The 456840-nt window shown below is 61.7% G+C and carries 415 protein-coding genes, 4 tRNA genes and 12 pseudogenes (1 of these 431 only partly in view); 260 read left to right on the top strand and 171 right to left on the bottom strand.

The features are described 5' to 3' along the window. The 24 genes from EXN22_RS19265 to EXN22_RS19150 form a co-directional block, all read left to right on the top strand. A protein-coding gene (locus EXN22_RS19265; protein ID WP_130265569.1) for an EscV/YscV/HrcV family type III secretion system export apparatus protein crosses the window boundary here: on the top strand, nucleotides 1-285 show its end. 1773 nt of this gene lie to the left of the window's left edge; 285 of the gene's 2058 nt are visible here — the last part of the coding sequence; the start codon falls outside the window, past its left edge; the stop codon is at nucleotides 283-285. 14 nt (nucleotides 286-299) lie between these two features. Next, the gene (gene sctN, locus EXN22_RS19260; protein ID WP_130265568.1) at nucleotides 300-1589 is read left to right on the top strand and encodes a type III secretion system ATPase SctN; all 1290 of its coding nucleotides are present in this window, start codon (nucleotides 300-302) and stop codon (nucleotides 1587-1589) included. Further along, nucleotides 1573-2034 (top strand): hypothetical protein, encoded by a 462-nt coding sequence (locus EXN22_RS19255; protein ID WP_130265567.1) that lies wholly within the window; start codon nucleotides 1573-1575, stop codon nucleotides 2032-2034. The genes sctN and EXN22_RS19255 overlap by 17 nt, the downstream gene beginning before the upstream one ends. Continuing rightward, entirely contained in the window at nucleotides 2022-2801 is a 780-nt protein-coding gene (locus tag EXN22_RS19250; protein WP_130265566.1) for a hypothetical protein, read from the top strand. Before EXN22_RS19255 ends, EXN22_RS19250 begins: the two co-directional genes overlap by 13 nt. Beyond that, the gene (locus EXN22_RS19245; RefSeq protein ID WP_130265565.1) at nucleotides 2798-3685 is read left to right on the top strand and encodes a FliM/FliN family flagellar motor switch protein; all 888 of its coding nucleotides are present in this window, start codon (nucleotides 2798-2800) and stop codon (nucleotides 3683-3685) included. The genes EXN22_RS19250 and EXN22_RS19245 overlap by 4 nt, the downstream gene beginning before the upstream one ends. Continuing rightward, a complete protein-coding gene (locus EXN22_RS19240; protein ID WP_130265564.1) occupies nucleotides 3678-4334 on the top strand; it encodes an EscR/YscR/HrcR family type III secretion system export apparatus protein in 657 nt (218 codons plus the stop codon). The genes EXN22_RS19245 and EXN22_RS19240 overlap by 8 nt, the downstream gene beginning before the upstream one ends. Nucleotides 4335-4340: 6 nt before the next feature. Then, nucleotides 4341-4595, top strand: a complete 255-nt coding sequence (locus tag EXN22_RS19235) for an EscS/YscS/HrcS family type III secretion system export apparatus protein (RefSeq protein WP_130265563.1) — start codon at nucleotides 4341-4343, stop codon at nucleotides 4593-4595. Further along, nucleotides 4595-5368: a type III secretion system export apparatus subunit SctT gene (gene sctT / locus EXN22_RS19230; protein WP_130265562.1), complete on the top strand. Its 774-nt coding sequence runs from the start codon at nucleotides 4595-4597 to the stop codon at nucleotides 5366-5368. The genes EXN22_RS19235 and sctT overlap by 1 nt, the downstream gene beginning before the upstream one ends. After that, complete coding sequence (locus EXN22_RS19225; RefSeq protein WP_130265561.1) at nucleotides 5368-6402, top strand: EscU/YscU/HrcU family type III secretion system export apparatus switch protein; 1035 nt, start codon at nucleotides 5368-5370, stop codon at nucleotides 6400-6402. The genes sctT and EXN22_RS19225 overlap by 1 nt, the downstream gene beginning before the upstream one ends. 81 nt (nucleotides 6403-6483) lie before the next feature. Then, nucleotides 6484-6963, top strand: coding sequence for a SycD/LcrH family type III secretion system chaperone (locus EXN22_RS19220; protein ID WP_130265560.1), 480 nt, complete (start codon nucleotides 6484-6486; stop codon nucleotides 6961-6963). 5 nt (nucleotides 6964-6968) lie between these two features. Next, nucleotides 6969-8774 (top strand): type III secretion system translocon subunit SctE, encoded by a 1806-nt coding sequence (gene sctE / locus EXN22_RS19215; protein WP_165392240.1) that lies wholly within the window; start codon nucleotides 6969-6971, stop codon nucleotides 8772-8774. Between the two features lie 112 nt (nucleotides 8775-8886). After that, nucleotides 8887-9774, top strand: coding sequence for a hypothetical protein (locus tag EXN22_RS19210; RefSeq protein ID WP_130265558.1), 888 nt, complete (start codon nucleotides 8887-8889; stop codon nucleotides 9772-9774). 10 nt (nucleotides 9775-9784) lie between these two features. Further along, on the top strand, nucleotides 9785-10786 hold the full coding sequence (locus EXN22_RS19205) for an IpaD/SipD/SspD family type III secretion system needle tip protein (protein WP_130265557.1): 1002 nt from the start codon (nucleotides 9785-9787) through the stop codon (nucleotides 10784-10786). Further along, nucleotides 10783-11022 (top strand): acyl carrier protein, encoded by a 240-nt coding sequence (locus EXN22_RS19200; protein WP_130265556.1) that lies wholly within the window; start codon nucleotides 10783-10785, stop codon nucleotides 11020-11022. The genes EXN22_RS19205 and EXN22_RS19200 overlap by 4 nt, the downstream gene beginning before the upstream one ends. Before the next feature lie 153 nt (nucleotides 11023-11175). Beyond that, entirely contained in the window at nucleotides 11176-11946 is a 771-nt protein-coding gene (locus EXN22_RS19195; RefSeq protein ID WP_130265555.1) for a winged helix-turn-helix domain-containing protein, read from the top strand. Nucleotides 11947-11990: 44 nt separating this feature from the next. Continuing rightward, nucleotides 11991-13136 carry a PrgH/EprH family type III secretion apparatus protein gene (locus EXN22_RS19190; RefSeq protein WP_130265554.1) on the top strand — a complete coding sequence of 382 codons (1146 nt, stop codon included), beginning with the start codon at nucleotides 11991-11993 and terminating at the stop codon, nucleotides 13134-13136. A gap of 3 nt (nucleotides 13137-13139) precedes the next feature. After that, nucleotides 13140-13400, top strand: coding sequence for a type III secretion system needle filament subunit SctF (sctF, locus tag EXN22_RS19185; protein ID WP_130265553.1), 261 nt, complete (start codon nucleotides 13140-13142; stop codon nucleotides 13398-13400). Between the two features lie 38 nt (nucleotides 13401-13438). Next, a complete protein-coding gene (sctI, locus tag EXN22_RS19180; RefSeq protein WP_130265552.1) occupies nucleotides 13439-13744 on the top strand; it encodes a type III secretion system inner rod subunit SctI in 306 nt (101 codons plus the stop codon). Further along, nucleotides 13741-14451, top strand: coding sequence for an EscJ/YscJ/HrcJ family type III secretion inner membrane ring protein (locus EXN22_RS19175; RefSeq protein WP_130265551.1), 711 nt, complete (start codon nucleotides 13741-13743; stop codon nucleotides 14449-14451). The genes sctI and EXN22_RS19175 overlap by 4 nt, the downstream gene beginning before the upstream one ends. Then, nucleotides 14435-14998, top strand: a complete 564-nt coding sequence (locus EXN22_RS19170) for a hypothetical protein (RefSeq protein WP_130265550.1) — start codon at nucleotides 14435-14437, stop codon at nucleotides 14996-14998. The genes EXN22_RS19175 and EXN22_RS19170 overlap by 17 nt, the downstream gene beginning before the upstream one ends. Continuing rightward, the gene (locus EXN22_RS19165; RefSeq protein WP_130265549.1) at nucleotides 14976-15656 is read left to right on the top strand and encodes a hypothetical protein; all 681 of its coding nucleotides are present in this window, start codon (nucleotides 14976-14978) and stop codon (nucleotides 15654-15656) included. Before EXN22_RS19170 ends, EXN22_RS19165 begins: the two co-directional genes overlap by 23 nt. Next, complete coding sequence (locus EXN22_RS19160) at nucleotides 15646-16053, top strand: hypothetical protein (RefSeq protein ID WP_130265548.1); 408 nt, start codon at nucleotides 15646-15648, stop codon at nucleotides 16051-16053. Before EXN22_RS19165 ends, EXN22_RS19160 begins: the two co-directional genes overlap by 11 nt. Nucleotides 16054-16083: 30 nt before the next feature. Beyond that, on the top strand, nucleotides 16084-17343 hold the full coding sequence (locus EXN22_RS19155; protein ID WP_130265547.1) for a hypothetical protein: 1260 nt from the start codon (nucleotides 16084-16086) through the stop codon (nucleotides 17341-17343). 44 nt (nucleotides 17344-17387) lie between these two features. Further along, the gene (locus EXN22_RS19150; protein ID WP_130266866.1) at nucleotides 17388-18410 is read left to right on the top strand and encodes a quinone-dependent dihydroorotate dehydrogenase; all 1023 of its coding nucleotides are present in this window, start codon (nucleotides 17388-17390) and stop codon (nucleotides 18408-18410) included. 95 nt (nucleotides 18411-18505) lie between these two features. Here the strand turns inward: EXN22_RS19150 and rmf are convergent, their stop codons facing one another. Continuing rightward, nucleotides 18506-18721, bottom strand: coding sequence for a ribosome modulation factor (rmf, locus tag EXN22_RS19145; protein ID WP_010223328.1), 216 nt, complete (start codon nucleotides 18719-18721; stop codon nucleotides 18506-18508). A gap of 540 nt (nucleotides 18722-19261) precedes the next feature. On the opposite strand from rmf, the gene rlmKL reads away from it, so the two are divergent. Together rlmKL and EXN22_RS19135 are read left to right on the top strand one after the other, a co-directional pair. Next, the gene (gene rlmKL / locus EXN22_RS19140; RefSeq protein ID WP_130265546.1) at nucleotides 19262-21460 is read left to right on the top strand and encodes a bifunctional 23S rRNA (guanine(2069)-N(7))-methyltransferase RlmK/23S rRNA (guanine(2445)-N(2))-methyltransferase RlmL; all 2199 of its coding nucleotides are present in this window, start codon (nucleotides 19262-19264) and stop codon (nucleotides 21458-21460) included. Nucleotides 21461-21562: 102 nt separating this feature from the next. Continuing rightward, entirely contained in the window at nucleotides 21563-23953 is a 2391-nt protein-coding gene (locus EXN22_RS19135) for a sensor domain-containing diguanylate cyclase (protein ID WP_130265545.1), read from the top strand. Nucleotides 23954-23960: 7 nt separating this feature from the next. Here EXN22_RS19135 and dacB read toward each other — a convergent pair whose 3' ends face one another. Then, nucleotides 23961-25424, bottom strand: a complete 1464-nt coding sequence (gene dacB, locus EXN22_RS19130; protein WP_130265544.1) for a D-alanyl-D-alanine carboxypeptidase/D-alanyl-D-alanine endopeptidase — start codon at nucleotides 25422-25424, stop codon at nucleotides 23961-23963. Between the two features lie 214 nt (nucleotides 25425-25638). Here dacB and EXN22_RS19125 point away from each other — a divergent pair, with 214 nt between their 5' ends. Beyond that, on the top strand, nucleotides 25639-25983 hold the full coding sequence (locus EXN22_RS19125; protein ID WP_130265543.1) for a YggL family protein: 345 nt from the start codon (nucleotides 25639-25641) through the stop codon (nucleotides 25981-25983). Nucleotides 25984-26042: 59 nt separating this feature from the next. On the opposite strand, the gene EXN22_RS19120 is transcribed toward EXN22_RS19125, so the two are convergent. From EXN22_RS19120 to EXN22_RS19095, 6 genes are all read right to left on the bottom strand, one after another. Beyond that, on the bottom strand, nucleotides 26043-29699 hold the full coding sequence (locus tag EXN22_RS19120) for a transporter substrate-binding domain-containing protein (protein WP_130265542.1): 3657 nt from the start codon (nucleotides 29697-29699) through the stop codon (nucleotides 26043-26045). An 8-nt stretch (nucleotides 29700-29707) separates the two neighbouring features. Next, a complete protein-coding gene (locus EXN22_RS19115) occupies nucleotides 29708-30334 on the bottom strand; it encodes a response regulator transcription factor (RefSeq protein WP_130265541.1) in 627 nt (208 codons plus the stop codon). A gap of 289 nt (nucleotides 30335-30623) precedes the next feature. Further along, complete coding sequence (locus EXN22_RS19110; protein WP_130265540.1) at nucleotides 30624-31955, bottom strand: deoxyguanosinetriphosphate triphosphohydrolase; 1332 nt, start codon at nucleotides 31953-31955, stop codon at nucleotides 30624-30626. A gap of 193 nt (nucleotides 31956-32148) precedes the next feature. Further along, complete coding sequence (locus EXN22_RS19105) at nucleotides 32149-32481, bottom strand: hypothetical protein (RefSeq protein ID WP_130265539.1); 333 nt, start codon at nucleotides 32479-32481, stop codon at nucleotides 32149-32151. Continuing rightward, nucleotides 32478-32855: a phage holin family protein gene (locus EXN22_RS19100; protein ID WP_130265538.1), complete on the bottom strand. Its 378-nt coding sequence runs from the start codon at nucleotides 32853-32855 to the stop codon at nucleotides 32478-32480. The genes EXN22_RS19105 and EXN22_RS19100 overlap by 4 nt, the downstream gene beginning before the upstream one ends. Before the next feature lie 9 nt (nucleotides 32856-32864). After that, a complete protein-coding gene (locus tag EXN22_RS19095; protein ID WP_130265537.1) occupies nucleotides 32865-33179 on the bottom strand; it encodes a DUF883 family protein in 315 nt (104 codons plus the stop codon). Between the two features lie 302 nt (nucleotides 33180-33481). On the opposite strand from EXN22_RS19095, the gene EXN22_RS19090 reads away from it, so the two are divergent. After that, nucleotides 33482-34690 carry an ammonium transporter gene (locus EXN22_RS19090; protein ID WP_130265536.1) on the top strand — a complete coding sequence of 403 codons (1209 nt, stop codon included), beginning with the start codon at nucleotides 33482-33484 and terminating at the stop codon, nucleotides 34688-34690. Between the two features lie 5 nt (nucleotides 34691-34695). On the opposite strand, the gene EXN22_RS19085 is transcribed toward EXN22_RS19090, so the two are convergent. Beyond that, a complete protein-coding gene (locus tag EXN22_RS19085) occupies nucleotides 34696-36654 on the bottom strand; it encodes a monovalent cation:proton antiporter family protein (protein WP_130265535.1) in 1959 nt (652 codons plus the stop codon). A gap of 177 nt (nucleotides 36655-36831) precedes the next feature. On the opposite strand from EXN22_RS19085, the gene EXN22_RS19080 reads away from it, so the two are divergent. From EXN22_RS19080 to EXN22_RS19065, 4 genes are all read left to right on the top strand, one after another. Beyond that, on the top strand, nucleotides 36832-37068 hold the full coding sequence (locus EXN22_RS19080) for a glutaredoxin family protein (protein WP_130265534.1): 237 nt from the start codon (nucleotides 36832-36834) through the stop codon (nucleotides 37066-37068). Between the two features lie 95 nt (nucleotides 37069-37163). Further along, nucleotides 37164-37595, top strand: a complete 432-nt coding sequence (locus tag EXN22_RS19075; RefSeq protein WP_130265533.1) for a D-Ala-D-Ala carboxypeptidase family metallohydrolase — start codon at nucleotides 37164-37166, stop codon at nucleotides 37593-37595. Between the two features lie 93 nt (nucleotides 37596-37688). Further along, nucleotides 37689-38000, top strand: coding sequence for a transcriptional regulator (locus EXN22_RS19070; protein ID WP_130265532.1), 312 nt, complete (start codon nucleotides 37689-37691; stop codon nucleotides 37998-38000). Nucleotides 38001-38050: 50 nt separating this feature from the next. Continuing rightward, the gene (locus tag EXN22_RS19065; RefSeq protein ID WP_130265531.1) at nucleotides 38051-38938 is read left to right on the top strand and encodes a pseudouridine synthase; all 888 of its coding nucleotides are present in this window, start codon (nucleotides 38051-38053) and stop codon (nucleotides 38936-38938) included. A 43-nt stretch (nucleotides 38939-38981) separates the two neighbouring features. On the opposite strand, the gene EXN22_RS19060 is transcribed toward EXN22_RS19065, so the two are convergent. From EXN22_RS19060 to acnA, 3 genes are all read right to left on the bottom strand, one after another. After that, nucleotides 38982-40547 (bottom strand): methyl-accepting chemotaxis protein, encoded by a 1566-nt coding sequence (locus tag EXN22_RS19060; RefSeq protein WP_130265530.1) that lies wholly within the window; start codon nucleotides 40545-40547, stop codon nucleotides 38982-38984. A 190-nt stretch (nucleotides 40548-40737) separates the two neighbouring features. Continuing rightward, nucleotides 40738-41514: a CPBP family intramembrane glutamic endopeptidase gene (locus tag EXN22_RS19055; protein ID WP_130265529.1), complete on the bottom strand. Its 777-nt coding sequence runs from the start codon at nucleotides 41512-41514 to the stop codon at nucleotides 40738-40740. A 152-nt stretch (nucleotides 41515-41666) separates the two neighbouring features. Then, on the bottom strand, nucleotides 41667-44408 hold the full coding sequence (acnA, locus tag EXN22_RS19050) for an aconitate hydratase AcnA (RefSeq protein ID WP_130265528.1): 2742 nt from the start codon (nucleotides 44406-44408) through the stop codon (nucleotides 41667-41669). 253 nt (nucleotides 44409-44661) lie between these two features. On the opposite strand from acnA, the gene rlmM reads away from it, so the two are divergent. Both rlmM and tusA read left to right on the top strand, forming a co-directional pair. Then, nucleotides 44662-45726 carry a 23S rRNA (cytidine(2498)-2'-O)-methyltransferase RlmM gene (rlmM, locus tag EXN22_RS19045; protein ID WP_130265527.1) on the top strand — a complete coding sequence of 355 codons (1065 nt, stop codon included), beginning with the start codon at nucleotides 44662-44664 and terminating at the stop codon, nucleotides 45724-45726. Nucleotides 45727-45813: 87 nt separating this feature from the next. Then, entirely contained in the window at nucleotides 45814-46056 is a 243-nt protein-coding gene (gene tusA / locus EXN22_RS19040; RefSeq protein ID WP_130265526.1) for a sulfurtransferase TusA, read from the top strand. Here tusA and EXN22_RS19035 read toward each other — a convergent pair. Further along, nucleotides 46053-47450 carry an MATE family efflux transporter gene (locus EXN22_RS19035; RefSeq protein WP_130265525.1) on the bottom strand — a complete coding sequence of 466 codons (1398 nt, stop codon included), beginning with the start codon at nucleotides 47448-47450 and terminating at the stop codon, nucleotides 46053-46055. The genes tusA and EXN22_RS19035 overlap by 4 nt on opposite strands. Before the next feature lie 142 nt (nucleotides 47451-47592). Here EXN22_RS19035 and pdxB point away from each other — a divergent pair, with 142 nt between their 5' ends. Next, the gene (gene pdxB, locus EXN22_RS19030; protein WP_130265524.1) at nucleotides 47593-48735 is read left to right on the top strand and encodes a 4-phosphoerythronate dehydrogenase PdxB; all 1143 of its coding nucleotides are present in this window, start codon (nucleotides 47593-47595) and stop codon (nucleotides 48733-48735) included. A gap of 53 nt (nucleotides 48736-48788) precedes the next feature. Here pdxB and EXN22_RS19025 read toward each other — a convergent pair whose 3' ends face one another. Further along, a complete protein-coding gene (locus EXN22_RS19025; RefSeq protein ID WP_130265523.1) occupies nucleotides 48789-48968 on the bottom strand; it encodes a PA1571 family protein in 180 nt (59 codons plus the stop codon). Nucleotides 48969-49245: 277 nt separating this feature from the next. Between EXN22_RS19025 and EXN22_RS19020 the strand changes: the two genes are divergently transcribed. The 4 genes and pseudogenes from EXN22_RS19020 to mqo all read left to right on the top strand — a co-directional run bounded on the left by EXN22_RS19020 (nucleotide 49246) and on the right by mqo (nucleotide 54814). Continuing rightward, a complete protein-coding gene (locus tag EXN22_RS19020; protein WP_130265522.1) occupies nucleotides 49246-51018 on the top strand; it encodes an ABC transporter transmembrane domain-containing protein in 1773 nt (590 codons plus the stop codon). A 208-nt stretch (nucleotides 51019-51226) separates the two neighbouring features. Continuing rightward, a pseudogene (locus EXN22_RS26750) lies at nucleotides 51227-51910 on the top strand (methyl-accepting chemotaxis protein); the annotation flags it as partial. A gap of 165 nt (nucleotides 51911-52075) precedes the next feature. Next, a complete protein-coding gene (locus EXN22_RS26745; RefSeq protein WP_407691978.1) occupies nucleotides 52076-52843 on the top strand; it encodes a methyl-accepting chemotaxis protein in 768 nt (255 codons plus the stop codon). A 372-nt stretch (nucleotides 52844-53215) separates the two neighbouring features. Then, nucleotides 53216-54814 (top strand): malate dehydrogenase (quinone), encoded by a 1599-nt coding sequence (mqo, locus tag EXN22_RS19010; protein WP_130265520.1) that lies wholly within the window; start codon nucleotides 53216-53218, stop codon nucleotides 54812-54814. 66 nt (nucleotides 54815-54880) lie between these two features. Here mqo and EXN22_RS19005 read toward each other — a convergent pair whose 3' ends face one another. The 3 genes from EXN22_RS19005 to EXN22_RS18995 all read right to left on the bottom strand — a co-directional run bounded on the left by EXN22_RS19005 (nucleotide 54881) and on the right by EXN22_RS18995 (nucleotide 55750). Continuing rightward, a complete protein-coding gene (locus EXN22_RS19005; RefSeq protein WP_130265519.1) occupies nucleotides 54881-55255 on the bottom strand; it encodes a bacteriocin in 375 nt (124 codons plus the stop codon). A 131-nt stretch (nucleotides 55256-55386) separates the two neighbouring features. Next, a tRNA-Pro gene (locus EXN22_RS19000) sits at nucleotides 55387-55463 on the bottom strand. Nucleotides 55464-55528: 65 nt separating this feature from the next. Next, nucleotides 55529-55750: a YgdI/YgdR family lipoprotein gene (locus tag EXN22_RS18995; RefSeq protein WP_010223359.1), complete on the bottom strand. Its 222-nt coding sequence runs from the start codon at nucleotides 55748-55750 to the stop codon at nucleotides 55529-55531. 197 nt (nucleotides 55751-55947) lie between these two features. Between EXN22_RS18995 and moaB the strand changes: the two genes are divergently transcribed. Together moaB and EXN22_RS18985 are read left to right on the top strand one after the other, a co-directional pair. Then, nucleotides 55948-56487 carry a molybdenum cofactor biosynthesis protein B gene (gene moaB / locus EXN22_RS18990; RefSeq protein ID WP_130265518.1) on the top strand — a complete coding sequence of 180 codons (540 nt, stop codon included), beginning with the start codon at nucleotides 55948-55950 and terminating at the stop codon, nucleotides 56485-56487. Nucleotides 56488-56494: 7 nt separating this feature from the next. Next, on the top strand, nucleotides 56495-57697 hold the full coding sequence (locus tag EXN22_RS18985) for a molybdopterin molybdotransferase MoeA (RefSeq protein WP_130265517.1): 1203 nt from the start codon (nucleotides 56495-56497) through the stop codon (nucleotides 57695-57697). Here the strand turns inward: EXN22_RS18985 and EXN22_RS18980 are convergent. After that, a complete protein-coding gene (locus EXN22_RS18980; protein WP_130265516.1) occupies nucleotides 57686-58933 on the bottom strand; it encodes a glycosyltransferase family 4 protein in 1248 nt (415 codons plus the stop codon). The genes EXN22_RS18985 and EXN22_RS18980 overlap by 12 nt on opposite strands. 65 nt (nucleotides 58934-58998) lie before the next feature. Continuing rightward, nucleotides 58999-60453, bottom strand: a complete 1455-nt coding sequence (locus tag EXN22_RS18975; protein ID WP_130265515.1) for a mannose-1-phosphate guanylyltransferase/mannose-6-phosphate isomerase — start codon at nucleotides 60451-60453, stop codon at nucleotides 58999-59001. A 280-nt stretch (nucleotides 60454-60733) separates the two neighbouring features. Here EXN22_RS18975 and yegS point away from each other — a divergent pair, with 280 nt between their 5' ends. Continuing rightward, nucleotides 60734-61633: a lipid kinase YegS gene (gene yegS / locus EXN22_RS18970; RefSeq protein WP_130265514.1), complete on the top strand. Its 900-nt coding sequence runs from the start codon at nucleotides 60734-60736 to the stop codon at nucleotides 61631-61633. Here yegS and EXN22_RS18965 read toward each other — a convergent pair. The 3 genes from EXN22_RS18965 to EXN22_RS18955 form a co-directional block, all read right to left on the bottom strand. Then, nucleotides 61617-62276 (bottom strand): response regulator, encoded by a 660-nt coding sequence (locus EXN22_RS18965; protein WP_130265513.1) that lies wholly within the window; start codon nucleotides 62274-62276, stop codon nucleotides 61617-61619. The genes yegS and EXN22_RS18965 overlap by 17 nt on opposite strands. After that, complete coding sequence (locus EXN22_RS18960; RefSeq protein ID WP_130266865.1) at nucleotides 62273-63163, bottom strand: sensor histidine kinase; 891 nt, start codon at nucleotides 63161-63163, stop codon at nucleotides 62273-62275. The genes EXN22_RS18965 and EXN22_RS18960 overlap by 4 nt, the downstream gene beginning before the upstream one ends. 435 nt (nucleotides 63164-63598) lie before the next feature. Beyond that, nucleotides 63599-64126, bottom strand: coding sequence for a histidine kinase (locus EXN22_RS18955; protein ID WP_407691936.1), 528 nt, complete (start codon nucleotides 64124-64126; stop codon nucleotides 63599-63601). 344 nt (nucleotides 64127-64470) lie between these two features. Between EXN22_RS18955 and EXN22_RS18950 the strand changes: the two genes are divergently transcribed. Beyond that, nucleotides 64471-65406, top strand: a complete 936-nt coding sequence (locus tag EXN22_RS18950) for a chemotaxis protein CheV (protein ID WP_130265512.1) — start codon at nucleotides 64471-64473, stop codon at nucleotides 65404-65406. A 44-nt stretch (nucleotides 65407-65450) separates the two neighbouring features. Further along, on the top strand, nucleotides 65451-66251 hold the full coding sequence (locus EXN22_RS18945) for an MOSC domain-containing protein (protein ID WP_130265511.1): 801 nt from the start codon (nucleotides 65451-65453) through the stop codon (nucleotides 66249-66251). A gap of 95 nt (nucleotides 66252-66346) precedes the next feature. On the opposite strand, the gene EXN22_RS18940 is transcribed toward EXN22_RS18945, so the two are convergent. Then, a complete protein-coding gene (locus tag EXN22_RS18940; RefSeq protein WP_130265510.1) occupies nucleotides 66347-68275 on the bottom strand; it encodes a transglycosylase SLT domain-containing protein in 1929 nt (642 codons plus the stop codon). Between the two features lie 221 nt (nucleotides 68276-68496). Here EXN22_RS18940 and EXN22_RS18935 point away from each other — a divergent pair, with 221 nt between their 5' ends. Further along, entirely contained in the window at nucleotides 68497-70416 is a 1920-nt protein-coding gene (locus EXN22_RS18935) for an ATP-binding cassette domain-containing protein (protein WP_130265509.1), read from the top strand. A gap of 45 nt (nucleotides 70417-70461) precedes the next feature. Here the strand turns inward: EXN22_RS18935 and EXN22_RS18930 are convergent, their stop codons facing one another. Next, on the bottom strand, nucleotides 70462-70905 hold the full coding sequence (locus EXN22_RS18930; protein WP_130265508.1) for a universal stress protein: 444 nt from the start codon (nucleotides 70903-70905) through the stop codon (nucleotides 70462-70464). Nucleotides 70906-71014: 109 nt separating this feature from the next. Here EXN22_RS18930 and EXN22_RS18925 point away from each other — a divergent pair, with 109 nt between their 5' ends. The 7 genes from EXN22_RS18925 to EXN22_RS18890 all read left to right on the top strand — a co-directional run bounded on the left by EXN22_RS18925 (nucleotide 71015) and on the right by EXN22_RS18890 (nucleotide 79272). Then, complete coding sequence (locus tag EXN22_RS18925; protein ID WP_130265507.1) at nucleotides 71015-71452, top strand: hypothetical protein; 438 nt, start codon at nucleotides 71015-71017, stop codon at nucleotides 71450-71452. 484 nt (nucleotides 71453-71936) lie between these two features. Next, a complete protein-coding gene (gene fadB / locus EXN22_RS18915) occupies nucleotides 71937-74084 on the top strand; it encodes a fatty acid oxidation complex subunit alpha FadB (RefSeq protein ID WP_130265506.1) in 2148 nt (715 codons plus the stop codon). A gap of 31 nt (nucleotides 74085-74115) precedes the next feature. After that, entirely contained in the window at nucleotides 74116-75291 is a 1176-nt protein-coding gene (gene fadA / locus EXN22_RS18910) for an acetyl-CoA C-acyltransferase FadA (RefSeq protein WP_130265505.1), read from the top strand. Nucleotides 75292-75369: 78 nt separating this feature from the next. Next, complete coding sequence (locus EXN22_RS18905; protein ID WP_130265504.1) at nucleotides 75370-75621, top strand: DUF1653 domain-containing protein; 252 nt, start codon at nucleotides 75370-75372, stop codon at nucleotides 75619-75621. Nucleotides 75622-75721: 100 nt separating this feature from the next. Next, nucleotides 75722-78334: a type I DNA topoisomerase gene (gene topA / locus EXN22_RS18900; protein WP_130265503.1), complete on the top strand. Its 2613-nt coding sequence runs from the start codon at nucleotides 75722-75724 to the stop codon at nucleotides 78332-78334. 132 nt (nucleotides 78335-78466) lie between these two features. After that, the gene (locus tag EXN22_RS18895) at nucleotides 78467-78988 is read left to right on the top strand and encodes a DUF6586 family protein (RefSeq protein ID WP_130265502.1); all 522 of its coding nucleotides are present in this window, start codon (nucleotides 78467-78469) and stop codon (nucleotides 78986-78988) included. A 50-nt stretch (nucleotides 78989-79038) separates the two neighbouring features. Beyond that, nucleotides 79039-79272, top strand: a complete 234-nt coding sequence (locus tag EXN22_RS18890; RefSeq protein ID WP_010226971.1) for a hypothetical protein — start codon at nucleotides 79039-79041, stop codon at nucleotides 79270-79272. A 66-nt stretch (nucleotides 79273-79338) separates the two neighbouring features. Here the strand turns inward: EXN22_RS18890 and sulA are convergent, their stop codons facing one another. Continuing rightward, nucleotides 79339-79833, bottom strand: a complete 495-nt coding sequence (sulA, locus tag EXN22_RS18885) for an SOS-induced cell division inhibitor SulA (RefSeq protein ID WP_130265501.1) — start codon at nucleotides 79831-79833, stop codon at nucleotides 79339-79341. Between the two features lie 10 nt (nucleotides 79834-79843). Continuing rightward, on the bottom strand, nucleotides 79844-80452 hold the full coding sequence (gene lexA, locus EXN22_RS18880; RefSeq protein WP_130265500.1) for a transcriptional repressor LexA: 609 nt from the start codon (nucleotides 80450-80452) through the stop codon (nucleotides 79844-79846). Between the two features lie 239 nt (nucleotides 80453-80691). On the opposite strand from lexA, the gene EXN22_RS18875 reads away from it, so the two are divergent. From EXN22_RS18875 to nagZ, 3 genes are read left to right on the top strand one after another with little or no spacing between them, the layout of a single operon-like run. After that, the gene (locus EXN22_RS18875) at nucleotides 80692-81405 is read left to right on the top strand and encodes a TetR/AcrR family transcriptional regulator (protein WP_130265499.1); all 714 of its coding nucleotides are present in this window, start codon (nucleotides 80692-80694) and stop codon (nucleotides 81403-81405) included. A 46-nt stretch (nucleotides 81406-81451) separates the two neighbouring features. After that, complete coding sequence (locus EXN22_RS18870; RefSeq protein WP_130265498.1) at nucleotides 81452-81976, top strand: L,D-transpeptidase; 525 nt, start codon at nucleotides 81452-81454, stop codon at nucleotides 81974-81976. A 22-nt stretch (nucleotides 81977-81998) separates the two neighbouring features. Beyond that, nucleotides 81999-82997, top strand: coding sequence for a beta-N-acetylhexosaminidase (gene nagZ, locus EXN22_RS18865; protein WP_177414080.1), 999 nt, complete (start codon nucleotides 81999-82001; stop codon nucleotides 82995-82997). A 63-nt stretch (nucleotides 82998-83060) separates the two neighbouring features. On the opposite strand, the gene EXN22_RS18860 is transcribed toward nagZ, so the two are convergent. Genes EXN22_RS18860 through mfd form a run of 3 tightly spaced genes read right to left on the bottom strand, consistent with a single transcriptional unit; the run spans nucleotide 83061 to nucleotide 90421 of the window. Next, nucleotides 83061-86396, bottom strand: coding sequence for a DEAD/DEAH box helicase (locus EXN22_RS18860; RefSeq protein WP_130265496.1), 3336 nt, complete (start codon nucleotides 86394-86396; stop codon nucleotides 83061-83063). A 4-nt stretch (nucleotides 86397-86400) separates the two neighbouring features. Beyond that, nucleotides 86401-86961, bottom strand: a complete 561-nt coding sequence (locus EXN22_RS18855) for a CsiV family protein (protein ID WP_130265495.1) — start codon at nucleotides 86959-86961, stop codon at nucleotides 86401-86403. A gap of 10 nt (nucleotides 86962-86971) precedes the next feature. Further along, entirely contained in the window at nucleotides 86972-90421 is a 3450-nt protein-coding gene (gene mfd / locus EXN22_RS18850; RefSeq protein ID WP_130265494.1) for a transcription-repair coupling factor, read from the bottom strand. Nucleotides 90422-90590: 169 nt separating this feature from the next. Between mfd and EXN22_RS18845 the strand changes: the two genes are divergently transcribed. From EXN22_RS18845 to sthA, 3 genes are all read left to right on the top strand, one after another. Further along, nucleotides 90591-92054 carry a glyceraldehyde-3-phosphate dehydrogenase gene (locus EXN22_RS18845; protein WP_130265493.1) on the top strand — a complete coding sequence of 488 codons (1464 nt, stop codon included), beginning with the start codon at nucleotides 90591-90593 and terminating at the stop codon, nucleotides 92052-92054. Nucleotides 92055-92127: 73 nt separating this feature from the next. Further along, a complete protein-coding gene (locus EXN22_RS18840) occupies nucleotides 92128-93126 on the top strand; it encodes an FAD:protein FMN transferase (protein WP_130265492.1) in 999 nt (332 codons plus the stop codon). Nucleotides 93127-93352: 226 nt separating this feature from the next. Further along, entirely contained in the window at nucleotides 93353-94747 is a 1395-nt protein-coding gene (gene sthA / locus EXN22_RS18835; RefSeq protein WP_130265491.1) for a Si-specific NAD(P)(+) transhydrogenase, read from the top strand. Between the two features lie 42 nt (nucleotides 94748-94789). Here sthA and EXN22_RS18830 read toward each other — a convergent pair whose 3' ends face one another. Both EXN22_RS18830 and EXN22_RS18825 read right to left on the bottom strand, forming a co-directional pair. After that, on the bottom strand, nucleotides 94790-95512 hold the full coding sequence (locus EXN22_RS18830; protein ID WP_130265490.1) for a glycerophosphodiester phosphodiesterase: 723 nt from the start codon (nucleotides 95510-95512) through the stop codon (nucleotides 94790-94792). 28 nt (nucleotides 95513-95540) lie between these two features. Further along, a complete protein-coding gene (locus EXN22_RS18825; protein ID WP_130265489.1) occupies nucleotides 95541-96128 on the bottom strand; it encodes a PilZ domain-containing protein in 588 nt (195 codons plus the stop codon). Between the two features lie 94 nt (nucleotides 96129-96222). On the opposite strand from EXN22_RS18825, the gene EXN22_RS18820 reads away from it, so the two are divergent. The 3 genes from EXN22_RS18820 to EXN22_RS18810 all read left to right on the top strand — a co-directional run bounded on the left by EXN22_RS18820 (nucleotide 96223) and on the right by EXN22_RS18810 (nucleotide 99481). Next, complete coding sequence (locus EXN22_RS18820) at nucleotides 96223-97473, top strand: lipoprotein-releasing ABC transporter permease subunit (protein WP_130265488.1); 1251 nt, start codon at nucleotides 96223-96225, stop codon at nucleotides 97471-97473. A 7-nt stretch (nucleotides 97474-97480) separates the two neighbouring features. Further along, nucleotides 97481-98164, top strand: a complete 684-nt coding sequence (lolD, locus tag EXN22_RS18815) for a lipoprotein-releasing ABC transporter ATP-binding protein LolD (protein ID WP_177414034.1) — start codon at nucleotides 97481-97483, stop codon at nucleotides 98162-98164. 72 nt (nucleotides 98165-98236) lie between these two features. Beyond that, nucleotides 98237-99481: a lipoprotein-releasing ABC transporter permease subunit gene (locus tag EXN22_RS18810; protein ID WP_130265486.1), complete on the top strand. Its 1245-nt coding sequence runs from the start codon at nucleotides 98237-98239 to the stop codon at nucleotides 99479-99481. A 66-nt stretch (nucleotides 99482-99547) separates the two neighbouring features. On the opposite strand, the gene EXN22_RS18805 is transcribed toward EXN22_RS18810, so the two are convergent. Continuing rightward, entirely contained in the window at nucleotides 99548-100897 is a 1350-nt protein-coding gene (locus tag EXN22_RS18805) for a heavy metal sensor histidine kinase (RefSeq protein ID WP_130265485.1), read from the bottom strand. After that, nucleotides 100894-101574, bottom strand: coding sequence for a heavy metal response regulator transcription factor (locus EXN22_RS18800; protein ID WP_130265484.1), 681 nt, complete (start codon nucleotides 101572-101574; stop codon nucleotides 100894-100896). The genes EXN22_RS18805 and EXN22_RS18800 overlap by 4 nt, the downstream gene beginning before the upstream one ends. 156 nt (nucleotides 101575-101730) lie before the next feature. On the opposite strand from EXN22_RS18800, the gene EXN22_RS18795 reads away from it, so the two are divergent. Further along, nucleotides 101731-102240, top strand: coding sequence for a cupredoxin domain-containing protein (locus EXN22_RS18795; RefSeq protein ID WP_130265483.1), 510 nt, complete (start codon nucleotides 101731-101733; stop codon nucleotides 102238-102240). A gap of 68 nt (nucleotides 102241-102308) precedes the next feature. After that, nucleotides 102309-103139: an NADPH-dependent 7-cyano-7-deazaguanine reductase QueF gene (queF, locus tag EXN22_RS18790; protein WP_130265482.1), complete on the top strand. Its 831-nt coding sequence runs from the start codon at nucleotides 102309-102311 to the stop codon at nucleotides 103137-103139. A gap of 45 nt (nucleotides 103140-103184) precedes the next feature. On the opposite strand, the gene EXN22_RS18785 is transcribed toward queF, so the two are convergent. Continuing rightward, entirely contained in the window at nucleotides 103185-103448 is a 264-nt protein-coding gene (locus EXN22_RS18785) for a DUF4404 family protein (protein ID WP_130265481.1), read from the bottom strand. Between the two features lie 123 nt (nucleotides 103449-103571). Then, nucleotides 103572-104129: a phosphonoacetaldehyde phosphonohydrolase-related protein gene (locus EXN22_RS18780; protein WP_130265480.1), complete on the bottom strand. Its 558-nt coding sequence runs from the start codon at nucleotides 104127-104129 to the stop codon at nucleotides 103572-103574. A gap of 191 nt (nucleotides 104130-104320) precedes the next feature. Between EXN22_RS18780 and EXN22_RS18775 the strand changes: the two genes are divergently transcribed. Next, complete coding sequence (locus EXN22_RS18775; RefSeq protein WP_130265479.1) at nucleotides 104321-105022, top strand: MlaA family lipoprotein; 702 nt, start codon at nucleotides 104321-104323, stop codon at nucleotides 105020-105022. A 53-nt stretch (nucleotides 105023-105075) separates the two neighbouring features. On the opposite strand, the gene EXN22_RS18770 is transcribed toward EXN22_RS18775, so the two are convergent. Beyond that, nucleotides 105076-105375, bottom strand: a complete 300-nt coding sequence (locus tag EXN22_RS18770; protein ID WP_130265478.1) for a PilZ domain-containing protein — start codon at nucleotides 105373-105375, stop codon at nucleotides 105076-105078. A 263-nt stretch (nucleotides 105376-105638) separates the two neighbouring features. Between EXN22_RS18770 and rssB the strand changes: the two genes are divergently transcribed. Then, nucleotides 105639-106823: a two-component system response regulator RssB gene (rssB, locus tag EXN22_RS18765; protein WP_130265477.1), complete on the top strand. Its 1185-nt coding sequence runs from the start codon at nucleotides 105639-105641 to the stop codon at nucleotides 106821-106823. Continuing rightward, complete coding sequence (rssC, locus tag EXN22_RS18760; RefSeq protein WP_038994382.1) at nucleotides 106820-107302, top strand: anti-sigma factor antagonist RssC; 483 nt, start codon at nucleotides 106820-106822, stop codon at nucleotides 107300-107302. Before rssB ends, rssC begins: the two co-directional genes overlap by 4 nt. A gap of 28 nt (nucleotides 107303-107330) precedes the next feature. On the opposite strand, the gene EXN22_RS18755 is transcribed toward rssC, so the two are convergent. The 3 genes from EXN22_RS18755 to dusA all read right to left on the bottom strand — a co-directional run bounded on the left by EXN22_RS18755 (nucleotide 107331) and on the right by dusA (nucleotide 111444). Continuing rightward, nucleotides 107331-109235 carry an alkaline phosphatase D family protein gene (locus EXN22_RS18755; RefSeq protein ID WP_130265476.1) on the bottom strand — a complete coding sequence of 635 codons (1905 nt, stop codon included), beginning with the start codon at nucleotides 109233-109235 and terminating at the stop codon, nucleotides 107331-107333. A gap of 146 nt (nucleotides 109236-109381) precedes the next feature. After that, complete coding sequence (gene tal, locus EXN22_RS18750) at nucleotides 109382-110308, bottom strand: transaldolase (RefSeq protein ID WP_130265475.1); 927 nt, start codon at nucleotides 110306-110308, stop codon at nucleotides 109382-109384. A gap of 125 nt (nucleotides 110309-110433) precedes the next feature. Next, entirely contained in the window at nucleotides 110434-111444 is a 1011-nt protein-coding gene (gene dusA, locus EXN22_RS18745) for a tRNA dihydrouridine(20/20a) synthase DusA (RefSeq protein ID WP_130265474.1), read from the bottom strand. A 66-nt stretch (nucleotides 111445-111510) separates the two neighbouring features. Here dusA and EXN22_RS18740 point away from each other — a divergent pair, with 66 nt between their 5' ends. The 3 genes and pseudogenes from EXN22_RS18740 to EXN22_RS26450 form a co-directional block, all read left to right on the top strand. Then, on the top strand, nucleotides 111511-112659 hold the full coding sequence (locus EXN22_RS18740; protein WP_130265473.1) for a tyrosine-type recombinase/integrase: 1149 nt from the start codon (nucleotides 111511-111513) through the stop codon (nucleotides 112657-112659). A gap of 31 nt (nucleotides 112660-112690) precedes the next feature. Next, nucleotides 112691-114352, top strand: coding sequence for an ATP-dependent nuclease (locus EXN22_RS18735; protein ID WP_165392239.1), 1662 nt, complete (start codon nucleotides 112691-112693; stop codon nucleotides 114350-114352). A gap of 78 nt (nucleotides 114353-114430) precedes the next feature. Further along, nucleotides 114431-114637, top strand: a pseudogene (locus EXN22_RS26450) (lysis protein); the annotation flags it as partial. Between the two features lie 174 nt (nucleotides 114638-114811). Here the strand turns inward: EXN22_RS26450 and EXN22_RS18725 are convergent. The 3 genes from EXN22_RS18725 to EXN22_RS18715 form a co-directional block, all read right to left on the bottom strand. After that, nucleotides 114812-116764 (bottom strand): AAA family ATPase, encoded by a 1953-nt coding sequence (locus EXN22_RS18725; RefSeq protein WP_130265471.1) that lies wholly within the window; start codon nucleotides 116762-116764, stop codon nucleotides 114812-114814. A 485-nt stretch (nucleotides 116765-117249) separates the two neighbouring features. Then, nucleotides 117250-118287, bottom strand: coding sequence for a DUF262 domain-containing protein (locus EXN22_RS18720; RefSeq protein ID WP_130265470.1), 1038 nt, complete (start codon nucleotides 118285-118287; stop codon nucleotides 117250-117252). Next, entirely contained in the window at nucleotides 118284-118880 is a 597-nt protein-coding gene (locus EXN22_RS18715) for a hypothetical protein (RefSeq protein ID WP_130265469.1), read from the bottom strand. Before EXN22_RS18715 ends, EXN22_RS18720 begins: the two co-directional genes overlap by 4 nt. Before the next feature lie 887 nt (nucleotides 118881-119767). Between EXN22_RS18715 and EXN22_RS18710 the strand changes: the two are divergent. Beyond that, nucleotides 119768-119908 (top strand): annotated as a pseudogene (locus tag EXN22_RS18710) (LysR family transcriptional regulator); the annotation flags it as partial. Nucleotides 119909-120256: 348 nt separating this feature from the next. Next, the gene (locus tag EXN22_RS18705; RefSeq protein WP_130265467.1) at nucleotides 120257-121378 is read left to right on the top strand and encodes an acyltransferase family protein; all 1122 of its coding nucleotides are present in this window, start codon (nucleotides 120257-120259) and stop codon (nucleotides 121376-121378) included. A gap of 61 nt (nucleotides 121379-121439) precedes the next feature. Here the strand turns inward: EXN22_RS18705 and EXN22_RS18700 are convergent, their stop codons facing one another. Further along, a complete protein-coding gene (locus EXN22_RS18700) occupies nucleotides 121440-122033 on the bottom strand; it encodes a LysR substrate-binding domain-containing protein (RefSeq protein WP_130265466.1) in 594 nt (197 codons plus the stop codon). Between the two features lie 222 nt (nucleotides 122034-122255). On the opposite strand from EXN22_RS18700, the gene EXN22_RS18690 reads away from it, so the two are divergent. After that, entirely contained in the window at nucleotides 122256-123296 is a 1041-nt protein-coding gene (locus tag EXN22_RS18690; RefSeq protein WP_165392238.1) for a DUF1176 domain-containing protein, read from the top strand. A 68-nt stretch (nucleotides 123297-123364) separates the two neighbouring features. Here the strand turns inward: EXN22_RS18690 and EXN22_RS18685 are convergent, their stop codons facing one another. From EXN22_RS18685 to EXN22_RS18675, 4 genes and pseudogenes are all read right to left on the bottom strand, one after another. Continuing rightward, a complete protein-coding gene (locus EXN22_RS18685; protein ID WP_130265464.1) occupies nucleotides 123365-124150 on the bottom strand; it encodes a sulfite exporter TauE/SafE family protein in 786 nt (261 codons plus the stop codon). A gap of 227 nt (nucleotides 124151-124377) precedes the next feature. Further along, nucleotides 124378-125118, bottom strand: coding sequence for a methyl-accepting chemotaxis protein (locus EXN22_RS26740; protein ID WP_407691977.1), 741 nt, complete (start codon nucleotides 125116-125118; stop codon nucleotides 124378-124380). A 162-nt stretch (nucleotides 125119-125280) separates the two neighbouring features. After that, nucleotides 125281-126264, bottom strand: a pseudogene (locus tag EXN22_RS26735) (cache domain-containing protein); the annotation flags it as partial. A 175-nt stretch (nucleotides 126265-126439) separates the two neighbouring features. Next, nucleotides 126440-127324: a LysR family transcriptional regulator gene (locus EXN22_RS18675; RefSeq protein ID WP_130265462.1), complete on the bottom strand. Its 885-nt coding sequence runs from the start codon at nucleotides 127322-127324 to the stop codon at nucleotides 126440-126442. 123 nt (nucleotides 127325-127447) lie between these two features. Between EXN22_RS18675 and EXN22_RS18670 the strand changes: the two genes are divergently transcribed. Continuing rightward, nucleotides 127448-127894 carry a PACE efflux transporter gene (locus EXN22_RS18670; RefSeq protein WP_130265461.1) on the top strand — a complete coding sequence of 149 codons (447 nt, stop codon included), beginning with the start codon at nucleotides 127448-127450 and terminating at the stop codon, nucleotides 127892-127894. Nucleotides 127895-127903: 9 nt separating this feature from the next. Here the strand turns inward: EXN22_RS18670 and EXN22_RS18665 are convergent, their stop codons facing one another. From EXN22_RS18665 to EXN22_RS18635, 7 genes are all read right to left on the bottom strand, one after another. Further along, nucleotides 127904-128950, bottom strand: coding sequence for a hypothetical protein (locus EXN22_RS18665; RefSeq protein ID WP_130266863.1), 1047 nt, complete (start codon nucleotides 128948-128950; stop codon nucleotides 127904-127906). 64 nt (nucleotides 128951-129014) lie between these two features. Then, on the bottom strand, nucleotides 129015-129425 hold the full coding sequence (locus EXN22_RS18660; RefSeq protein WP_130265460.1) for a DUF7079 family protein: 411 nt from the start codon (nucleotides 129423-129425) through the stop codon (nucleotides 129015-129017). A gap of 125 nt (nucleotides 129426-129550) precedes the next feature. Beyond that, on the bottom strand, nucleotides 129551-131173 hold the full coding sequence (locus EXN22_RS18655; protein WP_130265459.1) for a TULIP family P47-like protein: 1623 nt from the start codon (nucleotides 131171-131173) through the stop codon (nucleotides 129551-129553). A gap of 24 nt (nucleotides 131174-131197) precedes the next feature. After that, nucleotides 131198-132430 (bottom strand): TULIP family P47-like protein, encoded by a 1233-nt coding sequence (locus EXN22_RS18650; protein ID WP_130265458.1) that lies wholly within the window; start codon nucleotides 132428-132430, stop codon nucleotides 131198-131200. A gap of 331 nt (nucleotides 132431-132761) precedes the next feature. Further along, on the bottom strand, nucleotides 132762-133448 hold the full coding sequence (locus tag EXN22_RS18645) for a GntR family transcriptional regulator (RefSeq protein WP_130265457.1): 687 nt from the start codon (nucleotides 133446-133448) through the stop codon (nucleotides 132762-132764). A gap of 17 nt (nucleotides 133449-133465) precedes the next feature. Further along, complete coding sequence (locus tag EXN22_RS18640; RefSeq protein WP_130265456.1) at nucleotides 133466-134170, bottom strand: FadR/GntR family transcriptional regulator; 705 nt, start codon at nucleotides 134168-134170, stop codon at nucleotides 133466-133468. Between the two features lie 69 nt (nucleotides 134171-134239). After that, on the bottom strand, nucleotides 134240-135550 hold the full coding sequence (locus EXN22_RS18635; protein WP_130265455.1) for a C4-dicarboxylate transporter DctA: 1311 nt from the start codon (nucleotides 135548-135550) through the stop codon (nucleotides 134240-134242). Between the two features lie 219 nt (nucleotides 135551-135769). On the opposite strand from EXN22_RS18635, the gene EXN22_RS18630 reads away from it, so the two are divergent. After that, a complete protein-coding gene (locus EXN22_RS18630) occupies nucleotides 135770-136237 on the top strand; it encodes an NUDIX hydrolase (RefSeq protein WP_130265454.1) in 468 nt (155 codons plus the stop codon). A gap of 63 nt (nucleotides 136238-136300) precedes the next feature. On the opposite strand, the gene EXN22_RS18625 is transcribed toward EXN22_RS18630, so the two are convergent. Continuing rightward, the gene (locus EXN22_RS18625) at nucleotides 136301-136615 is read right to left on the bottom strand and encodes a helix-turn-helix domain-containing protein (RefSeq protein ID WP_130265453.1); all 315 of its coding nucleotides are present in this window, start codon (nucleotides 136613-136615) and stop codon (nucleotides 136301-136303) included. A 278-nt stretch (nucleotides 136616-136893) separates the two neighbouring features. On the opposite strand from EXN22_RS18625, the pseudogene EXN22_RS26730 reads away from it, so the two are divergent. The 9 genes and pseudogenes from EXN22_RS26730 to EXN22_RS18585 form a co-directional block, all read left to right on the top strand. Next, nucleotides 136894-137163, top strand: a pseudogene (locus tag EXN22_RS26730) (PAS domain-containing protein); the annotation flags it as partial. A 285-nt stretch (nucleotides 137164-137448) separates the two neighbouring features. Next, a pseudogene (locus tag EXN22_RS26725) lies at nucleotides 137449-138447 on the top strand (methyl-accepting chemotaxis protein); the annotation flags it as partial. Nucleotides 138448-138469: 22 nt separating this feature from the next. Continuing rightward, nucleotides 138470-140158: a putative bifunctional diguanylate cyclase/phosphodiesterase gene (locus EXN22_RS18615; protein WP_130265451.1), complete on the top strand. Its 1689-nt coding sequence runs from the start codon at nucleotides 138470-138472 to the stop codon at nucleotides 140156-140158. Between the two features lie 265 nt (nucleotides 140159-140423). Continuing rightward, complete coding sequence (kdpF, locus tag EXN22_RS18610) at nucleotides 140424-140513, top strand: K(+)-transporting ATPase subunit F (RefSeq protein ID WP_130265450.1); 90 nt, start codon at nucleotides 140424-140426, stop codon at nucleotides 140511-140513. A gap of 8 nt (nucleotides 140514-140521) precedes the next feature. Continuing rightward, complete coding sequence (gene kdpA / locus EXN22_RS18605; protein WP_130265449.1) at nucleotides 140522-142216, top strand: potassium-transporting ATPase subunit KdpA; 1695 nt, start codon at nucleotides 140522-140524, stop codon at nucleotides 142214-142216. A gap of 10 nt (nucleotides 142217-142226) precedes the next feature. After that, a complete protein-coding gene (gene kdpB / locus EXN22_RS18600) occupies nucleotides 142227-144281 on the top strand; it encodes a potassium-transporting ATPase subunit KdpB (RefSeq protein ID WP_130265448.1) in 2055 nt (684 codons plus the stop codon). Nucleotides 144282-144296: 15 nt separating this feature from the next. Continuing rightward, complete coding sequence (kdpC, locus tag EXN22_RS18595) at nucleotides 144297-144857, top strand: potassium-transporting ATPase subunit KdpC (RefSeq protein WP_130265447.1); 561 nt, start codon at nucleotides 144297-144299, stop codon at nucleotides 144855-144857. Nucleotides 144858-144872: 15 nt separating this feature from the next. After that, the gene (locus tag EXN22_RS18590) at nucleotides 144873-147527 is read left to right on the top strand and encodes a sensor histidine kinase (protein ID WP_130265446.1); all 2655 of its coding nucleotides are present in this window, start codon (nucleotides 144873-144875) and stop codon (nucleotides 147525-147527) included. After that, nucleotides 147524-148222: a response regulator gene (locus EXN22_RS18585; protein WP_130265445.1), complete on the top strand. Its 699-nt coding sequence runs from the start codon at nucleotides 147524-147526 to the stop codon at nucleotides 148220-148222. Before EXN22_RS18590 ends, EXN22_RS18585 begins: the two co-directional genes overlap by 4 nt. 42 nt (nucleotides 148223-148264) lie before the next feature. On the opposite strand, the gene EXN22_RS18580 is transcribed toward EXN22_RS18585, so the two are convergent. After that, the gene (locus EXN22_RS18580; protein WP_130265444.1) at nucleotides 148265-149305 is read right to left on the bottom strand and encodes a patatin-like phospholipase family protein; all 1041 of its coding nucleotides are present in this window, start codon (nucleotides 149303-149305) and stop codon (nucleotides 148265-148267) included. A 158-nt stretch (nucleotides 149306-149463) separates the two neighbouring features. Between EXN22_RS18580 and EXN22_RS18575 the strand changes: the two genes are divergently transcribed. From EXN22_RS18575 to EXN22_RS18565, 3 genes are all read left to right on the top strand, one after another. Further along, nucleotides 149464-149742 (top strand): hypothetical protein, encoded by a 279-nt coding sequence (locus EXN22_RS18575; RefSeq protein WP_028941416.1) that lies wholly within the window; start codon nucleotides 149464-149466, stop codon nucleotides 149740-149742. A 15-nt stretch (nucleotides 149743-149757) separates the two neighbouring features. Continuing rightward, nucleotides 149758-150528 (top strand): CHAD domain-containing protein, encoded by a 771-nt coding sequence (locus tag EXN22_RS18570; RefSeq protein ID WP_130265443.1) that lies wholly within the window; start codon nucleotides 149758-149760, stop codon nucleotides 150526-150528. A gap of 81 nt (nucleotides 150529-150609) precedes the next feature. Beyond that, nucleotides 150610-151410: an acyl-CoA thioesterase gene (locus tag EXN22_RS18565; protein WP_130265442.1), complete on the top strand. Its 801-nt coding sequence runs from the start codon at nucleotides 150610-150612 to the stop codon at nucleotides 151408-151410. On the opposite strand, the gene EXN22_RS18560 is transcribed toward EXN22_RS18565, so the two are convergent. From EXN22_RS18560 to EXN22_RS18550, 3 genes are all read right to left on the bottom strand, one after another. Then, complete coding sequence (locus EXN22_RS18560; protein WP_130265441.1) at nucleotides 151407-151769, bottom strand: Mpo1-like protein; 363 nt, start codon at nucleotides 151767-151769, stop codon at nucleotides 151407-151409. The two genes, EXN22_RS18565 and EXN22_RS18560, sit on opposite strands and share 4 nt — an antisense overlap. A gap of 76 nt (nucleotides 151770-151845) precedes the next feature. Continuing rightward, on the bottom strand, nucleotides 151846-153324 hold the full coding sequence (locus EXN22_RS18555) for a methyl-accepting chemotaxis protein (protein WP_130265440.1): 1479 nt from the start codon (nucleotides 153322-153324) through the stop codon (nucleotides 151846-151848). A gap of 86 nt (nucleotides 153325-153410) precedes the next feature. Beyond that, entirely contained in the window at nucleotides 153411-154217 is an 807-nt protein-coding gene (locus EXN22_RS18550; RefSeq protein ID WP_130265439.1) for a TatD family hydrolase, read from the bottom strand. A 158-nt stretch (nucleotides 154218-154375) separates the two neighbouring features. Between EXN22_RS18550 and EXN22_RS18545 the strand changes: the two genes are divergently transcribed. The 3 genes from EXN22_RS18545 to EXN22_RS18535 all read left to right on the top strand — a co-directional run bounded on the left by EXN22_RS18545 (nucleotide 154376) and on the right by EXN22_RS18535 (nucleotide 156972). Then, nucleotides 154376-155800, top strand: a complete 1425-nt coding sequence (locus EXN22_RS18545; protein ID WP_130266862.1) for an MltF family protein — start codon at nucleotides 154376-154378, stop codon at nucleotides 155798-155800. Nucleotides 155801-155904: 104 nt separating this feature from the next. After that, entirely contained in the window at nucleotides 155905-156342 is a 438-nt protein-coding gene (locus EXN22_RS18540) for a DoxX family protein (RefSeq protein ID WP_130265438.1), read from the top strand. 321 nt (nucleotides 156343-156663) lie between these two features. Next, on the top strand, nucleotides 156664-156972 hold the full coding sequence (locus tag EXN22_RS18535; protein WP_130265437.1) for a hypothetical protein: 309 nt from the start codon (nucleotides 156664-156666) through the stop codon (nucleotides 156970-156972). A gap of 12 nt (nucleotides 156973-156984) precedes the next feature. Here EXN22_RS18535 and EXN22_RS18530 read toward each other — a convergent pair whose 3' ends face one another. Continuing rightward, a complete protein-coding gene (locus tag EXN22_RS18530) occupies nucleotides 156985-158202 on the bottom strand; it encodes a DUF3422 domain-containing protein (protein ID WP_130265436.1) in 1218 nt (405 codons plus the stop codon). A 152-nt stretch (nucleotides 158203-158354) separates the two neighbouring features. Between EXN22_RS18530 and greB the strand changes: the two genes are divergently transcribed. After that, nucleotides 158355-158831, top strand: coding sequence for a transcription elongation factor GreB (gene greB, locus EXN22_RS18525; protein WP_130265435.1), 477 nt, complete (start codon nucleotides 158355-158357; stop codon nucleotides 158829-158831). Here the strand turns inward: greB and EXN22_RS18520 are convergent, their stop codons facing one another. Further along, the gene (locus EXN22_RS18520) at nucleotides 158832-161330 is read right to left on the bottom strand and encodes an ABC transporter permease (RefSeq protein WP_130265434.1); all 2499 of its coding nucleotides are present in this window, start codon (nucleotides 161328-161330) and stop codon (nucleotides 158832-158834) included. Beyond that, nucleotides 161330-162013, bottom strand: a complete 684-nt coding sequence (locus EXN22_RS18515; protein ID WP_130265433.1) for an ABC transporter ATP-binding protein — start codon at nucleotides 162011-162013, stop codon at nucleotides 161330-161332. The genes EXN22_RS18520 and EXN22_RS18515 overlap by 1 nt, the downstream gene beginning before the upstream one ends. 10 nt (nucleotides 162014-162023) lie before the next feature. Here EXN22_RS18515 and EXN22_RS18510 point away from each other — a divergent pair, with 10 nt between their 5' ends. The 3 genes from EXN22_RS18510 to EXN22_RS18500 all read left to right on the top strand — a co-directional run bounded on the left by EXN22_RS18510 (nucleotide 162024) and on the right by EXN22_RS18500 (nucleotide 164066). Beyond that, nucleotides 162024-162629, top strand: coding sequence for an arylesterase (locus tag EXN22_RS18510; RefSeq protein WP_130265432.1), 606 nt, complete (start codon nucleotides 162024-162026; stop codon nucleotides 162627-162629). Between the two features lie 56 nt (nucleotides 162630-162685). Further along, nucleotides 162686-162967 (top strand): hypothetical protein, encoded by a 282-nt coding sequence (locus tag EXN22_RS18505; RefSeq protein WP_130265431.1) that lies wholly within the window; start codon nucleotides 162686-162688, stop codon nucleotides 162965-162967. A 121-nt stretch (nucleotides 162968-163088) separates the two neighbouring features. Further along, entirely contained in the window at nucleotides 163089-164066 is a 978-nt protein-coding gene (locus tag EXN22_RS18500) for a L,D-transpeptidase family protein (protein ID WP_130265430.1), read from the top strand. Between the two features lie 129 nt (nucleotides 164067-164195). Here EXN22_RS18500 and oprI read toward each other — a convergent pair whose 3' ends face one another. Further along, a complete protein-coding gene (oprI, locus tag EXN22_RS18495; RefSeq protein ID WP_003259780.1) occupies nucleotides 164196-164447 on the bottom strand; it encodes an outer membrane lipoprotei OprI in 252 nt (83 codons plus the stop codon). 509 nt (nucleotides 164448-164956) lie between these two features. Between oprI and EXN22_RS18490 the strand changes: the two genes are divergently transcribed. Further along, nucleotides 164957-165238, top strand: a complete 282-nt coding sequence (locus EXN22_RS18490) for a GNAT family N-acetyltransferase (RefSeq protein WP_130265429.1) — start codon at nucleotides 164957-164959, stop codon at nucleotides 165236-165238. A 74-nt stretch (nucleotides 165239-165312) separates the two neighbouring features. Here the strand turns inward: EXN22_RS18490 and EXN22_RS18485 are convergent, their stop codons facing one another. Both EXN22_RS18485 and EXN22_RS18480 read right to left on the bottom strand, forming a co-directional pair. Further along, nucleotides 165313-166389 (bottom strand): 3-deoxy-7-phosphoheptulonate synthase, encoded by a 1077-nt coding sequence (locus EXN22_RS18485; protein ID WP_130265428.1) that lies wholly within the window; start codon nucleotides 166387-166389, stop codon nucleotides 165313-165315. Between the two features lie 164 nt (nucleotides 166390-166553). Next, nucleotides 166554-167006, bottom strand: a complete 453-nt coding sequence (locus EXN22_RS18480) for a PilZ domain-containing protein (RefSeq protein WP_130265427.1) — start codon at nucleotides 167004-167006, stop codon at nucleotides 166554-166556. Between the two features lie 116 nt (nucleotides 167007-167122). Here EXN22_RS18480 and EXN22_RS18475 point away from each other — a divergent pair, with 116 nt between their 5' ends. The 6 genes from EXN22_RS18475 (at nucleotide 167123) to EXN22_RS18450 (ending at nucleotide 174111) form a co-directional block, all read left to right on the top strand. Further along, entirely contained in the window at nucleotides 167123-168106 is a 984-nt protein-coding gene (locus EXN22_RS18475; RefSeq protein ID WP_130265426.1) for a putative 2-dehydropantoate 2-reductase, read from the top strand. 42 nt (nucleotides 168107-168148) lie between these two features. Next, nucleotides 168149-169057, top strand: coding sequence for a 5'-nucleotidase (locus tag EXN22_RS18470; protein ID WP_130265425.1), 909 nt, complete (start codon nucleotides 168149-168151; stop codon nucleotides 169055-169057). A 92-nt stretch (nucleotides 169058-169149) separates the two neighbouring features. After that, nucleotides 169150-169647, top strand: coding sequence for a universal stress protein (locus EXN22_RS18465; protein WP_130265424.1), 498 nt, complete (start codon nucleotides 169150-169152; stop codon nucleotides 169645-169647). A 123-nt stretch (nucleotides 169648-169770) separates the two neighbouring features. Continuing rightward, nucleotides 169771-170745 (top strand): HTH-type transcriptional regulator CysB, encoded by a 975-nt coding sequence (cysB, locus tag EXN22_RS18460; protein WP_045189882.1) that lies wholly within the window; start codon nucleotides 169771-169773, stop codon nucleotides 170743-170745. Nucleotides 170746-170969: 224 nt separating this feature from the next. Then, the gene (locus EXN22_RS18455) at nucleotides 170970-171593 is read left to right on the top strand and encodes a response regulator transcription factor (RefSeq protein ID WP_130265423.1); all 624 of its coding nucleotides are present in this window, start codon (nucleotides 170970-170972) and stop codon (nucleotides 171591-171593) included. 43 nt (nucleotides 171594-171636) lie between these two features. Further along, nucleotides 171637-174111 carry an ATP-binding protein gene (locus tag EXN22_RS18450; protein WP_165392237.1) on the top strand — a complete coding sequence of 825 codons (2475 nt, stop codon included), beginning with the start codon at nucleotides 171637-171639 and terminating at the stop codon, nucleotides 174109-174111. 4 nt (nucleotides 174112-174115) lie between these two features. Here the strand turns inward: EXN22_RS18450 and EXN22_RS18445 are convergent, their stop codons facing one another. Beyond that, nucleotides 174116-174850, bottom strand: a complete 735-nt coding sequence (locus EXN22_RS18445; RefSeq protein ID WP_130265421.1) for a phosphoadenylyl-sulfate reductase — start codon at nucleotides 174848-174850, stop codon at nucleotides 174116-174118. Between the two features lie 129 nt (nucleotides 174851-174979). On the opposite strand from EXN22_RS18445, the gene thrH reads away from it, so the two are divergent. Continuing rightward, complete coding sequence (gene thrH, locus EXN22_RS18440) at nucleotides 174980-175597, top strand: bifunctional phosphoserine phosphatase/homoserine phosphotransferase ThrH (protein ID WP_130265420.1); 618 nt, start codon at nucleotides 174980-174982, stop codon at nucleotides 175595-175597. A gap of 51 nt (nucleotides 175598-175648) precedes the next feature. Here thrH and pabB read toward each other — a convergent pair whose 3' ends face one another. From pabB to rloA, 4 genes are all read right to left on the bottom strand, one after another. After that, nucleotides 175649-176992: an aminodeoxychorismate synthase component I gene (gene pabB / locus EXN22_RS18435; protein WP_130265419.1), complete on the bottom strand. Its 1344-nt coding sequence runs from the start codon at nucleotides 176990-176992 to the stop codon at nucleotides 175649-175651. Nucleotides 176993-177120: 128 nt separating this feature from the next. Beyond that, on the bottom strand, nucleotides 177121-178098 hold the full coding sequence (locus EXN22_RS18430) for an alpha-L-glutamate ligase-like protein (protein WP_130265418.1): 978 nt from the start codon (nucleotides 178096-178098) through the stop codon (nucleotides 177121-177123). Next, a complete protein-coding gene (gene rloB, locus EXN22_RS18425; RefSeq protein ID WP_130265417.1) occupies nucleotides 178098-179630 on the bottom strand; it encodes an osmotic stress tolerance membrane protein RloB in 1533 nt (510 codons plus the stop codon). Before rloB ends, EXN22_RS18430 begins: the two co-directional genes overlap by 1 nt. A gap of 5 nt (nucleotides 179631-179635) precedes the next feature. Next, the gene (rloA, locus tag EXN22_RS18420; protein ID WP_026001282.1) at nucleotides 179636-180172 is read right to left on the bottom strand and encodes a retropepsin-like aspartic peptidase RloA; all 537 of its coding nucleotides are present in this window, start codon (nucleotides 180170-180172) and stop codon (nucleotides 179636-179638) included. Nucleotides 180173-180465: 293 nt separating this feature from the next. On the opposite strand from rloA, the gene EXN22_RS18415 reads away from it, so the two are divergent. The 6 genes from EXN22_RS18415 to prpD all read left to right on the top strand — a co-directional run bounded on the left by EXN22_RS18415 (nucleotide 180466) and on the right by prpD (nucleotide 188823). Beyond that, the gene (locus EXN22_RS18415) at nucleotides 180466-181176 is read left to right on the top strand and encodes a GntR family transcriptional regulator (protein ID WP_130265416.1); all 711 of its coding nucleotides are present in this window, start codon (nucleotides 180466-180468) and stop codon (nucleotides 181174-181176) included. Beyond that, nucleotides 181173-182063 (top strand): methylisocitrate lyase, encoded by an 891-nt coding sequence (gene prpB / locus EXN22_RS18410; protein ID WP_130265415.1) that lies wholly within the window; start codon nucleotides 181173-181175, stop codon nucleotides 182061-182063. The genes EXN22_RS18415 and prpB overlap by 4 nt, the downstream gene beginning before the upstream one ends. A gap of 79 nt (nucleotides 182064-182142) precedes the next feature. Then, nucleotides 182143-183270, top strand: coding sequence for a bifunctional 2-methylcitrate synthase/citrate synthase (gene prpC / locus EXN22_RS18405; protein WP_130265414.1), 1128 nt, complete (start codon nucleotides 182143-182145; stop codon nucleotides 183268-183270). Between the two features lie 122 nt (nucleotides 183271-183392). Beyond that, a complete protein-coding gene (acnD, locus tag EXN22_RS18400; protein ID WP_130265413.1) occupies nucleotides 183393-185984 on the top strand; it encodes a Fe/S-dependent 2-methylisocitrate dehydratase AcnD in 2592 nt (863 codons plus the stop codon). A 112-nt stretch (nucleotides 185985-186096) separates the two neighbouring features. Further along, nucleotides 186097-187287, top strand: coding sequence for a 2-methylaconitate cis-trans isomerase PrpF (gene prpF / locus EXN22_RS18395; protein ID WP_130265412.1), 1191 nt, complete (start codon nucleotides 186097-186099; stop codon nucleotides 187285-187287). A gap of 51 nt (nucleotides 187288-187338) precedes the next feature. Continuing rightward, entirely contained in the window at nucleotides 187339-188823 is a 1485-nt protein-coding gene (prpD, locus tag EXN22_RS18390) for a 2-methylcitrate dehydratase (protein ID WP_130265411.1), read from the top strand. Between the two features lie 98 nt (nucleotides 188824-188921). On the opposite strand, the gene acnB is transcribed toward prpD, so the two are convergent. Next, nucleotides 188922-191531 (bottom strand): bifunctional aconitate hydratase 2/2-methylisocitrate dehydratase, encoded by a 2610-nt coding sequence (acnB, locus tag EXN22_RS18385; protein ID WP_130266861.1) that lies wholly within the window; start codon nucleotides 191529-191531, stop codon nucleotides 188922-188924. A 406-nt stretch (nucleotides 191532-191937) separates the two neighbouring features. On the opposite strand from acnB, the gene EXN22_RS18380 reads away from it, so the two are divergent. After that, entirely contained in the window at nucleotides 191938-192405 is a 468-nt protein-coding gene (locus EXN22_RS18380) for a DUF1289 domain-containing protein (RefSeq protein ID WP_130265410.1), read from the top strand. A gap of 73 nt (nucleotides 192406-192478) precedes the next feature. Here EXN22_RS18380 and EXN22_RS18375 read toward each other — a convergent pair whose 3' ends face one another. After that, on the bottom strand, nucleotides 192479-193342 hold the full coding sequence (locus EXN22_RS18375; protein ID WP_130265409.1) for a universal stress protein: 864 nt from the start codon (nucleotides 193340-193342) through the stop codon (nucleotides 192479-192481). Between the two features lie 158 nt (nucleotides 193343-193500). Between EXN22_RS18375 and miaE the strand changes: the two genes are divergently transcribed. From miaE to EXN22_RS18355, 4 genes are all read left to right on the top strand, one after another. Further along, nucleotides 193501-194106 (top strand): tRNA-(ms[2]io[6]A)-hydroxylase, encoded by a 606-nt coding sequence (miaE, locus tag EXN22_RS18370; protein ID WP_130265408.1) that lies wholly within the window; start codon nucleotides 193501-193503, stop codon nucleotides 194104-194106. Between the two features lie 164 nt (nucleotides 194107-194270). Then, a complete protein-coding gene (locus EXN22_RS18365; RefSeq protein ID WP_130265407.1) occupies nucleotides 194271-194744 on the top strand; it encodes a MarR family winged helix-turn-helix transcriptional regulator in 474 nt (157 codons plus the stop codon). 54 nt (nucleotides 194745-194798) lie between these two features. Next, nucleotides 194799-195995, top strand: coding sequence for an HlyD family secretion protein (locus tag EXN22_RS18360; RefSeq protein ID WP_130265406.1), 1197 nt, complete (start codon nucleotides 194799-194801; stop codon nucleotides 195993-195995). Beyond that, a complete protein-coding gene (locus tag EXN22_RS18355; protein ID WP_130265405.1) occupies nucleotides 195992-197524 on the top strand; it encodes a DHA2 family efflux MFS transporter permease subunit in 1533 nt (510 codons plus the stop codon). The genes EXN22_RS18360 and EXN22_RS18355 overlap by 4 nt, the downstream gene beginning before the upstream one ends. A 57-nt stretch (nucleotides 197525-197581) precedes the next feature. Here the strand turns inward: EXN22_RS18355 and lpxH are convergent, their stop codons facing one another. Beyond that, the gene (gene lpxH, locus EXN22_RS18350) at nucleotides 197582-198304 is read right to left on the bottom strand and encodes a UDP-2,3-diacylglucosamine diphosphatase (protein WP_130265404.1); all 723 of its coding nucleotides are present in this window, start codon (nucleotides 198302-198304) and stop codon (nucleotides 197582-197584) included. After that, nucleotides 198301-198804: a peptidylprolyl isomerase gene (locus EXN22_RS18345; protein ID WP_130265403.1), complete on the bottom strand. Its 504-nt coding sequence runs from the start codon at nucleotides 198802-198804 to the stop codon at nucleotides 198301-198303. Before EXN22_RS18345 ends, lpxH begins: the two co-directional genes overlap by 4 nt. A gap of 214 nt (nucleotides 198805-199018) precedes the next feature. On the opposite strand from EXN22_RS18345, the gene EXN22_RS18340 reads away from it, so the two are divergent. Next, a complete protein-coding gene (locus EXN22_RS18340; RefSeq protein WP_130265402.1) occupies nucleotides 199019-200722 on the top strand; it encodes a glutamine--tRNA ligase/YqeY domain fusion protein in 1704 nt (567 codons plus the stop codon). 9 nt (nucleotides 200723-200731) lie between these two features. Further along, nucleotides 200732-202114, top strand: a complete 1383-nt coding sequence (cysS, locus tag EXN22_RS18335) for a cysteine--tRNA ligase (RefSeq protein WP_130265401.1) — start codon at nucleotides 200732-200734, stop codon at nucleotides 202112-202114. 59 nt (nucleotides 202115-202173) lie between these two features. On the opposite strand, the gene EXN22_RS18330 is transcribed toward cysS, so the two are convergent. The 3 genes from EXN22_RS18330 to EXN22_RS18320 form a co-directional block, all read right to left on the bottom strand. Then, nucleotides 202174-203562, bottom strand: coding sequence for a sensor histidine kinase (locus EXN22_RS18330; protein ID WP_130265400.1), 1389 nt, complete (start codon nucleotides 203560-203562; stop codon nucleotides 202174-202176). Next, nucleotides 203540-204220 carry a response regulator transcription factor gene (locus tag EXN22_RS18325; RefSeq protein ID WP_130265399.1) on the bottom strand — a complete coding sequence of 227 codons (681 nt, stop codon included), beginning with the start codon at nucleotides 204218-204220 and terminating at the stop codon, nucleotides 203540-203542. Before EXN22_RS18325 ends, EXN22_RS18330 begins: the two co-directional genes overlap by 23 nt. A 159-nt stretch (nucleotides 204221-204379) precedes the next feature. Next, complete coding sequence (locus EXN22_RS18320; RefSeq protein ID WP_130265398.1) at nucleotides 204380-205399, bottom strand: branched-chain amino acid aminotransferase; 1020 nt, start codon at nucleotides 205397-205399, stop codon at nucleotides 204380-204382. 353 nt (nucleotides 205400-205752) lie between these two features. Here EXN22_RS18320 and EXN22_RS18315 point away from each other — a divergent pair, with 353 nt between their 5' ends. Next, complete coding sequence (locus EXN22_RS18315; protein ID WP_130265397.1) at nucleotides 205753-206283, top strand: cysteine hydrolase family protein; 531 nt, start codon at nucleotides 205753-205755, stop codon at nucleotides 206281-206283. Here EXN22_RS18315 and EXN22_RS18310 read toward each other — a convergent pair. The 12 genes from EXN22_RS18310 to EXN22_RS18255 all read right to left on the bottom strand — a co-directional run bounded on the left by EXN22_RS18310 (nucleotide 206260) and on the right by EXN22_RS18255 (nucleotide 215604). After that, a complete protein-coding gene (locus EXN22_RS18310) occupies nucleotides 206260-207867 on the bottom strand; it encodes an ABC-F family ATP-binding cassette domain-containing protein (RefSeq protein ID WP_130265396.1) in 1608 nt (535 codons plus the stop codon). The genes EXN22_RS18315 and EXN22_RS18310 overlap by 24 nt on opposite strands. A gap of 227 nt (nucleotides 207868-208094) precedes the next feature. Then, nucleotides 208095-208337 (bottom strand): hypothetical protein, encoded by a 243-nt coding sequence (locus EXN22_RS18305; protein WP_130265395.1) that lies wholly within the window; start codon nucleotides 208335-208337, stop codon nucleotides 208095-208097. Nucleotides 208338-208346: 9 nt separating this feature from the next. Continuing rightward, nucleotides 208347-208589 (bottom strand): hypothetical protein, encoded by a 243-nt coding sequence (locus EXN22_RS18300; RefSeq protein WP_130265394.1) that lies wholly within the window; start codon nucleotides 208587-208589, stop codon nucleotides 208347-208349. 7 nt (nucleotides 208590-208596) lie between these two features. Further along, nucleotides 208597-209082 carry a hypothetical protein gene (locus EXN22_RS18295; protein WP_130265393.1) on the bottom strand — a complete coding sequence of 162 codons (486 nt, stop codon included), beginning with the start codon at nucleotides 209080-209082 and terminating at the stop codon, nucleotides 208597-208599. Nucleotides 209083-209215: 133 nt separating this feature from the next. Beyond that, the gene (locus EXN22_RS18290) at nucleotides 209216-209458 is read right to left on the bottom strand and encodes a hypothetical protein (protein WP_130265392.1); all 243 of its coding nucleotides are present in this window, start codon (nucleotides 209456-209458) and stop codon (nucleotides 209216-209218) included. Between the two features lie 12 nt (nucleotides 209459-209470). Then, nucleotides 209471-209950 (bottom strand): hypothetical protein, encoded by a 480-nt coding sequence (locus EXN22_RS18285; RefSeq protein ID WP_115086215.1) that lies wholly within the window; start codon nucleotides 209948-209950, stop codon nucleotides 209471-209473. Nucleotides 209951-210032: 82 nt separating this feature from the next. Then, nucleotides 210033-210602: an HD domain-containing protein gene (locus EXN22_RS18280; RefSeq protein ID WP_130265391.1), complete on the bottom strand. Its 570-nt coding sequence runs from the start codon at nucleotides 210600-210602 to the stop codon at nucleotides 210033-210035. 85 nt (nucleotides 210603-210687) lie between these two features. Then, the gene (locus EXN22_RS18275; protein WP_130265390.1) at nucleotides 210688-211245 is read right to left on the bottom strand and encodes a helix-turn-helix domain-containing protein; all 558 of its coding nucleotides are present in this window, start codon (nucleotides 211243-211245) and stop codon (nucleotides 210688-210690) included. A 227-nt stretch (nucleotides 211246-211472) separates the two neighbouring features. Then, a complete protein-coding gene (locus EXN22_RS18270; protein ID WP_130265389.1) occupies nucleotides 211473-212861 on the bottom strand; it encodes a hypothetical protein in 1389 nt (462 codons plus the stop codon). A 21-nt stretch (nucleotides 212862-212882) separates the two neighbouring features. Beyond that, nucleotides 212883-213740 carry an ammonia-dependent NAD(+) synthetase gene (nadE, locus tag EXN22_RS18265; RefSeq protein ID WP_130265388.1) on the bottom strand — a complete coding sequence of 286 codons (858 nt, stop codon included), beginning with the start codon at nucleotides 213738-213740 and terminating at the stop codon, nucleotides 212883-212885. Nucleotides 213741-213751: 11 nt separating this feature from the next. Continuing rightward, on the bottom strand, nucleotides 213752-214957 hold the full coding sequence (pncB, locus tag EXN22_RS18260; RefSeq protein WP_130265387.1) for a nicotinate phosphoribosyltransferase: 1206 nt from the start codon (nucleotides 214955-214957) through the stop codon (nucleotides 213752-213754). A gap of 2 nt (nucleotides 214958-214959) precedes the next feature. After that, nucleotides 214960-215604 (bottom strand): nicotinamidase, encoded by a 645-nt coding sequence (locus EXN22_RS18255; RefSeq protein ID WP_130265386.1) that lies wholly within the window; start codon nucleotides 215602-215604, stop codon nucleotides 214960-214962. 99 nt (nucleotides 215605-215703) lie between these two features. Between EXN22_RS18255 and EXN22_RS18250 the strand changes: the two genes are divergently transcribed. From EXN22_RS18250 to EXN22_RS18235, 4 genes are all read left to right on the top strand, one after another. Next, nucleotides 215704-216264 carry an adenylyltransferase/cytidyltransferase family protein gene (locus EXN22_RS18250; RefSeq protein ID WP_130265385.1) on the top strand — a complete coding sequence of 187 codons (561 nt, stop codon included), beginning with the start codon at nucleotides 215704-215706 and terminating at the stop codon, nucleotides 216262-216264. Then, nucleotides 216261-216971, top strand: coding sequence for an NrtR DNA-binding winged helix domain-containing protein (locus tag EXN22_RS18245; RefSeq protein ID WP_130265384.1), 711 nt, complete (start codon nucleotides 216261-216263; stop codon nucleotides 216969-216971). Before EXN22_RS18250 ends, EXN22_RS18245 begins: the two co-directional genes overlap by 4 nt. A gap of 24 nt (nucleotides 216972-216995) precedes the next feature. Next, nucleotides 216996-217463 (top strand): GNAT family N-acetyltransferase, encoded by a 468-nt coding sequence (locus EXN22_RS18240; protein ID WP_130265383.1) that lies wholly within the window; start codon nucleotides 216996-216998, stop codon nucleotides 217461-217463. 160 nt (nucleotides 217464-217623) lie between these two features. Continuing rightward, complete coding sequence (locus tag EXN22_RS18235) at nucleotides 217624-218412, top strand: suppressor of fused domain protein (protein WP_130265382.1); 789 nt, start codon at nucleotides 217624-217626, stop codon at nucleotides 218410-218412. Between the two features lie 46 nt (nucleotides 218413-218458). Here EXN22_RS18235 and EXN22_RS18230 read toward each other — a convergent pair whose 3' ends face one another. Beyond that, the gene (locus EXN22_RS18230; RefSeq protein WP_130265381.1) at nucleotides 218459-219331 is read right to left on the bottom strand and encodes a LysR substrate-binding domain-containing protein; all 873 of its coding nucleotides are present in this window, start codon (nucleotides 219329-219331) and stop codon (nucleotides 218459-218461) included. A gap of 132 nt (nucleotides 219332-219463) precedes the next feature. On the opposite strand from EXN22_RS18230, the gene EXN22_RS18225 reads away from it, so the two are divergent. The 10 genes from EXN22_RS18225 to EXN22_RS18180 all read left to right on the top strand — a co-directional run bounded on the left by EXN22_RS18225 (nucleotide 219464) and on the right by EXN22_RS18180 (nucleotide 229080). Further along, nucleotides 219464-220765: an NAD(P)/FAD-dependent oxidoreductase gene (locus tag EXN22_RS18225; RefSeq protein ID WP_130265380.1), complete on the top strand. Its 1302-nt coding sequence runs from the start codon at nucleotides 219464-219466 to the stop codon at nucleotides 220763-220765. A gap of 50 nt (nucleotides 220766-220815) precedes the next feature. Further along, nucleotides 220816-221904, top strand: coding sequence for a polyamine ABC transporter substrate-binding protein (locus tag EXN22_RS18220; RefSeq protein WP_130265379.1), 1089 nt, complete (start codon nucleotides 220816-220818; stop codon nucleotides 221902-221904). Between the two features lie 351 nt (nucleotides 221905-222255). Next, on the top strand, nucleotides 222256-223908 hold the full coding sequence (locus EXN22_RS18215; RefSeq protein ID WP_130265378.1) for a phospholipase: 1653 nt from the start codon (nucleotides 222256-222258) through the stop codon (nucleotides 223906-223908). A 14-nt stretch (nucleotides 223909-223922) separates the two neighbouring features. Continuing rightward, nucleotides 223923-224123 (top strand): hypothetical protein, encoded by a 201-nt coding sequence (locus EXN22_RS18210; protein ID WP_130265377.1) that lies wholly within the window; start codon nucleotides 223923-223925, stop codon nucleotides 224121-224123. Further along, a complete protein-coding gene (locus tag EXN22_RS18205) occupies nucleotides 224120-225478 on the top strand; it encodes a vWA domain-containing protein (protein ID WP_130265376.1) in 1359 nt (452 codons plus the stop codon). Before EXN22_RS18210 ends, EXN22_RS18205 begins: the two co-directional genes overlap by 4 nt. Before the next feature lie 145 nt (nucleotides 225479-225623). Beyond that, complete coding sequence (locus EXN22_RS18200; RefSeq protein WP_038994517.1) at nucleotides 225624-225848, top strand: MbtH family protein; 225 nt, start codon at nucleotides 225624-225626, stop codon at nucleotides 225846-225848. A gap of 9 nt (nucleotides 225849-225857) precedes the next feature. After that, nucleotides 225858-226577 (top strand): thioesterase II family protein, encoded by a 720-nt coding sequence (locus EXN22_RS18195; protein WP_130265375.1) that lies wholly within the window; start codon nucleotides 225858-225860, stop codon nucleotides 226575-226577. A gap of 69 nt (nucleotides 226578-226646) precedes the next feature. After that, nucleotides 226647-227198, top strand: a complete 552-nt coding sequence (locus EXN22_RS18190; RefSeq protein WP_130265374.1) for a hydrolase — start codon at nucleotides 226647-226649, stop codon at nucleotides 227196-227198. A 73-nt stretch (nucleotides 227199-227271) separates the two neighbouring features. Next, complete coding sequence (locus EXN22_RS18185; protein WP_130265373.1) at nucleotides 227272-227940, top strand: hypothetical protein; 669 nt, start codon at nucleotides 227272-227274, stop codon at nucleotides 227938-227940. A gap of 60 nt (nucleotides 227941-228000) precedes the next feature. Next, nucleotides 228001-229080 carry a DUF1615 domain-containing protein gene (locus EXN22_RS18180; RefSeq protein WP_130265372.1) on the top strand — a complete coding sequence of 360 codons (1080 nt, stop codon included), beginning with the start codon at nucleotides 228001-228003 and terminating at the stop codon, nucleotides 229078-229080. 5 nt (nucleotides 229081-229085) lie between these two features. Here the strand turns inward: EXN22_RS18180 and EXN22_RS18175 are convergent, their stop codons facing one another. From EXN22_RS18175 to EXN22_RS18140, 8 genes are read right to left on the bottom strand one after another with little or no spacing between them, the layout of a single operon-like run. Then, nucleotides 229086-229988 (bottom strand): metal ABC transporter substrate-binding protein, encoded by a 903-nt coding sequence (locus EXN22_RS18175; protein WP_130265371.1) that lies wholly within the window; start codon nucleotides 229986-229988, stop codon nucleotides 229086-229088. Further along, entirely contained in the window at nucleotides 229985-230884 is a 900-nt protein-coding gene (locus EXN22_RS18170) for a metal ABC transporter permease (RefSeq protein WP_045194622.1), read from the bottom strand. Before EXN22_RS18170 ends, EXN22_RS18175 begins: the two co-directional genes overlap by 4 nt. Beyond that, nucleotides 230884-231633, bottom strand: a complete 750-nt coding sequence (locus EXN22_RS18165) for a metal ABC transporter ATP-binding protein (RefSeq protein WP_130265370.1) — start codon at nucleotides 231631-231633, stop codon at nucleotides 230884-230886. Before EXN22_RS18165 ends, EXN22_RS18170 begins: the two co-directional genes overlap by 1 nt. After that, entirely contained in the window at nucleotides 231630-232547 is a 918-nt protein-coding gene (locus EXN22_RS18160) for a metal ABC transporter substrate-binding protein (protein WP_130265369.1), read from the bottom strand. The genes EXN22_RS18165 and EXN22_RS18160 overlap by 4 nt, the downstream gene beginning before the upstream one ends. A 28-nt stretch (nucleotides 232548-232575) precedes the next feature. Then, nucleotides 232576-233145: a DUF6162 family protein gene (locus tag EXN22_RS18155; protein ID WP_130265368.1), complete on the bottom strand. Its 570-nt coding sequence runs from the start codon at nucleotides 233143-233145 to the stop codon at nucleotides 232576-232578. Beyond that, a complete protein-coding gene (locus EXN22_RS18150; RefSeq protein ID WP_407691935.1) occupies nucleotides 233142-233459 on the bottom strand; it encodes a hypothetical protein in 318 nt (105 codons plus the stop codon). Before EXN22_RS18150 ends, EXN22_RS18155 begins: the two co-directional genes overlap by 4 nt. Continuing rightward, entirely contained in the window at nucleotides 233456-233992 is a 537-nt protein-coding gene (locus tag EXN22_RS18145; protein WP_130265367.1) for a thiamine pyrophosphate-binding protein, read from the bottom strand. Before EXN22_RS18145 ends, EXN22_RS18150 begins: the two co-directional genes overlap by 4 nt. Continuing rightward, entirely contained in the window at nucleotides 233989-235191 is a 1203-nt protein-coding gene (locus tag EXN22_RS18140) for a PepSY-associated TM helix domain-containing protein (protein ID WP_130265366.1), read from the bottom strand. Before EXN22_RS18140 ends, EXN22_RS18145 begins: the two co-directional genes overlap by 4 nt. A 225-nt stretch (nucleotides 235192-235416) precedes the next feature. On the opposite strand from EXN22_RS18140, the gene EXN22_RS18135 reads away from it, so the two are divergent. The 6 genes from EXN22_RS18135 to EXN22_RS18110 are packed head-to-tail and all read left to right on the top strand — an operon-like array spanning nucleotide 235417 to nucleotide 278429. Beyond that, nucleotides 235417-243246, top strand: a complete 7830-nt coding sequence (locus EXN22_RS18135) for a non-ribosomal peptide synthetase (protein WP_130265365.1) — start codon at nucleotides 235417-235419, stop codon at nucleotides 243244-243246. Further along, nucleotides 243239-246598: a non-ribosomal peptide synthetase gene (locus tag EXN22_RS18130; RefSeq protein ID WP_130265364.1), complete on the top strand. Its 3360-nt coding sequence runs from the start codon at nucleotides 243239-243241 to the stop codon at nucleotides 246596-246598. The genes EXN22_RS18135 and EXN22_RS18130 overlap by 8 nt, the downstream gene beginning before the upstream one ends. A gap of 1 nt (nucleotide 246599) precedes the next feature. Continuing rightward, entirely contained in the window at nucleotides 246600-257705 is an 11106-nt protein-coding gene (locus tag EXN22_RS18125) for a non-ribosomal peptide synthase/polyketide synthase (RefSeq protein ID WP_130265363.1), read from the top strand. Between the two features lie 13 nt (nucleotides 257706-257718). After that, a complete protein-coding gene (locus tag EXN22_RS18120; RefSeq protein WP_130265362.1) occupies nucleotides 257719-265617 on the top strand; it encodes a non-ribosomal peptide synthetase in 7899 nt (2632 codons plus the stop codon). Further along, complete coding sequence (locus EXN22_RS18115; RefSeq protein ID WP_130265361.1) at nucleotides 265617-277424, top strand: non-ribosomal peptide synthetase; 11808 nt, start codon at nucleotides 265617-265619, stop codon at nucleotides 277422-277424. Before EXN22_RS18120 ends, EXN22_RS18115 begins: the two co-directional genes overlap by 1 nt. A 54-nt stretch (nucleotides 277425-277478) precedes the next feature. Continuing rightward, nucleotides 277479-278429, top strand: a complete 951-nt coding sequence (locus EXN22_RS18110; RefSeq protein WP_130265360.1) for an alpha/beta hydrolase — start codon at nucleotides 277479-277481, stop codon at nucleotides 278427-278429. 685 nt (nucleotides 278430-279114) lie between these two features. On the opposite strand, the gene EXN22_RS18105 is transcribed toward EXN22_RS18110, so the two are convergent. The 6 genes from EXN22_RS18105 to pvdM form a co-directional block, all read right to left on the bottom strand. Beyond that, nucleotides 279115-281604, bottom strand: a complete 2490-nt coding sequence (locus EXN22_RS18105; protein WP_130265359.1) for a TonB-dependent siderophore receptor — start codon at nucleotides 281602-281604, stop codon at nucleotides 279115-279117. Between the two features lie 113 nt (nucleotides 281605-281717). Then, a complete protein-coding gene (locus EXN22_RS18100) occupies nucleotides 281718-283367 on the bottom strand; it encodes a cyclic peptide export ABC transporter (RefSeq protein WP_130265358.1) in 1650 nt (549 codons plus the stop codon). A gap of 13 nt (nucleotides 283368-283380) precedes the next feature. After that, nucleotides 283381-284715 (bottom strand): lysine N(6)-hydroxylase/L-ornithine N(5)-oxygenase family protein, encoded by a 1335-nt coding sequence (locus EXN22_RS18095; RefSeq protein ID WP_130265357.1) that lies wholly within the window; start codon nucleotides 284713-284715, stop codon nucleotides 283381-283383. Nucleotides 284716-284829: 114 nt separating this feature from the next. After that, complete coding sequence (gene pvdO, locus EXN22_RS18090) at nucleotides 284830-285693, bottom strand: dihydropyoverdine dehydrogenase (RefSeq protein WP_130265356.1); 864 nt, start codon at nucleotides 285691-285693, stop codon at nucleotides 284830-284832. Between the two features lie 13 nt (nucleotides 285694-285706). Further along, a complete protein-coding gene (gene pvdN, locus EXN22_RS18085) occupies nucleotides 285707-286978 on the bottom strand; it encodes a pyoverdine-tailoring periplasmic protein PvdN (protein ID WP_130265355.1) in 1272 nt (423 codons plus the stop codon). A gap of 17 nt (nucleotides 286979-286995) precedes the next feature. Beyond that, complete coding sequence (pvdM, locus tag EXN22_RS18080; protein WP_130265354.1) at nucleotides 286996-288357, bottom strand: pyoverdine-tailoring dipeptidase-like protein PvdM; 1362 nt, start codon at nucleotides 288355-288357, stop codon at nucleotides 286996-286998. Between the two features lie 185 nt (nucleotides 288358-288542). Here pvdM and EXN22_RS18075 point away from each other — a divergent pair, with 185 nt between their 5' ends. After that, the gene (locus tag EXN22_RS18075) at nucleotides 288543-288986 is read left to right on the top strand and encodes a hypothetical protein (protein WP_233281653.1); all 444 of its coding nucleotides are present in this window, start codon (nucleotides 288543-288545) and stop codon (nucleotides 288984-288986) included. 38 nt (nucleotides 288987-289024) lie between these two features. On the opposite strand, the gene pbpG is transcribed toward EXN22_RS18075, so the two are convergent. Then, nucleotides 289025-289948, bottom strand: coding sequence for a D-alanyl-D-alanine endopeptidase (gene pbpG / locus EXN22_RS18070; RefSeq protein WP_130265353.1), 924 nt, complete (start codon nucleotides 289946-289948; stop codon nucleotides 289025-289027). Between the two features lie 216 nt (nucleotides 289949-290164). Between pbpG and EXN22_RS18065 the strand changes: the two genes are divergently transcribed. Further along, entirely contained in the window at nucleotides 290165-290587 is a 423-nt protein-coding gene (locus tag EXN22_RS18065; RefSeq protein WP_130265352.1) for a GNAT family N-acetyltransferase, read from the top strand. Nucleotides 290588-290603: 16 nt separating this feature from the next. On the opposite strand, the gene EXN22_RS18060 is transcribed toward EXN22_RS18065, so the two are convergent. Together EXN22_RS18060 and EXN22_RS18055 are read right to left on the bottom strand one after the other, a co-directional pair. Continuing rightward, nucleotides 290604-291572: a Gfo/Idh/MocA family protein gene (locus EXN22_RS18060; RefSeq protein WP_130265351.1), complete on the bottom strand. Its 969-nt coding sequence runs from the start codon at nucleotides 291570-291572 to the stop codon at nucleotides 290604-290606. A gap of 137 nt (nucleotides 291573-291709) precedes the next feature. After that, nucleotides 291710-291892: a hypothetical protein gene (locus tag EXN22_RS18055; protein WP_130265350.1), complete on the bottom strand. Its 183-nt coding sequence runs from the start codon at nucleotides 291890-291892 to the stop codon at nucleotides 291710-291712. Nucleotides 291893-292022: 130 nt separating this feature from the next. Here EXN22_RS18055 and EXN22_RS18050 point away from each other — a divergent pair, with 130 nt between their 5' ends. Continuing rightward, a complete protein-coding gene (locus tag EXN22_RS18050; RefSeq protein WP_130265349.1) occupies nucleotides 292023-292841 on the top strand; it encodes a shikimate 5-dehydrogenase in 819 nt (272 codons plus the stop codon). Nucleotides 292842-292894: 53 nt separating this feature from the next. Here EXN22_RS18050 and EXN22_RS18045 read toward each other — a convergent pair whose 3' ends face one another. The 3 genes from EXN22_RS18045 to nhaR form a co-directional block, all read right to left on the bottom strand. Further along, nucleotides 292895-293539 (bottom strand): YceH family protein, encoded by a 645-nt coding sequence (locus EXN22_RS18045; RefSeq protein WP_130265348.1) that lies wholly within the window; start codon nucleotides 293537-293539, stop codon nucleotides 292895-292897. 96 nt (nucleotides 293540-293635) lie between these two features. Then, on the bottom strand, nucleotides 293636-294847 hold the full coding sequence (sstT, locus tag EXN22_RS18040) for a serine/threonine transporter SstT (RefSeq protein WP_130265347.1): 1212 nt from the start codon (nucleotides 294845-294847) through the stop codon (nucleotides 293636-293638). 131 nt (nucleotides 294848-294978) lie between these two features. After that, nucleotides 294979-295875, bottom strand: coding sequence for a transcriptional activator NhaR (gene nhaR / locus EXN22_RS18035; protein ID WP_130265346.1), 897 nt, complete (start codon nucleotides 295873-295875; stop codon nucleotides 294979-294981). Nucleotides 295876-296010: 135 nt separating this feature from the next. On the opposite strand from nhaR, the gene EXN22_RS18030 reads away from it, so the two are divergent. Beyond that, on the top strand, nucleotides 296011-296262 hold the full coding sequence (locus EXN22_RS18030) for a hypothetical protein (RefSeq protein ID WP_130265345.1): 252 nt from the start codon (nucleotides 296011-296013) through the stop codon (nucleotides 296260-296262). Nucleotides 296263-296293: 31 nt separating this feature from the next. Next, nucleotides 296294-297043, top strand: coding sequence for a TerC family protein (locus tag EXN22_RS18025; RefSeq protein ID WP_130265344.1), 750 nt, complete (start codon nucleotides 296294-296296; stop codon nucleotides 297041-297043). Between the two features lie 91 nt (nucleotides 297044-297134). On the opposite strand, the gene EXN22_RS26225 is transcribed toward EXN22_RS18025, so the two are convergent. Beyond that, nucleotides 297135-297311 carry a hypothetical protein gene (locus EXN22_RS26225; RefSeq protein ID WP_165392236.1) on the bottom strand — a complete coding sequence of 59 codons (177 nt, stop codon included), beginning with the start codon at nucleotides 297309-297311 and terminating at the stop codon, nucleotides 297135-297137. 161 nt (nucleotides 297312-297472) lie between these two features. On the opposite strand from EXN22_RS26225, the pseudogene EXN22_RS18020 reads away from it, so the two are divergent. Continuing rightward, nucleotides 297473-298205: pseudogene (locus EXN22_RS18020) on the top strand (peptidase C39 family protein). A gap of 22 nt (nucleotides 298206-298227) precedes the next feature. Here EXN22_RS18020 and EXN22_RS18015 read toward each other — a convergent pair. Next, on the bottom strand, nucleotides 298228-299511 hold the full coding sequence (locus EXN22_RS18015; protein WP_130265342.1) for an NAD(P)/FAD-dependent oxidoreductase: 1284 nt from the start codon (nucleotides 299509-299511) through the stop codon (nucleotides 298228-298230). Nucleotides 299512-299697: 186 nt separating this feature from the next. Here EXN22_RS18015 and EXN22_RS18010 point away from each other — a divergent pair. Beyond that, nucleotides 299698-299774, top strand: a tRNA-Val gene (locus EXN22_RS18010). Between the two features lie 132 nt (nucleotides 299775-299906). On the opposite strand, the gene EXN22_RS18005 is transcribed toward EXN22_RS18010, so the two are convergent. The 7 genes and pseudogenes from EXN22_RS18005 to EXN22_RS17980 form a co-directional block, all read right to left on the bottom strand. Then, nucleotides 299907-301043, bottom strand: a complete 1137-nt coding sequence (locus EXN22_RS18005; protein WP_130265341.1) for a tyrosine-type recombinase/integrase — start codon at nucleotides 301041-301043, stop codon at nucleotides 299907-299909. Between the two features lies 1 nt (nucleotide 301044). Continuing rightward, nucleotides 301045-301275 (bottom strand): hypothetical protein, encoded by a 231-nt coding sequence (locus EXN22_RS18000; protein WP_023629431.1) that lies wholly within the window; start codon nucleotides 301273-301275, stop codon nucleotides 301045-301047. A 9-nt stretch (nucleotides 301276-301284) separates the two neighbouring features. Beyond that, nucleotides 301285-302076, bottom strand: coding sequence for a hypothetical protein (locus EXN22_RS17995; protein ID WP_130265340.1), 792 nt, complete (start codon nucleotides 302074-302076; stop codon nucleotides 301285-301287). Beyond that, on the bottom strand, nucleotides 302073-302216 hold the full coding sequence (locus EXN22_RS26220; protein WP_165392235.1) for a hypothetical protein: 144 nt from the start codon (nucleotides 302214-302216) through the stop codon (nucleotides 302073-302075). Before EXN22_RS26220 ends, EXN22_RS17995 begins: the two co-directional genes overlap by 4 nt. 203 nt (nucleotides 302217-302419) lie before the next feature. Continuing rightward, nucleotides 302420-302611: pseudogene (csrA, locus tag EXN22_RS26445) on the bottom strand (carbon storage regulator CsrA); the annotation flags it as partial. A 91-nt stretch (nucleotides 302612-302702) separates the two neighbouring features. Then, the gene (locus EXN22_RS17985; RefSeq protein WP_130265338.1) at nucleotides 302703-303083 is read right to left on the bottom strand and encodes a LuxR C-terminal-related transcriptional regulator; all 381 of its coding nucleotides are present in this window, start codon (nucleotides 303081-303083) and stop codon (nucleotides 302703-302705) included. A 140-nt stretch (nucleotides 303084-303223) separates the two neighbouring features. Continuing rightward, on the bottom strand, nucleotides 303224-304144 hold the full coding sequence (locus EXN22_RS17980) for a S24 family peptidase (protein ID WP_130265337.1): 921 nt from the start codon (nucleotides 304142-304144) through the stop codon (nucleotides 303224-303226). Between EXN22_RS17980 and EXN22_RS17975 the strand changes: the two genes are divergently transcribed. The 12 genes from EXN22_RS17975 (at nucleotide 304032) to EXN22_RS17920 (ending at nucleotide 311182) form a co-directional block, all read left to right on the top strand. Then, nucleotides 304032-304325: a transcriptional regulator gene (locus tag EXN22_RS17975; protein WP_130265336.1), complete on the top strand. Its 294-nt coding sequence runs from the start codon at nucleotides 304032-304034 to the stop codon at nucleotides 304323-304325. The genes EXN22_RS17980 and EXN22_RS17975 overlap by 113 nt on opposite strands. A 553-nt stretch (nucleotides 304326-304878) precedes the next feature. After that, on the top strand, nucleotides 304879-305211 hold the full coding sequence (locus EXN22_RS17970; RefSeq protein WP_130265335.1) for a hypothetical protein: 333 nt from the start codon (nucleotides 304879-304881) through the stop codon (nucleotides 305209-305211). Next, nucleotides 305208-305588, top strand: coding sequence for a hypothetical protein (locus EXN22_RS17965; protein ID WP_130265334.1), 381 nt, complete (start codon nucleotides 305208-305210; stop codon nucleotides 305586-305588). Before EXN22_RS17970 ends, EXN22_RS17965 begins: the two co-directional genes overlap by 4 nt. Then, complete coding sequence (locus EXN22_RS17960) at nucleotides 305585-306307, top strand: Rha family transcriptional regulator (protein ID WP_130265333.1); 723 nt, start codon at nucleotides 305585-305587, stop codon at nucleotides 306305-306307. The genes EXN22_RS17965 and EXN22_RS17960 overlap by 4 nt, the downstream gene beginning before the upstream one ends. After that, nucleotides 306304-306696 carry a hypothetical protein gene (locus tag EXN22_RS17955; protein WP_130265332.1) on the top strand — a complete coding sequence of 131 codons (393 nt, stop codon included), beginning with the start codon at nucleotides 306304-306306 and terminating at the stop codon, nucleotides 306694-306696. Before EXN22_RS17960 ends, EXN22_RS17955 begins: the two co-directional genes overlap by 4 nt. Then, nucleotides 306693-306920 carry a hypothetical protein gene (locus EXN22_RS17950; protein ID WP_130265331.1) on the top strand — a complete coding sequence of 76 codons (228 nt, stop codon included), beginning with the start codon at nucleotides 306693-306695 and terminating at the stop codon, nucleotides 306918-306920. Before EXN22_RS17955 ends, EXN22_RS17950 begins: the two co-directional genes overlap by 4 nt. Before the next feature lie 3 nt (nucleotides 306921-306923). Further along, nucleotides 306924-307676 carry a helix-turn-helix domain-containing protein gene (locus EXN22_RS17945; protein ID WP_218567652.1) on the top strand — a complete coding sequence of 251 codons (753 nt, stop codon included), beginning with the start codon at nucleotides 306924-306926 and terminating at the stop codon, nucleotides 307674-307676. Continuing rightward, nucleotides 307657-308457 (top strand): ATP-binding protein, encoded by an 801-nt coding sequence (locus EXN22_RS17940; RefSeq protein WP_130265330.1) that lies wholly within the window; start codon nucleotides 307657-307659, stop codon nucleotides 308455-308457. Before EXN22_RS17945 ends, EXN22_RS17940 begins: the two co-directional genes overlap by 20 nt. After that, complete coding sequence (locus tag EXN22_RS17935) at nucleotides 308454-309845, top strand: replicative DNA helicase (RefSeq protein WP_130265329.1); 1392 nt, start codon at nucleotides 308454-308456, stop codon at nucleotides 309843-309845. Before EXN22_RS17940 ends, EXN22_RS17935 begins: the two co-directional genes overlap by 4 nt. Then, nucleotides 309838-310125, top strand: a complete 288-nt coding sequence (locus EXN22_RS17930; protein ID WP_130265328.1) for a hypothetical protein — start codon at nucleotides 309838-309840, stop codon at nucleotides 310123-310125. Before EXN22_RS17935 ends, EXN22_RS17930 begins: the two co-directional genes overlap by 8 nt. Beyond that, nucleotides 310122-310508: an antiterminator Q family protein gene (locus tag EXN22_RS17925; RefSeq protein ID WP_130265327.1), complete on the top strand. Its 387-nt coding sequence runs from the start codon at nucleotides 310122-310124 to the stop codon at nucleotides 310506-310508. The genes EXN22_RS17930 and EXN22_RS17925 overlap by 4 nt, the downstream gene beginning before the upstream one ends. A gap of 92 nt (nucleotides 310509-310600) precedes the next feature. Beyond that, nucleotides 310601-311182 carry a hypothetical protein gene (locus EXN22_RS17920; RefSeq protein WP_130265326.1) on the top strand — a complete coding sequence of 194 codons (582 nt, stop codon included), beginning with the start codon at nucleotides 310601-310603 and terminating at the stop codon, nucleotides 311180-311182. 210 nt (nucleotides 311183-311392) lie between these two features. Here EXN22_RS17920 and EXN22_RS17915 read toward each other — a convergent pair whose 3' ends face one another. After that, nucleotides 311393-311809 carry a hypothetical protein gene (locus EXN22_RS17915; RefSeq protein ID WP_130265325.1) on the bottom strand — a complete coding sequence of 139 codons (417 nt, stop codon included), beginning with the start codon at nucleotides 311807-311809 and terminating at the stop codon, nucleotides 311393-311395. A gap of 474 nt (nucleotides 311810-312283) precedes the next feature. On the opposite strand from EXN22_RS17915, the gene EXN22_RS17910 reads away from it, so the two are divergent. The 30 genes from EXN22_RS17910 (at nucleotide 312284) to EXN22_RS17770 (ending at nucleotide 336084) form a co-directional block, all read left to right on the top strand. Then, a complete protein-coding gene (locus EXN22_RS17910) occupies nucleotides 312284-312508 on the top strand; it encodes a hypothetical protein (RefSeq protein ID WP_130265324.1) in 225 nt (74 codons plus the stop codon). A 126-nt stretch (nucleotides 312509-312634) separates the two neighbouring features. After that, nucleotides 312635-312934 (top strand): hypothetical protein, encoded by a 300-nt coding sequence (locus EXN22_RS17905; RefSeq protein ID WP_130265323.1) that lies wholly within the window; start codon nucleotides 312635-312637, stop codon nucleotides 312932-312934. Nucleotides 312935-313027: 93 nt separating this feature from the next. Beyond that, nucleotides 313028-313342: a phage holin, lambda family gene (locus EXN22_RS17900; RefSeq protein WP_407691934.1), complete on the top strand. Its 315-nt coding sequence runs from the start codon at nucleotides 313028-313030 to the stop codon at nucleotides 313340-313342. After that, the gene (locus tag EXN22_RS17895) at nucleotides 313342-313680 is read left to right on the top strand and encodes an HNH endonuclease (protein ID WP_130265322.1); all 339 of its coding nucleotides are present in this window, start codon (nucleotides 313342-313344) and stop codon (nucleotides 313678-313680) included. Before EXN22_RS17900 ends, EXN22_RS17895 begins: the two co-directional genes overlap by 1 nt. A 158-nt stretch (nucleotides 313681-313838) precedes the next feature. Further along, a complete protein-coding gene (locus EXN22_RS17890; protein WP_130265321.1) occupies nucleotides 313839-314381 on the top strand; it encodes a terminase small subunit in 543 nt (180 codons plus the stop codon). Next, nucleotides 314381-316066 carry a terminase large subunit gene (locus EXN22_RS17885; protein WP_177414033.1) on the top strand — a complete coding sequence of 562 codons (1686 nt, stop codon included), beginning with the start codon at nucleotides 314381-314383 and terminating at the stop codon, nucleotides 316064-316066. Before EXN22_RS17890 ends, EXN22_RS17885 begins: the two co-directional genes overlap by 1 nt. A 2-nt stretch (nucleotides 316067-316068) precedes the next feature. Next, nucleotides 316069-317283, top strand: a complete 1215-nt coding sequence (locus tag EXN22_RS17880) for a phage portal protein (protein WP_130265319.1) — start codon at nucleotides 316069-316071, stop codon at nucleotides 317281-317283. After that, the gene (locus EXN22_RS17875; RefSeq protein ID WP_130265318.1) at nucleotides 317270-317911 is read left to right on the top strand and encodes an HK97 family phage prohead protease; all 642 of its coding nucleotides are present in this window, start codon (nucleotides 317270-317272) and stop codon (nucleotides 317909-317911) included. Before EXN22_RS17880 ends, EXN22_RS17875 begins: the two co-directional genes overlap by 14 nt. Then, nucleotides 317908-319107, top strand: a complete 1200-nt coding sequence (locus EXN22_RS17870) for a phage major capsid protein (protein ID WP_130265317.1) — start codon at nucleotides 317908-317910, stop codon at nucleotides 319105-319107. The genes EXN22_RS17875 and EXN22_RS17870 overlap by 4 nt, the downstream gene beginning before the upstream one ends. A 54-nt stretch (nucleotides 319108-319161) precedes the next feature. Continuing rightward, complete coding sequence (locus EXN22_RS17865; RefSeq protein ID WP_130265316.1) at nucleotides 319162-319518, top strand: hypothetical protein; 357 nt, start codon at nucleotides 319162-319164, stop codon at nucleotides 319516-319518. After that, the gene (locus EXN22_RS17860) at nucleotides 319519-319818 is read left to right on the top strand and encodes a head-tail connector protein (protein ID WP_130265315.1); all 300 of its coding nucleotides are present in this window, start codon (nucleotides 319519-319521) and stop codon (nucleotides 319816-319818) included. Beyond that, complete coding sequence (locus tag EXN22_RS17855) at nucleotides 319818-320138, top strand: phage head closure protein (RefSeq protein ID WP_130265314.1); 321 nt, start codon at nucleotides 319818-319820, stop codon at nucleotides 320136-320138. Before EXN22_RS17860 ends, EXN22_RS17855 begins: the two co-directional genes overlap by 1 nt. Before the next feature lie 9 nt (nucleotides 320139-320147). Beyond that, nucleotides 320148-320318, top strand: coding sequence for a hypothetical protein (locus tag EXN22_RS26215; protein WP_165392233.1), 171 nt, complete (start codon nucleotides 320148-320150; stop codon nucleotides 320316-320318). Between the two features lie 3 nt (nucleotides 320319-320321). Next, nucleotides 320322-320894 (top strand): HK97 gp10 family phage protein, encoded by a 573-nt coding sequence (locus EXN22_RS17850; protein WP_130265313.1) that lies wholly within the window; start codon nucleotides 320322-320324, stop codon nucleotides 320892-320894. Next, nucleotides 320887-321273: a DUF3168 domain-containing protein gene (locus EXN22_RS17845; protein ID WP_130265312.1), complete on the top strand. Its 387-nt coding sequence runs from the start codon at nucleotides 320887-320889 to the stop codon at nucleotides 321271-321273. Before EXN22_RS17850 ends, EXN22_RS17845 begins: the two co-directional genes overlap by 8 nt. Nucleotides 321274-321328: 55 nt before the next feature. Next, nucleotides 321329-321829, top strand: coding sequence for a hypothetical protein (locus tag EXN22_RS17840; protein WP_130265311.1), 501 nt, complete (start codon nucleotides 321329-321331; stop codon nucleotides 321827-321829). Between the two features lie 40 nt (nucleotides 321830-321869). Beyond that, nucleotides 321870-322214, top strand: coding sequence for a hypothetical protein (locus EXN22_RS17835; RefSeq protein ID WP_130265310.1), 345 nt, complete (start codon nucleotides 321870-321872; stop codon nucleotides 322212-322214). After that, nucleotides 322211-322453, top strand: a complete 243-nt coding sequence (locus EXN22_RS26440; protein ID WP_130265309.1) for a hypothetical protein — start codon at nucleotides 322211-322213, stop codon at nucleotides 322451-322453. Before EXN22_RS17835 ends, EXN22_RS26440 begins: the two co-directional genes overlap by 4 nt. A gap of 40 nt (nucleotides 322454-322493) precedes the next feature. Then, a complete protein-coding gene (locus EXN22_RS17825) occupies nucleotides 322494-325769 on the top strand; it encodes a phage tail tape measure protein (RefSeq protein WP_130265308.1) in 3276 nt (1091 codons plus the stop codon). Nucleotides 325770-325771: 2 nt separating this feature from the next. Continuing rightward, nucleotides 325772-326110 (top strand): phage tail protein, encoded by a 339-nt coding sequence (locus EXN22_RS17820; protein WP_130265307.1) that lies wholly within the window; start codon nucleotides 325772-325774, stop codon nucleotides 326108-326110. Further along, a complete protein-coding gene (locus tag EXN22_RS17815) occupies nucleotides 326107-326856 on the top strand; it encodes a phage minor tail protein L (RefSeq protein WP_130265306.1) in 750 nt (249 codons plus the stop codon). The genes EXN22_RS17820 and EXN22_RS17815 overlap by 4 nt, the downstream gene beginning before the upstream one ends. A 2-nt stretch (nucleotides 326857-326858) precedes the next feature. Continuing rightward, nucleotides 326859-327614: a C40 family peptidase gene (locus EXN22_RS17810; RefSeq protein WP_130265305.1), complete on the top strand. Its 756-nt coding sequence runs from the start codon at nucleotides 326859-326861 to the stop codon at nucleotides 327612-327614. A gap of 30 nt (nucleotides 327615-327644) precedes the next feature. Further along, nucleotides 327645-327989 carry a hypothetical protein gene (locus EXN22_RS17805; protein ID WP_130265304.1) on the top strand — a complete coding sequence of 115 codons (345 nt, stop codon included), beginning with the start codon at nucleotides 327645-327647 and terminating at the stop codon, nucleotides 327987-327989. 52 nt (nucleotides 327990-328041) lie between these two features. Further along, nucleotides 328042-328626, top strand: a complete 585-nt coding sequence (locus EXN22_RS17800) for a tail assembly protein (RefSeq protein ID WP_165392232.1) — start codon at nucleotides 328042-328044, stop codon at nucleotides 328624-328626. A gap of 48 nt (nucleotides 328627-328674) precedes the next feature. Continuing rightward, nucleotides 328675-329121 carry a hypothetical protein gene (locus tag EXN22_RS17795; protein WP_130265303.1) on the top strand — a complete coding sequence of 149 codons (447 nt, stop codon included), beginning with the start codon at nucleotides 328675-328677 and terminating at the stop codon, nucleotides 329119-329121. 57 nt (nucleotides 329122-329178) lie between these two features. Continuing rightward, entirely contained in the window at nucleotides 329179-332649 is a 3471-nt protein-coding gene (locus EXN22_RS17790; protein ID WP_130265302.1) for a host specificity protein J, read from the top strand. Further along, the gene (locus EXN22_RS17785; protein WP_130266856.1) at nucleotides 332649-333701 is read left to right on the top strand and encodes a hypothetical protein; all 1053 of its coding nucleotides are present in this window, start codon (nucleotides 332649-332651) and stop codon (nucleotides 333699-333701) included. The genes EXN22_RS17790 and EXN22_RS17785 overlap by 1 nt, the downstream gene beginning before the upstream one ends. Before the next feature lie 10 nt (nucleotides 333702-333711). Beyond that, nucleotides 333712-334872, top strand: a complete 1161-nt coding sequence (locus tag EXN22_RS26435; protein WP_233281651.1) for a phage tail fiber protein — start codon at nucleotides 333712-333714, stop codon at nucleotides 334870-334872. A gap of 43 nt (nucleotides 334873-334915) precedes the next feature. Then, nucleotides 334916-335575, top strand: a complete 660-nt coding sequence (locus EXN22_RS17775; RefSeq protein ID WP_130265301.1) for a glycoside hydrolase family 19 protein — start codon at nucleotides 334916-334918, stop codon at nucleotides 335573-335575. Beyond that, nucleotides 335572-336084, top strand: a complete 513-nt coding sequence (locus EXN22_RS17770; RefSeq protein WP_130265300.1) for a DUF2514 family protein — start codon at nucleotides 335572-335574, stop codon at nucleotides 336082-336084. The genes EXN22_RS17775 and EXN22_RS17770 overlap by 4 nt, the downstream gene beginning before the upstream one ends. Here EXN22_RS17770 and EXN22_RS17765 read toward each other — a convergent pair. Next, entirely contained in the window at nucleotides 336081-336485 is a 405-nt protein-coding gene (locus EXN22_RS17765) for a hypothetical protein (RefSeq protein ID WP_130265299.1), read from the bottom strand. The genes EXN22_RS17770 and EXN22_RS17765 overlap by 4 nt on opposite strands. A 93-nt stretch (nucleotides 336486-336578) precedes the next feature. Here EXN22_RS17765 and EXN22_RS17760 point away from each other — a divergent pair, with 93 nt between their 5' ends. The 3 genes and pseudogenes from EXN22_RS17760 to EXN22_RS26430 all read left to right on the top strand — a co-directional run. Next, a complete protein-coding gene (locus EXN22_RS17760; protein ID WP_130265298.1) occupies nucleotides 336579-337352 on the top strand; it encodes a hypothetical protein in 774 nt (257 codons plus the stop codon). Nucleotide 337353: 1 nt separating this feature from the next. Beyond that, the gene (locus EXN22_RS17755; RefSeq protein WP_130265297.1) at nucleotides 337354-338160 is read left to right on the top strand and encodes a hypothetical protein; all 807 of its coding nucleotides are present in this window, start codon (nucleotides 337354-337356) and stop codon (nucleotides 338158-338160) included. Nucleotides 338161-338199: 39 nt separating this feature from the next. Then, nucleotides 338200-338399 (top strand): annotated as a pseudogene (locus EXN22_RS26430) (hypothetical protein); the annotation flags it as partial. An 8-nt stretch (nucleotides 338400-338407) separates the two neighbouring features. Here the strand turns inward: EXN22_RS26430 and EXN22_RS17750 are convergent. After that, entirely contained in the window at nucleotides 338408-338956 is a 549-nt protein-coding gene (locus tag EXN22_RS17750; protein WP_130265296.1) for a hypothetical protein, read from the bottom strand. 313 nt (nucleotides 338957-339269) lie between these two features. On the opposite strand from EXN22_RS17750, the gene EXN22_RS26720 reads away from it, so the two are divergent. The 5 genes from EXN22_RS26720 to EXN22_RS26545 all read left to right on the top strand — a co-directional run bounded on the left by EXN22_RS26720 (nucleotide 339270) and on the right by EXN22_RS26545 (nucleotide 340425). Beyond that, a complete protein-coding gene (locus EXN22_RS26720) occupies nucleotides 339270-339413 on the top strand; it encodes a hypothetical protein (RefSeq protein WP_407691933.1) in 144 nt (47 codons plus the stop codon). Between the two features lie 154 nt (nucleotides 339414-339567). Continuing rightward, nucleotides 339568-339780: a hypothetical protein gene (locus EXN22_RS17740; protein WP_130265295.1), complete on the top strand. Its 213-nt coding sequence runs from the start codon at nucleotides 339568-339570 to the stop codon at nucleotides 339778-339780. A 78-nt stretch (nucleotides 339781-339858) separates the two neighbouring features. Continuing rightward, nucleotides 339859-340176 (top strand): hypothetical protein, encoded by a 318-nt coding sequence (locus EXN22_RS17735; protein ID WP_130265294.1) that lies wholly within the window; start codon nucleotides 339859-339861, stop codon nucleotides 340174-340176. A 22-nt stretch (nucleotides 340177-340198) separates the two neighbouring features. Continuing rightward, the gene (locus EXN22_RS26550; protein WP_325053304.1) at nucleotides 340199-340285 is read left to right on the top strand and encodes a pyocin activator PrtN family protein; all 87 of its coding nucleotides are present in this window, start codon (nucleotides 340199-340201) and stop codon (nucleotides 340283-340285) included. Then, the gene (locus tag EXN22_RS26545) at nucleotides 340282-340425 is read left to right on the top strand and encodes a pyocin activator PrtN family protein (RefSeq protein WP_325053293.1); all 144 of its coding nucleotides are present in this window, start codon (nucleotides 340282-340284) and stop codon (nucleotides 340423-340425) included. Before EXN22_RS26550 ends, EXN22_RS26545 begins: the two co-directional genes overlap by 4 nt. A 96-nt stretch (nucleotides 340426-340521) precedes the next feature. Here the strand turns inward: EXN22_RS26545 and EXN22_RS17725 are convergent, their stop codons facing one another. Both EXN22_RS17725 and EXN22_RS26540 read right to left on the bottom strand, forming a co-directional pair. Next, nucleotides 340522-340713 (bottom strand): AlpA family transcriptional regulator, encoded by a 192-nt coding sequence (locus EXN22_RS17725; RefSeq protein WP_325053303.1) that lies wholly within the window; start codon nucleotides 340711-340713, stop codon nucleotides 340522-340524. Between the two features lie 50 nt (nucleotides 340714-340763). Continuing rightward, nucleotides 340764-341030: pseudogene (locus EXN22_RS26540) on the bottom strand (hypothetical protein). A 555-nt stretch (nucleotides 341031-341585) separates the two neighbouring features. Between EXN22_RS26540 and EXN22_RS17710 the strand changes: the two are divergent. The 4 genes from EXN22_RS17710 (at nucleotide 341586) to EXN22_RS17695 (ending at nucleotide 343230) form a co-directional block, all read left to right on the top strand. Next, nucleotides 341586-341662: transfer RNA gene (locus tag EXN22_RS17710), tRNA-Val, on the top strand. Nucleotides 341663-341861: 199 nt separating this feature from the next. Further along, nucleotides 341862-342434 carry an SPOR domain-containing protein gene (locus EXN22_RS17705; RefSeq protein WP_130265292.1) on the top strand — a complete coding sequence of 191 codons (573 nt, stop codon included), beginning with the start codon at nucleotides 341862-341864 and terminating at the stop codon, nucleotides 342432-342434. A 54-nt stretch (nucleotides 342435-342488) separates the two neighbouring features. Next, complete coding sequence (locus EXN22_RS17700) at nucleotides 342489-342791, top strand: GNAT family N-acetyltransferase (RefSeq protein WP_130265291.1); 303 nt, start codon at nucleotides 342489-342491, stop codon at nucleotides 342789-342791. 13 nt (nucleotides 342792-342804) lie between these two features. Then, entirely contained in the window at nucleotides 342805-343230 is a 426-nt protein-coding gene (locus EXN22_RS17695; protein WP_130265290.1) for an HD domain-containing protein, read from the top strand. A gap of 3 nt (nucleotides 343231-343233) precedes the next feature. On the opposite strand, the gene EXN22_RS17690 is transcribed toward EXN22_RS17695, so the two are convergent. The 3 genes from EXN22_RS17690 to EXN22_RS17680 form a co-directional block, all read right to left on the bottom strand. Then, nucleotides 343234-343926 carry an endonuclease gene (locus EXN22_RS17690; RefSeq protein WP_130265289.1) on the bottom strand — a complete coding sequence of 231 codons (693 nt, stop codon included), beginning with the start codon at nucleotides 343924-343926 and terminating at the stop codon, nucleotides 343234-343236. A gap of 6 nt (nucleotides 343927-343932) precedes the next feature. Then, nucleotides 343933-344202, bottom strand: coding sequence for a DUF1654 domain-containing protein (locus tag EXN22_RS17685; protein WP_130265288.1), 270 nt, complete (start codon nucleotides 344200-344202; stop codon nucleotides 343933-343935). A 165-nt stretch (nucleotides 344203-344367) separates the two neighbouring features. Further along, a complete protein-coding gene (locus EXN22_RS17680; RefSeq protein WP_130265287.1) occupies nucleotides 344368-345456 on the bottom strand; it encodes an asparaginase in 1089 nt (362 codons plus the stop codon). A 335-nt stretch (nucleotides 345457-345791) separates the two neighbouring features. Between EXN22_RS17680 and EXN22_RS17675 the strand changes: the two genes are divergently transcribed. From EXN22_RS17675 to EXN22_RS17645, 7 genes are read left to right on the top strand one after another with little or no spacing between them, the layout of a single operon-like run. Then, on the top strand, nucleotides 345792-346751 hold the full coding sequence (locus EXN22_RS17675) for a sugar ABC transporter substrate-binding protein (RefSeq protein WP_130265286.1): 960 nt from the start codon (nucleotides 345792-345794) through the stop codon (nucleotides 346749-346751). 27 nt (nucleotides 346752-346778) lie between these two features. Further along, on the top strand, nucleotides 346779-348329 hold the full coding sequence (locus EXN22_RS17670; protein WP_130265285.1) for a sugar ABC transporter ATP-binding protein: 1551 nt from the start codon (nucleotides 346779-346781) through the stop codon (nucleotides 348327-348329). Beyond that, the gene (locus tag EXN22_RS17665; protein ID WP_130265284.1) at nucleotides 348326-349318 is read left to right on the top strand and encodes an ABC transporter permease; all 993 of its coding nucleotides are present in this window, start codon (nucleotides 348326-348328) and stop codon (nucleotides 349316-349318) included. The genes EXN22_RS17670 and EXN22_RS17665 overlap by 4 nt, the downstream gene beginning before the upstream one ends. A 4-nt stretch (nucleotides 349319-349322) precedes the next feature. Continuing rightward, complete coding sequence (locus tag EXN22_RS17660) at nucleotides 349323-350345, top strand: LacI family DNA-binding transcriptional regulator (protein ID WP_130265283.1); 1023 nt, start codon at nucleotides 349323-349325, stop codon at nucleotides 350343-350345. A 13-nt stretch (nucleotides 350346-350358) separates the two neighbouring features. After that, nucleotides 350359-351267, top strand: coding sequence for a ribokinase (gene rbsK / locus EXN22_RS17655; RefSeq protein WP_130265282.1), 909 nt, complete (start codon nucleotides 350359-350361; stop codon nucleotides 351265-351267). Next, nucleotides 351264-351668, top strand: a complete 405-nt coding sequence (rbsD, locus tag EXN22_RS17650) for a D-ribose pyranase (protein ID WP_130265281.1) — start codon at nucleotides 351264-351266, stop codon at nucleotides 351666-351668. Before rbsK ends, rbsD begins: the two co-directional genes overlap by 4 nt. Nucleotides 351669-351699: 31 nt before the next feature. Next, on the top strand, nucleotides 351700-352710 hold the full coding sequence (locus tag EXN22_RS17645; RefSeq protein ID WP_177414031.1) for a nucleoside hydrolase: 1011 nt from the start codon (nucleotides 351700-351702) through the stop codon (nucleotides 352708-352710). On the opposite strand, the gene EXN22_RS17640 is transcribed toward EXN22_RS17645, so the two are convergent. Then, the gene (locus EXN22_RS17640) at nucleotides 352682-352894 is read right to left on the bottom strand and encodes a hypothetical protein (protein WP_130265279.1); all 213 of its coding nucleotides are present in this window, start codon (nucleotides 352892-352894) and stop codon (nucleotides 352682-352684) included. The two genes, EXN22_RS17645 and EXN22_RS17640, sit on opposite strands and share 29 nt — an antisense overlap. A 191-nt stretch (nucleotides 352895-353085) precedes the next feature. Between EXN22_RS17640 and EXN22_RS17635 the strand changes: the two genes are divergently transcribed. Beyond that, nucleotides 353086-353388, top strand: coding sequence for a hypothetical protein (locus EXN22_RS17635; protein WP_130265278.1), 303 nt, complete (start codon nucleotides 353086-353088; stop codon nucleotides 353386-353388). A 130-nt stretch (nucleotides 353389-353518) separates the two neighbouring features. Beyond that, nucleotides 353519-353839: an I78 family peptidase inhibitor gene (locus EXN22_RS17630; protein WP_130265277.1), complete on the top strand. Its 321-nt coding sequence runs from the start codon at nucleotides 353519-353521 to the stop codon at nucleotides 353837-353839. Between the two features lie 75 nt (nucleotides 353840-353914). Here the strand turns inward: EXN22_RS17630 and EXN22_RS17625 are convergent, their stop codons facing one another. Both EXN22_RS17625 and EXN22_RS17620 read right to left on the bottom strand, forming a co-directional pair. Then, on the bottom strand, nucleotides 353915-354127 hold the full coding sequence (locus EXN22_RS17625) for a cold-shock protein (RefSeq protein WP_003179963.1): 213 nt from the start codon (nucleotides 354125-354127) through the stop codon (nucleotides 353915-353917). Nucleotides 354128-354287: 160 nt separating this feature from the next. After that, nucleotides 354288-354695, bottom strand: coding sequence for a hypothetical protein (locus EXN22_RS17620; protein ID WP_407691932.1), 408 nt, complete (start codon nucleotides 354693-354695; stop codon nucleotides 354288-354290). A 210-nt stretch (nucleotides 354696-354905) separates the two neighbouring features. On the opposite strand from EXN22_RS17620, the gene thrS reads away from it, so the two are divergent. The 16 genes from thrS (at nucleotide 354906) to EXN22_RS17535 (ending at nucleotide 372426) form a co-directional block, all read left to right on the top strand. Beyond that, nucleotides 354906-356828, top strand: coding sequence for a threonine--tRNA ligase (gene thrS / locus EXN22_RS17615; protein ID WP_130265276.1), 1923 nt, complete (start codon nucleotides 354906-354908; stop codon nucleotides 356826-356828). After that, complete coding sequence (gene infC, locus EXN22_RS17610) at nucleotides 356828-357379, top strand: translation initiation factor IF-3 (protein ID WP_177414079.1); 552 nt, start codon at nucleotides 356828-356830, stop codon at nucleotides 357377-357379. Before thrS ends, infC begins: the two co-directional genes overlap by 1 nt. A gap of 60 nt (nucleotides 357380-357439) precedes the next feature. Beyond that, nucleotides 357440-357634 carry a 50S ribosomal protein L35 gene (gene rpmI, locus EXN22_RS17605; RefSeq protein ID WP_130265274.1) on the top strand — a complete coding sequence of 65 codons (195 nt, stop codon included), beginning with the start codon at nucleotides 357440-357442 and terminating at the stop codon, nucleotides 357632-357634. A 29-nt stretch (nucleotides 357635-357663) separates the two neighbouring features. After that, nucleotides 357664-358020 carry a 50S ribosomal protein L20 gene (gene rplT, locus EXN22_RS17600; RefSeq protein ID WP_010222414.1) on the top strand — a complete coding sequence of 119 codons (357 nt, stop codon included), beginning with the start codon at nucleotides 357664-357666 and terminating at the stop codon, nucleotides 358018-358020. A gap of 104 nt (nucleotides 358021-358124) precedes the next feature. Next, nucleotides 358125-359141 carry a phenylalanine--tRNA ligase subunit alpha gene (gene pheS / locus EXN22_RS17595; protein WP_130265273.1) on the top strand — a complete coding sequence of 339 codons (1017 nt, stop codon included), beginning with the start codon at nucleotides 358125-358127 and terminating at the stop codon, nucleotides 359139-359141. A 36-nt stretch (nucleotides 359142-359177) separates the two neighbouring features. Beyond that, nucleotides 359178-361553 (top strand): phenylalanine--tRNA ligase subunit beta, encoded by a 2376-nt coding sequence (gene pheT / locus EXN22_RS17590; protein ID WP_130265272.1) that lies wholly within the window; start codon nucleotides 359178-359180, stop codon nucleotides 361551-361553. Between the two features lie 3 nt (nucleotides 361554-361556). After that, nucleotides 361557-361859 carry an integration host factor subunit alpha gene (ihfA, locus tag EXN22_RS17585; RefSeq protein ID WP_130265271.1) on the top strand — a complete coding sequence of 101 codons (303 nt, stop codon included), beginning with the start codon at nucleotides 361557-361559 and terminating at the stop codon, nucleotides 361857-361859. Then, nucleotides 361840-362196, top strand: a complete 357-nt coding sequence (locus EXN22_RS17580; RefSeq protein ID WP_130265270.1) for a MerR family transcriptional regulator — start codon at nucleotides 361840-361842, stop codon at nucleotides 362194-362196. Before ihfA ends, EXN22_RS17580 begins: the two co-directional genes overlap by 20 nt. Nucleotides 362197-362302: 106 nt before the next feature. Further along, nucleotides 362303-362379: transfer RNA gene (locus tag EXN22_RS17575), tRNA-Pro, on the top strand. A gap of 1317 nt (nucleotides 362380-363696) precedes the next feature. After that, a complete protein-coding gene (locus EXN22_RS17565) occupies nucleotides 363697-363909 on the top strand; it encodes a helix-turn-helix domain-containing protein (protein WP_130265269.1) in 213 nt (70 codons plus the stop codon). Continuing rightward, nucleotides 363906-365462, top strand: a complete 1557-nt coding sequence (locus EXN22_RS17560; protein WP_130265268.1) for a type I restriction-modification system subunit M — start codon at nucleotides 363906-363908, stop codon at nucleotides 365460-365462. Before EXN22_RS17565 ends, EXN22_RS17560 begins: the two co-directional genes overlap by 4 nt. Further along, nucleotides 365459-366550: a restriction endonuclease subunit S gene (locus EXN22_RS17555; protein ID WP_165392231.1), complete on the top strand. Its 1092-nt coding sequence runs from the start codon at nucleotides 365459-365461 to the stop codon at nucleotides 366548-366550. Before EXN22_RS17560 ends, EXN22_RS17555 begins: the two co-directional genes overlap by 4 nt. A 1-nt stretch (nucleotide 366551) precedes the next feature. Beyond that, nucleotides 366552-367814 carry an AAA family ATPase gene (locus EXN22_RS17550; protein ID WP_130265266.1) on the top strand — a complete coding sequence of 421 codons (1263 nt, stop codon included), beginning with the start codon at nucleotides 366552-366554 and terminating at the stop codon, nucleotides 367812-367814. Beyond that, a complete protein-coding gene (locus tag EXN22_RS17545) occupies nucleotides 367811-370909 on the top strand; it encodes an HsdR family type I site-specific deoxyribonuclease (RefSeq protein ID WP_130265265.1) in 3099 nt (1032 codons plus the stop codon). The genes EXN22_RS17550 and EXN22_RS17545 overlap by 4 nt, the downstream gene beginning before the upstream one ends. A gap of 108 nt (nucleotides 370910-371017) precedes the next feature. Next, a complete protein-coding gene (locus EXN22_RS17540) occupies nucleotides 371018-371656 on the top strand; it encodes a DNA adenine methylase (RefSeq protein ID WP_233281650.1) in 639 nt (212 codons plus the stop codon). Next, nucleotides 371656-372426, top strand: a complete 771-nt coding sequence (locus EXN22_RS17535; protein WP_130265263.1) for an 8-oxoguanine DNA glycosylase — start codon at nucleotides 371656-371658, stop codon at nucleotides 372424-372426. The genes EXN22_RS17540 and EXN22_RS17535 overlap by 1 nt, the downstream gene beginning before the upstream one ends. Here the strand turns inward: EXN22_RS17535 and EXN22_RS17530 are convergent. Genes EXN22_RS17530 through EXN22_RS17515 form a run of 4 tightly spaced genes read right to left on the bottom strand, consistent with a single transcriptional unit; the run spans nucleotide 372423 to nucleotide 375241 of the window. After that, entirely contained in the window at nucleotides 372423-373106 is a 684-nt protein-coding gene (locus EXN22_RS17530; protein WP_130265262.1) for a nitroreductase family protein, read from the bottom strand. The two genes, EXN22_RS17535 and EXN22_RS17530, sit on opposite strands and share 4 nt — an antisense overlap. Continuing rightward, on the bottom strand, nucleotides 373087-373689 hold the full coding sequence (locus EXN22_RS17525) for a 7-cyano-7-deazaguanine synthase (RefSeq protein WP_130265261.1): 603 nt from the start codon (nucleotides 373687-373689) through the stop codon (nucleotides 373087-373089). Before EXN22_RS17525 ends, EXN22_RS17530 begins: the two co-directional genes overlap by 20 nt. Beyond that, nucleotides 373686-374903, bottom strand: a complete 1218-nt coding sequence (locus tag EXN22_RS17520) for a PfkB family carbohydrate kinase (RefSeq protein WP_233281649.1) — start codon at nucleotides 374901-374903, stop codon at nucleotides 373686-373688. Before EXN22_RS17520 ends, EXN22_RS17525 begins: the two co-directional genes overlap by 4 nt. Continuing rightward, on the bottom strand, nucleotides 374900-375241 hold the full coding sequence (locus EXN22_RS17515) for a hypothetical protein (protein WP_233281648.1): 342 nt from the start codon (nucleotides 375239-375241) through the stop codon (nucleotides 374900-374902). Before EXN22_RS17515 ends, EXN22_RS17520 begins: the two co-directional genes overlap by 4 nt. A 229-nt stretch (nucleotides 375242-375470) precedes the next feature. On the opposite strand from EXN22_RS17515, the gene EXN22_RS17510 reads away from it, so the two are divergent. After that, a complete protein-coding gene (locus EXN22_RS17510) occupies nucleotides 375471-377387 on the top strand; it encodes an AAA family ATPase (RefSeq protein WP_130265258.1) in 1917 nt (638 codons plus the stop codon). Nucleotides 377388-377420: 33 nt separating this feature from the next. On the opposite strand, the gene EXN22_RS17505 is transcribed toward EXN22_RS17510, so the two are convergent. The 7 genes from EXN22_RS17505 to EXN22_RS17470 form a co-directional block, all read right to left on the bottom strand. Then, nucleotides 377421-377690, bottom strand: coding sequence for a hypothetical protein (locus tag EXN22_RS17505; protein ID WP_130265257.1), 270 nt, complete (start codon nucleotides 377688-377690; stop codon nucleotides 377421-377423). Next, complete coding sequence (locus EXN22_RS17500) at nucleotides 377687-378667, bottom strand: integrase domain-containing protein (RefSeq protein WP_130265256.1); 981 nt, start codon at nucleotides 378665-378667, stop codon at nucleotides 377687-377689. Before EXN22_RS17500 ends, EXN22_RS17505 begins: the two co-directional genes overlap by 4 nt. After that, nucleotides 378645-379004, bottom strand: coding sequence for a hypothetical protein (locus EXN22_RS17495; protein ID WP_130265255.1), 360 nt, complete (start codon nucleotides 379002-379004; stop codon nucleotides 378645-378647). The genes EXN22_RS17500 and EXN22_RS17495 overlap by 23 nt, the downstream gene beginning before the upstream one ends. After that, nucleotides 378988-380385, bottom strand: a complete 1398-nt coding sequence (locus tag EXN22_RS17490; protein WP_130265254.1) for a YfjI family protein — start codon at nucleotides 380383-380385, stop codon at nucleotides 378988-378990. Before EXN22_RS17490 ends, EXN22_RS17495 begins: the two co-directional genes overlap by 17 nt. A gap of 964 nt (nucleotides 380386-381349) precedes the next feature. Continuing rightward, nucleotides 381350-382606 (bottom strand): integrase domain-containing protein, encoded by a 1257-nt coding sequence (locus EXN22_RS17480; RefSeq protein WP_130265252.1) that lies wholly within the window; start codon nucleotides 382604-382606, stop codon nucleotides 381350-381352. A 259-nt stretch (nucleotides 382607-382865) separates the two neighbouring features. After that, a complete protein-coding gene (locus EXN22_RS17475) occupies nucleotides 382866-383864 on the bottom strand; it encodes a restriction endonuclease (RefSeq protein ID WP_130265251.1) in 999 nt (332 codons plus the stop codon). Between the two features lie 98 nt (nucleotides 383865-383962). Next, nucleotides 383963-384865, bottom strand: coding sequence for an HNH endonuclease (locus EXN22_RS17470; RefSeq protein WP_130265250.1), 903 nt, complete (start codon nucleotides 384863-384865; stop codon nucleotides 383963-383965). A gap of 451 nt (nucleotides 384866-385316) precedes the next feature. Between EXN22_RS17470 and EXN22_RS17465 the strand changes: the two genes are divergently transcribed. Together EXN22_RS17465 and EXN22_RS17460 are read left to right on the top strand one after the other, a co-directional pair. Next, nucleotides 385317-385544 carry a hypothetical protein gene (locus EXN22_RS17465; RefSeq protein WP_130265249.1) on the top strand — a complete coding sequence of 76 codons (228 nt, stop codon included), beginning with the start codon at nucleotides 385317-385319 and terminating at the stop codon, nucleotides 385542-385544. A gap of 81 nt (nucleotides 385545-385625) precedes the next feature. Then, nucleotides 385626-385916 (top strand): DUF3077 domain-containing protein, encoded by a 291-nt coding sequence (locus tag EXN22_RS17460; RefSeq protein ID WP_130265248.1) that lies wholly within the window; start codon nucleotides 385626-385628, stop codon nucleotides 385914-385916. 55 nt (nucleotides 385917-385971) lie between these two features. Here the strand turns inward: EXN22_RS17460 and EXN22_RS17455 are convergent, their stop codons facing one another. Together EXN22_RS17455 and EXN22_RS17450 are read right to left on the bottom strand one after the other, a co-directional pair. Then, nucleotides 385972-386712, bottom strand: a complete 741-nt coding sequence (locus EXN22_RS17455) for a hypothetical protein (RefSeq protein ID WP_130265247.1) — start codon at nucleotides 386710-386712, stop codon at nucleotides 385972-385974. 220 nt (nucleotides 386713-386932) lie between these two features. Next, complete coding sequence (locus EXN22_RS17450; RefSeq protein WP_130265246.1) at nucleotides 386933-388240, bottom strand: hypothetical protein; 1308 nt, start codon at nucleotides 388238-388240, stop codon at nucleotides 386933-386935. Between the two features lie 112 nt (nucleotides 388241-388352). Between EXN22_RS17450 and EXN22_RS17445 the strand changes: the two genes are divergently transcribed. The 7 genes from EXN22_RS17445 (at nucleotide 388353) to EXN22_RS26420 (ending at nucleotide 393571) form a co-directional block, all read left to right on the top strand. Then, entirely contained in the window at nucleotides 388353-389618 is a 1266-nt protein-coding gene (locus EXN22_RS17445; protein WP_130265245.1) for a phospholipase D-like domain-containing protein, read from the top strand. A 175-nt stretch (nucleotides 389619-389793) separates the two neighbouring features. Continuing rightward, on the top strand, nucleotides 389794-390702 hold the full coding sequence (locus EXN22_RS17440) for an NAD synthetase (RefSeq protein WP_130265244.1): 909 nt from the start codon (nucleotides 389794-389796) through the stop codon (nucleotides 390700-390702). Beyond that, complete coding sequence (locus EXN22_RS17435; protein WP_130265243.1) at nucleotides 390699-391142, top strand: hypothetical protein; 444 nt, start codon at nucleotides 390699-390701, stop codon at nucleotides 391140-391142. The genes EXN22_RS17440 and EXN22_RS17435 overlap by 4 nt, the downstream gene beginning before the upstream one ends. Nucleotides 391143-391278: 136 nt before the next feature. After that, nucleotides 391279-391452 carry a YhfG family protein gene (locus EXN22_RS17430; protein WP_130265242.1) on the top strand — a complete coding sequence of 58 codons (174 nt, stop codon included), beginning with the start codon at nucleotides 391279-391281 and terminating at the stop codon, nucleotides 391450-391452. 170 nt (nucleotides 391453-391622) lie between these two features. Continuing rightward, entirely contained in the window at nucleotides 391623-392060 is a 438-nt protein-coding gene (locus EXN22_RS17425) for a hypothetical protein (RefSeq protein WP_130265241.1), read from the top strand. 29 nt (nucleotides 392061-392089) lie between these two features. Next, nucleotides 392090-392962, top strand: coding sequence for a hypothetical protein (locus EXN22_RS17420; RefSeq protein WP_130265240.1), 873 nt, complete (start codon nucleotides 392090-392092; stop codon nucleotides 392960-392962). 306 nt (nucleotides 392963-393268) lie between these two features. Beyond that, nucleotides 393269-393571, top strand: coding sequence for a YdcA family protein (locus EXN22_RS26420; protein WP_407691931.1), 303 nt, complete (start codon nucleotides 393269-393271; stop codon nucleotides 393569-393571). 61 nt (nucleotides 393572-393632) lie between these two features. On the opposite strand, the pseudogene EXN22_RS26715 reads toward EXN22_RS26420, so the two are convergent. From EXN22_RS26715 to EXN22_RS17385, 7 genes and pseudogenes are all read right to left on the bottom strand, one after another. After that, nucleotides 393633-394160 (bottom strand): annotated as a pseudogene (locus EXN22_RS26715) (methyl-accepting chemotaxis protein); the annotation flags it as partial. Between the two features lie 378 nt (nucleotides 394161-394538). Beyond that, nucleotides 394539-395498: pseudogene (locus EXN22_RS26710) on the bottom strand (PDC sensor domain-containing protein); the annotation flags it as partial. A 336-nt stretch (nucleotides 395499-395834) separates the two neighbouring features. Beyond that, nucleotides 395835-397223: an APC family permease gene (locus EXN22_RS17405; protein WP_130265237.1), complete on the bottom strand. Its 1389-nt coding sequence runs from the start codon at nucleotides 397221-397223 to the stop codon at nucleotides 395835-395837. Nucleotides 397224-397739: 516 nt separating this feature from the next. Continuing rightward, nucleotides 397740-398012, bottom strand: a complete 273-nt coding sequence (locus tag EXN22_RS17400; protein ID WP_130265236.1) for a hypothetical protein — start codon at nucleotides 398010-398012, stop codon at nucleotides 397740-397742. Then, nucleotides 398009-399772 (bottom strand): S-type pyocin domain-containing protein, encoded by a 1764-nt coding sequence (locus EXN22_RS17395; RefSeq protein WP_130265235.1) that lies wholly within the window; start codon nucleotides 399770-399772, stop codon nucleotides 398009-398011. Before EXN22_RS17395 ends, EXN22_RS17400 begins: the two co-directional genes overlap by 4 nt. Before the next feature lie 331 nt (nucleotides 399773-400103). Continuing rightward, a complete protein-coding gene (locus EXN22_RS17390) occupies nucleotides 400104-400718 on the bottom strand; it encodes an START domain-containing protein (RefSeq protein WP_130265234.1) in 615 nt (204 codons plus the stop codon). Nucleotides 400719-400805: 87 nt separating this feature from the next. Beyond that, nucleotides 400806-402749 (bottom strand): autotransporter outer membrane beta-barrel domain-containing protein, encoded by a 1944-nt coding sequence (locus EXN22_RS17385; RefSeq protein ID WP_130265233.1) that lies wholly within the window; start codon nucleotides 402747-402749, stop codon nucleotides 400806-400808. A gap of 338 nt (nucleotides 402750-403087) precedes the next feature. Here EXN22_RS17385 and EXN22_RS17380 point away from each other — a divergent pair, with 338 nt between their 5' ends. Both EXN22_RS17380 and EXN22_RS17375 read left to right on the top strand, forming a co-directional pair. After that, nucleotides 403088-403699 carry an SCO family protein gene (locus EXN22_RS17380; RefSeq protein WP_130265232.1) on the top strand — a complete coding sequence of 204 codons (612 nt, stop codon included), beginning with the start codon at nucleotides 403088-403090 and terminating at the stop codon, nucleotides 403697-403699. Further along, nucleotides 403699-404175 (top strand): copper chaperone PCu(A)C, encoded by a 477-nt coding sequence (locus tag EXN22_RS17375; RefSeq protein WP_130265231.1) that lies wholly within the window; start codon nucleotides 403699-403701, stop codon nucleotides 404173-404175. The genes EXN22_RS17380 and EXN22_RS17375 overlap by 1 nt, the downstream gene beginning before the upstream one ends. A 52-nt stretch (nucleotides 404176-404227) precedes the next feature. On the opposite strand, the gene EXN22_RS17370 is transcribed toward EXN22_RS17375, so the two are convergent. The 7 genes from EXN22_RS17370 to EXN22_RS17340 form a co-directional block, all read right to left on the bottom strand. Further along, nucleotides 404228-404755 carry a cytochrome b/b6 domain-containing protein gene (locus tag EXN22_RS17370; protein ID WP_130265230.1) on the bottom strand — a complete coding sequence of 176 codons (528 nt, stop codon included), beginning with the start codon at nucleotides 404753-404755 and terminating at the stop codon, nucleotides 404228-404230. A gap of 1 nt (nucleotide 404756) precedes the next feature. Continuing rightward, on the bottom strand, nucleotides 404757-405020 hold the full coding sequence (locus EXN22_RS17365) for a PepSY domain-containing protein (RefSeq protein WP_130265229.1): 264 nt from the start codon (nucleotides 405018-405020) through the stop codon (nucleotides 404757-404759). Nucleotides 405021-405062: 42 nt separating this feature from the next. Continuing rightward, the gene (gene glcF, locus EXN22_RS17360) at nucleotides 405063-406298 is read right to left on the bottom strand and encodes a glycolate oxidase subunit GlcF (protein WP_130265228.1); all 1236 of its coding nucleotides are present in this window, start codon (nucleotides 406296-406298) and stop codon (nucleotides 405063-405065) included. A gap of 3 nt (nucleotides 406299-406301) precedes the next feature. After that, nucleotides 406302-407360 carry a glycolate oxidase subunit GlcE gene (glcE, locus tag EXN22_RS17355; RefSeq protein ID WP_130265227.1) on the bottom strand — a complete coding sequence of 353 codons (1059 nt, stop codon included), beginning with the start codon at nucleotides 407358-407360 and terminating at the stop codon, nucleotides 406302-406304. Then, a complete protein-coding gene (glcD, locus tag EXN22_RS17350; RefSeq protein WP_130265226.1) occupies nucleotides 407360-408859 on the bottom strand; it encodes a glycolate oxidase subunit GlcD in 1500 nt (499 codons plus the stop codon). Before glcD ends, glcE begins: the two co-directional genes overlap by 1 nt. Before the next feature lie 19 nt (nucleotides 408860-408878). Then, nucleotides 408879-409103, bottom strand: coding sequence for a hypothetical protein (locus tag EXN22_RS17345; RefSeq protein ID WP_130265225.1), 225 nt, complete (start codon nucleotides 409101-409103; stop codon nucleotides 408879-408881). A gap of 63 nt (nucleotides 409104-409166) precedes the next feature. Then, nucleotides 409167-409739 (bottom strand): NADAR family protein, encoded by a 573-nt coding sequence (locus EXN22_RS17340; protein ID WP_130265224.1) that lies wholly within the window; start codon nucleotides 409737-409739, stop codon nucleotides 409167-409169. Between the two features lie 226 nt (nucleotides 409740-409965). Between EXN22_RS17340 and EXN22_RS17335 the strand changes: the two genes are divergently transcribed. Further along, nucleotides 409966-411147 (top strand): sugar transporter, encoded by a 1182-nt coding sequence (locus EXN22_RS17335; protein WP_130265223.1) that lies wholly within the window; start codon nucleotides 409966-409968, stop codon nucleotides 411145-411147. 76 nt (nucleotides 411148-411223) lie between these two features. On the opposite strand, the gene EXN22_RS17330 is transcribed toward EXN22_RS17335, so the two are convergent. Both EXN22_RS17330 and EXN22_RS17325 read right to left on the bottom strand, forming a co-directional pair. Further along, nucleotides 411224-411535 carry a hypothetical protein gene (locus EXN22_RS17330; protein WP_130265222.1) on the bottom strand — a complete coding sequence of 104 codons (312 nt, stop codon included), beginning with the start codon at nucleotides 411533-411535 and terminating at the stop codon, nucleotides 411224-411226. 102 nt (nucleotides 411536-411637) lie between these two features. Beyond that, a complete protein-coding gene (locus EXN22_RS17325; protein ID WP_130265221.1) occupies nucleotides 411638-413161 on the bottom strand; it encodes an FAD-dependent oxidoreductase in 1524 nt (507 codons plus the stop codon). Between the two features lie 142 nt (nucleotides 413162-413303). Here EXN22_RS17325 and EXN22_RS17320 point away from each other — a divergent pair, with 142 nt between their 5' ends. Together EXN22_RS17320 and EXN22_RS17315 are read left to right on the top strand one after the other, a co-directional pair. Further along, nucleotides 413304-413963, top strand: coding sequence for an antitoxin Xre/MbcA/ParS toxin-binding domain-containing protein (locus tag EXN22_RS17320; RefSeq protein WP_130265220.1), 660 nt, complete (start codon nucleotides 413304-413306; stop codon nucleotides 413961-413963). Continuing rightward, nucleotides 413956-414606: an RES family NAD+ phosphorylase gene (locus EXN22_RS17315; protein ID WP_130265219.1), complete on the top strand. Its 651-nt coding sequence runs from the start codon at nucleotides 413956-413958 to the stop codon at nucleotides 414604-414606. Before EXN22_RS17320 ends, EXN22_RS17315 begins: the two co-directional genes overlap by 8 nt. Here the strand turns inward: EXN22_RS17315 and EXN22_RS17310 are convergent, their stop codons facing one another. The 5 genes from EXN22_RS17310 to fdnG form a co-directional block, all read right to left on the bottom strand. Then, nucleotides 414607-414834: a hypothetical protein gene (locus tag EXN22_RS17310; RefSeq protein WP_130265218.1), complete on the bottom strand. Its 228-nt coding sequence runs from the start codon at nucleotides 414832-414834 to the stop codon at nucleotides 414607-414609. It abuts the gene before it with no gap. A gap of 102 nt (nucleotides 414835-414936) precedes the next feature. Beyond that, nucleotides 414937-415848 carry a formate dehydrogenase accessory protein FdhE gene (fdhE, locus tag EXN22_RS17305; protein WP_130265217.1) on the bottom strand — a complete coding sequence of 304 codons (912 nt, stop codon included), beginning with the start codon at nucleotides 415846-415848 and terminating at the stop codon, nucleotides 414937-414939. Further along, complete coding sequence (locus EXN22_RS17300) at nucleotides 415845-416492, bottom strand: formate dehydrogenase subunit gamma (RefSeq protein WP_130265216.1); 648 nt, start codon at nucleotides 416490-416492, stop codon at nucleotides 415845-415847. The genes fdhE and EXN22_RS17300 overlap by 4 nt, the downstream gene beginning before the upstream one ends. After that, nucleotides 416489-417385 (bottom strand): formate dehydrogenase subunit beta, encoded by an 897-nt coding sequence (gene fdxH, locus EXN22_RS17295; protein WP_130265215.1) that lies wholly within the window; start codon nucleotides 417383-417385, stop codon nucleotides 416489-416491. Before fdxH ends, EXN22_RS17300 begins: the two co-directional genes overlap by 4 nt. 11 nt (nucleotides 417386-417396) lie before the next feature. Beyond that, nucleotides 417397-420447, bottom strand: coding sequence for a formate dehydrogenase-N subunit alpha (gene fdnG, locus EXN22_RS17290; protein ID WP_130265214.1), 3051 nt, complete (start codon nucleotides 420445-420447; stop codon nucleotides 417397-417399). A 498-nt stretch (nucleotides 420448-420945) separates the two neighbouring features. Between fdnG and EXN22_RS17285 the strand changes: the two genes are divergently transcribed. The 11 genes from EXN22_RS17285 to EXN22_RS17235 all read left to right on the top strand — a co-directional run bounded on the left by EXN22_RS17285 (nucleotide 420946) and on the right by EXN22_RS17235 (nucleotide 434690). After that, nucleotides 420946-423033, top strand: a complete 2088-nt coding sequence (locus tag EXN22_RS17285) for a TonB-dependent receptor family protein (RefSeq protein WP_130266853.1) — start codon at nucleotides 420946-420948, stop codon at nucleotides 423031-423033. 44 nt (nucleotides 423034-423077) lie between these two features. Continuing rightward, nucleotides 423078-424793 carry an ABC transporter substrate-binding protein gene (locus EXN22_RS17280; protein WP_130265213.1) on the top strand — a complete coding sequence of 572 codons (1716 nt, stop codon included), beginning with the start codon at nucleotides 423078-423080 and terminating at the stop codon, nucleotides 424791-424793. Further along, a complete protein-coding gene (locus EXN22_RS17275) occupies nucleotides 424790-425722 on the top strand; it encodes an ABC transporter permease (RefSeq protein WP_130265212.1) in 933 nt (310 codons plus the stop codon). The genes EXN22_RS17280 and EXN22_RS17275 overlap by 4 nt, the downstream gene beginning before the upstream one ends. Nucleotides 425723-425744: 22 nt before the next feature. Further along, nucleotides 425745-427028: an acyl-CoA dehydrogenase family protein gene (locus tag EXN22_RS17270; RefSeq protein ID WP_233281647.1), complete on the top strand. Its 1284-nt coding sequence runs from the start codon at nucleotides 425745-425747 to the stop codon at nucleotides 427026-427028. A 21-nt stretch (nucleotides 427029-427049) separates the two neighbouring features. Continuing rightward, on the top strand, nucleotides 427050-428393 hold the full coding sequence (locus EXN22_RS17265; protein ID WP_130265211.1) for an LLM class flavin-dependent oxidoreductase: 1344 nt from the start codon (nucleotides 427050-427052) through the stop codon (nucleotides 428391-428393). 28 nt (nucleotides 428394-428421) lie between these two features. After that, nucleotides 428422-429477, top strand: coding sequence for an NADP(H)-dependent aldo-keto reductase (locus EXN22_RS17260; RefSeq protein WP_130265210.1), 1056 nt, complete (start codon nucleotides 428422-428424; stop codon nucleotides 429475-429477). 23 nt (nucleotides 429478-429500) lie between these two features. Further along, nucleotides 429501-430391, top strand: a complete 891-nt coding sequence (locus tag EXN22_RS17255) for an ABC transporter permease (RefSeq protein ID WP_130265209.1) — start codon at nucleotides 429501-429503, stop codon at nucleotides 430389-430391. Next, on the top strand, nucleotides 430388-432049 hold the full coding sequence (locus tag EXN22_RS17250; protein ID WP_130265208.1) for a dipeptide ABC transporter ATP-binding protein: 1662 nt from the start codon (nucleotides 430388-430390) through the stop codon (nucleotides 432047-432049). Before EXN22_RS17255 ends, EXN22_RS17250 begins: the two co-directional genes overlap by 4 nt. A gap of 25 nt (nucleotides 432050-432074) precedes the next feature. Beyond that, nucleotides 432075-433031: an acyl-CoA dehydrogenase family protein gene (locus EXN22_RS17245; RefSeq protein ID WP_130265207.1), complete on the top strand. Its 957-nt coding sequence runs from the start codon at nucleotides 432075-432077 to the stop codon at nucleotides 433029-433031. Between the two features lie 61 nt (nucleotides 433032-433092). Beyond that, nucleotides 433093-434445 carry an MFS transporter gene (locus EXN22_RS17240; protein WP_177414078.1) on the top strand — a complete coding sequence of 451 codons (1353 nt, stop codon included), beginning with the start codon at nucleotides 433093-433095 and terminating at the stop codon, nucleotides 434443-434445. Between the two features lie 38 nt (nucleotides 434446-434483). Then, complete coding sequence (locus tag EXN22_RS17235; protein ID WP_130265205.1) at nucleotides 434484-434690, top strand: hypothetical protein; 207 nt, start codon at nucleotides 434484-434486, stop codon at nucleotides 434688-434690. Nucleotides 434691-435089: 399 nt separating this feature from the next. Here the strand turns inward: EXN22_RS17235 and EXN22_RS17230 are convergent, their stop codons facing one another. Then, entirely contained in the window at nucleotides 435090-436190 is a 1101-nt protein-coding gene (locus EXN22_RS17230) for a sigma-54 interaction domain-containing protein (RefSeq protein WP_130265204.1), read from the bottom strand. 10 nt (nucleotides 436191-436200) lie between these two features. Then, on the bottom strand, nucleotides 436201-437388 hold the full coding sequence (locus EXN22_RS17225; protein ID WP_130265203.1) for an acyl-CoA dehydrogenase family protein: 1188 nt from the start codon (nucleotides 437386-437388) through the stop codon (nucleotides 436201-436203). A 201-nt stretch (nucleotides 437389-437589) separates the two neighbouring features. Between EXN22_RS17225 and EXN22_RS17220 the strand changes: the two genes are divergently transcribed. Further along, nucleotides 437590-437805 (top strand): TOBE domain-containing protein, encoded by a 216-nt coding sequence (locus EXN22_RS17220; protein WP_130265202.1) that lies wholly within the window; start codon nucleotides 437590-437592, stop codon nucleotides 437803-437805. A 53-nt stretch (nucleotides 437806-437858) separates the two neighbouring features. On the opposite strand, the gene EXN22_RS17215 is transcribed toward EXN22_RS17220, so the two are convergent. Continuing rightward, nucleotides 437859-439280: a purine-cytosine permease family protein gene (locus EXN22_RS17215; RefSeq protein WP_130265201.1), complete on the bottom strand. Its 1422-nt coding sequence runs from the start codon at nucleotides 439278-439280 to the stop codon at nucleotides 437859-437861. Nucleotides 439281-439661: 381 nt separating this feature from the next. Between EXN22_RS17215 and EXN22_RS17210 the strand changes: the two genes are divergently transcribed. From EXN22_RS17210 to EXN22_RS17195, 4 genes are read left to right on the top strand one after another with little or no spacing between them, the layout of a single operon-like run. After that, entirely contained in the window at nucleotides 439662-440144 is a 483-nt protein-coding gene (locus tag EXN22_RS17210) for a DUF2165 family protein (RefSeq protein ID WP_130265200.1), read from the top strand. A 24-nt stretch (nucleotides 440145-440168) separates the two neighbouring features. Further along, nucleotides 440169-441266, top strand: coding sequence for an efflux RND transporter periplasmic adaptor subunit (locus EXN22_RS17205; protein ID WP_130265199.1), 1098 nt, complete (start codon nucleotides 440169-440171; stop codon nucleotides 441264-441266). A gap of 22 nt (nucleotides 441267-441288) precedes the next feature. Then, entirely contained in the window at nucleotides 441289-444372 is a 3084-nt protein-coding gene (locus EXN22_RS17200) for a MexW/MexI family multidrug efflux RND transporter permease subunit (RefSeq protein ID WP_130265198.1), read from the top strand. Continuing rightward, complete coding sequence (locus EXN22_RS17195) at nucleotides 444369-445769, top strand: efflux transporter outer membrane subunit (protein ID WP_130265197.1); 1401 nt, start codon at nucleotides 444369-444371, stop codon at nucleotides 445767-445769. Before EXN22_RS17200 ends, EXN22_RS17195 begins: the two co-directional genes overlap by 4 nt. Before the next feature lie 61 nt (nucleotides 445770-445830). Here EXN22_RS17195 and EXN22_RS17190 read toward each other — a convergent pair whose 3' ends face one another. Together EXN22_RS17190 and EXN22_RS17185 are read right to left on the bottom strand one after the other, a co-directional pair. Then, the gene (locus tag EXN22_RS17190) at nucleotides 445831-446568 is read right to left on the bottom strand and encodes a nitroreductase family protein (protein ID WP_130265196.1); all 738 of its coding nucleotides are present in this window, start codon (nucleotides 446566-446568) and stop codon (nucleotides 445831-445833) included. Nucleotides 446569-446598: 30 nt separating this feature from the next. Then, nucleotides 446599-447258: a helix-turn-helix transcriptional regulator gene (locus EXN22_RS17185; RefSeq protein WP_130265195.1), complete on the bottom strand. Its 660-nt coding sequence runs from the start codon at nucleotides 447256-447258 to the stop codon at nucleotides 446599-446601. A gap of 302 nt (nucleotides 447259-447560) precedes the next feature. On the opposite strand from EXN22_RS17185, the gene EXN22_RS17180 reads away from it, so the two are divergent. The 6 genes from EXN22_RS17180 (at nucleotide 447561) to EXN22_RS17155 (ending at nucleotide 453611) form a co-directional block, all read left to right on the top strand. Further along, nucleotides 447561-448604, top strand: a complete 1044-nt coding sequence (locus EXN22_RS17180) for a methyltransferase (RefSeq protein ID WP_130265194.1) — start codon at nucleotides 447561-447563, stop codon at nucleotides 448602-448604. Continuing rightward, entirely contained in the window at nucleotides 448604-449494 is an 891-nt protein-coding gene (locus tag EXN22_RS17175) for a VOC family protein (protein WP_130265193.1), read from the top strand. Before EXN22_RS17180 ends, EXN22_RS17175 begins: the two co-directional genes overlap by 1 nt. Before the next feature lie 81 nt (nucleotides 449495-449575). Then, nucleotides 449576-450613, top strand: a complete 1038-nt coding sequence (locus tag EXN22_RS17170) for a formylglycine-generating enzyme family protein (RefSeq protein WP_130265192.1) — start codon at nucleotides 449576-449578, stop codon at nucleotides 450611-450613. 2 nt (nucleotides 450614-450615) lie between these two features. Then, nucleotides 450616-451212 carry a GTP cyclohydrolase II RibA gene (ribA, locus tag EXN22_RS17165; protein ID WP_130265191.1) on the top strand — a complete coding sequence of 199 codons (597 nt, stop codon included), beginning with the start codon at nucleotides 450616-450618 and terminating at the stop codon, nucleotides 451210-451212. 29 nt (nucleotides 451213-451241) lie between these two features. Continuing rightward, on the top strand, nucleotides 451242-452933 hold the full coding sequence (locus EXN22_RS17160) for a WD40 repeat domain-containing protein (protein WP_130265190.1): 1692 nt from the start codon (nucleotides 451242-451244) through the stop codon (nucleotides 452931-452933). Between the two features lie 18 nt (nucleotides 452934-452951). After that, nucleotides 452952-453611, top strand: a complete 660-nt coding sequence (locus EXN22_RS17155; protein WP_130265189.1) for an SAM-dependent methyltransferase — start codon at nucleotides 452952-452954, stop codon at nucleotides 453609-453611. A 47-nt stretch (nucleotides 453612-453658) separates the two neighbouring features. Here EXN22_RS17155 and EXN22_RS17150 read toward each other — a convergent pair whose 3' ends face one another. Further along, nucleotides 453659-454387 (bottom strand): class I SAM-dependent methyltransferase, encoded by a 729-nt coding sequence (locus EXN22_RS17150; protein WP_130265188.1) that lies wholly within the window; start codon nucleotides 454385-454387, stop codon nucleotides 453659-453661. Between the two features lie 35 nt (nucleotides 454388-454422). Beyond that, nucleotides 454423-455850 carry an MFS transporter gene (locus tag EXN22_RS17145; protein ID WP_130265187.1) on the bottom strand — a complete coding sequence of 476 codons (1428 nt, stop codon included), beginning with the start codon at nucleotides 455848-455850 and terminating at the stop codon, nucleotides 454423-454425. 183 nt (nucleotides 455851-456033) lie between these two features. On the opposite strand from EXN22_RS17145, the gene EXN22_RS17140 reads away from it, so the two are divergent. Both EXN22_RS17140 and EXN22_RS17135 read left to right on the top strand, forming a co-directional pair. Then, nucleotides 456034-456354: a YbjQ family protein gene (locus tag EXN22_RS17140; RefSeq protein ID WP_115087469.1), complete on the top strand. Its 321-nt coding sequence runs from the start codon at nucleotides 456034-456036 to the stop codon at nucleotides 456352-456354. Nucleotides 456355-456517: 163 nt separating this feature from the next. Continuing rightward, a complete protein-coding gene (locus EXN22_RS17135) occupies nucleotides 456518-456703 on the top strand; it encodes a hypothetical protein (protein ID WP_130265186.1) in 186 nt (61 codons plus the stop codon). Nucleotides 456704-456840: the final 137 nt, after the last annotated feature.

Below are 456840 nucleotides of genomic sequence, written 5' to 3'. Positions count from 1 at the left end.
TTGCTTGGTGCCGAGTTTGAGGAGGTGGTGCGTTCAGCGGTGCGCCAGACCTCCGCCGGTAACTTCGTCAACCTCGAACCCGCCCAGGTCGAGGACTTGCTCGACCGTGTCGGCGCCGGCCTCGTCGATCTGTACATCCCGCACAAGGACCTGGTGGTGCTGTGTTCGGTGGATGTGCGGCGCTACATCAAGAAGTTGATCGACAGCCGTTTCCGCGAACTGGACGTGATGTCGTTCGCGGAAGTTGCAGAAAACATTTCGGTCAACGTGATCAAGACACTCTAGGGACTGGCGGGCGCATGAAGCTTGAACAATTGACCCGTCAGGGCGCGCACCCGCAGCGATGCGTGGGGCCATTGCTGGAGGTGGCCCTGCCGGCAGTGGCGATCGGCGAGCTGTGCGAGGTCTATGCGCATTGGGGCGATGCACTGCCACGGGCCTGGGCCCAGGTCATCGGCTTCAATGCCGACGTGGCCTTGTTGAGCCTGCTGGGTGAGCCCCAGGGGTTGTCCCGGCAATCGCTGGTGATGGCAACCGGAGCACCCTTGCAGTTGCACTGTGGTGACGATCTGCTGGGGACGGTGCTGGATGCGCGGGGGCAGGTGGTCGAACGCCTGGCGCCGGCGGCGAATCAGCCGGTCTATCGCTACGGCCTGGACAACCCGCCGCCGCACTACAGCCAGCGGCGCGCGGTAAGCCTGCGGCTGGATACGGCAATTCGCGTCATCGACTGCCTGCTGACCTGTGGCGTCGGCCAACGCGTGGGCATTTTTGCCGCCGCCGGCACCGGCAAGACATCGCTGCTCGACAGCCTCGTGGAGCACACCGATGCCGAGGTCTTCGTCATCGGCCTGATCGGCGAACGTGGCCGGGAAGTGGCTGAGTTCATCCAGCGTTTGCGCAGCTCGCCACGCTGTGCACGCAGCGTGGTGGTCCAGGCCAGTTCCGACTGTGCGGCGGTCGATCGCTGCAATGCCGCGCTGGTTGCCACCAGCGTTGCCGAGTATTTCCGGGATCGCGGGCAGCGCGTGGTGTTGTTGATCGACTCCTTGAGCCGCTACGCCCGGGCACGCCGCGACCTGGCCCTGGCCGCAGGGGAGGCGCCCGCGCGGCGCGGCTATCCGGCTTCGGTGTTCGAAGCCTTGCCGCGCCTGTTGGAGCGCCCCGGGGTGACGGCCACGGGAAGCATTACCGCGTTCTATACGGTGCTGCTGGAAAGTGATGACGAGCCGGACCCGTTGGCCGAGGAAATCCGTTCGATTCTCGATGGGCACATCTACTTGAGTCGTGAGCTGGCGGGCAAAGGTCATTTCCCCGCCATTGACGTGCTGCGCAGTACCAGCCGGGTTGCCCAGCAGGTGTGCGATGCCGCGAGCCTGGCCTTGGCCAGCCAGGCCCGGGAGCGGCTGGCCCGGCTCGAGGGCATGCGCCTGTTACTGGAACTGGGTGAGTACCGTGCCGGCAGCGATCCGCTCAACGACCAGGCGCTGCACAGCCGTGATGCCTTGCAGGCGTGGTTGCGTCAGCCCGCCGATTTGGCGGTAGACGCTGCACTTGCCAAGCAAAGCCTGCATGCGCTGCTCAGCTGACTGGCAGGCCTGGCTGCGGCTCGCCGAAACCCGCGTGCAGGCCCTGCAGCAAGGCCTGTCGGGTACGACCCGGCAACTACAGGCCCTGCACGATCAAGGCAGCGGTCTGCTTGAGCAGCTTGAAGTGCTGCGGCAACTGCGCATCGAAGAGGAGGGTCAACACCTCAGTTATGCACAGTTGCGCGACCTGCTCCGGCGTCAGGCTCTGCTGCGGCGCCAAGCCCAGGTCATGACCCTGGAGCTTGCGCAGATCAGTCAGCAGCAAGAGCAACTGCAGCGCACCCAGGCAGAACAACAACTGCAACTGCGTACGGCTCAGCGCCGGCATGACAAGTATCGCCACCATTTGCGGCAGTTGCAGCGTCAGCGGCAACTGCAGGAACAACGTCGCGAAGACAACGAACTGGAAGAACAAGGCGCCAGGAGCTTGCTATGGAACGATTGATCAATACCGACTACCGGCGGCCGCTGGATGTTTTGGACTACGACGAAGCGTGTCTGGACGAATGTGTTGCGCAGGTCGAGCCGCTGCAACTGACTGAGGGATTACTGCAGTCTTTGTCGGTGTTGATGGTGCAAGCGCCATTGAGTCTGACGCCGGGGCAGCAGACAGACGTAAAAAGCCAATCGGGTGCACGGCCCAACGCAGAAGGTCGACTGCCCCATAGACAGTCGGGCACCCTCGATGCTGTGGTGCAACCGGCGCTAGCGATGGGCCAGCCCGTGCTGGCCGCGCGCGCTGAGGCGCCGAATGCAGTGCCTGAGTTACCTGTTGAGCATGTCAGCGCGCCAATGGCTGTACTGGTCGGCACTCGGGGGGAGCCCGGGCTGAACCTGCAGGCTCCATTGGTTGCGCCGTTGCCGGCAGCACTTCCAGTCTCAGTGCCAGTCTCAACCCCTGTTCCAGTGGCACTGCCACCGCCAATGCCGGCACCGATGACCTTGGCGCCGGCAAGCAAGCCGGGTGAGGGGCTGCAAGTGCCCTTCAACAATGGCCGGGTCAGTGGAATGTTGCAGGTCACCCTCGCCGAAGGCCACCAGGGCCTGCTGGTTACCCCGGGTCATCCCGCCTTGTTGGAGCCGTTGCGCGAGTCCTTCGCCCGCCTGGATCATCAGGCCTGGCGCTTGGCCGAGGAGGGCGGCGAACACCCGCAGGGTGAGTCGCAGGCGCACCCTGACGAAGACGATGACGACGTGGAATCCTGTCGTTGAAGCACTTCGCCTTGCGCCACCTTCATGGCCAATCCAGCGTGCAGCGTCGGCTTTTGCGCCATCAGCCGCAGCTGCAGCTTGAAGCCCCACCCCAGGATCGCGCCTGCCTGCAGTTCAGCGCCGAGTCGGCGCAGGGTCAGTGGTCTGGCCTGGTCGTTGCCAGCGACTGGCTTGCCTTGTGTATCCCCCAGCTACCCGGACTGTTGTCACGCCCCTGCAGTGATCAGCACGTAGTGCAACTGTTCAAGGCATTGGCTCAACCGCTGCCGCCACCGTTGCCGGCGTTGGCTTACGAGCGACTGGACGACATTCGTTTGATACCGGGCAGTGACTGCGCGTCCTGGCCATTGCTGATGAGCGAAACGGCCGTGGGCCGACTCTGGCTAAGCGAAGTCCCGGCCGCACTACTGCCGCCTGATCCGCTCAGCGCGCAAGCGGCAGCACTGCCGGCCGGTCTTGAGCTGTTGCTTGGGCTCAGCCAGTGGCAACCGGCCGCTGAGCCGCAGGCAGGGGATCTGCTGCGCATCCTCGACTTTACCCCGCACTGGCGCTTGCATGGCCGCTTTGGCGGCCCCTTTGGTTTTGTTGAACAAGGTATCCAGATGACCACCATTGTAACTTGCGACCCTGAAGAAACGGGGCAAAGCCCGTTGTTGGCGACGCTGCCAGTAACGCTTGAGTTCTCCCTGCCGGCCGTTGACCTGAGTTTTGCCGAACTGGCCCGTTGCCTTGAGGCAGGCCTGCTCAACCTTGATCCACAAGCACTGCAACAGGTTCAGGTGCGGGCCAACGGGCAGTGGCTGGGGTGCGGTGAGCTGGTGTATGTGGGCGATCAGGTAGCGCTGGAACTGCAGCAGGTGCGCGGCGGGGGCAAGGATGAATGATGTTTCGCTGATTGCCCTGCTGGCCGTCGCTTCGTTGTTGCCCTTCGTGGTCGCGGCCGGCACCTGCTACCTGAAGTTTTCCATCGTCTTTGTCATCGTGCGCAACGCCCTGGGCTTGCAGCAGGTGCCCTCGAACATGAGCCTCAATGCTATCGCGTTGATGCTGGCGATCTTTGTCATGACCCCGGTGGTTGAGCAGGGCTACAGCTACTACAAGGACAACCGGGTTGCTTTTACCGATATCGAGGCGGTGGTCGATTTTGCCGAGAACGGTCTGGGCAGCTACAAGGCCTATCTGCGCCAGTACACCGACCCCGAGCTTGCGCAGTTTTTCGAACGGGCCCAGCACAGTGGCCGCCAGCACGCTGAAGATTGGCATGACGAGCCGCTCGAGCCCTCCTTGTTCGCCCTGTTGCCGGCCTATGCACTGAGCGAAATCAAGAGTGCATTCAAGATCGGTTTCTACTTGTATCTGCCGTTTGTCATCGTCGACCTGGTGATCTCCAGCCTGTTGCTGGCCCTGGGTATGATGATGATGAGTCCGGTGATTATTTCGGTGCCGATCAAGCTGGTGCTGTTTGTCGCCCTCGATGGCTGGGCCCTGTTGTCCACCGGGCTGGTCGAGCAGTACCTGGCTGTGCGCGGATAGCGGCCCATGGACGAACTGGTGTATGCCGGCAACAAGACCTTGTACCTGATCCTGCTGATGGTCGCCTGGCCAGTGGTGGTGGCCACGGTGGTGGGGCTTTTGGTGGGGTTGTTCCAGACCGTGACGCAACTGCAGGAGCAGACCTTGCCTTTCGGCTTCAAGTTGCTGGCGGTGTCGTTGTGCCTGTTCCTGTTGTCGGGCTGGTACGGTGAAACTCTGCTGGGTTTTAGTCGTGAAGTCCTGCACCTGGCCTTGCGCTGATGGGCGCGCTGCTGTTTTTCGAGTTGTACAACCTGTTTGCCCTGGCGTTGCTGGGGGTGGCGCGGCTGGCGCCGCTGTTTTTCATGCTGCCGTTTCTTAACAGCGGGGTGTTGACCGGCGCGCCGCGCCAGGCGGTGATGGTCTTGCTGGCGCTGGCCTTGACGCCGCTGATAGGCGAACAGCTCCCGGCACTCGACAGCCTGGCGTTTTTCGCCTTGATGCTGCGCGAAGCCGGCGTCGGTATCGTCCTGGGGTGCCTGTTGTGCTGGCCGTTCTGGGTCCTGCATGCCATGGGCAATCTGCTCGACAACCAGCGCGGGGCGATGATCAGTAACGTCATTGACCCGGCCAATGGTGTCGATAACTCGGAGCTTGCGAGTTTTCTGCAGTTGTTCGCTGCCGTCATCTACCTGCAGGGCGGCGGTTTGTTGCTGATGCTCGAAGCCATCGAACTGAGCTATCGATTGTGCGACCCGGGCCGCACCTGCGCGTTCTCCCTGCAGGCGATAGCCCGCTTTCTCGATGCTGTGCTGGCCCGCACTCTGGCCCTCAGTGCGCCTGTGGTGGCGGCCCTGCTGATCAGCGAGGCACTGCTTGGCTTGCTGTCGCGCTATGCCCAGCAAATGAATGCGTTTTCGGTATCGCTGACGGTCAAGACAGTGGTGGCCCTGGTGGTGCTGTTGCTGTACTTCGGTAACCACCTGCCGGATGAAATCCTGCGCATGACGGGTGCGACAGCAAGCCTTGCCCACTACATTCAAGAGCAGCCTTGATGTCTTCCAGTGCCTCGAAAACCGAAAAGCCCACGGCCAAACGCCTGCGCGATGCCGCACGCAAAGGCCAGACCTTCAAGGCCCGCGACCTGCTGACCAGTTGCATGTTGCTGGTGGGGTTGGCGTTCATGCTCAACGATGCGCGCCTGCTGGAGATCATGGAGGTGTACCGGCGCTTGCTTGCAGGTGGTCTGGAAGATGACCTGGCCCGGTACTCGGCCAGCCTGTTGCGCCTGGCCCTTGAGCTGATCCTGCCGATGGTGCTGGTGTGCATTCTGGGTAGCGCGTTGCCAGCCCTTGCGCAAAGTGGTTTTCGTCTGGCCAGCGAAGCGCTGAAACTCAACCTGGGCGCCCTGAACCCGATCAATGGTTTCAAGAAGCTATTCAGCCTGCGCACAGTCAAGGACAGCGTCAAAGCGCTGCTCTACTTGCTGTGTTTCGCCGTGGCCCTGTGCCTGCTCTGGTGGAACTACCGGCCGCTGTTGTTTGCCCAGTTGCACGCCTCGCCACTGGCGTTGTTGTCGATCTGGGGTGAGCTGCTGCTGGCGCTGTTTGTATTGATCCTGGGCTGCGTGCTGGTGGTTGTGCTGATCGATGCGCTGCTTGAGTACTGGCTGTTCATGCGCGAGATGATGATGGACCTGCATTCGGTCAAGCGCGAGCACAAGGAGCAGGACGGCGATCCGCAGATCAAGGGCAAGCGCCGGCAGTTGCATCAGGAACTGCTCAATGAGCAGGTGCGCTCGGACGTGCGCAACTCGCGAATGATCCTTGCCAACCCGACCCACATCGCCATCGGCATCTACTTTCGCCCAGAGGTCAGTCTGCTGCCGTTCATTTCCGTGATCGAAACCAACCAGCGCGCGCTGGCGGTGCGTGCCTATGCCGAGCGCGTGGGGGTGCCGGTGATTACCGACATCCAATTGGCTCGACGCATTTTCAAGACCCACCGGCGCTACAGCTTCCTGCAGGTAGAGGAAGTCGAGCAAGTACTGCGCCTGCTGGTGTGGCTTGAGCAGGTAGAGCAAGCCTGAGTAGGCGCGATGAGCGTTATTTGGCAGCACTTGCCGCAAGGCTCGGGCCCAATACCTGGGTTGGCTTGAAGGAGTGGTTCGATGAACGACGGCGAAACGCTGGACGAAGATGTAGCACTGGGTATTGCCGATGCGGTAATGGCCGGGGCGACGTTACGCGACATCCATGGCCTCAGTGATGGGCACATGGACAACCTCTATGCCTTTGCCTACCGCTTCTATGAGCAGGGGCGCCTGGACGATGCCGGCAAGGTCTTCCATTTCCTGTGCATCTACGACTTCCACAACAGTCAGTACTGGACCGGTTTGGCGGCCGTGCACCAACTCAAGAAAGACTATACCAAGGCCATCGACCTTTACAGCGTGGCCTTGTTGCAAGACGACAAGGACTGCCGGCCGATGTTCTTTGCCGGTCAATGTCAGCTCGCCTTGGGCAAGCCCGGCAAGGCCCGACGCTGTTTCAACTATGTGTTGGGCTATAGCGCGGACAGCCTGTTGCAGGCTCAGGCCCACGCTTGTCTGCAGGCACTGGATCAATTGCACGATAACGATAAGGAGTAATGGGCATGGACATATCAGCACTCTTCAAGGCTGCCCGTGAGCCAATACCTGAACCGTCTGCGGATTACCGCGCGGCTGCCGGCATTGCTGCGCAAACCCTGGAGTTTCGCCACATCGCCACCCAGGCCCTGGCGGCGGTGCAGTACACCGGCAGCACTCAAGCGATCGCTGGCCGACCACAGTTGGCAGCACCGCGCAGCCACGTCGACAGCCAGGCCACCTTCATCGAGTTGATGGCAAGCGTCAATGCGCTGCTGGGCGAGGTGGGTAATCACAAGCTCAAGCTGCAACTGTCGATGCTGCAGGACCGCAATGGAGCTCGGCAAAAAGCGCTGGAGCAATTGTCTGCTGAATTCGCTGCCGCAGTGCAGGCGCTCGAACAGGCCCAGGGGCAGGCCGAGCAAGGGCAAGGTCAACTGGAGCAGTTGGCGGCGCAGTTGGAGCAGACCCGGCAACTGCTTCGTCAAAGCGAAGAGCGCCTGGCTGGGCTATCGCCTGAGTCTGCTGAGTACCAACAGGAGCTAGAGGTGTTGAATGGCTTGCGTGGGCAGGTCCAGACGCAACAGCAAGCAATGAACACCGCCGTTGAGCGTCAGCGTCAGCTGGTTGCCCAGGTGGAGCAGCTTGGTGCACGAGCAATCGAACTTGAGGCGCAGGTCGCAGAGTCTTCCTTTGGTGGCAGCGCGGGCAAGCAACCCAACACGCCACTGGATTCCTTGATTGCCCGGGCGTTGCTGCTTCGTTTGCAGGTCATCGAGCTGCTTGGCGAGGCGGCGGAGGAAAAAGAGCTGGCCAACCGCGAGCTGTATCAGACCATCCAGGCCGCCCAGCAGGAAAAGCTCGAAGAAGAGGCGCGCAAGGCCGAGCGTGGCAACGCCCTGGGGTGCATTTTCAAGTGGGTCGGCGTAGCGATTGCCGCTGCCGTGCTGGTGGTAGCAACTGCGGGGGCGGGGGCTGCTGTCGCCGGTGGTGGCGTTGTCGCGGCAGGGGCGGGCACTGCCGCAGCCGGTGGAGGCGCGGCGGCGGGTACGGCCGCAGGCACCGCTGCGGGCGCGGCCGCCACGTCGGCGGTGTCGGCCAAGGTGGTGGTGGCGGCAGTGGGCCTGGGCTTGACCCTGACCGACATGCTTGTCGAAAAGGCGACCGGCAACTCGTTCATGGCCAAGGCCATGGAGCCGTTGATGGAAGTCATGCAGTTCATGATGAAGGTCTTTACCGAACTGTATGCCGCGCAATTGAAGGCGCTCGGGTTCGGTGATCAGGCGCGCAAGGTTGCCGAGGTTGCCGCAATGATTGCGACAGTGGTTGCCACCACGGTTGCAGTGGCCCTGGCGGCCAGCGCTGCCGGCAGCCTGGCCAGCAGTATTGCATCAAAGGTCGGTGCAAAGCTTGGCGCCATGCTCCCGCAAGCCGCCTCCAATGGCGTGCAGGCCCTGCGCCAGGCTGCCAGTTCCGCCAGCGCCAGCCTTGGGCAGTCGATGCGCACGGCGGTGGGGGTGGGAACGGACAGTGTGTCCTTGGCCCGCTTCTCTACCCGGGTCGAGATGGCCCTTGAAGGTATCCAGCTGGGGGGCAGCCTGGTCGAGTCGGGGCTGCAAGTGGGCATCGGTGTACAGCAGAAACAGATCGCCGAGCATCAGGCCGAGGCGCATTTGGCCCAAGCCCAGGTCGAGTTGATCGTCCAGTACCTGGGTGAGGTGACCGAGCGTTACGGCGAGGCGCTCAAACAACGCACCACGGAAGTGGAGCGGCTTTTCAATGACCTGCAGCGTCAGGCTGACGTGGGTCGATTCATCAGTCAACGTATTTGAGGTGTGAGTTATGTCGATAAGTACTGTGTCAGAAACACGACCGCCGTTGCCGTCTGAAATCACATTTTCTGCAACCTTGGCCAAAGCGCCGATTGCCCACGGGCTGCCAGGCTTGAATCTGGACAACCAAGTGCAAGGCCTGCGCTATCCCCCCATACCGATAGCGGATGCAGCTCAGGTTCAAGCACTGCTCGATACCGAGGACTGGACACTGGAGGACAAGGCCATCGTACTGCAGGCATTCAAGTTGTCGCTGGACCAGCAAGCGCGTGACGGCCTGGCGTTTGACCCTGGCGCCTGGGAAAAGCATGTCAATGTGCTGATTCAGTTCATCATCGCGCAGAACGTTGCCCGGCAGGTCAATGCCACCTTGAAGGGGGTCTTTATCGCCATCGAGGCCACAGCGACCGTAGCGCAGGCCGAGGCGATTCGAGAGGCCGGCATGATGCAAATGTACAGCGCAATTGCCGCAGGTGCCGTGGTGTGTACGGTTTCATCGCTGGGGGCTTCGAAAAGTTTCCAGGGTATGGAGGGGCGGCACCAGGACATCAACACCAACAAGCAAAGCGCCATGGATGCGCAGAATTTAGCGAGCGATTTGCGTTTGCAGCGCCATGATCTTCAGGTGCGTGGCAATCAGCCGGACCCCCAGGAACTGGCCAGGCTCGACAGCGAGATCGTCAAGGCAGAAAAGCAGTCGCGTCTTGCCGACTGGAACAGTGCCATGAGCGAGCAGCGCAACGGTAGGTTGCAAACCGTCGGCCAGCAACTGTCGACCATGGCCGGTGTGCTGGGCCAGGCGGTGGGCGGCATCTTGCGCACCTTCGAGTCGACCGCCAGGGCCGAGGAGGCCCGTCAGCAAGGCCAGGCCCGTCTGGGCAAGGGCTTGTCCGATGAGACCGCTCAGAAGGATTCGGCAGATGCCAGCCTGCTGAACAAGATCATGGAAATCTTCATGCAGATCATGCAGTCGCGCGCGGCGGCTATTACTGTTCGTTGAGGGGAAAACGATGCAAGTCGTACCGAGCAAGAGTTTCCAATCATCGACGACAGTCGCGTCAGCCGCTGAGCAACAGCCTGTGCCGCGTCGGCCACAAGCCCCCGAATTGACTGGCGCGAATCCTGCGCGGCAACAGATACTGGCGTGTTCAGTGGGGCAACTGGTGCGTCATCTGCATCCTGGCGTGCAAGGGGAGGCGCGTCAGGTGCGAATGGCGTTTGCCCAACAGGAGTTGCGGGTATTCGCACGCATTGCCGACTGTTGCAGTGCTGGCCTGGCCCCGGTGCAACAGGCACAACTGCATGCGCATCAGCAAAGTTCGCAGGCCATGCTGAACGCCACCCTGCCTGAGATGTTGGGCCTGGGGACACAAAGCACGCTACCGTTCTTCGACAAGTTGATCGATTTGATTGGGGTGATCCGCGATGACTACTTGAGCGTTTACCAGCATGTACTCGATGTTTACACCAGGTTTTATGCTGCGTTTACCGATCAGATCACCAGCAAGATGAGTGACTACTTCGAGGCTGACAAAGACGGAAAGAAAATAAAATTCAAGCGCGATGAGTTTCAGAGGCAGCTTGACTCACTCATCAGCAGCTTCCAGAACGCACCGAGTCAATTGGTTCCAATTCCCGGTGCCGCGCCGATGACTGAAGACGAGGCGCGCAATTGGCAGCGCGCGCTGGGCTTGCCTGATCATTGCCTGAGTAGTAACGGCAGTGGTGGCTGGGCGGTGTATCTGGATAACACGCCTGTTCTGGCTATTCGAAACAGTCTGCCGTCTGCGTCGAAGCCGCCCAAGCCACCTAAACCTCATGAAATCGATACCGCGCGCTTCAATGCCTGGCAGTCTTCGTTCAACTCCCAGGAAGAGCGCTTGAAAAACATGCTCCAGTCCATCACCTCAAAATACGCCAATGCCAACACCTACCACGACAACTTCAACAAAACCTTGTCTGCGCACCTGAGTCAGTACGCCGACCTGCTCAAGCACATGACTACCTTGTGAGCGACCTCGAAGCACGGGTCTGTGCCGTCATTGCCGGCTGCCTTGGCGAACCGGCAATGCCTGTCAGGGAAGCTGATGACCTGGTACATGACCTGGGGTGTGATTCGTTGAACATTGTGGAGATAATCGAGGCGCTCAACGCGGGCTTCCTGATCGTCCTCGCACCCAGTGAAATCAGGGCGTGGCGCCGCGTTGCCGATGTCATCGGCTCGGTGCGGCGCGCTCAGATTGGTTGAACGTTCCTACGGGTTCTTACGGATTTTTTGCTTTGTTCTGTAGGTGCTTGCCTGCATTTTCGCCGGGAAGTACTTCATATAGTGGTTGGCCCGCCATCCTGTTCCGTGCTGTTCGCGGCAAAGCAGGTGCATAACCAAAAGGGCCAACCCACCATGACTGCCTTCGTCCACGCCCCCGCAAACGTCCACTATCACTTTGGTCATTGGCACTTGTGCCCGGAAGGCGTGCTCTGGCACAACGAGAACGGGCAGCATCTGCCACCCAAGGAACTGCAGGTGTTGCGCCTGCTGTTGGCCAATCCCGGCAGGCTGATTTCCAAGGAGCGCATGCTCGACGCGGTATGGCCTGGCCTGGACACCGCCGAGGAATCCCTGACTCGCTGTATCAGTGTGCTGCGCAAGCTGCTCAAGAACTGTCGTCAGTTCATTGTGACCGTGTATGGCAAGGGCTATCGCTTCAACTGTCAGGTCCGGCGTGGCGCGGCAGCCGCAGAGTCAGCCACGGTACTGCCTGCCCTTGCCATCCTGCCGTTTCGCGGCGGCCAACCGGTGCAGACGCTGATACTCAATACCCAGCTCAAATGTGCCGCGCGCATCGCCCTGGAGCAGCGTGCGCAGTTGCTGTCGTTTTCGGTGGCCAGCCTGTCTGCGACCCCGCTGGAGGCGTTGGCCCTGATCGAGCGCCTGGCCCCGAGTCACTACCTGTGCGGTTACTGCGTGTATGACGAGCAATACTGCCAGCTGACCGTCGAACTGGTGCGCGGCAATGATCATCAGGTGCTGGACTGCTGCCTGTTCCGGGGCACCCAGGTACAGGTGGTCGAGGCGCTGCTGGCGTTTCTCCAGGCGTATTTCCCGCTGGCAGCAGTGCATGATCGGCCTTCGTCAGAATTCCATCAGGATCCTTGCTTGCCGTTGCTCTAGCCTGTGCTCGTTCGTGTGTTGTCACGTTTTCCAAGAGTGCGGGTATGCAAGCTTCCCAGACCGATACTTGTGTCATGCGTGTGTTCAACGGCCCAATGGCCGGCGCCGAGTTCGTCCTGTCCAAAGGCTCGACCCAGGTACTGGTCGGCGCGCCGCAACTGCTGGCAACAGCCAGTGAGCAGGACGCGACAGCAGGGCAGAGACTGTTCATCGCCCTGGAACAGGGCGGTTGCAGCTTCGAAATCCTGCTCAGTGATCCGCCGGGGCAATCGGTACAAGTACGGCCGCAGCAAACGCCATCGGCTGCCTGGCAAGATTGGCCACTGCAGCAGCAGCGTCGGATCGGAGCGTTACAGCTGGCGTTTCGTTTGAGTTCACAAGACTGGAACCTGCAGCAGCCCGCAGTGGTGGCCGGCGGGCAAAGAGGCGTCGCCTCGCTACGAGTGATCAGCGTAGTGATCGCGGTGTGTCTGCTGGTTGTCTCGGTGGCGGTCTGGTCGTTGCCGGATCGAACCGTATCGGCGCAGCAGCGCGGTATCTCGGCACTGGTCAGTGCCCAGGCGCGGGTCCTGCAAGGGCGCGACCTGCGTATGTACGTGCTGGTCGATTCACAACGTGAGGCCAGCTGGAATCGGCAGGTGCTGATGCGCCATCAACTGGGCAACGTTGCCGTTGTCGTGACGGCCGACGAACAGCGGCGCCTGGAGCAGCATTTGCTGGTGCTGGAGCCTGGCCTGGCCATTCGCCTGGTGGATTTGCGCGAACCCCGGGCGCCGATACTGATACTGGCTGGCACGCCAATCCAGCCCGCGCTCAGAGCGCAGCTCGAGGAGCAGTTGCTCAGGGCGGCGCCCTATGCCGGGCACCTGGAGATTCGCGTGCAGGACGACCACGTCAGCGTCGACCAGGCCATCGCCGGCCTGCGTCAGATCGGCGTGCCGTTCCAGCGGCATGACCAGCATAACGCAGTGGCCCTGCGCATCGAAGGCAACCTGCAGGACAGCCAGTTGCAAGCGATCCGACGCTTTATTCGGGACTTCGAACAGCAGTGGGGCGCACGCTTCGTGCACTTTTCCATCGTACTTCAGGATGACCGGCTCAAGGGCCTGTCGCATCAAGCCGGCGAGCAGGGCTACATCAAGAACTCGTCGGCGTCCTGGCAATTTCACTCTCCACATACAGGCGGTTAATACATGCGCAGCGTTTCAGCTCCAGTCGATTTTCACGATGACTTCCTCGGCCGCCAGGCCAATGCGTTCGAGCAGGGTGCCCAGGGCCTGAAAGAGAAGCTGGACAAAGCCCTGGAAGCCTTGCAGGGCGATGCCTCGGATCCGAACTTGCTGGCAGCCTATCAGGCGGCGTTCTCTTCCTACACAGTGTTTCGCAACGCGCAGACCAACACGATCAAGGGCTTCAAGGATATCGACATGGCGATCATTCAAGCCGCCCGTTGACAACCTGACACTTAGTCTCATCACAGGAGCATTTGCCCATGGCTATCGATGCCATTGCCGCTTACGCCACGCTGGGGCTGGCCCACAGCCTTGATCCTGGCGGTCAGGGCGTCCCGGTTTCATTGCAGGATCGGTTGATCCAGGCGTTCGCCGAGTCGGCCCAGGCGAGCAAGTCGCAGGTTGCCCAGATTCAGCAGTTGCTGCAGCGACCCGATATCACCAGCCCGCAAGCCCTTGCCCTGTTACAGGAGCAAACCGGCCAGTACAACGTCGACATCAACCTGCTCAACACCCTGGTGCGCAAAGCCGTAGGCACCGTCGAAACCTTGTTGCGCCAGTCATGAAGTACTGGCTTGGGGTGATGCTCTGCCTACTCCTGGGCGGCTGCCGACAGCCCCTGCTATTGCAGGGGCTCGACCAGCAACAGGCCAATGAAGTGGTGGCGTTGCTGCAGCGCAACAACATCGCGGTACAGAAAGTCGACACCGGCAAGAGCGGCTACAACGTACTCGTCGCGCAACTGGACTTCCCGGCAGCGGTGGATCTTTTGACCCAATACGGCCTGCCGTCGCGTTCGCGCATGCAGGTGGCCGAGATGTTCCCGGCCGATGCCCTGGTCGCCTCGCCCCGGGCCGAAAAGGCCCGCTTGTATTCGGCCATCGAACAACGCCTGGAGCAGTCGGTAACGGCCTTGGCCGGCGTGGTTTCGGCACGGGTGCATGTCAGCTATGACCTGGCCGCAGGCGAAGGCGGGCGGGCGAGTGCGCCGGTTCATCTGTCGGTGCTGGTGGTGCATGAGCCTGACAGCGAGGCGCAGATGCTGATCGATGATCTCAAGCGATTTCTCAAGAACAGTTTCAGCGATGTCGACTATGAGCACATCTCCGTGGTCCTTACCCCCCGAGTGGCCATCCAGCACCACGCGCCGCAGGGTGTGCAGGCGAGCGCTGGCATGGGGTTATGGGCTTTGCTGGGTGTTTTCTCCGTGATCGCCAGCGGCGGATGGCTGTGGTACCGGCGGCGTGAGGTGCGTGATGCAGCCACCCCTTGAATGGATCGAACGCCTGGCCCGGCATCCGACCTGCTGGCTCAACGTCGAACGTCTTGACCTGCCGCCGGAGTTCCATGGCCTGCAGGTCCGGCAAGTGCTCGACGAAGTGCTGGTCCAGGGGCTTGAGTTGCCGGCGCTGCCGCAGGAGTGGCCAAGCCACGATGTGACTCTGTTGTGGCTGGAGCATTGGTTGTTGTTGCCGCGTATCGCCCAACTGCTCGGCGCCTATCGCTTATGGCCAGCGCTGACCCGGGACGCCGCCACTGAAGGCCTGACGCCGGCGCTGCGCTCCTTCGCCAGTTGCGCATTGGGCCCGCGTCCACTGTTGGATGAACTGCCGGACCTTGCCCTGGCATACCGGCTTGAGGCGCTAGGGCTCAATGCCTTGCTGGCCTGGCAGGCCGAGGTGCCGGCGGGGATGCTGGCGCGCTTGTACCTGCAGTTTCCCTACCAGGTGGTTGTCCTCCAGGCTGAACTGGCGCTGGCGCAACCGGACAAAGGACTTTTGCTCATGGCCTTGCAACATGCTCGATTTACTGCGTCGTGAACCCCATCTGCCGGGCCTTGACCCGGTACATGTACGCCGGGCTGAGCGGGCCATGGCACAGCGCTGCCAGCAGCTCGAGCAGCAGGCTCGGCAGCGGGCGCAGCAATGTTTGGCGCAGGCCCAGGCCCAGGCCGAGGCGGTGCGCCAGGCGGCCAGGCGCCAAGGCTATGGGCAAGGGGTGTTGCTGGCTGCGCAGGACCTGGCCGAGGCCTTGCTGCTTAGCCAACGCCTGGCGGATCAACTGCGCGTTGAGGTGGCCGAGGCTGCGCGGGCGGTGATGGCTGAAGTAGTGGGGCAGGTGGAATGGCTCGAGGCGATTCTGGCGCAGTGGTCGGCGGCGCATGTCAGCAGCGCGACGTGTCTGCGGCTATTGGCGCCGCTTCACAGCCGGGGTGATGACGCTCGCTTGTTGGTCGCCTTGCGTCGGGCCTGGGCGGGGGAGGTGCAGGTCGAGTACCACAAGCAGAGCCATTACCGCCTGCACTTGGGCGAGGTGGCCCTGGAGTTTCACCCCCCGACGGTCGAGCCGCAGTTGGCCGAACAGGTGTTGACCCGCTGTCACGGCCTGGCAAGCAGCGCCCTGCAACTGGATGAAAGTGCCAGGGCGACCCTTGCCGCCAGCTTACAGCAATGGTTGAGGGCGCCCGATGCGCAGTGAAGGGATCGGCAGCCCGCCACACGCCTTGCCGGTTACGCAAACCGTGCACAGCCTGGAAGCGCGCATGGGGCAAGTACCGGCTCGCTTCGACGGCCTGTATCAACAGTTGCTGTCCATGGGCGGCCAGGGTGCCCAGGCCCTGTACCGGTGTATTCGCGGATGGCCCATGGGGCAGGGCAGCGATCCTGCGTATCGCACCGTGGCGGCGCAATTGGCGGTGGTCTTGCAAGTGTTGCAACAGCTCAAGGCTGACGGTCTTGAAGAGCATGTGCTGTACCAGGAAATGCGCGGTGTGCACACCCGGGTGTTCGGCGTCGATTTGCAGATGAAAGCGTTTTTGCAGCAGGCGATGAATCCGCAGTGGGAAGAGGACAGTCGGGAAGAGGTTGAGTGGTAGTCATACATTGACTAAGGAGAAGGCAGCAAGATGATCAATCCAACCGGCACCCAAAGTGTCAATCTTCAGACAAGTACTGAAGTCGCATCAGGTGCGTTGAATAGTCCTGGCCATATAGTCATCGACATACCCGAGGAGCTTTTGGCAGGCGTTACTGGTATGCCAACGTTTCCTGTCCACACGGTAATTGAAATAGAAAAAGAGATCGATGACATCCTGCAACAGGCACTTGACCATGTCGGCGCCGACGTGCGCATTCAGGTTGAAAGCATCGATCGCTTCATTACCGCTGGCCCCGTGGAATCTACCAATGAGTCCGTCCCCGGATTGTCAGAGTTCAGCGCCGGTCGACCTACCCAGACGGTCGAAGAGCGCGTAGAGGTGATTGTGGATTACCTCAAGGATGTATGGCGCTCGGATGTATTGAGTAACCTGCGCACATCCGCCCTCGTCAACATGCCATCGGTACTGGCCCTGACCGTCGCCCGTGGGTTTCTCGGCAGTGCCATCTCTGCAAGCGTTTCCGGGACTGCTGCGGTAGCGCTCGGGGCAACTTTCACCGCATTGCCTTTACTGCTGACCGCAGCCGCTATGGTCCATCATGAATGCAACGGTAGCGCGACGCCCGCGTACCGGGCATCGCAGTTGGCGTTTTTTGCCGGGGCCGGCGCTATTCTCAGCGCAGCATTGCTCACTGATCCGGTTTCGATCTTCAGTGGCCTTGCCGGATCGGCGCCGGCGGTAGCGCTGTACTGCTTATCCCGGGATGTGCTGGCATCCTTCCACGGGCTGGGCAGCCAAACGGCGCTAAACCTTCCTGCCAACCTTATCGATTCGCTGAGCTACGGGGCTATGCAGTTTGCTGCCGGGGCAGCGGTGGTGGGAATGGAGGCGGGACTGGTCAATTCGGTCGTTGGTGCGTTACTCAATGCGGTAATTGAAACCGTGGAGCCCGCCCTTAATGAATCATTTTCCCAGTGGATGTCTGAACGACCTGAGGTCCAATCGCAGCCAGATGACAGTCAGGCATATCGACTGGGGCTCAACGTTTCAGTGCCAGGATGGGAACGTCTGGCTGCTCGGCTGGAGAGCACCGGCATTCCCCGCATGACCGCATTCTCGATAATCTCCGCAGGCGCGGCTACCGCCCAGACCATTGGTGCGATGACAGGGTTGAGTGACAGTAACCAGTACTGGTTGGCAAACGGAGTCGGCGCGTTGCTGGCTGCATACATTCTTACGCCGTTTTACCAAAGCCATGCCTTACTCGCCGAAGTGGTGGTCAGTTAGCTATAATCGCCGCCCCATCGCCGCCACCCGAGTTCATGCCGCCCATGTATACCCTGGCCCGCCAGCTGCTGTTCAAGCTCTCCCCGGAGACTTCCCATGACCTGTCCCTGGACCTGATCGGCGCCGGTGGCCGCCTGGGCCTGAACGGCTTGCTGACCAAGGCGCCGGCTGCCTTGCCGGTGACCGTCATGGGCCTGAACTTCGCCAACCCGGTCGGGCTGGCGGCAGGCCTGGACAAGAACGGCGCGGCCATCGACGGCTTTGCCCAACTGGGTTTCGGCTTTGTCGAGATCGGCACCGTGACCCCGCGTGCGCAGCCGGGCAACCCCAAGCCGCGCCTGTTCCGCCTGCCTGAAGCCGAGGCGATCATCAACCGCATGGGCTTCAACAACCTGGGTGTCGACAACCTGCTGGGTCGCGTACGCGCAGCCAAGTACCGCGGCATTCTGGGCATCAACATCGGCAAGAACTTCGACACGCCGGTCGAGCGCGCGGTGGACGACTACCTGATCTGCCTCGACAAGGTCTACGACCAGGCCAGCTACATCACTGTCAACGTCAGCTCGCCGAACACGCCGGGCCTGCGCAGCCTGCAGTTCGGCGACTCGCTCAAGCAACTGCTCGACGCCTTGGCCGAACGCCGTTCGCAACTGGTGAGCGAGCGTGGCAAGCATGTGCCGCTGGCGATCAAGATCGCCCCGGACATGAGCGATGAAGAAACCGCCCTGGTGGCTGCGGCCTTGCTCGAGTCGGGCATGGATGCGGTGATCGCCACCAACACCACCCTCGGCCGCGAAGGCGTCGAAGGCTTGCAGCATGGTGACCAGGCGGGTGGTTTGTCGGGCGCGCCGGTGCTGGAAAAGAGCACGCATATCGTCAAGGTGCTGGCGGGTGAGCTGGGCGGCAAGCTACCGATCATCGCCGCAGGCGGAATTACCGAGGGCAAGCATGCGGCGCAGAAAATCGCTGCCGGTGCCAGCCTGGTACAGATCTACTCGGGGTTCATCTACAAGGGGCCGGCTCTGATCCGCGAAGCCGTGGACGCCATCGCCGCCATGCCTCGTTAAACGGCAGGCATAAAAAAGGGCCCCCTCAAGGGGCCCCTGGGCCTCAGCCCGCCGCCCGGATGGGGCGCGCATGGTAATCGGATTCAGTTCCTCGTTCAGCCAACGGCGTGAAGTTCGTTGAGTCTATGGATACCCGCAGTGCCGGTCATACCGTCCCAGTTGTCGCCGCGTCCTTCGCGCCAGCCATTGATCCATGCCTGGCGTACAGACGGTAGAGTAAAAGGGCAAAGCTCGCGGGATTTGCCGGTGACCCCATATTGGTAGCCACGTGAAAATGCTCGTTCCAACGGATCACGCTTAAGTCTTCTCATAGGGTGTTGCCCTCACTTGTTGACTGTAATGTCCCGTCGACCTCTAGAAGGTCGGGCAGAATCGTTCTGCCGGTTTACGCTCGCTGCCGGCGTCGCGAGCGGAAAATGTTGCCCCGTTGCGGTGACAACCTGAGACCAGTTCTAACCAATGCAAGACACAGTGTGAATGATCGTTTTGTCATAAGGACGTAACCTTTCATAGGGTCACAGGATAAGTAAATAAATGCGTCTGATTAGGATCTGGCGCAAAGCCCGCTATGATCAGGGTTTGGCCTTATGCGAAATCATCGGGCCATCGCTATGTGATAATTTGTAACAGCGAAGGCAAAACGACGAAGGGTCATTTTTCCCGGTTTTTCGCCTGAATTTTTCATTCTGCCCGGCAATCAAAGGCTTTCAGCCCACGGCAAAAGTCAGATTGGCGGGTGGCCCGGCGCTAACAAAAGCGCCACTCGAACGCTGTGGAAAGGCGTTCGATTAAACATGGGAAGGGCAATGCGCTTGCCTTTCCACTTTATTGCTCAAGGCTCTGGATACCCCATGTCGGACCGTTTCGAACTTTACCTCACCTGCCCTAAAGGCCTTGAAGGCCTGCTTGCCGAAGAAGCCCGCGGGCTCGGCCTTGAAGACGTGCGCGAGCACACTTCGGCGATTCGCGGCGCGGCCGACATGGAAACCGCCTATCGGCTGTGCCTGTGGTCGCGCCTTGGCAACCGCGTGCTGCTGGTGCTCAAGCGCTTCAACATGAAAAACGCCGACGACCTCTACGACGGCATCAATGAAGTCGAGTGGCAGGATCATCTGGAAGCCAGCGGTTCGCTGGCGGTGGAGTTCAGCGGCCATGGCTCGGGCATCGACAACACCCACTTCGGTGCCTTGAAGGTCAAGGATGCAATCGTCGACAAGCTGCGCACCAGCAGCGGCGAGCGCCCTTCGGTGGACAAGCTCAACCCGGACCTGCGTGTGCACCTGCGCCTGGAGCGCGGTGAGGCGATCCTGTCACTGGACCTGTCCGGCCACAGCCTGCATCAGCGCGGTTACCGCCTGCAGCAAGGCGCTGCGCCACTGAAGGAAAACCTTGCCGCCGCCGTGCTGATCCGTGCCGGCTGGCCGCGCATTGCTGCCGAAGGCGGCGCCCTGGCCGACCCGATGTGCGGCGTGGGTACCTTCCTGGTTGAAGCGGCGATGATCGCCGCCGATATCGCACCCAACCTGCGCCGCGAGCGCTGGGGTTTCAGCGCCTGGCTGGGCCATGTACCGGCGCTCTGGCGCAAGCTGCATGACGAGGCGCTGGCCCGTGCCGAGGCTGGCCTGGCTCGCCCGCCGTTGTGGATTCGTGGCTATGAAGCTGACCCGCGGTTGATCCAGCCGGGTCGCAACAACGTCGAACGTGCAGGCCTGAGCGATTGGGTGAAAATCTACCAGGGCGAAGTCGGCAGCTTTGAACCGCGCCCGGACCAGAACCAGAAAGGCCTGGTGATCTGCAACCCGCCCTATGGCGAGCGCCTGGGCGACGAAGCGAGCCTGTTGTACCTCTACCAGAACCTTGGCGAGCGCCTGCGCCAGGCCTGCCTGAACTGGGAGGCGGCGGTGTTCACCGGTGCCCCGGACCTGGGCAAGCGCATGGGTATCCGTAGCCACAAGCAGTACGCCTTCTGGAACGGCGCCTTGCCGTGCAAGTTGTTGCTGATCAAGGTTCAGCCGGATCAGTTCGTCACCGGCGAGCGCCGCCAACCGGAGCGCAACGGTGAAACCGCCGAGCCGCGTACGCCGGCGGCAGTGGCCAGTGAACCGGCACGCCTGAGCGAAGGCGGGCAGATGTTCGCCAACCGCCTGCAGAAAAACCTCAAGCAACTGGGCAAGTGGGCCAAGCGCGAAAACGTCAGTTGCTACCGCTTGTACGATGCCGACATGCCCGAGTACGCCCTGGCCATCGACCTGTACCAGGACTGGGTGCACGTGCAGGAATACGCCGCACCGCGCTCGATCGATCCGGAAAAGGCCCAGGCACGTCTGTTCGACGCCCTGGCGGCGATTCCCCAGGCCCTGGGCATTGACCAGAGCCGCGTCGTGGTCAAGCGTCGCGAGCGCCAGAGCGGCACCCGCCAGTACGAGCGCCAGAGTACCCAGGGCCAGTTCCTGGAAGTGCAGGAAGGCGGCGTCAAATTGCTGGTCAACCTCACCGATTATCTGGATACCGGACTGTTCCTCGACCACCGCCCGATGCGCATGCGCATCCAGCGCGAGGCCGCCGGCAAGCGTTTCCTCAACCTGTTCTGCTACACCGCCACCGCCAGTGTGCATGCGGCCAAGGGCGGTGCGCGCAGCACCACCAGCGTCGATTTGTCCAAGACCTACCTGGACTGGGCGCGGCGCAACTTGTCGCTCAATGGCTTCTCGGACAAGAACCGCCTGGAGCAAGGTGATGTTATGGCCTGGCTGCAAGCCTGCCGCGAGGAATATGAGCTGATCTTCATCGATCCGCCGACCTTCTCCAACTCCAAGCGCATGGAAGGGGTATTTGACGTACAGCGCGATCATGTCGAGTTGCTCGACCTGGCTGTGGCGCGCCTGGCGCCGGGTGGTGTGCTGTACTTCTCGAACAACTTCCGCAAGTTCCAGCTCGATGAGAACCTGGCTCAGCGTTATGCGGTGGAAGAGATCAGTGCCCAGACCCTGGATCCGGACTTTGCCCGTAACAGCAAGATTCACCGGGCCTGGAAAATTCAGGCGCGCTGATCGACCGATTGTCGCGGGCGATGATTGCTTCGTTAATGGCTAATGGCTATAACTCAATCAGAGCCCGCGATCTGCTGGATGCTGGCGTTTTGAGTGCTTTCTATGTCGATGCACGCCGCTCGTCCGAAGATGCTCGGCTTTGTCAGCGAGGAAGTGTCCGCCTGGCTGGTGGCTGGCGTTGCGTTTGTCGCCGGCGGTCTGTTGACTGCGCTGCTGGCGCTGGCGACCCATGACCTGTACCACCGGCAACTGCGGCAACGTTTCGAGCTGCTGGCCAGTGAACGTTACAGCCGCATCGAAGAACGCTTCGAGGATCAGGTGCAGCGCCTGGATGGCTTGCGCCGCTTTTTTGTGTTTTCCACCCAGGTCACTCTGGCCGAATTCAATGGCTACGCCCAACCCTTGCTCTACCGTACTCAGGCCTATGCCTGGGCGCCGCGGGTGGAGGGGGATGCGCGCGAGCGGTTCGAGCAAAGCGCTGCACAGACACTCGGCAAACCTTTTGCCATTCAGGAGCTGAACGACGCCGGCAGCTTGCAGGTTGCGGCCCGGCGCGGGTTGTATTATCCATTGTTCTACACCCAGGTTTTGGGCCAGCAGGCTCAACCACTGGGCCTTGACCTGCTGTCGCAACCCTTGCGCCAGGCCGCCCTAGAGCGTGCCCGGCAGCCTGGCAGCATGGCCGTTTCTGCGCCGTTGAACCTGGCCAGCGTTGACCCGGTCTTCGCTCGCGGCGTGATCATGGTTGCGCCCGTGTTTGCCCCAGGCAGTGCCGCCACGCCAGAGGGCTACGTGCTGGCGGTGATCAGCCTGCAACAACTGATGGCCGAAGGGCTGCCCAGCCCTGGCCGGGACAACCTGGTGGTGCGCATTACCGATCTGTCCGGGCAAGGTCAGCACGAGGTGCTGTTCCAGTCCGCCAACCAGGGTGCTGACACCGACCTGATTGCCAGCCATCTGTTGCGTCTGGCCGATCATGACTACCAGTTGGAGATCCGCCCCAGCCTGGCTTTCATGGAGGCCAATCGTTCTGCGGCGGTCAATGCCGTGGTGCTGCTCGGTGGATTGCTCAGCCTGTTGCTCAGCGCCTTGTTGTTCAGCCTGTTCGGTCAGCGCCAGCGCGCCCTGACACTGGTCGAGCAACGTACCGCTGAACTGCGTGTCAGCGAGCAGTCGTTGCGCGATACCCACAGCCAGTTGCGCAGTGTCCTCGATGCCGCCACACAGGTGGCGATCATCGCCACCAGCTTGCGCGGGGTGATCAGCACCTTCAACGCCGGTGCCGAACGGATGCTCGGCTATCACAGCGCTGAAGTCATCGGCCAGCTGACCCTGGAAGACCTGGTTTCACCGCAGGAGTTGCAGGCCCGGGCGCGGGCCTTGAGTCTGCGCTACGGTCGCGAAGTCAGCCCGGCCCAGGCGATGTTTGCCGAAACCGTTCAGGAAGGCCAGAGCGAGCCGGGCGAGTGGACCCTGTTGCGCAAGGATGGCAGCCACCTGCTGGCCAACATGCTGGTCACTGCTGTGCTCGACGAGCATGGGCTGTGGGTTGGCCACCTGGCCATCTGTATCGATGTCACCGAACGCAAGCGCGTGCATGAAGCCCTGGCCGCGCGTGATCGCTTGCTGGAGAAGCTCAGCGCCGAGGTGCCTGGTGGTATCTACCAGTTCTACCTCGATCCCGACGGCAGGTCCTGCTTCAGCTATGCCAGCGAAGGCCTGCGCGATATCTACGAGATTGACCCGCAGCGCCTGCGGGAGGATGCCACGGCGGTGTTCGAGCGTATTCACCCGGATGATCTGGCGCGGGTGCGCACCTCGATTCGCTATTCCGCCGATCACCTGACGCCCTGGCGCGAGGAGTACCGGGTCTTGTTGCCGGTGGCCGGGTTGCGCTGGATTCGTGGCGAAGCGACGCCGGAACCGGCCGAGCAGGGGGGTACCTTGTGGCATGGCTATCTTACGGATATTTCCGATCTGAAACGGGTCGAGGAGGAGCTGCGGGCGTTGTCGGTGACCGATGCGCTGACCGGTATCCACAATCGCCGTTATTTCCAGGAACGCCTGAAAGCAGAGCTGGAGCGGGCCCAGCGGGACAATCAGGACCTGGCCGTGATCATGATGGATATCGACCACTTCAAGCACATCAACGACCTGCATGGTCACGCCGTCGGCGACCATGTGTTGCGTAGCCTGTGCCAGCGTATCAATCACCGCCTGCGCCGTACCGATGTGTTCTGCCGCCTGGGTGGTGAGGAGTTCATGGTGCTGTGCCCAGGCAGCAGCAGTGAGCAGGCCTACACCCTGGCCATGGAACTATGGCAGGGCCTGCGCAGTGTTCCGGTTGACGGTGTCGGTATCGTCACGGCGAGCTTTGGTGTGGCCGGATGGCGCCCGGGGGAGGGCGCCGATGCCTTGCTGCTGCGTGCCGACTCGGGGGTTTACGCGGCCAAGCAGGCGGGCCGCGACCGGGTCGAGAGCGAGCTGCCCTGAGCCAGGCTCAGGGCTGAACGGCGGCGGTACTGTTGATCAGCTTGGGCTGGCGGTACAGGTCGAGCAGGACCTGATCGAGCACTGCCGAGGCACCCCAGGGTTTGGGGTCGTTGAGGATCGCCGCCACCGCCCAGGTGTTGCCGTTGCTGTCGCGGCTGAAGCCGGCAATGGCGCGCACGGTGTTCAGGGTGCCGGTCTTGATGTGTGCTTCGCCGGTCATGGCCGTGCGCTTGAGGCGCTTGCGCATGGTGCCGTCCATGCCCACCAGCGGCATCGAACTGATGAACTCGGCGGCGTACGGGCTGTTCCAGGCCGCTTGCAGCAAGGCGGCCATTTCCCGGGTACTGACCCGTTCGGCGCGGGACAGGCCCGAGCCGTTTTCCATGATCAGGTGCGGCGCGGTGATGCCTTTTTTCGCCAGCCACTGGCGGACCACGCGTTGCGCAGCACGGGCGTCGTCGCCGTCGGCGTCGGTACGGAACTGCGCACCCAGGCTCAGGAACAACTGCTGGGCCATGGTGTTGTTACTGTACTTGTTGATATCGCGGATGATCTCCACCAGGTCCGGTGAGAAGGCCCGGGCCAGCAGGCGCGCGCTCTTGGGCACGTTGTCGACCCGGTCGCGGCCCTGGATGCTGCCACCCAGCTCGTTCCAGATCGCCCGCACGGCACCGGCGGCGTAGGTCGGGTGGTCGAGCAGCGACAGGTAGGTCTGCGAGTTGCAGCCGTCACCCAGTTGGCCGCTGACCACGACGCTGACACCATCGGCCTGGACCACCGGGTTGTAGCGCACGTCACCGCTGCACTGCTTGGAATTGACCGCCTTGACCTGGTTGTCGATGCGGATGTTGGCAATCGGAGGCTCGACCGAGACCAGCACCTTGCCACCGTCGTTGCGGGCGACGAAACGCAGGGCCTTGAGGTTGATCAGCAGCGAATCGGGCTTGACCAGGAACGGTTTGTTCTCGTCGCCACCGTCATCGTTGAATTGCGGCAGTTGCGGCTGGATGAAGTGGCTGCGATCGAGGACCAGGTCGCCGCTGATGGTCTGTACACCGTTGGCGCGCAGGTCGCGCATCAGCAGCCAGAGCTTTTCCATGTTCAGCTTCGGGTCGCCGCCGCCCTTGAGGTACAGGTTGCCCTGCAGCACGCCATTGCGCAGCGGACCGTCGCTGTAGAATTCGGTTTTCCACTGGTGGGTGGGGCCGAGCATTTCCAGGGCGGCATAAGTGGTGACCAGCTTCATGGTCGAGGCCGGGTTGACCGAGACGTCGGCATTGAACACGGTCGGGGTGCCCGGGCCGTTGAGCGGCAGCATGACCAGTGACAGGGCGGAGTCTTGCAGCTTGTTGGTTTTCAGGGCCTGCTGCACTTTTGGCGAAAGCGTGGTGTTGACGGCGGCGGCATGGCTGGAAAGCGCCAGGGGCATCAGCAGGCCGGCAAGCAGCAGAGGGCGAAGAGATCTGATCATGTGCAATAAAACCCTGCGAGCGAGGGGTGAAAAAAACGGGGCGAAAAAAGGTGAAGGCCCCGACACGGAAATATATAGCGCGCATTATGCCCCAAGCCGACCGCCCATGGGCCTGTGAATACAGGATCAGACAACAGCTTATCGGCTTTTAGTCCGGCAATGGCGCGGCGAAACTGGTAAAGTGCCGCGCGTTAATACTCAAGAGGATTGTTTCATGGCCACTAACCGTTCCCGCCGTCTGCGCAAAAAACTCTGCGTGGATGAATTCCAGGAGCTGGGTTTTGAGCTGAACCTGGATTTCAAGGAAGACCTGTCCGACGAAGCCATTGATGCCTTCCTCGATGCATTCCTGGCTGACGCCATGGATGCCAATGGTCTGGACTACGTTGGCGGCGAAGACTTCGGTCTGGTCTGCAAGGCCGATCGTGGCTCGGTCACCGAAGAGCAGCGTGCTGCTGTTGAAGCCTGGCTCAAGGGCCGTAGCGAACTGACCAAAGTTGAAGTCAGCCCGCTGCTGGACGCCTGGTATCCGGAAAAACCGGTCAACCCGGCTTCCTGATCCAGCTGAAACGGCGGCCCCAGTGGCCGCCGTTTTCGTTTCTGCGCTTGAGTGCCTGTTCAGGCATTGCCATTGGAGCGCCGTTGCTGCGCAGATTGTTGCTGCAACTGCGCCTGCAATGCGCATTCAACTGTCTGCATGACGCTCAGCACTCGGCGCCGACGCCGTTCGAGCACCGTGGGTGCGCGCTTGTCCTTGCAGTCGGCCTCCAGGCGTTCACAGGCCTGGATCAGGTCGTCGGCCTGAATGATACGTGCTGGCCCCAGAATTCTGTGGGCCTGGTTCATCAGTTGCAGCGCGTCCTCCCCTGGGTCGATAGCTTCGAGCCTCGTCGCATCGCGCTGAAAACTGCGCCGCAGTTCCTCGAGCAATTGACGCAAGTCACTGGCATTGGTGCCCACCAATGGCTCAAGTCCCTGCAGGTCGAACGGTATGGGCCTGGGTGTTGTCTGGCGTATTGCCAGCAGCGGGGCTTTGGCCAGGCGCTGGCTCAGGGCATTGAGACTGATGGGTTTTAGCAGGCAATCATCCATTCCCACCTGACGGCAGCGTTCGCGCACTTCCGGCTGGGCGTTGGCGGTGTAGCCGAGGACGGTGCAGGGTAGCCACTGGTACGCCTGCTCGTGGTCCCGCACCGCCTGGGTAAACTGATAGCCATTCATCTGCGGCATGTTGCAGTCGACAATCACCACATCGAAGTGGCCTTGAAGCCATATGCTCAGGCCGCTGGGGCCGTTGTCGGCACTGGTATGTTCAAGCCCGAGGAAACTCAGTTGCTGGGCAATCAGCAGCAAATTGGCCGGGTGGTCATCGATCACCAGTATGTGCAGTGCTGGCAGAAGCGCCTCGGGAGCAGGCGGGGCGGGGGCGGATTTGGGCGTATCGGCCAGCAGCGTCAGGGGCATGCGGATGGACACCCGGGTGCCCTGGCCAAACACACTGTGCAGGCTCAGTGTGCCGCCCATGGCCTGGCACAGGTCACGGCTGATGGCCAGGCCCAGCCCGGTGCCGCTGCGGGCCAGGTTGCTCTCGGGGTTGGCTTGGGCGAAGGGCAGGAACAGGCGCTGCTGGTCCTGGGCGTGAATACCGATGCCGCTGTCCTGTACCGTGACCAGCAGGCTCGCTTGGTCGGCTGTGGGCCCAGGTTCCAGGGCCAGGTGAACGGTCACCTGGCCCTGCTCGGTGAACTTGATCCCGTTGCTGACCAGGTTTGACAGGATCTGCTTGAAGCGCAGGGGGTCGAGCAGCACTTCACAGCGTGCTTGCGCGGGGATCGCAAGGTTCAGGCGCAGGTCCTTCTGTCGGGCTACGCCATCGAACACACGACCGACCGACTCGACCAGCTCGGCCAGGTTGACAGGTTCCGGTGCCAGGGTCATGTGCCCGGACTCAATGCGCGCCATGTCGAGGATATCGCCGATCAAGGTCAGCAGTTCTTTCGCCGAGTTGTAGGCCACCTCGATCGCCGGCCGATCGATATGCCCTTGGTCCGCGCGTTTGAGGGTGAGCTCGAGCATGCCGATGATGGCGTTCATCGGCGTGCGAATCTCGTGGCTGATGGTTGCCAGGAAAACGCTCTTGGCGCGATTGGCATCATCGGCCCGTTGCTTGGCCAGGCGCAGGTCCTGGATCAGCTGGCGGCGCTCGCTGATGTCGATCCAGCCGCCGATGATGCCCTGGACTTCGCCGAGGGAGTCGCGGTAAGGCAGAATCCAGTGGTAGATGGTCAACTCGCGCTCCTTGAGCAGCAAAGGCCGGTCGACGATCAGCGGAGTCCCTTCGCGCATGACCTTCTGGTAGTCGGCCTGGATCTGGCTGGCATAGCAGCTGTCGCCCAGGGTGCTGTCGCGGATACTTTTGCCCAGTACCTCCCCTAGCTGCGCTTCTACTGCTTCCAGATAACTGACGTTGCAGCTTTTCAGCAAGCCGGCACGATCGCGAACGTACATTGGGTGGGGCGTGCCGTTGAGCAATGCGCTCATGAATTCGAGCTGGTCACTGAGGGCGCGCTCGGCGGCCTCGCGCTGCTTTATCTGGCGGCGCATCCAGGCATTCCAGGCCAGTGACAGCAACAGCAACAGGCTGGTACCCAGCACCACCTGAAGGATCAGGCGTTGGTATTTTTGCCAGTAAGCGTCGGTTTCGGTGCTGTAGCCACGCCAGCGGCTGTTGATGATGCCAAGTTCCTCCGGAGCGATGCTCAACAACGCCTTGTCGAGAATCGAACCCAGTTCCTGGGCGCCTCGTGCAGTCGCCATGGCGAAGGTGGCGGGTTCGGCACCCACCGATGAGCGAATCACCAGCTCGCGCTGGGAAGCCAGGCTGAAATTGGCATTGATCAATGCAGTAATGGCGGCATCGACATGGCCGCTGGCCAGCAGTGAGGTGGAGTAGAAAGTACTCTCGGTTTCGATTAACTGGATACCGGGGAAGCGTTGGCGCAAGTCATCGTACAAGGGGCTGTCGCGGGTCAGCGCCAGGCGCCGGCCGTTCATGTGCTCCAGCGAATCGGGCTGGTCGCTGCCCTTGCGTGTCAGCAACACATAAGAGTTTTCCAGGTATGGTCGGCTGATCGCCAGGGTTCCTGCGCGACGGGGGCTGGGTGATATCGCGGCGATGACATCGGCCTGGTCATGGTTGAGGCGGTCGATCATGTCGCTGATACCGCTGGCGCGCTGCACTTCAAAACGCAGCCCGGTGCGCAGGCGGATCAGTTCCAGCAGGTCGGCGGCAATCCCGCGAAAGTTTCCGGCGCTGTCGAAGAAGGTCAGTGGCGCGGCTGTTTCGTTTACAACCACTCGCACTACCGGGTGATCGCTCAGCCAGCGTTCTTCGCGTTGTGACAGTTGCAGCTTGCGGTCGGTCAGCAGCACGTCGCTGCCAGCGCTCCAGCGCTTGAAAATGCTTTCACGGGTACTGCTGGAGACCGATTCGAGGGTGGCGTTGATCAGCTCCAGCAGGAGCTGGTTGCTGCGTTGCACGGCAAAGCTGAAACCAACGGCTTCATGTTTGCCGAAATTGGCCATCTTGACGTTCTGCAGATGGCCCTGGTTGATCAGGTAGTGGGTGGAGATGGTGTCGCCGAGAAAGACATCGGCCTGGTCGAAGGCCACCGCATTGAGCGCGTTCTGGTACGAGGGGTAGGACTGGATGGTGGCGTCAGGGTAGTTGGCCAGCACCTCCTCCATCGGCAGGTAGTGGTAGACCATGCTCAGGCGCAGGCCGTTCAGGCCGGTATCCAGGGGCCGCGTCTCGTTTTCGCGGGTCACCAGCACCGGTTGGTCCACGGCGTAAGGTAATGACAGGGCGATGCCCGGGGTGACTGCTTCGAAGCCGTTGGTACTGCCAAGCAGGTCGATCTGGCCTTGGGCCAGTGCCTTGACTGCCTCCTGGCGGGTGGCGAAGCGTTGCACCCTGATCGGCAGGCCCAGGGCCGAGCCGATCAGGCCGGCGAAGTCGGCGGTCAGGCCTTCGTAGTCCCGGCCACTGGCGGTCATGTCGAAGGGTGGGTAATCCGGTGCCGAGGTGCCCAGGACCAACTCGCCCTTGCCTTTGATCCACTGGCGCTGGGCCGGGCTCAAAGACAGCTGCATGGCAATCGGGCCGGCGCGGCTGAACAAGGTGAAAGGCGTGGACGTGACCTCGCGCGCCTGCGGAGCCATGCTCAAGCCGGCCAGCAGGCCGCAGAGCAGTAGGGCGAGACTGCGCCTAAGCATGAATGGCCTCAAACCAGTGCATTGCGCTTGGCCATTTCAATCAGTTCGACCAATGAACTGGCCTGAAGCTTTTGCATCAGCCTTTTCTTATAGGTGCTGACGGTCTTGTTGCTGAGAAACATGCCTTGGGCTATTTCCTTGTTACTTCTACCTTGGGCAAATAGTTGCAGGACCATCAACTCACGGTCATTGACCTGTTTGAATAAATCCAGTTCTGCGGCTGAATCATCGTGTTTGCGCACCGGGTTGATCGCCTGGCTGGGGAAGTAGTTGTAACCGGAAAGAACCGCTTTTATGGCGCTGAGTAGTTCGCTCAGGTCTTCTTGCTTGCAGACATAGCCGGCCGCACCCGAATGCATGCAACGGATGGCGAAGAGTGCAGGTGATTGAGCGGTCAATATCAGGATTTTCAGCGGGATGCCCATGGCGTGAAAGCGCGAGAGAACTTCAAGGCCATCCAGCCGTGGGATGCTGATGTCAAGGATGATCAGGTCCGGCAGGCATTCGCGGACCATTTGCATGGCATCTACACCGTTGTCCGATTCGCCGACCACTCGATAGCCTTCATTCTCCAGAAGCATGCGCACCGCCAGGCGGATGACCGGATGATCGTCGACGATGAATACAGAGTACATGTTGAATTTCCATAAGGTACCAGAGGGAGTAAGGGCACCTTAACGCAGATAGAACAGGCCGGGCACGAACTAACGGGCGATTAGTTGATATATAGGAAAAGTCCTACTTGATTTGAAGTATAGGATTACAGTCGGATTTGTAGGGAAGTTAAAGTCAATGAGGTGTTGGTAAGGTTTTATTTCTAGGACGTGTTTCTGTTTATGCTTTGTTGTGATTTGTAAGTTGTTTCCTTCATGCAGCGGCCGCAAACGCACTGCCCTATTGGTGGCCAGTGCGCGGCGGGGCGTTTCAGGCCGGGCTGGAGCGCCCTGTCATCTCAAGGGCCATTTCGCTGGCGTAACTGTCGGTCATCCCGGCGATGAAATCGATCATGCGCAGGAACGAAGTGTGCAAGGAAGCGTCGGGGCTCGGTGCATTCTTGCCCAGCAAATCAAGAACTCTTCGACTCTTGAACGATGGCGTGCGCCCGCCATGTTGCTCCAGGGCTGCACCACAGAACGAGTTGAGGAGGATTTCCAGGGTGGTATAGGCACCAATCTCATGCAGGGTCTTGCGTTTGTCCTGGAAGATTTTTTTCCGGGCGATGTCCTTGGCCTGCAGTACGCAACGTTTGGCCGGCCCATGCATGTGCTCGACCAGATCGCCAGCCAGGGTGCCTGCGAGCAGTGCGTCCTGTTGTTCGACGAAGGCGCGTGCCGCGGCATTGGTCAGGTGTTCGATGGCCTTGCCGCGCAAGATGGCCAGTTTGCGTCGACGCGAATCATCAGGGCCAAGCTGGCGGTAGGTCTCCGGCAGGTCATCACCCACCAGGCTGAGCAGCAGCGACTCGACTTCGGCGTAGTCGAGCAGGTCCATCTCCAGGCCGTCTTCCAGGTCGATCAGGGCATAGCAGATGTCGTCGGCGGCCTCCATCAGGTACACCAGCGGGTGACGTGCCCAGCGCTGCTCTTCAAGTTGTGGCAGGCCCAGCTTGTGGGCGATCTGTTCGAGCAGCGGCAGTTCGCTCTGGTAGCAGCCGAACTTGTGTTTCTTGTAGCCCAGGGCGTCGGCATGGCGTGCCGTCCAGGGGTACTTCAGGTAGGTGCCGAGGGTTGCGTAGGTCAGCCGGGTGCCACCGTCGAACTGGTGATATTCAAGCTGGGTGAGGACACGAAAACCCTGGGCATTGCCTTCGAAGTTGAGAAAATCGCCGCGTTCGGCATCGCTCATCGCGTCGAGCCAGCCGCGCCCGGCCGCTTGCTGGAACCAGTGGCGGATGGCGTCTTCGCCGGAGTGGCCAAAGGGTGGATTGCCGATGTCGTGAGCCAGGCAGGCGGATTGTACGACCATGCCCAGGTCGCTGGGCTCGCACCATTGCGGCAGGTGGGCACGCAGGGTTTCGCCAACGCGCATGCCCAGCGAGCGGCCGACGCAGCTGACCTCCAGGGAGTGCGTCAAGCGGGTGTGGATATGGTCGTTGCTCGACACCGGATGCACTTGGGTCTTTCGCCCCAGGCGGCGGAAGGCGCCGGAAAAGATGATCCGGTCGTGGTCTTTGTGGAACGGGCTACGGCCGAGCTCTTCAGGGCTGTGCAGGGGTTTACCGAGGCGTTCGCGGGTGAGCAGGGTTTGCCAATCCAAGGCCATTTCTCCGGTGCGGGGGCAGGGGGCTAGCTTCGTGGTTTGGGGCGGGGGCTGCAAGTGTGTTCTTGCAACCAGATTCTGTGGGAGCGGCGGTGCGGCGGCCGACTTGCCCCGCGATGCGAGATGACTGGCAGAGTACTATCGCGGGGCAAGCCCACACACACACACACACACATGCAACAAGGCCAACTCAACGCTTGCTGTCAGCCCCTTGCATGGCCAGCTTCAACAAAGGAATCAAGCTGGTTCCCAGCCGCACCAGGCGGCTGACGCTGCCGCTGCGTGCACCTTTGCCGGTGAGGAAGCCCAGCAGCACCACGGCACCGATACCCCACAACGGTGCGTGCTTGATGCCCAGGCCGCCTTGCAGTGTGTCGCCCATGCTGCGCAAGCGGGTCAGGGGGTTGAGCAGTTGCCCGGACTCGTGGCGAATCTCCTGGCGATGCATTTCCAGGCGCAAGCGCACCAGGGCTTTGCGCAGTTCCCGGCGATCAGTGGTGCGCGGTAGTTCTGGCAGGCTCATGGCAACAGGCGCTCCCGGTCTTTGGCAAGTTCTTCGAGGGTTGAGCTGAATGGCGATGACTCATCGAACACCGCCGCCTTCAGGCGCAGGCCGCAGAACAGCGCCGCGATCGCGTAGAACACGCACAGGCCAATGATGCCGGCCAGGCGGTAGCTGTCCCAGAGCATGACCAGCACCAGGCCGGAGAGGGCGGTCAACAACAACAGGGCAAACACCAACGCCAGGCCTGCGAACAGCAGCAGGCTCAGGGTGCGGGCTTTTTGTTCCTGCAGCTCGATGCCGAACAGTTCGACGTGGCCGTGCAGCAGGCCCAGCACCGCTGCGCCAAGACGTTTGCTGGAGGGGCCGGCGCCGGCAAGTGGTTCACTTTCCATGCGCGCTCCTCAGCGGCGGGTGGCCAACAGGCCGATCAGGAAGCCGACCCCGGCGGCAATGCCGATCGACTGCCAGGGGTTGCTCTGTACGTAGTCCTCGGTGGCGGCCAGGGCCGCTTCGCCGCGTTCGCGTACCGAATCCTGGGTCAGTTGCAGGGTTTCCCGGGCGCGCAGCAGGCTGTCGTGGATCTGCTCGCGCAGCTCATCGGCTTGATCGCCAGCCAGGGTCGCGGTGTGTTCCAGCAGCTTTTCGGTATCACGTACCAGGGCCTGGAAGTCAGCCATCAATATGTCTTGAGCAGTCTTTGCCGATTTGCTGGCCATGGGGCTCTCCCTAACGGTGTGTATGGCTACTTCGAGTGGTGGGCGCGGACGAAGGTTCAAGTGCAATTTCGCTGGTACAGCTTTTGCTTCGCCATGGTGCGCCAGGCCCGGTGCCTGCGCCGATGGCGGGCGCAAGCAGATGCCGGGACCTGTAAACCTTAACCCAATCCACGACAAACCCAAGGAAAAACTCCCGTACCACCCGGATTGGCCAGGGAGGTGGCCGCAATAACGATCCAGGCTGGTGCATGAGGGAGTGTTTTTGAACTGTCTTGGTGCTTTTTTGCAGGCCTGCCTTTTCCATGGAAAATATGCAAAGCGCAGTGGACACTCTGGTCCACGGTTCCAATACGCTGTTCATTCTGCTCGGTGCGGTGATGGTCCTGGCCATGCATGCCGGTTTCGCCTTTCTCGAAGTGGGCACTGTGCGGCACAAGAACCAGGTCAATGCCCTGTCGAAGATACTCAGCGATTTTGCTGTCTCGACCCTGGCGTACTTCTTCATCGGCTACTGGATTTCCTACGGTGTCAGTTTTTTGCAACCGGCCCAGGTGCTGAGCCAGGAGCATGGCTACAGCCTGGTGAAATTCTTTTTTCTGCTGACCTTTGCTGCGGCGATTCCGGCGATCATCTCCGGCGGTATTGCCGAGCGGGCACGCTTTGCCCCGCAACTGTGCGCTACGGTGCTGATCGTGGCCTTCGTCTATCCGTTGTTCGAAGGCATTGTCTGGAACGGCAATTTTGGCCTGCAGGCCTGGCTGGCGGCGCGCTTTGGTGCAGGTTTTCATGACTTTGCCGGCTCCGTTGTGGTGCATGCCATGGGCGGCTGGCTGGCGCTGGCGGCAGTCTTGCTGCTGGGGCCGCGCCACGGCCGTTACCGCGACGGCAAGCTGGTGGCCTTTGCGCCGTCGAACATTCCGTTCCTGGCCCTGGGGTCGTGGATTCTGATTGTCGGCTGGTTCGGCTTTAACGTCATGAGTGCGCAAACCCTGCAAGGAGTCAGCGGCCTGGTGGCGGTCAACTCGCTGATGGCCATGGTCGGCGGTACCGTTGCCGCCTTGCTGGTCGGGCGCAATGACCCGGGCTTTCTGCACAACGGCCCGCTGGCCGGGCTGGTGGCGGTGTGCGCGGGATCGGATCTGATGCACCCGGTGGGTGCGTTGGTCACCGGGGCGATTGCCGGGGCTTTGTTTGTCTGGTGCTTTATCGCCGCGCAGAGCACCTGGAAGATCGACGATGTCCTGGGGGTATGGCCGCTGCATGGCTTGTGCGGGGTGTGGGGCGGGATCGCCTGTGGGATCTTCGGCCAGAGTGCCTTGGGCGGGCTGGGTGGGGTGAGCCTGATCAGCCAACTGATTGGCAGCCTGGCCGGAGTGCTGGTGGCCTTGCTCGGCGGGTTTGCCGTGTATGGCAGCATCAAGCTGCTGCACGGCTTGCGCCTGAGCCAGGAGCAGGAGTACTACGGCGCCGACCTGTCGATTCACAAGATCGGCGCCACCAGTCAGGACTGAAGGGCTCAGCGTCCGGCGAGCAAGCGCGCTTCGCAGTCTTGCAGGGCGCTCAGTGGGCCGCTGACCAGCACCGCATCGCCGGCATGCAGGCAGGTACCGGCGTCTAGGGTCAACTCCGTGCCCTGGCGTTGCACCGCCTGCAGTTCGACGCCCAGTTGCTCCAGGCCCAGTTCCTTCAGCGGGCGGCCGCAGGCGTAGGCTTCGGCGCCGAGGTTGACCGCGTGCATCATCGCCTTGGGCAGGCCTTCGCTGTCGACCGGGCTGGTCTGTGCGCCATGGTAGAAGGCGTGCAGCAGGCGGTAACGGCTCTTGCGCACTTCGTCGACGCGTTGCTGCACCTGCTCTTGCGGCAGGCCGAGCATGACCAGGGCGTGAGAGGCCAGCATCAGGCTCGACTCCAGCAGCTCAGGGACCACCGCGGTGGCGCCAGCGGCCCGCAGTTCGTCGCGCTGGCTGTCGTCGCGGGTGCGCACCAGGATCTGCACCTGGGCGTGGCGTTCGCGCGCCGCCTGCAAAACGCTCAGGGCGATGTCGGTCTTGTCCACGGCAATCACCAGCAGCCGCGCCCGCTCAAGGCCGATGGCGGTGAGGAGTTCACCCCGGCGCGAGTCACCGTAGTGCACGCAGCTTTCCCCGGCTGCGGCTTCCTGGACTCGTACCGGGTCGTCATCCAGGGCAATGAACGGAATGTTTTCCCGACGCAGGAAGCGTCCGATCGACTGCCCCACCCGGCCATAGCCGCAGATCAGCACGTGGCCATGCATCGAGGCGCTCTGTGCTTCGATCTCCTCCAGATGAACCTCCTGGTTGGGCTTGCGGTGCAGGCGTGAGGCAATGGTCGGGGCCGCACGCAGCAGCAAAGGGGTGACCAGCATCGAGCAGAACGTGGCGGCCAGCAGCAAATGCCCCAGTTCTTCTGGCAGCAGTTGGGTCTGTTGCATCTGTGCCATCAGGGCGAAACAGAATTCGCCGCCCTGGGCCAGGGCCAGGCCGCTGCGCCAGGCGGTTTCGGCGTCGCTGCCACGTATCCGTACCAGAGCGGCGACCACGCAGCCTTTGACCAGCAGCAGCGCCAGGGTCAGGCCAAGGATCTCCAGGCCGTGGCTGGCAAACAGCTGCAAGTCGATGAGCATGCCGATACTGACGAAGAACAGCCCCAGCAAGATGTCGCGGAATGGGCGGATATCGGCTTCGATCTGATGGCGGTAATTGCTTTCGCCCAGCAGCATGCCGGCAAGGAAGGCGCCCAGCGCCGGGGACAGACCCAGCAGGTGGGTCAGCCAGGCGGTCAACAAGACGATGACCAGTGCCAGCAGCACGAAAAGCTCCGCGGAATGCGAGCTGGCCACCTCATGGAACAGGCGTGGCAGCAACCAGCGGCTGGCCAGCAGCAGGCCGACGAACAGGATCACGGTCTTGCCCAGGGTCAGCGGCAGGGCCCAGTACCAGGCCTGGCCGCTTTGCCCGGCAAACACCGGTACCAGGGTCAGCAGCAGTACTGCCACCACATCCTGGAACAGCAACACGCCAATGGCATTCTGGCCGTGGCTGCTGAAGATCTCGCCAAGGCTGGTGAGCTCTTTGCTGACGATTGCCGTGGATGACAACGCCAGGCCCGCGCCAAGCAGCAGGGCAGCGTTGGCCGGCATGCCGAGCAAGGCCAGAAGCCCGGCGAGGAGCAGGCTTGTGCAGATGACCTGCAGGCTGCCCAGGCCGAACACCACCTTGCGCAGGGCGAGCATTTTCGACAGGGAAAACTCCAGGCCCAGGGAAAACAGCAGAAACACCACACCCATTTCCGCCAGGTCTGGCAGTTCCTCGCTTTCATTGACCCAGTCCAGGGCAGTCGGCCCTACGAACAGGCCAACACACAGGTAGCCCAGAACCGGTGGCAGTTTGAGTCGCCGGAAAAAGGCGATAACGACCAGCGATGAAGCGAGGATGATCAACAGGTTGGCAAACACAAGACACTCCCTTGCGAAAACAGCGAAAAAACCATTAAGTCTGAACGACTTGCGCCATTTGGCCGTTGATGTGCATCAGTACTTGAGTGCTGTTCGCAAGCTTCTGCGGTGCGCTCGACTGGCTCCGAATCCAGACCTAGAATAATGATCCGTTCCTACAGATGCTGGTACCCATAAATGCCTCCTGAATGCCAATTGTTCGGCACCCTGGGCTGTCACCTGTGTGAAGTGGCCGAGGCGCTGCTGATGCCGTTTGTTGAGCATGGCCTGCTGGTCGAGCTGGTTGATATCGCCGAGCACGAGGGGATGGTCGATACCTATGGCTTGCTCATCCCGGTGTTGCGTCGTTGCGATACAGCGGCCGAGCTGCGTTGGCCGTTCGATGCCGAGCAGGTCGTGACGTTCCTGGGCTGAGGGTTCGGCCTTGACGGATATCTTTCCCGTCGTGCGCAGCGCTCTGCCGATGTGGACAATTCTTGGCTTCTCTGAACTTGCCAAGGAGCCGCACCATGTACCTGACCGAACACTTCACTCTGGAGGAACTGACCGTATCGGAGACCGCAGCGCGACGAGGTATCGATAACCAGCCCGATCCTCGCGCCCTGGATAACCTGCGCCGTCTGTGTGCAACGCTCGAACAGGTGCGCGAGCTGGTCGGTGCGCCGGTGCTGATCAGCAGCGGTTTTCGCGCACTTGCACTGAACGAGGCAATTGGAGGCTCATCCGGCAGTGCGCATATCGAAGGGCTGGCAGCTGACTTCAACGTGCCCGGGCTGACGCCGGCAGCGCTGGCGCGGTGGGTGGCAGACAGCCACCTGCTGTTTGACCAACTGATTCTCGAATATGACCAGTGGGTGCACTTGAGCGTTGCTTCGGGTCAGCAGCGCCGTCAAGTGCTCACGGTGCGCAATGGATCTGGCATTCTCCCGGGTTTGGTCTGACAGCTGCAGGCTGATTGACGCAGGCGACATCTCTGAATATGCTGTATATAAATACAGTATAGGGAATGGCGCTTGCGTCGAGGGTCCGGATCAATGGTCAATGTCGAACAACTGAAATACTCCGTCAATCGCATGGCTGTCGAGGCCGTGAGTGAAGCGGTGCTCGAGTTGCGCCTTGACGGCCTGGTGCTCGAAGGCAAGACGCCGTTCAACAAAGTGCACTTCAATACCTGTTTTGCCGAGATCGAAGCCTTGTTCCAGCGCGCCGGTTACCATCGGGCGCTGGATGTAGTCGGGTACCAGGGGGTGTTGTACGCCCTCTATGATCCCGGCCGCTGGGAAGCGGTCGAGGTGCTGCGCTGGCTCAAGGAGTTCATCGAGGCGGCCGCCGCCGAAGCTGGCTGAGCGAGCGGGCATGGGCGATAATGGCCGGTCAATCTGTCTCGAGTGTTTCCATGGCCACGCCCCCCTTCGATCCTGCTCAGCATCAAGCCAGTACTGTTTGCCTGCCGCCCGGCAACTGGGCGACTGTGCTCGACTGCTTGAGCGAGCACTTCAAGGCCATTGGTCGTGAGCAGTGGCTCGACCGCATTGCCCGTGGGCGGGTGCTGGATGCCCAGGGCCTGCCGATCGGTGTTGAACTGGCGTATCGCCCAGGCCTGCGCATTCACTATTTTCGTGAAGTGCCGAACGAGAAGCCGATTCCGGTCGAAGAAACCATCCTGCACATCGATGAGCACCTGGTGGTGGCAGACAAGCCGCACTTCCTGCCGGTCACCCCGACCGGCGAGTATGTCGAGCAGACCTTGCTGCGCCGCCTGATTCGCCGTCTCGACAACCCCAACCTGGTGCCTTTGCACCGTATCGATCGGCACACCGCCGGGCTGGTGCTGTTTTCGGCCAACCCGCAGAGCCGCTCGGCCTACCAATCGCTGTTCCCCAACCGGCAGATCGACAAACGCTACCAGGCCATCGCCCGAGCCTTGCCGGAGCTTGAGTTTCCGCTGGTACACAAGAGCCGGCTGGCCAATGGCGAGCCGTTCTTTCGCATGCAGCAAGTGCCGGGGGCAAACAACAGCGAGACCCTGGCCCAGGTGCTGGAGAAAAACGGTGAGCTGTGGCGCTATGGGCTTTCACCGGTGACCGGCAAGACCCACCAGCTGCGCGTGCACATGACCGCCCTGGGGGCGAGTATCTGCAATGATCCGTTCTATCCGGACATCATTCAAGGGCCTGACGACTACAGCAAACCGTTGAAGCTGCTGGCCCAAAGCCTGCGTTTCAACGACCCACTCAATGGTGCAGAGCGCTACTTCGAAAGCCGGCTGATGCTCGACTGGTAAGGCGGGACAACCGCGCACCGCCAGGGGCGATGCGCGGTCGGGCTTAGCGGTTGAAGCGTTCTACCAGCGAGTACTGGCTGGTGGCAGTGCGGGTCAGCTCTTCGCTGAGCTGCGCCGAGTGCTGGGCCTGTTCCGAGCTCTGGTCAGCCAGTTCAGCGATGGTGCTGATGTTGCGGCTGATTTCATCGGCAACAGCCGTCTGCTCTTCGGTCGCGGCGGCAATCTGCGTAGCCATGTCGGTGATATTGGCCACGGCTTCGCTGATGCCCACCAGCGCCTGGTCCGCTTCCAGTACCCGTGCCACGCCTTCCTCGGCCTGGCGGTGGCCGGTTTCCATGGTTTGCACGGCACTGTTGGCGGTCTGTTGCAACTTGGCGATCAGGCCATGGATCTGCCCGGTGGACTCGGCGGTGCGCTGCGCCAGCTGGCGCACCTCGTCTGCCACCACGGCAAAGCCGCGGCCCATTTCACCGGCCCGGGCCGCTTCAATGGCGGCGTTGAGGGCCAACAGGTTGGTCTGGTCGGCAATGCCCTTGATCACATCGACCACACCGCCGATCTCGTCGCTGTCGCGGGCCAGTTGGGTCACGGTCAGCCCGGTTTCGCCCACGGCGGCCGACAGGCGCTGGATCGCCTCACGGGTCTCCCCGGCGATGTCGCGGCCGCGCCCGGTCAGGCGATTGGCTTCCTGGGTGGCATCGGCGGTGCGCTGCACATGGTTGGCCACTTCCTGGGTGGTGGCGGCCATCTGGTTGACGGCGGCGGCGACCTGCTCGGTCTCCACCCGCTGGCGTTCCAGGCCCGAGGAGCTGTTGTGGGCCAGAGTGTCGGACTGGCGCGCCTGCTCGTTGAGGTGCTCGGCGGTGTCCTGCAGGCGGGTCAGGCAGGTTTTCATCCGGGCATCCTGGCTGAGCATGGCCATTTCCAGGCGCGCCTGCACACCGCGGCTGTCAGTGTACATCTGTGCGATCAGCGGATCGGAGGTGGTCTGTTCGGCCAGGCGCAGCAGGCGCTTGAGGCCGCGCTGCTGCCAGCTCAGGCCGAGCAGGCCGAGCGGCACCGACAGGGCGGCGGCGAGGGCGAAGCCCCAGGAGTGGCCCAGCCAGTTGCCGATCAAAAAGCCGATCTGGCTGACCAGAATGAAGGGCAACCAGTCCTGCACGACCGGCAGCCACTTGTCGCGACGCGGGATCGCCGGTTTGCCCTGGTTGATGCGCTGGTACAGCGCTTCGGCGCGGCGGACCTGTTCGGCGGTCGGTTTGACCCGTACCGATTCAAAGCCCACCACCTGGTTGTTTTCGAACACCGGCGTGACATAGGCATTGACCCAGTAATGGTCGCCCGACTTGCAGCGGTTCTTGACGATGCCCATCCATGGCAAGCCTTGTTTGAGCGTCGACCACATGTGCGCAAATACCGCTGGCGGCACATCCGGGTGGCGGACCAGGTTATGCGGCGCGCGCATCAGCTCCTCGCGGGAGAAGCCGCTGATCTCGATGAAAGCGTCGTTGCAGTAAGTGATAACACCCTTGGCATCAGTGGTCGAAATCAACCGTTGCTGAGCTGGGAAAGTCCGTTCGCGTTGGGTAATCGGCTGGTTGTTACGCATTAGCTGTTCAATCCGCAAGGCTTTCCAGAGTTATCGGCATGCCGGGGCTTTTGTTGAATGAATATTTGCAGGGCTTGATTTCGATCAAGGAGTCATGCTCCGACCTGCGTTACGCCACCGGTGCAAAGTTCAACAAGTTCGCTGTATTTTTTCATATTTTTGACACAAAAGTCAGCTATTGACCGCAGGTTCACAGCGGCACCATGGCCGGATAGCTGAAGCCGGCAAAGTGCGCAAGATTCAGGCCGAAATGGCACAGTACAGCGGCGAAAAGGCCGCCATAACGGTAGGCCAGGCCATAACCGACACCGGCCAGGCCGGCCAGCAGCACCCATTGCCAGCCGCCGCCCAAATGAGCCAGGCCAAACAATGCTGCGGCCAGCAGTAGCGCCAGGTTCTGGTTCCTCAATAGACGTTGCAGGCCGCCCTGAATGTAGCCGCGAAACAGCAGCTCTTCCGTCAGGCAGACCAGCAACAGGTTGTTCATCGCCCAGATCCAGCCTTGCTCCGGCCACTTCGGCGCCCAGGCGACCATCCCCATCAGCCAGGCGCCACCCAGGCACAGGGCGCTCACCAACGGCAGGGTCAGGGCCAGGCTTGCGAACGGGCGCTTGTTGTTCAGCGCAAGCACCCACGGGCAGGCCAGCAACAGCCAGAAGCCGATCAGGGGCTTGTCCAGGTTCAGGTACATGGAAAAGGGCAGGGCTTCGCTGCTCAAGCGCAGCTTGTCGATGACTTTGGCGCTCATGAAACCCGGCAGCAGGTGCAGCGCCAGGGCGATGGCCAGCAGCACGAACAGGGCATGGCCAACCAGTTTTTGCCAGAGGCTGGCACGGCGCACCAGCAGGCCGGCGCAGAGCAGGGCAATCAGGCTGGGCAGGGCCAATAGGCCGAGATTGCCTTTGAGCAAGGCGAAGAGATAACCGAGGCCGAGCAGCGCCAGGCCGATCCATTGCGGGGCAAGCATGAGACATCCTTTGAAAAGCAAAACGTGAACCCTTCGACTGCGCTGCTGCGCTCGAGGACACGCCTGTCTGCCATCCTTTGGCCATTAGTGCTTATCGTACGTTGTCTGCAGCCTAAGGCAAAGGCCCGGTCACAGGGGACCGGGCCGTTTCTTCAGGCTGCGATCAATTGCCGCAGAACATAGTGGAGAATGCCGCCTGCCTTGAAGTACTCGACTTCATTGAGGGTGTCGATGCGGCACAGCACCTGGACCTGTTCCTGGCGGCCATCCTCGCGGGTGATCTGGAGGGTCAGGGTCATGTGCGGCTGCACTTGGGCTTGGCTCAGGCCGAGGATGTCGACACGTTCGCGGCCGTCCAGGGCCAGGCTCTTGCGGTTCTGCCCAGACTGGAACTGCAGGGGCAGTACCCCCATGCCCACCAGGTTGGAGCGGTGGATACGTTCGAAGCTCTCGGCCAGCACCGCCTTGACCCCCAGCAGGTTGGTGCCCTTGGCGGCCCAGTCGCGGCTCGAGCCGGTGCCGTACTCCTGGCCGGCAATCACTATCAATGGCGTGCCGTCGGCCTGGTAGCGCATGGCCGCGTCGTAGATCGCCAGCTTCTCGCCAGTGGGTACATAGAGGGTGTTGCCGCCTTCTTCACCACCGAGCATTTCGTTGCGGATGCGGATGTTGGCGAAGGTACCGCGCATCATCACATCATGGTTGCCCCGGCGTGAGCCATAAGAGTTGAAGTCGCGCGGTTCCACGCCCTTGTCACGCAGGTAGCGTCCGGCCGGGCTGTCGGCCTTGATGTTGCCGGCCGGGGAGATGTGGTCGGTGGTCACCGAATCCCCCAGCAAGGCCAGGACCCGGGCGCCCTTGATATCCTCGATCACCGGCAGCGGTCCGGTGATGTTGTCGAAGAAAGGCGGATGCTGGATGTAGGTGGAATCGTCCTGCCAGACATAAGTGGCCGCCTGCGGTACTTCAATGGCTTGCCATTGGGCGTCACCGGCGAACACTTCGGCGTACTCCTTGTGGAACATTGCGGTATCGACGCTGGCCACGGCGTCGGCGATTTCTTGCTGGCTTGGCCAGATGTCGCGCAGGTACACCGGCTGGCCATCTTTGCCGTCGCCCAGCGATTCACGGCTGATATCGATGCGCACGCTGCCGGCCAGGGCGTAGGCGACCACCAGGGGCGGGGAGGCCAGCCAGTTGGTTTTCACCAGCGGGTGTACGCGGCCTTCGAAGTTGCGGTTGCCAGACAGCACCGAGGCAACGGTAAGGTCGGTACCGGTAATGGCCTTTTCGATGGCGTCATCCAGCGGGCCGGAGTTGCCGATGCAGGTGGTGCAGCCATAACCCACCAGATCAAAGCCCAGGGCATCCAGGTACCGAGTCAGGCCTGCGGCCTTGTAGTAATCGGTCACCACTTTAGAGCCCGGTGCCAGGGAGCTCTTGACCCAGGGTTTGCGCTGCAGGCCTTTTTCCACCGCTTTTTTCGCGACCAGGCCGGCCGCCATCATCACGCTGGGGTTGGAGGTGTTGGTGCAGGAGGTGATCGCGGCGATGACCACGGCGCCGTTTTTGAGCACATGGTGCTGGCCCTGGTGCTCGTAGCTGACTTCGCCGGCCTGGTCGGCATTGCCCACCGCCACGCCGCCACCGCCTTCGCTTTCCAGGCGGCCCTCTTCCTTGCTCGATGGCTTGAGCTGCAGGCCGATGAAGTCATCGAAGGCCTGGCTGACATTGCCCAGGGCCACACGGTCTTGCGGGCGCTTGGGCCCGGCCAGGCTGGCTTCGACTTCGTGCATGTCCAGGGCCAGGGCGTCGGTGAACACTGGCTCCTGGCCGGGCAGGCGCCACAGACCCTGGGCCTTGCAGTAGGCCTCGACCAGTTTCACTGTGGCTTGCGGTCGGCCGGACAGGCGCAAGTAATCGAGGGTGATCTGATCGACCGGGAAAAATCCGCAGGTGGCGCCGTATTCCGGGGCCATGTTGGCGATGGTGGCGCGGTCGGCCAGGGGCAGGTCGGCCAGGCCGTCGCCATAAAATTCGACGAACTTGCCGACCACACCTTTTTTGCGCAGCATCTGCGTCACGGTCAGCACCAGGTCGGTGGCGGTGATGCCTTCGCGCAACTTGCCGGTCAGCTTGAAGCCGATCACTTCCGGGATCAGCATCGAAACCGGCTGGCCAAGCATGGCCGCCTCGGCTTCGATACCGCCCACCCCCCAGCCGAGTACGCCCAGGCCGTTGATCATGGTGGTGTGCGAGTCGGTGCCGACCAGGGTGTCGGGGAAGGCGTAGGTGCGCCCGTCTTCTTCACGGGTCCAGACCGTGCGGCCCAGGTACTCGAGGTTGACCTGGTGGCAGATACCGGTGCCCGGTGGCACCACGCTGAAATTGTCAAAGGCGTTCTGGCCCCAGCGCAGGAAGGCGTAGCGTTCGCCATTGCGCTGCATTTCGATGTCGACGTTCTGGGCAAAGGCCTCTTGGCTTGCGTAGCGGTCGACCATGACCGAGTGGTCGATGACCAGGTCCACCGGCGACAGTGGGTTGATCCGCTGTGGGTCACCGCCAGCCTTGGCCATCGCTGCGCGCATGGCGGCGAGGTCGACCACCGCCGGAACGCCGGTGAAGTCCTGCATCAGTACCCGCGCCGGGCGGTACTGGATCTCGCGGTCCGAACGCCGCTCCTTGAGCCAGTGGGCCAGGGCCGAGAGGTCGCCGCTGGTGACAGTCTTGCCATCTTCCCAGCGCAGCAGGTTTTCCAGCAGCACTTTGAGCGACATCGGCAGGCGCTGCAGGTCGCCAAGTGACTTCGCGGCATCGGGCAGGCTGTAATAGTGGTAGAGACGGTCATCGACCGTCAGGGTCTTGAGGGTTTTCAGGCTATCGAGCGAGGGCATTACCAACTCCTTCTGTGCCGGTGAACGGCAATCTTCCCTGCTGTCGCCGGTTCACCGCCTCTGTAACGGTCCGCACGGCACGGACCTGGCTGAACGGTCAGGTTAGCCCTGTTTGGCGCACCTGACCAAGTTCTGGACCGGCAGCAAGTGTCGCAGGTTCCGAACTTCCTTTATCATTTGCCGATTTACCGGCGCTGTGTACTGCGCCCGGTCAGGGTTGGCGTGATTGGGCGCCGGCCGTCCTGGAGTGAAGATGAATACCCTGTTTATGCATTGCCGGCCCGGTTTCGAAAGTGAAGTCTGTGCCGAAATCGCCGAGCACGCCGCACGCCTGAACGTCGCCGGCTACGCCAAGGCCAAGCCGCAGAGTGCCTGCGCCGAGTTCATCTGCAACGATGCCGAGGGTGCCGAGCAGATGATGCGCGAGCTGCGTTTTGCCCAGCTGATCTTCCCCCGGCAATGGGCCCGTGGCGCGTTCATCGAACTGCCGGAAACCGACCGCATCAGTGTGCTGCTCGAGGCCCTGGCCGAGTATCCGCAGTGCGGCAGCCTGTGGCTGGAGGTGATGGACACCAACGATGGCAAGGAGCTCTCGACCTTCTGCCGCAAGTTTGAAGTACCGCTGCGCAAAGCCTTGAGCAAGGCCGGACGGCTGGTTGAGGACGCACACAAGCCACGTTTGCTGCTGACTTTCGTCAGTGGCCGGCGGGTGTTTGTCGGGCTGGCGGCGGCAGACAATTCGGCGATGTGGCCGATGGGCATCCCGCGCCTGAAGTTCCCCCGCGAGGCGCCAAGCCGTTCGACGCTCAAGCTGGAAGAGGCCTGGCACCACTTCATCCCGCGCGAGCAGTGGGATGCGCGGCTGTCAGACGACATGACCGGGGTTGACCTCGGCGCTGCGCCGGGCGGCTGGACCTACCAGCTGGTCAAGCGCGGCATGCTGGTGACCGCCATCGACAACGGGCCCATGGCTGAAAGCCTGATGGACACCGGCCTGGTCCAGCACCTGATGGCCGACGGCTTCACCTACAAGCCCAAGCAGACCGTGGACTGGATGGTCTGCGATATCGTCGAGAAACCGGCGCGCAGCGCCGCCTTGCTGGAAACCTGGCTGGGCGAGGGCTTGTGCCGCGAGGCGGTGGTCAACCTCAAGCTGCCGATGAAGCAGCGCTATGCCGAAGTGCGGCGCTTGCTCGAGCGCATCGAGGAGGGCTTCAAGGCGCGCAAGGTCAAGGTCTCGATCGGCTGCAAACAGCTGTACCACGACCGCGAAGAAGTGACCTGCCATCTGCGGCGCCTGGATCTGAAGCCGCGGTGAGGCTGTGGGAGCGGCGATGCGGCGCTCCTACAGGATGACCTTGCCAGCGGCATGAGCGACAATAGCTGATTGTTTCCGGAGTTCTACATGACTGACTTCATCCCAGATGCCGTCCTCGACGCCACCGGCCTCAACTGCCCGGAGCCGGTGATGATGCTGCACCAGCACATTCGCGACCTGACCCCCGGTGGCCTGCTCAAGGTGATCGCCACCGATCCCTCGACCCGTCGCGATATCCCCAAGTTCTGCGTATTCCTCGACCATGAGCTGGTCCAGCAGCAGGAAGAGGCGGGCACTTACCTGTACTGGATCCGCAAGAAGCTCGACTAACGCTTTTCAGCGCGGCGAATGTGCTTGGCGCTGCTGCGCGCCAGGCGAATCGCCAGCATCAACGCCGCGCACGTGAGGCCGGCAATCAGGCCTTCCCACAGGCCGTTCGGGCCGCTGGCCGGGCCGAACAGATCGGTCAGGCCCAGCAGGTAGCCCACCGGCAAGCCGATGCCCCAATAGGCGAACAGGGTCAGGATCATGGTCACCCGGGTGTCCTGGTAACCGCGCAGGGCACCGGCAGCGATCACCTGGATGGCGTCGGAGAACTGATACAGCGCGGCGTACACGATCAGCATCGCGGCAATCTGGATCACTGCCGTGTCCGGGGTGTAGATCGAGGCGATCGGTTCGCGCATGAGCAGGATCAAGCTGGCCGAGAAACACGCGAACACCAGCGCTGCGCCCAGCCCGACCAGGGCAGCAAAGCGCGCCTGGCGAGGCATTCCGGCGCCGACGGCCTGGCCGACGCGTACGGTCACCGCCATCCCCAGCGAATACGGAATCATGAACAGCAACGAGCTGATGTTCAGGGCAATCTGGTGCCCGGCCACCACGGTCGGACCGAGGCTGCCGATCAGCAGGGCAATCACCGCGAAAATGCTCGACTCGGCAAACACCGCAATGCCAATCGGCAAACCGACGCCGACCAGGCGCTTGATCACCGGCCACTGCGGGCGCTCGAAACGTACCAGCACCCGGCTCCGGGCATAGGCCGGTGCCCAGCGGGTCCAGGCGGCCATGCTCAGGGCCATGAACCACATGACGATGCCGCTGGCCCAGCCGCAACCGACGCCGCCCAGGGCCGGCAGGCCAAAGTGGCCGTAGATCAGCACGTAGTTCAACGGAATGTTCAGCAACAGGCCGGACAAGCCGATGACCATGCTTGGCCGGGTGCGGCCCAGGGCATCGCTGTAGCAGCGCAAGACGTAATAAAGGGCGACACCGGGGAAGCCGAAAGCGATGCCCTGCAAGTAACCCATGCTCGGCGCCACCAATTGCGGGTCGACCTTCATCACTTCAAGGATCGGCTCGGCGCTGAGCAGCAGGCCACTGCCAATCAGGCCGACGCATGCCGCCAGCCACAGGGCCTGGCGTACCAGCGGGCCGATCTCGGCATACTGGGCGGCGCCAAAGCGCTGGGCCACCTTGGGTGTGGTCGCCAGCAGGGTGCCGGTCATCAGCAAATACACCGGAATCCAGATCGAGTTGCCCAGGGCCACTGCGGCCAGGTCGCGCGGGCTGACCCGGCCTGCCATCACCGCATCGACAAAGCCCATGGCGGTGGTGGCCAACTGGGCAATGATGATCGGCGTTGCCAGCATCAGCAGGCCGCGCAACTCGGTGCGGATGCGCGTGGAGCGCGACAAGGCATGGGGGGAGGTATCGGCGGTCATGGGTGTCACAAGGCAGGCGTCCACAGTAAAGATGGGCAAAGCCGGCTAGTCTACGCCTTGACGCAACGGTCAGGAACCTCGCCTGCTTGTGGAACACTCAGGCCTTATCGGCCTACACTGCGCTCCCTGATAGGAGAGCGCCATGCTGATTGTTGCTGACGAGAATATCCCGCTGCTCGATGCTTTTTTTGCCGGCCTCGGCGAGATTCGCCGCTATCCAGGGCGCGCTATCGATGCGGCCTGTGTGAAGGACGCCGACGTGTTGCTGGTGCGTTCGGTGACCAGGGTCGATCAGGCCCTGCTCGAAGGCAGCAAGGTGAAATTTGTCGGCACCTGCACCATCGGCACCGACCATCTGGCCCTGGATTACTTCGCGCAAGTGGGGATTCACTGGTCCAGCGCACCAGGCTGCAATGCCCGTGGGGTGGTCGACTATGTGCTCGGCAGCCTGCTGACCCTGGCCGAGCTCGACGGCGTCAGCTTGCCGGCGCGCACCTATGGGGTGGTGGGTGCGGGTGAGGTCGGTGGGCGTCTGGCCGAGGTGCTGCGTGGCCTGGGCTGGCAGGTGCTGGTCTGTGATCCGCCGCGTCAGGCGCGCGAAGGCGGTGATTATGTGAGCCTGGAGCAGATCATCGAGCAGTGCGATGTGATCAGCCTGCACACGCCGCTGACCCACAGTGGCGAATTGCCAACCTGGCACTTGCTTGGCCAGGCGCAACTGGCGCGCCTGCGCCTCGGTGCCTGGTTGATCAATGCCAGTCGTGGCCCTGTGGTCGACAACCAGGCCCTGCGCCAGCTGCTGCATGAGCGCGATGATATCCAGGCGGTGCTCGACGTCTGGGAAGGCGAACCCCAGGTCGACCTGGCCCTGGCCGACCTCTGCGTGATCGCCACCCCGCATATCGCCGGCTACAGCCTGGACGGCAAGCAGCGCGGTACGGCGCAGATCTATCAGGCGTTCTGTGCCTGGCGTGGCGAGCCTGAGCAGGTGCAACTGGCAGACCTGTTGCCACAGCCGTGGCTGGCCGAAATTGCCTTGCAAGCCGAGACTGATCCGGCCTGGGCCCTGGCTACCCTGTGCCGCGCAGTGTATGACCCGCGCCGAGACGATGCCGATTTTCGCCGTAGCTTGAGCCGCGACCCGGCGCAGCAGAAGGCCGCCTTCGACAGCCTGCGCAAGCACTACCCGCCGCGCCGCGAAATCGAAGGCCTGGCCGTGCGCCTGCACGGTGACGCGCCGCAATTGGCGCAGATGGTCCGCGCCTTGGGTGGCGTGCTGGTGTAAATCGCGGGCAGTAAAAACCCGGTGCTGGCGCCGGGTCAGAAACTTCGGCGGGGTCAGGCTTTCTTGGCGGGCTCTTTGCGGCTTTCATCCAACTGCTTGCAGGCGCGTTGGACCATCTCTTCGGTGATGACGATCTCTTTACCATCCGGGTCGATGATTGAGCCGCCGACGGGGGTCTGCGGGTTCGGTGCGGTTTTTGGCTGGGGTTGGCTATTGCCGTGTTGCAAGCTCATTTCCTGTCTCCTCATCAGGTTGCAAGCTCAGACTAGAATCGCCTCGTGACCGGCCTGTGACAGCTCTTTTGATTATCACTGTGCGACCTTTGCAGTCCACCAGAAAGCCGAGTAAAGCTCCAGTAGTACTTTAGACCGAAACGGTCTACCTCGCTCTAGGCTGGGTCTTACATATACAGATTTTTATTCTGACGCCCGATCCGTTCCCGGAGTTCCTTGGCACAGGTCCTGCGGTCCGGTGTAGGCTGCTGCAAACAGCGGACAAATGGCGTATTCCATGCTCAACCGGTTTTCTCTGCGTCAGCGCCAGGCCCTGCGTCTGGGCTGGCGCTTTATTTATCCCTACCGTAAACAGGCGCTGCTGGCGCTGCTGGCACTGGTCATCACCGCGGCAATCACCCTGTCCATGGGCCAGGGCATCCGCCTGCTGGTCGACCAGGGCTTCATGACCCAGTCGCCGCACTTGCTCAACCAGTCCATCGGCTTGTTCCTGCTGTTGGTGCTGGCTTTGGCCATCGGCACCTTCAGCCGCTTCTACCTGGTGTCATGGATCGGTGAGCGTTGCGTTGCCGACATTCGCCAGCAGGTGTTCGATCACCTGGTCTACTTGCACCCGGGCTTTTTCGAGAGCAATCGCAGCTCGGAAATCCAGTCGCGGCTGACCGCCGATACCACCTTGCTGCAATCGGTGATCGGCTCGTCGTTGTCGCTGTTCCTGCGCAATGCCTTGATGGTGTTGGGCGGGATCGTCCTGCTGTTTGTCACCAACCCCAAGCTCACCAGTATTGTGGTGCTGGCCTTGCCGCTGGTGCTGGCGCCGATCCTGATCTTCGGTCGGCGCGTGCGCAGCCTGTCGCGGCAAAGTCAGGACCGGGTTGCCGATGTCGGCAGCTATGTGGCTGAAACCCTCGGGCAGATCAAGACCGTGCAAGCCTACAATCACCAGGCCAGCGACCAGTTGCGGTTCGGCACTACGGTCGAGGCGGCCTTCGAGGTGGCCCGCAAGCGCATCCTCCAGCGAGCCTGGCTGATCACCCTGGTGATCGTGCTGGTGCTTGGCGCGGTGGGTGTGATGCTCTGGGTTGGCGGCATGGATGTGATTGCCGGGCGCATCTCCGGTGGCGAACTGGCAGCCTTTGTGTTTTACAGCCTGATCGTCGGTAGCGCCTTCGGCACCCTCAGTGAAGTTATCGGTGAGTTGCAGCGGGCGGCGGGGGCCGCCGAGCGGATTGGCGAACTGCTGGCAGCAACCAGCGAAATTGTCGCCCCGACTCAAGACCTGCAGCGTTCAGCGCCGCGGGTCAGCGGCCGGGTCGAGTTGCAGTCCGTGGGTTTTGCCTACCCGTCACGGCCGACGCCACCTGCCATCGATGGCTTGAGCCTTGTTGTCGAGCCAGGCGAAACCCTGGCCCTGGTCGGGCCATCGGGGGCGGGTAAGTCGACGCTGTTCGACCTGCTGCTGCGTTTTTACGACCCGCAGCATGGGCGGATCCTGCTCGACGGCCAGGACATCAGCCGTCTTGATCCCCAGGACCTGCGCCGTCACTTTGCCCTGGTGGCGCAGAGCCCGGCGCTGTTTTTCGGCACGGTGGAAGACAATATCCGTTACGGGCGTGCCGATGCCACGGTCGAGCAGGTCGAGGCGGCGGCCCGCAGCGCCCATGCCCATGAGTTCATACTGCAGTTGCCCAAGGGGTACCAGACCCATCTGGGTGATGCTGGCCTGGGTCTCTCGGGCGGGCAGCGCCAACGCCTGGCGATTGCCCGGGCGTTGCTGGTGGATGCACCTATCCTGTTGCTCGACGAAGCCACCAGCGCCCTCGATGCCCAGAGCGAGCACCTGATCCAGCAGGCCCTGCCAACCTTGATGAGCGGGCGCACCACCCTGGTGATCGCCCACCGGCTGGCCACGGTGCAGCACGCCGACCGCATTGCGGTGATTGATCAGGGCCGTCTGGTGGCCATCGGTACTCATCGGCAGTTGATTGTCGAGAGTCCGTTGTACGCCCGTTTGGCGGCGTTGCAGTTCAATACCGTGACGGATTTGTGACAGTTCGGCGCAGGCTGTCACATTTCTGTAGCAATCACTTGAGACTATCTGTTACAGCTGTTGCGTAATGCTCGAACCTGGCTGCTATCGATCGATGGCAGCTTTTTTTTGGCCTGCTATCAGTGGCCAGTGAACGAGGACAGGGACGTCTTTGCCTGGTCGGCGCTGCTTGCGTCGCTCCCTCATTCCTTGTTCCGGGACTCTTTCGATGTTGCGTAAATCCCTCAGAGTGCAAATTCTTGCCTTGCTCGGCGGCAGCCTGCTGGCGATCCTTTTGATTGCCCTGGTGTGCTTCCAGTTGCTGTCGTCCAGTGTGCGCGGCTACGGCCAGTTGATTGACGGGCCGCTACAGGCGTCGCAGTTGATCGATGAAGCCAACCTGCAGTTCAAGGTCCAGGTGCAGGAGTGGAAGAACGTGCTGCTGCGTGGCAAGCAGCCGGCTGAACTGGACAAGTACTGGCAGCAATTCCTGGCCCGTGAACAGCAGGTACAGGGCATTCTTGAGCAGCTGATCGAGGTCAGCGAACCATCGCTCAAGGCGCGTGCCGAGCAGCTCAAAGCCAGCCATCGGCAGTTGGGTGAAGCGTATGCACGTGGCCGCCTGGCGTTTCTGGCGGCCGGTGGCGACCCGGTAGCGGGCGATCAGGCGGTCAAAGGCGTGGACCGTGCGGCCAGTGAGCAGATGAGTGATCTGGTCAGTCAGTTGCGCAACGATGCCCAGGCCCGTGCCGAGACCATCAGCCAGTCTGCCGAGCGCACGGTGTGGCTGGGCTTGCTGGTGATGTTCGGCTCAGCCGCGCTGGTCGGGCTGTTCAGCCTATGGCTGGTCAACCGCAGCCTGATCGAGCCGATCCGTGGCCTGATCGACTATGTCGCCCAGTTGAGCCAGGGTCGCTTCGAGGCGCGGGTCGCCAGCGACCGTCAGGATGAGCTGGGACGGCTGGCAGTGGCGGCCAACACCCTGCGCGATTTTCTCGCCGACACCTTCAGCCGCCTGCAGCGCAACGCCGCGGAGCTGGACGGCGCAAGTGGCGAGTTGCGCGGTATCGCCAGCAACATGGCGCGCGGCACCGGCGATCAGTTCCAGCGTACTGATCAGGTTGCGACGGCCATGCACGAAATGTCCGCGACCGCCCAGGAAGTCGCCCGCCATGCCGCCGACGCGGCCCGTGCCGCCGACCAGGCCGACCATAGCGCCCAGGCCGGTGAGCAGGTGATGCAGGCGACGATCAATACCATCGCCGTGGTCAACCAGGAAATCGCTGGCACCGCCAAGGTGATTCGCCATCTGGAAGCCGACAGCGCCCGCATCGGCAAGGTGCTCGAGGTGATTCGCGGCATTGCCGAGCAAACCAACCTGCTGGCGCTCAATGCCGCGATCGAGGCAGCAAGGGCTGGTGAGGCCGGACGCGGCTTCGCCGTGGTCGCCGATGAGGTGCGTAGCCTGGCCCAGCGCACGGCGGCGTCGATTGCCGAGATCAACCAGATTATCAGCGCCGTGCAGTCTGGTGCCGTGGAAGCGGTCAAGGCCATTGAGAGCGGACAGCAGCGTAGCGAGGAGGGTGCCGAGCAGGTGCAGCAGGCCGGGCAGATGCTGCAGCGTATCACCGTGGCGGTGGAGGCGATCCGCGACATGAACCGGCAGATCGCCACGGCGGCTGAAGAGCAGACCAGCGTCGCCGAGGACATCTCGCGCAACCTGGTGGAAATCACCCGTATTGCCACCACCAACCAGCAGGCCGTGCAACAGACCGAACAGGCTGGGCAACGCTTGCACGGGTTGTCCGGGCAGCTCGGTGAAGTCACTGCGCGGTTGAGTGCCTGAGTAAAGAGGGGGAAATCCGCCACATTCTGCCGAAAGCCCCTGGCAATGTGGCGGATTACCGCCAGCTAAACCGTTAAAGTTAGGGTGCGACGACTCGTCCTAGCTATTAGCCGTTGGTCTTGTAATAGTTGGCCCGTTTCATGCTTTAAGGCGAGCCACCCTGACGCCGGCGGCATTGCCCCGAGTCTGGCGTGACGACCGTTCCCGATCCATCGAACAACCCCAGCCGCCATCCATTGCCTGTGCATCCGGCCAATTGCCTGAGCACCAGCTACGCTAAGCCATGGACTGCGCGAGCAACAACAAGAATCCGGGCGTGCACTACGGGACCTGCGGTCATTGCCAATTACTTCACTTCAATTGGATTGAACTATGAAAAAAATCCTGCTGACGCTCCTGTGCCTGAGTGTCATCGGTTGCTCCAAGCCCAGTGAGCCCGAGAAAACCGTAGACGTGCTGCTGATCGGCGGCGGTATCATGAGTGCAAGCCTGGGTACCTACCTCAACGAGCTGGAACCCGGTTGGTCGATCGATATCTACGAGCGCCTGGACAAGGTCGCCGAAGAAAGCTCCAACGCCTGGAACAACGCCGGTACCGGTCACTCCGCGTTCTGTGAGCTGAACTACACCAGCGAAGGTGCCGACGGCAAGATCGACATCAGCAAGGCGGTGGGTGTCAACGAGCAGTTCGAGATCTCCAAGCAGTTCTGGGCCTACCAGGTCGAGCAGAACGTGCTGAGCAACCCCAAGTCGTTCATCAACAACGTGCCGCACATGAGCTTCGTTTGGGGCGACAAGAACGTCGAGTTCCTCAAGAAGCGTCATGAAGCCCTGCAGCACAGCTCGCTGTTCCGTGGCATGGAGTACTCCGAAGACCACGCGCAGATCCAGAAGTGGGTACCGATCGTGATGGAAGGCCGTGCCGCCGACCAGAAGATCGCTGCCACCCGCATGCCGATTGGTACCGACGTAAACTTCGGCGAGATCACCCGCCAGTTGTTCGCCTCGCTGACCAAGCATGACAACGTCAAGCTGCACGTCCAGCACGAAGTCCGTGACATTGTGCGCAACGCTGACAACACCTGGACCGTGGTCGTTGCCGACCTGGCCAACAAGGGTGTCGAGAGCAGCATCAAGGCCAAGTTCGTCTTCATCGGTGCCGGTGGTGGCGCCCTGAAGCTGCTGCAGAAGTCGGGCATCCCTGAAGCAGACGGCTACGCCGGCTTCCCGGTGGGCGGCCAGTTCCTGATGACCGACAACCAGGACATCGTTGCCCGCCACAAGGCCAAGCTGTACGGCAAGGCCTCGGTGGGTGCGCCGCCGATGTCGGTTCCGCACCTGGATACCCGCGTGATCGATGGCAAGGAAGTGCTGCTGTTCGGTCCGTTTGCCACCTTCTCGACCAAGTTCCTGAAGAACGGCTCGCTGCTGGACATGTTCGCTGCGCTGACTACCCACAACATCATGCCGATGACTCACGCCGGCATCGACAACATCGACCTGAGCACCTACCTGATGGGCCAGTTGATGCTGAGTTTCGATGACCGCATGACTGCTCTGCGCGAATACTTCCCGAACGCCAAGAACGAAGACTGGAAACTGCTGCAAGCCGGTCAACGTGTACAGGTGATCAAGAAGGATCCTGAGCACGGTGGCATTCTGCAGTTCGGCACCGAAGTCGTTGCGGCCCAGGACGGCACCATCGCTGCGCTGCTGGGCGCATCCCCAGGTGCATCGACCGCTGCGCCGATCATGCTGACCGTGCTGGAAAAGACCTTCAAGGATCGCATCAAGACCCCTGAATGGCAGGCCAAGCTGAAGGAAATCGTTCCGACCTATGGCCAGAAGCTCAACAACAACCTTGAGCTGACCAACAAGACCCGTGAGTGGAGCAGCTCGCGTCTGAACTTGCTGTACGTTCCGGTACTGCCGGAAGCGGCCCCTGCAGTACAGGCTGAGCCTGCGCTGTAAGCTGTTGCTGTGCTGGAAACAAACAACCCCCTGAATAGGGGGTTGTTTGTTTTTGTGGTTTGCGGATCAGTGACGCTTCTTGCGATGGCTGTCCGCCAGGTTGTTGCCCAGTGCGCCGCCAGCCGCGCCGCCCAGGCCGGCCCCGATTGCCGACCCGGTGCTGCCGCCCAGCTTGCCGCCAACCAGCGAGCCACCGGCCGAGCCCAGGCCGCCACCAATGGCCGCCTTGGTCTTGTTGCCTTTCTTCGCGCCCATGGCGCTGCCCGCCGCGCCGCCGACGCCGGCACCAATGGCTGCACCGGTGCTACCGCCAAGCTGTTGCCCGACCACGTTACCCAGTACTCCACCCAGGCCACCGCCTACTGCGGTCTGGCCATCACCGGCCATGGCGCCTTGTGCGCACAGCAGGCCCAGGGTCAGGGCGACAAGAGTCTTACGCATGTGAATCAACCTCAATGTTCGAAAGGCGCGCATTCTGCTGGCAGCGCCGCCGCCGCGCAATGCTGGCCATTGCAACTCATCTGCCAGGCACGAAAAAGCCCGCGCGGGGCGGGCTTTTTCGATGAGCAAGCTGGTCGGAGAGACAGGATTCGAACCTGCGGCCTTCTCGTCCCGAACGAGACGCGCTACCTGGCTGCGCTACACTCCGATGGAGAAAATATTACTCAAAATCCCCTTATCGGCAAGCCCCTCGAAAGTGGCTTGTCGCTCAGGTCACAGGTCCTTGACGGTACGGACCTGATCCTTGTTGATGCGGGTGCGTTTGCCGTCCAGCTGTTCGAATTCGTAGAAGCCCGAGTCTTCATCGTACTGTGGAGTATCGACCGCCTGGATTTCGCGACCATCGTTCAGGGTGATGACGGTCGGCGATGCGCAGCCCGCCAGAGTGCCGAGGCCCAGGGCAAGCAGGAAAGCGGGAAGAGTCCGTTGAATCATTGTGTTTCTCCAATAAAGGATGGTGCGTAATGTTTCTTGAGACGCAGAGCGCCTGCGCAAGTTCCATACAGATTGCAGCATAGCGGCAATCCCACATTATTGACTGGCAACAATGCCTGGGGCTGCGCCGGGCGCGAGGCTGGCGGGGCTGTGATATAACACCGCTCATTCGTTCCTATCAATGGATTCAAGGTCCCATGAAAGCCAAGGCAGATGTACCGTTCGTGCCGCTGAACATTGCCGTACTGACGGTCAGCGATACCCGCACCCTGCAAACCGATACTTCAGGTCAAGTCTTCGTCGACCGCCTGAGCGAGGCCGGCCATGCCCTGGCTGCGCGGGTGCTGCTCAAGGATGACCTTTACAAGATTCGCGCCCAGGTTGCCACCTGGATTGCCGACGAGCAGGTGCAAGTCGTATTGATCACCGGCGGTACCGGCTTCACGGGCCGCGACAGCACGCCGGAGGCAGTGGCTTGCCTGCTGGACAAGCAGGTCGATGGTTTCGGCGAGCTGTTCCGGCACATTTCCCTGGCCGACATCGGCACCTCCACCGTGCAGTCCCGGGCGCTGGCCGGGCTGGCCAATGGCACCCTGGTGTGCTGCCTGCCGGGCTCGACCAATGCGGTGCGCACCGGTTGGGATGGCATCCTCGCCGAACAGCTGGATGCCCGTCACCGGCCCTGCAACTTCGTTACCCACCTGAAGCAGGCCGCAGCCTGTGAAAGCCGTGGTTGAGGCGTCTATGACCACCTCGTTGATGCCAGTCGAGGACGCTCTGGGCAGATTGCTGGCGCTGGCTGAGGCCGCGCCCATCAGGGAGACCGAACAGGTTCCCCTGGCCGCCGCCGAGGGCCGCGTGCTGGCCCGGGAGCTGGTGTCGAGCCTCGACCTGCCGCCCTGGCCAAACAGTGCCATGGACGGCTACGCCTTGTGCCTGGCCGACTGGACCGGCGAGCCGTTACCGGTCAGTCAGCGTGTATTCGCCGGGCATGCGCCCCAGCCATTGCAGCCAGGCACCTGTGCGCGAATTTTTACCGGTGCGCCGCTGCCGCCGGGCGCTGACTGCGTCCAGATGCAGGAAAACGCCGAAGTGCTTGACGATCAGCGCGTGCGCTTTCGCGAGCCTTTGCGTGTTGGTCAGAACATCCGGCCGCAAGGTCAGGAGACCCGGGCCGGTGAGGCGGTACTGGCGGCCGGCACCCGGCTCGGGCCGATCGAGCTGGGGCTGGCGGCGTCGTTGGGCTGCGGCGAGCTGACTGTGGTGCGGCGGGTGAGGGTGGCGGTGTTGTCCACCGGCGACGAACTGGTCGAGCCTGGCTTGCCCCTGGGCCCCGGGCAAATCTACAACAGCAATCGGCGTTTGCTCGGCAGCTGGTTGCAGCGCCTGGGTTGCGAAGTGATCGATGCCGGTATCATCGCCGATGACCTGCAGACCACCCGTGATTGCCTCGCGGCGTTGCAGGCGGTTGACCTTATTCTCTCCACGGGCGGTGTGTCGGTGGGCGAAGCGGACTACCTGGGCATCGCTTTGCGCGAAGAGGGTGAGCTGTCGTTGTGGAAACTAGCGATCAAGCCCGGTAAACCATTGACCTTCGGCCATTACAAAGGTGTGCCGGTGATTGGGCTGCCTGGCAATCCGGCCTCGACCCTGGTGACCTTCGGCTTGCTCACCCGGCCTTACCTGCTGCGCCGCCAGGGCGTTGCCGAGGTCACGCCGCTGCAGTTTCCGGTTCCGGCCGGTTTCGACTGGCCCAAGGCTGGCAGTCGTCGTGAGTACCTGCGCGGCCGGTTGGAGCAGGGCAGTGCGCTGATTTACAAGAACCAGAGTTCCGGCGTGCTGCGCAGCGCCGCCTGGGCCGAGGGGTTGGTCGAAGTCCGTGAGGGCCACACCCCGGGCAAAGGCGACATCGTCCAGTTCATTCCCTTGAGCGAGCTACTTGGCTGAGCGGCTCAGCAAGGCGCCATCCACCAGATCGGCGCCGCTGGGCGCGCGCAGGCTGGGGCGCGCGTGCACGCTTTCCAGCTGGCCGGCGGCGACACTCCAGTCGTGCTGGCTGCAGACAAACTCGCGCGCCGCTTGCGACAACTGGCGCATGCGCCACGGCTGGTTGAGCAACTGGGTGATCATCAGCGCCAACTGGCCGCCGTCATCGCTGGCCAGGTAGTGTTCACCCTGGGTTACCTGCAAGCCTGAAACGCCTTTTTCTGTGGTCACCACCGGCAGCCCGGCGGCCATGGCCTCGAGCACCTTGATCTTTGAGCCGCCGCCGTAACGCAGTGGCGCGAAGAAGATTGCCGACTGACGTTGCAGTTCGCGCAGATCAGGTAAGTAGCCCACCCATTCAATCCGTGGGTCGCTCCAGCGCAGTTTCCAGCTGGGTGGCAGCGCGTGGCCAACCACGGCCAGGCGTACCGCCGGATTGCTCAGCCAGACTTGCGGAAGAATGTCTTCAAGTGCCCATTCGATGGCCTCAAGGTTGGCGCCATACTCGAAGTTGCCGACAAACAGCAGGCGCTGGCTGTGCGGTGCGGGCTGGATGGTCTGGTAGTGCGCGCAGTCGACCCCGTTGATCACCACCGCGGTGGGGTGGCCGGTCACCTGGCTGATATGCGCAGCATCCGTTGGGCTGACCGCAACCACTTCGTGAGCCTGGCTCAGCACGCGGTTCTCCCAGCGCCGATAGCGCCAGCGATCGAACGCATTGAACGGGCGCAGCCACAGCGGCAGGCGATCGTGACAGGCCGCGCCGCTTATCGACTCGATCGTGTGTTCGCTGAGCAGGAACGGCAGCCCGCGTGCCTGCAGGGCTTTCTCGAACGGCTGGAAGCTGTAGCTGTGTTCGATCTGGATGACATCCCACGGCTCGTCCAGCATTTGCTCGAAGCGATGGCGCAGGTGCGGCGCCAGGCCATTGATGCTGGCGCGCATCGGGTAGCTGGCGTAGATCGCCGCCAGCAGGTTCAGCGGGCTGTGCAAGGGCCGCCTGGGGAGCACGATCAGGCGTTCGAGAAAAGGCTCCAGCGCCTGTCGTGCGGCCTCGCTTGGAGGCACTTTGGACTGCACCAGCAGGGTAATGCGATGACCGCGCTGCGCCAGGCTGCGCAGTAGATGGTATTGCCGGGTTTTGCCGCCGCTGGTGGTTGGCCAGGGTAAGTAAGGTAGTGTCCAGAGTACACGCATGACCCCTTTTCCTCTGTGTTAAGGCAGGTAACGGCATGCAAATGAAAATGGACGCGTCGTGGCAGTCAGCTTGCGGCTGGCTCCGAGGCGCGTCCATAGATATCAGTAAAGCGCACGATGTCGTCCTCGCCCAGGTATTCGCCACTTTGTACTTCAATCATCACCAGATCGATCACGCCCGGGTTGGTCAGGCGGTGCACCCGTCCGGGTTTGATGAAAGTCGATTCGTTGGTGTCGAGCAGAAATTCCTCTTCACCATTGGTGACACAGGCCATGCCGCTGACCACGATCCAGTGCTCGCTGCGGTGGTGGTGCATTTGCAGTGATAGCGAGGCTTCGGGGCGGACCATGATGCGCTTGATCTTGAAGCGCGGGCCTTCCTCGAGCACGGTATAGGTGCCCCACGGCCGGTTGACGGTGCGGTGCAGGCGGTAGGCGTCGTGACCCTGGCGTTTGAGCTGCTGGGCAATCACCTTGACCTCCTGGCTGCGCGCGGCATCGGCAATCAGCAGGGCGTCGGGGGTGTCGATGATGATCAGATTGTCCAGGCCCACCGCGCCGACCAGGCGCCGAGGGGAGTCGATGTAGCAATTGCGCACATCGTGCAGCACGGTTTCGCCGGTGCAGCGATTGCCTTGGTGGTCACCGGCCTTGAGCGCGCGAACGGCCTCCCAGCTACCGATATCGCTCCAGCCGAACTGGCTGGGCAGTACTGCGACCTGTTGCGATACTTCCATGACGGCATAATCGATGGAGATATCCTCCACCTGGGCAAAGCTGTCCGGGTCCAGTTCCACCTGGCGCTCGCGCGCGCCTTCTTTGCAAGAACTCAGGGCCAGGCAATGATTGACCGCCGCCAGCAATTGCGGGGTGTGCCGTTCCAGCTCATGGAGGATGGCATCGACACGCATGCAGAACATCCCGGCATTCCACAGGTGTTGGCCGCCGTCGAGGTACTGTTGTGCGGTTTGAGCGTCGGGCTTTTCGACAAAACGGGCGACCTTGAAGCCGTTGGCGTCCAGGGGTTGACCTTTTTCGATGTAGCCGAAACCGGTTTCGGCGCGGTTTGGCACCAGGCCGAAGGTGGTCAGCCAGCCTTGGCTGGCAAGGGCTCGGGCATGGTTGACGGCTTGTTCGAAAGCGTTGAGGTCGGTGATCAGGTGGTCGGCGGGCAGTACCAGCAATTGTGCGTCTTCACCGTACAGGCGGGCGCAGTGCAGGGCGGCGGCGGCGATTGCAGCTGCGGTGTTGCGGCCGATGGGTTCAAGGATGTAATCCAGGGCCAGGTTGGCTTTGTTCAGTTGGCGGAATTCGTCCTGGGTGCGGAAGAACACGTCGCGATTGGTTACGGTCAAGATCCGCTCGACGTCGGCCAGTCGGCTGGCGCGGCTAAAGGTCTTTTGCAGCAGGCTCTGGCCATCGGGCAGGCGCATGAACGGCTTGGGCATGGTCTCCCGGGAGACCGGCCACAGGCGGGTGCCGGCGCCACCGGCGATGATGCAAGGAATCAGAACACTCATCTCACAGCCTCGAGTCAGAGGCACTGCCGGGGCAGTGCAGCAACAGTAAACAGAGCAACCAGGCAGGCTTTTGCGTAATGAGTCAATAAAATGACTTTTATCACCAGCATCTTCCATGAAGGCCAAATATTTGTCGAATGATGCCTCTGGGCGGCGAAGCTTTCAATGACATTTGTATGAATGGTGTGCCAATCACTGCAAAAATCTCAAATGCACTGCAGTAAAGGCGCGCCGGATAAGGTCGAGATACTCGACGCTCAATTGTTCGGGGAACGCACACATGGCGCAGCAAAAGGCATTGATGATCCTGCATGGCAAGCAAGCCATGAATGAAGAAGTGCGCGCCGCGGTGGCCGCCATGCGTGAACGTGGCTGGCAACTGGAGGTGCGCCTGACCTGGGAGGGTGGAGATGCCCAGCGCCTGGTGGAAGAGGCGCTGGCCGGCGGTTACTCGCAGTTGGTCGCGGCGGGCGGCGATGGCACCTTGCGCGATGTGGCCGAGGCCATGGCGCGCGCAGGTACTGACGCCAGCCTGGTGTTGCTGGCGTTGGGGACCGCCAATGACTTTGCCAGGGCTGCCGGCGTGCCGCTGGAGCCAGACCGGGCCCTGGCGCTGTTGGAGACGCCGGCGCAGGCGATCGATCTGGGGGAGGTTGGTGGGCAGGTGTTCTTGAACATGGCCACTGGCGGCTTTGGCAGTCAGGTCACGGCCAACACCAGCGAAGACCTGAAAAAGGTCCTGGGTGCTGCAGCCTACCTGTTTACCGGCCTGTCGCGCTTCAGTGAGCTGAGCGCAGCTTCCGTGCAGCTGCAAGGGCCGGATTTCCAGTGGCAGGGCGAATTGTTGGCGCTGGGTATTGGCAATGGTCGGCAGGCCGGCGGTGGGCATGTGTTGTGCCCACAGGCCCGGGTCGACGATGGCCTGCTCGAGGTCAGCATTCTGCCGGCGCCCCAGGAGGTGGTCGGGACTTTGCGTGGTTTGCTCAGCGACGGCCTGGGCCTGGAAAGCCTGTTTGTCCGCGCGCGTTTGCCCTGGGTCGAGATCAAAAGCTCGCAAGGCCTGGATATCAACCTCGATGGTGAGCCCTTGCAGGGTGACAACCTGTGTTTTCGGGTAATGCCGCAAGCCTTGCGGGTGCACTTGCCTCAGGGCTCGCCGTTACTCAGTCGTCAAGGCTGATGATCTGCTCGCGCACGGCAAACAATACCAGGCCGGCAACATCGTAGATCTGCAGGCGTTTCATGATTTGCGAACGGTGGGTTTCGACGGTCTTGATGCTCAGGCCCAGGCCCTGGGCGATTTCCCGGGTCGATTTGCCGCGCACGATCAGGCGCAGGATTTCCAGTTGGCGGGCGGTCAGGTTGTGCTTTTCGGCCGCCTCCGGCTTGCCTGACTGGGCGTGCAGCAGCGCCTGGTTGATCACCGTGTGGGCGATTGCCGGGCTCAGGTAGCGCTCGTTGCTGCGTAGCGCCGCCAATGCCTGTTCAAGCTCGGTGGCGGTGGTGTCCTTGAGCAGGTAGCCATGGGCGCCGCTTTCCAGCGCCTGCATGATCAGCTCCGGGTCGGTATGCATTGACAGGATCAGTACCTTGCAGCGACATCCCATGGCGCGCAGCCGGCTCAGGGCGTCCAGGCCGCTGGTGCTGCGCATGGAAATATCCAGCAGGACGATGTCCGGGTCCAGTTGCATGACCAGTTCGGGCACCTGGCCGCCGTCATTGGCTTCGCCAATCACGGCATAGCCAGGTATGTCGGACACCAGTGCGCGAACACCTGCGCGGATCAGTGAGTGGTCGTCCACCAACAGCAATGTACAGGTCATGGGGCGTTATTTGTCTTGGCGCGTTCGAGGGTACGGGGAGGCCAGGGGAACAGGGCGTCGATCTGGGTGCCCAGGCCAGGCTGGCTGTTGATCGACAGGGTGCCATTGAGCAGGCCGGCACGCTCGAGCATGCCGGCCATGCCGCGTTGGCCTGCATCGGCCGGACTGTTGGCGGGTAAAAAGCCCAGGCCATCATCACTGATTGACAGGGACAGACCGTCAGATTGGCGCTGAATGCGCACCACAAGGTTCTTTGCCTTGGCATGGCGCAGTATGTTGGTTACTGCTTCCTGGGTAATGCGGAAGGCGGCAATCGCCATGTCTTTAGGGAGTCCGCCCAGGCGTTGGCGGCATTCCAGACTCCAGTGCAGGTTGGTGTTCTCCAGGGTGCGCAGCAAATGTGCGCGCAAGCTGGCTTCCAGGCCCAGGCTGGTCAGTTGTCTTGGATTGAGGATGGTCGAGACATCGCGCACATTGGCCAGAGTGTCATCCAGGGTGCTGCGCAAGGTGCTGCAATGCTCCTGCAACTCAGCCGGCGCGCGACGTTGCAGCCAGTCGGCCTGGAGCTTGGCGGCGGTCAGCAATTGGCCTATGTCATCGTGCAATTCGCGGCTCAGCCGCTGGCGTTCACTTTCCTGAACCTTGAGCAACCGATCGGCAAGCTCCGCAGGGCGCAGAGCAATCGAGCGGGCCCATTGGCGCAACTGCCAGGCAATGCTCGACAGGGCAATCAGTTGCAGGGCCAGGGCAGCGACCGGCAGCGGGCGTTCAAGCAGGTAGATTGCCAGGTTGAAGGCAACCGAAGCCAGGCACAGCAGGGCGGTTGCCCAGCGCAACGCAGCGGCTTGGGGGGGCCAGCGCGTGAATGTCTTGAGGCTTGAGAGCATAGAAAATGAAGCCACTGAAATATCGCTGTTGAAAGCCCTGCAAAGGTCAAATTAGAGGCTTTTGTCGGATTGCCTTCAATAACGTTTAAATGTCGGAGCCTGGGGTTGGCGATGAAGTCTGCATGGGGTCTCTCGGGGGGAGAGCGCAATGATCAAGCCTTCATCTGCGCGCATGGTATCACTTCAAATACAATTGGTCGCGAACTCTTATAACTGACTGAATAGCCAGCTTTTACGGGCTGGTACGAGAGTTCCGCTTACCCACAAATCTAGCACTTTGCCATCAGTTTGCGGAGCAACAATCTTGTCCGATATCAATTAAGTAGAGTGTTTTTTTGCGTCACTGGAAATGTTGTGAATTACGCTAAGTTAGACCTTAGTGTGCGCGCATGAGGTCGGCTGATTATCTTCGCCAAGGCAGTGTTGTTATGTCGCTTAGTTGCCCTTGGTTGCCGAGGAAAGTGCAGTGGAGTGCGCGGCGGCTGGCGCAGTCATTGCCGGGGCAGGGTGCTCGCAGGTGTGGCGGCTTTCGAGGCAAGAGGCGCAGGCCAGGGAGGCTGTCGGGCTCAGGGCACTGGCCAGGGTATCGAGCAATTGCACCTGCTCCTCGGTATCCAGGCTCAGACGTCCGGTGTGCGGGTCGATCAGTTCCAGTTGCCAGGCGAGCAAGGTCAGGCAGCTTTCCAGGGCCTGCAAGGCGTCACCTTGCAATGCCGGTTGCGCCTGTGCGGGCTCCAGCAACTGTTGCAATTGCAGGCTGTAGGCGGCGACCTCGACCAGCCCCAGCGCCTGCGCGCGTTCCACCAGGGTGGCCAGGGTGTGGTTCAGGCAGTGGCAGGCATCCGGATCGTTATCGATCAGTTGCAGGTGTAGCAGGCATTCCTCTGCCTTGGTCAGCAGTACCTGTGCGTCGATCAGGAAATCCTGTAGGGCGCTGTTGTACAGTGCGTCGTTAGCCATCATTTGGCTCCAGCGTGAAAGGCTGGAGCGGGGGCTGTCCACCATGAGGCGATCGCTGACAAAAGCCTGACTCCGTTCATGCAATGAGAATGGCGTCACATTAATGGCTAATGGATATTGCGAACATCAGGTCTCACCCGATTGTCACTAGGGGATTCCCTGATGAGGTGTTTTCGATACGACCCTTTGCGGGTGTTTGCGACAGCGGAGAGGTGAGTGCAGTAAAGCATGATGGTAAAATGACATCAATGGGCCGTGGAGCATTTTCTTCAAGGGGTCAAGCTCTACGGCAAGCGGCCGATACAGGGCCATTGGGATCATTTTTCGACACACCTGGGGGCTCTTCGATGGCTGGCATTCTCGACACGGTAGATCAAAGAACGCAGCTGGTGGGCGAAAACCGCCTGGAAATCCTGATGTTCCGCCTGGCGGGCCGGCAACTGTTCGCGATCAACGTGTTCAAGGTCCAGGAAGTGTTGCAGATGCCCAAGCTGACCCTGATGCCGCAGCGGCATGCGTACGTCTGCGGGGTGGTCAACCTGCGCGGGCAGACCCTGCCGGTGATCGACCTGTCGCAAGCCATTGGCATGCGCCCGCTGGAGCCGGGTCCGGGCAGCACCATCATCGTCACCGAGTACAACCGTTCGGTGCAGGCGTTCCTGGTCGGTGGGGTCGATCGCATCGTCAACATGAACTGGGAAGCCATCATGCCGCCGCCGACCAGCGCCGGTCGTCAGCATTACCTGACGGCGATCAGCAAGGTGGACGAGCAACTGGTGGAAATCATCGACGTCGAGAAGGTCCTGGCGGAAATCGTTCCCTATAGCGCCAAGGTCTCGCGCGACAAGCTCGAAGACCCGGTGCTGGCGCGCGCCCGAGGCCGTGAAGTGCTGCTGGTAGATGACTCCACTGTCGCCTTGGCGCAACTGCGTGACACGTTGTCGCAGTTGGGGGTGAAGATGCACGTGGCCAGTGATGGTCTCAAGGCTTTGCGCATGCTCAAGGGTTGGGCCGATGCCGGCGAAGATGTCTGCAAGAAGCTGTTGATGATCTTCACCGACGCCGAAATGCCGGAAATGGACGGATACCGCCTGACCACCGAAATCCGCAATGACGCGCGCCTGCGTCCACTGTATGTGGTGCTGCACACGTCGCTGTCGGGTAGTTTCAACGAATCGATGGTGAAAAAGGTCGGTTGCGACAACTTCCTGTCCAAGTTCCAGCCCGACAAGCTGGTCGATGTCGTGCGTCAACGCCTGATGCTGGATGAAGCCACGGCCTGAGTCGGTATAGACTAGGTTTTTTCACCGACACAAGGCAGGTCGCGATGCACCTGAGTGCGTTGTATCGATATCCGCTCAAATCAGCGCGCGGTGAGGCGCTGCAAACTTCCTCGCTGGACCTTCTGGGGTTGGGCGGGGACCGTCGCTGGTTGCTGGTGGAGCAGGGCAACGGGCGCTTTCTGACCCAGCGCATGTACCCGCAGATGAGCCAGTTAACGGCCTTGCACAGCGCCGATGGCAGCCTCACCCTCCAAGCGTCGGGCCACCCTGCCTTGCATGTGGCCGTGCCTGAGCCGGACAGCGACCTGCGCGGTATCACCATCTGGCGCGACACGTTTCGTGTCCCGGATGCTGGCGATGCGGCCGCGCAGTGGCTCAGCGACTTCATCGGCAAGGACGTGCGCCTGGTGCACGTGCCCGAACAGCGCGCGCGCTTCTTGCCCGGCGGCTATGGCCTGATCGGCGACCGCGTGGCGTTCGCCGATGGTTTTCCCTTGCTGCTGATCGGCCAGGCGTCGCTGGATGATCTGGCTGCCAGGGTCGGGCGGCCGCTGGAGATGCTGCGCTTTCGCCCCAACCTGGTGGTGCAAGGCGCTGAGGCATTTGCCGAGGATGGCTGGAAACGCATTCGCATCGGCGAGATGGAGTTTCGTGTGCTCAAGCCCTGTGAGCGCTGCATCATGACCACCATCGACCCGCAGACCGGCGAACGCAGCGCGGACCGTGAGCCGCTGGCGACCTTGCGCACCTACCGGGAGAAGGAAGGGAATGTGCTGTTTGGGCAGAACCTGGTGGCGGACGGGGCGGGGGTGCTTGAGGTGGGGATGGCGGTGACGGTGTTGTAGGAGCGGGCTTGCCCCGCGATGGAGTGTACAGCGTTGTTAGTTCGGCGTTTTCGCGGGGTAAGCCCGCTCCCACAACGGGGGCGGGCTCTTTTCAATCACTGATCGTCAAAATACCGCTCATGCCAATCCACCAGCGGCTGCGGCGAATTGAGCTTCTGCCCGTAGATCACTGAATACGACAGCACGTTCTGTACATATTGGCGTGTTTCGTCGAACGGGATCGATTCGACCCAGACATCGAAGCTCAGGTGATCGGCACCGCGCAGCCATTGGCGCACACGGCCTGGCCCGGCGTTGTAAGCGGCGGAGGCGAGTACCCGGTTGCCATTGAACTGGCTGTGCACCTGGCTCAGGTAAGCCGCGCCCAGCTGGATGTTCTTGTCCGGGTTGAACACCTGGGCAGGCGAAGCCAATGGAATGCTGAACTTGCGCGCGGTTTCCTTGGCGGTGGCCGGCATCAGTTGCATCAGCCCGCTGGCGCCGACGCTTGAGCGGGCGTCGTCCATGAATGCACTTTCCTGGCGGGTAATGGCAAACACCCAGCTCGAATGCAGGCCGCGCACCTTGGCTTCGCGCACCAGGGTGTCGCGGTGGGCCATCGGGAAGCGGATGTCCAGGTCGTCCCAGTACTTGGCCTGGCTGATGGTGCGAATGGCCGGGAAGTACCAGCGCATGTCGTAGGCCAGCTTGGCCTGGGCGACCATTTCGTCGCGGTTGAAATGCCGGCTGACGTGATACCACTCACGGCGACCGTCGACGATCTGCCCGCGGGCGTGGAACTCCAGTGCGCGCTTGACCCCCGGCGTGTTGCGTACCTTGTTGATCAGTTGCTGGCTCAGTGCCAGGGGCTTGTTGTTCAGCTGGTAAGGCGTTTGCGAGCGGTCGGCGGCAAGGAAGCCGTAGAAGTCGCGCTCGCGTGCCACTGTTTTGTACAGCAGCGGAATCTGCGGGTTCTTCGGCTGAGCCAGCTCCAGGCTGCGCGCTTGCCAGTAGCGCCAGCGGTTGCTGGTGGCCAGGTCCTGCGGCAGGCGTTTGGTCAGCTCGTAGGCATCTTCCCAGCGGCCCAGGCGCAGCAGTAGGCGCAGCCGCCATTCGGTGACGGTGTTGTCGCGTAGCTCCGGGTCGTACCGGGTCATCAGCTCCAGCGCTCGCGGGTCGTAGCGGCGTGCCAGGGTCAGGCCGATCTCGCGGGCAATGGCGACTTTCTCGTCGCGGGAGAAATGCATGCGGTTGGCGTAATCGTCGAGCAGGCTCATGGCCCGCTCCGGGTCCTGGCGAGCCAGGCGGCGCAAGCCGAGGCTGACCACGTCGGACATCGCCTCATTGACCGGGGTGAAGCGCCCGGGCTGGTTGAGCAGCTCGGGTTTCTGCGCCACCTCAATCAGCAGGCGGCCTTGTGGGGCCAGGGTGTTGAGGCTCTTGACCAAGGTGTTGGCCAGCGCATAGTTGCGGGTTTGCGCTGCCAGCTTGGCGCGCTCCCAGCGCTTTTGCTCGGTCAGTTGGCCTTCGGCGGCCCAGCGTTCGAACAGGGCATCGCAGGCTGTCGGTTGCGACTTGCCGACCAGCCAGAGTTTTTCGGCGCTGGCGAAGCCTTCGGCACGCTGGCCGTGGCTGAGCTGGTACTGGCCGTTGAGGCAGTCCAGCTCTGTGAAATTCAGCTTCGGATCGTAATACTTGGTAAAGGTTGCCCATTCGCCACGCTCGGCCAGCCAGCGCAACCAGCGCAGCTTCATCCAGTTGGCCTGGGGCAGGTCGCCGTGGGCGGCGAGGAATTTTTCGATTTCGTCGTTGCTGGCGGTTTTCAGCCGGGCGGTGAGCTCGTCGTAGGCCAGGTACGGCGTCAACGGGTAGTCGCGCAGGGCGTCGGCATAACGCAGGTAGGGGCCCTTGTCACCCTTGGCCAGGGCGCGTTTGGCTTCATCGTAATATTGACGTTGCTGGGTAATGTCGGTGGCTTGGGCAACACTCACCGCCGAGGCAGTGAGAAGCAGGCTGGATACGAGGCAGAACAGGCGGCTGCGCATGAGACTTCCGGGCAGTTTGACCATGAAAAGTGACGGCGAGGCCAGCACTGTTGGAATTGCATTGCCTTAGCTTAGCCGGTTGCCGCAGGCGGATGAAAGCATTGTGCTTGTATCTGGTTGTAAAGACTCGGCCTGTCGTCGGAAGGTGCTGTAAGACACGCTGCTTAATGTGAAGCCGGCGCAAGTCGGGTAGAATGCGCGCCCGGTTTTTGGAGAAGATCATGACCCTGCTCAAATTAAGCGATGTGTCCCTTGCGTTCGGCGCCACGCCGTTGTTGGACAAGGTGTCCTGGCAGATCGCCCGTGGTGAGCGGGTGTGCATCATTGGTCGCAACGGTACGGGCAAGTCGAGCATGCTCAAACTGGTCAAAGGCGACCAGAATCCTGATGATGGCTCGGTGTGGCGTGCGCCCGGTTTGAAAATCGGCGAGTTGCCGCAAGAGTTGCCAGTGGCCGACGAGCGGACAGTGTTCGACGTGGTCGCCGAAGGCCTCGACGGTGTTGGCGCGTTGCTTGCCGAATATCATCACCTGAGCCAGAACATCGTCACCGATGCTGACCTGGAAAAGCTGATGCATGTTCAGCACGACCTCGAGGCACGTGATGGCTGGCGCTTGCAGACCCTGGTCGACAGCACTCTGAGTCGCCTGCAGCTGCCTGCCGACAAGACCCTTGCCGAGTTGTCCGGTGGCTGGCGTCGCCGCGTATTGCTGGCGCAGGCTCTGGTGTCCGAGCCGGATCTGCTGCTGCTCGATGAACCAACCAACCACCTGGACATCGGTGCCATTGCCTGGCTCGAAGACGCACTGAAGGATTTTCAGGGCGCCGTGCTGTTCATCACCCACGACCGTTCTTTCCTGCAGAACCTCGCCACGCGTATTCTGGAACTGGATCGCGGCGGTTTGATCGACTGGAACGGCGACTACGCCAGCTTCCTCGTGCACAAGGAAGCCGAACTGGCTGCCGAAGCCACCGCCAACGCGCTGTTTGACAAGCGTCTGGCTCAGGAAGAAGTGTGGATCCGTCAGGGCATCAAGGCCCGTCGTACCCGTAACGAAGGCCGCGTGCGCGCCTTGAAGGCTCTGCGCGTTGAGCGCAGCGAACGTCGCGAGCGCACCGGCAAGGCCAATATTCAGCTCGATACCGCCGACAAGTCTGGCAAGCAGGTGATGGTGCTCGAGAATGTGAGCTTTGCTCACCCGGGCGGGCCGTTCTTGATCAGGGATTTCTCCATGGTGCTGCAGCGTGGCGACCGAATCGGTCTGCTCGGCGCCAACGGTACGGGCAAGACCACGTTGCTCAAGCTGATGCTCAGCGGCTTGCAGCCAACCAGCGGTAAAGTGGAAGAGGGTACCCGGCTCGATGTGGCGTATTTCGACCAGTTGCGCCATCAGTTGGATCTGGAAAAGACCGTGATCGATAACGTTGCCGAAGGTCGCGACTTCATCGATATCGACGGCCAGAGCCGCCACGTGCTGAGCTATCTGGGCGACTTCCTGTTCAGCCCGCAGCGCGCACGAACTCCGGTGAAAGCCTTGTCCGGTGGCGAGCGGGCGCGTCTGCTGCTGGCCAAGCTGTTCAGCAAGCCGGCGAACCTGCTGGTCCTCGACGAACCGACCAACGACCTCGACGTTGAAACCCTCGAGTTGCTTGAAGAGGTGCTGCTAACCTTCAGCGGCACCGTGCTGATGGTCAGCCACGACCGGGCATTCCTCGACAACGTGGTGACCAGTACCCTGGTGTTCGAAGGCGAGGGCAAAGTGCGTGAGTATGTCGGTGGCTATCAGGACTGGATCCGCCAGGGTGGCTCGCCGAAGTTGCTCGGCGTTACCGAGAGCAAGTCGGGCAAGTCCGAGCTCAATACTGCTGTGATCGAGGCCGTGGCACCTGCGCCCGAAGCGGTGGCAGCGGCTGAAGCGCCGAAGAAAAAACTCAGCTACAAGCTGCAGCGCGAGCTGGAAGCCTTGCCAGGCCAGATCGACACCCTGGAGCAAAAGATGGCGGCGCTGCAGGAAGAGATTTCTGCTCCGACCTTCTATCAGCGTCCGATCGAGCAGACCAGCGCCGTACTGGCGAGCCTGGAGAAGTTGCAGGCCGAACTGGATGTACTGGTCGAGCGCTGGGCCGAACTCGACAGCTGAAGGGCAGGGCCCGGCGTCTGAAGCGGCGCCGGGCCCGCCAGGGTATTACTCGGCTTTTTTCTGCAGGCGTACCGCCAGCACATCGCAGGGTGCGCCGTGCAGTACGTCGTTGGCGGTGGAGCCCAGCAGCAGGGCCAGGCCGTGGCGTCCATGGCTGCCAACCACGATCAGGTCGCAGCGCTGGTCCTTGGCCAACTGGTGGATCTCCTGGCGCGGCTGGCCGTAGGTCAGGTGCGAATCGCCGCGGTTGATCTCCGGGTACTTGTTGAACAGGCGGTCCATGCGCTCCTTGGCCTGGTCAAACTGTTGCTGTTGCAGTTGCGACAGGTCCATTGGCACGTCGCCACCAAAGGCCATGGCCATGGGTTCAACGATATGTACCAGGGACACTTTGGTCTTGTTCGGCTCGGCCAGGGTCATGGCGCGTTTGATGACCGGGTCGCATTCTTCGGTCAGGTCGACGGCAACCAGTATGTGTTCGTAGGGCATGAGAAGCTCTCCTGACAGTCGCGATAGGTAAAGTATGGTCGGTTTCAGGCTGATCGCTTCGAACCTCGGCTAACCAGCTCATTTGCAAGCCTTTGTGGGATCAACAGATATGACGGTCTGGGTAGTGGTGTCAATCCTTGCGCTGATTCTCAGCCCCCTGGCCTGGCTGCGCCCTTCGCGCAGCCAGAGTGGCCGGATGGCGCTGCGCATGGAGGCGCGGCGCATGGGCTTGAACATGCAGCTGGCGCCCCAGGAATGGCCGCACTGGCTGCCCAAAGAGCCGCCGAGCCCTTGTGCACAGTACCTGCGGCCCCGGCGCCAGGGTCGTAGCGACAGCTGGTGCTACTGGCAAACCACTCCCGGTGTATGGCTCAACCAATGGCGCGAGCCGTGCACCGATGCGGTGCATGCCGAGCAGTTGGCGCGTTTGCCAGAGAGTGTCTTCAAGGTCGAGGCAGGCCCGCAAATGGTTGCCTTGTACTGGGGAGAGCGCGGCGAAACGTCTGTATTGCAGGATATTGCCGGGGTCCTCAAGGCCCTGGCCTGATCGCCATCAATAAAAAGCCCGATGCAAAGATCGGGCGGACAGGCCAGGCAGGCCGGTGTAATGTTTCAATCCCTTCCAGTGTAGCCATCTTACGGCTATCCGCTTTCCAATTGCGCTCGTGTTCGGCGTTGATCAATGATCAATGCGTGTAAGCCATTGACTACTATCGCGCCACTGAATGGCGTGCCATCACGGCGTTGGGTGTTTACCTCCCCTTCATTGGAAAATGACTGCAAAGTCGAGCAATCCCGCTGCTTTTGGGTATTTGACAACGGCGATCTTTTCGTTGAATGTGTGCATACCCAAATCAAACGGGCGTATGAATTGAGCGTTTGTATTGTCAGACGGCTCTTACAGAATCCCGACTATCGCGCTGGCGGGTGTGCCTGGAGCAAGGGTTCGGCGACAACGGCCTTAGGCCTGCCGGATCTTTCACCAGCGATCGGCGTGTACAGTTCAGCTTCCATATCGTGGAGATCAGTTGATGATTTACGAAGGTAAAGCCATCACGGTTAAGGCTCTTGAAAGCGGCATCGTCGAACTGAAGTTCGACCTCAAGGGTGAGTCCGTCAACAAGTTCAACCGTCTTACCCTGAACGAATTGCGTCAGGCCGTAGACACCATCAAAGCCGACGCATCGATCAAAGGCGTGATTGTCAGCAGTGGCAAGGACGTGTTCATCGTCGGCGCGGACATCACCGAGTTTGTCGATAACTTCAAGCTGCCAGAGGCCGAACTGGTCGCCGGCAACCTGCAAGCCAACCGGATTTTCAGCGATTTCGAAGACCTGGGCGTGCCGACCGTTGCTGCGATCAACGGCATCGCCCTGGGCGGCGGTCTGGAAATGTGCCTGGCTGCCGACTACCGCGTCATGGCCAGCAGCGCCAAGATCGGCCTGCCGGAAGTCAAGCTGGGTATCTACCCGGGCTTCGGCGGTACCGTGCGCCTGCCACGCATCATCGGTGCCGACAACGCCATCGAGTGGATTGCCGCCGGCAAGGAAAACCGTGCTGAAGACGCGCTGAAAGTCGGCGCCGTCGATGCCGTGGTGGTGCCTGAGCTGCTGCAGGCAGCTGCCCTGGACCTGATTCAGCGCGCCATCAGCGGCGAGCTCGACCACAAGGCCAAGCGCCAGCCGAAGCTGGAAAAGCTCAAGCTCAACGCCATCGAGCAGATGATGTCGTTCGAAACCGCCAAAGGTTTCGTTGCCGGTCAAGCTGGCCCGAACTACCCGGCGCCGGTCGAAGCGATCAAGAGCATCCAGAAGGCCGCCAACTTCGGTCGTGACAAGGCTCTGGAAGTCGAAGCCGCAGGTTTCGCCAAGCTGGCCAAGACCTCGGTTGCCGAAAGCCTGATCGGCCTGTTCCTCAACGATCAGGAGCTCAAGCGCAAAGCCAAGGCCCACGACGAAATCGCTCACGACGTGAAGCAGGCTGCCGTACTCGGCGCCGGCATCATGGGTGGCGGTATCGCCTACCAGTCGGCGGTCAAGGGCACCCCAATCCTGATGAAGGACATCAACGAAAGCGCCATCCAGCTGGGCTTGAACGAAGCTTCCAAGCTGCTCGGCAAGCGTGTTGAGAAAGGCCGCCTGACCCCGGCGAAAATGGCTGAAGCGCTGAACGCGATTCGCCCGACCCTGTCCTACGGTGACTTCGCCAACGTCGACATCGTTGTCGAAGCCGTTGTCGAGAACCCGAAGGTCAAGCAGGCGGTGCTGGCTGAAGTCGAAGGCCAGGTGAAAGAAGACGCGATCCTGGCGTCGAACACCTCGACCATCTCCATCAACTTGCTGGCCAAGGCCCTCAAGCGTCCGGAAAACTTCGTCGGCATGCACTTCTTCAACCCGGTGCACATGATGCCGCTGGTCGAAGTTATCCGTGGCGAGAAGTCCAGTGAAGTGGCCGTTGCCACCACCGTGGCCTACGCCAAGAAGATGGGCAAGAACCCGATCGTGGTCAACGACTGCCCGGGCTTTTTGGTCAACCGCGTTCTGTTCCCGTACTTCGGCGGTTTCGCCAAGCTGGTCAGCGCCGGTATCGACTTCGTGCGCATCGACAAGATCATGGAAAAATTCGGCTGGCCAATGGGCCCGGCCTACCTGATGGACGTGGTCGGCATCGACACCGGCCACCACGGCCGTGACGTCATGGCTGAAGGCTTCCCGGACCGCATGAAGGACGATCGTCGCTCGGCCATCGATGTGCTCTACGAAGCCAAGCGCCTGGGCCAGAAGAATGGCAAGGGCTTCTACGCCTACGAGACCGACAAGCGCGGCAAGCCGAAGAAAGTCGCCGACGCGGCTGTCCTCGAAGTGCTCAAGCCGATCGTCTACGAGCAGCGCGAAGTCAGCGACGAAGACATCATCAACTGGATGATGATCCCGCTGTGCCTGGAAACCGTTCGCTGCCTGGAAGACGGCATCGTCGATACCGCCGCCGAAGCCGACATGGGCCTGGTCTACGGTATTGGTTTCCCTCCCTTCCGTGGCGGTGCGCTGCGTTACATCGACTCGATCGGTGTAGCCGAATTCGTTGCCCTGGCCGACAAATACGCCGATCTGGGTCCGCTGTATCACCCCACCGCGAAGCTGCGTGAAATGGCCAAGAATGGCCAGAGCTTCTTCGGTTAAGCGCCCAACGATATAGAGCGAGAGTGAACATATGAGCCTGAATCCAAGAGACGTGGTGATTGTCGACTTCGGTCGCACCCCGATGGGCCGCTCCAAGGGTGGCATGCATCGCAATACCCGCGCCGAAGACATGTCCGCGCACCTGATCAGCAAGCTGCTGGAGCGCAACACCAAGGTCGATCCGAGCGAAGTCGAGGATGTCATCTGGGGCTGTGTCAACCAGACCCTGGAGCAGGGCTGGAACATCGCCCGCATGGCCTCCTTGATGACCCAGATCCCGCACACTGCCGCCGGCCAGACCGTCAGCCGTCTGTGCGGCTCGTCGATGAGCGCACTGCACACCGCCGCACAAGCGATCATGACCGGCAACGGTGATGTCTTCGTCGTCGGCGGCGTCGAGCACATGGGCCACGTCAGCATGATGCATGGCGTTGACCCTAACCCGCACATGTCGCTGTACGCCGCCAAGGCTTCGGGCATGATGGGCCTGACCGCTGAAATGCTCGGCAAGATGCATGGCATCAGCCGTGAGCAGCAGGACCTGTTCGGCGTGCGTTCGCACCGTCTTGCCCACAAGGCGACAGTCGAAGGCAAGTTCAAGGATGAAATCATCCCGATGCAGGGCTACGACGAGAACGGCTTCCTCAAGGTCTTCGACTACGACGAAACCATCCGCCCGGAAACCACCCTGGAAAGCCTGGCGGCCTTGAAGCCGGCGTTCAACCCTAAAGGTGGTACCGTGACTGCCGGTACTTCATCGCAGATCACCGACGGCGCTTCGTGCATGATCGTCATGTCGGCCCAGCGTGCCCAGGACCTCGGTATCCAGCCTCTGGCAGTGATCCGTTCCATGGCTGTGGCCGGCGTTGACCCCGCAATCATGGGCTATGGCCCGGTGCCAGCGACCCAGAAAGCGCTCAAGCGTGCGGGCCTGTCCATTGCCGATATCGACTTCTTCGAGCTCAACGAAGCCTTCGCCGCACAGGCCCTGCCAGTGCTCAAGGATCTGAAAGTGCTCGACAAGATGGATGAGAAGGTTAACCTGCACGGCGGCGCCATCGCCCTGGGTCATCCTTTCGGTTGCTCCGGTGCGCGGATTTCCGGCACTCTGCTCAACGTCATGAAGCAGAATGGCGGGACCCTCGGCGTTTCGACCATGTGCGTCGGCCTGGGCCAAGGCATCACCACCGTCTTCGAACGCGTTTAACGCATCGCTCGATGGAAACCGGGGCCTGGTGCCCCGGTTTTTGTTTTTGCAGGATTTTTTTTCAAGAGGGTGAGCAACATGCAGATACAACCAGGCGTATACCGGCATTACAAGGGGCCTGAGTATCGTGTGTTCGGCACCGCGCGGCATTCCGAGACCGAGGAGTGGGTAGTGTTCTACCAGGCGTTGTACGGTGAATTCGGCCTGTGGGTACGACCGCTGTCGATGTTTCTCGAGTCGGTCGAGGTTGACGGCGAGCAAGTGCCGCGCTTTGCTTTGGTCAAGGCTGAAGACGGGGTGTTTTCCCGGCCCGATGCCGAGGGTGGCTAGAGCCCCGCGCTTGACCTCACTGTGTTGCCACTATATATAGCGGTGCCGCGTCAGGTACCTGCCGTGTTTTTATTTTCAGTATTCAGGAATTTTCCGATCCATGGGCAAATCGCTGGTCATTGTGGAATCCCCGGCTAAGGCCAAGACCATCAACAAGTACCTGGGCAGCCAGTACGTGGTGAAGTCGAGTATCGGCCATATCCGAGACCTGCCCACCAGCGGTTCGGCCAGCGCCAGCAAAGAGCCGGCCGCCAAGCGTGGCAAGGCCGCCGCAGGCGAAGCGCCGGCCCTGTCGCCGAAAGAGAAGGCGCGCAAGCAGCTGGTCGCACGCATGGGTGTCGACCCAGATCACGGCTGGAAAGCCAAGTACGAGATTCTCCCGGGCAAGGAGAAGGTCATCGACGAATTGCGTCGCCTGGCCAAAGACGCCGACACCATCTATCTCGCAACCGACTTGGATCGCGAGGGGGAAGCCATTGCCTGGCACCTGCGCGAAGCCATCGGTGGTGATGACAGCCGCTATAAGCGTGTGGTGTTCAACGAAATCACCAAGAAAGCCATCCAGGAAGCGTTCTCGCAGCCTGGCGAGCTGGATATCGACCGGGTCAACGCCCAGCAGGCGCGGCGCTTCCTCGATCGCGTGGTGGGCTATATGGTCTCGCCGCTGCTGTGGGCAAAGATCGCCCGTGGCCTGTCTGCCGGCCGTGTGCAGTCGGTAGCAGTGAAGCTGGTGGTCGAGCGTGAGCGCGAGATCCGTGCCTTCATCCCTGAAGAGTACTGGGAAGTGCACGCCGACCTGGGCACCGCCAAGGACGCCAAGGTACGTTTCGAAGTGGCCCGCGAGAACGGCGAAGCCTTCAAGCCGCTCAACGAAGCTCAGGCCATGGCCGCGCTTGCGCAGCTCAAGTCCTCCAGCTACACCGTGGCCAAACGTGAAGACCGCCCGACCAGCAGCAAGCCGTCGGCGCCGTTCATCACCTCGACCCTGCAGCAGGCGGCGAGCAACCGGCTGGGCTTCGGCGTGAAGAAAACCATGATGATGGCCCAGCGTCTGTACGAAGCTGGCTACATCACCTACATGCGTACTGACTCGACCAACCTCTCGGTCGATGCGGTGGATATGGCCCGCAGCTATATCGAAAGCGAGTTCGGCAAGAAATACTTGCCCGAAGCGCCGATTGTCTATGGCAGCAAAGAGGGGGCCCAGGAAGCGCACGAAGCGATCCGGCCATCCGACGTCAATACCCATCCGACCAAGCTCAGCGGCATGGAGCGTGATGCCGAGCGCTTGTACGAGCTGATCTGGCGCCAGTTCCTGGCCTGCCAGATGCCACCTGCGCAGTACCTGTCGACGACCGTCAGCGTCACCGCAGGCAACTTCGAGCTGCGTGCCAAGGGTCGCATCCTCAAGTTCGACGGTTACACCCGGGTGTTGCCACAGCAGAGCAAGCCGGGCGATGACGATGTGCTGCCGGAAATGAACCAGGGCGAAGTGCTCAAGCTGATCCAGATCGACCCCAGCCAGCACTTCACCAAGCCACCGGCGCGCTACTCCGAAGCCAGCCTGGTCAAGGAGATGGAAAAACGCGGTATCGGTCGTCCTTCGACCTATGCGGCGATTATCTCGACCATCCAGGACCGCGGTTACGTGACCTTGCACAATCGCCGGTTCTACTCCGAGAAAATGGGCGACATCGTTACCGAACGCCTGTCCGAGAGCTTCGCCAACCTGATGGACTACGGTTTCACTGCCGGCATGGAGGAAAACCTCGATGACGTGGCCCAGGGTGAGCGTGACTGGAAGAACGTCCTCGACGAGTTCTACGGCGATTTCAGCAACAAGTTGAAGCTGGCCGAAGACAGCGAGAAGGGCATGCGTGCCAACCAGCCGACCCTGACCAACATTGCCTGCAAGGAATGTGGCCGGCCGATGATGATCCGCACCGCCTCCACTGGCGTGTTCCTTGGCTGCTCGGGTTACAGCCTGCCGCCCAAGGAGCGCTGCAAGGCCACTGTCAATCTGGTGCCGGGCGATGAAATCGCTGCCGACGACGAGGGTGAGTCGGAATCGCGAGTACTGCTCAACAAGCACCGCTGCCCGATCTGCTCGACGGCCATGGACGCCTACCTGCTCGACGAGAAGCACAAGCTGCACATCTGCGGTAACAACCCAGATTGCACCGGCTACGAGATCGAAGAGGGTAGCTACCGCATCAAGGGCTACGAAGGGCCGAGCCTGGAGTGCGACAAGTGCGGTAGTGAGATGCAGCTCAAGACCGGCCGTTTCGGCAAGTTCTTCGGTTGCACCAATGCCGAGTGCAAGAACACCCGCAAGCTGCTCAAGAGCGGCGAGGCGGCGCCGCCGAAGATGGACGCGGTGAAAATGCCGGAGCTCAAGTGCGAGAAGGTCAACGACACCTATGTGCTGCGTGATGGCGCATCGGGGTTGTTCCTGGCGGCCAGCCAGTTCCCGAAAAACCGCGAAACCCGCGCACCGCTGGTGATCGAGATCGTTCCGCACAAGGATGAAATCGATCCGAAGTACCACTTCCTCTGCGAAGCGCCGAAGAAAGACCCAGAGGGTCGTCCGGCGGTCATCCGCTACAGCCGCAAGACCAAGGAGCAGTATGTGCAGACCGAGGTTGATGGCAAGCCGACTGGCTGGCGCGCGTTCTACGACGGTAATGCCTGGAAGGTCGAAGACAAGCGCTGATCGGCTGTTCAGGTAAAAATCGCGGGGCAAGCCCGCTCCCACAGGTGGTTAGCCTGTGGGAGCGGGCTTGCCCCGCGATGCATTTAAGGTCAAATTGACAGGCCGCCTTGCAGCCTTTCGGAGGGCACCCAGATGGCCCAGGAACTCTACACCCGTACCAATCAGAAGATTTACTTCGCAGGCCTGTCCCTCGAGGCCCTCGGCAAGGCGCAGGAAAGCCGGGCCATGAACGCCCAGGCGTTGATCCAGGCCGAGCGTGAATCGGCACTGTTTCACCTGTACGGCGCACTGCTGGGCCTGTGCCATGAGATTGCCGGCTTTTATCGCTTGCCCCAGGCCGGCGCACCCCGTGCCGAGCTGTTGCTGACCCGTGAAGTGCTTGAGGCCGTCGCTATTCCGGAGATGGCTGAACTGGTTGAACTGGCCGAACAGCGCGAGACCTGGCTGGCCCAACTGCTTGCCGCTTATGCCGATTTGTTCCGACCGCCGGTCGCGAAAAAAGCGCCCAAAACCGATGTCACCCAGCCCCTGATCCAGGCGGTGAGCCTTGATCAAGCCGAGGTGCCAGCGCTGTCGCGCGAAGAGCTGGAAGGCTGGCGGCAGAATCTCAAGGGGCTCACAGTGCGTTTTCGCGAGGGCTTGAGTGAGTGCTGATTGGGGCGCTGGCTGGTACAATGCTGGTCTTTCGTGGAGAACAGCCCCTTATGCCAACGTCCTTTCTAGAAATTGTCGAGTTGCCTGATGGCCGGATCGAGCTGCGCCGTGCCGAGGACGAAGGTTCGTTGGTAACCCTGGATTTCTCCGAGGACGCCAAAGCCTTTTTGCAAGGTCAGCATGTCGAAGTGGCCAAGGCCATGCTCAGTGTTGGCGTGCAGATGGCTGGCAAGCTGGTAGAGGGTGAGATCGAGCGCGACGAGGGGCCGCGGGTCCTGCACTGATCGCCTGTGTGGCTTTCTCGTCCTGAGAAAGCCTGGCGAAATCAACTATTGAGACAGACCTGAGTATCAGCCGAGGCGGATGTTCAGGCTTTGTGCGTCTCCCGCACGAGCGGCGTTGCTCAGTTGCTGGCGGGCGCTGCTGCTGACAGTGTTGAGCCAGCTGACCACGGTGTGGCTGCGGCCCAGGCGCAAGGCGTCGCAGGCCAATTGCAGGGCACTCTGGTTGCCACGTGGTTGCAGCAGCAGAATGCGTTCGCGGTTCAGGCCGGCCTCGCGCAGCCAGGCCTGGGTCAGGCTGGCGGGCGGGGCGATCAGGGTTAGCCAGCGGGCGTCATGCTCTTCGCTCAGCTCGCTCAGTTCACGCAGCATCGGCGCCAACAGGCTCTGGCAGCTACCCAGTGCGCCACGCAAAGACACCTCGCTGAACACCTGGGCTGCGCCGGGGTGGGGCGCAGGCTTGGTGTTTTTCAGGCCGGGCAGCACCGGCTGGGCGAGGAATGCCTCGAACAGTGGCAATTGCGCTTGCAGCGGTACGTTCTGTGACGCAGGGGGAAACTGCATGATGCCTCCTTTACCGGCGTATGACGCCGACGCTCAAGCCCTCGATCACCAGCTCCTGGTCTTTCAGGTTGACTTCGATGGGGGCGAATTCGGGGTTCTCGGCAATCAGCCAGACCTTGCTGCCTTCGCGCTTGAAGCGCTTGACCGTGACCTCGTCGCCGATACGGGCGACGACGATCTGGCCGTTGCGGGCTTCGCGGCAGGTGTGTACGGCCAGCAGGTCGCCGTCGACGATGCCGACATCCTTCATGCTCATGCCGTGAACGCGCAGCAGGTAGTCGGCGCGGGGGTGGAAGAAGGCCGGATTGATGTTGCAGGATTCTTCGATGTGTTGCTGGGCGAGGATCGGTGCGCCGGCAGCCACCCGGCCGATGATCGGCAAGCCGCTGTCGTCGGGTTTGGCCTCGAAGCCGGGGATGCGAATGCCACGTGACGCGCCCGGGGTCATTTCGATCGCACCCTTGCGGGCCAGGGCCTTGAGATGTTCTTCAGCGGCGTTGGGCGATTTGAAACCGAGCTGCTGGGCAATCTCCGCACGGGTCGGAGGGAAGCCGTTGTCTTCCAGGCAACGTTTGATAAAAGCCAGAATCTCAGCTTGGCGTGGCGTCAGTTTTAGCATGTCGATCGCTCTGTCTTTTTATACAGTGACTGGGATTATATACAGTATGAGGCGAGCTGCAAGCGTCAAGCTGCAAGAAGGAGCGGTGTCGAACCCACTTGCCGCTTGTGCCTTGCAGCTTGAAGCGTGTGACTGTGATTTAATACGTGACCGTATGGCCGCGAAACGGCTGTGCGGACTTGACAGATCACCACTTTGAAACGTATGTTTCAAACAAGTGTTTGTCAGGCGGAGTAGTCATGGCCCAGTCGGAAACCGTAGAACGCATTCTCGATGCTGCCGAGCAGTTGTTCGCGGAAAAAGGTTTTGCCGAAACCTCATTGCGGCTGATCACCAGCAAGGCCGGCGTCAACCTGGCGGCGGTGAACTACCACTTCGGTTCCAAGAAGGCCCTGATCCAGGCAGTCTTCTCGCGCTTCCTCGGGCCGTTCTGCGCAAGCCTTGAGCGCGAACTGGAGCGTCGCCAGTCACGCCCCGAGCAAAAGCCTACCCTTGAAGAGCTGCTGGAGATGCTGGTCGAGCAGGCGCTGGTGGTGCAACCACGCAGCGGCAACGACCTGTCGATCTTCATGCGCCTGCTTGGCCTGGCCTTCAGCCAGAGCCAGGGCCACCTGCGCCGTTACCTGGAAGACATGTACGGCAAGGTGTTCCGCCGCTACATGCTGCTGGTCAACGAAGCCGCCCCGCGCATCCCGCCGATCGAGCTGTTCTGGCGCGTGCACTTCATGCTCGGCGCCGCAGCGTTCAGCATGTCCGGGATCAAGGCCTTGCGGGCCATTGCCGAAACCGATTTTGGCATCAACACCTCGATCGAACAGGTCATGCGCCTGATGGTGCCGTTCCTGGCCGCCGGCATGCGCGCCGACAGCGGCGTCACCGACGAGGTCATGGCGGCCGCGCAACTGCGCCCGCGCAGCAAGTCCACCAGCAGCGCGGCCGCTGCCAAGGCCTGATGCCACGGCTGGGCGCGGCGAGCGGCATCGGCTAAGCTAGCGCCCCATGGCCAGTCTCGATTTCCTGCACATTTCCCTCACCGATCAATGCCTCTACGGGTTCGCCCAGGGGCAGTTGCGCCTGCGCCTCGAGGTCTCCACTGCGCAAAACGGCGCCGGTGAACTCAATGGCTCGGGCTGTACGCCCCGTGGACGCCACCAGGTGCGCGCCAAGATCGGCGCTGGTCTGCCGCAAGGCGCAGTGCTGCGCGGACGACGCTGGACGGGCGAGACCTGGTCGGCCGAGCTGCATGAACAATATCCCGGTCGCGACTGGATCCTCACGCGCATACTCTGGCTTAGCGGTTGCGAGCCGGGCGTCAATCGCTTGGGGCTGGTCGATACCTTTCGTCGTTACATCTACTTGCATGGCACGCCCGATAGCGAACCTATGGGCGTGCCGTTGTCCCATGGCTGCGTGCGCTTGCGCAACGCCGACCTGCTGAGCCTGTTTGACCAGGTGCCGGTGCATTGTCCGGTGCAGATCGACGAAGCCGCGTGCCCCCAATGGGCTCACATCAGCGTCAACTGAAGGATCAATTATGAGTGCCAGCCTGCAAGGCTCCCTGATGGTCGATATCGCCGGTACCTGGCTGACCGCCGAGGACCGCCAGCTACTGCGCCAGCCCGAAGTGGCCGGCCTGATCATTTTTGCCCGCAACATTGAAAGCCCGCGCCAGGTGCGCGAGCTGTGCGCCTCGATTCGCGCGATTCGCCCAGAACTGATCCTGGCGGTGGACCAGGAGGGTGGCCGGGTCCAGCGCCTGCGCCAGGGCTTTGTGCGCTTGCCGGCGATGCGCGCGATTGCCGACAACGACAACGCCGAGTACTTGGCCGAGCAATGTGGTTGGCTGATGGCGACCGAAGTGCTGGCGGTGGGCCTGGACCTGAGTTTCGCACCGGTGCTGGACCTCGATCACCAGCGCAGCGCCGTGGTCGGCAGTCGCGCCTTCGAAGGTGACCCGCAGCGCGCCACGCTGCTGGCCGGTGCCTTTATCCGTGGCATGAACACTGCTGGCATGGCCGCCTGCGGCAAGCACTTCCCCGGGCATGGCTGGGCCGAGGCCGATTCCCACGTGGCGATCCCCACCGACGAGCGCACTCTTGAGCAAATCCGCGCAGCCGACCTGGTGCCGTTCACCCGTTTGAGCGGGCAACTGGCAGCGGTGATGCCGGCTCACGTGATCTACCCGCAGGTCGACAATCAGCCAGCCGGTTTTTCCCGGCGCTGGTTGCAGGACATCCTGCGCGGCGAGCTGGGTTTCAATGGGGCGATCTTCAGCGATGACCTGTCCATGGCCGGTGCCCATGTGGTTGGCGACGCCGCCAGCCGTATCGAGGCGGCGCTCAGTGCTGGCTGTGACATGGGGCTGGTGTGCAATGATCGTGCGGCCGCCGAGCTGGCCCTGACAGCGGCCCAGCGCCTGAAGGTCAAGCCTTCGCCGCGCATCGCGCAGATGCGCGGGCAGGGCTTTGCCCGCACCGACTATCGGCAGCAGCCGCGCTGGCTGGAGGCGCTGGGGGCGCTCAAGGAAGCGCAACTGGTCGATTGATGGCAATCGCGGGGCAAGCCCGCTCCCACATTGAAGTGGGAGCGGGCTTGCCCCGCGATGAATTCAACCCGTCTTCGAAGCCTTGCGATTGCGAGGCAGCGGTGCAAACAATGCATCGATATCTTCCGCCGCCAAGCGCCAATCCCCCGCCTGACGCCCATCCAGTACGCCGGCCGCCAGCGCCGATTTCTCCTGCTGCAACTGCTGGATTTTCTCCTCCACGGTGCCGCGGGTAATCAATTTGTAAACAAACACCGGCTTTTCCTGACCAATGCGATAGGCGCGGTCAGTGGCCTGGTTTTCGGCGGCCGGGTTCCACCACGGGTCGTAATGGATCACGGTATCGGCTGCAGTCAGGTTCAGGCCCACGCCACCCGCCTTGAGGCTGATCAGGAAGATCTGCAGCCGGCCGTTCTGGAAGTCCTGCACCGGCGCGCGGCGATCGCGGGTTTCGCCAGTCAGCAGGGCATAGGCAATGCCACGCTGTTCCAGCTCGTGTTCTATCAGTCGCAACATGCTGGTGAACTGCGAGAACAGCAGCACCCGACGGCCTTCGGCGAGCAATTCTTCAAGCATCTCCATCAGGCTTGTGAGCTTGCCCGAATGGGCGCCGCGTGCCGTCGGTGCTTCGCTGTTGACCAGGCGCAGATCACAGCAGACCTGGCGCAGTTTAAGCAGTGCTTCAAGAATGATGATCTGGCTGCGGGCCACGCCTTTGCGGGTGATCTCGGCTCGCACTTTCTGATCCATGGCCAGGCGCATGGTCTCGTAGACATCGCGCTGGGCATCGCTGAGGTCGACCCAGTGGATCATTTCAGTCTTGGCCGGCAGTTCCGTGGCCACTTGCTCTTTGGTGCGGCGCAGCAGGAACGGCTTGATCCGTGAGTTGAGGTGCTGCAGGCGCTCATTGTTGCCCTGGCGTTCGATCGGTGTGCGGTAGTCGCGGTTGAAAGACTGCGCATCGCCCAGCCAGCCAGGCAGCAGGAAGTGGAACAGCGACCACAATTCGCCCAGGTGGTTTTCCAGGGGCGTGCCGCTCAGGCACAGGCGCTGGCGTGCTTCAAGCTGGCGTGCGGCCTGGGCCGCCTTGCTGCTCGGGCTCTTGATGTACTGGGCCTCGTCGAGGATCAGTACATGCAGCGTCAGGCCTTTGAAGTGTTCCAGGTCCTTGGGCAGCAGGGCGTAGGTGGTCAGTAGCAGGTCGTAGTCTTGCAGCGTATCAAAGTGTTTGCGCCGGCTCAGGCCTTGCAGGGTCAGTACCTTGAGGCCGGGCGCAAAGCGTTGCGCTTCGTCCTGCCAGTTGGGGATCAGGCTGGTCGGCATCACCACCATGGCCGGGCGCGTCAGGCGTCCGGCGTTTTTCTCGGTCAGCAGATGTGCCAAGGCTTGCAGGGTTTTGCCCAGGCCCATGTCGTCGGCGAGGATGCCACCCACTTCCAGCTCGCGCAGGGCCTGCATCCAGCTCAGGCCTTCGAGCTGATAGGTGCGCAGCGTGGCGTTGAGGCCCTGCGGAATCTGTACCGGTTGCTGGCGGATGTCACGCAGGCGTTCGCCCAGGTTGCGTACCCGGTCGCCGCCTTGCCAGCTCAGGGGGATGTCTTGCAGTGCGTTGAGGCGGGTGGCATCTAGCGTGGGCAGGCGTACGCTGGCCTCACCCGGCTCGCGCAGGTAGAAGTCGCCCAGTGTAGCCAGCACGGGCTTCAGCCGGCCGTATGGCAGTGCTACTTGCAGGCTGCGGCGTACCTCGCCTTGGGTGGTGGGGATCTGCACCAGCAGGCTCTCGTCGTCGCGCCGCTTGTTCAGTTGGGCAGGATTGAGCAGTTCCGGGTGGGTGCGTAGTACGTTGAGCAGAATGGGCAGCAGGCTCAAGCGTTGGCCGTTGACCTCAATGCCCACTTCCAGGTCGAACCAGTCGCGCCCACCCGCCTCGTCAATATGCGCGTACCAGTCATCGACCTCGGTGAGATTGAAGGCAAAGTCGTCGGTGTATTCGATTTTCCAGCCTTGCTCGCGCAGGGTCGGTAGGTCGTTGAGCATAAAGCGCAACCAGGCGCCTTCGGTTGCGAGTTCCAGAAGCTCGCCCGCGCTTTCCGGCAAGGCTTTGCTCTGGCGGGTGGCCACTTTGAAGCCCAGGCGCAGCAGGGTCAGGCGTATCAGCTTCTCGGCATCAGGCTGGCGCTGGATGCGCTGGTTGGTCGTGCCATCAAGGCGGGTGATTTCTGTGCCTTGCTTGCCGCTGGCGTGAATGCCGTCATAGACAAAGGAGAGTGCCGCGCGGTGCTGATGCTGGCGCTGCATCCGGCCTGATTGCGGCACATAGGCGCTGAACTCGTGACTGCCCAGAATCAGGTGAGGCGTGGGGGCAATACCGTCGATGATCGTCTCGCTCAATGTTCTGGGGGTTGGGATCTGCCGGTTGAGGGTCTGGATCCTGTGGCTGAAATTCACCACCTGGTTTGCAGGCACCAAGGGTGCCAGTGTGAGTGAGCAAGCAACCACTTCATCATAGCTGTGGCTGAGCAGGCCAATTACGTCCTTTTCGGTATCAACGTAGTACAGCGGCTTCAAGGCCAGTACCGGTTTGAGCATCCTGCCCTGGTGGTACCAACTGCCAGTGAAGCATTCGCTATTGAATGCTTCCCAGCGAAATTCGCCCGTTAAAGTCGGGCCTGGTTTGAGTGGTTGTTCGCCTGCAAGCAGAAACAGACGCTCGGTGGCCAGGGCGTGGGCAAGCAGCTCGGCGCCTTCACTGCCTTCGAGGTTCACACCGCGCGAAAGAGCGCCGTTGGACGTACCGGCAACAACCATGCGTAAAAATTTTGCGTCGCTTTCGCTCAGGAAGCCGGGGTGCTGTCGCAGTATTTCGTGCGGGTACAGGATCGGCTTGTGGCCTGTGAAGCGACCGTCCTTGAGGCGCTTGCACTTGTAGGGCGTGATGGTGGCTGTTCCGCCTGGCTGGAACTCAAGCTCGTACATCAGGGTGCGGGTGCTGGGCTCGGCAGGTTTTTCGGTATCGGGCGCTGATTTTTCCAGGCGCCCCAGCCAGTTCTCCAGCTCAGGGCTTAGCTGCTCACCGTCGTCCTTTTGCGTACCCGACTGTGATTCGCAAACCGTTGTCAGGTGGAACAAGGCGGCTGCGCAGTGCTTGCAGTCGAAGCCGACTGGGCAGGTGCAGTCGGCATTCAACGAAGAAAAGTGCGTGCCTGGATTTACGCTGACGGACTGGGTGTAGACGTTAGCGCCTGAACCGCGACAGACCGAGGTGAATTTGTAATCCTCCAGGGAGATCACCTTTACCCGGTGTTCATCGGCATAGTGAAATCCTCTTTCCAGCGCATTGGGTGGAAAGGCTTCGGTCCAGTCGCTATCTTCGAGCACTTGTTGCAGCGTCTTGCGCATCAGGTTACTGCTCCATCAACTCCGGTGCCGGAGCGGGGCTGCTGGCGGGTCGATTGGCCGTTACCTTGAGCAGCAGGGCCAGGTGGCCGCCATCGAGGAAGGTCAGTTCGCCATTTTTTACCGTGCTGTTGCTCTGCTTGAGCTGTTCGCTCTGGATCACTGTGCCATTGCCGTCGAACTGGTTGACCCAGAGGCTGGCCTCGACGCTGATGAAACGATCTTCCTTGAGGTTCAGGTTGCCCTCGATCGGGAAGTGGCCGAACTGCTTTTGCCCATCACTGATGGCGACCGCGCCGGCATCCTGTTTCCAGGCTTTATGCAGGAGCACGGTGTATTGGTTGTCGGCGCTCAGCTTGGACGCTTCGTCGGTCATGGCCGGTTGGCGCAGGTCGCCTTCGGCAATGGCCTGGGCGCCGTTGCTCCAGTCTTCCGGGGCGGATTGGCTGGTGATTGCCGGCACGGCGTTCTGCCGCACCAGGATCATTTCGACCTGATAAATGCCGTCGGCAAACGCTGCCGGGGCAATCAGCGCCAGCAGCAGGGTCAGGCTACGCAGTGCACGCATGGTACTTCCTTCACGCAGATTGTGGGGTCAGGCGCTCGAACAGCGCCTCAAGGTTGTTGAAGCGTTCTTCCGGGCGTTCCATCGGCACCATGAACTTGAACTGGGTCGCGCCTTCGAACTTGTAGCGTTTGGGCTGACCCTGGATCAGTTTGATCAGCACCAGCGGATCGACCGGGGTTTCTGACTCGAACTCGATCTTGCCGCCATTGGGCCCGGCGTCGACTTTCTTGATCCCGAGCTTTTCCGCCTGCAACTTGAGCAGGGTCAGGCGCACCAGGTTCTTGGTCGGCTCGGGCAGCAGGCCGAAGCGGTCGATCATCTCGACCTGCAGGTCCTTGAGGCCGTCTTCGTCCACCGCCGAGGCGATGCGCTTGTAGAGGATCAGGCGCGCATGCACATCCGGCAGATAATCTTCGGGAATCAGCGCCGGCAAACGCAGGTTGATTTCCGGGCCGCCACCGAGCGGTTGGTCAAGGTTGGGCTGGGTGCCCTTGCGGATGGCCTTGACCGCGCGTTCGAGCATTTCCATGTACAGGGTAAAGCCGACCGCCTGGATCTGACCGCTCTGGCCTTCGCCGAGCAGCTCGCCAGCACCGCGGATTTCCAGGTCGTTGGTGGCCAGGACGAAACCTGCGCCCAGGTCCTGGGTATTGGCGATGGCTTCCAGGCGCTTCTCGGCGTCCGGGGAGATCTGCTGGCGTGGCGGGGTGAGCAGGTAGGCATAGGCCTGGTGGTGGCTGCGCCCGACCCGGCCGCGCAACTGGTGCAGCTGGGCCAGGCCGAACTTGTCGGCACGCTCGATGATGATGGTGTTGGCACTGGGCACGTCGATGCCGGTCTCGATGATGGTCGAGGCGATCAGCACGTTGAAGCGCTTGTGGTAGAAGTCGCTCATCACCTGTTCGAGTTCGCGTTCGCGCATCTGCCCGTGGCCGATGCCGATGCGCGCCTCGGGTACCAGCTCGGCAAGGTCGGCGGCGCATTTCTCGATGCTTTTGACATCGTTGTGCAGGTAGTACACCTGGCCGCCGCGCAGTAGCTCACGCAGCAGTGCCTCTTTGACCGTGCTTTTGTTCTGCTCCATGACGAAGGTGCGCACCGACAGCCGGCGGGCCGGCGGCGTGGCGATGATCGACAGGTCGCGCATGCCGGCCACGGCCATGTTCAGGGTGCGCGGGATCGGCGTGGCGGTCAGGGTGAGGATGTCCACTTCGCTGCGCAGGGCCTTGAGCTGTTCTTTCTGACGCACGCCGAAACGGTGTTCTTCGTCGATGATCACCAGGCCCAGGTCCTTGATCTTGACGTCGTCCTGCAACAGTTTGTGGGTGCCGATGACGATGTCGATCTTGCCTTCGGCCAGGTCCGCCACTGCGGCGGCGATTTCCTTGGGTGACTTGAAGCGGCTCATCACTTCAACGGTCACCGGCCAGTCGGCAAAGCGGTCGCGGAAACTATTGTAGTGTTGCTGGGCGAGCAGGGTGGTGGGGACCAGAATGGCGACCTGACGGCCACCGTGCACGGCGATGAAGGCGGCGCGCATGGCCACTTCGGTCTTGCCGAAGCCAACGTCGCCGCACACCAGGCGGTCCATCGGCTTGGCCGCCAGCATGTCTTCGCGCACCGCTTCGATGGCGCTTTGCTGGTCCGGGGTTTCCTCGAAGGGGAAGCCGGCGCTGAAGGTGGCGTAATCCACCGACGGGTCGGCAAACGCATAGCCTTTGCGTGCGGCGCGGCGGGCATAGATGTCGAGCAGCTCGGCGGCCACATCGCGCACTTGCTCGGCGGCCTTGCGCTTGGCTTTTTGCCAGGCTTCGGAGCCGAGCCGGTGCAGCGGCGCCAGGGCATCGTCGCTACCGGTGTAACGGGCGATCAGGTGCAGGTTGGCCACCGGTACATAGAGCTTGGCACCCTCGGCGTATTCGAGGGTGAGGAATTCTGCGGCCTGGTTGTCGATTTCCAGGGTCGCCAGGCCCAAGTAGCGGCCGACACCATGGTCGATGTGCACCACCGGCGCGCCTTCGCGCAGCTCGGTGAGGTTCTTGATCACTGCATCGTTGTTGGCGTCGCTGCGTTTGTCGCGGCGTCGGCGCTGCATGACCCGCTGGCCGAACAGCGGGCTCTCGGCGACCAGGGCAATGGCCGGGTCATCCAGCAGCAGGCCTTCGTCCAGCGGCGCAATGGTGATCGCCAGGCGCTCTTTACCCGCAACGAACGCGCTCCAGTTGTCGACGGTTTTGGGGCGCAGCTTCAGGCGTTCGAGCAGCTCCAGCAGGACTTCGCGGCGGCCCGCCGATTCGGCGGTAAACAACACGCGGCCAGGGAACTGGTCGAGGAAGCCCGACAGCGCCGCCAGTGGCTGGTTGGCCTTGGCTTCGATGGCCAGGTTGGGCAGAGGCTGGGCCGCGAAGCGTTCGCGGCCGACGCCGCTGTCGACGTCATCTTGGCTTGCGACCACCCGTGGCCAGCTTTTGAGCCGGGCAAAGCAGTCTTCCACCGGCAGGAACAGCTCGACGGGCGGCAGCAACGGCCGCGCCGGGTCGATGCGGCGCTCTTCGTAACGGTTGCGTACATCGCTCCAGAAGTGTTCGGCGGCTTGCTCGACGCCCGGCAGGGAAAACACCTGGGTGTCCTGGGGCAAGTAGTCGAACAGGGTCGAGGTGTCTTCGAAGAACAGCGGCAGGTAGTACTCGATACCGGCCGGAGTAATGCCGCTGGACAGGTCCTGGAAGATCGGGCAGCGGCGGAAATCGACATCGAAGCGCTCGCGAAAGCGTGCCTTGAAACGCGTGACTGCCTCTTTTTGCAGCGGGAACTCGCGGGCCGGCAGCAGCCGCACCGAATCGACCTTGTCGATCGAGCGCTGGGTTTCCGGGTCGAAGGTGCGCAGGGTCTCGATTTCGTCATCGAACAGGTCGATGCGGTACGGCAGCTTGCTGCCCATCGGGAACAGATCGATCAAGGCGCCGCGCACGGCGAATTCGCCATGCTCGTAGACCGTGTCGACACAACGGTAGCCGCTGGCCTCGAGGCGTGTGCGCATCTGCTCGACATCCAGCTTCTGGCCAATGTCCAGGACCAGGCTGCTGCCGAGCAAAAAGCGTGTCGGCGCCAGGCGGTGCAGCGCCGTGGTGATCGGCACCACGAGAATCCCGTGGTCGAGCTCCGGCAGCCGGTACAGGCTGGAAATGCGCTGGGAGATGATGTCCTGGTGCGGCGAGAACAGATCGTAGGGCAGGGTTTCCCAGTCGGGGAAGGGCAGTACCGGCAGCTCGGGCGCAAAGAAACGCAGTTCCTGCTCGAGGCGGTCAGCGCTCTGGCTGTCGGCGGTCAGCAGCAGGGTAAAGCGTTTGGCGGCACTGGCCGCTTCGGCAATGGCCAGGCTCAGGGCGGCGCCCGGCAGGTTGCCCCAGGTTTGTTTGCCGGCAGTGGCCGGCAGGTGCGGTAGACGCAGAACAGGCACGGGAGGTCGAGCTCCAAGCGTTGCGACAAAGACGCCAATTGTACCGGGCGCGGGCCTGCGCTGTCAGGTTTGTACAGGTTAAAAGCATGTAGTGGCGTGCTGGCGACAGGCGCTCATTGCCCGATGGGCTGCGGGGCGTCATAATGTAGCCCCTTTTTTCTGTCCCTACATGTGGAAGGTTCCCGTGACTCAGAAGCCCGACCAGTGTCTTGGTGAGTGGATTGATCGTGAAGCGCTTGCAGAAGCGATGATCCCGCTTATCGGTCAGCTCTACCGCAATAACAATGTGGTGAGCTCGATCTATGGCCGTAGCCTGATCAACCGCTCGGTGATCTCGATCCTCAAAGCACACCGCTTTGCCCGTCATCGCCAGACCGACGAAACCGAACTGTCTGTACACGAGACATTCCCGCTGCTCAAAGCCATGAGCGAGCTGAAACTGGGCGCAGCTTCAGTCGACCTGGGCAAGCTGGCCAACAAGTTCAAGCAAGAAGGCAACGGCCGTACAGCCGAGCAGTTCGTGCGCGAAGAAATGGCTGACGTGGTTGGCCAGCAAAACGCTTCGGCGCGCAAAGGCACCGACGTCGTGCTGTACGGCTTTGGTCGTATCGGCCGCCTGCTGGCGCGTATCCTGATCGAAAAAACCGGTGGTGGCGACGGCCTGCGTCTGCGCGCCATCGTCGTGCGCAAAGGCGCCGACAACGATCTGGTCAAGCGTGCCAGCCTGCTGCGTCGTGATTCGGTGCATGGCCCGTTCGATGGCACCATCACCATCGATGAAGCCAACAACACCATCACCGCCAACGGCAACCTGATCCAGGTTATCTACGCCAAGAGCCCGAGCGAAGTCGACTACACCCAGTACGGTATCGACAACGCCCTGATCGTCGACAACACCGGTGTCTGGCGTGACGCCGATGGCCTGGGTCAGCACCTGGCCTGCCCGGGCGCTGCCCGCGTGATTCTCACCGCACCTGGCAAGGGCGCGCTGAAGAACATCGTGCACGGCATCAACCATGGCGAAATCAGCGCCGATGACAAGATCATCTCCGCGGCTTCCTGCACCACCAACGCCATCGTTCCAGTCCTCAAAGCGGTCAACGACAAGTTCGGCATCATCAACGGTCACGTTGAAACCGTTCACTCGTTCACCAACGACCAGAACCTGATCGACAACTTCCACAAAGGCAGCCGTCGCGGCCGCGCCGCGCCACTGAACATGGTGATCACCGAGACCGGTGCCGCCACTGCCGCCGCCAAGGCGCTGCCAGTGCTCAAGGGCAAGCTGACCGGCAACGCGATCCGCGTACCAACGCCGAACGTGTCGATGGCTATCCTGAACCTGAACCTGGAAAAAGCCACCAGCCGCGAAGAGATCAACGAGTACCTGCGCCAGATGGCCATGCACTCGGACCTGCACAAGCAGATCGACTACGTGAGCTCCCAGGAAGTGGTCTCCACCGACTTCGTCGGCTCCCGCCACGCCGGTGTGGTCGATGCCGAAGCCACCATCTGCAACGATAACCGCGTTGTCCTGTACGTCTGGTACGACAACGAATTCGGTTACAGCTGCCAGGTAGTGCGCGTGATGGAAGACATGGCTGGCGTCAACCCGCCTGCTTTCCCACGCTAAGCTTGGCTTTGTCGTGAAAGACGGGAACCTTTGGGTTCCCGTTTTTTTTGCCCTGATTTCCGAAGGAGGCTGGATGCGCAGGACAGTGTTGATGGGCATGTTGCTGGGCCTGGCCGGGTGTGGGCAGGGCAACAGCCTGGAGCGCATCAGCGGCCCGACCATGGGCAGCAGCTATACCGTGCAGTATGTACGCACGCCCCAGGGGCCGGCGCCGGAGCAGGTCAAGCGTGAGGTGGAGCGGGTTCTCGAGGGCGTTGACAAGCGTTTTTCCACGTACCGCAGTGATTCGCTGGTCGAAGCCTTCAACCGCTTGCCGGCCAACAGCTGTCAACCGATGCCGGCCGATGTGCTGGAGCTGGTACGGGTGGGCGAGCAGTTGGCGCAGCAGAGTGGCGGCGCGTTCGACCTGACCGTGGAGCCCTTGCTCGACCTGTGGGGCTTCGGCCCACAGTCGCGTCTGGAGAAAGTGCCGGATGCCCAGGTCTTGGCTGCCACTCGCCAGCGGGTTGGGCATGGGCATTTGCGCATAAGCGCTGAACAACTGTGCAAGGATGCGCCGGTGGAAGTGGACTTCAACAGCATCGCCGCCGGGCATGCGGTGGACCTGCTGGTGGCGCGGCTAAACGCCCTGGGCATCGCGGATTTACTGGTCGAAGCCACTGGCGAGCTCAAGGCGGTGGGGCGCAAAGCCGATGGCAGTCCGTGGAAAGTGGCTCTGGAATTGCCCCGTGATGATCGGCAGATTGCCCGGCAAGTAGTGAATGTGGACGGTTTTGGTGTGTCCACCTCCGGTGACTATCGCAATTATTTCGAGGAGAATGGCCAGCGCTATTCACACACCTTCGATGCGCGCCTGGGGCAACCGGTGAAACACGACCTGGCGGCGGTGACGGTGTTCGATCGTTCGACCTTGATGGCGGATGGCTATTCGACCTTGCTGTTCATCCTCGGGCCTGAGCAGGGGTGGGATTTTGCGCTCGAGCATGGGATTGCCGCGGTGTTCGTGACCCGGGTTGCCGATGGATTCGTCTCCAGAAGCACGCCGGCGTTTGCGCAAGTAGCGGTGAATTGACACGCATCGCGGGGCAAGCCCGCTCCCACACACCCGTAGGAGCGGGCTTGCCCCGCGATGAATACATGTAGTGCAGAGAAAAATAGCCTACGACGCGACCAAGGGTTAATGTGCGCGGCGTTCAAGCTTGATTAGACTGCACCCGAATTTTTTCATGGCGCCGCTGGCGGCATGAGGTAGCCCCGCCCGCCGACGTGGCGCGTGGGCCTGTTCTGAAGGAGTACGCATGGCTGTCTACAACTACGACGTAGTGGTGCTGGGTTCCGGCCCCGCAGGAGAAGGGGCGGCAATGAATGCTGCCAAAGCAGGACGCAAGGTGGCGATGGTCGATAGCCGTCGCCAGGTCGGCGGCAACTGCACCCACCTGGGTACCATTCCGTCCAAGGCCCTGCGTCACTCGGTGCGCCAGATCATGCAGTTCAACACCAACCCGATGTTTCGGGCCATTGGTGAGCCGCGCTGGTTCTCCTTCCCGGACGTCCTCAAAAGCGCCGAGAAGGTCATCTCCAAGCAGGTCGCCTCGCGCACTGGCTACTATGCGCGCAACCGGGTCGATGTGTTCTTCGGCACCGGCAGCTTCGCCGATGAGCAGACCATCGAAGTGGTCTGCGCCAACGGCGTGGTCGAGAAACTGGTGGCCAAGCACATCATCATCGCCACCGGTTCGCGGCCGTATCGTCCGGCCGATATCGATTTCCACCACCCGCGTATCTACGATAGCGACACCATCCTCAGCCTCGGCCACACCCCGCGCAAACTGATCGTCTACGGCGCTGGCGTGATTGGTTGCGAGTACGCCTCGATCTTCAGTGGCCTGGGTGTACTGGTGGAGCTGGTGGACAACCGCGCGCAATTGCTGAGCTTCCTCGACTCGGAAATTTCCCAGGCGTTGAGCTACCACTTCAGCAACAACAACATCACCGTTCGCCACAACGAAGAGTATGAGCGGGTCGAGGGCGTGGACAACGGCGTGATCCTGCACCTGAAGTCCGGCAAGAAGATCAAGGCCGACGCCTTGCTCTGGTGCAACGGCCGTACCGGCAACACCGACAAGCTGGGCCTGGAAAACATCGGTATCAAGGTCAACAGCCGCGGCCAGATCGAAGTCGACGAGAACTACCGCACCCACGTGGCGAACATCTATGGTGCCGGTGACGTGATCGGCTGGCCAAGCCTGGCCAGCGCCGCCCACGACCAGGGCCGTTCGGCCGCTGGCAGCATCGTCGATAACGGCAGCTGGCGCTTCGTCAACGATGTGCCGACCGGCATCTACACCATTCCGGAGATCAGTTCGATCGGCAAGAACGAGCAGGAACTGACCCAGGCCAAGGTGCCTTATGAAGTGGGCAAGGCCTTCTTCAAGGGCATGGCCCGGGCGCAGATCGCCGGTGAGCCGCAGGGCATGCTGAAGATCCTGTTCCACCGCGAAACCCTGGAAATCCTCGGCGTGCACTGCTTCGGTTACCAGGCGTCGGAGATTGTCCACATCGGCCAGGCGATCATGGATCAGCCGGGTGAGCGCAATACCCTGAAGTACTTCGTCAACACCACCTTCAACTACCCGACCATGGCTGAAGCCTACCGGGTCGCGGCTTACGACGGCCTCAACCGGCTTTTTTGAGCGGCTCCGGCCGGTGGCCTGAGCCGGTCGGGGAGACCGATTTCAGCGATTCTCGAGGGTGGCGCTGGCCAAACCGGGAAAGTCTGTAATCAGGCTGTCTACGCCGAAGTCGGCGAGCCTGCGCATCAGCGCCGGCTCGTTGACGGTCCACACCGACACATGCAACCCCTGACGCTGGGCCTTGATCAGGCGCTCGGGGGTGCACAGTGTCCAGTTCAATGCCAGCAAGTTGCAGCCATAGTTCTGGGCGACCTTCAGTGGGTCGAGCCAGGCGTACTCGGCGACCAGCCCCCTGGAAATATCCGGAGTCAGCTCAAGCGCTGCGCCCAGCACTTCGCGCGAGCTTGAGGTAATGGTGATCTTGTCGAGCAGGCCAAACTGCTGGGCCATTTCGCGGATGGCCAACACGGTGGTGGCGGCGCGGGTGCGCGAGGCACTCTTGACCTCCAGTTGCCAGTGCTCGAAGTCGCATTTTTCGAACAACTCCTCAAGGCGTGGGACTGGGCAGGGTGAGACCCAGCCCGGGCCGCCCTTGCGCGCATCATAGGTCACAAGGTCCGCAGCGCTGTGCTCGACCACTTTGCCGCGTCGGCCGGTGGTGCGCTTGAGGCTCGGGTCGTGGATCACCATCAGCTCGTTGTCTGCAGACAGGTGCAGGTCGAGTTCGCAGCGACGCACGCCGTGCCCGAGGCACTGCTGGAAGCTGGCGAGGGTGTTTTCGGGGGCTTCGCCCTTGGCGCCGCGGTGGCCGTAAATCGTGGTCACGTGTGTTCCTTCAACAAATAAGTGAAACTCAGGAGGCGCTTGGTTCGTTCTGCTCCAGCGCCTGGCGTCGTTGTTGGGCTTGGCGTTGCAGGATGTAACGGGCGAGCAGTTGGCGCTGGGCATCGGTGGTGTCGATGAACTCGGCACCGATTTCGTAGGCGCCATCGTCCCTGCGATCACAATGGGTGACTCTGGCGCGCAGCAGCAGGCCCAGGGCTTGTGGCATCAGCACCATTTTCACTGCGACGCGGGCGCCGGCAGCCACTGCCTCGGCGCGGCTGAATTCGATACCGCCCTCGGACAGCACCACCGGTTGTGGCGCGCTCAACTGCCCGAGCAGGGTTTGTGCGACCACTGCACTGAGCAGGTCGATACGTTTGTTCTGGGCCTTGAGAAAGGCGGCCAGGGTGCGGTCCTTGTCACTGAGCTGGCGCAACAGGTGCTGGGATTCGAACTCGCTCAAGTGCAGTTCACTGAGCAGGTTGAATAGCGGTGAAGTATCTTGCAACAAGTCCGTGCCAAGCGCTTCAGAGGCGCTCAACGGGCTAATTTCCAGTGCGATCCGATCCTCGATACGGTAGTATTCGCGGCGATCTTCTTCATCTAATGTCGACATGGCGAACCCATGGTAGCGGCGGTGGTCTGAGTGTAAAGCTGCTATTCAAGCCCCGCCACAAGGACGTTCCTCTTTCCTCCGAACAAGCCCCGACATGTTCAGACCTCTCTTCGTATTCATCGGCACGCGTTATACCCGTGCCAAGCGTCGCAACCACTTCGTCTCGTTCATTTCCCTGACCTCGATGATCGGCCTCGCCCTGGGCGTTGTCGTGATGATCGTGGTGTTGTCGGTGATGAATGGCTTCGATCACGAGATGCGCACCCGGGTGTTGGGCATGGTGCCCCATGCCACACTGGAAACCGGCCAGCCGATCAACGACTGGCCCGCCCTTGCCAGTCAAGTAAAGCAGAACCCGCAGGTTCTGGCGGTGGCGCCCTTCACCCAGATGCAGGGCCTGCTGACCCACGACGGCAAGGTGCAGAAGGTGCTGCTCAACGGCATCGATCCGGCCCAGGAGCGCCAGGTCTCGATCATCGACGACTTTATCCGCGAGGGTAAGCTCGATGACCTGGCCCCCGGCGATTTCGGCATCATGATCGGTGACAAGGCTGCCACCAAGCTGGGCGTCGGTGTCGGCGACAAGCTGACCTTCGTCGCACCCGAGGTCACTGTGACCCCGGCCGGGATGTTCCCGCGCATGAAGCGCTTTACCGTGGTCGGCATCTTTCATGTCGGTGCCGGTGAAATCGACGGCTATCTGGGCCTGACCAACCTGTCCGACCTGTCCCGGCTGCACCGCTGGAAGGCCGACCAGGTCCAGGGCCTGCGCCTGAAATTCGATGACCTGTTCCAGGCCCCGCGAGTGGCCTGGGACATCGCCCAGAAGCTGGGCGAGCAGGAGTTCTACGCCCGCGACTGGACCCGCAGCCACGGCAACCTGTACCAGGCGATCCGCATGGAAAAAGCCATGATCGGCCTGTTGTTGCTGCTGATTGTCGCGGTGGCGGCGTTCAACATCATTTCTACCCTGGTAATGGTGGTCAACGACAAGAAGGGCGATATTGCCATCTTGCGCACCCTGGGTTCGACGCCCGGGCAGATCATGGCCATTTTCATGGTCCAGGGCACGGTGATTGGCGTGGTCGGTACCCTGATCGGGGCGCTGGTGGGTATCTTCGCCGCGCTCAATGTCAGTGCCGCAATTGCCGGCATCGAGACCCTGATCGGGCACAAGTTCCTCAATGCCGACGTCTACTTCATCGACTACCTGCCTTCGCAAATCATGGCCGAAGACGTGTGGATGGTCTGCGGCGCGGCATTGGTCCTGAGTTTCCTCGCCACCCTGTATCCGGCCTGGCGTGCGGCACGCACCCAGCCTGCGGAGGCGCTACGTTATGAGTGAGTTGGGCATGAGTGATAAAGCAGTGCTGAGTTGCCGCAACCTGGGCAAGTCCTACGAGGAAGGCCCGGAGAAGGTCCAGGTCTTGTCTGGCCTGCAGTTGGAGCTGCACCCGGGTGAGCGGGTGGCGATCGTCGGCAGTTCGGGTTCGGGCAAGAGTACCTTGCTCAACCTGCTCGGCGGCCTCGATACGCCGACCGAAGGCAGCGTCTGGCTGGCCGGCGAAGAACTCTCGGCGCTGGGCGAGCGTGCCCGTGGCCTGCTGCGCAACCGCGCCCTGGGCTTCGTCTACCAGTTTCACCACCTGTTGCCGGAGTTCACTGCGCTTGAGAACGTGTGCATGCCGCTGCTGATCGGCCGCACCGCCATCCCTGAAGCCCGCGAACGCGCCCAGGCGCTGCTCAAACGCGTGGGCCTGGGCCATCGCCTGAGCCACAAACCGGCCGAACTGTCCGGTGGCGAGCGCCAGCGCGTGGCCATTGCCCGGGCGCTGGTCAACCGGCCGGGGCTGGTGATGCTCGACGAGCCTACCGGCAACCTCGACCATCACACTGCCCAGGGCATCCAGGACTTGATGCAGGAGCTCAGCACGTCCTCGCAAACAGCTTTTCTGGTGGTGACCCACGATCTCAACCTGGCACGCCAGATGGACCGCGTACTGCGTCTGGAAGACGGGCACCTGGTACCGATCTGATTGCCCGTGCACTGTGCCCGTCGACGTCAGGCGGGCACCTGGTTCCTTTTCTTTACCCGGGTGCTTTCACTCATGTTCAGACCCTTGTCTATTTTCATCGGCGCCCGTTACACCCGCGCCAAGCGCCGCAACCATTTCATCTCGTTCATTTCCATGACCTCGATGATCGGCCTGTCCCTGGGCGTGCTGGCGATGATCGTGGTGCTGTCGGTGATGAACGGCTTTCAGCGCGAAATGAGTTCGCGCATTCTTGGCATGGTGCCGCACGCCAGCGTCCTTGGCGCACAGCCGCTGGATGACTGGCGGCCGGTGGCGGCCCAGGCCCTGAAAAACCCTGAAGTGGTTGCCGCCGCGCCACTGACCGAGATGGAGGGCATGCTCTCCTACAAGGGTTCGATGCAGCCGATTCAGGTCAGCGGCATCGACCCGGCCGAGGAGGGCAAGGTCTCGATCGTGGCCCGGCATATCGTTCAGGGCAGCCTCGAAGCCCTAAAGCCGGGCGAGTTCGGCGTGGTCATCGGTGAAATCACCGCGCGGCGTTTTCGCCTGAATGTCGGCGACAAGCTGACCCTGATCGTGCCGGAAGTCAGCAGCGCGCCGGGCGGTATAACGCCGCGCATGCAGCGCCTGAACGTGGTCGGGGTGTTCAAGGTCGGTGCCGAGCTCGATGGTTCGCTGGGCCTGATGCACATGGCCGATGCCGCGCAGATGCAACGCTGGGCACCTGACCAGGTGCAGGGCGTGCGCCTCAAGGTCAAGGACCTGTACGCCGCACCGCAGGTGTCCAAGGCCATCACTGCAAGCCTGGGCGAGCAGTACCGCGCCGACGACTGGACCCACACCCAGGGCAGCCTGTTCAGCGCCATGAAGATGGAAAAGACCATGATCGGCCTGTTGCTGCTGCTGATCATCGCCGTGGCGGCGTTCAACATCATTGCCACGCTGATCATGGTGGTCAACGACAAGGGCGCCGACATCGCCATCCTGCGCACCATTGGCGCAACTCCGGCGCAGATCATGGGTACCTTCATGGTCCAGGGCAGCCTGATCGGTATCGTCGGTACCTTGATCGGCGGCGTGCTGGGGGTGATCGCAGCGTTGAACGTCAGCCAGATCGTCGGCTGGCTGGAGCGGGTCAGCGGCCAGCACATCTTCACCTCGGACGTGTACTTCATCAGTACCTTGCCGTCCGAGCTGCAATGGGGTGATGTTGCGCTGATCTGCAGCGCCGGCCTGATCATGAGCTTCCTGGCGACGCTGTATCCGGCGTGGCGGGCCTCGCAGGTAGAGCCGGCGTACGCCTTGCGTTACGAGTGATCGCTGATCGCGCTCCCACAGGGATGATCACCATCCTGTGGGAGCGGGCTTGCCCCGCGATAGGTATCACACCGTCGGCAAATCGACCACAAATCGGGTCCAGCCCCCAGCCGACTCTGCCCAAATACTCCCCCCGTGGGCCTGCACAATCGAGCGGGTAATCGCCAGCCCCAGCCCGGCATGCTCGCTGCTGCCTTCGCGCCGCGCCGGGTCTGCGCGGTAGAAGCGATCAAATAGTTTTGCCAGCAACGCCATGTCAATCGGCTCACCACGGTTGGCCACCTGCAGGCGCACCAAACCCTGCGTTTGCTCAATCGTCACGCGTATCTCGCCGCCGGCTGGGGTAAAGCGCAAGGCATTGTCCAGCAGGTTGGACAGCGCCCGGCGCAACATATGCCGGTCACCGTGCAAGGGCGCCTGCCCCTCGCGACTCAACTGTACGTCGGCCTCTTCGGCCAGGGGGGCGTAGTACTCGAGCAAGGCATCGGCCTCATCCTCAAGCGCCAGTTGCTGACGGCTGGGCATTAGCAAACCGTGGTCGGCCTTGGCCAGGTAAAGCATGTCGTTGACCAGCTGCGCCATCCATTGCAGTTCTTCGAGGTTGCTGTGCAGTGCTTCGCGGTACTCATCCAGGTTACGCGGCCGGGTCAGGGTCACCTGGGTGTGGGTCAGCAGGTTGGACAGTGGTGTGCGCAGCTCGTGGGCAATGTCGGCGGAGAACGCCGACAGACGCTGGAAGGCATCGTCCAGGCGCTCGAGCATGGCGTTGACAGTCCGCGCCAGTTCCGCCAGCTCCACCGGCATTTGCCCTTCGGGCAGGCGTGTGGTCAATGAGCGCGCCGACACCCCGGAAGCCACTTCACCCATTTGCCGTAACGGTCGCAGCCCACTGCGCGCGGCCCAGGCGCCGAGCAGTGCGGTAGCCAACGCCGAGAGGCCGACGGTCAGCCAGATCAACTGCTGCATGCGCTGGAGGAAATGCTGGTGGTGGGTGATGTCGAGAAACAGCGTCAGTTGTGCGTCGCCGTCGTTGAGCTTGACGCACAGGCTGCGAAAGTCGGTGCCGCTGCTGTGCAAGGTGCTGAGCCCGAGCACCTGGGGTGCATCCGGCAGGCCTGACTGGCTGTCGAACCAGATCTGCCCATCACGGCCGCGAATGCGCACGGCCAAATCGGCCTGATGGCTGAGTTCGGTTTGCAGGGCGGGCAGGCGTGGCGCCAGGCTGGCAGGGTCATGCACGCCGTCGAGCATTTGCCGTAGCAGCGACAGGCGACTGTTGAGCAATTGCTGGTCGAGTTCGATGAAGTGGGTGGCGCTGGCACGGCTGAAGAGCAGCCCGGCGCTCAGCGATACCACTGCCGTGCAGGCGGCAAACAGCAGGGCCAGGCGGCTGCCCAGGGACAGGCGGCGCATCAGGCGCCGCGCTCTTCGAGCACATAGCCCATGCCGCGCACGGTATGGATCAGCTTGTTGTCATGGCTGTCGTCGATCTTCAGGCGCAGTCGGCGGATCGCCACTTCGATCACATTGGTGTCGCTGTCGAAGTTCATGTCCCAGACCTGCGAGGCTATCAAGGATTTGGGCAGCACTTCGCCCTGACGGCGCAACAGCAGTTCGAGCAGGGCGAACTCCTTGGCGGTCAGGTCGATGCGCTGGCCTGTGCGTTCGACCCGGCGGCGGATGAGGTCCAGACGCAGGTCGGCAAGGCCCAGGGTGGTTTCCTGCGCCGGGCTGCTGCCACGCCGCAGCAGGCTGCGCACCCGCGCCAGCAACTCGGAGAAGGCGAAAGGCTTGACCAGGTAGTCGTCGGCGCCCAGCTCCAGGCCGTGTACGCGGTCTTCGACGGCGTCGCGGGCGGTGAGGAACAGCACCGGGATTTCCAGGCCGGCGGCGCGTACGGCCTGGAGGATCTGCCAGCCATCGCGACCGGGCAGCATGACATCGAGGATCAGCAGGTCGTAGTCGCCGGTCAGGGCCAGGTGCTGGCCGGTGTTGCCGTCGCTGGCAAGCTCGGTGGCGAAGCCTGCTTCGCTGAGGCCCTGGCACAGGTACTGGCCGGTCTTGGTCTGGTCTTCGACGATCAACAGTTTCATCGGCTGGCTCTTTTGCGTGGATTGCCGGAGGGTTATACCGCGCCGGGCGGGGTGGATGGCCAAGCTGACAAAGTTGTAATCTTTTTGTCAGGTGACTGCCAGCGGCGGTTTTCTACAGTGAAGCCCGAACCGTCGCAACCCTGGAGTGGGCTTGAAATGAAACACCTGATGATCGCTGGCGCCCTGGCGCTGTTCAGCCTGCCAACCTTGGCATCGCCCGCGCATTCCTATGCCTTCGGTCAGCCGGCTGCGGCGGCCAAGGCCACACGCACCGTCGAGGTGGTGATGGGCGATATGTACTACGAGCCGCGCAACCTTGAGGTCAAAGCCGGGGAAACCGTGCGCTTTGTGCTGGTCAACAAGGGCGCGGTCGTTCATGAGTTCAGCCTTGGCGATGCCGTGATGCATGCCAAGCACCAACAAGAAATGATTGCCATGCAGGGCAAGTTGGATCATTCGGCCATGGGCCATGGCGGCATGGACCATAGCAGCATGAGCCCGGGCGCGAGCATGCAACATGACGACCCGAACACGGTGATGGTCGAGCCGGGCAAACGCGCCGAACTGACCTGGACTTTCAGCCAGTCGACGCCGATCGAGTTTGCCTGCAACGTCCCCGGCCACTACCAGGCGGGCATGGTCGGCAAGCTGACCATCGGCCAATAACAGCCGATTGCCCAATGCATGGCCTAAAACCGATAAACTAGGCGCATTTGCTCCTACAGGTTTTAGCCATGCATCCTGCTGCCGAACATTCTCCGCTGGGTAAATCCAGCGAATACGTGTCCACCTATACCCCTTCGCTGCTGTTCCCGATCCCGCGGGCGGCGAAATGGGCCGAACTGGGCGTCAGCGCCCAGACCCTGCCATGGCTGGGCGTCGACTTCTGGAACTGCTTCGAGCTGTCCTGGTTGCTGCCATCGGGCAAGCCGGTGGTGGCTATCGGCGAGTTCGCCATCCCTGCCGATTCGCCGAACATCATCGAGTCGAAGTCGTTCAAGTTGTACCTCAACTCGCTGAACCAGACCGTGTTCGAATCACCCGCTGCACTGCAGGCGTGCCTGGTCAAGGACCTGTCCGCTGCCGCCGGCAAGCCGGTAGGCGTGCAGATTCGCAGCCTGGCCGAGGTCCAAGGGCAGGGCGTGGTCGGCTTGCCGGGTGTGTGCATCGACGAGCTGGATATCAGTATCAGCAACTATGAGCAGCCTCAGCCGGAGCTGCTGCGTTGCGACAGCACCAAGATTGTTGAAGAAACCCTGCACAGCCATTTGCTCAAGTCCAACTGCCCAGTCACTGGCCAGCCAGACTGGGGCAGCGTTACCGTGGAATACCGCGGCGCGGCGCTGGATCATGCCAGCCTGCTGACCTACCTGATCAGCTTCCGCCAGCATGCCGATTTCCATGAGCAGTGCGTCGAGCGCATCTACCTTGACCTCAAGAACCTGCTCAACCCCGAGCACCTGACGGTCTACGCCCGTTACGTGCGCCGCGGCGGGCTGGATATCAACCCGTACCGCAGTACCGGGCAGGTGACCCAGCAGAACGTGCGACTGGTTCGCCAGTAACGAAAAAGCCCCGTTCGATGACGGGGCTTTTTTATTTGGCTGGGCTTAGATGCCCATACTTTGCAGGCTCTGAACGATATTGCGCAAGGTGGCGGTCAGGCCTGGGTGTTCGACTTCAAATCGTTCTACGGCGAGGTTGACGCCATCAACCAGGTTGTTGTCCGGGGTCGCAGCCTCGAGTTTCATCTCGGCCTCGATTTGCTGCATCAGTTGTTGCAGGTGATCACGCTCTTCCAGCGAGAGCGGTGGATTTTGCTCCAGTTGCTCGCGCAGGGCGTTGAGTTGCTCTTGCAGTTCGCGGGCAGGCATGGGTGTTCTCCCTCTATGGATAGGCACAGCCATGGACCTCGCCATCTGGCGAAAGGTCCATGCCTTGCCTACAGAGTAATCCACCCGGCAGCGCTTTGCATGACCCGGATCAACACCGCTGTTTCAGGGTTTTTCGCCTTTGCGCCGGCGCTGGCCGATATCTGCCAGGCAGTCGGCCAGGGCCTCCAGGTGATCGATCACCGAGTGCACGCCAAGGCTGAACAGCTGCACGGTGGCCTGGCCGCGCTTGCGTTCCTGCTCCTGGGGGCTGAGCGTCTGCCACTGCTGGTTGCTGCGTCCGCAACTGGCCAGGCCGATGGTCCAAAGCCCGGCATTAAGGGCCGATTGCAGCAGGCGCGGCTCGCCGCTGACCAGCACGCAGCCCTCGAGTTTTTCCGCCTTGAGGCCCATCAATGCCTGCCAGCAGGCGTCTGGCGCCGGCCACGGTATTGCGCAATTCGGGTAGGCCTGAAGCCAGGTCGGCAGGGCACTGGCCAGCAGTGTGCCGTCTGCGGCCGGAAGCTCATCTAACCAGGCACAAGGCACCTGTTGCTGGTTCAGCCAGTCAAGAGCCGGTAGCGCGCCCGGGGTAGGGCTGGGCGATTCAGGGGTGGCGTGCAGATCAACAAGGCATCCGCGCAGGCCAAACAGCAGGGCGGTAATGGCGGGGGAGTCTGGCATGGCAACGTCCCTGAAATAACCTGCAGGCTACCCTGGGTTTGTGACCTTCTGGTGACGCGACGGCTACACACTTGTTCACAATTTTGCGACGCTGTTTATGCCAGGCTGCTTAACAGCAGCAGAGGCTTTATACTTGCTTCATTTTTCGGCAAAGGACGCAAGGCGTCTGCCCCAGTTCGAGGAGTAATTCTATGCGTAGGATCGGCCTGATTGATCGGATGACCCGAGCCTGTGTCTGTGCCGGTCTGCTGCTGGCGCCTGCAGTCGCAGCCCAGGCGGCGACTGAAGAAGATCCATGGGAAAGCATCAACCGGCCGATCTTCCGCTTCAACGACACGGTCGACACCTATGCCCTCAAACCGCTGGCCAAGGGTTATCAGGCGGTCACCCCGCAGTTCCTCGAAGATGGCATCCACAACATGTTCCGCAACCTGGGCGATGTCACCAATCTGGCTAACGACGTCCTGCAGTTCAAGCCGCACGCGGCTGGCGTCGACACCGCGCGGTTGATCGTCAACACCACCTTCGGTCTGGGCGGCTTCTTTGATGTCGGCACCAGGATGGGCCTGCAGCGTAATGACGAAGACTTCGGTCAGACCCTCGGTTACTGGGGCGTGAGCAGCGGCCCGTACGTGATGCTGCCGTTGCTCGGCCCGAGCACCGTGCGCGATGCCATCGCCAAGTACCCGGACACCTACACCGAACCCTACCGCTATATCGATCACATTCCGACCCGCAACACGGCGATTGCCGTCGATGTGGTCGACACCCGCGCTAGCCTGCTGTCGGCAGAAAAACTGATCAATGGCGATAAATACATCTTCATTCGCAATGCGTATCTGCAGAACCGCGAATTCAAGGTCAAGGATGGCGAAGTCGTCGACGACTTCTGATCAGTGCGGGTAAACAGAAGGCGACCTCAGGGTCGCCTTTTTTGTGTCTGCATTTATTTCATGCTGAGAATGCGCAGGCCGAGCTTTTGCCCACCGTCTGACTGATCGGCGATCCAGACCACTTCGGTGCTCGCTTTCAGCCCTTGCAAGGCCGGGTGATCGGAGTCTATGTGTACCTCGAGGCTATCGCCAACCTGGAACCGGCGCGGTGCCTGGACCTGCATGCCGCTACTGGAGAGGTCCAGGCAGACGGCCGAGATGACTTGACCCTGATGGATCAGGCTTACATCGGCATCCACCCGCATGCGAATGAAATCGCGCTTTTCGCTATGGTCCATACGGCCTGAGCTCATGTCTGCATCCTTTCATTGGGTTGCGGTTGGAGAGGTTTTTATAACTCCCGGTGCTTTCAGCTGTAAAGAGCAGCGCAGACCACCGGTGTGCCCTTGAAACGCCCGGCGGATGGGAGTACCGTCTGCGCCTTACAAGGCACCTCTGTTATTTGCCGGACAGGTTTTCATGTCCTACAACTCATAGAAGCGTAGCTCGAAGTGAACCCCAGTACGTGGGCCCATGCTCACCTACACCCAACCTATTCCTGGCGCCGTTTGCCCACATGCAGAAAACCAGTGCAACGCTGCTGATTATCGATGACGACGACGTCGTACGTGCGAGTCTGGCCGCCTATCTGGAAGACAGTGGTTTCAGCGTCCTGCAGGCAAGCAATGGCCAGCAGGGCCTTCAGGTCTTCGAACAGGAACACCCTGATCTTGTGATCTGCGATCTGCGCATGCCGCAAATGGGCGGTCTTGAGCTGATTCGGCAGGTGACCGAGCGTGCGCCGGAGTTGCCGGTTATCGTGGTGTCGGGTGCCGGGGTGATGAACGACGCGGTCGAGGCCCTGCGCCTGGGGGCGGCCGATTACCTGATCAAGCCGCTGGAAGACCTGGCCGTGCTCGAGCATTCGGTGCGCCGGGCGCTGGACCGGGCTCGCCTGGTGCTGGAAAACCAGCGTTACCGGGAAAAACTGGAAACCGCCAACCGCGAGCTCGAGGCCAGCCTGCACCTGTTGCAGGAAGACCAGACGGCGGGGCGCCAGGTGCAGATGAACATGCTGCCGGAAAGCCCCTGGGTGGTCGACGACCTGTCGTTCGAGCACCAGATCATTCCGTCGCTGTACCTGTCAGGCGACTTTGCCGACTACTTCCGGGTGGATGAGCGGCGAATCGCCTTCTACCTGGCAGACGTTTCCGGGCATGGTGCTTCATCGGCGTTCGTCACCGTGCTGCTGAAGTTCATGACCACCCGCCTGTTGTTCGAGTTCAAGCGCGGCGGCAACTTGCGCGACTTCAAACCGTCGGAAGTGCTTGGGCACATCAACCGCGGCCTGATCAACTGCAAGCTGGGCAAGCATGTGACCATGGTCGGCGGGGTCATCGACGAAGATACCGGGATCATGACCTACAGCATCGGCGGTCACTTGCCCTTGCCAGTGCTCTACAGCCCGGGCCAGAGCCGTTACCTGGAAGGTCGCGGATTACCGGTCGGATTGTTCGAGGAGGCCACCTACCAGGACCATATCCTGGAGTTGCCGCCGCAGTTCAGCCTGACCCTGCTATCTGATGGCATTCTGGATCTTTTGCCCGGTAGCACACTCAAAGATAAAGAGGCGGCCCTGCCTGAAATCATCAAGGCCGCAGGCGGTAGTCTGGATGGGCTGCGCCAACGATTCGGATTAGCTACGCTTGGGGAGATGCCGGATGATATCGCCCTATTGGTGTTGAGCAGGAACCTTCAATGAGTACGGGTAGAATCCAGTTCGCCGAACAGAATGGCACCTTTGTGCTGAAGTTTGTCGGTGAAGTGCGCCTGACCTTGTGTTCGGCGCTGGATGCGACGATTGAAAAGATCTTCACGGCGCTGAATTTTTCGGCGATCGTCATCGATCTGACAGAAACCCACAGCATCGACAGCACCACCCTGGGCTTGCTGGCCAAGCTCTCGATCCTGTCGCGGCAAAAAGTCGGGCTGTTGCCAACGGTGGTCACCACCCACGCCGACATCACCCGGCTGTTGCAGTCGATGGGGTTCGATCAGGTGTTCAACATCGTTGACCGGCCGATTCCGTGCCCGGAATGCCTGACCGATCTGCCGTCGCAGGACCAGAACGAAGACGTGGTGCGCTCCAAGGTGCTGGAGGCGCACAAGATCCTCATGGGGCTGAACGACTCCAACCGCGAGGCGTTCCACGATCTGGTCAACGCCCTCGAGCGTACCTGATCACCGCCGGGCGCCGTTCTGGTGCCCGTCAAATCTCTCTCAAGTCAGCGACCCGTGGTGGAAACTCGGTCGCTTCGCTGCCGTCGGCGTTGAGCTGGTAAATCCGTGCCGGCTGCCCCTGCGGGTTGAAAAATACCTGGCCCAGGCCTGCGCTGTTCCACAGTCGCTCGCCGGCTTTGCTGTGGCTGGGGGTACGCGGTATTACCTCCATTTGCCGGCGCTTGGTAAACCAGTTGAGCGGTGAGCGCGGCGAGTACAGCCAGCGGTTGAGGCGGTCGAAGGTATCCAGCAGGCGCTTGGGAAACTGGTTCTTGATGCCGCTGCTGGTGATCTGCCACAGGTGCGGGGCGCGCCGGCGGTGGCGGATCAGCACCTCGTAGACAAACGAGTAATGCACGTCGCCGGAGAGGATCACGTAATGTCCCGGCGTGCGTGAATGGCGGAAGATGTTGAGGATGACCTGGGCAGCGCCGCGATGGGCCATCCAGTTCTCGGCATCCACCAGGAGCGGATAACCCAGCCAACTGAACACCCGCTGCACGGTCTCGATCAGCTTGACGCCGAAGATCGGCGCCGGAGAAACGATAATTGCCGAAGGATGGTCGAGCAGCGCCTGCTGCAATTCGCTGAGGGCTTCCCAGTCGAGCAGGCCCGAGGGCTTGTTGAAGTTGCTCTCACTGCGCCAGCGCCGGGTGCGGGTGTCCAGCACCAGCAGTGCCGGGCTGCTCGGCAGGACAAACTGCCAGCCCTGAAAGCGCAGCACCTCGTCGATCAGGGCATCCTGCAAGGGCGTGTCGAGGTAGCCATCGGCATCTGCGCTATGGCTGAAGGCCTGGCAGTGCTCCAGCAACTCGGTGAACGCATCCGGGTTGTTGCCCCAGCCCTGGCACAGCAGGTAGCCGAGCAGGGCGTTACCAATGATGCGCTTGGAGAACGGATGGCCGTAGGCGGTTTCTTCCCACTGCGCCGACAGGTTCCAGTCATCGGTGATGTCGTGGTCGTCGAAGATCATCAGGCTCGGCACATGCGCCAGTACCCGAGCGACGTCGCCCAGGCCTTTGGCAAAGGTGTCGATGAGCTGTTGCTCCTGGCGATAGCGGGCCTGGCGCTCGGTGTTCAGGCCTTGCGGCATTTGCACTTTAAGCAGCGTCCAGGGCACGGGTGACCAGACCAGCAGGTACATGGCCATGACTTCGGCGAAGGTCACCAGGTGGTTGTCGGCGTTGCTGCTGGTGAAAATCGGCTTGCGTGCGCCGCCGAAAAAACGCTCGCGCAGGGTTTCGTTGCTTTCCAGCGCCGGCAGCAGGTCGGCGCGGTGGTAGTAACTGGCCGGATGCTGGTAAAGCGCGGCGCTGTCATCGACCACTGCACCTTGCAGGTGCTCGCCAAACAGCCCCAGGCGCTCGATCAGCCCATGAATGGCCCGCAGCATGGGCCCTGCGACATCGTCGGCATACACCTGGTCGCCGCTCATCATCAGCAGGGCAGGGCGCTGCGAGGGCTCGGGGTTTTCCAGCAGCCAGCGGTCAGCGCACAGCAGGCCATCGGCTGCCGGGTGATGAGGCTTGCGGCACGAGCCGTGGAGCAAGTGCTCAAGGTGAGAGCGCAAAACGAAACTAGCCCGTTGCGCGCCCGGGTAGAGCAGGTGCGAGGCGTACTGGGCGATGCCCTGGGTGTCGAGGGTGAGGTCGTAGTCGATCTGCTCATCGCTCGGCAGCGGGCTGTCGAGGCTGATGTCGAGCAGATGGACGAAGGCGTGGCGACCGATCGGCACAACCGTGCGCTTGATTGTGGCGGTAATGTCGGCGCAGCTCAGTTCCAGTTCGGCTTGCAGTGGCCTGGAGGCAACCAGCCAGAACACGATCCGCGTGGGTTCGAGGCGGCGCAGCAGCGGGCCAGCCAGTACAGCGGGTATTTCGGAAGATTCAGACATCAACATCTCTGAAAGCAAAGTCAAAAGCATCGCGGGTCAAGCCCGCTCCCACAGAAATGGTGGGAGCGGGCTTGACCCGCGATGAGGCCCTCAAGGCCGACAAGATGCTCTACCTAGCACCCCTCACTGGCAAACCCAGATTTGTATCAGGCCTTTGCCGCCAACAACGCCTCCAGCTTCTCCTGGTCCCGGGCAAACTGGCGAATGCCCTCGGCCAGTTTCTCGGTGGCCATGGCATCTTCGTTGGACGCCCAGCGGAACTGGCTCTGCGTCAGTTGTTGGCGTGCCTCGCCCTTGTTGCCAGGCTTCAAGATGCGCGGCAACTCGCCCTGGTCATCACTCAACTGTTGCAGCAGTTCGGGGCTGATGGTCAGCCGGTCACAGCCGGCCAGTTGTTCGATCTGGCCGATATTGCGGAAGCTTGCACCCATCACCACAGTGCTGTAACCGTTGGTCTTGTAGTAGTCGTAGATGCGCGTTACCGACTGCACGCCCGGGTCCTCGGCACCGACATACTCCTTGCCGGTGGATTTCTTGTACCAGTCGTAGATCCGGCCCACGAACGGCGAAATCAGGAATACCCCGGCGTCGGCACAGGCCTGTGCCTGGGCGAAGGAGAACAGCAGGGTCAGGTTGGTCTGGATGCCTTCCTTCTCCAGTACCTCGGCGGCGCGGATGCCTTCCCAGGTCGAGGCCAGCTTGATCAGCACCCGGTCACGGCCGATGCCGGCCTGCTCGTACAGCGCGATCAACTGCCGGGCTTTGGCCAGCAGCGCCGGTTGGTCGAAGGACAGGCGGGCGTCGACCTCGGTGGAGATACGCCCCGGAATCACCTTGAGAATGCCGGCGCCAACCGCCACGGCAAAGGCGTCACAGGCAAGGCCCACATCGCCCTTGCTGTGTCCGACCGACTGCTTGAGCAGCTCGGCATAACCGGGCATGGCTGCGGCCTTGAGCAGCAGCGAAGGGTTGGTGGTGGCATCGACTGGTTTCAGTCGGCTGATGGCATCGATATCACCGGTGTCGGCAACCACGGTGGTGAACTGCTTGAGTTGTTCCAGCTTGGAAGTCATGGGCGTGCTCTGTCCTGTGCAATGGATCGACATTACCCGAGCGCTGCCAGCCGCTCAAGGGCTGGCTGGCAGGCGGGGCGAAGGGGATAAGCCTTCGAGTGCCGAACAGGCCACAGGTTCCGGCGCTAGCGCCCTTGCAGCAGCTCGCCGGCCTGGTCGAGCAGGGCCAGCGGGTCGTTGCTCTTGTGAATGTCCACCGACAGCAACTGGCGGAACTTGCGTGCCCCCGGGAAGCCCTGGCCCAGGCCCAGAATGTGCCGGGTGATATGGTGCATGACGCCGCCGCAGGCCAGGTGCGCGGCGATGTATGGGCGCAATTTGGCCAGTGCTTCGCTACGGCTGATCACCGGTGCGGTGCTGCCGAACAGTTGCTGGTCAACTTCCGCCAGTACATACGGGTTGTGGTACGCCTCGCGACCAAGCATCACCCCGTCGAACGTCTTCAGGTGTTCCTGGCATTCGGCCAGGGTCTTGATACCGCCGTTGAGCACCAGCTCCAGGTCTGGGAAATCCGCCTTCAATTGCGCGGCGACGTCATAGCGTAGCGGCGGAATCTCGCGGTTCTCCTTCGGTGACAGCCCTTCAAGAATCGCGATCCGCGCATGCACGGTAAAACTGCGGCAGCCGGCGTCACGCACCTGGCCGACGAAATCGCACAGTTCGGCATAGCTGTCACGGCCATTGATACCGATGCGGTGCTTGACCGTTACCGGGATCTGCACCGCATCCTGCATCGCCTTCACGCAATCACCGACCAGCGCCGGATGGCCCATCAGGCAGGCACCGATCATATTGTTCTGCACCCGATCGCTCGGGCAGCCGACGTTGAGATTGACCTCGTCATACCCGGCGGCCTGGGCCAGCTTGGCACAGGCGGCCAAGTCGGCCGGGACACTGCCGCCCAACTGTAACGCCAATGGATGCTCGGCTTCGCTATGACGCAGGAAGCGCTCGGCGTCACCGTGCAGCAAGGCGCCGGTGGTGACCATTTCGGTGTAGAGCAGGGCGTTGCTGGAGAGCAGGCGCAGGAAGAACCGGCAGTGGCGGTCAGTCCAGTCCATCATCGGTGCAACGCTGAAGCGGCGGGACGGCTCAGGGCGCGGGTTTACTGGGGTTGAGGCGGATTCTAAGGGCATTTCGTCCAACGTGTTTTGTACCAATTTTCGGGGGTTTTTGGGCGTTTTTGCCAAGTGGTTGGTGCAATGTACCAATCCAAAACCGACGTGTACCAATTTCCCATGGCAACGATCAGAGCACGCAAAAGGGCCGATGGCACATCCAGCTACACCGTCCAGATCCGTATCAATCGCGACAAGGAACTAGTTTACCAAGAGAGCCAGACATTCGCGCGTAAGCAGGCTGCCCAAGCTTGGGCAAAGCGACGAGAGACAGAGCTAGCTGAGCCTGGTGCGATCGAGCGGGCAAACCGAAAGGGGTACACCGTTCGAGAGATGATTGACCGGTACCTGGTTGAAGGCGCCAAGGTTCGGCCGCTAGGTAAAACCAAGAAGGCTACGTTGCTCGCCATTGCTGCGAGCCCCTTCGGTGAGGTAGTGGACTCTGCTATCAACAATCAGATCCTGGTCGACTACGCTTTGTGGCGCATGAGTCCCGAGGGTGGTGCTGTGCAGCCGCAGACGGCTGGTAATGATCTCGCACACCTCGGGTCAGTGTTATCAGTGGCTCGGCCTGCTTGGGGGTACGAGGTGGAACCCCATGCCATGGGTGATGCTCGTACCGTGTTGAAGAAGCTCGGGTACAACATGAAAAGCCGTGAGCGCGATCGTCGGCCGGCGATGGATGAGTTGGACAAGTTGCTTGAGCACTTCTTCGAGATGCAAAAGCGTCGACCATCGTCCATCAATATGCCGAAGGTTCTTGCCTTCGCCCTGTTCTCGACGCGCCGCCAGGAGGAAATCACGCGAATCCGTTGGGCTGATCTGGATGAAGAGCGGCAGGCTGTGAAGGTTCGGGACATGAAGAACCCGGGGCAGAAGATCGGTAACGATGTCTGGTGCCATTTGCCGGATGAGGCCTGGGCGATTGTTCACAGCATGCCTCGGGAGTGCGATGAGATATTTCCCTACAATAGCGATTCGAATTCGGCTGCTTGGACCAGGGCTTGTAAATTCCTAGAAATTGATGATCTACATTTTCATGACCTGCGACACGAAGGGGTTAGTCGTTTGTTTGAAATGGATTGGGATATTCCGCGTGTGGCAAATGTTTCAGGACATAGGGATTGGAATTCAATGCGACGATACACGCATCTTCGAGGGCGCGGTGATATATATTCAGGCTGGGAGTGGCTGCGGTCCATAGTTGATGCATCTGTAAAGTTATCCAGATGAAAGATATGTTCCTAGGATGGGGTTGACATTTGTGACTATTGATACTGGTTTTTGGGTTAGGAATTACAAGGGGTTCAAAGAGTTAGGGGCGGGGTTTGAGTGCATAAAGCCAGTTAATGTGATAGTTGGTAAAAATAATATAGGGAAATCCAGTCTTGTTGAAGCTGTTGAGCACCTTTTTCGTGGGCGTGGGGGGAGTTCCCCTATCGGTGAAAGTGCTGAGTATTGTGAGCGTCTGAGTGAGGAGCAAGTACGGGGAGAGTTTTCAACCATGGCGCGGGGAGGGGAGCTCCCAGGGCACCATTGGAACGATCATGGGTGTAATTTCATTGATAAACTTGTTTTTTGGCGGGAGCAAGGAACGACGCTAGATGTTTTGAGAGCGGAAGGCTTTCTGAGGGAGTTAGTGCCCGGAGAGAAAACGCGACTTGCTAATGCTATACAGAAAGCCAAAAATGCAAAAATTAGGCACATAAAACTTGACGCTGATAGAGATCTCGTTAGAGAGCAGTATTCTAGTGAGCTGTCTTTGGCAGGGAATGGTGTTGGAGGGACAAACATTGTTCAAATGTATATTACTAGTTCAACTCTAGATAGGGATTTGATTCAAATAAGATTGTTAACTGCTTTAAACGATATTTTCAGCCCTGATACCGTTTTCACTGAGATAGTAGTGCAGCGCCATTCAGATGGTATGTGGGAAATTTATCTTGGGGAGGAGGGGAAGGGGTTGGTTCCGCTTTCCGCTTCAGGTAGTGGGTTAAAGACAGTTATTCTGACTTTGCTTAACTTGTTGGTTCGGCCGGATTTTGAAAAGAAAAGTATTGATTTTTATGTGTTCTCATTTGAAGAGCTGGAAAATAACCTGCACCCATCCCTTCAAAGGAATTTATTCTCATTTTTGCTGGCTTTTGCGCAGTCTAGTCAGTGCCACATTTTTTTGACCACACATTCTCAAGTTGCGATTGACCTGTTCCATGGGGAGGAGGATGCTCAAATTCTTCATGTGAGAAAACAAGGTAGAGAGTCGGTTGGAGTTATCTTAGACGATCTAGTTCGTGGCTACTCTGTGTTGGACGATTTGGGGGCTAAGGCGAGTGATATTCTACAGGCCAATGGAATTTTGTGGGTTGAGGGGCCTTCCGATCGAGTCTATTTAAATAAATTTATTGAGTTGTGGGGTGGTGGCGCCTATAAAGAGGGGCATCACTATCAGTTTATATATTATGGTGGTAGCGTGCTTGCTAATGTAAGCGCTGCTACACCAGATGCTGAGCTTCAAGAAGCTGTAAGTGCAATGAGGATTAATAGGAATTTTATTTTTGTATGTGATAGTGATAGAAGGAATAAAAGGGGTGCGCTCAAGAACCGGGTAACAGAGCTGCTTGGCGAAATTAATGAGGGGCGAGGGCACGTCTGGGTTAGTAAGTGTCGTGAGATTGAAAACTATATTCCAAAGGAGTCATTCGAGTCGGTACATGGTGTAATCGGTTTGTCGCAGATCGGGGAGTATGACTATATACAGGATTATCTGAGAGATAATAATTTGTCTTCGGCGGCTGAGTATTCGGGTAAGCATCACAAAGCTGTGAAGTATAGTGAGGTTTTTTCTAGGGAGAATCTTTCATTTCGACCTGAGTTAGAAGTTGAAATGAGTGAGATTGTTGAGCGGATAATGCTTTGGAATAGTTGACTTCTGTTGGGTTGGTGGCCGACCCCGAGAAAGCCAAGGCCATGCTCAACGCCTTGGAGCAGTCCCTGCGTACCGGCGATATCTTTGCTGTTCGACGTCGCCACCCAGGGTGGTGACTGTGGGATGCCAGCCACCACCAGCGGCGTCGGCATGGTTCATGGAGCCGTTCGAGCCAACCTTGACCCAAGACATGCTCAACGAATTATCAGCATCACCGATCGAGGCGACAAAGGATTGATCGCCCTCAAGGCCTGTCAGGCCTACGTGCGCGCTATCACGCGCTGAAGTGAAAAGGAGCGATCGAGGTGGATGCGTCAACATCCGACTCACTCGCTTAATCCGCAGTCTAGAGCTGCAAGTCAAGCCAAGGCTCCTGCTCTGTGCACAAAGCGCGGTGAGTCATCTGTTCACAATTTACAGAAAAGACCTCAAGCGGAAGTATGAAGTCTGCAATAAATATTAACCAGTAATAGGCTTCTGCAATGATAAAAAGGCGTGCAGAAAACATTTTGGTATGAAAGATGGGTGTTCGTCTATGACTCGTTTAAGTACTGTTTCTTTTATTCCTTTGTTGTTTTTGTATCCTCGTAAAGCGGGGATTTTTTCTGGAAGTAAGTCTTCAAGGTCATGCCCTTGCATTTCTAACATCACCCTGGGTACGAATATAAATTGATTGCTAATGTATTCGCATTTGATTCTGTCTGTGTTGAGTGTAGCTGGATTGATTATATTTATAATGTGGTCTGCGATACGCTGTAGACGCTCTGGAGGCATTGCTAAGATTTCGGCAGAACCTTCATGCTCTTCTAAACCTATGTCTTGACGGTCAATGGCTTTGTCCTGAAATAGCAATATGGCTATCAACAATGGATCCAGCAGATAATTTTCTATAGCGTAACGCTTGTTAGAACCAAGGACCACAATGTTGTCGGTTGATTGGTTTTTTCTATCCCAGTCAATTAGGCCTCTGATAGTTGGATTGCCGTTTTTAGATAGCTGGGACACAATGTCCTTTACAAGCTCACATCCACCTTTTTTTGTTTTGCCGGATGCTATGAAACTCAATGATATGGCTGGGTGTATCATTGGTTTGAGTTTGCGAAGTATCTGGTCATAGTATTTTACGTCCAGATGGCTTTCCACGAAAACTTGACGTCTGTTTTCGTAGCTCAAACTTAGACTTGGTACACCTGACATCAATAATGATAAGGCTTTGTCCTTGTTTGTTTTTCTGAGTCGCTTCGTTCCCTCCTTTTTCATGGTGAAAATAGACTCTTCTGGGCATAGAGCTACAGTCGAAGGGGAATGAGTGGTCATTATGACTTTAATTTTTTGCTCGTTGATGAAGACTTTTTGGATAATATCGAGCAGTGACTTGGTCATTGAGGGATGAAGGGGTGCATCGATCTCGTCGAATAATAGAATTTTCGGCAGATTTGCGATGTGGGATTCGGGTTTTGATGTGTTGTAAAGGCACAAGGCGAAAGACATTAAGATTTTCTCGCCAGATGAGAGATCGCTAAAGCTGATTTTTGCGTTTGTGATCGTGTCTGTAAGCATTGCTTGGTAAACAAAATCTATGGAGTCGTCAGGTGGGCTTATCCTAAATTTAATATCGGCAATTTCAAATATATGATTAATTATTTCCCAGGGTGGAGAGCCATGTTTGTTTATGAATTCAGTGGGCGTTAAAGCATTTGTTGTTGCACCTCGAAAATCGCGGCGATATGCATTGAATTCATTAGTGATTAGAGTGGACTGATATTCGGAGCAAACTCTCGAAAAGGATTGCTGGAACAGGTTTACCGGCTGCCAATCGATTGGGTAGAGGTCAATAAATGTTTTTCTGTCGATGGTGAAGATTGGTTTGTCGAATTTCGATAAGATATGTTGAATGAGGATGGAGTTTGCTGGATGGTTAAGCTGGGTGAAGCTGTTGACGATGCGTAGTTGTTCGTTTTTTAATGTATTCTGGATTTGCTCGTGCAGTTTCTCGGCTTCATCGGTGGCAACTCCGTAATCGAGCAGCTGAAGTGCTTCGAGTTTATATAGTTTTTCGATTTCAAGCTTGGATAATTTCGGCCAGCGATAAGTTATCATCTTTAGGTTCGCGGTTGGTCCATATAGCAGCATGGATAGCGAATTCCAGTGCTGCTCTCGCTCTTGGACTATTTGCGATGATGGTGGGCAAGGATTGTCAATGGGGGCTAAAGTGGTTGCATCATGCCAGATTATATTGGCCCCTTGCGGAAGGTGGTCAAAGCCATCAATTTTAATATGTTCTTCCTGGATTGCTTTTAGAAGATGGCTTTTGCCAGAGCCGTTAGCACCTGTGATTACAGTAAAGTCAGGAAGCTCAACATCCTCAAATATCTGAATTGACTTGTATGGTCTGTAAAAGCTCAGCTTCATTTGCGTTGGTCCTTTTTAGCTTGTCTTGCTGGTACCAGCAAGTATAGGACCATTCCTAACTCCATTCGCAAGCATCATGGTGGTGATCATCAAGCTATCTCGATGCTGATCAGCTCAAGCCGCTCATTTCTGACGACTAGTTGACGACCTCGCGCTGCGCGCTAAAGAGCGAAATGACCTGGCGACCAAGGCTATGAATAAGTTCCAACGAGCTGAGAGTACGTAGTCAAGCTCGGTGGAACCTTTTGTGTAGAGGAGTTCAAGTCCCTCCAGCCTGGGGTTAGGTAATCAAGCCTATGCGGGGTCGAAGGAGTGGCCAGGCGGTGGGTAGAGGCAACGCTCGGATTGATCACCTGTTGAGTGTTTTTGCCAGCAAGTACCTCTTTCGACAGGGTAGTCGTTTGGGCATATCTTAGGCCGTGTCAGATCGCATCCGACTGATAAGGCGGATGCTAATCACCGTGCTTTCGGGACTTCGACTGTAGTTAAGCTAGGCCATCCTGTTGCAATAGGTCCATGATTACATGATCAATGTAGCCTAGGAGAATGCCGGAAATGATTATGCCCCGGCGGAGGCGGTTTATGCGGTCGTTGGAAGCTTGGAGTGCAGCTTTGTAATAAACGGAATGAATCGTCGGCTCATTTATTCCGGCAGACTCCACTTGGTTGTAAAATTGATAAAGTCGCTCAACCGCTTCAGAAGGGTTGATAGGGGCCTGAATGACAGTGAGTATCTGATCGATTTCAATAATTAAAGTGAATAGGTCCGCTTTTTTCCATGCGCGACTTCTATCGGGGAATGCGCACTCTTCTATGAAGTTGGTGGCTCTTTCAAATCGGACCTTGATATCATTCTCAATCAGGAAATCATCATTATAGCGACTCAAGAGATCTTCAAAGGCGTCATCCCTATTGAAGTAGCCTTGAATCATTGTCCCTACTATGGATAGGGTGAACCTAAGGTCTCCCATACGCTTAAAGTCTAGCGCATTGAATATGCTGTGGTTTGTGAAAAATGAACCAAGGGAAAGATCCTCGGCGAATTTCTTGATCTTTCCGCTGTATATTGCGTTGTTGACTTCTATGTCAAGCAGGGAGTATTTCGTTGCGTTTAATCGTTTAAATGCTTCAATAATTTGTGCTTTGCTAATGGTGCCTAGATCTCGAACTGCAACGTCGTACTGTAGAAAGGCGCGTTTTTGCTCGTCGCTTAGATCGGCATAGCTAGGAACAGTCGTCAGACGCAGGGTGGGGTCGCCGTCAAAGTACTGAACCAAAGTGCTAATGCGCTGCAAGCCATCTACTAGTAGTTGAGATCCGTCTCCGCTATCAAGGTCTACCTCTCCATCGGCAACATAAATCTCAGGAAAAGGGAAACCGTTTATAATACTGTCAATAAAGTGATTTTTGTCATCTCTAGACCATACAAGGCGGCGTTGGAATTCTGGGCGAGGAATTATTTTTTCAGCCTTGACCGATGCGATAAGTTCGCGAATTTTCTTGTTGGTCGATGAGGTTTTCATGAGAGCTCCAGAAGCTTTTTACAAGTATTTATTCCGCGCGCTTGGTACTTGGTAACGAACTCTACGTTGCGGTAAAGCGCGCCGCTGATTTTTCGTCGACCTAGTAATTGGTCACGGCCAAGGGAGCGAACTTTGTCGTTCCAGCGGTCGTAATTTAGAAGTCGAGTGTCTCGAGGGAAGTGGTCGGGTCTGAGCCAGCCGTAGACCAGATAATCACCAAGCTTATTTATTCGTGCTGGAAATCTAGTCTGAGAGAATGCAAAGGTAGATACTTCTTGCCATACCATATCGAATAGTTCCGCCGATGCGAATGCAATATCAATATCCGAGTCGGCATTGAAAGGCCGGAATGCCGGAAGAATTTCCCCATCTCTTTTTGTCTTTTGATGCAGTCCAAAACCCAACTTTGCCGAACCTACTACATAAATCTCATTGTCCTTTATGTTTATTCCGGTAACCTCGGCTATGGATTTTCGTACGTGCTCCAGTTGCTCTGGTTTGAAATGAGGGCAGTCGTTGGAGAGGATATTGTTTATAACAAAATCTTCTGGTTTGGAGTTGCGTATAAGTTGTTGAAGTTCAGCTAAATCCATAACCTCTGTCCGTTGAAGTCAAATGTTGTACTAGCTGGGTTGCCATCAAGATAGTGGCATAAACGCCTAACCTACGGGCTGACGCATTGACTTGTCCAGTAGTCTCCTTAAAAATCTGCGCTCGTGGGAAGGAGGACGGCTAGCGATTATGGGTAAAAGTGACGGTCGAGTGATTGGGTTGATGGTACAAAAGTGGTACAGACTCTGAACAGTGGCGCCTAACGGTTGCGAATTGAAAGGCTTTTAGGGGGCATCTGTCCAATCCATCATCGGTGCAACGTTGAACCGGCGGGACGGCTCAGGGCGCGGGTTTACTGGGGTTGAGGCGGATTCTAGGGGCATTTTCGACGACGTGTTCCGTACCATTTCCGGGCGCTTTTTTCGGGATCGTTGGCAGGCTGGGTCTGGCCAAGTTCCGGATCAAAAACAAAGGTGGCTAGTCTATCAAGACTCCCGGACATTCGCCCGTCGGCAGGCTGACCACGTTTAAGCGACGTGACGAGAGACCGTGCGAGTCAGTCATGGCCTCGGGCTGTCGAGCCGTGAGATCTGCAACATTATCAATCCCGTGCTGTTTAAAACTTGGCGCGTACTAACGCTACTGCGTGTGTGTTCAATCGTTTTAATTAAAGTAGGGTTTGCAGTAAGTACCTTTCCTCGCGAGCAAAGGATTTTCTTTCAGGGCGGTGAGCGAGTTAATACACGTTTGCAAGCTGATTCACCAGGTGGACGCACTGTTCCATTAATGGGGCTCACTATTCTCAAAGCGATTCATTAGATCGCACTTCCTCCTCTGATAAATTGCTACTTTAGTAATAATGGGCAACGCAGTTGCTTGGCGTTTCGGGTCTCATAGTCCCATCAATGAAACGTTCAGAGTTTGTCAAATGATTGATCTAAACGAGTGGTATGTGTACCTGCGGGTGGTGGAGCACGGAGGGTTTGCTGCCGCAGGGCGCATTTTGGGGATGCCTAAGTCAACGGTAAGCCACAAGGTCAGCAATCTGGAGGAGCGCTTGGATTTTCGAGAATGTGGTTGTTAAAGGCTACTTCCTCCCAAGAGATAATCAGTACTGTTGATCACCCGTTAACTTCTTTCGAACCAGCTCATGAGTGAGCGCGTCCAGCCAGCGCCGCCTGTACTGCGCAGCGATGCTGCACTACACGATCGGCAGCACGGCTGCCGTGGCCGGTTCCCGTGCGTCGGAGCCTCACTGCAGGTTCTCTGCCAGGCGCGGGGTGTAGCAGTGCATAACGGCCATCAGATTTGCAGAAGTCGTCAATGCAAGCCCGTTTTTGCTATACAATTCGCGGCTTTGAACGTGCTGCCAGCTGTGCATCGTCGGGGCCGGTAGGTTGATAGCAAGGGGTGGAATGTGGGTCAACATCGCGAAATCTTGTCCTTGACCGGGCTAAGGTTTGTTGCAGCGCTGTATGTGTTTGTTTTTCATATTCAAATACGATGGCCTGTGACTCAGATTCCGTTCCTGAAAAATATTATCGAGCAGGGCGCGGTAGGCATGAGTGTGTTTTTTATGCTGTCCGGCTACCTGTTGATGTTTAATTATTCAGCGCTCTCGGGTGGGGTAAAACAGTACTTTATCAATCGCTTTGCCAGAATATACCCCATCTACTTTGTCGCCGGCTTGATCACGTTGCCGTGGTTGGGCCTGAGCTTTGATGGTGCCTGGTCGGAAATAGGGTTGAATACGCTCAAGGCGGCATTTATTTTTTTTGCGAATATTTTCATCATTCAAGCCTGGTTCCCGCAGTTGTTCGGGTACTGGAATAATAGCGGTAGCTGGTCCATTTCCGTTGAGGTGTTCTGCTATGCGCTTCTTCCGGCGCTGGTACCCTATTTGAACAGGTTGTCCAAGCGTGGCGTTCTCTGGCTTTTAGTGGGGCTCTACATCGCTTCATTAATGGCAGGTTTGTCTGTCAAGCTGTTCGAAGGCTACGGCCTGCCAGTTTTTTATGCAATGCCGATATTCCGCCTTCCCGAGTTTGTCATGGGGGCCTGCCTGTATTTGATTGTCAAAAAGTGGCGGGCGCCTGCAACGATCTGGGTGGTACAACTGGCGGCGATGCTTGTCATGTTTATCTATCTTGGCGTCGTCGGTGGCTGGATGCCTATTTACACCGGTCATCATTGGATTGTCATGCCGGTGGTAGCGTTGACGATCTACACACTGGCCGTCGGGCGCGGACCGATAACCTGGATATTGTCACGCTCTCTATTCGTCTGGTTCGGCAAGGTTAGTTACTGTTTCTATTCATTTCAGGCACTCATCTTGTTCTTCCTGGTCTCTTTCCATGACCGTCTGATCAATGCCTTTCCCGCATTGGCGAATGGCAAGATTCTGACCCTGACTGCCTTTATTTGTCTGACGTTGCTGTCGGCGCTCGGGTACTACCTGATTGAGGAACCCGCTAGACGGAAAATCAAGAAGCATATGTCGACAGAATCAAAACTATCAGGCGGTTTGGCACTCAACTGACCTGCGCAGACGAGTTGATGACTTTGGCGAGATGTGATTACACGCGAAATCTCATTAGCCGCTAACGGTGGCCCAGTTCCCCAATCAGAACATCGCGCACCTGAGCAATCAATGCACGTTCATCGGCACGCGGCGCCACCCGCGAGAACTCCACTTCGGGCAAGGTCGGCAGGCCTTGACTGGCCTTTAGTGGCTCGATGCCGGCAGTGATCACCGATGCGTTGACGCACGCCATGCCCAGCCCTGCTGCCACGGCCATCTGCAGGCCGGCGATGCCCGAGGCGGAGTGGGCGAGGGTGAAGGGCACGTGGTTCTGTTCCAGGCGTTTGAGCGCGTAGCGCTGCAGCGCACAATCCGCAGGCAGTACCACCAGGGGCAGCACACCGCTGGCAGGCAGGCGGTAGTCCGCGGCGGCAACCCAGTGCAGGGTTTCGCGGTTCAGCGGGTGGTGCTGGGCGCTGCTGATCGGGTCGAGCACGCGCATGGCAATGCCCAGGTCGAACTCATCGGCACCAGCTCGTTGTTCAATCTCGGCGCTTTTGCGGATCGAGACATGCAGGCGAAGGCGCGGGTAAGCACGGTGATGGAACTCACCGGCGCCTTGCTCGACAAGGAGGCTGAACGAACCTTGATGATGGTCCGCTATCACCCTCACGCTGACTGGTTCATTGCCGGTAGATCACTGCTTGAACATGGGCAGACCAGAAGGCGGCGTATGCGGCGCTCGCCGAATTGATCGGTAATGTCCATCCGCACTCCAATATCCATCAGATCGACGTCAGGGCAACCGCCTACAGCTATGGCGGCATCAGCATGGAGCAGTACTTTCAGGAGGCCCAGCGCTAGAATATGCCGTCCACCCGAAACGGAATTCACCATGAGCGCCCCCTTGCATGCAGCCTTTCTCTCCCTGCTGGCCTTGCCTTGCATTGCCCAGGCCACGACTGCAGAACCGGTACCGCTGTACCAGCACCTCAAGGACTGGATAGTGAGCTGTGACAACACCCGCCAATGCACCGCGCTGGCGGCCGATACCCAGGCGGACATGCCGCTTGGCATTCAGGTGGTGCGAGGGGCCGGCATCGATGGCCAGCTGCAATTGACCATTTACAGCAGAAGCTCGCTGGAGGCGCCGTTGCAGCTCGATGGCCAGCCTCTGGTGCTGCCGTTGAGCGATGCGCAAGAGGATGGCGTGGTGTTCTGGCTCGCCAGCGGTGAGCAGGCCATGGCCTTGCTCAAGGCCTTGCGCAACGGCACGCGCCTGACCTCGCAGAGCAATGATGGAGAACTTGGCAGCTCGCTCAACGGCTTGACGGCCTCGTTGTTGCTGATCGATTCGGTGCAGGGGCGGGTGGGGCATCGCAGTGCCTTGGTGCGCGCCGGTAATGCGCCGGACAGCGCCGTGCCGCCTGCACCAGCGCTGCCGAAGCTGGCGCCCTTCGTGCGCCCCGAGCCGCTGGAAGAAGCAGAGGCCCGGCGCATAAGCGAGGCGGTCATGGCCGCGACTGCCCATGACTGGCGCGACCCTGATACGGACTGGACGCCGGACAGTGCCCAGGCCTATGCCTTGAGCAAGGAGACGGCGCTGGTCAGCTTTCGCTTCGGTTGCGGCGCCTACAACTGCGAGTACGCGCTTTACACCACGTCGCGAGCTCACCCTGAACAGGCCAAGGCCTTGCAGTTCGAGACGATTGCGGCGCAGGAGCAGTGGGGAGATTTCGGAGGTTCGGTGGGCTATGACCCGGACACCGGGGTGCTCAGCAGTTTCATCCTGTCGCGTGGCATCGGTGATTGTGGTATCGACCAGAGCTGGCGCTTCGATGGTGAGCGCATGCAGCTGCGCTCGCTGGCGCGGATGGGCAGTTGCAGCGGAAGCTGGCCGGACAAGTGGCCAGTGTTGTGGCGCTCGCAGGATTGACCCTGAGGCTGTGGGAGCGGGCTCGACCCGCGATCTCCCACAGGGATTGTGTCGGTTGATAACCTGGATCAGAACGCCAGCTTGTAGCCGATCATCAGCAGCATGCCGGCCAGGCATGGGCGCAGGACGCTGTCGGAGATCCGGCCGGTCAGGTGGCTACCCATGTAGATGCCGGGCAGCGAACCCAGCAGCAGGTAGCCGAGCAGCGACCAGTCCATGTTGCCCATGCTCGCATGGCCCAGGCCTGCGACCAGGGTAAGGGGCACGGCGTGGGCGATTTCGGTGCCGACCAGGCGGCGGGTGACCAGGTAGGGGTAGAGCAGGAACAGTGCCACGGTACCCAGGGCGCCGGCGCCGATGGAGGTCAGCGAGACCATGACACCGAGCAGCACACCTGTGACCACGGTCAGCAGGTTGAGGCTGGTGCCGCTCAGGTGGTAGCGGTCGCCGGCGTGCTTGCTGGCAAATGCCTGGAGTTTGCTTTTGAACAGGATGGCCAGGGCGGTGAGGACCAGGACCACGGCCAGGCCTTGCTTGATGACGGCGTTGGCGGCCTGGGTGTCGGTGTCGAGGCTGGCGAGAAACAACAAGGTCAGGGCGGCGGCGGGGACGCTGCCGAGGGTCAGCCAGCCGGTGATTTTCCAGTCGATGTTCTTGTTCTTACCATGGACCCAGACGCCGCTGGCTTTGGTGATGGCGGCGTAGAGCAGGTCGGTGCCTACGGCGGTGGCGGGGTTGATGCCGAACCACAGCAGGATCGGGGTCATCAGCGAGCCGCCGCCGACGCCGGTCATGCCGACGATGAATCCAACTACCAGGCCTGCAATGGTAAAACCGAAAGAACCTACATCCATAAGTAACCTAATGCCATCGTGCCCGTGATCGGATGGCAGCCAGCATAAAGGTTTTTTTATAGCTAAATAGACTTGTTCGTTATTAGGTTATAACCGGTGTGGGTGCGGGCTTGCCCCGCGAAGCGATGTCACAGCCCAACTTCTGTCTGCGACCTACAAATATGCGTGGTGTAGCGCACAGGATGAAAAAAGGGGCCGCAAGCGGCCCCTTTAGTCTGTTACAGCGGTCAGATCTTGAAGCTGTCGACCAGTTGCTTCAGGCGCCCGGCCTGCTGGGCCAGGGCATCGCAATGACGCAGAGTGTCATTGAGGTTGGCCACGCCTTGCTGGTTCAGCACGTTGATCTGGGTGATGTCCAGGTTCAGGCTTTCGACCACGGCAGTCTGCTCTTCGGTCGCCGCAGCCACCGACTGGTTCATGCCATCGATCTCGCCGATGCGCTGGGTAACGCTGCTCAGACGCTCACCGGCCTGGTTGGCGACCAGCACGCTTTCTTCGCTGGAAACCTGGCTGGCGTTCATGTTGTGCACCGCCTCGCGCGAACCGACCTGCAGGGTGGTGATCATTTTGTGGATCTCTTCCGCCGACTCCTGGGTACGGTGGGCCAGGTTGCGGACCTCGTCGGCCACCACGGCGAAACCACGCCCGGCTTCACCGGCACGGGCTGCTTCGATGGCGGCGTTGAGCGCCAGCAGGTTGGTCTGCTGGGAGATGCCCTTGATCACGTCGAGGATCTGGCCAATGTCATCGGTGCTGGTGTTGAGGGTTTCGATCTGCTCGCACGATTCGCTGATCTTCTGCGACAGCGAGGTCATTGCCGAGATGGTTTCCTGTACCACCTGGCGACCGTCGTTGGCCTGTTCGCTGGCGCCGCTCGCGTGTTGCGAGGCGTCGGCGGCGTTACGGGCGATTTCCTGGGTGGCGGCGCCCAGTTCGTTGATCGCCGCAGCCACGCTGTTGGTGCGCATGCTCTGCTCTTCGGAGCCGATGATCGAGGCGTTGGAGGCGCTCATCACCCGCTCGGAGAGATCGTGTACCTGGCGGGTGGCCGAAGACACTTCAGCAATCGAGGCATGGATACGCTCGACGAACTGGTTGAAGGCACTGGCCAGTTCACCGAACTCGTCCTTGTTCTCGACCACCAGGCGGCGGGTCAGGTCGCCTTCGCCCTGGGCGATGTCCTGCATGGCGCGGCCCATGGTAGTCAGCGGACGCATCAGCACTGGAATCAACAGGCTCAGCAGGCCAGCGATGGCGGCGACGGCAATCAGCATGGCGATGATGGCCGAGGTGCGGAACTGGCTGAGGCCGGCGTAGGCTTTTTCGCGGTCGATGGACAAGCCGATGTACCAGTCAGCCGTCGGCAGGCCGCTGACCGGTGCGAAGGAGATGATCCGCTCCTGCTTGTTCAGGGTCACCTCATGGGTGCCCGGAGCGACTTGCAGGCCGCTGCCCGGGTAGATGTCCTTGAGGTTCTTCATCACCTGGTCTTTATCCGGGCTGACGATCACCTGGCCGTTGCGGTCGACCAGGAAGGCATGGCCGATACCGCCGAAGTCCACGGCGTTGATGATGTCGACCAGGGTCGCCAGGCTCAGGTCGCCACCGACCACACCGAGCAGCTCGCCATTGGTCTTGCTCTTGACCGGCATGCCGATGGTGACCACCAGGCCGCCGACAGCGGCCATGTACGGCGGGGTCAGCATGGTCTGGTTAGCGGTCACGGCAGCGGTGTACCACGGACGCTGGCGCGGGTCGTAGCCGTCGGGCATTTTCGCGTCAGGGCGCTGGGTGAACACGCCGTTGGCCTGGCCAACATAGGTGAACTGGAAGTTCTGGGTGTACGAAGGCTGGTCGACCAACCCCGGAAGGTCGGCGTTGGCGCCTTGGTGGGCGACGTCCTGGGCAAGGTTTTCCAGGACCAGGATGCGTCCGCCCATCCAGTTCTGCACACTGCTGGCAGCCAGCGCGCCGGCCTGTTTGACCGACGAGTCGATGTTCTGTCGAATGGTGTTGCGTTGTAGGTAATCGTTGTAAAGGGTAAACAATGCAAATGCCAGAACCACGACGCCGCAGGCGCACAGCAGGATCTTGTGGCGAAATTTCAGGTTCATGTTCCGAGACCTTGTGCCAGTAAAGAGGAGTGCCGAGCGGCGCTTTTGGCGTGTGCTCGTACCTATCCAGACGGGTATCGGCCGCGAAACTGAAAAATTGATAGGAGTTTTTGCCGCAGGGGCTGACAGGATTTTCCTACCTTGTGCTCTGGCTCGCGTGTTTCAGCCAGGCGCGCTATTGCACCCCCAGCAAACGGACCAGTTCCTGGGCCGCCTTTTGCAATGGCTGATGCTGGCGCCAGAATGCATGCACCGGCAGTTGCAACTCGTTGCGGGTATTGCTGAAATCCAGGCGCACCAGGCGCCCGTCTTGCAGCAAAGGCGCCACCCGTGACAGCGGAAAGTCACCCCAGCCAAGGCCAGCTTCGACCATTTCCACGGCCATGGTCAGGCTGTCGGTGCGCCAATGCGCCTTGCCGATCAACGCGCGGGTGTCGGCCAGTGGCAGGTCGCGGCTGGCTACCAGAATCTGCCGCAGGTTGGCCAGGTCTTCAAGGCAGACGATCTGTCGCGGGCGTTGCTGCAGCGCCGGGTGCTGCGGGCCGATGCAGGCCACCAGCGACTCCATGCCGATGTTCTGAAAGCGCTGCCGGGGGTCTACTTGCAGCCCGGCAAAGGCCAGGCACAGGTTGACACGGCCAGTGTGGAGCAGTTGCAGGGCATCTTCCTGCGGGGCCGTCAGCACCTCGACTTCGAGCATGGGGTGGCGTTCGCTGATAGTTCTGATTGCCGCCAGCAGGCGGGTGTGATCGATGTCCGGCACCACGCTCAGGCTCAGGGTGCTTTCCAGGCCCTGGGACAGCTCCAGGGCATGTACCTGCAATTGCCCCAGTTGGGTGGCGATCATCCGCGCGTGGGGCTCCAGGGCCTGGGCCATGGCGGTGGGGCGGGTTTCTCGGTGAGTGCGCTCGAACAGCGTGAGGCCCAGCTCCGCCTCAAGGTTGCCAATCGCCATGCTCACTGCCGAAGGTACCCGGCCCAAGGCCCGGGCAGCCGCTGAAAACGAGCCGCGATCAAGCACGGCGAGAAACACTTCGATGTTGTCGCTGGAAAAGTTCATGGCAATCTCCTGTCAGTCAATCTGATAGCTGCTGACTTTGGCTGTCAAGAAGATTGACGCATGCTTGCCCGCCTCAGTTGTCCGGCAAGGGCAGCGTTTTACCGCAAAATCGAGGTTAGCAACGTGCAAGGTGTTAAACGCAAACTGGTCTATGTGACCGCCTATGAACTGATCGGCCTGTGCATGTCGACCCTGGGCCTGGCCTACCTGGCCGACAGCGCGCCGAGCAACACCGGGCCGCTGGCGGTGATGATCACTACCATCGCCATGGCCTGGAACTTCATCTACAACACATTGTTCGAGTACTGGGAAAGCCGCCAGGCCCGGCGCGGGCGTAGCGTGGCCCGGCGGGTGGCGCATGCCATCGGCTTTCAGCTGACCCTGGTGGTCTACCTGATCCCGTTGATTGCCTGGTGGCTGGACATGAGCCTGCTCGAAGCCTTTGTGGTGGACCTGGCCTTTATCATTCTCATCCCGTGCTACACCTTCATCTATAACTGGTTGTTCGACCGGATCTTCGGCTTGCCGACTTCGGCCCAGGCACAACCGCAGGCGGGTGTCGCCGCTTGAGCCAAGCCCTTACTGCGCCGGCAGGGTAATTACCTGGGCCGCGGGCTGTGGCTCAGGCTCGGGGCCTTCGGCGGCCAGCAGGCTGTCTTCGATTTCCCCCGACAGGTAGTAGACCCCGGCCATGGCCCCGGTCTTGCGGTTCTCCATCAGTTCGCGCCATTCCTCGTTCAGCGCCACGTTGAGTATCACCCGCAGTTGTTCGACCATCGCCGGTTGCTCGCGATTATGGGTCATCACCCCGATGCCGGTTGCCGCCAGGGAAATCACCGTGCCGGCAGCGCGCCCCACCGCTGCGGCAACGGCGCTGGCAATGCCCCGTGGCGCCAGGGTGGCGCCAAGTTTTTCACTGGCTTGGCGGGCCACCGATGACAGGCCGATGTCCGAGCGCTGGGTACCGGCGCGCACCGCGCTGTGCAGGCGCTTGAGCAGTGCGGCATAGGCGGGCTGCTGCTCCAGTGGCTTGCTGAACAGCAGTTGATGCAGCGACGCGTTGCTGTTGGCCGGTGGTCCCAGGCCGATGGCCTGGATCCGCGTCAGGTGCAGGTTGAATTGGTCAGGTGGCACACGGTAGCGCTGGGCAATCTGCTGCAACTGCTGGCCGAGCAGTTGGATATACAGCTCCATGGCCCGGTCGCGGATGGCTTCGGGGTCGATCTCCTTGGCCACCGGGTCCAGCACCCGCTCATGGTACTGCTCCTGCAGGTACAGGGCCAGGCGCTGTTCCGGGGTTTGGCTGCCTTCGCCACTGTTCATCTTGTACCAGGCCACTTTCATGGTCAGCCATTGCTGGGTCCAGTAGCCGGTGAACCAGGGGATGAACTCGCTTTCGGTGTATTGCTGTACGCGCTCCTTCCACACCCGCATGGAGCGCCGGGCATAGTCGTTGACCGAGCTGGTGGTGGCCAGCGAAGCCTCGATGATTTCGCGGTCGATTTGTTGCCAGGTCGCCGGGCTGACCGGAATGGGGGGTGGTTCGGCGACCTTTTGCCGCGAGCCGCACCCCCCCAGCGCCAGTAACAAGGCGAGCAGCAGGGCGATGAGCGGGGAACGCGGGATCAAGGCGCAGCCCCCCTTTGGTTAGGCAAGCTCGGGCGCAGTGGTTACCTGAGTATAGGTGCCGTCACTCGGGCTGTTGTTCGGCCTCGGCTTCGTCCAGGGCGGTGAGGATGTCAGCCCAGATCTCCTTGCAGAAAAACCACACCCAGGTGGCGTTCAGCACGCGGTCGATATGGCGTCGCCACCAACTGTTGCGGCGTGCTTGCAGGGTCTGTTCTATCTCGTTGTGCAGCCAGGTTTCGCAGAAGCCGGTCCAGATCGGCGGGACCGGCGTCATCATGTTGCTGTAACAGGCGGGGGCGACTTCGCTGTAGAAAATTTCCTTGAGCAGCTCGCGGTCGAAACCCACCAGGTGGCGGGCGATCCAGGCGTATTCGATGTGGGTGTCGACGAAAGCGTCGGACATCGCCACGCGTACTTGGTGACGTTGCTCCGGAGTCATTTGCAGTGCAGGTACCGGGATCCTTTGGTTCATCCGCATGCTCTCCAAGGCATTCATCGGCCTATGGTAAAGCCTGCAGGCGTCGGCGGATATCCTTGCCGCCACACGCCCTCGCACCATCGCTGGCGCGAGGGGTGTCACCTGGGGTTAGCGAGGACTCAAGCCGTCAGTGCAGCCAGGGTCAGTCGTTTGTTGCGGATCTGGAATTTCTCCAGAAGCTTCAACGAGCCATTGAAGATCAGCGCACCGTTGTAACTGATCCCGGTGAGGACAAAGGCATCCGGTTCGCAGAACGGCCATTTGACCTGGTTGGCCGCGACTTTGACCATCGGCGCAATAGACGGAATTTCATCCGTTACCCCCCCGGCGATGACTTTCTCGATGATCACGTGGATGATCAGGCCGACCACCGCGACAATGACGGCGGCGATAATGCCGACGATCAGCGCCGCGATCTTGCCGCCCACGCCACCGGCCACTGCAGTGGCAACCGCGGCAATGGCTGCGACAATGATTTCGGTGACCACCACCCAGGTGGCGATGTCGACGTTGTTCTGCACATCCGGGTCGCCGACCATGGAATAGACCATGATCTGTTCGCCTTTGCTGTTCTCGCCCAGCTCCAGGGTCTGTTTGGTGACGATACGTGTGTAGGCAACGACGCCGGGAGAAATGTCGGTGCGAATCCTGGCTTCGGTGCGGATATAGGTTTCGTCGAAGTTGATGTCGAAATTCTCGACCACCGGGTAGTAGGTAACTGCACCGTACTTGATCGAATCAAGTTTCAAGCCTTTTGCCGTGATCGTGGTACCGGCCGTGTCGACGGTGTAGTTGCTGCTGTTGGTATCCTTGAAGATGAACGGCAGTGACGGCAGTAACTGGTACTTGACGAAAATCTCGCGGCTGATCAGGAACATCGAATTGTTGTCCTGTTCCAGGCTGACTGCCGGAAGCTGATTGGGCAAGCCGCTGTAGTCGCGTTCGTTGGTCATGCACAGTACGCCGAAAATGCTGCTTTCTTCGGTGCTCTTGTCGGTGTAGGCGTAACTCATGGCGGTGCCGCGCAACCATTTGTAGTCTTCGCTTTCCTTGCCCATGTTGTTGATGACTACGGTGGAAAACAGGGTGTCGAACTTGGCCAGGTTCTCCGGTTTATTCAGCCAGCCCTCGATGATGCCGCGCAGCAGGCTCTGATTGACGGTGTCGAGGACATTGTTGGGGTCACGCAGGGAAATCACCGCAGCAATCGGGTCGCTGGGGTCGACGATCTTGGTATTGACTTCCAGCTTGTAGGTGCCGTCTTTGGCGACGTTGGGCGCGGGCAGCGGAAAGTAGCTCAGCTTGACATAGGCCTCGACTGAAACGCCTGCGATGTCATAGGTCTTGCCGCTCAGGCCTTTGTAGCTGCCCGACTTGAGCGGGATTCTGACCTTGACGTTACGTCCGTCGCCGCCGGTGCTGATTGCCCAGGGCGCGAAGTCAGCTTTGAGCGAAAAAGTGTCAATGCTCGACTCGATGTTCGCCGGATAGGTTTTCTCGAGTTTGATCCGCTCGTTCAAGGCCGAGACACGACAGATGCTCACCGTATCCCAGCCATTGGTGGTGACGCTGCTGGCGAGCTCGAGCATGTCGGCTTCTGCAGGTTGCTCGACAACGCGCTCGGCGTTTTTGTAGAGCAACGAGTTTTTCAGCGTTGAACGCAATGTTTCATCCAGATGACTCAGGGTCAGCGAGGCAGGCTGGCTGAGGCCGGACAGGATGACATTATCTGCGCTACTCATCATACGATTCCTTGTATTGAGGGGTTATACGTACTCCACCACCAGCGCCTCGCTCAGGCTGCAGGCGATGACGTTGTTGGTGGCCTGGTTCCAGGTCGTGCAGTTGATGCTGTCGGCTTTGATTGACCCTCCACGGTTGGCAATGGAACTGATCAAGTCGCTGGAAATGACGGCTACCACGATGGTGACGATCAGGCCGACCACCGGTAGCAGCCATTGCAGGTACCAGGGGATGTCTTCGTCGTGCTGGAAATCCGAAGACAGCTTGCTGAAGGTGATCACGCCGTTGTTCAGCGTCGGCTTCATGGTCACCCAGCCGTTCCAGGTCATGTTGATGCCGGCATACAGGTCGCAGTTGCCGTCGAATTTCACCCGCAGGAAATCGCCGACGACCCTGGCAATGTTTTTGCCGGCCCAGACCACCGGGGTGTAGTAGATCAGCCCGGACTTGATCTCCTGCATGCGCAGTTGCCGACGATTGATCAGTTCGCCAGCCTGATACTGGTAGTCACCCTTGGAAGCATCCTGATAGAGCGCGACCAGACCTGGCAGGATCAGGTTCTCCAGGAGCATCTGGTTGGCAAGGATGTAGTAAGAGCTGGCACCCAGGCCCAGCCCGGTAACATCGACATCCCTTGGTAGCTCGCTGATGTCCCGGTCGCTACAGACGCCCAGAACCGCCAGGTAGCCGGAGTCCAGGTAGCTGTAGGTGCATTTTTTCGGCAGGGCCCAGGCCGGGGCTCCGGATTTGGCAAAATTGATATGGGCGAAGATGTGTTCGAATTGCTTGGGGTTGGCAATCAGGTAGGCGCAGATGGCATCCAGCACCAGCGAGGCATAAGGCCCCAGCCGCCCCTGTGGATCTTGCAGGGTGATGGGCAGGAGCCAGCCACCCTGGTCTTCGGGAATTTGCCCCGGGTTTTGCGCGACTTTCAGGTAGCTCGACTTGAGGACTGATTCGGTGCCCGACTGTGGCAACAGCGACAGGGTTACTTCAATGATCGCCACTGTGGCTGCCAGCTCAATGATCGTCTGGCCCACCTTCAGCTCACCCGAGCGGATGGGCATGCGCAAACGCAGCAGGCGGCCACCACCGCCGTTGACCACACTCCAGCAGTCGAAAACACCGGAACAGCGGTAGCTGTCGCCGACGGCCTGGTTGAATTCGGGATTGAGCTGCGGCCAGGACTTGCTGAGGCTGGCGTTGACGGCTTCCTGTTTGACGATACTGAGGGTATCCCATCCTTTGGTTTGCATGTGACCAAGCCTCCGTGCACGGGTTGTTTGTGATTTTTAACCGTTGCGCAGTCAGCCGCGTTCACGCGCAAGATCGCGAGGTGGCTGGGCGTTGTTCAGGGGTGGGCTGTCAATGATCCGGCGATTTATCCGGCGGTGTGGGCGAGGTGTTCAGACAAGGGCTCAACAGCAGGGTAGCGAGCATGGCGATCCATTCCTGCAAGCGGGTGTGCAGAGCAGTGTGGCACAGGGCCAGGGCCTGGCAAGCCCAGGTCGGAACGTTTCGAAATGAGAATAAGAGCGGGTTATAGCGTTGTGTGATGAGTCATCTGGAGGGGGCCGTGGCTGGGCCTCAGTCATTCAGATCAAGCTTGGCCTCGATATGATCCAGGTGTTCATGCATCAACGCCAACGCCGCCTCGCCGTCACCGTCTTCCAGCGCATCGATGATCGCTGCATGCTCCTCCCAGGCACAGTGACTGCACGGCCGCGCTTCATATTGGGCAATGATCAGCGAGGTCTGGGGTACCAGGCCATTGAGAAAGCGCGCCAGCGGTACGTTGTCGGCCATTTCCGCCAGCTTGAGGTGGAACTCGCCACCCAGGCGGATCGCCGTGCAGCGCTGGCCCTGTTCATGATGCTGGCGCTCACGGGCCACCAGTTCACGCAACTGGCGGATCTTGGCCGGCCGTGAGCGCTTGGCCGCAAGGCTGATCAGGGTGGTTTCGGCCAGGCGCCGGGCGCTGAGGATCTGCCGCGCGTGCTGCGGGTCGGGCGCGGCCAGGCGGGCGGTGTGGCTGGGGCGCTGGACGATCACCTGTTGATCGGACAGGCGTCCCAGTACCCGGCGAATCACCGTGCGGCTGACCCCGAAGGCATCGCCCAGCGCCTGTTCGGTCAAGGCGCTGCCGGGGGCCAGGCGCTGTTCGAGGATGGCATCGAACAGCCGCGGGTAGATCTGCTCGGCCGACAACCGGCGCTCGCCCTGGGCAAGCAGCGAGGGCAGGGCGGTGTCATGGGCGTGGGCGCTGGCGTTCATGGTCGCACTCCTTGGGGTCAGAGGCCCGGATGATCGTCCGGGATGTTCAGTTCGATGCCCATGCGCCGGCCTTCCTGAAGGATATGGTGGCGCATCTGCGCACTGGCCTGGGCGCTGTTCTTGTTGCGGATGGCGCGTACTACCGCTTCGTTTTCCTCAAGCCGTGCCGCCAGGTGCTCGGGCGAGTTGCGCAGCACCGCGGCGCTTTGCTTGAGGGCGTTGCTGGTCTGCTGCACCACGCTCTGAAAGATCGGATTGGCGGTCAGGGTGAACAGCTCTTCGTGAAAGGCAATGTAGGCGTTAACACCGGCTTCGCTGTCTTGCTCTTCGAGGGCTTCGCGCATGTCCATCAGGGTCAGGCGCAGCTGGCCGATCTCCTTGCTGCTGATCGACTGCGCCACCAGGCCGACGATGAAGGGTTCGAGGGTGTAGCGCAGTTGCAGCACGTCTTCCAGGCTGGCCTGGGCGACGCCGCTGGGGGCAACGGCTGCGTCGGGAGCATCGGTGTCCAGCACCAGCACGCCTTTACCCGGCATCGAGCGTACCAGGCCCAGAGTTTCCAGCACGGTCACCGCTTCACGCAGGCTCGGACGGCTGATGCCCAGTTGTTCGGCCAGTTCGCGCTGGCCCGGGAGCATGTCGCCAGAGCGCCACTGGCCGCGGGCCAGGGCCTGGCGGAGTTTTTCCACCACCGAATTGACGACGGTCGATGAGCTGATCATTGTTCACTCCATGAGAACAGGTGCAGGGTTTGCTCCTGGGGCCGGCAGGTGTGCTGCCGGCCGTTTTATTCAGAACTCTTGTTGATGGGCGTTCGGGGTCTTGCGCTGGGCAAAACCGAAGCCCTGTTTGCCGGCCAGCACATTGTTGGCCCGCTCCATGTCGATATCGCCTTCCCAGCGGCCAATGGCAACCGTGGCGACACAGTTGCCGATCAGGTTGGTCAAGGCCCGGCCGATGCCCATGAACCAGTCCACCGCCAGTACCAGCACCAGGCCGACCACCGGGATGGCCGGGATCGCGGTCAGGGTCGCAGCAAGAATCACCAGCGCTGAGCCCGGTATGCCGTGGGCGCCTTTGGAGGTGATCAGCGATACCAGCAGGATGGTCAGCAGGTCGGTCATGGCCAGCGGCGTGCCAGTGGCGTTGGCGATGAACACGATTGCCAGGGTCAGGTAGATCGAGAATCCGTCGAGGTTGAACGAGTAGCCGGTCGGGATCACCAGCCCCACCGTCGAGCTGCCGATGCCCAGGTGTTCCAGTTTGCGCATGACCTGCGGCAGCACGGCGTCGGAGGAGGCGGTGCCCAGGACAATGGTCAGCTCTTCGCGCAGGTACTTGATGAAGGGCAGGATCTTCAGGCCCGACAGGCGCATCACGGTGCCGAGGATCAACAGCACGAAGCCGGTGCAAGTCAGGTAAAACAAAGCCACCAGGCCGCCCAGGTGCTGCAGTGATTCCAGGCCATATTTGCTGGTGGTGAAGGCAATCGCGCCGAACACGCCGATCGGCGCCAGACGCACGATCATGCCCATGATGCGGAAAATGATATGGCTGAGTTCGTTGATCAACCGCGAGATACCCGAGGCCGCTTCACCCACCAGGTTCAAGGCGCTGCCGAACAGCACCGAAAACAGCAGGACCTGAAGGATGTTGTTGTCGGCAAAGGCGCCGATCACCGAGGTCGGGATCAGGTCCATCAAGAATGCGGCGGTGCCGTGGATGTGCTGACCGCGTTCGGCCAGGGTGCTGGCTTCGGCGCTGGACAACTGGTCGAGGTGAATGTTGGCGCCGCTGCCGATGCCCGAGGTGAAGGCGAACACCAGGCCGATGACCAGGGCGATGGTGGTCAGGATTTCGAAGTAGATCACCGATTTCAGGCCGATACGCCCAACCTTCTTCAGGTCGCCGGCACCGGAGATACCGCTGACCACCACGCAGAACACGATCAGGCCGATGAGCATCTTGATCAGCTTGATGAAACCGTCACCGAGGGGTTTGAGTTGCAGGGAGACTTCAGGAAAGCTCAGGCCGCAGGCTATGCCTAGCACAAGGCCCAGCACCACTTGGAGGAAGATCGAACGCGAGCACCATTTGAGCATGGGAGGGATCTCTGGTCGGTGTCCCTGCTTCGATGCCACGGGGGCGAAAGAGCGGAGGACTTAATTATTGTGGTCTTACCGGTATGTCCAGTGCCTGGGCAGTGTAGGCGCGGTTTTTTCGGCTTGGCAAGGGATTGTTGCGCAAGCAGAAGATGTAAAATCTCAGGGTGAGTAAAATCAGTGGCTTAGCCATTCAACAACCGGAGTTGGAGCAGATTCATGACCTCGTCAAATCGTCCTGATGTGACATTTCATATGGGCCAGTTGCGCTTCTCAGTCAGGTGTTCAGTCTTTTTGAAGAACGACCAAGGGGAGTTGCTGGTACAGAAGAAAAAAACCGACGATGACGCCAGTTGGGCGCTCCCTGGCGGGCGCTTGAAGGTTGGCGAGTCTGTGCTCGAAGGGGCCAGGCGAGAGATCGTGGAAGAGTTCGGGGTGCAGACGTTCAACCACCGTTTCCTGGGGGTTGTCGAGCAGAACATCACCCTCGGTGAGCAGAGAATCCACGAGCACAATTACCTGTTTAGCGCCGAGTTTTCCGGCGAAATCGTGCTGTGCGACCAGACCCTGGACTGGCGGTGGATTGATCCGGCGGCAATCGATGCGATCAAGCCTGCTGGCTGTGCTGGTTTGTTGCACGGCAGCTCACAGATGATTTCTAATGGCTTTACCGGTCTGACCAGTTAGGGTGCGCTGTGCGGGCAAAAAAAGCAGCAGGTCCGACCTGCCGCTTTTTCCGTGTTGCCGGGACTATGGCTTGGACATGGCCAGGTCCACCGCCGCGATCAGCTTGCCCAGGTCCTGCGGTGGGGCCTTGTGGATGACACCGAAGAGGTAGGCACGCTGCTCGTCTTCGTCGTCTTGCTCGGCGAAGAAGGCTTTGAGTTTGATGCCCAGCACCTCGGCAAAGGTCAGCAGGGCTTCCACGCTGGGGGTGTAGGTGCCAGTTTCGAAGCGGCTGATGGTCTTGGGGTCAAAACCGGTTTTCTCGCCAAGTTCAGCCTGAGTGAGCCCGGCTACCTTGCGGTAACGTCTGATGGCCGAACCCAAACTTGAAATTGTCATCGCTTAATTCCCATTTAGAATCAAGAACTTAACGATATCCATAGGCAATAGACAACGCCACGATTCATCACCTTTATTTGCAAAATGTGATGTAATTCGTAGAATTGTGCGTTTGGACAGGTCAAAAGCCATCGAGTTTCAACCCCTGGCTGGGCGCTGTATCCCTTTAGCAAAGCATCCCGACAAAGCGGGGCCCTCGGTGTCGGACGAATGGTTTGCGCACTGCGCCGCTCAACCTCGCAGACCCCTGCATATGGAGTTTTATCGTGCGTCTCAACATGCCGGTCACCTCGCTCGAGCAGACTTTCGGCGAGGATCAGCGGCTTATTTCCGCCACCGACACCAACAGCAAGATCACCTACTGCAACGCCGAATTCGCCGCCATGAGCGGTTTCAGCCAGGCCGAACTGATCGGCAGCCCGCACAACCTGGTCCGCCACCCGGACATGCCGCCTGCCGTGTTCGAACTGATGTGGCACTACCTCAAGGCTGGCCAGAGCTGGATGGGCATCGTCAAGAACCGCTGCAAGAACGGCAACTTCTACTGGGTCAGCGCCTACGTCACGCCGATCCTCGAAGAGGGTCGCCTGGTCGGTTACGAGTCGGTGCGGGTCAAACCGAGCCGTGAACAGGTACGCCGCGCTGAGGCATTGTATGCGCGCATGCGTGAAGGCAAGGCGCCGGTGGCTGCCGGGCGGCGGCTGACGCAACTGGGCCAGGTGCTGAGCCTGCCGCTGTCCGCGGGGGCGCTGGCGGTGGCGGTAAACCAGGCATTGCCGGGCTGGCTAGGGCAGGTCATCACCTTCGTTTTGTTCGCCTTGCTCGGCCTGTGGTCCCACAGCCGCCTTGGCCGTCAACTGAGCCGAATCGTGCAGTGCGCTGGCAATACCTTTGCCGATCAGATCAGCGCCCTGACCTACAGCGATGAGCTGGGCTCGGCGGCGCAGTTGCAGATGATCCTGATCAGTGAAGAGGCGCGGCTGAAGACGGCGCTGACCCGCCTGAGCGATCTGGCCACGCAGATGGCCGAAGCGGCCCGTGATGCCAGCCAGCTGTCCGGCAGTACCGAAGCTGCGTTGCTCCAGCAGCGTGGTGAAACCGACATGACCGCCACCGCCATGACACAAATGGCTGCGTCCATCGCCGAGGTGGCCGAGCATGTGCAGCAGACGGCGGTCCAGGCACAAACCGCTAACCAGTTGGCCGAGCAGGGCAGCCAGGTCGCCGGCACCAGCCGCGAAGCAATCCAATTGCTGGCGGGCACCGTCAGCCAGATCAATCAGGCGGTGACCCACCTGGCCGGGCAGACCCAGGACATCATGCTCGCCGCCGAGGTGATCCGCTCGATCGCCGAGCAGACCAACCTGCTGGCGCTCAATGCGGCCATCGAGGCGGCCCGGGCAGGCGAACAGGGCCGTGGCTTTGCCGTGGTTGCCGACGAGGTGCGGGCGCTGGCGGCCAAGACCCGGCAATCGACCGTGCAGATCCAGAGCATCATCGAGAACCTGCGCAGTGGCGCCGACGAGGCGGTGGGTATTGCCAGCCTGGGCATCACCGAAGCCGAGCAGGGCGTGGCCCAGGTACTTGAAGCGCAGCGCGCGCTGCAGGGTATTCGCAGGGCGGTCGAGCAGATCAGCGACATGAGCCAGCAGATGGCCGCCGCCTCGCAGGAGCAGTCATCGGTGGCCGAAACCGTCAGCGAGCAGATCAACAACGTTGCCAGCACCGTGCAAGCCACCGCGCTCAACGCCAATGCCGCGGCCAGCCGCGGTGCCGAGCTGCAAAGCATTTCTTCGGGTCTGCGGGCCCTGGTCGAGCGTTTCAATCGCTAGCCGCCAGGGTGCAGAGGAATTCATGGACGATAACTACCGCGCGGCCGTCGATGCCGCCGCGATCTTTTCCGAAACCGACCTCAGTGGCCGGATCACCTACGTCAACGAGCAGTTCTGCAGCATCTCCGGGTACAGCCGCGAGGAGCTGCTGGGGGCCAATCACCGGATCCTCAACGCCGGCCTGCATGGGCCGGAGTTCTTCCTTGATATGTGGCGTGCCCTGGTTGCCGGCAGGGTCTGGAAAGGCGAGATCTGCAACCGGGCCAAGGATGGCTCGCTGTACTGGGTAGACAGCACCATGGTGCCGTTGATCGACCTGGCCACTGGCAAGGTGCGCAAGTACGTGTCGATCCGCTTCGACGTCACCGAGAAGCGTCAACTGCTGCATACCCTGCAATGGCGGGTGGGCCACGATGTGCTCACTGGGCTGCCCAATCGCGCTTATCTGTCCGACCTGCTCAACCAGGCCTTGGAGTTCTCACGCAACGAGGACATCCCACTGGCGGTGTGCATGCTCGACCTGGACGGTTTCAAGGCAGTCAATGACGGTTACGGCCACGCTTGCGGCGACCTGCTGCTGGTGGAGGTGGCCACGCGCCTCAAGGGCATCCTGCGCGGCGGTGATGCCGTGGCGCGGTTGTCGGGAGACGAGTTCGTGCTGATCTTGCGCCACGTGCAGGCACCGGCGCACCTGCAGGCGGCCCTGGACCGGGTGCTGAGCGCACTTGCCGCGCCGTACCGGATCCGCGACCAGCAGATTCGCGTCAGCGCCAGTATCGGCGTGACCTTGTTCCCTCAGGACAATGAAGACACCGACACCCTGGTGCGGCATGCCGACCAGGCCCTGTATGTGGCCAAGCAGCGTGGACGCAACCGCTTTCACCTGTTCGACGTATCGCTGGACCAGGAGGTCAAGGCCACCCACCAGACCGTGGCACGCTTGCGGCAGGCCCTGCACAACGGCGAGCTGTGCCTGCACTACCAGCCCAAGGTCAACATGCGCAGCGGTGCGGTGATCGGCTTCGAAGCGCTGCTGCGCTGGCAGCACCCGCACAAGGGCCTGGTGCTGCCCGCAGATTTTCTGCCGCAGATCGAACAGACCGACCTGATCGTCGAAATCGGCGAGTGGGTCATCGACCAGGCCATGACCTGCATCCGACGCTGGCAGGCGCAGGGCCATGAGTGGCCGGTCAGCGTCAACATCGCCGCCCGTCATGTGCAACGTGACGATTTTGTCGAACGCCTGCAGCGGCTGTTGAACCGTCACCCGCAGGTGGCGCCGGCGCTGCTCGATCTGGAAATCGTCGAGTCGGTGGCCATCGAGAACATCCAGCGAGTCAGCCAGTGCCTGGATGCCTGCCAGCGCCTGGGCGTGCAGTTCTCCCTGGACGACTTCGGCACTGGCTACTCGTCGCTGAGCTACCTCAAGCGCTTGCCAACGCGGACCATCAAGATCGACAAGTCGTTCGTGCGTGACATCCTTCACGACCAGGACGACCTGGCGCTGACACGCGCGGTGATCGGCCTGGCCCGGGCCTTTGGCCGCCAAGTGATTGCCGAGGGCCTGGAGACTGTCGAGCATGGCCAGTTGCTGATGGGCCTGGGCTGCGAGATCGCCCAGGGCTACTGCATTGCCCGGCCAATGCCGGTTGGGCAGGTGATCGACTGGGTTGCCGGCTACCAGCAGCCGTCGCAGTGGAAGACCCAGTAGGGGCGGCGCTGGCTCGTTCTCACCGAGAGCCCCGCTGACCTGGTGGGAGCGGGCCTTGCCCCGCGATTCGTGCGCGCAGCGCTCGCAATCCAGACAGCATCAGGTCAACTGGCTGCACTGGCCTTATCGCAGGGCAAGCCCGCTCCTACACGTGTGTTATTTACGCATTCTTTATGCCTGCCCCAGGCTCTGGGTCTCGTCCCTTTACAGCCGCTCTACCGACAATGACCGTCAACGGCACGTGCCGTAAGGACGGAGAGTTTTCATGAGCATTCTGGACGGGGTGTCACTGCTGTTGGCAGTGGCGTTGATGATCTACCTGCTGGTCGCGCTGTTGCGCGCCAATCGGGGTTAGGAGCGACCATGCACAGTTACGATTACGCGTTGCTGCTGGCGTTCTTTGCGCTGGTACTGCTCCCGGCGCCCTTGCTCGGGCGTTTCTATTTCAAGGTGATGGAAGGCCAGCGCACCTGGCTGTCGCCGCTGCTGGGGCCGGTCGAGCGGGTGTGCTACCGGCTGGCCGGGGTCGATGCCGGCAAGGAGCAGAGTTGGCAGCAGTACACCCTGGCCTTGCTGGCCTTCAACTTCGCAGGCTTCGTGCTGGTGTTCGCCGTGCTGCAGTTGCAGGGCTATCTGCCACTCAACCCGCAGCACCTGGCGGGGCAGGAGTGGTCGCTGGCGTTCAACACGGCGGTGAGCTTTGTCACCAACACCAACTGGCAGTCCTACAGTGGCGAAGCCTCGGTCAGCTACCTGAGCCAGATGCTCGGCCTGACCGTGCAGAACTTTGTCAGCGCCGCCACCGGCCTGGCCGTACTGGTCGCCCTGTGCCGTGGCATTGCCCGCCGTTCGGCCAAGACCCTGGGCAATTTCTGGGTCGACATGACCCGCGCCACCCTCTACGGCCTGTTGCCGCTGTGCCTGCTGCTGGCCTTGCTGCTGGTCTGGCAGGGCGTGCCGCAAACTTTCGCCGACTACGTGCATGCCCTGACCCTGCAGGGCGCTGACCAGACCATCCCGCTGGGCCCGGCCGCCAGCCAGATTGCGATCAAGCAACTGGGTACCAACGGCGGCGGCTTCTTCGGCGTCAACTCGGCGCACCCGTTCGAAAACCCTAGCGCCTGGAGCAACCTGTTCGAGGTGGCCTCGATCATCCTGATTCCGGTGGCCCTGGTCTTCACCTTCGGCCACTACGTCAAGGACATGCGCCAGAGCCGGGCGATCATCGCCGGCATGCTCGCGCTGTTCCTGATCGGTGGCGGCACCGCGCTGTGGAGCGAGTACCAGGCCAACCCGACGCTGAGCAGCCCGCTGGTTGAACAGACCGCGCCACTGGAAGGCAAGGAAAGCCGCTTCGGCACCACCGCCAGCGTACTCTGGACGGTCACTACCACCGCCGCCTCGAACGGTTCGGTGAACAACATGCACGACAGCCTCAACCCGCTCAGCGGCATGGTCGCGCTGGTCAACATGATGGTTGGCGAGGTGATCTTCGGCGGTGTCGGTGCCGGTCTTTACGGCATGCTGCTCAACGTGCTGATCGCGGTGTTCCTGGCCGGCCTGATGATCGGCCGGACCCCGGAATACCTGGGCAAGAAACTGCAGGCGCGGGAAGTGCAACTGCTGGTGGCCACCTTGCTGGTGATGCCCGTTGGCGTGCTGGTACTCGGCGCCCTGGCCGCCAGCCTGCCAGGACCTGCGGCGGCCATCAGCAACCCCGGTGCCCATGGCTTCAGCCAGCTGCTGTACGCCTACACCTCGGCCAGCGCCAACAACGGTTCGGCCTTTGCCGGCCTGGGTGCCAATACCACCTTTCACAACGTGATGATCGGCCTGGGCATGCTCATCGGCCGCTTCGGCTACATCCTGCCGGTGCTGGCCCTGGCCGGTAGCCTGGCACTGAAAAAATCCGCGCCTGTGGGGCAGAACAGCTTCCCGACCCACGGCCCGCTGTTCGTCACCTTGCTGGTGGTGACCATTCTATTGATCGGTGGCCTGACCTTCCTGCCGGCCCTGGCCCTGGGGCCAGTGACCGAGTACCTGAGCCTGGGCTTGTGAGGAGCGATTCATGAACATGCCGATTCCTGAAGTAAAGGCCAAACCTGTCGAGGCGGCGCGTACCACCTTTGCCGCGCTGTGGCGCCCGGCGCTGGTGCAGGCCTTCGTCAAACTCGATCCGCGCCAGCTCAAGCGCTCGCCGGTGATGCTGGTGGTGGAACTCACCGCAATCTTCACCACCTTGCTGTGCTTGCTGCCTGACAACCGCGTGCCGACCGGCGTGGCGGTGCAGATCGCCCTGTGGCTGTGGTTCACCGTGCTGTTCGCCAACTTCGCCGAGGCCCTCGCCGAGGGCCGTGGCAAGGCTCGCGCCGACAGCCTCAAGGCTGGCAGCCAGGGCCTCAGTGCCCGTCGCCGTACGGCTTCGGGCAGCTTCGAAGTGGTCCCGGCCACAAGCCTGCGCAAAGGCGATGTGGTCAAGGTCTCGGCCGGGGAAATGATCCCCGGCGACGGCGAGGTGCTCGAAGGCATCGCCGCGGTCAACGAGGCGGCGATTACCGGTGAGTCCGCGCCGGTGATCCGCGAATCCGGTGGTGATCGCTCGGCAGTGACCGGCAACACCCGGCTGGTTTCCGATTGGCTGCTGATCAGCATCACCAGTAATCCCGGCGAGTCGACCCTGGACCGCATGATTGCCCTGGTCGAAGGCGCCAAGCGGCAGAAGACGCCTAATGAGATCGCCCTGGATATCCTGCTGATCGGCTTGACCCTGATCTTCCTGGTGGTCGTGGTGACCCTGCAGCCGTTCGCCCACTTTGCCGGTGGCAGCATCGCGCTGGTGTTCCTGGTGGCCTTGCTGGTCACCTTGATTCCCACCACCATCGGCGGCCTGCTGTCGGCCATTGGCATCGCCGGCATGGACCGCCTGGTGCGCCTCAACGTCATCGCCCGCTCCGGCCGTGCGGTAGAGGCGGCGGGCGATGTGCATGTGCTGATGCTCGACAAGACCGGCACCATCACCTTCGGCAACCGGCGCTGCAGCGCCTTGCACGCCGCGCCTGGCGTCACCGCGCGGGAGCTGGGTGAGGGCGCCTTGCTGGCGTCGCTGGCCGACGACACCGCCGAAGGCAAGTCGGTCGTCGAGTACCTGCGCCAGTTGCATGACTTCAACGAACCGGCTGCCGATCAGTTCACGCCAGTGGCCTTCAGCGCCGAAACCCGGCTGTCCGGTATCGACTATCAACAGCATCGCTATCGTAAGGGCGCGGTGGATTCGGTGCTGGCCTTCGTCGGCATGCAACGCCTGGAAATGCCGGTACCGCTGGCCCGGGAAGTGGACAAGATCGCCCAGAGCGGCGGCACGCCCTTGCTGGTGTGCGCCGACAAGCGCCTGCTGGGGGTGATCCACCTGAAGGACGTGGTCAAGCCGGGCATCCGCGAGCGTTTTGCCGAGTTGCGCAAGCTGGGGATTCGCACGGTGATGGTGACCGGTGACAACCCGCTGACCGCCGCTGCCATCGCCGCCGAAGCCGGGGTCGATGACGTGCTCGCCGAAGCCACCCCGGAGAAGAAGCTGGCGCGCATCCGCCAGGAGCAGAATGACGGGCGCCTGGTGGCCATGTGCGGCGATGGCGCCAACGACGCCCCGGCGCTGGCCCAGGCCGATGTCGGCATGGCCATGAACGATGGCACCCAGGCAGCCCGCGAGGCGGCCAACATGGTCGACCTGGACAGCGACCCGACCAAGCTGCTGGATGTGGTCCAGGTCGGCAAGGAGCTGCTGGTGACCCGTGGCGCCCTGACCACCTTCTCGATTGCCAACGACGTGGCCAAGTACTTCGCCATTCTCCCGGCGCTGTTCGCGGCAATCTACCCGCAACTGGGCGTACTCAACCTGATGCACCTGAGCAGCCCGCAGAGCGCGATTCTCTCGGCGATTGTGTTCAACGCCCTGATCATCGTCGTGCTGATTCCCCTGGCCCTGCGCGGGGTCCGGGTGCAGGCCGCCAGCGCCGCCCACCTGTTGCGCCGCAACCTGCTGATCTATGGCCTGGGCGGACTGATCGTGCCGTTCGCCGGGATCAAGCTGATCGACCTGTTGCTGACTGCCCTGAACCTGGTCTGAACCAAGGAGATGACCATGACTACACACATTCGTCCGGCCCTGAGCCTGATCCTGTTGATGACCCTGATTACCGGCGCGGTATACCCGCTGGTGGTCACCGGCATCGCCCAAGTGGCCTTTCCGGAACAGGCCAATGGCAGCCTGCTGCGCGATGAGCAGGGCCAGGTACGCGGCTCGCAGTTGATCGCGCAACGCTTCGAGGGCGATGCCTGGTTCCAGTCGCGGCCATCGGCCGGTGACTATGCCACAGTGTCGAGCAGCGCCAGCAACCTGGCGCCGAGCAACCCGGCGCTGGCCGAGCGGGTCAAGAGCAGCGCCGCGCAACTGTACATCGAAGCGCAGGGGCCAGTGCCGCTGGCCTTGCTCACCACTTCCGGCAGCGGCCTGGATCCGCACCTTTCGCCCGCCGCAGTGGCCTATCAACTGCCGCGGGTGGCAGCGGCGCGCAAGGTTGCTTCTGAGGCCTTGCAAGTCCTGGTCGAGCAGTCCACCCTGCACCCCTTGATCGGCCCGCCGGTGGTCAATGTACTGGCCCTGAACAACGCCCTTGAGCGTTTGTCGCCGACGTCGAAATAAGGACAGGCAGTGAGCATGAGCAATTCCGAACGCGCCGATGCGTTGTTGGCCGGGCTGCCGCGCGAGGGGCGCGGCCGGCTCAAGGTATTTCTGGGTGCGGCACCCGGGGTGGGCAAGACCTACGCCATGCTCCAGGCCGCCCATGCCCAGCAGCGCCAGGGCGTGGCGCTGCTGGCGGCAGTGGTGGAGACCCACGGGCGCGCCGAAACCGAGGCGCTGCTGGGCGGTCTGCCCCAGCAGCCACTGCTGCGCAGCGAATACCGTGGCATGCAGCTTGAAGAGATGGACCTCGACGGTCTGCTCAAGGCCCGCCCGCAACTGGTGCTGGTCGACGAACTGGCCCACAGCAACGCGCCTGGCAGCCGCCACGCCAAGCGCTGGCAGGATGTCCAGGAACTGTTGGCCGCCGGCATCGACATCTACACCACGGTCAACGTCCAGCACCTGGAAAGCCTCAACGACCAGGTGCGTGGCATTACCGGCGTGCAGGTGCGCGAAACCCTGCCGGACTGGGTCTTGCAGGAAGCCTTCGAGCTGGTGCTGATCGACCTGCCACCGCGCGAGCTGCTTGAACGCCTGCGCGAAGGCAAGGTGTATGTGCCGGAGCAGGCGCGGGCGGCGATCGATGCATTCTTCACCCAGACCAACCTGACCGCCCTGCGCGAGCTGGCGATGCAGACGGCCGCCGCCCAGGTCGATGCCGACCTGGCCCACGGATACCGTCAGTTGGGGCAGGATGCACCAGCGTTGCGTGGGCGGCTGCTGGTCGGTGTCGATGGCGATGCCCAGGCCGAGCGCCTGGTGCGTCACGCCAGCCGGGTGGCACAACGGCGCCACTTGCCCTGGACCCTGGTCCACGTCGACAACGGCCGCTTGCGTGACGAAGCGGCGCGCCAGCGCCTGCAGGCGGCCCAGCAACTGGCGGAACGCCTGGGCGGGGAAGTGGTGCTGCTGCGTGCCGGCGAGGTGGCCAGGACTTTGATTCAGCATGCCCTGGAGCGGCGCGCGAGCCTGGTGCTGGTCGGCCAGTCGCGCGACCGCCTGCGTCGGCGCCTGTTCGGTGCCGGAGTGGCGACACGCCTGCTGCGTGACGCCCACGGCCTGGAAATCAACGTGCTTGACCGCGACACCCAACCCGAGCCGCCCAGCGCGGCGGTGAAAAAGGTCTGGGTCTGGCGTCATTACCTGTTGGCATTCGCCGCCACGGTCCTGGCCACGGGCCTGGCCTGGGCGGTGGCCAGCGTACTGGCCCTGCCGAACATTTCCCTGGTGTTCCTGGCCGCGGTGTTGCTGGTGGCGGTGCGCAGTAGCCTGGGCCCGGCGCTGGCCTGTGCGGTGATGTCGTTCCTGGCCTACGACTTTCTGTTCATCCCGCCGAATTTCTCCTTCAGCATCCAGCGTGAAGAGGATGTGCTGACTTCGCTGTTTTTCCTGCTGATGGCGGCGCTCACCGGCAACCTTGCCGCGCGTCAGCGTCGGCAGTTGCAGGCCCTGCGCGAAACTCAGGAACAGACCAGCCAGTTGCTCGACCTGTCGCGCAAACTGACCGCCGCCACCGACCGCCAGGCGGTGTTCACCGCCGCCGGGCAGCATCTGGACGGTTGGCAGGACTTGCAGGTGTGCCTGCTTGAGCGCGACGCCGAGGGCCGCCTGCAAGTGGCCAGTGGCGGTAACCTGCAGTTCAGCGACAATGAGCGCGCCGCTGCCGATTGGGCCTGGCAGCACGACCAGGCGGCGGGGCTTGGCAGCGACACCTTGCCCAATGGCCGCTGGTGGTGGTGGCCGTTGTCGGTGGACGATGCGCGCCTGGCACTGCTCGGTGTGCGGCCGCGCAAGGGCGAGCAACTGACGGCCCAGCATTGCCGCCTGCTCAAGGCCCTGAGCCAGCCGCTGGCCCAGGCCCTGGCCCGGGCGCGCTTGGCCGAGCAGCTGGAATCGGCACGTTTGCATGGCGAAACCGAGCAATTGCGCAGCGCCTTGCTCGCTTCGGTATCCCATGACCTGCGCACGCCGCTGACCGCCATGCGTGGCAGCATCGACAGCCTGCTGGCCCTTGGCGAGGCGATTCCCAGGGCCGATCGCCAGGAGCTGCTCGAAGGCACCCGCAACGAAGCCGAACGCCTGGATCGCTATATCCAGAACCTGCTCGACATGACCCGGCTGGGCCATGGCGGGCTCAAGCTTGCCCGCGACTGGGTGGCGCCAGGCGATATCGTGGGCAGTGCGCTGAACCGCCTGCGGGTGGTGCTGGCGCCGTTGCAATTGCGCACGCAAGTGCCGGCCGAACTGCCATTGCTGTTCGTGCATGCGGCGCTGATCGAGCAGGCGCTGATCAATGTGCTGGAGAACGCCGCGCGCTTTTCGCCGGCGGCGGGGCGTCTGGATCTGCAGGTCAGCGTTGACGAGCAGATGCTCTGCTTTGCCGTCAGCGATGAAGGGCCAGGCATTCCCGAAGCGGATCGCGAGCGCATCTTCGACATGTTCTACACCGCTGCTCGCGGTGATCGGGGCGGGCAGGGCACGGGCCTGGGGCTGGCGATCTGTCAGGGCATGATCGGTGCCCACGGCGGGCACATCCGGGTCGCTGACGGTATCGATGGCAAGGGCACCTGCATCACTCTATGCTTGCCGCTGCCAACCCAACCCGAGCCTGAAAGCGAAGCCCCATGAGCCAGAGCGCGACCCTGCTGGTCATCGATGACGAACCGCAAATCCGCAAGTTCCTGCGTATCAGCCTCAGCTCCCAGGGCTACAAGGTGGTGGAGGCCGGTACCGGCGCCGAGGGCCTGACCCAGGCGGCACTGGCGCGCCCCGACCTGGTGGTGCTTGATCTCGGCCTGCCGGACATGGACGGCCAGCAGGTGCTGCGCGAACTGCGTGAATGGAGCGCGGTGCCGGTGCTGGTGCTGTCGGTGCGCGCCAGTGAAATCCAGAAGGTCGAGGCGCTGGACAACGGCGCCAACGACTACGTGACCAAGCCCTTCGGCATTCAGGAGTTCCTGGCTCGGGTGCGCGCGCTGCTGCGCCAGGCGCCGCAGGCGTCGGCGACCGCTGCGGCGCTGAGCTTCGGGCCGCTGACTGTCGACCTGGCGTTTCGCCGGGTGACCCTGGACGGTGTCGAGGTGGCGCTGACCCGCAAGGAGTATGCATTGCTTGCGCAGTTGGCCAGCCACCCGGGGCGGGTGATCACCCAGCAGCAATTGCTCAAGGACATCTGGGGGCCGACCCATGTCGATGACAGCCATTACCTGCGCATCGTCGTCGCCCATGTGCGGCAGAAGCTGGGCGATGATCCGACGGCGCCGCGGTTCATCGTGACTGAGCCCGGGGTGGGCTATCGCCTGATCGGACCGGAGCAGAATTAAGGGCCCTGTGGGAGCGGGCTTGCCCCGCGATGCTTTTAGCCATCAACGCCGCTCCGCCTCATAGTTATCCAGGGTATCGCGGGCAATCTCCCTGCCCAGGGCAATCAGCTCCGGCGCCTTGTAGAACTCGAAGAAGCGGCACACCCGCTTGGGCACGTTGATCAGTACATCCGGCGGATACCCGGCGATCTTGTACTGCGCAAGCGAGGTCTGCATCACCTCGAAACTCTGGTTGATCAGGTCCAGCAGCGACGCTGGCCCGACATTGTCGATGATGAACGAACCGGTTGCCGATTTCGGCGCGCCTTCGGCTTCCGGGGCTGCCGCCGGTTGCTGGGCTTCGGGGGCGGCGGCATCGCTGAGCCAGGGGTTGGGGATTTGCGCAGCTTCAGGCTGCAGTCCCTGCTCCAGGCGCATCAGTTCCTCGGCCGGTTTGCGCCGGAACGGCAGGTGCGAACCCAGTGAGCTGATCAGATTGTCAAAACGCAGCTTGAACGCCGCCGGCCGCTCGATTACCGGCAGTTGGTACTGTTTCTGGTTGGTCGAGTTGAGGTTCACGGCGATGATCAGGTCGCAGTGGCTGGACACCACCGGAATGATCGGCAAGGGGTTGAGGATGCCGCCATCGACCAGCATGCGGTTACCTTGTACCACCGGGGTGAACAGGCTGGGGATCGCTGCCGAGGCGCGCATGGCCTGGTGCAGGCAGCCTTCCTGGAACCAGATTTCCTGCTGGTTGGTCAGGTCGGTGGCCACTGCCGTGTAAGGGATACGCAGCTCTTCGATGTTGATCTCGCCCACGATCTTGCGGATCTGGCCGAAGACTTTCTCGCCGCGGATAGCGCCGAGGCGAAAGCTCACGTCCACCAGGCGCAGCACGTCCAGGTAGTCCAGGCTTTCGATCCAGTTGCGATAGTCATCGAGCTTGCCGGCGGCATAGATCCCGCCAATCACCGCGCCCATGGAGCAACCGGCGATGCAGGCGATGTCATAGCCACGCCGCTCGATTTCCTCGATCACGCCGATGTGGGCATAGCCCCGGGCCCCGCCTGAACCCAGAACCAGTGCGACGCGCTTTTTCATGATGCTTCCCCGGTGTTGTGCTTCCATGGTCTAACAATGCACCTAATTATGGCTGTGCTTCAATCGTCGCTGGCGCTGCGCTACGCTGATCAGGGCACTTTTCTCGCGGTTTGCCGTCGAACGCGCCACCCTGTAATTTTTCTATTGAGGTATTGCCGATGAAAGCCTGGATTTGTCTGCCCCTGATTGCCCTGGTCCTGACCGGTTGCGCTGGCAAGACAGCCTACCGCGACAGCTGCGCCAATCAGCTGGACTCGGCCTGGAAAGAGCTCGACCTGGCCAAGGCCGAAGGTTTTGCCGGTACTGTCAGTTACTCCAAGGCGTTGTCGCTGTTGACCGGGGCCAAGACCCAGCAGCAGTTCGAAGCGTTCGAAGGCTGCAGCAAGAAGGCCGAGAAGGCCCGTTTCTACATTCGCGAGTCCCGTGCCGGGCGTTGATCACAGGAGTAAACCATGTCGTCGGCCATGCTCGACCATGTCATTGCTCAGGTTCTGAGCCTGCAGGTACGCCTGTTGGCCTGCCAGGCGCGCCTGGCCGCCGATACCGACAGCGAGGCGCTGCACGACCTGCGCATCGGCGTACGGCGCTTGCGCAGCCTGCTGCGGCCGCTGCGCGAACTGCCCGGGGTCGAACAACTGGAAGCCGCTGCCCAGGCGCTGGGCAGCTTGACCACACCGCTGCGTGACCGTGAGGTACTGGCTGCGCAGTTGCTCGAACGCCGGCAAGTGGCGGCCGCGCAAGCGCGCCTGGCCCATCGCACGCAGACCTTCGCCCGGGTTGCCGCCAGTGCTGAACTCGCGCGCCTGCTGGCGATTGTCGATGCCTTCCCGGTATTCCTGCGGGCGGCGCAGCGCCAAGGGCTGATCCGCCGTTTGCAGCAGCGCATCGACAAGCGCCTGGTCAAACAGGGCGAGCAATTGCGCCAGGCGCTCGACGATCCCGCCCATGACCGCCATCGCCTGCGCCTGCTGATCAAGCGCGAACGCTATGGCGCCGAAGCCTACCCGCAACTGCGCCACTGCAACCTGCGCCAGCAAAAGGCGCTCAAGCGTGCCCAGGGCGACCTGGGTGACTGGCACGACTTGCTGCAATGGCTGCTGCAAGCCGAACAGCAAAGCGACCTGGTGCCCTGCGTCAGCCATTGGCGAGCGCAACTGGCGATTGCCGAACAGCGCGCCGACGCTACCCTCGATGAGCTGCAGCGGCAGCTTGCGCAGCGATAGCCCGCTGAAATGGCCGAAATGCGTGCTGTAGACCGCTTGCTGGCTGGTTAAGATCGTTTTTTTCAGCACGCTGAGGTCGGCATGAATTTCTCGCAATTGCTCACGGCGGTCCGCCAGCATCCCCAGGCCGTTACCATCGACTCGAGCTGGGCCCAGGGCCGCGCCTGTTTTGGCGGGGTGATGGCGGCCCTGCTGTATGAGGCCATGCTGGCAAAGACCTCACCAGGACGGCCGGTGCGCTCCCTGGCAATTACCTTCGTCGGCCCGGCCGAACCCGAGGTGCCGATCAGTTTTGAAGTGGAGTTGTTGCGCGAGGGCAAGGCGGTCAGTTCGTTGCTCGGCCGGGCCACTCAGAACGGCCAGGTGGTGACCCTGATCCAGGGCAGTTTCGGCGCTGGCCGTGATTCGTCGATCGATGTTCCGGCGTTGCCGGCATTTGCAATGAAAAGCCTGCAGGAGGCGGCGCCCGAGCTGCCTTACATCAAGGGGGTAACTCCCGAGTTCATGCGTCATCTGGCCCTGCGCTGGGCGGTAGGCGGCTTGCCATTTAGCAACACACCCTCGCGCAGCATGGGCGGTTGGGTTCGCCTGCGCGGTGACGTCAAGGATGAGCCGGTCAGCGAAGCGCACTTGTTGGCGCTGGTCGATGCCTGGCCGCCGATCCTGATGCCCCACCTGAGCAAGCCGGCGCCGGGCAGCACCCTGACCTGGACCATCGAGTTCGTGCAGCCGGTGCCGAGCCTGAGCACCCTGGACTGGTGCCAGTACTGCGCTCATATCGACCACGCTCGCGATGGCTACGGGCATGCTTCAGCCGCCCTGTGGACGGCTGGGGGTGAACTGCTGGCGATCAGTCGTCAGACGGTGACGGTGTTCGCTTAACGGCGATGGCGTTCGCGCCAGGCACGCCACCAGGCGCCACTGAGCACGAACCGCGGAAAGGTGATGAACTGTTCGACCAGCAGGCGGCCGACGGCATCCTTGCGGTTGGCGAAGGGTTCGGGTTGTTCGGCTTCCAGGCGATGCCCTTGGCGCTGCAAGCCGAGCCCGGCGACCAGGGCAATGATGCCGACCGCCAGTTGCCCCAGGTCCAGTGAAAACAGCCCGGACAGCACCAACAGCACGCCGAGGATGAACAGCGGCACGGCGATCAGGTGCAGCACCAGGTTGGTCGGGTTGCGGTGGTTGTGGTGGTAGCCGCGCCATTGCCAGGCCGGCAGGTTGGGCAAGCGTTTGCTCATGACAACATTCCTCAGGGGCTTGCCTGAAGAATAGTGCGGCCCCGTTGAAGGGGCCAATCGAGGACGGCTATGGCGCCTATAGCTTGAGCTGGCCGATGGCTTTGTTCAGCTCGCCGGCCAGGGTCGCCAGTTCGCTGCTGGTGGTTGCCGAGTCGACGGTCTGCTGCACGGTCTCTTCGGTCACATCGCGAATGCTCACCACTGCCCGGTTCATTTCCTCGGCTACGTGGCTTTGCTGCTCGGCAGCCACGGCAATCTGCGTATTGCTTTCACGCATCTGCGCCACCGCGCCGGTGATTTCCGCCAGGGCAGCGCCGGCTTCCTGGGCCTGCTGGACACAATCGTCGGCCTTGAACGAGCTTTCCTGCATGAAGTCCACGGCGTCGCGGGTACCGGCTTGCAGGGCCGAAACCATGGTGGTGATTTCGTCGGTGGAGGCCTGCACCCGTTTGGCCAGGTTGCGCACTTCATCAGCGACCACGGCAAAACCACGGCCCAGGTCACCGGCGCGGGCGGCCTCGATGGCGGCGTTGAGCGCCAGCAGGTTGGTCTGTTCGGCAATGCTGTGAATGACCCCGACCACACCGTTGATCTTCTGGCTGTCTTCGGCCAGCTGGCGGATCATTTCGGCGGTCTGTTGCACCCCGCTGGACAGCCCGGCGATCGAGGTCTGCACCCGGCTGACCACTTCCTGGCCGCTGCCGGCCAGGGTGTCGGCGCTTTGCGACAGGTCACGGGTGGCGCCGGCGTGCTGGGCAATGTGGTAGACCGTGGCGGTCATCTCGTTGATGGCGGTAGCGGCCTGGTCGGTTTCGCTCTGCTGGCCGAGCATGCCGTGGCGCACCTCGTTCATGCTCGCGGCCAGGCGCGCAGCGCCGGAGTCCAGCTGCGCGGCGGTGCGGGCCACGGTGTTGACCACCCGGTGGTAGGTGGTCTGCATGGCGTTGAAGGCGCTGGCCATCTGTCCGACTTCATCGCCGCAGGCCAGGGGGACGCGGGCCGACAGGTCGCCGGTCTTTTCCACGTGCAGCATCACATCCTTGAGGGTGTTGAGCTGGCTGAGCAGGAAGCGGATCAGCAACTGTGAGGCGCAGAGCATCGCCAGCATCAGGATCAGCACGCACACGGCATAGTTGGTGAAGCGATCGGTGAACACCTGGATCAGGCTGGGGGAGGGCGCGAGCACGGCGATCTGCTGGCCACCGCGGCTGATGACCTGGGCGCCGGTCAGCGGGTTTTCACCCAGCGCCGGCAAACCTTCGAGCTCGACCCAGCCCTTGGCCGTGGCCAGCGCATCCAGGCTGCGCCCCTCGAACTGCGGCGTCTGGCCGGGGCTGTAGCTCAGCCACAGGGCATTGCTCGGCAGGGTTTGGCCATCCGGCCAGGCCGCCAGCAACTGCGCCTCGGCCTGGGCTTTGCTTTGCGCACTCTGGGCCCGTGCCTGTTGTTCCAGGTGCACCGCGTAGAGCACCAGGAACAAGGTGGTGACGAAGGCGACCGCGTTGACGGCCCAGAACTTGTACTTCAGGGAGATATTGCTAAGCCAGGCACCCATGGTAGGTCTTCTCTGATTGAGCGGAAACATTATTGGCAAGGTGCCATCATTGTGCCGGCTCGATCATCAAGACGTTTTGATATGCGTCAAATAATCGCGGGCAAGTTAAAGAAGGCGCGGGCGGCAGCCGTACTGTGGGCTGCCAGTTGCTCGGCAGTTTCGTTGCGGTGCAGTGCCACTTCGTGCAGGACCTCGGTGAGAAAGGCCGGTTCGTTGCGCCCGCTTTTCGGCTTGGGCCGCAAGCTGCGTGGCAGCAGGTAGGGTGCATCGCTTTCGAGCATCAGGCGGCCCTGGGGGATACTGCTGACCAGCGGGTGCAGATGGGTGCCGCGGCGTTCGTCGCAGATCCAGCCGGTGATGCCGATGTGCAGGTCCAGGTCGAGGTAGGCGAACAGCGCCGCCCGTTCGCCAGTAAAACAGTGCACCACCGCCGCCGGCAGGCGATCGCGAAAGTCCTTGAGGATCGCCAGCAGGCGTTCGCTGGCATCGCGCTCGTGGAGAAACACCGGCATCTGCAGTTCCACCGCCAGGGCCAGTTGTTCTTCCAGGGCTTTTTCCTGCTGCGGGCGCGGCGAGAAATCGCGGTTGAAGTCCAACCCGCATTCACCCACGGCGCGCACCCGTGGTTGCTCCAGCAAGGCGCGCAGTTGCCGGTTGCTGTCTGTGGACCAATGGCTGGCGTCGTGGGGATGAACACCGGCGGTGCTGAACAGGCGCTGGGCGCTTTCATCGAGCTGCTGGCACAGTTCCAGGGCGTGCTCGCTGCCCGCAAGGCTGGTGCCGGTGACCATCATTTGCACCACGCCTGCTGCCTCGGCGCGTTCGACAACGGCCTGGTGTTTGTCGGCAAAACTTGGGTTGGTCAGATTGACGCCGATGTCGATGAGTTGCATGGTGCTACCTCAGGCCGGGGGCCGGCCAGCATAACAAAGCTCGAAGAAAATCGATAAAGCCAAGAACTTCAACGAGTTGTCGTGGTCTTTTGCGGTCAATTGTCATGGAACGACTGCAAACTATGGCGCCAACCCCACACGCGCGGACCTCGCAACGGATGACCCGAGCGCTGTTTTTGTTGATCGTGCTGAGCCTCTCGCTGCTGACTGCAGGGCCAGTTAGTGCGCGCCTGGCCGGGCCGCAACAGGCCGTGCCCAAGACCCAGGTGCGCGACCTTGCGCAGATTCGCAGCAGCCGGGTACTTAAAGTCCTGGTCAACCAGAGCCGCAACAGCTCCGGTGAAGTCAAGGGCGAGCCGGTGGGGGTCGAGTACCACCGCTTGCGCGCCTTCGAGCATTACCTCAATGCGCGCGCCCGTGACGGCGAACAGATCCGCCTGAAGATCATCCCGCGGGCCAAGGAGCAACTGCTGGCCGCCTTGCAGCGCGGTGAAGCCGACCTGGTCGCCCCCGGTGAGCTGGTCGACCCTACCTCGACCCGTGGCCTCAGCGCCAGCGACCCGGTGGTCGACAAAGTGCCCCTGGTGCTGGTCGGGCGCAAGGGCGAACGCAGCTTCCAGCGCGTCGAACAGTTGTCCGGGCGCACCCTGGCCCTGACCAGCTCGAGTGCCGCTGGCGATACCCTGCATGAGATCAACCAGAAACTGGCCTTGCGCAAGCTGGCGCCGATCACGGTGGAGTGGGTCGACCCGAGCCTGGCGGTGGAGGATGTGCTGGAGATGGTTCAGGCCGGGATCTTCCACCTGACGGTGGTCGAACAGCCGATTGCCGAGCGCTGGGCCAAGGTCATGCCCAAGCTGCGGGTTGATCGCAAATTGCAGGTCGCCAGCCCCGAGGCCATGCGTTGGTACGTGCGCCGCGAGGCGGTGATGCTGCACGCCAGTGTCGATCGCTTTCTCCAGGGTTACAAGGCGCCGGCCAACCAGGATGCGGCTTTCGAGCGCATCTACCGGCGTTTGTACCGGGTCCACAACCCGCTGGCGCGCACTGACCGCAAGCGCCTGGAAGCCCTGCGGCCGGTGCTGCAGCGCCACGCCAGCGAACAGAAGATCGACTGGCTGAACCTGGCGGCCGTGGCGTTCAAGGAGTCGGCGTTGAACCCGGCGGCGCGCGGTGCCGGCGGTGCCCACGGTCTGATGCAGATTACCCCCAGTGCCGCTCAGCGGGTGGGGGTGAGCAATATTGCCAATGTCGATGGCAATGTTCAGGCCAGCGCCCGGTACATGGCGCTGATTCGGCGCAAGTTCTTCTCCAGCAACCAGCTCAACGAGCGCGAGCGCATGGCCTTCACCCTGGCGGCCTACAACCTGGGCCCTGAGCGGGTCCAGGCCATGCGCGCCGAAGCGCGGCGGCGCGGGCTCAATGGCAACCAGTGGTTCTTCCAGACCGAGCGCATTGCCATGGAGCAGGTGGGCATGGGGCCGGTGAGCTACGTCAACAGCGTCAACAAGTACTACCTCGCGTTTGATCGCGAGCGCGAATCGCTGGAGCCGAAGGGTGGCAAAGGAAGCGGGCGAAAGTGATCGAATAAATCGATTTTAATGTCGCAAATATTGCGATTTTAACATCTGTAGATTTGATTAATATGGCGCCCAACACCTCACATCACACCCTTTAAGGAAGACCCATGAACAACAACACCCTCAATGCCGTATTCGCCAGTCGTGCCGGTTGGGGCCTGAGCATCATCCGTATTCTGGTCGGTATCATCTTTATGGCCCACGGTGCGCAGAAACTCTTTGGCCTGTTTGGCGGCGGTGGCCTGGCCGGTACCGCGCAGTTCATGGAAAGCCTTGGCCTGGCACCCGGCCTGCTGATGGCGCTGCTGTCCGGCGGTGCCGAGTTCTTTGGCGGCCTGGCCCTGGTGATCGGTTTGCTGGTGCGGCCAGCAGCGCTGGCGCTGACCGTGACGCTGATCGTGGCGATCTTCTCGGTGCATATCGGCAACGGCCTGTTCATGGCCAACAATGGCTATGAGTTTGCCCTGGCGTTGCTGGCAGGGACCTTGGCGGTGTTGGTCGAGGGGGCAGGGCGGGGCTCGTTGGATCGGTTGATTGCTCGCTGAAGTCGAGGTTGATCTGGATGCCGCTGTGGGAGCGGGCTTGCCCCGCGATAGCGTTCTGTCTGCCAGATCGCATCGCGGGGCAAGTCGGGTCGCCGCACCGCCGTTCCCACCGTTTGATGTCCGATTGCAATGGTTTTTCGCCCCCGGGCCGTTGACATTACACTCGCAGCTTCTCTAGGATGCTGACTTGCGCCGATTTAAACAGCTACTTGCGGGGCGCAGGGTTACCTCTTTGGAGGTTTCACCAAATACCGCTAAAACGCTGGTTCGGTGACGCCTCCCACCGCAGCCCAGCGGGTTTTGCGAGGCGGAGATCTAACCATGAGTTGTCCACGTTCCAGCGTTTGCCTGACCCCGTTGCCCGCCAGCCAAGGCACGCGTACGCCGCGTATTCTTCTGGGCGGCAGCCATCAGCCAACCCTCCTGCGCTACCTCGACGGCTGGCCACGCCGCAACAGCCGCAACACCGCCTTCCTTATCCAGTTTGCCGATCCCCGTGATTCGCTTGGCCAGTTCGCCAACGACCGTTTCGATCTCGCCGTGATCCAGGCGCCCAACGCCCTGGACGCCGCCGAAATCATCGGCCACCTGACCCGCGTCGCCCGCCAGGGCCTGATTACCCGGGCTTGATCGGCCTGGGCCTCAGTGGGCCTTGGCTTTTCTGATCCGCAGCAGGATCACCAGCATGATCAGCACCACCAGCGGCGCCATGCCCAGCAATGCCTCGCGGGGCGAGAACGGTGCGCCGAGGGTGTGCAGGCCGGCATAGAACAGTTTGAACAGGCTCAGCAGGTAGTAGCTGATGGCGATGATCGACAGGCCTTCCACTGCCCGCTGGATCTTGATCTGGGTGTCGGCGCGGGCGTTGAGGCTGCGCAGGATTTCAGCGTTTTGCTCCTCCATCTCGACCTGCACCCGCGCCTGGAGCAAGTCCCCCAGGTTGGCCACGCTTTCGGCCAGGTGTTCCAGGCGCTGTTCGGTGGCCGCGCAATAGCGCACGGTGGGTTTGAAGCGCCGCTCGATGAACACACCCAGGCGCTGGCAATCGCCGACATGGCTTTCGCGCAGTTCGCCCAGGCGTTCGAACACCAGTTGTGCGTAGGCCTGGGTGGCACTGAAACGATGACGGTGCTGGACCGTGCTGCCGACCACCTGGCGCGACAGCTGGGCAATGTCGGCCAGCAGGGCCTTGGCGTTGCCGCCATCACTGCTGACATTGCGTTGCGACAAATTCACCAACGTACGGTCGTAGGCATCCAGTTGCGGGCCGAGGGCCTTGGCAGCGGTCAACGACAATGACGCCATCATCCGGTAGGTCTCTATCTCCAGCAGGCGGCGGATCATTCGCCCCTGGCGGTAGGCATTGAGTTTGTGGTTGATGAACAGGAAACGGTTGGTGCCATCTTCGGTCAGGCGAAAATCGCTCCACACCACCGCATCGCCGCCGCCCACGCAAGAGCCGCTGGGGTCTTTGAAGCCGTAACGGCTCAGGTCAAGATCCTCAGCATCGCGCACCAGCACCTGCACTGCATTGATCATCTGCTCACGGCAGGGTTCGATGCCTGTGGCCAGGGCCGGGGGCAGGGTGGTCCAGTTGAGCTCGGCGCTGGCGGCGGGTACCACCAGCGTCAGGGTGAAGAATTCGGCATGGCGCTCCCATTTGAACGGATGGCCGTCCAGCTGGGTGATGCCCTGCGCGGCATCGGCCTCGAAGGCGCCTGGGCAGCAGCGCTGCAGCAGGGCATTGCAATCGGCATCGGTGCCGAGAAACGCCAGGTGGAAAACATGCGCTGGCTCGTCGAAGTACAGCGACGGGCGGGCGTGCAGCTCGTTGTGCAGGGCAGTGCGTTGGGCGTGCATGCGGGGCGGACCGTATTTGTTGTGGTTGTCTGCGGTTTCCCTTTGGGACTGGTGCCAGCAGGCACGAGTCACGTGCAGTTGCACAGCAAAGCGCCAGGGTTGATGATCAGGCCCTGCAAGCCACCCCGTCAGTCTGCAAGCGAGAATTTTTGTTGAGTACGCAAATCATCACGAAGGAAGGTCACGAGGCGCTCAAGCAGGAGCTGGACCATCTGTGGCGGGTAAAGCGTCCCGATACCACCCAGAAAGTCACCTGGGCCGCCTCCCTGGGCGATCGCAGTGAAAACGCCGACTACCAGTACAACAAGAAGCTGCTGCGCGAAATCGATCGCCGCGTGCGCTACCTGCGCAAGCGCCTGGAAGACATGCGCGTGGTGGAGTATGCGCCGGAGCAGGAAGGCCGGGTGTTTTTTGGTGCCTGGGTCGAGATCGAGAACGAAGAGGGTGAAACCAAGCGTTTTCGCATTGTCGGCTATGACGAGATCTACGGGCGCATGGACTACATCTCGATCGACTCGCCCATGGCCCGCGCCTTGCTGAAAAAAGAGGTCGGCGATGAAGTCATCGTCCAGACCCCTTCTGGCGAAATGTGCTGGTGGGTCAACGCCATCGACTACGTCAAACCCTGATCAACCCTCGCGCAGGACTGCCAGGGGGCTGGCATTGAGTGCCCGGCGCGTGCCGTAGACACCGGCGCCGCCGACCAGCAGCGCGCCGATCACCGGCAGCAACAGCAGCCAGGGGTGCGGGCTCCAGTGCAGGTCGAAGGCGTAGCGGTACAGCAGCAGGGTGATCAGTTCGCAGCCGATCGCCGCCAACAGGCCGCTGGCGGCGCCGAGCAAACCGAACTCGATACGCCGGGCTTTGACCAGCAGCCCGCGCCCGGCACCCAGGGCGCGCAGCAAGGCGCCCTGGCGAATGCGCTCGTCCAGGGTCGCCTGCAAGCCGGCGAACAGCACTGCCAGGCCTGCGGCCAGCACGAACAACAGCACGTACTCCACCGCCAGGGTGACCTGGGCGAGAATGCTGCGCAGTTGCTCGAGCAGGGCATCGACCTGGAGGATGGTCACCGCCGGGAACGCCCGCGACAGTGCCACCACCTGCTGGTCATGGCCGGGGGCCAAGTAGAAGCTGGTCAAGTAGGTGGTTGGCAGATCCTGCAGGGTTTGCGGCTGGAAGATCATGTAGAAGTTGGGCTGGAAGCTGTCCCAATTGACTGTGCGCAAACTGGTGACCTGCACCTGGCGTTGCAAGCCGCCCACCGTGAAGGTCAGCTGGTCACCCAGCTTGAGCTTGAGACTCAGGGCCAGTTCGGCTTCTACCGAAACACCCGGCAGGCTACCGGCCGCAGGTTCTGCCTGCCACCACTGGCCTTCGCTCAGGGTGTTGCCCTGGGGCAGGTCGGCGGCCCAGGTCAGGCTCAGGTCGCGCTGCACGGCGCGATCGCCGGTGGATTCCTTGCTGACGATCTGCTGCACCGGTTCGCCGTTGATTGCGGTCAGGCGTCCGGGGATCACCGGGTACAGCGGTGCGGCCGCAGCGGAGAACTCGCTCAGGCGCTGGGCAAAATTGTTCTTGTCGTCAGGCAGGATGTTCAGGGCGAAATAGTTCGGCGCATCCTTGGGCAGCTGGTTCTGCCAGGTGTCGAGCAGTTCGGCGCGCAACAGGGCAATCAGTGCCATGGCCAGCAGGATCAGGCCGAAGGCCAGGGCTTGTCCGGCAGCGGCCAGGGGGTGGCGCAGCAATTGGCCAAGGCCCAGGCGCCAGGCCAGCGGGCTGCCGGCCAACAGGCGGCGCAGGCTGCGCAGACCGAGCAACAGCAGGCCGCCCAGCAGCAGGGCGGCGACCAGGCCGCCGCCGAGCAGGGCGAAGGTCAATAGCAGGTCCAGGCTCAGCCGCCACATGATCAGCCCCAGGGCGAACAGGGCGGCGCCATACACCAGCCAACTGCTTGCCGGTACCGGCAGCAGGTCACGGCGCAGTACCCGCAGCGGCGGCACCCGGCCAAGGGCAGCCAGCGGCGGCAGGGCGAAGCCGGCCAGGGCGACCAGGCCGGTGGCGATCCCGGCCAGGGCCGGGGCAATACCGCCAGGAGGGATCTGCGCCGGCATCAGCCCTTGCAGCAGCTGGAACAGGCCCAGCTGGGCCAGCCAGCCGAGCGCCGCGCCACACAGTGCGGCAAGGCTGCCAAGCATCGCCAGTTGCAGGCAGAACAGGCTCAATGCCTGACGGCGCGACAGGCCCAGGCAACGCAGCAGGGCGCTGGCATCGAAGCGGCGGGTAGCGAAGCGGCTCGCCGACAGCGCCACGGCGACACCGGCGAGCAGCACCGCCACCAGGCTGGCCATGTTCAGGTAACGTTCGGCCTTGCCCAGGGCGCCGCCGATTTGCCGGTTGCCGTCCCGTGAGTCCTGCAGGCGCTGGTTGGCCGCAAGATTCTGCTCGACGGCTTCGCGGTAGCTGGCCAGGGCTTCGGGCTCGCCGCGCCAGAGCTCGCGATAGCTGACCCGGCTGCCCGGTTGCACCACCCCGGTGGCCTCAAGGTCGGCAAGGTTGATCAGCACCCGCGGGGTCATGCTATAGAAGTTGCCGGCGCGGTCGGGCTCGTAGGTCAGCACCCGGCTCATGCGCAGGGTTTTCATCCCCACATCGATGCTGTCGCCGATGTTCAGCTCCAGTGCTGCCAGCAGCCGTGGCTCGACCCAGGCCTCGCCCGGCGCCGGGCCGCCGCCTGCGGTTTCGACGCCATAGGGCTCGGCGGCGCTGCGCAGCTCACCGCGCAGCGGATAGGCGTCGTTGGCGGCCTTGATGCTCGACAGCTGAATGCCGTTGTCGGTGGCGATGACGCTGGAGAACTCGACCACCTGCGCATGCTGCAAGCCCAGTGCGGCGCCGCGGCTTATTTGCTCGGGCTGCGCGGGCGAGCTCCCCTGCAAGACCAGGTCGGCACCCAGGAACTCGGTGGCGCGCAGCAGCATGGCGCCATTGAGGCGGGCACCGAAGTAACCGATGGCGGTACTGGCTGCCACCGCGACCAGCAGAGCGAAGAACAGCACGCGCAACTCGCCGGCGCGGGCGTCGCGCAGCAACTGGCGCAGGGCCAGGGGGAACAACGGCAAGCGTTTCATCAGGGCTCCAGCGGTGCGACCAGGTGGCCGGCGTCCAGGCGGATCAGGCGACGGCAGCGCTGGGCCAGGCGTTCGTCATGAGTGACCAGTACCAGGGTGGTGCCGCGTTCCTTGTTCAGTTCGAACAACAGGTCGCTGATACGCTCGCCGGTATGGCTGTCGAGGTTGCCGGTGGGCTCGTCGGCAAACAGCACCGCAGGCTCGGCGGCAAAGGCGCGGGCGATGGCCACCCGTTGCTGTTCGCCGCCGGACAGTTGGCGCGGCGAGTGGCTCAGGCGCTGGCCCAGGCCGACCCGTTCGAGCAGGCTGCGGGCGTGCTCGCGGGCATCGCGGCGGCCGTCCAGTTCCAGCGGCAGCATGACGTTTTCCAGGGCATTGAGGCTGTCGAGCAGTTGAAACGACTGGAACACGAAGCCGACGTGCTCGGCCCGCACCCGCGCGCGCTGGTCTTCATCCAGCGGGCCGAGGTTGTGGCCGGCCAGGGTCACGGAGCCGGCGCTGGGCAGGTCGAGCCCGGCCAGCAGGCCGAGCAGGGTCGATTTGCCCGAGCCCGAGGCGCCGACGATGGCCAGGCTGTCGCCCTGTTTCAATTCCAGCGAGAGTTCGTGCAGGATGGTCAGGTCGCCTTCCGCGCTGGGAACCACTTTGCTAAGGTTGCGCGCACTGAGAATGCTGGGGCCCATGGAGAATCCGATGCGAGTGTGGTTATTGAGTGCCGGCCTGGCCTTGATGTGCATGGCCCAGGGCGCAGCAGCGGGGACCGTGCTGATTGTCGGCGATAGTATCAGTGCCGCTTTCGGCCTGGATACCCGCCAGGGCTGGGTTGCTTTGCTGGAGCAACGCCTGAAGAGTGAGGGTTTCGATGCTGAAGTGATCAATGCCTCGATCAGTGGCGACACCAGTGCCGGCGGCCAGGCGCGGCTGCCGGCGCTGCTTGCAGAGCACAAGCCGGAGCTTGTGGTGCTCGAATTGGGTGGCAACGACGGCCTGCGCGGGCAACTGCCGACACAATTGCAACAAAATCTTGCCTCGATGATCGACAACGCGCGGTCAGCCGGCGCCAAGGTCCTGCTGCTGGGCATGCGCCTGCCACCCAACTACGGCAAGCGTTACACCGAAGCCTTCGCCAAGGTGTACGAAAACCTGGCAACGGAAAAACAGGTGCCGCTGGTGCCGTTTTTTCTCGAAGGTGTGGGCGGTGTGCCCGAGTTGATGCAGGCCGATGGCATTCATCCAGGGCAGGGCGCCCAGGCCAGGTTGCTGGAAAATGCCTGGCCGCAACTAAAACCGCTGCTTTGACGCTTTTATAGTGACCGGCTTTGGGCTAATGTGGCGCCCCCGATTTGGAGCCCCCGATGCCGCGTCCCGCCTGGTCCCTGTATGCCTATCAATTGATCGAGCCTGACGAACAGCTTGACCTGTTCGCCTGCCAGGAGATTCGTGTCCACCTGGTCGCCCGTCAGCTCGAACTCGGTGGCTCGGCCGACCGTACCCTGTGTGGCACCCTGTTGCCGGCACAGCCGCGCTGGTCCCAGGCCGAACGCAGCCTCTACCGCGACCGTCGCCTGTGTTCGCTGTGCCGGGCGATTCTCGATGCCCAGCGCCGTGGCACGCGGCCGGTATGGCCCCAGCTGTAACCTGTTGATATAACCTTTCATCCCTTGTACGGCCAACTGCGCCCGGGACATCTCCCGATTACGCGGGGGGCGGTGTACAATCGACTGCTTGACTCAATTGAATTAGCGAAGGATTTCCCGGATGTTGCCGCGCTTTCCCGCCGTCACCCGTTGCCTGTCCCTGGCCGCCCTGCTGGCGGCAGGCCCTGCTGCTGCGCTGGAGTTCCCCCTGCCGCCTCCCGGTGAAGACGTCATTGGCCAGGTCCAGGTGATCAAGGCCAAGTACGAAGACACCTTTGCCGATATCGGCACCGCCAACGACCTTGGCTACCTGGAAATGATCGCCGCCAACCCGGGCGTCGACCCGTGGCTGCCGGGTGCCGGCACCGAGATCATCCTGCCGACCCGCTTCATCCTGCCGCCGGGCCCGCGCGAAGGCATCGTCATCAACCTGGCCGAGTACCGCATGTACTACTACCCGAAAGGGCAGAACGTGGTGCACACCTACCCGCTGGGTATCGGTCGCGAAGGCTGGGGCTCGCCGATCGCCAATACCAAGGTCACGGCCAAGACGCCGAACCCGACCTGGACGCCACCGGCCTCGATCCGCAAGGAACACGCCGCCGACGGTGACATTCTGCCGACCGTAGTCCCGGCAGGGCCGGACAACCCGCTGGGTCCATTCAAGTTCACCCTGGGCGTTCCGGGTTACCTGATCCACGGTTCGAACAAGAAGTTCGGCATCGGCATGCGTACCAGCCATGGTTGCTTCCGCATGTTCAACAACAATGTGCTGGAACTGGCCAAGATGGCACCGGTCGGCGTCCCGGTCCGCATCATCAACGAGCCGTACAAGTTTGGTCTGAGCGCCGGCAAGGTCTACCTCGAAGCGCACACACCGCTGGACGACAAGGGTGACCCATCGGTGGTCGACAAGCACACAGCGGTCATCAATGCCCTGCTCAAGCGTGAAGACCTGGCCAACAACCTGCGCATGAACTGGGATATGGTCCGCGACGTGGTCGCCGCCGAAGACGGCATGCCGGTGGAGATCGCCGTGCCCAATGGCAATGGCGGCCCGGCACCGATGGTGTCCAGCGTGCCTTACGACATGCAGTAAGGCGCAGTTGCTATACCCGAGGCCTGCCATCGTGCAGGCCTCGTCGTTTCTGCTGTTGCACTTTTCTGGCGGCAACAAAAAAGCCGACCCACAAGTGGGTCGGCTTCCAATAACAATCCCGAAGGACTATTACTTGCGGCTGGCTTTGTCCAGCATACGCAGAGCGCGCTCGTTAGCTTCGTCAGCGGTCTGTTGTGCTTTTTGAGCAGCAGCCAGAGCGTCGTCAGCTTTGCGATAGGCTTCATCGGCACGAGCTTGTGCACGAGCAGCTGCGTCTTCGGTAGCGGTCAGACGAGCTTCGGTTTCTTTCGATACGCTGCTGCAACCGGTAGCCAGGACTGCGGCCAGAGCCAGAGCAGAAAATTTCAGAACGTTGTTCATTGGTGTTCCCCTTCAAGGACTTTCTATTAAATAGCCATCTCTCAAGAAAGAGAAACTGGCCGGCGTACATAGTACCCATTACTTGTAGTAAGTAAACTGACAGAGCGCAAGAACTGCAAAAAAATGCGCCGGTCCCGGGTCCAACACAGCCTGATGTAGAAAAACTGTGAAGGCGCCGCTTGCGCGGGTGCTAACAAGTGTAGCAAGTGTGTATTTTGTTGAACTAAAAGTGACTTAAAGTGTCATCAATCGTCATAGCACTACAACATCCGGCAACTGTTCAGGGCACTGCTCGCCGCTGTGTGCGCCCGCTTCAAGTGGGTGAAATTTGCGACCAGCCGCCTTGAGCATCTGGGCGTGTGGCGCCTACTATTTGTACGTGCTCATTTGCCAGAGAACAGCCATGCTCTTCTCGTTGTCCAATGGGGCACGGGGTGGCGTAGAGGTTCCTTCGCCGGACAAACATCGGTAAGGTAGGGGTCATAGCACAAGACCCGCGAGGAGTAGTGATGAGCGAGGCGTTGTCCATCCACCATGACCAGGCTGGTCATCAATTCGAGACCAATGTGGACGGTCATCGTGCTTACCTGACCTACATGGATCTGGGCAAGCAGACCCTGGATATCTACCGCACCTTCGTGCCGAACGCATTGCGCGGCCGGGGCATCGCAGCGGCACTGACCGAGCAGGCGCTCAAGTATGCCGAGGACATGGGCTACACCGTGATTCCGTCATGCTCCTATGTCGAGCGTTATATGGAGCGTCAGCAAAAGCACTCCACCAAGGCCTGAGGGTCGCGACGGTCAGCCATTGAGCACACCAACAAAAACGCCGGGCAATTGCCCGGCGTTTTTGCATCTGCCTGTCAGTCGCGCTGGCGCTTGGGCAGGACATCCTTGAGCTTGGCGTGCATGCTGCGCAGGGTCTTCTGGGTGGACTCCCAGTCGATGCAGGCGTCGGTGATGGAGACACCGTACTGCAGGTCGTTGAGGTCTTTGGGAATCGACTGGCAGCCCCAGTTCAGGTGGCTCTCGACCATCAGGCCGATGATCGACTGGTTGCCTTCGAGGATCTGGTTGGCGACGTTCTCCATCACCAGCGGCTGCAGGGCCGGGTCCTTGTTGGAGTTGGCGTGGCTGCAGTCGACCATGATGTTCGGCTTGATCTTGGCCTTGGCCAGGGCCTGTTCGCACAGGGCGACGCTGACCGAGTCATAGTTGGGCTTGCCGTTGCCGCCGCGCAGCACCACGTGACCGTAGGCGTTGCCCTTGGTGGTGACGATGGACACGCCGCCTTCCTGGTTGATACCCAGGAAACGGTGCGGGCTTGAAACCGACTGCAGGGCGTTGATGGCAACGGTCAGGCCGCCGTCGGTGCCGTTCTTGAAGCCGACTGCCGAGGACAGGCCCGAGGCCATTTCGCGGTGGGTCTGGGATTCGGTGGTGCGCGCGCCGATGGCCGACCAGCTGATCAGGTCCTGCAGGTACTGCGGGGAGATCGGGTCGAGGGCTTCGGTGGCGGTGGGCAGGCCCATTTCCGCCAGGTCCAGCAGCAGCTGGCGACCGATGTGCAGGCCGTCCTGAATCTTGAACGAGTCGTCCAGGTAAGGGTCGTTGATCAGGCCTTTCCAGCCCACCGTGGTCCGCGGTTTTTCGAAGTACACGCGCATGACCAGGTACAGAGTGTCGGACACTTCTGCCGCCAGCACCTTCAGGCGCTCGGCGTATTCGTGGGCAGCCTTGATGTCGTGGATCGAGCAGGGGCCGATCACCACGAACAGGCGGTGGTCCTTGCCGTCGAGGATATTACGCACCACTTCACGGCCGGCAGTCACGGTCTGCAGGGCGGTAGCGCTGAGGGGGATTTCCTTCTTGAGCTGATCGGGGGTGATCAAGGTCTCGTTGGAGGCAACGTTTAGGTCATCGATCGGTAAATCAGCCATCGTGTTACTCGTCAGGTCACGGGTGCCGGCCGCCAGCGATCCCCGTGCGGCGGAGCAGCGAAAATTGTACGCAGCGGGGAGCCGAACCTTAGCGCGTTACACCGTGGCTCGACAATGGGCAGGGGTCGCTTTCCTGCAAGGAAAAGCCCACAGGCACGGGGTTTTTAGCCCTGAAGGAGGATTTCGCGGGTATGGCTTGCCTCAAGGCTTGCCTCGGAGAACTCGCCCGCGTGCAGGCTGACCCATTGCTGGGCGAGGGCTTCGAGATCGGTATCAGCGTGTTCGGTCTGGGTTTGCATCTGGCAGAAGTGCTGGATCTGGCACACCTGTTCACCCATGCGCGCGCCGAACAGCGCCTGTTCGTCGACGAAGGCGATGCCCACCCGATAGCCCTCCTGCTGTTTCTGGCACCAGGCGATGTATCCGGGGTAACGGGCCTCGGCGCCAAGGGAGGGGATGAGCATTTCGACTGCCATGCCTCGGCGGTAGGCCCGAGGGTGGTTGCAGGCGATTCCGCCCAGGCTGATAGTGTGCAACCGTTGGCGAAACAGCTTGGGCGACTGGCGCAGGGCCAGTTCAACCGGAACATCGTCCGGGTGGGGCAGGAAGCCACGCATGCTCGACTCCGTGTCGATTTTTTGACCTTGTTCGCATGAGTATAGTGAAGGATCGTAAAGCGGTTGATTTGCGTGTAAAAAAATTGAACAAGAAATGAACGGTTGAGGAGAGCAGGATGAACACGAGCAACCCGCGTATCGGCGTGATCGGAACCGGGGCCATTGGTGGCTTTTATGGCCTGATGCTGGCCCGTGCCGGGTTCGAGGTGCACTTGCTCTTACGCAGCGAATTCGAAGCGGTTCAGCGCAATGGCCTGCAGGTCGACAGTGCCGTGCACGGCAGCATGCAGATGAATATCGCGGCCTACGCCGATGCCGCCGACATGCCCGCCTGCGATTGGTTGCTGGTCGGCGCCAAGACCACCAGCAACGCTGAGCTTGCGCCGTTGATCGCCACGGTGGCGGCGCCGCAGGCCAAGGTGGTGTTGCTGCAAAATGGCCTGGGTGTCGAGGAGCAATTGCGCCCTTTGCTGCCTGATCACCTGCACCTGTTGGGTGGCTTATGCTTCATTTGTGTCAACCGCGAAGCGCCGGGGGTGATTCGTCATCAATCGCTGGGCGCGGTCAATCTCGGTTATCACAGTGGTCCTGCGGTGGATCAGGCGCAGCGTCAGGCAATTGTCGAGGCCGGGGCGGCGCTGTTCCATGCGGCTGGCATCGACTCCCAGGCAATGACCGACCTGGCCCAGGCGCGTTGGCAGAAGCTGGTGTGGAATGTGCCCTACAATGGCCTGTCAGTGTTGCTCAGGGCCAGCACCACGCCCCTGATGGCCGACACTGACAGCCGCGCACTGATCCAGGCGTTGATGGCCGAAGTGGTGCAGGGTGCACGCGCCTGTGGCCATGAACTGCCGCAAGGCTATGCCGAGCACCTGTTTGCGGTGACGCAAAAAATGCCCGACTACTGGCCGAGCATGTACCACGATTTTACCCAGCAACGGCCGCTGGAGTTGGCGGCGATCTATGCCGAGCCATTGGCCCGGGCGCAGGCTGCGGGGTGTGAGTTGCCGAAGATTCAGGCGTTGTATCAGGCGCTGGCCTTTATTGATCGGCAAGTTGCATCGCGGGGCAAGCCCGCTCCCACCACAACCCCATTGTAGGAGCGGGCTTGACCCGCGATAGGGCCTCAAGGAGAACAGCGTATGAGCAAAAACCTTGGCGACAAACTGGTCGTCGCCATCTCCTCCCGAGCGCTGTTCGATCTCAGCGAGAGTCACCGCCTGTACCTGGCCGAGGGCGTTGAAGCCTACCGCCAATACCAGATCGAGCACGAAGACGAAGTGCTCGAACCCGGCGATGCCTTCCCTCTGGTGCAGAAACTCCTGGGCCTGAACGCCAGCCTCGGCCAGTCACGGGTCGAGGTGGTGCTGGTATCGCGCAACAGTGCCGACACCGGCCTGCGGGTATTCAACTCGATCGAGCAGCACGGCCTGGGCATCTACCGCGCCGCCTTCGTCGGCGGCCGTAGTCCTTATCCGTATCTGGCAGCGTTTGGTTGCCACCTGTTCCTGTCCACCGATGCCGATGATGTGCGCAGCGCGCTGGAGGCCGGCTTTGCCGCCGCGACCATCCTGTCCGGTGGCGCCCGGCGCGCTGCCAGCGATGAATTGCGCATTGCCTTCGATGGCGACGCCGTGCTGTTTTCTGACGAGTCCGAGCGGGTCTACCAACTCGGCGGTCTCGAAGCCTTCCAGGCCAGTGAGCGTCAATCGGCGCGAGAGCCTTTGCGTGGTGGGCCGTTCAAACCGTTCCTGGCGGCATTGAACCTGCTGCAGAAGGAGTTTCCCGAAGGTGCCTGCCCCATCCGCACGGCGCTGGTAACCGCCCGTTCGGCACCGGCCCATGAGCGGGTCATCCGCACCCTGCGCGAATGGGATATTCGCCTTGATGAGTCACTGTTTCTCGGCGGCCTGGACAAGTCGGCGTTCCTTGAAGCCTTCGCCGCCGATGTGTTCTTCGATGACCAGGCCGGCCATTGCGAACGGGCGCGCAGCGTGGTCGCCACTGGCCATGTGCCCCACGGCATCAGCAACGAACCTACCCCAGGCTAAGGGCCAAACCTCGACGCCGGATGGCCCTGCGGCTGATCTTGGCGCTGCTAAGCTGAAGCTTGCTCTGCCGTCGTGGCAGTCGAGGAGGTCGAATGATCCGTTCCATGCTCTATGCCACTGACCTCGGTGTGTACGCTCCTTTTGTCCTGCAACACGCGCTGGCGCTGGCGCGGACTTTCAGCGCAGAGCTCTACGTCATTCACGCAGTCGAGCCCATGGGTCAGTTTGCCGAATCGCTGCTACAAAGCTACCTGGATGAGCAGACCCTCGATGAACTGCACAGCGAAGGCGTGACGACGGTGATGGCCAACATCGAACAGCGGGTTCTGGAAAACTTTCGTGACGAATTAGGCGAGGAGGCCGACCTGGCCCTGATCAAGGCCGTGCGCGTGCGCCAGGGCGACCCGGCCCAGGTGATTCTCGAACAGGCCCAGCGCCTGAGTGTCGACCTGCTGATCTTCGGTAGCCACAGCCAGGGCGCTGGCGTCGACATTCCGATTGGGCGCACCGCCGTGCGCCTGCTGCAGTTGTCGCCGGTGCCGGTGTATATGGTGCCGTTGGCTCAGCACCTTGGACGTAGGAAGTCCTAACCTGCCGCGTAGGTGTGTTCCTAAAAGACTGCTAAAATAGTTCTAGATTTATTCTTCAAACCACTAATATAGTTATAAATCGTCGCTGCTGCCGGTGACGCCCAGCTGATTTGAGGGATACTTATGAAGCTTCAACAATTGCGCTACATCTGGGAAGTGGCGCACCACGACCTCAACGTCTCCGCGACGGCGCAGAGCCTGTACACCTCCCAGCCGGGCATCAGTAAACAGATCCGCCTGCTCGAAGACGAGCTGGGCGTCGAAGTGTTCGCCCGCAGCGGCAAGCACCTGACCCGCGTGACCCCGGCCGGTGAGCGGATTATCACCACCGCTGGCGAGATCCTGCGCAAGGTCGAAAGCATCAAGCAGATCGCCCAGGAATTCTCCAACGAGAAGAAGGGCACCCTGTCGATCGCCACCACCCACACCCAGGCGCGTTATGCGCTGCCGCCGGTGATCAGCAGCTTCATCAAGCAGTACCCGGAAGTGGCCCTGCACATGCATCAGGGCTCGCCCATGCAGATCGCCGAAATGGCCGCTGACGGTACTGTCGATTTCGCTATTGCCACCGAAGCGCTGGAGCTGTTCGGCGACCTGGTGATGATGCCGTGCTACCGCTGGAACCGCTGCGTGGTGGTGCCCCAGGGTCACCCGCTGACCAAGCTGCCCAAGCTCACCCTTGAAGCACTGGCCGAGTACCCGATCGTTACCTACGTGTTTGGTTTCACCGGTCGCTCCAAACTCGACGAAGCCTTCAGCCATCGTGGCCTGACGCCGAAAGTAGTGTTCACCGCCGCCGACGCCGACGTGATCAAGACTTACGTACGCCTGGGCTTGGGCGTGGGTATCGTGGCCAAGATGGCGGTCGACACCAAGCTCGACAATGACCTGGTGGTGCTCGATGCCAGCGAACTGTTCGAGTCCAGCGTGACCAAGATCGGTTTCCGTCGTGGCACCTTCCTGCGTGGCTTCATGTGCGACTTCATCGAGAAGTTCGCCCCTCACTTGACCCGCGAAGTGATGGCCAAGGCGATCCAGTGCCACAACAAGCAAGAGCTCGAAGAGCTGTTCGAGGGTGTGGAACTGCCCGTGCATTGATCACCCCGTCACGCGCTTGCTGAACAATGCCCGTCAGGCTGCCTGGCGGGCATTGTTGTTTTCGGGGGGAGCAAAGGTGTGAAGGCGGTCCAAAAATAAAAACAATCGGAAATTTCTCTTTTGGTTTCAGACGTGTCCGGTAGGTCGTGTCCGCGTCGCTGTCGATAATAACGGCATGGCGATATTAGATTGCCGCTATCTGGTATGCATTGGCTGGAGCCCTTATGCACAAAGCGCTAATTGTCGATGACCACCCCTTCATTCGTTCAAGCGTCAGCGTGTTACTCCAGGGCGAGCGATTCGAAGTGGCGCAGACCGACAACGGCATCGATGCCGTGCGCCTGGCTCGGGATCTGAAGCCAGATTTGCTGATCCTGGACATCAGCATGCCGGGGCTCGATGGCCTGGAAGTGATGCGTCGCATCAGGGCCATGGGCCTGCAGGTGAAAATCCTGATTCTGACATCGCAATTGGCGGAGTACTTTTCCATCCGTTGCATGCGCGCCGGGGCGATTGGTTTTGTCTCCAAGACCGATGATCTGAGTGAGTTGGGCAAGGCGGTGCAGGCAGTGATGTCCGGGTACAGTTACTTTCCGGAAGTGGCCTTGAGCTCGGTAAGGAAGGTCGACTTCTGTCTGTCCGAAGCCGAGTGCATAGCCAGGCTGACCGACCGTGAGGTGCTGATTTTGCAGCAGCTTGCGCGCGGCTTGAGCAACAAGGCAATTGGCGAGGCGATGTTGCTCAGCAACAAGACCGTCAGTACCTACAAAACCCGGCTGATCGAAAAGCTGCGGGTTTCCTCGTTGGTGGATCTGGCGGATGTCGCCAAGCGCAATCAGCTCATCTAGGGTGTCGGTCGGGGTAGTTGGCAGGCTGCTGCGATGGGGGGGGATGCTGGTGCTGCTTGGCCAGGCCCTGCCCGGCGTCGCGGAACCTGCGGGGCGGCCGCTGGTGGCAGACCTTCAAGCACAGCGCCAGTTACCATTGAGCAACGAGCAGGTACGCTGGCTCTGGCGCCAGCGGGTGCTTCGCGTCGGCACCTTGACGCCCGAGGGCGCGCCCTGCAATGGCAAGCTCAAGAATAGCCGCGACCAGGGCATGAGCGGCGACTATGTCGAGTTGATCGGCCAGTTGCTCAATTTGCAGGTGCGCCTGCAGCGATACGAGACCTACGCCCAATTGCTGCAGGCGCTCGCCGCACAGGAAATCGACCTGATCGGTGCGCTCAGCGCCCAGCAAGCCGAGGCGGCGGGCCTGTTGCTGTCTGCGCCCTATGCCCAGGAGTTGCCGGTGCTGGTGACGCGGGTGGGCACGGTAGGTAGCGTCAATCCGGGGCAGGCCGGCACGCGTCTGGTGTACCTGGACGGGCAGGTGGGTGCCGATGATCTACAGTCGGCGTTCCCAGAGGCTGAAATCACCACAGTGGATTCCACCCGTACTGCCTTGGGCGCAGTGGCGCTGGGGCTTGCCGATGGCTTTCTGGGCAGCGCCCAGGGTCATGCCCTGGGTTTTGCCATGGCCCATGACCAGACGCTGATGCAGCAGGTGGTGAACATCGCCCTGGCCGCGATCAGCGCCGAGCAGCGCCAGCAGATCAAGCAGCGCTGGGATGACCTGGGGATCAAGCTGCACCTGGCCGAGCCTTCGCAAGTGGCCAGTGCGCTCAAGCTGGCCGACAGCTACTGGCATCACCATCGGCGCCTGATCAGTCAGGGGATTGCCTTGGTGGCCAGTCTGCTGGCCCTGGCCCTGGTGTGGATTCACTACCTGCGTCAATCGGTGCGCCGCTGTGTCCGCGCCGAACAGGCCACGGCCCAGCTGTACGAGGCGCTGCAGCAGGCCAAGAACGAGGCCGATGCGGCCAACCAGGCCAAGACCAGCTTCCTGGCGACCATGAGCCACGAGATTCGCACGCCGATGAATGCCGTGCTGGGGATGCTGGAGCTGGCGTTGAAAAAGGCCGACCAGGGAGTGATCGACCGTTTGGCCATCGATGTGGCCTCCAGTTCGGCGCGAGGGCTGCTGGAGTTGCTCGGTGACATTCTCGACGTGACTCGCATCGAGTCTGGCCATCTGACGCTGACGCCGGAGCCTGCCTCATTGCGCAAACAGATCGAGAGCGTCGCGCGGATGTTCGAGCACCAGGCCCAGCAAAAAGGCTTGCAGCTACGGTTGCTGGTCGATGGTCCGGCAGAGCATGAAGTGTTGCTTGATCCACTGCGTTTCAAGCAGGTGCTGTCCAACCTGCTGAGCAATGCCATCAAGTTCACCCAGCGCGGGGAAATCCGTATCCGCCTGGCCGTGCGCCTGCAAGGCCATGCACTGGCCGCAAGCCTGGCGGTGGAGGACACCGGTGAGGGTATTGCCCCGGCCGACCTGGCCCGGGTGGGCACACCCTGGTGCCGGGCCGGCAATAACCGCCAGTCGGCCCGCAGCGGTGCAGGGCTGGGCTTGAGTATCAGTCGCACGCTTTGCGAAATGATGGGCGGGCAGTTGCACATTGAAAGCACCCTGGGCCTGGGTACGCGCATAAGCGTTGAGCTGACCCTGCCAGTGGTGGCAGCAGCCAATGTCCGTGTGCCCAGGGCTGGTGCTGCGATGGCGGCGTCCAGAGCGCGGCGGTTGAGTGTCCTGGTCGTCGATGATTACCCGGCCAATCGCATTCTGTTGCTGCAGCAACTGAGCTATCTGGGCCACCACGCGCGGGCCTGCGAGCAGGGCGGCGACGCCTTGCGCATCTGGTTGGGGGGTGGTTTCGATGTGCTGATCAGTGATTGCAACATGCCAGTTCTTTCGGGTTACCAGCTGGTACGTGCAATCCGTGAACACGAGCGTCGCCAGCATAAACCCAAGGCGCTGATTATCGGGATGACCGCCAACGCCCAGGTCGATGAGCGGCGCCGCTGCCTGGCCGCAGGCATGGATTTGTGCCTGTTCAAGCCCACCAGTATCCAGGTGCTGGCCGATGCCCTGGGGCTTGCCGACGACTGCACGGTGGCCGTTTGCGGTCAGGCCCAGCAACGTCCCGAGGGGGTAGACCTGATGGCTCTTGAGCAACTGACCGGAGGCAACCAGGCCAGCATGAAAGCTTTGTTGGGCGATTTGCTGCTGAGCATCGAGCAGGACCTGGGTGGTCTCGATGGCCTGCGCCTGAGTGGCGAACTGGGCGGTCTGGCTGATCTGGTGCACCGGATCAAGGGTGGCGCGCGGATGATCCGCGCGCGCGCCTTGCTCGACGCCTGCGCGCAACTGGAGCAGGCCTGCAGCAACTGCGCGCCGAACCAGCAGCTGTGGCGGTTGGTTGATCAGTTGTGTGATGCCATGGCGCATCTGCAGGGCAGCCTGTCACGCTACTGCAGTGCCTAGGCGATCAGCCCTTGGTGATCAGGTTGCCGGCGTGCAGCCCGCATTCCTTCTGGGTCGATTCTTCCCACCACCAGCGGCCTTCGCGCTCGTGCTGGTTCGGCAGCACCGGGCGGGTGCAGGGTTCGCAGCCGATGCTGATGAAACCGCGCTCGTGCAGGCTGTTGTACGGCAGCTCGAGCATGCGGATATAGCCCCAAACCTCTTCGCTGCTCATTTGTGCCAGCGGGTTGAACTTGTACAGGGTGTGCTCGGGGCTGGAGAAGGCGCTGTCGATCTCCAGCGCGGCCACCTGGCTGCGGGTGCCCGGGCTCTGGTCACGGCGCTGGCCGGTGGCCCAGGCGCGGACGGTGCTCAGTTTGCGTCGTAACGGTTCAATCTTGCGGATGCCGCAGCACTCGCCATGACCGTCCTTGTAGAAGCTGAACAGGCCTTTCTCTTTGACCAAAGGCTCAAGCTTGCTGTGGTCGGGGGAAAGAATTTCGATCGGCAGCTTGTACTGTTCGCGCACCTGGTCGATGAAACGGTAGGTTTCCGGATGCAGGCGGCCGGTGTCGAGGCTGAACACCTTGACCTGCTTGTTGAGCTTCCAGGCCATGTCCACCAGCACCACATCCTCGGCGCCGCTGAAGGAGATCCACAGGTCATCGCCAAAGTGCTCGAAAGCCAGCTTGAGGATGTCTTGCGGTGACTTGTTGGCGTAGTTCGCGGCCAGGGCGGCGACGTCGAAGGGTTGGCTCATCAGGCGGCTTCCGGTTTTTGAATGGCGCTTGGCGCTCGTAATGCCCTGATCTTAACAAAAATTGCCGGGGTAGACGCCGCGCATGTAGAGTGCGGCTTCCCATTTTTGGCGTTGTTCGAGGAGTGTGCTGTGGAAATTGCCTGTCTCGACCTGGAAGGTGTATTGGTCCCGGAAATCTGGATCGCCTTCGCGGAAAAAACCGGAATCGAATCGCTGCGGGCCACCACCCGTGACATCCCCGATTACGACGTGCTGATGAAACAGCGCCTGCGCATCCTCGATGAGCATGGCCTGAAGCTTTCCGATATCCAGGCAGTGATCGCCACGCTCAAGCCGCTGGACGGTGCCATCGAATTCGTCGACTGGCTGCGTGAGCGCTTTCAGGTGGTGATTCTTTCCGACACCTTCTACGAGTTTTCCCAGCCGCTGATGCGTCAGTTGGGCTTCCCGACACTGCTCTGCCACCGCTTGATCACCGATGAAAGCGATCGGGTCACCGGCTACCAATTGCGCCAGAAAGACCCCAAGCGCCAATCGGTGCTGGCCTTCAAGAGCCTGTACTACCGGGTGATTGCCGCCGGCGACTCGTACAACGACACCAGCATGCTCGGCGAGGCGGATGCGGGGATCCTGTTCCATGCGCCGGACAACGTGATTCGCGAGTTTCCGCAGTTTCCGGCGGTGCATGATTTTGCCGCGCTCAAGCAGGAGTTCATCAAGGCTTCGAATCGCTCGTTGAGCCTGTAAGGCCACCTGCTCCCACAAACCTGTGGGAGCGGGCTTGCCCCGCGATGCTGTTCAAAGGCCCTGCAAGGTCTCGAGCAACACCTTGACCTTGGTAATCGACTCCTCGTACTCCGCCTGCCAGTGCGAATCGGCCACCACCGCGCCACCACCCCAGCAGCACACCTGGCCGTCCTTGACCAGCAGGCTGCGAATGGCGATCGAGCTGTCCATCTCGCCGCGCACGTCCACATACAGCAACGAGCCGCAATACAGGGCGCGACGGCTGGGTTCCAGCTCATCGATGATCTGCATGGCGCGAATCTTCGGTGCGCCGGTGATCGAGCCGCCGGGGAAGCTGTCGGCGATCAGGTCCAGGGCATCCTTGCCAGCGGCCAGGCGGCCGGTGACGCTGCTGACCAGATGATGCACGTTGGGGTAGCTTTCCAGGCTGAACAGCTCCGGCACCTGCACCGAGCCGATCTCGCAGGTGCGCCCCAGGTCGTTGCGCAGCAGGTCGACGATCATCAGGTTCTCGGCGCGATCCTTGTCGCTGCCCAGCAGCTCGGCGGCATTGCGCGCATCCTCGTCGGCATCGCTGCTGCGCGGCCGGGTACCTTTGATCGGGCGGGTTTCTACCTGGCCGTCACTGACCCGGATGAAACGCTCCGGCGAGAAACTCAGCAACGCGCTGCCATCGGCCAGTAACTGGAAGCCCGAATAGGGGGTCGGGCAGGCCTGGCGCAGGGCCTGGTAGGCGTGCCAGGGGTCGCCCTGGCACGGGGCACGGAAGCGCTGGGTCAGGTTGATCTGGTAGCAGTCGCCGGCATGGATGTACTGCTGCACCCGATCAAAGGCCTGGCGGTAGCCGTCTGCGCTGATATCGCCGCGCATCGGCGCCTGCAGCGAAAACCCGGCAACCTCGGCAGTTGCCGGCGCCTCGAACAGTTCAATCAGGCGCTGGCGCTCGGTCTCGCCCAGGCTTGGGTGGAACAGCAATTGGCTGCGCTGTTGCTGGTGATCGCTGATCAGCGCCCAGGCATACAGGCCAAGGCTGGCATCGGCCAGGCCCAGATCATCGACGGCAAGGCTGGGCAGGTGTTCCAGGCGCCGGCCGAAGTCGTAGCTCAAGTAACCGATCAGGCCCCCGGCAAACGGCAATTCAACGCCATCGGGCAGTTGCGCCTGGCCCAGTTGCGCCAGGCATGCACGCAGGCGCTGCAGATAGGCGCTGCCGCTTTCCTCCTCGGTGGGTGCCAGGGTCTGCAGCGGCCAGGCGCTGAGCAGGTCGAAACGGCCGCGTTCGGCGGTTGGCCGGGCGCTGTCGAGCAGCACCGCGCCAGGCGCCTTGCGGATGCGTGCAAAGTAGGTCGCAGGGTCAGCCTGGTAGGGCAGGGGGTGGAGCGTACAGGTCGGCATGCAAGTAACAGCTATGAATGCGGGGGAGGCGATTGTAGTCCCGTGTAGGAAATGCTCCTAGCGCTGACTACGACATTGAGTCTGCCGCCCGCGCCAGCCGGGCAGGCTGACGCGAACGGGGAACGGACTCAGCTCGGCACGTGGCCGAACAGCTCCTGGGCGAAGCGCACGCGCTCCTCGACGGTTTCCTGGCGACCGTCCTTGGCCAATTGCTCCAGGTGGGCCTCGACCGCGTGGGTGCGCAGGGTCAGGCCGCAGTCGTTGGCGATCTGGATGTTCAGGCCGGGGCGGGCATTGAGCTCGAGGATCAACGGGCCCTTGTCCTGGTCCAGGACCATGTCGACACCGATGTAGCCCAGGCCGCACAACTCGTAGCAGCCGGCGGCCAGCTTCATGAAGCCGTCCCAGTTCGGCAGTTGCACGCCGTCCACCGCGTTGGTGGTGTCCGGGTGCTTGCTGATGATGTTGTTCAGCCAGGTGCCGCGCAGGGTCACGCCGGTGGCCAGGTCTACACCCACGCCGATGGCGCCCTGGTGCAGGTTGGCCTTGCCGCCGGACTGGCGGGTCGGCAGCCGTAGCATGGCCATCACCGGGTAGCCCATCAGCACGATGATGCGGATGTCCGGCACGCCTTCGTAGCTGATGCTCTTGAAGATCTGGTCCGGGGTAACCCGGTATTCGATCAGCGCGCGGTCGCGGTGGCCGCCCAGGGAGTAGAGGCCTGTGAGGATGCTGGAGATCTGGTGCTCGATTTCCTCATGGCTGATGATCTTGCCCGAGACCGTGCGGTAACGGTCCTCGAAGCGATCGGCCACCACCAGGATGCCGTCACCGCCGGCACCCTGGGCAGGCTTGACGACAAAGTCGCTGCGCCCGCCGATGATCTCGCCGAGCTTGTCGATCTCTTTCTCGGTGGAAATGATCCCGTACATCTCCGGCACATGGATGCCGGCCTGGATCGCACGCTCCTTGGTGATGATCTTGTCGTCGACGATCGGGTACAAATGGCGCTTGTTGTACTTGAGGACGTAGTCCGCATTGCGCCGGTTGATACCCATGATGCCCCGGGCCTCCAGGGCTTTCCAGGTTTTCCAGAGACCGAACATCAGGCGTCAGCCTTCACGAAAGCCTTGAAACGCACCAGCTCCGTCAGGCGGTAGCCGCGGTAGCGACCCATTGCCAGCATGAAGCCCACCAGAATCAGCAGCACCGCCGGGAAGGTGAAGACGAAGTACACCAGCTCCGGCACGCTCATCAGCAGGTGTGCGACGGAGGCGGCGAACAGGGTGCCGATGGCCACTTTCATGGCATGGCCACCGCCGCGTTCTTCCCAGGTGATCGACAGGCGTTCGATGGTCATGGTCAGGATCACCATCGGGAACAGCGCTACCGACAGGCCGCGCTCCAGGCCCAGCTTGTGGCTGAACAGGCTGATGGCGGCAATCAGTACCACGACGAAGGTCAGTACGACCGACAGGCGCGGCAGCATCTGCAACTTCAGGTGTTCGAGGTAGGAGCGCAGTGACAACCCGAGCGCGGTGATCACCGTGAACAGGATGATGCCAAAGCCCAGCTGGGTTTCGCGGAAGGCCAGGGCGATCAGTACCGGGGTAAAGGTCCCCAGGGTCTGCAGGCCGATCAGGTTGCGCAGCACCAGGATCACCAGCACGCCGATCGGGATCATCACCATGATCATGAAGGTCTGCTGGGTCTGCAGCGGCAGGCCGTACAGCGAGTATTCAAGGAAGTCGGCGTCGGTGTTTTCGTCGGTCAGCTTGGCCAGGCGAATGGCATTCATTTCGCTGTTGTTGAGGCTGAAGCTGACGTTGGCTTTCTTGCCGCCATCGACGGTGATCAGGTTGTCATCACCGGTCCACCACAGCAGGCGGTCGGTCGGCAGGCCCTGTTCGCCGGTGTCCGGGTTGAAGTACAGCCAGTCGGTGCCGTTGAAGCTGCGCAGCCACAGTTCCGGGGTTTGCGGCTGGTCGGCGACCAGGCGGATGGTGTGGACCTTTTCCACCGGGACATGGGCGATGGACAGCAGCAGGTCGATGATCTTGGCCTTGTTCAGCGATGAAGTATCGCCGGCCAGCAGCAACTTGACGTTGTCATCGTTGAGGTTGTTGACCCGCTTGATGGTCTCGCTGACAAAAGTCTCGACGTCGGCCGAGTGCTGGCGAATGGGCGCCATCAGGGCTTCGGCGGCGACCTTTTCCGGGCCTTCGACTGCCAGGCTGTCACGGAAGGTCGGGCCTTTGATCTTGGCCTTTTCGGTGCTGTAGCGCTTGGTCAGTACCAGGCGGTAGTAAAGGGTCTGGTTGCCGCTGGCGCGACGGGCAGACCAGGTCACCTTGCGGTTGCCGTCGACACGGTTGACGCTGACGCCGTAGTTGTTGGAGATGAAACTCTCGTTGAGGCTCACGTAGTCGCGGCTCAGCGGCGGCACGAACATCTGGACCTTGACCGGATCCTTGGGGCTGGCGACGAACTCGACCTTGGCGTCAATGTTCCACAGGTCATCGGTTTCGTCCTCGGTCACCGGAATGCCGAGAAAGAAGATCTGATAGGCCGTGACCAGGACGCCCAGTAGCACCAGGACGGTAATCAGGACTTTCAGGTGGAGGGTAAGAGAGCGCATCGGGATTACTCTGCGGTGTGAGCGTCAGTGGCGCAGGCAGGTTTGCCGGCAGCGTATTTAAGGCTTGGGTCGACCAGCGCATCGAAGTGCTTGAGTGCCTCGGAGCCGATCAGCAGCGGATACTGGAACGCGCTGCGGTCGGTCAGGTTCACTTCGATGCTGCGCAGGGCCGTACCCATGCAGATGTTCATGGCAATCACCGGACGGGCGGTATAGGCCTTGCCTTCGTCCGGGTCGTAATCACCGGCGCGTCGCTTGATCTTGCTGACGCGGGCCAGTGGTCGTTCTATCGGATGCGAATGGGCAGCGTCAATTGCCAGGTAGAAGCGCACCCAGGACTCACCATTGCGCTTGAAGCGCTTGATGTCACGGGCACTGAGCGAGGCGGTCTTGGCCCCGGTGTCGAGTTTGGCCGCCACTTCCAGGTCGATATCGGCCAGGCGGGCGTATTCGTTAAGGCCATACACGGTCTTTTCCGCAGCCTGGCCCAGGGCCGGCAACAGACAAAGACTGAACAACAGTGGGAGGGGCGTAAGTCTCATAAATCCTGGCGCGTTGCTGTGCGATGTTCGGGTCAAGGCCACTGGCAGTTCTGCGCAAGCTTCCTCGTTTACCTGCCACCTGCATATACAGATGACAGACACACTATTCGTGCCCCGTCGGGAGGCGCGGCATTCTATCACGCTGGTGTGCTGGCGCCAGCGGCTGCACTCAGACAACACGGCGGACCTTGAAGTTCGTTCTTAGACGATTGTCGACAATGTTTAATTTGTCTTTGACTATGCGCTGCTGTTTGGCTAGTTTTGCCCTCATTGATTTATGAGGTGTCGACAATATGCTGGACACAGCCCAAGCCCCCAGCGCCGTGGCAGACGACAGCGAAACCCTCTCGGAAAACGTCTTCCGGCGCATTCAGGCAGCCATCGTCAAAGGCGAGATCGCCCCTGGCAGCAAGATCTCGGAGCCGGAGCTGGCGCGCACCTACGGTATCAGCCGCGGGCCGCTGCGCGAGGCGATCCACCGTCTGGAGGGCCAGCGCCTGCTGGTGCGCGTGCCCCATGTCGGGGCGCGGGTGGTGTCGCTCAGCCACGCCGAACTGATCGAGCTGTACGAGATTCGCGAGTCCCTCGAAGGCATGGCCTGCCGGCTGGCCGCCGAGCGTATGAGCGTAGCCGAGATCGACGAGTTGCGCCGGGTGCTCGATACCCACGAGCGCGATGCCACCTTCCAGGCCGGGCTTGGCTATTACCAGCAGGAAGGCGATTTCGACTTCCATTACCGGATCATCCAGGGCAGCGGCAACCGCACCCTGGTGCAGATGCTCTGCGGCGAGCTGTATCAACTGGTGCGCATGTACCGCATCCAGTTCTCCGCCACGCCCAACCGGCCACGCCAGGCGTTCGCCGAACACCACCGGATTCTCGATGCCATCGCCGACCGTGACGGTGAACTGGCCGAGCTCTTGATGCGCCGCCACATCGGCGCCTCCAAACGCAACATCGAGCGTCACTATCTGGACGCTTCCAGCCCACGAGGTGAGTCATGAGTCAGAAAAGCAGTCCCGGCCAGCGCTTTCGCGATGCAGTTGCCGCCGAACACCCGTTGCAGGTGGTCGGTGCCATCAATGCCAACCACGCGCTGCTGGCCCAGCGCGCCGGCTTCAAGGCCATCTACCTGTCGGGTGGCGGCGTAGCTGCAGGCTCCCTGGGCCTGCCTGACCTGGGTATCAGTGGCCTGGATGACGTGCTGACCGACGTACGGCGCATCACCGACGTCTGCGATCTGCCGCTGCTGGTGGACGTGGACACCGGTTTTGGCTCCTCGGCCTTCAACGTCGCCCGTACCGTCAGGTCGATGAGCAAGTTCGGCGCCGCCGCCATCCACATTGAAGACCAGGTTGGCGCCAAGCGTTGCGGTCACCGTCCAAACAAGGAAATCGTCTCCCAGCAGGAGATGGTCGACCGTATCAAGGCCGCTGTCGACGCCCGTACCGACGACAGCTTCGTGATCATGGCGCGCACCGACGCCCTGGCCGTCGAAGGTCTGGAAGCGGCACTGGACCGCGCCGCCGCCTGCATCGAAGCGGGTGCCGACATGGTCTTCCCGGAAGCCATCACTGAGCTTTCGATGTACAAGACCTTCGCTGATCGGGTCAAAGCCCCGATCCTGGCCAACATCACCGAATTCGGTGCCACGCCGCTGTACACCACTGAAGAACTGGCCTCGGTCGATGTCTCGCTGGTGCTGTACCCGCTGTCGGCCTTCCGTGCCATGAACAAGGCTGCGCAAAACGTCTACACCGCGCTGCGTCGCGACGGCACGCAGAAGAACGTCATCGACACCATGCAAACTCGCATGGAGCTGTACGACGCCATCAACTACCACGTGTTCGAGCAGAAGCTCGACGCACTGTTCGCCCAGAAAAAGGGCTGAATGTTCGAATAATGTAGGAGCGGGCTTGCCCCGCGATCAGCCTGAGATTCCATAACAAATTCAAGAAAGGAGAAAGACAATGGCCGAAGCAAAAGTACTCAGTGGTGCCGGCCTGCGTGGTCAAGTGGCCGGGCAAACCGCACTGTCGACCGTGGGCCAGGCCGGTGCCGGGCTGACCTACCGTGGCTACGATGTGCGCGACCTGGCGGCCGGTGCCGAGTTCGAGGAAGTGGCCTACCTGCTGCTGTACGGCGAACTGCCGAGCGCTGCCGAGCTTGCCGACTACAAGCGCAAGCTCAAGGGCCTGCGCGACCTGCCCCAGGCCCTCAAGGAAGTGCTTGAGCGCATCCCGCGCGATGCCCACCCGATGGACGTGATGCGTACCGGTTGCTCGGTGCTCGGTACCCTGGAACCGGAGCTGACGTTCGAGCTGCAGCACGACAAGACCGACCGCCTGCTGGCGCTGTTTCCGGCAGTGATGTGCTATTGGTACCGCTTTAGTCACCACGGCGTGCGCATCGACTGCACCAGCGATGAAGACACCATCGGCGGCCATTTCCTGCACTTGCTGCATGGCAAGAAGCCGAGCGCGCTGCACGTCAAGGTGATGAACGTCTCGCTGATCCTCTATGCCGAGCACGAATTCAACGCCTCGACCTTCACCGCCCGGGTCTGCGCCTCGACCCTGTCCGACCTGTACTCCTGCGTCACTGCTGCCATCGGCTCGCTGCGCGGCCCTCTGCACGGTGGCGCCAACGAAGCGGCGATGGAGCTGATCGAGCGCTTCCAGAGCCCGCAGGAAGCGGTCACCGAGCTGCTGCAGATGCTGGCGCGCAAGGACAAGATCATGGGCTTTGGCCATGCCATCTACAAAGAGTCTGACCCGCGCAACGAGGTGATCAAGGGCTGGGCGAAGCAACTGGCCGACGAAGCGGGCGACAGCGTGCTGTACCCGGTCTCCGAAGCCATCGACAAGACCATGTGGGAGCAGAAGAAGCTGTTCCCCAACGCCGACTTCTACCACGCCTCGGCTTACCACTTCATGGGCATCCCGACCAAGCTGTTCACCCCTATCTTCGTCTGCTCGCGCCTGACCGGCTGGGCGGCGCATGTGTTCGAGCAGCGTGCCAACAACCGCATCATCCGTCCGAGCGCCGAGTACACCGGCGTCGAACAGCGCAAGTTCGTGCCAATCGAACAACGCTGAGACCACCCTGTGGGAGCGGGCTTGCCCCGCGATGCGATGTAGCTGATAGATCGCAATCGCAGGGCAAGCCCGCTCCCACCGGGGGATTGCCACTGCCCTTACCGTGATTGAGTCCCTGTGCCATGAATAGTGAATTTCGCAAGAACCTGCCGGGCACCGACCTGGATTATTTCGACGCCCGCGCGGCGGTCGATGCGATCAAGCCCGGCGCCTATGACCAGCTTCCCTATACCTCCCGCGTACTGGCGGAAAACCTGGTGCGCCGCTGCGATCCGGCCAGCCTCAATGCCTCGCTGGGCCAGCTGATCGAGCGCAAGCGCGACCTCGACTTCCCCTGGTTCCCGGCCCGCGTGGTGTGCCACGATATTCTCGGCCAGACCGCGCTGGTGGACCTGGCCGGGCTGCGCGATGCCATTGCCGACAAGGGCGGCGATCCGGCCCAGGTCAACCCGGTGGTGCCGGTGCAACTGATCGTCGACCACTCCCTGGCAGTGGAATGCGGTGGTTTCGACCCGCAGGCGTTCGACAAGAACCGCGCCATCGAAGACCGTCGCAACGAAGACCGTTTCCACTTCATCAACTGGACCAAGAAGGCGTTCAAGAACGTCGACGTGATCCAGCCGGGCAACGGCATCATGCACCAGATCAACCTGGAGAAGATGTCGCCGGTGATCCATGCCGAGCGCGGTGTGGCCTACCCGGACACCTGCGTCGGCACCGACAGCCACACCCCGCACGTTGACGCCCTGGGCGTGATCGCCATCGGCGTTGGCGGCCTTGAAGCCGAGAACGTCATGCTCGGCCGCGCCTCGTGGATGCGCCTGCCGGAGATCGTCGGCGTCGAGCTCTCGGGCAAGCCGCAGGCGGGCATCACCGCCACCGACGTGGTGCTGGCCCTGACTGAATTCCTGCGCCAGCAAAAAGTGGTCGGCGCCTACCTTGAGTTCTACGGTGAAGGCGCCCGCGCCCTGACTCTGGGCGACCGCGCGACCATCTCCAACATGGCCCCGGAATACGGCGCCACTGCGGCGATGTTCTCCATCGACCAGCAGACCATCGACTACCTCAAGCTCACCGGCCGTGAGGACCAGCAGGTCAAGCTGGTGGAGACCTACGCCAAGGTCGCAGGCCTGTGGTCCGACAGCCTGGCCCATGCCGAGTACGAGCGGGTGCTGCGCTTTGACCTGTCCTGCGTGGTGCGCAACATGGCCGGGCCGTCCAACCCGCACGCCCGGGTCGCCACCAGCGATCTGGCGAGCAAGGGCATTGCCGGCCAGTGGGACGAAGTGCCGGGGCAGATGCCCGATGGTGCGGTGATCATCGCCGCTATTACCAGCTGCACCAACACCAGCAACCCGCGCAACGTGATTGCCGCAGGCCTGCTGGCGCGCAATGCCAACAAGCTTGGCCTGGTGCGCAAGCCGTGGGTGAAATCGTCGTTGGCGCCAGGTTCCAAGACCGTCGCTTTGTACCTCAAAGAAGCGGGCCTGGACGACGAGCTTGAGCAACTCGGTTTTGGCATCGTCGCCTTTGCCTGCACCACCTGCAACGGCATGTCCGGTGCGCTGGACCCGGTGATCCAGCAGGAAATCATCGAGCGCGACCTTTACGCCACCGCCGTGCTCTCGGGCAACCGCAACTTCGATGGGCGTATCCACCCGTACGCCAAGCAGGCGTTCCTGGCTTCGCCGCCGTTGGTGGTGGCCTATGCGATTGCCGGCACCATTCGCTTTGACATCGAAAAAGACGTGCTGGGCGTGGTCGACGGCCAGCAAATCCGCCTCAAGGACATCTGGCCAAGCGACGAAGAGATCGACGCGGTGGTCAAGGCGGCGGTCAAGCCCGAGCAGTTCCGCCAGGTCTACATTCCGATGTTCGCCGTGCAGGAAGACACCGGGCCCAAGGTCACCCCGCTGTACGACTGGCGCCCGATGAGCACCTACATTCGCCGCCCGCCGTACTGGGAAGGCGCCCTGGCCGGCGAGCGCACGCTCAAGGGCATGCGTCCGCTGGCGGTGTTGCCGGACAACATCACCACCGACCACCTGTCGCCGTCCAACGCCATCATGCTCGACAGCGCTGCAGGGGAGTACCTGGCGAAAATGGGCTTGCCGGAGGAAGACTTCAACTCCTACGCCACCCATCGCGGTGACCATCTGACTGCCCAGCGCGCGACCTTTGCCAACCCGAAACTGTTCAACGAAATGGTCCAGCAAGACGGCAAGGTCAAGCAGGGCTCGCTGGCGCGCATCGAGCCCGAAGGCAAGGTCACGCGCATGTGGGAAGCGATCGAAACCTACATGGAGCGCAAGCAGCCGCTGATCATCGTTGCCGGTGCCGACTACGGCCAGGGCTCGTCCCGTGACTGGGCGGCCAAGGGCGTGCGCCTGGCCGGTGTCGAAGCCATTGTTGCCGAAGGCTTCGAGCGTATCCACCGCACCAACCTGGTGGGCATGGGCGTGTTGCCGCTGGAGTTCAAGCCGGGCGTCAACCGCAAGACCCTGGGCATCGAAGGTACCGAGACCTACGACGTTGTTGGCCAGCGCACGCCGCGCGCGACCCTGACCCTGGTCATCACTCGTCACAACGGCGAGCGTATCGAAGTGCCGGTAACGTGCCGCCTGGATACCGCCGAAGAAGTGTCGATCTACGAAGCGGGCGGGGTGCTGCAGCGCTTTGCCCAGGACTTCCTCGAATCGGCGGTAGCGGTTTGACGAACGCCCTGTAGGAGCGGGCTTGCCCCGCGATAGCGATCGTTCAGTCACATCGCATCGCGGGGCAAGCCCGCTCCCACAGGTGGCGATGACAATTACAGGACAAGATTCCATGGCCCATATACCGCAAATCAAAATCCCCGCCACCTACATCCGTGGCGGCACCAGCAAGGGCGTATTCTTTCGCCTCCAGGACCTGCCCGAGCGTGCACAGGTCCCAGGCCCGGCCCGTGACGCCCTGCTGCTGCGGGTCATCGGCAGCCCCGACCCCTATGGCAAGCAGATAGACGGCATGGGCGGCGCGACGTCCAGCACCAGCAAAACCGTGATCCTCTCGCGCAGCATCAAGCCCGAGCACGATGTCGATTACCTGTTCGGCCAGGTCTCGATCGATACCGCTTTTGTCGACTGGAGCGGCAACTGCGGCAACCTGTCGGCGGCGGTCGGCTCGTTCGCCATCAGCGCCGGCCTGGTCGACAGCAGCCGCGTCCCTCATGACGGCGTGGCCGTGGTGCGCATCTGGCAGGCCAATATCGGCAAGACCATCGTCGCCCATGTGCCGATCACCAACGGCGAAGTCCAGGAGACCGGTGACTTCGAGCTGGACGGCGTGACCTTCCCGGCCGCCGAAGTGCAGCTCGAATTCATGGACCCGGCCGCCGACGAAGACGGCGAGGGCGGCTCGATGTTCCCCACCGGCAACCTGGTCGACGACCTGGTGGTGCCCGGCGTCGGCACCCTCAAGGCCACCCTGATCAATGCCGGTATCCCGACCATTTTCATCCAGGCCCAGGACATCGGTTACACCGGCACCGAGCTGCAGGACGCGATCAACGGCGATCCGCAGGCCCTGGCCCGGTTCGAGACCATCCGTGCCTATGGTGCGGTGCGCATGGGTCTGATCGAGCATATCGATCAAGCCGCCAAGCGCCAGCACACACCGAAAGTCGCCTTTGTCGCGCCGCCTGCGGCCTATCAGTCATCCAGTGGTAAAGCCGTGGCCGCCGCCGACGTTGATCTAGTGGTAAGGGCGCTGTCCATGGGCAAGTTGCACCACGCCATGATGGGGACCGCCGCGGTGGCCATCGGTACAGCCGCGGCCGTGCCCGGCACCCTGGTCAACCTCGCTGCCGGCGGTGGCGAGCGCGCCGCCGTACGTTTTGGCCATCCCTCGGGCACCCTGCGCGTTGGCGCCCAGGCCCGGCAGGTGAACGGCGAGTGGACGGTTACCAAAGCAATCATGAGCCGTAGCGCTCGCGTGCTGATGGAGGGCTGGGTGCGGGTACCCGCTGATGCCTTCTGACCAGTAGCGGCGCTTGGCTCCCTGTTACCTACGTCAACAGAGAGATGTGAAATGAGTGCCAACGTTGATCTGAACAACCGCCCCGACTACGACCGGGTGCTGCAGGACATTGCTGACTATGTCCTGAACTACAAGGTCGAGTCGGTGGAGGCGCTGGACACCGCGCGCAACTGCCTGATGGATACCCTGGGCTGTGGCCTGCTGGCGTTGCGTTTTCCGGAATGCACCAAGCACCTGGGGCCGCTGGTGGAAGGCACCGTGGTGCCGTTCGGCGCGCGGGTGCCGGGTACCAGCTACCGCCTGGACCCGGTCAAGGCGGCCTGGGACATCGGTTGCATCGTTCGTTGGCTCGATTACAACGACACCTGGCTGGCTGCCGAGTGGGGGCATCCTTCCGACAACCTTGGTGGCATTCTGGCGGTGGCCGACCACCTGTCGCAAAAGCGTGTGGCCAATGGCGAGGCGCCGTTGAGCATGCGTACGGTGCTTGAGGCAATGATCATGGCCCACGAGATCCAGGGCGTGATTGCTCTGGAAAACTCCTTCAACCGCGTTGGCCTCGATCATGTGCTCCTGGTCAAGGTCGCCTCGACAGCGGTGTGCGCCAAGCTCATGGGCGCCACTCGCGAACAGCTGCTGGCGGCGCTCTCCCACGCCTTTGTCGATGGCCAGGCCTTGCGCACCTACCGTCATGCGCCCAATGCCGGTTCGCGCAAGTCTTGGGCGGCGGGCGATGCTTCCAGCCGTGGCGTGCGCCTGGCCGATATCGCCTTGCGCGGCGAGATGGGCATTCCCGGTGTGCTGAGTGCACCGCAGTGGGGGTTTTATGATGTGCTGTTCAGCCACACCAACAAGGATCTGGCGCTCAAGCCCGAGGACAAGCGAGCCTTCAGCCTGACGCAGAAATACGCCAGCTATGTGATGGAGAACGTGCTGTTCAAGATCAGTTTCCCGGCCGAATTCCATGCCCAGACCGCCTGCGAAGCGGCGGTAACCCTGCACCCGCAGGTGCGTAACCGCCTGGATGAAATCGAGCGCATCGTCATTACCACCCATGAATCGGCGATCCGCATCATCTCCAAGGTCGGCACCCTGGCCAACGCCGCCGACCGCGATCACTGCATTCAGTACATGACCGCCGTGCCGCTGATTTTCGGCAATCTGGTTGCCGAACAGTACGAAGATGATTTTCATGCTGCGCATCCGATCATCGACCGTCTGCGCGAGAAGATGGAGATCGTCGAGGAGCCGCGTTTTTCCCGGGAATACCTGGAGGCCGACAAGCGCTCGATCGCCAATGCCGTGCAGGTGTTCTTCAACGATGGTTCGAGTACGGAGCGGGTGGTGGTGGAGTACCCGATCGGTCATCGCCGGCGCCGGGCCGAGGGCATTCCGTTGCTGGAAGAGAAGTTCAAGGCCAACCTGGCGACGCGCTTTACCGGCCAGCGTTCGGCGCAGATCTTTGCACTGTGCAAGGATCAGGCGGCGCTTGAGGCGACGGCGGTGCATCGGTTTGTTGATCTGTTGGTGATCTGAGGGCTTGTGGGAGCGGGCTTGCCCCGCGATGGCCCGCAAAGCAGGCCCCATAAAAAAGCCCCGCCAATTGGCGGGGCTTTTTGTAACGCTAAGTCAGCTTAGGCTTGAACAACCGGGATCTTGGCGTTCGCAGCAGCTTCACGGAACTCGGCGATCTGGTCGAAGCTCAGGTAGCGGTAAACGTCGGCAGCCATGCTGTCGATGTTCTTCGCGTACTCCATGTACTCTTCGACGGTTGGCAGCTTGCCCAGGATCGAGGCAACGGCAGCCAGCTCGGCAGAAGCCAGGTAGACGTTGGTGGCGTCGCCCAGGCGGTTCGGGAAGTTACGGGTCGACGTGGAGACCACGGTCGAACCGGTCTGCACACGTGCCTGGTTACCCATGCACAGCGAGCAGCCTGGCATTTCCATGCGCGCACCGGCCTTGCCGTAGATGCCGTAGTAGCCTTCTTCGGTCAGCTGGTGGGCGTCCATCTTGGTTGGCGGTGCCAGCCACAGACGGGTAGGGATGCCACCCTTGACCTTGTCCAGCAGCTTGCCGGCAGCGCGGAAGTGGCCGATGTTGGTCATGCACGAGCCGATGAACACTTCGTCGATCTTCTCGCCCTGAACGCTCGACAGCAGGCGTGCGTCGTCCGGGTCGTTCGGCGCGCAGAGCACAGGCTCCTTGACGTCGGCCAGGTCGATTTCGATGATTTCGGCGTATTCGGCATCGGCGTCGGCCGCCAGCAGTTTCGGGTTGGCCAGCCAGGCTTCCATGGCTTGCGCACGGCGCTCCATGGTACGGGCATCGCCGTAGCCTTCGCTGATCATCCAGCGCAGCAGGGTGATGTTCGACTGCAGGTACTCGGCGATGGCCTTCTCTGGCAGCTTGATCGAGCAACCGGCAGCGGAGCGCTCGGCCGAGGCGTCGGACAGTTCGAACGCTTGTTCGACGGTCAGCTCGTCCAGGCCTTCGATTTCCAGGATGCGGCCGGAGAAGGCGTTGATCTTGCCCTTCTTCTCGACGGTCAGCAGGCCTTTCTGGATGGCGTAGTAAGGGATGGCATGAACCAGGTCACGCAGGGTGATGCCTGGCTGCAGTTTGCCCTTGAAGCGCACCAGGATCGACTCCGGCATGTCCAGCGGCATGACGCCGGTGGCAGCGGCGAAGGCGACCAGGCCGGAACCGGCCGGGAACGAGATGCCGATCGGGAAACGGGTGTGCGAGTCACCACCGGTACCGACGGTGTCTGGCAGCAGCATGCGGTTCAGCCAGCTGTGGATGATACCGTCGCCTGGACGCAGGGACACGCCGCCACGGGTGCGGATGAAATCCGGCAGGGTGTGGTGGGTGTTGACGTCGATCGGCTTCGGATAGGCCGCGGTGTGGCAGAACGACTGCATCACCAGGTCGGCGGAGAAGCCCAGGCAGGCGAGGTCTTTGAGCTCGTCGCGGGTCATCGGGCCAGTGGTGTCCTGGGAGCCGACGGTGGTCATCTTGGGTTCGCAGTAGGTGCCCGGGCGCACGCCTTTGCCTTCGGCCAGGCCGCAGGCCTTGCCGACCATCTTCTGCGCCAGGGTGTAGCCCTTGCCGGTGTCGACCGGGGCTTCTGGCAGCTTGAACAGGTCGGTTGGGCCCAGGCCCAGCTCGGCGCGGGCTTTTTCGGTCAGGCCACGGCCGACGATCAGCGGGATACGGCCGCCGGCGCGGACTTCGTCGAGCAGCACTTCGGTCTTGAGCTGGAAGCTGGTGACCAGGTCGTCGCTGCCATGACGGCGCACTTCACCTTTGAACGGGTAAACGTCGATGACGTCGCCCATGGCAAGGTTCGTGCAGTCGAATTCGATCGGCAGGGCGCCGGCGTCTTCCATGGTGTTGTAGAAGATCGGGGCGATCTTGGTGCCGAAGCAGAAGCCGCCGGCACGCTTGTTCGGTACGTAAGGGATGTCGTCGCCGAAGAACCACAGCACCGAGTTGGTGGCGGACTTACGCGAAGAACCGGTACCGACCACGTCACCGACATAGGCGACAGGGAAGCCCTTGGCCTTGACCGCTTCGATCTGGGCCAGCGGGCCGATCGAACCTGGCTGCTGAGGCTCGATGCCGTCACGGGCCATTTTCAGCATGGCCAGCGCGTGCAGCGGGATGTCTGGGCGCGACCAGGCATCCGGGGCAGGGGACAGGTCGTCGGTGTTGGTTTCGCCAGGCACCTTGAACACGGTCAGGGTGTACTTGTCGGCGATGGCCGGACGGGCGGTGAACCATTCACCGGCGGCCCAGGAGTCCAGCACGGCCTTGGCGTGGGCGTTGCCCGCCTTGGCTTTTTCTGCGACGTCGTGGAACGCATCGAACATCAGCAGGGTGTGCTTGAGTTGTTCGGCAGCGACGGCAGCCAGTTCGGCGTCGTCCAGCAGCTCGACCATGGTGGCGATGTTGTAGCCGCCCTGCATGGTGCCCAGCAGCTCTACGGCGCGCTTCTTGTCGAGCAGCGGGGAGCTGGCTTCGCCCTTGGCGACGGCGGACAGGAAACCGGCCTTGACGTAGGCAGCTTCGTCCACGCCTGGTGGAATGCGGTTGGTGATCAGATCAACGAGGAAGGCTTCTTCGCCAGCCGGAGGATTCTTCAGCAGCTCGACCAGGCCTGCGGTTTGTTCGGCGTTAAGCGGCTGGGGCACGATACCCTGGGCGGCACGCTCTTCGATGTGTTTGCGGTAGGCTTCAAGCACAGTTATTACCCTCATCAGTGGTCCCAAATGGGTGTCCGGGACGCTCATCCAGAAATTCCGGCAGCCGTGCGCAATACGGCTTCTTGGGCCGCGTAGCCAGGGTTGCAGGAAATCCTTACAGAAGCTGCTTTCAAAGTTTTACGCCTGTAGAACGGAGGCTGATGAGGGCTGGCGCGGGACATGCGCGAAGCGAATATCCCGGGCCAACGCCGTTCTACCGGATCAACTGTGCTCGTGACGCTTTGAAAACAGCTTCTAACGGACATTGCTGCCTTGAAAAGGCCGGATGATTCTACGGCAAAAAGTCGATAAAGGTAAGGCGCGCTGGATGACTTTAGCGGGTGACCCCCGTTAGACAAAGGGCTAACATGACAGCCTGTTCCACCGCGAAGCTGCCTTACTTTTCATGTCCAATCAGTCAATTAAAACGCCCTGTGTCGGCCTCTGCTCCACGGTTTACGGGGATCTGGTGTGCCGCGGCTGCAAGCGTTTTCATCATGAAGTGATCAACTGGAACGGCTACAACGAAGATGAGAAGCGTGCGGTGTGGCTGCGCCTGGAGCAGTTGCTGGTGCAGGTCATGGTGGCCAAACTTGAAGTCTTTGATGCCACGCGCCTGCGCCAGCAACTGGAAATGCGCAAGATCCGCTTCGTGGTGCACCAGTCCGAATACTGCTGGGCCTATCAATTGATTGCCCGCGGGGCGCGGGTGATCCGTGAGCTGGAGGCCTACGGCATGGTGCTGCTGCCGGAGTTTCGCGACTGGGAACTGCCCGAGTTGCGCGATGCCATTGATCGGGAATTCTTCCTGCTGTCCGAAGCCCACTATCAGCGTTACATCGCGCCGGGGTTTCTCAGGGATGCCTTGGGTTAGGCAGTGAATGCATCGCGGGGCAAGCCTGCTCCTACAGGTGCCGTAGGAGCGGGCTTGCCCCGCGATGAGACCCTCAGCCCTGCGCCAGTTCGGTAAGGTGCACCTTCACTTCCTCGGTCTTGAGCACCAGCACATCGCATTCCAGCGAATCAAGCACCACCTCGGCAGTATTACCGATCAACGCCCCGGAAATCCCGGTGCGCGCCACGGTACCGATCACCGTCACCACTGCATCGTATTTGCTGGCGGTGTAGGGAATCAGCACATCCGCCGGCCCTTCGGCCACATGCAGGCGGTCGTCCTTGATATCGAACTCGGCCTGGAACGCTGCGCATTCCTCGCGATAGCGTTGCTCGATGGTTTCTTTCAATTGGTAGACCGGGTCCGCCGCCGACAGCATCGGTGATGGATGGGCGCTGATTACATGCAGGTTGCCCTTGGCCAGATTGGCGATCTCGTAGCCGTGGTCGATGATGCTTTTGTGCAGCAGGCGATGCGCCTCGTCATGGTTGCCGACGTCCACTGCTGCGAGGATCACCCCGCCAGTCCAAGGGCGTTCGGTCTTGACCATCAGCACCGCGCACGGGCACTGGCGCAGCAGCTTCCAGTCGCTGGGGGTGAGCAGGGCTTTTTTCAGCGGATTGTCCGGGCGGTGCTCCTTGATCACCAGGTCGCAGCCTTCGGCTTGCTGCACACCGATGATCGACTCGTGCAGGGTGTCGTGCCAGGCCTGCTCCTGGGTCACGTTGTCATAGCCGTCGTCATGCAGTTGGCTGGCCAGCAGGCTGAGCAGGGCGCTGTGGTCCTGTTTCTTGTCGCACATCAACAGGTGCAGGCGCGCGCCGGTGACGCCGGCGATCAGTTTGGCCCGGGTCAGCGCGCGGCTGTGGGCATGCTCGGGATCAAGTACCACCAGGATGCTACGTACTGCTTGCATGAGCGTGAACTCCCTTCATGAATGGCGGCCAATGCCTGACTATAGTCGGCGCCAACTGCAATGGGCGTTGATATGTATCAAGCATAGTTGACTGGTGATCGCCGCTGCCGCCGGTATAATCGCCGCTCTTGCCGTTTGCCCTGCCTGTTTGTGAGCCTATGTCCCTTATTCCCGAAATCGAAGCCTTCCTTGGCTGCCGTACCCCTGACGCCTGGGTCCAGGCGGCGCTTGCCGACCAGGAAACCCTGCTGATCGATCACAAGAACTGCGAGTTCAAGGCCGCCAGCACCGCGCTGAGCCTGATGGCCAAGTACAACACCCACCTTGACCTGATCAACATGATGTCGCGTCTGGCCCGTGAAGAGCTGGTACACCACGAGCAGGTGCTGCGCCTGATGAAACGCCGCAAGATTGGCCTGCGGCCGTTGTCGGCCGGGCGCTATGCCTCGGGCCTGCGCCGGGTGGTGCGCACCCATGAACCGGTGAAGCTGGTGGACACCCTGGTGGTGGGGGCGTTCATCGAAGCGCGCAGCTGCGAGCGTTTTGCCGCGCTGGTACCGCACCTGGACGAGGAGCTGGGCAAGTTCTATCACGGCTTGCTCAACAGCGAGGCGCGGCACTACCAGGGTTACCTGAAGCTTGCCCACCAGTACGGTGAGGCGGCGGATATCGAGCGGGTGGTGGAGAAGGTTAGGGCGGTCGAGGCCGAACTGATCAGCAGCCCGGATGAAGAGTTTCGCTTTCATAGTGGCGTGCCTGCCTAAGCCTCATCGCGGGGCAAGCCCGCTCCCACAAAACCTGTGGGAGCGGGCTTGCCCAGCGATGGCCTTCTATCATCCAAATAATAAGCAAGCTAATTAATGTCTTGACGTTAGCTGCCTAAGCAGTAACATTGTGTAACTTACTGCCTAAGCAGGTATCTACGTCCATGCAGCACTACACCCCGGAAAACTTCCAGAACTGCACCCTCGGCATGCTTCTGGGCCGCGCCGCGCTGGTCAAGGACCGCATCCTCGATAGCCATATGCAGCCCTACGGCGTCACCGCCGCGCAGTTCAAGGTGCTGATCATCGTCGCCCAGTACGGCGTCGACACCCCGGCCGAGCTGTGCCGTTATCTGTCGGTGGACAGCGGTTCGATGACGCGCATGCTCGACCGCCTCGAGCAAAAAGACCTGATCATCCGCCGCCGCTGCCCTGACGACCGCCGGCAGATTCGTCTGGAGCTCAGCGAAGAGGGCCAGAAGCTCGCCGACCAGTTGCCGCAGATCGGTGCTGCGGCGATGAACGAGCTGGTTGGGGTGCTCGAACCCGGCGAGCTGGCCACCCTCGAAGCCATTCTGACCAAGGTGCTGCTGGCTGCCGGCGACACCCTGACAGCCATGCGTGTGGGGGCCAAATGAGCACCAGGCTCCCTGTTTTCGACTTCACGCATTCACTAAGCCAAGGTATCTGAAATGGCCACTATTTCTTCTGCGGATGACACCACCCAGGACCTCGACAACGCGCGCAAGCGCAAAACCTGGTTGCTGGCGTTGGTGCTGCTGATTGTTGTCGGCGGCGCTGCGGTCTGGGCCTGGCATGAACTCTATGGGCGCTGGAGCGAGGAGACCGACGATGCCTATGTCAACGGCAACGTGGTGGAAATCACCCCGCAGGTGACCGGCACCGTGGTCAGCATTGGCGCGGACGATGGCGACCTGGTCCATGAAGGGCAAGTGCTCATCGCGTTCGACCCAAGCGATGCCGAGGTTGGCCTGCAAGCTGCGCAAGCCAAGCTGGCCCGTGCCGTGCGCCAGGTGCGCGGGCTGTACAGCAACGTCGATGGCAAGAAAGCCCAGGTGGCTGCGCGCCAGGCCGAGCTGCAAAAGGCCCAGGACAACTTCAATCGTCGCCGGACCCTGGCGGCTGGCGGCGCCATCTCCCAGGAAGAACTGTCCCATGCCCGCGACGACCTGTCGTCGGCCCAGAGTGCCTTGAGTGATGCCCGGCAGCAGCTCAACACCACCACCGCGCTGGTGGATGACACCGTGGTGTCGTCGCACCCCGAAGTGATGGCCGCTGCCGCCGAACTGCGTCAGGCCTACCTGAACAACGCCCGCACCACCCTGGTTGCACCGGTCACCGGTTACGTGGCCAAACGCACGGTACAACTGGGCCAGCGCCTGCAGCCGGGCATTGCGACCATGGCAGTCATCCCCCTGGACCAGCTGTGGATTGATGCCAACTTCAAGGAAACCCAGCTGCGCAACATGCGCATTGGACAGCCGGTGGACATCGTCGCCGACCTGTATGGCAGCGACGTCAAATACAGCGGCACCATCGACAGCCTCGGTGCCGGTACCGGCAGCGCCTTTGCCTTGCTGCCGGCGCAGAACGCCACCGGCAACTGGATCAAGATCGTCCAGCGGGTACCGGTGCGTATTCATATCAATGCCGAGCAACTGGCCAAGCACCCGTTGCGTGTCGGCCTGTCGACCCAGGTCGACGTCGATCTGCACGACCAGAGCGGCCCGGTCCTGGCCCAGCAACCGCCGCAAAAGGCGTCGTTTGCCACCCAGGTGTACGACCGTCAGCTGGTCGAGGCCGATACCCTGATCACCAAACTGATCCATGACAACAGCGCAGGCTCCAGCAAGACGGCGCAGCGATGAGCGGCACCCAGGCTTCCTTCACACCGCCAAGCCTGTTGCTGACCACCATTGGCCTGTCGCTGGCGACCTTCATGCAGGTGCTCGACACCACCATCGCCAACGTGGCGTTGCCGACCATTTCCGGCAACCTGGGCGTAAGCTCGGAGCAGGGCACCTGGGTCATCACCTCGTTTGCGGTGAGCAACGCCATTGCCTTGCCGCTGACCGGCTGGCTGAGCCGGCGCTTCGGTGAGGTCAAGCTGTTCATCTGGGCCACGCTGCTGTTCGTGCTGGCCTCGTTCCTCTGTGGGATTGCCCAGTCGATGCCTGAGCTGGTCGGCTTTCGCGTGCTCCAGGGCATCGTTGCCGGGCCGCTGTACCCGATGACCCAGACCCTGCTGATTGCGGTCTATCCGCCGGCCAAACGCGGCATGGCGCTGGCGCTGCTGGCGATGGTCACGGTGGTGGCGCCGATTGCCGGGCCGATCCTCGGCGGCTGGATCACCGACAGCTACAGCTGGCCGTGGATTTTCTTCATCAACGTGCCGATCGGCCTGTTCGCCGCGGCCGTGGTGCGCCAGCAGATGCGCAGCCGCCCGGTCAGCACCAGCCGCCAGCCCATGGACTACATCGGCCTGCTGAGCCTGGTTGTCGGCGTCGGGGCGTTGCAGATCGTGCTGGACAAGGGCAATGACCTGGACTGGTTCGAATCCAGCTTCATCGTCATTGGCAGCCTGATCTCGGTGGTGTTCCTGGCGGTGTTCATCATTTGGGAACTGACTGACAAGCACCCGGTGGTCAACCTGCGCTTGTTCGCGCACCGCAACTTTCGCATCGGCACCATCGTGCTGGTCGGCGGTTATGCCGGGTTCTTCGGCATTAACCTGATCCTGCCGCAGTGGCTGCAGACGCAAATGGGCTACACCGCCACCTGGGCGGGCCTGGCGGTGGCGCCGATCGGCCTGTTGCCGGTGCTGATGTCGCCGTTTGTCGGCAAGTACGCGCACAAGTTCGACCTACGCCTGCTGGCTGGGCTTGCGTTCCTGGCGATCGGCACCAGTTGCTTCATGCGCGCAGGCTTCACCAACGAAGTGGACTTCCAGCACATCGCCCTGGTGCAGTTGTTCATGGGCATCGGCGTGGCGCTGTTCTTCATGCCGACCTTGAGCATCCTGCTGTCTGACCTGCCGCCTCATCAGATCGCCGACGGCTCGGGGCTGGCGACCTTCCTGCGGACCCTGGGCGGTAGCTTTGCCGCCTCGTTGACCACCTGGATCTGGATTCGCCGGGCCGACCAGCATCATGCCTACCTGAGTGAAAGCATCAGCACCTTCGAGCCGGCCACCCGCGAGGCGCTGAACCAGTTGGGCGGGGCGAGCGGGCAGTCATATGCACAGCTGGAGCGGATGCTCGGCAGCCAGGCGTACATGATGTCGACGGTGGATTACTTCACCCTGATGGGCTGGATTTTCGCAGGCTTGATACTGCTGGTATGGCTGGCCAAGCCGCCGTTTGCGGCCAAGGCCGGGCCGGCGTCGGCGGGGCACTGACAATCGCGGGGCAAGCCCGCTCCCACGATGGGAGCGGGCTTGCCCCGCGATGAGGCTTCAAGGAAAAGCAAAAGGTTGCAGTTGAAACCCGTGCTCATCCACTTCCAGCGCCCAGCCTTGCCGGTCCCAATCCCCCAGCACGATGCGCCGCGCCGGTTGATCGCCAACCACCAGCTTGTGAATCGCCGGTCGATGGGTATGGCCATGCACCAGGGTGCGAACCCCGAACTGCTGCATGATCCGCGGCACTTCCTCGGCGGTCACATCGACAATGTCGTTGGCCTTCATCCGCGTCTGCGCCCGGCTTTCGCTGCGCAGCTTGCGTGCAAGCTTTTGCCGGGTGCTCAGCGGCAGGTGCCGAAGAATCCACAGGCTCAGCGGGTTGCGCAGGTAACGGCGCATTTTCATGTAGGCCAGGTCGCGGGTGCACAGGCTGTCGCCGTGCATCAGCAACACCGGCTCACCACCCATCTCGACCACGCTCGGGTCGGCCAGCAGGGTTGCGCCTGCGGCCTTGCAAAAGGCCTGGCCGAGCAGGAAGTCGCGGTTGCCGTGCATCAAAAAGACCTGCGTACCGCTGTCGCTCAAGGCGCGCAGGGCCTGGCAGATCGAGGTCTGGAACGGCGTCATGGCGTCGTCGCCGATCCACGCCTCGAAGAAGTCACCGAGGATGTACAGCGCCTCGGCGTGCCGCGCGCGACCGTCGAGCAGATCAACAAACGCCCGGGTAATGTCCGGGCGTTCTTCTTGCAGGTGCAGATCAGAGATCAGCAGTATCACTCAATGATCTCGGCTTTCTCGATGATCACGTCGTCCTTCGGCACGTCCTGGTGGCCGGACTTGGAACCGGTGGCGACTTTCTCGATGGCGTCGACCACTTCACGGCCTTCGGTCACTTTGCCGAATACCGCGTAGCCCCAACCTTGCACGTTCTTGCCGCTGTGGTTGAGGAAGTCGTTGTCCGAGGCATTGATGAAGAACTGTGCAGAGGCCGAATGCGGCTCCATGGTACGGGCCATGGCGATGCTGTACTTGTCATTCTTCAGGCCGTTGTCAGCTTCGTTCTGGATGCTGGCACGCTTGTCACGTTTTTCGTTCATGCCTGGCTCGAAACCGCCGCCCTGGATCATGAAGCCCTTGATCACGCGGTGGAACACGGTGTTGCTGTAGTGGCCAGCCTTAACGTACTCGATGAAGTTGGCCACGGTGATCGGGGCTTTCTCGGCGTTCAGCTCGATGACGATGTCGCCGTGGTTGGTGGTCAATTTGATTTTGGACATGTTGAAATTCGCTCTATTCGGAGTTTTTGCGGGGGGTAGCTTCCAGCTTCAAGCGGCAAGCTGCAAGAAAAAGCGCACCGCGTTCGTCTTTTCGCTTGAAGCTTGTTGCTTGAAGCTGCTATTTGGCCTGTCGGCAGCTCGACCGCTTCGGCTATGATAAGCGCTTTGATTCAGTCGGCCTACCCAGGCCGTGCCCCCCGTATTCAAGGATCCTATGAGCAAGCCCACTGCCGACACCGCTCCCAACGCCGCTGCCAAAGGCGCTCCCGTCATCCCTGCGAACTTCCTGCGCCCGATCGTGCAGGCAGATCTGGACTCGGGCAAGCACAGCAGCATCGTCACCCGTTTCCCGCCAGAGCCCAACGGTTACCTGCACATCGGCCATGCCAAGTCGATCTGCGTGAACTTCGGCCTGGCCCAGGAATTCGGTGGGGCCTGTCACCTGCGTTTCGATGACACCAACCCGGCCAAAGAGGACCAGGAGTACATCGACGCGATCCAGAGCGACATCAAGTGGCTGGGCTTCGAGTGGACCGGCCCGGTGCGCTACGCTTCGCAATACTTCGACCAGTTGCACGACTGGGCTGTCGCGCTGATCAAGGCCGGCAACGCCTACGTCTGCGACCTGACCCCGGAGCAGGCCAAGGAATACCGCGGCAACCTGACCGAGCCTGGCAAGAACAGCCCGTTTCGCGAGCGTTCGGTCGAAGACAACCTCGACCTGTTCGCGCGCATGAAAGCCGGCGAGTTCAAGGACGGCGAGCGCGTGCTGCGGGCCAAGATCGACATGGCCTCGCCGAACATGAACCTGCGCGACCCGATCCTCTACCGTATCCGCCATGCCCATCACCACCAGACCGGTGATGCGTGGTGCATCTACCCCAACTACGACTTCACCCACGGTCAGTCGGACGCCATCGAAGGCATCACTCATTCGATCTGCACCCTGGAGTTCGAAGGCCACCGTCCGCTGTACGAATGGTTCCTCGACAACCTGCCGGTGCCGGCCAAGCCGCGCCAGTACGAGTTCAGCCGCCTGAACCTGAACTACACCATCACCAGCAAGCGCAAGCTCAAGCAACTGGTCGATGAACAGCACGTCAACGGCTGGGACGACCCGCGCATGTCGACCCTGTCGGGCTTCCGTCGTCGTGGCTACACCCCGGCCTCGATCCGCAATTTCTGCGACATGGTCGGCACCAACCGCTCCGACGGTGTGGTCGACATGTCGATGCTCGAATTCAGCATCCGTGACGACCTCGACCGCACCGCGCCACGCGCCATGTGCGTGCTGCGTCCGCTGAAGGTGGTTATCACCAACTACCCTGAAGGCCAGGTCGAGAACCTCGAACTGCCGCGCCACCCCAAAGAAGACATGGGCGTGCGCGCACTGCCGTTCGAGCGCGAGATCTACATCGACCGCGACGACTTCATGGAAGAGCCGCCAAAGGGCTACAAGCGCCTGGAACCTGCCGGTGAAGTGCGCCTGCGCGGCAGCTACGTAATCCGCGCCGACGAGGCGATCAAGGACGCCGATGGCAACATCGTCGAGCTGCGTTGCTCGTACGACCCCGACACCCTGGGCAAGAACCCCGAGGGGCGCAAGGTCAAGGGCGTGATCCACTGGGTCCCGGCCAATGCCAGCGTCGAATGCGAAGTACGCCTGTACGACCGCCTGTTCCGCTCGGCCAACCCCGAGAAGACCGAAGATGGCGGCAACTTCCTTGACAACATCAATCCTGATTCGCTGCAGGTGCTGACCGGTTGTCGTGCGGAACCTTCCCTGGGCCAGGCCCAGCCAGAAGACCGCTTCCAGTTCGAGCGCGAAGGCTACTTCTGCGCCGACCTGAAAGACTCCCAGCCGGGTCGCCCGGTGTTCAACCGCACCGTGACCCTGCGCGATTCGTGGGGCAGCTAAGGAACTCTCGTGCTTACCATCTACAACACGCTCAGCAAGACCAAGGAAGCCTTCAAACCGCTTGAAGGCAACAAGGTGCGGATGTACGTCTGCGGCATGACCGTCTACGACTACTGCCACCTGGGCCACGGGCGCAGCATGGTCGCCTTCGACCTGGTGACCCGCTGGCTGCGTTACAGCGGCTACGACCTGACCTATGTGCGCAACATCACCGACATCGATGACAAGATCATCAACCGGGCCAACGAGAACGGCGAAAGCTTCGACGCCCTGACCGCCCGCATGATCGATGCGATGCATGAAGACGAGCGCCGCCTGAACATCCTGCCGCCGGACCAGGAGCCGCGTGCCACCGACCATATCGCCGGCATGCACGCGATGATCCAGACCCTGATCGACAAGGGCTATGCCTACGCGCCGGGTAACGGCGACGTGTATTACCGGGTCGGCAAGTTCGTCGGCTACGGCAAGCTGTCGCGCAAGAAGATCGAAGACCTGCGCATCGGTGCCCGTATCGAGGTCGACGAAGCCAAGCAGGACCCGCTCGACTTCGTCCTGTGGAAGGGCGTCAAGCCGGGCGAGCCGAGCTGGAAATCGCCCTGGGGCCCGGGCCGTCCGGGCTGGCACATCGAGTGCTCGGTGATGTCCACCTGCTGCCTGGGCGAGAGCTTCGACATCCACGGCGGTGGCAACGACCTGGAGTTCCCGCACCACGAGAACGAAATCGCCCAGAGCGAGGCCGCCACTGGCAAGCAGTACGCCAATTCGTGGATGCACTGCGGGATGATTCGCATCAACGGCGAGAAGATGTCCAAGTCCTTGAACAACTTCTTCACCATTCGCGATGTGCTCGACAAGTATCACCCCGAGGTGGTGCGCTACCTGCTGGTGTCGAGCCACTACCGCAGCTCGATCAACTACTCCGAAGACAGCCTGCGCGAGTCCAAGGGCGCGCTGGAGCGTTTCTACCATGCCTTGCGCGGCCTGCCGCGAGTAGCGGCCGAGGGTGGCGAGGCCTACGTCGAACGCTTCAAAGCGGCGATGAACGACGACTTCGGCACCCCCGAAGCCTGCGCCGTGCTGTTCGACCTGGTGCGCGAGATCAACCGCCTGCGCGACAGCGAGCCACAGGTTGCTGCCGGCCTGGCCGGTCGTCTGCGTGAGCTGGGTGATCTGCTCGGAGTGTTGCAGCTTGAAGCCGATGACTTCCTGCGTGCCGGTGCCGAAGGCAAGGTCGATGCGGCCGAAGTCGAAGCGCTGATCCAGGCGCGCCTGCAAGCGCGCGCCGACAAGAACTGGGCCGAATCCGACCGTATCCGCGACCAGATCACCGCCATGGGCGTGGTCCTGGAAGACGGCAAGGGCGGCACGACCTGGCGCTTGGCTGACTGAGCAATCGCGGGGCAAGCCCGCTCCTACCTGTAGGAGCGGGCTTGCCCCGCGATGAGTCCCTAACTGACCACCCCCGTCCTGCAGCGCAACACCAACCTGGCCCCGCCCAGCTCACTCACCCCCACCTCCAGCTCAAAGCCATGCAAATCGACGATCGCCGCAACGATCGACAAGCCAAGCCCGAACCCCGGGTGGCGCTGGCCTTCCTCGCTGCGATAAAAACGCTTCAACACCGCACCGCGCTCGTCTGCGGGAATCCCCGGGCCGCTGTCATGCACCTCGATCTGCACACTGTCGCCATCGCTCAGTGCTCGCATCAGTACCTGGCCCTGCGCCGGGGTGAACTTGATCGCATTGCCCACAAGGTTGGCCAGCGCCTCGAACAGCAGTTCGCGGTCACCGTGCAAGGCCGGTAGTTGTTCGGGCATCTGCAACTGCAGGTCAATTTCGCCGTCTTCGGCCAGCGGCAAGTAGAAGTCGTGCAGCTCCAGCAGCAGGCCATGGGGGTCCAGCTCGACAAAGCCGGCGCGGCGCTGGCGGTCTTCCAGCTCGCTGATGCGCAGCAGGCCACGAAAGCGCGCCATCAGCGTGTCGGTTTCGCCGATTGCCTGTTCCAGTGCCTCGGCTTGCGGCGAGTCATCGCCGGCCTGCTGGCGAATGCGGTAGAGCTGGGCGCGCAGGCGGGTCAGCGGGGTGCGCAGGTCGTGGGCGATGTTGTCGCACACGCCTTTGACTTCATGCATTAGCCGTTCGATACGGTCGAGCATGGCATTGACGATGGCCGCGAGCATGTCCAGCTCGTCGCGCCGCGCCGACAGCGGCAGGCGCCGGGTCAGGTCACCGGCAACGATCTGCTCGGCGCTGGCCTGGATCGCGCGAATACGCTTGAGCGGCCTGCGGCGCAGCAGGTACCAGCCGGCGATGCCGGGGATGATGGTCAGCGACAGGCCCCAGAGCAGGGCGTGGAGGATGATCCGGGTGACCACGAACAGTGAGCCGTTGTCGCGCACCAGCACCAGCCAGCGGCCATCACGGACCTTGATCGCCACTGCATCGCAGCTGTCGCGGGGCAGGTGCGGGTCGTCGGCGTCCAGGCAGCGGCTGAGCTCGTGGATCTTGCCATCCAGGCCCAGCTCGGGCGGCACCTGGCGAATCTGTCCGCCGAGCGGATTGAACTGGGCATCGAACAGCCCATAGGCATCGAAACTGCGCTCTTCGAAGGCCTGGCTTGCGATCAACGCGTCGTCGAGCTGTTTGCCGCTCATGTGCGCGAACAGGTGCTGGCGCTGCAGCAAGGAGTGGCGGGTGAGCTTGTTCAGGTAGCCTGAGACTTCGAAGTACAGCACCCCCATGAGGATGCTGCTCCAGGCCACGAACAGGAAGCTGTACAGTGCCAGCAAGCGGCTGGTCGACGAGCTCCAGCCCTTAGACGGGTTCGGCAATGGCATAGCCCGAGCCCCGCACAGTGCGAATCAGCGGTGTCTGGCCAGCGGCGTCGATTTTCTTGCGCAAGCGTCCGATGTGCACGTCGATCAGGTTGGTGCCCGGGTCGAAGTGATAGCCCCAGACTTCCTCGAAAATCATCATCCGGGTGATCACCTGGCCGGCATGGCGCATGAGAAACTCCAGCAGCTTGTACTCGGTGGGCAGCAGGTTGAGGGTCTGCTCGCCGCGCTTGGCCTCATGGTTGATCAGGTCCAGCTCGAGGTCAGCGACTTGCAGGCGGGTTTGCGCCAGGGGCACGCTGTTGCGCCGCAGCAGCACCTCGACGCGGGCGGCCATTTCGTCCGAGGCGAAGGGCTTGGTCAGGTAGTCATCACCGCCGGCGCGCAGGCCGCGAACCCGTTCGTCGACATCCGAGAGGGCGCTAATCATCAGGATCGGCGTGGCGATCTTCAGGGTGCGCAGGGTGGTGACGATGGTCAGGCCATCGACTTCCGGCAGCATCCGGTCCAGGGTGATCAGGTCGTAACCACCGGCAATGGCCTTGGCCAGGCCTTCACGACCGTTGTCGGCCCATTCCACTTCCAGGCCATGGCTGGAAAGCTCGGCGACGATTTCCTGGGCGGTGACAGCGTCGTCTTCGATAGTCAGTACGCGGGGCATGCTTTTACCTGGGCGGCGGGTAGAGACTTGATTGTGCCAAAGAATAGGCGGTGCCCGGGTTAAAGAAAAATTCATCTAGGGGGGGAGAGCATCGCGGGGCAAGCCCGCTCCCACAGGTTGGGTGGGAGCGGGCTTGCCCCGCGATGACGGTTCAGCGTATCAGGCGACTTTGACGATCCAGCCCGCCGGGCCTTCGATGTCGCCGCTCTGGATGCCGGTCAGCTCGTTGTAGAGCTTCTGGGTCACCGGGCCGACTTCGGTTTCGCTGTGGAACACGTGCAGCTTGCCGTTGTACTGGATGCCGCCGATCGGGGTGATCACGGCAGCGGTACCACAGGCGCCGGCCTCGATGAAGCGATCGAGCTTGTTGATCTCGACATCGCCTTCGATGACCTTGAGGCCCAGGCGCGATTCGGCCAGTTCCATCAGCGACAGGCGGGTGATGCCTGGCAGCACCGAAGCGGACTTGGGCGTGACGAATTCGTTGTTGGCGGTGATGCCGAAGAAGTTGGCCGAGCCGACTTCCTCGATCTTGCTGTGGGTCAGCGGGTCCAGGTAGATGCAGTCGGCAAAACCGGCCTTCTTGGCTTCATAGCCCGGCTGCAGGCTGGCGGCGTAGTTGCCGCCCACTTTGGCGGCGCCGGTGCCTTGTGGCGCGGCGCGGTCGAAGTCGGAGATCAGGAACTTGTGCGGGGTCATGCCGCCCTTGAAGTACGAACCGACCGGGATGGCGAAGATCGAGAAGATGAACTCCGGCGCGGTACGCACGCCGATGTTGTCACCGGTGCCGATGACGAACGGTCGCAGGTACAGCGCGCCCTTGCCATAGGGCGGAATGAAGCGTTCGTTGGCCTTGACCACCTGCTTGCAGGCGTCGATGAACTGTTCGGTTGGCACCCGCGGCATCAGCAGACGGTCGCAGCTGCGCTGCATGCGCGCGGCGTTCTGGTCCGGGCGGAACAGGTTGATCGAGCCGTCCTTGCAGCGGTAGGCCTTCATCCCCTCGAAGCATTGCTGGCCATAATGCAGCGCGGTGGAACCTTCGCTGATGTGCAGCACGTTGTCTTCGGTCAGGGTGCCGTTATCCCACTCGCCGTTACGGAACACGGACAGGTAGCGCTTGTCGGTCTTGATGTAGTCGAAGCCCAGCTTGTCCCAGTTAATGCTTTCGTTACTCATGGCACCCTCGATTCGGTTACAGACGCCTGCTCGGGCAGGCGGTTCTTATTGCGCACTCGGCCACGATAATACATCCCGTGCAGATCGGGAACGCCCAGTCATGGATTGGACCTTGGTCGCAGTGAAAATCTTGCGCCCGTCCATCGCGTCAGGCGTTGACCACCGGCAAGCCCGGGCGCATTATCAAAGCATGAAGATTTGCCTGCTGACCTCGTCGCGTACCACTACTACCGCCATATGCGGGGTGGGTACGGCTGCTTAACCTAAGGCAGCAGGTAATCCAAGGCCCCGCCAGCAATGGACGGGGCCTTGTCGTTTCTCCGTCCGGGCTGGCCTTTCACGGAGAGATGAAGATGCAAGCAAAACGCGCACTGTTGGTCCTGGATATGCAAGTGGGGTTGTTCCACGGCCCCGAACAGCCCTGGCAGGGTGAGCAGGTGCTGAATCGGGTCAACAGCCTGATCGCTGCGGCCCACGCCGCCCAGGCACCGGTGTTTGCGGTGCGCCATACCGGCCCCGAAGGCTCGCCGATTGCCGTAGACAGCCCCGCGTGGCAGTTGCTGCCGGCGCTGGCGATCGATCCTGCACGCGATAGCGTCTTTAATAAAACCCGTCCCAGTGCTTTCTTTGCCACGTCGCTGGCCGAGCAACTGCGCAAGGCCGCTATCGAAGAGCTGGTCATTGCGGGTCTCAAGACCCAGTACTGCGTCGACACCAATTGCCGGGTCGCCCGCGAGCTGGGCTTTGACGTGGTGCTGGTCAGCGATGCCCACACCTGCATGGACACCCCGGGTCTGTCTGCCGAGGCAATCATCAGCCACCACAACCTGACCCTGGGCGGCGCCTTTGCCCGTCTGCAATCAACTGCAGACGTGCAGTTCTGAGCCTTCGCCCAACTGTAGGTAGCCGTCCAGCGCCAGTTGCTGCATGAATACCTGATCGTGGGACGCCACCAGCAGGGTCCCGCGGTACTGGCGCAGCATGCTTTCCAGGGCGCAGAGGGAGGGCAGGTCGAGGTGGTTGCTCGGCTCGTCGAGCAGTAGCAACTGCGCCGGGCTGTCGCGGTACAGCACCCCGGCCAGCGTCGCCTTGAGCCGTTCACCGCCGCTGAGCACGCCGCTGGGCAAGGTGATGCGCTCAGCACCCAGGCCCAGTTGCGCCAGACGTGTGCGCAGGGTGCTTTCATCCCGATTGCCGGTGGCCTCGCGCAAGTAATCGAGCACTGATTGTTCGGCGGGCAGCAGGCTGCAGTGCTGGTCGAGCAAGGCGGCTTCCCCGTGTACCTCACAGTGACCCGCGATGGGCGCCAATTGACCCGCCAGGACCTTGAGCAACGTTGATTTGCCGCTGCCATTGGCCCCGGTCAGGCCCAGGCGCTCACCGCTGTACAGGCTGGCATTGATCAGCCCTGGGTGTGCATAGGGCAACTGCAGGTCTGTGAGGGCCACCACCTGGCTGCCGATCGGCCGCTGCGGCGCGGGCGCATGGATCACGATCGGGTTGCTGGCTTCGACCTGCTGCGCGGCATCGCGCACTTGTGCATTCAGGGTCTGGCGCGCGCCCTGATGATCACGTTGCTGCTTGCCGGCGGTGGTTTCACTGCGCTCCTGCTTGCGGTCGAGGAGGATCTTCGCCTGGTTGGCCGAGCGCGCGCCTTTGCTGGCACGGGACTGCTGGCGCTCCAGGCGCTCGCGCTGTTGCTGCAGCTCGCGAGCCAGGCGCTGGCGTTCGAGTTTGAGGCGGTCCAGCGTGCGTTCAGCCTGCTCGGTCTCTTCGCTTTTGCGCTGGGCATAAAAGCTGTAACTGCCGCCGTAACTGTTCAGGCCCAGGGCCGAAAGCTCGACGATTCGCTCCATGCGTTCAAGCAGCGCGCGGTCGTGACTGATCACCAGCAAGCCCTTGCTCCAGCCCTCGAGCCAGGTCATCAGCGTCTTGCGGCTGGCGCCGTCCAGGTGGTTGCTGGGCTCGTCGAGGATCAGGTAATCGGCATCACTGACAAAGGCTCCGAGCAGCGCCACACGCATGGCCTGGCCGCCACTGAGGCGGCTTGCCGGCGTGTCCCAACTGAGCTGCGCAAGACCTTGCTGATCAAGCTGTGCTTGCAGGCGTTCGCGAATATCCCAGCGTTCGCCGACGGTATCGAAGTCGGCCGGCTGAGTGCTGCCAGCCTCGATGCGTAGCAGGGCATCGATCACCTCGCCGACCTGGGTCAGGTCCGCCACCGTGGCATCGGCAGCGGCCAGTTGCTGACCCAGATAGTGCACCCGCCCATTGCGCAAACAACGGCCTGCGCTGGGCGCAACACGCCCGGCCAGCAACTGCGCCAGCAGCGACTTGCCCACGCCATTGCGCCCGACCAGGCCGGTGCGGCGCTGGTCGAATGTCTCGACAAGATCGGAAAACAACAGCCTGCCATCGGGCAAGACCAGGGTGACGCAGTCCAGCGTCAGGATTGACGTATTCGTCATGCAAAACTCCACAAAATGCCCGCGACTTCCCCAGGAAAAGGGGCTGAAGACTGGCCGTCGCAAAGACGGCGGCATTAATGGCGCATTGGACGAATACCTCGGGGGAGATGGGGGAGGGGACAGTTTAGGGGGTAGAGAGCTGTAGGTAAAGCTGGGCCTGTCCCGTGATAACGGACGCCAAGAAGCTGGCTATCCAGTCTTCTGCTTCAAGCGTTTGGCATATTCGTTTATGCGTCTGGTTGAAACTTGCGGCGTCCCTTGACTAGGGTCAAACCCGCGAATAATACGAACAAAGGGAATAGTTTCAGATTCAACTCATGCCAGTAGAGGCCGCCTGGCACAAACAGCAACGTAAAGGCAGCTGCCATGAGCGCCAGTCCCAGCCATTTGCGGAGTAAGTAGGGTTTCAGGCAATGATCCATAAATGAAATCAGGATCAGTGCGTAGCACAGTTGGGTAACGTCTGACATGGGCTTTACTCAAGCGTCCTCATCGAATCGGTTGCGCCGAAAGAACAACTCCAGGCCACCAAGAATCGCAAAAAGTGCAATCAGGTGCAGGTCAACGCCGAGCCAGTAGATACCTTCCAGCGTGAATCTACCCAGTAGACCGCCCAGCAATAACGCCAGGCTGAACCATTTTCGGAGTGTGCTGGATTTGAGCAGGCGCTCGATCACAACAAAGATGAAGAAGGCGAGGAAGAGTTGGCTGAATTCTGCCATGTCGTCTTCAGCCTTGATTCTTGATGATCATTGAGGAAGCTGATCGTTGGGGGCCGATACCTCCACTGACGGATGCCTGGATACTGATCATGATGTCGCCGGAATGGTAAATCGGTAGGCGTGGTTCGGCGAGAGAGGCAGCGGCGGATCCAACGAGGGATCCGAAAACAGGCGTTCCCAGCAGAGTGGTGGCGCCCCCAAGGTAGCCTCCGATGACAGCGATAACGTCAATGCGCTGGCTGTTCAGCCTATCAGCCTGCTGACGGCTTAATGACTGGGAGATAGCGATTTTCATCTCGCAAGCTCGAATGCCGGCCTGCATTCTGTCGTAGAGCGCCACGAGCATTTTGTTGACCTGGTAGTGCGCCCCCTTCGCCTCGCCGATATGCAACTCGCGCAGCCGTACGCGATCCTCCGGCATGACCACAATTTGCGAGACATGGAAAACGATGCCGAAGTTGCCGGCGTACTCATAGGTTTTTTCGATCTGCACAACAACCTTCCCTGTGTGATACAGACGCGCCAGGCGCACCTCATCGACGTGCAGGGAAAGATGCCCAAATCAACTTCGGGCGTATGCCGTACCGATCCGACAAGAAGGTAGGACAAATCCCAAATGGGAAATCTCAGCCAACCTGCTCAAACCGACGGCGCTTGAGGAACAGTCCCACCCCCAACGCCACGGCGAAGATCGACAGCAGCCCCAGGTCCGCCCCCAACCAGCGGGTCTGGCTGGCCGCCACGCAGCCGACCGCACCAACCGCCACCAGCACCACGCCCAGCCATTTGCGTAGCGGATAGGGCTTGAGAAAGCGATCGAGCAAAAAGAACAGCACCAGGGCCAAAACCAGCTGGGTAATCTCGGACATGTGCGCCTCCGGTCAGGTCTTGATGATCAGGGTCGAGATGGTGCTCTGCGGGCCGATGCCGCCATTGACCCGTGCCTCGATGCTGACCAGCACGTCGCCGGCATGGTAGGTCGGCAGGATTTCGTTGGCATACATGCGCACTCCTGCACCCACTGGCACGCCCACATAGGGCGAGGCGACGGAGCTGGTGGCGCCGGCGAAGGCGGAGGCTGCGAGGTTGGCGATCTTGGTGCGCTGGGCGTTGAGCACGTCGCCCTGCTGGCGGGTCAGTGGCTTGGAGATACCGATCATCATGGTGCACGGCAGGTTCTTGGCGAGCATCTTGTCGTAGACCTCGACCACCTTGCTGTTGACCTCGTAGTGGGCGCTTTTCGCTTCGCCAAAATGCAGCTCGCGCAGGCGCCCGCGTTCGCTGTCGGTGAGGGTTATCTGCGAGACGTTGAAGACGATCCCGTGTTGGCCCATGTATTGGAAAGTCCCTTCGAACTTCATTGCACGCATCCTTTCGAGGCAAAGGCGGCGATTCTGTACAAGGATCGCCGTGGGTGCAAATCATTCCGCCAGGGGCTGTGATCTACGGCTCATTGGCGACCAGGCGGCGAGTATCTTCGTCGATCAGTGCGCGCAGGGCCTGGAACAGCGGGTTGGTGCTGGTGTACTTGCGCCCGTAATCGAGATTGAAGGTGTAGTCGAAGTCGGCCGGGTTGGCGCCCTGGGTGTGTTGCAGCAGGGTTTCGAGTTTATCGAGCGCCTTGACCGCCAAGGCTTCGTCGCTGCTGGCGTGTTCGTATTCTTCCCACAAGGCCAGGATCTCGCTTTGCAGCCCAGGATCCAGCGAGCGGGTCAGCTCCAGCAGGTCGGCGCGTTCCTGCTCGCTCTTGTCTGGATGGGCCGCCTGGCTGACCGCCGGGATGTCGCCGTGCAGGGCTTCGCCCAGGTCGTGAATGACGCAGAGCTTGAGGACCTTGAGCATATCCAGCGCCGGCAACTGGTCGGCAAAGACGATGGCCATCAGGCACAGGCGCCAGCTGTGTTCGGCGGTGCTTTCGGTGCGGCCACTGGAGGTGTGGGCACTGCGCAGTACATCCTTGAGTTTCTCGGCCTCGCGCAGGAATGCCAGGCGGCCCGTGAGAGTGCTGCTCATGGGAGTGTCGATCCAGGTGGTGGGCATGCAGCAAAGCCTAGGCCGGCGGGCGCCATACCTCCATGGATAAAAAATCCGGGTGGTGTCAGAGCGTTTCCACCAGCCGCGCGGCGCTGCCGTCGGAGAGGGTGATGCGGGTCCAGCGGCACAGGCTCTGGGTGATGGGGACGATCAACGAGTCGTTGCTGCCACTGGAGAATTCCACTGCCGATGGTGCCAGCACTTCGCGCCAGCCGAGGCTGTCGAGGGCGGCTTCCTTGTTGACGATCTCTGCGCTGCAGTAACGCCACAGGGAACGGCCGAGCAATTGGCTCAGCGGGATGCTGAACTGGGCCGCGCGGGCAGGGGAACAGGCCAGCAGGCGGTGACTGAGGTCGCAGACCAGGTGCACGGGGCGCGGGCTGTCGCTGACCAGGCGGGCCAGGGCCTGCTCGGCGGGGGCGTCAAGGCGTGCGGCGAGCCGGGTTTCGATCAGCACGCGTTCGCTGGGCTCCATGGCCTGGCTGCCGTTTTCCCAGCGCGAGACGGTTGACTGCGCCACGCCAAACAGCTGCGCGGCATGGGCCTGCTTGATGCGGTTCAGCAGGCGCCAGCGTCGCAGGGCGACGCCGAGTTGGGCGGGTTTGAGTGGAGTGTCGAGCATGGGCGAAGTGTGCCAGCCCACACGTGGAGGTTGCAAATCCGTTCGGCTGGACCTGTGGGAGCAACTGTCTTGATGAAAATCTAAAAAGCTTGCGCGATCTCTGTGGGAGCGGGCTTGCCCCGCGATAGCATTCTGGAAGCCACATCGCAATCGCGGGGCAAGCCCGCTCCCACAATGAGGCCTTTGCATGGACCATAGAATCTCCCACAGGTCCTGCGTCCACCGGCTTACTTCACCGTCTGCAAGCGCAGATCGTGATAGGAAAACGCGTTCTTGTCGGTACTGGCACTGAAGAAATAGCCATAGTCTTGCAGGTAGAACAGGTGGTCGACGCGCTGGTACTTGTCACCTACCAGACTACAGTCCAGCGCCTTGGCGTTGCCGCTCAAGCTGGCGTGCAGCGTACTGGCCGGCACTTGTTGCATCACCGTGCATTCGGTGATTTTCAGTTCTTTGCCGTACTCGCCGAGCACATTGTTCTGGGTCGCTCCTTGCTGCGTGTAACCAAGCTTGCTGCCTACGGCCATGGTCTTCCAATCGCCCTTGAAGCTCAGGCTGGTCAACGCGCTGCTTTCGTTCATGACGGTATAGTCGGTCTTGCTCACCAGAGGAATGAGGCCGCGCCAGGTCACCTTTTGCACTTCGTAGCTGCTGCCGCGCTGAATCACCAGCAGTTGCTGGCTGTTGCCATCAATCGACAGGAAGTGCTCCTCGTGCATGGACGAGCTTCTGCCCTTCATGGTCGAGGTGCCAACGGCTTCCAGGTACTTGAGTGACTGCACGGGCTTGGGCAGTTGCAGGCGCTCGAGAGCGACCATCACCGACGGGCTGACCGGCGGCAACGTGCCGGTGGCAGTCGGTGCCTTCGGGCGCGTGGCGAAGGGGGCCAACTGCGCGACCTTATCCGCTGCCCCACAGGCCAGGGCAAAGAGCGCCTGGTAGTCGGCGTTGCTGCCGGCCACAGGTTCGGGCTTGGGCAGCGACGGAACCCTACCGTCGGTCACCCGGTTGTTGCCATCGACATCGTAGCCGGCCAGCAAGGTGTCGGTACCGGCGCTGCAATTGAAGCGGTGATGCTCGCGCTTCTGTGCATAGGGTGCGTTGTACGGCAGGTCTATGAGGATGCTCGGCTGGTCGAAGGCCGCCCACAGGCTGACGTCGTTGCCCATCTTGCGAATGCTGTTGCGGTCGACCAGCACCCACGGCTCGCCTTCTTCCCCTTTGAGCTTGCGCCAGTCAGGCTTGGGCTGGGTCTTGCAGGCCGCAGCAAAGCTTGGGTTCTTCAGCAGAGCGGCGTGGAAGCGACCCGGCATCGGCTGTGGCGGGGCATAGCCGTTGGGGCTCTGGAAGTAGGTGCGCTGGTCGGCATCCAGGTACATGATCGCAATGTTCGGCTCAACGCACGAGGCTTCAAGCTGGAAGCTGCGTTCGCTGAGGCCGTTGCTGGCCGGTACGCTGACCTGGAAGTTCAACACATCGCCTTCGCGAAACAGGCTGGCGGCCGACAGCGGCTGGGTCAGCATGGTGCCTATGTACTGGTCGACCTCTTCTTTGGAAAGCGTTGCACAACCGACGAGGGTGGCAGTGCACAGGGCAGTGAGGATCAGGCGTTGCACAACAGTCTCCGGTGAGTCCATTCAAAGGGCTGGCATTGTAGCGAATCCCCTGGCCGGTGCCTTGGGCAATTGACGTTTGTGCAGGGTCTTGTCGTAGGCATTGATGATGGTGCTGGCGATGGCTTCACTGACCTGTTCGCCTTGCAGGAAAGCATCGATCTGCGCATAGCTGACGCCGTAGACCTGCTCGTCGGCCAGGCCCGGGCGCAGCTCTTCGAGGTCGGCGGTGGGCAGCTTGTGCACCAGGTGCTCGGGGGCCCCCAGTGCGGCGGCGATGGCCCGCACCTGGCCCTTGCACAACCCGGTAAGGGGCGCCAGGTCGCAGGCGCCGTCGCCGAACTTGGTGAAGAAGCCCATTACCGCCTCGGCAGCATGATCGGTACCGATCACCAGGCCGTTACGGGCATTGGCCAGGGTGTACTGGGCCAACATGCGCATCCGTGCCTTGACGTTGCCGAGGACAAAATCCCGTTGCCCGTCGGCCAGCTCGGCCAACTGCGGCACTTGCCCGGCAAGGCCGTTGACGCCGTCGGCGATGTTCACCGTGACGCATTCATCCGCGCCGACAAAGGCCAGCGCCGCCTGGGCATCGGCCTCGTCGTGCTGATTGTTGTGGGGCAGACGCATGGCGATGAAGCGGTAGCTTGGGTCGTTGTGCTCGCTGCGCAGTGCTTGAACCGCCAACTGCGCCAGGCGCCCGGCGGTGGAGGAGTCGACGCCGCCGCTGATGCCCAACACCAGCACCTTCAGACGGGCGTCGAGCAGGGTCTGTTTGATGAACTCGATGCGCTGGCGGATCTCTTCCACTACTGCAGCGCTATCTGCAAAGGGCGCTACCACGCCCAGGGCCTTGGCAATCTCGATCTGACGACTGTTCATGTGCTGCTCCTTTATTGGCCTTGGACCTTGAACACGTGTTTGAGGTAGCTGACGAAGTTGTCGTCGCGGCATTGGGTCTTGCCCGGGCTGTCGGAAATCTTCGCCACCGGTGCGCCGTTGCAGGCGGTCATCTTGATCACGATGTTCATCGGCTCAACACCGGGAATGTCGCAGGTCAGGTTGGTGCCGATGCCGAAGCTGACGTTGATCCGTGGGCTGAGCTCGCGGTACAGGTGCAGGGTCTTGGCGAAGTTCAGGCCGTCGGAGAACACCAGGGTTTTGCTCTTCGGGTCGATGCCCAGTTTTTCGTAGTGGGCGATGGCCTTGTTGGCCCAGAGCAGCGGGTCGCCGGAGTCGTGGCGCAGGCCGTCGAACAGCTTGGCGAAGTACAGGTCGCAGTCCTTGAGGAAGGCGTCCATGCCGATGCAATCGGTCAGGGCGATACCCAGCAGGCCGCGGTATTCCTTGACCCAGCATTCCAGCGCGGCAACCTGGCTGTCGATCAGCCGTGGCCCCAGTTGTTGGTGGGCCATGAACCACTCGTGGGCCATGGTGCCGATCGGCTTGATGTCCAGCTCGCGGGCCAGGTGCACATTGCTGGTACCGACAAAACGCCCGGGGAAGTCCTGCTTGAGGGTGTGTACCACGTGCTCCTGGACGCGGTAGGAGAAGCGCCGGCGGGTGCCGAAATCAGCCAGTTGCAGGCCGGCCAGTTCCGCCGGCGAGGCCTCGGCCTTGAGCCAGTCGAGTTTTTCGTACAGGCGCTCGCCGACCTGCTCCATCACCACGTCACGGTAGCGGTAGCGGTTGCGTACTTCCGAGACGATCGCCAGCAGCGGGATCTCGTAAAGAATCACGTGCAGCCACGGCCCGCGCAGGCGGATTGCCAGTTGCCCGGCGTCATCGATGCCAACGTGGACGTAGCGCAGGTTGAAGCGGAACAGGCTGAGGAAGCGGATGAAGTCCGGCTTGATGAAGGGGATGCGCCCCAGGTAAGCCAATTGGTCCTGAGTGATCGACACTTCGGCCAACTGCTCGATCTGATAGCGGATCTCGGCCAGGTACGGGGTCAGGTCTTCGCTGTTGCGGCAGCGGAACTCCCATTCCACCTCGGCGTTGGGGTAGTTGTGCAGCACCGCCTGCATCATGGTGATCTTGTAGAAGTCGGTGTCCAGCAGGTTCTGGATGATGTTTGGACCGAAGACGCTCTCGCTCATGTTCATGCTCCCTTGAATGCGTTCAGTTGCTGGTCGAGGCTGGCGAGGTCGGCGCAGGCGATCACGCCTTGCCCGGTCATCTCGGCCATTGCCGCCGCGCCGCCCTGGGCAGAAATCGCCCGGCAGGCCGGTTGGTAGAGAAACACTTGGAACCCTGCTGCCTGCAATTGCAGGGCGGTGGTCCTGACGCAGAAATCCAGGGCCAGGCCGCCGACGATCACCGCGCCCACGCCTTGCACCTTGAGGTACTCGATGACCCCGGTGGAGCGACGGTTGGCCAGGTCGTGGTAGCAGGCGCCGTAGGGGTGCAGGTCAGGCTCGATGCCTTTCCAGACGAAGAAGTCGTAGTCGATCGGCGCGGGCAGGCCCGGCAGCAGTTCGAAGCCTGGGGTGCCCGGCACGCAGTGGCTGACCCAGGTCAGGTCGGCGTTGGCCATGTCCAGCGGCTGCAGCATTTCGCTGTGGCTAGCCACCACCCAGGCGGCTTTGGGTGTATGCGCATCCTTGCTGCCGATGCGCAGGCTGGCCCGCTCGGCCATGGCGTTGAGGGCCGGGGCGATCTCGGCGCCGCCGGGGACGGGCAACTCGTCGGGGGCGTTGTCGGTGAAGCCGTTCTGGGCGTCGACATCGAAGCTGGCGATTTTCATGGGGTGGCTCCTGCGCTTGGTGTGGACATATAATTCACTAGGTGTAATATGTGTGTCAACTGATTTTTCTTTTCCAGAAAAGGCCATGGTGGATATAGTATGGATAGTGAAATATATGAGTCGGGCCCGGCACGGTTTCGCCTGGCGGTCTACGGCGGAGCTTTCGACCCGCCGCATCCCGGGCATTTGAGCGTGATCACCCGGGCGCTGCAGTGGGCCGACCAGGTGGTCGTGGTGCCCAGTTACCGGCACGCCCATGGCAAGCGCATGGTTGACTTCGATTTGCGTTGCCGCTGGCTGCAGCGGTTGATCGCGCGCATCGGTAGCGAACGGGTCAGTTGCTCGGCCGTGGAGCGCGAGCTGGGCGGCGAGGGCGGGGCGGTGTACACCTATGACCTGCTGTGCGCGTTGAGCGAACGCAGCGGTATTGCCCGCGCAGATATCGCTCTGGTCATCGGCGAAGACAACCAGGCCAATGTCGCGGGTTTCCATCGTGGCCAGGAATTGCTGGACGACTTCGGCCTGTTGGTGGCCCAAGAGCAACTGGGCGTGCACAGCTCGGCGATCCGTGCCGGCCTGCGCAGTGGCCAGGCGCTGCCGGCGGCCTGGTGCCTGCCCGACATCGTTGAAGAGTTTGAGGTGTATAGGAGTCCACAGTGAGTGCTGCAGAAGTACTGGCCAGCGTCGACATCGTCGCGCTGCGCCTGAACCCCGAGAGCAAGCAGTTGCAAGTGCTGTTGTACCGGCGCGAGCGCGCACCCCACGAAGGTGAATGGGCGCTGCCGGGAGTGATCGTCAATGGCCGCACCCCGGACAACACCCTGGCGGCCGCGGCTGACCGGGCAATGAGCGAAAAAGCGCGGATCTTGCCGCGGCACCTGGAGCAAGTCGGCACTGAAGGCAACGCCTTTCGCGACCCGCGCGGCTGGTCGATGAGCACCTACTACCTGGCCTTGCTCGGCCCGCAGGTCGAGGCCGGCAGCGAGCAGCTGTGCTTTGTCGACGTCGCCAGCGTCATCGGCCGCAAGCAGGTGTTGCCGTTCGACCATAACCTGCTGGTGCAACTGGCCTGCGAGCGCCTGGCGTCCAAGGCGGTTTACACTAACCTGCCGCTGTACCTGGCGCCGGAGCGCTTCACCGTGCTCGATGCCTTGAATGCGGTGCAGGCCTGTTTGGGTCACCCCGTCAACAACACCTCCCTGCGCAAGCGCCTGGAGCGCATGAAGGACGAGGGCTGGATTCGCGACACCGGCGAAAAGAACTTCCCGAAAATGGGCCGGCCCCAGCAACTGTTCGAGCACACGCCCAAAGCCGAGACACCCTTCGTGTTTGACCGTAGTCTGTTGCCCGAGCGCTCGGGTACCTGAGCCAGCACACCATAAGGACTGCACATGCCGAATCTGGAATGGCTTGAACAACACATGCAGCACTGCGACACCTTCGCTGAGCGGCTGTATCGGCAATTCAGCTATGAATACGCCGATATCTCGCTCCAAGAGTGGCAGCGCGAGTTTGCCGAGGGCCAGCGCAACGGTGACTGGCAATGCCTGATCGCCCTGCAAGACGGCCGCTTGCTCGGTGGCGCGGTGCTGGCCCGCGATGACCTGCCCGGGCGCCCGGAGCTAGGGCCCTGGCTTGCGTGTGTGCTGGTCGAGCCGCAAGCGCGCGGTCAGGGGCTGGCAGAAAAGCTGATCGAAGGAATCTGCCAGCAAGCCCGGGAGCGCGGTGTGGCCACCTTGTACCTGCACACCCACGACCAGAGCGCGTACTACGCCAAACGCGGCTGGAGCGTGCGCGAGCAGTTCCGGGCATGGGGCAAGGCGCAGTGGTTGATGTCGCGGGAGTTGCTTGGGCAGTAGGCCCTCTGAGTTGCTGTTCTCAGAAAAGGTGAAGGACCTGTGGGAGCGGGCTTGCCCCGCGATGCGATGTGCCTGACATCATGCTATCGCGGGTTAAGCCCGCTCCTACCGTGTGGGGGTTGCGGTAGAATCCATGCAAGAGACCCAGCAAGGACCGCCGATGAACATCTTCAAAACGCTACTCGATTCATTGAAAAAACCAGCGCCCCCGCAAGACCCAGCCATCACCCCAGCTGAAGCCGACAACCAGGCCGCCAGGCAAGCCGGCGAAGCCTGCCTGGACCGTCACTGGAGCAGCGTCGGTACTGTGGAAAACGATGTCCTGGCCTACCTCATCAGCCCGAGCTTTTCCGGTGGCCCACACTGGCCTTCGACCCGTCAGGCCTACCGGGTGGTGCGCCGTGGCGACTCGATTATCCTGGCCACCGAAGGCCTGTCTGACCCCTTCGACGATGACGAAGGGCAGGGTAATGGTTTCGAGATGGAGCTGTTTGTTGAAACAGCGGACATCCCCGAGCATGCCCGTGGGCCACTGGGTGAGGTTGACCCGTTCAAGCGCAGCTGGGCATTCGAGTTGATCGAGAACGTTGCCAAGACCGTGGCCGATGCCGGTGGCATCACTCCGCAGCTGGAAAGGTACGGTGCGTTGTCGCTGGAGCTGCCTGGCTTTAGCGAGTCCCACCACATCAGCAGCCAGGTTCCCGCGCAGTTCGTCACCGAGGACGACTGCATCGGCGTGCTGCTGGGTGGCCTGGTGCCAGACTTCCCGATCCGTTTGGACGGCATGCCGCTGTCGCCGGTGACCCTGGTGCCGGTGGTGTTGATCACCGCGGCCGAGCTTGAATACATCCGCGCAGGCGGCGGCGCGGCCCGCAGTGATCTGGTAAGCCGATTGCAAGCGGCCGGTGTGGGGCATGTCAGCAGCCTGCAGCGCGCCAGCGTGGTGTGATGTGTGGCCTCAACACAGCTCCCTTGTGGGAGCGGGCTGATGCCTGTCAGCCGCCGCGCTGCTCGGCAAACCACTGCATCACCCGCGCACACGCCGGGTGCCCGGCCCCGGCGGCCTGCAGGCACAAGGAATAGACCCCGCCGGTTTTCAGCGGCTGCCCGAACGGCACGATCAGTACGCCGCGATCGATCGATTCGGCAGCCAGGGTCAGGTCGGTCATCGCCACCCCCAAGCCCCGCGCCGCCGCATCCAGCGCCAGTTCATCGAGGTTGAACGGGATGTGCCGATAGTCCTCCCGCGGCTTGCCACCTCGCGCCGCCAGCCATTGGCTCCAGGTCTGCTGGTCGGTGGAGCCGTGCAACAGGGCAAAACGCACCAGGTCCGCCTCTGAATCCAGCCCGAGCCCGGGCGTGCACACTGGTACCAGGGTTTCCTCGAACAGCGTCGAGCAGGCCGAGTTCTGGGAGGGTTCGGGCAGGTAGGCGATGTAGGCGTCGCTGTCGCTGGCCGGTTCCACCCGCTCTGTGGCCACAGTCTCGATCGATAGCGAGATGTCCGGGTGCAAGCGGTAGAACTCGCTGAGCTTGGGCAGCAACCAGCGTACCGCCAGCGACACATGCATGCGGATGCGGAACGGGCGCTGTTGCGGTGACAGGCGCTCTTGGAGGGTGTGCAGTTGTTCGAAAATGCTCCGTGCGCTGGCCAGCACCTGTTCGCCTTCAGCCGTGAGCTGCAGGCTGCGGCTGCTGCGCACGAACATGGCCACGCCAAAATGGCTCTCCAGCAACTGGATCTTGCGGCTCACCGCGCTCTGGGTCAGGCACAGGGAGTGCGCGGCCTGGGTGAAGCTGCCGGCGTCGGCGACTTCAACCAGTGCCTGCAGGGCTTGCAGCGAAGGCAGGTGGCGAATTTTATCCATGCGTTTTTCGAATGCCCCGATGAATTTATAACGTTGGTTGAATCAGTAAAGACCTTTTAGATTCTGGCTGTGGCAACCGCCAACAGCATAAAACGTCCATGCGCTGTGTGCATACAGGTCGAGAGGTGATGCATGAAAAACCAATGTGGCTGGATTGCCCTGGCGGACAATTCGCCGGTACGGGCCCGGCTGAACGGCGCTGAAAAAGCCGACTGGCTGGTGATCGGCGGCGGTATCACCGGGCTTAGTGCCGCCCATACCCTGGCGCACATGCACCCGCAGGCGCGCATCGTGGTGGTCGATCGCCAGAGCGCTGCGCAAGGCGCGTCGGCGCGCAATTCCGGTTTTGTCGTCGCTCATGAACACCCGGCGGACAACGAGCTGCTGGGGCACGCGGGCTTTGCCGACTACGAAACCGATACCGCCATCGGCCAGGCTGCCAGCAATGAAGTGCGTGAGCGCATCATGCGCCACGACATCGACTGCGAGTTTCGCGACGATGGCTATTTTTTTGCGGTCAACGACCCGGACAAGCTCAGCCACGTCGAAGCCAAGCTTGCGACCTTGAGTGCCGTTGGCGCCCAAGCGCAGTTCCTGCAAGGGGCAGCCTTGCAGCACAAGCTTGGCACCAGCCACTATCAGGCAGCGATCTGGTGCGGTAACGGCAATGCTTTGCTGCAACCGGCCAAGTACGTGAAGGGCTTGCTCGATGCCTTGCCCGCCAGCATTACCCTCTATGAGCACACCGCTATCAGCAGCCTGGAGCACCTGGGGCAGGGCCGCGTGCGTGCCAACTGCGCGGGCGGCAGCATCGAGGCCGGGCAGGTGCTGGTGTGTCTGAATGCCTTTATCCCCCGGGCGGGTATCGAGCACAGCGGCACGTTCGCGATGGAGTTGAGCGCCAGCCTCACCCGGCCCATGACCGACGCCGAGTTCAGTGCCATCGGCAACGTCGAGCCCTGGGGCGTGCTCTCCACCCGGCCGTTGGGCGCCACGGTGCGGCTGACCCCGGACCGTCGGGTGATGATCCGCAACACCGCCGAGTACCGCGCCCATGACCTGTCCCTGGCCGACCTGCAACACCGCCAGCGCCACCACCTGCGCGGCTTGCAGCGGCGTTTCCCGTGGTTCAGCGCAGACGACATCCAGTTCACCTGGACGGGCCACCTCAGCGCCTCGCGCTCCGGCCAGCCGTACTTTGCCAAGGTCGAGGAGGGGATCTTTGCCGTGGCCGGTTGCAACGGCTCCGGGGTTGCCCGCGGCACCTTGTGGGGGCGTTTGCTGGCGGAGTTTGCCAGCGGTGCCAGCTCGCCGCTGCTGAGTTCGGTCATGGCCCGCGCACAACCTGGCTGGCTGCCGCCCAAACCGCTGCTCGATATCGGTGCCATGCTGCGTATGCGCGTGGAGGCGCTGCGAGCCAGGACTGAAATCTAGAACACCGTCTGTGCCAACAAGAACAAAGCTCCTTCGAAAGGTGAATGATCATGCAATTCAAAACGCTGCCCCTGGTTGCCTTGCTTGCGACGTTTTCCGCCGCGTCCCACGCCGTGGAAGAAGTGAACATCTCCAACTGGAACGGCTACATCGCCGACGACACCTTGCCCAGTTTCACCAAGGCCACCGGCATCAAGGCGACCTACGACATTCATGACAGCAACGAGGTGCTGGAATCCAAGTTGATGACCGGCAACACCGGCTATGACGTGGTCAGCCCGTCCAACCACTTCATGTCGCGGCTGATCAAGGCCGGGGCCATCCAGCCGCTGGACAAGAGCCAGTTGCCCAACTGGAAGAACCTCGACCCGCTGTTGATGAAAAAGCTCGAGGTCAACGACCCCGGCAACCAGTACGGCTTCCCCTACATGTGGGGCACCGCCGGCATCGGCTACAACGTCGAGAAGATCAAGGCGATCTTCGGTAGCACCGACGTCACCCGCTCGTGGAAGCTGTTCTTTGAAGAAGAGAACATCAAGAAACTCAGCCAGTGCGGCGTGGCAATCATCGACAACCCGACGCAGATCCTGCCGATCACCCTCAACTACCTGGGCCTGCCGCACCATAGCCATAAGCCTGCGGACTACAAGCAGGCCGAACAGGCGTTGCTGAAAATCCGCCCTTACGTGCAGTACTTCCACGCCTCCAAGTACATCAGCGACCTGGCCAATGGCAACGTCTGTGCGGTGATCGGTTTCAACGGCGACGTGGTCCAGGCTGCGGCCAGCGCCAGGGAAGCCAACAACGGTATCGAGATCGCCTACTCGATCCCGGAGGAGGGCTCGACCCTGTGGATGGACATGCTGGTCATCCCCAAAAGCGCGCCCCATGAGAAGAACGCTTACGCCTACCTCAACTACCTGCTTAGCCCACAAGTGATCGCCAACATCAGCAACAGCATCCACTACGCCAACCCCAACAGCGCTGCGGGCCCGTTCCTGTCGCCGGCGGTAAAGGACGATGCGGCAATCTACCCGCCCAAGCAGGTGATGGAAAAACTCTTCACCGTCGAAGACCTGCCGCCGGCCATCGCCCGCCTGAGCACGCGGCTGTGGACCAAGCTCAAGTCCAACACCTGAGCATGCGTCAAGGCCCCCGTATGGCTCGCGCCGACGAGTGGTGGCCATTTGTCACCCCGGACAATTGACAGCGTTTTTACCGTGGCTAAGATCCACTGGCAGCACATCACTGTGCTGCTCTGCCATGGAGGCACTGTCATGTCCGGATTCACGGATGTCTCACGTCTGTGCTGCGCCGCCCGGCGCTCATCCTGTCTATCCCCGTCGCCTCGATACCTGCTGGCTGCCTGCGGCGCGCCCTGAGCTGCGCTTGTTGATGCGTTGAACCCTTGCCTTTGTAATCCGGTGCACTGTCTGCTGCTGTCGGTTGCGTGTGCCCGGGCTTGACCACAGTCAAAATGGAGACTGGAAATGACCGAAGCCAATAAGCCAACGGACCCTGGTACTGCTTCTGGCGGCAGGATCTACGAGCGTCTGGACCGATTGTTCAGTGAGGAGGGCATCGCCATTCCCGGCGATGGTGCGGTGCTGGAGCTGGTTGCCCTGGGTGAGCACACGCTCAAATACCACCAGATGGTCAACCCGCCGTCGCAGCTGGCGATGGCCAGTGACAGCGTGCCACGCGAGCGATTCGAAGGCGGTGAGCACACAGCTATTGGTGACAGTGCAACGCTGTACTTTTCTGCCAGCGACAGCGGTACCCCAGCCTGGGAAGTGGAGCTGGACCTGCCGAACGGCCTGGCCCTGACCTATGGCCAGATCGTCGCCCTGGGCGGTGACTTCTACGGCGATCCGGACCGGCCGATTTCCGACGGTGGCACTGTCAGCGAGCGCATGCAGCGCTTTACCGCCGCCTTCAACTCGTTGGCCAGCTTGCCGGCCTCCAAGAGCGAAGCCGAGAAGATCCTGGCAGTGATGCAGGAAGAAATCCAAGCGGCCAACCAGGCGATCAACAACGGCGTGCAACCGCATGAAGCCTACGACAAGCTCGGTGATGAGCTGTCAGCCAAGTGGAACCGTATCACCGGTGGCGGCAGTATCTTTACCCCGTGGGTGCCGCTGGGCCGCTACCTGAAACTGGCGGCGACCAACTGGGACCATTTTGGCACCTGGGCAGTGGCCGCTTACAAGGCCGGTCACGCTGTGGCGCTGCAGCAGGCGGCCAAGGCGCACCGCAGCGGGCAGCGCAAGGACCTGGAACTGGCCTATGCGATGAACGCATTCGCCGACCACTTCCTCTCGGACCTGTTTTCCGGCGGCCACCTGCGCACGCCGCGCAAGCAATTGTACGAAAAAGTCACCCCCAGCGACGTCGGTTCGCTGCTGTCGCGCTACATGCATGATGAAGACTGCGAGTTCGGCCTCAATGTGTTCAATGCCATGGATGAAAGCTGGCATGCCTATGGCGACAAGCGCTATTTCGACACTGTGGACGTAGCCAACCGCAACCATGTCAACGCCGTGGTGCAGACATCGGTGGATGAAGTGTTCCAGAGCTTTAGCGATGGCACCGTGCCGTCTGAGGAGGCGTTTGAAGCCTTGCTCTGGTTACCCGATCTCAAGCAACTGCAAAACCACTTGAGCAACGTCAACTATTCGGCACTGTTCGTCGCGCAGAACAATACCGTGCTGCGCCGTCAGGACATCAACAACCTCAATGATCGCAATTGGACTGACAACTGGTGGGGCACCACCACCCTGGCCTTGCTGAAAAAGGACTATGACCCCAAACCACCTGCCGGTTACCTCAACCCACCGCTGCAAGCGCCGACGATCCAGGCCAATGGCTGGCAAAGCCACCAACCGAGCCCGCCGAACTGGGTGGATGGCAAGGCGGTGCGTTACGCCTTCAGCTTCACCAACGGCTTGAACGAGTCCTACACCGGGCCCTGGTCGAGCTACGTCACCCTCGAGGGCAGCTACCACCCGACCCTCAACGTGCCCCTCGACGCCACGGGCAAATCCACCGGGCGCAACATCTTCCGCCAGTTCCGTGGCAGCGCGCCAGCCTTGGTCGGCAGCCTGGGCAGCACACAAACCTCGTTCATCGACCAGCAGAACTGACAAGGAGTCCCAGCATGTCTATCACCATCACGCTAAACCTGGCCTCGGGTGATTCGGCCAAGGGTATGGTCCTGGAGCTGTTGTCCGATGGCCTGCCGGTGGCGCGCGCCAAGGTCGACGACCAGGGCAATGCGCTGTTCCATCCTGCCAGTACCGCCGGGCGCCTGGCAGTGCGGGTCGATCGTTCGGACTTGAACAGGGAGCATTCAGTATGAGCAACGTTTCAGTCGTGCCAATCGTCGATACCTCGGCCAGCATGAGCGCCTATGGCTATGTGGCGCAGACGGTGATCGATACCAAAGCGTTCTTGCGCCTGCTCAAGCCCGGAGACAAGCTGGCGGTGGTGGCTTATGACAGCAACGCGCGCAATGTCTACACCGGTAACGGCGGCCTGGCCACGGTCGATCCGGCGTTGAGCGTGACCGCCAGTGCGGCGGTAGCGGTCGGCGGCCTCAACTTCGATGGCAATTCCACCGCAATTGGCCGCGGCCTGCTGCAGAGTCGCAGCTTTCTTGATAACGCCAGCGAACCGCGTGCTGGCGTGCTGCTGACCGACGGGTTCCAGAACGACGGGCCGCTGCCGCTGGATGTCTTGCCCAAGTACCGGATCATGACATGTGCCATGGGGCAGCTATCGGATCAGGATCTGCTCCAGGAGATCGCTCGGCGCACGGGTGGCACTTATTTCTTTGCGCCGCGCGCCGCCGACATGATGAAGGTCTACAACACCATCCGCGCCACCACGGCGTCGGCAGCGCTGCTGGCCAATCAGCTCATCGATATTCCGCTTAACGACTACCAGTTGATCCCCGCCGTGGTTTCCCAGGGGCCGGGTGGTGCGCAGATTTCTGCGGTGTGGTCCAACACCGAGGTGAGTTACACCCGAGGCAGCCCATCGGGTAATCAGCTGTCGGTCACCCTGGTCGATCCCACAGGCAGCACCAGTGCGCTGAACCCGACCATCATCGGCGACGGTTTTGTCATCTACAACGTCGATAACCCGGCGCCTGGGCAGTGGTACATCCAGCTTGAGTTCGCTGGCAGCGGGCAGGCCATCAACTGTACCGGCGGGGCGTTGCAGTATCGGTCGTCGGCACGCAGCAATGGCGCCAGCCTGCAATTGAGCGTCGAACTCCCTTCGTTGCACCGGGTTCGCCAGCCATTGCCGTTGAAGGTGCACCTGGATGCGGGGGGCGAAGTGTTGAGTAATGTGCGGGGGTACGCGATCGTGCAGCGACCGACGATCAGCATCGCCGACGCGCTGCACAAGTACGACGACCAACTGGGCGCTGTGCAGCCGCACGCACTTGATCTGGCCCGTGGGATTTCGCAGCCCATGGCCAGGCTGGCGGCCCTGCGTCAGACCTTGCTGCCGGAGCTGGACATTCTCGCCCATCAACAGAGCGTGGTGCACTTCAACACGGCAACCCATCAGTTCGGCGTGCAACTCGACACACCGGTCGCGGGGTCGTACAGCGTGCAGGTAGTAGTCAGTGGCGAAAGCCAGGCATCGGGGCCGTTCCAGCGCTGTGGCCTGGTCAGTGTGCTGGTGAGCGACCAGCGTTTGTGAGTATGACGCTGCCCTGCAACCGGCCTGGCAATGGCGGGTCGGTTGCAGGACTGCACAGACTAATTTGTTGCGTCTGTCGCTCGTTCTCTAGAAAGCCACCGTACGCCACTGGCGCGACGGGCCCAATCAATCCAGGAGACAGGCAATGACATCCGTATTCGACCGTGAAGACATCGTGTTCCAGGTAGTGGTCAACCACGAAGAGCAGTATTCCATCTGGCCCGACTACAAGGCCATCCCGGCGGGCTGGCGCACGGTTGGTAAAAGCGGCCTGAAGAAAGAGTGCCTGGCGTACATCGATGAAGTCTGGACCGATATGCGCCCCTTGAGCCTGCGCCAGAAAATGGCCGAAACCGCTGCTGCACAGTAAGGGGCGCGCGTGTCTGCATTGACCTTGCTGTGCCTGCCGTATTCGGGTGCCAGTGCCATGGTCTACAGCCGCTGGCGGCGCAAGCTGCCGGCCTGGCTCAACTTGCGCCCGGTGGAATTGCCCGGACGTGGGGCGCGCCTGGGCGAGCCGCTGTTGACCGACATGCAGGTGCTGGCCCGCCAGCTTGCCAGCGAGCAACGCCTGGCGGCCAGCCAACCCTACGCCTTGCTCGGGCACAGCCTGGGCGCCTTGCTGGCCTTCGAGCTGGCCCATGAGCTGCAGGCACTGGGTTGCCCGCCACCGGTGGCGCTGTTTGCCTGTGGCACCGCTGCACCAACCCGGCGGGAGGACTATGACGGCGGCAACTGGCGTGAACCCAAGAGCGATGAGGTCTTGATCAACGAGTTGCGTACATTGCAGGGAACACCGGAGGAAGTGCTGGCCAACCAGGAGTTGATGAGCCTGACCTTGCCGGTGCTGCGCGCCGATTTTCTGTTGTGTGGGCGCTATGTCTACCGTCAGCGTCCGCCCCTGCAGTGCCCCGTTCATGTACTGGGCGGGGAGGACGACAAGGCCAGCCAAGCGCAGTTGCTGGCGTGGCGGCAGGAGAGTGTCGGCGATTTCTCGCTGGAGATTTTCCCCGGTGGTCACTTCTTCATCCATGAGCATGAAGAGCGTGTGCTCGGGGTCCTCAGCGCGGCGTTGGAGCCCCATCGGCTTTCGGCCTGAACGTTGGCATTGACGGCGTCAGGCTCGATGGACGAGCCTTGGCATTTACCCATAACCCAGGTGCTCGCGATGTTGATCAAGCCGACCCAGGCCAGCTTGCTGGTCATCGATGTCCAGGAAAAACTCATTGGCGCGGTAAGCGACCCGGCCGGCACCCTGGCGCGTACCCGCTGGCTGTTGGCGGCGACCGCCACCCTGGGCCTGCCGACGGTGTTTTCCGAGCAGTACCCCAAGGGCCTGGGCCCGACCGTGGCTGCCCTCAAGGAGGCTTCGCCCGGGGCTCTGGTGGTGGAAAAGCTGCACTTCTCGTGTGTGGCGGCCGAGTGCCTGCCGGCGTCCTTGCTGGCGCGTGAGCAGGTGATCGTCTGCGGCATGGAGACCCATATCTGCGTGCTGCAAACCGTGCTCGGCCTGCGCGAGCTGGGCAAGCAGGTGTTTGTGGTCGAAGACGCCTGCGACTGCCGCGGTGCGCATAATCGCGATGCCGCCATCGCCCGCATGCGCGACGCCGGGGCGCAAATCGTCACCCGCGAGATGGTGGTGTTCGAACTGATGGGCAGCAGTGCCCACGAGCAATTCCGCCACATCAGCAAAACCTACATGGTCGGCGAGCAACCATAAACGCGCGGGCAGTGGTGTTGCCCGCAGCGCTGCATTACAGTGCGCGCCACCTCATTGCTTACAGGATGTTCAGATGAAACCGCGTGCATTGCTGACGATCGGCTCGGCCCTGACCCTGGCCTGCCTGCCGCTGTTCGCCCAGGCCCAGGCTACTGTCGCCCAGGTCTTCAATGGTGAAATGCTCGGCAGCAACCTCAAGTACTTCGAATCGGTCGCCGGCGTCGCCCGTACCAGCTTCGGTGACAAGCACACCTACAAGGTGCAGGGCTGCGAAATCACCGCCGACGCGGCCGGCGGCAGCATCAATGAGTTGCGCCTGCAACTGTCGCCCAGTTGCAAGGCCGACTTGCACTCGTTCATCGGCGACTTTGCCCCGGCCGCCAATCAACCGCTGACCGTCGCTGCGCTGCATGAGTCCACCGGTGGCCCGTTGGAGTTCTATGCCGACTGCCTGGAAATGTGTGGCAACGCCGCCGATCCGTCGGTGTATGCCCTGTGGGAAGGGCCGCGGGCGATTGGCTTTACCCAGGTCCTGGCCGAAGTCATGCTCACCGAGGACGCGGCCATCGCCGCTTCGAACCAATGGGCGGACGAGATGAAGAAGCACAAAGGCGAAGACTTTGTCATGGAAACCAAATTCAACTGCGAGCGAAGCTTCGACCCGGTCGCTCTGCAGAGTTTCAAAGCGGCGGCCATCACCGCCGTGACCATTGGCACGCAACTGAGCAAGCCGGGCTGCTGATTGCAGTCGCGCCCCACCGCCGTTACTGTGCAGCTATTGCCAGATGCGGCGGGAGAGCCCATGCAAGTACCCGGTTGGCTGGTTGTGATCAGCGCGCTGCTGGCGGTTCAGGGTTGCGTCACTCAACGTGAAGCCCCTGAGCAGGCCCCGGCCAAGGTGCGTGCGCAGATCGTGCGCCTGCTGCCGGCCAGCGCCAATGACCGTGAAGGCTGGGCACGGGATATCCAGAGTGCCTTTGCCGCGCAGAAGATCGACCCCAGCAAGAGCAACCTGTGCGCAGTGCTGGCGGTCACCGAGCAGGAGTCGACCTTCCAGGCCGATCCGCAAGTGCCGGGCCTGGGTCGCATCGCCCGGCAAGAGATCGATCGCCGCGCCGCCAGCCTGCATATCCCGCAGATGCTGGTCAACGTGGCCCTGCAGACCCGCTCACCGAACGGCAAGACCTACAGCGAGCGCCTCGCGGCCGTGCGCAGTGAGAAGCAGCTCAGCGCGATTTTCGATGACCTAATTGGCAGCGTGCCCTTGGGCCGCACCTTGCTCGGCGACCTCAACCCGGTGCGCACCGGCGGACCGATGCAGGTCAGCATCGACTTTGCCGAGCAGCATGCCCAGGGCTATCCCTACACCTATGCCGGGACCATTCGCCAGGAAGTCTTCAGCCGTCGTGGCGGCATGTACTTCGGTATTGCGCATTTGCTCGGATATCCCACTCACTATGATCGCCAGCTCTATCGCTTTGGCGACTTCAATGCCGGCTGGTACGCCAGCCGCAACGCGGGGTTCCAGAGCGCCTTGAGCCGGGCCAGTGGTGTGGCGCTGGCGCTGGACGGCGACCTGATCGCGCCGGGGGCGATCATGCCGGGCAGTACCGAGCGGGCGGCGCGGCGCCTGGGGGCGAAGCTGGACTTGCGCAATCTGAGTATCCGCAATCAGCTGGAGCAGGGCGACAGCCTGGCGTTCGAAGACACCCGCCTGTACAAGGGTGTTTTCGCCCTGGCCGACGGCGCGGCGGGCAGGGCGCTGCCACGGGCGCAGCTACCGGGGATCGAACTGAAAAGCCCGAAGATCACCCGCAAACTGACCACGGCCTGGTTTGCCAAGCGGGTGGATGAGCGTTACCAGCGTTGTATGAAGCGCTGAGGCCCTCAGCTCTTGCCCGCCACCAACGCCCCGACCACCTGCTCAACACTGGCCTTCAACCCCGCCAGCGAATCCTGTGCATCGGTCTCCACCACCAGCAACTTGGCCCCCGAGGCGGCAATCACCTCGGCCACGTCCTTGCTCGGCTGCTTGTGATGCAGCACCAGTGCCACGTCCTGACCTTTGAGCTCATCGCCCAGACGCTTGAGCGCCGCCGCATCCCACTGCTCATCCGCCACCTGCGGATGATCGATCAGGTCCAGGTTCAGGCCGCTGACCAGATAGTCCAGGCGCTCCGACAGGTTGACCACGCTCAGGTTGTCCGCCTCGGCCAGGCGCGCCTCGCTGCCGGCGCTGAGCTCAAGCAACTGGCGCTTGAGGCTGGCCAGGTTGCTCTGGATCTTCGCCTGGTCGGCCGGGCTCAAGCGTCCCAGGTCATTGGCCAGGACATCGGCCATGCGCCCAAAATTGGTCGGGTTGAGCCACGGATAACCGGCGAAGCCGTTGTTGCCCTGCACGGCGATGCCCGGCAGGGCGCCGTCCACCGGCCGCGCGGCATCGATCTCGACGATGCGGATATTGCTGCGCCGGGCCACCGGGTAGAGCGGGTCGTCGCTCCAGATCGAACGCAGGCCGATCACCGCATCAGCCCCGTTCGCCGCTTTTTGCAGGCTCGCACCGCCACGGCCACTGAAGTACGAAGGCTGACGCGACGCCGGAATGTTTGCCGGGGCTGCGCGCTGCAACTGCACCGAGGTGCCGTCGAGCAGGGCGCTGGCCAGGGTGTTGGTCACCGGCAGCGAGGCCAGTACGGTGACCTTGGCAGGCTTTGGTGTCTGGGCCAGGCTCAGGGTTGGCAGCCCGGCGAGCGCCAAGGCCAGGCACAGGTGCTGGAGTTTGAAGGTCATGCCGGGTTTCCTTGCAGGCGTGGAACAAGGCCGCGGGCGAGGGCGGCGAGGGCGAAGCAGCAGCCAGCGACCAGGATGATCGCCGCGCCCGAAGGCACGGGCAGGTCGAAGACGATCGGCAGCAGGATCCCGACCAGGGTGCTCAGGGTGGCGATCAGTACCGAGGCCCAGAAAAAGCCCTTGAGTGACTGGCTGATCAAGCGCGCCGCCGCTGCCGGAATCACCAGCAGGGCGCCGACCAGGATCGCACCGATGACTTTGACCGCCGCCACGGTGACCAGGGTCACCAGCACCACGAACAGGTAGTCGAGGCTTTTCACTGCCACCCCACGCACTGCCGCCAGCTGCGGGTTGAAGCTGGCCAGCATGATGCGGTTGTACAGCGGCAGGGCCAGGGCCAGCACCAGGCTGCCGACGATGCCCAGCACCAGCAGGTCCTGGCCGCTGACGGTCAGCACCGAGCCGAACAGCACGTTTTCGAGGATGTGCACGTTGATCTTGCCGGCCAGCATCAGCAGCAGGCTGGCGCCCAGGGCCAGGGACACCGAGAGGAACACGCCGATCAGGGTGTCGGGCGACAGGCCGGTGCGGTTACGCAGAAAATTCAGCAGGATGCCGAACAACAGGCAGTAGCCGAACAGGCTGCCGTACGGGCCGGTGTAGGGTTCGCCGAGCAGGATGCCGATGGCAACGCCGGTGAGCGCCGCATGACCGACCGCTTCGGAGAAGAAGGCAAAGCGCTTGACCACCACCAGGGTGCCGAGGCCGCCGAGCACCGGGCCGATCATCAGGCCGGCGAGCAGGGCATTGACTACAAAGCCGTAGGCCAGGGCTTCGGGCAGGTAACCCGCAGTGGCCCAGCCCTGGATCAGCAGGCGAAATTCTTCGTAGTTCATCAGGCGACGCTCTCGCAGCGGGGGTGAATGGAGAACAGGCTGAGCAGGCGGTCCGGGGTCAGCGCCTGTTTCGGCGGGGCGTCGAACAACACCCGGCGGCTCAGGCCGGTGACCCGGTCGGCCAGGCGGGCGACTGCTTGCAGGTCATGCTCGATCCACAGCACCGTGGTGCCGGCGGCGCGCCAATCGTGCAGCAGGCGCTCGAACACCTGGATGCCGGCCTCGTCCAGTGCCGACATCGGCTCATCGAGTACCAGCAACTGCGGCGCCGGGATCAGCCCCTGGGCCAGCAGCACGCGCTGGCGCTCGCCACCCGAGAGGGCACCCATGCGCCGCTTGCGCTTGTCGAGCATGCCGACCCGCTCCAGCGCCGCATCAATCGCCGGCGCAACCTTGCGCGACAGGCCGAGGAACGCCGGTCGGCGCTGGCACATGGCAGCCATGAAATCGTCCACGGTCATCGGCAGGCCACGGTCGAATTCCAGGGCCTGGGGCACGTAGCCGATGACCTGTTCATCACCTGGCCAGCTCAGGGTCAGCTGGCCCTGGTGCGGCATTTGCCCGAGCAGGGTCTTGATCAACGAACTCTTGCCACCGCCGTTGGGCCCGACCAGCGCATGCACGCTGCCGGCGGCGACGGTGAAGCTGACCTGGTCGAGGATCCGCGTGCGGCCCAGGGTCAGGTCCACCTCACTGAAGGTAATCTGCGGCCCGCAGGCAGGGGTGATCAGTGCTTGGGCCATGGTCATGCCTGGGACTCCTTGATCGCCCGCACCACGGTGTCGAGGTTGCGCTTCATTTCGACCTCGTACTTCTCTTTGCTGTAGTCGCCGTAGGAGATGTGCGTCAGCGGGTAGATCTTCACCCCCGACTCACGCTGGATGGTTTCAACGTAGGCTGAAGGGAAGTCCATTTCCGAGAAGATCACTTTCACGTCCAGCGCCTTGAGCTGGTCGATGGTCTTCTTCAGCTGGCTGGGGCTCGGTTCGATGCCGTGGGCCGGTTCGACCACGGCGGTGACCTCCAGGCCGAACTCGCGCACCAGGTAATCGTAGGCGGCGTGGATGGTCGCCACGCGAAACTCCGCCCCCGGCGCTTCGGTGACCTGGGCCAGGGCCTCGGCGCGCAGCTTGCGCAGACGCTTGGCATAGGCGCGGGCGTTCTGGCTGTAGTACTTGGCGTTGTCCGGGTCGAGCTTGCCCAGCTCGCGGGCAATATTGTTGACCTGGGCAATGCTGGCGCTGATCGACAGGAAGGTGTGCGGGTTGACCACCTTGCCGGCACCGCGCGCAGCCACGCCGGTGGCGGCCAGCAGCGGTACGTTGCTGTTGGATTCGATGGTGGCGATGTTCGGCTTCTCGCTGGCGGCGATCATGCGGTCGGCAAAATCGTCATGGCCTACACCGTTGAGGACGATCACGTCCAGGGTGCCAATGCGCTTGATGTCCTCGGCCCGTGGCTCGTAGGCATGGGGGTTGAAGCCTGCCGGAATCAGCGGCACCACCTCGGCCTTGTCACCGACGATATTGCTCACGTAGCTGTAGTACGGGTGCAGGGTGATGCCGATGCGTAGCGGCTTGCCATTCTCGGCCAGGGCCAGGGCGGGCAGGGCACAGGCGAGCAACACAGTCAGAAGACGACGGGCGAGGGGTGCGCGAAACATGGGGCGTCCTTGTGTCAGTAGCAGTGTGTCAGTGGCGATGCTGGCGGGTGACGCCGGCGTCGTAGTGGGCGGCGATCTGTTGCCAGCCCGCGGCGATCAAAGCGGCCTGGCTGAGCTCGGCAGGCACGCTGGCGCTCGGGCTGCGCTGCAGCCAGACATCGGCGGCGCCGTCATGGGCCTGGGGCACCAGCAGTAGGAAGCTGCCGGCCACTGTGCTGGCCTGGCTCAGGCCAAGGTAGGCCTGCTGTGGCAGCAGTTGCCACTGGTGCTGGCCACGGCTGGCGGCGCTGGCATCGGCGACGAAGGGCGGGAAACCTTCTTCGGCCAGGACCTCGACGGCCAGCAGGTGCGATTCCTCTTCGCGGCGCGCCTGGATCTCGTCGAAGGCCACCCGCAAGTCGGCATACACCCCTTGCTCGGCCGCATTGAGGTCGCGGCGGGCATCCAGTTGATGGGCCTCGAAGCTGACCTCGTCATGGCGCTCGCCGCGCAGGGCGACGATGCCGGCGGCCAGCGCCAGGATCAGCAGGCTGACCAGCAGCACGTACAGGGTTTCATGCCCGGCGCCGGCGGGGCGCACCACCTGGACCCGGCTCATGGTTCGATATCTGCGTGGTCGATTTCCACCACGTGGCCGGGGCCTGCGTCGAACAGCACGTAGAACTCGCCTTCAGGGCGCTTGAAGGTCAGCTTGGAGTTTTCCCCCAGCTTGCCCGGCACCAGGATCGACTCGTCGTAGCCGATCACATCCAGGGTCACCCCTGGCGCGCCGCTGCCATCGGAAAAACCACCAGTACATTCGATCTGCCCGCCATCGATCGGCTTGCATTCGCACATCGGGTTGTGGGCCAACGCCTGGCCGGCAGCGCCGAGCAGCAATAACGGCAGGAGCAGCGTGCGCAACTTCATCATTTGCCTCCTTGTTTGTTCAGCCAGGCGACGGTGGCCGGCGAAGCCTTGCTCAGGGGGATGGCCGCCTGCTGCATGCTGCCGTCCCAGCCTTCGAGGGTGATCCAGATTTCAGCGTCCGCGCGGGTCTTGGCCGGGATCGGCAGGCTGGTGCCCATGCGGTACGGGGTGCCGAAGAAGATCGTACCGGCGGCGCGCAGGCTGCGCGGTTTGCCGATGCGCAGGTAAGCCGCCTTGACCTCGGGGATACAGGCCTGGCACAGGGCCAGATTGAAGGACTTGAAATAACCGGCCGGGCCATCGGCGCGTGGCGGCTCATCGCGCAACTCGGCCAGTTGCACGCTCCACGGGCCGACTTTGATCTCACCCAGTTCACGCTCGCCCAGGCCGCTGTCACCGCGAAACAACGCGGCATCGGCAAAGTACTTGGGCATGAAGCCGAGCGGAATCAGCAATAACAGGACGTTCAGGTGAAAACGCCACTTGTGCCAAAAGCGGCTCAACGGGCTTTGCGGCGCAACTGCTGCCTTGCTCATAGGCTGGCCTCCGTGGCGGTATCGGTGGCAGTGGCGGTTTGCTTGCGAGGTCGCTGCTCACGCTTGAGGGCGGCGGCGGTGGCCTGGGCCGTACGTTTGGTCCAGATCAGCAGGCCGCTCAAGACCATCATCGACAGTACCAGGCCGAAGAAGGCCCAGATCAGCTTGATCGTCAGGCCGCCGAAGTCACCGGTGTGCAGTGGGCGCATGGACTCGGTGACGAACTCCAGGGTCGAGCGGTCATCGATCAGGAACTGCGCCTCGATCTTGCTGTTGTACGGGTTGACGTTGACCGTCTGGAACATCAGCGGATACCAGCCGCGACCGCCCAGGTAGACGTGGGCATAGGCGTTGCCGGGCAGGGACACGAAGCTTACGTCAAGGCCCGGGATCTGCTCCTTGGCGATGCGCGTGGCTTCATCCAGGCTGATGCGCGGGGCCGGTGCACCCGATTCGGTGCGTGGCACGTCTTCACGGGCAATCACCGGCACCACCGGTTCAGTGGAGATGGTGATGTGGTTGTCCCCCAGGATCGCCTGGATCAGGAACCAGGTGCCGGTGATGGAAATCACGGCAATGAACCAGATCGACCAGATGCCGCTCAGGCGGTGGAAGTCGCCCCAGAAAATCCGCGCGCCGTGATTGAAACGCAAGGTCGGCTTAAAGAAACCCTTCCAGAACCGTTTATAGACCACAAGCCCAGTGACCAGCGAGGCCAGCATCGGCAGGCCGAGCAGCGACACCAGGTACCAGCCCCAGCTGTAGCCGTTGGTGAAGGGCACCAGCCACCAGCCATGCAGGGCCCGGGTGAAGGCCTCGAAGCTGAATGACGGGCTCTTGCCCTGGATCGCCCCGGTGTAGGGGTTCACATACAGGGTCGGTGCGCTGCCGTCGGGGAACACCACCGAGGCGGTGAGGGCGAAGTGCGAGCCATCGGGCTGGCTGATGAAATTCACGGCCATGTCCGGCTCGGCCTTGTGCAGGGCATCGAGGACCTGCTGAAAGCTCAGCCGCTCGGCGTCGCCATCAGGCTTGCTGGCGCGTACATCGGGGTTGGCCAGCCAGACGATTTCCTGGCTGACCACCGCCAGGGTGCCGGTGACGCAGACGATCAGGACGAAAAACCAGATCGGCAGGGCGAGCCAGCTATGCACCAGGAACCACAGCCTGGATTTGGACTTTTTCGCTTTCTGGGACATTGCAGGTGTCTTTTCAGAGAAATTGAGGTCGAGCCAATGCTCAGCCTTGGGACTGCAATAGATAAGACGAACGAGAATCGTAAAACCCGCAGGGTTAGTTGAAAGCAAATGTTTCAAAGGCCTGTGAGGAACTCGCGCTCGCGGCTAATTTTCAGGCGCTGTCATCCGTTTTTCTGGAACTACCGGGCCTGCAGGCTCGTTGTTCCCCTGGATGGATGAAAGTCGATGAATGCCGAAGATGCCCGCAAGCTTGCCCGCCGATTCATAGAGTTGCCGTTGGAAAAGCGCCGGATCTTCCTCCAGGGCCTGCGTCGCGAGGGCGTCGACTTCGCCCAGTTCCCGATCCCTGCGCAGGTGCCGGTGGCCGAGCGCGACGGCCTGTCTTATGCCCAGCAGCGCATGTGGCTGCTGTGGCAGCTCGAGCCTGCCAGTGCTGCCTATAACCTGCCCAGTGCCGTGCGCTTGCAGGGGCAATTGCAGGTGACGGCCCTGGAGCAGGCCTTTGCCAGCCTGGTGCAACGCCACGAAACCTTGCGCAGTGTCTTCGTGCAGCAGGCCGACGAGCGGCTCGCCTTGCTGCCGGCGCCGCAGTGGCCACAGGTCGAGCATCTGGATCTGAGCGCCATGCCGGAGCAGGCGCGTGAACAACGGCTGCGAGCGTTGGCCCAGGCGCAGTCGCTGCAGCCGTTCGACCTGACGGGCGGGCCCTTGCTGCGGGTGCTGCTGCTCAGGCTTGCGGCCGACCAGCATGTGTTGCTGATGACCCTGCACCACATCGTGTCTGACGGCTGGTCGATGAACGTGTTGATCGACGAGTTCAGCCAGCTGTATGCCGCGCACCTGGGCAACCAGGCGCCGACGCTTGCGCCACTGCCGATCCAGTACTGCGACTATGCCCTGTGGCAGCGTTGCTGGCTGGAAGCCGGCGAGAAAGAGCGCCAGCTCGAATACTGGCGCGCCAAGCTGGGCGAGGCGCATCCGCCGCTGGAACTGCCGCTGGATCATTCGCGCCCGGCGCTACCCAGCTATCGCGGCGCCCGCCAACGCTTTAGCGTGGACCCGGCGCTGGCCGAGGCACTGGGCGCCTGGGCGCGACGCGAAGGGGTGACCCTGTTCATGCTGCTGCTCAGCGCGTTCAACATTCTCTTGTACCGCTATACCGGCCAGGGCGACCTGCGCATCGGCGTGCCGATTGCCAATCGCAACCGCAGCGAGGTCGAAGGCCTGATCGGTTGCTTCGTCAACACCCAGGTGCTGCGCAATCAGCTCGACGCTCAGATGACCGTGCGCCAGTTGCTGGCAGCGGTCAAGGAGACCGTACTGGGTGCTCAGTCGCACCAGGATCTGCCGTTCGAGCAACTGGTCGAGGCGTTTGATCTTGAGCGCAGCCTCAGCCACACGCCACTGTTCCAGGTGATGTACAACCACCAGCCACAGGTTGCCGACGTCACCACGCTGAAGCTGGCCGGTGGCTTGCACATGAGCCAGGTCGATTGGCAGAGCCGTACCACTCAGTTCGACTTGAGCCTGGACACCTACGAACAGGGTGGCCAGTTGCAGGCTGCACTGACCTACGCCAGCGACTTGTTCGAGGCGTCAACCATCGAGCGCATGGGCCGGCATTGGCTGAACCTGCTGCGTGCGATGCTGGCCGCGCCGGAGCTGCCTCTCGAACAACTGGCGATGCTCGATGCGCCCGAGCTGCAGCGGATCGTCGTCGACTGGAACGACACCGGTGTTGACTACCCGTTGCAGCAACCACTGCAGCGGCTGATCGAAGCCCAGGTCGAGCGCAGCCCCGATGCCACAGCATTGCTGTTTGCCGGGCAGACCCTGACCTATGCCGAACTCAACGCCCGCGCCAACCAGCTTGCCCATTGCCTGATCGAGGCCGGCATCGGTGCCGACAGCCTGGTCGGCATCGCCGTCGAGCGCTCGGTGGAGATGGTCGTCGGCCTGCTGGCGATCCTCAAGGCCGGTGCTGCCTATGTACCGTTCGATCCGGACTACCCGGCCGAGCGCCTGGCCTACATGATCGAAGACAGCGGCGTGCGCCTGGTACTGACCCAGGCGGCGCTGACCGAGCGCCTGCCGCTGCAGGCGGTACAGGTGCTGGTGCTGGACCAGGCCGGGGCCTGGCTGGGCGGCTACAGCACGGCTAATCCGCAGTTGCTCATTGACCCACAGCAACTGGCCTACGTGATCTACACCTCCGGCTCCACCGGCCGCCCCAAGGGTGCCGGCAACAGCCACGCGGCCCTGGTCAACCGCCTGTGCTGGATGCAGCAGGCCTACGGCCTGGACGCCAGCGACACGGTGCTGCAAAAGACCCCGTTCAGTTTCGATGTGTCGGTCTGGGAGTTTTTCTGGCCGCTGCTGGCGGGAGCCCGTCTGGCGGTGGCGGCGCCGGGAGAGCACCGTGAGCCTGCGCGTCTGATCGCCAGCATCGAACGCATGCAGGTCACCACCCTGCATTTTGTGCCATCGATGCTCCAGGCCTTTATCCATGAGCCGGGTGTCGAGGGCTGCGACAGCCTCAAACGCATCGTCTGCAGTGGCGAGGCGCTGCCGGTGGATGCCCAGCAGCAGGTGTTCGCCAGGCTGCCCCAGGCTGCGCTGTACAACCTCTACGGGCCCACCGAGGCGGCCATCGACGTTACCCACTGGAGCTGCGTCGACGAGGGCCGGGACAGTGTGCCGATCGGTCTGCCGATCGCCAACCTGCGAACCCTGGTTCTCGATGCCAGCCTTGCGCCCGTACCGCCAGGGGTATCTGGTGAGCTGTACCTGGGCGGGCAGGGCCTGGCCCGCGGTTATCATCGGCGCCCGGGGCTGACCGCCGAGCGCTTTGTGGTCGACCCGTTCGGCACGGGCGAGCGCCTGTACCGTACCGGCGACCGCGTCCGCCAGCGCGAAAACGGCGTGATCGAGTACCAGGGGCGCTTCGATCATCAGGTCAAGATCCGTGGCCTGCGCATCGAACTGGGGGAAATCGAGGCGCGCCTGGCCCAGCATGCGCTGGTGCGCGAGGCGGTGGTACTGGCGCACAACGGCAAGCAACTGGTCAGCTACCTGGTGCTCGAGCAGGCGCCCGCCGACTGGCAGCAGCAGCTCAAGGACTGGCTGCTGCTGGCTCTGCCCGAGTTCATGCTGCCGAGCCAGTTTCTGGCGCTGCAGCACTTGCCGCTGACCCCCAACGGCAAACTCGACCGCAAGGCCCTGCCAGCGCCGGATGCCCAGGCCCAGGTGGCCTATGCTGCGCCACAGAGCGCCTTGCAACAGCAGCTCGGGGCCATCTGGCAGGCTGTGCTGGGGGTTGAGCAGGTCGGGCTGGATGACAATTTTTTTGCTCTGGGTGGCGATTCGATCATCGCCATTCAGGTGGTCAGCCGCGCCCGTCAGGCCGGCTTGCAGTTCAGTCCGCGCGATCTGTTCCAGTACCAGACGCTGCGCAGCCTCGAGCCCTGGGTCGGGCAACAGGCGCAGGTCGAGGCCGAGCAGGGGCGGGTTAGCGGTGAAGTGCGGCTTACGCCTGTCCAGCAGGGCTTTTTTGCCCAGGCCATGGCCGGCCGTAGCCACTGGAACCAGTCGCTGTTGCTGACCCCGCGCCAGGCGCTGCTGCCGGCGCTGTTGAACAGTGCGCTGCAGCAACTGCTGGCGCAGCACGACGCCTTGCGCCTGCGCTTCGAACAGACTGCCGATGGCTGGCACCAGTACCACGTTCAAGCACCTGCCGACGACCTGCTGTGGCTACGCCAGGCAACCGACGCCCAGGCATTGGCCGAGCTGTGCGAGGCGGCGCAACGCAGCCTTGACCTGGGCAACGGGCCGCTGCTGCGCGCCATGCTGGTGGAGTTGGCCGACGGCAGCCAGCGCTTGCTGGTGGTGATTCACCACCTGGTGGTGGACGGGGTGTCGTGGCGCATCCTGCTCGAAGACCTGCAGCACTTCTACACGCGCCTGCAGGCCGGGCAAGCGGCGCCGCAGTTGGCCAAGACCAGCGCCTACCAGGCCTGGGCCGAGCAGTTGCACGACTACGCCGAGCGTGCGGCGCAGCAGTTGCCTTACTGGCAAGCACAACTGGAGCAGGCGCTGGACCTGCCCTGTGACAATCCCCAGGGCGGCCTGAGCAACCGCGATGCCGGCAAAGTCGCGTTCACCCTCGATGCCGCCAATACCCGGCGCCTGCTGCAGGATGCTCCCGCCGCCTATCGCACTCAGGTCAACGACCTGTTGCTGACCGCCCTGGCCCGGGCGGTGTGTGCCTGGAGTGGTGAAGACAGCATGCTGGTGGAGCTCGAAGGCCATGGCCGCGAAGAGCTGTTCGCCGGTATCGACCTGACGCGCACAGTGGGTTGGTTCACCAGCCTGTTCCCGCTGCGTTTACAGCCCGCGGCGCAGCTGTCGGCCTCGATCAAAGGCATCAAGGAGCAGTTGCGCGCGGTGCCCGATCGCGGCCTGGGCTATGGCGTGCTGCGCTATCTGACGCCAGCCCAGGTGCAAGCCAGGCTCAAGGACAGCCCGGGTCGGGCGCGAATTACCTTCAACTACCTGGGGCGTTTCGACAGCCAGTTCGATGAGCGCTCGATGTTCGTTCCGGCCAAGGAAAGCCCTGGAGCCAGCCAGGCCGCCGATGCCCCGCTGGCCAACTGGCTCAGCGTCGAAGGTCAGGTCTATGGCGGGCAACTGAATCTGTCGCTGACCTTCAGCCAGGCCATGTTCGACACCTCGACCATCCAGGCCCTGGCCGATGCCTATGGTGCGCAGCTGCTGCAACTGGTGGAGCATTGCTGCAGCCAGGACAGCGTGCAGCCCACGCCTGCGGATTTCCCCCTGGCCGGGCTTGACCAGCGCCAACTCGACGAACTGGCGCCATTGCCCGGGTTGGTCGACGACCTCTATCCGTTGTCGCCCATGCAGCAGGGCATGCTTTTTCATGGCCTGTACGCCGAGCAGGGCAGCGCCTACATCAACCAGTTGCGGGTCGATGTCGACGATCTTGAACCTGCACGCCTGCATCAGGCCTGGGAGGCGACACTGCAGGCCCACGATATCCTGCGCAGCGGTTTTATCTGGCAAGGCGAGCTGGCGCAACCGTTGCAGCAACCCTTGCAGTTTGTGCGCAAGCAGGTCGCGCTGAGCCTGCTCGAACACGACTGGCGCGACAGGCCGGACCTGGCCCGGTTGCTGGACGCTCAGGCCCTGGCGCAACGCGAACAGGGCTTCGACTTGCAGGCGGCGCCCTTGCTGAACCTGGTGCTGGTGCGCGTCGCCGAGCGCCGCCATCACCTTATCTACACCCATCACCATATCCTCATGGATGGCTGGAGCAATGCCCGGGTGCTGGCCGAGGTGTTGCAGCGTTATCACGGCCTGGTGCCGGCGCGGCCGGCCAGCCGCTACCGTGACTACATCGAGCGCTTGCAGCAGCTCGACAGCGAGGCGGCCAGGCAGTTCTGGACGCAACAATTGCAGGCGCTGGACGGCCCCTTGTACCTGGCCCAGTACGTCCCCGGGGCACACCGCGACAGCGCGCTGCGCGGCGACTATCACCAATCCATCGGTGTCGAGCACAGTGCGCGCCTGAGCCAGTTTGCCCGGCAACAGCAAGTCACCCTCAACACCCTGGTCCAGGGCGCCTGGCTGCTGCTGTTGCAGCATTACAGCGGGCGCAGCAACGTCGTGGTCGGGGCCACGGTGGCCGGTCGCAGTATGGCGCTGCCGGGCCTGGAGCAGCAGGTCGGTCTGTTTATCAACACCTTGCCGGTCATTGCCAGCCCGCTTCCTGAGCAGACCGTGGCGCAGTGGCTGCACACGGTGCAGGCGCTGAACCTTGAGCTGCGCGAACACGAGCACACGCCCTTGTTCGAGATCCAGCGTTGGGCCGGGCAACAGGAGGCGCTGTTCGACCATATCCTGGTGTTCGAGAACTACCCCCTGGCCCAAGCCCTCGAGCAGGCGCAAGGGCCGCGCTTCGGCACCCTGCACAACCACGAGCAGACCCATTACCCGTTGTCGGTGGCGGTCAACCTGGGCGATGAACTCAGCCTCGATTACAACTATGCCTGCCAGGCGTTCAGCGACGAGGCCTTGCACGCCCTGGCCGGGCACTTCCAGCAGTTGCTGATGGCGCTGGCCGAGTCGGCCGAACGTGCCCTGGGTGAGGTGCCGATGCTCACTGCCCGGCAGCGCGGCGAAGTGCTGCAACTGGCCGGGGCAGAGGCTGCGGTGCCGGCGCACGAGGGCTTCATCCATCAACTGATCGAAGCCCAGGCACTGGCCAACCCGCAGGCTCCGGCCCTGGAGTTTGCCGGTGAGCAACTGAGCTATGGGCAACTCAATACCCAGGCCAATCACTTGGCGCTGCGCTTGCGCGAGGCTGGCGTGGGGCCGGATGTGGTGGTGGCGCTGGCGGTTGAACGCAGCCTGGAGATGCTCGTCGGTTTGCTGGCCATCCTCAAGGCCGGGGGCGTTTACCTGCCGCTGGACCTGAACTACCCGCAGGCGCGGATCGACTTCATGCTCGCCGACAGCGACGCGCGCCTGTTGCTCAGCCGTCCCGGTGTTGCGTTGCAGGTGCCGGCCCAGGTCAAGGTGCTGATGCTCGACGACGCCCGTGCGCCCAGGCCGCCGATTGCCGACCTGGGCGTAGCGCTGGATGCGCAGCACCTGGCGTACATGATCTACACCTCCGGCTCGACCGGCACGCCCAAAGGGGTCCAGGTGCGTCACCAGGCCTTGACCAACCACATGCGCTGGATGCAGCGCACCCTGCCGTTGGACGCCAGTGACCGGGTTCTGCAGAAGACCGCGCTGAGTTTTGATGCGTCGGTCTGGGAGTGCTGGCTGCCGTTGATGTGCGGGGCGCAGTTGGTGATCGCCGAGCCGCAACTGGCCAGCGACATGTCGCGCCTGTGGGCGCAGGTGCAGGCGCTGCAGATCAGCGTGGTGCAGGCGGCGCCGTCGTTGCTGCAGGCGCTGCTGGGCAATGCCACGGCGCAGAACATGAGCTGCCTGCGTTACCTGATGGTCGGCGGCGAGGCCCTGAGTGGTGCACTGGTCAACCAGGTACGCCAGCACTGGTCGGGGCCGATCGTCAACCTCTATGGGCCGACCGAGGCCACCATCGAGGTGACCTGCCAGGTCATCGACAACGCTGCCCAGCCGTTGATGGCAGCCATTGGCCGGCCAATCGACAACGTCCGCGTGCAGGTGCTCGGCAGCCATTTACAGTGCCTGCCAGACGGCGTCGTCGGCGAACTGTGCATTGCCGGCCGTTGCTTGGCCCGCGGTTATCATCGGCGCCCCGGGCTTACAGCCGAGCGCTTCGTACCCGATCCGCATGCTGAAGAACCCGGTGCGCGGCTCTACCGCACCGGCGACCTGGGCCACTACGGCGAAGCCGGGCAGCTGTTCTACAGCGGGCGCAGTGACCAGCAAGTGAAGATTCGCGGCTATCGCATCGAGACCGGCGAGATCCAGGCGCAACTGTTGCGCCAGCCCTCGGTGGCCGATGCGCTGGTGCTGGCCTTGCCCGGCTCGGGCGGACCGCAACTGGTGGCTTATGTGGTGCCGGCGGACGCTGCCAGCCTGGCGCCCGATGCTCTGCGCCAGGCTCTGGCCCAGAGCTTGCCCGAGTACATGCAGCCTTCGCACTGGCATGTGCTTGAACGCCTGCCGCTGACCGCCAACGGCAAGCTCGACCGCAAGGCCCTGCCCGCCAATGACGCGCTCCCGGCGCGAAGCTACCGGGCGCCGCACAGCGAGCTGCAGGTGCAACTGGCCGATATCTGGCAGGCGCTGCTGCAGGTGCCGCAGGTCGGCCTGGACGACGACTTCTTTGAACTGGGCGGTCATTCGCTGCACCTGGTGATGCTGCAATCGCGTTTGCGCAGCCAGTTGGGCCTGGATGTAACGCTCAAGGAATTTCATCGCCTGCGCCGTCTCGAGGCGCTGGCCAATCATTTACAGCAATCCCTGGGCGAAGACGGCCAGGCGCTGGAGCTCGACCTGATTTTCGGCGCGCTCGACGAACTGGAGGAACACAATGCTTGATCAAGGCCAAGGGCGGATGCAGGAAATGGTCGAACGCATTCGCGGTCTCGACAGCCACAAGCGTCAGCAACTGTTTGCCAAACTGCGCCAGGCCGGGGTCAAGGTCGAGCGTCTGCCGATCATCCCGGCCAGTGAACAGGGGCCGCTGGCATTGTCGTTTGCCCAGCAGCGGCAATGGTTCCTCTGGCAGTTGGACCCTCAGGGCAGTGGCTATAACATCGCCACGGCCTTGCGCCTCAAAGGCGGTTTTCAGCCCTTGGCCCTGGAGCGCAGCCTGGCGTTGCTGGTGCAGCGCCACAGCAGCCTGCGCACAGCCTTCGTGCAGCAGGGTGAAGCGGTGCTGCAGCAGGTACGACAAGCGTTGCCGGGCTGCCTGAGCCGCGAGACCTTCGTCAGCACCGGCGGCGATGTGCAGGCCGAACTGGTCGAGCGGGTGCGTGCCGAGGTCCGTCGGCCGTTCGACTTGCGCCAGGATCCGCTGATCCGTGCGCGCCTGCTGCAGGTGGCCGAGGATGACCACGTGCTGGTCCTGACCTTGCACCATATCATCGCCGACGGCTGGTCGATGAACCTGCTGGTCAGCGAGCTGATGGGCCATTACGCCGCTCAGGTCGAGGGTCGCACCCTGGCGCTGCCCGTAGCGGCCATCGAGTACCGGGATTTTGCCGCCTGGCAACGCCAGTGGCTGGCCGCCGGTGAAGGGCAACGGCAACTGGACTACTGGACCGGGCAATTGGGGGGCGTGCAGCCAGTGCTGGAACTGCCGGCCGACCGCCCGCGCCCGGGGCAGCAGAGTTTTCGCGGCGCGCGCCTGGACTTCCAGCTCGATGGCGAGCTGACCCATGCGCTCCGGCGCCTGGCCCAGGACGCCAATGTCAGTTTGTTCATGCTCCTGCTGGCCGCCTTGCAGGTGTTGTTGCACCGCTACAGCGGCCAGAACGACATCCGCGTCGGGGTCCCGGTGGCCAACCGCAACCGTGAAGAAACCGAGGCGCTGATCGGCTTTTTCGTCAACACCCAGGTCATGCGCGCCGAGCTTGAGCCGAGCCTGCCGTTCAATGCGCTGCTGCAACAGGTCGCCGAGCGCGCGCACCAGGCCCAGAGCCACCAGGACCTGCCGTTCGAGCAACTGGTCGAGGCCTTGCAGCCCGAGCGCAGCCTGAGTGTCAACCCGTTGTTCCAGGTCATGTTCAACCATCAGGTCGATGACCAGGGCGCAGTCCCTGCGCAGGGGCTGGCAGGGTTGAGCCTGGAGAACATCAGTTGGGCCAGCCACGAAACCCATTTCGACCTGACCCTCAATACCACCGAACAGGCTGATGGTGTGCAGGCGGCACTGGTGTACGCCACCGACCTGTTCGATGCGGCGCGCATGGCACGCATGGCCGCTCATTGGCAGCAGTTGCTCAAGGCCCTGGTGGCAGCCCCCGGGCAGCCAATCGGCCAATTGGCGCTGCTCGAAGACGATGAAATCCTGCGCTTTGCGCAGTGGAACAGCCCCCCGGTCTACCCGCTGCAGCGCTTGATTCACCAGCGTATCGAGGACTTCGCCGAGCGCACGCCAGAGGCCGTGGCGCTGGTGTTTGCCCAGCAGCAGATGAGCTTTGCGCAGCTCGACCAGCAGGCCAACCGCCTGGCTCACGAGCTGGTGGCGCGCGGGGCGGGGCCCGAGGTGCGGGTCGCGGTGGTGCTTGAGCGTGGCCTGGACATGATGGTCGCCTTGCTGGCGGTGCTCAAGGCTGGCGCCGCCTATGTACCGATCGATCCGCAGTACCCGCGCCAGCGCCTGGAATACCTGATCAACGATTGCGCCATGGGCGTGCTGCTGACCCAGTCGAGCCTGCAGGCGCAGTTGCCGGCGCTGCCACAGGCCGCCGTGCTGGTGCTCGATCAGCTTGATGTGCAACACCTGCCGGCGACACCGCCAGTGGTCACACTGCACGGCGACAACCTGGCCTATGTGATCTACACCTCAGGCTCCACCGGCCAACCCAAAGGGGTTGCCGTGACCCACGGACCGCTGGCCATGCACTGCCAGGCGATTGGCGAGCGTTACGCCATGAGCCCGGCCGACTGCGAGCTGCATTTCATGTCGTTCGCCTTCGATGGTGCCCATGAGCGCTGGCTGACCACCTTGAGCCATGGCGGCCGCCTGCTGATCCGTGACGACAGCCTGTGGACGCCAGCGCAGACCTACCAACAGATGCATCGCCATGGCGTCAGCGTTGCCGCGTTCCCGCCGGCCTATCTGCAACAGCTGGCCGAGCATGCCGAACGCGACGGTAACCCGCCACCGGTGCGCATCTATTGCTTTGGCGGCGACGCAGTGCCCGAGGCCAGCTTCGAGCAGGCCCGACGCGCACTGCGCCCGCAGTACATCATCAACGGCTATGGGCCGACCGAAACCGTGGTCACCCCGCTGCTCTGGAAGGCCGATGCCCAGGCCCGTTGCCAGGCGGCCTATGCGCCGATCGGCAGCTGCGTGGGCGATCGCAGCGCCTACGTGCTCGATGCCAACCTGCAACAGGTGCCGTGCGGCCATCCTGCCGAGCTGTACCTGGGCGGGCAGGGCGTTGCCCGCGGCTACCTGCAGCGTCCGGCGCTGACTGCCGAACGTTTCGTCCCGGACCCGTTCAGCAGCAACGGTGCACGGCTCTACCGCAGTGGTGACCTGGTGCGTCAACGCGAAGACGGGGTCATCGACTACCTGGGCCGGGTGGATCATCAGGTCAAGGTTCGTGGTTTTCGCATCGAGCTGGGCGAGATCGAGGCGCGCCTGCAGGCGCTCGAGCCGGTGCGTGATGCTGTGGTGGTCGCCAGGGCCCTGGACAGCGGTACGCAACTGGTCGGCTATATCGTGCCGCGCCAGGCCAGCCTGGACGCGACGGCGCAAGGGCAGTTGCGCGACGCAATCAAGGCGGCGCTCAAGCAGTCGCTGGCCCACTACATGATCCCCGCGCACTGGGTACTGCTCGAACAGTTGCCGCTGACCCCCAACGGCAAGCTTGATCGCAAGGCGCTGCCCGACCCGCAGCCTGCCGAGCAAGCGCGCTACGTCGCCGCCCAAACCGAGCTGCAGGGCCAGCTCGCGGCGTTGTGGCAGGAGGTGCTCAAACTTGAGCAGGTGGGCCTGGATGACAACTTCTTCGAAATCGGCGGGCATTCGCTGCTGGCCACTCAAGTGACGGCCCAGGTGCAGTTGCAGTTGGGCGTCAGCGTGCCGCTGGAGCAGCTGTTCATGGCCGCTTCGCTGAGGGATTACGCAGACGCCGTAGAGCGCTGCCTTAACGTCAATGGGCAAGAAGACCTGAGCGACCTGCATGACTTGCTCGCCGAACTGGAGGCCAACTGAAATGGCACAGATGGACAACACCTCGCTGGTTCAGCGTTTTATCCGCTTGCCGCTGGCGCAGCGCCAGACCTTCCTGGAAAAACTGGCCAGCAAGGGCATGAGCCTGGCCAACCTGCCGATTCCAGTGTGCCGGGACGCCTTCGCGCAACTGCCGCTGTCCTATGCCCAGCAGCGCCAGTGGTTCCTCTGGCAACTGGACCCGGCCAGCAGTGCCTACCATGTGCCGTGTGCCCTGCGTTTACACGGTGCCTTGGATATCGATGCCTTGCAGCGCAGTTTCGATGCCTTGCTGGTGCGTCACGAAACCTTGCGCACCTGCTTTGTCGAAAGCAGCGATGGCCTGGTGCAGCAGGTCCAGGCCAGTGGCTCGGTACAGGTCACCCTGCAGGTCATCGCCGCCAGCGCACAGCAGGCCACGGCGACGGGGATCGAAACCTTTATCGAAGCCGAAACCCGGCAGTTGTTCGATCTGCAGCGTTGTCCGCTGCTGCGGGTCAAGCTGCTACGCCTGGGGGCGCACGACCACGTCCTGGTGCTGACCCAGCACCACATCATCTGCGATGCCGCCTCGATGCCGGTGATGGTCGATGAGCTGGTGCAACTGTATGCAGGTTTCAGCCAGGGCCAGGCACCCGAGCTGCCCGCCTTGCCAATCCAGTACGGCGACTACGCCATCTGGCAGCGCCAATGGATGGAGGCGGGGGAGAAGGACCGCCAACTGGCCTATTGGACCCGGCACCTGGGTCACGAGCCGGCAACCCTGGAGCTGCCCAGCGATCGGCCGCGCCCGGCCCAGCAAAGTTTTCGCGGGGCACGCCAGGATATCCGCATTGATACCCGGCTAGGGCTGCAGTTGCACGCGTTGGCCAGGCAGGAAAACGTCACCCCGTTCATGTTGCTGCTGGCAGCGTTCCAGACCTTGCTGTACCGCTACAGCGGTCAGGAGACGATTCGGGTCGGGGTGCCGGTGGCCAACCGCAACCGCGTGGAAACCCGTCAGCTGATCGGCTTCTTCGTCAACACCCAGGTCATGCAGACGCGCGTTGACGACGGCTCGACCTTCCGCCAGTTGCTGGCCCAGGTCAAACGCCATGCCCTGGACGCCCAGGCCCATCAGGATTTGCCGTTCGAGCAACTGGTCGAGGCCCTGCAGCCGGAGCGCAGCCTCAGTCACAGCCCGCTGTTCCAGGTGATGTTCAACCATCGGCGCAGCCAGGCGGGGCCGTTGCTGACCCCTCAGGGCTTGCAGGTCCAGGCGCTGGACTGGCAAGCGCACACGGCGCAGTTTGACCTGAGCCTGGATGTGCTGGAGTCGGCGCAGGGCTTCGACTGTTCCCTGAGCTATGCCACCGACCTGTTCGACGCCGCCCGTATCGAACGCCTGGCCCGGCACTGGCAGAACCTGCTGGCGGCCATCGTCGCCGACCCGGGGCAGCCGGTCGCCGAGCTGCCGATGCTCGATGCCCAGGAGCGCCAGCGCAGCCTCTATGACTGGAACGCCACCGCCACCCGCTACCCGCTGGAGCAGAGCATCCAGCACCTGATCGAAGCCCAGGTGGCACGCACGCCCCAGGCACCGGCATTGCTGTTCGGCGAGCAGGTGCTCAGCTACGCCCAGCTCAATACCCGGGCCAACCGCCTGGCGCACCGCCTGATCGAGCAGGGCGTGGGCGCCGATGTGCTGGTCGGCATCGCCGCCGAGCGCAGCCTGGAGATGGTCATCGGCCTGCTGGCGGTGCTCAAGGCCGGTGGCGCCTATGTGCCGCTCGATCCTGAGTATCCGCAGGAACGCCTGGCCTACATGTTCGAGGACAGCGGCATTGCCTTGCTGCTGACCCAGGCGCCGCTGTGCGAGCAGTTGCCGCTGCCGGCCGGGCTCAAGGTCCTGCTGCTCGAAGAGGCCCTGGACGGCTACGCCGAAGACAATCCCGAGGTGGCGGTGGCTGCCGAAAACCTCGCCTACGTGATCTACACCTCCGGCTCCACCGGCAAGCCCAAGGGCGCCGGCAACCGTCACGCGGCGCTGACCAACCGGCTGTGCTGGATGCAACAGGCCTATGGCCTGGACGCCAGCGACACGGTGCTGCAGAAAACCCCGTTCAGCTTCGACGTGTCGGTGTGGGAGTTCTTCTGGCCGCTGATGACCGGCGCGCGCCTGGCCATTGCCGGTCCGGGCGATCACCGTGACCCGGCGCGGCTGGTGAGCCTGATCCAGCAGCACAACGTAAGCACGCTGCACTTTGTGCCGTCGATGCTGCAGGCGTTCCTGCTCGATGAGCAGGTCGGCCAGTGCTCGGGGCTCAAGCGCATCGTCTGCAGTGGCGAGGCCTTGCCGGTGGATGCCCAGCAGCAGGTGTTCGCCAAGCTGCCGCAAGCCGGGTTGTACAACCTGTATGGCCCGACCGAGGCGGCCATCGACGTCACCCACTGGACCTGCCGCGATGAAGGCGCCGACAGCGTGCCGATCGGTGAACCGATCGCCAACCTTGGCACCTATGTGCTCAGCGCCGACCTGGAACCGGTGGCGGTAGGGGTGATCGGTGAGCTGTACCTGACCGGCGAAGGCCTGGCGCGCGGTTACCACCGTCGTCCGGGGCTGACCGCCGAGCGTTTCGTGGCCAGCCCGTTCGTGGCCGGCCAGCGCCTGTACCGCACCGGCGACCTGGCCCGACAACGGCCGGACGGGGTGATCGAGTACGCCGGGCGTATCGACCACCAGGTGAAGATCCGTGGCCTGCGTATCGAACTGGGCGAGATCGAGGCGCGCCTGCTGGAGCTGGCCGAGGTGCGCGAGGCGGTGGTGCTGGCGGTCGAGGGTGTGGGCGGTCTGCAATTGGTGGGTTACCTGGTGCCCAGCGATGCCGCGCTGCTGACGGCGGATGCCCAGGCGCAGGCAGCGTTGCGCGACCAGCTCAAGGCCAGCCTGCTGCGCAACCTGCCGGACTACATGGTGCCGGCGCACCTGCTGTTTATCGAGCAGATGCCCTTGAGCGCCAACGGCAAGCTTGAACGCCGGGCCTTGCCCGCGCTGGACCTGGCTCAGGTGCAGCAAACCTACGTGGCCCCCCGCAGTGAACTGGAGCAGCGTATCGCTGCCATCTGGCAAGAGGTGCTCAAGCGTGAACGCATCGGGTTGACCGACAACTTCTTCGAACTCGGTGGCGACTCGATCATTTCCATCCAGGTGGTCAGTCGTGCCCGTGCGGCCGGTATTCGCTTTACCCCCAAGGCGCTGTTCCAGCACCAGACCGTGCAGGGCCTGGCCACAGTGGCCAGCCTCGATGACGGCCAGTTGACGATCGACCAGGGGCCGGTGCAGGGCGACCTGCCATTGCTGCCGTTCCAGCGGGTGTTCTTCGAGACGGTCAGCAGCAGCCAGCATCACTGGAACCAGTCGGTCTCGCTGCGCCTGACCCGCAGTGTGCCAGCGCCGATGCTCGAACGGGCCCTGGCTGTGCTGGTGGCGCATCATGATGCCTTGCGCCTGCGCTTCGTCCAGCACGACGGTGACTGGCTGGCCAGCCACGCCGACCTGGCGGCGGCCGAACAGCCCATGCTGCGCGATGTTGGTGTAGTCGAGGGGCAAGCCCTGTTGCAGTTGGCCAACCAGGCCCAGGCCAGCCTTGACCTGCAACACGGCCCGTTGCTCAGGGCGCTGTTAGCGACCCTGGCCGATGGCAGCCAGCGCTTGATCCTGATCATTCATCACCTGGCGGTGGACGGTGTGTCCTGGCGGGTGTTGCTCGAAGACCTGCAAACCCTGTGCAACCAGCAACTGGCCGGGCAGGCCTTGCAGTTGCCCGCCAAGACCAGTTCGCTGCAGACCTGGGCGCGGCGCTTGCAAGCCTATGCCCGTGACCCGGCGTTGCAGCAGGAGCGTCAGTTCTGGCGACGCTGGCTGGCCGATGCACCGGCCGGCCTGCCGTGCGACACGCCGCAGGCGGTGGCGCTCAACCGTGATGCCAGGCATGTGCAGACCCGTCTGGATGCCGACCTGACCCGGCAACTGTTGCAGAGCGCGCCATCAGCCTACCGTACCCAGGTCAACGACCTGCTGCTGACGGCCCTGGCGCGGGTGGTCGCCCGCTGGACGGGGCAGGCGCAGGTGCTGGTACAGCTGGAAGGCCATGGCCGCGAGGCGCTGTTCGACGACATCGACCTGACCCGCAGCGTCGGCTGGTTCACCAGCCTGTACCCGGTCAAGCTGACGGTCGAGGACGACCTGGCCAGCAGCCTCAAGGCGGTCAAGGAACAACTGCGCAGTGTCGCCAACCACGGTATCGGCTACGCCGCCTTGCGCTACCTGGGCGACGACCAGGTTCGCGCCGAGCTTGCGGCGTTGCCGCAGCCGCGGATCACCTTTAACTACCTGGGGCAGTTCGACAACAGCTTTGGCGAGCACCAGGGAGCGCTGTTCACGCCTTCGGCAGAGTCTGCCGGTGACGATCAGCATGACGCGGCGCCGCTGGCCAACTGGCTGTCGCTCAGTGGCCAGGTGTATGGCGGCGAGCTGACCCTGAACTGGACCTTCAGCCAGGCCATGTTCGCCCCGGGGACCATCGAGGCCCTGGCCGAGGCTTACCGGCAGGCGCTGGTGGCAACCATCGAACACTGCTGCCAGCACGACAATGCCGGCAGCACCCCGAGTGACTTCCCCCTGGCCGGGCTGAGCCAAGGCCAGCTGGATGCCTTGCCGGTACCGGCGCGTGAGCTCGAAGAGCTGTTCACCCTGGCGCCCATGCAGCAAGGCATGCTGTTCCACTCGTTGTATGAGCAAGCCGCGGGCAACTACATCAATCAACTGCGGGTGGACATCGATGGCCTCGACGTGGCCCGCTTCCAGGCCGCCTGGCAGGCGGCCGTCGACCGTCACGACAGCCTGCGCAGCGGTTTCCTCTGGCAGGGCGAGCTGAACCAGCCGCTGCAGTTCGTCCGACGCCAGGTGCGCGTGCCTTTTGTTGTGCAGGACATGCGTCAGCACCGTGACCTTGATGCCGCGCTCGACGCACTGGCCCTGGCCGAGCGCGAGCAGGGCTTCGACCTGGCCCAGGCGCCGCTGCTGCGTGTGCGTCTGGTGCGTTGCGGGGCAGAGCGTCACCACCTGATCTACACCCACCACCACATCCTCATGGATGGCTGGAGCAGTTCGCAGCTGCTCGGCGAAGTGCTCCAGCACTATGCCGGGCAACCCCAGGCGACAGCCAGTGTTCGCTACAGCGACTACATCGCCTGGTTGCAGGCCCAGGATGCTGCGGCCAGCCACGCCTTCTGGCGCGAGCAGACCGCGGCCCTGGCAGCACCGACCAGCCTGGCCCAGGCCATCGCCAGGCAGGCCGATGGCCAAGCGCCGGACGGCCAGGGCGAGTACCTCAGGACCCTGGACCGTGCAGCCGCCCTGGGCGAATTCGCCCGGCAGCAGAAAGTCACCGTCAATACCCTGGTCCAGGCCGCCTGGTTGCTCCTGTTGCAGCGCTATACCGGCCAGCCGAGCGTGGCGTTCGGCGCCACGGTGGCCGGACGTCCCGCGCAGCTGCGTGGTGTCGAGCAGCAGATCGGCCTGTTCATCAACACCTTGCCGGTGATAGCCGCGCCACAGCCGCAGCAGTCGGTGGCCAGCTGGTTACAAGACGTGCAGCGCTGCAACCTGGCCCTGCGTGAGCATGAACACACGCCGTTGTTCGAGATCCAGCGCTGGGCCGGGCAGGGCGGTGGTGCGCTGTTCGACAGCATCCTGGTGTTCGAAAGCTATCCGGTCGCCGAGGCGCTGCAACAGGCTGCGCCCCAGGGCCTGCGCTTTGGCGAGCCGCGTAACCATGAGCAGACCAACTACCCGCTGACGCTGATGGTGGAGCTGGGTGAGCGCCTGTCGATCCAGTACCGCTATGGGCAGCAGCACTTTGACGCGGCAACCATTGCCCAGCTGGCGCAGCACCTGGAAAACCTGCTAGTGGGCATGATTACCGCGCCCCTCGCAGCGTTGGGCGAGGTGCCCATGCTGGCGGCCGAGGAACAACAGCGCATGCTCGGCCAGTGGAATGCCACAGCCCGTGAGTACCCGCTCGACACCCCGGTGCAGCAATTGATCGCAGCCCGTGCCGCCCATGCGCCGCAGGCGCCGGCCTTGATCTTCGCGGGCCAGCAGCTCAGTTACCAGGCCCTCGAACGCCAGGCCAACCAGCTGGCGCACAAGCTGCTCGAGTTGGGCGCGCGGGCCGGGCAGCGGGTGGGCATTGCCCTTGAGCGTGGCCCGGACATGATCGTCGCCTTGCTGGCGGTGCTCAAGGCGGGTGCCGCCTATGTGCCGCTGGACCCAAGCTACCCCGAGGAGCGCCTGGCCTACATGATGACGGACAGCGGCATGGACCTGCTGTTGAGCCACAGCCAGGTGCTTGAGCGTCTGCCGGTGCCGGCGAAGGTTCGGGCGCTGGCGCTGGACCACCGGCAGCAATGGCTGGCCGGCTACGCCGACACCCTGCCTGCGGTGGCGGTCGATGCCCAAGACCTGGCCTACGTCATCTATACCTCCGGTTCCACCGGCAAGCCCAAGGGGGTGATGGTGCGCCACGGCGCCCTGGCCAACTTCATTGCCAGCATGATCCGGGAACCGGGTTTTTGCGCCGCAGACCGCATGCTGTCGCTGACCACCTTCTCGTTCGACATCTTCGGCCTGGAAATCTATGCCCCGCTGGTCGTCGGTGCCAGCGTGGTGCTGATCGACGAAGCGGTGCTGCATGATTCTGACGCGCTGCTTGAGGTGATCCAGAACCAGGGCGTTACCCTGGTGCAGGCCACGCCTTCGTCCTGGCGCATGCTCCTGGACAACCCGCGCAGTGCCAGCCTTGCCAAGTGCCGCCTGCTCTGCGGCGGCGAAGCCCTGCCCAAAGCCCTGGCCGAGCGCATGCTGGATGTCGGCGCCGGGGTCTGGAACCTGTACGGTCCCACCGAGACCACCATCTGGTCGGCCCTGCATGTGCTAAGCGCAGAACACCCCACACCGTGGCTGGGCCGACCGATCGATAACACCGCGTTCTACTTGCTGGGTGACGACCTGTTGCCGGTGCCGGCCGGGGTCAGTGGTGAGATGCTGATTGGTGGCAGCGGCCTTGCGCGCGGCTACTTCGAGCGGCCGTCACTGACCGCCGAACGCTTCGTCCCCGATCCGTACTCGGCCACAGGCGAGCGCTTGTACCGCACAGGCGATTTGGGTCGCTACCACCACGACGGCGTGCTCGAGTACATCGGCCGCCTCGACCATCAAGTCAAGGTGCGCGGCTTGCGTATCGAACTGGGTGAAATCGAGGCGGCGCTGCTGGCCCAGCCAGCGGTGCGCGACGCCGCCGTGCTGGCCGTGGAAGGGCAGGGTGGCATGCGCCTGGTGGGTTATGTGGTTGCCCACCAGGCTCCGCCTGGCAACAGCAGCGAACAGCAACGCTTGGGCGAGATGCTGGCGGCGCAGCTTCTGGAGCGCCTGCCGGACTACATGGTGCCGGTGCAATGGCTGTTCCTCGAACGCTTGCCGCTGACGCCCAATGGCAAGCTTGATCGCAAGGCCTTGCCTCGCCAGGAACTGGCCAGTGAGCCGCGCCCGTTCCGTGCGCCCGGCTCGGCGCTGGAGCAGCAGGTCGCAGCCATCTGGCAGGCCGTGCTCGATCAGCCCCAGGTCGGCCTGGATGATGATTTCTTTGCCCTGGGTGGCCACTCGCTGCTGGCCACCCAGGCCATTTCGCGGGTGCGCCATGCGCTCAAGTGCGAGGTGCCGCTCAAGTTACTGTTCGAGCACAGCGTGCTGGCCGGGTTTGTCCAGGCCCTGGATGCCAGCACAGGCACCCAGGCGCCGCCACTGCAGGCGCTGGCGGCGGACCAGCCGCTACTGCTGTCCTATGCCCAGGAGCGGCAATGGTTCCTCTGGCAATTGCAGCCGGACAGCACTGCCTACCATGTTCCCAGCGCCTTGCGCCTGCGTGGCGCGCTGGATGAAGTGGCCCTGCAGCGCAGCTTCGACACCTTGGTGGCACGCCATGCGAGCTTGCGCACGGTCTTCGCCGAAGACGCTGAGCGCGTGTTGCAGGTGGTTCACCAGCAACTGCACATCGCCGTGCAAACGCTGCACCTGGATGTACCCGATGAGGCTGGGCGCGATGCGCAGATCGACGCCTTCATCGATCGTGAGGTCCGCTCGCTGTTCGACCTGCGCCAAGGGCCGCTGCTGCGGGTCAAGCTGCTGCAACTGACGGCGGACGATCATGTGCTGCTAATCGTGCAGCACCACATCATCTGTGATGGCTGGTCGGTGCAGGTGATGATCGATGAGCTGGTGCAACTGTATGCCGGCTACAGCCTGGGGCAGGAAGTGGCGTTGCCGGCATTGCCGATTGGCTACGCCGACTTCGCCAACTGGCAGCGCCAGTGGATGGATGCAGGCGAGCGCCAGCGCCAACTGGATTACTGGACTGCGCAACTGCCAGCACCACACCCGGTGCTGCAGTTGCCCAGCGACCGGCCGCGGCCGGCGCGCCAGTCCTACCGTGGCGCCCGCCAGGCCGTGCAATTGAGCGAGGCGCTGGCTGCGCAATTGACGGCCCTGGCCCGGTGTGAAGGGGTGACCCTGTACATGCTGCTGTTGGCATCGCTGCAAGTATTGCTGCATCGCTACAGCGGGCAAGACGATATCCGGGTCGGGGTCGCCAATGCCAACCGCAACCGTCTGGACACCGAGCGGCTGATTGGCTTCTTCGTCAATACCCAGGTGCTGCAGGCGAGCTTTGACGAGGGCCCGACCTTCCGCCAGTTGCTGGCCCAGGTCAAACGCCATGCCCTGGACGCCCAGGCCCATCAAGATTTGCCGTTCGAGCAACTGGTCGAAGCCCTGCAGCCGGAACGCAGCCTGGGCCACAGCCCGCTGTTCCAGGTGATGTTCAACCACCAGAGCGAAGGCCGTGCCGAGCGGGTCACCCGTGAATTGCCGGGGCTGGAAATCCAGGGTCTGTTACGCGACCAGCAGACGGCCCAGTTCGACCTGACCCTGGAAACCTTCGAAGCCGGCCAGCAGCTGGCGGCGGCCTTCACCTATGCCACCGACCTGTTCGACGCCGCCCGTATCGAACGCCTGGCCCGGCACTGGCAGAACCTGCTGGCGGCCATCGTCGCCGACCCGGCGCAGCCGGTCGCCGAGCTGCCGATGCTCGATGCCCAGGAGCGCCAGCGCAGCCTCTATGACTGGAACGCCACCGCCACCCGCTACCCGCTGGAGCAGAGCATCCAGCACCTGATCGAAGCCCAGGTGGCACGCACGCCCCAGGCACCGGCATTGCTGTTCGGCGAGCAGGTGCTCAGCTACGCCCAGCTCAACGCCCGGGCCAACCGCCTGGCGCACCGCCTGATCGAGCAGGGCGTGGGCGCCGATGTGCTGGTCGGTATTGCCGCCGAACGCAGCCTGGAGATGGTCATCGGCCTGCTGGCGGTGCTCAAGGCCGGTGGCGCCTATGTGCCGCTCGATCCTGAGTACCCGCAGGAACGCCTGGCCTACATGTTCGAGGACAGCGGCATTGCCTTGCTGCTGACCCAGGCGCCGCTGCGCGAGCAGTTGCCGCTGCCAGCCGGGCTCAAGGTCCTGCTGCTCGAAGAGGCCCTGGACGGCTACGCCGAAGACAATCCCGAGGTGGCGGTGGCTGCCGAAAACCTCGCCTACGTGATCTACACCTCCGGCTCCACCGGCAAGCCCAAGGGCGCCGGCAACCGTCACGCGGCGCTGACCAACCGGTTGTGCTGGATGCAACAGGCCTATGGCCTGGACGCCAGCGACACGGTGCTGCAGAAGACTCCGTTCAGCTTCGACGTGTCGGTGTGGGAGTTCTTCTGGCCGCTGATGACCGGCGCACGCCTGGCCATTGCCGGTCCGGGCGATCACCGTGACCCGGCGCGGCTGGTGAGCCTGATCCAGCAGCACGACGTAAGCACACTGCATTTTGTGCCGTCGATGCTGCAGGCGTTCCTGCTCGATGAGCAGGTTGGTCAGTGCACGGGGCTCAAGCGCATCGTCTGCAGTGGCGAGGCCTTGCCGGTGGATGCCCAGCAGCAGGTGTTCGCCAAGTTGCCGCAAGCCGGGTTGTACAACCTCTATGGCCCGACCGAGGCGGCCATCGACGTCACCCACTGGACCTGCCGCGACGAAGGCGCCGACAGCGTGCCGATCGGTGAGCCGATCGCCAACCTTGGCACCTATGTGCTCAGCGCCGACCTGGAACCGGTGGCGGTAGGGGTGATCGGTGAGCTGTACCTGACCGGTGAAGGCCTGGCGCGCGGTTACCACCGTCGTCCGGGGCTGACCGCCGAGCGTTTCGTGGCCAGCCCGTTCGTGGCCGGCCAGCGCCTGTACCGCACCGGCGACCTGGCCCGACAACGGCCGGACGGGGTGATCGAGTACGCCGGGCGTATCGACCACCAGGTGAAGATTCGCGGCCTGCGTATCGAGCTGGGCGAGATCGAGGCGCGCCTGCTGGAGCTGGCTGAGGTGCGCGAGGCGGTGGTGCTGGCGGTCGAGGGTGTGGGCGGTCTGCAACTGGTGGGTTACCTGGTGCCCAGCGATGCCGCGGTGCTGACGGCGGATGCCCAGTCGCAGGCAGCGTTGCGCGATCAGCTCAAGGCCAGCCTGCTGCGCAACCTGCCGGACTACATGGTGCCGACGCATCTGCTGTTTATCGAGCAAATGCCGCTGAGCGCCAACGGCAAGCTTGAACGCCGGGCCTTGCCGGGCATTGAAGCACTGTTGGCGATGCGCAGTTTCCGCGCTCCGCAAACCGAGCTGGAGTGCCAGGTGGCGGCCGTCTGGGCGCAGCTGCTGGGGGTGGAACAGGTCGGTCTGGACGACGACTTCTTCAGCCTCGGCGGGCATTCGTTGCTGGCGACCCAGCTGATTGCCCGGGTGCGCGAGCAACTGGGTGTGGAGGTCGAGCTCAAATCGGTGTTCACCGCCACGCGCCTGGACGCCTTCTGCGACCAGGTGCAGGCAGCGAAAACCGCCCATTCACCGCTTCAGGACGAATTGGCTAAATCTTTGGAGGCCCTTAAACGTTTATCAGGAGATGAGCTGGAACAGCTAATTTCTTGACGAGGGTAAGGGTGTGCAAGAGTTGATCGGGGCGGTGGGAGAGCTGTCGCCAAAGGAACGCAAAGCCTTGGCGGTTCTGCTGAAACAAAAAGGTATCGATCTCTTCAGTGTCGCGCCGGTATTCAAGCGAAACGCCAGTGAGCCGCTGCTGCTGTCTTATGCCCAGGAGCGGCAGTGGTTTCTCTGGCAACTGGAACCGACCAGCACCGCCTACCATGTCCCTGCTGCGCTGCGTTTACGCGGCCAGCTGGACATCCAGGCGTTGCAGCACAGCTTCAACACCCTGATCGCTCGTCACGAAACCTTGCGCACCACCTTCGTGTCGACTGCGGACGGCGCCCGCCAGGTGATTCATGCCCAGTGGCCGCTGCTGATCGAGGCGCAAACGCTGCCAGCGGGAAACCCGGCGCAAACCCAGGAGCGGCTCGATGCCTGGTTGGCCGGGCACAGCCAGCAGCTGTTCGACCTGCAGGCCGGCCCGTTGTTGCGGGTCGGTCTGTTGCGTCTGGCCGCTGATGAGCATGTGCTGGTACTGACCCAGCACCATATTGTTTCCGATGGCTGGTCGATGCAGGTCATGGTCGACGAGCTGGTACAGCTGTACGCCGCCTATGCGGGTGGCAGGCAACCTGTGCTGCCCGCGCTGGCGGTGCAGTACGCCGATTTTGCCCTGTGGCAACGGCAGTGGATGGAGGCCGGCGAGCGTGACCGCCAGCTCAGCTACTGGAAGGATCGGCTGGGCGGTGAACAGCCGGTGCTGGCGTTGCCGCTGGATCATCCGCGGCCACTGGAGCAGAGCTTTCGCGGGGCGCGCCATACCCTGGTGCTCGAGCAACGGCTGGGCAATGCCCTCAAGCAACTGGCCCAGCGCCAGGGCGTCACCTTGTTCACCCTGTTGCTGACCAGCTTCCAGGCCTTGCTCCACCGCTACAGTGGCCAGGCGGACATTCGCGTCGGTGTGCCGGTGGCTAACCGCACCCGCGGCGAAATCCAGGGCTTGATCGGCTTTTTCGTCAACACCCAGGTGCTCAAAGCCGAGGTCGACGGCGCGGCGCGCTTCAGCGACCTGCTGGATCAGGTCAAGCAGGCCTTGGTCGAGGCCCAGGCGCACCAGGACCTGCCGTTCGAGCAGTTGCTCGAAGTACTGCACCCCGAACGCAACCTGAGCCGCAGCCCGCTGTTCCAGGTGATGTACAACCACCAGAGCGACGCCCAGGCCAGCAAGACCGCGCAACTGCCGGGGCTGACCGTGGACAGCGTGGTGCTGCCGCGCACCACCGCGCAGTTCGACCTGACCCTGGACACCCATGAGTCGCCCGAGGGCCTCAGTGCAGCGTTGTCCTATGCCCTGGACCTGTTCGAGGCACCGACCATCGAAGCCATGGGCCGACACTGGTGCAACCTGCTGGAGGCCATTGTTGCTGATCCCGACCAGCGGATTGGCACGTTGCCGATGCTCGAAGCCGATGAGCTGAGCAGAACGCTAAGCGAATGGAACCCGGCCACCCGCGACTGGCCCGGCAGCGGCAGCCTGCATGGCTTGATCGCCGCCCAGGCGGCGCGCCGCCCCGAGGCCATCGCCCTGAGTTTCCAGGGCCAGCAGCTGAGCTATGGCGACCTCAACCGCCAGGCCAACCGCCTGGCCCACCGATTGATCGAGCAGGGCGTAGGCCCCGAGGTGCGGGTTGGCCTGGCCTGCGAGCGCGGTTTCGCCATGCTGGTGGGGCTGCTGGCGATCCTCAAGGCCGGCGGCGCCTATGTGCCGCTCGACCCGCAGTACCCGCAGGACCGCCTGGCTTACATGATCGACGACAGCGGCATTGCTCTGGTGCTGGCCGAGCCTGGCTTGCTGGCCAGCCTGCCACTGCCCCAGGGGTTGGCGGTGCTGACGCTGGGCGAGTCGCTGGAGGCTTACGCCGAGCATGACCCTGTTGTGCCGCACGATCCGGATAACCTGGCGTATGTGATCTACACCTCCGGTTCCACCGGCAAGCCCAAGGGCACCTTGCTTGCCCACCGCAACGTGCTGCGCCTGTTCAGTGCCACCCAGGCCTGGTTCAACTTCGGTGCGCAGGATGTCTGGACCCTGTTCCACTCCTACGCGTTCGACTTCTCGGTCTGGGAAATCTTCGGCGCCCTGACCCTGGGCGGGCGCCTGGTGATCGTTCCACACGAGGTCAGCCGCTCGCCAGAGGCATTCTTCGAGCTGCTGTGCCGCGAGCAGGTCACAGTGCTCAACCAGACGCCGTCGGCGTTCCGCCAGTTGCTGCCGGTGGCTTGTGCACCGGAGCACGGGCAGCGCACCCATGCCTTGCGTTATGTGGTGTTTGGCGGCGAGGCGCTGGAGGTCAACCAGCTGCGGCCATGGTTCGAGCGTTTCGGCGAGCGTGCCCCGCAACTGATCAACATGTATGGCATCACCGAGACCACCGTGCACGTGACCTACCGGCCGCTGTCGCTGGCCGATCTGGGGCAAGGCGCCAGCAGCCCGATCGGTGAGCCGATCAGCGACCTGTCCTGGTACCTGCTCGATGGCGAACTCAACCCGGTGGCCAAGGGCTGCACCGGCGAGCTGTACATCGGTCGAGCGGGCCTTGCCCGGGGTTACCTGAACCGCGCGGACCTGTCGGCAACGCGCTTTATCCCGGATCCCTTCGCCGCTGATGGTGGCCGCCTGTACCGCACCGGCGATCTGGCGCGTTACCGCCGTGACGGGGTGATCGAGTATGTCGGGCGTATCGACCAGCAAGTGAAGATCCGCGGCTTCCGTATCGAGCTGGGTGAAATCCAAGCGCGCCTGCAGGCTGCCACCCAGGTGCGCGAAGCCCTGGTGCTGGCTCAGCCCGGGCCGAACGGCCAGCAGTTGGTGGCCTATGTGGTGGCGCAGAGCACGCCAGTTGATCCTGGCCAGTTGCGTGAAACCCTCAAGCAGGCGCTGAAGCAGGACCTGCCGGACTACATGGTGCCAGCGCACCTGCTGTTCATCGAACAACTGCCGCTGACCAGCAACGGCAAGCTCGACCGCAAGGCCTTGCCGCTGCCTGATGCCAGCCAGTTGCAACAAGCCTACGTGGCGCCGCAGAGCGAGCTGGAACAACGCATCGCTGCGATCTGGCAGGAGGTGCTCAAGCTTGAGCGGGTTGGCCTTACCGACAACTTCTTCGAGCTCGGTGGCGACTCGATCATCTCCATCCAGGTGGTCAGCCGCGCCCGCCAGGCGGGGATTCGTTTCACCCCCAAGGAGCTGTTCCAGCACCAGACCGTGCAAGGCCTGGCCAGCGTCGCGCAGTTGGGCGAGGGCGGGCCGCTGATCGACCAGCGCACGGCCAGTGGCACGGCCGAACTGCTGCCGATCCAGCAGGTGTTCTTCGCCAGCGACACCCCCGAGCCGCAGCACTGGAACCAGTCGGTGCTGCTCAAGCCTGCCAGCCGTTTGCAGGTAGCGGTCCTGCAGCGCGCGCTGCAAGCGCTGATCGAGCAGCACGATGCCTTGCGCCTGAGCTTCAGCCAGGGTACTCAGGGCTGGAGCGCCGCATTCAAACCAGCACCCGCGGTAGAGGATGTGCTGTGGCAGGTCGAGGCTGACAGCCTTGAGGCCGTGGAGGCCCTGGGTGAGAGCGCCCAGCGCAGCCTCGACCTCAGCGAGGGGCCACTGCTGCGCGCACTGCTGATCAACCTGGCCGATGGCGAGCAACGCCTGCTGCTGGTGATCCACCACCTGGTGGTGGACGGTGTGTCGTGGCGGGTGCTGTTTGAAGATTTGCAAAGCGCCTACCGCCAGGCACAGTCGGGGCAGACGCCGACGCTGCCGGCACGCACCACCTCGGTCCAGGCCTGGGCCGAACAGCTGCGCGAGTATGCCCGCAGCCCGGCCTTGCAGGCCGAACTGGGATACTGGCAAGGCCAACTGGCCGGCGCCGACGGCGGCTTGCCGCTGGACCACCCCAACGGCGGGCGGCAGAACAAGCTGGCGCGCAGCGTGCACAGCCAGCTCGACCGCGACACCACCCGGCGCCTGTTGCAGCAAGCCCCGGCGGCCTACCGCACCCAGGTCAACGACCTGCTGCTGACTGCCCTGGCGCGGGTGCTGACACGCTGGACCGGCAGCGATTCGCTGCTGGTGCAACTGGAAGGCCATGGCCGTGAGGAACTGTTCGACGGCGTCGACCTGACCCGCACCGTGGGCTGGTTCACCAGCATGTTCCCGGTGCGCCTGCACCCGGCCGAGGGGCTGGGCGACTCGCTCAAGCAGATCAAGGAACAGCTGCGGGCGATCCCCAACAAGGGCCTGGGCTACGGCGCGCTGCGCTACCTGGGCGATGATCAGGCGCAGACGGCCCTGAGCGAACTGGCCCAGGCGCACGTAACCTTCAACTACCTGGGCCAGTTCGATGGCAGCTTTGACCAGTCGACGGCGTTATTCCGCCCGACCGGCGAAGCACGGGGAGCAGAAAAAAGTGCCGAGGCCGTGCTCGGCGAAACCTTGAGCATCAACGGTCAGGTCTACGACGGTCAGTTGAGCCTGGGCTGGACCTTCAGTGGCGAGCAGTTCGACAGCGCGACCATCCAGCGCCTGGCCGATGCCTACGCGCTGGAGCTGGCGGCGCTGGTCGAGCATTGCTGCCAGCCGCAGGTGCACGGCGTGACGCCGTCGGACTTCCCCTTGGCGTGCCTGGACCAGGCCCAGCTCGACAGCCTGCCGGTCCCGGTGGCGCAACTCGAAGACCTCTATCCGCTGTCGCCAATGCAGCAGGGCATGCTGTTCCACACCCTGTACGAGCAGAGTGCTGGCGACTACATCAACCAGATGCGCATCGCTGTCGACGGCCTCGACCCTCAGCGCTTCCAGCAGGCCTGGACCCAGGCCATGCAGGCTCACGCGGTGCTGCGCAGCGGCTTTCTCTGGCAAGGGTTGCAACAACCGCTGCAGTGGGTGGACAAGGCTACGCAGGTGCCGTTCATCGAGCATGACTGGCGCGGCCGGCCGGACCTGGAGGCGGCCCTTGAAGCCTTGGCCCAGGCCCAGCGTCAGCAAGGTTTCGACCTGAGCAACCCGCCATTGCTGCGTCTGGTGCTGGTGCGTACTGGCGACAACAGTTACCACCTGATCTACACCAACCACCATGTGCTGATGGATGGCTGGAGCAACTCGCAACTGCTCGGCGAGGTGCTGCAGCGCTACAGCGGCCAGGCTCTGGCGGCGCCGCAGGGCCTGTACCGCGACTACATCAGCTGGTTGCAGCAACAGGATGCCGAAGCCTGCGAGCGCTTCTGGAAAGCCCAGGCCCAGAACCTTGCGCAGCCGACCTTGCTGGCACGTGTATGCACTGCCGGCGGTGTGCTGGAGCCCGGTTATGGCGATTATCGCAGTGTCCTGGATGCTGAGCGAACACAGCGTCTGGGCGCATTTGCCAAGCGCGCCAAGGTCACTGTCAACACAGTGTTGCAGGCGGCCTGGCTGCTGCTCTTGCAGCGCTACAGCGGGCAGGCGACGGTATGCTTTGGCGCCACGGTTTCCGGGCGCCCGGCCGAACTCAAGGGCGTCGAGCAACAGATCGGCCTGTTCATCAACACCTTGCCGGTGATCGCCACGCCGCGCCCGCAGCAGACGCTCGACAGCTGGCTGCAGGCCGTGCAGGCGCAGAACCTGGCCTTGCGCGAGCAGGAACATACACCGTTGTTCGATATCCAGCGCTGGGCCGGGCAGGGTGGCGAGGCGCTGTTCGACAACATCCTGGTGTTCGAGAACTACCCGGTGGCCGAAGCCCTGCAACAGGCTTCGCCCCAGGACCTGCGTTTCGGTGATATCAGCAACCGCGAGCAGGCCAACTATCCCTTGACCCTGGCGGTGAGCCTGGGCGAGTGCCTGGCTTTGCACTTCAGTTACGACGGCAGCTGTTTCGATGCCGGGGTGGTGGCCCAGCTGGACCGGCACCTGGTCAACCTGCTTATGCAGATGGTCGAGGCCAAGGCGGCGATGCCGCTATCCGAACTGCAACTGCTGCAGGCCGGGGAGCAACTGCAGACCCTGGCCGAATGGAACCCGGCCACCCGCGACTGGCCCGTTACCGGCAGCCTGCACGGCTTGATCGCCGCCCAGGCGGCGCGCCGCCCCGAGGCCATTGCCCTGAGTTTCCAGGGCCAGCAGCTGAGCTACGGCGACCTCAACCGCCAGGCCAACCGCCTGGCCCACCGTTTGATCGAACAGGGCGTAGGCCCCGAGGTGCGGGTTGGCCTGGCCTGCGAGCGCGGTTTCGCCATGCTGGTGGGGCTGCTGGCGATCCTCAAGGCCGGCGGCGCCTATGTGCCGCTCGACCCACAGTACCCGCAGGACCGCCTGGCCTACATGATCGACGACAGCGGCATTGCTCTGGTACTGGCCGAGCCTGGCTTGCTGGCCAGCCTGCCACTGCCCCAGGGATTGGCGGTGCTGACGCTGGGCGAGCCGCTGGAGGCTTACGCCGAGCATGACCCTGTTGTGCCGCATGATCCGGATAACCTGGCGTATGTGATCTACACCTCCGGTTCCACCGGCAAGCCCAAGGGCACCTTGCTTGCCCACCGCAACGTGCTGCGCCTGTTCAGTGCCACCCAGGCCTGGTTCAACTTCGGTGCGCAGGATGTCTGGACCCTGTTCCATTCCTACGCGTTCGACTTCTCGGTCTGGGAAATCTTCGGCGCCCTGACCCTGGGCGGGCGCCTGCTGATCGTTCCACACGAGGTCAGCCGCTCGCCAGAGGCATTCTTCGAGCTGCTGTGCCGCGAGCAGGTCACAGTGCTCAACCAGACGCCGTCGGCGTTCCGCCAGTTGCTGCCGGTGGCTTGTGCACCGGAGCACGGGCAGCGCACCCATGCCTTGCGTTATGTGGTGTTTGGCGGCGAGGCGCTGGAGGTCAACCAGCTGCGGCCATGGTTCGAGCGTTTCGGCGAGCGTGCCCCGCAACTGATCAACATGTATGGCATCACCGAGACCACCGTGCACGTGACCTACCGGCCGCTGTCGCTGGCCGATCTGGGGCAAGGCGCCAGCAGCCCGATCGGTGAGCCGATCAGCGACCTGTCCTGGTACCTGCTCGATGGCGAACTCAACCCGGTGGCCAAGGGCTGCACCGGCGAGCTGTACATCGGTCGAGCGGGCCTTGCCCGGGGTTACCTGAACCGCGCGGACCTGTCGGCAACGCGCTTTATCCCCGATCCCTTCGCCGCTGACGGTGGCCGCCTGTACCGCACCGGCGATCTGGCGCGTTACCGCCGTGACGGGGTGATCGAGTATGTCGGGCGTATCGACCAGCAAGTGAAGATCCGCGGCTTCCGTATCGAGCTGGGTGAAATCCAAGCGCGCCTGCAAGCTGCCACCCAGGTGCGTGAAGCCCTGGTACTGGCCCAGCCCGGGCCGAACGGCCAGCAACTGGTGGCCTATGTGGTGGCGCAGAGCACGCCAGTTGATCCTGGCCAGTTGCGCGAAACCCTCAAGCAGGCGCTGAAGCAGGACCTGCCGGACTACATGGTGCCGGCGCACCTGCTGTTCATCGAGCAACTGCCGCTGACCAGCAACGGCAAGCTCGACCGCAAGGCCTTGCCGCTACCCGATGCCAGCCAGTTGCAACAGGCCTACGTGGCGCCGCAAAGCGAGCTGGAACAACGCATCGCCGCGATCTGGCAAGAGGTGCTCAAGCTCGAACGGGTTGGTCTGGCCGACAACTTCTTCGAACTGGGCGGGCACTCGCTGCTGGTGGTCAATGTGGTCTCGCGCATCCAGCTGGAGGAGGGTCTGAAGCTGTCCCCGCAACTGCTGTTCCAATACCCGACCCTGGGCACTTTTGTCGAGCAACTGGCCGAATCCGGTGAGCAATTGAATACGTCGAAACTGAACAAGCTGGAAAGCCTGCTTGATGAAATGGAGGAAGTTTGATGGACGCAGGTGTCGCTGCACGAATTGCCAAGCGCTTCATCACACTGCCTTTGGACAAGCGCAAACTGTACCTGGAGAAAATGCTCGCAGAGGGTGTTTCTCCGGCCAACCTGCCGATACCTGAAACCCGTGCAGAGCTTGTCCACATTCCCCTGTCCTATGCCCAGCAACGCCAGTGGTTCCTCTGGCAGCTGGAGCCGCAAAGCCCGGCGTACAACCTGTCGATGGCGTTGCGCCTGTACGGTGAGTTCGATGCCGCAGTGCTCGAGCGCTGCCTGAACCAGCTGGTGGCCCGCCATGAAAGCCTGCGCACCCGCTTTGTCAGTGACCAGCAGCACACCGTGCAGGTCATTGCACCTGCGCTGCACGTGCCGGTTACGCTGAGCGAGCAAGCGTGCCCGCAGGCCGAGCGCGCAGCGCTGATCAAGGCGTTCGTCAATCGCCAGGGCCAGCAACTGTTCGATCTTGCGACAGGCCCGCTGTTGCAGGTCGACCTGCTGCGCCTGGCCGACGACGACCAGGTGCTGGTCCTGACCCAGCATCACATCATCAGCGATGGGGTCTCGCTGCAGATTTTGCTCAAGGAGCTGATCCAGCTGTACGCCGGGGCGGTCCAGGGTCAGGCGCCAAGCCTTGAGCCCCTGCCGATCCAGTACGCCGACTACGCCATCTGGCAGCGGCACTGGATGGAGGCCGGTGAGCTGGAGCGGCAACTGAGCTACTGGAAAGCACACCTGGGTGATGAGCAACCGGTGCTCGAACTGCCCACCGACCACCCACGCCCGGCGCTGCAAAGCCTGCGCGGCGGCCAGCACAGCGTGCAACTGGACGCTGGCCTGAGCCGCGGCTTGCAGCAACTGGCCCAGGCTGAAAACGCGACGCTGTTCATGGTCTTGCTGGCGGCCCTGCAACTGCTGTTGCAGCGCTACAGCGGCCAGCACGATATCCGTATCGGCGTGCCGATGGCCAACCGCAATCGGGTCGAAACCGAAGGCCTGATCGGCTTTTTCGTCAACACCCAGGTACTGCGCGGGCAGATCGACGAGCAGGACGATTTCCTGGCCTTGCTGCGCCAGGCGCGGGCCTCGGTACTGGGCGCACAAGCCCATCAGGATCTGCCATTCGAACAACTGGTCGATGCCTTGCAACCTGCGCGCAGCCTGAGCCGCAATGCGCTGTTCCAGGTGATGTTCAACCATCAGCGCGAAGCTGCCGCCGACCGCCGTACGCCTGGGTTGAGCTTGCCGGGGCTGCGTCTGGAAGGGTTGCAGCAGGACAACCCGACGGCGCAATTCGACCTGACCCTGGATACCTTCGAGCACGAGGGCGGGCTGTCGGCCACCTTCAACTATGCCGCCGATTTGTTCGAGGCGAGCAGCATCGCGCGCATGGCCGGGCACTGGCAGCGCCTGCTGCAGGCGATTGTCGCCGCCCCGCAGCAACGCCTGGGCGAGCTGGCGATGCTTGATCCCCAGGAGCGCCAGACGGCGTTGCAGCAGGGCACCGCAGCGACGCCGGTGGCCGAGGCCGATGCCTGCGTGCACCAGTTGATCGAGCGCCAGGCCCGGCGCCAGCCGCAGCAGCCGGCCGTGCTGTTCGAGCAACAAAGCCTGAGTTTCGCGGCGCTGGAGCGCCAGGCCAATGCGCTGGCCCATCGGTTGCGGGCGCACGGGGTCGGCGCGGAATGCCGGGTCGGTATTGCCCTGGAACGCGGCCCGCAGCTGCTGGTGGCGGTGCTGGCAGTACTCAAGGCCGGCGCCGCCTACCTGCCGCTGGACAGCAGCTACCCGCGCGAGCGCCTGGCCTACATGGTCAAAGACAGCGGCCTGGTGCTGTTGTTGACCCAGTCCCGGCTGCTGGCGCAACTGCCGGCCAGCGACGGGGTGCAGACCCTGGTGCTCGATGCCCTGGACGACAGTTTCGCTGACCTGGCGGACAGCGCACCGGCTGTTCATGTCGAGCCGGACAGCCTGGCCTATGTGATCTACACCTCCGGCACCACGGGGCAACCCAAGGGGGTCGGGGTCAGCCACCGCGCCCTGGCCATGCACTGCCAGGCGGCTGCCCGGGTCTATGGCCTGAGCGCTGCCGACTGTGAACTGCAATTCGCCTCGCCCAGCTTCGATGCGGCCTGGGAGCAGATGTTCATGCCGCTGATCTGCGGCGCCCGGATTGTACTCGGCGACGTCGGCCAGTGGTCGGCGGAGCGTCTGTGCGAGGTTGTAGCCGAGCAACAAGTGACGGTGCTCGACCTGCCGCCAGCCTACCTGCTACAGCAGGCGGCAGTGCTGCGCCAATTGCAGCGCACGGTGCAGGTGCGGGCCTGCATCCTCGGTGGCGAGGGCTGGGACCGGCATACCCTGGAGGCACTTGAGGTTGTGCGTGCCGAGCAATTGTTCAACGCCTACGGGCCGACTGAAGCGGTGATCAGCCCGCTGATCTGGCGCCATGACGCCAGTGACCGGTTCAACGGTTACGCGCCGATCGGCCAGCAAGTCGGGCAGCGTTCGGCGCTGATCCTGGACAACAACCTCAACGTGTTGCCTGCCGGGCATGTCGGCGACCTTTATCTGGGGGGCGTGGGCCTGGCCCGTGGCTACCTGAACCGCCCGGGCCTGACGGCGCAGAGTTTCATTCCGGATCCTTATGCCAGCGAACCCGGTGGCCGCCTGTACCGTACCGGCGACCTGGGCAGCCGTCGTGCCGATGGCATCGTCGAGTACCGGGGGCGCAGCGACGAGCAGGTGAAAATCCGTGGCTTGCGCATCGAGTTGGGCGAGATCCAGACGCGCCTGCAAGCGGCCCCACACGTGCGTGAAGCCCTGGTGCTGGCCCAGCCCGGACCGAACGGCCAGCAACTGGTGGCCTATGTGGTGGCGCAGAGCACGCCAGTTGATCCTGGCCAGTTGCGTGAAACCCTCAAGCAGGCGCTGAAGCAGGACCTGCCGGACTACATGGTGCCAGCGCACCTGCTGTTCATCGAGCAACTGCCGCTGACCAGCAACGGCAAGCTCGACCGCAAGGCCTTGCCGCTGCCTGATGCCAGCCAGTTGCAACAAGCCTACGTGGCGCCGCAGAGCGAGCTGGAACAACGCATCGCCGCGATCTGGCAGGAGGTGCTCAAGCTTGAGCGGGTTGGCCTTACCGACAACTTCTTCGAGCTCGGTGGCGACTCGATCATCTCCATCCAGGTGGTCAGCCGCGCCCGCCAGGCGGGGATTCGTTTCACTCCCAAGGAGCTGTTCCAGCACCAGACCGTGCAGGGCCTGGCCAGCGTCGCACAGTTGGGCGAGGGCGGGCCGCTGATCGATCAGCGCCCGGCCAGTGGCACGGCCGAACTGCTGCCGATCCAGCAGGTGTTCTTCGCCAGCGACACCCCCGAGCCGCAGCATTGGAACCAGTCGGTGCTGCTCAAGCCTGCCAGCCGTTTGCAGGTAGCGGTCCTGCAGCGCGCGCTGCACGCGCTGATCGAGCAGCACGATGCCTTGCGCCTGAGCTTCAGCCAGGGCGCCCAGGGCTGGAGCGCCGCATTCAAGCCGGCACCCGCGGTAGAGGATGTGCTGTGGCAGGTCGAGGCTGACAGCCTTGAGGCCGTGGAGGCCCTGGGCGAGCGCGCCCAGCGCAGCCTCGACCTCAGCGAGGGTCCGCTGCTGCGCGCACTGCTGATCAACCTGGCCGACGGCGAACAACGCCTGCTGCTGGTGATCCATCACCTGGCGGTGGACGGTGTGTCGTGGCGGGTGCTGTTTGAAGATTTGCAAAGCGCCTACCGCCAGGCGCAGTCGGGGCAGACGCCGACGCTGCCGGCACGCACCACCTCGGTCCAGGCCTGGGCCGAACAGCTGCGCGAGTATGCCCGCAGCCCGGCCTTGCAGGCCGAACTGGGTTACTGGCAAGGCCAACTGGCCGGTGCCGACGGCGCCTTGCCGCTGGACCACCCCAACGGCGGGCGGCAGAACAAGCTGGCGCGCAGCGTGCACAGCCAGCTTGACCGCGACACCACCCGGCGCCTGTTGCAGCAAGCCCCGGCGGCCTACCGCACCCAGGTCAACGACCTGCTGCTGACTGCCCTGGCGCGGGTGCTGACGCGCTGGACCGGCAGCGATTCGCTGCTGGTGCAACTGGAAGGCCATGGCCGTGAGGAACTGTTCGACGGTGTCGACCTGACCCGCACCGTGGGCTGGTTCACCAGCATGTTCCCGGTGCGCCTGCGCCCGGCCGAGGGGCTGGGCGACTCGCTCAAGCAGATCAAGGAACAGCTGCGGGCGATCCCCAACAAGGGCCTGGGCTACGGCGCGCTGCGCTACCTGGGCGATGACCAGGCGCAGGCGGCGCTGAGCGAACTGACCCAGGCGCAGGTGACCTTCAACTATCTGGGCCAGTTCGATGGCAGCTTTGACGACTCCGCCGCGTTGTTCCGCCCCACCGGCGAAGCACGGGGCCTGGAGCAGAGCCCCGAGGCACTGCTCAGTGAAGTGTTGAGCATCAATGGCCAGGTCTACGATGGCCAGCTGAGCCTGGGCTGGACCTTCAGTGGCGAGCAGTTCGACAGCGCGACCATCCAGCGCCTGGCCGATGCCTACGCGCTGGAACTGGCAGCACTGGTCGAGCACTGCTGCCAGCCGCAGGTACACGGGGTGACGCCGTCGGACTTCCCCTTGGCGCGCCTGGACCAGGCCCAGCTCGACAGCCTGCCGGTCCCGGCGGCGCAGCTCGAAGACCTCTATCCGCTGTCGCCAATGCAGCAGGGCATGCTGTTCCACACCCTGTACGAGCAGGGCGGCGGTGACTACCTCAACCAGATGCGCCTGGACATCGACGGTCTCGATCCACAGCGCTTCGAGCAAGCCTGGCAGGCGGCCCTGGACGCCCAGGAGATTCTGCGCACCGGGTTTGTCTGGCAAGGCGAACTGCAACAGCCTTTGCAACTGGTACAGCGCCAGGTGCAGGTGCCGTTTACCGTGCTGGACTGGCGTGACCATCCGCAGTTGCCACAGGCGCTGCAGTCACTGGCCCAAAGCGAGTACGCCAAGCCCTTCGACATGAGTGTGGCCCCCTTGCTGCGCCTGGTCCTGGTGCGGATATCCGCCAGCGCTTACCACCTGATCTACACCAACCACCACATCCTGCTCGATGGCTGGAGCAACTCGCAGCTGCTGGGCGAGGTACTGCAGCGCTACAACGGCCAAGCCCCGGCACCGCGCAGCGGCCATTACCGTGACTACATCGCCTGGCTGCAGCAGCGCGATGCCCAGGCCACCGAGCAGTTCTGGCGTGCGCAACTGGCCCGGGTTCAGGAGCCGACCCGGTTGTCCAGGTCGATTGCCCGCGAACCCGGGCAGCACAGCGGCCATGGCAACCATTACCAATGGCTCAGTGCGCAACGCACCCAGGCCCTGGGCGACTTCGCCCGGGCGCGCAAGGTCACGGTCAACACGTTGCTGCAGGCGGCCTGGCTGCTCCTGCTGCAACGCTACACCGGGCTTGATTGTGTCTGCTTCGGCGCGACGGTATCGGGCCGACCTGCCGAGCTCAAGGGCGTCGAGCAGCAGATCGGCCTGTTCATCAACACCTTGCCGGTGATTGCCCAGCCACGCCCGGAACTGAGCGTCGAGCAGTGGCTGCAGCAGGTCCAGGCCTACAACCTGGCCCTGCGTGAGCAGGAGCACACACCGCTGTTCGACATCCAGCGCTGGGCCGGGCAGGGTGGCGAGGCGCTGTTCGACAACATTCTGGTGTTCGAGAACTACCCGGTGGCCGAAGCCCTGCAACAAAGCGCGGCCGATGACTTGCGCTTCGGTGAGATCGGCAACTACGAACAGACCAACTACCCGCTGACCCTGTCGGTGAACCTCGGCCAGACCATGGCCTTGCACTACAGCTTCAACCAGGCGGACTTCGCCCAGGCCAGCATTGAACGTCTGGCGCGGCATCTGGAGGCTCTGCTCGACACCATGATGCACAGCCCGCAGCAGTTGTTGTCGCAGCTCGATCACCTGGGTGCGCAGGAGCGCCAGCAGTTGCTGGTGGCGTTTAACGCCACCGCCACCCGCTACCCGCTGGAGCAGAGCATCCAGCAACTGATCGAAGCCCAGGTGGCACGTACGCCCCAGGCACCGGCATTGCTGTTCGGCGAGCAGGTGCTCAGCTACGCCCAGCTCAACGCCCGGGCCAACCGCCTGGCGCACCGTTTGATCGAGCAGGGCGTGGGCGCCGATGTGCTGGTCGGCATCGCCGCCGAACGCAGCCTGGAGATGGTCATCGGCCTGCTGGCGGTGCTCAAGGCCGGTGGCGCCTATGTGCCGCTGGACCCGGACTACCCGCAGGAACGCCTGGCCTACATGTTCGAGGACAGCGGCATTGCCTTGCTGCTGACCCAGGCGCCGCTGCGCGAGCAGTTGCCGCTGCCCGCCGGGCTCAAGGTCTTGCTGCTCGAAGAGGCCCTGGACGGCTACACCGAAGACAATCCCGAGGTGGCGGTGGCTGCCGAAAACCTCGCCTACGTGATCTACACCTCCGGCTCCACCGGCAAGCCCAAGGGCGCCGGCAACCGTCACGCGGCGCTGACCAACCGGTTGTGCTGGATGCAACAGGCCTATGGCCTGGACGCCAGCGACACGGTGCTGCAGAAGACTCCTTTCAGCTTCGACGTGTCGGTGTGGGAGTTCTTCTGGCCGCTGATGACCGGCGCACGCCTGGCCATTGCCGGTCCGGGCGATCACCGTGACCCGGCGCGGCTGGTGAGCCTGATCCAGCAGCACGACGTAAGCACGCTGCATTTTGTGCCGTCGATGCTGCAGGCGTTCCTGCTCGATGAGCAGGTTGGTCAGTGCACGGGGCTCAAGCGCATCGTCTGCAGTGGCGAGGCCTTGCCGGTGGATGCCCAGCAGCAGGTGTTCGCCAAGTTGCCGCAAGCCGGGTTGTACAACCTCTATGGCCCGACCGAGGCGGCCATCGACGTCACCCACTGGACCTGCCGCGACGAAGGCGCCGACAGCGTGCCGATCGGTGAGCCGATCGCCAACCTTGGCACCTATGTGCTCAGCGCCGACCTGGAACCGGTGGCGGTGGGCGTGATCGGTGAGCTGTACCTGACCGGTGAAGGCCTGGCGCGCGGTTACCACCGTCGTCCGGGGCTGACCGCCGAGCGTTTCGTGGCCAGCCCGTTCGTGGCCGGCCAGCGCCTGTACCGCACCGGCGACCTGGCCCGACAACGGCCGGACGGGGTGATCGAGTACGCCGGGCGTATCGACCACCAGGTGAAGATTCGCGGCCTGCGTATCGAGCTGGGCGAGATCGAGGCGCGCCTGCTGGAGCTGGCTGAGGTGCGCGAGGCGGTGGTGGTGGCCGCCAACGGCCCACGGGGGACCCGCCTGGTGGGCTACCTGGTCGCCAGCACGGCGCAGGATGAAAGCCACCTGCTCGCGCACATTACTGCGCAACTGGCGGTCAACCTGCCGCAATACATGGTGCCGGCGCAGTGGGTGGTGCTTGCGCAGATGCCGCTGAGCCCCAATGGCAAGCTCGATCGCAAGGCGCTGCCCGACCCGCAAGCCGGTGCTGGCGCGACTGAGTACGTGGCGCCGCAAACCGCCCTGGAGCAGGCCCTGGCCGATATCTGGGCCGCGGTGCTGGAGCTTGAACAGGTCAGCGTCAACGACAACTTCTTCGAGCTCGGCGGTGACTCGATCATCTCCATCCAGGTGGTCAGCCGTGCCCGCGCCGCAGGGATGGTCCTTTCACCCAAGGATATTTTCCAGCAGCGCACCATTGCCAAGCTGGCGCTGCTGGCCGAGCAGGCCGGCAAGCTTCAACCCGCAGTGCCCGCCTTGCCGACGGCGGTCGCCTTGCACGCCTTGAGCGCGCAGCAGGTAGCGGCGCTGGACCTGGATCATGAACGGGTGAGCCATCTGTACCGCTTGTCGCCGATGCAGCAGGGCATGCTGTTCCTGTCGCTCAACAGCGATGCACTGTACGTCAACCAGCTGTGCCTGCCGATCCAGGGCCTGGACGCCGAGCGGTTCAAGGCGGCCTGGATCGCCGTCAGCCAGCGCCATGACGCGCTGCGCACCGGCTTCTACTGGCAGGACCTGGACGAACCGCTGCAGTTCGTCATGGAGCAGTTGCTGCTGCCGATCCACGAGCTGGACTGGTCGCAGCGCAGCGCCAGCAGCGAACAGCTGCAGGCCCTGGCCGATGCCGATCGGCGCCTGGGCTTTGCCATGGACCGTCCGCCGCTGCAACGCCTGACCCTGGTGCGCACAGGCAGCAACAGCCACCAGTTGATCTGGACTTACCACCATATCCTTCTCGATGGCTGGAGTGTTTCCCAGCTGCTCGCTGAAGTACTGGCCCATTACACCGGGCAGGCGCTGGACCCGGTGGTGCCTTATGTCGATTACATCGCCTGGCTGCAACGCCAGGACCCGGTCGCCAGCGAAACCTTCTGGCGCACGCAACTGGCCGGCTTGCCAGCCCCGACCTACCTGGCCAATGCCCAGCCGGTGCGCGAGGGCGGCGCCGGATACCAGGCGATCTACAGCCACTTCGGCGCGGCGCACACGCAGCGCTTCAAGGACTTTGCCAAAGACCAGCAGGTGACCCTCAATACCCTGGTGCAAGCTGCCTGGCTGGTGCTGCTCAGCCGTTACAGCGGCCAGCAGCAGGTGGTGTTCGGCGCAACGGTGGCCGGGCGTCCGGTCAACCTTGAGCACTCGCAGCGCATGCTCGGCTGCTTCATCAACACCCTGCCGGTGATCGCCGATGTCGCCGCCCAGGCGGCAGTGGGCGACTGGCTGCGCGAGCTGCAGGACTACAACCTGGGTCTGCGGGAGCTGGAGTACACGCCGTTGACCGACATTCAGCGCTGGGCCGGGCAACCTGGTCAGGCGCTATTCGACACCATCATTGTGTTCGAGAACCACCCGGTGGAGCAGAGCCTGCAACGCTGGAGCGAAGAGTCGGTAAGTTTTGGCCAGAGTGAAAGTGCCGGCCTGACCAACCTGCCGATGGACCTGATGGTCACCCTTGAGGACGGTCTGGTCATCGAGTACGCCTACCTGCGCGAGTTCTTCGACGACGCCGTCGCCGATGCGATCCGCCAGGATATGGAAGGCCTGCTGCACGCCCTGTGCGTTGATGCTCAGCAGCGCCTGGGCAACCTTGGCCTGCCCCGGGGAACCGCGCGTGCGCTGCCGGCCAGTGTGGTGCAGGCGCACGAGCCGCTGGTTCATCAACTGATCGGCGACCAGGTGCAGCGCCAGGGCACGCGGCCGGCGGTCAGCAGTGGCGGGCGGCAACTGAGCTTCAGCCAGCTCGATGCCCAGGCCAACCGCCTGGCCCGGGCGCTGATCGCCCAGGGCGTCGGTGCCGAGGTGCGGGTCGGCATTGCCTTGCCGCGCAGCGAACTGACGATTGTGGCGATGCTCGCGGTGCTCAAGGCAGGGGGGTGCTACGTACCGCTGGACATCAGCCACCCGGCCGAACGCCTGGCCTACATGATGGCCGACTCAGGCATGGCCCTGTTGCTGTGTGACAGCAGCCTGAGCCCTGGGTTGGCGGTGCCGGTGGGCGTGCGTCAGGTACTGCTTGATCGCCTGCAGTTCGATGGGTTTTCGGACGCGGCCCCGCGGGTCGACATCGACCCCGAGCACCTGGCCTATGTGATCTACACCTCCGGTTCCACCGGCCAGCCCAAAGGGGTGGCGGTGGCCTACGGGCCGTTGTCGGCGCACTGTCGCGCCATCGGTGAGCTGTATGCGATGAGCGCCGATGATTGCGAACTGCATTTCATGTCGTTTGCCTTCGACGGCGCCCAGGAGCGCTGGCTCACGGCACTGTCCCATGGGGCGCGGCTGGTGGTGCGCGACGATGCCCTGTGGACGCCGGAAGAGACCTACCAGCAACTGCACGCCCAAGGGGTCAGCGTCGCGGCGTTCCCACCGGTGTACCTGCAGCACCTGGCTGACCATGCCGAGCGGGTGGGTAATCCCCCCGCGGTGCGCATCTACTGCTTTGGCGGTGACGCCGTTGCCGAGGCCAGTTTCGAGCGGGTCAAGCGTACCCTGGCGCCCCAGGCAATTTTCAACGGCTATGGGCCGACCGAAACCGTGGTCACGCCATTGCTCTGGCGGGCCGGGCCGCAGCAGCGTTGCGAGGCCGCCTATGCACCGATCGGCAGCCTGGTCGGGCAACGCAGCGCGCATGTGCTGGACGCCGATCTCAACCCCTTGCCGCCAGGCATCGCCGGTGAGTTGTACCTGGGTGGGCACGGGGTGGCGCGTGGCTACCTGGACCGTCCCGGGCTGAGCGCCGAGCGCTTTGTCGCCGACCCGTTCAACGCCGGTGGCCGCCTGTACCGTACCGGTGACCTGGTGCGTGAGCGCACCGACGGGGTGTTCGACTACCTTGGACGGATCGATCATCAAGTGAAGATTCGCGGTTTTCGCATTGAACTGGGCGAGATCGAGGCGCGCCTGGGCGAGCAGGACGGGGTCGCCGAAGCGGTGGTGGTGACCCATGACAGCCCGCTGGGCAAGCAACTGGTGGCCTACCTGGTGGCCAGTGAGCCGACGGCAGCCAGCGGACTCTGCGAGCAGGTTCGCCAGGCACTCAAGGCGACGCTGCCAGACTACATGGTGCCAGCGCACCTGGTGTTGCTCGAGCGCATGCCGCTTTCGCCCAACGGCAAGCTCGAGCGCAAGGCCTTGCCGGCGCCGCAGGTTGCCAGCGAACGGCAGTACCTGGCTCCGCACAGCGAACTGCAATGGGCGTTGGCCGAGATCTGGCAAGCAGTGCTCAAGGTCGAGCGGGTTGGCTTGAACGACAACTTCTATGAAATGGGCGGCGACTCGATTCTCAGCCTGCAGGTGGTTGCGCGCTCGCGCAGCCTGAAGAAGCTTGGTTTTAGCCTCAAGCTGCGAGACCTGGTGCAAAAGCCGACGATCGCCGAACTCACCGCCAGCGATACGCCCAAGGCGGCCGGCCTGCTGTCGCTCAACAGCGATGCGCCGGGCAAGCCGACGCTGTTCTGCGTGCATGCCGGCTTCGGTACGGTGTTCGACTACGAACCTCTGGCCCGGCGTCTCGACTCGCACTGCAAGGTGCTGGCGATCCCCTGCCGGATGTTGTTCGACGCCACCTGGCGGGATGTCTCGCTGGCCGCCATGGCCCGCGACTATGTCGCCCTGGTGCGCCAGCGTCAGGCCCACGGCCCCTATCATCTGCTCGGCTGGTCGCTGGGCGGCACCCTGGCCAGCCTGATGGCGGCCGAGTTCGAGCGCCAAGGTCAAACCGTGGCATTTCTCGGCCTGGTGGACGGTTATGTGCCGGGCGGTGCCGAAGCGTTGCAGGCGGACAACTGGCAAGGCGACTTGCAGGACTTCCTCGACCTGCTGTCGCCGGGCCTTTCCCAGCAGTTGCCAGCCCTGGCGCCCGCTGAGGCAGAGGTGGATTTCCAGGCCGTGTTCCAGCAGTTGCTGGCGCCGCTGCCGACGGCTCAGGTGCAAGCTTCGCGGTACCTGGCCATGGGCCCGGAGGAACTGGCTAACCTGTTCGTCGTCGCCCGCCGGCTGATGGGCCTGTCCCGTGCGTTGCCAGCGTGTGCTGTTGTCCAGGTGCCGGCCCACGCCTGGTGGACCCCTGGTCGTCAGGACGAGCGCGACGCGCTGGCCAGCCAACTGGGCCAACCACGGTTGGCGAGCCAGACCATCGCCTGCGGACACTTCCAGATTCCTCGCGACGAGCGCCTGCTGCAGGCGTTGCAACAGGCGCTGGAAGAGACCCAGGCAGTGTTGTTGATCGATTAATCCGTATGAACCCGCGGCCGGGTGTGTTCCGGCCGCGCTTGAGAGTGATCTGGAATGTCAGTGAATCCCGATATTGCCGCTTACCTGCAACTGGTCAATGCCGGCCGCGCCAGCGGCAAGAGCCAGGCCATGCATGTGCTCAGCCCCGAACAGGCGCGCCTTGAGTTCGACCAGTCGTCATTGTTGATGGGCATGGGGGGCCAAGGGCTGGGCGAAGTCAGCGCGGTGCACATCCCCACCCGTGACGGCCAGCGCCTTGATGCGCGCTTGTATCGCCCCTCGGACTGCGCCGCCGGGTTGCCGGTGCTGTTGTACTTTCATGGCGGAGGCTATGTGGTCGGTAGCCTCGACTCCCATGATGCGATCTGCCAGGGGCTGGCCGAGAACACTACTTGCCTGGTGCTCTCGGTGGCGTACCGATTGGCCCCGCAGTGGCGCTTCCCGACCGCCTGCGAAGATGCCGAAGATGCCTGGCGCTGGCTGTGCAGCGAGGCGGCGGCACTGGGCGGTGACCCGCAGCGCCTGGCTGTGGCCGGTGACAGCGTCGGGGGCAGCCTGGCGACCCTGGTCGCGCAATCTGCTGCGGCGCACCAGCAGCCGCTGCTGCAGGTGTTGATCTATCCGGTCACCGATGCCAGCCAGGTGCGCGCCTCCATCGAGCGCTATGCCCAGGGCTATTTGCTGGAGAAGGACACCCTGGCGTGGTTCTACCAGCAGTACGCCAGAACCCCGGCAGACCTGCACGATCCGCGTTTTTCGCCGTTGCTGGCGGCGCTCGACGGGGGCCAGGCACCGGTGCTGATGGTGCTGGCCGAATGCGACCCGCTGGTGGACGAAGGCCAGGCCTATGCTGCGGCACTGGGTGAGGCGGGGGTGACGGTGGACCTGCAACTGTACGCCGGCATGACCCATGACTTCCTGCGCATGGACGCCCTGGTCGATGAGGCCGAAGAGGCATTGCAGTACATTGCCCAGGCGTTGCGCAAGGCATTTGGGGGCTTGTAGCGCCGTGCATCGCGGGACGGTGTAGGTAGTTCAACAGTGGGAGCGGGCTTGCCCCGCGATGAGCATCGGTATCTACACATCTCTGATCCTGATCTATGAAGATGGCTCAGGGTGGTCTGCGCATGTGTGCTTATCCAGTTGATGTGGCGAGGCTACCGGCCCCTTCCGCCCTTACGTGAACTGACCCCCCATCGGTGCTCCACTCGGCCTACTGAAGTCGCTGCAGATCAAGATCAAGATCAAGATCAACAGCGCGGTGTGAACACAAATGTGGTGTGCGACCTCAGCCAGCAAGAGCGAAGCGAATTGTGCTGTTGATCTGGCTTTTGATTTTTCGCGATTTCAGGAGGCCGAGTGGAGCACCGATGGAGGGGGTGCAGGCCCATGGATGGGCCGAAAAGCGCCGAGGGACATGGATGTCCCTTCGGCGCGGCCCCCGGAGTCGTTGCGTAAGGAGGGAACCCGGAGCGCAGCGCAGGGCCGGATGATTGAGCGAGCGGTTTTGCTCACTTTTTCCAAGAAAAAAGTGAGCCGCCGTAAGGGCGGAAGGGGCCGGCAGCGTCGCCACATCAACTGGATAAGCACGCCTATCAAGAGCCAATAGGCTGACTCGCCAAAGCGTGCATGCAGCGTATTCAAGACAAACAAAAAACGCCGTGGCCCTTGGGGACACGGCGTTTTTTCTTCAGAAGAACTTGTAGCGGGCGGTGACCATGAAGTTGCGCGGCTCGCCGAAGAAGTTGGCTTCTGTCGGCGCGGTGATGGTCGAGTAGTAGTGCTTGTCGAACACGTTGTTGAGGTTGAGGTTCACCTGCAGGTTACGGTTGACGTCATAGGAGGTGAACAGGTCGTAGACGGTGTAGCCACCTTGCTCAACCCCGAATGGCGTATAGATCTTGCTTTGCGTGCGCATCGCGCCACCGACTCGCCAGTCTTTGAGATCGTCCGGCAGGCGATAGGTGGTGGCCAGCTTGAACAGGTTGGCTGGCAGGTTGGTGCCGTAGCGCTTGCCCTTGGTAAAGGTGCCAATCGGATCGTAAGCCGAATCCTTGATCCGTTCGGCGGTGTTGTAGGTGTAGCCTGCGGAAACCTGCCAGTTCTCGGTCAGGGCCCCGCTCAATTCGAACTCGATGCCGCGGCTGCGAATTTCGCCGGCAGCGGTATAGCACGTGGCAAAGGGGTCGAAGCAGGTGCCCAGGGAGGTCGGTATCGCTTCAGGCAGGTTCTCCAGGTTGATCTGGAAGATCGCGATACTGGAGTTCAGGCGGCCATCGAAGTGCTCACCCTTGAGGCCGATCTCGTAGTTGGTGCCCTCGATCGGCTTGAGCACGGTGCCGGAGGTGGACTGCTCGCTTTGCGGCTGGAACACCTTGGTCGCACTGGCATACACCGAGTAGGTGTCGTTGAGGTCATAGACCAGGCCGAAGTAAGGCGTGACCTTGCGGGTGACTTTGAAATTGGCCTCACCCCAGGGGAAGTCACCGTCGTACTGCACCTTGTCCAGCTTGTACCAGTCCAGGCGCGCGCCGGCAATGAAGGTCAGCGGGTCGGCCAGGCTGAAGCGTGCGGTGGTGTAGGCGCTGGACTGCTCGATGCGCTGTTCGCTGCCCACGGCGCCATATTCGAGCAGTGCTGGCCGGGGGAACGCGCTCGGGTCCCAGTTGGTCGGGTCGAAGCTGCCCAGGTCGAAGGCCGCCGAGTCAAAGCCTGGCTGGGTTTTGAACGGGCCGCCAAGGTTGTCCCATTTGCTCACCCGGCGACTGCCGCCGACCACCAGCGAGTGGGTGCGCCCGAGCAAGTCGAAGGGGCCGCTGAAATAGCCGTCGAAGCTGTACTGGTCGCGGTCGTAGTCATAGGCACCGCCACGCAGGGTCATGCTCGGGTGGCCGTTGGCGTCGATGCTGCTGTTGCTGATGAACGTGCCTTGCATGTTCATTTCGCTGGTGATGTAGGTTGCCGCGCCCTTGGCTTTCCAGCCATTGTCGAAGCGGTGTTCGATGTCGGCGAACACTGTGGTGCTTTCCTTGTTCCAGTACGACCAGCTCGGGCTCATGCGCGTGGAGCGCGAGATGGGCAGGAAACTGCCGTCGGGGTAGGTGCCCATGCCGTTCCAGTCGGCGCCGGGGTTGTTCTCGTCGCTATAGGACACGCCCAGGCTGACGGTGGTGTCGTCGGTGACATCGGCCTCGACAATGCCATAGAGCAGGGTGCGTTCGTTGCTGTAGTCGTCGATGAACGAGTCTTTATTCTGGTAGCTGAGCACGGTGCGCCCGCGCAGGCTGCCTTGTTCGTTCAGGGCCGAGCTGGCATCGATCTCGAACAGTTGGTTGTCCCAACTGCCCAGACCACCAGTGACCGAGACCTGCGGGGTGACGGTGGGGCGCTTGCGGATCAGGTTGATCGAGCCCGAGGGCAGGCCTGCGCCTTCCATCAGGCCGGCAGCCCCGCGCACCACTTCGACCCGGTCGTACATGGCCAGGGAACCGGTGGACAGTGCGGCTTCTTCATAGGCCACGGGTACGCCATCGAACATCAGGTTCTCGATGCCGAAGCCGCGGGCGTTGAAACGCGGCCGTTCGCCGCCCCATTGGTTCAGGGTCAGGCCAGGGGTGTACTTGACCACATCACTGAGGGTGGTCATGCCCTGGTCTTCAATGCGCTGGCGGGTGATTACGCTGGTCGACTGCGGGGTTTCGCGCGGTGACAGGGCCAGTTTGGTCGCCGTGTTGGCGCTGCCGGTGGTGTAGGAACCGGTGTTCTCGGTAATCGCCCCCAGGCCCTGGCCCGACACGTTGGTCACGCCCAATTGCACCGCGTCAAAGGTTTCGCCACCGGTCACGGTGATGGTATCGCCCTGCAGGCTGTAGCGCAGCCCGGTGCCCCTGAGCAGTTCGGCAATGGCCGTCGCCACACTCAGGCGCCCGCGCAGCGGGTTGCTGCGGATCCGTTGCACCGCCGATGGCTCGAACAATACCTGCACTCCCGACTGACGGCCGAACTCGAGCAAGGCATTGCTGACCGGTTGGGCGCCAATGTTGAACTCGATTTCCTGCGCTTGAACCAGCATCGACACACTCAGAGTCGAAGCCAGCGTTGCGCCCAGCAGAGCGGGTTTGAGCAGCCTGCGCATCATCAATGCTTTGGCCAGGGGGGTGAAGGCGGGGAGTGCTGGCATTGTTCGTGCTCTAGGAATTAAGTGTTAATGATAATGATTCTTTTGTAGAGGTGAGACGTGCGACTGCGCTGAAACCGGAAAACTTTTTTGGGTTTTCCGGTTTCAGGCACCGTTCAGGCAGGTTGCAGTTGGTCCACGACCTGGCCGGCGTGCAGGCGCACCAGCTGGTCGGCAACGTCGAAGTAGCGGTCGTCGTGGGAGATGACAATGATGGTCTTGCCCAGGCGCTTGAGGTCCGGCAGCAGCTCGGTATAGAAAATTCGCCGGAAGGTCGGGTCCTGGTCGGCGGCCCATTCGTCGAACACCAGTACCGGGCGCTTTTCGATCCAGGCATTGACCAGCGCCAGGCGCTTGCGCTGGCCGGTGGACAGGTCGGTGGTGCTGAACTGACCGTCCTCGACCCTGACCTTGTGGGCGATCTCCAGGCGTTGCAGGTACTTGTTGGCGTCTTCGGGGATCTGCTGGTCGTTCTGTACCACATCGTCGAACAGGTAATAGTCGGCGAAAATGGTCGTGAACAACTGGCGGTAGTCGTCCCGTGTTGCCGCTTCGATCGCCTGGCCGTTGACCCGGATCTGGCCCTGTGCCGGTGGGTAGAGTCCCAGCAGCAACTTGATCAGGGTGGTCTTGCCACAGCCATTCTCACCGACGATGAAGACGATCTCGCCCTGTTCGATCCTAAGGTTCACCGGCCCCAGGCGGAACGGTTCGGCGCCTGCCACCGGATCGAAGGCATAGCCGACGTTGTCCAGCTCCAGGCTGTGGAACGCAGGTGTGGGGCGGGTGGTGTCGGTCAGCAGCAGGTGTGGCTCAGGGGTGGCGAACTGTTCCGACAACTGTGCGATACGCTGGAAGGCGATCTGCGCCCGGCTGACGATCGGCAGGGTGCTCACCAGATGCTCGAGCGGCCCTTTCATGTACAGCAGCACCAGGACGAACCCGCTCATGACGCTGGCATCGGCGCTGGGCCATAGCGACTGCAGGGCCAGGGCCAGGCCGATCACCACGAAGAACAGCATCGAGCCCAGGCTCTTGGCGATCACGAAGGTGTTGATCGAGCGGGTCTGGATGGCGCAGATCTGCTCGGCGGTGTGCTCGATGCCCTGCTTGAACATGCGTTGGCGCCGTGGGCGATGGATACGCAGCTCCTTGGCCCCTTCGGCGATGGCGTTGTAGTGCTTCTGCAGTTGATCCTCGGCATCCCTGGCCTGCATGAAGCCACGAATACCACGGGCTCGGGCGATGTACTGGATGACTGTGCCGATGGCAATAGCCACCAGCATCATCAGAAACATCGGCCAGGACAGCATGGCCAGGTAACCCAGGCAACCCAGGGTCACGGTCAGTGAAATGGCCAAGGGCGCGAAGGCGAAGGCGAAATCGCTGATGGTGTCGACGTCATGGGTCAGGACCGGGATCAAGCGGTGGCTGCGGTAGCGCTCGATCTGCTCGATAGGTGCCGACAGCACTTTCTCGCCCAGCTCTTTGCGCAGCTTGGCGATGATGTGCTGGCCGACATGGTTGGTACCGATGTCAGAGCAGATCGTGCTCAGCAACGCCAGGGCGCACAGCCCGGCGAAGGCCAGGACCACCTGCTGGGTCAGGCCGCCTTCGCTGTGCAGGCCACTGTTGATCGTGGCCAGCAGCGCGGTGACGCTCAGGCCGCCGACCATGCCAAGGACAATCGACAGGGTCACGATTGGCCAGAAGGGTTTGAGCAGGGCGAACAGCTCGCGCAGCGCCCCGCGTGGTTGCTTGGTCATCGAGAGGTCCTGCTCAGGCGCTGGTGAGGACGACAGCCTCACGCGGTTGGCTGGCGTGCTTGCCCAGGGTCTGATACAGCGACTGGCCGATCTCCGCGGCGCGCACCGGCAGTACCGACAACAGGGTGTCGCTCAAACCATGAGAGTTTTCACAGAAGCCTTGCAGGTAAACGGCGGCATTGAGCTGCGGGGTGCTCAGGGCGCGGTAGTTGCGGTCGACCTCGAAGTCCTGCAAATGCTCTTGCAGCGGCGCCAGCAGCTCGCGGTGGGAGCGGCGCTCATAGCCGGTGGCGAGAATCACCGCATCGTAGCGATGGGTCTGTTCGACATCGGTGGCCAGGTCGCGCAGGGTCAGTTCGATGCCTTCGGTGGTGCTGGCCACCGCTTCGATCTGGCGACGGCAGAGGACCGAATGACGGAACTGGTGCGCGACTTTCTGCCGATAGAGGATGCCGTAGATACGCTCGAGCAGGTCGATGTCCACCACTGAGTAGTTGGTGTTGTGATACTCCTCGATCAACTTGGCGCGCTCGCTTTGCGGCTGGTTGAACACCAGGTCCGTGTAGTCGGGGGCGAACACTTCGTTGACGAACGGGCTGTCATCGGCCGGTTTCAGGGCCGAGGCGCGCAGGATCATGTCGACCTTGACCGACGGGTAGCTGTCGTTGAGGTCGATGAAGGCTTCGGCCGCGCTTTGCCCGGAGCCGACGATGGCGATGCGCATTGGCTCGCCCTTGGCGCACGGCAGTTGCGCAAGGCTGTTCAGGTACGCAGAGTGGTGGAACACCCGAGGGTCACCCTTGAACGAGGCGAACGCGGCGGGAATCTTCGGCGTGCCGCCGCTGCCGACCACCACCGAGCGCGCCCGGCGCAGGTGCTCCTGGCCGTGCTGGTCACGGGAGATCAGGCGCAGGTGATCGACCCGGCCATCCACCAGCTCAGGTTCCACCCGCAGCACTTCCTCGCCATACACCGCCTGGGTGGCGAAATGGTCTGCGGCCCAGCGCAGGTAGTCGTTGTACTCCAGGCGGCAGGGGTAGAAGGTGCCCAGGTTGATGAAGTCGACCAGGCGTTGTTTCTGGTGCAGGTAGTTGACGAAGCTGTAGGGGCTGGTGGGGTTGCGCAGCGAGACCAGGTCCTTGAGGAAGGAAATCTGCAGTTCGCTCTGGGTCGCCAGGGTGTTGCCGTGCCAGCGGTAGTCGGTCTGTTTGTCGATGAACAGGGCATCGAGGGCGTGGCCGTTGGTTTCGGCAAGTTCTTCCAGAGCAATGGCCAGGGCCAGGTTGGAAGGGCCGAAGCCCACGCCGATCAGGTCGTGGATTTTTCCGGAGAATTGGGTCTGGCTCATGGGTGCGGTTCCTTGGGTGGTCGAGTGGGGGCGCCGGTAAAGGGCGCCCCGGATCCTGCGCAAGTACACCGATAGAACGAGCCTTGGAACTGAGAATTTACCGCTTTTGCATGCTTAGAGTTCGCGCGCTACCCGAAAGCCGATCCAGTCACCGCGGTTGTCCGGCAGATTGTTGTTGCGGTTGCCCGAACGCGAGAAGATCGGTGCTTCGCCCCAGTCGTTGCCGCGGATCTGCACCAGTTCACAGCCGGCGTGTTTCCAGGCGCTGCCATCGCTGGGGGCGCCAACGTAGTCGTCGTGAGTACAGTCGGCGACCCATTCGTAGACGTTGCCATGCATGTCGTAGACGCCAAAGGCATTGGCCGGGTAGCTGCCCACTGGCGCGGTGAAGCTGAAGCCATCCTTGGGGCCGTAGACATTGGCGTGCTGGCTGATTTCGTACTCGGCGTTGGGGTCCAGCGGGAAGGGAAACGGGCCGCTGCTGCCGGCCCGTGCGCCGTACTCGCGTTCTGCTTCGCTGAGCATCCGGTAGTGCTTGCCCGTCTTCTTCGACAGCCACGCGGCATAGGCTTGCACATCGTGGTAGCTCATGCACACGGCCGGCTGCCCGGGGCCTTGCTTGTAGCGTGGCTTGCTGGCCTTGCACTCGCGGCCCGGGCGGGTGTCGCCATCGGCAATCTTCACCCCTGATTCGCGCAGGTAGGCGTCCCACTCGCCGGCGGTGACCTGGTAGCGGCTGATGGCGAAGGGCTTGGCAAAGGTCACCTGGTGCAGCGGGCCTTCATCCGGTTGGCGCCCGACTTCGTCATCCGGGGTGCCCATCATGAAACTGCCGGCAGGCAGCACGACCATGTCCGGGCAGGCTGCCTTGCAGTCGCGAAAGACGCTGCCAGGGGTATTTGCGGTGCCCGCCAGGGCCGGGAGGCTGCAGCCGGCGAGCAGCGCGGCCAGGGTCAGGTGATGCAGGGTACGCGTCATAAAAGGGCCTTTATCAGAGTTTCTTGATCAGCAGGGCCATGGCCCGGTCGATTTCCTGTTCGTTGTTGAGCAGACTTGGGGCAAAACGAATCACCGGGCCAACGTCGCGCGCCACCGCATCGACCATCACCCGGTTTTGCACCAGGTAGGCGGCAATGGCGTCGGCATCGCGGTGCTTGATCCGGAAGAAGGTAAAGCCCGCCGAATGCTCCGGGCTGCGCGGGGTGACCAGTTCGATGGCCTTGTGCTCGCTCAGGCGCGCTTTGAGTAGCGTGTTCAACTGGTGGATGCGTGCCTGGACATCGGCCTTGCCCAACTGCAGGTGCAGTTCGAAAGCCTTGCCCAGTGCCCAGCGGTGCTCGAAGGCGTGATAGCCGCCGGGGGTCATGATGGTGGCGAAGTCTTCGTCCTCGGAGAAGGTGGCGAAGGTCGGGGTCAGGTGTTCCATCTTCTGCGAGGCGGCGCAGATGATCCCGGTGCCGCGCGGGCCGAACATCCACTTGTGGGTGCCGGCGATGAAGTAGTCACACTTGAAGTCGACGAAGTTGCTGTCCTCGACGCCGAAACCGTGCACGCCATCGACCACGTAAAGGATCCGCCGGCTTTCATCGCGATCGCGGTTGTGCTGGCGCACCAGCTCGCCAATCTGCCCGACCGGCAGTTTCACCCCGCTGCCCGAGTGCACCCAGGTCATGCCCAGCACCCGGGTGTTGGGCTTGATGGCCTGATCGATGGTGCTTAGCACCTGGTCGGTGGAGACTTGCCAGGGTTGCTCGAACAGGCGCAGCTTGCGCACCTGGGTGCCTTCGTGGCGTTGGCGAAAGTCCAGGGTATTGTGGGTGGAGTAATGCTCGTGTTCGGTGGTCAGGATTTCCTGCCCGGCGCCGACCTGCAGGCGCCCGTAGATCATGCCCAGGCCTTCGGTGGTGCTGCCGGTCAGGGCGATCTGGCGGGGCTGGACCTGCAGGTAGCGCGCGGCCCACTCACGCACCTCGCCTTCGCGTTGCCATTCGTACTGGCTTTCCCAGTCCATGCGGCTGGCCGGATTGCGGTCGACTTCGGCGCGGTAGTAGTCGATCGCCTCTTGCACCGGGCGCGGGTGGGCGGTGACCAGGAAGTTGGCGAAATGGGCGTAGTCCGGGTCCAGGGGGAATAGCTGGCGCAGGTTACGCCATTTGTCGCTGCCGGACAGCGGTGCAGCAGGGGTGGCCAGGGCCTGGGGCAGCAACGGCAGGCTGGCGGCGAACAGGCCGGCCTGCTTGAGAAAGGTACGGCGATCAGTCATGTCGGGCGATGTCCGGCTCAAGGCATTGAGGTGCTGGCAACGGGCTGGGCGGCTTTTTGCACCTGCTCCCAGACGCGCAGGAAATTGCCGGCCCAGAGCTTGGCGATATCTGCCTCCGAGTAGCCGCGGCTGAGCAGTTCAGCGGTAATGTTGCGAATCTCGCTGACGTCCTTGAAACCGTCGAGGCCGCCGCCATCGTTGAAGTCGGAGCTGAGGCCGACGTGGTCGATGCCGACCTTTTTCACCGTGTAATCGATGGCATCGACCAAATCCTTCAGGCCCGCCTTGGGTTCCTCTTCGAGGATGCCGTAAAGGCTGCCGGCGTACTCGCCAAAGCGTGCTTCAGGCCAGATGGCGATCACCGCGTCGCCGGGCATCAGCGCGTTGGCCAGGCCTTGTAGCGGCTGCAGGTCGAAGCGCACGCGCAAGGCTTCGAGCTTGTCCAGGGTCGGCTTGCTCAGGGGCTTCAAGTACTGGCCGAAACCAACGACCTGGATCACGCCGCCACTGTCCTTGATCAGCTGCATTTCCTTGTCACTGAGGTTGCGCGGAATGTCTACCAGGGCCCGCGGCGCCGAGTGCGAGGCGACGATGGGCGCACGGCTCAGGCGGGCGACGTCTTCCAGGGCCAGGGTCGACATCTGCGACACATCGATGATCACCCCCAGTTCATTGAGACGCTTGACCGCCTGTTCGCCCAAAGGGGACAGGCCACCAAGGGCGTCGGCGGTGTCATTGAAGAACGGCAGCGGCCGCGAGGAATCGGCCCAGTCGTTGTTGCCGGTGTAGCTGAAGCCGAACATGCGCATGCCGCGCTTGGCCCACAGGTCCAGTTGCGTCAGGTCGTGGCCGAGCGGGTAGGCGTTGAGCATGCTGATGAACACCGCGAATTTGCCTTCGCCATTGAGGCGGCGAAAATCATCCGGGGTGTAGGCAATACCCACCTGGTTGGGGAAGTCGCGCACCATATTGCTGATGATCTTGTAACGGACTTCCTGCTGGTGCCGTGCTTCATCGACAAAGCCCGGGGTAGGGCGGTGCGGGGCGTTGGGGCCGTTCCACAGCTCCGGCCAGCCGAAGATGGTCAGGGCCGCGCCGGACAAGCGTCCCTGGCCAGCCTTGACCAGGTCGAACTGACCGCTGCCGTTCTTGTCCACTTCATTGCCGGCGCTGCCAAAATCCAGCGGCACGGTGATATGGCTGTCGAACGACAGCATGTGTTCATGCAGGGCATTGGCTTGTTCGACGATCTGCCGCGGGTAGCCGGTTTGCGGCTGGAAGTACAGGTAACCGGCAACGCCGGCGCCCAGGGCCACCGCCAGGGCAAGCGGCAGGCCGATGTACAGGGCTTTGCGGGATCGGGTCTTGGTCTTGGTCATTGCCATCTCGACGCTGGGCTGATCGGAACGGCTTGCCCGGTGCACGGGGGTGCCGGGGGCGAAGCGCGGGTATCAGGAGGGACGAATGGCGTGCCGGCAAATTTATCCAGAGGCTGGTCAGGCTCAAGTGTGCGCCTGTTCAGCCGATAGCCCGGTTACCCCAATACCATCAGGACGATAGAAACATGGCAGGATTCAGCGCCGTATCCATCAACGGGACCCCTTTGAACAGCGGCATTAACACCGGCATTACCATTACCGGTCAGGAAAAGCAGGCTGAGCTTGAGGCAACAGGCGCGGTTGGCGTCGATCTGTCCAAGTTGCGTGATAATGGCAAGACCGAAGAGGCCAAGGAAAGCGAAGAGGCTGGCGGTGAACCGGCACACATCAAGCAAATGCGCGAACTGATCAAGAAAATGCAAAAGCAATTGGCCGAGGCGGAAAAGCGCTTGCAGGAAATCATGGCCAACGACATGGAGCCGACCGCCAAGGCTTCTGCTGTCGCTGCCGCGCAAGCGGCAGTGGGCGCGATCTCAGGGGCGCTCGCAAACGCCACGGCGGCGCTGCTCAAGGCGCTGACCGAAGTCGGTGGCAACAGCTCGGGCGCATTGGTCGACACCAGCGCCTGAGGCAAAAAAAGGGCCTGTGCATGCACAGGCCTTTTTTTTCAGTCCGCCAGTTGGCGGTTCTGGGTGCGCTCGGACTTGTAGCGCATGGCCACCGCCGGTGCCGGCTTGGTGCTGCCGGTTTCCAGCCACTGGCGCATGCGGCTGGCGTCGGCAAAGTGGGTGTACTTGCCGAAGGCATCGAGAATCACCATGGCCACCGGGCGGTTGTCCATCCTGGTCAACAGCACCAGGCAGTGGCCGGCATCGTTGGTGAAGCCGGTCTTGGTCAGCTTGATGTCCCAGTTGCTCTTGTTGACCAGGTGGTCGGTGTTGCGAAAGCCCAGGGTGTAGTTGGGTTTACGAAACGCCACGGTCTGCTCGCGAGTGGTGCTCAACTGGCTCAGCAGCGGGTAGTTGCGTGCAGCCATCAGCAGCTTGCTCAGATCGCGGGCGGTGGAGACGTTGCTGGTCGAAAGCCCGGTTGGCTCAACATAGCGGGTGTGGCTCATGCCCAGCGCCCGGGCCTTGGCGTTCATCGCCTTGATGAAGGCGTTGTAGCCACCTGGGTAGTTGTGCGCCAGGGTTGAGGCGGCGCGGTTCTCCGAGGACATCAGGGTGATCAGCAGCATGTCCTTGCGGTTGAGCTGGCTGCCCAGCTTGACCCGCGAATACACCCCTTTCATTTCCTTGTTCTGGGCGATGGTGACCGTGAGCATCTCGTCCATGTTCTGCTTGGCGTCAAGCACCACCATGCCGGTCATCAGCTTGGTCACCGAGGCGATCGGTACCACCCGATCGGGGTTGTTGGCGTACAGCACCTTGTTGGTTTGCAGGTCGATCAGCAGGGCGCTGCCTGACGCCAGGTGCAACTTGGCGGGGTCGCGTTGTTGCTGGGCTGGGGGTTGTGCAACAGCGGTCGACGTGACAGTCGCAGTACCTGTGAGCAACAGCAGCAGGCTAAGAATCGATAGGGGAGTTTTCACGTTGAGGCTCACTAAAAGTTGGTATGTTGTTGGCTGTGCAAGGGTTTTCCCCCAAAGACCCTTGCATTCTGGAGTATGGCCCAGATCCTGTCGATTGCCCCGCATCCGTTGGGCGAAACATGAAAAAAAATTAATCCTGTACCGATCCTGTACCAATTACAGGGTGCGTATTTGCTATTGTCGTGTCTTTCCCCTGGTCAACCGGACGACCGCTTCATGACAGCCCACATCGAGTTCATCCGCAGCCCCAGCGAGCAGCAGCGCGAAGCAATCCTCAAGCCACTACGCGCCCACAATATCAGCCAAGCCGGTGAGCCACAGTTGCAAACCTTTGCCTGGTCGCTGCGCGATCCGCACAGCGGCGAAGCCAGTGGTGGCTTGTATGGCAAGATCTCTTCTGGCTGGATGTTCGTCGAACTGCTGGCCGTGCCCGAATCCCTGCGTGGTCAGGGGCTGGGGCGCGACTTGATGGCCCTGGCCGAGGCCAGGGCGCGCGAAGCAGGTTGTCTCGGTATCTGGCTGGACACCTTCAGCTTTCAGGCGCCAGCGTTTTACCGCACGCTTGGGTTCACGGTGTTTGGTGAGCTGGCCGACTATCCGCCTGGGCATACCCGGTACTTCATGCGCAAACTGCTCTGAGCCCATTGGCCAACGATCATTGCCGCCCCAGGATCCGATCCATGACCCAATCGGTTTTCAGCGCGTGCGCAGCGGTGGCCGGGTGTTCGGCCTCGCCACGAATGTGCGCGTTCATGCCCAGCACGTGATACCACTGGATGTGTTCGGGGTTGGCGATGTGCAGGCTCAGTTGCTCGTCGGCGTCCAGGCGCAGCGGGTATTCGTCGAACACCGAAAAGCCGATCCGGCCCTTGCTGCCGATGATCTCGACGCGGTCCTCGCGGCGGTCGGCGACGAAGTTCCAGCAGCCCGTGCCCAAAGCCCCGCTGGCAAAGCGCCAACTGGCGGCCACGGCGTCTTCGGCCGCATACAGGCCGGCCTGGCGGGCGACACAGCCGGTGACCTCGGTGATATCGCCGAGCAGGTACTGGAACAGGTCCAGGCCGTGGCTGGCGAGGTCGGCGAAGTAGCCGCCACCGGCGATCTGTGGGTCGGTACGCCAGTTGTCAGCGCCGCTGCGGTCAGCGTCGGTGGGTGGCTTGGTCAGGGTCCAGCTCAGGTGCCGCACCTCACCAATTCGGCCGTCCAGCAGCCATTGGCGTACGTGCTGGAAACGCGGCAACGAGCGCCGGTAATAGGACACGAACAGATGCCGCCCGGCCTCGGTGAAGGCCTGTTGCATCCGCTGGCTGCTGGCGGCGCTGAGCGACATTGGTTTTTCCACACAGCAGTGCTTGCCGGCCGCGGCCACTTGCAGGGCATAGGCGCAGTGGCTATCGGGTGGGGTGGCGATGTACACGGCATCGATTTGCGGGTCGGCGATCAACTGCGCCGCATCGCTGTAGACCCTGGCGATGCCATGACGCGCGGCGTAGTCCTGGGCGGCGGCCGGGCGCCGGCCCATCACCGCCAACAACGCCGAACCCGGCGCCTTGTAGAACGCCGGGCCGCTTTTGCGTTCGGCAACGCTGCCGCAGCCAATCATTGCCCAATTGATTACCTTCATGACGACTTCCTGCTAGCGTGATCAGCGCACGATGATAACAACCCCGGCCGAGCCGATCGACCGCCCATAAAAAGCCCCGCCAAAAGGCGGGGCAAGGGGCTGTGCGGAGCAACGCACGATAAACAGGTTGGCTGGCCTCAGGCGCGCAGACCGGGGCTTTCGAGGCGGTCGGCGAGGGCCTGGGCGGCGGGCAGCGAGGTCAATGGCCCGGAAATCGCTTCGCCATTGCGCACCAGGTACCAGCAGGCCAGCAGGCCCAGCTCCCTGAGCGAGGTGGGGACGGCACTGCCGATGACGGACATGATATTGATAGGGGCCATGTGGGGTTCCTCCTGCGAATCATGGGCCCACCTTAACGGCCAGGGCGTCGCGGTTGAAATCAACCGGCTTGATAGTGATCATCATCACCATGCTTGGGCATAATGCCGGTTCGCTCGCAGGGAGAAGGCAATGACTACTGTTCCAGGCAAAGACACCGTGCTGTGCATCTCGCTGGCCGGGCGTCCCGGCACCTTTGGCGTGCGTTTTCATAACCACCTGTACCAGCAGCTGGGGCTCGATTACTACTACAAGGCCATGACCACCCAGGACCTGCCCGCGGCGGTTGCCGGTATTCGCGCGCTGGGCATTCGCGGTTGCGGCGTGTCGATGCCCTACAAGGAAGCCTGCATGGCCCTGGTCGATGAAATCGATCCGTCAGCGGCGGCGATCGAGTCGATCAACACTATCGTCAACAGCAACGGCCAGCTGAAGGCCTACAACACGGATTACCTGGCGGTGCGGCAACTGCTGGCGCAGCATCGTATTGATCCGGCCACGGCCTTTGCCCTGCGCGGCAGCGGCGGTATGGCCAAGGCAGTGGCCAGCGCTTTGCGTGATGCCGGTTTCACCCAGGGCATTATCGTCGCCCGCAATGAACAGGCAGGCCGGCAACTGGCCGACAGTTGCGGGTATCGCTGGCAGGCGCAGCTGGGCGATTTGTGCCCGCCGATGCTGGTGAATGTCACGCCGATCGGCATGGCCGGTGGGGTCGAGGCTGAGCAATTGGCGTTCACGCCCGAGGCGATTGCGGCGGCGCAGCAGGTGTTCGATGTGGTGGCGATGCCTTCGCAAACGCCGTTGATCGTCGAGGCCCGGCGCTTGGGCAAGCCGGTGATCACCGGTTTGGACGTGATTGCCTTGCAGGCGCTGGAGCAGTTTGTGCTGTACACCGGGGTGCGGCCGACCGATGAGCAGGTGGCGCGGGCGGTGGCGTTTGCCCGTGGCTGAAAGGTAAAGCAATCGCGGGGCGATGCGGCGACCCGACTTGCCCCGCGATGGGCTTACTCGAACTGCGCCAGGCGCTCTTCCAGCGCCGCGATCCGCGCCTCCAGCGCTTCGATCCGCTCCAGCGACACGGCGCCGCCTGCCGAGCGCTCCGGGCCTTGCTGGCGCGCCGCCAGAATCGCCTCGATCTCGGCCGGGTCACCCAGGGCATGGGTGTAGCGATCCTCGCGCTGCCCGGCCTGGCGCGGCAGGTGCAGGGCCAAACCTCGGGCAATCAGGCGCTCCAGCTGATGCACGACCTGCTCTGTGTCTTCGAACTCGTGCATGCGGTTGCTGCGGGTCAGCAGTTCGTTGACGGTCTGCGGCCCGCGCAGGAACATCAAGCCGAGCAGGGTCACTTGCGCCGGTACCAGCTCCAGGGCCTTGTCGACCCGCTGCTCCCAGCGGTCGGCGCGGCTGCCCATCTGCAGGCGGGTCAGGCCCTGGCCTTCCAGTGCCCGCAGGGCCTGGCCGACCTGGCCCTGGCTGAGGTTCATAACCGGCTCGCGGCTGGTCTTCTGGTTGCAGGCCAGCACCAGGGCGTTGAGGGTCAGGGGGTAGGTTTCCGGGCTGGTGGCCTGTTTTTCGATCAGCGAACCGAGCACGCGGATTTCGGTGCTGGTGAAGCGGGCGTCGGAAGGGGTTTGGTGTTCGGCGGACATGGCCCTGTCTCTATGCGAAGAAAGGCCTCTAGCCTAGGTGCGCAGCAGGGTAAAACACAAGCAGCCGGTGCAGGGCGCACCGGCTGCCGGTCGGGCTCAGGCGGCCTGGCGCTCCTCGGCCATGCAGGCCGCGGCGGTGAACAGCACGTCGGTGGAGGAGTTCAGCGCGGTTTCCGCCGAGTCCTGCAGTACGCCAATAATGAAGCCGACCGCCACCACCTGCATGGCGATCTCGCTGGGGATGCCGAACAGGCTGCAGGCCAGCGGGATCAGCAGCAGCGAACCACCGGCCACCCCCGAGGCGCCACAGGCACACACGGCGGCGACGACGCTGAGCAGGATCGCGGTAGGAATGTCGACAGTAATGCCCAGGGTGTGCACGGCGGCCAGGGTCAGCACGGTGATGGTGATCGCGGCGCCCGCCATGTTGATGGTCGCGCCCAGCGGGATCGACACCGAGTAGGTGTCTTCATGCAGGCCGAGTTTTTCGCTCAGGGCCATGTTCACCGGGATATTGGCGGCCGAGCTGCGGGTGAAGAAGGCGGTGATGCCACTTTCGCGCAGGCACAGCAGCACCAGCGGGAAAGGGTTGCGGCGGATCTTCCAGAAGACGATGACCGGGTTGACCACCAGCGCCACGAACAGCATGCAGCCGATCAGCACGGCCAGCAGGTGCAGGTAACCGAGCAGGGCGTCGAGCCCGGACTGGGCCAGGGTCGAGGCGACCAGGCCGAAAATCCCCAGCGGTGCAAAACGAATCACCACGCGCACGATCAGCGTCACCCCGTTGGAGAGGTCGGCGACCACTGTGCGGGTGGTTTCCCCGGCGTGCCGAATGGCCACGCCCAGGCCGATGGCCCAGGCCAGGATGCCAATGAAGTTGGCGTTCATCAGCGCGCTCACCGGGTTGTCGACCACGCTCAGCAGCAGGCTCTGCAGGACCTCGGTGATACCGCCGGGCGCACTCAGGGCAACGTCGGAGGTGCTCAACGCAAGGTTCGAGGGGAAGGCCATGCTGGCAATCACCGCGACCACGGCCGCGGCGAAGGTGCCGAACAGGTACAGCACCAGGATCGGGCGGATATGGGTTTCGGTGCCGTGACGGTGATTGGCGATCGAGGCCATGACCAGGATGAACACCAGGATCGGCGCCACCGCCTTGAGTGCGGAGACGAACACCTTGCCGATGAAACCGAGGCTTGCGGCGGTGTCGGGAACGAACACTGCCAGGGCGATGCCGGCGACGAGGCCGATCATGATCTGGACCACCAGGCTGGTGCGGTTCAACAGGTTTAGAACAGGGGTCATGTCAGGTGTTTCTCTGTCTTGTTCAGGGGGCGCCTGGCAGGGCAGGGCCAGAAAAAGGGCGCGACTTTAGCACAGCAGGGCACAGTAGGTGTTTGCGCTGTGTCAGACGGTAGGTTGTGCGTTGCAGCCGGCTACCAGTTGAACAACTGGCGGCGGGCGCCTTCGGTGATGGCCAGGGTGCCCGGGTGCTTGACCTTGCGCTCCACCGAGATGGCATAGAACGACTCGATGACGGCGTCAGTCTGGCCGATCAACTGGACGCCGTATTGTTTGCAGACCTCGTCGGCAATCACACTGGGGGCGATGAAAATGCCGCTGCCCGATTGCCCGAAGGCCTGCATCAAGGCGCTGTCGTCGAACTCGCCGACGATCCGCGGCTGCAATTGCTGCTCGGCGAACCAGCGCAGCAGGCGGCTGCGCACCACGGTTTCCTGGCCGGGGATCAACAGCGGCGCGTGTTGCAGGCAGGCCGGGAAGTTGCGCCCATACTGCTCGGCCAATGCCGGTGTGGCAAAAAAGCTGATGCCGCATTCGCCGAGTTTCTGGCTGTAACCCTTGATGTCCAGGTGGCTTGGCATGGGGCTGTCGGAAATCACCAGGTCCAGGCGCTGGATCGCCAGGTCCGCCAGCAGCCGTTCGAGTTTGTCTTCGCGGCAGCTCAAGCGCAGGGCGTCTTCCATGGCCATGGTCGGTGCCAGCAAGCGATAGACGATGGACTTGGGCACCACATCCGCGACTCCGACCCGGAACAGTATCTGCTGCTCATCAGGCCGTGCGCGCAGCATGGCCTCAAGCTCGCCACCGATCTGGAACATCTGTTCGGCGTAGGTCAGGGTCTGCCGGCCGCTCTCGGTCAGCTCCAGCTGGCGCCCCACCCGGCGGAACAGCTCGATGCCATAGGTTTGTTCGAGCAGGGTGATCTGCCCGCTGATGGTCTGCGGGGTCAGGTTCAGCTGCTCGCAGGCCCGCACGATGCTGCCGGTCTTGGCCACCACCCAGAAGTAATGCAGTTGCCGGTAATTGAGCATGCCGATTTCCGATTCGAAAAAACCGAAGTATAACCGCTGAAAATACGAATTTTCCTGATGTATCCAGATATTTAGAATTCTCTGCCATCACGGTGCTACTGATTTTGCACCGACTATTTGCATGGAGAACCCCAGATGCTTCACTTCAAATCCATCGGTACACCCTTGGTGTTGCTGCTGGCCCTGATGGCCATGAGCGGTTGCGAGCAGGCGGAAAAGTCCGCCCAGCAGATGCTCAACCAGGCAGCGGAGTCGGCCAAAGAGGCTATCGACAAAACCAATGAAGCCGCTCAAGAGGCATTGAGCGAAGCCACCGGCTCCGAGGGCGGCGACAAGGCTGATAAGGCCGACAAGCCACAAAGCGATAAAAGCGCCCAGGAAATCTGACCCACCCTTTAGCCTTGTGCAGGATTGATTCATGGAATACTTGTTGGAACTCGCTGCAAGCCCGACCGCCTGGGTCGCCCTGGCCACCCTGGTGGCCATGGAGATTGTCCTGGGTATCGACAACCTGATCTTCATCTCCATCCTTACCAACAAGTTGCCTGAAGCGTTCCGCTCCAAGGCACGGCGCATTGGTATCAGCATGGCCCTGATCATGCGCCTGGGCCTGCTCAGCACCGTGGCCTGGATCGTCCAGCTGACCGAGCCGGTCATCGATGTGTTCGGCCATACCTTCTCCTGGAAGGACATGATCCTCATCGCCGGTGGCTTGTTCCTGCTGTGGAAGGCGACCAAGGAGATCCACGAAAGCGTCGACCCGCGTGCCCAGGCTGAAGCCAAGGCGTCCTCGACCATCACTCTGGGCTTTGCCGCAGCGATTGGTCAGATCCTGGTGCTGGACATCGTCTTCTCGATCGACAGCATCATCACCGCCGTGGGCATGACCGAGCACCTGCCGATCATGATCATCGCCGTGGTCAGCGCCGTGATCGTGATGCTGGTGGCGGCCGACCCGCTGGCCAAGTTCATTAATGACAACCCGACCGTGGTGATGCTGGCCCTGGGCTTCCTCATCATGATCGGCATGACCCTGATCGCCGAAGGTTTCGGTGCTCACGTACCCAAGGGTTATGTGTATGCGGCGATGGCCTTCTCGACGGTGATCGAAATGCTTAACATCATGTCGCGCCGGGCACGCTTGAAGCGTGAGGCGGCTGAGGGCTGATTGAGCTCATCGCGGGGCAAGTCGAGTCGTCGCACCGCCGCTCCCACAAACCTGTGGGAGCGGGCTTGCCCCGCGATGCTTTTAAAGATCTTTAATGTGCCCCCGCATGCCGGCGACTGCGCCGCACCGGCACCGCATCCTTGCCTTCAGGCGCAACACGATGATGCGGATGATGATGCCGGGCGATGCGCAACACCCCCCAGAGCATGGCAGCCGCGACGCTCAACCAGGCGCCGAGCAGCATCAGGATTGCCATTGTCAGGCTCATGCTTGCCTCCTTACGTCACGTCCACGCCAACCCGTTTCGCCACGTGGACACGTCTTCAGTCTAGCTGTTTGCCCATTACAGGCTATTGACCGATGGTCTAGCGGCTTGGGCCGCTTTGTTCTAAGCCTGCCGCAGGCTATACCCCGGACGCGCGCCAGCCTATGATCAGCGCTCAGGGCCGGGCAGTGGCTGCCGGCCGTCATCGAGCGAGTGTTCATGCGGACTTCCCCCATCGGCTTCACCCCCCGGCGCCTGCTGCTGGCCTGTGCCCTGAGCCTGGCCTTGGCCGGTTGCGCCAGCCCGCCAGCATCCCAGCTCAAGCACCTGCCGCAACGGGTCGAGATCGGCTCGGTACCCTTCTACCGTGGTGAAGCCAACCAGAGTGCGTCGATGGCCCTGGCGGCCTTGCTCTCGCAACAGGGCGTGCGCATCACCCCGGGTTTGCTCGACAAGCCGTTGGGCCTGCCGGCGAACCTGGTCAAGGTTGAAGGCTCGATCCAGCGGGTTGGCCGTGAATACGGCATGGTGGTCTATCCGCTCGAGCCGCGCCTGGACGCCTTGCTGACCCAGGTTGCGGCGGGCAATCCGGTGTTGCTGCGCTTTGAGCAGGGTTCGGCGTTCTGGGGCGAGCCGCGCTATGCCTTGCTGGTCGGTTACGACCGCTACAAGCAGCGGGTGTTGTTGCGGGCGGGGATGAACCGGCGCCTGGCGATGGACTTCGATGACTTCGAGTCGGCCTGGCAAAAGCAGGGGAGTTGGGCGATTTTGCTACAACAGCCTGGCCAGTTGCCGGCCCAGGTTGACCGCCAGCGCTGGCTCAAAGCGGCCAATGACCTGGCCCAGGCGGGCCAGGAACAAGCGGCCCGGCAAGCCGTCAGCGCCCTGGGGCAGTGACGGCGCAGGCCGGGCAGGGCGATCAGAAGCCCAGACGGTCGCGCAGGCTGTAGTACCAGGCGCCCAGGGCGCTGAACGGTACACGCAGCATCTGGCCACCGGGGAACGGGTAGTGCGGCAGCTCGGCGAAGGCATCGAAACGCTCGGCCTGGCCACGCAGGGCCTCGGCCAGCACCTTGCCCGCCAGGTGGGTGTAGGTGACGCCGTGGCCACTGCAACCCTGGGAGTAATAGATGTTGTCGCCCAGACGGCCCACTTGCGGTAGGCGCGACAGGGTCAGCAGGAAGTTGCCGGTCCAGGCGTAGTCGATCTTCACGTCCTTGAGCTGCGGGAAAGCCTTGAGCATTTTCGGGCGGATGATCGCTTCGATGTTGGCCGGGTCACGGGCACCGTAAACCACGCCACCGCCGAAGATCAGGCGCTTGTCGCCGGTCAGGCGATAGTAGTCGAGCAGGTAGTTGCAGTCCTCGACGCAGTAGTCTTGCGGCAGCAGGCTGCGCGCCAGGTCGTCGCTCAGCGGCTCGGTGGTGATCACCTGGGTGCCGCACGGCATCGACTTGGCCGCCAGTTCCGGCACCAGGCCGCCCAGGTAGGCGTTACCGGCGACGATGATGAATTTGGCGCGCACTTTACCTTGCGGGGTGTGCACCACCGGGTTGGCGCCGCGTTCGATGCGGATGGCCGGCGATTGTTCGTAGATCTTGCCGCCCAGCGACTCGACCGCAGCGGCTTCGCCCAAGGCCAGGTTCAGCGGGTGGATATGGCCGCCGCTCATGTCGAGCATGCCGCCGATGTACTGGTCGCAGTCGACCACTTCACGGATGCGCTTCTGGTCCATCAGCTCCAGCTGGGTGTGGCCGAAGCGTTCCCACAGGCGCTTTTGCGATTCCAGGTGGCCCATCTGCTTGGGCGTCAGGGCGGCGAACACGCCACCGTCCTTGAGGTCGCACTGAATGTTGTATTTGGCCACGCGCTCACGGATGATGCGCCCACCCTCGAAGGCCATGTGGCCCAGCAGTTGCGCCTGCTTGGGGCCGACGGTGCGTTCGATGACGTCGATGTCGCGGCTATAGCTGTTGACGATCTGCCCGCCGTTGCGGCCCGACGCGCCGAAACCGACCTTGGCGGCTTCGAGCACGGTGACCTTGAAGCCGCTTTCAAGCAGGAACAGGGCGCTGGACAAGCCGGTGTAGCCGGCGCCGATTACGCAGACATCGGTCTGTACCTCTTCCTGCAGCGCCGGGCGCGGCGGAACCGGATTGGCCGATGCGGCGTAGTAGGACTGAGGGTAGGGGGTATTGGCCATGCTGCGAAACCTCTGTTTTATATTTTTTACGACTGTACCGATGCTATCAATAATAATAAACACCCGCTAGTCGTGTGTTGAAAATCCTTTACCCCGGGTTTTCACAAATACTTTTGTTATTCAGTGGTTTAGCGTTAAAAAAAGAGTTGACACCGTTCAGCGATTGCGTAGAATGCGCCCCACAGCAGGCACATAGCTCAGTTGGTTAGAGCACCACCTTGACATGGTGGGGGTCGTTGGTTCGAATCCAATTGTGCCTACCAAATGAAAGCCCCGGTTTCCGGGCACTTGAAGGGCGATCCGAAAGGGTCGCCCTTTTTGTTTTTGCAAAACTTTTGCAAAACTTTTGCAAAACCACCCACCGCGATCTGGTCCTAGCCAGCCTCTACCATTCGTCAGAGAGCCAGGTCCGCCTTCACTTCGACGTACCGAATTTCTTTCGGTTCGTGCCCGTCTTGGTACCGCTCTGTCATCTCGGCAGTGGCGTGCCCCATCAATGCTTGCACGTACTCGGTGGAAAACTTCTGCTGTTCGTACAGCCATGCGCCCAGGGCCCGGATCTCGTGGAAGGTCGGCCGCTCGTCTGGCTCTAGATGGTCGTAGGACTGTGCAGCATCCCGGGCCTTCCTGAAGCTCTTGGACAAGTAGTCGGGGGTAACGGCCGTCCAGTGTTCTTTCGCTTCGATCTGCTCCCTCCGGCGGGCCTTAGGGCTGTAGTGGATCAAGAAGGGCGAAAGGACGGGAGAGCGGAAGCACTCGTTTACCACCTCGCGCAGCGCCTTGCCCATGACAATCTGCAGGTGGATCGGCGTGTCGTAATTATCGGTCTTGCCTGGCGACACCTTGATGGTGTTCTTCACTAAGTCAACTGCCGACTTCTTCCAGGTCACGATATCTTCTCGGCGCTGCAGGCTGGTCAGGCCGAGCTTGATGGCGCGCTTCAGCCAGGTCGGCGTGGTGTCGGCATCAAGGATCTTCTGCACACCCTCCAGCGTATGGCGCTGGCGCTTCTTCTTTGCCTCCTTCTTCAGCAGCGTCAGGTCTGCGGCGTTTCGCTCCACCATGCCCTTGGCTACTGCGAACGCCAGCAGGCTGACCAGCAGGCTCCGATGCTTCGTGTAGGCGTTGTTGCTGAACTGGTCCAGGTACTCGGCCGCGGCCAGCACATCGAACTGCCCTACCAGCAGGTGCCCGATGTCGGCACGGTAGCGCTTGAGCTTGTAACCGATTTCTTCCAGCGACGAGCGCGCATAGTCGCGCTCTGGAAGCCATTCCGCCTCGAAGCGATCGATCAGGGCGCCCAGGGTCGGCAGCTTCTCGCCGGTGATCGTCTCCAGCATCTCGCCGTTGTCGGTCATCAAGACCGCCAGCTTGGCGTTCGCAGCCTTGGCCAGGCGCACGGCCTCGTCATAAGGCTTGTTGATGCTCGTAATCTTCCCGGTGATCGGGTTCTTGTACCGCCAGTATTTCCCGTTTGGGTACAGGTTGGGCGGAAGCGTCTTGTTTTTCGGGCTGCGCGGTCGTGGTGCCATTTCAAATATCTAACATTTGAGCCAAGAGCGGGTCGTTCGAGCCGATCACGGCGGACTGAAGGTCGACGAAGTACATGCCGCCGCGGACTTCGCCCGCTAACTCCCCCTCATCAATCCATTTCTTGAGCTGCTGCAAGCTCGGCTTTCCGCCGGCGTAGCGCAGTTTTCGATACTCGCCCACCTCCATGAGCCTGGGTAGGCTGGCGGTGATCTGAGCTATAACTTTAGCCATGGCTGAGCCTCAGTCGACACTGTGATTCGACGCCTGATGCGTCAGGTTCGGGTTGTCACGCCGATCTGTCACGACAGTCGCTGCGAGCGCCGCCAGTTCGGCCACCAGCGCCTCGGCCCGCCCGTAGAACTTCCCAGAATCCTCGTTCACGAACCGATCGAGCACGGTGGCCACTGCATGCTGGTTTGTCAGGCCTCGCAAATCGGCGGCGGGCATGGTCGCGTCGGTTGACGGTGCGTGCATATAGGCGTCTTTGCTGATGAGCAGGGTACGCACTGGCCTGATGCCCTTGCTCTTGGTCGCCCAGTTCGTGGTCGGCACGCACCAGGGCAGCATGTGGAGGCACCAGGAACTGCCGGAAGTGTTTTGCGTGCTGGACCAGTACTCCATGTGCGTGAAGGCCTGTACAGGTCCGCCGCCACGGAGAGAGCTGTAGTAGCGGTCCCAGCCAGGCAGTTGCAGCAGGTTGGTGCGCATGACTTGCAGTTGCTCGATGCTTGGCAAGTGCCAGCCTCGCTGGCCGCGAATCGTCATGGCCAGCACCTTGCGTGCTACTGCGCTGCCGGCCTCGGCCATGGCCACGGTATTGGCGTAGCCGTCGAGGCGCGACTGCGCGCCCCTCACCGTGATCCGCGGGCCGGTTTGGTCCTGCCACTGTGCCAGCACCTCAAACTCACGCCCGGAGTCGATTACCGCGTGCTCGGCGCCATCGAAGAACAGGCGACCGCCATAGAAACCGCCGCCAAGGGGCTGGCCGATGGCAGGGAGGGCGGCGGGGTTGATTGCCCGGAGCTTGATCATGGCAGTCCCCGAAAGTGGTCGGCCAGCACGCAACGACCATCTAGACCGCAAGCGGCAGGCAGGTCGAGCACCTGGCCAAAGGTAGTTTGGCGGTGCTGTAGGGCATCCCACAGCAACAGGAGCAGGCCGGCTTGGCTCATGGCTGATCCTCTGGCTTTGGTTCCTTGTGACGATCAAGGAGCTTGTCGATTCGGGCCACAAGCATGTCGCGGAACTCGTCGTTGCCCTGGTAATCGCTGATGAAGGCGATTGTCTCTCTCAGCAGCACATCGGCCTCAACCAGCTGGGCCTCACGCTCGACTAGCTTGGCCTGCAGGTCGACCTCAGCGGATGCACTTGCTTCGTCTGATGCGGTAGAAGGTAGGTTGCCGCCTTGGGCGCGAATGCGCTCGAAGATCTCTTGGCGATGCACGTGCACGCCTTCCGGAGCTTCTACCCCAAGGCGCGTTTGCATGCCCTTAACGCCCAGGATGGTGACTGCGATATCGCTGTTGATGCGGATGGTTTCGCCTACGCGACGGGTAAGGATCAACATGGTCAAACTCCATTTTTAGGGCAAGCGGGTGGCCTGCCGCGGTTGTTGGTTTTCGCAGAAATCAGGACTGGGTTAAGTCAGCAGGGCGCTGTTAGGCCACCGCCCAGGTGCTCTCGGCGCGGCGGTGAATACGGAGCTCGACAAGCTTGCGCTCACCGGGGCGGCGGACGCGGGTGAATTCATCGGTGCCGGCAAAGGAGTGTCCGACCAAGATGGCGCAGAGAGTGAGGATCATCGGGGAGATCAGGCCGCGGCGCATGGCTTCGGCCACAAGCTGGGCACGCTTGATAACGCCAAGCTTTGTGCTGGCGGAGAGAAGACGTTTATCGACGGTATCTTTGGCTACGCCGAACTCGCGGGCGGCTTCCTTGCTGGTCAGTCCGCAGGCAACCGCCATGACGCACTGCAACTCACGCTCAGCCAGGCCCATTCCAAGATTGCCAGTCCAGTTACCGAAGGTCAGTACGTTCATGAAAATGGCTCCATCCATGTGGGGAATGAGCATTAGTAAACAATATGTTTACATCGCAGTCAACACAAAATGTTTATTGAGGATTGATGAGCACAAAAAAACCGCCCGGAGGCGGTTTGGCTTGGAGGTGCTAGGGATGATTACTTCAGAGCAGACGGTGGGATTTTCGCGTCCACGATCGTCCCTACCATCTCCCAGCTGTCATCGTACGCCTTCATGGGGAACGCTGAGTTGAGGGGTTTCAGGTACCAATCCCCTGCGTCGATCACCAACTGCTTGAAGGTAGCTTCGTTCAACTCAGGAATGCGAACCAAGACATACTGACCAGCCCTGGGCTCAACATCAGGCGAGACCAAGATTAAGTAGCGTGCTGGAAAAGTGATTCCCCCTGGACTGGTCATCGAATCGTCTTTGACGCTCAGCCAAAATGCATGTTCGCCTGCTTCAGCATCTGAGGAGTGTCTGATGCGATCCTCGTAGTCAGCAGCGTCTCTGTCCTCGATTGGGCCTCCTGCCAGCTCCCAGGATATTTCTGGATAAGAAAACACTCTGCTGGGGCGCCTGGATCGGCCGATGTTTTTCTGCCTAATCCACTCCTCAAGCTCTTCGGGAGGCATTTCCGTCACTTTCCGATTGGCTTCGACCTCCTCGTCTGACAGTGGCAGTCCTATCCCACTCTCGAGCCATTCCGGTTTAACGCGCAGCAGTTTCGAGACCGTAAGTACCTGGCGGCCGGGAACGCCTCGCACGAACCAATTGTTCAGCGTCTGCGGGCTTATCTTCATCAGAAACGCGAAATCAGCAGGCGCTTTACCGCTTGCCTGAAGCACGTGCCGGAGTCTGTGACCTGAATGTTCATTACTCATAAACACGGAGTTTACAGGGCTTGCGCTGTTTATTGAATAAACGTATTGTTTAGTCATTGCTCGAAATTTACCCGGAACGTTTATGTCTGCTACCGCTCTAGACCAAGCAATAGCCCAGGCAGGCTCAGGGGCCATGCTGGCAAAAATTGTCGGGATCACCCCGATGGCGATTTCGCATTGGAAGGTAAGGGGCATCCCTGCTCACCACGTCTTGAGTATAGAGGCGGCGACCGGAATTTCTAGACACGCTCTCCGTCCTGACTTGTACCCGGAGCATCGCCCCATGTTGGTTGATAGCGTACCGACGGATAGCCATCAATCGCAGCCCAACGAATCTGCTGTTAGTACATCCAGTACAGCAAGTGGTGCTGTATGAATTCCCAAGTGTGTTTACCACCTTACGAAAAAGGGACGGCTCGCCGACCATCGTCCTGTACGCCTGCCTCCACATCTGGGTGTTTCCGCATGCGTAATCTTTTTGAAGGCAATGCTCAATCTTTAATCGCGGTTAAAAGCCATCCGGCCAGACCAGATCGTATGGTGGGAGCGCTTACGGAGAATACCCGCGCAATGCGCAGTAACCCAAAATCCACAATTTGTGCGGCATACCTGCCGAAAGATACGGCTTATATGACAATTCGAGATTTCAGAGAAATTTCTTTCCTTATGAGGGGCACTGCCTGACCACTCATAGGGTGTGACTTGCAAATTTTGGAGCTGTGATATGCGCGCACGAACATTCATTCGGCATCCCCGCCCAGGGTAAGCCAAAGGCCCTCTCGGGTGAGGGGGTTGCATATTTTTTGTTCCGTGGATGATGGGGTTTACCCAAATTCAGGGCACAAAAAAACCCGCTGCCAGGCGGGCTTTTAACCGACCTCTGCCAGGAGGTCTTGGATACACATCGCTATGCAAATAGGAGATGCGCTATGTCGCACCCAAAAAATACCACCGCTCAATCACCGACGCAACCCACCAAGACAGTCGAGACTTCATTCCTCGACACTCCGATCGACAACCGCGGCCTATATCTGCTCAAGGTGGAGGCTGGCGTCAACGCCGAGGACGCCTTGCATACTGCCAAGGTTCTTTCGTCCGGAGCGGCGCAACTGTGCCAGCACGTCCATGACTCGCTAAATTTTGGCGAGCCGGTTTTCTGCGATGCAATGGAAGCCTTGAAATTCCTGAGCGAGACCGTTTCCACGCTTGTTTGGAGCATTCAAAAAGGCGTGTCGGCCGGGAATGCGGAGGGGCAACCATGAGCAAGCCAGTACCGTGCTTCGACGATTTGTTGGTGCGTGTCGACCAGCAGTTTCCCTCAGCCTGGGAGAAAGGGGCGTGTTTGACTGCCGAGCAGGCTGAACAATTGCAGACCATTAGCGATGCGGCTTCTCAAACCGCCAGCCTACTGACATCTGGCATCGCGGCGATGGGCGAGCTTTTGGCTTGGGTGGGCACTACTGGTGAGATCAGCAGTGGTTCTCTAACCAGCACTGGCTGGCTGATTCAACATCTTGCTGACACCGCCGGGCGCCTTCACGAAGAGAGCCAGAACGCCGAGTACAAGCTCCACTCCTTGCCGCGCTCCGCGCCACAAAAACCAACTTCCCGAAATCGTGGCGCGGGAGGTGCTGCATGAACCTGGTCACTACAAACACCCCGACTATGTCCTCGCAAGAGATCGCCGAGCTGGTCGGCTCGCGGCATGACGACGTGAAGCGTTCGATTGCCAGGCTGGCGGAGCGAGGGACAATTCAACTCCCGCCATTGACGGAAGTTAAAAATCACCTCGGTCAGAGCGTTGCAATTTACCAAGTGTGCAAGCGCGACAGCTTCGTCGTGGTCGCGCAGCTCTCGCCGGAGTTCACGGCTGCTCTTGTCGATCGCTGGCAAGAGCTAGAGAGCCAGGCAGGCCGCCCGATGACGCAGGCCGAGATCACGGCGGCCAACGCCAACCACTTGGTGGCTGTTGAGCGCCAGCAGCGTGAGCAGCAGGTGGCGCTGGAGCGGATCGAGCGTCGGATTGAAGACCTCAGCCAGACCACGGTCTGGGACCACTGCCCGCAGAACTGCCTGTCGCTGACCGGCGTCAAGGCCGCGATGCTGGCGCGTCATGGGCTGTCGGGCGCGGTCGTGGACTACGTGCTCAAGGAATGGCCGCACGCCCCGAACTCCGCCGGCATGGTCCGGAATGGCCACGAGGACGCGAAGGGATCGCAGTACCTGGTCTGGACGAAGAGCCTTGTCACTGCAGCGTTCAAGCGCTTCGTCGACGAGTGCGCGATGGTAAACAGCACCCAGGCCAGCCACCCCTACTTCAATGGCCGGTTCCGGCTGACTGGGAAGGTGCATCCATGAAGAAGAACCTGACCAAGGCCCAGCTGACGCAGCTGGTGGCCGAACGAGCGGTGGCTTTCTATCAGGTCCAGGCCCAGATGCGGCTACTTCGCGAGCGCCTGAACGACGAATACTCGGCGTTCTTCCAGGCGACTGGAGAGCCTGAGCCGCAACGGCGGCGCATTGACCCTGACAACCCCGCGTACGGCCCGGTGATCGCCTACACGGCTGACTCTTACGAGCTGTACCGCCGCGCGCGGCTGGCCAAGAACAGCGCCAAACGGCGCATGGAGACGGCGATCCGGGCGCTGCTAGGGCCCGACGCCTGTGTCTACTACCTGCCGCCGGCGAGCAGCCTTCCAGCGCTCCCAGTCCGACGCACCAACGCAACCGGGGAGACCTTGCAATGATCACGATCCCAAATCCCGCCCTGGCGCAGCAGCGTGCTGGCGCCGCGATCATCAGCGGCCCGTGGCCAAGCTATGCCGGCTTCCGTGATCTGCCCGAGCGCGAGCGTTGGGTGCTCTACGGGAGCGCGAAGGCCTACCGGGCCGCCCTGGAAGACCAAGGCCTGGTGATGAGCGAGAGCTACGACGAATTCATCAAGCGGGTGACCGCTGAGCTGGAGATCTGACCTGTGAGCACGCAACGCAAGTTCCAGGGCGTTTGGATCCCCGCCTCGTTGTGGCTGGACCATTCGCTGTCGACAAACGAGAAGGTGATGCTGGTGGAGATCGGTAGTCTCGAGGATGACGTTCGTGGCTGCTACGCCACCAACGCTCACTTCGCAGAGTTCTTCGGCCTGTCGGTGTCTCGGGTGTCCGAGATCATCAGCGGGCTGGCAGAGCGCGGCCTGATCAATATCGACCAGATCAGGGAAGGCAAGCGGGTCGTCGAGCGCCGGATTCGCCTTTCCAACCCCTTCGAAAAACCGAAGACCCCTTCGGAAAACGCTGTGAACCCCTTCGGAAAAGGCGGCGAACCCCCTTCGGAAAACACGAAGGGGAGTAATACATCTATGAGTAATACAAAGAGGGTTAAAGACTTACGTGCATCAGGCACAGAAGTGGACGCTGGATTCGAGAAATTCTGGAAGCTGTACCCGAAGAAGAAAAGCCGCAAGGACGCCCTCAAGGCTTGGAACAAACTCAACCCCGACGCTGACCTCCAGGCCGCCATGATCGCCGTCCTGGCCAACCACTGTGCATCCCTCGACTGGACCAAGGATGGCGGACAGTTCATCCCGAACCCGGCCACCTGGCTCAACGGTGAGCGCTGGCACGACGTTCTGCAGCCAGCCGGCGGCGCCCGCCCCGGGTCCTTCAACGACCTCCCGCAACACACCCCCGACATGTACCAGGAGAGCCACGATGGCCGCGCAAATTTCTGATCTCTTCCATCGCACCCCGGCCAAGCGCGCTTTCGCTGGCGAGTGCCCAGTCCACGGCGAAGTCGACATGAGTGAGGTCGAGCAACTGGACGGATCGATGCTGGCGCGTGGCTGCAAGCGCTGCCAGTGGGAGGCCTTGCACATGGCTCCCCGTGACAGCGAGCCCTACGCCCTGGCCAGGGTCCAGGCCGATGCCGAGCGGACCACTGCCGCACTGATCTGCGCTGGGATCACGCCGCGCTTCGCCGACGCCACGTTCGATGGGTATGTCGCCGAGTCCGACCAGCACCACAAGGCCCTGGCCAAGTGCCGGGACTATGCCGAGCAGTTCCCGAGCCACTTCCGCGCCGGCCGATCGCTGCTGCTGACCGGCAATGTCGGCTGCGGGAAGACCCACTTGGGCAGCGCGATTGTGCGCACTGTGGTGGCTGACCAGTGCAGGGCGCTGATCGTCCCCGCAAGCGACATCATCAGCATCGCCCGCGCCTCGATGGTGCCGGGGTCGGGCTATACCGATCGCGACGTGGTGGTGCATCTGGGCGGCCTGGACTTGCTGGTGATCGATGAGGTTGGTTGTCAGAAGGGCAGTGACTACGAGCTGGGCCTGCTACACGCCATCATTGATCGCCGTTACCAGGCCGTGCTGCCGACGGTGCTGATCAGCAATCTGGCCCGCGAGAACCTGAAGTCCTACATCGGCGACCGCGCCCTGGACCGTCTGCGCCAGAACGGCGGCATGGCGGTCGGTTTCACCTGGTCCTCGATGAGGGCCTGTGCATGAGGGAGCTATTCAGCATCGAGGCTGAGCACGGTGTGTTGGGGGCGGTCATGCAGGCCTCCCTGCAGCAGGACGCCGGCTTGGTTGAGGACATCCTCGGCCAAATGGAATCGGGCGACTTCTACCACGCCGACAACGCGGCGCTGTTTGAGGTAATCCTTGGTATCCATGACCAGGGTGTGCCGGTTGACCCAGTCACCATAGGCTCGATTCAGCGCTCTCTGCCTAGCGGCCAGTTCACCATAGCCTACGCGGCCGAGATCACGAACAACGTGCCGTCGATAGCCAACTGGCGGACCTACGCCAAGCACGTCAAGGAGTGGGGGGTGATCCGCCGCATTTTCGACATCGCTGGCCAGGCGCAAGAGCTGGTTCAGGCCGGCGCACCAACCGCAGAGGTGATCGCCGCGTCGCAGCAGGCCATGGCCGATCTACGCAGTCTCGACGGTGAAGCGAAAGGCTTCAAGCGGCTGGATCAGTGGATGGGCGATGCCGCTGATCTCGTGGACGAGAAGTATCGCGGTGTCGCGCCCAAGTGGCCGTCGACGGGGCTGGCTGACCTGGACGACCTGGTGCAGGGCATCCGCCCGAAGAAGGTCACGGTCGTTGCGGGACTTCCAGGTAGCGGGAAGACCACGCTGGCGCTGCAGATTGCTCAGCACAACGCGATCAAGGTGCGTAAGCCCTGGCTGGTGTTTTCCATTGAGATGCCAGGCGAGGAGCTCGGTCTGCGGGCTATCGCGTCGTTGGGCGGTGTGGACCTGCGCAAGCTGGATGATCCGGTGAAGATGCAGGATGACGACTGGTCAAGGATGTCCAATGCCGTGGCCATCGCGCTAGAAGCCCCTCTCTTCGTCTGCGATGAGCCAGTTCAAACCCCGGCCAGCATCCGCGCAACCGCCAGGCGGTGCCAGCGTGAGCATGGGCTTGCCGGAATCGTGGTGGATTACTTGGGGCTGGTGCGAAGCGAGCGTCAAGGTCGTACCCGGAGCGAGGAGGTCGGAAAGATCAGCAAGGCGCTGCTGCAACTGGCCAAGGAGATGGGTATTCCCGTCATCGAGCTGGCCCAGCTCAACCGCGACTCTACCAAGCGTCCCGGGAAGAAGCCTCAGTCGAGCGACCTGCGCGACTCGGGCGAGATAGAGGCCGACGCCAGCTGCATTCTGATGGTGCACCGCGACATGGACACCGAGGAGGGGCAGAACGGCCTCACCGAGATCTTGATGACCAAGTGTCGGCATGCCCGCGTGGGTAGCTGTGTTCTCCAGCAGGAGGGCCAGTTTGGTCGATTCGCCAACTTCGCAGACAACCGCATGCTAACCGACGATGAGGTCGAGATGGCGCGGGGGAGCTATGCCAGTCGCTACAAGGGAGACAAACCCCATGGGTAACGTAACTGCGGCCCTGCCGCGCAAGAGCTTGACCGATGTTGAGCGCAAGTTCCTCAAGGTCGGCAACCGAATGCTGCTGGAGCAGACCAATGGCCGTATTGCCTCGGCAGCGCTGATGGACATCGTCGCCGACTGGCACGGCACCAGAGCGAGTATCGGCTTCGAGCAGTTCGCAAAGAGCTGGATCACCGAAGGCAACGCCAAGAACAAACATGCCAACAAGCTACTGCGAGAGCTGTTCGGCCTTGACCAAGATCCGACCCCACGGAGGGCTGCATGAAGAAACGAACTTACCTGGACAAGCCCCTGGGCGACACTGAGTACCTGCTGGAGCAATGGGGCTGGTGGCGGATGGATGGGATGGGCGTGCCTGGATACGTCTCGCAGATGGCGGCGGTGATGAGCCAGGCCAACCTTATATCAACCACCAAGAGCTACACGATCAAGGATGAAGTCGCAGAGCTGGTGGACGGAGCCCTGGCCAAGCTGATCAAGCGCAATCAGCAGATGGGCGACTTCGTGTGGTTTTACTTCGGCGCGAAGTGGCCGGCTAACCGAATCGGGCGAGAGAATGATATGTCCGAGCGGAAAGCCTGGGAGCTGATAAAGGCGGGAGTGGCATGGATTGATGGGGCGCTGCAGTCAGGGGTGACCCTGGAGTAGCTATCCCATGGAGCTATTCGGACACTGCGCTAGTGATTGACTAGTGTCTTTTTAGTGTTAGGGTAGCTTCACTTTTCAAGGAGTGGATCTGTATGTTGTCACCTGAGGCCAGTGTCGCAAGCACCCGCTGCGTCGTAGTGTTTACCAATAGGGGTAAAGATCGCCTGTGGGCGGAGGGCGGTAGCAACGCATGGCGTATGGATGCGTCCCGCGCTGCGAAATGCGAGTACGTGGTTTGCGTGCAGAATCGAAATGGAAGCTGGGGTGGACCATCAGCTCCACATAAAACCGCGTTCATGATCGGCAAGATAGAGAAGATCGTTCCGTCGGAGGAAGATGCTGCCCGTCAGAAGATCGTGTTTTCTAAATCCGCAGAGATCTCCGTGCCCGATATGTGGGATGGTAACCGCAATCCTGTTGCGTACATGACGCTGGGCGATTTCGGGATTAACACGCAGAGAGATCTCCAGCGCCTCAAATTTACCACCTACATCTCTTCATCCATGCTGGATACGCATGCTGCTGGAGATGACTACCAGGCAGCAGAGGCATCGGCCGAAAGCGAGGAGAGTGGGAGTATTTTGCAGGGGATTTCAATCGATGAAGCTAAACGAGGATTGGCTCGTCGTTTCGAGGTATCTGAGGCGCAGATCGAAATCTTGATTCGTGCTTGAAATCGCTTTCAGTACGGATAAACACCTGCTTTCATAGCAGCGTGTCCAGCTTGCAACAACGCGACACAGAGAAACCCCGGCCAATGAGCCGGGGTTTTGCGTTTTGGGTTACGACAGATCATTCTCTAGACTCAATGGAACGAGTGCCTATAGATGAATCACGGAATTGCAGACGAAGTTCAGACGCTCTTTAATGCGCTAACGTGGATGTTAGAGGGTGGAGAGTTGGAAGGGGTTACGAAAGGGCTTCCTCTTTGCTCGAACTCTCTCACGGCCGAGCAGACCGATGAAATCCGATTGAGGCTTCAGGAAAAGCTCCTCGCCGTTGCAAGGGGAGCGGTGCCGGTAGTCACGGTAGGCAGAGAGTCGGATGATGATCAGGCTGGCGATCTCCACGTCCACTTCCTTAAACGCTACAAAGCAGAAGAAACCGAGCTTGGGCGGTTTGTAGATGTTGAGGGTGAGTCCTGCTGGTATTTCAAAGTCGCAGATGAGCGCTCCGGCCACAGATTGGCCGATTTCTTCAACCAGCCAGAGAACCGTCGCAGTTTGGATTCCCACCGATCTGAGGTGGGCGCTGAAGTAGCTTCCTTGACGCTCTGGTTGAACCATCTCCGCGATGATCATGTTGATGTTCTTCAGTTTGGATACAAGAGCACAGGCCAGTTACATCCGGTAGAGCCTGATATGCGAAATTTGTGTTAAAAGTCAGAGTTTTGACAGTAAGCCCGGCCATTGCGCTGGGCTTTTTCGTTTCTGCAGATGACGCGCCCAGGCAGCTGGGCTAAGTCGGTAGTGGCGCCGATCAAAGTGCGCTCCCTGATCGGCAACGCGATGAGAGGCGGGGGTACGTGACCCGGCGATCCAGCCCATCAAGCCGGGTAAGCACCGGCCCTCTGCACTTTTTAGTTGCCATTGAGCGTCTGAGCAACACTGCCCCTCCTATCATTTCTGCGTGTGGTGAGGAGTGGCCCCGAAAGCCCTGCTAAAAATTCGGGCTTGTTTGTTTAGATCTGGCCTGAACATTGGTATCATGTGACCACGAGCAGGGATGACTACCTGCCACCCAGTTTCCGGGGATCAAACGGTTCGAATCCGGCCATGACGGCCTCCCAGTTGGCGATCTTGTTCATTCTCGCGGTCATATTGACCGCTCTCAGCTCCAAACCAGAACAACTCATCGCGATCATGCAACACACAACTGAGGATAACCTGATGATCAAACAGCTCCTAATGTATGGCTTCACCTGCTTTGCTACACCAATCATCTCCATCTGGTGCGGCATTATGGCAAACGGCACGATCCCCACTCGACAAGAGGTTTAACCTCGGCCAAGGCCCCGCACTGCGGGGCTTTGTCGTTTCTAGGTCTCGACTACTGCCAGGACTTTTTATTTTCTAGGCGGCTTCGGATACCATCTCGTTGCGCAGTCAGCGCTGACGAGGAAACCTATGGAAAGAAGCCCTGATTTGCTTGCGTCAATCTTGCATTACTGCGTGACTGGCACGTCCGATTGGACGCTAAATATGTCAGTGAGCGAGCTGTACAACAACTTGTCGGTTGACAAGCAGCAGGAGTGGCCGGAATACCTAGTCGCAGGTCATGTTTGGCTGCTCGCTGATGCAGGATTTATTGAAGTCGAGAGCAACGGATCCGTCATCGTTCGCGTCACCTGGAATGGTTATGAGTACCTAGATGGGGTCAAGAAGCGCAAAGCTTTACTCAACAACCCTTTCCTTGCACACGGTTAACCATCCGATCCTGCATCGTAAACCCCAAGGCCCCCATACGGTGGGCCTTTTTCATTTGTGCTCCCTGGAACGGGAGGAAACGAGATGCCAAACATGCCCGAGAAGGACCCCGGCCTGTGGGCCGCAGTGATTGCCTGGGCGATCGCCCATCAGCCGCAGCTGTATACCGGCGGAACAGCCGCAGCTGTTGCGATGTGTCGCGTTATCTACGGTGGTGGCGGTCGCCGCAAGATGTTCCTTGAAGGAATCCTGTGCGGCTTGATCGGCACGAGCCTGATGCCAGTGCTCGAGTACTTCTCGCTGCCCACCAACCTCGCTGTATTCGCTGGCTGCATGGTCGGCTTCATCGGCGTGGAGAAGCTGCGCGAGTATTCCGACCGGTTCATGAGTCGGAAGGTTGAAGGCTGATGGCCAGGCTCAAGACGCTCGGCTCCCGAGTTAAGGAAGGGCAAAGCTCTCGGCTGAAGGCCGTCACCCCAGGCAGCTGGCGAGGCGACAAGACCAGCACCCAGCGTGGCTACGGCTACAAGTGGCAGAAGGCGAGAGAGCAGTACCTGCGGGACAACCCGCTGTGCGTCTACTGCGCTCGGCAAGGCCACACAGTTGCAGCCGGGGTTGTCGACCACGTCGTGGCGCACCGCGGCGACATGAACCTCTTCTGGGATCAGGGTAACTGGCAGCCGTTGTGCAAGCCCTGCCACGACTCGGTCAAGCAGGCCGAGGAGGCTGCTGGCCTAGCGGGCTGACCGTCATAGAAATGGCGCGAGGTCGGCTGGGGCGCTTCCGAAGCACGTCAATGGCGTGCTTCTTTGGTGGGGGGAGGTCGAAATATAGCGATTCTCATCTAGCTAGACCGCCCTCGACCCCATGCACAGATTTTTTTCCCTCACAGGATTTTTGTTAAATGGCTTTAACACCCAAAAAGCGCCGATTCGTTGACGCTCTCAGGGGAGGCGCGTCCAATCGAGACGCAGCCATTGCGGCTGGATGCCCAGAAAAATCGGCGTCTGCAGCTGGGTCGCGGCTGGCCAAGGACCCCGATGTCGTTGCCGAGGTGAACAAGCTTCGAGCGCTCGGTCTTATGCCGGGCGATGTTAAAGCGGATGTTAAAGGCGATGCTAAAGGTGGGGACGTCAGGCCCACCCTTGATTCGCCGTCGTCAGGCCCCGCAGCTGATGCTCAAAGCGTTGAGGGTGAGTGGGAGCCAGCTGGCTTTGACCTCTCTCGAGCGCTGTCTCACAAGGACCCGAAAGACTTCCTGCTCGCTGTCATGAACGACATGGGCACCGAGGCGAAGCTTCGTGTGGACGCGGCGAAGGCCTTGATGCCCTTCGTACACCCCCGGAAAGGCGAGAGCGGGAAGAAAGAGCAGGCAAAAGAGAAGGCTGCTGATGCAGCGTCTGGCAAGTTCGGCGCCCGCCGCGGCCCGCTGCGAGCGGTGAAGTGATGGAGTGGACAACTGCATGCCCCGACTGGGAGCAGCGCATCGTTGCGCGCCAGAGCCTGATTCCCTTCGACCCGCTGTTCCCGACCGAGGCTGAAGAAGCCCTGGAAGTGTTCGGCGCACTGCGGATGGTCGATGCCACTGGCAGCCCGCTGATGTGCGAGACGGTCCGCGATTGGGTCAACCAGTTCGTTGCGGCGATCTTCGGTGCCTATGACCCTGACGAAGGCCGGCGCCTGGTCAGCGAGTTCATGCTGTTGATCAGTAAAAAGAACGGTAAGTCGACCATCGCTGCGGGGATCATGCTCACAGCGCTGATCCTCAACTGGCGGCCATCGGGCGAATTCATCATCTTGGCGCCGACCAAGGAGATTGCCGACAACTCCTACATCCCGATCCGCGACATGGTTCGGGCCGACGAGGAGCTTTCGGCGCTCCTCAAGGTGCAGGATCACATCCGCACCGTGACCCATCACCAGACAAACGCCACCCTTAAGGTGGTAGCTGCCGACAGCGAGACAGTGTCTGGCAAGAAGGCCATTGGCGTTTTCATCGATGAGCTCTGGGTGTTCGGCAAGCGGAACAACGCCGAAGCGATGCTTCGTGAGGCTACCGGCGGGCTGGCTTCCCGCCCTGAAGGTTTCATCATCTGGGCAACGACTCAGTCCGATGCTCCACCTGCTGGGGTGTTCCGGCAGAAGTTGATGTATGCCCGCAAGGTTCGGGACGGTGAGATCGTCGATAAATCGTTCCTGCCGGTTCTGTATGAGTTTCCGAAGGCCTTGCTCGACGTGGGCGCCCATCGAGACTTCTCGAACGCCTACATCACCAACCCCAACCTGGGGCTGTCGGTCGACGAGCCGTTCATTGAGCGAGGCTATGCCCAGGCGCAGATGGATGGTGAAGAGTCGTTCCGAGGCTTTCTGGCAAAGCACCTCAACGTTGAAATCGGCTTGGCACTGCTTTCGGATCGCTGGGCCGGCGCCGACTACTGGGAGCAGCAGGTTTCGAAGAGTTGCCGAACGCTGGAGGATCTGATCGAGCGTTGCGAGGTGATCGACATCGGCATCGATGGCGGCGGCCTTGATGACTTGCTCGGCTTCGCCGCGGTGGGGCGTGAGCGAGAAAGTCGGCGCTGGCTGGTCTGGACTCACGCCTGGGCGCACCCCTCAGTGCTGGAGCGCCGCAAGGCTGAGGCTCCTCGTATACGAGACTTCGCCCAGGACGGACACCTGACCCTGGTTGAACGTATCGGCGATGACGTGGACCAGATTGCCGATCTTGTCGCTGAGGTGGAGGAGGCCGGCCTGCTCGACCAAGTTGGGCTCGACCCAGTAGGGATCGGCGCGATCCTTGATGCCTTGGAGCTCAAGGGTATCCCCCGCGAGAAAATTGGCGGCGTGAAGCAGGGTTACACCTTAGGAGGCGCAATCAAAACTGCCGAGCGGAAGCTTGCCGAGGGCGGGCTGTGGCACGGCGGCCAGCCCATGATGGCCTGGTGCTGTGGCAATGCCCGGGTCGAGCCGCGAGGCAACGCCATCCTCATCACCAAGCAGGCCAGCGGCTCAGCGAAGATTGACCCGCTGATGGCCCTGTTTAACGCCGTGACGCTCATGGCCCTCAACCCTGAAGCCCAGGGCGGCATGGCTGATTATCTGGATAACGGCTTCTTCGGACTAATAGGCTGACCATGGCATTCAAATGGTACAACCCCAGGACCTGGGGATTTTTCGGCTACACCGATCCAGCCACGGGCGACTACGTCGAAGTTGATCTTGAGGTCGGCGGCAAGCGTACGAAGGCGGGAGTTCGGGTCACAGCCAAAACCGCGCTATCCATTAGCATGGTTTGGTCCTGCGTCAAGATCCTTTCCGAGTCTCTCAGCGGCTTGCCGCTGAAGTTGTACGAGGACAAGAAGGGCGGGCGGGAGCTGGTTACCGGCAATGATCGGATGCTCAAGTTACTGCGCAAGCCGAACCCTTACATGACGATGCTGAACTTCCTCAAGTTCGTAGTCGTGAACATGGCGTTACGTGGCAATGCGTTCGCACTGATCGAGCGCAATGTCCACGGTGATCCGATCGGTCTTGTGCCGCTGGACTGGAAGACTGTCAGCATCGACGCCGAGGGTGATCTCATCTACTTGGTAACGCCCAGCAAGGGTGACCCATTCCCGGTATCTCCAGAGCACATGCTCCACTTCAAGCTGTTCAGTCTCGACGGCGTTGTCGGTTTGTCGCCCATCGAGCACCAGGCCGAGACCATGGGGCTGGCCAAGGCAGGGCAGCAGTGGTCGGCCCGCTTCATGCGCAAGGGTGGCTTCACTGGCGGGTACGTGATCTACGAACAGTTCCTGACCCAGGCCCAGCAGGCCCAGGTGATGGCGAAGTTCCCTGATGTGCGCAAGGCCGACACCGACGACATCGGCAAGATGGCCGTCCTGCAAGGCAACCCCAAGATCGTCCCGGCGGGTATCAGCCAGAAGGACGCCCAGTTCATCGAGTCTCAGCAGTTCCAGGAGGAGGCCCTGGCGGGCATCTACGGTGTGCCGCTTTGGCTGGCCAACCGCGCCGGTAAGACCTCGATCATGGGCTCGAACCTTGAGCAGCAGCTGACCGGGTACATCACCTTCGGCTTGAAGCCTTTCATCGATGCGGTGGAGGACGAATTCAACGACAAGATTTACCGATCCACCTCCCGCTTCGTCGAGTTTGCGGTAGAGGGCCTACTGCGCGCGGACAGCGCAGGGCGTGCTGCCTACTACAAGGCGGCGCTGGGCGGCTCGGGCGGCTCCGGCTGGATGTTCATCAACGAAGTCCGCGTAAAGGAAAACCTGCCTCCCCTGGAGGGCGACGAATACAACCGGGTAACCCGGTGGGAGATGGACAAAAATGGCGAATCTTGAAGTTCCGTTTGAGCTCAAGTCTGTTGATGACGTCGGCAACTTTGAAGGTTACGCCGCAGTGTTCAACAACGTCGACCTGGGCGACGACGTCATCCTGCCTGGGGCCTTCACCCAAGTGAAGGCGACCCGGAGTGGCAAGTTGAAGCTAGCGCTGTACCACGACCTCACCCGGCTGGTGGGTGCCGCCGATTACACCCAGGACGACCATGGGTTGCTGGTGAAGGGCAAGGTCAATCTGGCCGTCAGCTATGCCCGTGATGCCTACGAGCTGATGAAGGCCGAGATTCTCGACAGCATGTCGATTGGCTTCAACACCATCAAAGCTGACTTCGAAGAGCGGGCGGGTCGGCGCGTTCGAGTCATCAAGGAGGCCGAGCTCTGGGAGGCCTCATTCGTGCCTTTCGGCATGAACCCTGAGGCGCATGTCCTCACTGTGAAATCTGACATTCGACTTTTCGAGAATGCCCTGCGCGAACGCATGGGGCTTTCGCAGAAGGAAGCGGCAGCAGTCGCTTCGCTCGGCTACCCCGCGCTACGCCGTGACGGCGGAAGCGAGGCCACGGCGATCGTGGATGAGCTGAAAGACATTTCCAACCTGTTCACCCACCATTTCGGAGTATCGCCATGAGCGAAGTAAAAGAACTGAAGGACTCCCTGGAGCTGCAGCTGAAGAGCGGCTTCGAGAGCCTGCAAACCAAGTACGATGCAGTCATCACTGAGGTCGAGAAGGGCAACAAGGTCACTACTGACCTGAAGAGCCAGATCGACAATCAGAAGGGTGAGCTGCAGCGCGTCATCGACCAGGTCCAGGACCTGGAGCAGAAGGGCGTCATGCTGCGCGGCCAGCCGACCGAGGGCAAAAGCTTCATTGACCTCATCCAGGGCGATGAGAGCTACAAATCCCTGAAGAAGGGTGGCGGCCTTGCCGAACTCGACGTGACCAAGTCCGACATGGCCAGCATGAAGGAAATGAAGGTCACCAGTGCTGGCATTGTGGTGCCGCAGTATGATCCGGTGATCCAGCCTGGAATCCGCCAAGAGCTGCGCATCCGTGACCTGCTGACCGCCGTGCCGGTGTCTGGTCAAAACTACACCTACTTCCGCGAGAACGTGCACACCCGCGGTGCCGCGCCCGTGGCCGAGGGCGGCCTGAAGCCGACCAGCAACGTGACCTTCACTACCGAAACCGACCGCGTGAAGAAGATCGCGGTCTGGATGCCGGTCACCGATGAAGCGCTGGATGACGTGCCTCAGCTGTTCGCCTACCTGCAGCAGCTGCTGCGTTATGACCTCAAGCTTGAGGAGGAGGCGCAGATTCTCAAGGGCGACGGTGCCGGCGAGAACCTGAATGGCCTGATGACCCAAGCGACTGCCTACAACACCGCGCTGAGCAAGGCCGGCGATACCGCGATCGACCTGGTGCGCCGTTCGATCTACCAGGTGCGCAAACAATCGCAGATGTCGGCCGACGGCGTGGTAATGACCGAGCTTGACTGGATGAACATCGAGCTGCAGAAGGATGGCGAGAACCGCTACCTGTTCGCCAACCTGCAAGGCCTGGTTACTCCAATCCTCTGGGGCCGCCCAGTGATCACCTCCGACAGCATGGACGAAGGCGATGCTGACACCGGCGGCGAGTTCCTGACCGCGAACTTCGCGCGCTCCACCACGCTGTTTGACCGTATGTCTTTCCTGTTCAAGATGGGCTTGATCAACGATCAGTTCATCAAGAACGAACGCGCGCTACTGGTCGAGGAGCGCCTGGGTCTCGGTGTGCGCCGCAGGGAAGCCCTGGTCAAAGGCCGGTTCCCGACTGGCGCATAACTCAACCACTGCGAAGGCCGGCACATTGCCGGCCTCTTCGTTTCTGGAGGCAGTATGAAAATCAAGATTCTGTGGGGCTTCGTGGGTAACGGCCTGTTGCTTGGCGCCGACTCGAACAAGGTAAAGGCCGGCGCGACTTTCGAGGATGCTGATGACGAGTACGCGCACACCCTAATCGGCAAGGGCCTGGCTGTGGAGCTCGATGCCAACGGCAAACCGCGGGTGGTCAAGCCCAAGGAAACCAAGTCTGCAATTCCGAAGGAAGACAAGGCTGCTGCCGACAAAGCAGCAGTTGAGAAAGCCGCTGCCGAGAAGGCCGCAGCAGACAAAGCAGCTGCTGAAAAGGAGGCCGCCGATAAAGCCGCCGCTGACAAGGCTGCTGCCGACAAAGCAGCAGCTGAGGCCAAGTAAATGCTCGACCTGTCCCGCGTGAAGCTTCACCTGCGCCTGGATGGTGATGAAGAAGACTCGATCATCATCGGCTACATCGAGGCGGCCAAGGCGCACGTCGCGATGCATTGTGATCGTGTATTGGTCGAAGGCGATCCAGCCGGGCCAGAAGAGATGGGGATGACCCCGGATGTTGAGCAGGCGATCCTGCTACTGGTCGGTCACTGGTACGCAAACCGCGAAGCCGTGGTCATTGGCACCATCTCCACCGCAGTTCCTCTCGCGGTCGAAAGGCTGCTCTGGTACAGGAAGCGATTCTGATGAGAGCAGGCCCCCTTAAACACCGGTGCGTGGTGACGAAGCCGCACCGACAGAAGAATGCTTCTGGCGGTGCCACTGAGACCTGGCTGGATGCCGGTAAAGTCTGGGCGGAAATCACCATGCCAACCGGCCGTGTCACTCCAGTCGCTGAACAGCTGCAGGCGGTGATCAGTGCGGAAATCCGCATCAGGCCCCGGGCAGACATCGTTGCTGGCTGGCGCCTGGCGTGCGATGGCGTCACCTACAAGGTCGAGGCTGCATTGCTGGACAACGACCGCACGATGCAGCGCCTGCTGTGTTCCACCATTCCCAACCCATGAGGTGTACCAATGAAGATTCGAGCACTGGGCCCGCTCTCCGGCGCTGTCGGCGAGCGGACGAAGGGCGAGACCTTCGATGTAACGGCTGAAGTCGGCAAGGGGCTGATTGCCCGCGGCTACGCCGAGGAGGTCCCCGGTAAACCCGCCGCCCCAGCCAAGGCTGGTTCGGCGAAGGAGTAGGCCATGGCCCGCCGTTCCAGGATGTCGGGAGACTTCAAGCTCCGGCGCACGCTGCGCAACATCCACACCATGATGGATAACGAGCTTAAGCCAGCCATGCAGAGTGGCGCCGACCGTGTGTTGCAGACAATGAAGGACTTGGTTCCTAAGGGCACTGGTGCAGCTGCCGGAGCCCTGACGGCGTTTGTTTCCGCAAGCGGGTTAAACGCCGAGGTTGGATTGCGGGGCAAGCTCAATAACCAGCGCTATTTCTACTTGCGGTTCCTGGAGTACGGCACGAAAGGTTACTCCGGCAAGCTGTACCACCGAGCCGATATCAACGCGGTGTCGGGCATACACACCACCAATCGTGATCGCTCGAAACTCAGCGGTAAGAACCGACTTGGGCGCCGCGATACGAAAAACAAAAGTGACGGCACCACCTTCTTCGGCAAGTACCCGGATATCCCAGCCAGGCCAGCTCACCCATGGCTCAGGCCTGCGATGCAGGTTAATCGGGAGTTCGTTCTGGCAGAGATCGAGGCGGCGGTCACCCGCACGTTGCGCAAAGCAAGTCAGGGGGTAGGGAGTGGCTGATCCATCGGTTGCATTGCAGGAGGCGCTGTTTGCTCGCCTCGAGGCAGAGGTCAGCTGCCCGATCTTCGACGGCGTGCCGATGAACACGCCGAAGCCATACGTCTCCATTGACCGGGAAATCTCGACGAACTCTCGACCGATTGCGGGGCGCAAGCGTGAGCAGCGCCTGATCTACCTGTCGGTGTGGTCCGATGCCATAGGCCAGGCCGAGGTCAAGCGCATCAACGGCGAGATCATCAACGCCCTGGATGAGCGCCGGCTGCCGCTGGCCATCGGCCGCGCCGTGTCGGTGCGCGTCGAGCAGGCTGACGCCCAGCGGGACGCCGACGGCATCACCTACCAGGGTTCGATCACGGTTCGCGTGATCACCACCCATTGAATTCAACACCGGCCGCGCCGCGGCTTTTATCCAATGTGCCTTTGGAGGAACCCCCATGGCCGATGACAACCTCAATACAGCCGCCGGCTGCCGCCTTGCGATTGGCGGCAAGACCGGCGCCGACACTGAAACCGAATACAAGGCCGACACCTACGTCGATGTGGGCGAGATCGAAGACCTGGGCGAGTTCGGCGACACCTTCAACCCGGTGAACTTCACCTCCCTGGCGGATGGCCGGGTGCGTAAGTACAAGGGCACCGCTGACGCCGGCAACATGACCCTGACCGTGGGCCTGGACAACGGCGACATCGGCCAGAAGGCCGTCGCCGTCGCACACAAGGACCGCACCAAGGGCAACTACAACATCAAGGTCACGCTCAACGACGGCGACCCGGGCGCGACTCCGCCCATCCTGCCGACCACGTTCTACTTCGCGGTGAAGGTGATGAACAACACCGTGGCCGCAGGCTCTGCCGACAACGTGGTGCGCCGCAACATCACGCTCGGCATTAACACCGACATCCTCGAGATCGTGGCCGGTCCGGCCACCCCTTGATTGATGGGGCTACGGCCCTGTCCTCAGTTGAGAGACCCCCATGAGCGAAGCTCTGTATGGCACCACCACCCTGGTGGTCGGTGCTCGAACTTACACCCTGCGCCCGACCCTCGAGGCGGCGCTATTGATCGAAAGCCGGTTCGGCGGTCTGCGCGCTGCGCTCGAGTCGATGCGGTTGATGGGCATCGCTGCCAGCGCCGACATCATCATCGCCGGCGCCGGCCTGCAGGCCGACCAGCATGCCCAGGTCGCCGCTGAGGTGTTCCAGACCGGCGTGGCGAAGGTGTCGGCTCGCCTGACTGATTTCATCACCGTGCTACTCAATCCAGTACCGCCGAGCGTGGCCGCCCGGGGAAAGGAAGAGGCGGGCAGCACAGCGCAGTGAAGGACGGCAGCTACGTCGACTATCTTTTCGGCGTGGCCACCGGCTGGCTTGGCTGGCCGCCTGAGGCTGCGTGGCGTACCCCAATCCCCCAGATCATGCTCGCCCTTGATGCAAGGCTTGACTGGACTGGTCGAGGCCAGGCCCAGGGTCAGCCTTCTGGCCAGCGCGCCGCGTCGCCCAGGCCGGTGAGTGTAGCCGACAAGCTGAAGTCCTTCTTCCGGGGCCGCCGAGAAGAGTAGTTCGCCGCCTGCGGGCGGTTTTTTGTGCTTGGAGAAATGCATGGCTGATCAGCAAGTCCAGGGGATGTTGGTCCAGATCGAGGCGACCACTGCCCAATTGCGCCGGGAGTTGGCGAACGCTGACCAAGTGGTTGCGCGCAGCACGCAGGCGATCGACCGCAACCTGGCAACCGTCGATTCGGCTTTTGACAGGGCAGGGGCCGCAGCCCAATCCGCAGGCGTGCTCATGCGCGGCGCGTTCGCTGCTGTGGCTGGCGCCGGCCTGATCGGCGGCATCATCAAGCAGGTCGACGCTTACGGGCAGATGTCCGACAGGATGAAGGTTGCCGCTGGCAGTGCCGGCGAATATCAGATGGTGCAGGAGCACCTACTAAAAACCGCCCAGGATACTTACCGCCCCTTGGCTGAAGCCCAGGAGCTGTACATCCGCACTGCAGATGTGATGCGTAGCCTCGGCTTCAACACCCAGCAGACGCTCGACATTACTGACAGCTTTAGCTTCCTGCTGGTAACCAACGCCGCGGCTGCCGATAAGGCTGGTTCTGCTCTGGATGCCTACTCGAAGGCGCTGCAGACTGGCAAAGTGGAAGCTGATGGCTGGGTTTCGATCCAGAGCGCAATGCCGACAATCGTCGATGCTATCGCCAGCGCGACCGGAAAGAGCGCCGATGAAGTTCGCAAGCTCGGCGTTCAGGGCAAGCTGTCTATCGATGACATCAATACGGGCCTGCTACGCACAGTTGAAGTGAATCGAAAAGCGGCAGCGGATATGTCCACCAGCGTTCAAGACGCCATGGTGAATATCAGTAACGCCATCCAAGTATTCCTGGGCGGCATGGAAGAACAGACCGGCGCCGTTGCAGGCCTTTCAAGCGTACTCATTACCCTGGCCGACAACGTCGACCTGGTGGCCGTGGCCATGGCCGGCGCGGGCGTTGCGGCATTGACCAACTACGTAGCGAAATCTGGGCTGGCTGTGAAGGCTGCTCTGGCGGAGCGGGCGGCGCGTATCGCCCAGGCCGAGGCCGTGCTGCAGGCGGCTATTGCCGACCAACGCAAGGCCGAAACCGTGACTATCCTTGCCGCTCGCGAGGCCGCTGCAGCGCGTGGCACGGCAGTTCAGACGCAGATGTCTATCCAGCTGGCTCAAGCCCGGCAGCGCGAAGCAGTGGCCACCGCAGCGGTAGCCACTGCCCAGGCTGGTCTTCGCACTGTGGGCGCCAGTCTGCTCGGAATCTTAGGTGGGCCGATGGGCCTGGCGCTGCTGGCTGGCACAGCGGCGGCCAGCTTTCTAATGCTGAGCAACAACGCAGACCAAGCCGGTATCAGCCTGGAGGACATGCACAAGCCGGTTTCACAGCTGCGCGAGGAATTCGCCAAGCTCAATCGCGACCAGCGCGAGGCCTCGCTGGTCAAATGGCAGCAGGAACAGGTTGGTGCCGCTGATGCGGTGCGCAGCGCCTATGGTGGTCTGGCCCAGTCTATCCGCCAGGCTGTGGTCACAGCGCCGGCCAGAGACTCAGGCGGCCAGTACGGTCAGCAGTTACGCGCCTACCAGGAGGTGGTCGACCGGCTGAAGGAGGCCCGTGCGGCTGGGTCTGACCTGTCGCCGGTACTTCGCGAAGTAGGCGAACGCCTGAACCTGCCGGCTAACACGGTGCAGCAGTGGATCACCCAGGCTGGCGCGGTCAGTGACGCCGATCAGCGTTCGGGCCTGATCGCCGAGACCCTGCGCGTGCTGACTGGGGTTACGGAGCAGAACACGTCGGCCACCCACGCCAACAATGCCGCCAAGGCTGGCATGAGTTCGGCGGGACAGACCTACCTTGAAACGCTGCAGAAGCAGTTGGCTGGTCTTCAGGACAATGGTGATGCGATCAAGATCGCCAACCGGCACATCGCGGAGAACGCCGACCTTACAGAGACTGATCGGCAGGCGATTCTGTCGGCGGCAAGCGCGATCGAGTCACAGAAGAAGGCCAACAAGGACGCCACGGACAGTAGCAAGAGCCGCGCCAAGGCTCTGAATGACGAGATCAAGGCGCTCGACGCAATCATTGACAGGGCGCTACCTGAGAGAAAACGCCTCGAGGATCTGACCGAGGGCGTGCAGGGGCTACGCAAAGCTCAGGCGGCAGGCAAGATCACCGCCGCCGAGATGGAGCTCGGCATCAAGAACCTGAACACTGCCTACGGCGATACGACCATTCAGCAGCGTACTGAGGCTGAACGGAAGCTGGCAGAGCAGAGGCGTAACAGTGCTGAGGCCTACCGCAAAGCCATGGAGGTGGTGCTGCAGACTCGGCAGGACGCGATCAACGCGGACGTGGCCGGGGTCGGCATGGGCGACGACGAGCGCGAGCAGGCCGACCGTTTGAACGCAGTGCGGCAGAAGTACGCCGAGGCGCGCCGTCAACTGGAGGAGCAGCAAGAGGACGTTTCTCGCCGGCTCAGCCAGCAGGCCTATGAAGAACGCTTGGCGGACCTGGCCGACTATCAGGCGCGCGAACTGCAGATGGAGGTGGATGGCCACGGCGCCCGTCTTGAAGCCCAGCGCGATTACCGCAACGGCGCACGGCGGGCATGGGCCAACATCAAGGCAGATGCAGCTGACGTGGCGGGCGCAACGGATCGCACTCTGACAGCGGGCTTCGATTCGGCAAGCACCTCGCTGGCGAACTTCGCCATGACCGGCAAGATGAAGTTCAAGGACTTCACCGCCAGCATCCTCAGCGACATGGCCCGGATCGCCAGTCAGCAGGCCGCGAGTTCGTTGCTCAGCGGCTTGGTAGGTATGGGCATCTCGGCGGCTGGTAGCTACTTCGGCGGTGGCAATGGCTTGCCGGCGGGTTCTGCTGGCGCGGTCTCCTCGAACCTTGGCGCCTCCCAGGCCGGCTATTCCAGCGCCTATTTCCAGGCATTGGGGGGCGCGTGGGACGGCGGTGTGCAGATGTTCGCCAAGGGCGGCGCCTTCACCAACAGCGTGCTGACCAAGCCCACGAGCTTCGGCATGGCCAACGGAGGCCTGGGCATTGCGGGGGAAGCAGGGCCGGAGGCAATCATGCCGCTCGCCCGCGGCGCGGATGGGTCGCTGGGCGTGCAGGTCGTTGGCGGCAACCCGGGTGGCGGGACGGTGGTGCAGGTCAACGCTCCGATGAGCATCACCGTTGAAGACCGCAGCTCGGAGGGCATGCAGCTCGATACTGCCGCGCTCGAGCAGAACCTTCAGCAACAGATGCAGGGTGTCGCTGATCGCGCAATCGCCGCCTCTTGGCGCCCAGGCGGTTCAAGCTATCGAAACACGAAGGGGAGGTAGCAGTGGCTATCGAGACATTCACCTGGTCGCCTGATGACGAGGCCAGCGGCGAGAGCATGCTGAAGACCCGGAAGTCGCAGTTCGGCGACAACTACGCCCAGGTGGTGGGAGACGGGATCAACGCCGAGACCGACAGCTGGACACTGTCTTTTGGCGGTGCTGCCGAGGAAGTGAAGCCAATCGTTGACTTCATCCGCACCCACCGCGGCTTCCGCTCATTTCTGTGGACGCCGCCCGGCGGCGGGTTGGGCCTGTATCGCTGCGAAAGGATCGGCCAGCAACGCCGACCCGGCGGCATTGCCGTAATCAACCTGACCTTCGAGAGGGCATACCACCCATGAGCCTGGTTTCACATATTCAGAAGCTGGAGCCAGGCTCCGAGGTACTGCTGTTCGAGCTGGACGGCTCAGACTTCGGCGCCGATGTGCTGCGCTTCCATGGCCACGCCATTCCGCACACACCACAGGAGCTCGCTGATGCTGGTGCTGACGCGGATCAGTTGCCCGCCAAGGCGATCTGGTGGCAGGGCGAGGAGTACGGCGCCTGGCCGCTGAAGGTCGATGGCATCGAAGCAAACTCGGACGGCACCGCAGTGCGCCCGACGCTGTCGGTCGGTAACGTGAATGGCCGGATCACCGCGCTGTGCTTAGCCTTCGACGATCTACTCGAGTTCAAACTGACCATCCGGAACACGCTCGGGCAGTTCCTGGACGCAGCCAACTTCCCGGATGGCAACCCCGAAGCCGACCCGAGCCAAGAAGGAATTGAGGTTTGGTACGTCGACCAGAAAGTATCGGAGAGCGGTCAGACGGTTTCCTGGGAGCTGGCCAGCCCCGGCGACGTGGGCGGGGAAACGATCGGTAGGCAAATGACCACGCTGTGCCACTGGGCCATGACCAATGGCTACCGAGGACCCAGCTGCGGCTACACGGGGCCGTACCGTGACAAGGACGGCAACCTCACTGACAACCCTGAACTGGACGAGTGCGATGGCTGCTTGGGCACCGGATGCGTGCCTCGTTTCGGCATTGGCAACCCACTGCCCTTCGGCGGCTTCCCGGCCGTATCCCTGATCGCACGGAGCTGACCATGCGCAAACACATCCTGGCCACCGTGCAAGCGCACGCGGCAACTGAGTACCCGCGCGAGTGCTGCGGGCTGATCCTGGCTATAGGTCGCAAGCAGATCTATGTGTCGTGTACCAACACTGCGAGCGACCCGAGCGAAGAGTTCCGGATTGCCCCAGAGGAATACGCCGCAGCGGAAGACCGGGGCGAGGTGATCGGCATTGTGCACTCGCACCCCGACGCCACCAGCAGGCCGTCACCGCGTGACCTGGCCATGTGCGAAGCCACGGCACTGCCCTGGCACATCCTGTCCTGGCCTGAAGGCGATCTGCGCACCATCACCCCAAACGGCAGCGCGCCGCTGCTGGGCCGGCCATTCGTGCACGGCGCCTGGGACTGCTGGCAGGCCTGCGCGGACTGGTATCAGCGTGAGTGGAGGCTGGAGTTCCCGGTCTACGCCCGTGAGGACGGTTGGTGGGAGCAGGCCGCCGGGCCCAGCCTGTACGAGCAGGCCTATGAGGCGGCAGGCTTCTATCAGGTCGACCGGCCACAGCGCGGCGACATGATCGTCATGGAGGTGGGGCGTACGGCGCACCCGAACCATGCCGGGATCTACCTCGGCGCCGACCCGCAACTACCTGGCGAGCAGGTCCAGGTGTTCGGCCAGGGTCCATTCCTGCTACACCACCTGTACGGCAGACCATCAGAAATTATCGTGTTTGGTGGGCCTTGGCTCGACCGAACTCGGCTCGTGCTGCGCCACCGCGCTGCGAGGTGATACATTCAGCCCTTTCAAAGGAGGGATGACATGCGAATTCTGGTGGTAGCTGTGGGGCTTGTAATGCTGGCGGGGTGTGTATCTACGGCTGACCTAGAGCAGAACAAGCCAAGCATTGCAGCCAGCACTTCGAAAGATCCAAAACGATACGCGCTTTGCGTTTTCCCCAAATGGCAGGCGTCTCGCACGGATGCCTCGATGGCGGAAACAGAGGATGACTATCGACTGTGGGTGGCGAGTAACAATATGGCCGATGAACTGCTGGATATCAGAAAAATTGCTTCGGGTAGCTCGGTCACCCTTCGGCAGCGAATGGCGTGGTCTGCAATGCCTGGTCGCAGCGGAATAGAGTCAGCCGTTCGATCCTGCCTCTAAAAGAGCTTTCTACAACCGCCTCTGGGCGGTTTTTTATTGCCTGGAGAAAAGTATGGCAGCGACTGCAGCTCACCATGAATCCATGACCACCATCAAGTTGTCCGGCTCACTGGCTAGGAAATTCGGGCGCCTGCACCGACGCCTGCTTGACTCTGGCCAATCGTGGGAGGTCTTCAAGGCCTTGAAGTGCACCCTTGAAGGGTTCGAAGAGGAGATTCGGAGGCTCGACGGTCTGGGAATGAGGTTTGCGATCTTTCGGAATGGGAAAAACACCGGGGCCAAGGGGTTTGACCGGGCCGGTACCAGGGAGATTCGGATCGTCCCAGTTGTTGGGGGTAGCAAGCGTGGCGGCATCCTCCAAACCATCGTCGGCGCGGTCATTTTAGTCGCCAGTATCTGGTTTCCAGCCTTGGCGCCTGTCGGGGTGGCTATGGTTGCGGGCGGGGTAATTCAGATGCTCAGCCCCCAGGCCAAAGGTCTTTCGCAAAGCGGCGCTCCAGAAAACCTGCCGTCCTACGCCTTCGGCAGCGCTAAAAACACCACTACCAGTGGCAATCCTGTCCCGATCTGCATCGGCAAGCGCCGCTGGGGCGGAGCGATTATCTCCGCCTCGATCTACGCGGAGGACAAGCTTTAGCGTCTGTCGTAACATCCTGGCTCCCGCGTCAATTGAATGGAGGCAGCCGTGATAGGTGTAATAGTTAATTTCAGAATTGAAGAGCTTGATGCTGTGCGCCTTGACTGGGGGTTCACATTTGCTGAGCCAGTTAATAATGTTGATGTGCATAGGTTCTGCTACTTCGTGGCTAAAATTGGAAATAAACCAAAATTTTTGGCGAAGGTCTCCAGCATCTCGGTTACTCCAGGGAAGAAGGCCGCCAGTTGGCGGGTAAGCTTCGGCGCAATCTATGAGGTGGATTCATTTCAAATGGATTTGGGCGGGGGCTCCGATCGCGTGATCTTGATCAACCCAGCCAATGAAGGGGAGCTCGAAGAAATTGTACGTGATAGGTGCGCGATCACCCGGCCTGATGAATTGCCGGTGTACCTGACAATCGAAGAGGCTGAACAGGCGCTTCACGTTAGGTATGGAATTTCGAAGAGCAAGATAAAAATCTCGCTTCATAACTGATAAAATTGTGCTTCAGAAAACCGCCTCCGGGCGGTTTTTTGTTGCCTGGAGGAAAGTATGGGCGTAGCACTTCAGTCAGAAATTACCGGCGCCAAGAGTGGCGAGAAGAAGCCGAAAAGTCCGGTTGAAGCACCGGATAGCCTGCAGTCGACGAACATCGCCAAGATCCTGCTGGCGGTGGGCGAGGGCGAGTTCGACGACACTCCTACGGACCGCGATATCTATCTGGATAACACGCCGATCGTGGATGCCAGCGGCAACGTGAACTTCCCGGGTGTCAAGTGGGAGTGGCGCTCAGGCTCGATCGAACAGGACTACATTCAGGGTATTCCGGCGATCGAGAACGAGACGACAGTAAACGTCGAGCTGCGCAGCGACACGCCCTTCACTCGCACCCTGAGCAATCTCCAGCTCTCCAGGTTCCGCGTGCGGTTCTCCTGGCCCCGTCTTGCCAGCCAGGACGAAAACGGCACAAACGGCTATCGCATCGAATACGCCATCGACGTTGCTACTGACGGTGGGGCGTTCGTCGAGTCTCTTCGTGGCGCCGTGGACGGCAAAACCACCAATGGCTACCAGCGATCGGAGCCCGTCAGTCTGCCGCCAGCCACCTCCGGGTGGGCCTTCCGGATTCGCCGCATCACGCCAAACGCCAACAGCGGCACGATTGCGGACCAGATGCTGATCGCGGGTTACACCGAGATCATCGACCAGAAGCTGCGCTACCCGAACACCGCGCTGCTTTACATCGAGTTCAATGCCGAGCAGTTCCATAATATCCCAGCGGTAACGGTCAACTGCAAGGCGCAGCGCTGGCCTGTGCCGAGCAACTACGACCCCGTGACACGCACCTATACCGGCGTGTGGGATGGCACATTCAAGCAGGCTTGGACCAACAATCCGGTTTGGGCAACTTATGGCCTGTGCGTCAACGACCGGTTCGGCCTAGGGAAGCGCATCCAGCCCTGGATGGTCGACAAATGGGAGATGTACCGTATCTCGCAGTACTGCGACCAGCTCGTGCCAGACGGTGTGGGCGGCCAGGAGCCACGCTACCTGTGTGACCTGAACTTGCAGGGCAAGGCCGAGGCTTGGACGCTCCTGCGCGATCTTTCGGCAATTTACAGGGGCATGGTCTACTGGGCTCAGGGCTCGCTGTATATGCAGGCCGACATGCCGCGTGCGCAGGACATCGACTACGTCTTCACCAGGTCGAACGTCATCGACGGCGATTTCGTCTATGGTGGCGCCGGTCGCGACACGCACTACAGCCGCGCATTGGTGAGCTACGACAACCCGGCCAACAACTACGACACCGACGCGATTCCGGTAACCGACATTGCGCTGCAACGCCGGTTCCGTGATCGGCCCATTGAAATCTCGGCCATCGGCTGCACGCGTGCCAGTGAGGCCCAGCGCCGCGGCAAGTGGGCACTGTTGAGCAACAGCCAGGATCGCACCGTCTCGTTCAAGACGGGCATGGAAGGGGCGAACGTGCTGCCGGGCTTCGTCATCCCGGTGGCTGACGAATTGGTCGCGGGCCGCCCGAACGGCGGGCGCATCTCGGCGGCGATTGGTCGGGTGATAACCCTGGACCGGGACACACCGATCAAGACTGGCGATCGACTGATCATCAACCTGCCCAACGGTACCGCCCAGGGCAGGACTGTGCAGTCGGTGAACGGGCGAGACGTTACGGTGACCACCGTCTACGCGCTGCAGCCGGAGCGTGAGCTGCAGTGGGCGATCGACTACGAGGACCTGGCTGTCCAGCTGTTCCGTGTGTTGAAGCGCGTGCGCACCACTGAGGGCGAGTACGAGTTCACCGCCCTAGAGTTCAACCCCAGCAAGTTTGCCGCCATCGATACCGGCGCCAAGCTTGAGGAGCGGCCGATCAGCGTCATCCCGGTGACGACCGTTCCGCCGCCCGCGAGCGTAACCCTGACCTCGAACTACGCCGTGGACCAGGGCATCGCGGTCAACACCATGACCATCGCCTGGCCGGCCGTGAACGGCGCCGTGGCCTATGACGTGGAGTGGCGCAAGGATAATGGCAACTGGATCAAGCTGCAGCGCACAGGCGCGACCTCGGTCGATGTGACCGGGATCTACGCCGGGGCCTACCTGGCTCGGGTGCGGGCGGTGAGTGCGTTCGATATCTCGTCGACTTGGAAGAGTTCCAGCCTCACTGAGCTGAAGGGAAAGGCCGGTTTGCCGCCGGCGGTGACATCCCTCACCGCCACTAGCGAACTGTTCGCCATTGGCCTTAAGTGGGGCTTTCCTCCTGGCGCCGAGGACACCCAGCGAACGGAGATCTGGTACAGCCCCAACACCGACCTGGCCCAGGCGACCAAACTCACCGACCTGGCCTACCCACAGCGAGACTTCAAGCTGCAGGGGCTGGCCGCTGGTGCTGCATTCTTCTTCTGGGCGCGCCTGGTGGACCGCACCGGCAACATAGGTCCTTGGTTCCCGGTGGCGCCGAATGCGGTACGGGGGATTGCCAGCACGGACGCGTCTCCGATCCTCGACATGATCGCCGGCCAGATCACCGAGAGCGAGCTCGGCCAGGAGCTGGTCAAGAAGATCGACGGGCTGCAGGACCAGATCGACGCCCTGGATGGGTTGAAGGTCTACAACCCTGAAGAGCCTTACAGCAAAGACCAGATGGTCGTGGTTGACGGCAGGATCTACCAGGCCAAGCAGGCTATCCCAGCTGACCCAGCAGGCGGCAACGCGCCGCCCAATCCGGCGCTATGGACCGATGTGGGTCAATCTGTTGAGTCCATCAACGGCCTGGCCCAGCAGGTGGCCACCAACAAAACCAACATCACCGAAGTGGACGGCAAGGTCACGGCCACGGCCGAGAGCCTGCAGGCGCTGCGCGCTTCCTCGCGTGATGACGATGCCGAGGGCGACCTTGCTGGAGCGTTGAATCAGTGGGATTCGACGGCAGCCTTTGCAGCTGAAGTCAAAGCCAGCGCCTCCCGCGATGAGGCGCTTGTGCGCAAGACGGAAACCCTTGAGGCATCGCTGGGTAGCACCAATGCAGCCGTGCAGACAATCAGCCAGGCGCAGGTGACGGCCGAAGGGAAGATGAGCACGATGTGGGCCGTGAAGATGCAGCTCAATGCCCAGGGCCAGTATGTGGCAGCCAGCATTGGTCTCGGCATCGAGAACGGTCCAGGGGGCCTGCAAAGTCAGCTCCTGGTCAGTGCCGACCGCTTCGCTGTGGTGAATGGCATCAACGGTGCGCTGTCTTCCCCGTTCGTGGTGCAGGGCGGGCAGGTATTCATCAATCAGGCGCTCATTAACCAGGCGTTCATCCAGCAGATCGTGCTGGGTATGACGCTCCGGTCGCAGGCGGTCAACGCTCAGGGCTTGCCGCTGATCGAGCTGAACATGGTCAGTGGCATGTTCACTGTACGCGGCCAGGACGCCAATGGTCAGACGATCATCAACAACGGCGGCATCTACACGTACGACGCGAACGGTGTCGAAAGGACGGCAGTCGGGAGGCTGGCTTGATGGCGGTGCAATATGGATTCAGGACCAGAAACGCGTCGGGGGTCACTACCCTTGACACATCGATCTCGACAATCCGCTCGTTGACGATGCGGCAAGTAACCTGCAACGGGAGCTTCGAGCAGAACTTCGCGATTCCCGAGATCACGGCGGGCTCATTCGTTGTAGTCGACACGCTCAGGTTTGATTCGACCAATACCACCTGGTCGCCTCAGGCCTGGTACTCGCCAGGGAATCTGTTGATCAGGCGTGGTGAAAGCAGTACTTGGCAAGTCTCGATCTTGTCTACCGATGCCGGGCCTACTGCCGCTGATGCCTACGGAATTCGAACCACCAACGACCTCATCCGTACGCAGATTGACTCGTCGAATCGGGCGCTGAATGTTCTGCACAAGGGCAGCTTTACGTTCTACGGATATCAAAATCCAACCCCGCCGGGCTGGATCAACGGCTTCGACTTCCCTGTACCGATCACCACGCACGAGCGGCCTTTCGTTTTTCTAAACACTCCGGATGGTGGCTTCTTCTATTACTTTTCCGTCCTCGGAAGCCCTGGTAACTGGACGGGGTGGAGGGTGGGTAGGTTCGATAACCCGAACTACACAGGCATAGACTGGAAAGAGCAAGTTGTCGTTAATTGGTTTGTCGCAAGCTACTCCCCCGGAGTAATACCGCAAGGCTCACACGGGGCGAGGGTGCGTGATGCCCAGGGCGTTGAGATCTTCTCGACCACAAACGACATTGCGCAAATGAAAAGTCAGCCCTTTTCAAACTCATTTGCTGCGGGCGGGACTTCCATTCCTGGTACTGGCTATTACTACGCCAGCTCACAGATGGCGTGGACAAACAACTTCAGTGACTACTTTTTGGCGAACGCGCTGTTGTCATGCGTCTATATCAATTTCGGCACATCAAGCCCATATAGATTCAACGCCGCCGGTTGGTTCAAGGGGAATCGAAGCATATTGCAGGCATGGACTGACAACCCAAGCGGCATAAGTGCGGTTTACCCAAACGGCCGGACATTGTTCGCCGGTAGGCCAAGTTTAATATAAGGAGTAATGCATGCCGTGGTACAGACAGGGCACGGTCGCGATCACGACCGGCCAGAATACAGTGACCGGCTCGAACACTAGCTTCTCTCTGAATGCCCGGGTGGGCGATGCGTTCCAGGGACCTGACGGGCGCTGGTACGAGGTGGCCAACATTGCCAGTGCTGCGGTGCTGGGCATCCTCCCGGCGTATCAGGGGGCGACCGTCTCTGGCGGTGTGTACGGCCTGGCCCCCATGCAGGGCTATGTCAAAGAGGCAGTGGACCGCCTGCGGCAGATTGTTGACCAGTGGGGGAGCACACTTGCGAGCCTCGGCGCTGTGGCAACCGAGAATGTCGTGCCCGTCCTGAAGGGTGGTACCGGTGCTACAACGCCGGCTGCGGCACGTGGCGCTCTGGGATTGGGAGCGGCCGCCACGCGAGCAGTGGGGACCGCTGGCGGCAACCTGCTGGAGGTGGGCGCGCTCGGCGTCGGCGGAGCCTCTGTTGTGGATGGCAACGCCAACTCCGCCAGGCAGTCGGGGTTCTACGGCTTCAACTCCAACGTCAACACCCCGGTGACCGCATTCAACATGCTTTCCAGCGACTGGGGTGTCGACAACCGCTGGCAGACTCAGTTCGGTATTGCTGTCAGCTCGAACCGAGCCTTTTTCCGCTCGATCATGAAGGACCAGTCGGTAGCCTCTGCCTGGGCTGAGCTATACCACACCGGCAACACAACCCGCGGCTCCGGTGGCGCGCTGTCTGCGGCGTCGCCGATTGTGCGCATCGCGAACGTATCCGACAGCGAGCGCCGCGACCTGCAGGAGCAAACCTTCCAGGGTGCTGGCGCCTGGGGCGTGGCCAATGACGAGGCCCGCGGCGTTCAGGTTGAGCGTTTGGCGCTGGGTGAGTATCGCATCGCTGGAAGCCTGGGCCTGGCTGTCGAAGGGTGGCGCACACAGGACCCATGCTCACCGGATGGCGGCAGGCCGCTGGGTATCACCGAGAGCGAGCAGAGCGACGATGGCGCCGTTACGGTTCGCCTGTTCAAGCAGCGCTGGACGCTCACCGATGACGGCGAACTGCTGTTGAGCAAGGGTGTGCCTTTGGATGTCCCCCTGAACAGCTGGATCGACGTCCGCCTGGACATGCCGCCGCCGACACCGCCGGCCATTCCAAGAACTGAGCCCTGACCACCCGCCACCGAGCGGGTTTATTTTTGCCTGGAGAAAGTGAATGCCCCCTTTGACCGAGCAGCAGTTGCTGCAGATCCTCCCCAACGCCCGCCCAGTCGCGGGCATTTTTTTGCCTGCACTGGGCCGGGCCATGGCGCGCTACAAGATCGACAGCCCGGTGCGCACAGCTGCGTTCCTGGCTCAGATCGGGCATGAGTCGGGCCAGCTGCGCAACCTGGTGGAGAACCTGAATTACAGTACCGAGGCCCTGCAGGCGAAGTTCAGCCGCGATCGCATCAGCGAGGTCGATGCCAAGGCCTACGGTCGTACCGCCGGGCGCCCAGCAAATCAACAGGCCATCGCCAACTGTATCTACGGTGGCGCGTGGGGCGCGAAGAGCCTCGGCAACAAGAAGCCCGGTGATGGTTGGTTGTACCGCGGCCGTGGCCTGATCCAGATTACCGGCCTGGCGAATCACATCCCGTGCGGCGCCGCCTTGGGCCTGGACCTGGTCCAACATCCCGAACTGCTCGAGCAGCCGGAGCACGCCGCGATGTCCGCCGCCTGGTGGTGGTCGACTCACGGCCTGAACGACCTGGCCGACGCCGGCCGCTTCCAGGACATCGGCAGCGTGATCAACACCGGCAAACCTGGCCGGGTGCCGCACGGCGCCGCTGAGCGAAAGGCGCTGCATGACCGTGCTTTGAAGGTGTTGGCGTGATCAGCGCGCGCACGATCGGTGCGGCAGTGTCGCTGGCGCTTATAGCCTGGGCATTCTGGGGCACCTACCAGCACGGCCGCTCGACCATGGAGGCCGAGTGGCAGGCGCGCTGGGCTGTCCGTGATGCAGGCGATCAGCAGGCTTGGGCGCTGGAAGAGTCCAAGGCGCGGAAAGAAGAGCAACGCCGCGCAGCGGCACAGGAAGAGGCGAGAGCGAATGCCCGGGAACAAGAACAGATTGCAGCTGCTGGCGCTGATGGTGCCGATGCTGCTGGTCAGCGGATGCGCGACGAAGCTGCCCGATATGCCGCCGTCGCGGGCAAGTGCGACGCAGATACCGCCGCTGCCGCCCGAAGCCAGGCAGCCACCCGCGCCGCCATGGTGCTCTCCGACCTGCTCTCACGGTCTGATGCTCGAGCGGGAGAGCTGGCGAAAGCGTATGACCGAGCCCGAATAGCTGGGCTGGCGTGCGAGGCGTCCTATACTGCGCTGGGTACGACTCGACCCTAGCCCTTAGGCGGCATTGCGCCCCAGGTGTCAGGGCAGCCCCCAATGTGTCGATTCTTCAGTTCGGTGTTTTCCACCAGGGCGTCGGACAGCTCCCAAGTCATGCGCTCGATCCTGGCATTCAGCTTGGTGATCTCGGCGGCCTGGTCCTGATGGATGGCGACCAGCTTCTCAATGTTCTCCCGGGCTCGCTCGAGCTCATACCGTAGCTGTTCACACTCGACCTCAACCAGGCGAGCGTGCTGGCGCAACATTTGAGCAGGCGTGGGCATGCCCAGCGCAAAACCGTCGTCTTCGATGATCAGGGTGCCATCCATCAGTACTGTTTGGATATGCAGCAATCGGGCTATGGCAATTTTTTCCCGTTCAGGGTGATGAGCTGTTGGGATTTCAGTAGCAGACACCGGAACGCCAGTACTGTGATGCTGATATTTTGACACCAAAAAAATAGCTACTAGCCTTTGACTTGCCTATCGACAAGTCAGGAGACGGTTTCTATGGAAGGAAATAAATATAAATATCGCGAAGAAAGCAATGGTATTCTGCATATGTACACAGCTCAAGAATCTCAAAAAAGAATTACTGAGTTGTTCAGAAAAAATGAAGCCACGAGGTATTCGGCATCGGATGTTGTTGGTGATAGTAATGCTGTAATGGGGACTTTTTCAGCGCTGGCAGGGGTTGTGGGCGCAAATCTTAATGGTGAGCCGGCAAGTCCCTCGGGAGAAAACACAGTATCGATTAATTTCAGTAATACATCGAGCTTCTCCGTCTATATGTACAGAATAAATACCAGCCACGTCGACATAAAACCACAAGATACGTTTTTCGCCCTAAATCCTGGCGATACAGGCGCTCTAACACTTACCTTCAAAGAAGATCTTGCTCAATTTCGAGAGCTAGAAGTTGGCTTCGCTCTGTTCAATGACATAGAAGAGAATCACTACTCACTAACGCTTAAAGGCAAAGTGCCGTACAGCTTTGATCAAAGAGAGTGCTGCTTCGAACCAACAATCTTAGAAGTGCTGCGCTATGAAAAAAACAACAGCTGCTACGACAAGTTCGTGATGAGGGGCGAGTTCGTTAGGTCGGCTCAAAATGCTAATACCCCACCTGTAGAGCTGAGGCTGGCAGAAATAAAGAACACCAGTGGTGATCGGAAATTCCATAACATAGCAATAGCCATTCTACCGTTTCTGTACAGGATAATTGTTTCTGGGAAAAACAATCAATTCGGGGCAAGTATTACAATCATGGATGGAGAGGCATAGTATGTCTAACTTGAAGGACTCAATGGGAGAAGCACCATCAGCCGTTTATTGTATTGAAGGCGATGATAAGCAAAGAGCTCTTGTAGCGCACCATCGGGCGTACTTGAAAACGCAACGAAGCAACCAAGAGAGAGGCATTGGGTTTGGGGGGTTTGATCTGGCTTCGCTGTTTTTGGGTATTGGCTCAAATTTACAAACTATATTCTCAACCATCAGAAGTAGGCGCGAGGAAGGAGAGCGGCAACAACTTAATCCACTAGTATTGAGGGTTAATAATTTCACTGGAAGTCCCTTAGTTATTGCTTCTATCTCTGGAGTGTATAGCCATAACCTTGAAAATCTTCTGATATCACCTTCTGGTCAAGGCTCTATTACGCTTAACTTTCCATTCACCAAGGCTAGTGGTGTGGTAGAGGGGGTCGCGCGTATGGCCGTGTGTACTGCAATAGATGATTGCTTTCTTAAGCTTGAACTCGGCATTAAGTCAAAATTGACTTTCGGCAAAAATCTAGAGAATGTTCAGGGTTACTTAGGGCTTGGAGAAGTCACCTTAATTGGTACTTCTGGAAGCCCGGTTTATACTGAGCTTAAAGGCTGGGATTCAAAAGGCATCAAGGTCTATGCGACCGAACCGATTGATGGGTCCCCAAGAGCGCCTGGTAGAATTCCTATCGGTCCAGGCTTCCCCAGACCTAAAAGTCTAACCATTGTTACTTCTGCCTCCTGCGACTTTGGTGGCTCGGTAACAATAAGTTTCTATAACTCTTATCTCGATGAAGTGTGGCCTTGGCCAAGCTCTGTAAAATAGAGGACTAAAGTCTTGATGAGACTGCGCGGGACAGGTTGACCGGCAATTTGCGCTGTACGTGTCGAGACGCCAGAACAGATGTCGTGCCGCGGGCCATTGGTGGGTGTCCCGTCTCGGACGGAGCCGGCCTGCGCAAGACCGACAGTCTCGAGGTGAAGGTGCTGACGTTGCTGGCTGAGCGCAGGCAGCGAATTGGTTATGAAAAGCAATTGCTAGCCTCAAATGAGGCCTGCTTTTAAGTAGCTCGCTAAAAATGAAACTGCGGCTCGACTGGTTCGATATCGAATTCAATCAAGGCAAGAGCCGAATTCAAGAATGCACATGCATATTGAAAGAGGGGCTTGGAACCAAGTCTGTCGAGTATGTGCTTGAGAATCAAAGGATCGTTGCCATTCTCAAATTCCATTCCTGCATCTCTAAGAGTATCGCCCATTACTATAAGTAGATCCTCATTTTCGTCCAGAATCAATTGAATACGGTCTCGAACTGATGGGGTTTCGAATGTCAGCTCACTCGCGATATGCGCGAAATCGTTTCTCAATTTTCGACAGCGGTTCAGGGACTTTAGGAGGTTCGGGGCAACGAGTCCCAGTCTTTCGGCGAGCATTATTTTTGTGCCAAAGTCCCCTATCGGCTTTCCTGGATTCAGCAGGTCGTCCGTTTTCCCTGCTGGCCTCATGTATTTAGTAAGAACTTTAGTTAGAGACTCGTCTAGCCAGGCAGTTGCTAAAACAATTGTCCCTCTATCGGACTCATTGATAAGTGATTCTGCAACTAATTTGAACGCATTGGCCATCAAAGCACTTCTGGTGATATCTCTTTCGGACGCGGAAGGCATTTTTTCACCTCAATGTTTAAGGTATAAAGAAATTTAGTATACACCGCCTGTGCCACCCTTCAGGCTGACCAGGCACGAGATGCCATAAACTGTTAGCGGCTCTATAATAGCTTGCCATATCTTGAGCCAGTAATAGCGAACGTGCGAATTCCAACAGCGGGCATTCGGCAATGAGGGGCACCCAGAAGCCGGCCTGATTAGCAGCTGATCGGTAATTACCCGGCCCCGGCAAATCCATAGAATGCTGTTTTTTTGTACAGTGGTGACCAGCATGCGCTTCCTCATCCTGCGCCGGCGAAAGCTGGGCGTTGCCATTCCGGCTGATCAGCTGCGGAAGATGCAGCCGCTGGCCGACGACATCCAGATCAGCGAGTGCCATAGCGACAGCTTGGGGTGTTCGACAATCAGCGCCTGAATCTTCAGTTCAGGGCCAGGCCCTGACGCTTTCCCGCGGCTGCTCGACGTGAAGATCACCGGCATGGCCCAGGTCGGAATGAACCTGACCGGGATCGAAGAAGTGGATGGCGCTTTCTACGCGCAGTCGTGGTGATGCAGGGCGGTAGGCCAGTATGGCAACTGACCTTCCGCAGGCCTGGGTGGTCGAACTGGATGATCAGGTCGTTGAAGACCCGGATGGCCGCGCGGCAGTGCTCAGCGAGATGGCCTATGCCGCGCACTGGCAGCAGGAAATCGACGAAGGCTACCTGCTGGACATACTGGAGTTGGCTGAGTCGGTCAGGGTGTGGTCTTTTCTTGAAATTGGAGCGTCTCACCTGACGTAACTGATGGGATGCTCTATCCCTTTCTGTCTGTATTCGCTAAAACGAACTTACGTTTCCAGGCCCTGGGGAGTGACGATCATGAAGGACCAGCAGATCCCGCCGCGTATTTTGAGATGGCGGTTGGCCCCGAGTTATCTGGGGATGTGTAAAGCTGAGTTCAACAAAACCGTACGGCCTTTCGTAAAGGAGTTCCCGATCGGTGCTCAAGGTGTGGGTTTCGATAGGTATGAGCTCGATGAGTGGGCTGACAGTTACATAGCTGAAAATGCTATCGACAAGGGGGTTGGCCGCACTGGCTTGTCAGCAAGTGCGCGTAAGCGAGCCGAAGAGAAACGAGCCGAGCAGTCCAGGTCTGAATTCCAGAAGGCGTTAGAGCTTGTGAAACGCAGGAGGTGAGCTCAGGAGAAAAGAGTCCCTTTTGCTAGCTCAGTACGATGCCCTAGCAGTAATTCCGCTGGACAAGGTCTGCGCGGACTACTTTCCCCATCTAAGTCCTGAGAAATGAAGCTGAAAATTGCTCGGGGCGAGATACGGCTACCGCTCATTGCGATGGAGCGAAGGCAGAAGTCAGCTCACGGTGTGTATGTGGCTGATCTGGCCGAACACATTGATTCGCGTCGAGCGGAAGCTCTAAAAGGGATATGAGGAAGGTCGCCGCGGGGCCTTTTACATTCGTGCAGCGAAGCGCGGGGCGTGATCATGATGATTCCCGCAGCGACCGGAATCATAATAACCCTGGATTTACAGGGAGTTCTTGTTGACTGACGAAGCGCCATCCACGACGGATGTCATCCATTCCGAAATGCTCGACTGAAGCCAGGCAACGGAATGCGGCCCCAAGTGAACCTGTTGTGGGAAGGTACCTTCGCGCATTCGGGTGTATATGGTGTTCCTTCCCAACCCCGTGACGGCTATAACTTCATTAAGCCGCATGAAGCGATCAGTCGCAGCTGAAATCATGCAGACCTCCGAATTACGATTGACTACTTGACCCTAGTAAGCGTGGGCGGTTGTTTCCGCTTGCGCCCAGGCTTCGATCGCTGCCCGCCGCTTTACTCCCATTCTTTGAGAAACAACCTAACAGATTCAAGCCGCCAACAGATCCGCTGTCCCTGTTTGAAGGACGGTGGCAGCCATGCCGCTCGGGTCTGCATGGCGCTCCGTATGGCGGATTCGGAACGGCCGAGTAGCTTGGCCAGTTCAGGTATGTGGATGATTTCAGGCTCCGTAGCCGGGCACCCCGCTGGCATGGCTACTGGCGGAAAAACTCAAATTCAGTGTGGTAGAGGATCAACTTAGCTGCAACCGCCGGGCTGTGCAAGGTAGACAGCCTCAGAGGTGACGGTACGGGGTTGCTGGCTGATCGGCGGCAGCGAATTGGATTCGAGCGGTTGCTGGAAACGGCGGTGTCATTTCTGTCTGAGCAGGGGGCCTCTGGTGGCAAGCTGTTTTTTATTTCAAACACATCAAGGCGCTGATTTTTTTGCAAAACCCCTTGCTAAGTTATTGATTAATTTAGCCTGAATCAGCATTTTTAGATGGGTTGTGCTTTGCCAGTTTTTTTATTGATATCAATCGGTTATGTGCTTACCAATTGCCACCTTGACATGGTGGGGGTCGTTGGTTCGAATCCAATTGTGCCTACCAAATCAAATCCGCCCCTGCTGGCGGTACACAAAAAGGCGATCCGCGAGGGTCGCCTTTTTTGTTTGCGGGCACTTTTGCCGGTAAAGCAAAGCTGCTGATTTTTTTATGAAATTTCGCTTTACGAAGGTTACATACCTGCGTATTATGCGCCCCACAGCAGGCACATAGCTCAGTTGGTTAGAGCACCACCTTGACATGGTGGGGGTCGTTGGTTCGAATCCAATTGTGCCTACCAAACAAATCCACACTGCTGTGTGGTACCAAAAAGGGCGATCCGCAAGGATCGCCCTTTTTGCATTGCGGATGTGGGAGCGGCGGTGCGACGATTCGACTTGCCCCGCGATAGCATTCTGTCAGTCACATTGCATCGCGGGGCAAGCCCGCTCCTACCAAGAATGCTAAAATCCGCCGCTTGCATTCAGGAGATAATACGCGTGCGCAAAGTGGCGGTGGTAATGGCGGTGCTGGCTCTGGCCGGTTGCGAAAACGAAGTCGAAGGCGTGCACCAGCAGGTGGCCGAACACCTGCAGAATCCCAAGACAGCCAAGTTCGCCAACGTGCGACTCGACCCGGATGGCATCATCTGTGGCCAGGTGCGTGGCAAAGATGATGCCGGCACATTCCAGCCCTACCGCAGCTACGCGGCCGTCAAGCAGCCCACGGGCGGCTTCGAAATTCTTGTTGCCGACAGCAGCACGATCCTGGAAATCCGCGAACTTTGCGGTGGCGCCGACCTGCAGCGCGCCGCCGATGCTGCGGCTGACAAACCTGCCCCTGAAGGCTGGGATGTGGAGATTGTCCAGGGCGCGAACATGGGCGCCCTCAGCGACATGACTGCGCGCCTGATCGAGAAGCAGATCCCGTCCTCGGTGGTCTACCGCAACGGCAAGCCGGTGGTGCTGCTCGGCCCTTATCCCGACAGGGCGCAAGCCGAGGCGCAACAAGCCGACGTCATGGCCCGCCTGGGCACCGATTCGATCGTTATCCAGCACGACGCCCCGCGCTAGTCAGCGCCTTCGGCTACCTCGTACACTGGCGGCTCATACGCAAGGAGAGCCGTCATGAGTGATTCATCCGCTGCCATTACCCTGCAACGCTGTACCGAACAGCATGTCGAGAGCCTGACTGTGCTGTACAACGACCCGCGGGTGGCGCGTCAGGTGCTGCAGATACTGGAGGTGGCCGATAACTGGATGGGCCTGCAGCGGGTCGAGCTGACGGTGTACACCGACAATCAACCGGCGCTGGCCTTGTACAAGCGCTTTGGTTTCACGGTTGAAGGTCAATTGATTGACTATGCTATGCGTGACGGTGAGTTGATCGATGTCTACAGCATGGCGCGTCTGCGACGGCGCCAACGCTGAGCGGGAGGGCCATATGTCGACGCTGGAGCGGGCCATTGCGGTGGCGGCAAGGGCGCATGAGGGGCAGCACGACAAGGGCGGGGCGGCGTACATACTGCACCCGTTGCGGGTGATGCTCCGGGTTTCGACGCCAGAGCAGCGCATCGTCGCGGTGCTGCATGATGTGCTCGAGGACTCGCCGCTGACCCTCTCCGACCTTGCCCGCGAAGGCTTCGCCCTGAAGATCCTGGCGGCAGTGCTGGCGCTGAGCCGGCGCGATGACGAAAGCTACCAGGACTTTGTCGTGCGCCTGGGCCATGACCCGCTGGCACGGGTGGTCAAGCTGGCCGACCTTGCCGACAACAGCGACCTGTCGCGTATCGCCATCCCGGGCCCGGCCGACCTTGCGCGCCTGGCCCGTTACCAGCAGGCCAGCGCCTACCTGCAGGCGCTGGCCTGAGCCTCAGCCGCAAGCGCTGAGGCTCACCGGGCCGACGAACTCATTGCCATGGCCCATCACGCAGGCGACCCGCTGGTTGCGCTGGCGCTCCCACGGCTGCGGCGGGTAGGTCTTGTTCCAGGCTTCGTACAGCTGGCGGTCCTGTTTGGACAGCTTGAGGTTGTACTGCTTGCTCATATAGAAGTAGGTGCGCGCGATCATCCCGCGGATGGACGGCCGCGGCATGACCTTCTTGGCCTTGAAGTCCACCTGGGTCAGGCATGAGCCATATTGCCCGCGCTGCTCGGGCAGCCAGCCGAAACTGAAGTTGCTGCGATCGCCGTTGACCTCGCCGATGCTCGGCACCAGGTTGTGCAGGTCGGCCTCGGCGCGCTGGTAGACCTTGTCATTGCGCGAGCAATTCTTGCGCCCGCCACTTTGCCAGCATTGGCGCTGGTGGCCGATCTGCCAGGCCGGAACAATATGCTCCCACTCGATGCGCGCGGCGCGGTTGGCATTCTTGCGCGGCACATAACCGCAGGCATCCAGGTCGACCTTGTTGCCGCTGTACTTGCAGCCGCAGTAAAACTCGGTGGACTGCGGCGCATACAGGCGCCAGGCGAGCTTCTTGGCTTCGCTGAAGGTGCGCGGTGCATCGGCGTGGGCGGTGGTGACACTGAACAACAGACAAGCTACTGCAAAAACCGGAAATCTCATGCGCTTTCAATCTTCCTTCGGCACTACCCAGAAAATCTGCACGCCGCCGTCATCGCGGTAGGCGAGGGTGACGTTGTCGTTCTCGGCGATTTCGTCGAGCAGGGTGGCCCAGTCTTCGGGTGTTTCATGCTCCAGGCGGAAGATCAGCGCGGCCCGGGCTTTTTGCGCAGTGGGGGAATTGATGATTTTCTGGATGCGGATGCCCAGCTGTTGGTAACTGCTGGCAGGGGCGGAAGGGGTGGCCACGAAGCGTTCCTTTTTTAGCTGTATGCGCATACAGTATTTTACTGTACGCAATTTCGCAACAGCTCGTCGGTGAAAGAGCGCATGTGACCGCAAACCGCGCGGTTTGCTGCGGCTTGTTTAAAGTTTTTTTTGCAAGGGTCAGGGAGGCAGGTTTGCCCGTCCTACAGGACGGGCAAGCGCTTGGGGGTAACTCGATCAGTATTCCCAGAAGATCCGCTGCAGCTCTTTGCTGTCCTGGGTCTTGGTCATGGCGACCATGGCCAGAATCCGGGCTTTTTGCGGGTTCAGGTCGTGGGCGACGACGAAGTCGTTCTTGTCGTCAGGCTGCTCGGCGTTACGCAGCACGAAGCCGCCGGCATTGACGTGGGACGAACGAATGATCTGCACGCCTTGCTTGCGCAGTTCCTGCAGGGTCGGTGCTACACGTGAAGAGACCGAGCCGTTGCCGGTACCGGCGTGGATGATTGCCTTGGCGCCGTTCTGTGCCAGGGCCTTGTAGGCGGTGTCGGTGACGTTGCCATAACCGTAGGCGATATCAACGGCAGGCAGGCTGCTGATTTTCTTGATGTCGAATTCCGAGTCCAAGGTGTGGCGCTTGGCCGGCAGGCGGAACCAGTAGGATTTGCCTTCCACGACCATGCCCAGCGGGCCCCATTGGCTCTTGAAGGCTTCGGTCTTGATGTTCACCGACTTGCTGACGTCACGGCCCGACTGGATCTCGTCGTTCATGGTGACCAGCACGCCTTTGCCACGCGAATCCTTGTTGCTGGCCACGGCTACGGCATTGTACAGGTTGAGCATGCCGTCAGCCGACATGGCGGTGCCTGGGCGCATGGAGCCGACTACCACGATTGGCTTGTCGGTCTTTTCTACCAGGTTGAGGAAGTAGGCGGTCTCTTCCAGGGTGTCGGTACCGTGGGTGATGACGATGCCGTCGACGTCCTTGCTGTCGGCCAGTTCCGCGACGCGCTTGCCCAGTTGCAGCAGGTTTTCGTTGCTGATGCTCTCGGAGGCGATCTGCAGCACTTGCTCGCCGCGCACATTGGCCAGGGTGGCCAGTTCCGGAACACCGGCGATCAGTTTGTCGATACCGACCTTGGCGGCCTGGTAGGTGGCGCTGTTGGCGGTGCTGGCGCCGGCGCCTGCGATGGTGCCGCCGGTGGCGAGGATCACCACGTTGGCCAGTTTCTGTTGGTTCTCGACTTCCTTGGCGTTGACGCCTGCGGGCATTAACAGCAGCAGGGCCAAAGCGCCCGGAACGAAGGAATTAAGTGCAGCTTTCATCGTTGATCTCTCTTCTGTCTGGAGTTCGCTGTGTAACGCGCTATAAGGAGCAGATTCCGTACCAGAACAGCCGTTCGTCGGTTTTCATCTTCAATCACTTGATTTTATTGGGTCTGAGCGGGCGGCTAAAGTGCTGCCAAGGAATCATCTGGTTCGGGATTCCGAATATTCAGTGTATAAGTGTTCGGTTTTCCGATGTTTTTGAGGATAATTCCTACACGCGCTACGCCAGCAAAACTGCTCGGGTCGAATTGACAAAACCGGGTGGCATTCGCATAGTGAGTCAACGCAAACGTTTGCGACCCGATAAAAATCATAAGATCCGGAGTAAACCCATGAAGCTGCCCTTTGCTGGTCGCCTGCTGGCGGTCGCCGTACTGTCCTCGCTGTCCCTCGCCGCACCCTTGTCTCAAGCCCTCGCCGATGAAACCAAGCCCAAAGTGGCGCTGGTGATGAAGTCGCTGGCCAACGAATTCTTCCTGACCATGGAAGACGGCGCCAAGGCCTATCAGAAAGACCACGCTGATGATTTCGAACTGGTGTCCAACGGCATCAAGGACGAGACCGATGCCGGTAACCAGATCCGCATCGTCGAGCAAATGATTGTCTCGGGGGTCAACGCCCTGGTCATTGCCCCGGCCGACTCCAAGGCCCTGGTGCCGGTGGTGAAGAAAGCCATGGACGCCGGCATCACCGTGATCAACATCGACAACCGCCTCGACCCTGAGGTGCTCAAGAGCAAGAACCTCAGCGTGCCGTTCGTAGGCCCCGACAACCGCAAGGGCGCGCGCCTGGTCGGTGAGTACCTGGCCAAGGAGAAGCTCAAGGCCGGTGACCAGGTCGGCATTATCGAAGGCGTCTCGACCACCACCAACGCCCAGCAGCGCACCGCAGGCTTCAAGGATGCGATGCAGGCGGCGCAGATCGAGGTGGTCTCGGTGCAGTCGGGCGACTGGGAGATTGCCAAGGGCAATGCCGTCGCCGCCTCCATGCTCAACGCCAACCCAGGGCTCAAGGCGCTGCTGGCCGGCAACGACAGCATGGCCCTGGGCGCGGTGTCGGCAGTGCGTGCCGCCGGCAAGGCCGGGCAGGTGCAGGTGGTCGGTTACGACAACATCAATGCCATCAAACCGATGCTCAAGGACGGCCGCGTGCTTGCCACCGCCGACCAGTACGCCGCCAAGCAGGCGGTGTTCGGCATCGAGGCGGCGCTGAAGATGCTCAAGGGCGAAAAGCCTGAAGTCGATGCCGACAACGTCATCCAGACGCCGGTCGAGCTGGTCACCCAAAAGTAGTCGCGTAGCGCGCCAGGAGAACAGGCAATGTCAGCGACTGCGGATGTCGTACTTTCAGTCAGCGCCATCGGCAAGACCTACGCCCAGCCGGTGCTGGGCGATGTCGACCTGAGCCTTTACCGGGGCGAGGTGCTGGCCCTGACCGGCGAAAACGGCGCGGGCAAGAGCACCCTGTCGAAGATCATCGGCGGCCTTGAAGCCGCCACCACCGGGCACATGCTCTACCAGGGCCAGGCCTATCAGCCTGGCAGCCGCGCCGCCGCCGAGCGCCTGGGCGTACGCATGGTCATGCAGGAGCTCAACCTGCTGCCGACGCTGACCGTGGCCGAGAACCTGTTTCTCGACAACTTGCCCGGGCGCGCCGGCTGGATCAACCGCAAGCGCCTGCGCCAATTGGCCCAGGCGGCCATGGCCCAGGTCGGCCTTGAAGCCATTGACCCGGATACCCCGGTCGGCGAGCTGGGCATCGGCCACCAGCAAATGGTCGAGATCGCCCGCAACCTGATTGGCGATTGCCATGTGCTGATCTTCGATGAGCCCACGGCGATGCTCACCGCCCGCGAGGTGGAGCTGCTGTTCACCCAGATCGAACGCCTGCAGCAGCGCGGCGTGGCCATCGTCTACATCTCCCACCGGCTCGAAGAGCTCAAGCGCATCGCCCAGCGCATCGCCGTGCTGCGCGACGGCAAGCTGGTGTGTGTCGAGCCGATGCAGCGTTACAACAGCGATCAACTGGTCAACCTGATGGTGGGTCGCGAGCTGGGCGAGCATATCGACCTGGGCGTACGCAACATTGGTGCGCCGATCCTCAAGGTCCACAAGCTCAGCCGTGGCGACAAGGTCAAACAGGTGTCGTTCGAGGTGCGCAGCGGCGAGATTTTCGGTATCTCCGGGCTGATCGGTGCCGGGCGCACAGAGCTGTTGCGGCTGATCTACGGCGCCGATAGCGCCGACAGCGGCAGCATGGAACTGGGCGATCCCTTGCTCCCGGTGCGGGTCGATTCGCCCGTGGACGCCGTGCGCCAGGGCATCGCCCTGATCACCGAGGACCGCAAGGGCGAAGGCCTGCTGCTGAGCCAGTCGATCAGCGCCAATATCGCCCTGGGCAACCTGCCGGCGATTTCCCGCGCCGGGGTGGTCAGCAGCGCTGCCGAGCGCGCACTGGCTGAACGGCAGATCGCCGCCATGCGCATCCGCAGCTCCAGCCCCGAGCAGGTGGTCGGCGAGCTGTCGGGCGGCAACCAGCAAAAAGTGGTGATCGGCCGTTGGCTGGAGCGCGATTGTGCAGTGTTGCTGTTCGATGAGCCCACCCGTGGCATCGACGTCGGCGCCAAGTTCGATATCTACGGTTTGATGGCCGAACTGGCGCGCCAGGGCAAGGCGTTGGTGGTGGTGTCCAGCGACCTGCGCGAGCTGATGCTGATTTGTGACCGCATCGGCGTGCTCAGTGCCGGCCGGCTGATCGAGACCTTCAAGCGCGACAACTGGACCCAGGATCAATTATTGGCCGCAGCCTTTGCCGGCTATCAGAAACGTGATGCGTTGCTGCATGAAGCGGCACCCAGGACTACCCCATGAAAACCACGCAACTGCACACCGCCGCCCCCAGCGCCAAGCGCAGCGGCAACTACTTTGGCCTGGGTACCTACCTGGGCCTGGCCGGCGCCTTGCTGGCGATGATCGTGCTGTTCTCGTTGCTGAGCAGCCACTTTCTGTCTTACGCCACCTTCAGCACCCTGGCCAACCAGATCCCCGACCTGATGGTGTTGGCGGTGGGCATGACCTTCGTCCTGATCATCGGCGGTATCGACCTGTCGGTGGGCTCGGTGCTGGCCCTGGCCGGTTCCGCCGTCAGCGTGGCGATGCTCGGCTGGGGCTGGAGCGTGATGCCCGCCGCCTTGCTCGGCATGGGCGTGGCGGCGCTGGCGGGCAGCATCACCGGCTCGATCACCGTGGCCTGGCGCATTCCCTCGTTCATCGTCTCCCTTGGCGTGCTGGAGATGGCCCGGGGCATGGCTTATCAGTTGACCGGTTCGCGCACCGCCTACATCGGCGATGCCTTTGCCTGGCTGTCCAACCCCTTGGCGTTCGGCGTCTCGCCGTCGTTCATCATTGCCTTGCTGGTGATCATCCTCGCCCAGATGGTGCTGACCCGTACGGTGTTCGGCCGCTACCTGATCGGCATCGGCACCAACGAAGAAGCGGTACGCCTGGCCGGCATCGACCCGCGCCCGTACAAGATCCTGGTGTTCGCGCTGATGGGCCTGCTCGCCGGGCTTGCCGCGCTGTTCCAGATTTCGCGCCTGGAAGCCGCCGACCCCAATGCCGGCTCCGGCCTCGAACTGCAGGTGATCGCCGCCGTGGTGATCGGCGGCACCAGCCTGATGGGTGGCCGCGGTTCGGTGATCAGTACCTTTTTCGGCGTGCTGATCATCTCGGTGCTGGCCGCAGGGCTGGCGCAGATCGGTGCTTCGGAGCCGACCAAACGCATCATCACCGGGGCGGTGATCGTCATCGCCGTGGTCCTCGACACTTACCGCAGCCGGCGCGCGCGCAGGCGGAACTGAAACAATGGCAACCATCAAAGATGTCGCGGCACTGGCGGGGATTTCCTACACCACCGTGTCCCATGTACTGAACAAGACCCGACCGGTCAGCGAGCCGGTGCGCCTGAAGGTCGAGGCGGCGATCGCCGAGCTCGACTACGTGCCCAGTGCCGTGGCTCGTTCGCTAAAAGCGCGCAGCACCGCGACCATCGGCCTGCTGGTGCCCAACAGCGTCAACCCGTACTTCGCCGAGCTGGCCCGGGGTATCGAGGACGGCTGCGAGCGCAATGGCTACTGCGTGATCCTCTGCAACTCCGACGACAACCCGCAAAAGCAGCGCAGCTACCTGCGCGTGCTGCTGGAGAAGCGCATCGACGGCCTGATCGTCGCCTCGGTCGGTGAAGACCACGACCTGCAGGGCAGCCTGGCCAGCGTGCGCACCCCCATGGTCATCGTCGATCGGGCGCTGGAAGGTGTGGAGGCGGACCTGGTACGCATCGACCATGAGCAGGGCGCATATCTTGCGACCCGCCATCTGCTCGAGCTGGGCCATCGCGACATTGCCTGCATCGGCGGCCCGGCCCACACCAGCGTGGCCCAGTTGCGTCTGGCCGGGTTTCATCGGGCGCTGGCCGAGGCCGGGGTCACGGCCCGTGACGCCTGGCTGCTGCACAGCGATTTCACCAGCCTGGGCGGATACGCGGCGGCGGCGCTGTTGCTGGAAGGCGAGCGGCCGACGGCGATTTTTGCCGGCAACGACATGATCGGCATCGGCGTGTTGCGCGCCGCCGCCGAGCGCAACATCTGCGTGCCCAGCGAGCTGTCGGTGATCGGCTTCGACGATATCCAGATCAGCCAGTACGTGTTCCCGGCCCTGACCACCGTCGGCCAGTCGATCCGCGAGCTGGGCGAGAGCGCCGCCGAGCTGTTGCTGCGGCGTATCGCCGAACCGCTGCGTGGGGCACCCGAGCAGCGCATCGTGGCGCCGAGCATCGTCCTGCGCGAGTCCACCGCGCCGCGCCCCGACCTTTTCAATGATTACCGCTGAGACGAGCCCGCACATGCAAGCCAATGTAGTAGTGGTAGGTAGCCTGAACATGGACCTGGTCACCCGCGCCGAGCGTCTGCCCCGTGGCGGTGAGACCCTGGTGGGTGAATCCTTTGCCACCGTGCCGGGGGGCAAGGGCGCCAACCAGGCGGTGGCCGCGGCGCGCCTGGGGGCGCAGGTGGCGATGGTCGGCTGCGTCGGTGACGACGCCTACGGCCAGCAATTGCGCCAGGCCCTGACGGACGAGCAAATCGACAACCAGGCCGTCAGCATTGCCGCCGGGGTGCCCACCGGCGTGGCGCTGATTGTGGTGGATGCGGCCAGCCAGAACGCCATCGTTATCATCGCCGGTGGCAATGGCCAGTTGCTGCCCGAGTCGGTGCAGTGTTTCGATGCCTTGCTGCAAGCGGCGCAGGTGATCATCTGTCAGCTGGAAGTGCCCATGGCCACCGTCGCCTACACCCTTGAGCGGGGCAGGGCGCTGGGCAAGACCGTGATCCTCAACCCGGCGCCGGCCAGCGGCCCGCTGCCGGCGCAGTGCTTTGCTAACATCGATTACCTGATCCCCAATGAAAGCGAAGCCGAGGCCTTGACCGGGTTGCCGGTCAATGATCTGGCCAGCGCCAAGGCTGCCGCCACTCATCTGCTGGGACTGGGCGTCGGCAAGGTGATCGTCACCCTCGGTGCCCAGGGCGCGGTGTTTGCCAATGGCCAGGGCTTCAGGCATTTCCCGGCGCCGCTGGTGAAAGCGGTGGACACCACGGCCGCGGGTGATACCTTTGTCGGCGGTTTCGCCGCGGCCCTGGCACGTGGCGAAGAGGAGGGCGCCGCCATCGCCTTCGGTCAACGTGCGGCGGCCCTGTCGGTCACCCGCGCCGGTGCGCAGCCTTCGATCCCGCACCTGGCCGAGGTGCAGCCATGAAGAAAACACCATTGCTCAACGTTGCCCTGTCGCGGCTGATCGCCTCCCTTGGCCATGGCGACATCCTGCTGATCGGCGATGCCGGTTTGCCGGTGCCGCCGGGGGTGGAACTGATCGACCTGGCACTGACCCCGGGTATCCCGGACTTCGCCAGTACCCTGCGGGTGGTGCTCAGTGAAATGCAGGTTGAAAGCCATGTGCTGGCGGATGAAATCTTCCAGCATCAGCCGCCGGGCCTGGCGGCGATCGAGCAACTGAGCGCTCAGGGTGAACTGGGCAGTCGCAGCCTGCTCAGCCATGAGCAGTTCAAGCAGCTGAGCCGCAGTGCCCGGGCCATCGTGCGCACTGGTGAGTGCCAGCCGTACAGCAATATCGCCCTGGTCGCCGGGGTAACCTTCTAGCGTTTTTTACCTGTTCATAAGGATGTGTCGTATGTTTTGTGCCAAACGTTTGCTCCAAGGAGTACTGCTGATGTCCGTGTTGTCAGCCGGCGCCCAGGCGGCGCCCATTGACCTGATCATCGATACCGACCCTGGCGCCGACGACGTGGTGGCGCTGTTCATGGCCATGGGCTCGCCGGACGAGCTGAAGATCCGCGCCATCACCACCGTGGCGGGCAACGTGCGCCTCGACAAGACCTCGCGCAATGCCCGCCTGGCGCGCGAATGGGCCGGGCGCGAAGACATCCCGGTGTATGCCGGCGCACCCCGGCCGCTCATGCGCACACCGATCTACGCCGCCAATATTCACGGCGAAGAAGGCTTGCCGGGCGTTACCGTCAGCGAGCCGAAAAAGGGCCTGGCCAAGGGCAATGCCGTCCAGTACCTGATCGACACCCTGAGCACTGCCAAGCCACACAGCATCACCGTCGCCATGCTTGGCCCGCAGACCAACCTGGCCCTGGCACTGGTGCAGAAGCCAGAGATCGTCAATGGCATCAAGGAGGTGGTGGTCATGGGCGGCGCTCATTTTAACGGCGGCAACATCACGCCGGTGGCCGAGTTCAACCTGTTCGCCGACCCCCAGGCAGCCGAAGTGGTGCTTAAAAGCGGCGTCAAACTGACCTACCTGCCACTGGACGTCACCCACAAAGTGCTGACCAGCGAGGCGCGGCTCAAGCAAATCGCCGACCTCAAGAATGCGGCGAGCAAGCGCGTGGTGGATATTCTCAATGCCTACGTCAAGGCCGACATGGTGCACTACGGTATCCCGGGTGGCCCGGTGCACGACACCACGGTGATCGCCTACCTGCTCAAGCCCGAGCTGTTCAAGGGGCGCCAGGTGTCGATGGTGGTCGACAGCCGCGAGGGCCCGACCTTTGGCCAGACCATTCCCGACTGGTATGGCAGCCTGAAGGCGCCGGCCAACGTCACCTGGATTACAGAGGGTGATGCCCAGGGCTTTTTCGATCTGCTCAGTACGCGCCTGAAACGTCTTCCATAACCTGCGGCTGGGTGTAGCGTTCAAAGACCTGGTCGAGGTAGTTGCGTGCCTCCTCCGGGCCCAGGTCTTTGACCAGCAGATCCAGGGCGATCAGCAGCAACTCCTCGGCACTGGCCGGGCTATAGGCGCTTTGGCCCTCGGCCCATTTGACCTTGATGTCGGCATCGATGGTGTGGCTTGTCATGAACATTCTCGAGTGAAACCTGCGCGCGCTGTGGGTTCAAATGCCGGGCCCTGGCGTTTGAAGGGGAGGCTGGCCTGCGCTCCGCCACTGCCTGCAGTAAATCATGCCGAGGGCCGGCATCGCACTGCGACTTAGGCATAAGCGCGACGGCGTGGCAAACTAACGGTGTTTTAGCTTGCCGGGACAGCGCAGTGCAGATCGATCTGAACAATCCACAGGACTTTACCCTTGAGCACGTTCGGGCCTTGCTCGAGGCTGGCAATGGCCACGTCCACAACCAGTTGCGGGTCAATCGTGCCGGCATCGCCTGGTTGTCCCAGGTCACTGGTGGGCGTGAGCTCGACGGCCTGTCCTTTCGTCTGGAAACCTGGGCTGCGGGCTCGGGTTGCGTCGGCCCGCAGGTGGCGGATGATCAGCGCTGGGTATTGCAGGTGTTCAACGCCCTGCGCAACAACTGGCCGAACCCGAGCAGCGATTACATCGACTTGTATTAGAGTTGTGCAAAATCCGGTCACGATTGCCTTGGGCCTTGAAGGCTCTGGCTCGGGCACAATGCTGCGGTTTTGCAACGAAAAACCAGCAGTGCTGTCACATAGGCAGCATTCAAGTATTTAAGGAGGATTCATGTTCCGCACGCGTGCATCATTGGTAAGCCTGTTGGCTGTCGCCGTATTGGCAGGTTGCAGCAGCACTGGCGGCTCTTCGTCGAAGGCCCCCGAGGCGGTGGCTGCCAATACCGATGGCCGCTGCCAGGCCAGCGGCGCCGAGTTCGCCGTCGGCAAGCCAGCCAGCCCCGAGCTGCTCGAGCAAGCGCGCAAGGCCAGTGGTTCGCAACTGGCCCGTGTGCTCAAGCCGCACGACGTCATGACCCTGGAATACCGCTCCGAGCGCCTGAACCTCAACGCCGATGAAAAGGGCGTGATCACCCGCGTCAACTGCGGCTGAGCCCGCTCCCACAGGCCCGAATCTCGGGCACAAAAAAACCCGCCACAAGGACGGGTTTTTTTATTCGGTCAGAGCTTACTCTGGACGAACTTGTGCAGCCTGCATGCCCTTCTGGCCTTTTTCGGCAACGAAGGAGACAGTCTGGCCTTCCTTCAGGCTTTTGAAACCGTCGGATTCGATAGCCTTGAAGTGAACGAACAGGTCGTCGCCGCCACCTTGTGGAGTGATGAAGCCGAAGCCTTTCTCATCGTTGAACCATTTTACGGTGCCGGTTTGGCGATTAGACATGGGTGTATCTCCAAGAAACATGATTTTCAGTAGTGCGGTGTTGCCGAGGCCAACAGGGTGCACGCTGACCATCATAGTATAATTATGGGCTTGTAGCCCCTTTTACCTTCGCAGAATGCTGATCTGGCGCAAATTAGCGATGGATAACGGGCCAAAGGCCCTATTTTTTCGGGCCGCAGACCGCTGCAATATTTTTTTGCGCACGCTCCATTACCGCAGCATCCACGCCATCCTCCAGGGTGTCCAGGTCTTTCATCTCTTTGTCGCTGAGGTTTTTCTGCAGCACCTCGCCTGCGCATTGGCAGTGCTGTTCGGCTTTATCCTTTGCCAGGCCTTGCTTCTGCGCCTGCGCTACGCAGGTCGTCTGGTAGTTGGCGGGCAGCTTGCCAGCATGGGCGCCCAATGGCAGCAGCAGGGCAGAGGCAGCCGCCAGGGCCAGAAGAGACTGAAGTCGCATATCCAAACACTCCTTGGGTCGAGTCTTACAAGAGTAGGCCGCTTCAAAAACTCTGAGCAGAAAAATTCCGCTCAAGTTCCCCGCAGTCGCCGCAATGCTTTGTGCTAGCATGTCTGGCTCGGGATGTTCGGCAGCTTTTCTGCCGCCCCGTGACCTTCGTTTGTTTTACTCCAGTCACTCTGGTTCGTTCCCTGGCAGGCCTTCGGGCTTCTGCCACTGTGAGGCAGGCTTTGCGCATGCAAAGGCAGGGGCGGATCGCGTACTGGCTCATCCCAACCCACGTGACCTTTGGTAGGGGTCACCACTAGGAGAGGAGGCGCCATGCCCATTATTACTCTTCCCGATGGCAGTCAACGTTCATTCGACAAGGCAGTTTCGGTTGCCGAAGTCGCCGCATCCATTGGTGCAGGCCTCGCCAAAGCCACCGTCGCCGGCAAGGTCGACGGCAAGCTGGTCGACGCTTGCGACCTGATCGAACACGATGCCCGCCTGCAAATCATCACGCCCAAGGACGAAGAGGGGCTGGAGATCATCCGTCACTCGTGCGCCCACCTGGTCGGCCACGCGGTCAAGCAGCTGTACCCCACCGCGAAAATGGTCATCGGTCCGGTCATCGACGAAGGCTTTTACTACGATATCGCCTACGAGCGTCCTTTCACGCCCGAAGACATGGCGGCCATCGAACAGCGCATGCAGCAGCTGATCGACACCGACTACGACGTCATCAAGAAGGTCACGCCGCGCGCCGAAGTGATCGAAGTGTTCAAGGCCCGCGGCGAAGACTACAAGCTGCGCCTGGTCGAGGACATGCCCGACGAACAGGCCATGGGCCTGTACTACCACGAAGAATACGTCGACATGTGCCGCGGCCCGCACGTGCCGAACACCCGTTTCCTCAAATCCTTCAAGCTGACCAAGCTGTCCGGCGCCTACTGGCGCGGCGACGCTAAAAACGAGCAGCTGCAGCGCGTCTACGGCACCGCCTGGGCCGACAAGAAGCAGCTGGCTGCTTATATTCAGCGCATCGAAGAAGCAGAAAAACGCGACCACCGTAAAATCGGCAAGCGCCTGGGCCTGTTCCACCTCCAGGAAGAAGCGCCGGGCATGGTGTTCTGGCACCCCAACGGCTGGACCCTGTACCAGGTGCTCGAGCAGTACATGCGCAAGGTGCAGCGCGACAACGGCTACCTGGAGATCAAGACCCCGCAGGTGGTTGACCGTTCGCTGTGGGAGAAGTCTGGCCACTGGGCCAACTACGCCGACAACATGTTCACCACCCAGTCGGAAAACCGCGACTACGCCATCAAGCCGATGAACTGCCCATGCCACGTGCAGGTGTTCAACCAGGGCCTGAAGAGCTACCGCGAGCTGCCGCTGCGTCTGGCCGAATTCGGTGCCTGCCACCGTAACGAGCCGTCGGGCGCCCTGCACGGCATCATGCGCGTGCGTGGCTTCACCCAGGACGACGCGCACATCTTCTGCACCGAAGAGCAGATGCAGTCCGAATCAGCCGCTTTCATCAAGCTGACCATGGATGTCTACCGCGACTTCGGCTTCAAAGACATCGAAATGAAGCTCTCGACCCGCCCTGAAAAGCGCGTCGGTTCCGATGAGCTGTGGGATCGCGCCGAAGCTGCACTGGCCGCCGCTCTCGACAGCGCTGGCCTGCCGTACGACCTGCAGCCGGGCGAAGGCGCCTTCTACGGGCCGAAGATCGAGTTCTCGCTCAAGGATTGCCTGGGCCGTGTCTGGCAGTGTGGTACCCTGCAGCTCGACTTCAACCTGCCGATCCGCCTGGGTGCAGAGTTCGTTTCCGAAGACAACGGCCGCAAGCATCCGGTGATGTTGCACCGGGCAATCCTCGGTTCGTTCGAGCGTTTCGTCGGAATTCTCATCGAGCACTACGAAGGTGCATTCCCGGCTTGGCTGGCGCCAACCCAGGCGGTGATCATGAATATCACCGACAAGCAGGCCGAATTCGCCCAGAATGTTGAAAAAATTCTCAACGAAAGCGGGTTCCGTGCCAAGTCCGACTTGAGAAATGAGAAAATCGGCTTTAAAATCCGCGAGCATACTTTGCTCAAGGTCCCTTACCTTTTGGTTATAGGTGATCGCGAAGTCGAAACGCAAACCGTCGCCGTACGTACCCGAGAAGGCGCAGACCTTGGCTCCATGCCGGTCGCCCAGTTCGCGGAGTTCCTTGCGCAGTCGGTTTCCCGGCGTGGTCGCCAAGAATCGGAGTAATTACTATTAAGCGTGAAATGAGAAACGATAAACGAACTGCACCGAAGGCCCCGATCAACGAGAATATCTCGGCACGCGAGGTTCGGTTAATTGGCGCTGACGGCGAGCAGATTGGCATCGTCTCGATTGATGAAGCGCTTCGTATCGCTGAAGAAGCGAAGCTGGACCTGGTAGAAATTTCTGCCGACGCAGTACCGCCTGTCTGCAAGGTCATGGACTACGGCAAGCACCTCTTCGAAAAGAAGAAGCAAGCCAACGAGGCCAAGAAGAACCAGAAGCAGGTCCAGATTAAAGAAATCAAGTTTCGTCCAGGGACGGAGGATGGGGATTACCAGGTAAAACTACGCAACCTGGTACGTTTCCTAAGTGATGGGGACAGGGCCAAGATTTCCTTGAGATTTCGCGGTCGTGAGATGGCCCACCAGGAGCTGGGTATGGAACTGCTGAAGCGGGTTGAAGTTGACCTCGCCGAATACGGTACCGTCGAACAGCATCCTAAGATGGAAGGACGCCAGCTGATCATGGTCATCGCACCCAAGAAAAAGAAATAACCACCAGGGCACGGCAGGCCTTGCGGTTATGTTTATCAACTGAATGCGGAGTATCCGAACATGCCAAAGATGAAAACCAAAAGCGGTGCAGCCAAGCGTTTCTTGAAAACGGCTAACGGCATCAAGCACAAACACGCTTTCAAAAGCCACATCCTGACCAAAATGTCGACCAAGCGTAAGCGTCAACTTCGTGGTAGCAGCCTGCTGCACCCGTCGGACGTGGCAAAAGTCGAGCGCATGCTGCGCATTCGTTAATTTTTGGTTAAAGATAGAGGAAGTTACTCATGGCTCGTGTAAAGCGTGGCGTCATCGCTCGTAAGCGTCACAAGAAAATTCTGAAACTGGCTAAAGGCTACTACGGTGCACGCTCGCGCGTATTCCGTGTTGCCAAGCAAGCGGTCATCAAGGCAGGCCAATACGCCTACCGCGACCGTCGTCAGAAAAAACGTCAGTTCCGCGCTCTGTGGATTGCTCGTATCAACGCCGGTGCGCGTATCAACGGTCTGTCCTACAGCCGCCTGATCGCTGGCCTGAAAAAAGCGTCGATCGAAATCGACCGCAAAGTTCTGGCCGATCTGGCAGTGAACGAAAAAGCGGCGTTTGCTGCGATTGTCGAGAAAGCTAAAGCCTCGCTGGCTTAAGTACCCCCGACAATCACCTGGCGTCATTTCCGGCGCCTGGTGTTAAACGTCTTAATAGGGGAAGAGCCTGCGCTCTTCCCCTATTTCGTATCTGGAGTCTGTACATGGAAAACCTGGACGCGCTCGTCTCCCAAGCCCTGGAGGCCGTGGAACGCGCTGAAGACATCAATGCCCTGGAACAGATCCGGGTGCACTTCCTTGGCAAGAAAGGCGAACTGACCCAGGTGATGAAGACCCTGGGCAATCTGCCTGCCGAAGAGCGGCCAAAAGTTGGCGCGCTGATCAACGACGCCAAGGAACGCGTCACCGAGGTCCTCAACGCGCGCAAGGCGGCGTTTGAAGAGGCCGAGCTCAGCGCCCGCCTGGCTGCCGAGTGCATTGATGTAACCCTGCCGGGCCGTGGCCAGACCTCCGGTGGTCTGCATCCGATCACCCGTACCCTGGAACGCATCGAGCAGTTCTTCACCCACATCGGCTACGGCATCGCCGAAGGCCCTGAGGTCGAAGACGACTACCACAACTTCGAAGCGCTCAACATTCCCGGCCACCACCCGGCCCGGGCAATGCACGACACCTTCTATTTCAATGCCAACATGCTGCTGCGTACCCACACCTCGCCGGTGCAGGTGCGGACCATGGAGTCCACTCAGCCGCCGATCCGCATTGTCTGCCCGGGCCGCGTCTACCGCTGCGACTCGGATATCACCCACTCGCCGATGTTCCATCAGGTCGAAGGCCTGTTGATCGATCGCGACATCAATTTCGCCGACCTCAAAGGCACCATCGAAGAATTCCTGCGGGTGTTCTTCGAAAAAGAGCTGGCGGTACGTTTCCGTCCATCGTTCTTCCCCTTCACCGAACCTTCGGCTGAAGTCGATATCCAGTGCGTGATGTGCAGCGGCAAAGGCTGCCGCGTGTGCAAGCAGACCGGCTGGCTGGAAGTCATGGGCTGCGGCATGGTTCACCCCAACGTGCTGCGCATGTCGGGCATCGACCCCGAAGAGTTCCAGGGCTTTGCCTTCGGCATGGGCGCCGAGCGCCTGGCCATGCTGCGTTACGGCGTCAACGATTTGCGCCTGTTCTTCGACAACGACTTGCGGTTCCTTGCGCAATTTCGCTAGGTCGCGCACCCGTAACGAATCTTTCAGGAGAGCAGGATGAAATTCAGTGAAAAGTGGCTGCGCGGTTGGGTCAACCCGCAGGTATCCCGTGACGATCTGGTCGCCCGTCTGTCGATGGCCGGCCTTGAGGTCGACAGCGTCACCCCGGCCGCTGGCCAGTTCAGCGGCATCGTCGTCGGCGAGGTGCTGAGCACCGAACAGCACCCCGATGCCGACAAACTGCGCGTGTGCCAGGTCAGCAGCGGCAGCGAGACCTTCCAGGTCGTGTGCGGCGCGCCCAACGTGCGCCCTGGCCTGAAAATCCCCTTCGCCATGATCGGCGCCGAACTGCCGGGCGACTTCAAGATCAAGAAGGCCAAGCTGCGTGGCGTTGAATCCAACGGCATGTTGTGCTCGGCAGCCGAGCTGCAGATCAGCGAAGAAAACGACGGCCTGCTGGAACTGGCAGCCGACGCCCCGGTTGGCGAAGACATTCGCGTGTACCTGGACCTGGACGACGCCAGCATCGAGATCGGCCTGACCCCGAACCGTGGCGACTGCCTGTCGGTGGCGGGTCTGGCCCGTGACGTCGGCGCGCTGTACGACGTGGCGGTCACCCGCCCGGTGGTGCCGGCCATTGCTGCCGTCCACGACGAAGTGCGCCCGGTTGAAGTGCTGGCCCCGGCGGCCTGCCCACGCTACCTGGGCCGCGTCATCCGTAACGTCGACCTGTCCAGGCCAACCCCGCTGTGGATGGTCGAGCGCCTGCGTCGCTCCGACGTGCGCAGCATCGACGCTGCCGTCGACATCACCAACTACGTGATGCTCGAACTGGGTCAGCCGATGCACGCCTTCGATCTTGCCGAAATCAACGGCGGCATCCGCGTGCGCATGGCCGAGGAGGGCGAGAAGCTGGTCCTGCTCGACGGCCAGGAAGTCACCCTGCGTCCCGACACCCTGGTGATCGCCGACCACACCCGCGCCCTGGCCATTGCCGGCGTGATGGGTGGCGAGCACAGCGGCGTTGCTGCTGGCACCCGCGACATCTTCCTGGAGAGCGCCTTCTTCGAGCCGATTTCCGTGGCTGGCAAGGCACGCTCCTACGGCCTGCACACCGATGCCTCGCACCGCTACGAGCGCGGCGTCGACTCGCAACTGGCCCGCGAAGCCATCGAGCGCGCCACCGGCCTGCTGCTGGACATCGTTGGCGGCGAAGCCGGCCCGGTCATCGACGTCACCAGCCAAGCGCACCTGCCCAAGGTTGAACCGGTCACCCTGCGTGCCGAGCGCCTGACCCAGATGCTGGGCATGGAAATGGCCAGTGCCGAAGTCGAGCAACTGCTCAACGGCCTGGGCCTGAAAACCACCGCTGGGGAAGGGCAGTGGCAGGTCGAAGTACCAAGCCATCGCTTCGACATCAGCCTGGAAGTCGACCTGATCGAAGAACTGGCCCGCCTGTACGGCTACAACCGCCTGCCGGTCCGTTACCCGCAAGCGCGCCTGGCCCCGCAGGGCAAGCCTGAAGCCCGTGGCGAACTGCCAGCCCTGCGCCGCCTGCTGGTGGCCCGTGGTTACCAGGAAGCCATCACCTTCAGCTTCATCGACCCGAAACTGTTCGAACTGTTCAGCCCGGGCGTCGAGCCGCTGCTGCTGGCCAACCCGATCTCCAACGACATGGCGGCCATGCGTGCCTCGCTGTGGCCGGGCCTGGTCAAGTCGCTGCAGCACAACCTCAACCGCCAGCAAGACCGCGTGCGCCTGTTCGAAAGCGGCCAGCGCTTCGTCGGCCAACTGGGCGACCTCAAGCAGCAGCCGATGCTCGCCGGTGTGGTGTGCGGCAGCCGCCTGCCAGAAGGTTGGGCCAACAGCCGTGACAGCATCGACTTCTTCGACGTGAAGGCCGATGTCGAAGCCGTACTGGGCTTCTCGGGTTCGCTTGCCGAGTTCAGCTTCGTCCCGGGCAAACACCCGGCGCTGCACCCGGGCCAGACCGCGCGCATCGAGCGCGACGGCCGCGAAGTCGGCTACCTGGGTGCCATCCACCCAGAGCTGGCCAAGACCCTGGGCCTGGACCGTCCGGTGTTCGTCTTCGAGCTGGTATTGGCCGAAGTGGCCGAAGGCCGCCTGCCGACCTTCAGCGAGCTGTCGAAATTCCCGGAAGTGCGTCGTGACCTGGCTTTGGTGGCAGGACGTGATGTTGCTTCGAGCTCGGTGCTTGAAGTAATTCGTGACAACGCAGGCGAATGGCTCACGGACCTCAGGCTGTTTGATGTTTATCAGGGTAAAGGCATTGATCCTGATAGAAAAAGCCTGGCCGTCGGCTTGACCTGGCAGCATCCATCGCGCACTCTTAATGATGAAGAGGTGAACACTGCAACCCAGAACATCCTCACCTCGCTCGAACAAAGGTTGAACACCACGTTAAGGAAATAGCGTATGGGTGCTCTGACGAAAGCTGAGATGGCCGAACGGCTGTACGAGGAGCTGGGCCTGAACAAGCGCGAGGCCAAGGAATTGGTCGAGCTGTTTTTTGAGGAAATCAGGCACGCTCTTGAAGACAACGAGCAGGTCAAATTGTCCGGATTCGGCAATTTCGACCTGCGTGACAAACGCCAGCGGCCGGGCCGCAACCCCAAAACTGGGGAAGAGATCCCGATCACGGCGCGTCGAGTCGTCACCTTTCGTCCAGGGCAAAAACTGAAAGCCCGAGTTGAGGCCTATGCTGGAACCAAGGCATAACGACGAGCTTCCGCCGATTCCAGGCAAACGCTACTTCACCATTGGTGAAGTGAGCGAGCTTTGTGCGGTAAAACCGCACGTGCTCCGCTACTGGGAGCAGGAATTCCCGCAACTCAACCCGGTAAAGCGCCGCGGTAACCGGCGGTACTATCAGCGACAAGACGTGCTGATGATCCGCCAGATCCGCGCGCTGCTGTACGACCAAGGCTTCACCATCGGCGGGGCGCGCCTGCGCCTCTCTGGCGATGAAGCCAAGGACGACACCACCCAGTACAAGCAACTGATCCGGCAGATGATTGTCGAACTGGAAGACGTTCTGGTGGTGCTGAAGAAGTAACCCTTATCGGGCCCGGAATTTTGGAAAAAATGCTTCCATAATTCAAAAGGTTAGGGTACATTCTTCAACGTTCTCAGCAACCAGGGGAACATGCTTCAAGCCCAGTCGGGGCGTAGCGCAGCCCGGTAGCGCACTTGCATGGGGTGCAAGGGGTCGAGTGTTCGAATCACTCCGTCCCGACCATTATTTAGAACGACTAAGCCACCTTCGGGTGGTTTTGTTGTTTCTGGGCATAGTGACTTTTCGAGTGACTTCGCATTTTTCCTCATCCGATTCTCCTCTTCAGAATTGTCAGCACCAGCCCGCGTGAATCGGTTGCCGACCTTGTTCGCCGCTTCGATTAACTGGCCGAGTTCGGCGCTCAAGTTGTGGCTGGTAAGGCACTTGTTCATGCCCTCGAGCGTTGCCTTGCGGCTTTCCTCGGGTCTAGCTCGTGAATCCTGATAGAGGCAGGCCCAGAGTGAGCAGGGTGTAGGCTTTCTCCTGTCAGAGTTTTGTTCTGACGAGCTTTGATGAAAGACTCAAGCGGCTGGTTATCAATGTGCCGGGGTGATCTGAAATAAATGAATATCATGTTGAAATAAAATATAAAATCTATATTTCATATTGTTCTGGAATGCCTTTGGGAATACCAGATGGCTGGATTTCTACTGGGGATGCCGTGGCGCTCTGTATTGCTAATTGCGGAATATCTGCTGGCATTCAGAGCCTCGGCGAGGTATATGCCAGCATCAGTCTCTATCCCCGCTGGACTCTAATTGATCTGCGCACGTTTTCAGCCGTGCTTCTCTACTAGAGCATCCAGTTGGGAAATCACCGCCTTCGAGAGCATAGCGAACAAAGTTCGTTGCGGTCGCATTACCTATATCCTGACACAGGGCCGATAGAGTTACCTTGCTATCGTCTTGGGCTTTTAAGACCGCAGAGTGGTGGTCTGGGCGATGTCCGCCAAACCTGGCTCCGACTTGGTCATCAAGGCGCTCCACACGCCTTGGGAGATGCGTGGCAGCCCCTAAGGTGTCCTGCTCCATCATGACCAGGGTAGCGAGTATGGCAGCCCCAGTTTCCGGCAGCGGCTATGGCAGTGTCGAGTGACTCAAAGCATGAGCCGTCGGGGGGGGGGGGCTGCTATGACAAAACCCACATGGCGTGGCTGTTCCTTAGCGTGAAAACGGAGTGGGCGCCAACGGTGGGATACAGGGCGACAGCGTTGGCCGAGCAGGGGAGCGGCCGCTATCTCATGCAGTGGTAAAAATGGACAAGGCCGCACCAGCCCAACGGTTTCGTGCCGCCGTCTGTTGCTGAAAGAAACCAATTCCGTGTCCGCGAGTTGTTGACCACTGAAAATGCATTGTGTGGCAAAGCCATGTCCTTTAAAGCGGCACCTCGCTTAATCGTGAAGCCAGGTTCATGACCATTTAAAGATAGCGACACTAGTAGCCTTCTGGCAGACTTAAGACTACTTTGAACTACTTTACAACCTCCATGAGCTCCAATGCCATGAGCACCGAACCTTGGGTCACCGCAATCGATGTTGCCCGCCATCTGGGCGTCGTGAAGGACACCGTTTACCGTTGGCGCGAGTACAAGGGGCTGCCAGCACACAAAATCGGGAGGCTGTGGAAATTTCAGCTTTCCGAGGTGGATGACTGGGTGCGCGCCGGTGGAGCGGATGAAGAAAAAATGATCAATTCGACAGGAAACCAACCATGACCAGCATTCAACAACGCGCTGAACTACAACGCCGGATCTGGCAAATCGCCAACGATGTTCGTGGTGCGGTCGACGGCTGGGATTTCAAGCAGTATGTGCTCGGTACCCTGTTCTATCGCTTCATCAGCGAAAACTTTGAGGCTTACATCGAAGGCGGTGACGACAGCATTCATTATGCCAAGCTGGACGATAGCGTCATCACCCCAGAGATTAAAGATGACGCAATCAAGACCAAGGGATATTTCATCTACCCCAGCCAGCTATTTTTCACCATCGCGGCAAGCGCCAACAACAACGAGAGTCTGAACACCGACTTGGCAACCATCTTTGCTGCCATTGAGACCTCCGCTAACGGTTACCCGTCGGAGCGCGACATCAGAGGCCTGTTTGCTGATTTCGACACCACAAGTAACCGTCTGGGCAACACGGTTAAGGATAAAAACCTTCGCCTGGCCGCAGTGCTCAAAGGTGTAGCCGAGCTGAACTTTTCTGATTTTCAAGGCAGCAACATCGATCTCTTCGGCGATGCCTACGAGTTTCTCATCTCCAACTATGCAGCCAACGCAGGTAAGTCTGGCGGTGAGTTCTTCACGCCGCAGCATGTCTCAAAGCTAATTGCTCAGCTCGCCATGCACAGGCAGACCAGCGTCAACAAGATTTACGACCCAGCGTGTGGATCTGGCTCACTGCTGCTGCAAGCTAAAAAGCACTTTGACGCGCACATCATCGAAGACGGCTTCTTCGGGCAAGAAATCAACCACACCACTTACAATCTGGCGCGGATGAACATGTTCTTGCATAACATCAACTATGACAAGTTCAACGTCCAGCTCGGCAACACCCTGATCGCCCCGCATTTTGGCGACGACAAACCCTTCGACGCCATCGTTTCCAACCCGCCGTATTCAGTGAAGTGGATCGGCTCGGATGACCCGACGCTTATTAACGATGAGCGCTTTGCTCCGGCCGGAGTGCTTGCGCCTAAATCTAAGGCCGACTTCGCTTTTGTATTGCACGCCCTCAGTTACTTATCGAGCAAAGGCCGCGCTGCTATCGTCTGCTTTCCTGGCGTCTTCTACCGTGGAGGTGCCGAGCAAAAAATCCGCAAGTACCTGGTGGACAACAACTATGTCGAGACGGTGATTTCGCTGGCACCCAATCTATTCTTCGGTACCACAATTGCCGTAAATATTCTCGTGCTATCCAAACACAAAACCGACACCGCCACCCAGTTTATCGACGCCAGCGGCCTGTTCAAGAAAGAAACCAATAACAACGTCCTGCTGGACTCGCATGTCAAGGACATCATGGACGCGTTCGACAGCAAGGCCAATGTCGATCATTTTGCCCAATCCGTACCATTTGAAAAAGTCGCCGCTAACGAATATAACCTATCGGTTAGCAGCTACGTGGAACCCAAGGACAGTAGCGAAGTAGTGGACATTGCCCAGCTCAATGCCGAGCTGAAAACCACCATCGCCAGAATCGACCAGTTGCGTAAGAATATCGACGCCCTCGTCGCGGAGATTGAATGCGAGGAGCAGGAGGCATGAGTCGTGTTAATGACCTAATCGCAGAACTCTGCTCGGACGGGGTGAAGTTCAAGCGTCTTGGCGACATTGTGCGCATTAAGAACGGTAGGGACCACAAGAGCCTTGGCGATGGAGAAATTCCGGTTTATGGGTCCGGTGGTATCATGCGTTACGCCGATACTTACGCCTACAATAGGCCTTCTGTCTTAATTCCGAGGAAAGGCTCGCTTGGCAATCTGTTTTTCGTGGACGTTCCGTTCTGGAATGTTGATACCATCTTCTATACGGAAATTGACGAGGCGCAGATTCGTCCGAAATTCCTTTACTACTTCTTAATGACAGTAGGCCTTGGCGAGATGAACAAAGCAGGTGGCGTACCAAGCCAGACTCAGTCTGTATTGAACGAACTGGAAATCCCCATTCCACCATTTGAAGTGCAGGACGAAGTCGTCAGGATACTAGACTCCTTCGCCGAGCTTAAAAACGAACTCACCGACGAGCTTACTGGTGAACTTGAAGCACGCAAAAAACAGTACAACTATTACCTCGGCTGGTTGTTGAACTTTGAAGGGAAGGAAGTCGCGCTTAAGCGTCTTGGCGATGTTGTGCGCATTAAGAACGGTAGGGACCATAAGAGTCTTGGTGATGGAGAATTTCCAGTTTACGGATCTGGTGGTATCATGCGATACGCCAACACTTATGCCTATAATAAACCTTCAGTCTTAATTCCGAGGAAAGGCTCGCTTGGCAATCTGTTTTATGTGGACGTTCCGTTCTGGAACGTTGACACCATCTTCTATACGGAAATTGACGAAGCGCAGATCCGCCCGAAATTCCTTTACTACTTCTTAATGACAGTAGGTCTGGGCGGGATGAATAAAGCTGGCGGTGTGCCAAGTCAGACTCAGTCTGTTTTGAACGAACTGAAGATCCCCGTCCCCTCTATCGACGAACAAGAGCGCATCATTAGTATTCTCGAAAAGGTTAATGCCCTCTCCAATTCGCTAATTGAAGGGTTGCGGCGAGAAGTCGAGTTGCGCCATAAGCAATACGTGTATTGTCGAGATTTGCTGTTGACCTATCCCAAGCCGGAAGAAGTAGAGGCATAAAATGAGCACGACGCTCAGAGACATCGCCAAGCAACTGAGTACTCCGAAGACGGTTAAAAAAACTGTTCCCGAAACAATAAAAGTTGTAGAGGAAGTTAGGCCCCTTCCAAAGGTCCAACTTATCTACGCCTTCAATGGCACGGGGAAGACCCGCTTGTCGCGGGCGCTGAAAGATTTGATTGCCCCCAAAATGGCGGGTGATGATGGCCAGCAGTCAGAATTAGGCAAGAAAAAGATTCTATATTACAGCGCGTTTACCGAAGACTTATTCTATTGGGATAACGATTTGAATGGTGACGCCGATCCAAAGCTGAAAATCCAACCCAACTCATTCACTAAATGGGTGCTGGAAGATCAAGGCCAGGATCGGAATATTGTTACGAACTTTCAGCGTTACACCAACGACAAGCTCACGCCTCGATTCAACGAAGAGTATGTGCTCAGAAATAAGAGCGGCCAAGAGGTGGCAGTCAATGCGTTTTCGGAGGTGACTTTTTCACTTGAAGGAGGAAATGATGAGCGCACAGGGAATCTAAAAATCTCCAAGGGTGAGGAATGTAACTTTATCTGGAGTGTTTTTTATACGTTGCTTGAACAAGCGATTTTTACTCTAAACGATGTTCAGCCTGATTATCCTGAGCCTACACCATTTGACAACCTTGAGTACGTATTCATTGATGACCCTGTCAGTTCATTGGATGATAATCATTTAATTCAGCTGGCTGTGGACTTGGCTCAACTTGTTAAATTAAACAAGTCCAGTGTTAATTTCATAATTACAACTCATAGCCCAGTATTCTTTAATGTTCTTTGTAATGAATTCGGTAGTGATGAAAAAAATGAGCGCTACAGCTGGAAATCTAAGTGGTTCAGCAAATCTCGCTTGGAGAAGAATGAGGACGGCAGTCTTCATCTAGTGGAGCAGCCAAATGACTCTCCGTTTGCATATCATCTGCACTTGTTGTCACAGCTTGAGGCAGCCATTAAAAGCGGGCAAGTCGATAAGTATCACTTCAATTTGCTTCGTAATATTTTAGAAAAAACGGCAACGTTTCTTGGGTACAAAAGGTGGGAGCATCTTTTGCCGGAAGCAGATGATGGTCTATCCAACTCTTATGCAAAGCGGATTGTTAACTTCTCAAGCCATTCGAAACACGCGGCCGAAGAGGTGGCGCCCTTGAAGCCTGAAGAGAAGAAAGTTTTGGAAAAGCTGGTCACATATGTTGTCGAGAATTATCGATTTGGGCAGGGAAAAGTCACATGATCGAATACAGTCCAATTGCTGAGTCGAAAAGCTACATTGTCTTGGATAAATACGTCCAGGACTGGAAGGGCGCAGACAGCTACCAGAGCGAAGGTGATCTTGAGCGCGAGTTAGTCCAGGATCTGGTCAATCAAGGCTATGAATACCTGGAAGACCTAAACAAACCAGGACTATTACTGGCCAATGTGCGCTTGCAACTGCAAAGCCTGAATAACATGCAGTTCACTGACGGCGAGTGGCTGCGCTTTGTAGAGACTTGGCTGGACAAATCCAGCGATGGCATCGTTGAGAAGACTCGCAAGATTCACGACGACTACATTCACGATTTTATTTTTGATGATGGGCGCATTCAGAACATATATCTGTTGGACAAGAAAAATATTACCCGCAACAAGGTACAGGTGATCAAGCAGTTTGAGCAGATAGGTAGTCACGCCAACCGCTATGACGTCACGATTCTGGTCAATGGCCTGCCGCTGGTACAGGTGGAGCTGAAGAAGCGGGGTGTAGCAATCCGTGAGGCCTTCAATCAGGTGCACCGCTACAGCAAGGAAAGCTTCAATGGCGAGCAATCCTTATTCAAGTATCTGCAGCTGTTCGTGATCTCCAACGGCACCGACAGCCGCTACTTTGCCAACACCACACATCGCAATAAGAACAGCTTCGACTTCACCATGAACTGGGCGGGGGCGGACAATACGTTAATCAAGGATCTGAAGGACTTTACGGCAACCTTCTTTCAAAAGCATACGCTGCTCAATGTTCTGCTGCACTACTCGGTCTTCGACGTCAACAACACGCTGCTGGTGATGCGGCCTTACCAGATCGCCGCTACGGAACGTATTCTGTGGAAGATCAAAGGCAGCTACCAGGCCAAAAACTGGAGCAGCACGGAAAGCGGCGGCTTCATCTGGCATACCACCGGCAGCGGCAAGACACTGACCAGTTTCAAGGCAGCGCGCCTGACTACCGAGCTGGACTTTATCGACAAGGTGTTCTTCGTGGTGGACCGCAAGGATCTGGACTACCAGACCATGAAGGAATACCAACGCTTTTCACCGGACAGCGTGAATGGCTCGGACAGCACGGCAGGCCTGAAGCGTAACCTGGAGAAGGACGACAACAAGATCGTCGTTACCACAATCCAGAAGCTCAACAACCTGATGAAGAGCGAGGCTGATTTACCCATCTACTGCAAGCAGGTAGTGTTCATTTTTGATGAATGCCACCGCAGTCAGTTTGGCGAAGCCCAGAGGAATCTGAAGAAAAAATTCAAAAGGTTCTACCAGTTCGGCTTCACCGGCACGCCTATCTTCCCTGATAATGCCTTGGGTGCCGAGACCACCGCCGACGTATTTGGCCGTCAGCTGCACTCGTACGTGATCACCGATGCGATCCGCGACGAGAAGGTATTGAAGTTCAAGGTGGACTACAACGATGTGCGTCCGCAGTTCAAGGTCATCGAGACCGAGCAGGACGAGAAGAAACTCAGTGCAGCGGAGAACAAGCAAGCCCTGCTGCACCCGGTTCGCATTCGCGAGATTACCCAGTACATTCTGAACAACTTCCGACAAAAAACCCACCGCCTCCACGCAGGCAACAAGGGTTTCAATGCCATGTTTGCCGTCAGCAGCGTGGATGCAGCCAAGCTGTATTACGAATGTTTTTGTGAGCTTCAAAAGAACAGCGACAAGCCGCTTAAGGTGGCGACCATCTTCTCGTTCGCGGCCAACGAGGAGCAGGACGCGATAGGCGACATCCAAGACGAGAGCTTTGATGTATCTGCCATGAATAGCAGCGCCAAGGAGTTCTTGAGTTCGGCCATCACCGACTACAACACGCTCTTCAAGACCAACTTCAGCGTAGACAGCCAAGGCTTTCAGAACTACTACCGCGATTTGGCTAAGCAGGTCAAAGCCAAGGAAATTGACCTGCTCATCGTTGTGGGCATGTTCCTGACCGGTTTTGATGCCCCTACGCTCAACACTCTCTTTGTCGACAAGAACCTGCGCTACCACGGGTTGATGCAGGCCTACTCACGCACCAACCGCATCTTTGACGCCACTAAAACCTTCGGCAATATCGTCACCTTCCGCGATTTGGAACAGGCGACCATCGACGCCATCACAATCTTCGGTGACACGAACACCAAGAACGTGGTGCTGGAGAAGAGCTACAAAGATTACATGGAAGGTTTCACGGATGCGGCCACTGGTGAATCGCGTAGGGGGTTCATGGATGTGGTAAAGGAATTGGAAGCACGCTTCCCGAACCCTTCCGCCATTGAGACGGAGGCCGACAAAAAGGCCTTCGCCAAGTTGTTTGGCGAGTACTTACGTGTAGAAAACGTGCTGCAGAACTATGACGAGTTCGCCAGCCTGAAAGAGTTGCAAACCCTCGATATGGCCGACTCAGCTGCGGTGGAGGCGTTTAAGGCCAAACACTACCTCAGCGATGATGATCTGATTTCACTGCAGGCCATCACGCTCCCAACCGAGCGGAAGGTTCAGGACTACCGTTCAACCTACAACGATGTGCGCGACTGGCTACGCCGTGAAAAAGCAGGGGCTGAGAAAGAAAAGTCCACTATCGACTGGGATGATGTGGTTTTTGAGATTGATCTTTTGAAGTCTCAGGAAATCAATCTGGACTACATCCTGGAGCTGATCTTCGAGCACAACAAGAAAATCAGAAGTAAGTCGGAGCTGGTGGATGAGGTGCGACGTGTGATCCGGGCAAGCCTTGGCAACCGCGCAAAAGAGAGCCTACTGGTCGACTTCATCAATATGACTGATCTCGATCAAACTGGCGACAAGGCCAGCGTGGTTGATGCCTTCTTCACCTTTGCCCAAAAGAAGCAGCACCACGAAGTGCAGGAGTTGATTGTCACAGAGAACCTTAACGATGAGGCAGCTAGGCGCTATATCACCACATCGCTGAAGCGGGAATTCGCCAGCGATAGCGGTACGGAACTGAATTCTGTTCTGCCCAAGATGAGCCCGCTGAACCCGCAGTATTTGACTAAAAAACAGAGCGTATTCCAGAAAATCGCTGCATTTGTTGAGAAGTTTAAAGGTGTAGGTGGGCAGATCTAAGAGAGAATTTCGGGGGGAGGGTTCTATGCTTTCATTGACATCATCGTCACTTTTGACGATGATGTGTGCATGAGATATCCAGGCGGGAAAGGCAAGTGCTACCAGCGCTTGATCAACCTGATGCCTCCGCATCAGACCTACATCGAGACGCACTTGGGCGCGGGCGCTGTCCTGCGCCACAAAAAACCTGCTGCCCGAAACATCGGTGTCGATATAGATCCCGCTGTTCACGACGCTTGGGCTGAGCACCAGGTTGAGAGCTTTGAGCTCATCCAGGATGATGCTTCAAACTACCTGAGCAGCTTTTCATACGACGGTAGCGAGCTGATCTATTCTGACCCACCGTATGTCACACAGACCCGGCGTCGCGCCAAGATCTACCGCTACGAATATGACCAGTCCCAGCATGAGCAACTGCTACGTACGCTGTGCGGCGTCCCGTGCAAGGTTATGATCTCCGGTTACGACAGTGCCTTGTACAACGAAACCCTCCAAGGATGGAGGAAGGTGACGTTTACGGCGAAGACGCACACAGATGTCAGGGAGGAATGCGTCTGGATGAACTACTCTGCCCCAGTGGAACTTCACGACAGTCGTTACTTAGGCGACACGTTTCGCGAACGGCAGAACATTGCCCGACGTCAGTCCCGGCTCCGCGATCGTGTTGCTGCCATGGATCCGGTAGAGCGCAGCGATTTCCTGCACTGGATCACGCAGACCTATGGCTCCGCTCAGGAGGCACTGTAATGCAGAACGGTGTTGTGTTCGTAGACTCTAAGATCTACAGCCGCGATTTCCCAGACGCTCTGAGCGAAGTGCTCCCGGGTGTTGCATGGGGTTTGATCGAAGCTTTCCCGACACCGGCGTACTGGGCGTACCAGGTGTGGGCAAACGAGCAAGAGCCTGAGCCTCTCAACTACAAGCTTGGCGCCACCCTGGCTGAAGAGGTCGGAGCGTGCCTACTGGGTGGCCACGGAATCCCGGCTAGTGTCGGATTGGCGGCCTTCGCCCACCTGAGAAACCTCGGTGCATTTGACACTAAGGTACCTAGTGAGGAGCAGCTGCAAGAGTGGCTGACCCTCCCACTGAAAATCGGTAGCCGCTCAGTGCGCTACCGCTTTGCCAAACAGAAGGCGCGTTACCTCCATTTAGCACTCACAGCCTTGGCCTTAGGGGGTGTTCCTCTTCATTCTGGCCGAGCTCTTCGGGACTGGCTGCTGGAGCTGCCAGGCATTGGCTACAAGACCGCCTCTTGGATTGCTCGCAACTGGCTTGATGCCGATGACGTCGCCATCCTGGATATCCACATCCTGCGTGCAGGGGCATTGGCTGGCTTTTTCTCCCCCGGTCTCACCGTGGAGCGTCACTACCTGAAGCTCGAAGCGGAGTTTCTTGCGCTGAGCAAAGCGATTAAGGTTCGCCCCTCCAAGCTCGACGCGCTGATGTGGTACCAGATGATGTCTGCGCCTACCGTCGTCCACGGTCTGCTGAACCAAGCTGGTTTGAAAGCCGCCTAGCGCTGCGGTGTCGGCCCACCAACGAGTGCGACACCGACACCAGTGAGCACACCGGCAGGTGCGAGTCGACCAGCCCACGGCTCACCCGTAATCCCCAGCGGGCAAAACGAGTAGTCCAAGGCTTCAGCAATCACGGCCATGACCGCCAAGAGTGCTCCAGCGTCTCGCCAGATCAGGCTTTCTCCGTGCTGGTATTTGGCGCACGTTTTTCCGGGTTCGGCCACCAGGAGCAACCGCGTTGCATGCGCGGCGGGCAGTGCTTCATGGCACTGCTCTTCCAATCCAGCGAAGGCTTCAGCTGATCCTGGTAGCTCGACAAGACCGTTCCGGCGACTATCGTAGCGGCTCCAGTTCGACGCACCCGGAAGGTGAACCAGGATATGGATGGGGTGCATTGCGCCGGCAGATGGCGTTGGTCGCAATTCCAGGTCGAAGCCATAGTCCGACTCGGCAATGGATTGCGTACGCGCGCAGCGCCACAGCAGCTGGCCCAGCTGGCCTTCACTCAAGGCATTGAACGTTCGCCTGGTGCGTCTGTGATCGAGAAGATTGAGGATGCCTTCGTCACCGGCATCCTCTGTTTCGGGCAGCGCATGGAATGTGCCATCGGGCCAGGTGAAGGGCTGATAGTGGCCAGGCTCAGCTAGTACCGTCGGGCTACTAAGCGTGATCCAATCCATGTTCAATCTCTTGCCAGACCTCGAAGTACTTGTTGCAGCCTCGGCAATTGCCGCACGGCACGCTCGATTTGTGACAGCTGTGAGCCCAGGCCAGCATAGAAGACGGCACGCCGGCAGTTCTTACAAGCTCGGTGGTGCTCAACTTGATCGCAGGCGCCTCAACGGTCATCTCACCCTCCTGGATGACCATCAGCTGATTGATGGCAGCGATGAACTCCGGAGTACCGTCGCGGTGGGAACCATCGGATTTCACGGTGCCCAGGTAGAGCTTTTTAACACCCAGGCTGATGGCTTTCATGGCCGCCAGGGTGACGAGCATCTGGTTCCGGTACGGCCACCAGTCACTGGCAGGCGCATGGGCATCCGCCTGGCCTCCTGCCATGTCGCCGGAGCCGACCGATCGGCAGTCGATGGAAATGACATGGTGCTCAATCTGGAGCTGTCCGCAGATGGCCTTCGAGGCACAGATTTCTGCCTCAGCGGCGAGCTGGCCATAGTTCAGCGTGATGCCGATTTCAGGGCGCAGCCACCAGGCCACCGCGAGTGAATCCATGCCGCCTGATAAGAGGAGGGCGCGCTTCATAACTCAGCTGCCTTCCATGCGGTTTGGTAAATGGCGGTGACGAAGTCCTTTGTCAGCGTGCAGCCCGAGCCGGCCATCATCTTCTGATCCTCTTCCGACTCATTCTCCACGTACATGATGACGGGCTTCTTGAGTGCACGCGCGTAGCCGATCTCATAGATCGTCCCAGCGTCGAGGCCGTCCCCGATTGCGAGCATCATGTCGCATTCGTGGATCGCATCGAGATCTTTCTGCACGACTTCATCCGCAGGCCCGTGGCCAACGTCATGGACGGGGGAAAACACGTTCAATCCCATTTCCAAAAGCCGGGCGCGAGCCTCCTCGATGAGCCAAAGCTGTCCCAGCGAAAAGAATGGGCCGGCGAGGTATACCAGGGGAGGCCTGCCCATTTTTGATTTCTTCGGCAGGCTGGCGGCGACGGGGTGATAGGTCTCTAGCTCTGTTTTAGAGGCAAAGCCCTTCGTCTCGCAGTAGTACGCCGTGGCACGTGAGGCCTGCATGGCGGCCTTGAGTGGGGTAAGCCCTTCTTCGAGCCAGAAGTGCGCGAAGCTCGCGACGAACACATCACCCGAACCAATCTTCCACACCTGCGACGTCACGAAGGAGGGGATGTGGTGCGCTTGGCCTTCATGGAATAGCAGGGCGCCGGCAGGGCCCATCTTGATGATGACGATCTCGGCGTTCTGCGACTTCGAAAGTGCCCGGGCCAAATCGGCTGCGCTCAACTCGTCACTGCCATGGAGCGCTTCGGCTTCACTTCTGTTTAGGACAAGCGCAAGCCGCTCAGCCTTGGAACCATTCTCATGGAAGGGGACGGGGTGCCGGGAGCTCTGTGGGTCGTAAACGACATTACGGGCATCGACGACGCAGTCACCTTCGAGCAGTCCAAACCGAACCACATTGTCGGCAGTGATTTGAAGGGTCGTCGAAGAGGTCTCTGGTACCGGATGGATCGACGGTTTGGCAAGTCCATGGGTGTACCGGAAGTGCAGGCTTTGGTTTATGGCATGGGTTGCAACAGAAAAGCCTTCCAGCACCGCTCTCTGACGAAGAATGGCCTCCGCGGTGCGATCCGCGTATGTGTCCAGGGCGACGTGTCCGCCAAGGCGCGCTATCGCTGTGGCAGCTCGACCACCTGAGCCAAACAGCTCTTGCCATATGGGGCACATGCACTGCTCGTAATACACACCGCCAGTCAGTCTGATCAAAATCACTCCTCCTTGATCGGCGAGATTTTGATGGAGATCTGAGCACCCATTTTTGCCGTAACTATTGCTGAATAGTTCGTACCACTTTGGAGGCAGGCGATCAGTCGAATAACCTTGGGAGATGCAATACCGCCGGCAATATGCCTGTTCCAATATGCGCAGGCGACGACGTTGCCTTCGATTTCACCAAGGGCAATTCCAAGCGTATCGCCGACTTCGATCTCGCTCACGACCTCAGGCTTCGGAGAAGCAAGCTGGGTCTGCAGGTACAGCGTATCGCAGGCGGTCTCGGTTGGAGCGCCGGCTGTGTAATCTCTAAAAAGCCTTCCGTCAGAACCTGACATTACGTTCCCCATCTTCCCTATGTGAACCAACGCAACTGTGGCCGGCGTCAAATCAAGGCCAGTTGACAGCGGTCGACTTGATGCTAGAGTGCCGGCACTCTACCCCTGTCGGATCCAATTTGCCAAGAGGCCGCGTCTGAGTGGCGGGGCACTGTCTACAGGGTTCAAACCGGCCAGACATAGCCCTGGCTGTGCTCCGATTCGTGCCAACACAAGGTCGTGTGCGCTGATGTCGAAAATCCTTGATTTTGAGATAAAGAACTACAAAGGGATTGTTAGCACACGAATTGAGCTGGCAGGACGATTGGACAACCCAGTCGTGACACTGATTGGACTAAATGAAAGTGGCAAAACCACGATATTGGAAGCCATCTCGCAGTTTGTGAGCAGCGACCGGTCGGTTTCAAGGCTCTACTTCTTCAGTACAGAAAACAAAGATCAGTTCACCTTCATCCCCGCCAGCAAGAAAGGCGCATTTACTGGCACCGTGTCGATTGCTGCGACCGTTGAGCTTGAGGCGCATGATCTGGAGTCGATCAAGGCCCTGGTGAGTCGTGCTGGGTTGGACGTAGACACCGAGGCGCTAGCGAAACCCTTCAAGATCGCAAGAGAGTTCAGCTTCGAAAACAGTAAGCCGAAGTCCAGGATTGCTAGCCTTGGGTTCGACTTCAGGGTCAGGCCACACGGGGAAGGGGAGTTTGAGGTTTATGCCCAGCCGGATAATGAAGACGAAAATCTTTGGAAGCGTACGGCTGATCTGATCGAGGCGTCGATACCGAAGGTCGCGTATTTTCCGACGTTTTTGATCAATGTGCCTGAGCAAATTTCGCTCGCATCCGATGGTTATGAGGGTTACGAGAAGAGGCATTATCGGGAGATTGTCGAGCGCATCATAAAATTCGCTGGCTTCGATATTGACCGGGATGTGAATAGACCTATCGAGACGTATCGGGCTAATTACGGTGCCGATTGGTATGAGAAGTTCCAGCGAAGCCCAGAAAAATACCAGATTGATAATGTCTTCCAACAGGTCTCCAACGCGCTTTCTGTTGAAGTGATTGGCGGTTGGCGGCGCGTTCTGTCGCGCAATGCCACGGCGAAACGGGTCGACCTCAAGTGGGTAGTCGGCGGCGCAAATGACCCCACAGTGATCGTATCGTTTGTCGTGAGTAACCGCGACACGACCTATAAGATCGCCGAGCGATCGATCGGCTTCAGATGGTTTTTCACATTCTTGCTGCTCACGGGCTTTAAGCTCGAACGTGAAAATCAACACAAAATCTACGTCTTTGACGAACCTGCTGCTAACCTGCACTCCCGCGCTCAGGCCGAGCTGCTGGGCTACTTCGAGAAGATGGCGGCCAGCGGCGACAAGATCATCTACTCAACCCATAGCCACCACATGGTGAACCCGAAGTGGTTGTCTGGGGCTTACATCATCGAGAACCGTCCGGCAGGGCAAGGCGATGATGAGGACTATGATCTCGACTTCACACCTGCTGAAGTGAACGCGATCAAGTACAAACAATACCTGAATTCCTTTCCTACCCGTACACACTATTTCCAGCCAGTGATTGACCGCCTGCAGTATGTCGTTCCTGAAATTGTAGGGACTTCACCGTGCGTGATCCTGGAAGGAATCTCGGATTACTACGCGCTCAAGGCCGCAGCATTGCGGACAGGAGGCAAGCTGTGCTTCAACCTGATTCCAGGCGTCGGCTCAAGTGCGTCAGGTAACCTGATCAGCTTGCTCATGGGGCGCGGCGAGAAGTTCATCGTTCTGCTCGATGACGATAAGGAAGGTCGAAAAGCCCGAGATCGCTATCGAGAAGAATGGATCTTGCCCGAGCAGATGGTGATCACCCTGGCAGATATCGATGCCTCGTTCGAAGGAATGGCGCTGGAAGCGCTCTTGGGGAAAGACAGCATGGAGGCTGCTCAGGAGAGCCTGGGATTGAGCTCCGTACCTACCAAGGCTCAGTACGGCCTGATCTTGGCAGAGTACTTGTACAGAGCTGATACGTCGGTTGAGGTATTTTCGGCCCAAGGTCTGCAGAATCTTTACAAAGTTTTAACATTCCTAGGTGAACGTATCTCAGTACTGTCGACAGACGGACTATTGCGTACTGCTGAGACTAGGGACTGAGTAGCTGTGTATATAAATAAAAATTTGATGGTGTCAGAGCATACAGACGGTACCCATTCGTCTTAAGACCAATGCAATCGTGAGCCGATAATAATAGCGACTGGCTTCCGAGTGGGTTTTCAGGTGTTCGGTGAAAAACCAGCGTACATGCTTGTGCCGCCAGGCCCATGGATTGTCGCGTTGCCATCGTTGAGCAATGGCAGCTTGCATGAGCCGGGCTTGCCTGAGGTGGCGATGTTGCGTTGCTTGCGAGCCTGTCAGGACTCCACTTAAAAACAGCGTCATATCGAATGGATAAGTCATATGCGACCTCCGACGTAGGCCGAAACCATGTCAACCCGGTAATGGCCGAGCTCAAGGCTGATTTGTTGGCGCGCTTGCTGGTCAAGGTTGCGGTCAATGCGATAGCCGTAGCCACCGTTGACCGGCGCAGCATAGCCCGTGAGGTACTCATAACGTTCGCAAGCGTAGGCCGCGCGCAGATCATGAAACCCCTTTAGTCCGTATTCATGCAGAATTTCGCGAGCAGGCAGCACGGTGTGTTGCAGGAGCATGGCGTAGGTTTCGCTCGGGGCCAATAGGTTGCGACTGGCGGTCGGCGATGCTTTACGCGCCAACTCGAGCGCCGCCTTCACCTCATCATTGACCATTACCCATCGTGGCGCCGACGCCCCTGAACGGCCGCCTTTGGTACCGTCCTGGATATTGATGCGGCCTAAGAGTACGGCTTCACGGCGCAAGCGCGGCAGGTCCGCCAGGATCGCTTCGCGTAGGCGCATACCAGTTGTTCGGGTCAACAGAACAATGGCGGCCACCCTTTCATATTGTTGCGCGCGCAGCGCCTCAAGCACACGCTGCACCTGTTGCAAGTTTTGGCCATCGGGTGCACGCATGCGGATTGTGGAACGCTGTTGTCCCAACGCCTGCCTCGGGTTGGCAATTTTCACATCCTGATTACCGCGCAGTGCAGCGAGAGTGCGGTTAACGCTGCTTAGGCGATTTTGCGCAGTGGCGATGCACAGTTCGCCTTGCTGGATCAGCTCTCGTAGGTGAGTGGCGTAGTCCTGCAGCGTCTGTCGATCAATCTGGCGCGCATCGTTGTAGCCAGGGCCGTCCTTTGACCGGCACCAGCGCACGAAGGCTTGCCAGCGATCGCTATGCGCTTTGACCGTGGCGAAGTGGCCGCCGGCAAACAGATCTTTCAGTGCCTGCCGACCGGCGTAGCTCAGTTGTCGGCCATAACCAAAGTTGCGACCATCACGCCGACCGACCAGCGCCATTGTCTTCACCTTGATCTTTGGTTTGTAGGTGCAGCAGCAGGGCTTTCCAGTGGGGGGTGATGCTATCCAACTGCCCCCAGTGTGTTGGACGGATGAGAAGTGCGGTTTCGCTGTGTTGCAGCAAAGCTCCTTCTGCTTGCAACTGCTCGATGAGCCGAGCGAGGTTGATGCGCTCAGATGTTGGAGTGGCGACAGCGGCGACACTGGCGACAACCCCCGCCGTATCTGGATTGGCACGTGGCGACAAAGTGGTGACGGTGGCGGCGACACAGCGTAACTCGGTCGGCGAGCGATGTTGCGCCCGATAGCGGCGTACGGCGTCATTGAGGCGGAACATGACGCACCTCGAATATGTCCCCGTGATTGTTCAGCCAGTTATGGGCAATCAGCTCCAGCAATAACGCGAAGGTGTGCCGAGTGCTTTTTCGGGCAAAGCGAGGGCCGTTGCGCGCGAGATCGCGGAGGCGGAACGGCGGCCAATTCTTCTGAATTAACCAGCGCAGCAAGCAATCTGCCTCTGCGCGAAGCTTGTTCAGTGGTTCCTGTTCGGTCAGTCGTTGTGTCTCGGCCAGGTAGTAGTCCATCAGCGTAGAGGCGCGCTGAATGTGCGTTTCTTCCAAGACCGTCGACTCCTCAACAACCGCCATCACACCAGCCATGCGTAGAACGTTCGCTGCGGCCTTGCCCGCGGCCGCTTGCACGTTGACCAGCTCGCCAAATTCCCCGGACTCGCATTCAATGGTGTCGTGAATGGCAATCCAGGCCTCACGGGCGCGGGGCCTCAACTCCAGGACTGCGGGGTTGAGGCCACCGTCTTTATGGCGTGACCAAGGTTTCTGCATCAGCGCGGCAATGCGTTGCTGGTACAGTTGCACCTTCGGATCTCGTGTTAGATCGACCGCCTTGTACAGCCGCTCTCCAACTAGACGCTCGGGCCAACTGATTAGGCAGCGCCCCAGGATGCCTTGGTCTTTGATATCTGCGTCCTGAAGCAAGCGGTCGGCCAGGCGGGGTTGCAGCATCAAGTGCATGCTGAGACGGCGGTCATAGGCACGCAGACTTTCCCCTGCCATCGCGCGCGACCGATCAATCGGGCTGCCGTCCCACAGCGTCGATAAGTGAGTGATCGCCTTGATCATGTTGTCCCTGCTCATGGTACTGCCGCCCAAAAACTGGCCGCCTTCATCGCTGAACAGACCCATGCTGGGCAAACCGTGGCACAGGCTTTTGACCAGGCCCTCAATGGTCGGCTCAGCACTGAGGAGTCTCGGTTGGATGGGTTCAGGTTGGGCGTCCAGCGCTAGCTGTGCTGACTTTTTCGAGGTCGGTGACTTCGCGGTGAGGCTCATTGCAGCTCGGTGCGCCTTGAGCTGTTCGCCATAGGCGATCCACTGCTGTCTTTCCCAATCGCGTGCGGCCTGCAGTGCAATATGGTCCACCGCGCTTTTGCGATCACCCGAGCAAGCCACCGTCAGCAAGTACAGCGACAACGGATAGATTCGGCCGTCGAGGTGAACATTGGCGTGCGCCTGGCTCGCTAAAGCTGCCGTGGCCAGAATGGATTGCGCGGCCATGGCGCAGGGCACGCCGATCACATCGGCCATGCGTTCCACGGCAGGCCCCAATAGATCGCCCAGCTCCGCGACCGGGTAGGGTAGGGGCGTAACCTGCTGTTCCAACAAGGGGCGTGGTGGCCCTTGTACTTCGCGCAGTTGCATAGCCGTCCTCCATAAATTACCGATCTCTCCCTCACGTCATCCCGCCAAGAATGCTGAGTGTTATCAGGGATCAAGGCCCCTGCGACCTGTGAGGGTGCCCACTGACGCGGGACTGGCGGCTCCTTACGACCAGGAGCAAGGGCATCTCATGATCTGGCCTCCTGAGCACCGTTACCGGTGGGCGGGTGGAGGCTGCATTGGCTGACGAGACCAGTGCCGCGAGATCCTGAGCCGGGAGAACGCAGCAATGCGATGACTGGGGCATGCCTGACTGTCAGTCAGGTGCAGTCCATTCCCTGGTCTGCGGCACCATCATCTACAGCGCTGTTGCTAGTGACATCGGCGTTTGTCACGCCGATTGTCACGAGGGGAATTGCCGCAAAGCCATGTACGATGAGGGCTGCAGCAGTGGTAGGAGCGCCCGTCTCTTTTCTGGAAAAAGAGACGGGCGAAGGGTTGGCGCAAAACATTGGCCGAGCAGGTTCGTTGCTGCAGGACTAAAGGGTTAGCGGGCAGCCGCACTAGGCGGATTGTTTAGAGGGCGTCCATCATTCTGGCGAATGACTGTGCGAGCCTCCGGGCGCGAATCGCACTTTGGGTTGAACCACCGGGTTAGCGGCATGACCTTGAAGGCTCTGGTCATCTGAGGTGCTGCCTAAGGCAGCGCTTTGAATCTTCGTTCTATCGGTCGCCGCGGCACGGGTCAATTGGTGACGGGCACATGGAAATGCGCCAGATTCCACCTCTGGCGTGCTTTGGAAGTCGGTGGGTGTCAGTGGCAGAGTGGCCGTTTGTCGCTTTTCTAGTGTTAGCCCGTGAGCATGGGGATGCGAAGCCTCCCCATGCTCACGGGCTTAGCCGGAGAAGCCAAAATCGAGGCGAGTTGGCGACTGTCGCCATCCGCTCAGACGGCAAGGATGTAGATGGCACGCAGTCTGTCGCCAGTGTCGCCGTTGTCGCCGCCCTATCGTATGGGCACTACGTTCCGATCCCTGGACAAATTCATCGCGCTGGCCGAGAGATTGCCCGTCGACGCCTTCAGAATGTACTCGCTCCACCAGGCCATCATCGGCCGCCGTCGCTCGATGTAGTCGGCTCGGTTGTAGGCACTGCGCACCTCATCCTTGTCGACGTGCGCCAACGCCACTTCGATGAGCTCCGGGTCCCACCCATGTTCATTCAAGATGGTGCTGGCCATCGAGCGCATGCCGTGGCTGACCAAGCGGTCCTGGAAGCCCATGCGTTTCAACGCCATGTTGGCGGTCTGGCTATTGGCATGAGTACGAGGGTTTCGGTCTGCCGGGAAGACGTATTCCCGATGACCACTGTGGGACTTCAGTATCTCCAGCAATGACATGGCTTGATCGCTCAACGGGATGCTGTGCGGGCGGCGCTTCTTCATCCGCTCTGGCGGGATGGTCCAGACACGCCTTTCAAAGTCGATGTCTGCCCAGCGAGTAGTCGCCGCCTCGGCGGGGCGAGTCATGGTGTGCAACTGCCATTCGATCAGACAACGTGTCGTGCGCTTGATACTGGCGTTCGCTATTTCCAGCATGAGTTCAGGAAGCTCCTCGGGTGGAAGCGCCGCCATGTTTTCTTTCTTCGGTTTCTTGAACACCGCCCGAATCCCGCTTAGCGGGTTCGCGAAGATCATTCCCGAATTGACACCGTAAGTCATGATCTCGTTGAGGCGCTGGCTAAGCCGCTTCACGGTTTCCAAGCTGCCTTTGGCTTCGATGGGGCGAAGGATCTTGATCACCATCGGTGCGCTGACTTCCGTGATCGGAGTCGATTTCATGCTGGGGAAAACGTGCAGTGTGAGTGAGCGCCAGATGTCCTCGGCATAGGCCGGCGTGACCGAGTCCTTTTTCAGCTCGAACCAGGCGGTAGCTACTTTCTCGAACGTATGTTCTGTCTCGGCTAGCTTGGCCTGCGCGAGATCATTGCGCTGAGCTTTGGGGTCGATCCCCTGCGCAAGTACTTCCCTAGCCTCAACCGCTTTCCGCCGAGCTTGCGCCAGAGAGACCTCAGGGTAGGAGCCGAGCGCCATGTTGATTCGATTTTTGGTGACCGGATGCCTGTAGTTGAAATTCCACTGCATGGAGCGGTTGACCCGGACTCGGAGCTGGAGCCCGTCGCCATCCGTGAGGACGTAGTCCTTGTCTTTGGGCTTGACCGCCTTGAGCTGGCGGTCGGAGAGGCGAGCTGTTTGAGCGCACATGGGAGAGCTCCATGACACCTTTTGGTATTCCCAAGATTAGCCCCAGGTAGGCTGGAATACCACCGGGAATACCGGGGTGGCTGGAACTCAAAAAACCGTTGTGGCCCTCAAAAGAGCAGTAAATCCTTGATTTCACTGGCTTCCAGGCACAAAAAAAGACGTCCGTGGACGTCTTTGATTGATCATTTGGTGGAGCCGGGGGAATTTGAACCCCCGTCGCATCCTTTTTCAATTAAGTACTGCTCGAGCACACAAAGTGCTAAGCAGGCCAATAAAGCCTCTTCAAAGGAACAATCCTCTTCGTCTCAGCATCCGTAGCATCGTAATGCTCAATCAACGCCCTAACTACATGATCCAGTGTCCACAACGATAACGGAATCGAAGCCCGATCCGCTTCGTAAAGTGCATCCTTACTGAAACCACCCGTACTGACGTATAAGCCACGATCGTCTTTATGGCGGCCACCGAGGAAACTACGAATATCCTGGCTACCCATCTGCCCCTTACGGTGTTTCACCTCGACAACGATACGAGGGTTCTCAAACCCAAATCCATCTGGTGAAGCAACAATGTCTTTCCCTCGGTCTGAACCCGGTGGTGAAACCTGAGTTTTGTAGCCCATCGCGCGAAGAATCCCCGCAACCAGATGCTGCATTTCGTCCCAATCAATCTCGCTCACTCGGTCTTTGATTCGCTCGATTGCTTGAGATTCGATGTCCGCGAGTGGGTCGGCAATGGCTTCATCGGTGACGTCATCTGGCTCTGCCTCTGGGGCGGGTCCACCTTGTAATGCTGCCAAGACTTCCGCTGCCGCTCGGGCTGGCACTTCGAAAATGGTCAGGGTAGAGCCCAAGCTGTTTTTGGTGCTTACACCCAACTTCTCGCGTGACAGTTCTAGCGCTTGCCACCGTACTTTTCGAGCAAGCGACATGCCTTGTGCTGCCCACTCTGGACGGTGTTCTGTCATCCCGGTGATTGTGCCAACCAGGTAGAGGCGGTTTGCCGGAGAGTAGGTGATGACCCAATCACCATTCTGGATTTCGTTCACGAAACGCCACACCTGAGAGGCGCCTGAGACAATGGTGCCTTGTTTTGTTTGCGGTTCGATTGACTGATACAAGGACATTAGCTGTTTGCGTCCGACGCCTGGTTTGGCATGTGGCGCTAACTGGTCCCATCCGATGGCCGCTACTTCTCTTTCGCGAAAAGCGTCGTACAAGCTTCCCCCTTCGCCGCGAACCATCCACATCCGTGTCATATCATTTGCCTTGTCAGTTGATTTTGATTTCGGGCCAAGGGGGCCGTGTCGGTCAGAACGTCTGTGGGGCGGAGTTTACTCGAATTGGAAAGTGCCCCCTACGCAAAGCTAAAGCGCTTGCGGTGCTTCTCAAGATAGCGTCGGTTGCCCTTACTCAAGGTTGGAATCGATGTGTATTGGTCCAGCCCTAGGATTTTGTGTTCCTCCGCCGCCAAATTATTGCTGATCAGCAGTTGCCCATCTTCAGCAAAAGAAATCAACCCGCAGTCGAAGAGCCGATCAATGTGGGTGGCCAGCAGCAAGCCGTTGTCTGTGTCCAGCCGGGCTTTGTTGTCGGCTAATGCCCATGCCTGAATGTGCGAGGCGACCAACAGGTTGGGATTTTTTAGCCCAGTCAAAGCACACTTTTGCTCCCAGCGTTTGAACAATCCTGTTCGAAACGCGCCTTGGCCAATTCGAGCTTTGACGAGCGCTTCTCGAGTGGTAACGGAAGGGGTTTCTTCTGGCGACCCAGCATCAACGAGCTGGTCTTCGTAGTCGGCAATCACCTCGGCTTGTTCCAGCAAATACAGCGCAGCATCAGCAGGCAATTTGGCCATGTAGATCTGATTCACATTGCCTTTGCTGTTGAACAACGATGGCTCTGTGTGGATGTCGAATTGCGCTTGGTAGGTGGGTGCAATGTCGTCGCTGCGTAAGAGGTGCTTGAGGTCGGTGAGGGTGATATCGACTCGGTGCCCTTGGTTGCTCCACTCGTTGAACGAGCGCGTTGGTGGGCGCTCGGCTTGATAGGCATCGCGTTCGGCTTTAGCAATGGCGCGTAGGTAGTTGTCGTGGTAACAGAAGATCACGTCTCCGGCTTTCACTTTGCCGACGTTGTCCCAGTGGCGACGGGTTTGTACCTTGCCGGATTCTGAGCGGGAGCTCAGCGGGGCCCAGAGAAAATTGCCGGTTCTGGCTTCCTTGTGAGTCGTACCTAGGTTTACCCAGAAAAATTGCATCGCGCGTCCCTATAGGCGTGGCATATCGCCAGCGAAGATAGCGCGAGATCTTACAAAATTGAAGGATTGATCTTACTCATCATTACCAAATGAGGCAGGCAGGAAAGAAGATGAGTCCGTGCCCCGGATTTGCAATCCGCAGCATCAAGATCTTCAGAATTTCCTGATTCCCTGTAGTCCATTTCCCAATCATACTGCTGTCGCCTCTAAGCCATTGCAGTGATTCCTTCAGCGCTCTAGTCTCCGCCAGTCGTTGCCAATTCAACGACCGGTTTTGACAGGCCGAATTCAAAGTGAATCCGCATGTGCACGCGTTATGGCGGCTGTACGTGGGGCACCTTCGTGTGCGCCGGGTTTTCCTTTGCTTTGCCGGTCTGTCAACCCGCGTATAGCTGCCACCTTTTGTTTGACAGCAGTCGTGTGGCGGCTCCCTAAAGCAAAGGAGTTCGCTATGTTAAAAATCGTCCCCGACCCACCGCACCACCCCAACCAATCCCTCGAAGACCTCCTGGTCCAGACCTCCGAATACCTGATCTGCGCCCTGACCATCGCCCAGCAAACCGTCCTGCTCCATCGCACACCTCCCGGCCAGGTGCTCACCCTGGCGACCATGCATGAAATCGAACACGCCCGTGCTCTGGTCGAAGTGGCCTTGAGCAAGGTGCAGTCACGCCACTGAGTGGCCAATCGGCAGATGCCCGCGTTGCTGACGACTTCGCTCAGCAATGCGGGCTGGCGATTTCAGCAGGGGGACCTGGCAATGGATGAGGATTTGAACCCCGCCACCACCGCCAAGACAGCCGGCATCGCTGCCTTCGGTGAAGGTGAAAGTGGGCGCTCCACACACAGGCTGTTTCGCGTCGAGCCCGGCCACAGTGCGGCGTTCGCCCTGGAGCAGTCGGCGGTGTTGATGGGCTGTGTGCATCGGCTGACTTTGCAGGCCGGGATCGAGCAGGACGCTGCATTGGTGTGGGCGGCGCATTACCTCAGCGGCATGGCCAAGGCGCTGGTGGAGGATGTGGCGCATGCCATGGCGGCTGAGGCGCGCTGAGCGGTAGGGCAGGTAAGCGGCCCACGCCGGCGATGGCTGGCGTGGGGCGTTGTGCTTACTTGATGTCGACTTCGTTGAATTTCACCACGCTTTCTTCACCACGGCCTACGCGCACTTTGAGTTTGAGCGCCGGCGCCTGCTGCAGGTCGCCGCGGCCTTGTTCGAAGGCCAGGGTCACGCGGGTGGGTACGCCGCGTACCAGGGGGAAGGCGTCGCGGTAAGTGAATTTGGAGGAGCCGACCTGCATTTTGTCGATGCTCAGGGCGCCGCCGCTTTCTTCGAACAGGGTGGTTTGCGATTCGAAGCGGAATTCGCTGTCCAGCCGGGTGTTGGTCAGCTCGAAAGCGCAGTTGGGCTGGCGGCCGATTTTTTCGCAGCCCAGCAGTTCGATACGTACGCCGTCAATCACTTCCAGGCGTTTGCCCAGCAGGTTGGCGCCGCCGTTTTCGATGAACTTCTGTTGGTCGCGGGCGAAGTCGAAGCTGGGCTTGGCGTATTCACCGCCCAGGGCGAAGAAGATCACCGCAAGGCCGGCCGCCAGGATCACCAGCATGGCGCCCTTGAGCATCTGCGGCAGGCGATTGGCGTACCAGCCCAGGTAAATCACCGTCAAGAACACGAAGGCGCTCATGAACAGGATGAGGTTCTGCCAGTTCAAAAAGCTCAGGCCAAACACGCTGGGGTCGGGGAATACGTAGGTGATCAGGCCCCACATGGTGGCCAGCAAGGCGCTGATGCCACCCATGATGCGGGTAATCAGGCCAGAGATCTTTTTGGGGGGGAGGGCAGCTTCCATTCTTGAACCTTGGGTGCGGTGATCGACAGGTGAGTAAGCCCGGTCGAGGGGGCGCAGGCAGGGCGCGGCGGCCTTGCGTCGCGGTCATCCTTGAGCAGCGAGCGGTGGGGAGTGTGAGTGAATCAGGGGGTGATGGCAATGTGCTTGGGTTTAATGTGCTGGCGGCATCGCGGGGCAAGCCCGCTCCCACAAAGTATGGCAGCAGGCTTAGCGAGGGATGTCAGTCCTGGGCCTCGTCATCGAGCAGGCGCAGCAACAGTGGTTCGATATCCAGGCTGCCTTTGTCGGGAGTGTCCAGCAGCTGCAGATTCAATACCCAGTGTTTTTTCCTGAGGCTCATTAGCTGAAACACCCCGAGGTCTTCAAGGATGGCAGTGAGTTGGCTCGACTCCGGAACCCGTTGTTGGCGGTTGATTGCATGGTAGTAAGCGGTACCGATGCCTTCTTCGCTGAGGCCGGCTGGAACACGGTCGGCACTGTTGGCCAGGGGGAATTGTCCGCGGCCGAACTGGCGCCACAGGTAGTTGAGGGTGTCGTTGACCACTTGCAGCGGGAAGCGGGTGATGCGCGTGGTTCGAGTCTCAAAGCCCTGTTCAGTCAAGCGGTAGTGAAAAGGATTGTGTTTGGTAGGCGTCCAGCATTCGATCCAGTCGGATATCACGTCCTGGTTGGCGATCGTTGTACTCGCGCCGCCCAGGTCATAGCCGATCATGAACAGCGCCGCCTCCAAGCGCCGCAACGGGCTGCTACCCGAACCGCCGTCCTGGTTGAAGCCGCTGTCCTTGGCATTGGCATGGGCGAGCACCGCCGCCAGTATCTGGCTGGCCTGGATATTCCATTGCGCATGCACGGTACCGGCCTGCAGCGGCGGGAACTGCAGGTTGCCTTGGGACGGATTGCGCTGCTTGGGTTGTCTGGTCGGCCTGGCCGCCGCCCAGGGGAAGGCCAGCTCAGGCGGTACCTGGGTGAGTGCAGGCTCAGCTTGCTGGCAGAACTTCACCACCGCCCAACCCAGCGCGGCGGCAACGCGGCTGTCGTAGATCACCAGTTGCTTGCAGATTAGCGAGTAGACCTTGGTCATGCCGGCATTGAAGCGCAGGTTGGGATCAAGCAGTAGCGGGTGATTCAGTTCGCCGCTGTCGATTGCGTTGCGGGTGTCGATCAGCAGGTTGGCCAGATTTTTGCGGTGGTCGATCAGCCAGTTGATATTGCCCTTGCGAACGCCACCCCAGATCATCACATCAATGGCTGCACGGCTGGCTGCGTGGTCTTCAGGCGCGGGTGCCAGGGCGCGTTGCAGTTGTTGCTGGAGTGCTGTCAGTGCGCGGGCGTTGCTGGTGATGTTGCGACCTTTGTCGATGTCTAGATGCTCTATCGCCGGGTGCGGCCAGTCGTATGTTTCATAGGCATTGAACAGGCTGCTGCAGTGCCAGGGCTTGCGATTTTTGCGGTCCAGATACTGATGGGCGAAGGTGGCGTTGTCCAGGTTGGCGCTCATCCATGCAATGAAGGCATCGAGCTGGGCCATGGCGGTTTCCTTGTGGGGCGGCTTGGGCGTGCAGGGGGCGGGATTCTGAGTCAATCGGTCGGTAGTGGCAATGTAGTATTATTGGCGGGGTTTCGAACAAGGATGCCGACGCTTGAAGTTCACGAGCAATATCGTGCCGCTGGTAAAAGCGCAGCTGCAAAACGACAAGGTTGATCTGAAGATTTTCTCGCCTTATTTGACCGGCTTGGCAGCGTTGGACATTGCCCTGCTGGGTAAAAGCGCCAAGGTTTATACGCTTGTCAATGTACAGGTGCTTGCGTCTGGCGCTTCTAGTTTCACTGCCATCAAAGCCCTGCTGGATAAAAAGATACCGGTCTATGTGCTGCCCAATCTGCACGCGAAGATGATCGTCGCCAAAGACCGCTTCGTGACCTTGGGCAGCCAGAATTTTACCGAGCGGGGGGCAACTGCGAACCTTGAAAGCAACATTCGCGTTCGCGGGGTCAGCAAGGGCGTTCAGGCGTTGGTGGCGAAGATGGAGCGCCAGGCAACGTTGCTGACGCCAGGCTTTCTGGAGTCGGTGAATAAAGCTGCGCAGGCGCTGGCTAACCAGTATGAGGCTTTGCGTGAGCAGGCCGATAAACTGGACCGCGACTTGATTGCCGCCGAAAAATTGCGCGCTCGCGTGCTGCGCGGCGAGCGAGTAATCGATGCCGAGGTTCGTTCGGCGTTGGCCAAGCGGCCGCAGTCCAATCCTCGCACGTGCAGCATCGTTTCTCGCTTTGATGAGAAGTACGCACGGCTTCAACACTCATTGAAAGGCGAAGAGTTGCTGACCTGGCCCATCGGCAAGAAAACCCACGACTTCAAACCCCAGCACCGCTATTTGTGTATATCCGGTGCCGGGAAACTTGGCTGGGTCAGGGTGAACAAGACCGTGTATTCGTTCATCGAAAATCGGATCGGTATCGACAGAGGTCAAATCAAGGGCCAGGCCCAGTGGGGAGTGGCAATTGATGCGAGCGATACAGCCTGCAAGGCCAGGAAGGGCGATTACAACTTGCGCGTGGCCGTGATCGATCACGAGGATAAAGAGCTGTGCCATGTGTTTATGCGTTACAACACCGAAGACCTGGATGTTTATCCCGCCGTGATGCTCCGCAACTCAGGCAAACCCAAGGCGCCTGCCGCCTTGCGGCGCAAGGCCGCCGATTGGATCGATGCCAATAGCGAGAGCTTCAAGAGGGACATCAAACGGCTGATCACCACGCCGTTCAAATTCGAGGAAAACCTGACGGGCGAGCGGGCGGACAAGTTCTTTGGCGCGGAGGGGACTTCGCACAGGTTGTGCCTGGTCAAACTGCGTTCCAATGTTGCGTTGCGGGTGCTTGATCCGGTGGAAACAGCTGTTGAGTAGAGATTTCATCAGCACCTCAACGGTGTCGTCCTACAGGTTGTTGTTTTTAGCCTGTAGGACGACATAGCTAGCAAAAATACCCTTCTGAAACGTTGATTTTTAGCTGCTAAAACTGGGCAGCTCAGGCGGCTGCATCCCCCGGGTTTGCGGGCGCTTTCACGTTTCAGGAGACTCCATGAACGACTCAAGGATGAGCGGGCTTGGCGCAAGCCCCTCGCAGTACTTTGCGCGCCAGCGGATTGAAAGCCTGGTCAATGTGCCGCGGTTGTTTGCAGCGATTGATGCCGACCCCGGGATTGTCGGGGCAGGGGTGGTGTATATCGATGCGGACTACAACGTGGTGACGTTGCGGGAGTTTCGGCCGATTTGCAGTGTGTTGCCCAAGCGGGTGGTGTTGCAGGAGGTGAAGCGGTATTTGACGCCTGAGCAGTATGTTGATCAGGCGATGCGGACACCTCGTGAGTCACGGGCACTTACAGAAGCAGCTGCCATGGGGATTACTTGTGCAAGTGTTGTTTTTAATGTTGTTGCGATAGTTACTGGCAAACTGTTAACCCTGTTCACGGGGCCTGTCGGACTGGTGATCGCTTATGCTGGATATGCAGGTGCTGCCGCATCTGGGGCTCTGTGTGTAAACGGGATCTTTAGGTTGCGAAAAGAACTGACTGATCCGGAGGGGCTTGATCGCTGGGATGAGGAGGCTTGGTATCGTGATGCCACGTCCCTTCTAGATTCAGTGTCGTTGCTGGGCACGGCGAGCGGTGCCGCGAATGCTGTCAGATTCCTCGCGGTGCGCAAAGCCTCGACGGGTAAGAGTTGGTATGAGCTCACTAGAACATTGAGCCGGCAGCAGCGTAAGGCGTTGACGGCTGAGCTCTTGTCAATCAAGCATCCTTCTTTGACTGCCAAACAGCTCAAGCTTTCTCAGCGGCTTGGAACCATACCGAAGCGCTATACCCCCACACAAATCAAGCAGGCAACCACTTCACTGATTCAAGAATCACTGGGGGGCGTTCTGGGCGTAGGGGGTAGCGAGACTGTTCAGTCTATAGCATTCGGTGTATTCGAAGGGGATGACTCATGATTTCCTATTGGTATATGCGAAGGTTCATTCGTCGGTTTTACCCAAGGCTTATCTCGGTGTATCTGCTTGCTCTTTTCTCCACGGCGATGATGACGGGAAACATAATTGATGCATATTTCTTGAGGCATGCTTACGAGTTAGAGTTTGCGATGGGCTTGATCGCGCTGGGTACGCTGGTCATCACATTGGGGACCTTCATACTGGTCGGTGGCCGTACTTGGGGTGCTTGGTTGATTGTGGTCCTGCTTGTTGGTTGTTTATTTTCGTCGCTTTTAACCTATAACCGATCGAGCCACCAATTGCTGCTTGGCATCTCGCTGGCCGCTCCCTTGCTGGGCTTGCTTGTCATCAATAGCCGTCGCTATCGCCAAATGTGCCGACGCTTGGTAGTGATACGCCGAATGCGAAATCGATGGATAGCCAGTGGCGGTAAAGCATGAATGATGAGGCAAGCGCTGCTGGCCGCATCGCGGGGCAAGCCCGCTCCCACTCTGGCCGACAGAGGTCAGATGGGGAGAGAATGGTCGTTCTTACAGTTGTTGTCTGGCGCCATTGCCCAACCATGAGGTCGGTCCTTTGAAAACGCCAAGCTTGCAAGCCAAGAAAGTCCACTGCGCCAAGACACGTCAGTCCAACTATTCGGCCAGCCTGCGTCTCGCAGGCTTTGATGTCACGCCGGATGATGCTGAACGCAAGCTGCCTGCCCGTGAAACTATCCTCGAAGCCTATCGGCAACAAGCCAAGGGCTAATTCTGGATAAATATGAGGTAGGTCTGTGATTTGGCTTGTCGTCGCTGGCTCTGCTTTCTTCAACAGCGAACGACACTGCGAGATGCGACGGTGAATGATGAGGTTGCGGCAGAGGGTGGGTCGATGAAGGTACGGATCAATGTGGGCAGACGGGTACGGAGAGCGAGCCCGTGCTAGAACCAGTGCAATTGCCGGCTTTCATACGTCGCTATTACCCCACACTGTGGACAGGATTTTTCCTCGCAGTTATCTCCCTCACCTGCGCATCCATACGCGCAGGTGAGACCATCTTCGCAGGCAACCCTGCCGAGCCGGGATACATCGTTGCTTTTATCATGTTGGGTTCATTCACCCTCGGCATCGGCCAATTCGTCGTAATCCGTGGCTACTCAGCCGGGAACCGTGCAGTGGTTGGCCTTTTGCTCGTTTGCCTGATTGCCGGCGTGGTGACCTATCCCTTTTCGCGCGATGCACTCCTGGCCGTAGTTTCAATAATCGCCCCCTTGTTGGCGTTACTGGCGTATAACAGCCGCCGCTATCGGGAGATGAGCAAAACCCTGTCCGATATCCGGCGCAAGCGCTTCAAGCCAGTGTCTGGCAAACGATAAAAGAGTCCACCACCCCCAAAGGTTCACGGATGAATCACCAAGCCGAAATCAACGCCTGCCTCCGCCGCAATTTCCCGCTCCTGACCTTGAGCTGGTTGCTGGCCGTTGCTTCCCTCATGAGCCTGATACTCGTGATTAACGGCACACACTCACCGAGTGTCATAAGTTCATCCGACATCCTGAACAGTTTGAAAAGCGGCGTGGTTATCCCGACCATGCTGCACCTGTTGCTCGTGTGGGGGAGCACTCGGTTGATCTGGTGGCTGGTGACATTGCTGGTGTGTTGCTTGCTGGTCACTGTGGGGCTGTATACCCAGCGTCCACCTGGGCTGATTTACTACCTGGCGCTTTTCTGTCCCCTGGTTGGCCTGCTGGTGCTCAACGGTCGAGGCTATCGGCGGATGTATGCAAGGTTCGTTGAGATCAGCAAGGCTCCGCGAGCCAAGCGTTTGCCGGGTGAGCCTGTGGATGTGCTGCGCTATCCAGGGATGGCGGCGTTCTTGAGGCGTTATGTGGGCCGCTTCTGCGCCGCATTTTTCTTGGCCATGGCCTCCATTTCGTTGGCAGTGGTGCAGGTGGAGTACGCCTATTTTGCCCAGCATCTCGAGAACATGGGTTATGTGCTGATTGTGATGTTGCTCGGGGCGGCGGTGTGTAGCATTGGCGCTGGCCTGATCGCCAACGGTTTTGCCTGGGGGGTATGGTGTCTCGTGGCGGTTGCGGCGACGAGTTTGCTGATGGCGATTGCAAGTCTTGGCGCGGGGATCAATCTGCTGTTTTCAGTTTCGTCCGTTGCTCTGCCATCGGTGGTGCTGGTTTTGCTGAACAGTCATCACCATCGGCAGTTTTGTAAGCGCTTTGCGGTGGTTCGGCGGTTGCGGTTGCGTAAGGCTGGCAGGTGACCTAAAGGGCTCGACACGCACTTACGCCATGCACCAAGGCTGACAACTCCATTCTCACAGGCCATGGCACGTTGCAACAAATGTGGGAGCGGGCCTTGCCCCGCGATGCGCCGCGCGGGCGGCGCTCGATCTCAAAAGCGCCACAAGCCTTGCGGCGTACACCTCCCAGGTTTTACCCCATCTAAAGACATGCACATCGCGGGGCAAGCCCGCTCCTACTTTCCTCGATTCGATCAACGCTGATAGCATTGAGCCATATTCTAGGGAGGGAATGCTGTGGCGCGTTGTTTTTCCGGGCGGGTAGGGTTGGCCCTGGTACTGGTGTTGGCGACGTCTTCGGCGTTGGCGGCCAATAAGCCTTGCTCCGGGCGCAAGGGCGGGATTGCCGGCTGTGATGGCGATCTGTTTTTGTGTAATGACGGGTCGATCAGTGCTTCGAAAAAAAGCTGCTCGGCGTCTATGTACGGCAGAGCCGCGCAGCCTGCGGTGCAGCCGTTGCGCGGGGCCAGCGAGGGCTGTGGTTGCGGGTCGGGGAACTTCTGCACTGGGCCGCGGGGCGGGGTTTATTGCCTGACGCCCAGTGGCAAGAAGAGTTATCGGCGGCGGTGAAGCGGGGATTTTATCGCGGGGCAAGCCCGCTCCCACAGTGTGGATCTGTGTCTGCCGGTCCCTACACCCTGAACATCTGCATCAACCCCTGCTGATGATTGGCCAGCCGGTTCAGTGCCTGGCTGATCTGCGCCGATTCCTGTGCCTGCCCCGACAGCGACTCGGTCACATCCCGAATCCCCGCGACGTTGCGGTTCACTTCTTCGGCCACCGCGCTTTGTTCTTCGGCCGCTGAGGCGATCTGCAGGTTCATGTCGGTGATCACTGTCACCGCTTCACCAATACGCTGCAACGCCGGCAGCGCCTGTTCGGCCTGGGCGACGCTGTCCTGGGCCTGGCGGTGGCTGCTGTGCATGGCATCCACCACTTCGCGGGTGCCTTGTTGCAGGCCTTCGATCACCACGCGGATTTCGTCCACCGAGTCCTGGGTACGCTTGGCCAGGTTGCGCACTTCATCGGCCACCACGGCAAAGCCGCGCCCGGCTTCACCGGCACGCGCCGCTTCGATGGCGGCGTTGAGGGCCAGCAGGTTGGTCTGCTCGGCGATGGCGCGGATCACTTCGAGCACCGAGCCAATCTGTTCGCTGCGGCTGGCCAGGTGCTGGACTTCTGCCATGCCGGCAGTCATTTCACTGGCCAGCTGTTCGATGGCCTGGGTGGTGTGGCGGATCATGCTCAGGCCTTCGCGGCTGGCAAGGTCCGCGCCACGGGCCGCTTCGGCGGCTTGGGCGGCGTTGCGGGCGACGTCCTGGGCGGTGGCGCTCATTTCCTGGGAGGCGGTGGCCACCTGGTCGACTTCGCGGTATTGCTGCTGCATGCCGGCGCTGGTCTGGCTGGCAATCGCCGCCGATTGGTCGGCGGTGCTGCGGGCGTCCTGCACCGAGGCTTTGACGTCGGCGATCACCGGTTGCAGTTTGTCGAGGAAGCGGTTGAACCAGTTGGTCAGCTCGCCAAGTTCGTCCTGGTTGGCGTAGTCCAGGCGCCGGGTCAGGTCGCCTTCGCCGCTGGCGATGTCCTTGAGCATCGCTGCCACGCCAAGGATCGGCCGGGTCACGCCACGGGCTGTCAGCCAGATCACCACCAGGCCCACCACGGCAGCCGCCAGGGCCATCAACAAGCTGTTGAGGTTGGCGCTGCTGTTGTGTGCATCCAGGCGTGCATTGAGTTCGATGGCCGGGGCCTGCAGGACCTGTTCGGGCACTTCCAGCAGCACGCTCCACGGCAGCGCGCCAGGTACCGGGGCGAACGCCTGGCTGACCTGCAGCACGCCGTTGCTGCTGAACTCGGCGGCCTTGCCGGCACGCATCTGCTCGGCCACGGCGCTGGCCTGCTGGCCGAATACCTGCTCGAAGGTCTTGCTCAGTTGCGTGGCGTCGCGGCTATGCCCGGCCAGCAAGCCGGCAGGGCTGACGATGCTGACCTGGCCGTTGCCGTCGAACAGCTCTTTGCGCCCGTCCAGGCTCAGTTGCTGGAGGTTGTCGAGGGCGATGTCCAGGCCTATCACGCCAATGATCTTGCCATCCTGCTTGAGCGGGAAGGCGATGCTGGTCATCAGTGGATTGCGCTCGCCGACGCTGTCGAAGTAGGGATCGACTACACAAGCTGCGCCGGTTTCCAGCGGGCAGGTGAGCCAGCGGTTGTAGGCTGAGCCGTTGGCCGACAGGCTGGTGTCGGCCAGCATCGACTCGGGCATGGCCTCGGACTCAAGTTCCCCGGGGTTGGGCTGCGACCAGTACAGCGAGAAGCGCCCGCTGTCGTTGCTGCCCACTGCGGCCTGGTCGACGAAGCCTGCGTCCTTGCCGTCCAGGGCGTTGGGCAGGAACACCAGGTACAGGCCGAGCAGGTCGGGTTTTTTGCCCAGGGCCTGGCGGGTTTGCTGGGTCAGGTCCTGGCGCAGGTTGTCGCGGCCCTGGCCTCTGAGGAACATCACCAGTTGGGCGATGCCATCGCCATACAGGTAGGCATCGCGAAAGTAGCGCTGAATGTTCGCCGCTTGCAGTTGCGCCGAGGTGTGCAGGCGCAGCCGGGCGTTGTGGTCGAGCATCTGCGTGCTGGCGCTGTTGACCAGGGCGGCGCTGCGGCTCGACTGCATCAGCGTGGCCGCCATCAGCACCACCACGATGGCCAGCAGGCACAGGCCGGCGAGCAGGGTGATCTTCCATTGAATGAGCAGGCGGCGCAGCAGCATGGGGGCGTCCTTGTGGTGTCGGGGTTTGCAATAGACAAAGCCCGTCGGTGTCGACGGGCTGGGTCCTACGGGCATTTACTCGGCGATGAAACTGGGCGGGGCAACCCTGAAGGCCTTGGTCAGGTACGCCAGGTACAACACCCCAAGCGTCGCCCACACGCCGCCAAACAATAGCGAGTGGCTGTCCAGGTCCAGCCAGAGAATGGCGGTGATGCAAAAGCCTATCGTCGGCAGCACCAGATACTTGAATTTGTCGCCCAGGGTCTTGTTGCAGCCTTCGCGCAGGTAGCAGTGCACGATCACCGCCAGGTTGACGAAGCTGAACGCCACCAGCGCGCCGAAATTGATCACCGAGGTGGCGGTCACCAGATCGAAGAAGATCGCCGACAGCGAGATCAGGCCGACGATGGCGATGTTGATCACCGGGGTTTTCCAGGTGCCGTGCAGGCGGCCGAAATAGCGCCGCGGGATGACGTTGTCGCGGCCCATGACGTACAACAGGCGCGACACGCTGGCTTGCGACGCCAGGCCCGAGGCCAGGGTGTTGATGAAAGTGCAGCAGATGAAGATCGACTGGAACAGCTTGCCGCCGACATACAGAGCGATTTCCGGCAGGGCCGCTTCCTGGTCCTGGAAGCGTTCCATGTTCGGGAAGAAGGCCTGGATGTAGTAGGACACGGTGATAAACACCAGGCCGCCGATCAGGGCAATCAGCAAGATCGCCCGTGGGATGACTTTCTGTGCGTTCTCGGTTTCTTCCGACAGGGTCGTCACCGCATCGAAGCCCAGGAACGAAAAGCACAGGATGGTCGCGCCGGCGACCAGGGCGTTGAAGTGGGTGCCCTGGTCGGCAAACGGCAGCAGGCTCCACGAGGTGCCCAGGCCTTCGCCACTGTGCAGGCCGCGCACGGTGAGGTAGATGAACACGCCGATGATCACCGCCTGAATGGCCACGAACAGGGTGTTGAAGTTGGCCACCAGGTTGATGCTGCGCATGTTGATCAGGCTCATCACCGTGACAAAACCCACCACCCAGGCCCAGGCCGGCACTTCGGGGAACATCACCGACAGGTAGAGCTTGGCCAGCAGCGCGTTGACCATCGGCAGCAGTAGGTAGTCGAGCAACGACGACCAGCCAACCAGGAAGCCCACGTGCGGGTTGATCGCCCGGCGGGTGTAGGTATAGGCCGAGCCGGATTCGGGAAAACGCCGCACCAGCACGCCATAACTGACGGCGGTAAAGAGGATGCCCAACAAGGCCAGCACATAGGCGCTGGGCACATGCCCCTCGGTGATGCCAGAGACGATGCCGAAGGTGTCGAACACGGTCATGGGCGCGATGTAGGCCAGGCCGATGATGACCACCTGCCAGAGTTTCAGGGTCTTTTTGAACTGTGCGTCCGCTGCTGAGTCGAGAACCGATCCTGTGTTCTGCTGGTGAGGTGCACGCGAAGAGACTGGCATGGATGGCGCTTGCCCGTAGGTTTGAAATTATTTTTATGGAAGGTGAGGCAGGGAGGGAAAATAAGAAGAGTGGCAGGTGTGTGTCAATTAAATTTTTCACAAATTGTTTCAATAATTCCGTTTTTTATCGAAAAATCCGTATTTTATGATTCTATGTCTGATGTTGAGTGTCTATTAAAATAGACAGATTGGTCGGTGCTTGATCAGATAGCCGATTTTTATCGATAAAGGCGAGGGCTGGGACACACCAGAGATAGCTTTGGCCAGGTGAAGGAGCAGGCAGGCTGGGGCCTGTCCGTGCCGAGTCAACACGCACTTTCCTCGACTATCCAGCCTGCGGATGATGTATGCGCGATCTTGATCCTCACACGATAAGTTGTGCATCCTTCAACTGAGGTGTCGATTTCGCCTAAAGTAGCGATATTTCGCAGTTGAAAAATTGTAGGTTTTGAAGTGTGGGTGATGATGTTTACTTGCAGGCCATCACCTGGCTCACAACTGATTTGTTATGATGGCTCAGTCGAAGGTGTATTTGTTTTTTGACACGAAATCAGGTTCGTACCACTGCGGCCCTTGAACCAGTAATGGTCCGGCATCCTTGATTAGTTTCTTTTCTTTCATTTCCTTGATGAGCATAAGCAAGTTGAGGTTGTTGGAGATATGGGGCCAGTTGCTTCTGTTGTAGAGCCCATCAAGTCGTTGGAAGGAAATGCCTGTGTTGTTTCGAGTTAAAAAGAGTATGACGTCTGTTGGGGACTCATTTTTGATGATGTCATTAATAGTAGTCATAGTGTTTCTCGCTGTGTCTGCTTGTCGTCGGCTTCGATGGCTTCAGGTGTGTAAAATAAGTCGAAGGCATCCTTAAGTTTGAAGTCTTCCAAGGTTGCGGTATGAGCGTTATTCCATACGGTATCCTTGTCTTCTGGAGTGGCGCCATCTGCAATGCCTAGGGCTCTGTATCGTTCAAGCTCTCTGATCTCGTGTGTGTAAAAGCGTTGGTCGATAGGTGTAGTTTTCAACTCGCCCCGCAAGATGCGTTCTAGACGTTTTACCATAGTTGTGTTCGCATCTGAAGCACCAAAACGTCCTGTGTGCAATTTGACCAATTCAATGCCGCCTTGTGTGATCTGCGCGCGGGTCCAATCTAGGCTTAACGTGGGGCCGCCAGCGTTAGCAGGGTCATAGAGTCGACCACTGTATTTTCCCTTGGTGTTCGCTCCTTTGTAGGGGGTGTTGAACACAACGTAGATCGGTGGTAGTCCGCTTTCGACGGGGAAACAGTAAATGCAATCTCTAAAATCTGGTAACTCAGCGGCGGGTAAAGTTTCAGGCTGTATGAGTAACGGGGTGAGGGTGATGCCCGTGTACCTCGGAACTTCAGCGGGCTGGGCGGGAAAGGCCGTCGAGTTGTTTGTCGGACGGGTAATGGGAAAACTAAGATTAATGGGCAGTGTGTCGCTGGAAGTAAAGTTGTAACTGTTGGTTTTCGAATCCAGCACCAGCATCCTCACCGGTACCTTGGCCGAAACGACTCCCGCTGTCGGAGTGGCTGTGATTTTGTACTCATTGTGGTCTCCGTAGATACGGTAGGGAAGCTCAACGGTTCCTGCCGTCACCGCAGCTTCATGAAGATTGGGTGGTAGCTGTGGAAGTAGAGCTCCAGCAGGCATGCTCAGCAGCGTTTGAGGGTAGCGCTCACCGTTACCAAGAGCGGGCGAATAGATCAAGGCACCGATGCCAACCGCAGTAGCGCGACTTAAAATTGATTCCCCTAACCCTTTTAAAAGCGCTATGCCATTTTGGATTGCACTATAAATTGTCAGGTTGTTCGCGGGTGCTATACTGATCGCACCTGCGATACTTCCCAGCCGTATGTCGCGTTCAATGGGTACTTTGAAAGTACTGCCCCAACCTGGTGTAGTGGCTTGGGCGATGAAGATTGAAATATCTGTGATCGCTGAGGCCTCTTCCAGAATAGTCATTGCTTCGATAAGCAGTCGTTTGACATGGTCGGCAGTCAACGACCTGATGAAATTCGCATAGTAAATTTTTGTCATGCCGGTATGTGGCCCATCCAATGCATCCACATAGGCTGCGAAAAGATGCGCACCTTCAACCGTGTCCAGTGATAGGGCATCTACGCCGTAGAAATTACCTGATTCACTCCAGCTTTTGCTCAGTCTTGCCTTTAGCCAAATTTCATTGATAGCTGATTTTATTTCTAGTGCGCCTTGCAACGTACCAGGCTGCATGTTGGAAGTGGCTGAGGCTATATATTTTTCTAGTTCTAGCCGGATGTTGGGTATGGCGTTTGAAAAAAATTCTTCCAGTTGGATTCTTGCCGAAATAGCGATGGTTACCAGTTCGTTATAGGCGTTGGGCGAGGCTTTTATATTGTCGATATTGTATGGCAGATTTATCGGTGGAATAGTGTCCTCCCAGAAAAGTATGTCTTCGATACTGAATGTGTAGGCTGAAGTCTCTCTGGGAGGTATAGGTGGAGAGTCAGATTTTACAGGGATGGCTGGACGGGTAGTGGGTTCTGGCATAAGGCGCTCCGTGCAATAAATTGCTTTTGTGCAGCAAAGACAAGTGCCATAAGTATCTGTGTAGATAAATTTGGTTCAAGTGTTTATTGTTGTCAGGGTTTTTCGCTGGCGTTGACATGGAAGGGTTAGGTTTCTTGAGGTTATGCTCGGAAATATGTGCCGGGTAATTTCTGTTGGTAAAGAGGCTTTAAGAACTCTTCGTAATTGACTGTGCATGGTGTAACGCGGAAATACTCACAATAGACTCCACTGGTTATGGGCTAATAGCAGGGTGTTCACCCCCATCGTCTCTGGATGTTAAAAACCTCTCGTCGCCCCTGTTTATCCTGTTTCAGGGCCCCGCCCCACCCTGGCGCTCAGCCACCGCACGCAAGGTGCGCAACGACACGGTGGGCGCATCAAGGACGAACTGGTTGGCCAGCCACGAGGGAATATCGCCGGCAGGGTCGGCCTGCAGTTCGTAGGTCACTTCGGTGAGTTGTTCGCCCTTGGGCACAAAGGTCCACAGGCCCTTGAGCTGGCGCACGCGGATCTGCCCCGGCACGTGCTCGACCATGCCCGGCACCGCCTTGAGCCGGCGCACCAGGCTGCCGTCGTCGCGGCGTTCGCTGTGTACCAGGATCACCATGTCGCGGGTGCTGGCCGGCCAGGGCAGGGCGGTGGTCAGGTAGACCCAGGTGCGCTCGCCCTCGACCTTGAGCAGGCGCATGTCGGCGCAGCCATACAGCCATTTGCAGGCGACCCGCAGGTTTTCCTGCAGGTCGCTCAAGGTGGAGACGCTGGCCTTGATCAGGGCGACGCCGCGAAACTGCTGGTAGGGTGAACCCGGCACCGCGCTGAGGTAGACCTTGATGCCGTCTTCATCCTGGGCCAGGTGCCACGGTTCGGCCGCGCTGGCGCAGGTGGCGATGGCCAGCCACAGGCACAAAACAAGGCGAAAGCTCATGAACAGGCTCCAGCGGGTGGGCAATGTTCAGAAGCATAGTGCCTGGTTTCACACCTGGACTGGCCCTGGGCGCTTGCGCCTAGCAGGTCAGAACTGCCACTGCACGCCCAGCGAGTAGCCGGCCTGGTTGCCCTCGCTGTGGGCGAAGCGGCTGTTGACCTCGGCAAACACGCCCAACTGCTCGGTGAACATCAACTGCGCGCCCAGTTGCGCCCGGCCAAAGTCCTTGTCGACACTGCCCATGTCCGCCACCCGCACGCGGCCGTCGGCCTGGCTGGTCAGGTCGATCTCATCCAGGCGGCCATCGGCCAGTTCGCGGACCCAGCGCACGCTGGCGTAGGGTTGCAGGGCCATCTTCGCACCCAGGCCGACAGTGCCGTGCAAGCGCCAGCCCAGGCTGGCTTCGAGGGCGTCGTAGTTCTGTTGCTCATAGCCCAGGGCGGTGCGCAGGTTGGCGTCTTCGTCGAAGTCGTCGATGCGGTAGTGCATGTAGTCCAGGCCCGCCACCGGGCCGGTCTTCAAGGCGCCGAAGCTGAAGTCGTAACCGCCGTCGACCCGGGCGCCCCAGAACCACGCCGAGGTGTCGCCGGACAGGCGTTGGTCGAGCAGCACCGGGCCATTGCTGGCCTGGATGTACACCGAACGCTGGGTGTCGAAGCGGGTATGCCCGGCACTCAGCTCGCCGGCCAGCCATTGCGGGCCGCCGTCGTTGAGCAGGGCAAACAGGCCGGCCTGCCAGGCATCGCCTTCGATGCGTCCGCCGTGGTCGAGGCTGTCGCGGCTGCGTTGAAAGCTCAAGCTGGCGCCAAGGCTCAGGGCCTCATTGAGGCGGTAATCGGCGACGCCATAGACACCCACGCGTTTCGACTCCGGGTTGCCCGGGGCATCGAAGCCGCTGTCCGGCGAAACTTCGCCTTCCACTGCCACTTCACCCTCAACGCTGCCCACTGCCCGTGAAGCATCCAGCAGGCTCAGCCAGCGGCGATCATGCAGGCGGGTCAGGGCCTGGTGCTGGCGTTGCAGCTGGTCTTCCATCTGCCGCGCCATGGCCCCGCCGGAGGCGGTGGAGGCGAGCAGGTCGGCGTTGGTCAGCTCCAGTACCAGGCGGGTCAGCAGCCGCGAGAAATCGCGCAGGCGCTGGTCGATGCGTTCCTGGCCCAGGGCGTTGGTCAGTACCTGCTGGTTGTCTTCGGCCGGGTCGTGCCAGGTCGAGCCGCCGGGGATCGCCGGGTTGGCGGTCTGCTCGTAGCCGTCCAGATCGCCCAGCTCCCAGTTGGTCGCCTCGATGAACAGCACTGGCACGTTGAGGTTCTTGAAGCTGTCGCCGTCGCTGCAGCAGCCGGTGCCGGCCGGGTACTCGGCATTGAGGCCGGGGTTGGTGAACAGCGCGATGTTCATCTCGCTGGCGATGCGCAGCAGCTGGTCGCGGTAGGCACCCAGGGCCGGGTTGGCGACGCTGGTGCTGGCGGCGTGGGCGTACATCTTGTCGCCGGTGATCAGGCTGTCGAGGTTGATCATGCCCAGCAGGTTGGCGCGCTGGCTGTCGCTCAAGGCCGCGACATAGGCACGCGAACCGCGCAGGCCTTCTTCTTCGGCACCAAAACCGACCACTTCCAGGCCGTTCTCCAGGGCCACGCCGCCCAGGTTGCGGGCGATCTCGGTGAGTACCGCCGCGCCCGAGGCGTTGTCGTCCAGGCCTTGCAGGGTCGGGCGCCCGAAGTAGGTGTCGTAGTGGGCGCCGAGCACCACATAGCTGCTGTTCTGGCCGGGGGCTGATGCGATGACGTTTTGCGAACTGCGGTTGCCGGCCCAGGTGAAGTCCTGGCGGCGGGTCTGGTAGCCAAAGCCCAGCTGCGATTGCATCAGGGCGGTAGCACCTTCGAAGCTTGCGGTACCACGGTAACGCCCGGGGTAGTCGTTGATCAGCCGGTCCAGGGTTTGCCCGGCATACTCCCCATATTCATAGGCGCTGGCGCCGGATGACAACATTGCACAACCCAGGCTTACAGCGACTGCTAACGGTTTGAACACGGCACTTTTCCTTATGTGTCGTTACGAAAAGCGCATCACGGGATGCGCCGGCTCGCAGCAAGCAGGATGTGTACCGTTTTGTGGATTATGTCGGAAATTAGTGTAGGGCTGGACGGGCCTCATCGCGGGGCAAGCCCGCTCCCACAGGTTTTGTATTGCCTCTGTGAGAATGGTTTCCTGTCATCACCTGCGACAACAGGCCGCACCCCGTAAACACTGGGATACAGACGTACGGGGCGCTGGGCGCTGGAACCTGCGTCCACCGCCGTGACAAAATGCGAAGGTTTCTCGACATGCCCTCTTTCCAGGGGCTGGCACCTTCCCAAAAGGATGGTTACATGACTGATTTACTGACCCGGCGCCAGGTTGTTGCCGGGATCAGCCTGCTGGGCCTCGGCGCCCTTGCAGGTTGCGACCCCCGTTCCGGTGGCGCGCTGGACTTCAAGTACGGCAAGGACATGAGCAACAAGATCCTCGGCCGTTCATTCAAGCTCAAGGACCCTCAAGGCAACGTCCGTACCCTGTCGAGTTTCTGGGGTTCGATGCCGATGGTGTTCTTCGGTTTCACCCAGTGCCCGGCGGTGTGCCCGACTGCCCTGGCGCGTGCGGCGCAGATCAAGAAGCTGATGGGCCGCGACGCAGGCTTCTTGCAGGTGGTGTTCATCAGCCTCGACCCCGAGCGCGATACCCCCGAGGTGCTCGACGCCTACGTCAAGGCCTTCGACCCGTCGTTCGTGGCGTTGTCCGGTACCCTTGAAGAAACCGCGGCAGCCGCCCGGGAGTTCGGGGTGTTCTACGAGAAGGTGCCAGCCGGCGATACCTATACCATCTCGCACACCTCGACCAGCTACGTCTTCGATTCCCGCGGCCAGTTGCGCCTGGGCCTGTCCCATTCGCTCAATGCAAAAGAGTGCGCAGAAGACCTGCTCACTGTCATGGAGGTGTGTTAATGCTTCGCAACCCTGTCAAACGTACCCTGGCCGCGCTGGCCCTGATCGGCCTGGCCTTGCCGGCCGTAGCCGAAACCACCGTGAGCGACGCCTGGGCGCGCGCCACTGTGCCACAGCAGCAGTCCAGCGGTGCCTTCATGACACTCACCGCCAGCACCGACAGCAAGCTGCTCAGCGTCGCCTCGCCGGTGGCCAAGACTGTGCAGTTGCACGAGATGTCCATGGAAAACGACGTGATGAAAATGGGCGAAGTCGACAGCGTTGCGCTGCCTGCCGGCAAGGCCGTCAGCCTTGATCCCAATGGCTATCACGTGATGCTCATGGGGTTGAACCAGCAGCTCAAGGAAGGCGAGCAAGTGCCGCTGACCCTGGTGGTCGAGGATGCCAAGGGCCTCAAGCAGACCATCGAAGTGAGCGCACCGGTGCGGGCGCTGAATGCTCAAGCCCAGGGGCATGATCACCAGCATATGCATTGATCGGTATCGCGGGACAAGCCCACTGTAGGAGCGGGCTTGCCCCGCGATAGCCTCACCGCCGACGCCGCCTGCCAGTGACCATCGACAGCGGCAAATTCTCCTTCAGCCGCCAGCTCTCGAACAGCGCCGCACCAAGGTGCAGGCACACCAGGGCAAACAGTGCATCGGCCATGAATTCATGGACATCGCGCAGCCCGTCCTCACCCCAGAAGTAGTAGATCTCTTCCATCATGAAGCCGCTGACCCCAAGGCCGGCCATGAGCAGCAACATCAGCACCATCACCAGCGCACCCAACGGCGAGTGCCCCAGGCGGTGATAGTCTTCACCCTTGAGTAACGCCTGCAGGTGCCACTTCAGCCGCGTTGGCGTCGGCCAGAAGTGCGCCCAGCGCGCCGCGCCGGTACCGATAAACCCCCACAGGCTACGCAGCAGTACGATGGCCAGGCCGTAGTAGCCCAGCCAGCGGTGCCAGCCATCGCCTTCTTCAGTGAAAAAATAGCCGCCGACAAAGGCCACCACCAGCGACCAGTGGCACCAGCGCACCACTGGGTCCCACAGGCGCAGGCTCTCGCTGCGCACCTTAGTCGATCTCTTCTTTCACCTTTTTGCCGGTGACCGGATCGAAGTAGATCTCGACCTTCTTGCCTTCCTTGTTCTTGCCATAGATCTCGTAGCAGTTGCCATCGGTGACCTTGAACTTCTTGATTTCATAGCCCTGCTTTTTCAGTTCTTCCTGAAAGTTGTTCTGGTCCTGCCATTGGTTCTTTTCGGCGGTGCTGCATTCAGTCTTGGCCAGCACGGCGGGGCTGATGACGAGCAGTGAGACAAGCACAAGAGTGCGCATGACGAGTCCTCGGGTTGTCGAACAGGGTCTGGCCGATTGAGCTTATGCCAGGCTTGGCGACTTCGCTAGCGCCTGGTCCAGCAGCTCGATCCAGTGCCGCACGGGCGTGCGCCCGGCGCCGTCGAGGTGGGCCTGGCAGCCGATGTTGGCGGTGACGATCAGGTCCGGCTGGCCGCTTTCCAGGGCGTCGAGCTTGTTGTCGCGCAACTGCCGGGCCAGCGCCGGCTGGGTCAGTGAATAGGTGCCCGCCGAGCCGCAGCACAGGTGGCCATCGGGCACCTGGCTGAGGTTGAAGCCCAGGCGCCGGAGCAGGGCTTCAAGGCTGCCGCCCAGCTTCTGTGCGTGCTGCAAGCTACAGGGGCAATGCACCGCCAGCACCTGGCTGCTGTGACAGGCCAACGGCTCCAGGGGCTCGGCGCCGATGACCTCGACCAGGTCCCTGGCCAGCTCGCTGACCCGCCGGGCTTTGGCGGCGTACTGTGCATCGCTCTGCAGCAGTTTGGCGTATTCCTTGACGAAGGCGCCGCAGCCGCTGGCGGTCTGCACCACCGCTTCGGCACCGGCCTCGATGGCGGGCCACCAGGCGTCGATAGTGCGCCGGGCGCGCTCAAGGCCGGTGGCTTGGGCATCCAGGTGGTAATCGAGCGCGCCACAGCAGCCCGCCCGGGGCGCCGGGGTGACGCTGATGCCCAGGCGATCGAGGACCCGCGCCGTGGCGGCGTTGGTGTTGGGCGACAAGCCTGGCTGCACGCAGCCTTCGAGCAGCAGCACGCGTCGTGCATGGCGCACGGGCGGGCGTGGTTGTGCCTCAACCGTGCCACGCGGCAGCTTGGCCTTGAGTGGTGCTGGCATCAGGTTGTCGACGCGGCGCCCCAGTTGTACCAGGCGCTTGAAGGTCGCCGGATGCCCGGCCAGTTGGCGCAGGCCGCTGCGCAAGGCCTGTTGCAGGGGCGGGCGGGGCACGGCCTGGTCGACCACGGCGCGGCCGATGTCCAGCAGGTTGTGGTAATCGACCCCGGACGGGCAGGTGGTTTCGCAGTTGCGGCAGGCCAGGCAGCGGTCCAGGTGCAGCTGGGTCTTGGCGCTGGCCGGCTGGCCTTCGAGCACCTGCTTGATCAGGTAGATGCGCCCGCGCGGGCCGTCCAGCTCATCGCCGAGCAATTGGTAGGTCGGGCAGGTGGCATTGCAAAAGCCACAGTGCACGCAACTGCGCAGGATGCTTTCGGCCTCTTCGGCGCGGGGCAGGCGTTTGGCGGCATCGCTGAGGGTGGTCTGCATGGCTCAAATCTCCGCGTACATCCGCCCGGGGTTGAAGATCCGTTGCGGGTCAAGGCGCTGCTTGAGTTGCTGGTGATAGCGCAGCAAGGCCGCAGGCAGCGCCTGGAACGGCGTGTCGTTGGCGCTGTAGCAGGTGGCATGGCCGCCCAGGTGCTTGACGGCGGCGCGAATGGTTTCAGCCGGGGCCTGGGACCTGAGCCAGCGCTGGGCACCGGCCCAGTCCAGCAGCTGCTCGCCGGGCAGCTCCAGCAGCGGCCGGTGGTTGGGCAGCGACAAGCGCCAAAGCGGGGTGGCGCCTGCGAAAAAAGCCAAGCGGCGGTCGTTCAAGTCTTGCCACCAGCTGGCCTGGAAGGGCTCCCCGCCAAGTCGCTCGCGGGCGGCCTTGACCGAACCTTCACCGCCCTCCAGGCGCAGGCGCAATGCGCTGCCGTCATGGCAGGCGGCGCTGATCGGCAGCCCTTGCTGGCCCCATTGCGCCAGTCTCTGCAACGCTTGTTGCGGGTCGATGTGCAGGGCCAGGTGTGCTGCGCAGCGCGGTATGGGCAGCACTTTGAGCGACACCTCGGTGATCAGCCCCAGGCAACCGAAACTGCCGGCCATCAAGCGCGACAGGTCGTAGCCGGCGACGTTCTTCATCACCTCGCCGCCAAAGCGCAGGTGCAGGCCCAGGCCGCTGATCACCCGGGTGCCGAGCACATAGTCGCGCACCGAGCCGGCCCAGGGCCGGCGTGGCCCGGACAAACCGGCAGCGACCATGCCGCCGAGGGTGGCGCCGTCGTCGCTGTGCGGCGGCTCGCAGGGCAGCATCTGCCCGGCGGCCTCAAGGGCTGCCGACAGTTCGCTCAGTGGCGTACCGGCGCGGGCGGTGATGACCAGTTCGCTCGGGTCATAGTTGACGATGCCCCGGTGCGCCCGGGTATCGAGCTCGGCTCCTACTACCGGGCGGCCGAGAAAGGCCTTGCTGGCGCCACCACGAATCTGCACCGGACTGCCTTCGGCGCGGGCCTGGTTGACCTGTTCGAGCAGCGCCTGGCTGGCATCGTGATCGTGGCCAGCGGACATCAGAAACGCTCCAGTTCAGGGAAGGGCAGTTGCCCTGCGTGCACATGCATGGCGCCGAACTCGGCGCAGCGGTGCAGGGTCGGGATGTTCTTGCCGGGATTGAGCAGGCCTTGGGGGTCGAAGGCCGCCTTGACGGCGTGGAACAGGGTCAGCTCGTCGCTGTTGAACTGCACGCACATCTGGTTGATTTTCTCCCGGCCCACGCCATGCTCGCCAGTGATGCTGCCGCCGACGCTCACGCACAGTTCGAGGATTTCGCCGCCAAAGGCTTCGGCCCGCGCAAGCTCACCGGGCTGGTTGGCGTCGAAGAGGATCAGCGGGTGCATATTGCCGTCGCCGGCATGAAAGACATTGGCCACCCGCAGGTCATACTTGCGCGACAGCGCGGCGATGTGCTGCAACACCCGCGGCAGTTCGCGACGCGGGATGGTGCCGTCCATGCAGTAATAGTCGGCAGAAATCCGTCCCACCGCCGGGAAGGCGTTCTTGCGCCCGGCCCAGAACTTCACCCGCTCCACCTCGTCACGGGCCTCGCGCACTTGCGTGGCGCCGGCCTGTTCGAGCAGGGCGCGGACCCGCTGGCAGTCGTCGTGCACGTCGGCTTCGACACCATCGAGTTCACACAAAAGGATCGCTTCGGCTTCCACCGGGTAGCCGGCATGGATGAAGTCTTCGGCGGCGCGGATCGCCAGGTTGTCCATCATCTCCAGGCCGCCGGGGATGATCCCGGCCGCGATGATATCGCCCACCGCACGGCCGGCCTTGGTTACCGAGTCGAAGGCCGCCAGCAGGACCTTGGCCACCTGGGGCTTGGGCAGCAGTTTGACCGTGACTTCAGTGATGATCCCAAGCAGGCCCTCGGAGCCGGTGAACAGCGCCAGCAAGTCGAAACCCGGGGCATCGAGGCTGTCGGCGCCGAGGGTCAGGGATTCACCTTCGATGGTAAGCACCTCGACCTTGAGCAGGTTGTGCACGGTCAGGCCGTACTTCAGGCAATGCACGCCACCGGCGTTTTCGGCGACGTTGCCCCCAATCGAGCAGGCGATCTGTGACGATGGGTCGGGTGCGTAGTACAGGCCGTAGGCTGCGGCGGCCTGGGAAATCGCCAGGTTGCGCACCCCCGGCTGGACCCGGGCGGTGCGGGCCGCCGGGTCAATCGCGAGGATCTTGTTGAAGCGCGCCATCACCAGCAGCACGCCTTGCTCCAGTGGCAAGGCGCCACCCGAGAGGCCGGTGCCGGCGCCGCGGGCCACTACCGGCACCTGGCGGGCATGACACAGGGCGAGGATGCCCTGGACCTGCTCGAGGGTGTGCGGCAACAGCACCAGCATGGGCGTTGAACGGTAGGCCGAGAGGCCGTCGCATTCGTAGGGCTTGAGGTCTTCTTCGCTGTGAAGGATGTCCAGGCCTGGCAACTGAGCCTGCAAGGCTTGCAACAGTGCCTGCTTTTGCACCGGGGGCAGGGCGCCGTCGACGCGTTCGTCGTAGAGGATACTCATCCCGCCCCAGGCCGCCGGCTTAGCGGAAGCGCGGCAGAGGGCGTTCGATGCTCAGGGAGGTGAGCGTCTTTCTGACCAGCTGATCGTCGGCCTCGACCGCCTTGAGCGTGTCGCGGATCTTGCCGGCCACCGGCACGTCACCCTGGCGATCGATCCAGTCGGCAATCTCCTTGCACGCCGAAGCGAGGCGGGCCTGACGCTGGTTGATCAGGTTAAGGGCTGTGGTGATCTCTTTATCGGACATGAGGGAATCCTCCATCTGCGCGAATAAGAGTGTAGCAGCGCAGGAAATTCCTGCGCGGGCGCCTCAGGCCAGGCGCTCGCGCACGCACATCAGGGCGTAGCCCAGCAGGTTCAGGCCCTGCCACTGGCGCGGGTCGGCCGCCTGCGGCGCCTTGGCGTCCAGGCCGATGCCCCAGATGCGGTCCACCGGGCTGGCTTCGACCAGCACCTGGCCCTCGGTGGACAGCAGAAACTTGCGCAGCCCCGGGTTCTGCTCGAACTTGAGCAGGTTGGCCTGCTCGACAATGGCCGAGCGCTCGGCCACCCAGGCCGCGTCATCGTAACCGGCGACTTCGCGGCCAAGCTTCTTGGCCTCGGCGGGCGTGGCGGCGGCGAGGATCTTCGCAAGGGTTGCCTGGTCGTCGAACAGCCGCGCCTTGCCGGCCATCATGTAGTGCTCGGCGCTGGGGTAGTGGCTGCCCTGTTCGGTGAAGCCGGCTTCGAACCATTGGCTGAAGCAGCTTTTATCCGGCGTGCCGTCGACCTTTTGCCGATGGCCCCAGAAGTACAGGTAGGCGGGCGCATGGCCCTGCTCGATAGCGGCGATCAGGCTGGCGTTGTCGAGGATATTGGCCAAAGCCTGGGAAGGTAGAGACATAGCGGGGAATCTTCCATGAACGAATCGCGCCATGGTACTCCAGGCCTGCGCGGTTGTGACAGCCTCGGTGCTGACGTACTATCCTTGCCAGCAAGCGATACCCCGCAGACTTATAACTCTTCCTCAGCGCACACGCTTCACTCAGGCCCGACCGGCAGGAGTGCCTGGCGCTGGGCGCGTTTTTCGTTCCCGGCAACCGCAAACGACTCGGAGCAAGGCTTTACTCATGAATACATCCGTGGATGCGCGAACCGGCAGTTGGCTGAGTGTCATCGCCCTGGCCCTGGCGGCGTTCATTTTCAACACCACTGAATTCGTCCCGGTGGCGCTGCTCAGCGACATCGGCCGCAGTTTCGAGATGTCCACCGCCCAGGTCGGGCTGATGCTGACCATCTATGCCTGGGTGGTGGCCCTGGCCTCGCTGCCGATGATGTTGCTGACGCGCAATATCGAGCGGCGCAAGTTGCTGATCATCGTCTTTGCCCTGTTCATCCTCAGCCATCTGCTCTCGTGGGTGGCGCAGAGCTTCGCCATGCTGTTGGTCAGCCGTATCGGCATCGCCCTGGCCCATGCGGTGTTCTGGGCCATCACTGCCTCGCTGGCGGTACGCGTGGCGCCGCCGGGGCAACAGGCCAAGGCCCTGGGCTTGCTGGCGACCGGCACCACCCTGGCGATGGTCATGGGCATTCCCCTGGGGCGGGTGGTCGGCGAGGCCCTGGGCTGGCGCACCACCTTCCTGGCGATTGCCGGGGTGGCGTTGGCGACCTTGCTGTGCCTGGTCAAATCCTTGCCGCTGTTGCCCAGCCAGAACTCCGGCTCGCTGCGCAGCGTGCCGGTATTGTTCAAGCGTCCGGCGCTGGTGACCGTGTACGTGCTGGTGGCGCTGGTGATTGCCGCGCAGTTTACCGCCTACAGCTACATCGAGCCGTTCGCGCTGAATGTGGCGCAGATCGGCGGTCAGATGACCACGGTGCTGCTGTTGCTGTTTGGCGGTGCCGGAGTTTTTGGTTCGGTGCTGTTCAGCCGTTACAGCGAGCGCTTCCCCCAGGGTTTTCTGATGGGTGCGATCGCCATGCTGGCGGCCTGTCTGCTGCTGTTGCTGCCGTTGTCCGGCGACTTCCGCCTGCTCGGCAGCTTGAGCGTGTTCTGGGGCGTTGCGATCATGTGCTTCAGCCTGGCGCTGCAATCCAGAGTGCTGATCCTGGCCTCGGATGCCACCGACGTGGCCATGGCCATGTTTTCCGGCATCTACAACATCGGCATTGGCGCCGGGGCGTTGATCGGCAGCCTGGTCAGTGTGCACATGGGCCTGGGCAACATCGGCTTTGTCGGTGGCTCGCTGGCCCTGGCCGGGTTGCTGCTGTGCGCGGTGACCAGCTACCGTTTCGCCCGGGCCGAGGTGGCGTGATCGCGGGGCAAGCCCGCTCTCACAGTTTTTCACCAGCCCTGTGGGAGCGGGCTTGCCCCGCGATGAGGCCCTACGATCAATCGCGAATCTTCAACAGCCCGTCGCACTTCAGGCAACGCACCTTCTTGAGCCTGCGCACTTCACTGAAGCCGACCCGGCGTGACAGTGCGGTGCCGGGTTCGTCCTTGTACAGGTGCAGCATCGCCGCGTTGCACAGCGGGCAGCGCACCAGCATCGCCAATGGGAAGCTCAGAAAGCACAGGCCGAGAATCACCAGTATGCAGGTGGCGGTAATGCTTTTGGGCATCCAGTCGAACACCGTCAGCGCCATCAGGGGCGCGCCGACATAGATGCTCAAGTCATTGATGTAGATATTGAGGAACGCCACGCGGCGGTACTCGAGTTGTGGGGCAGATACAGGGGCAGGGGTAGTGATGATGCTATTCCTTGGCAGACCAGACATTCCAGGCACAATTCTCGCACAATCAGGCTAGTACCCGCGCATCCCGCGTGCGCTGAAGTAGTCTTCCAGCACCTGCGGCCCGGCACCGACCTGGGCCAGGGCGACGTAGCTGTCCGGCCGCAACAAGTACACGCCGTCGAGTTGCAGGCCTGACCTTGCATGGGCGTCGCACCATTCGAAGACTTCCAGCGGCATGCCGCGTTCGGCACACCAGGCCACCAGGCTGCCGCTGGCCGCGCCGTAGACCTGTACCTGCCAGCACAGGCGCGCCAGCCCCGCGTAGTTGTCGTGGCCGCCGTCGCTGACCCAGGGCATGCGCTCGCCACCGTGCACCTGGCCGGCGCAGCCGACGCTCAAGGGCATGTCGCGGTAGTTCAGGGTGATTTGCGAGACGGTGCGAAACAGTAACTCGCGCGCGGCCTTGAACGCGGCCACCCGCGGGATCAACAGCGGCGCTACCCGTGTGCGCACCAGGGTCGCCAGGCGGCCATCGGCGGTGACGAAGTTGAACACCTGGTCGGTGGTCGACACCAGGCGCCGGGCGAAGGCGCTACGCTCGATTTCATAGGTGTCGAGCAAGGTCTGGGTGGCCGCCCCCTGCAACACCGCCGCCAGTTTCCAGGCCAGGTTGATGGCGTCGCCGATGCCGGTGTTCATGCCCTGGCCACCGGCCGGGCTGTGCACGTGGGCGGCGTCACCCAGCAGCAAGACGCGGCCGCGGCTGAACTGCTCGGCCACGCGGTGGTGGACGCGGTAGGTGGAGAACCAATTGACCCGGGTGACCTCGACCTTCAGGTGCTCCATGGCGCGGCGGCTGACATCCTCGAAACTCAAATGCTCCGGGTGTTCGGCCCGTTCGTCGCGCACGGTTCCGATCAACCGCGCGCGGCCATTGCCCGCCAGCGGGAACACGGCGAGAAAGTCCGCCTCGTCGAGGTCCACATGCAATTCGCCATTGAACGCCGGCCCCGCGCCGTCGACATCGGCGACATAGAACACCTGCTCGTAGGTGCCGCCCGGAAAGCCAATGCCCAGGGCCTTGCGCACCGTCGAACGGGCGCCGTCGCAACCGCCCAGGTAGTCGGCTTCGCACACTTGTTCGACACCATCGGCATCGCGCAGGCGGGCCGTGACACCTTCGGCGTCCTGGCTCAGACCCAGCAGCTCGGTTTGCCGTTCGACCTCAACGCCAAAGCGCTGCAGACGTTCGATCAGCAGTTGCTCGTGCTGGTCCTGCGGGTAGATGTGTAAAAACGGATAGGGCGTAAGGTCGCTGCCAATGGCGCTGAACGGCAGGCGCGCGGCGGCTTCGCCCTTGACCCACAAATTGGCCGCCGGCACTTGGTGGCCCTGCTCGAGAATCGCCTCGGTCAGGTCCAGCTGGCGATACAGCTCCAGGGTTCGCGCCTGCACCGCCAGGGCCCGCGAGGTAGTGCCGGGGGCGGCGGTCTTGTCGACGATACGTACCTTGATGCCCAGCTTGCTCAACCACAGGGCCAGTACCAGCCCGGTGGGGCCGGCGCCGATAATCAGCACGTCACAGCGGTTCATCGCAGGTGCTCCTCAGCCACTCAAGGCAAGTGTAAGAGCACTGGCAGGTTTTGCTAGTCAGTCGTCGGCACGTGGCTGGTGCTCATGGATTATCTGGATTACTATAAATTATAGATATCCGATCTAATCGAAAGGGGGTTGTATGCGCCGTGCTTCCGATCCGCGTCTGGCCCTGGCCGGTTCGCCCAAGGATGTGCGCAAGCGCCAGAGCCGCCAACAGGCCGAGCAGGTGGTGGCGGTTGCCCTGGCCGATGCCAGCCCGGGTGAGGTCGATGCCATTGCCGCAACCTTCGCCAGCGTTGCCGGTTTCGTCAAAAGCCTGATGGGCCGGCAACAGCAGCAAGCCCTTGAGTCCATCGTCGAAGCCCTGGTACCCAAGGCGCCGCCAACACCCAATGCGCTCAAGGAGGCAGCGATGCTGGCCCAGGCGCGTACGGCGGTGCTGCAGAGCGGCGACTGGTTGACCGCCGCACAGATTGCCGGGCTGGCAGGCTTCAGCCCAAGCAACCCCAGCGCCCAACCGAACAAGTGGAAGCGCGAAGGGGCGATCTTCGCCCTGCGTCACCATGGTGTCGATTACTTCCCGGCGTACGGCCTGGATGCCGGTTACCGGCCGCTCAAGGCCATGGCGCCGGTGCTGGCGCGCTTTGCCGAGGCCAAGGACAGCTGGGGCCTGGCTTACTGGTTCATGTCGGCCAATGGTTTGCTGGGCGGCAAGCGCCCGCTCGATCTGCTCGGCAGCGCGCCGGAGCAGGTGCTGGCCGCCGCCGAAGACGAACTGCAGGGCGTCGCCCATGGTTGATACACCGGCGCCTGCCGGTGTGCTGCAGTTATCGACCCTGAGCTGGGCCAGGGCTACGCCGATCCACCGTGTTCACCTGGATCAGTACGGCCCCGGCCAGTTCAACCCCGGGCTCAAGGGCAATGCCCGTTTCAGCCCGATCAGGGATGCCCGCGGCCAGCCGATCCCGACCTTGTACGGTGGCACCAGCTTTGACTGTGCGGCGCTGGAAACAGTGTTCCACGACGTGCCTTTTGCCGCTGGCCTCAAGACCTACGACACGCTCAAATTGCACGGGCAGTTGCACTCGGTGCTGCTCAGTGCACAGGACCTGCTGCTGGTGGACCTGGGCAGCAAGGCGTTGCGCAAGCTCGGGGTGCCGCGCAACCAGTTGATCGATACCGAGAAGGACCAGTACCCGCAGACCCGCCTGTGGGCCGAGGCGATTTACCGGCAGAACCCTGAGGTACAGGGCCTGTGCTGGACGTCACGACAGGATGACAGCGCACGGGCAATGATGCTGTTTGGCGATCGACTGACGGGCACAATGTTCAGGCCCCAGGGCCAGTCGCGCAGCGTGCTGCACGACAGCGGCGCTTATGCCGAGCTGCTGCACCTGGCCGAGCAGATCGGGGTGCTGCTGGTTGCCGGGCGCATGGGCTGATTACTCGGCTTTGCCGCGCACGATGCGCCCGCCCTTGATCTCGTCGGCGTAGGCTTTGAGTTTGTCGGAGTCCTTGTACAGGCGATTCATCAGGTGCAACACGGCGACCACGTCGACGCCGTCGATGCGTTCGGCCAGTTTGCTGATTTCACCGGCGGTGCGTTCCAGGTTGCTGGCGACGCTTTTCAGGTCGCGTTTGAGTTCGGCGGAGGATTTCTTGATGCCCATGGGGGTTCCGTATTGGTATGGGGGCTTTATCGCGGGGCAAGCCCGCTCCTACAGGGATTGTGCAGATCCTGTGGGAGCAGGCTTGCCCCGCGATCAGGTTTATCAGCCAGGAAACAGAAACGGACTGACAGCACTGCGCCCATACCCCTCGCGCTCCACCTCGGCGTCCAGCGCCAGGGAAGCCAGGTCATCGGCCAGTACGTCCTGGTCGCGGTCCTTTTCCGGGTACAACACTTTCAGGTAGCTGTGACAGTCGTTGCAGCTCTCGGCCTTTATCGGCGCATCCTGCCGTTCCAGCGACCAGTAGTCCAGGGCGCCGGTGGCTTCGCAGTTGCTGCATTTTACCCGAACCATGTGCCAGCGGCTTTCGCACAGGCCGCAATGCAGGTAACGCAGCCCGGCCTGGGCGCCGGTCATGATCACGCTGGCCACCGGCGCGCTGGCGCACACCGGGCAATGCTGGCGTTGCTCGCCCAGGCCGGCCCTGGCCGAGGCGGGCAGGGCATTGGCCAGTTGGGTGAAATACAACGCCAGCGCGCTCCAGAGGAATAGCGCCTGGCCGCTGTCGACCTGCTCATAGTCAGCGGCGAGCAGGGCACTGGCCAGTACTTCCAGCTGCGCCGCCGAGTAGCCGCGCAAGGTGTCCAGGGTGCTGCGCACGGTCGGGTTGGCGTTGCTGTAAAGCGCATCGATCAAGGCGCTCAGCAGCTGCTGCCAGTAACCGTCGCGCGGGTACTCGGCGCTCGCCAGCGGTGGCCGGCCTTCGTTCAGGCGCGCGGCCAGTCCGGCTGCCAGTGCCTCAGGCAGCGGCAGCGTGGCCAGCAGTTGCTGCTGGGCATCAGCGATGCTGGCACAAAAGCCCAGGTAATCGCCCATGGCATGCCCATCGGCCAGCTGGCGCAGACGCGTCGCACGTTTGCGGTAGCGGTCCTTGAGCGACGGCAGCAGCACCGCGACGATCTCGTTGACGCCGCCGCTGGGCGTCTGCACCGGGGTCATCTGGATGCTGCTCATTTGTCGCTCCCGGCTTTGCTTTGCTTGCTGTTGAGTTGGCGGTACCAGCGGTCGTGGTGGGTCTTGGCCCAACGGCGGCTGACGTAGCCGGTGACCATGCCGCGAATCGAGCCTTTGACCCAGAACGCCAGGTACGCATGGCCGATGATCAGCAGGATCAGGCTGATGCCGGCCAGCGCGTGTACCAGCAGGCCGATACGGATGGTCGGGATGCTGAACAGCGGGGCGAAGTACGGCCGCCAGATCACCACGCCGCTGAGCAGCAGCAGGCTGATCAGGCCCATGATGCCCCAGAACAGGATCTTCTGACCGGCGTTGTACTTGCCGATGTTCAGCGCCGGTTCATGCTCGCCGGCCAGCACCTGTTTGAGGTTCTTGAACCACTGCAGGTCTTCGCGCTCGGGCAGGTTGTAGCGCACGAAGCGCACGAACAGGAACATCAGCAGCAAAAACACCAGCACACCGAAAAACGGATGAAGGATGCGCGCCAGCTGCGGGGTGCCGAACACCGCGTTAAGGCCGTTGAGCGAGGGGAAGAACCACGACAGCCCCGACAGCGCCACGGCGAAGAAGCAGATCACCATGAACCAGTGGCTGGCGCGTTCGATGAAACGCGTGCGCAGGATCAGTTTGTCCTTGTTCATGCGTGGGTATCCTCTTCGAGCTTCTCATCCTGTTCGTCGACCTCGTTGGGGCCGACGCCGATGTAGTGGAACAGGGTGCCGGCCAGGGTGGCGAAGAACGCCGCCGCGGCCACCGGTTTCATCCAGCCTTTCCAGCCCTGGATGGCGTTGCTGATGCGCGGGTCGGTGGGCAGCTTGTGGTACAGCTGCGGCTTGTCGGCGTGCTGCAGCACGTAGACCACGTGGGTACCGCCCACGCCTTGCGGGTCATAGATGCCGGCACCGGCAAAGCCGCGGCCCTGCAGTTCGCTGACCCGTTCGCCGGCCTGGTGCAGCATGTCCTCTTTGCTGCCGAAGTTGATCGCTCCGGTCGGGCAGGTCTTGACGCAGGCCGGCTCCTGGCCGACCGAAACCCGGTCGACGCACAGCGTGCACTTGTAGGCCTTGTTGTCTTTCTGGCTGATGCGCGGCACATCGAACGGGCAGCCGGCGATGCAGTAGCCGCAACCGATGCAGTGCTCGGACTGAAAGTCGACGATACCGTTGGCGTACTGGATGATCGCCCCCGGTTGCGGGCAGGCTTTCAGGCAGCCGGGGTCGGCGCAGTGCATGCAGCCGTCCTTGCGGATCAGCCATTGGAGCTTGCCGCTTTCGTCTTCGACTTCATCAAAACGCATCAGCGTCCAGGTTTCGGCCGACAGGTCGGCCGGGTTGTCGTACACGCCGACGTTGTGGCCGACTTCATCGCGCAGGTCGTTCCATTCGTTGCAGGCCACCTGGCAGGCCTTGCAGCCGATGCAGATGCTCACGTCGATCAGCTTGGCCACTTCGGCCTGGTGATCGCGGGTGTGTGGCGCCGGGGTCAGCACGTTGGTGGCCGAGCGGCGGACGATGTCTTGGGATTGCATGGACATGGTGTTCGCCCTCAGACCTTTTCAATGTTCACGAGAAACGCCTTGTACTCCGGCGTATGGGTGTTCGACTCGCCGATGCCCGGGGTCAGGGTGTTGGCCAGAAAGCCCTTGCGCGTGCTGCCTTCATAACCCCAGTGGCAGGGGATACCGATGGTGTCGACGTCCTGGCCATCGACCGCCAGGCGACGGATGCGCTTGGTCACCACGGCCTTGGCCTTGATGTAGCCACGCTTGGTGCTGACCTTGACCATATCGCCCTGGACGATGCCCTTGTCGGCCGCCAGCTTCTCGCCGACCTCGACGAACTGCTCGGGCTGGACGATGGCGTTCAGGCGCGCGTGCTTGGTCCAGTGGCGGAATAGTTCGGTGATCGAGTAGGTGGTCGCCACGTAGGGGAACTCTTCGCGTTTACCCATGCGCTGGCGGTCGTTTTCGTACAGCCGTGCGGTCGGGCTGTAGGTCACGTTCGGGTGCAGCGGGTTGCTTGTCAGCGGGCTTTCGGTCGGCTCGTAGTGCTCGGGGAACGGCCCGTCGTTCATCGCGCCCACCGAGAACAGCCGGCCCAGGCCTTCAGGCAGCATGATGAACGGGTTGACCTTGCCGCCGGGGGCGGCGCTGACGGCAAAGTCGGGCACATCGACGCCGCTCCAGCGTTCGCCGTCCCAGCCGATCAGCTTGCGTTTGGGGTCCCACGGCTGGCCCTGCGGGTCGGCTGATGCGCGGTTGTAGAGGATGCGCCGGTTCTGCGGCCAGGCCCAGGCCCAGCCCGGGGTGCAGCCCAGGCCGCTGTCGGCGTTGTCGCGACGGGCCATCTGGTTGCCTTGTTCGGTCCAGGAACCGGCGAAGATCCAGTTGAAGCACTGGGTGCTGCCGTCGTCGCGCAGTTGCGAGAAGTCGTTGAGCAACTGGCCCTTGCGCAGGATCAGTTTGCCTTGTTCGTCGTGCAGGTCGGCGAGGGCGCGGCCGTTGGATTCCTTGGCCACTTCTTCGGGCTTGGGGTCCAGCGGGTCGGCATAGTCCCAGGCCATGTTGAGGATCGGTGCCGGGTTGGCGCCGCCTTCCTTTTCGTACAGCTCGCGGATTTTCAGGAACAGGTGGCCGAGGATCTTGCCGTCGTGCCAGGCCTCGCCGGGCGGCGCGGCACCGGCCCAGTGCCATTGCAGCCAGCGCCCGGAGTTGACGATCGAGCCGTCTTCTTCGGCAAAGCACGAGGAGGGCAGGCGGAACACTTCGGTCTGGATCGCGGCGGTGTCGACATCGTGCTGCTCGCCGTGGTTCTGCCAGAAGCTCGAGGTCTCGGTGGCCAGCGGGTCGATGATCACCAGGAACTTGAGTTTGGCCAGCGCCGCCTGGGCCTTGTTCTTGTCGGGGAAGGCCGCCACCGGGTTGAAGCCCTGGGCGATGTAGCCGTTGACCTTGCCCTCGTACATGCGGTTGCTGTAGTTGAGCACGTCGTAGCTGTCGTCCCACTTGGGCAGCCAGTCGAAGCCCCAGTCGTTGTCCTTGGTGGCCTTGTCGCCCCACAGGCTTTTCATCAGGCTGACGAAGAATTTTGGCGTGTGCTTGTAGTAGTTGACCTGATCTTCGAGCAGCGCTGTCGGCGTGGTCTGCTTGAGGTAGCTGGCCAGGGTGGTCTGCTCGTCGGACGGCAGGTTCATGTAGCCGGGCAGGCGCAGCGACAACAGGCCCAGGTCGGTGTAGCCCTGGATGTTGGAGTGGCCGCGCAGGGCGTTGACCCCGCCACCGGCCATGCCGATGTTGCCCAGCAGCAGCTGGATCATCCCCGAGCCGCGGATCATCTGTGCGCCGTTGGTGTGGTGGGTCCAGCCCAGGGCGTAGAGGAAGGTCGCGGTCTTGTCCGGGGCGCTGGTTTCGCCAAGGATCGCGCAAATATTGAGGAAGTCATCCTTGGGCGTGCCGCAGACGTTGGTGACCATCTCCGGGGTGTAGCGGCTGACGTGGGCCTTGAGCAGGTTCCACACGCAGCGCGGGTGCTGCAACGTCAGGTCGCGTTTGGCGTAGCCCTTGCTGTCGAGCTCGTAGCTCCAGGAGCTGCGGTCGTAGCTGCGTTTTTTCGCGTCGTAGCCGCTGAACAGGCCGTCGTCGAAGTGGTAGTCCTCGCGCACGATCAGGCTGGCGTTGGTGTAGTGGCGCACGTACTCGTGCTGGATCTTGTCGTGGCTGATCAGGTAGTTGACCACGCCCAACAGGAAGGTCACATCGGAGCCGGCGCGGATCGGCGAGTAGATGTCGGCCACCGCGGCGCTGCGGTTGAAGCGCGGGTCGACGACGATGACCTTGGCACCGTTGCGGATCTTCGCCTCGATCACCCACTTGAAGCCCACCGGGTGCGCTTCGGCGGGATTGCCGCCCATGATCAGCACGACGTTGGCGTTCTTGATGTCGACCCAGTTGTTGGTCATGGCGCCACGGCCAAAGGTCGGCGCCAGCGCGGCAACCGTCGGCGCATGGCAGACCCGCGCCTGGCTGTCGGTACCGAGGATGCCCAGGGCGCGGGTGAAGCGCTGGTCGAGCGAGCCGGTTTCGCTGCTGGCCGCCGAGGAGCAGAGCATGCCGGTGCTGAGCCAGCGGTTGACCGTGGTGCCCTTGGCGTTCTTCTCGATGAAGTTGGCGTCGCGGTCATCCTTCATCAAGCGGGCGATGCGCTCGATGGCGTGGTCCCAACTGATGCGCTGCCATGTGTCCGAGCCCGGCGCGCGGTACTCGGGGTAGAGCAGGCGCTGTTCACTGTGCACGTAGTCGACCAGGCCGGCGCCCTTGGGGCACAGCGAGCCGCGGCTGACCGGGTGATCGGGGTCGCCTTCGATATGGAAGATGCGCGCCTTGGCGTTCTTGGCACCGTCGCCCAGGCTGTACATGAGAATCCCGCAACCGACCGAGCAATAGGTGCAGTTGTTGCGGGTTTCCTTGGCGCGCAGCAGCTTGTACTGGCGCGACTGGGTCGCCTGGGCCACGCCGGGGGCAAAGCCCAGGCTTGCACAGGTGGCGGTGGCGACGCCGGCGGTACAGAGCTTGAAGAACTGTCGTCTGCCAAGTCCCATGGGTATCTCCTCATTCTTGTCGGCCGCACAAAGCTGCAGGCATAGGCATGCCCGGCAACAAGGCGTCGCAAGCGCAGTTGGCTGGGTGGGTAAGCACGGTGTGTCGCAGGCTCCTGTCTGAGGCAGGGCTCTAAGCGCACGTTATGCGCGCTAGTGTATTCCCGTACGGAATGTGGGACTAATCGACCTTGTTGATAGGTCTATCGAGCGTATCTATCAGAGGCGGGTGCATGATCAACTGTTTGCCAGGCAACAGCAGTTCCACAGATGCCTGGATTTCGAACAATTGTTTAAACCTCGGCGAGGCGTCAAGCACAGGATATACAGGGGTTTTGCAGGTTGGCACGGAGGCTGCAACAGCTTCCCCCGAGATTGACTATACCAATAGAAACTCGCCTATTTTTCAATCAGGTGGGGAGCAAGACCTTGAATTTCGTGCCTCGGGAAACAGCCGTTTTATCCAATTATTCGACCAAAGTAGTAGGCAGGGACTGGAAGCTGGCCAGCGTCGGCGCAGCCCTGTTGAGCCTGGCACCGCTGGCCCAGGCCGACGATGCCACACAGACTGAACAACGCCTGGAGACGGTTACCGTCCAGGCCGCCAAAACCACCCCGGTAGAAAATGCGCAGGCGCAACTGGACGAAATCCCCGGCGGTACCGGGCTGGTCCAGCAGGCCGAGGTGGAGAAGGGCCGTTCGGCCACCCTGGAAGACACTCTGGCCTATCAGCCGGGGGTGTATGCCCAGGCCGCCGGTGGCAACGATGCCATCAAGATTTCCATCCGAGGTTCGGGCGCCAACACCTCGCCGGGTTACTTTCGCGAAGGCACCAAGTTCCTCTTCGACGGCCTGGCCCTGACCGGCGCTGGCGGCACGCCCTATGAACTGCTCGACACCCAGGGCCTGAACTACACCGAAGTGCTGCGCGGAGCCAACGCCTTCGAGTACGGCGCCTTGTCCCTGGGCGGGGCGATCAATTTCGTGACCAACTCCGGGCTGACTGCGCCGGGCAATCGCATCAAGCTCGAAGGCGGCAGCTTTGGCTGGCAGAAGCAGACCCTGAGCACCGGTGGCGTGGCCGGTAACGCTGATTATTTCGTCAGCGTCGACAACGCCAAGCGCGACGGTTACCAGGATTTTACCTTCACCAAGGCCAAGGGCGTGGTGACCAACTTCGGCTACCGCTTCAACCCCAAGCTGGAAACCCGCCTGTACATCCGCTACCGCGAGGAGTACCACGAGAACTCCGGGGCCCTGACCCTGGCGCAACTGAAGAAGAACTCGTCGCAGACCAACCCCAGCACCCGCGCCACCCGTGGCGACTCGACCAAGGAAGGCTCGACCTGGGTCGGCAGCAAGACCACCTACACCTTTGACGACGACTCGACCCTGGTGGCCGGCCTGGTCTATCACAACTACCCGCAGATCCTCAGCAAGAAGAGCACGGTCAACCCCAACTACTGGGACTGGCGCGACATCAACTACTCGCTCAAGTACACCCGCAGCGACCAACTGTTCGGCCTGCCGAGCACCACCACCCTGGGTTGGAACAGCACCCAGCACATCCGCTCCGGGGTGCGCACCTACAACGGTGACAAGGACCTGGGCCGGTTGCAGAAACAGGTCGAGTACGACGGCTCCTTCGACCACGTGTTGTCGCTGGGCAACGACCTGGGCCTGACCGACAACCTGTACCTGTCCACCGGCCTGTCGGCCATCGAGGTCAAGCGCAACGTCGACGTCAGCTTCAGCGACCGGCCTAACACCAGCGGCATCCCCAGCCACTATCGCTATGACGAGTGGAAGCTGGCGCCACGGGTCGGCCTGCGTTACTACCTGACCCCGGACGTGCAAGTGTTCGGTAACGTCAGCCGCTCCATCGACCCGCCCAGCTCCTGGTCGAGTTCAGGCTCCGGGGTCACCACCAACTTCGCCAAGACCCTGGTGCCGCAAAGCGCCAACACCGTCGAGCTGGGCATTCGCGGGCGCTCGGAGATCTTCGATGGCAGCCTGACCCTGTACAAATCCTGGATCAAGGATGAGCTGCTCAACGTCGAAATCCTCCCGGCCACCGCCACCTCGGCCGCGGTGGTCTCGACCTCCAACGCCAGCCCGACCATTCACCAGGGCATCGAGGCGGGGCTGACCACCAAGCTCTGGCAGCGCGATAACGGCGATGTGCTGAGCTGGCGCCAGGCCTACACCCTCAACGACTTCCATTACCGCAACGACCCGCTGTTCGCCAAGAACGAGCTGCCGGGCCTGCCCAAGCACATCTACCAGGGCGAGCTGTTCTACCAGTACGCGAATGGCTTCTACGCCGGGGTCAACGTGCGCTCGGCGTCGAGCACAGCAGTGGACTACGCCAACAGCTTCTACGCCCCGTCCTACACCTTGTGGGGGGCACGCCTGGGCTACGACGCGCCGAACAAGACCTGGCAGGTGTACCTGGACCTGAAGAACCTCACCGACAAGGACTACGTCACCGCCCTGGCGCCCAGCTACGACGCCAAGGGCCAGGACACCGCGTCGCTGTACCCGGGTGACGGCTTTGGTGCCTACACCGGTATTGCCTACAACTTCTGAGCCAGGGGCGGGTGCCGTTCGCGCGGCACCTGCAGGAGAACTGCATGAGACTAATCGCAAGGCTGGGCCCGCCCGCCATGCTGGGTGCGTTGCTGGTCCTGGGCGCCTGCAAGCCGGTGGAGCCGGCCGCGGGGCAGGGCAGCAGCGGCATCGACGGCACGCTGGCCAACGGCACCTTGAGTTACGCCGCGCAAGATTATTACGAGGCCGTCCCGGGCAAGCCCGGCGGCACCTTGCGGGTGTCCACGGCGTCGGACACCACCACCCTCGACGTGCATTCGATTTCCCACGGCAACGTGCAGTGGCTGGGCCGCATTCTGTTCGACTGCCTGCTGTACCAGGACGAGCAGGGCAATATCTCGCCGTGGCTGGCCAAGTCCTGGGAGATTTCCGAGGACGGCAAGACCTACACCTTTCATCTGCGCGATGACGTGACCTTCAGCGATGGCGAGAAATTCAACGCCCGCGCCGTGCAGGTCAACCTTGAACACATGCGCGACCCGGCGACCAAGTCGCCGTTGGCCGCCGCCTACATCGCCCCCTATGTGGACGGGCGCATCGTTGATGAGTACACCTTCCAAGCGCACCTGCGCGAGCCTTATTCGCCATTCCTCGATGTGCTGGCGCAGTCCTGGTTGAGCATGATCTCGCCACGGCAGATCCTCGAAGCGCCGAAATCCATCGCCGAACACCCGATCGGCTCCGGGCCCTTCGTGCTGGAAAGCTACACCCGCGACCAGGGCGCCAACTTCGTCAAGCGCAAGGGCTACAACTGGGCACCTGCGGTCACCCGGCACCAGGGCGAGGCCTACCTCGACCGCCTGGAACTGAGCATCGTCCCCGAGCCGATGATCCGCTTCAGTACCCTGGAATCCGGCCAGTCGGACTTCACCGTCGATGCGCCGACCCAGAATGCCCGAGCCATCCGCGCCAATCCGGACTTGCAGATGCACAGCCGCATCCGCAAGGCCAACCCGTTTCGCAGCCTGACCTTCAATGTCGAGCGTTTTCCCTTCGATGATGTGCAGGTGCGCCGCGCCGTGGCCAAGGCCGTTGACCGTGACGGCCTAGCCTGGATCACCGGCTTTGGCGAGTACCTGGCCAAGGGCGATTTCCTGGCCGCCAACACCCGCTACTACGACCCGGCGTTCAAGGACGAGCTGGCGTTTGATGTGGCCGAGGCCAACCGCATTCTCGACCAGGCCGGCTGGAGCGAACGCGACGCCCAGGGCTACCGGGTGAAGAACGGCCAGCGCCTGGCCGCGCACCTGCTGACTTACGAAACCGCCGCCTACCCGAGCAGCATTGCCGTGGCCATCCAGGCGGACCTGAAGAAGATCGGTCTGCAGCTCGACATCGACCTGCTGCCCCTGGCCCAGGTCACCCAGCGCCGCTACGCCAGCGATTTTCAGGTGATCGGCGGCGGTTACTGGCACACCAACACCCCCGATGGCCTGTTCATCCTCTACCACAGCCAGGCGATCAGTACCGCCAAGCTGATCGGCCAGAACGCCGGGCGCTTTCGCGATGCCGAGCTCGACCGGGTGCTCAGCGCTGCCCGGCAGACCACCGACCCGCAGGCACTGACCGGCCTCTACCGCATCGCCCAGCAGCGCCTGGCGCAAACCATTCCAGCGGTGCCGGTGTTCGAAAGCCATGTGTTGCTGGCGTACCGCAAGCAGGTCAAGGGGCTGATTTTCGACACCTCGCACAACACCCCGTTCTTCACCAGCGTCTGGCTTGACCCGGAGGGCACATGAGGACTTTGCAGCGATTGGCCTGGCGCCTGCTGGCAGGCATCGGCGTGCTCTGGGGCGCGGCGACCCTGACCTTTCTGGCCATCAACCTCAGTGCCGGCGACCCGGCCCTGGCGATCCTCGGCGGCCCGGATGCCATGCCCAGCGCCGAGCTGATCGCCCAGGTGCGCGCCCAATACGGCCTCGACCAGCCGTTGTGGGTGCAATACGGCCAGTACCTAGCGCGCCTGGCCCAGGGCGATCTGGGCGAGTCGTACCGCTTGCGCATTCCGGTGCTGCAGGTGATCAGCAGCCAACTGGGGGCCACGGTGCAGCTGTCGCTGGCCGCCGCCTTGCTGGCGATCCTGCTGGCGGTTGCCTGCGCCGTGCTCACCGCCAACCGTGCGCGCTGGGTCCGCTCGCTGGTGTCGGGCAGCGAACTGGTGCTGTCGTCGGCGCCGTCGTTCGTGATCGGCATTGTCCTGTTGCTGCTGTTCTCGTTCGGCTGGCACCTGCTGCCGCCGTCCGGTTCCAGCAGCTGGCAGGCGCTGATCTTGCCGAGCCTGGCCCTGGCCCTGCCGATTGCCGCAGTGCTCAGCCAGGTGCTGCGCCAGGCGCTGGAGGAGATTCTCGAACAGCCCTTTATCGCCATGGCCCGGGCCCGCGGCATGTCGGAAACCGGTGTGCGCCTCAAGCATGCCTTGCGTCACGCCCTGGTGCCGCTGGTGACGCTGTCGGGTTTTGTCTTCGCCAGCCTGCTGGGCGGGGCGGTGATCATCGAGATGCTGTTCGCCCGCCAGGGCATTGGCCGCTTGATGCTCGACGCCGCCGTGACCAAGGACATGCCCTTGCTGCTGGGCATCACCCTGCTGGCGGCGGCGATTTATGTGGTCGTCAACTTTCTCGTCGACCTGATCAACCACTGGGTCGACCCACGCAGCACCAGCGTATGAACCCGTTTTTCAAGGACAAGCCATGAGTGCCCATGATCTGCCAACCCCTCTGGCCGCCAGCAGCGCAGGCCAGGACTACGCGCACTTGCAGGCGCGTTTTGCCCCACTCTTTGCCCGCATTGCCGACGGTGCGATCCGCCGTGAGCTACACCGCGAGCTGGCCCATGAGCCGGTGAACTGGCTGCGCGAGGCAGGCTTCGGCGCCTTGCGTGTACCTCAGGCGTTGGATGGTGCCCAGGTCAGCCTGCCGGTGCTGTTTCGCCTGCTGATCGACCTGGCCGAAGCCGACTCCAACCTGCCGCAGATCTTCCGCGCCCACTTCGGTTTTGTCGAAGGGCGCTTGTCCAGTGGCGATGCCGCGTCCCAGCGCCATTGGCTGGGCAAAGTGGTGGCGGGGCAGTTGTGGGGCGCGGCCATGGCCGAACGCACCGACACCACCGGCAACTCGGTACGCCTCAGCCCGGCCGACCCGCAGGCGCCGGAGGCCGGCTGGCTGCTGCAAGGCGAGAAGTACTACTGCACCGGCGCCATCTACGCCGATTGGGTGGCGGCGGTGGCCATGCTCGACGAGGACTTTGTCAGCGTCGTGGTGCCGACCACCGCGCCCGGGGTCAGCCTGGAGGATGACTGGGACGGCTTCGGCCAGCGCCTGAGCGGCAGCGGCACCACCCGTTTTGCCGACGTCGCGGTGCCGCCGGAGCAGGTGCTGCGGCGCTTCAAGCCTGGCGAGCTGCGCGCCGAATCCTACCTGTCGGCGTTCTACCAGCTGTATCACCTGGCAACCCTGGCCGGCATCGCCCGTGCAGTACAGCGCGATGCGGTCGCCTTCGTCCAGGGCCGCACCCGCGCCTTTGGCGTGCCGGGCCAGTCCAGCCCCAAGGACGATGTGCTGGTGCAGCGGGTGATCGGCCGCCTGTCGAGCCTGGCCTATGCCGCCCAGGCCCTGGTGCTCGACGTCGCCCAGGTGCTGCAGAGGGTGCATGAGGCCGAGCTCGATGGCACGGTCGCTGAAGACCACTACGTCGAGGCCGACATCCGCACCTACCAGGCCCAGCAGATCATCCTGGAGCAGGTGCTCCAAGCCACCAGCTTGCTGTTTGAAGTCGGTGGCGCCTCGGCCACCAGCCAGGCCCGGCGCCTTGACCGGCATTGGCGCAATGCCCGCACCCTGGCCTCGCACAACCCGGCGATTTACCGCGAACAGGCGCTGGGCAATTACTACCTCAACGGCGTCAGCCCCGGTGCCGCCTGGCGCCAGCTGCACGCTCAGGACAACAGCGCCCGCGACGAAGCCAGCGCGGTCTGACCCTCACTTCAAGGAGTTGCCATGAGCCAGCCTGCACAACACATGAGCATCGGCATGAACATCCTCGGCTTCGGCGCCCATTCCGGCGCCTGGCGCCAGGCCGAGGTGCCGGCCGATGCCTACCTGGACCCCGCGTACTACAGCAACATCGCGCGCATTGCCGAGCGCGGCAAGCTCGATGCGATCTTCCTCGCCGACGGCCCGGCGCTGTTCGGCGATATCGCCGAGCACCCGGCCGGGCGCCTGGAGCCGACTGTGCTGCTCACCGCCGTGGCCTTGGCGACCCGCCATATCGGCGTGATCGCCACCGCGTCGAGCAGTTACAACGACCCCTACAACCTGGCCCGGCGCTTCAGCTCGCTGGACCATATCAGCGGCGGCCGGGCGGCCTGGAACGTAGTGACCAATGCCGGCGATGCCGCGGCGCAGAACTTCGGTCTGGCCGGGGCGCCACGGCATGTCGACCGGTATGCTCGCGCCGATGAGTTCATCGACGTCACCCTCAAACTCTGGGACAGCTGGGAAGATGACGCGGTGATTGGCGACGCCCAGCGCGGGCGCTTTGCCGACCCGGCCAAGGTTCACGCCATCGACTTTGTCGGCGCGCATTTCTCGGTCAAGGGCCCGCTCAACCTGCCGCGCTCGCCCCAGGGCCGGCCGGTGCTGGTCCAGGCCGGGTCTTCCGAAGGCGGCAAGGCCCTCGGCTCGCGCTATGCCGATGCGATCTTTACCACCCAGACCACCCTGGTCGACGGCCAGGCCTTCTACCAGGAGATGAAGCAGCGTGCTCGCCAGTGGGGGCGCAACCCCGAGCACCTGAAAATCATGCCGGGGCTGTCGACGGTGATCGGCAGCAGCGAGGCCGAGGCCCAGGCGCGCTTTGATCAGCTCAACGCCTATTACGGTGAAGAAGGGTTGATCAACCAGGTCGCAGCGCGGGTGGGCCTGGCGGTCAGCGAACTGGAACTGGATGCACCCTTGCCCTGGGAGCGGATCGGCCCGGTGGCGGAGTTCGAGCGCGGCTCCCACGGCTTTCTCGAAGCCCAGCTGAACCTGGCGCGGCGCGAGAACCTGACCATCCGTGAGCTGTCGCGACGGATCCTGGTCGGCCACCGGCTGATCGTCGGCACCCCGGAGCAGGTCGCCGACACCCTCGAACACTGGTTCCGCGCCGGTGCCGCCGACGGCTTCAACATCATGCCGGACATGTTCCCCTCAGGCGTCGAGGTGTTCGTCGACGAGGTGGTGCCGCTGCTGCAACAGCGCGGGGTGTTCCGCCACGAATACCGGGGCAGCACCCTGCGCGACCACCTCGGCCTGCCATACCCGGCCAGCCAATACCAGCGCGCCGCTGAAGCGGTTTGACGCGTTTCACTTTCCGGAGGGAGCAAGCATGATCAAACGCAACTTGGGCCACAGCGACATCCAGGTCAGCGTGCTGGGATTGGGCAGCATGACCTGGGGCCACCAAAACAGCGAAAGCGATGCCCACCGTCAGCTCGACGCGGCCCTGGCCGCCGGCATCAACCTGATCGACAGCGCCGAGATGTACCCAACGCCCACCCACGCCGAAACCTGGGGCAGCACCGAGCGCTTTATCGGCAGTTGGCTGGCGAAAAGCGGGCGGCGTGCTGAGGTGGTGCTGGCCAGCAAGATCATCGGCCCGGCTCGCCAGCCGGGGGCCGGGGCGCATATTCGCGAGGGCCGCACCCGCCATGACCGGGGCAATATCGTTGCCGCCCTGGACGGCAGCCTCAAGCGTTTGCAGACCGATTACCTGGACCTCTACCAACTGCACTGGCCGGACCGCACCACCAATATATTCGGCCAGCGTGAATACCCTTATGTCGCCGATGACCGCGAGACCGTGAGCATCGCCCAGACCTTGCAGGTGCTGGCCGAACAGGTGGCCGCCGGCAAGATTCGCCATATCGGCGTGTCCAACGAAACCCCGTGGGGCGTGGCCGAGTTCCTGCGTCAGGCGCGCGAGCAGAACCTGCCGCGCATCGTCAGCATCCAGAATCCCTACAGCCTGCTCAACCGCCTGTACGAGGGCGGCCTGTCGGAGTTCAGCCAGCGCGACAACATCGGCTTGCTGGCCTATTCGCCGCTGGCCTTCGGCGCGCTGACCGGCAAGTACCTCAACGGCGCCTTGCCGCAAGGTTCGCGCTTGTCGTCGGTGTACCGCACCTTCAATCGCTACGACAGCCCCGGCGCCCATCAGGCCATCGGCGCTTATGTGGCACTGGCCCGGGAGCTGGGGATCAGCCCGGCGCAACTGGCCCTGGCCTATGTCATCAGCAAGCCGTTTGTCAGCAGCGCACTGACCGGGCAGACCAGCCTTGCGCAACTGGCCGACAACCTCGGCGCCCTTGAGGTGAGGCTCGACAGCGAGGCCCTGGCGCGCATCGAGCAGATCCACCGGCAGATCCCCAACCCTGCACCCTAACGTTCAGTTCATGGAGGTGCCCGATGGCGCCGATCAATTCAACCACCGCCGTGCTGCCTGCCAGTGGCCTGATCCAGGCCCAGGCGCGCTTTGCCAGCCGCCGGCAACTGGCCTTGCGTCCGGGGCTGCTGCTGGCGGCGTTGTTCGTCGTGTTTTTGCTGCTGGCGGCGCTGCAACCGGGCTGGCTGGTGTCTGCCGACCCGCTCGAGGCCAGCGCCCGCCAGGCCTTCCAGGCGCCCAGCAGCCTGCATTGGCTGGGCACTGACGAGAACGGCCGCGACATCCTTGCACGGCTGGTCTACGCGGTACGCCCATCGCTGCTGCTGGGCCTGAGCGCCACCGCCGTGGGGCTGCTGCTGGGCACCGTCCTGGGGCTGGCGGCCGGGCTCGGCCCACGGCTGCTGGACGGCGCAGTGATGCGCCTGGTCGATGTGCTGCTGGCGTTTCCCGACCTGCTGCTGGCGCTGGTGATCATCACCTTCTTCGGCCAGGGCGCCGTCAACACCATCATCGCCGTCGGCGTTGCCAGCGTGCCGCGCTATGCGCGCCTGGTGCGCGCGCAAACCCTGGTGGTGCGCAACGCAGGCTACGTCGAGGCGGCCACCACCCTCGGCCTGGCACGGCGCCAGGTGATCTGGCGGCATGTGCTGCCCAATGCGATCAAGCCGATTTTGATTCTCGCCACCATCGGCATCGGCAGCACCATCGTCGCCGGCGCGGCCCTGAGCTTTCTGGGCTTTGGCGCACCACCGCCAGCGCCGGAGTGGGGCGGCATGCTCGCTATGGGCCGCAACTACCTGGCCAACGCCTGGTGGCTGGTGGCCTGGCCGGCGCTGGCGATCACCCTCACCGTGGTCTCGATCACCGCCATCGGCCGCGAACTGCTGCGCCGCAACGAAGGTAAACGCCTATGAACGCTGTTATCCAACACCCCGCGCCGCTGATCGAGGTCAGCGACCTGCAGGTGCGCTTCGGCCAGGCCGCGCCGGTGCTCAAGGGCATCAGCTTCAGCCTGCGCCAGGGCGAATGCCTGGCGCTGGTGGGCGAGTCCGGGTCGGGCAAGAGTGTCACCTCGCGCACCCTGGCCGGGCTCACCGGTGCCCATGCGCAGGTGCAGGCCAGCCGCCTGGCCTTTGCCGGGCAGGACCTGCGCCAGTTCGACGAGCGCGCCTGGCGCCGGGTGCGCGGCGCGCAGATCGGTTTCGTCATGCAGGACGCCCTCGGCGCGCTCGACCCGCTGCGGCCGGTGGGCAAGGAGATTGCCGAGCCGCTGCAATTGCACACTGAACTGGACGCCGGGCAACGCCAGGCACGTGTGCTGGAACTGCTGCGCGCGGTCGGCGTGCCGGAGCCTGAGCTACGCGCCCGCCAGTATCCCTGGCAGCTCTCCGGTGGCTTGCGCCAGCGCGCCCTGATCGCCTCGGCGATTGCCTGCAACCCGCGTCTGCTGATTGCCGACGAGCCGACCACGGCGCTGGATGCCACGGTGCAGGCCCAGGTGCTGAGCCTGCTCGAGTCGCTGCGCGGCGACAGCACGGCGATGCTGATCGTCAGCCATGACCTGGCGGTGGTCTCGCGTCTGGCCAACCGCGTGGCGGTGATGCACAACGGCGTGATCGTCGAGCAGGGCAGTGTCGAGGCCGTGCTGCAGGACCCGCAGCACCCTTACACCCAGTACCTGCTCAAGGCCGGTGCGGCGGTGCATTTTCGCCGCCCGCAGGCGCCGGCACTGGCGGCGGTTGCTACACCTGTAATGGAAAGCAGTGCACCGCTGTTGCAGGTGCAGCAACTGAGCAAGGCCTTCAAGGGCCCGGACGGCAAGCTGCGCACGGTGGTCGACAAGGTCTCGCTGCAGCTGCACAAGGGCCGCACCTTAGGGATCGTCGGCGAGTCGGGCTCGGGCAAGACCACCTTGACGCGGATGATCCTCGGCCTGGAAACACCCGACAGCGGCGAGATCCAGATCAATGGCCGGCCCTGGTTGCAGCTCAATGACCAGGACAAACGCCAGCTGCGCCGCAGTATCCAGGTAGTGTTCCAGGACCCGCTGAGCTCGTTCGATCCACGCTACACCGTGCAGCGCGTGCTGTTCGAGGCGCTGGAGGTGGCCGGGCATGCGCGCGCGCAGTGGCGCCAGCAGGCGGTCGAGTTGCTGCACCTGGTGCGCCTGGATGAAGCACTGCTGGAGCGGCGCCCGATCGAGCTGTCGGGTGGCCAGCGGCAACGCATCGCCATTGCCCGCGCCCTGGCCGCACAGCCGCAGATCCTGGTGTGCGACGAGCCGGTGTCGGCGCTGGATGTGTCGGTGCAAGCGCAAATCCTCGAGCTGCTCGACGACCTCAAGCAACGCCTGGGCCTGGCCTGCCTGTTCATCTCCCACGACCTGGGGGTGATCAACCATGTCAGTGACCAGGTGCTGGTGATGAAAGACGGCGTGGCGGTGGAAAGCGGCGCCGTGCGCGAGGTCTTCGACCGCCCGCAACACCCCTATACCCGTGCCCTGCTCGACGCCATTCCGCAGCTGGAAAGCGGTCGTCGGGTCAGTTTCGAATTTCTCCGCCTGGCGATCTGATCGCCCGACCCTACAAGGACAGCCCATGCCTGGTTTATCCGCAGTACCGCGCGCTGAACGGCGCAACCTTGACGACCTTAAGGGCAATACCGAGAACCTGTTGCCACTGATCGCCGCCGGCGCCGCGCAGCGCGAGCGCGAGCGCCAGTTACCCTATGAAGCCGTGCGCCAGATTGCCCAGGCCGGGCTCTACACCTGCCGCATCCCCGAGGCCTATGGCGGCCCGGGTGGCAGCGTCAGCGATGTGATCGGCCTGCTGTTGCGTATCGCCTCGGTGGACTCCAATGTCGCCCAGGCGCTGCGCCCCGGCTTTGGTTTTATCGAAGGCTTGTTGTCTTCCACTGCCGACGGCGCCGAGGCCGAGCGCCAGCGCTGGTTCGCCCGTTACCTGCAAGGCGCGGTGCTGGGTAATGCCGGCTGGGAAGTGGGCGGCGCCAATGGCGCGATCAGTGCGCGCATCGTGCGTGACGGCGAGCACTATCGCGCCAGCGGCAGCAAGTACTACAGCACCGGTTCCCTCTATGCCGACTGGGTCAGCGCCGTGGCCCTGGATGAACACGACCAGCCGGTGTCGTTCGTGCTGCCGCGTGATCGCAAGGGCCTGGAACTGCTCGATGATTTCGACGCCATGGGCCAGCGCCTGACTGCCAGTGGCACTACGCGCCTGGACGATGTCGTGGTGTACGCCGACGAGATCCGCACCCGCACGGTGGAGGAGGGCAGGCGCACCATCGTCACGCCGTTCTTGCAGCTGTTCCTGGCCACGGTGCAGGCCGGCATCGCCCGCAATGCCCTGGACGATGCCACGCTGTTTGCCCGTGAGCATGCCCGGCCGATCAAGCACAGCAGCGCCACGCGCTCGGTGGATGACCCCTATGTGCAGCTCAGCGTCGGTGACATCGCCGCCCGCGCCTTCACCGCCGCCGCGGTGGGCGCCTGGCAACTGACCGGCACACCGCCGCCAACCTCGGGGCTGTTCTGACTTGGGTATCCTGCAGGCGCCTAAGCTCTGCGACAGCATCCGCCAATCGCGGCGGGTGCCGATGATCATCGGCTGCGCGCTGTTGATGGAGCTGATCGACGCCACGGTGGTGATGACCGCCTTGCCGCAGATGGCCTTGGAGTTCGGCGCACCGAGCGTGCGCATGAACCTGGTGGTGTCGTTGTACATGCTCGCGGCGGCGTTGGCGGTGCCGGTCAGCGGCTGGGCGGCGGACCGCTACGGGCCACGGCGGTTGTTTGTTCTGGCCATTGTGCTGTTCACTCTGTCGTCGCTGGCCTGCGCCCTGGCCGGCTCCTTGCTGCAGCTGTGCCTGGCGCGCCTGTGCCAGGGTGCGGCGGGGGCGATGATGGTGCCGGTGGGGTTGATGATCCTGCTGCGCTGGTCGCCGCGCGAGCAGCTGCTGCGTAACATGTCCTACCTGACCATCCCGCCGCTGCTGGGGCCGATGCTCGGGCCGCCGCTGGGCGGGTTGCTGGTGACGCTGTTGTCGTGGCAATGGATCTTTCTGGTCAACCTGCCCATCGGCGTACTCGGGGTTTACCTGGTGCTGCGGCACATTCCCGATTATCCCGGCGACAGCCAGCAACGCCTGGACCTGCGCGGCTTGCTGCTGGCCAGTGTGGCCTTGGCATCACTGGTGTTCGGCTTCGAGGCGCTGGGCCATGGTTTGCTGGCGCGACGTTGGGTGTTGCTGTTGCTGCTGCTTGGGTTGCTGGCGGCAGTGCTGTATGTGCGCCATGCCCGCCGCTGCGCCCAGCCGCTGCTGGACTTTGCGCCCTTGCGCGTGCGTAGCTTTGCCTTGAGTTTCTGGGGCGGCAACCTGTTCCGCCTGGGTACGGCGGCGCAGCCGTTCCTGATGGTCCTGCTGTTTCAACTGTGCTTTGGCCTGAGCCCCTTGCATGCAGGGTTACTGACCTTTACCGGTGGCGTTGGCGCTTTTGTGGTCAAGCTGCTGGCGGTGCGTATCCTGCGCCGCTTCGGCTTTCGCCGCACGCTCAGTTGCAATGCGCTGTTTACCGGATTGAGCCTGGGCGCCTGCGCCAGTTTCAACCTCGACACGCCGTACTGGCTGGTGGTGTTGATCCTGTTCGTCAGTGGCCTGATCCGCTCGTTGCAGTTCAGCGCCATGGGCGGCCTGACCTATGCCGACGTGCCTGCGCAGCTGCACAGCCGCGCCAGCAGCCTGTCGGCGGCGACGGTGCAGTTGACCATGAGTTTGTCGGTGGGGGTGGCGGCTTCGTTGCTCAGCCTGCTGATGAGCATCAAGGGTGAGTCGCAGGTGGCGGTGGCGGATATCGCCCTGGTGATTGGCGTGGGTGCGCTGGCGTGCATGGCCTCGGCGCTGGTGTTCCGGCGCCTGGCGCCAGATGCCGGCGCACAGACATACCTGTAGGAGCTACGCCCTCTCGGTGGGAGCGGGCTTGTCCCGCGATGAGCATCGGTATCTACACATCTCTAATCCTGATCTATGAAGATGGCTCAGGGGTGGTCTGCGCATGTGTGCTGATCCAGTTGATGTGGCGAGGCTGCCGGCTCCTTCCGCCCTTACGTGAACTGACCCCCTCCATCGGTGCTCCACTCGGCCTACTGAAGTCGCTGCAGATCAAGATCAAGATCAAGATCAACAGCGCGGTGTGAACACAAATGTGGTGTGCGACCTCAGCCAGCAAGAGCGAAGCGAATTGTGCTGTTGATCTGGCTTTTGATTTTTCGCGATTTCAGGAGGCCGAGTGGAGCACCGATGGAGGGGGTGCAGGCCCATGGATGGGCCGCAAAGTGCCGAGGGACATGGATGTCCCTTCGGCGCGGCCCCCGGAGTCGGTGCGTAAGGAGGGAACCCGGAGCGCAGCGCAGGGCCGGATGATTGAGCGAGCGGTTTTGCTCACTTTTGCCAAGACAAAAGTGAGCCGCCGTAAGGGCGGAAGGGGCCGGCAGCGTCGCCACATCAACTGGATAAGCACGCCTATCACGAGCCAATAGGCTGACTCGCTAGAGATGTGTAGATACCTATGCCGCGATGAGGCCATCCCTGGCTTACTAGATGGACAAATTCAACACCCGCTCCCCCTGGGTACTCCCGGCAGGCTGCCTGCGATTCACCGCCAGCTCGCCCATCTTGATCAACCGGGTGCGGGTGACATTGCGGCTCAAGCCGAGCAAGTTCGCCGTGTGCACCTGGTTGTAGTGGCTGAAGCGATACGCCGCACGCAACAGCGCATCCTCGACCTTTTCGTGCAAGGCACCCGCCGGCTGTTCGAAGAGTTTCTGGAAGGCCCGCTCCAGCAGCCCTTCAGCCGAGTCATCAAGGCCTGGGCTGTCGTCGGCGCGCTCGATGCGCATGTTCGACAAGCGCAGGTCTTCCTGGCGGATCACCCCGTCGCGGCAGATCAGCAAGGTGTGGTGGATGACGTTTTCCAGCTCGCGGATATTGCCCGGCCAGCCGTAACTGCGCAGCTTGGCTTCGGCCTCGCTGCTGAGGCGGACCTCACCATAGCCCAGGCGCTGGCTGTAGGCCTGGATGAAGTGGCGGGTCAACGGCAGGATGTCGCCCGGGCGTTCGCGCAGCGGCACCAGCTCCAGGCTGACCACGTCGAGGCGGTAGTACAGGTCTTCGCGAAAGTGCCCGGCATTGATGGCTTTTTCCAGCTGCACGTTGGTCGCGGCCAGCACCCGCACGTCGATGGCAATGCTCTTGCGCGAGCCCAGGCGCACCACTTCGCGCTCCTGCAACACCCGCAACAGTTTGACCTGGATCGGCATCGGCAAGTCGCCGATCTCGTCGAGGAACAGCGTGCCGCCATTGGCTTCTTCAAACCAGCCGGCCTTGGAACTCAGGGCGCCGGTGAACGCGCCCTTTTCGTGGCCGAACAGCTCGGCCTCGACCAATGATTCGGAAAACGCGCCGCAGTTGACCGCCACGAACGGCTTGTCGCGTCGGCCGCTGAGGTTGTGAATGTGGCGGGCCACCAGCTCCTTGCCGGTGCCGGTTTCGCCGATGATCAGCACGCTGGCTTCACTCGGCGCAACCCGCTGCAGGTGCGCCAGCAGGGCCCGCGACTTGGGGTCTTCGAACACTTGCGCGGTGGCGCGGATCGAGGTGGCCAGGGCCGGGGAGGGGGGCAGGGTCAACAATTGCATGGCGGTCACACTATGAGTAGAAGGTCGGGGTCGGCAATTGCCCGCGCAGGGCCCATTCACCGAGTTCGTGCAGCTTGTAGTCGAGCGGGTCGTGCAGGCTCTGGGTACGCAAATTGCGCCAGTGGCGGTCCAGGCCCACCGAGGCCTGGGTGGCGCGGGCGCCGGTGACTTCAAACACCTTGCTGCAGATTTCCAGGCCATCGCGGCTGGCGGCGACCTTGGCGGTGGCGATGGTCACGGCCAGGCGCCCGCGTTGTTCGGCGCTCAGCGCTGCGCCTTTGGCCCAGGCCTGGTCCAGCTCGACGGCGGCCTGCTCGACCAGCAGGCGCGCACCCTGCAGGCGCACCCAGAAGTCGCCGAAATGGTTGAGCACGTAGGGGTCGGCGCTGCTCTGTTGGGCCGCTGACTTGAACCACGGCCGCGACTCGTGCTGGGCATAGTGGCGGGCTTCTTCAAAGGCGCCTTCGGCAATGCCGAGGAAGATGTTGGCGAAGTGCAGTTGGGCGATCAGCGGGCGCAGACAGGCGAATGGCGTGCTCAAGGGGCCGGGGTCGAGCAGCAGGTCGCTTTCCTCCACCCGTACCCGCTCGAAGGTGACGCTGCCGCTGTCGGTCTGGCGCTGGCCCATGTTGTGCCAGTCGTTATGCAGGGTAATGCCGCTGCGGGCGCTGGGAATGGCGGCGATCAACAGCTTGCCGCCGGCGCTCTCATCCACCGCCGAGGCGATGAGCATTTGCGAATCGCTGGCGCCGGAGCAGAAGCTTTTCTTCCCGGAAAACTCGCGAAAGCCGCCGCGGTCCTTGACCACCGTGCGAGTGTCCAGAGGGTTGAGGGCATTGCCCCAGAACCAGCGCTTGCGCGCGGTCAGTTCGAACCAGGGTTGCCACTGCGCCGGGGTGGCGAACAGGCGCACGGTGGCGAGCATCAGGTGATGAAAGCCGAACACGTGGGCCAGCGAGCTGTCGACCCGGGCAAATTCGCGCACCACTTCAAAGGTTTGCGCCCAACTGCCGCCCAGCCCGCCAAAGTCGCGAGGGATGCTCAAGGCCAGCAGGCCGCTGCTGCGGATGGCATCGCGTTCGGCCTTGGGAGTGCCGCCCTGACGGTCGCGTTCGACCGCCGTGCGGGCAAACTCGGTGGTCAGTTCCCGCGCGATTTGCCAGGGGGTCAAGGGGATGCTGTGCAATGGTGCGCTCACTTGCTCTATGAGGGTGGCACCGATGCTAAATGATCTAAAAAACTGAAAATAAATAACTTATGGGTCTTTCGATATGCCTGACTGTATATTTCTTTTTGTTCTATATTCGTAAATATTTATTCTTTTTAATTTTATTCGAGCCGGCGCACTCTGCACCTCAAGCACTGCGCGGCAGTGCACCACAGGATGAGGACGCACAACATGACCATCAAGGCGATCAACGTACGCAATCAGTTCAAAGGCACGGTCAAGGAGATCATCGAAGGCCCGGTGGTGTCGGAAATCGATGTGCAGACCTCGGCTGGTATCGTCACCTCGGTAATCACCACCCGTTCGGTACACGAGCTGGAACTGCGGATCGGCAGCGAAGTGATTGCCTTCGTCAAATCCACCGAGGTGTCGATCGCCAAGCTATGAAAGGCAGGAGCAAAAAAGGCCGAGCCCCGGCAACAGGGCTCGGCCTTTTTGTTTCAGGAACGACTGGTGTGCGGCAGGATCATGTGCGCCGGCGCATCGGCTGCCTTGCGCCGCGCCACGCAGTAGTACAGCACGCTAGGCACCACCAGGCCGATGATCCACGACACATCGACACCGCCCAGGTGAGCAACCATGGGCCCGGTGTAGAGTTTGGTGGAAATGAACGGCATCTGCACCAGTACGCCAAAGGTGTAGACCAGAATCCCGGGCAGGTTCCAGCGCCCGTAGCGGCCGTTGGGGTCGGCCAGGGCCGGTACGTCGTAGCGCTCCTTGGTGATGAAGTAGTAATCCACCAGGTTGACCGCGCTCCAGGGCACGAAGAAGGTCAGCAGGAACAGGATGAACGACTTGAACGCGGCCAGGAACGAATGCTGGCCGAGCAGGGCGATCAGGGTCGCGGCGCCGACGATGGCGAGGACGAAGACCAGCCGCTGGCGCCGGGTCACTTCGATGTGCCCGCGAAAGCCACTGATGATGGTGGCGATGCACATGAAGCTACCGTAGGAGTTGAGGGTGGAGATGGTCACCTTGCCGAAGGCAATGCTGAAATACAGCAGCGCGGCCGTGGCACCGGTACCGCCCAGGCCGACGATATAGGCTACTTCTCGGCCTGAAAACTGGCCGTTGGCAATCGCTGCGGCAAACACCCCGAGGACCATCGACGCCTGGGCGCCGACCACCGAGCCCAGGCCTGCGGCGAGGAAGGTCTTGAACGATGAGGTATTGCTTGGCAGGTAGCGCGAGTAGTCCGCTACATAGGGGCCGAACGAGATCTGCCAGGACGCCGACAACGACACCGCCAGCAGGAACGAGGCCCAGGTGAAGTGGCGGTTTTCCAGAAGCTGGCCGATGTCGCTGATGACCATGATGCGGCTGAACAGGTAGACGAAGGCGATAATCCCCAGCACGCTGGCAAGCCGGCCGATCCAGTGGATCATGCGGTAGCCGAACACCGTGGCAAGGACAATGACGCCGGCGAAGATCAGAATCCCGGTGCTGTCGCTGACGCTCAGCAACTGGCCGATGGCCTGGCCCGAGAGCACCGTGCCGGTGGCGGTAAAGCCCAGGTACATCAGGCACACCAGGGCAATCGGGATGGCCGCGCCATAGACCCCGAACTGCACCCGGCTGGAGATCATCTGCGGCAGGCCCAGCTTGGGCCCTTGGGCGGCATGCAGGGCCATGACCGCGCCACCGACCAGTTGCCCCAGCAGCAGGCCGATCAGCGACCAGAACACATCGCCGCCGAGCACCACGGCCAGGGCCCCGGTGACGATGGCGGTGATTTGCAGGTTGGCACCCAGCCACAGGGTGAACTGGCTGTAGAGGCGTCCGTGTCGTTCATTTTCCGGAATGTAGTCGATCGAACGGCGCTCGATCAGGGGCTTGCTGCGCGAGGCATTGGCCTGGGTCATTGCTCGGGTTCTCCGCCTATTGTTGTTGTCGCGGTCGGGTCGCTGGCCGAACACAGGCAGGCAGCGACTGAACCGATATGAGCATGTCTATACAAATACAGTCAAGTGAAGGTGTCGGCATTGGCCACTCCATCCGTCGCGATGGATGGGGGCGAGGATTTTGCGCAACTGCGAAATAGCCGATCGGTTGATCAACGTCTTCAGCCCGTGCCTGCGTAGGCTTTTGCCGACTCGCGGGGCCGATAAAGGCAAAGCATGACCGTCGACAATGTTTGCGCGGTGCAGGGTGGTTAGCGTCTTGTGGGTTGTGCATTGGAAGGCACAGCTCTAATATCCAAGTGTTTTCTTGTGTTATTGCGCTCAACCATCACGGACGTTCAAATGGATTTGCAGACCTCCCTCTGGCTGTTCCAGGCAGTCCAGGCCATTGGCCTGAGCCTCTGGCTATGCATCGCGGTACTCAACAACCTCCAGGCCTTTCGCGCCTCCCTCGGCGCGGTCGGCGCGACCATGGCCATGGCGCCGCTGCGCCAGGCGCCGGCAATCGACATCCCGCTGCTGTCCCGGGCCCTGCATGCCCCGGCGCTGCACCGCCTGGCCCTGGTGCTGGTGCTGGTGTTGCAGGTGGCGGCCGCCGTCACCGCGCTGATCGGCAGCTACCTGCTGCTCACTGACAGCACCGAGCTGGCCAGGCCCTGGCTGAACCTGGCCTTGAGCGCGTTCCTGGGCTTTACCTTCGCCATGCTCCTGGGCGGGTTGTGGTTTGGTTACTGGATTCGTCAGGAAGGCTTGCAACTGACCCATCTGGTGCTGGTGCTCTGGGCCCTGTTGGCCTTCGTGGTGTTCAACGTGCAGTGGGCCTGAGGCCACGTTCACAGGGAGTGGTGAATGAACAGGAAGAATCTTGCGCTCGGTACCGTATTGGTCGGCGCAGCAATCGCGTTGCTGGTGCTCTGGCAACAACCGCACTCGGCACAGGCTTCGGCGCCACCGGCGCGCACGCTGCTCAAGGTGGCGCTGGGCACGGTACAGCGTGGCCCGGCCAACGGCTTTTTCGCCGGCGTCGGCGAGCTTGAGGCGGCGCGCCAGGTGCTGGTTTCGGCCGAGATCGGCGGGCGGGTGACACGGATCAACTTCGTCTCCGGGCAGCAAGTGCGCCGCGGCGATGTGCTGATTACCCTCAACGATGCCCCGGAACAGGCTGAGCGCATCCGCCTGCAGGCGCAATTGCACAACGCCCGGATCAACCATCGCCGGGTTCGCGAGCTGCTGGCGGAAAACGCCGCGACCCAGGAGCAACTCGACAACGCCCTGGCCGCCCGCGACATGGCCAGCGGTGAGCTGGCGCACACCGAGGCGGTGATTGCGCAGAAAACCATCCGTGCACCCTTCGACGGCGTGCTGGGCATTCGCAAGGTCAACGAGGGCCAGTACCTGAAGGTTGGCGATGCGCTGGTCAGCCTGATCGATCCCCGCACCCTGTATGTGAACTTCTCCCTGGATGAGCAACTGAGCATTCACCTCAAGCCCGGCCAAGCGGTCGAAGTGCTGCTCGATGCCTACCCCGAGCGGACCTTCCAGGCGCGCATCAGCGCCATCGATCCGCTGATCGAGCGTTCGCGCACGGTGCAGGTGCAAGCCACCCTGGACAACGCCGATGCGCAGCTCAAGGCCGGCATGTACGCCAGCGTCAAGGTCGCCGACCCGCAGGTGAACGAGATCCTCAGCGTGCCGGAAACCGCCGTGACCTACACCGCCTATGGCGACACGGTGTTCCTCGCCCGCCATGACGAGCAACAGCAGGCCCTGGTGGTGCAGCGGGTGCCGGTGAAGATCGGCGAGCGCCAGGACGGCCGGGTGATCATCCTCGAAGGCCTGCAGCAGGACGATCAGGTGGTGACTTCCGGGCAACTCAAGCTCAGTGACGGGGTGGCGGTCGAAGCGACCGAAGACACCCTGCAACGCCCGGTACTGTCCGGCTTCTGACTGCTTGCCTGGAGATTCCCAGATGAAATTCACCGATCTGTTCGTGCGCCGGCCCGTGCTGGCGCTGGTGGTCAGCATTCTCATTCTGCTGCTGGGCATTCTGTCCCTGCGCCAGTTGCCGATCCGCCAGTACCCGATGCTGGAAAGCTCGACCATCAGCGTCACCACCGACTACCCCGGCGCCTCGGCGGAACTGATGCAGGGCTTTGTGACCCAGCCGATCGCCCAGGCGGTGTCTTCGGTGGAAGGCATCGATTACCTGTCGTCGTCTTCGGTCCAGGGCCGCAGCCTGGTCACCGTGCGCATGGAACTCAACCGCGACTCGACCCAGGCATTGACCGAGGTGATGGCCAAGGTCAACCAGGTGCGCTTTCGTCTGCCCGAGCAGGCCTACGACCCGGTGATCGAACGCTCCTCCGGCGAGTCGACGGCAGTGGCCTACATCGGCTTTGCCAGTGACAGCCTGTCGACCCCGGCGATGACCGATTACCTGGCGCGGGTGGTGGAGCCGATCCTGACCACCATCGAGGGTGTGGCCAAGGTCCAGGTGTTCGGCGGCCAGACCCTGTCGATGCGCTTGTGGATCGACCCGGCGCGCCTGGCCGCACGTGGCCTGACGGCGGCCGATGTGGCCGAGGCGGTGCGGCGCAACAACTACCAGGCGGCGCCCGGCAAGATCAAAGGGCAGTTTGTGGTCTCCAACATCCGGGTCAACACCGACCTTACCAGCGTCGGCGAATTTCGCGAGTTGGTGATCCGCAACGATGGCAATGGCCTGGTGCGTATCAAGGACATCGGCACCGTCGAGCTGGGCGCAGCGTCGGTTGAAACCAGCGCCTCCATGGACGGCGTGCGCGCCGTGCACCTGGGCCTGTTCCCGACCCCGGGCGGCAACCCGCTGGTGATCGTCGACGGCATCCGCAAGGTGCTGCCCGATATCCGCAAGACCCTGCCGCCGGACGTCAAGGCCGAGCTTGCCTTCGAGACCGCGCGCTTTATCCAGGCGTCGATCGACGAGGTGAGCAAGACCCTGCTCGAAGCCCTGCTGATCGTGGTGATCGTCATCTACCTGTGCCTGGGTTCGCTGCGCACCGTGTTGATTCCGGTGGTGACCATTCCGCTGTCGATGCTTGGGGCGGCGGCGCTGATGCTGATGTTCGGCTTCAGCCTCAACCTGCTGACCTTGCTGGCCATGGTCCTGGCCGTTGGCCTGGTGGTGGACGATGCGATTGTGGTGGTGGAGAACGTCCACCGCCACATCGAGGAGGGCAAGAGCCCGGTGGCCGCCGCCTTGGTGGGGGCGCGGGAAGTGGCCGGGCCGGTGATCGCCATGACCATCACCCTGGCTGCGGTGTACGCGCCGATCGGCATGATGGGCGGGCTCACCGGGGCGCTGTTTCGCGAGTTCGCCCTGACCCTGGCCGGGGCGGTAGTGGTCTCTGGCGTGGTGGCCCTGACCCTGTCGCCGGTGATGAGCTCGTTCCTGTTGCAGTCCAAACAGTCCGAAGGGCGCATGGCCCATGCTGCCAACCGCTTCTTCGATGCCCTGGCTGCGCGTTACAGCCGAGCGCTGGAGTTCTCCCTGGCGCGGCGCTGGCTGAGCGCAGGTTTTGCCTTGCTGGTGTTGCTCAGCCTGCCCTGGCTGTATGGCTTGCCCCAGCGTGAACTGGCGCCGACCGAAGACCAGGCCGGCTTGCTCACCGCAATCAAGGCGCCGCAGCATGCCAACCTTGACTACGTCGAGCGCTTTGCCGACAAGCTCGATCAGGTCTACAACCGCCTGCCGGAAACCGTCAGCACCTGGATCATCAACGGCAGCGACGGCCTGGCCTCGGGTATCGGCGGTATCAACCTGTCGCTGTGGGACGAGCGCAAGCGCAGCGCCTCGCAGATCCAGGTCGACCTGCAGGCGGCGGTCAACGATGTCGAAGGCACCAGCATCTTCGCCTTCCAGTTGCCGGCCTTGCCAGGCTCCACCGGCGGCTTGCCGGTGCAACTGGTGCTGCGCAGTTCCCAGGATTATCAAGTGCTGTACCAGACCATGGAAGAGATCAAGCGCAAGGCCCGAGAGAGTGGCCTGTTTGCTGTGGTCGACAGTGACCTGGACTACAACAACCCGGTGCTCCAGGTGCGAGTCGATCGGGCCAAGGCCAACAGCATGGGCATCCGCATGCAGGACATCGGCGAGTCGCTGGCGGTGCTGGTGGGCGAGAACTACCTGAACCGCTTCGGCCTGCAAGGGCGCTCTTATGACGTGATCGCCCAGAGCCCGCGCAGCCAGCGCCTGACCGCGCAGACCCTGACCCGCCAGTACGTGCGCAGCGAAGACGGCACGCTGGTGCCGCTGTCGACGGTGGTGCAGGTGTCCGAGCAGGTCGAGCCGAACAAGCTGACCCAGTTCAACCAGCAGAACGCCGCGACCTTCCAGGGCATTCCGGCGGCTGGCGTTACGCTGGGCGATGCAGTGGCGTTTCTCGATGAAGTGGCCGCTTCGTTGCCGGCTGGTTTCAGCTACGACTGGCAGTCCGATGCGCGCCAGTACACCCAGGAAGGCAGTGCGCTGATGCTGGCCTTCCTGGCGGCGGTGATCGTCATCTACCTGGTACTGGCGGCGCAGTACGAAAGCCTGGTCGACCCGCTGATCATCCTCATCACTGTGCCGCTGTCGATCAGTGGTGCACTGATTCCGTTGGCGCTGGGCTATGCGACGGTGAACATCTACACCCAGATCGGCCTGGTGACCCTGATCGGCCTGATCAGCAAGCACGGCATTCTCATGGTCGAGTTTGCCAACACCCTGCAGGAGCAAGAGCAGCTCGACCGCGCTGCGGCGATCAGCAAAGCGGCGCAGATCCGTTTGCGGCCGATCCTGATGACCACCGCAGCCATGGTGGTCGGCCTGATCCCCTTACTGTTCGCCTCGGGCGCCGGCGCCAACAGCCGCTTCGGCCTGGGCCTGGTGATCGTCTGTGGCATGCTCATCGGCACCTTGTTCACCCTGTTCGTGTTGCCCACGGTGTACAGCCTGCTGGCGCGTAAACACTCGGTGGCCGCGAGCACGCCACGGGCGGTTTCCCTGGCCGATGCGTTGAGGAACGAAGCATGAACGGACACCCTCTGAGCCTGATCGCCGTGCTGCTGGGCCTGGCCCTGGCGGGCTGCAAGGTCGGCCCCGACTACCAGAAGGCGACTCCGGCGCCGCTGGCGCTGAGCACGCCGCAACAGCAGCAGTTCGCCCAGCAAGGGCAATTGCCCGCGCAGTGGTGGTCGTTCTTCGATGACCCGCAGTTGAACCGTTTGGTCGACACCGCGCTTGAGCACAACCACGACATCCGCGAGGCCCAGGCCAACCTGCTGGCGGCGCGGGCGCTGTTCGACGACCGGCGCCTGGACCAGTACCCGGGCGTCACTGCCCGCACCGGTTTCAGCCAGAGCCTTGAACAACAGCAACTGGCCGATGGCAGCGATCCGCAGCGCATGTTCTCGCGCAGCTACCGCGCAGGCTTTGACGTGCAGTGGGAGATCGACCTGTTTGGCCGCTTGCAACGCCTGACGGCGGCGGCCCAGGCCAGGACCGAAGCGGCGCAGGCCGACCTTGAGCAGATGCGCCTGAGCATTGCCGCCGAAGTCGCCCGCGCCTACTACCAGCAACAGGGCGGACGCCGCAGCCTGGAGGTGGCCCAGTCCGAGGTTGAGGCCTGGCGTGAAACCTTGAAGCTCACCCGCGCCCAGGTACGCGCCGGCAGTGGCCAGTACGAGGATGAGCAGAACGCCCAGGCCAACCTGCTGCTCAGTGAGGCGGCGGTGCCGCCGTTGCAGGCGGCGGTGGAGGAGGCCGGTTACCGCTTGGACGTGCTGACCGGGCGGGCTCCGAGCCTGGCTGGAACCTCGGCGCCCGTGCACTTTTTGCCGCCCTTGGCGCGGCAGTTGCCCTTGGGTGACGTCAACGCGCTGATCAACAACCGCCCGGATGTCGCCAGTGCCGAGCGGTTACTGGCGGCCAGCAGCGAAGACGTTGGCGTGGCCACCGCCGAGCTGTATCCGCGTCTGGACCTGGGTGGTTTTATCGGCTTCTTTGCCCTGCGCAGTGGCGACCTGGGCAGTGCTGCCCGTGCTTATGAACTGGCGCCGACGGTGACCTGGCCGGCATTTCGCCTGGGCAATGCCAAGGCCCGTTTGCGTGCTGCCAAGGCGCAAAACCAAGGAGCGCAGGCGCGCTATGAGCAGTCCTTGCTGTTGGCCCGCGAAGAAGTGGAAAACGCCGTGACTCGCCTGGCCCGCAACCAGACCCGCCTCGGTGCGCTGATGCAGTCGGCGGCCCATGGCGCCGATGCCGTCGACATCGCCTCCAAGCGTTATCGGCGCGGCGCCGGGAGCTACCTGGCAGTGCTGGAGAACCAGCGGGCGTTGTTCTTGATCAAGCGTGAAGTGGCGCAAGCGGAAACCGCTTCGTTCCTCAATGCGATTGCCTTGTACAAGGCGCTGGGGTGGGGTAGCGGCTGATCGCGGGGCAAGCCCGCTCCCCACACAGTGTGGGAGCGGGCTTGCCCCGCGATGAGGCCCGTCAGTCCGCCGCCAAACCATTGGCCAGCAACTGCGCCTTGAGCTGCGGCCGATAGTTGCGTGCATAGCAACGACCGATACTGCTCGACCAGCTTTGCCCCTCAACCCGTCCGGCAATCTGCCAGTGTTCCATCAGTGCGGCATCGTAGGCTTCGATCGCCGCCGGCAACACCTGGGCGTCATAGCGCTCATCATGACGAAAGGACACCAGGGGCAAGCGTGGCTTTTGCAGCGCCGGCTGCTGTACATAGCCCAGGGCCACCCCGCACAGGGCAAAGGATTTTTCCGGCAAGCCGAGCAACTCGATCATGCCGCTGGCATTGGCCCGAATACCGCCCACCGGCACCACACCCAACCCTAGCGAGCGCGCCGCGGTCATCAGCGTCGCGAGCATGATGCCGCCATCGGTGCAGGCGGCAATCATGCCTTCCAGGTGCTGGTGAATACAGTGCTGCTCGCCCGTGCGTTGTGCGGCCAGTGCGGTTTTGTGGAAGTCCACCACCAGGGTGATGAACACGGGTGCCGCGCTGATCCAGGGCTGCCCGCCCGCCAGCTCGGCAATCTGCCGGCGGCGCTCGGCGTCGCGCACCACCACGGCGGAAATATGCTGGGCGTTGAACGAGGTGGGCGCCTGGTGGGCGGCGCCCAGGATGGCATCGAGTAGCTGATCGCTGATCGGCCGGTCGTGAAAACTGCGCTCGCTGCGGTGGCTGGCGAGCAGCTCGAGGGTCGGGTTCATGTGCGCCTCATTCCTTAAGGACTTATGGGTTTACTGCGCGGGCGCCGTCCTCGGCAAGACCCGGTACACGCAGCGTCGATCACCTGATATCAGATGTTCGCAGCGCTCGACAAGCGCCTGCTCACCGAACACCGACTGGAAAATCTGCAACTCCGAACGGCAGAAGCCCTGGCAGCGGCTGGCCGCCACGCAGATCGGGCAGTGGTTTTCGATGATCAGCCAGCCGTTGTCGCTTTCGACCATTTCTGCCATGTAGCCGGCCCGCTCACGCAGTTGCACCAGTATGCGCACCTTGTCTTCCACCGATTCGGCCTGGCTGCAGGCCTGCTGGTATTCGCTGCGGTTGGCGATTTCCATGCGGGTGATGAGTTGGTCGACCCCGGCATTGCCGAACACCTGCTCGACCGTCTCGATCAGTTGCAGGGTCAGAACGCTGTGGGCGTCGGGGAAGCGGCGCTGAGCCGCCTCGGTCAGGGTCCACTTTTGCGAGGGGCGGCCGGCGCCTTTGCCCGGGGCGCTGATGCCGGTGATCAGCTCGCTGGCCTGCAGTTTCTGGATCTGCTGGCGGGCGGCTTCGAAGGTGATGTCGAGCAAGCTGGCAAGGTCAGTGGTTTTCAGCGCGCCACGGGTCTTGAGCAAAAACAGGATGCGGTCGGCGGTGGAGCTGGCGTCGGCGGCAGGTGCAATCATCGTGTGAGCATTACCATGGAATAGGCGTTATCGGTCGACCTTGGGCGCCATCCTTTGCGCAGGTAACGAGCGTGAGCATAAGCAGTTTTAGCACCGCCATGATTATTTGTAAAAGGCATCAACTACAAAGTTTAAAGCTCAAAAAAATATAAAAGATCAAATTTGTGTTTTTCCCGGTTGCGACTACGATCATTTCTTAGTTTTGCCTGTGGCTGCCGTGAGCGCCATCGGCCAAACGCGTGCAGGGCAGGCCAGGGGCCTGAAGCGTTTTATGGAATGCAACTCAACAGGGAAGTGAGTGTATGAATGCGCAAAAACCGGTGACCATCTATGAGCATGCCGAAGAGGCCAACACCCTCAACGGTGTGTTCGACCTGGTGAAGCTCTCCGACCAGTATCGCCAGTCGGCCATCCTTCATTCGGCAGTCGCCCACAAGGTCTTCGATCACACCCGCGCGCCGGTCAAGGCCGAAGTCGTCAGCCTGGCACTGGGCTGGGTGGCCAACAAGGGCAAGATTTTCCTTAATGCCCTGGTTGCCATGGGCCTGCTGCAAAAGACCGCGCAAGGCTTCGTCAACTCGCCGTTGAGCGAGCGCTTTCTGGTCAGCAGCAGCGCCGAATTCATCGGCCCGATCATTGCTCACCAGCGTCTGCAGTGGCAGAACTGGCCGCGCTTGGGCGAGATTCTCAGCACCACCGCGTCGCTGAATTTCCAGCAGGAAAACCGCTTCAAGCACGATGTCGCAGCCCGTGATGCCTTTAACGATGCCATGGTTCGTTTCAGTCAGCCAATGGTCGATGTTCTGCGTGAACTGTCAGTGTTTGACCATGCGCACAAGGTCATCGACCTGGCCGGCGGCCATGGCACCTACATCGCCGAGATCGCCCGCCGGCATCCACAGGTCAAAGGCGAAATCTGGGACCTGGACGCTACCCGCCAGGCCGCCCAGAGCACTATCGGCAACTACCAGCTCGAGCAGCGCTTGAGCTTCAAGGAGCGCAACCTGCTGGACCTGGCCCGTTACCAGGATGAACGCGCCGATGTGGTGATGCTCAATGACTGCCTGCACTACTTCACCCGCGAGCAGACCACTGCGCTGGTCAAGGGCGCCAGTCAGTTGCTGGAGGCTGGGGGGGCGTTGCTGATCCTCAGCATGACCCTGGACGAGGACGAGATTCACCCGGCGTTGTCGGCTGATTTCTCCCTGCACATGATGGTCAACACGGTGAACGGCGAGCTGCACCCGACCCGCTGGCTGGCCCAGCAGATGCAGGACCTGGGCCTGAGTGTCGAGCAAGAGCCGATTGGCCGCTACACCTTGCTGGTTGGGCGGAGGGTCAACTGATGCTCAAGTTCATTGTGTTGCATGCGGCCAACCCGGATGCCCATGCCCTGACCCTGATCGGTGAACTGGGCCAGGTGGCCAGCGCTGCCGGCTTCGAGCTGCACGCCACCGCGCAACTGGCCCGTCAAGGCGAGGCGGATGGCCTGATCGTGCTGTTATCCGGCGATCAACAAGCGGCCCTGGCGGCCCAGCTCAAAGGCGCCGAACGCCTGTATCGCAACACGGCGGTGACTCTGGTGCGCCTGGCCGATGGCCAGGGCAGGGAAGCCCCCGTACAGGACATCACCCAGCAATTGCTGCAGGCTGCGGCCTGCTTTATCTACCCCTATGGCCTGAGCCAGCTGGACAAGGCGCAGCCGAGCGCCTCGCTCAAAGCCTGGTTGGCGGGGTACTCGAAATTCACCGCCGCAGTGAAAATGTGGCGTGCCCTGGAAGGGGTGTCGATCGACGCCGCCGCGCTGGCCCACCAGCAACCGCAGCTCAATCACATCAACATCCTGGCCCGCGACCTGGAGCTGTCCCAAGCCTTCTACCGTGACATCTTTGGTGCGCGCTACTGCTACAACCTCGGCCCGCGCAAGGTGGTGATGGAGCTCAATGGCTTTGACTTTTTCATCGAGCAGAGCGCCGAGTTCAGCTACCCGCCGGGTTATCACATCGGCATTCGCGCGTTGCCCGAAGACGTCAAGCGCATTGCCGAGCGGGTCGTCGCCACTGGCACGATCAAGCTGGTGAAGGGTAATGGCCCCGCGCCAGGCTATCACCATGGCCCGGACAACGTGCGCAGCGCTGTGTACTTCGAAGACCCCGATGGCCTGGTGGTGGAAGTCTACAGTGCGGAAATCGAGATGATCGAAACCAACCGCCGACTGCTGCTCGACCAGCTCTGAGGCCAGCCCTGGGTACTACGTCGTGGGCCGAACCGGGTTCGGCCACGCCGTGGGTGTCGTTACTCAAAACAAGGTGCAAGGATGAACAGTCTCAAGGATCGGCATTGGCCGCGGCTACCCAGCCCGCTGCCAAAAGACGTAACGGACCGGGTGCTGATGGGTTACCCGGAACATTACTTGGAATACCCGCTGGTGGAGCAGGTCGGGCTGGCAATCCGCTCGCTGCTCGATACCCCTGTCGAGCAACTGCTGACGCTGCTGCAAAGCGCTGGCGTGCCACTGTACCGGCGCATCGCCGCAGGCGAGGTACTGGGGCTGCGCGGTGACCCGCGCATCGATGTGTTCAACCCGCAAATGATCGACATCGCCGCAGCCACGGTGCAGATCGGCCTGAGCCCCGAACGGGTCAGCCAGGTGCTGGACGAGTTCGACGGCCTGGGCCTGGACCGCAGCTGGATCGACAAGGAAACCCCGCTGCACAGCGTGCACCTGGACAGCTACCGCATCGCCCGCTTTGCCGTGACCAACAGTGAATACCGCGAATTTCTGCTCGACAGCGGCCATCCCTCGCTGCCCAGCAGCTGGGCTTTTGGCCGCTATCCGCAGCAGCGCGCCAACCACCCGGTGTACAGCGTCAGCGACAGCGATGCCGATGCCTACGCGCAGTGGCTGAGCCGCCGCACCGGCCGGCGTTTTGCCTTGCCTAGCGAAGCCCAGTGGGAGCATGCCGCCGCCGGGCCCCAGCGCCTGCAATTTCCCTGGGGCGAAAGCTTCATTGCCGAGTACGCCAACACCATCGAGCTGGGTTACCTGGACAGCACCCCGGTGGGGGTGTTTCCCCAGGGTGCTTCGCCGTTCGGTGTGCTGGACATGGCCGGCAATGTCGAGGAATACGTCGCCGATGACTACCAAGCGTACCCCGGCGGCCCGCAGATCAATGACGACCTGGTACAGGATGTCGGTCGTCACCGTATCGCCCGTGGTGGCAGCTTCACGCGTTTTCGCGACCTGGCGCGCAACCCTCGGCGACATGGGCGTTACCCGCGACCGATCTATGTCATGGGTTTTCGCCTGGTAGAAAACAACAACGCAAGTACCTGTCAATCGTGCGAGGTTTGATCATGAACAACGACGTTTCGCTGCATACCAAGGTGCCGATCTCGATCCTCGGTGGTTCGGTGGATGCCCATTTTTTCGGCTTCAAGGGCTTTGACAAACACAACGAGCACTTTGCCGTCGGTATCAACCTGGACAAGGCCGAGGTGCCCCTGGTGCGGGTGCATTCGGAATGCATCACCGGCGATGTGTTCGGCTCCCAGCGCTGCGATTGCGGCCCGCAGTTGCAGGAGGCGCTGAACACCCTGAACGTGCAGGGTGGCTACCTGATCTACCTGCGTCAGGAAGGCCGCGGTATCGGGCTGTACTCCAAGTTCGAAACCTACCTGCTGCAAGACCGTGGCCTGGACACCTACGAGGCCAACCTTGAGCTCAACCACCCGGCCGATTCGCGCAGCTTCAGCCCCGCCGCGCAGATGCTCAAGGCCCTGAACGTGCACCGCTGCCGCCTGCTGACCAACAACCCCGACAAGGTCAGCCAGCTTCGCGATGGCGGCATCGAGGTGCTCGACCAGGTGCCGACGGGTGTGTTCCTGACCCAGCACAACCGCAACTACCTGCTGTCGAAGGTGGCCAAGTCCAGCCACTCGATCAAACTCTGATTGTTCTCTGAAGAAAAAAGGATTTTTCGATGAAACACATAGGCCCCATCAGCGGCATTGCCGCCCATGCTGCAGAGTTCGTCGCCACCGCCGGCTACGATAACCAGGTCATTCTGTGGAATGCCCGCACCGGTCTGCCGATTCACCGCGTACACCATGATCACCTGGCCAATCAGTGTGCGTTCAGTGCCGATGGCAAGCACCTGGTCAGCGCCAGCAGCGACTACACCGCGCGGATCTGGGAAGTGCCGAGCATGCGCCTGAAGGCGGTGCTGTCCGGCCACCAGGACGACGTTGAAATGGCCGTGTTCTCACCCGACGGTACCCAGGTTGCCACCTGCTCGCGTGACCACGTGCTGCGCATTTTCGATTTGAACGGCAACCTCAAGGGCAGCTTTCATGGCCACCAGGCCGACGTGATCTCGGTGGTCTGGTCGCCAGACGGCAAGCGCCTGATCTCCAGCAGCGACGACGGCACCGTGCGCCAGTGGGACACCGCCAGCCTGGCCCAGTGCGACGAGGTGGATATTGGCGGGGTCGAGACCGACACCATCGCCATTACCCGCAACGGCGTGGTCTTTGCCGGTGATGACGAAGGACGCATCTCGATCATCGGCCAGGGCCAGGTGCGCAGCATTGCCGCCCACGACGCCGGGATCAAGCGCATTGTCTGGAACGACGACAAGCAACTGCTGGTGACCCTGAGCTACGATCGCTCGGCGATCCTCTGGCGCCTGGATGAGCAGCACAACCTGAGCAAGCTGCGCAGCACGGCGTTGCCGAGCATCATCTGGCCACGCAGTTGCGCCTTTGTCGGTGAACAGGAGCTGGTGTTCGCCACCTTCGGTTCGCGCTATGCCACCTGGAATTACGAGCTTGACCAGTGGAGCGTCGACGGTATTCAGCCGGCGGTCAGCATCAATGCCGTGGTCAGTGCCCAGGGCCAGCAGTACAGCATCGGCGATGCCGGCTTGCTGTTTCGCGACAACCAGCCGCTGACCGGGGTCGGCAGCCTGTGCAACTTCCTCTTGCCGTTCGGGCCGCTGCTGCTGACTGGCGGGCAGATGGGCCAGGTGTTCGATGCCCTGAGCGGGGAGCTGTTGTATCAGCACCGCTCGCCACTCAACTGCGGCGCCACCTTTGAGAAAAACGGCGTGCCCCACGCATTGATCGGCACCTACACCGGTGAAGGCCTGGTGTTTATCCTGGACGGTCGCGCCGGCCTGAAGCTGGTGGCCTCGATCGCCATGCACGATAACGCCATCAAGGGCGTCGCCGCCAACGACCGCTACCTGTTCAGCGTCTGCGCCTCGGCCGATGCTGCCTTGCATCGTATCGACGACTTCAGTTGCGCGCGGCACATCGACAATGCCCATTCGCGTATCTCCAACGGCTGCTGCCAGATCGACGGCGGCTTTGCCAGCATCGGTCGCGACCTCAAGCTGCGCCTGTGGCTGGACGGCGGTGATGAGGTTTACGACTCGCCGCACCAGCACTCGATCAAGTGCATCGGCGCTTCAGCCGATGGTGCGATCATCGCCACCGCCGCCTACAACGGCACCGTGGCGCTGTTCGACCTGGCCACACGCAGCTGGCAGCCGCTGCAACGGCCTACTGCCGCCGGTATTTCCTGCATCACCCACAGCGGTCAGCAGCACGATTTCCTGGCCAGTTCCTACGACGGCAACATCTATGGCATCGCCGCCCGGCGTGCCTCCTGAAGGCGAGGAAATCGGTCAATGAGCAAACAGTCAGAAGATTTCATGGAGCCGTCGGCCTACCGCAAGGCCCTCGATACCTCGTTCGTGCACCGTTACAGCCACGGCGAAGACGAGTGGTCGTGGGACATCGGCATGGCCCGGGCGGCGCGGATTTTTCTCGAAGCCCTGGGCACCAGGCCCGATCAGCGCATTCTCGATGTTGGCGTCGGGCGTGGCCGCGATGCCTCGGAGTTTATCCAGGCCGGGCACCGGGTTACCGGCCTGGACATCGTCGAGAACTCCAGCTGGCCGCTGTTGCGCAAGCGCTGGGGCGATCGCCTGGAGCTGGTCAACAGTGCATTGCAGGACTGGCAAGGCGAGGGTGGCCGGCAGTTCGATGCGGTGCTCGATAACGGCTGTTTCCACCATCAGCACCCCGATGAGTGGGATGCCTACCTTGCGCACATGCGCAGCCATGTACGCCAGGACGGCCTGATTGCCCTGAACGTCTTCGGTGTGGACAGCAGTAACTGGGTGCCGGGCTGGCGCGAAATGGACAACCGGCGCCAGGGCTACTTCTTCACCGAGCAGGGCATCCGCGACACCCTCGAAGGCTATGGCTTTACCTGGCAGGAACTGGTGGTGATCGAGCGCCAGCATGGCGACGCCATGTACCTGCTGGCGCTGGTGCGCAACTAGGCTAGCGTGCGGCCGGGCCCTGAGTCATCGGGGCCCGGCCGAGGCCTTTACTTCCTGCAGATCAGGCCGATCTGCAGGCTGTTGCTTTCAAACCCATCCCAATAGCCCGGCTCTCGGGCTTCCTTGCGTTGCTTGCTGATCAACGGGGCGATCCAGCGCCAGTCACTGAAACCCGCCGCCTTGATCGCGTCTTCGTACACATCCTGACGCCAGCGGTAGTAGGTGAAGTCGGCCGGTGGCGTGGACATGAACTGCGCCTTGCAGCGATAGCCGCCGTTCACCACGTTTTCATTCAGCACGCTGATGCCATAGCGGGTGAAATTACCCTTGCTCAGGTCGAACGCCGGGTTGGCAGTGTAGGCCACCAGTTGGCCCCCAGGCTTGAGGTTCTGCGCGACCGTGCTGAACATGCGCTGCAACTCCTCGACACTGCCGGCATAGTTGAACAGCCAAGCGGCGGTCACCTTGTCATAGCTGCCGATACGGCCCATCTGCACCACGTCGCGTACTTCGTAGGCGATGCCGTCATTGGCCTGGCGGGCGTGGTAGATCATGCTCGGCGAAATGTCCACGCCGCGTACATGGGCGGCGCCCCAATCCTTGAGCTGGCGGCTGAAAAAGCCGTGGCCGCAGGCCAGGTCGAGAATGTCCAGGCCCTGCACGTTGCCGACCATATAGCGAAACGTGTCGACTTCGACACCGCGCTGGCTGGCGTGGCTGGTGAAGTCTTCGAACTGTTCGCTGATGCGCTCGTACACCTGCTTCGCTTCTTTCATCGGCTGCTCCTTGCTGCGGATGGGGGATCAACTCATCAGGCCAGGGCCTGGGCCGGGCTGCGGGTAATGCGCCACGTCAACAGCATAGCCAGCAGCGGCGCAACGGCGAACACCGCGAACAACCAGCTCGCTGCCTGCTGGGCGCCTGCGATGCCACCGGGTTCGACCAGCCCGGCACTGTTGCTGACCAGCCCAGCCAGTGCTGCGGCTAATGCGGTGGCATACAACTGCACGGTGGTGATCGATGCCGAGGCGAGGTTCTCTTCGCCCGGGCGCGCGGCACTGAGCACCCGGGTCAGCAGGTGCGGCCAGCCCAGGCCAATGCCCAGGCCAACCCCGGCCAGGGCCAGGCAGTACAGCGCAAGACCCGGGGCTTGGGCCAGCCAGGGCTGTTGCGCGGTCATCACCGCCAGCGCCAGTAGGGCAATGAAGATCACTGCGGGGCCAAAGCGGATCATGCGCTCGGCCGCAGCGCCGGTGCGGCTGGCACTGAACAGCGCGGCGACGGTCCAGCCGGCGGCCATGGACGCGGTCATGTAGCCGGCGGCAAGGGGGCTCAGGCCGTGAATCTCCTGAAGGAAGTAGGGCACGAAAATTTCCGTGGTAATCGCTGCAATCAGCAGGCACATCACTGCGTACAACGCGCCCAGCGGCGTGCCCAAGGCGTAGGCGCCGGTGGGCAGCAGACGCCGCCCAGGGGTATGGTCGAGGCGGGCGATCAGCACGGCGATGGCCAGCCCGGCGCCGATGCCGAGCAGATTCAAGGACAGTTGCGTCGACAGGCTGGCGGCGGAAATCGCCAGGACCGAGGCCACCAGGCAAGCGATCAGGCCGTAGGGTGGGCGAGACTCGGCGCGTGCAGCGGGCTTGTTGTTCAACTGGGTGATGACGATCAACGCCAACAGCGCCGCCACCGGCAGTAGCGACCAGAATGCCCAGCGCCAATGGCCACCCTGGGCAAAGATGCCACCCACTGCGGGCCCGCACAGGGTGGCCACGCCCCACATGCCGGACACCAGGGCCATGGCCCGCGGCCACAAGCGTTCGTCGAACACCAGGCGGATCAGGGCATAGCTCAGGGCAAACAGGATACCGCCGCCCAGGCCCTGGACACTGCGGCCGATCAGCAGCACCGGCATGCTCGGCGCCGCTGCGCAGATCACCGAACCCAGGGTGAAAATCGCCAGCGCCAACAGGAAGGCTGCGCGCGCACCCAGTCGTTCGATCAGTTGTGCCGACAGGGTCGAACCGACGATCGAGGTGGCCACGAACAGGGTTGTGCTCCAGGCATAGAACGCCAGGCCGCCGATGTCGGCGATCACCGTGGGCAAAATGGTGGTGACGATATAGACATTGATTGCGTGCAAGGCCACGCCCCCAGCCAAGGCGATCGAGCGCAGGGCGTTGCGCCCTTGGAGCAATTGGGCCCAGGACGCGGGGTCAGGGGTGTGGGCAGTGTTCATGCGCGGCTCCTTCGCAGACAGGCTTTGAATGGCGCAAAGTCTAGGTGCTGCCGTGCCAATACACAATTAATTGCTTGGATAAATAGCCGGCGCGTTCGTCACCCGTTTTGCTACCATCGCGTCTTTTTCCGCCTGCTCATTGATGTAGCGGGCGGCTGACAGGCAAGGCCGAAGGAGAGCAACATGATCATTACCACTACCGGGACCATCGAAGGGCGGGAAATCGCCGCCTATCTGGATGTGGTCAGCGCCGAGTCGGTCCAGGGCATCAACGTGGTTCGCGATATCTTTGCCAGCTTCCGCGACTTTTTCGGTGGCCGTTCGCAAACCCTGGAAAGCGCCTTGAAAGAAGCGCGCATCCAGGCCACCGACGAAATTCGCGCCCGCGCGCGCAGCCTGCAGGCCGACGCGGTGGTGGGGCTGGACTATGAAATCAGCATGCCGTCGGCCCGTGGCGGCATGGTGGTGGTGTTCGTCACTGGTACCGCGGTCAAGCTCAAGTAAACCCCGGGGTGCGACAAAATAGCCCGGCCATTGGTCGGGCTTTTTTGTGTGCGGCCGTGCGGTCCACAAATGACCGGCTAGTCTCAGAATCACTGGGACCAGTACTTTTCTGGGCAACTATCTGTTTGCCGGTACGGGTCCGCCGTCTGAGGGAGACTGGGGCATGTTTGAATCCTATATCGAGGACCACGGCGACGAATTTCCAATCAACAGTCAGGTGCGCTGTGGCCAGAGCGGTGTCCGCCTGGGCTTTGCCAACATGACCCTGGATGACGCGCAGGTTCGTCTGAATGCGCGGCAGCCCAGCAAGAAGGGCAAGTTCACGCCACGCTTGCCGGCGAAGAAGTAAACCAATCGTCCAACACCCCGCCCAACGGCGGGGTTTTTTTTGCATTGCTTGACCTTGGGCAAAGATTGCGTGGCTCGCACTCGCCGGATGCCAGGTTGTATGCCTTACTAGTGCCGCCATTCATACAGGAGCCATTC

Origin of the sequence: Pseudomonas tructae, assembly GCF_004214895.1 — a bacterium.
Taxonomy (GTDB): domain Bacteria; phylum Pseudomonadota; class Gammaproteobacteria; order Pseudomonadales; family Pseudomonadaceae; genus Aquipseudomonas; species Aquipseudomonas tructae.
Note: the sequence above shows the minus strand (reverse complement) of the source record. Positions and strands in the feature narration are given on the sequence as shown.

Coding starts and splice junctions, on each gene's coding strand:
- rloA (WP_026001282.1), bottom strand. CDS start 180,172: ATGAGACTTACGCCCCTCCCACTGTTGTTCAGTCTTTGTCTGTTGCCG.
- EXN22_RS18930 (WP_130265508.1), bottom strand. CDS start 70,905: ATGCCCTACGAACACATACTGGTTGCCGTCGACCTGACCGAAGAATGC.
- EXN22_RS17185 (WP_130265195.1), bottom strand. CDS start 447,258: ATGATTGCACCTGCCGCCGACGCCAGCTCCACCGCCGACCGCATCCTG.
- EXN22_RS17800 (WP_165392232.1), top strand. CDS start 328,042: ATGGCAGCGACTGCAGCTCACCATGAATCCATGACCACCATCAAGTTG.
- sctN (WP_130265568.1), top strand. CDS start 300: ATGAAGCTTGAACAATTGACCCGTCAGGGCGCGCACCCGCAGCGATGC.
- EXN22_RS17855 (WP_130265314.1), top strand. CDS start 319,818: ATGAGAGCAGGCCCCCTTAAACACCGGTGCGTGGTGACGAAGCCGCAC.
- EXN22_RS17180 (WP_130265194.1), top strand. CDS start 447,561: ATGAATGCGCAAAAACCGGTGACCATCTATGAGCATGCCGAAGAGGCC.
- EXN22_RS17365 (WP_130265229.1), bottom strand. CDS start 405,020: ATGCGCACTCTTGTGCTTGTCTCACTGCTCGTCATCAGCCCCGCCGTG.
- EXN22_RS18125 (WP_130265363.1), top strand. CDS start 246,600: ATGGCACAGATGGACAACACCTCGCTGGTTCAGCGTTTTATCCGCTTG.
- glcF (WP_130265228.1), bottom strand. CDS start 406,298: ATGCAGACCACCCTCAGCGATGCCGCCAAACGCCTGCCCCGCGCCGAA.
- EXN22_RS19190 (WP_130265554.1), top strand. CDS start 11,991: ATGCAAGCTTCCCAGACCGATACTTGTGTCATGCGTGTGTTCAACGGC.
- EXN22_RS17675 (WP_130265286.1), top strand. CDS start 345,792: ATGAAGCTGCCCTTTGCTGGTCGCCTGCTGGCGGTCGCCGTACTGTCC.
- prpD (WP_130265411.1), top strand. CDS start 187,339: ATGAGTGCCAACGTTGATCTGAACAACCGCCCCGACTACGACCGGGTG.
- EXN22_RS17235 (WP_130265205.1), top strand. CDS start 434,484: ATGAGCATCGGTATCTACACATCTCTAATCCTGATCTATGAAGATGGC.
- EXN22_RS18515 (WP_130265433.1), bottom strand. CDS start 162,013: ATGGGCCCCAGCATTCTCAGTGCGCGCAACCTTAGCAAAGTGGTTCCC.
- nhaR (WP_130265346.1), bottom strand. CDS start 295,875: ATGCTCAATTACCGGCAACTGCATTACTTCTGGGTGGTGGCCAAGACC.
- EXN22_RS18590 (WP_130265446.1), top strand. CDS start 144,873: ATGAGCAATTCCGAACGCGCCGATGCGTTGTTGGCCGGGCTGCCGCGC.
- EXN22_RS18025 (WP_130265344.1), top strand. CDS start 296,294: ATGGAATACTTGTTGGAACTCGCTGCAAGCCCGACCGCCTGGGTCGCC.
- EXN22_RS18290 (WP_130265392.1), bottom strand. CDS start 209,458: ATGTCCGAGATTACCCAGCTGGTTTTGGCCCTGGTGCTGTTCTTTTTG.
- EXN22_RS17700 (WP_130265291.1), top strand. CDS start 342,489: ATGAGTGATTCATCCGCTGCCATTACCCTGCAACGCTGTACCGAACAG.
- EXN22_RS17965 (WP_130265334.1), top strand. CDS start 305,208: ATGAGCAAGCCAGTACCGTGCTTCGACGATTTGTTGGTGCGTGTCGAC.
- EXN22_RS17145 (WP_130265187.1), bottom strand. CDS start 455,850: ATGAACACTGCCCACACCCCTGACCCCGCGTCCTGGGCCCAATTGCTC.
- EXN22_RS18075 (WP_233281653.1), top strand. CDS start 288,543: ATGGCAGGATTCAGCGCCGTATCCATCAACGGGACCCCTTTGAACAGC.
- EXN22_RS19220 (WP_130265560.1), top strand. CDS start 6,484: ATGAACGACGGCGAAACGCTGGACGAAGATGTAGCACTGGGTATTGCC.
- EXN22_RS18355 (WP_130265405.1), top strand. CDS start 195,992: ATGAGCGGCACCCAGGCTTCCTTCACACCGCCAAGCCTGTTGCTGACC.
- EXN22_RS18585 (WP_130265445.1), top strand. CDS start 147,524: ATGAGCCAGAGCGCGACCCTGCTGGTCATCGATGACGAACCGCAAATC.
- EXN22_RS17455 (WP_130265247.1), bottom strand. CDS start 386,712: ATGGAAGCTGCCCTCCCCCCCAAAAAGATCTCTGGCCTGATTACCCGC.
- EXN22_RS18550 (WP_130265439.1), bottom strand. CDS start 154,217: ATGCAACTCATCGACATCGGCGTCAATCTGACCAACCCAAGTTTTGCC.
- EXN22_RS18715 (WP_130265469.1), bottom strand. CDS start 118,880: ATGGATTTAGCTGAACTTCAACAACTTATACGCAACTCCAAACCAGAA.
- EXN22_RS17450 (WP_130265246.1), bottom strand. CDS start 388,240: ATGGCCCAGCTCGATGCCTTCATTGCATGGATGAGCGCCAACCTGGAC.
- EXN22_RS18825 (WP_130265489.1), bottom strand. CDS start 96,128: ATGTCGACATTAGATGAAGAAGATCGCCGCGAATACTACCGTATCGAG.
- EXN22_RS17885 (WP_177414033.1), top strand. CDS start 314,381: ATGGAGTGGACAACTGCATGCCCCGACTGGGAGCAGCGCATCGTTGCG.
- EXN22_RS26740 (WP_407691977.1), bottom strand. CDS start 125,118: ATGCGCACCAACAGCGTGGCTGCGGCGATCAACGAACTGGGCGCCGCC.
- EXN22_RS17475 (WP_130265251.1), bottom strand. CDS start 383,864: ATGACACGGATGTGGATGGTTCGCGGCGAAGGGGGAAGCTTGTACGAC.
- EXN22_RS17580 (WP_130265270.1), top strand. CDS start 361,840: ATGCTGGAACCAAGGCATAACGACGAGCTTCCGCCGATTCCAGGCAAA.
- EXN22_RS17840 (WP_130265311.1), top strand. CDS start 321,329: ATGGCCGATGACAACCTCAATACAGCCGCCGGCTGCCGCCTTGCGATT.
- EXN22_RS17205 (WP_130265199.1), top strand. CDS start 440,169: ATGAACAGGAAGAATCTTGCGCTCGGTACCGTATTGGTCGGCGCAGCA.
- EXN22_RS26225 (WP_165392236.1), bottom strand. CDS start 297,311: ATGAGCCTGACAATGGCAATCCTGATGCTGCTCGGCGCCTGGTTGAGC.
- sctT (WP_130265562.1), top strand. CDS start 4,595: ATGGGCGCGCTGCTGTTTTTCGAGTTGTACAACCTGTTTGCCCTGGCG.
- EXN22_RS18235 (WP_130265382.1), top strand. CDS start 217,624: ATGAACATCTTCAAAACGCTACTCGATTCATTGAAAAAACCAGCGCCC.
- EXN22_RS17505 (WP_130265257.1), bottom strand. CDS start 377,690: ATGACTTATCCATTCGATATGACGCTGTTTTTAAGTGGAGTCCTGACA.
- EXN22_RS17935 (WP_130265329.1), top strand. CDS start 308,454: ATGAGGGAGCTATTCAGCATCGAGGCTGAGCACGGTGTGTTGGGGGCG.
- EXN22_RS18230 (WP_130265381.1), bottom strand. CDS start 219,331: ATGGATAAAATTCGCCACCTGCCTTCGCTGCAAGCCCTGCAGGCACTG.
- EXN22_RS17620 (WP_407691932.1), bottom strand. CDS start 354,695: ATGCTAGCACAAAGCATTGCGGCGACTGCGGGGAACTTGAGCGGAATT.
- EXN22_RS17970 (WP_130265335.1), top strand. CDS start 304,879: ATGTCGCACCCAAAAAATACCACCGCTCAATCACCGACGCAACCCACC.
- EXN22_RS17630 (WP_130265277.1), top strand. CDS start 353,519: ATGTTCCGCACGCGTGCATCATTGGTAAGCCTGTTGGCTGTCGCCGTA.
- kdpF (WP_130265450.1), top strand. CDS start 140,424: ATGAGCATTCTGGACGGGGTGTCACTGCTGTTGGCAGTGGCGTTGATG.
- EXN22_RS26435 (WP_233281651.1), top strand. CDS start 333,712: ATGCCGTGGTACAGACAGGGCACGGTCGCGATCACGACCGGCCAGAAT.
- EXN22_RS17210 (WP_130265200.1), top strand. CDS start 439,662: ATGGATTTGCAGACCTCCCTCTGGCTGTTCCAGGCAGTCCAGGCCATT.
- EXN22_RS17685 (WP_130265288.1), bottom strand. CDS start 344,202: ATGCGCATACAGCTAAAAAAGGAACGCTTCGTGGCCACCCCTTCCGCC.
- EXN22_RS17835 (WP_130265310.1), top strand. CDS start 321,870: ATGAGCGAAGCTCTGTATGGCACCACCACCCTGGTGGTCGGTGCTCGA.
- queF (WP_130265482.1), top strand. CDS start 102,309: ATGCATCCTGCTGCCGAACATTCTCCGCTGGGTAAATCCAGCGAATAC.
- EXN22_RS18560 (WP_130265441.1), bottom strand. CDS start 151,769: ATGAGCAAACGCTTGCCCAACCTGCCGGCCTGGCAATGGCGCGGCTAC.
- EXN22_RS17400 (WP_130265236.1), bottom strand. CDS start 398,012: ATGACTACTATTAATGACATCATCAAAAATGAGTCCCCAACAGACGTC.
- lolD (WP_177414034.1), top strand. CDS start 97,481: ATGAGTGATAAAGCAGTGCTGAGTTGCCGCAACCTGGGCAAGTCCTAC.
- EXN22_RS17220 (WP_130265202.1), top strand. CDS start 437,590: ATGACCATCAAGGCGATCAACGTACGCAATCAGTTCAAAGGCACGGTC.
- EXN22_RS18975 (WP_130265515.1), bottom strand. CDS start 60,453: ATGAGTGTTCTGATTCCTTGCATCATCGCCGGTGGCGCCGGCACCCGC.
- EXN22_RS18325 (WP_130265399.1), bottom strand. CDS start 204,220: ATGCCCCGCGTACTGACTATCGAAGACGACGCTGTCACCGCCCAGGAA.
- EXN22_RS19120 (WP_130265542.1), bottom strand. CDS start 29,699: ATGCTTAGGCGCAGTCTCGCCCTACTGCTCTGCGGCCTGCTGGCCGGC.
- sctF (WP_130265553.1), top strand. CDS start 13,140: ATGCGCAGCGTTTCAGCTCCAGTCGATTTTCACGATGACTTCCTCGGC.
- EXN22_RS17190 (WP_130265196.1), bottom strand. CDS start 446,568: ATGAACCCGACCCTCGAGCTGCTCGCCAGCCACCGCAGCGAGCGCAGT.
- EXN22_RS17495 (WP_130265255.1), bottom strand. CDS start 379,004: ATGTTCCGCCTCAATGACGCCGTACGCCGCTATCGGGCGCAACATCGC.
- EXN22_RS17135 (WP_130265186.1), top strand. CDS start 456,518: ATGTTTGAATCCTATATCGAGGACCACGGCGACGAATTTCCAATCAAC.
- EXN22_RS18115 (WP_130265361.1), top strand. CDS start 265,617: ATGGACGCAGGTGTCGCTGCACGAATTGCCAAGCGCTTCATCACACTG.
- EXN22_RS26545 (WP_325053293.1), top strand. CDS start 340,282: ATGAAGCTGAAAATTGCTCGGGGCGAGATACGGCTACCGCTCATTGCG.
- EXN22_RS17880 (WP_130265319.1), top strand. CDS start 316,069: ATGGCATTCAAATGGTACAACCCCAGGACCTGGGGATTTTTCGGCTAC.
- EXN22_RS17530 (WP_130265262.1), bottom strand. CDS start 373,106: ATGGATTGGATCACGCTTAGTAGCCCGACGGTACTAGCTGAGCCTGGC.
- fdhE (WP_130265217.1), bottom strand. CDS start 415,848: ATGAGCAGCATCCAGATGACCCCGGTGCAGACGCCCAGCGGCGGCGTC.
- prpF (WP_130265412.1), top strand. CDS start 186,097: ATGGCCCATATACCGCAAATCAAAATCCCCGCCACCTACATCCGTGGC.
- rloB (WP_130265417.1), bottom strand. CDS start 179,630: ATGCGCTCTCTTACCCTCCACCTGAAAGTCCTGATTACCGTCCTGGTG.
- fdxH (WP_130265215.1), bottom strand. CDS start 417,385: ATGTCCATGCAATCCCAAGACATCGTCCGCCGCTCGGCCACCAACGTG.
- EXN22_RS18530 (WP_130265436.1), bottom strand. CDS start 158,202: ATGCACGCCCAACGCACTGCCCTGCACAACGAGCTGCACGCCCGCCCG.
- EXN22_RS17310 (WP_130265218.1), bottom strand. CDS start 414,834: ATGGGCATCAAGAAATCCTCCGCCGAACTCAAACGCGACCTGAAAAGC.
- EXN22_RS18770 (WP_130265478.1), bottom strand. CDS start 105,375: ATGAGCTCAGGCCGTATGGACCATAGCGAAAAGCGCGATTTCATTCGC.
- EXN22_RS17920 (WP_130265326.1), top strand. CDS start 310,601: ATGTTGTCACCTGAGGCCAGTGTCGCAAGCACCCGCTGCGTCGTAGTG.
- acnD (WP_130265413.1), top strand. CDS start 183,393: ATGAATAGTGAATTTCGCAAGAACCTGCCGGGCACCGACCTGGATTAT.
- EXN22_RS17785 (WP_130266856.1), top strand. CDS start 332,649: ATGGCGGTGCAATATGGATTCAGGACCAGAAACGCGTCGGGGGTCACT.
- EXN22_RS19125 (WP_130265543.1), top strand. CDS start 25,639: ATGGCCACTAACCGTTCCCGCCGTCTGCGCAAAAAACTCTGCGTGGAT.
- EXN22_RS18470 (WP_130265425.1), top strand. CDS start 168,149: ATGAGCAAAAACCTTGGCGACAAACTGGTCGTCGCCATCTCCTCCCGA.
- EXN22_RS18135 (WP_130265365.1), top strand. CDS start 235,417: ATGAATGCCGAAGATGCCCGCAAGCTTGCCCGCCGATTCATAGAGTTG.
- kdpA (WP_130265449.1), top strand. CDS start 140,522: ATGCACAGTTACGATTACGCGTTGCTGCTGGCGTTCTTTGCGCTGGTA.
- EXN22_RS19165 (WP_130265549.1), top strand. CDS start 14,976: ATGCTCGATTTACTGCGTCGTGAACCCCATCTGCCGGGCCTTGACCCG.
- EXN22_RS19225 (WP_130265561.1), top strand. CDS start 5,368: ATGTCTTCCAGTGCCTCGAAAACCGAAAAGCCCACGGCCAAACGCCTG.
- EXN22_RS19095 (WP_130265537.1), bottom strand. CDS start 33,179: ATGGCCAGCAAATCGGCAAAGACTGCTCAAGACATATTGATGGCTGAC.
- rpmI (WP_130265274.1), top strand. CDS start 357,440: ATGCCAAAGATGAAAACCAAAAGCGGTGCAGCCAAGCGTTTCTTGAAA.
- EXN22_RS18980 (WP_130265516.1), bottom strand. CDS start 58,933: ATGCGTGTACTCTGGACACTACCTTACTTACCCTGGCCAACCACCAGC.
- EXN22_RS17515 (WP_233281648.1), bottom strand. CDS start 375,241: ATGTCAGGTTCTGACGGAAGGCTTTTTAGAGATTACACAGCCGGCGCT.
- EXN22_RS18535 (WP_130265437.1), top strand. CDS start 156,664: ATGAGTTGTCCACGTTCCAGCGTTTGCCTGACCCCGTTGCCCGCCAGC.
- EXN22_RS17825 (WP_130265308.1), top strand. CDS start 322,494: ATGGCTGATCAGCAAGTCCAGGGGATGTTGGTCCAGATCGAGGCGACC.
- EXN22_RS17895 (WP_130265322.1), top strand. CDS start 313,342: ATGGCCAGGCTCAAGACGCTCGGCTCCCGAGTTAAGGAAGGGCAAAGC.
- EXN22_RS18095 (WP_130265357.1), bottom strand. CDS start 284,715: ATGAGCCAGACCCAATTCTCCGGAAAAATCCACGACCTGATCGGCGTG.
- EXN22_RS19150 (WP_130266866.1), top strand. CDS start 17,388: ATGTATACCCTGGCCCGCCAGCTGCTGTTCAAGCTCTCCCCGGAGACT.
- EXN22_RS18045 (WP_130265348.1), bottom strand. CDS start 293,539: ATGTCCGCCGAACACCAAACCCCTTCCGACGCCCGCTTCACCAGCACC.
- EXN22_RS18250 (WP_130265385.1), top strand. CDS start 215,704: ATGGATAGTGAAATATATGAGTCGGGCCCGGCACGGTTTCGCCTGGCG.
- EXN22_RS18510 (WP_130265432.1), top strand. CDS start 162,024: ATGCGAGTGTGGTTATTGAGTGCCGGCCTGGCCTTGATGTGCATGGCC.
- EXN22_RS18215 (WP_130265378.1), top strand. CDS start 222,256: ATGACCGAAGCCAATAAGCCAACGGACCCTGGTACTGCTTCTGGCGGC.
- EXN22_RS26745 (WP_407691978.1), top strand. CDS start 52,076: ATGGCGCGCGGCACCGGCGATCAGTTCCAGCGTACTGATCAGGTTGCG.
- EXN22_RS18165 (WP_130265370.1), bottom strand. CDS start 231,633: ATGACCATGGCCCAAGCACTGATCACCCCTGCCTGCGGGCCGCAGATT.
- sstT (WP_130265347.1), bottom strand. CDS start 294,847: ATGACCCCTGTTCTAAACCTGTTGAACCGCACCAGCCTGGTGGTCCAG.
- EXN22_RS17950 (WP_130265331.1), top strand. CDS start 306,693: ATGATCACGATCCCAAATCCCGCCCTGGCGCAGCAGCGTGCTGGCGCC.
- EXN22_RS18660 (WP_130265460.1), bottom strand. CDS start 129,425: ATGAACCAAAGGATCCCGGTACCTGCACTGCAAATGACTCCGGAGCAA.
- EXN22_RS18875 (WP_130265499.1), top strand. CDS start 80,692: ATGGCCCAGTCGGAAACCGTAGAACGCATTCTCGATGCTGCCGAGCAG.
- EXN22_RS17390 (WP_130265234.1), bottom strand. CDS start 400,718: ATGAGCTTTCGCCTTGTTTTGTGCCTGTGGCTGGCCATCGCCACCTGC.
- EXN22_RS17980 (WP_130265337.1), bottom strand. CDS start 304,144: ATGCCCCTTACCTTCCAATGCGAAATCGCCATCGGGGTGATCCCGACA.
- EXN22_RS17555 (WP_165392231.1), top strand. CDS start 365,459: ATGAGTCGTGTTAATGACCTAATCGCAGAACTCTGCTCGGACGGGGTG.
- EXN22_RS18625 (WP_130265453.1), bottom strand. CDS start 136,615: ATGACAATTTCAAGTTTGGGTTCGGCCATCAGACGTTACCGCAAGGTA.
- EXN22_RS17625 (WP_003179963.1), bottom strand. CDS start 354,127: ATGTCTAATCGCCAAACCGGCACCGTAAAATGGTTCAACGATGAGAAA.
- EXN22_RS17325 (WP_130265221.1), bottom strand. CDS start 413,161: ATGAACCGCTGTGACGTGCTGATTATCGGCGCCGGCCCCACCGGGCTG.
- EXN22_RS19155 (WP_130265547.1), top strand. CDS start 16,084: ATGATCAATCCAACCGGCACCCAAAGTGTCAATCTTCAGACAAGTACT.
- EXN22_RS18150 (WP_407691935.1), bottom strand. CDS start 233,459: ATGATGAAGTTGCGCACGCTGCTCCTGCCGTTATTGCTGCTCGGCGCT.
- EXN22_RS19070 (WP_130265532.1), top strand. CDS start 37,689: ATGGTCAATGTCGAACAACTGAAATACTCCGTCAATCGCATGGCTGTC.
- EXN22_RS18225 (WP_130265380.1), top strand. CDS start 219,464: ATGAAAAACCAATGTGGCTGGATTGCCCTGGCGGACAATTCGCCGGTA.
- rlmM (WP_130265527.1), top strand. CDS start 44,662: ATGAATACCCTGTTTATGCATTGCCGGCCCGGTTTCGAAAGTGAAGTC.
- EXN22_RS17875 (WP_130265318.1), top strand. CDS start 317,270: ATGGCGAATCTTGAAGTTCCGTTTGAGCTCAAGTCTGTTGATGACGTC.
- EXN22_RS17860 (WP_130265315.1), top strand. CDS start 319,519: ATGCTCGACCTGTCCCGCGTGAAGCTTCACCTGCGCCTGGATGGTGAT.
- EXN22_RS17805 (WP_130265304.1), top strand. CDS start 327,645: ATGCGAATTCTGGTGGTAGCTGTGGGGCTTGTAATGCTGGCGGGGTGT.
- pncB (WP_130265387.1), bottom strand. CDS start 214,957: ATGAGCGAGAGCGTCTTCGGTCCAAACATCATCCAGAACCTGCTGGAC.
- EXN22_RS19075 (WP_130265533.1), top strand. CDS start 37,164: ATGTACCTGACCGAACACTTCACTCTGGAGGAACTGACCGTATCGGAG.
- EXN22_RS18840 (WP_130265492.1), top strand. CDS start 92,128: ATGCGCAGGACAGTGTTGATGGGCATGTTGCTGGGCCTGGCCGGGTGT.
- EXN22_RS17395 (WP_130265235.1), bottom strand. CDS start 399,772: ATGCCAGAACCCACTACCCGTCCAGCCATCCCTGTAAAATCTGACTCT.
- EXN22_RS18895 (WP_130265502.1), top strand. CDS start 78,467: ATGGCCCAGGAACTCTACACCCGTACCAATCAGAAGATTTACTTCGCA.
- EXN22_RS19205 (WP_130265557.1), top strand. CDS start 9,785: ATGCAAGTCGTACCGAGCAAGAGTTTCCAATCATCGACGACAGTCGCG.
- EXN22_RS17955 (WP_130265332.1), top strand. CDS start 306,304: ATGAAGAAGAACCTGACCAAGGCCCAGCTGACGCAGCTGGTGGCCGAA.
- ribA (WP_130265191.1), top strand. CDS start 450,616: ATGAACAACGACGTTTCGCTGCATACCAAGGTGCCGATCTCGATCCTC.
- rplT (WP_010222414.1), top strand. CDS start 357,664: ATGGCTCGTGTAAAGCGTGGCGTCATCGCTCGTAAGCGTCACAAGAAA.
- EXN22_RS17230 (WP_130265204.1), bottom strand. CDS start 436,190: ATGCAATTGTTGACCCTGCCCCCCTCCCCGGCCCTGGCCACCTCGATC.
- EXN22_RS17905 (WP_130265323.1), top strand. CDS start 312,635: ATGGAAAGAAGCCCTGATTTGCTTGCGTCAATCTTGCATTACTGCGTG.
- EXN22_RS17925 (WP_130265327.1), top strand. CDS start 310,122: ATGAAGAAACGAACTTACCTGGACAAGCCCCTGGGCGACACTGAGTAC.
- EXN22_RS17750 (WP_130265296.1), bottom strand. CDS start 338,956: ATGGCCAATGCGTTCAAATTAGTTGCAGAATCACTTATCAATGAGTCC.
- EXN22_RS18340 (WP_130265402.1), top strand. CDS start 199,019: ATGAGCAAGCCCACTGCCGACACCGCTCCCAACGCCGCTGCCAAAGGC.
- EXN22_RS17740 (WP_130265295.1), top strand. CDS start 339,568: ATGGCAACTGACCTTCCGCAGGCCTGGGTGGTCGAACTGGATGATCAG.
- EXN22_RS17500 (WP_130265256.1), bottom strand. CDS start 378,667: ATGGCGCTGGTCGGTCGGCGTGATGGTCGCAACTTTGGTTATGGCCGA.
- EXN22_RS17760 (WP_130265298.1), top strand. CDS start 336,579: ATGGAAGGAAATAAATATAAATATCGCGAAGAAAGCAATGGTATTCTG.
- EXN22_RS18640 (WP_130265456.1), bottom strand. CDS start 134,170: ATGATCAGCTCATCGACCGTCGTCAATTCGGTGGTGGAAAAACTCCGC.
- EXN22_RS17260 (WP_130265210.1), top strand. CDS start 428,422: ATGATCAAACGCAACTTGGGCCACAGCGACATCCAGGTCAGCGTGCTG.
- EXN22_RS19100 (WP_130265538.1), bottom strand. CDS start 32,855: ATGGAAAGTGAACCACTTGCCGGCGCCGGCCCCTCCAGCAAACGTCTT.
- EXN22_RS17870 (WP_130265317.1), top strand. CDS start 317,908: ATGAGCGAAGTAAAAGAACTGAAGGACTCCCTGGAGCTGCAGCTGAAG.
- EXN22_RS18185 (WP_130265373.1), top strand. CDS start 227,272: ATGAAACCGCGTGCATTGCTGACGATCGGCTCGGCCCTGACCCTGGCC.
- EXN22_RS17560 (WP_130265268.1), top strand. CDS start 363,906: ATGACCAGCATTCAACAACGCGCTGAACTACAACGCCGGATCTGGCAA.
- dacB (WP_130265544.1), bottom strand. CDS start 25,424: ATGATCAGATCTCTTCGCCCTCTGCTGCTTGCCGGCCTGCTGATGCCC.
- EXN22_RS18630 (WP_130265454.1), top strand. CDS start 135,770: ATGACCTCGTCAAATCGTCCTGATGTGACATTTCATATGGGCCAGTTG.
- EXN22_RS18720 (WP_130265470.1), bottom strand. CDS start 118,287: ATGAAAACCTCATCGACCAACAAGAAAATTCGCGAACTTATCGCATCG.
- sctI (WP_130265552.1), top strand. CDS start 13,439: ATGGCTATCGATGCCATTGCCGCTTACGCCACGCTGGGGCTGGCCCAC.
- EXN22_RS17440 (WP_130265244.1), top strand. CDS start 389,794: ATGAACGACTCAAGGATGAGCGGGCTTGGCGCAAGCCCCTCGCAGTAC.
- EXN22_RS17200 (WP_130265198.1), top strand. CDS start 441,289: ATGAAATTCACCGATCTGTTCGTGCGCCGGCCCGTGCTGGCGCTGGTG.
- EXN22_RS17910 (WP_130265324.1), top strand. CDS start 312,284: ATGACGGCCTCCCAGTTGGCGATCTTGTTCATTCTCGCGGTCATATTG.
- EXN22_RS18030 (WP_130265345.1), top strand. CDS start 296,011: ATGCTTCACTTCAAATCCATCGGTACACCCTTGGTGTTGCTGCTGGCC.
- EXN22_RS18160 (WP_130265369.1), bottom strand. CDS start 232,547: ATGTTTCGCGCACCCCTCGCCCGTCGTCTTCTGACTGTGTTGCTCGCC.
- EXN22_RS19250 (WP_130265566.1), top strand. CDS start 2,022: ATGGAACGATTGATCAATACCGACTACCGGCGGCCGCTGGATGTTTTG.
- miaE (WP_130265408.1), top strand. CDS start 193,501: ATGTCCCTTATTCCCGAAATCGAAGCCTTCCTTGGCTGCCGTACCCCT.
- EXN22_RS17995 (WP_130265340.1), bottom strand. CDS start 302,076: ATGATCAAGCTCCGGGCAATCAACCCCGCCGCCCTCCCTGCCATCGGC.
- EXN22_RS18005 (WP_130265341.1), bottom strand. CDS start 301,043: ATGGCACCACGACCGCGCAGCCCGAAAAACAAGACGCTTCCGCCCAAC.
- EXN22_RS17680 (WP_130265287.1), bottom strand. CDS start 345,456: ATGAAAGCTGCACTTAATTCCTTCGTTCCGGGCGCTTTGGCCCTGCTG.
- oprI (WP_003259780.1), bottom strand. CDS start 164,447: ATGAACAACGTTCTGAAATTTTCTGCTCTGGCTCTGGCCGCAGTCCTG.
- EXN22_RS19105 (WP_130265539.1), bottom strand. CDS start 32,481: ATGAGCCTGCCAGAACTACCGCGCACCACTGATCGCCGGGAACTGCGC.
- EXN22_RS19135 (WP_130265545.1), top strand. CDS start 21,563: ATGTCGATGCACGCCGCTCGTCCGAAGATGCTCGGCTTTGTCAGCGAG.
- EXN22_RS18580 (WP_130265444.1), bottom strand. CDS start 149,305: ATGAAAAAGCGCGTCGCACTGGTTCTGGGTTCAGGCGGGGCCCGGGGC.
- EXN22_RS18475 (WP_130265426.1), top strand. CDS start 167,123: ATGAACACGAGCAACCCGCGTATCGGCGTGATCGGAACCGGGGCCATT.
- EXN22_RS18635 (WP_130265455.1), bottom strand. CDS start 135,550: ATGCTCAAATGGTGCTCGCGTTCGATCTTCCTCCAAGTGGTGCTGGGC.
- EXN22_RS18935 (WP_130265509.1), top strand. CDS start 68,497: ATGACCCTGCTCAAATTAAGCGATGTGTCCCTTGCGTTCGGCGCCACG.
- EXN22_RS17300 (WP_130265216.1), bottom strand. CDS start 416,492: ATGAACAAGGACAAACTGATCCTGCGCACGCGTTTCATCGAACGCGCC.
- EXN22_RS18415 (WP_130265416.1), top strand. CDS start 180,466: ATGCTGGACACAGCCCAAGCCCCCAGCGCCGTGGCAGACGACAGCGAA.
- rssC (WP_038994382.1), top strand. CDS start 106,820: ATGAGTACGGGTAGAATCCAGTTCGCCGAACAGAATGGCACCTTTGTG.
- EXN22_RS17320 (WP_130265220.1), top strand. CDS start 413,304: ATGCGCCGTGCTTCCGATCCGCGTCTGGCCCTGGCCGGTTCGCCCAAG.
- EXN22_RS17150 (WP_130265188.1), bottom strand. CDS start 454,387: ATGAAAGAAGCGAAGCAGGTGTACGAGCGCATCAGCGAACAGTTCGAA.
- rbsK (WP_130265282.1), top strand. CDS start 350,359: ATGCAAGCCAATGTAGTAGTGGTAGGTAGCCTGAACATGGACCTGGTC.
- EXN22_RS17340 (WP_130265224.1), bottom strand. CDS start 409,739: ATGTCTCTACCTTCCCAGGCTTTGGCCAATATCCTCGACAACGCCAGC.
- EXN22_RS19065 (WP_130265531.1), top strand. CDS start 38,051: ATGGCCACGCCCCCCTTCGATCCTGCTCAGCATCAAGCCAGTACTGTT.
- EXN22_RS17755 (WP_130265297.1), top strand. CDS start 337,354: ATGTCTAACTTGAAGGACTCAATGGGAGAAGCACCATCAGCCGTTTAT.
- mqo (WP_130265520.1), top strand. CDS start 53,216: ATGAAAAAAATCCTGCTGACGCTCCTGTGCCTGAGTGTCATCGGTTGC.
- EXN22_RS18500 (WP_130265430.1), top strand. CDS start 163,089: ATGTTGCCGCGCTTTCCCGCCGTCACCCGTTGCCTGTCCCTGGCCGCC.
- prpC (WP_130265414.1), top strand. CDS start 182,143: ATGGCCGAAGCAAAAGTACTCAGTGGTGCCGGCCTGCGTGGTCAAGTG.
- yegS (WP_130265514.1), top strand. CDS start 60,734: ATGGCGCAGCAAAAGGCATTGATGATCCTGCATGGCAAGCAAGCCATG.
- EXN22_RS19060 (WP_130265530.1), bottom strand. CDS start 40,547: ATGCGTAACAACCAGCCGATTACCCAACGCGAACGGACTTTCCCAGCT.
- EXN22_RS17280 (WP_130265213.1), top strand. CDS start 423,078: ATGAGACTAATCGCAAGGCTGGGCCCGCCCGCCATGCTGGGTGCGTTG.
- EXN22_RS18050 (WP_130265349.1), top strand. CDS start 292,023: ATGACTACTGTTCCAGGCAAAGACACCGTGCTGTGCATCTCGCTGGCC.
- glcE (WP_130265227.1), bottom strand. CDS start 407,360: ATGTCCGCTGGCCACGATCACGATGCCAGCCAGGCGCTGCTCGAACAG.
- EXN22_RS18240 (WP_130265383.1), top strand. CDS start 216,996: ATGCCGAATCTGGAATGGCTTGAACAACACATGCAGCACTGCGACACC.
- EXN22_RS17510 (WP_130265258.1), top strand. CDS start 375,471: ATGTCGAAAATCCTTGATTTTGAGATAAAGAACTACAAAGGGATTGTT.
- EXN22_RS17460 (WP_130265248.1), top strand. CDS start 385,626: ATGGATGAGGATTTGAACCCCGCCACCACCGCCAAGACAGCCGGCATC.
- sulA (WP_130265501.1), bottom strand. CDS start 79,833: ATGCAGTTTCCCCCTGCGTCACAGAACGTACCGCTGCAAGCGCAATTG.
- tusA (WP_130265526.1), top strand. CDS start 45,814: ATGACTGACTTCATCCCAGATGCCGTCCTCGACGCCACCGGCCTCAAC.
- EXN22_RS19020 (WP_130265522.1), top strand. CDS start 49,246: ATGCTCAACCGGTTTTCTCTGCGTCAGCGCCAGGCCCTGCGTCTGGGC.
- EXN22_RS18675 (WP_130265462.1), bottom strand. CDS start 127,324: ATGAACTTTTCCAGCGACAACATCGAAGTGTTTCTCGCCGTGCTTGAT.
- EXN22_RS17490 (WP_130265254.1), bottom strand. CDS start 380,385: ATGCAACTGCGCGAAGTACAAGGGCCACCACGCCCCTTGTTGGAACAG.
- lexA (WP_130265500.1), bottom strand. CDS start 80,452: ATGCTAAAACTGACGCCACGCCAAGCTGAGATTCTGGCTTTTATCAAA.
- moaB (WP_130265518.1), top strand. CDS start 55,948: ATGAAAGCCAAGGCAGATGTACCGTTCGTGCCGCTGAACATTGCCGTA.
- pheS (WP_130265273.1), top strand. CDS start 358,125: ATGGAAAACCTGGACGCGCTCGTCTCCCAAGCCCTGGAGGCCGTGGAA.
- EXN22_RS17985 (WP_130265338.1), bottom strand. CDS start 303,083: ATGAACGTACTGACCTTCGGTAACTGGACTGGCAATCTTGGAATGGGC.
- EXN22_RS18445 (WP_130265421.1), bottom strand. CDS start 174,850: ATGAGCCAACCCTTCGACGTCGCCGCCCTGGCCGCGAACTACGCCAAC.
- EXN22_RS17275 (WP_130265212.1), top strand. CDS start 424,790: ATGAGGACTTTGCAGCGATTGGCCTGGCGCCTGCTGGCAGGCATCGGC.
- EXN22_RS18485 (WP_130265428.1), bottom strand. CDS start 166,389: ATGGCTGATTTACCGATCGATGACCTAAACGTTGCCTCCAACGAGACC.
- EXN22_RS18360 (WP_130265406.1), top strand. CDS start 194,799: ATGGCCACTATTTCTTCTGCGGATGACACCACCCAGGACCTCGACAAC.
- EXN22_RS18000 (WP_023629431.1), bottom strand. CDS start 301,275: ATGGCTAAAGTTATAGCTCAGATCACCGCCAGCCTACCCAGGCTCATG.
- EXN22_RS18775 (WP_130265479.1), top strand. CDS start 104,321: ATGCGTAGGATCGGCCTGATTGATCGGATGACCCGAGCCTGTGTCTGT.
- EXN22_RS17645 (WP_177414031.1), top strand. CDS start 351,700: ATGTTTTGTGCCAAACGTTTGCTCCAAGGAGTACTGCTGATGTCCGTG.
- EXN22_RS19195 (WP_130265555.1), top strand. CDS start 11,176: ATGACTGCCTTCGTCCACGCCCCCGCAAACGTCCACTATCACTTTGGT.
- EXN22_RS18795 (WP_130265483.1), top strand. CDS start 101,731: ATGAAACACCTGATGATCGCTGGCGCCCTGGCGCTGTTCAGCCTGCCA.
- EXN22_RS17975 (WP_130265336.1), top strand. CDS start 304,032: ATGTCTGCTACCGCTCTAGACCAAGCAATAGCCCAGGCAGGCTCAGGG.
- EXN22_RS17545 (WP_130265265.1), top strand. CDS start 367,811: ATGATCGAATACAGTCCAATTGCTGAGTCGAAAAGCTACATTGTCTTG.
- EXN22_RS18520 (WP_130265434.1), bottom strand. CDS start 161,330: ATGAAACGCTTGCCGTTGTTCCCCCTGGCCCTGCGCCAGTTGCTGCGC.
- EXN22_RS17380 (WP_130265232.1), top strand. CDS start 403,088: ATGACTGATTTACTGACCCGGCGCCAGGTTGTTGCCGGGATCAGCCTG.
- EXN22_RS18220 (WP_130265379.1), top strand. CDS start 220,816: ATGCAATTCAAAACGCTGCCCCTGGTTGCCTTGCTTGCGACGTTTTCC.
- EXN22_RS18365 (WP_130265407.1), top strand. CDS start 194,271: ATGCAGCACTACACCCCGGAAAACTTCCAGAACTGCACCCTCGGCATG.
- EXN22_RS19175 (WP_130265551.1), top strand. CDS start 13,741: ATGAAGTACTGGCTTGGGGTGATGCTCTGCCTACTCCTGGGCGGCTGC.
- EXN22_RS18950 (WP_130265512.1), top strand. CDS start 64,471: ATGGCTGGCATTCTCGACACGGTAGATCAAAGAACGCAGCTGGTGGGC.
- pdxB (WP_130265524.1), top strand. CDS start 47,593: ATGCTGATTGTTGCTGACGAGAATATCCCGCTGCTCGATGCTTTTTTT.
- rbsD (WP_130265281.1), top strand. CDS start 351,264: ATGAAGAAAACACCATTGCTCAACGTTGCCCTGTCGCGGCTGATCGCC.
- fdnG (WP_130265214.1), bottom strand. CDS start 420,447: ATGGGACTTGGCAGACGACAGTTCTTCAAGCTCTGTACCGCCGGCGTC.
- sthA (WP_130265491.1), top strand. CDS start 93,353: ATGGCTGTCTACAACTACGACGTAGTGGTGCTGGGTTCCGGCCCCGCA.
- EXN22_RS18315 (WP_130265397.1), top strand. CDS start 205,753: ATGCAAGCAAAACGCGCACTGTTGGTCCTGGATATGCAAGTGGGGTTG.
- EXN22_RS18145 (WP_130265367.1), bottom strand. CDS start 233,992: ATGAGCAAGGCAGCAGTTGCGCCGCAAAGCCCGTTGAGCCGCTTTTGG.
- EXN22_RS19170 (WP_130265550.1), top strand. CDS start 14,435: ATGCAGCCACCCCTTGAATGGATCGAACGCCTGGCCCGGCATCCGACC.
- EXN22_RS17215 (WP_130265201.1), bottom strand. CDS start 439,280: ATGACCCAGGCCAATGCCTCGCGCAGCAAGCCCCTGATCGAGCGCCGT.
- EXN22_RS18275 (WP_130265390.1), bottom strand. CDS start 211,245: ATGCTCGACACTCCACTCAAACCCGCCCAACTCGGCGTCGCCCTGCGA.
- EXN22_RS17550 (WP_130265266.1), top strand. CDS start 366,552: ATGAGCACGACGCTCAGAGACATCGCCAAGCAACTGAGTACTCCGAAG.
- EXN22_RS18755 (WP_130265476.1), bottom strand. CDS start 109,235: ATGTCTGAATCTTCCGAAATACCCGCTGTACTGGCTGGCCCGCTGCTG.
- EXN22_RS26720 (WP_407691933.1), top strand. CDS start 339,270: ATGCGCTTCCTCATCCTGCGCCGGCGAAAGCTGGGCGTTGCCATTCCG.
- nadE (WP_130265388.1), bottom strand. CDS start 213,740: ATGAACAGTCGTCAGATCGAGATTGCCAAGGCCCTGGGCGTGGTAGCG.
- EXN22_RS18800 (WP_130265484.1), bottom strand. CDS start 101,574: ATGAAACTGTTGATCGTCGAAGACCAGACCAAGACCGGCCAGTACCTG.
- pvdM (WP_130265354.1), bottom strand. CDS start 288,357: ATGACCAAGACCAAGACCCGATCCCGCAAAGCCCTGTACATCGGCCTG.
- EXN22_RS18985 (WP_130265517.1), top strand. CDS start 56,495: ATGACCACCTCGTTGATGCCAGTCGAGGACGCTCTGGGCAGATTGCTG.
- EXN22_RS17140 (WP_115087469.1), top strand. CDS start 456,034: ATGATCATTACCACTACCGGGACCATCGAAGGGCGGGAAATCGCCGCC.
- EXN22_RS17270 (WP_233281647.1), top strand. CDS start 425,745: ATGAGTGCCCATGATCTGCCAACCCCTCTGGCCGCCAGCAGCGCAGGC.
- EXN22_RS18855 (WP_130265495.1), bottom strand. CDS start 86,961: ATGCGTGCACTGCGTAGCCTGACCCTGCTGCTGGCGCTGATTGCCCCG.
- EXN22_RS19025 (WP_130265523.1), bottom strand. CDS start 48,968: ATGAGCTTGCAACACGGCAATAGCCAACCCCAGCCAAAAACCGCACCG.
- EXN22_RS17810 (WP_130265305.1), top strand. CDS start 326,859: ATGCGCAAACACATCCTGGCCACCGTGCAAGCGCACGCGGCAACTGAG.
- EXN22_RS19115 (WP_130265541.1), bottom strand. CDS start 30,334: ATGTACTCTGTATTCATCGTCGACGATCATCCGGTCATCCGCCTGGCG.
- EXN22_RS17250 (WP_130265208.1), top strand. CDS start 430,388: ATGAACGCTGTTATCCAACACCCCGCGCCGCTGATCGAGGTCAGCGAC.
- EXN22_RS18200 (WP_038994517.1), top strand. CDS start 225,624: ATGACATCCGTATTCGACCGTGAAGACATCGTGTTCCAGGTAGTGGTC.
- EXN22_RS18155 (WP_130265368.1), bottom strand. CDS start 233,145: ATGAGCCGGGTCCAGGTGGTGCGCCCCGCCGGCGCCGGGCATGAAACC.
- rmf (WP_010223328.1), bottom strand. CDS start 18,721: ATGAGAAGACTTAAGCGTGATCCGTTGGAACGAGCATTTTCACGTGGC.
- EXN22_RS18555 (WP_130265440.1), bottom strand. CDS start 153,324: ATGGGTGCCTGGCTTAGCAATATCTCCCTGAAGTACAAGTTCTGGGCC.
- prpB (WP_130265415.1), top strand. CDS start 181,173: ATGAGTCAGAAAAGCAGTCCCGGCCAGCGCTTTCGCGATGCAGTTGCC.
- EXN22_RS19240 (WP_130265564.1), top strand. CDS start 3,678: ATGAATGATGTTTCGCTGATTGCCCTGCTGGCCGTCGCTTCGTTGTTG.
- EXN22_RS18300 (WP_130265394.1), bottom strand. CDS start 208,589: ATGGCAGAATTCAGCCAACTCTTCCTCGCCTTCTTCATCTTTGTTGTG.
- EXN22_RS18965 (WP_130265513.1), bottom strand. CDS start 62,276: ATGACCTGTACATTGCTGTTGGTGGACGACCACTCACTGATCCGCGCA.
- EXN22_RS18540 (WP_130265438.1), top strand. CDS start 155,905: ATGAACAACAACACCCTCAATGCCGTATTCGCCAGTCGTGCCGGTTGG.
- EXN22_RS18465 (WP_130265424.1), top strand. CDS start 169,150: ATGATCCGTTCCATGCTCTATGCCACTGACCTCGGTGTGTACGCTCCT.
- EXN22_RS18280 (WP_130265391.1), bottom strand. CDS start 210,602: ATGAGCAGCACTCTCACGGGCCGCCTGGCATTCCTGCGCGAGGCCGAG.
- EXN22_RS17465 (WP_130265249.1), top strand. CDS start 385,317: ATGTTAAAAATCGTCCCCGACCCACCGCACCACCCCAACCAATCCCTC.
- EXN22_RS19255 (WP_130265567.1), top strand. CDS start 1,573: ATGCGCTGCTCAGCTGACTGGCAGGCCTGGCTGCGGCTCGCCGAAACC.
- EXN22_RS18175 (WP_130265371.1), bottom strand. CDS start 229,988: ATGACCTTCAAACTCCAGCACCTGTGCCTGGCCTTGGCGCTCGCCGGG.
- EXN22_RS18065 (WP_130265352.1), top strand. CDS start 290,165: ATGACAGCCCACATCGAGTTCATCCGCAGCCCCAGCGAGCAGCAGCGC.
- EXN22_RS17850 (WP_130265313.1), top strand. CDS start 320,322: ATGGCCCGCCGTTCCAGGATGTCGGGAGACTTCAAGCTCCGGCGCACG.
- tal (WP_130265475.1), bottom strand. CDS start 110,308: ATGACTTCCAAGCTGGAACAACTCAAGCAGTTCACCACCGTGGTTGCC.
- EXN22_RS26220 (WP_165392235.1), bottom strand. CDS start 302,216: ATGAGCCAAGCCGGCCTGCTCCTGTTGCTGTGGGATGCCCTACAGCAC.
- EXN22_RS18945 (WP_130265511.1), top strand. CDS start 65,451: ATGCACCTGAGTGCGTTGTATCGATATCCGCTCAAATCAGCGCGCGGT.
- EXN22_RS17940 (WP_130265330.1), top strand. CDS start 307,657: ATGGCCGCGCAAATTTCTGATCTCTTCCATCGCACCCCGGCCAAGCGC.
- EXN22_RS18110 (WP_130265360.1), top strand. CDS start 277,479: ATGTCAGTGAATCCCGATATTGCCGCTTACCTGCAACTGGTCAATGCC.
- EXN22_RS19090 (WP_130265536.1), top strand. CDS start 33,482: ATGGAAAATATGCAAAGCGCAGTGGACACTCTGGTCCACGGTTCCAAT.
- pvdN (WP_130265355.1), bottom strand. CDS start 286,978: ATGACTGATCGCCGTACCTTTCTCAAGCAGGCCGGCCTGTTCGCCGCC.
- EXN22_RS18310 (WP_130265396.1), bottom strand. CDS start 207,867: ATGACGAATACGTCAATCCTGACGCTGGACTGCGTCACCCTGGTCTTG.
- EXN22_RS17255 (WP_130265209.1), top strand. CDS start 429,501: ATGGCGCCGATCAATTCAACCACCGCCGTGCTGCCTGCCAGTGGCCTG.
- ihfA (WP_130265271.1), top strand. CDS start 361,557: ATGGGTGCTCTGACGAAAGCTGAGATGGCCGAACGGCTGTACGAGGAG.
- EXN22_RS18305 (WP_130265395.1), bottom strand. CDS start 208,337: ATGTCAGACGTTACCCAACTGTGCTACGCACTGATCCTGATTTCATTT.
- EXN22_RS17480 (WP_130265252.1), bottom strand. CDS start 382,606: ATGTGCGCTCAAACAGCTCGCCTCTCCGACCGCCAGCTCAAGGCGGTC.
- EXN22_RS18100 (WP_130265358.1), bottom strand. CDS start 283,367: ATGACCAAGCAACCACGCGGGGCGCTGCGCGAGCTGTTCGCCCTGCTC.
- EXN22_RS17660 (WP_130265283.1), top strand. CDS start 349,323: ATGGCAACCATCAAAGATGTCGCGGCACTGGCGGGGATTTCCTACACC.
- EXN22_RS18210 (WP_130265377.1), top strand. CDS start 223,923: ATGTCTATCACCATCACGCTAAACCTGGCCTCGGGTGATTCGGCCAAG.
- EXN22_RS17670 (WP_130265285.1), top strand. CDS start 346,779: ATGTCAGCGACTGCGGATGTCGTACTTTCAGTCAGCGCCATCGGCAAG.
- EXN22_RS18650 (WP_130265458.1), bottom strand. CDS start 132,430: ATGCAAACCAAAGGATGGGATACCCTCAGTATCGTCAAACAGGAAGCC.
- EXN22_RS17815 (WP_130265306.1), top strand. CDS start 326,107: ATGAGCCTGGTTTCACATATTCAGAAGCTGGAGCCAGGCTCCGAGGTA.
- EXN22_RS19055 (WP_130265529.1), bottom strand. CDS start 41,514: ATGCTTGCCCCGCAATGGATCGGCCTGGCGCTGCTCGGCCTCGGTTAT.
- kdpC (WP_130265447.1), top strand. CDS start 144,297: ATGACTACACACATTCGTCCGGCCCTGAGCCTGATCCTGTTGATGACC.
- EXN22_RS18455 (WP_130265423.1), top strand. CDS start 170,970: ATGCACAAAGCGCTAATTGTCGATGACCACCCCTTCATTCGTTCAAGC.
- EXN22_RS18345 (WP_130265403.1), bottom strand. CDS start 198,804: ATGTCCAAAATCAAATTGACCACCAACCACGGCGACATCGTCATCGAG.
- pvdO (WP_130265356.1), bottom strand. CDS start 285,693: ATGACGCGTACCCTGCATCACCTGACCCTGGCCGCGCTGCTCGCCGGC.
- EXN22_RS17535 (WP_130265263.1), top strand. CDS start 371,656: ATGCAGAACGGTGTTGTGTTCGTAGACTCTAAGATCTACAGCCGCGAT.
- EXN22_RS18565 (WP_130265442.1), top strand. CDS start 150,610: ATGAATTTCTCGCAATTGCTCACGGCGGTCCGCCAGCATCCCCAGGCC.
- EXN22_RS18575 (WP_028941416.1), top strand. CDS start 149,464: ATGAAAGCCTGGATTTGTCTGCCCCTGATTGCCCTGGTCCTGACCGGT.
- EXN22_RS18205 (WP_130265376.1), top strand. CDS start 224,120: ATGAGCAACGTTTCAGTCGTGCCAATCGTCGATACCTCGGCCAGCATG.
- EXN22_RS18645 (WP_130265457.1), bottom strand. CDS start 133,448: ATGAACGCCAGCGCCCACGCCCATGACACCGCCCTGCCCTCGCTGCTT.
- EXN22_RS18570 (WP_130265443.1), top strand. CDS start 149,758: ATGTCGTCGGCCATGCTCGACCATGTCATTGCTCAGGTTCTGAGCCTG.
- EXN22_RS17725 (WP_325053303.1), bottom strand. CDS start 340,713: ATGCGGCTTAATGAAGTTATAGCCGTCACGGGGTTGGGAAGGAACACC.
- rssB (WP_130265477.1), top strand. CDS start 105,639: ATGCAGAAAACCAGTGCAACGCTGCTGATTATCGATGACGACGACGTC.
- EXN22_RS19005 (WP_130265519.1), bottom strand. CDS start 55,255: ATGCGTAAGACTCTTGTCGCCCTGACCCTGGGCCTGCTGTGCGCACAA.
- EXN22_RS17175 (WP_130265193.1), top strand. CDS start 448,604: ATGCTCAAGTTCATTGTGTTGCATGCGGCCAACCCGGATGCCCATGCC.
- EXN22_RS17915 (WP_130265325.1), bottom strand. CDS start 311,809: ATGATCATCGCGGAGATGGTTCAACCAGAGCGTCAAGGAAGCTACTTC.
- sctE (WP_165392240.1), top strand. CDS start 6,969: ATGGACATATCAGCACTCTTCAAGGCTGCCCGTGAGCCAATACCTGAA.
- EXN22_RS18430 (WP_130265418.1), bottom strand. CDS start 178,098: ATGTTCGGTCTCTGGAAAACCTGGAAAGCCCTGGAGGCCCGGGGCATC.
- EXN22_RS18255 (WP_130265386.1), bottom strand. CDS start 215,604: ATGAAAATCGCCAGCTTCGATGTCGACGCCCAGAACGGCTTCACCGAC.
- EXN22_RS18285 (WP_115086215.1), bottom strand. CDS start 209,950: ATGAAGTTCGAAGGGACTTTCCAATACATGGGCCAACACGGGATCGTC.
- EXN22_RS18925 (WP_130265507.1), top strand. CDS start 71,015: ATGACGGTCTGGGTAGTGGTGTCAATCCTTGCGCTGATTCTCAGCCCC.
- pabB (WP_130265419.1), bottom strand. CDS start 176,992: ATGCCGACCTGTACGCTCCACCCCCTGCCCTACCAGGCTGACCCTGCG.
- EXN22_RS18180 (WP_130265372.1), top strand. CDS start 228,001: ATGCAAGTACCCGGTTGGCTGGTTGTGATCAGCGCGCTGCTGGCGGTT.
- EXN22_RS18870 (WP_130265498.1), top strand. CDS start 81,452: ATGGCCAGTCTCGATTTCCTGCACATTTCCCTCACCGATCAATGCCTC.
- rlmKL (WP_130265546.1), top strand. CDS start 19,262: ATGTCGGACCGTTTCGAACTTTACCTCACCTGCCCTAAAGGCCTTGAA.
- EXN22_RS17265 (WP_130265211.1), top strand. CDS start 427,050: ATGAGCCAGCCTGCACAACACATGAGCATCGGCATGAACATCCTCGGC.
- cysB (WP_045189882.1), top strand. CDS start 169,771: ATGAAGCTTCAACAATTGCGCTACATCTGGGAAGTGGCGCACCACGAC.
- EXN22_RS17735 (WP_130265294.1), top strand. CDS start 339,859: ATGAAGGACCAGCAGATCCCGCCGCGTATTTTGAGATGGCGGTTGGCC.
- EXN22_RS18545 (WP_130266862.1), top strand. CDS start 154,376: ATGACCCGAGCGCTGTTTTTGTTGATCGTGCTGAGCCTCTCGCTGCTG.
- fadB (WP_130265506.1), top strand. CDS start 71,937: ATGATTTACGAAGGTAAAGCCATCACGGTTAAGGCTCTTGAAAGCGGC.
- EXN22_RS18380 (WP_130265410.1), top strand. CDS start 191,938: ATGTCCAATCAGTCAATTAAAACGCCCTGTGTCGGCCTCTGCTCCACG.
- EXN22_RS18450 (WP_165392237.1), top strand. CDS start 171,637: ATGCTGGTGCTGCTTGGCCAGGCCCTGCCCGGCGTCGCGGAACCTGCG.
- dusA (WP_130265474.1), bottom strand. CDS start 111,444: ATGCCCTTAGAATCCGCCTCAACCCCAGTAAACCCGCGCCCTGAGCCG.
- topA (WP_130265503.1), top strand. CDS start 75,722: ATGGGCAAATCGCTGGTCATTGTGGAATCCCCGGCTAAGGCCAAGACC.
- EXN22_RS18055 (WP_130265350.1), bottom strand. CDS start 291,892: ATGGCCCCTATCAATATCATGTCCGTCATCGGCAGTGCCGTCCCCACC.
- fadA (WP_130265505.1), top strand. CDS start 74,116: ATGAGCCTGAATCCAAGAGACGTGGTGATTGTCGACTTCGGTCGCACC.
- EXN22_RS18190 (WP_130265374.1), top strand. CDS start 226,647: ATGTTGATCAAGCCGACCCAGGCCAGCTTGCTGGTCATCGATGTCCAG.
- EXN22_RS17195 (WP_130265197.1), top strand. CDS start 444,369: ATGAACGGACACCCTCTGAGCCTGATCGCCGTGCTGCTGGGCCTGGCC.
- EXN22_RS17960 (WP_130265333.1), top strand. CDS start 305,585: ATGAACCTGGTCACTACAAACACCCCGACTATGTCCTCGCAAGAGATC.
- EXN22_RS18130 (WP_130265364.1), top strand. CDS start 243,239: ATGCTTGATCAAGGCCAAGGGCGGATGCAGGAAATGGTCGAACGCATT.
- EXN22_RS17315 (WP_130265219.1), top strand. CDS start 413,956: ATGGTTGATACACCGGCGCCTGCCGGTGTGCTGCAGTTATCGACCCTG.
- EXN22_RS17335 (WP_130265223.1), top strand. CDS start 409,966: ATGAATACATCCGTGGATGCGCGAACCGGCAGTTGGCTGAGTGTCATC.
- EXN22_RS18860 (WP_130265496.1), bottom strand. CDS start 86,396: ATGCGCAAGACGCTGCAACAAGTGCTCGAAGATAGCGACTGGACCGAA.
- EXN22_RS17155 (WP_130265189.1), top strand. CDS start 452,952: ATGAGCAAACAGTCAGAAGATTTCATGGAGCCGTCGGCCTACCGCAAG.
- EXN22_RS18330 (WP_130265400.1), bottom strand. CDS start 203,562: ATGCCATTGCCGAACCCGTCTAAGGGCTGGAGCTCGTCGACCAGCCGC.
- EXN22_RS18810 (WP_130265486.1), top strand. CDS start 98,237: ATGTTCAGACCCTTGTCTATTTTCATCGGCGCCCGTTACACCCGCGCC.
- EXN22_RS17695 (WP_130265290.1), top strand. CDS start 342,805: ATGTCGACGCTGGAGCGGGCCATTGCGGTGGCGGCAAGGGCGCATGAG.
- EXN22_RS19080 (WP_130265534.1), top strand. CDS start 36,832: ATGCCTCCTGAATGCCAATTGTTCGGCACCCTGGGCTGTCACCTGTGT.
- EXN22_RS18690 (WP_165392238.1), top strand. CDS start 122,256: ATGAGCGCCCCCTTGCATGCAGCCTTTCTCTCCCTGCTGGCCTTGCCT.
- acnA (WP_130265528.1), bottom strand. CDS start 44,408: ATGCCCTCGCTCGATAGCCTGAAAACCCTCAAGACCCTGACGGTCGAT.
- EXN22_RS19235 (WP_130265563.1), top strand. CDS start 4,341: ATGGACGAACTGGTGTATGCCGGCAACAAGACCTTGTACCTGATCCTG.
- EXN22_RS17345 (WP_130265225.1), bottom strand. CDS start 409,103: ATGTCCGATAAAGAGATCACCACAGCCCTTAACCTGATCAACCAGCGT.
- EXN22_RS18320 (WP_130265398.1), bottom strand. CDS start 205,399: ATGAGTAACGAAAGCATTAACTGGGACAAGCTGGGCTTCGACTACATC.
- EXN22_RS18740 (WP_130265473.1), top strand. CDS start 111,511: ATGTACCAATCCAAAACCGACGTGTACCAATTTCCCATGGCAACGATC.
- EXN22_RS18845 (WP_130265493.1), top strand. CDS start 90,591: ATGTGGAAGGTTCCCGTGACTCAGAAGCCCGACCAGTGTCTTGGTGAG.
- EXN22_RS17665 (WP_130265284.1), top strand. CDS start 348,326: ATGAAAACCACGCAACTGCACACCGCCGCCCCCAGCGCCAAGCGCAGC.
- EXN22_RS17790 (WP_130265302.1), top strand. CDS start 329,179: ATGGGCGTAGCACTTCAGTCAGAAATTACCGGCGCCAAGAGTGGCGAG.
- EXN22_RS17420 (WP_130265240.1), top strand. CDS start 392,090: ATGAATCACCAAGCCGAAATCAACGCCTGCCTCCGCCGCAATTTCCCG.
- thrS (WP_130265276.1), top strand. CDS start 354,906: ATGCCCATTATTACTCTTCCCGATGGCAGTCAACGTTCATTCGACAAG.
- EXN22_RS18780 (WP_130265480.1), bottom strand. CDS start 104,129: ATGCCAGACTCCCCCGCCATTACCGCCCTGCTGTTTGGCCTGCGCGGA.
- EXN22_RS17375 (WP_130265231.1), top strand. CDS start 403,699: ATGCTTCGCAACCCTGTCAAACGTACCCTGGCCGCGCTGGCCCTGATC.
- EXN22_RS18105 (WP_130265359.1), bottom strand. CDS start 281,604: ATGCCAGCACTCCCCGCCTTCACCCCCCTGGCCAAAGCATTGATGATG.
- EXN22_RS18820 (WP_130265488.1), top strand. CDS start 96,223: ATGTTCAGACCTCTCTTCGTATTCATCGGCACGCGTTATACCCGTGCC.
- EXN22_RS17470 (WP_130265250.1), bottom strand. CDS start 384,865: ATGCAATTTTTCTGGGTAAACCTAGGTACGACTCACAAGGAAGCCAGA.
- EXN22_RS18725 (WP_130265471.1), bottom strand. CDS start 116,764: ATGAAGCTGAGCTTTTACAGACCATACAAGTCAATTCAGATATTTGAG.
- EXN22_RS18890 (WP_010226971.1), top strand. CDS start 79,039: ATGCCAACGTCCTTTCTAGAAATTGTCGAGTTGCCTGATGGCCGGATC.
- EXN22_RS18015 (WP_130265342.1), bottom strand. CDS start 299,511: ATGGCCAATACCCCCTACCCTCAGTCCTACTACGCCGCATCGGCCAAT.
- EXN22_RS17240 (WP_177414078.1), top strand. CDS start 433,093: ATGATCATCGGCTGCGCGCTGTTGATGGAGCTGATCGACGCCACGGTG.
- EXN22_RS18375 (WP_130265409.1), bottom strand. CDS start 193,342: ATGCAAGCAGTACGTAGCATCCTGGTGGTACTTGATCCCGAGCATGCC.
- EXN22_RS17170 (WP_130265192.1), top strand. CDS start 449,576: ATGAACAGTCTCAAGGATCGGCATTGGCCGCGGCTACCCAGCCCGCTG.
- EXN22_RS19160 (WP_130265548.1), top strand. CDS start 15,646: ATGCGCAGTGAAGGGATCGGCAGCCCGCCACACGCCTTGCCGGTTACG.
- EXN22_RS17405 (WP_130265237.1), bottom strand. CDS start 397,223: ATGCCAGTCTCTTCGCGTGCACCTCACCAGCAGAACACAGGATCGGTT.
- EXN22_RS19035 (WP_130265525.1), bottom strand. CDS start 47,450: ATGACCGCCGATACCTCCCCCCATGCCTTGTCGCGCTCCACGCGCATC.
- EXN22_RS18140 (WP_130265366.1), bottom strand. CDS start 235,191: ATGTCCCAGAAAGCGAAAAAGTCCAAATCCAGGCTGTGGTTCCTGGTG.
- EXN22_RS17900 (WP_407691934.1), top strand. CDS start 313,028: ATGCCCGAGAAGGACCCCGGCCTGTGGGCCGCAGTGATTGCCTGGGCG.
- EXN22_RS17245 (WP_130265207.1), top strand. CDS start 432,075: ATGCCTGGTTTATCCGCAGTACCGCGCGCTGAACGGCGCAACCTTGAC.
- EXN22_RS18955 (WP_407691936.1), bottom strand. CDS start 64,126: ATGATGGCTAACGACGCACTGTACAACAGCGCCCTACAGGATTTCCTG.
- EXN22_RS18905 (WP_130265504.1), top strand. CDS start 75,370: ATGCAGATACAACCAGGCGTATACCGGCATTACAAGGGGCCTGAGTAT.
- kdpB (WP_130265448.1), top strand. CDS start 142,227: ATGAACATGCCGATTCCTGAAGTAAAGGCCAAACCTGTCGAGGCGGCG.
- EXN22_RS26215 (WP_165392233.1), top strand. CDS start 320,148: ATGAAGATTCGAGCACTGGGCCCGCTCTCCGGCGCTGTCGGCGAGCGG.
- EXN22_RS18940 (WP_130265510.1), bottom strand. CDS start 68,275: ATGCGCAGCCGCCTGTTCTGCCTCGTATCCAGCCTGCTTCTCACTGCC.
- pheT (WP_130265272.1), top strand. CDS start 359,178: ATGAAATTCAGTGAAAAGTGGCTGCGCGGTTGGGTCAACCCGCAGGTA.
- EXN22_RS18505 (WP_130265431.1), top strand. CDS start 162,686: ATGCCGCGTCCCGCCTGGTCCCTGTATGCCTATCAATTGATCGAGCCT.
- EXN22_RS18785 (WP_130265481.1), bottom strand. CDS start 103,448: ATGCCTGCCCGCGAACTGCAAGAGCAACTCAACGCCCTGCGCGAGCAA.
- EXN22_RS18480 (WP_130265427.1), bottom strand. CDS start 167,006: ATGCGTGGCTTCCTGCCCCACCCGGACGATGTTCCGGTTGAACTGGCC.
- EXN22_RS18685 (WP_130265464.1), bottom strand. CDS start 124,150: ATGGATGTAGGTTCTTTCGGTTTTACCATTGCAGGCCTGGTAGTTGGA.
- EXN22_RS17775 (WP_130265301.1), top strand. CDS start 334,916: ATGCCCCCTTTGACCGAGCAGCAGTTGCTGCAGATCCTCCCCAACGCC.
- EXN22_RS17865 (WP_130265316.1), top strand. CDS start 319,162: ATGAAAATCAAGATTCTGTGGGGCTTCGTGGGTAACGGCCTGTTGCTT.
- EXN22_RS17890 (WP_130265321.1), top strand. CDS start 313,839: ATGGCTTTAACACCCAAAAAGCGCCGATTCGTTGACGCTCTCAGGGGA.
- EXN22_RS18615 (WP_130265451.1), top strand. CDS start 138,470: ATGGACGATAACTACCGCGCGGCCGTCGATGCCGCCGCGATCTTTTCC.
- EXN22_RS18995 (WP_010223359.1), bottom strand. CDS start 55,750: ATGATTCAACGGACTCTTCCCGCTTTCCTGCTTGCCCTGGGCCTCGGC.
- EXN22_RS18960 (WP_130266865.1), bottom strand. CDS start 63,163: ATGCTCTCAAGCCTCAAGACATTCACGCGCTGGCCCCCCCAAGCCGCT.
- glcD (WP_130265226.1), bottom strand. CDS start 408,859: ATGAGTATCCTCTACGACGAACGCGTCGACGGCGCCCTGCCCCCGGTG.
- EXN22_RS17565 (WP_130265269.1), top strand. CDS start 363,697: ATGAGCACCGAACCTTGGGTCACCGCAATCGATGTTGCCCGCCATCTG.
- EXN22_RS17640 (WP_130265279.1), bottom strand. CDS start 352,894: ATGACAAGCCACACCATCGATGCCGACATCAAGGTCAAATGGGCCGAG.
- EXN22_RS17690 (WP_130265289.1), bottom strand. CDS start 343,926: ATGAGATTTCCGGTTTTTGCAGTAGCTTGTCTGTTGTTCAGTGTCACC.
- EXN22_RS18490 (WP_130265429.1), top strand. CDS start 164,957: ATGAGCGAGGCGTTGTCCATCCACCATGACCAGGCTGGTCATCAATTC.
- EXN22_RS17435 (WP_130265243.1), top strand. CDS start 390,699: ATGATTTCCTATTGGTATATGCGAAGGTTCATTCGTCGGTTTTACCCA.
- EXN22_RS17160 (WP_130265190.1), top strand. CDS start 451,242: ATGAAACACATAGGCCCCATCAGCGGCATTGCCGCCCATGCTGCAGAG.
- EXN22_RS18060 (WP_130265351.1), bottom strand. CDS start 291,572: ATGAAGGTAATCAATTGGGCAATGATTGGCTGCGGCAGCGTTGCCGAA.
- EXN22_RS18170 (WP_045194622.1), bottom strand. CDS start 230,884: ATGAACTACGAAGAATTTCGCCTGCTGATCCAGGGCTGGGCCACTGCG.
- EXN22_RS17525 (WP_130265261.1), bottom strand. CDS start 373,689: ATGAAGCGCGCCCTCCTCTTATCAGGCGGCATGGATTCACTCGCGGTG.
- EXN22_RS17930 (WP_130265328.1), top strand. CDS start 309,838: ATGGGTAACGTAACTGCGGCCCTGCCGCGCAAGAGCTTGACCGATGTT.
- EXN22_RS18655 (WP_130265459.1), bottom strand. CDS start 131,173: ATGAGTAGCGCAGATAATGTCATCCTGTCCGGCCTCAGCCAGCCTGCC.